Annotated in this window: 427 protein-coding genes, 4 tRNA genes and 14 pseudogenes (2 of these 445 running past the window's edge); 218 read left to right on the plus strand and 227 right to left on the minus strand. The window is 62.5% G+C overall.

Annotation, left to right across the window (positions count from 1 at the left end):
• Window positions 1-579, plus strand: the 3' portion of a protein-coding gene (locus X733_RS165135; RefSeq protein WP_023751370.1) for an ABC transporter permease. 390 nt of this gene lie to the left of the window's left edge; only the last 579 of its 969 coding nucleotides appear in the window; its start codon lies off the left edge, out of view; it ends in the stop codon at window positions 577-579.
• A gap of 74 nt (window positions 580-653) precedes the next feature.
• Here X733_RS165135 and gloA read toward each other — a convergent pair whose 3' ends face one another.
• Complete coding sequence (gene gloA, locus X733_RS165130) at window positions 654-1,064, minus strand: lactoylglutathione lyase (protein WP_023817210.1); 411 nt, start codon at window positions 1,062-1,064, stop codon at window positions 654-656.
• A gap of 157 nt (window positions 1,065-1,221) precedes the next feature.
• On the opposite strand from gloA, the gene X733_RS165125 reads away from it, so the two are divergent.
• Window positions 1,222-2,664, plus strand: coding sequence for an FAD-binding oxidoreductase (locus tag X733_RS165125; protein WP_023714084.1), 1,443 nt, complete (start codon window positions 1,222-1,224; stop codon window positions 2,662-2,664).
• A 3-nt stretch (window positions 2,665-2,667) separates the two neighbouring features.
• A complete protein-coding gene (locus X733_RS165120) occupies window positions 2,668-3,462 on the plus strand; it encodes a FadR/GntR family transcriptional regulator (protein ID WP_023714083.1) in 795 nt (264 codons plus the stop codon).
• A 322-nt stretch (window positions 3,463-3,784) separates the two neighbouring features.
• Here the strand turns inward: X733_RS165120 and X733_RS165115 are convergent, their stop codons facing one another.
• Window positions 3,785-4,672 (minus strand): AraC family transcriptional regulator, encoded by an 888-nt coding sequence (locus X733_RS165115; protein WP_155924120.1) that lies wholly within the window; start codon window positions 4,670-4,672, stop codon window positions 3,785-3,787.
• Window positions 4,673-5,536: 864 nt separating this feature from the next.
• Here X733_RS165115 and X733_RS165110 point away from each other — a divergent pair.
• Window positions 5,537-6,235, plus strand: a complete 699-nt coding sequence (locus tag X733_RS165110; RefSeq protein WP_348524579.1) for a HipA family kinase — start codon at window positions 5,537-5,539, stop codon at window positions 6,233-6,235.
• Complete coding sequence (locus tag X733_RS165105; protein ID WP_023735078.1) at window positions 6,232-7,026, plus strand: DUF3037 domain-containing protein; 795 nt, start codon at window positions 6,232-6,234, stop codon at window positions 7,024-7,026. Before X733_RS165110 ends, X733_RS165105 begins: the two co-directional genes overlap by 4 nt.
• Window positions 7,027-7,186: 160 nt before the next feature.
• Here X733_RS165105 and X733_RS165100 read toward each other — a convergent pair whose 3' ends face one another.
• Window positions 7,187-8,200 (minus strand): NAD(P)-dependent oxidoreductase, encoded by a 1,014-nt coding sequence (locus X733_RS165100; protein WP_280790512.1) that lies wholly within the window; start codon window positions 8,198-8,200, stop codon window positions 7,187-7,189.
• A gap of 2 nt (window positions 8,201-8,202) precedes the next feature.
• Here X733_RS165100 and X733_RS165095 point away from each other — a divergent pair, with 2 nt between their 5' ends.
• From X733_RS165095 to X733_RS165085, 3 genes are all read left to right on the plus strand, one after another.
• Complete coding sequence (locus X733_RS165095; protein WP_023710865.1) at window positions 8,203-8,943, plus strand: FadR/GntR family transcriptional regulator; 741 nt, start codon at window positions 8,203-8,205, stop codon at window positions 8,941-8,943.
• 237 nt (window positions 8,944-9,180) lie between these two features.
• The gene (locus tag X733_RS165090; protein ID WP_023817211.1) at window positions 9,181-10,167 is read left to right on the plus strand and encodes an aldo/keto reductase; all 987 of its coding nucleotides are present in this window, start codon (window positions 9,181-9,183) and stop codon (window positions 10,165-10,167) included.
• Window positions 10,168-10,375: 208 nt separating this feature from the next.
• Window positions 10,376-11,524, plus strand: a complete 1,149-nt coding sequence (locus tag X733_RS165085; RefSeq protein WP_023817212.1) for a PHB depolymerase family esterase — start codon at window positions 10,376-10,378, stop codon at window positions 11,522-11,524.
• 53 nt (window positions 11,525-11,577) lie between these two features.
• Here the strand turns inward: X733_RS165085 and X733_RS165080 are convergent, their stop codons facing one another.
• From X733_RS165080 to X733_RS1000000169285, 4 genes are all read right to left on the minus strand, one after another.
• Window positions 11,578-12,198, minus strand: coding sequence for a hypothetical protein (locus X733_RS165080; protein WP_031192923.1), 621 nt, complete (start codon window positions 12,196-12,198; stop codon window positions 11,578-11,580).
• Window positions 12,199-12,379: 181 nt separating this feature from the next.
• Complete coding sequence (locus X733_RS165075; RefSeq protein ID WP_023671087.1) at window positions 12,380-12,985, minus strand: hypothetical protein; 606 nt, start codon at window positions 12,983-12,985, stop codon at window positions 12,380-12,382.
• Between the two features lie 32 nt (window positions 12,986-13,017).
• Window positions 13,018-13,770, minus strand: a complete 753-nt coding sequence (locus X733_RS165070) for a DUF4142 domain-containing protein (protein WP_023683154.1) — start codon at window positions 13,768-13,770, stop codon at window positions 13,018-13,020.
• A gap of 260 nt (window positions 13,771-14,030) precedes the next feature.
• Window positions 14,031-14,351 carry a hypothetical protein gene (locus X733_RS1000000169285; protein ID WP_155924121.1) on the minus strand — a complete coding sequence of 107 codons (321 nt, stop codon included), beginning with the start codon at window positions 14,349-14,351 and terminating at the stop codon, window positions 14,031-14,033.
• Between X733_RS1000000169285 and X733_RS165060 the strand changes: the two genes are divergently transcribed.
• From X733_RS165060 to X733_RS165040, 5 genes are all read left to right on the plus strand, one after another.
• Window positions 14,350-14,712: a hypothetical protein gene (locus X733_RS165060; RefSeq protein ID WP_023683156.1), complete on the plus strand. Its 363-nt coding sequence runs from the start codon at window positions 14,350-14,352 to the stop codon at window positions 14,710-14,712. The two genes, X733_RS1000000169285 and X733_RS165060, sit on opposite strands and share 2 nt — an antisense overlap.
• A 201-nt stretch (window positions 14,713-14,913) precedes the next feature.
• Complete coding sequence (locus tag X733_RS165055; protein WP_023671091.1) at window positions 14,914-15,123, plus strand: hypothetical protein; 210 nt, start codon at window positions 14,914-14,916, stop codon at window positions 15,121-15,123.
• 59 nt (window positions 15,124-15,182) lie between these two features.
• Complete coding sequence (locus tag X733_RS1000000170550; protein WP_081740605.1) at window positions 15,183-15,452, plus strand: PilZ domain-containing protein; 270 nt, start codon at window positions 15,183-15,185, stop codon at window positions 15,450-15,452.
• Between the two features lie 170 nt (window positions 15,453-15,622).
• Window positions 15,623-16,171 (plus strand): dihydrofolate reductase family protein, encoded by a 549-nt coding sequence (locus X733_RS165045; protein ID WP_023817215.1) that lies wholly within the window; start codon window positions 15,623-15,625, stop codon window positions 16,169-16,171.
• A gap of 643 nt (window positions 16,172-16,814) precedes the next feature.
• The gene (locus X733_RS165040) at window positions 16,815-17,249 is read left to right on the plus strand and encodes a hypothetical protein (RefSeq protein WP_023671095.1); all 435 of its coding nucleotides are present in this window, start codon (window positions 16,815-16,817) and stop codon (window positions 17,247-17,249) included.
• Between the two features lie 408 nt (window positions 17,250-17,657).
• Here the strand turns inward: X733_RS165040 and X733_RS165035 are convergent, their stop codons facing one another.
• From X733_RS165035 to X733_RS165005, 7 genes are all read right to left on the minus strand, one after another.
• A complete protein-coding gene (locus X733_RS165035; protein WP_023817216.1) occupies window positions 17,658-18,470 on the minus strand; it encodes an SDR family oxidoreductase in 813 nt (270 codons plus the stop codon).
• Window positions 18,467-19,462, minus strand: coding sequence for a TIM barrel protein (locus X733_RS165030; RefSeq protein WP_023817217.1), 996 nt, complete (start codon window positions 19,460-19,462; stop codon window positions 18,467-18,469). Before X733_RS165030 ends, X733_RS165035 begins: the two co-directional genes overlap by 4 nt.
• Window positions 19,463-19,488: 26 nt before the next feature.
• Complete coding sequence (locus tag X733_RS165025) at window positions 19,489-20,331, minus strand: SDR family oxidoreductase (RefSeq protein WP_023817218.1); 843 nt, start codon at window positions 20,329-20,331, stop codon at window positions 19,489-19,491.
• A gap of 39 nt (window positions 20,332-20,370) precedes the next feature.
• Window positions 20,371-21,477: a sn-glycerol-3-phosphate ABC transporter ATP-binding protein UgpC gene (gene ugpC, locus X733_RS165020; RefSeq protein WP_023817219.1), complete on the minus strand. Its 1,107-nt coding sequence runs from the start codon at window positions 21,475-21,477 to the stop codon at window positions 20,371-20,373.
• Window positions 21,478-21,502: 25 nt separating this feature from the next.
• Window positions 21,503-22,408, minus strand: a complete 906-nt coding sequence (locus X733_RS165015) for a carbohydrate ABC transporter permease (RefSeq protein ID WP_023671100.1) — start codon at window positions 22,406-22,408, stop codon at window positions 21,503-21,505.
• Complete coding sequence (locus X733_RS165010; RefSeq protein WP_023817220.1) at window positions 22,401-23,336, minus strand: sugar ABC transporter permease; 936 nt, start codon at window positions 23,334-23,336, stop codon at window positions 22,401-22,403. The genes X733_RS165015 and X733_RS165010 overlap by 8 nt, the downstream gene beginning before the upstream one ends.
• 93 nt (window positions 23,337-23,429) lie before the next feature.
• Complete coding sequence (locus X733_RS165005) at window positions 23,430-24,695, minus strand: ABC transporter substrate-binding protein (protein ID WP_023817221.1); 1,266 nt, start codon at window positions 24,693-24,695, stop codon at window positions 23,430-23,432.
• Between the two features lie 145 nt (window positions 24,696-24,840).
• Here X733_RS165005 and X733_RS165000 point away from each other — a divergent pair, with 145 nt between their 5' ends.
• The gene (locus tag X733_RS165000) at window positions 24,841-26,046 is read left to right on the plus strand and encodes an ROK family transcriptional regulator (RefSeq protein WP_023817222.1); all 1,206 of its coding nucleotides are present in this window, start codon (window positions 24,841-24,843) and stop codon (window positions 26,044-26,046) included.
• Window positions 26,047-26,075: 29 nt separating this feature from the next.
• On the opposite strand, the gene X733_RS164995 is transcribed toward X733_RS165000, so the two are convergent.
• Together X733_RS164995 and X733_RS164990 are read right to left on the minus strand one after the other, a co-directional pair.
• Entirely contained in the window at window positions 26,076-27,155 is a 1,080-nt protein-coding gene (locus X733_RS164995; RefSeq protein WP_031192924.1) for an aminopeptidase, read from the minus strand.
• A 199-nt stretch (window positions 27,156-27,354) separates the two neighbouring features.
• Window positions 27,355-27,588: a hypothetical protein gene (locus X733_RS164990; RefSeq protein ID WP_023671105.1), complete on the minus strand. Its 234-nt coding sequence runs from the start codon at window positions 27,586-27,588 to the stop codon at window positions 27,355-27,357.
• A 185-nt stretch (window positions 27,589-27,773) separates the two neighbouring features.
• Here X733_RS164990 and X733_RS164985 point away from each other — a divergent pair, with 185 nt between their 5' ends.
• Window positions 27,774-29,774 carry an AI-2E family transporter gene (locus X733_RS164985; RefSeq protein ID WP_023817224.1) on the plus strand — a complete coding sequence of 667 codons (2,001 nt, stop codon included), beginning with the start codon at window positions 27,774-27,776 and terminating at the stop codon, window positions 29,772-29,774.
• A 718-nt stretch (window positions 29,775-30,492) separates the two neighbouring features.
• Here X733_RS164985 and X733_RS01000000165695 read toward each other — a convergent pair.
• Entirely contained in the window at window positions 30,493-30,861 is a 369-nt protein-coding gene (locus X733_RS01000000165695) for a response regulator (RefSeq protein WP_023817226.1), read from the minus strand.
• A gap of 155 nt (window positions 30,862-31,016) precedes the next feature.
• On the opposite strand from X733_RS01000000165695, the gene X733_RS164980 reads away from it, so the two are divergent.
• The 3 genes from X733_RS164980 (at window position 31,017) to X733_RS164975 (ending at window position 38,591) form a co-directional block, all read left to right on the plus strand.
• On the plus strand, window positions 31,017-32,810 hold the full coding sequence (locus X733_RS164980) for a PAS domain S-box protein (RefSeq protein WP_023817227.1): 1,794 nt from the start codon (window positions 31,017-31,019) through the stop codon (window positions 32,808-32,810).
• 192 nt (window positions 32,811-33,002) lie between these two features.
• Window positions 33,003-33,296 carry a hypothetical protein gene (locus X733_RS1000000167465; protein WP_081740564.1) on the plus strand — a complete coding sequence of 98 codons (294 nt, stop codon included), beginning with the start codon at window positions 33,003-33,005 and terminating at the stop codon, window positions 33,294-33,296.
• Between the two features lie 399 nt (window positions 33,297-33,695).
• A complete protein-coding gene (locus tag X733_RS164975) occupies window positions 33,696-38,591 on the plus strand; it encodes an autotransporter outer membrane beta-barrel domain-containing protein (RefSeq protein ID WP_155924122.1) in 4,896 nt (1,631 codons plus the stop codon).
• A 161-nt stretch (window positions 38,592-38,752) separates the two neighbouring features.
• Here the strand turns inward: X733_RS164975 and X733_RS164970 are convergent, their stop codons facing one another.
• From X733_RS164970 to X733_RS164945, 6 genes are all read right to left on the minus strand, one after another.
• Window positions 38,753-39,985, minus strand: a complete 1,233-nt coding sequence (locus X733_RS164970) for a MalY/PatB family protein (RefSeq protein WP_050588601.1) — start codon at window positions 39,983-39,985, stop codon at window positions 38,753-38,755.
• Window positions 39,986-40,034: 49 nt separating this feature from the next.
• Window positions 40,035-41,120, minus strand: coding sequence for an amino acid ABC transporter permease (locus tag X733_RS164965; RefSeq protein WP_245274394.1), 1,086 nt, complete (start codon window positions 41,118-41,120; stop codon window positions 40,035-40,037).
• 57 nt (window positions 41,121-41,177) lie between these two features.
• A complete protein-coding gene (locus tag X733_RS164960) occupies window positions 41,178-42,281 on the minus strand; it encodes an amino acid ABC transporter permease (RefSeq protein WP_348529088.1) in 1,104 nt (367 codons plus the stop codon).
• Between the two features lie 256 nt (window positions 42,282-42,537).
• Complete coding sequence (locus X733_RS164955) at window positions 42,538-43,551, minus strand: amino acid ABC transporter substrate-binding protein (protein ID WP_023817231.1); 1,014 nt, start codon at window positions 43,549-43,551, stop codon at window positions 42,538-42,540.
• A gap of 164 nt (window positions 43,552-43,715) precedes the next feature.
• Complete coding sequence (locus X733_RS164950) at window positions 43,716-44,675, minus strand: LysR family transcriptional regulator (RefSeq protein WP_023726526.1); 960 nt, start codon at window positions 44,673-44,675, stop codon at window positions 43,716-43,718.
• A gap of 284 nt (window positions 44,676-44,959) precedes the next feature.
• A tRNA-Ser gene (locus tag X733_RS164945) sits at window positions 44,960-45,049 on the minus strand.
• Between the two features lie 360 nt (window positions 45,050-45,409).
• Here X733_RS164945 and X733_RS0133720 point away from each other — a divergent pair.
• The 4 genes from X733_RS0133720 (at window position 45,410) to X733_RS164930 (ending at window position 48,367) form a co-directional block, all read left to right on the plus strand.
• Entirely contained in the window at window positions 45,410-46,141 is a 732-nt protein-coding gene (locus X733_RS0133720) for a DUF2569 domain-containing protein (RefSeq protein ID WP_245271389.1), read from the plus strand.
• 111 nt (window positions 46,142-46,252) lie between these two features.
• Complete coding sequence (locus X733_RS164940; protein ID WP_023691865.1) at window positions 46,253-46,576, plus strand: hypothetical protein; 324 nt, start codon at window positions 46,253-46,255, stop codon at window positions 46,574-46,576.
• 251 nt (window positions 46,577-46,827) lie between these two features.
• Entirely contained in the window at window positions 46,828-47,817 is a 990-nt protein-coding gene (locus X733_RS164935) for a BMP family ABC transporter substrate-binding protein (protein ID WP_023683177.1), read from the plus strand.
• Window positions 47,818-47,905: 88 nt separating this feature from the next.
• Complete coding sequence (locus X733_RS164930) at window positions 47,906-48,367, plus strand: GNAT family N-acetyltransferase (RefSeq protein ID WP_023691864.1); 462 nt, start codon at window positions 47,906-47,908, stop codon at window positions 48,365-48,367.
• Here the strand turns inward: X733_RS164930 and X733_RS164925 are convergent.
• Both X733_RS164925 and X733_RS164920 read right to left on the minus strand, forming a co-directional pair.
• Window positions 48,362-48,748: a hypothetical protein gene (locus tag X733_RS164925; protein ID WP_023691863.1), complete on the minus strand. Its 387-nt coding sequence runs from the start codon at window positions 48,746-48,748 to the stop codon at window positions 48,362-48,364. The genes X733_RS164930 and X733_RS164925 overlap by 6 nt on opposite strands.
• Before the next feature lie 13 nt (window positions 48,749-48,761).
• Complete coding sequence (locus X733_RS164920; RefSeq protein ID WP_196813704.1) at window positions 48,762-48,968, minus strand: SlyX family protein; 207 nt, start codon at window positions 48,966-48,968, stop codon at window positions 48,762-48,764.
• Between the two features lie 218 nt (window positions 48,969-49,186).
• Here X733_RS164920 and X733_RS164915 point away from each other — a divergent pair, with 218 nt between their 5' ends.
• From X733_RS164915 to deoA, 6 genes are all read left to right on the plus strand, one after another.
• On the plus strand, window positions 49,187-50,719 hold the full coding sequence (locus tag X733_RS164915; RefSeq protein ID WP_023817232.1) for an ABC transporter ATP-binding protein: 1,533 nt from the start codon (window positions 49,187-49,189) through the stop codon (window positions 50,717-50,719).
• Window positions 50,716-51,855: an ABC transporter permease gene (locus X733_RS164910; protein WP_023817233.1), complete on the plus strand. Its 1,140-nt coding sequence runs from the start codon at window positions 50,716-50,718 to the stop codon at window positions 51,853-51,855. Before X733_RS164915 ends, X733_RS164910 begins: the two co-directional genes overlap by 4 nt.
• A 1-nt stretch (window position 51,856) precedes the next feature.
• The gene (locus X733_RS164905) at window positions 51,857-52,828 is read left to right on the plus strand and encodes an ABC transporter permease (protein WP_023683182.1); all 972 of its coding nucleotides are present in this window, start codon (window positions 51,857-51,859) and stop codon (window positions 52,826-52,828) included.
• A gap of 107 nt (window positions 52,829-52,935) precedes the next feature.
• Window positions 52,936-53,328, plus strand: a complete 393-nt coding sequence (gene cdd, locus X733_RS164900) for a cytidine deaminase (protein ID WP_023683183.1) — start codon at window positions 52,936-52,938, stop codon at window positions 53,326-53,328.
• A gap of 12 nt (window positions 53,329-53,340) precedes the next feature.
• Window positions 53,341-54,159: a purine-nucleoside phosphorylase gene (locus tag X733_RS164895; RefSeq protein ID WP_023691860.1), complete on the plus strand. Its 819-nt coding sequence runs from the start codon at window positions 53,341-53,343 to the stop codon at window positions 54,157-54,159.
• On the plus strand, window positions 54,159-55,478 hold the full coding sequence (deoA, locus tag X733_RS164890) for a thymidine phosphorylase (protein ID WP_023733522.1): 1,320 nt from the start codon (window positions 54,159-54,161) through the stop codon (window positions 55,476-55,478). Before X733_RS164895 ends, deoA begins: the two co-directional genes overlap by 1 nt.
• Before the next feature lie 9 nt (window positions 55,479-55,487).
• Here the strand turns inward: deoA and X733_RS164885 are convergent, their stop codons facing one another.
• The 3 genes from X733_RS164885 to X733_RS164875 form a co-directional block, all read right to left on the minus strand.
• Window positions 55,488-56,051, minus strand: coding sequence for a TIGR02281 family clan AA aspartic protease (locus X733_RS164885; protein WP_023817234.1), 564 nt, complete (start codon window positions 56,049-56,051; stop codon window positions 55,488-55,490).
• Window positions 56,052-56,180: 129 nt separating this feature from the next.
• Window positions 56,181-56,810: a uracil phosphoribosyltransferase gene (upp, locus tag X733_RS164880; RefSeq protein WP_023671129.1), complete on the minus strand. Its 630-nt coding sequence runs from the start codon at window positions 56,808-56,810 to the stop codon at window positions 56,181-56,183.
• A gap of 128 nt (window positions 56,811-56,938) precedes the next feature.
• The gene (locus tag X733_RS164875; RefSeq protein WP_023683187.1) at window positions 56,939-57,910 is read right to left on the minus strand and encodes an adenosine deaminase; all 972 of its coding nucleotides are present in this window, start codon (window positions 57,908-57,910) and stop codon (window positions 56,939-56,941) included.
• 133 nt (window positions 57,911-58,043) lie between these two features.
• On the opposite strand from X733_RS164875, the gene ubiE reads away from it, so the two are divergent.
• The 3 genes from ubiE to coaBC all read left to right on the plus strand — a co-directional run bounded on the left by ubiE (window position 58,044) and on the right by coaBC (window position 61,960).
• Window positions 58,044-58,820 carry a bifunctional demethylmenaquinone methyltransferase/2-methoxy-6-polyprenyl-1,4-benzoquinol methylase UbiE gene (ubiE, locus tag X733_RS164870; protein WP_023691856.1) on the plus strand — a complete coding sequence of 259 codons (777 nt, stop codon included), beginning with the start codon at window positions 58,044-58,046 and terminating at the stop codon, window positions 58,818-58,820.
• Between the two features lie 31 nt (window positions 58,821-58,851).
• Window positions 58,852-60,426 (plus strand): 2-polyprenylphenol 6-hydroxylase, encoded by a 1,575-nt coding sequence (gene ubiB, locus X733_RS164865; RefSeq protein ID WP_023817235.1) that lies wholly within the window; start codon window positions 58,852-58,854, stop codon window positions 60,424-60,426.
• 67 nt (window positions 60,427-60,493) lie between these two features.
• Complete coding sequence (gene coaBC / locus X733_RS164860; protein WP_023817236.1) at window positions 60,494-61,960, plus strand: bifunctional phosphopantothenoylcysteine decarboxylase/phosphopantothenate--cysteine ligase CoaBC; 1,467 nt, start codon at window positions 60,494-60,496, stop codon at window positions 61,958-61,960.
• Between the two features lie 120 nt (window positions 61,961-62,080).
• On the opposite strand, the gene X733_RS164855 is transcribed toward coaBC, so the two are convergent.
• The 8 genes from X733_RS164855 to X733_RS164820 all read right to left on the minus strand — a co-directional run bounded on the left by X733_RS164855 (window position 62,081) and on the right by X733_RS164820 (window position 68,283).
• A complete protein-coding gene (locus X733_RS164855; protein ID WP_023740927.1) occupies window positions 62,081-63,517 on the minus strand; it encodes an MFS transporter in 1,437 nt (478 codons plus the stop codon).
• A gap of 193 nt (window positions 63,518-63,710) precedes the next feature.
• The gene (locus X733_RS164850; RefSeq protein ID WP_023671135.1) at window positions 63,711-64,190 is read right to left on the minus strand and encodes a DUF992 domain-containing protein; all 480 of its coding nucleotides are present in this window, start codon (window positions 64,188-64,190) and stop codon (window positions 63,711-63,713) included.
• Between the two features lie 89 nt (window positions 64,191-64,279).
• Window positions 64,280-64,753: a DUF992 domain-containing protein gene (locus X733_RS164845; RefSeq protein WP_023671136.1), complete on the minus strand. Its 474-nt coding sequence runs from the start codon at window positions 64,751-64,753 to the stop codon at window positions 64,280-64,282.
• 257 nt (window positions 64,754-65,010) lie between these two features.
• Window positions 65,011-65,865: a tetratricopeptide repeat protein gene (locus tag X733_RS164840; RefSeq protein WP_023714058.1), complete on the minus strand. Its 855-nt coding sequence runs from the start codon at window positions 65,863-65,865 to the stop codon at window positions 65,011-65,013.
• Between the two features lie 203 nt (window positions 65,866-66,068).
• A complete protein-coding gene (rpsU, locus tag X733_RS164835) occupies window positions 66,069-66,347 on the minus strand; it encodes a 30S ribosomal protein S21 (RefSeq protein WP_023671138.1) in 279 nt (92 codons plus the stop codon).
• A gap of 176 nt (window positions 66,348-66,523) precedes the next feature.
• Window positions 66,524-66,910, minus strand: a complete 387-nt coding sequence (locus tag X733_RS164830; protein WP_023817237.1) for an SET domain-containing protein-lysine N-methyltransferase — start codon at window positions 66,908-66,910, stop codon at window positions 66,524-66,526.
• Between the two features lie 106 nt (window positions 66,911-67,016).
• Window positions 67,017-67,781, minus strand: a complete 765-nt coding sequence (locus X733_RS164825; protein ID WP_023817238.1) for an SDR family oxidoreductase — start codon at window positions 67,779-67,781, stop codon at window positions 67,017-67,019.
• A gap of 133 nt (window positions 67,782-67,914) precedes the next feature.
• Entirely contained in the window at window positions 67,915-68,283 is a 369-nt protein-coding gene (locus X733_RS164820) for a YrdB family protein (protein WP_023683195.1), read from the minus strand.
• 202 nt (window positions 68,284-68,485) lie between these two features.
• On the opposite strand from X733_RS164820, the gene X733_RS164815 reads away from it, so the two are divergent.
• The 6 genes from X733_RS164815 to X733_RS164790 are packed head-to-tail and all read left to right on the plus strand — an operon-like array spanning window position 68,486 to window position 74,332.
• Window positions 68,486-69,739 (plus strand): sarcosine oxidase subunit beta, encoded by a 1,254-nt coding sequence (locus X733_RS164815; protein ID WP_023817239.1) that lies wholly within the window; start codon window positions 68,486-68,488, stop codon window positions 69,737-69,739.
• Window positions 69,739-70,161 carry a hypothetical protein gene (locus X733_RS164810; protein WP_023817240.1) on the plus strand — a complete coding sequence of 141 codons (423 nt, stop codon included), beginning with the start codon at window positions 69,739-69,741 and terminating at the stop codon, window positions 70,159-70,161. The genes X733_RS164815 and X733_RS164810 overlap by 1 nt, the downstream gene beginning before the upstream one ends.
• Before the next feature lie 12 nt (window positions 70,162-70,173).
• A complete protein-coding gene (locus X733_RS164805) occupies window positions 70,174-70,485 on the plus strand; it encodes a sarcosine oxidase subunit delta (RefSeq protein ID WP_023725215.1) in 312 nt (103 codons plus the stop codon).
• A complete protein-coding gene (locus tag X733_RS164800; protein ID WP_023817241.1) occupies window positions 70,482-73,475 on the plus strand; it encodes a sarcosine oxidase subunit alpha in 2,994 nt (997 codons plus the stop codon). The genes X733_RS164805 and X733_RS164800 overlap by 4 nt, the downstream gene beginning before the upstream one ends.
• Complete coding sequence (locus X733_RS164795) at window positions 73,468-74,052, plus strand: sarcosine oxidase subunit gamma (protein WP_023817242.1); 585 nt, start codon at window positions 73,468-73,470, stop codon at window positions 74,050-74,052. The genes X733_RS164800 and X733_RS164795 overlap by 8 nt, the downstream gene beginning before the upstream one ends.
• 52 nt (window positions 74,053-74,104) lie before the next feature.
• The gene (locus X733_RS164790; RefSeq protein ID WP_023817243.1) at window positions 74,105-74,332 is read left to right on the plus strand and encodes a hypothetical protein; all 228 of its coding nucleotides are present in this window, start codon (window positions 74,105-74,107) and stop codon (window positions 74,330-74,332) included.
• Window positions 74,333-74,471: 139 nt separating this feature from the next.
• Here the strand turns inward: X733_RS164790 and X733_RS164785 are convergent, their stop codons facing one another.
• Both X733_RS164785 and X733_RS164780 read right to left on the minus strand, forming a co-directional pair.
• Window positions 74,472-74,699, minus strand: coding sequence for a hypothetical protein (locus X733_RS164785; RefSeq protein WP_023686456.1), 228 nt, complete (start codon window positions 74,697-74,699; stop codon window positions 74,472-74,474).
• A gap of 186 nt (window positions 74,700-74,885) precedes the next feature.
• A complete protein-coding gene (locus tag X733_RS164780; protein ID WP_023671149.1) occupies window positions 74,886-75,530 on the minus strand; it encodes a TetR/AcrR family transcriptional regulator in 645 nt (214 codons plus the stop codon).
• Window positions 75,531-75,642: 112 nt separating this feature from the next.
• Between X733_RS164780 and X733_RS164775 the strand changes: the two genes are divergently transcribed.
• Window positions 75,643-76,479, plus strand: a complete 837-nt coding sequence (locus X733_RS164775; protein ID WP_155924123.1) for a hypothetical protein — start codon at window positions 75,643-75,645, stop codon at window positions 76,477-76,479.
• A 249-nt stretch (window positions 76,480-76,728) separates the two neighbouring features.
• On the opposite strand, the gene X733_RS164770 is transcribed toward X733_RS164775, so the two are convergent.
• The 3 genes from X733_RS164770 to X733_RS164760 are packed head-to-tail and all read right to left on the minus strand — an operon-like array spanning window position 76,729 to window position 79,087.
• Entirely contained in the window at window positions 76,729-77,763 is a 1,035-nt protein-coding gene (locus X733_RS164770; RefSeq protein ID WP_023817244.1) for a phosphotransferase, read from the minus strand.
• Window positions 77,760-78,275, minus strand: a complete 516-nt coding sequence (locus X733_RS164765) for a MaoC family dehydratase (RefSeq protein WP_280790513.1) — start codon at window positions 78,273-78,275, stop codon at window positions 77,760-77,762. Before X733_RS164765 ends, X733_RS164770 begins: the two co-directional genes overlap by 4 nt.
• Window positions 78,272-79,087, minus strand: coding sequence for an SDR family oxidoreductase (locus X733_RS164760; protein WP_023817245.1), 816 nt, complete (start codon window positions 79,085-79,087; stop codon window positions 78,272-78,274). The genes X733_RS164765 and X733_RS164760 overlap by 4 nt, the downstream gene beginning before the upstream one ends.
• A gap of 115 nt (window positions 79,088-79,202) precedes the next feature.
• On the opposite strand from X733_RS164760, the gene X733_RS164755 reads away from it, so the two are divergent.
• From X733_RS164755 to X733_RS164745, 3 genes are read left to right on the plus strand one after another with little or no spacing between them, the layout of a single operon-like run.
• A complete protein-coding gene (locus tag X733_RS164755; RefSeq protein WP_023817246.1) occupies window positions 79,203-80,441 on the plus strand; it encodes an acyl-CoA dehydrogenase family protein in 1,239 nt (412 codons plus the stop codon).
• Window positions 80,344-80,646 carry a zinc-binding dehydrogenase gene (locus tag X733_RS1000000170075; RefSeq protein ID WP_081730910.1) on the plus strand — a complete coding sequence of 101 codons (303 nt, stop codon included), beginning with the start codon at window positions 80,344-80,346 and terminating at the stop codon, window positions 80,644-80,646. Before X733_RS164755 ends, X733_RS1000000170075 begins: the two co-directional genes overlap by 98 nt.
• Window positions 80,647-80,657: 11 nt before the next feature.
• Entirely contained in the window at window positions 80,658-81,695 is a 1,038-nt protein-coding gene (locus X733_RS164745) for a zinc-binding dehydrogenase (protein WP_023817247.1), read from the plus strand.
• A gap of 180 nt (window positions 81,696-81,875) precedes the next feature.
• On the opposite strand, the gene X733_RS164740 is transcribed toward X733_RS164745, so the two are convergent.
• From X733_RS164740 to X733_RS164735, 3 genes and pseudogenes are all read right to left on the minus strand, one after another.
• Window positions 81,876-85,007, minus strand: a complete 3,132-nt coding sequence (locus tag X733_RS164740) for an efflux RND transporter permease subunit (protein WP_023817248.1) — start codon at window positions 85,005-85,007, stop codon at window positions 81,876-81,878.
• Window positions 85,004-86,177, minus strand: a pseudogene (locus tag X733_RS01000000165700) (efflux RND transporter periplasmic adaptor subunit). The gene X733_RS164740 and the pseudogene X733_RS01000000165700 overlap by 4 nt, the downstream one beginning before the upstream one ends.
• A gap of 171 nt (window positions 86,178-86,348) precedes the next feature.
• Window positions 86,349-87,173 (minus strand): MurR/RpiR family transcriptional regulator, encoded by an 825-nt coding sequence (locus X733_RS164735; protein ID WP_023817249.1) that lies wholly within the window; start codon window positions 87,171-87,173, stop codon window positions 86,349-86,351.
• A 147-nt stretch (window positions 87,174-87,320) separates the two neighbouring features.
• Between X733_RS164735 and X733_RS164730 the strand changes: the two genes are divergently transcribed.
• From X733_RS164730 to X733_RS164665, 15 genes are all read left to right on the plus strand, one after another.
• A complete protein-coding gene (locus X733_RS164730) occupies window positions 87,321-88,139 on the plus strand; it encodes an N-formylglutamate amidohydrolase (protein ID WP_023817250.1) in 819 nt (272 codons plus the stop codon).
• A 17-nt stretch (window positions 88,140-88,156) separates the two neighbouring features.
• Entirely contained in the window at window positions 88,157-89,701 is a 1,545-nt protein-coding gene (locus tag X733_RS164725) for an amino acid permease (RefSeq protein WP_023686444.1), read from the plus strand.
• Window positions 89,702-89,779: 78 nt separating this feature from the next.
• Complete coding sequence (locus X733_RS164720; RefSeq protein ID WP_023691841.1) at window positions 89,780-91,336, plus strand: amino acid permease; 1,557 nt, start codon at window positions 89,780-89,782, stop codon at window positions 91,334-91,336.
• Window positions 91,337-91,416: 80 nt separating this feature from the next.
• Window positions 91,417-92,787: a glutamine synthetase family protein gene (locus X733_RS164715; RefSeq protein ID WP_023701008.1), complete on the plus strand. Its 1,371-nt coding sequence runs from the start codon at window positions 91,417-91,419 to the stop codon at window positions 92,785-92,787.
• A gap of 90 nt (window positions 92,788-92,877) precedes the next feature.
• On the plus strand, window positions 92,878-93,333 hold the full coding sequence (locus X733_RS164710) for a hypothetical protein (RefSeq protein ID WP_023671165.1): 456 nt from the start codon (window positions 92,878-92,880) through the stop codon (window positions 93,331-93,333).
• Entirely contained in the window at window positions 93,330-93,749 is a 420-nt protein-coding gene (locus X733_RS164705) for a type II toxin-antitoxin system VapC family toxin (protein ID WP_027049802.1), read from the plus strand. Before X733_RS164710 ends, X733_RS164705 begins: the two co-directional genes overlap by 4 nt.
• A gap of 13 nt (window positions 93,750-93,762) precedes the next feature.
• Complete coding sequence (locus X733_RS164700) at window positions 93,763-95,148, plus strand: aldehyde dehydrogenase family protein (protein ID WP_023817251.1); 1,386 nt, start codon at window positions 93,763-93,765, stop codon at window positions 95,146-95,148.
• An 18-nt stretch (window positions 95,149-95,166) separates the two neighbouring features.
• Window positions 95,167-96,339, plus strand: a complete 1,173-nt coding sequence (locus X733_RS164695; protein ID WP_023683212.1) for an iron-containing alcohol dehydrogenase — start codon at window positions 95,167-95,169, stop codon at window positions 96,337-96,339.
• Between the two features lie 239 nt (window positions 96,340-96,578).
• Window positions 96,579-97,685, plus strand: a complete 1,107-nt coding sequence (locus tag X733_RS164690; protein ID WP_023671169.1) for an ABC transporter substrate-binding protein — start codon at window positions 96,579-96,581, stop codon at window positions 97,683-97,685.
• A gap of 63 nt (window positions 97,686-97,748) precedes the next feature.
• Window positions 97,749-98,663 carry an ABC transporter permease subunit gene (locus X733_RS164685; protein ID WP_023817252.1) on the plus strand — a complete coding sequence of 305 codons (915 nt, stop codon included), beginning with the start codon at window positions 97,749-97,751 and terminating at the stop codon, window positions 98,661-98,663.
• Window positions 98,660-99,451 carry an ABC transporter permease gene (locus tag X733_RS164680; protein ID WP_023671171.1) on the plus strand — a complete coding sequence of 264 codons (792 nt, stop codon included), beginning with the start codon at window positions 98,660-98,662 and terminating at the stop codon, window positions 99,449-99,451. Before X733_RS164685 ends, X733_RS164680 begins: the two co-directional genes overlap by 4 nt.
• A 30-nt stretch (window positions 99,452-99,481) precedes the next feature.
• Window positions 99,482-100,546 (plus strand): ABC transporter ATP-binding protein, encoded by a 1,065-nt coding sequence (locus X733_RS164675; protein ID WP_023817253.1) that lies wholly within the window; start codon window positions 99,482-99,484, stop codon window positions 100,544-100,546.
• A gap of 152 nt (window positions 100,547-100,698) precedes the next feature.
• A complete protein-coding gene (locus X733_RS28465) occupies window positions 100,699-102,366 on the plus strand; it encodes a sodium:proton antiporter (RefSeq protein ID WP_023817254.1) in 1,668 nt (555 codons plus the stop codon).
• 88 nt (window positions 102,367-102,454) lie between these two features.
• A complete protein-coding gene (locus X733_RS164670) occupies window positions 102,455-103,363 on the plus strand; it encodes an endonuclease/exonuclease/phosphatase family protein (protein ID WP_023733506.1) in 909 nt (302 codons plus the stop codon).
• A gap of 7 nt (window positions 103,364-103,370) precedes the next feature.
• Window positions 103,371-104,216, plus strand: a complete 846-nt coding sequence (locus tag X733_RS164665; protein WP_023733505.1) for an EamA family transporter — start codon at window positions 103,371-103,373, stop codon at window positions 104,214-104,216.
• A 12-nt stretch (window positions 104,217-104,228) separates the two neighbouring features.
• On the opposite strand, the pseudogene X733_RS01000000165705 reads toward X733_RS164665, so the two are convergent.
• From X733_RS01000000165705 to X733_RS164600, 14 genes and pseudogenes are all read right to left on the minus strand, one after another.
• A pseudogene (locus tag X733_RS01000000165705) lies at window positions 104,229-105,447 on the minus strand (MFS transporter).
• A gap of 88 nt (window positions 105,448-105,535) precedes the next feature.
• Complete coding sequence (locus X733_RS164660) at window positions 105,536-105,853, minus strand: Dabb family protein (protein ID WP_023710924.1); 318 nt, start codon at window positions 105,851-105,853, stop codon at window positions 105,536-105,538.
• A gap of 20 nt (window positions 105,854-105,873) precedes the next feature.
• Complete coding sequence (locus X733_RS164655; protein WP_023817255.1) at window positions 105,874-107,502, minus strand: choline dehydrogenase; 1,629 nt, start codon at window positions 107,500-107,502, stop codon at window positions 105,874-105,876.
• Window positions 107,503-107,514: 12 nt separating this feature from the next.
• A complete protein-coding gene (locus tag X733_RS164650; protein ID WP_023710926.1) occupies window positions 107,515-108,276 on the minus strand; it encodes a 3-ketoacyl-ACP reductase in 762 nt (253 codons plus the stop codon).
• Complete coding sequence (locus X733_RS164645) at window positions 108,273-109,775, minus strand: GMC family oxidoreductase (RefSeq protein WP_023817256.1); 1,503 nt, start codon at window positions 109,773-109,775, stop codon at window positions 108,273-108,275. The genes X733_RS164650 and X733_RS164645 overlap by 4 nt, the downstream gene beginning before the upstream one ends.
• A gap of 5 nt (window positions 109,776-109,780) precedes the next feature.
• Window positions 109,781-110,896 carry an ABC transporter ATP-binding protein gene (locus X733_RS164640; RefSeq protein WP_023671180.1) on the minus strand — a complete coding sequence of 372 codons (1,116 nt, stop codon included), beginning with the start codon at window positions 110,894-110,896 and terminating at the stop codon, window positions 109,781-109,783.
• A 20-nt stretch (window positions 110,897-110,916) separates the two neighbouring features.
• The gene (locus X733_RS164635; RefSeq protein ID WP_023671181.1) at window positions 110,917-111,876 is read right to left on the minus strand and encodes a carbohydrate ABC transporter permease; all 960 of its coding nucleotides are present in this window, start codon (window positions 111,874-111,876) and stop codon (window positions 110,917-110,919) included.
• Entirely contained in the window at window positions 111,873-112,823 is a 951-nt protein-coding gene (locus tag X733_RS164630; RefSeq protein ID WP_023671182.1) for a sugar ABC transporter permease, read from the minus strand. The genes X733_RS164635 and X733_RS164630 overlap by 4 nt, the downstream gene beginning before the upstream one ends.
• 254 nt (window positions 112,824-113,077) lie before the next feature.
• Window positions 113,078-114,331, minus strand: a complete 1,254-nt coding sequence (locus X733_RS164625) for an ABC transporter substrate-binding protein (protein WP_027049809.1) — start codon at window positions 114,329-114,331, stop codon at window positions 113,078-113,080.
• A 58-nt stretch (window positions 114,332-114,389) separates the two neighbouring features.
• Window positions 114,390-115,901 carry an aldehyde dehydrogenase family protein gene (locus X733_RS164620; protein WP_023710929.1) on the minus strand — a complete coding sequence of 504 codons (1,512 nt, stop codon included), beginning with the start codon at window positions 115,899-115,901 and terminating at the stop codon, window positions 114,390-114,392.
• 10 nt (window positions 115,902-115,911) lie between these two features.
• Window positions 115,912-116,688 carry an enoyl-CoA hydratase/isomerase family protein gene (locus X733_RS164615; RefSeq protein WP_023683222.1) on the minus strand — a complete coding sequence of 259 codons (777 nt, stop codon included), beginning with the start codon at window positions 116,686-116,688 and terminating at the stop codon, window positions 115,912-115,914.
• Window positions 116,681-118,282 (minus strand): acyl CoA:acetate/3-ketoacid CoA transferase, encoded by a 1,602-nt coding sequence (locus X733_RS164610; RefSeq protein ID WP_023817257.1) that lies wholly within the window; start codon window positions 118,280-118,282, stop codon window positions 116,681-116,683. The genes X733_RS164615 and X733_RS164610 overlap by 8 nt, the downstream gene beginning before the upstream one ends.
• Window positions 118,279-119,295 carry a Gfo/Idh/MocA family oxidoreductase gene (locus tag X733_RS164605; protein WP_023817258.1) on the minus strand — a complete coding sequence of 339 codons (1,017 nt, stop codon included), beginning with the start codon at window positions 119,293-119,295 and terminating at the stop codon, window positions 118,279-118,281. The genes X733_RS164610 and X733_RS164605 overlap by 4 nt, the downstream gene beginning before the upstream one ends.
• On the minus strand, window positions 119,292-120,350 hold the full coding sequence (locus tag X733_RS164600) for a LacI family DNA-binding transcriptional regulator (protein WP_023817259.1): 1,059 nt from the start codon (window positions 120,348-120,350) through the stop codon (window positions 119,292-119,294). Before X733_RS164600 ends, X733_RS164605 begins: the two co-directional genes overlap by 4 nt.
• A 229-nt stretch (window positions 120,351-120,579) precedes the next feature.
• Between X733_RS164600 and X733_RS164595 the strand changes: the two genes are divergently transcribed.
• The 7 genes and pseudogenes from X733_RS164595 to X733_RS164575 all read left to right on the plus strand — a co-directional run bounded on the left by X733_RS164595 (window position 120,580) and on the right by X733_RS164575 (window position 126,001).
• On the plus strand, window positions 120,580-121,734 hold the full coding sequence (locus tag X733_RS164595) for a dihydrodipicolinate synthase family protein (RefSeq protein WP_023817260.1): 1,155 nt from the start codon (window positions 120,580-120,582) through the stop codon (window positions 121,732-121,734).
• A 104-nt stretch (window positions 121,735-121,838) separates the two neighbouring features.
• Window positions 121,839-122,909 carry a GDP-mannose 4,6-dehydratase gene (gene gmd / locus X733_RS164590; protein ID WP_023704027.1) on the plus strand — a complete coding sequence of 357 codons (1,071 nt, stop codon included), beginning with the start codon at window positions 121,839-121,841 and terminating at the stop codon, window positions 122,907-122,909.
• Between the two features lie 9 nt (window positions 122,910-122,918).
• A complete protein-coding gene (locus X733_RS164585) occupies window positions 122,919-123,887 on the plus strand; it encodes a GDP-L-fucose synthase (protein ID WP_023817261.1) in 969 nt (322 codons plus the stop codon).
• Window positions 123,888-123,968: 81 nt separating this feature from the next.
• Window positions 123,969-124,175: a hypothetical protein gene (locus tag X733_RS1000000167475; RefSeq protein WP_081731494.1), complete on the plus strand. Its 207-nt coding sequence runs from the start codon at window positions 123,969-123,971 to the stop codon at window positions 124,173-124,175.
• Between the two features lie 406 nt (window positions 124,176-124,581).
• Window positions 124,582-125,114: pseudogene (locus X733_RS1000000170555) on the plus strand (Hsp20 family protein).
• Between the two features lie 181 nt (window positions 125,115-125,295).
• Window positions 125,296-125,601 (plus strand): DUF982 domain-containing protein, encoded by a 306-nt coding sequence (locus tag X733_RS164580; protein WP_023701027.1) that lies wholly within the window; start codon window positions 125,296-125,298, stop codon window positions 125,599-125,601.
• A 112-nt stretch (window positions 125,602-125,713) separates the two neighbouring features.
• Window positions 125,714-126,001, plus strand: coding sequence for a DUF982 domain-containing protein (locus X733_RS164575; protein ID WP_031197745.1), 288 nt, complete (start codon window positions 125,714-125,716; stop codon window positions 125,999-126,001).
• 107 nt (window positions 126,002-126,108) lie between these two features.
• Here X733_RS164575 and X733_RS164570 read toward each other — a convergent pair.
• Window positions 126,109-126,183 (minus strand) — tRNA-Val (locus X733_RS164570).
• Window positions 126,184-126,298: 115 nt separating this feature from the next.
• Entirely contained in the window at window positions 126,299-126,661 is a 363-nt protein-coding gene (locus tag X733_RS164565; RefSeq protein WP_023671195.1) for a response regulator, read from the minus strand.
• A gap of 164 nt (window positions 126,662-126,825) precedes the next feature.
• Here X733_RS164565 and X733_RS164560 point away from each other — a divergent pair, with 164 nt between their 5' ends.
• A complete protein-coding gene (locus X733_RS164560) occupies window positions 126,826-127,767 on the plus strand; it encodes an N-formylglutamate amidohydrolase (RefSeq protein WP_023704024.1) in 942 nt (313 codons plus the stop codon).
• 337 nt (window positions 127,768-128,104) lie between these two features.
• Window positions 128,105-128,878: a histidinol-phosphatase gene (hisN, locus tag X733_RS164555; RefSeq protein WP_023817263.1), complete on the plus strand. Its 774-nt coding sequence runs from the start codon at window positions 128,105-128,107 to the stop codon at window positions 128,876-128,878.
• A gap of 12 nt (window positions 128,879-128,890) precedes the next feature.
• Here the strand turns inward: hisN and X733_RS164550 are convergent, their stop codons facing one another.
• The 4 genes from X733_RS164550 to X733_RS164540 all read right to left on the minus strand — a co-directional run bounded on the left by X733_RS164550 (window position 128,891) and on the right by X733_RS164540 (window position 131,382).
• Entirely contained in the window at window positions 128,891-129,721 is an 831-nt protein-coding gene (locus tag X733_RS164550) for an AraC family transcriptional regulator (protein WP_023714041.1), read from the minus strand.
• 126 nt (window positions 129,722-129,847) lie between these two features.
• On the minus strand, window positions 129,848-130,087 hold the full coding sequence (locus X733_RS164545; protein ID WP_023686421.1) for a DUF1127 domain-containing protein: 240 nt from the start codon (window positions 130,085-130,087) through the stop codon (window positions 129,848-129,850).
• A gap of 3 nt (window positions 130,088-130,090) precedes the next feature.
• Window positions 130,091-130,261 (minus strand): hypothetical protein, encoded by a 171-nt coding sequence (locus tag X733_RS1000000170080; protein ID WP_023683236.1) that lies wholly within the window; start codon window positions 130,259-130,261, stop codon window positions 130,091-130,093.
• A gap of 161 nt (window positions 130,262-130,422) precedes the next feature.
• A complete protein-coding gene (locus X733_RS164540) occupies window positions 130,423-131,382 on the minus strand; it encodes an alpha/beta hydrolase (protein ID WP_023817264.1) in 960 nt (319 codons plus the stop codon).
• 459 nt (window positions 131,383-131,841) lie between these two features.
• On the opposite strand from X733_RS164540, the gene X733_RS164535 reads away from it, so the two are divergent.
• Together X733_RS164535 and X733_RS164530 are read left to right on the plus strand one after the other, a co-directional pair.
• Window positions 131,842-132,309 carry an Hsp20 family protein gene (locus X733_RS164535; RefSeq protein WP_023671202.1) on the plus strand — a complete coding sequence of 156 codons (468 nt, stop codon included), beginning with the start codon at window positions 131,842-131,844 and terminating at the stop codon, window positions 132,307-132,309.
• 157 nt (window positions 132,310-132,466) lie between these two features.
• Window positions 132,467-133,231 carry a sulfite exporter TauE/SafE family protein gene (locus X733_RS164530; RefSeq protein WP_023817265.1) on the plus strand — a complete coding sequence of 255 codons (765 nt, stop codon included), beginning with the start codon at window positions 132,467-132,469 and terminating at the stop codon, window positions 133,229-133,231.
• Here X733_RS164530 and X733_RS1000000171380 read toward each other — a convergent pair.
• From X733_RS1000000171380 to X733_RS164525, 3 genes are all read right to left on the minus strand, one after another.
• Window positions 133,228-133,605, minus strand: a complete 378-nt coding sequence (locus X733_RS1000000171380) for a hypothetical protein (protein WP_348625849.1) — start codon at window positions 133,603-133,605, stop codon at window positions 133,228-133,230. The two genes, X733_RS164530 and X733_RS1000000171380, sit on opposite strands and share 4 nt — an antisense overlap.
• Window positions 133,606-133,678: 73 nt before the next feature.
• The gene (locus tag X733_RS1000000171385) at window positions 133,679-134,116 is read right to left on the minus strand and encodes an MBL fold metallo-hydrolase (protein ID WP_348625850.1); all 438 of its coding nucleotides are present in this window, start codon (window positions 134,114-134,116) and stop codon (window positions 133,679-133,681) included.
• Between the two features lie 18 nt (window positions 134,117-134,134).
• Entirely contained in the window at window positions 134,135-135,184 is a 1,050-nt protein-coding gene (locus X733_RS164525) for a low specificity L-threonine aldolase (RefSeq protein ID WP_023701031.1), read from the minus strand.
• A gap of 509 nt (window positions 135,185-135,693) precedes the next feature.
• On the opposite strand from X733_RS164525, the gene gltB reads away from it, so the two are divergent.
• Together gltB and X733_RS164515 are read left to right on the plus strand one after the other, a co-directional pair.
• Entirely contained in the window at window positions 135,694-140,442 is a 4,749-nt protein-coding gene (gene gltB, locus X733_RS164520) for a glutamate synthase large subunit (RefSeq protein ID WP_023817266.1), read from the plus strand.
• Window positions 140,443-140,582: 140 nt separating this feature from the next.
• The gene (locus X733_RS164515) at window positions 140,583-142,037 is read left to right on the plus strand and encodes a glutamate synthase subunit beta (protein ID WP_023671207.1); all 1,455 of its coding nucleotides are present in this window, start codon (window positions 140,583-140,585) and stop codon (window positions 142,035-142,037) included.
• Here X733_RS164515 and X733_RS164510 read toward each other — a convergent pair.
• Both X733_RS164510 and X733_RS164505 read right to left on the minus strand, forming a co-directional pair.
• Window positions 142,034-143,239: a DUF459 domain-containing protein gene (locus tag X733_RS164510; RefSeq protein ID WP_023695706.1), complete on the minus strand. Its 1,206-nt coding sequence runs from the start codon at window positions 143,237-143,239 to the stop codon at window positions 142,034-142,036. The genes X733_RS164515 and X733_RS164510 overlap by 4 nt on opposite strands.
• Window positions 143,240-143,341: 102 nt before the next feature.
• Entirely contained in the window at window positions 143,342-144,565 is a 1,224-nt protein-coding gene (locus tag X733_RS164505) for a lytic murein transglycosylase (protein WP_023671957.1), read from the minus strand.
• Between the two features lie 207 nt (window positions 144,566-144,772).
• Between X733_RS164505 and galU the strand changes: the two genes are divergently transcribed.
• Entirely contained in the window at window positions 144,773-145,678 is a 906-nt protein-coding gene (galU, locus tag X733_RS164500) for a UTP--glucose-1-phosphate uridylyltransferase GalU (RefSeq protein WP_023817267.1), read from the plus strand.
• Here galU and X733_RS164495 read toward each other — a convergent pair whose 3' ends face one another.
• Window positions 145,679-147,463, minus strand: coding sequence for an outer membrane beta-barrel protein (locus X733_RS164495; RefSeq protein WP_031192934.1), 1,785 nt, complete (start codon window positions 147,461-147,463; stop codon window positions 145,679-145,681).
• A gap of 150 nt (window positions 147,464-147,613) precedes the next feature.
• On the opposite strand from X733_RS164495, the gene X733_RS164490 reads away from it, so the two are divergent.
• Window positions 147,614-148,609: a KpsF/GutQ family sugar-phosphate isomerase gene (locus tag X733_RS164490; protein WP_023686410.1), complete on the plus strand. Its 996-nt coding sequence runs from the start codon at window positions 147,614-147,616 to the stop codon at window positions 148,607-148,609.
• A gap of 88 nt (window positions 148,610-148,697) precedes the next feature.
• Here the strand turns inward: X733_RS164490 and X733_RS164485 are convergent, their stop codons facing one another.
• The 12 genes from X733_RS164485 to X733_RS164430 form a co-directional block, all read right to left on the minus strand.
• Window positions 148,698-149,162 (minus strand): NfeD family protein, encoded by a 465-nt coding sequence (locus X733_RS164485; protein ID WP_023671953.1) that lies wholly within the window; start codon window positions 149,160-149,162, stop codon window positions 148,698-148,700.
• 37 nt (window positions 149,163-149,199) lie between these two features.
• Window positions 149,200-150,150, minus strand: a complete 951-nt coding sequence (locus X733_RS164480) for an SPFH domain-containing protein (RefSeq protein ID WP_023695711.1) — start codon at window positions 150,148-150,150, stop codon at window positions 149,200-149,202.
• Between the two features lie 158 nt (window positions 150,151-150,308).
• Window positions 150,309-151,373: a ferrochelatase gene (hemH, locus tag X733_RS164475; protein ID WP_023817269.1), complete on the minus strand. Its 1,065-nt coding sequence runs from the start codon at window positions 151,371-151,373 to the stop codon at window positions 150,309-150,311.
• Window positions 151,374-151,528: 155 nt separating this feature from the next.
• A complete protein-coding gene (locus tag X733_RS164470; RefSeq protein WP_023817270.1) occupies window positions 151,529-153,553 on the minus strand; it encodes a bifunctional UDP-sugar hydrolase/5'-nucleotidase in 2,025 nt (674 codons plus the stop codon).
• A 197-nt stretch (window positions 153,554-153,750) separates the two neighbouring features.
• Window positions 153,751-154,128, minus strand: coding sequence for a hypothetical protein (locus X733_RS164465; protein ID WP_023671949.1), 378 nt, complete (start codon window positions 154,126-154,128; stop codon window positions 153,751-153,753).
• Window positions 154,129-154,316: 188 nt separating this feature from the next.
• A complete protein-coding gene (locus tag X733_RS164460; RefSeq protein ID WP_023817271.1) occupies window positions 154,317-155,762 on the minus strand; it encodes a homospermidine synthase in 1,446 nt (481 codons plus the stop codon).
• Window positions 155,763-155,889: 127 nt separating this feature from the next.
• Window positions 155,890-157,128 (minus strand): hypothetical protein, encoded by a 1,239-nt coding sequence (locus X733_RS164455; protein WP_023817272.1) that lies wholly within the window; start codon window positions 157,126-157,128, stop codon window positions 155,890-155,892.
• 2 nt (window positions 157,129-157,130) lie between these two features.
• Window positions 157,131-158,054, minus strand: coding sequence for a DUF3445 domain-containing protein (locus tag X733_RS164450; protein WP_023817273.1), 924 nt, complete (start codon window positions 158,052-158,054; stop codon window positions 157,131-157,133).
• A gap of 52 nt (window positions 158,055-158,106) precedes the next feature.
• Complete coding sequence (locus X733_RS164445) at window positions 158,107-158,769, minus strand: aminotransferase class IV family protein (protein ID WP_031192935.1); 663 nt, start codon at window positions 158,767-158,769, stop codon at window positions 158,107-158,109.
• Window positions 158,718-159,863: an aminodeoxychorismate synthase component I gene (locus X733_RS164440; RefSeq protein ID WP_023751324.1), complete on the minus strand. Its 1,146-nt coding sequence runs from the start codon at window positions 159,861-159,863 to the stop codon at window positions 158,718-158,720. Before X733_RS164440 ends, X733_RS164445 begins: the two co-directional genes overlap by 52 nt.
• A 163-nt stretch (window positions 159,864-160,026) precedes the next feature.
• Window positions 160,027-160,743 (minus strand): protein in NADH-ubiquinone oxidoreductase complex, encoded by a 717-nt coding sequence (locus X733_RS164435; protein ID WP_023751323.1) that lies wholly within the window; start codon window positions 160,741-160,743, stop codon window positions 160,027-160,029.
• A 412-nt stretch (window positions 160,744-161,155) separates the two neighbouring features.
• Window positions 161,156-162,994, minus strand: coding sequence for a M3 family oligoendopeptidase (locus X733_RS164430; protein ID WP_023740966.1), 1,839 nt, complete (start codon window positions 162,992-162,994; stop codon window positions 161,156-161,158).
• Between the two features lie 145 nt (window positions 162,995-163,139).
• Here X733_RS164430 and X733_RS164425 point away from each other — a divergent pair, with 145 nt between their 5' ends.
• The 3 genes from X733_RS164425 to X733_RS164415 all read left to right on the plus strand — a co-directional run bounded on the left by X733_RS164425 (window position 163,140) and on the right by X733_RS164415 (window position 167,088).
• Entirely contained in the window at window positions 163,140-164,678 is a 1,539-nt protein-coding gene (locus X733_RS164425; protein ID WP_023817274.1) for a sigma-54 dependent transcriptional regulator, read from the plus strand.
• A gap of 389 nt (window positions 164,679-165,067) precedes the next feature.
• Complete coding sequence (locus X733_RS164420) at window positions 165,068-166,894, plus strand: DUF882 domain-containing protein (RefSeq protein WP_023817275.1); 1,827 nt, start codon at window positions 165,068-165,070, stop codon at window positions 166,892-166,894.
• A gap of 120 nt (window positions 166,895-167,014) precedes the next feature.
• Window positions 167,015-167,088 (plus strand) — tRNA-Gln (locus X733_RS164415).
• Window positions 167,089-167,226: 138 nt separating this feature from the next.
• On the opposite strand, the gene X733_RS164410 is transcribed toward X733_RS164415, so the two are convergent.
• Entirely contained in the window at window positions 167,227-167,865 is a 639-nt protein-coding gene (locus tag X733_RS164410; protein WP_023817276.1) for a 2-dehydro-3-deoxy-phosphogluconate aldolase, read from the minus strand.
• 174 nt (window positions 167,866-168,039) lie between these two features.
• Here X733_RS164410 and X733_RS164405 point away from each other — a divergent pair, with 174 nt between their 5' ends.
• Window positions 168,040-168,966: a rhodanese-related sulfurtransferase gene (locus X733_RS164405; protein WP_023817277.1), complete on the plus strand. Its 927-nt coding sequence runs from the start codon at window positions 168,040-168,042 to the stop codon at window positions 168,964-168,966.
• Between the two features lie 23 nt (window positions 168,967-168,989).
• On the opposite strand, the gene X733_RS164400 is transcribed toward X733_RS164405, so the two are convergent.
• A complete protein-coding gene (locus X733_RS164400) occupies window positions 168,990-169,352 on the minus strand; it encodes a nuclear transport factor 2 family protein (RefSeq protein ID WP_023817278.1) in 363 nt (120 codons plus the stop codon).
• Between the two features lie 205 nt (window positions 169,353-169,557).
• On the opposite strand from X733_RS164400, the gene X733_RS164395 reads away from it, so the two are divergent.
• Together X733_RS164395 and X733_RS164390 are read left to right on the plus strand one after the other, a co-directional pair.
• On the plus strand, window positions 169,558-170,280 hold the full coding sequence (locus X733_RS164395; RefSeq protein ID WP_023817279.1) for a tellurite resistance TerB family protein: 723 nt from the start codon (window positions 169,558-169,560) through the stop codon (window positions 170,278-170,280).
• Window positions 170,281-170,637: 357 nt separating this feature from the next.
• Window positions 170,638-171,399 (plus strand): SDR family oxidoreductase, encoded by a 762-nt coding sequence (locus X733_RS164390; protein WP_023710952.1) that lies wholly within the window; start codon window positions 170,638-170,640, stop codon window positions 171,397-171,399.
• 12 nt (window positions 171,400-171,411) lie between these two features.
• On the opposite strand, the gene X733_RS164385 is transcribed toward X733_RS164390, so the two are convergent.
• Window positions 171,412-172,596 (minus strand): pyridoxal phosphate-dependent aminotransferase, encoded by a 1,185-nt coding sequence (locus tag X733_RS164385; RefSeq protein ID WP_023714028.1) that lies wholly within the window; start codon window positions 172,594-172,596, stop codon window positions 171,412-171,414.
• Between the two features lie 83 nt (window positions 172,597-172,679).
• On the opposite strand from X733_RS164385, the gene X733_RS164380 reads away from it, so the two are divergent.
• From X733_RS164380 to denD, 4 genes are read left to right on the plus strand one after another with little or no spacing between them, the layout of a single operon-like run.
• Window positions 172,680-173,366, plus strand: a complete 687-nt coding sequence (locus tag X733_RS164380) for a GNAT family protein (protein ID WP_023701049.1) — start codon at window positions 172,680-172,682, stop codon at window positions 173,364-173,366.
• Window positions 173,367-173,381: 15 nt separating this feature from the next.
• Entirely contained in the window at window positions 173,382-174,353 is a 972-nt protein-coding gene (locus X733_RS164375) for a cation diffusion facilitator family transporter (RefSeq protein ID WP_023714027.1), read from the plus strand.
• 58 nt (window positions 174,354-174,411) lie between these two features.
• Window positions 174,412-174,618 carry a hypothetical protein gene (locus X733_RS164370; protein WP_023701051.1) on the plus strand — a complete coding sequence of 69 codons (207 nt, stop codon included), beginning with the start codon at window positions 174,412-174,414 and terminating at the stop codon, window positions 174,616-174,618.
• Window positions 174,619-174,630: 12 nt separating this feature from the next.
• Complete coding sequence (denD, locus tag X733_RS164365) at window positions 174,631-175,614, plus strand: D-erythronate dehydrogenase (RefSeq protein ID WP_023714026.1); 984 nt, start codon at window positions 174,631-174,633, stop codon at window positions 175,612-175,614.
• A 10-nt stretch (window positions 175,615-175,624) separates the two neighbouring features.
• Here denD and X733_RS164360 read toward each other — a convergent pair whose 3' ends face one another.
• From X733_RS164360 to X733_RS164345, 4 genes are all read right to left on the minus strand, one after another.
• Entirely contained in the window at window positions 175,625-176,809 is a 1,185-nt protein-coding gene (locus tag X733_RS164360; protein ID WP_023701053.1) for a nickel/cobalt transporter, read from the minus strand.
• Window positions 176,806-177,474, minus strand: a complete 669-nt coding sequence (locus X733_RS164355) for a DUF1007 family protein (RefSeq protein ID WP_023701054.1) — start codon at window positions 177,472-177,474, stop codon at window positions 176,806-176,808. Before X733_RS164355 ends, X733_RS164360 begins: the two co-directional genes overlap by 4 nt.
• An 89-nt stretch (window positions 177,475-177,563) precedes the next feature.
• Window positions 177,564-178,463: a LysR family transcriptional regulator gene (locus tag X733_RS164350; protein ID WP_023701055.1), complete on the minus strand. Its 900-nt coding sequence runs from the start codon at window positions 178,461-178,463 to the stop codon at window positions 177,564-177,566.
• Between the two features lie 2 nt (window positions 178,464-178,465).
• Window positions 178,466-179,665: an amidase gene (locus X733_RS164345; protein WP_023817280.1), complete on the minus strand. Its 1,200-nt coding sequence runs from the start codon at window positions 179,663-179,665 to the stop codon at window positions 178,466-178,468.
• A gap of 541 nt (window positions 179,666-180,206) precedes the next feature.
• On the opposite strand from X733_RS164345, the gene odc2 reads away from it, so the two are divergent.
• Window positions 180,207-181,340: an ornithine/lysine decarboxylase gene (gene odc2 / locus X733_RS164340; protein ID WP_023671923.1), complete on the plus strand. Its 1,134-nt coding sequence runs from the start codon at window positions 180,207-180,209 to the stop codon at window positions 181,338-181,340.
• 147 nt (window positions 181,341-181,487) lie between these two features.
• Window positions 181,488-182,159, plus strand: a complete 672-nt coding sequence (locus X733_RS164335) for an N-acetyltransferase (RefSeq protein WP_023817281.1) — start codon at window positions 181,488-181,490, stop codon at window positions 182,157-182,159.
• A gap of 69 nt (window positions 182,160-182,228) precedes the next feature.
• Here the strand turns inward: X733_RS164335 and X733_RS164330 are convergent, their stop codons facing one another.
• From X733_RS164330 to flhA, 7 genes are all read right to left on the minus strand, one after another.
• Entirely contained in the window at window positions 182,229-182,513 is a 285-nt protein-coding gene (locus tag X733_RS164330) for an SCP2 sterol-binding domain-containing protein (protein ID WP_023671921.1), read from the minus strand.
• Between the two features lie 195 nt (window positions 182,514-182,708).
• On the minus strand, window positions 182,709-183,257 hold the full coding sequence (locus tag X733_RS164325) for a hypothetical protein (protein WP_023683275.1): 549 nt from the start codon (window positions 183,255-183,257) through the stop codon (window positions 182,709-182,711).
• 28 nt (window positions 183,258-183,285) lie between these two features.
• Window positions 183,286-183,702, minus strand: coding sequence for a hypothetical protein (locus tag X733_RS164320; protein WP_023671919.1), 417 nt, complete (start codon window positions 183,700-183,702; stop codon window positions 183,286-183,288).
• Between the two features lie 13 nt (window positions 183,703-183,715).
• Complete coding sequence (locus X733_RS164315; protein ID WP_023747159.1) at window positions 183,716-184,288, minus strand: rod-binding protein; 573 nt, start codon at window positions 184,286-184,288, stop codon at window positions 183,716-183,718.
• A 290-nt stretch (window positions 184,289-184,578) separates the two neighbouring features.
• Window positions 184,579-184,962, minus strand: a complete 384-nt coding sequence (locus X733_RS164310) for a hypothetical protein (RefSeq protein WP_023817282.1) — start codon at window positions 184,960-184,962, stop codon at window positions 184,579-184,581.
• A gap of 1 nt (window position 184,963) precedes the next feature.
• Window positions 184,964-185,716 (minus strand): flagellar biosynthetic protein FliR, encoded by a 753-nt coding sequence (gene fliR / locus X733_RS164305; RefSeq protein WP_023817283.1) that lies wholly within the window; start codon window positions 185,714-185,716, stop codon window positions 184,964-184,966.
• Complete coding sequence (gene flhA / locus X733_RS164300) at window positions 185,713-187,800, minus strand: flagellar biosynthesis protein FlhA (RefSeq protein ID WP_023671908.1); 2,088 nt, start codon at window positions 187,798-187,800, stop codon at window positions 185,713-185,715. The genes fliR and flhA overlap by 4 nt, the downstream gene beginning before the upstream one ends.
• A gap of 123 nt (window positions 187,801-187,923) precedes the next feature.
• Here flhA and X733_RS164295 point away from each other — a divergent pair, with 123 nt between their 5' ends.
• The 9 genes from X733_RS164295 to X733_RS164255 all read left to right on the plus strand — a co-directional run bounded on the left by X733_RS164295 (window position 187,924) and on the right by X733_RS164255 (window position 195,538).
• Window positions 187,924-188,223, plus strand: coding sequence for a putative quinol monooxygenase (locus X733_RS164295; RefSeq protein ID WP_023817284.1), 300 nt, complete (start codon window positions 187,924-187,926; stop codon window positions 188,221-188,223).
• A 520-nt stretch (window positions 188,224-188,743) separates the two neighbouring features.
• A complete protein-coding gene (locus X733_RS164290) occupies window positions 188,744-189,013 on the plus strand; it encodes a hypothetical protein (protein WP_023817285.1) in 270 nt (89 codons plus the stop codon).
• A 90-nt stretch (window positions 189,014-189,103) separates the two neighbouring features.
• Window positions 189,104-189,757 carry an XRE family transcriptional regulator gene (locus X733_RS164285; RefSeq protein WP_031192937.1) on the plus strand — a complete coding sequence of 218 codons (654 nt, stop codon included), beginning with the start codon at window positions 189,104-189,106 and terminating at the stop codon, window positions 189,755-189,757.
• Window positions 189,758-189,794: 37 nt separating this feature from the next.
• The gene (locus X733_RS164280; protein ID WP_023817287.1) at window positions 189,795-190,871 is read left to right on the plus strand and encodes an extracellular solute-binding protein; all 1,077 of its coding nucleotides are present in this window, start codon (window positions 189,795-189,797) and stop codon (window positions 190,869-190,871) included.
• A gap of 22 nt (window positions 190,872-190,893) precedes the next feature.
• Window positions 190,894-191,766: an ABC transporter permease gene (locus X733_RS164275; RefSeq protein ID WP_023710962.1), complete on the plus strand. Its 873-nt coding sequence runs from the start codon at window positions 190,894-190,896 to the stop codon at window positions 191,764-191,766.
• On the plus strand, window positions 191,766-192,563 hold the full coding sequence (locus X733_RS164270) for an ABC transporter permease (RefSeq protein ID WP_023695739.1): 798 nt from the start codon (window positions 191,766-191,768) through the stop codon (window positions 192,561-192,563). The genes X733_RS164275 and X733_RS164270 overlap by 1 nt, the downstream gene beginning before the upstream one ends.
• Window positions 192,560-193,675 carry an ABC transporter ATP-binding protein gene (locus X733_RS164265; protein ID WP_023817288.1) on the plus strand — a complete coding sequence of 372 codons (1,116 nt, stop codon included), beginning with the start codon at window positions 192,560-192,562 and terminating at the stop codon, window positions 193,673-193,675. Before X733_RS164270 ends, X733_RS164265 begins: the two co-directional genes overlap by 4 nt.
• Before the next feature lie 50 nt (window positions 193,676-193,725).
• A complete protein-coding gene (locus X733_RS164260) occupies window positions 193,726-195,111 on the plus strand; it encodes an FAD-binding oxidoreductase (RefSeq protein WP_023817289.1) in 1,386 nt (461 codons plus the stop codon).
• A 58-nt stretch (window positions 195,112-195,169) separates the two neighbouring features.
• Window positions 195,170-195,538 (plus strand): cupin domain-containing protein, encoded by a 369-nt coding sequence (locus X733_RS164255; RefSeq protein ID WP_081726812.1) that lies wholly within the window; start codon window positions 195,170-195,172, stop codon window positions 195,536-195,538.
• A gap of 23 nt (window positions 195,539-195,561) precedes the next feature.
• On the opposite strand, the gene X733_RS164250 is transcribed toward X733_RS164255, so the two are convergent.
• From X733_RS164250 to X733_RS164100, 32 genes and pseudogenes are all read right to left on the minus strand, one after another.
• A complete protein-coding gene (locus X733_RS164250) occupies window positions 195,562-197,205 on the minus strand; it encodes an MFS transporter (RefSeq protein WP_023817290.1) in 1,644 nt (547 codons plus the stop codon).
• Window positions 197,206-197,428: 223 nt separating this feature from the next.
• Entirely contained in the window at window positions 197,429-199,297 is a 1,869-nt protein-coding gene (gene asnB / locus X733_RS164245) for an asparagine synthase (glutamine-hydrolyzing) (RefSeq protein WP_023817291.1), read from the minus strand.
• A 71-nt stretch (window positions 199,298-199,368) separates the two neighbouring features.
• Window positions 199,369-199,635, minus strand: coding sequence for a flagellar biosynthesis protein FliQ (gene fliQ / locus X733_RS164240; RefSeq protein ID WP_023671896.1), 267 nt, complete (start codon window positions 199,633-199,635; stop codon window positions 199,369-199,371).
• 24 nt (window positions 199,636-199,659) lie between these two features.
• Entirely contained in the window at window positions 199,660-200,067 is a 408-nt protein-coding gene (gene flgD / locus X733_RS164235) for a flagellar hook assembly protein FlgD (RefSeq protein ID WP_023671895.1), read from the minus strand.
• On the minus strand, window positions 200,067-200,510 hold the full coding sequence (flbT, locus tag X733_RS164230) for a flagellar biosynthesis repressor FlbT (RefSeq protein WP_023695743.1): 444 nt from the start codon (window positions 200,508-200,510) through the stop codon (window positions 200,067-200,069). Before flbT ends, flgD begins: the two co-directional genes overlap by 1 nt.
• On the minus strand, window positions 200,507-200,854 hold the full coding sequence (gene flaF, locus X733_RS164225; RefSeq protein WP_023671893.1) for a flagellar biosynthesis regulator FlaF: 348 nt from the start codon (window positions 200,852-200,854) through the stop codon (window positions 200,507-200,509). Before flaF ends, flbT begins: the two co-directional genes overlap by 4 nt.
• 30 nt (window positions 200,855-200,884) lie before the next feature.
• Window positions 200,885-201,928, minus strand: a complete 1,044-nt coding sequence (locus X733_RS164220; RefSeq protein WP_023683291.1) for a flagellar hook-associated family protein — start codon at window positions 201,926-201,928, stop codon at window positions 200,885-200,887.
• Window positions 201,929-201,931: 3 nt separating this feature from the next.
• Window positions 201,932-203,386 carry a flagellar hook-associated protein FlgK gene (gene flgK / locus X733_RS164215; protein WP_023817292.1) on the minus strand — a complete coding sequence of 485 codons (1,455 nt, stop codon included), beginning with the start codon at window positions 203,384-203,386 and terminating at the stop codon, window positions 201,932-201,934.
• A 176-nt stretch (window positions 203,387-203,562) separates the two neighbouring features.
• Window positions 203,563-204,816: a flagellar hook protein FlgE gene (locus X733_RS164210; protein ID WP_023671890.1), complete on the minus strand. Its 1,254-nt coding sequence runs from the start codon at window positions 204,814-204,816 to the stop codon at window positions 203,563-203,565.
• A gap of 94 nt (window positions 204,817-204,910) precedes the next feature.
• On the minus strand, window positions 204,911-205,579 hold the full coding sequence (locus X733_RS164205; RefSeq protein ID WP_023740983.1) for a response regulator transcription factor: 669 nt from the start codon (window positions 205,577-205,579) through the stop codon (window positions 204,911-204,913).
• A gap of 220 nt (window positions 205,580-205,799) precedes the next feature.
• Window positions 205,800-206,393 (minus strand): transglycosylase SLT domain-containing protein, encoded by a 594-nt coding sequence (locus X733_RS164200; protein ID WP_245270165.1) that lies wholly within the window; start codon window positions 206,391-206,393, stop codon window positions 205,800-205,802.
• Window positions 206,320-207,705 carry a flagellar hook-length control protein FliK gene (locus tag X733_RS164195; RefSeq protein WP_023817294.1) on the minus strand — a complete coding sequence of 462 codons (1,386 nt, stop codon included), beginning with the start codon at window positions 207,703-207,705 and terminating at the stop codon, window positions 206,320-206,322. The genes X733_RS164200 and X733_RS164195 overlap by 74 nt, the downstream gene beginning before the upstream one ends.
• The gene (locus X733_RS164190; RefSeq protein WP_023725156.1) at window positions 207,702-209,132 is read right to left on the minus strand and encodes a chemotaxis protein; all 1,431 of its coding nucleotides are present in this window, start codon (window positions 209,130-209,132) and stop codon (window positions 207,702-207,704) included. Before X733_RS164190 ends, X733_RS164195 begins: the two co-directional genes overlap by 4 nt.
• Window positions 209,129-210,475, minus strand: coding sequence for a MotB family protein (locus X733_RS164185; protein ID WP_023686352.1), 1,347 nt, complete (start codon window positions 210,473-210,475; stop codon window positions 209,129-209,131). Before X733_RS164185 ends, X733_RS164190 begins: the two co-directional genes overlap by 4 nt.
• A 31-nt stretch (window positions 210,476-210,506) precedes the next feature.
• Window positions 210,507-211,133, minus strand: a complete 627-nt coding sequence (locus X733_RS164180; protein ID WP_023686351.1) for a hypothetical protein — start codon at window positions 211,131-211,133, stop codon at window positions 210,507-210,509.
• A gap of 3 nt (window positions 211,134-211,136) precedes the next feature.
• Window positions 211,137-212,777, minus strand: a complete 1,641-nt coding sequence (fliF, locus tag X733_RS164175) for a flagellar basal-body MS-ring/collar protein FliF (RefSeq protein WP_023686350.1) — start codon at window positions 212,775-212,777, stop codon at window positions 211,137-211,139.
• A 189-nt stretch (window positions 212,778-212,966) separates the two neighbouring features.
• Window positions 212,967-213,927, minus strand: a pseudogene (locus X733_RS01000000165725) (flagellin).
• 281 nt (window positions 213,928-214,208) lie between these two features.
• Window positions 214,209-215,093: a flagellin gene (locus tag X733_RS164170; protein WP_023683303.1), complete on the minus strand. Its 885-nt coding sequence runs from the start codon at window positions 215,091-215,093 to the stop codon at window positions 214,209-214,211.
• A gap of 210 nt (window positions 215,094-215,303) precedes the next feature.
• Window positions 215,304-216,035 carry a flagellar type III secretion system pore protein FliP gene (gene fliP / locus X733_RS164165; RefSeq protein WP_023817295.1) on the minus strand — a complete coding sequence of 244 codons (732 nt, stop codon included), beginning with the start codon at window positions 216,033-216,035 and terminating at the stop codon, window positions 215,304-215,306.
• Window positions 216,032-216,532: a flagellar basal body-associated FliL family protein gene (locus X733_RS164160; protein ID WP_023683304.1), complete on the minus strand. Its 501-nt coding sequence runs from the start codon at window positions 216,530-216,532 to the stop codon at window positions 216,032-216,034. Before X733_RS164160 ends, fliP begins: the two co-directional genes overlap by 4 nt.
• Before the next feature lie 17 nt (window positions 216,533-216,549).
• The gene (gene flgH / locus X733_RS164155) at window positions 216,550-217,254 is read right to left on the minus strand and encodes a flagellar basal body L-ring protein FlgH (RefSeq protein WP_023673654.1); all 705 of its coding nucleotides are present in this window, start codon (window positions 217,252-217,254) and stop codon (window positions 216,550-216,552) included.
• Window positions 217,251-217,832: a MotE family protein gene (locus X733_RS164150; RefSeq protein WP_031192939.1), complete on the minus strand. Its 582-nt coding sequence runs from the start codon at window positions 217,830-217,832 to the stop codon at window positions 217,251-217,253. Before X733_RS164150 ends, flgH begins: the two co-directional genes overlap by 4 nt.
• 3 nt (window positions 217,833-217,835) lie before the next feature.
• Window positions 217,836-219,077 carry a flagellar basal body P-ring protein FlgI gene (locus X733_RS164145; RefSeq protein WP_023673652.1) on the minus strand — a complete coding sequence of 414 codons (1,242 nt, stop codon included), beginning with the start codon at window positions 219,075-219,077 and terminating at the stop codon, window positions 217,836-217,838.
• Entirely contained in the window at window positions 219,074-219,601 is a 528-nt protein-coding gene (gene flgA / locus X733_RS164140; protein ID WP_023740991.1) for a flagellar basal body P-ring formation chaperone FlgA, read from the minus strand. The genes X733_RS164145 and flgA overlap by 4 nt, the downstream gene beginning before the upstream one ends.
• A 6-nt stretch (window positions 219,602-219,607) precedes the next feature.
• Window positions 219,608-220,396, minus strand: a complete 789-nt coding sequence (flgG, locus tag X733_RS164135; RefSeq protein ID WP_023673650.1) for a flagellar basal-body rod protein FlgG — start codon at window positions 220,394-220,396, stop codon at window positions 219,608-219,610.
• Window positions 220,397-220,407: 11 nt separating this feature from the next.
• The gene (locus X733_RS164130) at window positions 220,408-220,743 is read right to left on the minus strand and encodes a flagellar hook-basal body complex protein FliE (RefSeq protein ID WP_023701074.1); all 336 of its coding nucleotides are present in this window, start codon (window positions 220,741-220,743) and stop codon (window positions 220,408-220,410) included.
• Complete coding sequence (gene flgC, locus X733_RS164125; RefSeq protein ID WP_023686341.1) at window positions 220,743-221,159, minus strand: flagellar basal body rod protein FlgC; 417 nt, start codon at window positions 221,157-221,159, stop codon at window positions 220,743-220,745. The genes X733_RS164130 and flgC overlap by 1 nt, the downstream gene beginning before the upstream one ends.
• Window positions 221,160-221,161: 2 nt before the next feature.
• Window positions 221,162-221,542, minus strand: a complete 381-nt coding sequence (gene flgB, locus X733_RS164120) for a flagellar basal body rod protein FlgB (RefSeq protein ID WP_023691724.1) — start codon at window positions 221,540-221,542, stop codon at window positions 221,162-221,164.
• An 84-nt stretch (window positions 221,543-221,626) separates the two neighbouring features.
• A complete protein-coding gene (locus tag X733_RS164115; protein ID WP_031192940.1) occupies window positions 221,627-222,493 on the minus strand; it encodes a hypothetical protein in 867 nt (288 codons plus the stop codon).
• Window positions 222,480-223,901 carry a flagellar protein export ATPase FliI gene (gene fliI, locus X733_RS164110; RefSeq protein WP_023817296.1) on the minus strand — a complete coding sequence of 474 codons (1,422 nt, stop codon included), beginning with the start codon at window positions 223,899-223,901 and terminating at the stop codon, window positions 222,480-222,482. Before fliI ends, X733_RS164115 begins: the two co-directional genes overlap by 14 nt.
• Window positions 223,902-223,905: 4 nt before the next feature.
• On the minus strand, window positions 223,906-224,631 hold the full coding sequence (gene flgF / locus X733_RS164105; protein WP_023671749.1) for a flagellar basal-body rod protein FlgF: 726 nt from the start codon (window positions 224,629-224,631) through the stop codon (window positions 223,906-223,908).
• A gap of 7 nt (window positions 224,632-224,638) precedes the next feature.
• Complete coding sequence (locus X733_RS164100) at window positions 224,639-226,450, minus strand: DUF1217 domain-containing protein (RefSeq protein WP_023817297.1); 1,812 nt, start codon at window positions 226,448-226,450, stop codon at window positions 224,639-224,641.
• 144 nt (window positions 226,451-226,594) lie between these two features.
• Between X733_RS164100 and motA the strand changes: the two genes are divergently transcribed.
• From motA to X733_RS164070, 6 genes are read left to right on the plus strand one after another with little or no spacing between them, the layout of a single operon-like run.
• The gene (gene motA, locus X733_RS164095) at window positions 226,595-227,470 is read left to right on the plus strand and encodes a flagellar motor stator protein MotA (RefSeq protein ID WP_023671751.1); all 876 of its coding nucleotides are present in this window, start codon (window positions 226,595-226,597) and stop codon (window positions 227,468-227,470) included.
• Window positions 227,471-227,505: 35 nt separating this feature from the next.
• Window positions 227,506-228,438 (plus strand): FliM/FliN family flagellar motor switch protein, encoded by a 933-nt coding sequence (locus X733_RS164090; RefSeq protein ID WP_023817298.1) that lies wholly within the window; start codon window positions 227,506-227,508, stop codon window positions 228,436-228,438.
• Between the two features lie 33 nt (window positions 228,439-228,471).
• Window positions 228,472-228,861: a flagellar motor switch protein FliN gene (gene fliN, locus X733_RS164085; protein WP_023671753.1), complete on the plus strand. Its 390-nt coding sequence runs from the start codon at window positions 228,472-228,474 to the stop codon at window positions 228,859-228,861.
• A gap of 44 nt (window positions 228,862-228,905) precedes the next feature.
• Complete coding sequence (locus tag X733_RS164080) at window positions 228,906-229,922, plus strand: flagellar motor switch protein FliG (protein WP_023728370.1); 1,017 nt, start codon at window positions 228,906-228,908, stop codon at window positions 229,920-229,922.
• 13 nt (window positions 229,923-229,935) lie between these two features.
• Window positions 229,936-231,018 (plus strand): flagellar biosynthesis protein FlhB, encoded by a 1,083-nt coding sequence (gene flhB, locus X733_RS164075; protein ID WP_023683475.1) that lies wholly within the window; start codon window positions 229,936-229,938, stop codon window positions 231,016-231,018.
• Window positions 231,015-231,452 (plus strand): hypothetical protein, encoded by a 438-nt coding sequence (locus tag X733_RS164070; protein WP_023671756.1) that lies wholly within the window; start codon window positions 231,015-231,017, stop codon window positions 231,450-231,452. The genes flhB and X733_RS164070 overlap by 4 nt, the downstream gene beginning before the upstream one ends.
• Before the next feature lie 37 nt (window positions 231,453-231,489).
• On the opposite strand, the gene X733_RS164065 is transcribed toward X733_RS164070, so the two are convergent.
• A complete protein-coding gene (locus X733_RS164065) occupies window positions 231,490-232,260 on the minus strand; it encodes a helix-turn-helix transcriptional regulator (protein WP_023686334.1) in 771 nt (256 codons plus the stop codon).
• Window positions 232,257-232,975, minus strand: a pseudogene (locus tag X733_RS1000000171390) (LuxR C-terminal-related transcriptional regulator). The gene X733_RS164065 and the pseudogene X733_RS1000000171390 overlap by 4 nt, the downstream one beginning before the upstream one ends.
• A gap of 498 nt (window positions 232,976-233,473) precedes the next feature.
• Between X733_RS1000000171390 and X733_RS164060 the strand changes: the two are divergent.
• Both X733_RS164060 and X733_RS164055 read left to right on the plus strand, forming a co-directional pair.
• Window positions 233,474-236,455, plus strand: a complete 2,982-nt coding sequence (locus X733_RS164060; RefSeq protein WP_023817299.1) for a pitrilysin family protein — start codon at window positions 233,474-233,476, stop codon at window positions 236,453-236,455.
• A gap of 64 nt (window positions 236,456-236,519) precedes the next feature.
• The gene (locus X733_RS164055) at window positions 236,520-237,713 is read left to right on the plus strand and encodes a TMEM43 family protein (RefSeq protein WP_023817300.1); all 1,194 of its coding nucleotides are present in this window, start codon (window positions 236,520-236,522) and stop codon (window positions 237,711-237,713) included.
• Between the two features lie 86 nt (window positions 237,714-237,799).
• Here the strand turns inward: X733_RS164055 and X733_RS164050 are convergent, their stop codons facing one another.
• Entirely contained in the window at window positions 237,800-238,831 is a 1,032-nt protein-coding gene (locus tag X733_RS164050) for a histone deacetylase family protein (protein ID WP_023691716.1), read from the minus strand.
• 24 nt (window positions 238,832-238,855) lie between these two features.
• Window positions 238,856-239,509 (minus strand): TetR/AcrR family transcriptional regulator, encoded by a 654-nt coding sequence (locus tag X733_RS164045; RefSeq protein WP_023686329.1) that lies wholly within the window; start codon window positions 239,507-239,509, stop codon window positions 238,856-238,858.
• A 277-nt stretch (window positions 239,510-239,786) separates the two neighbouring features.
• Here X733_RS164045 and X733_RS164040 point away from each other — a divergent pair, with 277 nt between their 5' ends.
• The 9 genes from X733_RS164040 to X733_RS1000000169305 all read left to right on the plus strand — a co-directional run bounded on the left by X733_RS164040 (window position 239,787) and on the right by X733_RS1000000169305 (window position 250,655).
• On the plus strand, window positions 239,787-241,466 hold the full coding sequence (locus X733_RS164040; protein WP_023691714.1) for an amidohydrolase: 1,680 nt from the start codon (window positions 239,787-239,789) through the stop codon (window positions 241,464-241,466).
• A gap of 156 nt (window positions 241,467-241,622) precedes the next feature.
• Complete coding sequence (locus X733_RS164035) at window positions 241,623-242,723, plus strand: ABC transporter ATP-binding protein (RefSeq protein WP_023699750.1); 1,101 nt, start codon at window positions 241,623-241,625, stop codon at window positions 242,721-242,723.
• A gap of 2 nt (window positions 242,724-242,725) precedes the next feature.
• The gene (locus X733_RS164030; RefSeq protein WP_023817301.1) at window positions 242,726-243,646 is read left to right on the plus strand and encodes an ABC transporter permease; all 921 of its coding nucleotides are present in this window, start codon (window positions 242,726-242,728) and stop codon (window positions 243,644-243,646) included.
• Window positions 243,639-244,439 carry an ABC transporter permease gene (locus X733_RS164025; protein ID WP_023817302.1) on the plus strand — a complete coding sequence of 267 codons (801 nt, stop codon included), beginning with the start codon at window positions 243,639-243,641 and terminating at the stop codon, window positions 244,437-244,439. Before X733_RS164030 ends, X733_RS164025 begins: the two co-directional genes overlap by 8 nt.
• Window positions 244,440-244,462: 23 nt before the next feature.
• Window positions 244,463-245,497, plus strand: coding sequence for an extracellular solute-binding protein (locus X733_RS164020; RefSeq protein ID WP_023683465.1), 1,035 nt, complete (start codon window positions 244,463-244,465; stop codon window positions 245,495-245,497).
• Window positions 245,498-245,559: 62 nt separating this feature from the next.
• Entirely contained in the window at window positions 245,560-246,756 is a 1,197-nt protein-coding gene (locus X733_RS164015) for a serine hydrolase (RefSeq protein ID WP_023817303.1), read from the plus strand.
• A 33-nt stretch (window positions 246,757-246,789) separates the two neighbouring features.
• A complete protein-coding gene (locus tag X733_RS164010) occupies window positions 246,790-247,971 on the plus strand; it encodes a serine hydrolase (protein ID WP_023817304.1) in 1,182 nt (393 codons plus the stop codon).
• 114 nt (window positions 247,972-248,085) lie between these two features.
• A complete protein-coding gene (locus X733_RS164005) occupies window positions 248,086-250,407 on the plus strand; it encodes a Tex family protein (RefSeq protein ID WP_023817305.1) in 2,322 nt (773 codons plus the stop codon).
• 65 nt (window positions 250,408-250,472) lie between these two features.
• A complete protein-coding gene (locus X733_RS1000000169305; RefSeq protein ID WP_023671771.1) occupies window positions 250,473-250,655 on the plus strand; it encodes a hypothetical protein in 183 nt (60 codons plus the stop codon).
• Between the two features lie 11 nt (window positions 250,656-250,666).
• Here X733_RS1000000169305 and X733_RS164000 read toward each other — a convergent pair whose 3' ends face one another.
• The gene (locus X733_RS164000) at window positions 250,667-251,578 is read right to left on the minus strand and encodes a LysR family transcriptional regulator (protein ID WP_023817306.1); all 912 of its coding nucleotides are present in this window, start codon (window positions 251,576-251,578) and stop codon (window positions 250,667-250,669) included.
• A gap of 106 nt (window positions 251,579-251,684) precedes the next feature.
• Between X733_RS164000 and X733_RS163995 the strand changes: the two genes are divergently transcribed.
• The 11 genes from X733_RS163995 (at window position 251,685) to X733_RS163940 (ending at window position 267,155) form a co-directional block, all read left to right on the plus strand.
• Window positions 251,685-252,881, plus strand: coding sequence for an acyl-CoA dehydrogenase (locus X733_RS163995; RefSeq protein WP_023817307.1), 1,197 nt, complete (start codon window positions 251,685-251,687; stop codon window positions 252,879-252,881).
• Between the two features lie 250 nt (window positions 252,882-253,131).
• Entirely contained in the window at window positions 253,132-256,491 is a 3,360-nt protein-coding gene (locus X733_RS163990) for a transglutaminase family protein (RefSeq protein WP_023817308.1), read from the plus strand.
• Between the two features lie 6 nt (window positions 256,492-256,497).
• Window positions 256,498-258,909 (plus strand): circularly permuted type 2 ATP-grasp protein, encoded by a 2,412-nt coding sequence (locus X733_RS163985; protein ID WP_023817309.1) that lies wholly within the window; start codon window positions 256,498-256,500, stop codon window positions 258,907-258,909.
• A gap of 1 nt (window position 258,910) precedes the next feature.
• A complete protein-coding gene (locus tag X733_RS163980) occupies window positions 258,911-259,795 on the plus strand; it encodes a transglutaminase family protein (RefSeq protein WP_023725136.1) in 885 nt (294 codons plus the stop codon).
• A 101-nt stretch (window positions 259,796-259,896) separates the two neighbouring features.
• On the plus strand, window positions 259,897-260,832 hold the full coding sequence (locus X733_RS163975; protein WP_023725135.1) for a glycosyltransferase family 2 protein: 936 nt from the start codon (window positions 259,897-259,899) through the stop codon (window positions 260,830-260,832).
• A 180-nt stretch (window positions 260,833-261,012) separates the two neighbouring features.
• Window positions 261,013-261,816, plus strand: coding sequence for a glycosyltransferase family A protein (locus tag X733_RS163965; RefSeq protein WP_023713996.1), 804 nt, complete (start codon window positions 261,013-261,015; stop codon window positions 261,814-261,816).
• Window positions 261,813-262,574, plus strand: coding sequence for a hypothetical protein (locus tag X733_RS163960; RefSeq protein ID WP_023686315.1), 762 nt, complete (start codon window positions 261,813-261,815; stop codon window positions 262,572-262,574). The genes X733_RS163965 and X733_RS163960 overlap by 4 nt, the downstream gene beginning before the upstream one ends.
• A gap of 63 nt (window positions 262,575-262,637) precedes the next feature.
• Window positions 262,638-263,738 (plus strand): DNA topoisomerase IB, encoded by a 1,101-nt coding sequence (locus X733_RS163955; protein WP_023683452.1) that lies wholly within the window; start codon window positions 262,638-262,640, stop codon window positions 263,736-263,738.
• 81 nt (window positions 263,739-263,819) lie between these two features.
• Entirely contained in the window at window positions 263,820-264,194 is a 375-nt protein-coding gene (locus X733_RS163950; protein WP_023725131.1) for a YciI family protein, read from the plus strand.
• Entirely contained in the window at window positions 264,191-265,465 is a 1,275-nt protein-coding gene (locus tag X733_RS163945; protein ID WP_023817311.1) for an RNA polymerase sigma factor, read from the plus strand. The genes X733_RS163950 and X733_RS163945 overlap by 4 nt, the downstream gene beginning before the upstream one ends.
• Before the next feature lie 175 nt (window positions 265,466-265,640).
• A complete protein-coding gene (locus X733_RS163940; protein ID WP_023671784.1) occupies window positions 265,641-267,155 on the plus strand; it encodes an aldehyde dehydrogenase family protein in 1,515 nt (504 codons plus the stop codon).
• 207 nt (window positions 267,156-267,362) lie between these two features.
• Here X733_RS163940 and X733_RS163935 read toward each other — a convergent pair whose 3' ends face one another.
• On the minus strand, window positions 267,363-268,232 hold the full coding sequence (locus X733_RS163935) for a hypothetical protein (protein ID WP_023817312.1): 870 nt from the start codon (window positions 268,230-268,232) through the stop codon (window positions 267,363-267,365).
• 163 nt (window positions 268,233-268,395) lie between these two features.
• Here X733_RS163935 and X733_RS1000000169310 point away from each other — a divergent pair, with 163 nt between their 5' ends.
• The 5 genes from X733_RS1000000169310 to nadE all read left to right on the plus strand — a co-directional run bounded on the left by X733_RS1000000169310 (window position 268,396) and on the right by nadE (window position 273,613).
• A complete protein-coding gene (locus X733_RS1000000169310; RefSeq protein ID WP_155924125.1) occupies window positions 268,396-268,728 on the plus strand; it encodes a hypothetical protein in 333 nt (110 codons plus the stop codon).
• Between the two features lie 89 nt (window positions 268,729-268,817).
• Window positions 268,818-270,755, plus strand: a complete 1,938-nt coding sequence (gene asnB / locus X733_RS163925; protein ID WP_023817314.1) for an asparagine synthase (glutamine-hydrolyzing) — start codon at window positions 268,818-268,820, stop codon at window positions 270,753-270,755.
• A 22-nt stretch (window positions 270,756-270,777) separates the two neighbouring features.
• A complete protein-coding gene (locus X733_RS163920; RefSeq protein ID WP_023671787.1) occupies window positions 270,778-271,041 on the plus strand; it encodes an acyl carrier protein in 264 nt (87 codons plus the stop codon).
• A 23-nt stretch (window positions 271,042-271,064) separates the two neighbouring features.
• Entirely contained in the window at window positions 271,065-272,612 is a 1,548-nt protein-coding gene (locus X733_RS163915; protein ID WP_023817315.1) for an AMP-binding protein, read from the plus strand.
• Window positions 272,609-273,613, plus strand: coding sequence for an NAD(+) synthase (gene nadE, locus X733_RS163910; protein ID WP_023817316.1), 1,005 nt, complete (start codon window positions 272,609-272,611; stop codon window positions 273,611-273,613). The genes X733_RS163915 and nadE overlap by 4 nt, the downstream gene beginning before the upstream one ends.
• Window positions 273,614-273,788: 175 nt before the next feature.
• On the opposite strand, the gene X733_RS163905 is transcribed toward nadE, so the two are convergent.
• The 5 genes from X733_RS163905 to X733_RS163885 all read right to left on the minus strand — a co-directional run bounded on the left by X733_RS163905 (window position 273,789) and on the right by X733_RS163885 (window position 279,985).
• Window positions 273,789-274,904, minus strand: a complete 1,116-nt coding sequence (locus tag X733_RS163905; protein ID WP_023817317.1) for a hypothetical protein — start codon at window positions 274,902-274,904, stop codon at window positions 273,789-273,791.
• The gene (locus X733_RS163900) at window positions 274,901-275,560 is read right to left on the minus strand and encodes a HemK/PrmC family methyltransferase (RefSeq protein ID WP_081731214.1); all 660 of its coding nucleotides are present in this window, start codon (window positions 275,558-275,560) and stop codon (window positions 274,901-274,903) included. The genes X733_RS163905 and X733_RS163900 overlap by 4 nt, the downstream gene beginning before the upstream one ends.
• 240 nt (window positions 275,561-275,800) lie before the next feature.
• Window positions 275,801-276,904 carry a glycosyltransferase gene (locus X733_RS163895; RefSeq protein ID WP_023817319.1) on the minus strand — a complete coding sequence of 368 codons (1,104 nt, stop codon included), beginning with the start codon at window positions 276,902-276,904 and terminating at the stop codon, window positions 275,801-275,803.
• Window position 276,905: 1 nt separating this feature from the next.
• Window positions 276,906-278,504 carry a GumC family protein gene (locus X733_RS163890; RefSeq protein ID WP_031192943.1) on the minus strand — a complete coding sequence of 533 codons (1,599 nt, stop codon included), beginning with the start codon at window positions 278,502-278,504 and terminating at the stop codon, window positions 276,906-276,908.
• Window positions 278,505-278,722: 218 nt separating this feature from the next.
• Window positions 278,723-279,985 carry a VpsF family polysaccharide biosynthesis protein gene (locus X733_RS163885; RefSeq protein ID WP_023817321.1) on the minus strand — a complete coding sequence of 421 codons (1,263 nt, stop codon included), beginning with the start codon at window positions 279,983-279,985 and terminating at the stop codon, window positions 278,723-278,725.
• Window positions 279,986-280,364: 379 nt separating this feature from the next.
• Here X733_RS163885 and X733_RS27665 point away from each other — a divergent pair, with 379 nt between their 5' ends.
• Window positions 280,365-281,468: an acyltransferase gene (locus tag X733_RS27665; protein WP_196813675.1), complete on the plus strand. Its 1,104-nt coding sequence runs from the start codon at window positions 280,365-280,367 to the stop codon at window positions 281,466-281,468.
• A gap of 42 nt (window positions 281,469-281,510) precedes the next feature.
• On the opposite strand, the gene X733_RS0133775 is transcribed toward X733_RS27665, so the two are convergent.
• Window positions 281,511-282,494: a hypothetical protein gene (locus X733_RS0133775; protein WP_245260948.1), complete on the minus strand. Its 984-nt coding sequence runs from the start codon at window positions 282,492-282,494 to the stop codon at window positions 281,511-281,513.
• A 666-nt stretch (window positions 282,495-283,160) separates the two neighbouring features.
• On the opposite strand from X733_RS0133775, the gene wecB reads away from it, so the two are divergent.
• Genes wecB through X733_RS163865 form a run of 3 tightly spaced genes read left to right on the plus strand, consistent with a single transcriptional unit; the run spans window position 283,161 to window position 286,445 of the window.
• Window positions 283,161-284,315, plus strand: a complete 1,155-nt coding sequence (gene wecB / locus X733_RS163875; protein ID WP_023817323.1) for a UDP-N-acetylglucosamine 2-epimerase (non-hydrolyzing) — start codon at window positions 283,161-283,163, stop codon at window positions 284,313-284,315.
• Window positions 284,308-285,645 (plus strand): UDP-N-acetyl-D-mannosamine dehydrogenase, encoded by a 1,338-nt coding sequence (gene wecC / locus X733_RS163870; RefSeq protein ID WP_023686301.1) that lies wholly within the window; start codon window positions 284,308-284,310, stop codon window positions 285,643-285,645. Before wecB ends, wecC begins: the two co-directional genes overlap by 8 nt.
• A complete protein-coding gene (locus X733_RS163865; protein ID WP_023725122.1) occupies window positions 285,642-286,445 on the plus strand; it encodes a WecB/TagA/CpsF family glycosyltransferase in 804 nt (267 codons plus the stop codon). Before wecC ends, X733_RS163865 begins: the two co-directional genes overlap by 4 nt.
• Before the next feature lie 40 nt (window positions 286,446-286,485).
• Here the strand turns inward: X733_RS163865 and X733_RS163860 are convergent, their stop codons facing one another.
• Window positions 286,486-287,925, minus strand: coding sequence for a polysaccharide biosynthesis C-terminal domain-containing protein (locus X733_RS163860; RefSeq protein ID WP_023817324.1), 1,440 nt, complete (start codon window positions 287,923-287,925; stop codon window positions 286,486-286,488).
• A gap of 168 nt (window positions 287,926-288,093) precedes the next feature.
• Here X733_RS163860 and X733_RS163855 point away from each other — a divergent pair, with 168 nt between their 5' ends.
• On the plus strand, window positions 288,094-289,212 hold the full coding sequence (locus tag X733_RS163855; protein ID WP_023671802.1) for a glycosyltransferase family 4 protein: 1,119 nt from the start codon (window positions 288,094-288,096) through the stop codon (window positions 289,210-289,212).
• An 18-nt stretch (window positions 289,213-289,230) separates the two neighbouring features.
• Here X733_RS163855 and asnB (X733_RS163850) read toward each other — a convergent pair whose 3' ends face one another.
• Entirely contained in the window at window positions 289,231-291,120 is a 1,890-nt protein-coding gene (asnB, locus tag X733_RS163850) for an asparagine synthase (glutamine-hydrolyzing) (protein WP_023703936.1), read from the minus strand.
• A gap of 222 nt (window positions 291,121-291,342) precedes the next feature.
• Window positions 291,343-292,584, minus strand: coding sequence for a cellulase family glycosylhydrolase (locus tag X733_RS163845; RefSeq protein ID WP_031192949.1), 1,242 nt, complete (start codon window positions 292,582-292,584; stop codon window positions 291,343-291,345).
• Between the two features lie 16 nt (window positions 292,585-292,600).
• Between X733_RS163845 and X733_RS163840 the strand changes: the two genes are divergently transcribed.
• From X733_RS163840 to X733_RS163830, 3 genes are all read left to right on the plus strand, one after another.
• Entirely contained in the window at window positions 292,601-294,607 is a 2,007-nt protein-coding gene (locus X733_RS163840) for a heparinase II/III-family protein (protein ID WP_023671805.1), read from the plus strand.
• 203 nt (window positions 294,608-294,810) lie between these two features.
• Complete coding sequence (locus X733_RS163835; protein WP_023686296.1) at window positions 294,811-295,803, plus strand: sterol desaturase family protein; 993 nt, start codon at window positions 294,811-294,813, stop codon at window positions 295,801-295,803.
• Window positions 295,800-296,954: a GNAT family N-acetyltransferase gene (locus X733_RS163830; protein WP_023696861.1), complete on the plus strand. Its 1,155-nt coding sequence runs from the start codon at window positions 295,800-295,802 to the stop codon at window positions 296,952-296,954. The genes X733_RS163835 and X733_RS163830 overlap by 4 nt, the downstream gene beginning before the upstream one ends.
• Window positions 296,955-297,440: 486 nt before the next feature.
• On the opposite strand, the gene X733_RS163825 is transcribed toward X733_RS163830, so the two are convergent.
• The 6 genes from X733_RS163825 to X733_RS163800 are packed head-to-tail and all read right to left on the minus strand — an operon-like array spanning window position 297,441 to window position 303,507.
• Window positions 297,441-297,803 carry an AraC family ligand binding domain-containing protein gene (locus X733_RS163825; RefSeq protein WP_023711040.1) on the minus strand — a complete coding sequence of 121 codons (363 nt, stop codon included), beginning with the start codon at window positions 297,801-297,803 and terminating at the stop codon, window positions 297,441-297,443.
• Window positions 297,804-297,806: 3 nt separating this feature from the next.
• Complete coding sequence (locus tag X733_RS163820) at window positions 297,807-299,240, minus strand: FAD-binding oxidoreductase (RefSeq protein WP_023711041.1); 1,434 nt, start codon at window positions 299,238-299,240, stop codon at window positions 297,807-297,809.
• The gene (locus X733_RS163815; RefSeq protein WP_023817325.1) at window positions 299,240-300,418 is read right to left on the minus strand and encodes a M20 aminoacylase family protein; all 1,179 of its coding nucleotides are present in this window, start codon (window positions 300,416-300,418) and stop codon (window positions 299,240-299,242) included. Before X733_RS163815 ends, X733_RS163820 begins: the two co-directional genes overlap by 1 nt.
• The gene (locus X733_RS163810; protein WP_050588602.1) at window positions 300,415-301,224 is read right to left on the minus strand and encodes an ABC transporter permease; all 810 of its coding nucleotides are present in this window, start codon (window positions 301,222-301,224) and stop codon (window positions 300,415-300,417) included. Before X733_RS163810 ends, X733_RS163815 begins: the two co-directional genes overlap by 4 nt.
• Entirely contained in the window at window positions 301,221-302,420 is a 1,200-nt protein-coding gene (locus X733_RS163805; RefSeq protein WP_023817327.1) for an ABC transporter permease, read from the minus strand. Before X733_RS163805 ends, X733_RS163810 begins: the two co-directional genes overlap by 4 nt.
• A gap of 31 nt (window positions 302,421-302,451) precedes the next feature.
• The gene (locus X733_RS163800) at window positions 302,452-303,507 is read right to left on the minus strand and encodes an ABC transporter substrate-binding protein (protein WP_023696855.1); all 1,056 of its coding nucleotides are present in this window, start codon (window positions 303,505-303,507) and stop codon (window positions 302,452-302,454) included.
• 121 nt (window positions 303,508-303,628) lie between these two features.
• On the opposite strand from X733_RS163800, the gene X733_RS163795 reads away from it, so the two are divergent.
• The 5 genes from X733_RS163795 to X733_RS163780 are packed head-to-tail and all read left to right on the plus strand — an operon-like array spanning window position 303,629 to window position 308,197.
• Window positions 303,629-304,963: an aminotransferase class III-fold pyridoxal phosphate-dependent enzyme gene (locus X733_RS163795; protein WP_023711045.1), complete on the plus strand. Its 1,335-nt coding sequence runs from the start codon at window positions 303,629-303,631 to the stop codon at window positions 304,961-304,963.
• Window positions 304,963-305,700 (plus strand): GntR family transcriptional regulator, encoded by a 738-nt coding sequence (locus tag X733_RS0133780; RefSeq protein ID WP_023696853.1) that lies wholly within the window; start codon window positions 304,963-304,965, stop codon window positions 305,698-305,700. The genes X733_RS163795 and X733_RS0133780 overlap by 1 nt, the downstream gene beginning before the upstream one ends.
• Window positions 305,700-306,806, plus strand: coding sequence for an ABC transporter ATP-binding protein (locus X733_RS163790; protein ID WP_031192955.1), 1,107 nt, complete (start codon window positions 305,700-305,702; stop codon window positions 306,804-306,806). Before X733_RS0133780 ends, X733_RS163790 begins: the two co-directional genes overlap by 1 nt.
• A gap of 30 nt (window positions 306,807-306,836) precedes the next feature.
• Window positions 306,837-307,772, plus strand: coding sequence for a 3-keto-5-aminohexanoate cleavage protein (locus tag X733_RS163785; protein ID WP_023711047.1), 936 nt, complete (start codon window positions 306,837-306,839; stop codon window positions 307,770-307,772).
• Window positions 307,769-308,197: an acyl-CoA thioesterase gene (locus X733_RS163780; RefSeq protein WP_023711048.1), complete on the plus strand. Its 429-nt coding sequence runs from the start codon at window positions 307,769-307,771 to the stop codon at window positions 308,195-308,197. Before X733_RS163785 ends, X733_RS163780 begins: the two co-directional genes overlap by 4 nt.
• A gap of 200 nt (window positions 308,198-308,397) precedes the next feature.
• Here the strand turns inward: X733_RS163780 and X733_RS163775 are convergent, their stop codons facing one another.
• Together X733_RS163775 and X733_RS1000000170090 are read right to left on the minus strand one after the other, a co-directional pair.
• The gene (locus X733_RS163775; RefSeq protein WP_023817328.1) at window positions 308,398-308,634 is read right to left on the minus strand and encodes a hypothetical protein; all 237 of its coding nucleotides are present in this window, start codon (window positions 308,632-308,634) and stop codon (window positions 308,398-308,400) included.
• 659 nt (window positions 308,635-309,293) lie between these two features.
• Window positions 309,294-309,581: a hypothetical protein gene (locus X733_RS1000000170090; protein ID WP_023711051.1), complete on the minus strand. Its 288-nt coding sequence runs from the start codon at window positions 309,579-309,581 to the stop codon at window positions 309,294-309,296.
• A 597-nt stretch (window positions 309,582-310,178) separates the two neighbouring features.
• On the opposite strand from X733_RS1000000170090, the gene X733_RS163770 reads away from it, so the two are divergent.
• The 3 genes from X733_RS163770 (at window position 310,179) to X733_RS0133790 (ending at window position 311,036) form a co-directional block, all read left to right on the plus strand.
• Window positions 310,179-310,451 carry a 2Fe-2S iron-sulfur cluster-binding protein gene (locus X733_RS163770; RefSeq protein WP_031192957.1) on the plus strand — a complete coding sequence of 91 codons (273 nt, stop codon included), beginning with the start codon at window positions 310,179-310,181 and terminating at the stop codon, window positions 310,449-310,451.
• Between the two features lie 106 nt (window positions 310,452-310,557).
• A complete protein-coding gene (locus X733_RS163765; protein ID WP_023711053.1) occupies window positions 310,558-310,758 on the plus strand; it encodes a hypothetical protein in 201 nt (66 codons plus the stop codon).
• An 86-nt stretch (window positions 310,759-310,844) separates the two neighbouring features.
• Entirely contained in the window at window positions 310,845-311,036 is a 192-nt protein-coding gene (locus tag X733_RS0133790; RefSeq protein WP_031192958.1) for a hypothetical protein, read from the plus strand.
• Between the two features lie 89 nt (window positions 311,037-311,125).
• On the opposite strand, the gene X733_RS163760 is transcribed toward X733_RS0133790, so the two are convergent.
• The 5 genes from X733_RS163760 to X733_RS1000000171400 form a co-directional block, all read right to left on the minus strand.
• A complete protein-coding gene (locus tag X733_RS163760; RefSeq protein WP_023711055.1) occupies window positions 311,126-313,129 on the minus strand; it encodes an acyltransferase family protein in 2,004 nt (667 codons plus the stop codon).
• 180 nt (window positions 313,130-313,309) lie between these two features.
• Window positions 313,310-313,537 (minus strand): DUF1515 family protein, encoded by a 228-nt coding sequence (locus tag X733_RS1000000170565; RefSeq protein ID WP_245274366.1) that lies wholly within the window; start codon window positions 313,535-313,537, stop codon window positions 313,310-313,312.
• A gap of 435 nt (window positions 313,538-313,972) precedes the next feature.
• A complete protein-coding gene (locus X733_RS1000000169315; protein ID WP_023817331.1) occupies window positions 313,973-314,131 on the minus strand; it encodes a hypothetical protein in 159 nt (52 codons plus the stop codon).
• 116 nt (window positions 314,132-314,247) lie between these two features.
• Window positions 314,248-314,568 carry a hypothetical protein gene (locus tag X733_RS1000000171395; protein ID WP_050588604.1) on the minus strand — a complete coding sequence of 107 codons (321 nt, stop codon included), beginning with the start codon at window positions 314,566-314,568 and terminating at the stop codon, window positions 314,248-314,250.
• A gap of 26 nt (window positions 314,569-314,594) precedes the next feature.
• Complete coding sequence (locus X733_RS1000000171400) at window positions 314,595-315,059, minus strand: glycoside hydrolase family 108 protein (RefSeq protein WP_050588605.1); 465 nt, start codon at window positions 315,057-315,059, stop codon at window positions 314,595-314,597.
• A 332-nt stretch (window positions 315,060-315,391) separates the two neighbouring features.
• Here X733_RS1000000171400 and X733_RS1000000171405 point away from each other — a divergent pair.
• Window positions 315,392-315,634, plus strand: a pseudogene (locus X733_RS1000000171405) (CatB-related O-acetyltransferase); the annotation flags it as partial.
• 56 nt (window positions 315,635-315,690) lie between these two features.
• The gene (locus tag X733_RS163745; RefSeq protein WP_023711060.1) at window positions 315,691-316,476 is read left to right on the plus strand and encodes a hypothetical protein; all 786 of its coding nucleotides are present in this window, start codon (window positions 315,691-315,693) and stop codon (window positions 316,474-316,476) included.
• Here X733_RS163745 and X733_RS163740 read toward each other — a convergent pair.
• The gene (locus X733_RS163740; protein ID WP_023711061.1) at window positions 316,460-316,822 is read right to left on the minus strand and encodes a hypothetical protein; all 363 of its coding nucleotides are present in this window, start codon (window positions 316,820-316,822) and stop codon (window positions 316,460-316,462) included. The two genes, X733_RS163745 and X733_RS163740, sit on opposite strands and share 17 nt — an antisense overlap.
• Window positions 316,823-317,102: 280 nt before the next feature.
• On the opposite strand from X733_RS163740, the pseudogene X733_RS1000000167490 reads away from it, so the two are divergent.
• Together X733_RS1000000167490 and X733_RS1000000170575 are read left to right on the plus strand one after the other, a co-directional pair.
• A pseudogene (locus tag X733_RS1000000167490) lies at window positions 317,103-317,566 on the plus strand (iron-containing alcohol dehydrogenase); the annotation flags it as partial.
• Between the two features lie 57 nt (window positions 317,567-317,623).
• Window positions 317,624-318,007, plus strand: a complete 384-nt coding sequence (locus tag X733_RS1000000170575; protein ID WP_245263991.1) for a hypothetical protein — start codon at window positions 317,624-317,626, stop codon at window positions 318,005-318,007.
• Window positions 318,008-318,121: 114 nt separating this feature from the next.
• Here the strand turns inward: X733_RS1000000170575 and X733_RS1000000170095 are convergent, their stop codons facing one another.
• The 9 genes from X733_RS1000000170095 to X733_RS163700 form a co-directional block, all read right to left on the minus strand.
• Window positions 318,122-318,301, minus strand: coding sequence for a hypothetical protein (locus X733_RS1000000170095; RefSeq protein ID WP_196813709.1), 180 nt, complete (start codon window positions 318,299-318,301; stop codon window positions 318,122-318,124).
• Window positions 318,302-318,694: 393 nt separating this feature from the next.
• Window positions 318,695-319,387: an ABC transporter permease subunit gene (locus X733_RS163735; protein WP_023669865.1), complete on the minus strand. Its 693-nt coding sequence runs from the start codon at window positions 319,385-319,387 to the stop codon at window positions 318,695-318,697.
• A gap of 17 nt (window positions 319,388-319,404) precedes the next feature.
• Window positions 319,405-320,121: an amino acid ABC transporter permease gene (locus tag X733_RS163730; RefSeq protein WP_023703916.1), complete on the minus strand. Its 717-nt coding sequence runs from the start codon at window positions 320,119-320,121 to the stop codon at window positions 319,405-319,407.
• A gap of 67 nt (window positions 320,122-320,188) precedes the next feature.
• Window positions 320,189-321,016, minus strand: coding sequence for a transporter substrate-binding domain-containing protein (locus X733_RS163725; protein WP_023817332.1), 828 nt, complete (start codon window positions 321,014-321,016; stop codon window positions 320,189-320,191).
• 23 nt (window positions 321,017-321,039) lie between these two features.
• Window positions 321,040-321,780, minus strand: coding sequence for an amino acid ABC transporter ATP-binding protein (locus tag X733_RS163720; protein WP_023669868.1), 741 nt, complete (start codon window positions 321,778-321,780; stop codon window positions 321,040-321,042).
• A 57-nt stretch (window positions 321,781-321,837) separates the two neighbouring features.
• Window positions 321,838-322,401, minus strand: a complete 564-nt coding sequence (locus X733_RS163715; RefSeq protein ID WP_023711068.1) for a peroxidase-related enzyme — start codon at window positions 322,399-322,401, stop codon at window positions 321,838-321,840.
• The gene (locus X733_RS163710; protein ID WP_023711069.1) at window positions 322,398-322,880 is read right to left on the minus strand and encodes a hypothetical protein; all 483 of its coding nucleotides are present in this window, start codon (window positions 322,878-322,880) and stop codon (window positions 322,398-322,400) included. The genes X733_RS163715 and X733_RS163710 overlap by 4 nt, the downstream gene beginning before the upstream one ends.
• The gene (locus X733_RS163705; RefSeq protein WP_023711070.1) at window positions 322,877-324,346 is read right to left on the minus strand and encodes an NAD(P)/FAD-dependent oxidoreductase; all 1,470 of its coding nucleotides are present in this window, start codon (window positions 324,344-324,346) and stop codon (window positions 322,877-322,879) included. Before X733_RS163705 ends, X733_RS163710 begins: the two co-directional genes overlap by 4 nt.
• Window positions 324,343-325,314: a LysR family transcriptional regulator gene (locus tag X733_RS163700; protein ID WP_023817333.1), complete on the minus strand. Its 972-nt coding sequence runs from the start codon at window positions 325,312-325,314 to the stop codon at window positions 324,343-324,345. Before X733_RS163700 ends, X733_RS163705 begins: the two co-directional genes overlap by 4 nt.
• A 231-nt stretch (window positions 325,315-325,545) precedes the next feature.
• Between X733_RS163700 and X733_RS163695 the strand changes: the two genes are divergently transcribed.
• Complete coding sequence (locus X733_RS163695; protein ID WP_023711073.1) at window positions 325,546-326,616, plus strand: NAD/NADP octopine/nopaline dehydrogenase family protein; 1,071 nt, start codon at window positions 325,546-325,548, stop codon at window positions 326,614-326,616.
• A gap of 212 nt (window positions 326,617-326,828) precedes the next feature.
• On the opposite strand, the gene X733_RS163690 is transcribed toward X733_RS163695, so the two are convergent.
• The 3 genes from X733_RS163690 to X733_RS27465 form a co-directional block, all read right to left on the minus strand.
• Window positions 326,829-327,476 (minus strand): hypothetical protein, encoded by a 648-nt coding sequence (locus tag X733_RS163690; protein ID WP_023711074.1) that lies wholly within the window; start codon window positions 327,474-327,476, stop codon window positions 326,829-326,831.
• Between the two features lie 34 nt (window positions 327,477-327,510).
• Complete coding sequence (locus tag X733_RS163685) at window positions 327,511-328,179, minus strand: HupE/UreJ family protein (RefSeq protein WP_050588606.1); 669 nt, start codon at window positions 328,177-328,179, stop codon at window positions 327,511-327,513.
• A gap of 114 nt (window positions 328,180-328,293) precedes the next feature.
• The gene (locus X733_RS27465; protein WP_032910829.1) at window positions 328,294-328,683 is read right to left on the minus strand and encodes a hypothetical protein; all 390 of its coding nucleotides are present in this window, start codon (window positions 328,681-328,683) and stop codon (window positions 328,294-328,296) included.
• Between the two features lie 103 nt (window positions 328,684-328,786).
• Between X733_RS27465 and X733_RS163680 the strand changes: the two genes are divergently transcribed.
• The 4 genes from X733_RS163680 to X733_RS163665 are packed head-to-tail and all read left to right on the plus strand — an operon-like array spanning window position 328,787 to window position 332,234.
• The gene (locus tag X733_RS163680) at window positions 328,787-329,068 is read left to right on the plus strand and encodes a metal-sensing transcriptional repressor (protein WP_023669876.1); all 282 of its coding nucleotides are present in this window, start codon (window positions 328,787-328,789) and stop codon (window positions 329,066-329,068) included.
• A gap of 11 nt (window positions 329,069-329,079) precedes the next feature.
• On the plus strand, window positions 329,080-330,405 hold the full coding sequence (locus X733_RS163675) for a cation diffusion facilitator family transporter (protein WP_023711077.1): 1,326 nt from the start codon (window positions 329,080-329,082) through the stop codon (window positions 330,403-330,405).
• Window positions 330,406-330,461: 56 nt separating this feature from the next.
• The gene (locus X733_RS163670) at window positions 330,462-331,784 is read left to right on the plus strand and encodes an MFS transporter (RefSeq protein ID WP_023817334.1); all 1,323 of its coding nucleotides are present in this window, start codon (window positions 330,462-330,464) and stop codon (window positions 331,782-331,784) included.
• A 9-nt stretch (window positions 331,785-331,793) separates the two neighbouring features.
• Window positions 331,794-332,234 (plus strand): YqaA family protein, encoded by a 441-nt coding sequence (locus X733_RS163665; protein WP_031192962.1) that lies wholly within the window; start codon window positions 331,794-331,796, stop codon window positions 332,232-332,234.
• 79 nt (window positions 332,235-332,313) lie between these two features.
• On the opposite strand, the gene X733_RS1000000170100 is transcribed toward X733_RS163665, so the two are convergent.
• Window positions 332,314-332,511: a hypothetical protein gene (locus X733_RS1000000170100; protein ID WP_196813710.1), complete on the minus strand. Its 198-nt coding sequence runs from the start codon at window positions 332,509-332,511 to the stop codon at window positions 332,314-332,316.
• Window positions 332,512-332,827: 316 nt separating this feature from the next.
• Here X733_RS1000000170100 and X733_RS01000000165755 point away from each other — a divergent pair, with 316 nt between their 5' ends.
• The 5 genes from X733_RS01000000165755 to X733_RS163645 are packed head-to-tail and all read left to right on the plus strand — an operon-like array spanning window position 332,828 to window position 337,794.
• The gene (locus X733_RS01000000165755; RefSeq protein ID WP_245274367.1) at window positions 332,828-333,925 is read left to right on the plus strand and encodes an ABC transporter substrate-binding protein; all 1,098 of its coding nucleotides are present in this window, start codon (window positions 332,828-332,830) and stop codon (window positions 333,923-333,925) included.
• A gap of 28 nt (window positions 333,926-333,953) precedes the next feature.
• Window positions 333,954-334,895 (plus strand): ABC transporter permease, encoded by a 942-nt coding sequence (locus tag X733_RS163660; protein ID WP_023703912.1) that lies wholly within the window; start codon window positions 333,954-333,956, stop codon window positions 334,893-334,895.
• Between the two features lie 4 nt (window positions 334,896-334,899).
• Window positions 334,900-335,811 (plus strand): ABC transporter permease, encoded by a 912-nt coding sequence (locus tag X733_RS163655; protein WP_023711082.1) that lies wholly within the window; start codon window positions 334,900-334,902, stop codon window positions 335,809-335,811.
• On the plus strand, window positions 335,808-336,818 hold the full coding sequence (locus tag X733_RS163650; RefSeq protein WP_023711083.1) for an ABC transporter ATP-binding protein: 1,011 nt from the start codon (window positions 335,808-335,810) through the stop codon (window positions 336,816-336,818). Before X733_RS163655 ends, X733_RS163650 begins: the two co-directional genes overlap by 4 nt.
• A complete protein-coding gene (locus tag X733_RS163645) occupies window positions 336,811-337,794 on the plus strand; it encodes an ABC transporter ATP-binding protein (protein WP_023686257.1) in 984 nt (327 codons plus the stop codon). Before X733_RS163650 ends, X733_RS163645 begins: the two co-directional genes overlap by 8 nt.
• Before the next feature lie 34 nt (window positions 337,795-337,828).
• Here the strand turns inward: X733_RS163645 and X733_RS163640 are convergent, their stop codons facing one another.
• Both X733_RS163640 and X733_RS1000000171410 read right to left on the minus strand, forming a co-directional pair.
• Complete coding sequence (locus X733_RS163640) at window positions 337,829-338,299, minus strand: chromate resistance protein ChrB domain-containing protein (RefSeq protein ID WP_023669885.1); 471 nt, start codon at window positions 338,297-338,299, stop codon at window positions 337,829-337,831.
• Window positions 338,296-339,270 carry a Fe-Mn family superoxide dismutase gene (locus tag X733_RS1000000171410; RefSeq protein ID WP_023669886.1) on the minus strand — a complete coding sequence of 325 codons (975 nt, stop codon included), beginning with the start codon at window positions 339,268-339,270 and terminating at the stop codon, window positions 338,296-338,298. The genes X733_RS163640 and X733_RS1000000171410 overlap by 4 nt, the downstream gene beginning before the upstream one ends.
• Window positions 339,271-339,801: 531 nt before the next feature.
• Between X733_RS1000000171410 and X733_RS163630 the strand changes: the two genes are divergently transcribed.
• The 3 genes from X733_RS163630 to X733_RS163620 all read left to right on the plus strand — a co-directional run bounded on the left by X733_RS163630 (window position 339,802) and on the right by X733_RS163620 (window position 343,336).
• A complete protein-coding gene (locus X733_RS163630; protein ID WP_023669887.1) occupies window positions 339,802-340,779 on the plus strand; it encodes a chromate resistance protein ChrB domain-containing protein in 978 nt (325 codons plus the stop codon).
• Window positions 340,780-340,796: 17 nt separating this feature from the next.
• Window positions 340,797-342,212, plus strand: a complete 1,416-nt coding sequence (chrA, locus tag X733_RS163625; RefSeq protein WP_031192963.1) for a chromate efflux transporter — start codon at window positions 340,797-340,799, stop codon at window positions 342,210-342,212.
• An 86-nt stretch (window positions 342,213-342,298) separates the two neighbouring features.
• Window positions 342,299-343,336, plus strand: coding sequence for a Cj0069 family protein (locus tag X733_RS163620; RefSeq protein ID WP_031192964.1), 1,038 nt, complete (start codon window positions 342,299-342,301; stop codon window positions 343,334-343,336).
• A gap of 229 nt (window positions 343,337-343,565) precedes the next feature.
• Here the strand turns inward: X733_RS163620 and X733_RS1000000167015 are convergent, their stop codons facing one another.
• Window positions 343,566-344,210 carry a TetR/AcrR family transcriptional regulator gene (locus X733_RS1000000167015; RefSeq protein WP_023669890.1) on the minus strand — a complete coding sequence of 215 codons (645 nt, stop codon included), beginning with the start codon at window positions 344,208-344,210 and terminating at the stop codon, window positions 343,566-343,568.
• A gap of 153 nt (window positions 344,211-344,363) precedes the next feature.
• Here X733_RS1000000167015 and X733_RS1000000167020 point away from each other — a divergent pair, with 153 nt between their 5' ends.
• The 20 genes and pseudogenes from X733_RS1000000167020 (at window position 344,364) to X733_RS1000000167030 (ending at window position 363,929) form a co-directional block, all read left to right on the plus strand.
• The gene (locus X733_RS1000000167020) at window positions 344,364-345,176 is read left to right on the plus strand and encodes a methyltransferase domain-containing protein (RefSeq protein ID WP_050588607.1); all 813 of its coding nucleotides are present in this window, start codon (window positions 344,364-344,366) and stop codon (window positions 345,174-345,176) included.
• A 154-nt stretch (window positions 345,177-345,330) separates the two neighbouring features.
• Complete coding sequence (locus X733_RS163615) at window positions 345,331-345,858, plus strand: hypothetical protein (RefSeq protein ID WP_023669892.1); 528 nt, start codon at window positions 345,331-345,333, stop codon at window positions 345,856-345,858.
• A gap of 87 nt (window positions 345,859-345,945) precedes the next feature.
• Window positions 345,946-346,590 carry a DUF1007 family protein gene (locus X733_RS163610; protein WP_245274368.1) on the plus strand — a complete coding sequence of 215 codons (645 nt, stop codon included), beginning with the start codon at window positions 345,946-345,948 and terminating at the stop codon, window positions 346,588-346,590.
• A gap of 20 nt (window positions 346,591-346,610) precedes the next feature.
• Window positions 346,611-347,327: a sulfite exporter TauE/SafE family protein gene (locus X733_RS163605; RefSeq protein WP_023669894.1), complete on the plus strand. Its 717-nt coding sequence runs from the start codon at window positions 346,611-346,613 to the stop codon at window positions 347,325-347,327.
• 481 nt (window positions 347,328-347,808) lie between these two features.
• Window positions 347,809-349,152: a hemolysin family protein gene (locus X733_RS163600; RefSeq protein ID WP_023817338.1), complete on the plus strand. Its 1,344-nt coding sequence runs from the start codon at window positions 347,809-347,811 to the stop codon at window positions 349,150-349,152.
• Between the two features lie 250 nt (window positions 349,153-349,402).
• Window positions 349,403-349,714: pseudogene (locus X733_RS0133825) on the plus strand (DUF2285 domain-containing protein); the annotation flags it as partial.
• Window positions 349,715-349,854: 140 nt separating this feature from the next.
• Window positions 349,855-350,136 carry a helix-turn-helix domain-containing protein gene (locus tag X733_RS163595; RefSeq protein WP_023715499.1) on the plus strand — a complete coding sequence of 94 codons (282 nt, stop codon included), beginning with the start codon at window positions 349,855-349,857 and terminating at the stop codon, window positions 350,134-350,136.
• A 17-nt stretch (window positions 350,137-350,153) separates the two neighbouring features.
• Window positions 350,154-351,309, plus strand: a pseudogene (locus X733_RS01000000165760) (replication initiator protein A).
• Between the two features lie 235 nt (window positions 351,310-351,544).
• Complete coding sequence (locus X733_RS163590; protein WP_023817341.1) at window positions 351,545-352,066, plus strand: DUF2840 domain-containing protein; 522 nt, start codon at window positions 351,545-351,547, stop codon at window positions 352,064-352,066.
• The gene (locus X733_RS163585) at window positions 352,063-352,608 is read left to right on the plus strand and encodes a S26 family signal peptidase (RefSeq protein WP_023817342.1); all 546 of its coding nucleotides are present in this window, start codon (window positions 352,063-352,065) and stop codon (window positions 352,606-352,608) included. The genes X733_RS163590 and X733_RS163585 overlap by 4 nt, the downstream gene beginning before the upstream one ends.
• Before the next feature lie 69 nt (window positions 352,609-352,677).
• Window positions 352,678-353,013 carry a DUF736 domain-containing protein gene (locus tag X733_RS163580; protein WP_023715504.1) on the plus strand — a complete coding sequence of 112 codons (336 nt, stop codon included), beginning with the start codon at window positions 352,678-352,680 and terminating at the stop codon, window positions 353,011-353,013.
• A gap of 3 nt (window positions 353,014-353,016) precedes the next feature.
• Entirely contained in the window at window positions 353,017-353,790 is a 774-nt protein-coding gene (locus tag X733_RS163575; RefSeq protein ID WP_023817343.1) for a lytic transglycosylase domain-containing protein, read from the plus strand.
• A gap of 243 nt (window positions 353,791-354,033) precedes the next feature.
• A complete protein-coding gene (locus X733_RS163570) occupies window positions 354,034-354,309 on the plus strand; it encodes a hypothetical protein (RefSeq protein WP_245274369.1) in 276 nt (91 codons plus the stop codon).
• Between the two features lie 253 nt (window positions 354,310-354,562).
• Window positions 354,563-355,102: an AraC family transcriptional regulator gene (locus X733_RS163565; RefSeq protein WP_245274370.1), complete on the plus strand. Its 540-nt coding sequence runs from the start codon at window positions 354,563-354,565 to the stop codon at window positions 355,100-355,102.
• A 106-nt stretch (window positions 355,103-355,208) separates the two neighbouring features.
• Entirely contained in the window at window positions 355,209-355,787 is a 579-nt protein-coding gene (locus tag X733_RS01000000165765) for a hypothetical protein (RefSeq protein ID WP_155924128.1), read from the plus strand.
• A gap of 2 nt (window positions 355,788-355,789) precedes the next feature.
• A complete protein-coding gene (locus X733_RS163560; protein WP_031192969.1) occupies window positions 355,790-356,413 on the plus strand; it encodes a hypothetical protein in 624 nt (207 codons plus the stop codon).
• Window positions 356,403-357,815 carry a hypothetical protein gene (locus X733_RS163555; RefSeq protein ID WP_155924129.1) on the plus strand — a complete coding sequence of 471 codons (1,413 nt, stop codon included), beginning with the start codon at window positions 356,403-356,405 and terminating at the stop codon, window positions 357,813-357,815. Before X733_RS163560 ends, X733_RS163555 begins: the two co-directional genes overlap by 11 nt.
• A 273-nt stretch (window positions 357,816-358,088) precedes the next feature.
• Complete coding sequence (locus X733_RS1000000167025) at window positions 358,089-361,940, plus strand: GAF domain-containing protein (protein ID WP_196813679.1); 3,852 nt, start codon at window positions 358,089-358,091, stop codon at window positions 361,938-361,940.
• A 17-nt stretch (window positions 361,941-361,957) separates the two neighbouring features.
• A complete protein-coding gene (locus X733_RS27330) occupies window positions 361,958-362,353 on the plus strand; it encodes an Hpt domain-containing protein (RefSeq protein ID WP_023817350.1) in 396 nt (131 codons plus the stop codon).
• Window positions 362,322-363,929 carry a response regulator gene (locus tag X733_RS1000000167030; RefSeq protein ID WP_023817351.1) on the plus strand — a complete coding sequence of 536 codons (1,608 nt, stop codon included), beginning with the start codon at window positions 362,322-362,324 and terminating at the stop codon, window positions 363,927-363,929. Before X733_RS27330 ends, X733_RS1000000167030 begins: the two co-directional genes overlap by 32 nt.
• Before the next feature lie 792 nt (window positions 363,930-364,721).
• Here the strand turns inward: X733_RS1000000167030 and X733_RS163550 are convergent.
• Window positions 364,722-366,074 carry an OmpA family protein gene (locus tag X733_RS163550; RefSeq protein WP_348625851.1) on the minus strand — a complete coding sequence of 451 codons (1,353 nt, stop codon included), beginning with the start codon at window positions 366,072-366,074 and terminating at the stop codon, window positions 364,722-364,724.
• A gap of 1,573 nt (window positions 366,075-367,647) precedes the next feature.
• Window positions 367,648-368,319: a GntR family transcriptional regulator gene (locus tag X733_RS163545; protein ID WP_023817353.1), complete on the minus strand. Its 672-nt coding sequence runs from the start codon at window positions 368,317-368,319 to the stop codon at window positions 367,648-367,650.
• 138 nt (window positions 368,320-368,457) lie between these two features.
• Between X733_RS163545 and X733_RS163540 the strand changes: the two genes are divergently transcribed.
• From X733_RS163540 to X733_RS163500, 9 genes are all read left to right on the plus strand, one after another.
• Window positions 368,458-369,045 carry an amino acid synthesis family protein gene (locus X733_RS163540; RefSeq protein WP_023817354.1) on the plus strand — a complete coding sequence of 196 codons (588 nt, stop codon included), beginning with the start codon at window positions 368,458-368,460 and terminating at the stop codon, window positions 369,043-369,045.
• A complete protein-coding gene (locus X733_RS163535) occupies window positions 369,038-370,834 on the plus strand; it encodes an alpha/beta fold hydrolase (protein WP_023817355.1) in 1,797 nt (598 codons plus the stop codon). The genes X733_RS163540 and X733_RS163535 overlap by 8 nt, the downstream gene beginning before the upstream one ends.
• Window positions 370,835-370,839: 5 nt before the next feature.
• A complete protein-coding gene (locus tag X733_RS163530; protein ID WP_023817356.1) occupies window positions 370,840-371,889 on the plus strand; it encodes an LLM class flavin-dependent oxidoreductase in 1,050 nt (349 codons plus the stop codon).
• Complete coding sequence (locus tag X733_RS163525; protein ID WP_023817357.1) at window positions 371,889-373,364, plus strand: aldehyde dehydrogenase; 1,476 nt, start codon at window positions 371,889-371,891, stop codon at window positions 373,362-373,364. Before X733_RS163530 ends, X733_RS163525 begins: the two co-directional genes overlap by 1 nt.
• 83 nt (window positions 373,365-373,447) lie before the next feature.
• Window positions 373,448-374,452, plus strand: a complete 1,005-nt coding sequence (locus tag X733_RS163520; RefSeq protein ID WP_023817358.1) for an ABC transporter substrate-binding protein — start codon at window positions 373,448-373,450, stop codon at window positions 374,450-374,452.
• Window positions 374,453-374,519: 67 nt separating this feature from the next.
• Entirely contained in the window at window positions 374,520-375,380 is an 861-nt protein-coding gene (locus X733_RS163515; RefSeq protein ID WP_023817359.1) for an ABC transporter permease, read from the plus strand.
• Window position 375,381: 1 nt separating this feature from the next.
• The gene (locus tag X733_RS163510; protein ID WP_023817360.1) at window positions 375,382-376,182 is read left to right on the plus strand and encodes an ABC transporter permease; all 801 of its coding nucleotides are present in this window, start codon (window positions 375,382-375,384) and stop codon (window positions 376,180-376,182) included.
• Window positions 376,179-377,255 (plus strand): ABC transporter ATP-binding protein, encoded by a 1,077-nt coding sequence (locus tag X733_RS163505; RefSeq protein WP_023817361.1) that lies wholly within the window; start codon window positions 376,179-376,181, stop codon window positions 377,253-377,255. Before X733_RS163510 ends, X733_RS163505 begins: the two co-directional genes overlap by 4 nt.
• A 287-nt stretch (window positions 377,256-377,542) precedes the next feature.
• The gene (locus X733_RS163500; protein WP_348625852.1) at window positions 377,543-377,887 is read left to right on the plus strand and encodes a response regulator; all 345 of its coding nucleotides are present in this window, start codon (window positions 377,543-377,545) and stop codon (window positions 377,885-377,887) included.
• A gap of 63 nt (window positions 377,888-377,950) precedes the next feature.
• Here X733_RS163500 and X733_RS163495 read toward each other — a convergent pair whose 3' ends face one another.
• A complete protein-coding gene (locus tag X733_RS163495; protein ID WP_023817363.1) occupies window positions 377,951-378,961 on the minus strand; it encodes a sensor histidine kinase in 1,011 nt (336 codons plus the stop codon).
• Between the two features lie 61 nt (window positions 378,962-379,022).
• On the minus strand, window positions 379,023-379,325 hold the full coding sequence (locus tag X733_RS163490) for a hypothetical protein (RefSeq protein WP_023817364.1): 303 nt from the start codon (window positions 379,323-379,325) through the stop codon (window positions 379,023-379,025).
• A 680-nt stretch (window positions 379,326-380,005) separates the two neighbouring features.
• Between X733_RS163490 and X733_RS163485 the strand changes: the two genes are divergently transcribed.
• A complete protein-coding gene (locus X733_RS163485) occupies window positions 380,006-380,302 on the plus strand; it encodes a GlsB/YeaQ/YmgE family stress response membrane protein (protein ID WP_023817365.1) in 297 nt (98 codons plus the stop codon).
• A gap of 324 nt (window positions 380,303-380,626) precedes the next feature.
• Here the strand turns inward: X733_RS163485 and X733_RS1000000170585 are convergent.
• Window positions 380,627-381,010 (minus strand): annotated as a pseudogene (locus X733_RS1000000170585) (hypothetical protein); the annotation flags it as partial.
• Between the two features lie 56 nt (window positions 381,011-381,066).
• Here X733_RS1000000170585 and X733_RS1000000170105 point away from each other — a divergent pair.
• A complete protein-coding gene (locus X733_RS1000000170105) occupies window positions 381,067-381,396 on the plus strand; it encodes a hypothetical protein (RefSeq protein WP_196813680.1) in 330 nt (109 codons plus the stop codon).
• 240 nt (window positions 381,397-381,636) lie between these two features.
• Here the strand turns inward: X733_RS1000000170105 and X733_RS163475 are convergent, their stop codons facing one another.
• From X733_RS163475 to X733_RS163465, 3 genes are read right to left on the minus strand one after another with little or no spacing between them, the layout of a single operon-like run.
• Window positions 381,637-382,680 (minus strand): CBASS cGAMP-activated phospholipase, encoded by a 1,044-nt coding sequence (locus tag X733_RS163475; protein WP_023817368.1) that lies wholly within the window; start codon window positions 382,678-382,680, stop codon window positions 381,637-381,639.
• Entirely contained in the window at window positions 382,677-383,117 is a 441-nt protein-coding gene (locus X733_RS163470) for a hypothetical protein (RefSeq protein ID WP_023817369.1), read from the minus strand. The genes X733_RS163475 and X733_RS163470 overlap by 4 nt, the downstream gene beginning before the upstream one ends.
• Window positions 383,110-384,351: a cyclic GMP-AMP synthase DncV-like nucleotidyltransferase gene (locus X733_RS163465; protein WP_023817370.1), complete on the minus strand. Its 1,242-nt coding sequence runs from the start codon at window positions 384,349-384,351 to the stop codon at window positions 383,110-383,112. Before X733_RS163465 ends, X733_RS163470 begins: the two co-directional genes overlap by 8 nt.
• 164 nt (window positions 384,352-384,515) lie before the next feature.
• On the opposite strand from X733_RS163465, the gene X733_RS163460 reads away from it, so the two are divergent.
• The 3 genes from X733_RS163460 to X733_RS163450 are packed head-to-tail and all read left to right on the plus strand — an operon-like array spanning window position 384,516 to window position 386,320.
• Entirely contained in the window at window positions 384,516-385,133 is a 618-nt protein-coding gene (locus tag X733_RS163460; RefSeq protein WP_023817371.1) for a hypothetical protein, read from the plus strand.
• A 24-nt stretch (window positions 385,134-385,157) separates the two neighbouring features.
• Complete coding sequence (locus X733_RS163455; protein WP_023817372.1) at window positions 385,158-385,550, plus strand: hypothetical protein; 393 nt, start codon at window positions 385,158-385,160, stop codon at window positions 385,548-385,550.
• Entirely contained in the window at window positions 385,547-386,320 is a 774-nt protein-coding gene (locus tag X733_RS163450; RefSeq protein WP_023817373.1) for an ImmA/IrrE family metallo-endopeptidase, read from the plus strand. Before X733_RS163455 ends, X733_RS163450 begins: the two co-directional genes overlap by 4 nt.
• 540 nt (window positions 386,321-386,860) lie before the next feature.
• Here the strand turns inward: X733_RS163450 and X733_RS163445 are convergent.
• Entirely contained in the window at window positions 386,861-387,097 is a 237-nt protein-coding gene (locus X733_RS163445; RefSeq protein ID WP_023690246.1) for a helix-turn-helix domain-containing protein, read from the minus strand.
• A gap of 165 nt (window positions 387,098-387,262) precedes the next feature.
• On the opposite strand from X733_RS163445, the gene X733_RS01000000165775 reads away from it, so the two are divergent.
• Entirely contained in the window at window positions 387,263-387,775 is a 513-nt protein-coding gene (locus X733_RS01000000165775) for a helix-turn-helix transcriptional regulator (protein WP_081740608.1), read from the plus strand.
• Window positions 387,776-387,789: 14 nt separating this feature from the next.
• Here the strand turns inward: X733_RS01000000165775 and X733_RS163440 are convergent, their stop codons facing one another.
• The 4 genes from X733_RS163440 to X733_RS163425 all read right to left on the minus strand — a co-directional run bounded on the left by X733_RS163440 (window position 387,790) and on the right by X733_RS163425 (window position 391,440).
• A complete protein-coding gene (locus X733_RS163440; protein WP_023690244.1) occupies window positions 387,790-389,043 on the minus strand; it encodes a CapA family protein in 1,254 nt (417 codons plus the stop codon).
• A 73-nt stretch (window positions 389,044-389,116) separates the two neighbouring features.
• Window positions 389,117-389,965 (minus strand): transporter substrate-binding domain-containing protein, encoded by an 849-nt coding sequence (locus tag X733_RS163435; protein WP_023690243.1) that lies wholly within the window; start codon window positions 389,963-389,965, stop codon window positions 389,117-389,119.
• A 50-nt stretch (window positions 389,966-390,015) separates the two neighbouring features.
• On the minus strand, window positions 390,016-390,768 hold the full coding sequence (locus X733_RS163430) for an ABC transporter permease subunit (RefSeq protein WP_023690242.1): 753 nt from the start codon (window positions 390,766-390,768) through the stop codon (window positions 390,016-390,018).
• A gap of 12 nt (window positions 390,769-390,780) precedes the next feature.
• Entirely contained in the window at window positions 390,781-391,440 is a 660-nt protein-coding gene (locus X733_RS163425; protein ID WP_023683618.1) for an ABC transporter permease subunit, read from the minus strand.
• Window positions 391,441-391,709: 269 nt separating this feature from the next.
• Between X733_RS163425 and X733_RS163420 the strand changes: the two genes are divergently transcribed.
• Window positions 391,710-392,627 (plus strand): LysR family transcriptional regulator, encoded by a 918-nt coding sequence (locus tag X733_RS163420; RefSeq protein WP_023817376.1) that lies wholly within the window; start codon window positions 391,710-391,712, stop codon window positions 392,625-392,627.
• 132 nt (window positions 392,628-392,759) lie between these two features.
• On the opposite strand, the gene X733_RS163415 is transcribed toward X733_RS163420, so the two are convergent.
• Window positions 392,760-393,230, minus strand: coding sequence for a MucR family transcriptional regulator (locus X733_RS163415; RefSeq protein WP_023817377.1), 471 nt, complete (start codon window positions 393,228-393,230; stop codon window positions 392,760-392,762).
• A gap of 423 nt (window positions 393,231-393,653) precedes the next feature.
• Here X733_RS163415 and X733_RS1000000169345 point away from each other — a divergent pair, with 423 nt between their 5' ends.
• Together X733_RS1000000169345 and X733_RS1000000167500 are read left to right on the plus strand one after the other, a co-directional pair.
• On the plus strand, window positions 393,654-393,902 hold the full coding sequence (locus X733_RS1000000169345) for a hypothetical protein (protein WP_155924132.1): 249 nt from the start codon (window positions 393,654-393,656) through the stop codon (window positions 393,900-393,902).
• The gene (locus X733_RS1000000167500; protein ID WP_031193143.1) at window positions 393,853-395,481 is read left to right on the plus strand and encodes a recombinase family protein; all 1,629 of its coding nucleotides are present in this window, start codon (window positions 393,853-393,855) and stop codon (window positions 395,479-395,481) included. The genes X733_RS1000000169345 and X733_RS1000000167500 overlap by 50 nt, the downstream gene beginning before the upstream one ends.
• Here X733_RS1000000167500 and X733_RS163410 read toward each other — a convergent pair.
• A tRNA-Met gene (locus X733_RS163410) sits at window positions 395,438-395,514 on the minus strand. The two genes, X733_RS1000000167500 and X733_RS163410, sit on opposite strands and share 44 nt — an antisense overlap.
• 235 nt (window positions 395,515-395,749) lie before the next feature.
• Between X733_RS163410 and X733_RS163405 the strand changes: the two genes are divergently transcribed.
• Window positions 395,750-396,709, plus strand: a complete 960-nt coding sequence (locus X733_RS163405; RefSeq protein WP_023699712.1) for a Gfo/Idh/MocA family oxidoreductase — start codon at window positions 395,750-395,752, stop codon at window positions 396,707-396,709.
• A gap of 65 nt (window positions 396,710-396,774) precedes the next feature.
• Here X733_RS163405 and mnmA read toward each other — a convergent pair whose 3' ends face one another.
• A complete protein-coding gene (gene mnmA / locus X733_RS163400) occupies window positions 396,775-397,965 on the minus strand; it encodes a tRNA 2-thiouridine(34) synthase MnmA (RefSeq protein WP_023683624.1) in 1,191 nt (396 codons plus the stop codon).
• A 257-nt stretch (window positions 397,966-398,222) separates the two neighbouring features.
• Between mnmA and X733_RS163395 the strand changes: the two genes are divergently transcribed.
• Window positions 398,223-398,498, plus strand: coding sequence for a DUF1153 domain-containing protein (locus X733_RS163395; RefSeq protein WP_013529904.1), 276 nt, complete (start codon window positions 398,223-398,225; stop codon window positions 398,496-398,498).
• A 64-nt stretch (window positions 398,499-398,562) separates the two neighbouring features.
• On the opposite strand, the gene X733_RS163390 is transcribed toward X733_RS163395, so the two are convergent.
• A complete protein-coding gene (locus tag X733_RS163390) occupies window positions 398,563-399,492 on the minus strand; it encodes an NADP-dependent oxidoreductase (RefSeq protein ID WP_023699711.1) in 930 nt (309 codons plus the stop codon).
• 91 nt (window positions 399,493-399,583) lie between these two features.
• Here X733_RS163390 and X733_RS163385 point away from each other — a divergent pair, with 91 nt between their 5' ends.
• Window positions 399,584-399,985, plus strand: coding sequence for a helix-turn-helix domain-containing protein (locus X733_RS163385; RefSeq protein WP_023699710.1), 402 nt, complete (start codon window positions 399,584-399,586; stop codon window positions 399,983-399,985).
• Window positions 399,986-400,093: 108 nt separating this feature from the next.
• Here X733_RS163385 and X733_RS163380 read toward each other — a convergent pair whose 3' ends face one another.
• A complete protein-coding gene (locus X733_RS163380) occupies window positions 400,094-400,471 on the minus strand; it encodes a flagellar export protein FliJ (RefSeq protein WP_023669945.1) in 378 nt (125 codons plus the stop codon).
• A gap of 449 nt (window positions 400,472-400,920) precedes the next feature.
• Here X733_RS163380 and ctrA point away from each other — a divergent pair, with 449 nt between their 5' ends.
• Window positions 400,921-401,616 carry a cell cycle two-component system response regulator CtrA gene (gene ctrA / locus X733_RS163375; protein WP_006203583.1) on the plus strand — a complete coding sequence of 232 codons (696 nt, stop codon included), beginning with the start codon at window positions 400,921-400,923 and terminating at the stop codon, window positions 401,614-401,616.
• Window positions 401,617-401,701: 85 nt separating this feature from the next.
• On the opposite strand, the gene X733_RS163370 is transcribed toward ctrA, so the two are convergent.
• Window positions 401,702-402,070, minus strand: a complete 369-nt coding sequence (locus X733_RS163370) for a response regulator (RefSeq protein WP_023669946.1) — start codon at window positions 402,068-402,070, stop codon at window positions 401,702-401,704.
• Window positions 402,071-402,314: 244 nt separating this feature from the next.
• Window positions 402,315-402,944: a histidine phosphotransferase family protein gene (locus tag X733_RS163365; RefSeq protein WP_023669947.1), complete on the minus strand. Its 630-nt coding sequence runs from the start codon at window positions 402,942-402,944 to the stop codon at window positions 402,315-402,317.
• 390 nt (window positions 402,945-403,334) lie between these two features.
• On the opposite strand from X733_RS163365, the gene X733_RS163360 reads away from it, so the two are divergent.
• Both X733_RS163360 and X733_RS163355 read left to right on the plus strand, forming a co-directional pair.
• A complete protein-coding gene (locus X733_RS163360) occupies window positions 403,335-403,871 on the plus strand; it encodes an EipA family protein (RefSeq protein ID WP_245259859.1) in 537 nt (178 codons plus the stop codon).
• 154 nt (window positions 403,872-404,025) lie between these two features.
• Entirely contained in the window at window positions 404,026-405,186 is a 1,161-nt protein-coding gene (locus X733_RS163355) for a hypothetical protein (protein WP_023817382.1), read from the plus strand.
• Window positions 405,187-405,224: 38 nt separating this feature from the next.
• Here the strand turns inward: X733_RS163355 and X733_RS163350 are convergent, their stop codons facing one another.
• The 6 genes from X733_RS163350 to X733_RS163325 form a co-directional block, all read right to left on the minus strand.
• Window positions 405,225-406,019 carry an RNA methyltransferase gene (locus X733_RS163350; protein WP_023817383.1) on the minus strand — a complete coding sequence of 265 codons (795 nt, stop codon included), beginning with the start codon at window positions 406,017-406,019 and terminating at the stop codon, window positions 405,225-405,227.
• Between the two features lie 71 nt (window positions 406,020-406,090).
• Window positions 406,091-406,429 (minus strand): metalloregulator ArsR/SmtB family transcription factor, encoded by a 339-nt coding sequence (locus X733_RS163345; protein ID WP_023669951.1) that lies wholly within the window; start codon window positions 406,427-406,429, stop codon window positions 406,091-406,093.
• Window positions 406,430-406,582: 153 nt separating this feature from the next.
• Window positions 406,583-407,353 carry a HugZ family protein gene (locus X733_RS163340; RefSeq protein WP_023817384.1) on the minus strand — a complete coding sequence of 257 codons (771 nt, stop codon included), beginning with the start codon at window positions 407,351-407,353 and terminating at the stop codon, window positions 406,583-406,585.
• A 35-nt stretch (window positions 407,354-407,388) separates the two neighbouring features.
• Window positions 407,389-408,555, minus strand: coding sequence for a CaiB/BaiF CoA-transferase family protein (locus X733_RS163335; protein ID WP_023817385.1), 1,167 nt, complete (start codon window positions 408,553-408,555; stop codon window positions 407,389-407,391).
• 6 nt (window positions 408,556-408,561) lie between these two features.
• On the minus strand, window positions 408,562-409,323 hold the full coding sequence (locus X733_RS163330) for a 3-hydroxyacyl-CoA dehydrogenase (RefSeq protein ID WP_023683632.1): 762 nt from the start codon (window positions 409,321-409,323) through the stop codon (window positions 408,562-408,564).
• 106 nt (window positions 409,324-409,429) lie between these two features.
• On the minus strand, window positions 409,430-409,966 hold the full coding sequence (locus tag X733_RS163325) for an N-acetyltransferase (protein ID WP_023817386.1): 537 nt from the start codon (window positions 409,964-409,966) through the stop codon (window positions 409,430-409,432).
• Window positions 409,967-410,237: 271 nt separating this feature from the next.
• On the opposite strand from X733_RS163325, the gene X733_RS163320 reads away from it, so the two are divergent.
• A complete protein-coding gene (locus tag X733_RS163320; protein WP_023699707.1) occupies window positions 410,238-411,224 on the plus strand; it encodes a glutathione S-transferase family protein in 987 nt (328 codons plus the stop codon).
• A 16-nt stretch (window positions 411,225-411,240) separates the two neighbouring features.
• Here X733_RS163320 and X733_RS163315 read toward each other — a convergent pair whose 3' ends face one another.
• Window positions 411,241-411,741: an NUDIX domain-containing protein gene (locus X733_RS163315; RefSeq protein WP_031192976.1), complete on the minus strand. Its 501-nt coding sequence runs from the start codon at window positions 411,739-411,741 to the stop codon at window positions 411,241-411,243.
• Between the two features lie 71 nt (window positions 411,742-411,812).
• Here X733_RS163315 and X733_RS01000000165780 point away from each other — a divergent pair.
• Window positions 411,813-412,815, plus strand: a pseudogene (locus X733_RS01000000165780) (metallophosphoesterase).
• Here the strand turns inward: X733_RS01000000165780 and X733_RS163310 are convergent.
• The 4 genes from X733_RS163310 to leuA form a co-directional block, all read right to left on the minus strand.
• Complete coding sequence (locus X733_RS163310; RefSeq protein WP_023817388.1) at window positions 412,816-413,433, minus strand: hypothetical protein; 618 nt, start codon at window positions 413,431-413,433, stop codon at window positions 412,816-412,818.
• 84 nt (window positions 413,434-413,517) lie between these two features.
• A complete protein-coding gene (locus X733_RS163305; RefSeq protein WP_023817389.1) occupies window positions 413,518-414,321 on the minus strand; it encodes an alpha/beta fold hydrolase in 804 nt (267 codons plus the stop codon).
• Between the two features lie 103 nt (window positions 414,322-414,424).
• Window positions 414,425-416,194: a hypothetical protein gene (locus X733_RS163300; RefSeq protein WP_023817390.1), complete on the minus strand. Its 1,770-nt coding sequence runs from the start codon at window positions 416,192-416,194 to the stop codon at window positions 414,425-414,427.
• Window positions 416,195-416,386: 192 nt separating this feature from the next.
• On the minus strand, window positions 416,387-418,063 hold the full coding sequence (gene leuA / locus X733_RS163295) for a 2-isopropylmalate synthase (protein ID WP_023737773.1): 1,677 nt from the start codon (window positions 418,061-418,063) through the stop codon (window positions 416,387-416,389).
• Between the two features lie 482 nt (window positions 418,064-418,545).
• On the opposite strand from leuA, the gene X733_RS163290 reads away from it, so the two are divergent.
• The 3 genes from X733_RS163290 to X733_RS163280 are packed head-to-tail and all read left to right on the plus strand — an operon-like array spanning window position 418,546 to window position 420,808.
• Window positions 418,546-419,712, plus strand: a complete 1,167-nt coding sequence (locus X733_RS163290) for an ATP-grasp domain-containing protein (protein ID WP_023754961.1) — start codon at window positions 418,546-418,548, stop codon at window positions 419,710-419,712.
• Between the two features lie 5 nt (window positions 419,713-419,717).
• A complete protein-coding gene (locus X733_RS163285; RefSeq protein ID WP_023724999.1) occupies window positions 419,718-420,494 on the plus strand; it encodes an alpha/beta hydrolase-fold protein in 777 nt (258 codons plus the stop codon).
• The gene (locus X733_RS163280; protein ID WP_031192978.1) at window positions 420,494-420,808 is read left to right on the plus strand and encodes a nuclear transport factor 2 family protein; all 315 of its coding nucleotides are present in this window, start codon (window positions 420,494-420,496) and stop codon (window positions 420,806-420,808) included. Before X733_RS163285 ends, X733_RS163280 begins: the two co-directional genes overlap by 1 nt.
• Window positions 420,809-420,818: 10 nt before the next feature.
• On the opposite strand, the gene X733_RS163275 is transcribed toward X733_RS163280, so the two are convergent.
• Window positions 420,819-422,354, minus strand: a complete 1,536-nt coding sequence (locus X733_RS163275) for an MFS transporter (protein ID WP_023724998.1) — start codon at window positions 422,352-422,354, stop codon at window positions 420,819-420,821.
• A 146-nt stretch (window positions 422,355-422,500) separates the two neighbouring features.
• On the opposite strand from X733_RS163275, the gene X733_RS163270 reads away from it, so the two are divergent.
• Window positions 422,501-423,397, plus strand: coding sequence for a LysR family transcriptional regulator (locus tag X733_RS163270; RefSeq protein WP_023817391.1), 897 nt, complete (start codon window positions 422,501-422,503; stop codon window positions 423,395-423,397).
• 149 nt (window positions 423,398-423,546) lie between these two features.
• On the opposite strand, the gene X733_RS163265 is transcribed toward X733_RS163270, so the two are convergent.
• The 5 genes from X733_RS163265 to X733_RS163245 all read right to left on the minus strand — a co-directional run bounded on the left by X733_RS163265 (window position 423,547) and on the right by X733_RS163245 (window position 427,183).
• Entirely contained in the window at window positions 423,547-424,311 is a 765-nt protein-coding gene (locus tag X733_RS163265) for an SDR family NAD(P)-dependent oxidoreductase (protein ID WP_245260173.1), read from the minus strand.
• A gap of 33 nt (window positions 424,312-424,344) precedes the next feature.
• A complete protein-coding gene (locus X733_RS163260; protein WP_023817392.1) occupies window positions 424,345-425,433 on the minus strand; it encodes an AbrB family transcriptional regulator in 1,089 nt (362 codons plus the stop codon).
• 80 nt (window positions 425,434-425,513) lie between these two features.
• Entirely contained in the window at window positions 425,514-425,822 is a 309-nt protein-coding gene (locus X733_RS163255; protein ID WP_023691624.1) for a putative quinol monooxygenase, read from the minus strand.
• Between the two features lie 79 nt (window positions 425,823-425,901).
• Entirely contained in the window at window positions 425,902-426,681 is a 780-nt protein-coding gene (locus X733_RS163250) for an SDR family oxidoreductase (RefSeq protein WP_023817393.1), read from the minus strand.
• Window positions 426,682-426,754: 73 nt separating this feature from the next.
• Window positions 426,755-427,183, minus strand: a complete 429-nt coding sequence (locus tag X733_RS163245; RefSeq protein ID WP_023686179.1) for a DsrE family protein — start codon at window positions 427,181-427,183, stop codon at window positions 426,755-426,757.
• A gap of 100 nt (window positions 427,184-427,283) precedes the next feature.
• Between X733_RS163245 and X733_RS163240 the strand changes: the two genes are divergently transcribed.
• The 3 genes from X733_RS163240 (at window position 427,284) to X733_RS163230 (ending at window position 429,065) form a co-directional block, all read left to right on the plus strand.
• Window positions 427,284-428,372, plus strand: coding sequence for a hypothetical protein (locus X733_RS163240; RefSeq protein WP_023817394.1), 1,089 nt, complete (start codon window positions 427,284-427,286; stop codon window positions 428,370-428,372).
• Window positions 428,373-428,436: 64 nt separating this feature from the next.
• Complete coding sequence (gene vapB / locus X733_RS163235) at window positions 428,437-428,682, plus strand: type II toxin-antitoxin system VapB family antitoxin (RefSeq protein WP_023711113.1); 246 nt, start codon at window positions 428,437-428,439, stop codon at window positions 428,680-428,682.
• Window positions 428,679-429,065 carry a type II toxin-antitoxin system VapC family toxin gene (locus tag X733_RS163230; protein WP_023741041.1) on the plus strand — a complete coding sequence of 129 codons (387 nt, stop codon included), beginning with the start codon at window positions 428,679-428,681 and terminating at the stop codon, window positions 429,063-429,065. The genes vapB and X733_RS163230 overlap by 4 nt, the downstream gene beginning before the upstream one ends.
• A 6-nt stretch (window positions 429,066-429,071) precedes the next feature.
• Here the strand turns inward: X733_RS163230 and X733_RS163225 are convergent, their stop codons facing one another.
• Window positions 429,072-430,019, minus strand: coding sequence for a cation diffusion facilitator family transporter (locus tag X733_RS163225; RefSeq protein WP_023683651.1), 948 nt, complete (start codon window positions 430,017-430,019; stop codon window positions 429,072-429,074).
• A gap of 5 nt (window positions 430,020-430,024) precedes the next feature.
• On the minus strand, window positions 430,025-432,214 hold the full coding sequence (locus X733_RS163220; protein ID WP_023817395.1) for an anthranilate synthase: 2,190 nt from the start codon (window positions 432,212-432,214) through the stop codon (window positions 430,025-430,027).
• Between the two features lie 321 nt (window positions 432,215-432,535).
• Here X733_RS163220 and X733_RS01000000165785 point away from each other — a divergent pair.
• Window positions 432,536-433,305, plus strand: a pseudogene (locus X733_RS01000000165785) (isocitrate lyase/phosphoenolpyruvate mutase family protein).
• Between the two features lies 1 nt (window position 433,306).
• Here the strand turns inward: X733_RS01000000165785 and X733_RS163215 are convergent.
• The 4 genes and pseudogenes from X733_RS163215 to X733_RS163205 form a co-directional block, all read right to left on the minus strand.
• Window positions 433,307-434,362, minus strand: a complete 1,056-nt coding sequence (locus X733_RS163215; RefSeq protein ID WP_023817396.1) for a succinylglutamate desuccinylase/aspartoacylase family protein — start codon at window positions 434,360-434,362, stop codon at window positions 433,307-433,309.
• A 91-nt stretch (window positions 434,363-434,453) separates the two neighbouring features.
• Window positions 434,454-435,630: pseudogene (locus X733_RS01000000165790) on the minus strand (MFS transporter).
• Between the two features lie 115 nt (window positions 435,631-435,745).
• On the minus strand, window positions 435,746-437,137 hold the full coding sequence (locus X733_RS163210; protein ID WP_023817397.1) for an FAD-containing oxidoreductase: 1,392 nt from the start codon (window positions 437,135-437,137) through the stop codon (window positions 435,746-435,748).
• Window positions 437,134-437,595 carry a membrane protein gene (locus X733_RS163205; RefSeq protein WP_023695827.1) on the minus strand — a complete coding sequence of 154 codons (462 nt, stop codon included), beginning with the start codon at window positions 437,593-437,595 and terminating at the stop codon, window positions 437,134-437,136. Before X733_RS163205 ends, X733_RS163210 begins: the two co-directional genes overlap by 4 nt.
• 153 nt (window positions 437,596-437,748) lie before the next feature.
• Here X733_RS163205 and X733_RS163200 point away from each other — a divergent pair, with 153 nt between their 5' ends.
• The gene (locus tag X733_RS163200) at window positions 437,749-438,306 is read left to right on the plus strand and encodes a sugar O-acetyltransferase (protein ID WP_023695826.1); all 558 of its coding nucleotides are present in this window, start codon (window positions 437,749-437,751) and stop codon (window positions 438,304-438,306) included.
• Window positions 438,307-438,321: 15 nt separating this feature from the next.
• Here X733_RS163200 and X733_RS163195 read toward each other — a convergent pair whose 3' ends face one another.
• Complete coding sequence (locus tag X733_RS163195) at window positions 438,322-439,317, minus strand: helix-turn-helix domain-containing protein (protein WP_023699691.1); 996 nt, start codon at window positions 439,315-439,317, stop codon at window positions 438,322-438,324.
• A 124-nt stretch (window positions 439,318-439,441) separates the two neighbouring features.
• On the opposite strand from X733_RS163195, the gene X733_RS163190 reads away from it, so the two are divergent.
• Complete coding sequence (locus X733_RS163190; RefSeq protein ID WP_023686167.1) at window positions 439,442-440,080, plus strand: isochorismatase family protein; 639 nt, start codon at window positions 439,442-439,444, stop codon at window positions 440,078-440,080.
• A gap of 74 nt (window positions 440,081-440,154) precedes the next feature.
• Here X733_RS163190 and X733_RS163185 read toward each other — a convergent pair whose 3' ends face one another.
• The 3 genes from X733_RS163185 to X733_RS163175 form a co-directional block, all read right to left on the minus strand.
• Window positions 440,155-441,834, minus strand: a complete 1,680-nt coding sequence (locus X733_RS163185; RefSeq protein WP_023817398.1) for a formate--tetrahydrofolate ligase — start codon at window positions 441,832-441,834, stop codon at window positions 440,155-440,157.
• 312 nt (window positions 441,835-442,146) lie between these two features.
• Entirely contained in the window at window positions 442,147-443,271 is a 1,125-nt protein-coding gene (locus X733_RS163180; RefSeq protein ID WP_023686165.1) for a DUF2333 family protein, read from the minus strand.
• A 16-nt stretch (window positions 443,272-443,287) separates the two neighbouring features.
• On the minus strand, window positions 443,288-444,592 hold the full coding sequence (locus tag X733_RS163175; protein WP_023683664.1) for a DUF6638 family protein: 1,305 nt from the start codon (window positions 444,590-444,592) through the stop codon (window positions 443,288-443,290).
• A 261-nt stretch (window positions 444,593-444,853) separates the two neighbouring features.
• Between X733_RS163175 and X733_RS1000000169350 the strand changes: the two genes are divergently transcribed.
• Window positions 444,854-444,991 (plus strand): hypothetical protein, encoded by a 138-nt coding sequence (locus tag X733_RS1000000169350; RefSeq protein WP_023749803.1) that lies wholly within the window; start codon window positions 444,854-444,856, stop codon window positions 444,989-444,991.
• A gap of 68 nt (window positions 444,992-445,059) precedes the next feature.
• On the opposite strand, the gene X733_RS163170 is transcribed toward X733_RS1000000169350, so the two are convergent.
• The 6 genes from X733_RS163170 to X733_RS163145 all read right to left on the minus strand — a co-directional run bounded on the left by X733_RS163170 (window position 445,060) and on the right by X733_RS163145 (window position 451,850).
• Window positions 445,060-446,970: an ATP-binding protein gene (locus X733_RS163170; RefSeq protein ID WP_023817399.1), complete on the minus strand. Its 1,911-nt coding sequence runs from the start codon at window positions 446,968-446,970 to the stop codon at window positions 445,060-445,062.
• Window positions 446,971-446,994: 24 nt separating this feature from the next.
• Complete coding sequence (locus X733_RS163165) at window positions 446,995-448,140, minus strand: hypothetical protein (protein WP_023669989.1); 1,146 nt, start codon at window positions 448,138-448,140, stop codon at window positions 446,995-446,997.
• A gap of 27 nt (window positions 448,141-448,167) precedes the next feature.
• A complete protein-coding gene (locus X733_RS163160) occupies window positions 448,168-449,256 on the minus strand; it encodes a hypothetical protein (protein ID WP_023669990.1) in 1,089 nt (362 codons plus the stop codon).
• Between the two features lie 321 nt (window positions 449,257-449,577).
• Window positions 449,578-449,961, minus strand: a complete 384-nt coding sequence (locus tag X733_RS163155) for a cytochrome c family protein (RefSeq protein ID WP_023817400.1) — start codon at window positions 449,959-449,961, stop codon at window positions 449,578-449,580.
• A gap of 84 nt (window positions 449,962-450,045) precedes the next feature.
• Complete coding sequence (locus tag X733_RS163150; protein ID WP_023817401.1) at window positions 450,046-451,224, minus strand: glycosyltransferase; 1,179 nt, start codon at window positions 451,222-451,224, stop codon at window positions 450,046-450,048.
• Between the two features lie 14 nt (window positions 451,225-451,238).
• A complete protein-coding gene (locus tag X733_RS163145) occupies window positions 451,239-451,850 on the minus strand; it encodes a thymidine kinase (protein ID WP_023683669.1) in 612 nt (203 codons plus the stop codon).
• Window positions 451,851-452,087: 237 nt separating this feature from the next.
• On the opposite strand from X733_RS163145, the pseudogene X733_RS0133865 reads away from it, so the two are divergent.
• From X733_RS0133865 to choV, 3 genes and pseudogenes are all read left to right on the plus strand, one after another.
• Window positions 452,088-453,034: pseudogene (locus X733_RS0133865) on the plus strand (choline ABC transporter substrate-binding protein).
• Between the two features lie 137 nt (window positions 453,035-453,171).
• Window positions 453,172-454,026, plus strand: coding sequence for a choline ABC transporter permease subunit (choW, locus tag X733_RS163140; protein ID WP_023817402.1), 855 nt, complete (start codon window positions 453,172-453,174; stop codon window positions 454,024-454,026).
• Window positions 454,023-455,204 carry a choline ABC transporter ATP-binding protein gene (gene choV / locus X733_RS163135; RefSeq protein ID WP_023669996.1) on the plus strand — a complete coding sequence of 394 codons (1,182 nt, stop codon included), beginning with the start codon at window positions 454,023-454,025 and terminating at the stop codon, window positions 455,202-455,204. The genes choW and choV overlap by 4 nt, the downstream gene beginning before the upstream one ends.
• A gap of 97 nt (window positions 455,205-455,301) precedes the next feature.
• Here choV and X733_RS163130 read toward each other — a convergent pair whose 3' ends face one another.
• Window positions 455,302-455,560: the final stretch of a transcriptional regulator gene (locus X733_RS163130; protein ID WP_050588628.1), read on the minus strand. The gene runs 1,772 nt beyond the window's last position; the window shows 259 of its 2,031 coding nt (coding positions 1,773-2,031); the start codon falls outside the window, past its right edge — the gene reads right to left on this strand; it ends in the stop codon at window positions 455,302-455,304.

The raw sequence follows: 455,560 nt of genomic DNA on the forward strand, positions 1-455,560 counted from the left end.
GGCGGCGTCGTCACCGGCTTGGCGCTCTGGGTCTCCAATGGCCGCGCCATCACCATCGAGGAGGCTGGTCGCGAAAACACCGCCTGGATCAACGCCACTGTCGCTGGCATTCCCGTGGTGGTGCTGATTTCGGCGGTGATCGGCATCGCCGCCTTTCTGGCGCTGCGCTACACGCGCTTCGGCCGCCAGGCGATCGCGGTCGGCGCCGGCGAGCCGGCGGCGTGGGCCGCGGGCATCAATGTCGACCGCACCAAGATCATCGCCTTTGCCGCGTCGGGTATGCTCGCGGCCATCGCCGGCATCGTGCTGGCAGCCAGGCTGTCGAGCGGTTCGCCGGTGCTGGCCAACCAGCTGCTGCTGCCGGCCATCGCCGCCGTCATAGTCGGCGGCACGGCGATCACCGGCGGGCTCGGCGGCGTTGCCCGCACGGCGGTCGGCGCGCTGATCATCTCGATCGTGCGCATCGGCATGACCTTTGTCGGCGTCAACATTTTCCTGGAAAATATGGTGTTCGGCGCGGTGCTGATCGCTGCCGTCGCCATTACCATCGACCGCAGCAAGATCGCGGTCATCAAGTGATCCCGCCTCCCAGGCAAGCGCGGACAGGACGGGACCGCATCGGCGCGAGGCCGATGCGGTCCGGCCCGATCGGATCACATTGTGTCGAGGCCGATCAGCTCGATCTTGTAGCCGTCGGGGTCTTCGACGAAAGCGATGTGGGTGGTGCCGTGCTGCATCGGGCCGGGCTTGCGCGGGATCTTGGCGCCGCGCTTTTCCAGTTCGGCGCAGACGGCGTAGATGTCGTTGACGCCGAGCGCCAGATGGCCGAAGCCGGTGCCGATCTCGTAGGGCTCCTCGCGGCCCCAGTTCAGCGTCAGCTCGACGACGGCTTCCTTGTCCTCGGGGCCGTAGCCGACAAAGGCGTTGGTGAACTTGCCGCCGGGGTAGTCGTCGCGGCGCAGCATGGTCATGCCGAGCACCTCGGTGTAGAAGGCGATCGACTTGTCAAGGTCGAGCACCCTGATCATGGTGTGCATATAGCGAAAGCCCGGGGCGTCGCTCATTGGGGAAGTCCTCCGAATTCTGTGATTTGCGGGTCTGATCATCCACATCGCACGCTTGGCGGCAAGCCTCGCTTGATGTTCTCAATCAGGGTTGTATGATAACACGACAACGTCGGTATTTGTCCAGTCGTTTTGCCGAGGGGCCTAGAGCCAATCCATGAATGCCGTCCTGCCAACCTCCGCATCGCAGATCGCAGCCCTGGCCGGCCTGCTGCCGAATGGCGGGCTGCTGACCGAGGAAGTGGATCTGGCGCGCTACAGCCGCGATTGGTCGGGCGATCATTTCGGCCGGCCGCTGGCCGTGGCGCGGCCCTCTTCGGTGGAGGAGATGTCGGCGCTGATGCGGTTCTGCCATGCCGAGCGCATTCCGGTGGTGCCGCAAGGCGGCCTGACCGGGCTCGTGGGCGCCGCAGTGGCGGCGGATGGCGGCGAGATCGTCATCTCGCTGGAGCGCATGAACCGTATCCGTTCGATCAGCCCGATCGACTTTGCCATGGTGGTCGAGGCTGGCTGCATCCTCGAGGATGCCAAGCGCGAGGCTGAAGCGAGCGACTGCCTGCTGCCGATCACCTTCGGCGCGCAGGGCAGCTGCCGCATCGGCGGCAATGTCGCCACCAATGCCGGCGGCTTCAACGTCCTGCGCTACGGGATGACGCGGGATCTGGTGCTTGGCCTCGAAGTGGTGCTGGCCGACGGCCGCATCTGGAACGGGCTGAAAGTGCTGCGCAAGGACAATCGCGGCTATGATCTGAAGCAGATCTTCATCGGCTCGGAGGGCACGCTGGGCATCGTCACCGCGGCGGCGCTGAAACTATTCCCCAAGCCGACGCAGATCGAAACCGCGCTGCTTGGCCTGCGCTCCGTCGAGGACGCGATGGCACTCTATGCAAGGGCGCGGCGCGATTGCAGCGATTTGCTCACCGCCTTCGAACTGATCCTGCGCGGCGGCATCGAGATCACCATGCGCGAAGGCCAGGATTTTCCCGATCCGCTCAGCCAGCCCTATCCCGTCTATGTGCTGATCGAGGTGTCCTCCGGCGGGCTGATCGACCTCTCCAACATGCTGCTGGGGTTTCTCGGCAGCGTCGAGGACATCGTCGAGGACGGCGTCATCGCTTCGACGCGGGCGCAAGCCGAGCGGCTGTGGCTTTATCGCGAGATCATGGTCGAGCGGCAGGGCAGGGGAGGCCGCTACCTGCGCACCGATGTGTCGGTGCCGATCTCCAGGCTTGCCGATTTCGTCACCGATGCGCTGGCCGCCTTGGAGAAAGCCCGGCCCGACGCGCTGGCCGTCACCTACGGCCATGTCGGCGACGGCAACATCCACCTCAACGTCGTGCCGCCGGAAGGCATGGGCACCGAGGCGATGGAACATCTGTTCGAGCAGGCGGAAGCCGAGATCTTCACCGTCGTCGATCGCTATGGCGGCTCTATCAGCGCCGAGCACGGCATCGGCCGGGTCAAGCAGAAGGCGTTCCTCGAACGCATCGATCCGGTGACGCTCAACCTCGCCGCCGGCATCAAGGACGCATTCGACCCGCGCCACATTCTCAGCAACGGCCGCATTCTGGCGTCCGCACCCGCCGTCGACTATAGGTGAGCGATGACGCTGAAACTCGACAAGGTCAATCGCGGCCCACACCTCTCCACTCTGGTGGCCAGTTCCATCTCGCGCGAGATCGCGCAAGGCCGGCTGAAGCCGGGTGACCAGCTGCCGACCGAGGCGGCGCTGGCAACCACTTTCGGGGTCAGCCGCAACGTGGTGCGCGAGGCGATCGCGCGGCTGCGCTCGGAAGGCCGAATCTGGTCGCAGCAGGGGCGCGGCGCCTTCGTGGTCGAGAGCAACAACCCGACGGTGCTGACCATCGACCATGAGACGCTGCAGCGCGCCGACTCGTTTCGCAATCTGTTCGAACTGCGTGGCATCCTCGAAGTGCAGGCGGCGGCCCTTGCCGCAAAACGGCGCAGCGACGCCGATCTCAAAGCCATGGGCGATGCGCTGTCCGGCATGCGCGCCGCCCCCTATGGCAGCGTCGCCTGGCTGCGCAGCGACCTCGAATTCCACCGCACCGTCGCCGAGGCGACGCGGAATTCCTACATGGGCCAATTCCTGGTCTTCGTGTCCGAGCGGGTGCGCGAAAGCATTCTCGCCGCCGGCAACCAGCAAAAGTCGGACGACATGGCCCGCATCACGCTCGGCGAACATGAGCGCATCCTGAGAGCGATCCGTGCCGGCGACGCCGAAGGGGCGCAAGCCGCGATGCGCGACCATCTGGCGGGCGCGGCGCTGCGGGTGGGGTTGCATGAGGGGGAAGCTGCGGAGAAAGCGCCGGGGCCCGAGGCAGCGTCTCCGGTACGGCATTCGCGGTTGCGGAAGGCTGTGCGCGGGCAGGCTTAGGGATAGCCTCGCCTTGTCCGCGCGCTGGGCCAATCGCCTATGGCGGCGCTGACCCCCACTCCGTCTCGGCTTCGCCGAGCCACCTTGCCGGGGCGAGCCACGGGTCTCGCCCGTCCTTCGGACCCCCCATTTCATGGGGGATGAGGAAATGCCAATCTCCGAGATCGCAGCCCTTCAAAAGCTTGGGTTTCCTCTCCCCCACGAATGTGGGGGTAGAGGTGGCTCGGCGAAGCCGAGACGGAGTGGGGAGCGCCATATCAGATTTCACTCGGTCGTCGGCTCAACCAGCTCAGGGCCGGAGATAGGCCGCCACCCCACCGCGCTATTTCAGCGGCAGAAACAGCTCAAGCACCACCTCGCGCACCGGTCCATTCGACGAAAAGTGTCGCTGGCAATAGATCGGAAAGTCGCGCGCCTCCTCGCCGCTGGCCGGAAGCCATTCGCGGTAGAGGTAGAGCGCTGCCGGCTCGAGATTGTTGGTGTTGCCGGGGTAGCGCAGCACCGCGCAGCGTCCGCCGGGGATCACGCCGGCCTTCATCTGCGCGCCCTCGATCGGCCCATCCTCTACCGGCAGCTCGGTTCCGGCGCAGATGTCCATGCTGTAGTCGGCCGGGTTCGCCGGCTCCCTTTCGGAACGGAAGATGTTGAAGGTCGAGCTTGTCTCGGGCGAGAGGCCGGCCGCCTTTCGCCAGGCGATGAAGCGCTGGATGGTGTCAGGAAGCGTCGCCCGATCGCCGCGATGCTCCAGGATCGCCACCGGCGTGGGCGGCACATCCCGGATCATCACGTCGCCGGGTTCAAGAATTATCTGCATGAGCGTGGTCCTTGCTTTGTCGAGCGGCCCGAAGGCCATGAGCCACGCCCCCCAGTCGGGAGACTTCCGGAACGACGAAGGCGATTGTCCGAACCGCTGCCGAAAAGCGCGGGCGAAGGCATCCGGTGCGTCGTAGCCGGCATCCATCGCTATGTCGGTGACGCTGTGGGCGTCGCTCTCGGCCAACCGGTACGAAGCGCGTTTCAGGCGGGCGAGCTGGACATAGCGATGCACGGACACCCCGAAGGTGGACGTGAACTGCCGGTGAAAATGGAATTTCGAGAACGCCGCAACGCCGCTCAACGCTTCCAGGCCCAGATCGTCGTCGAGATGCTGGTCGATATGATCCAGCACCCGCCGCATCCGGGCATGGTAGTTTTCAAGTGGCGTCATCAAACGTCTCGTCCTGCGTGGCGACACCAGATAGGCGCGTCAGGGCATTTCGCGCTCGACCGATATTGCGGTTTGACACGGATGGATGGCTGTTCGCTAGGCGGGTGCTTGGAGGTGCGCCAGGTCTGCTCGAGAGCGATGCGGCTGCGGAGTCGGCATCACGGGCGCGAGGGGCAGCGTCTCCGCTGCGCATTCGAGATTGCGAAGGCTGTGCGCGGGCGGGCTGACGGTCGAATTTCCGCCTTTGAATGTCCGGCGTTGAATGCCATATTCGTCGGATGGAAATGGATGCCTGCGAAATGAAGGTAGTCGATGGTTGGTCGTACCTCACGATCGACCAAGCGCTTGGTCTAAATCCCAAAATTCCGAAGCGTTGCCCAGAGTGCCATGGCGCTGTCCGTGCACACCGCGAAAGCAACAATGGGATGCGCGCTCATTTCGAACACATCGACGGCCATGATGGATGCTCACTGAAACCGCGAACCTTCTCAGGCAAACGGTCCATGCATCCTCACGCATTATCATGACCGATAAGCACCCGCACTGGCGACAGGTGAGACTGAGGATAAGAAGCTACTCGCCATAAGCAACGCGCCGAAGCAGCTATCATAGACGCGACTGGCCAATGCCTGACCTATCAACAAACTAACCAAAACAAAGCAGTATGTTATACTTCGTGTACCCAAGACTCGATTCCGTTCGGGATGCGATGTATGCAATCCGAATTGGGATGGGTGGAGCATCATGGCTCTTGCATGTGGGGCGGTATGTCAGCCGGCGGAGGTGCGTCGGGAAATAGAGTCGTTTGGTTCAAGCACCAGCCCGATCCGGGTGGACACAGATTCAGGCGAGGGATTTCTCAAATCGATGGGAAATCCGATGGGTTCTGCGATACTTGTGTCGGAATTGGTGTCTGGAGAATTGGCTTCTTGGCTTGGCCTCAAGGTGCCGCCGTTTGCCATAGTCCACGACTGTCAAATAGACCTGACTATGGAAAGGAATGGGGCGCGCATGGTGCCGCCCATGTTCTTTTCACGCGCCGTTGATGGAACCCCACACGACGGAGGAGACACTTTTTTGTCTCGTCTCCGAGAGCCTGGTGACGTGGCGTTGCTGGTTGTTTTCGATACGTGGGTCCGCAATTGGGACCGGTTTTTTGATGGACAAGACAACGCCGACAACCTACTTTATGTGAAGGCTGAGGGGCGTCGTAAATACGATCTTGTGCCCATCGATCATTCAAGCTGTTTTATTGGGAATGACGTTGATTTTCCTATGGGGCCGGCCCCTGAGGCATGGGTCCTAGACCCAAATGTATATGGTAAGTTTCCGGCCTTCGATCCATATATCGACGCGAAGTCAGTCAAGCGCGCCGTCGAGAAGCTGTCTCAATTAAAGCGCGATTTCGTGGTTGAAGTCGTTAATTCTATTCCTGCACAATGGGGCTTTGGCCCCAACGCCGCGCTCTCGCTGGTCGATTTGATTTGTGAGCGCGGCCAATATGTGGTGAACACGATCTCAGGGCGATTGGTGGATGAACCGGAAATCCCGGGGTTGGTAAAATGATCCGAGAGTCACAAGGCTATTTTTCGCTCGTTCAATACTCAGAGTTCCCGGAGCGGGCTGAGTTTGTGAACATTGGCGTCATTGTGTTCGCTCATGCTTCGGTTTTTGTGAAGTTTAGCCATAGCCCGCGCCGCGCCGAGCAGGCGTTCAAAATCCATCTCGGTAACCATTTTCAGCACCTGAAAGAATCGATGGAAGGTCGATTGCGGTATGAATTTGGTAACGGCTGGGACAGGGAAAAGATCGAGAAATTTATAGGGCTCAGGTCTGGGAAGGTTCGCCTGTCCCCGGTTCGATCTGTGTTGGTTAAAGACCCCGAGAAGCTTGTCAGCGAACTGTTCGAAAAGCTGGTTGGTGAGGTACCCAGCTCGCCGCGCGGCCAAAGGCTGTCGACAAAACTGGCGCAAGCTTTTCGTTCTAATGGCGTCGAAGACTTCCTCGTGAAGCCTGACCCCGTCCATCTTTCCGGAGGCGTAAAGATCGAGGTTCCCTTTGCCTATCAGAATGGAGCCTTCAATCTGATTGACGCCGTGTCGCTTGCGGGTGACCCGGATAAGGCGCTCAACCGCGTCAGCCCGCATATGATAGAAGGCGAACTTCTTTACCAAGAAACCGCCCTTGATCGACCTGCTCGCTTAGTGGTGGTCGGGGACGATGCGCAGGCACAGGATGCGGAATTCGTAAACATGATTGCGGAGCAAATGGACCGCCACCATGTCCGATTCTATACCCTAAATGAGATCGAGCCGTTGGTTAGGGACATTCGCCAGAATTACGTCCTCCATCGCTAGTTCCGCGTTCGACGCCTTGCAATTTGTCAATCGCGGTTTCAAACCCCTTTCGCCTTCATATGCTTTAAGCTTCCGGGCGGCTCCGTTGAGCCGCTCGGATTTCACGCCAAGGGCTACAGGATGTAGGGACCGTTGGCTTGCGCCCGAATCCACCCGTTTTCTATTGGCCCGGTGATGTCGCCTCCACCAGCGACACCCCGTTCAACCCCGCAACAATATCCGACAGCGCCGGCACGAATTTCTCGCCGTGGCCGGTGGTGACCGCCGTGGCAAAGCCATTGCGCACCGCAGCGCCGATCGGGTTGGCCACGCCGGCTGATTGCGCGAAGGAGGCGAGGTAGGTCATGTCTTTCAGCGCGTTGACGATTGCGAAGCGTTGGGCGTTTTCGTTGCGGTTGAGGATGAAATCGAAGAAGGCCTGGTAGAAGCCGCAATCCATGCGGCTGCCGGAGATGACGCTGTTGAAGACCTGCGGCGTCAGGCCGGCTTTGGCGCCCAGCGTCAGCGCTTCGGAATAGATGGCGGAATAGCCCATCGAGACGAAATTGTTGAGCAGCTTCATGGTGTGGCCGCTGCCGGTCGGGCCGGTGGGAACGACGCGCGCGGCAAAGGCTTCGAGCACCGGGCGTGCGCGGGCGACCACTTCGGCCGCACCGCCGACCATGACGTCGAGTTTGCCTTCGGCGGCTTCCTTGGGCGTGCGCGCCAGCGGCGCGTCGATCAGCGTCATGCCCTGCTCCGCGAGGTCGGCGGCAAGCGCTGTCGTCGATGACGGGTTGGAGGTCGAGCAGTCGATGATCAGCAGCGGCGTCTTGGCCGAGGCCAGTCCGTCCGGGCCCTTGACCAGTGCCTCGACCTCGCGCGAGCCGGTGACGCACAGGATGACGATGTCGCAGGCAGCGGCGAGGTCGCGCGGGCTGGCCGCTTCAGTGGCACCGGCCGCAATCAGCCGGTCGGCTGCGGTGCGGCTGCGGTGGACATGCACCGTCAGCGGCCAGCCTTTGCGCAGCAGATTGTCGGCCATGCCGGCGCCCATGCTGCCCAGGCCGATGAAGCCGATGCGTTCTTTCATGCAATCCTCCCATGGCTCGTGCCAGCGGGCCGAACTTTCGTCACCTTGCGGCGGGCACCCGTCGATGCAATTCTTTGAACAAGAATCGAACCGGAGTGCCACCGATGGCGGAGCCCATGACTTTCGACGCCATACCGCAGGCGCCCAACCTGCGGACGGGTCTGGTCAACACGCTGATTGCGCAGATCGAATCCGGTGACCTTGCGCCGGGGCAGCGGCTGCCGACCGAGCAGGAGATTGTTGCTGCCACAGGCGTCAGCCGCACCGTGGTGCGCGAGGCGCTGGCGGCGCTGCGTGCGCGCGGGCTGATTACCACGCGCCAGGGGCTCGGCGCCTTCGTCGCCAAGGATCCGCCGCCGAAGACGTTTTCCGTGCTGCCCGACGATCTCGAATCGATCGACGAGGTGCTGCGCGTGCTCGAACTGCGCATGGGCATCGAGGTCGAAGCGACCGGCCTTGCCGCCGAGCGGCGCAGCGAGGCGGCGCTCCAGCAGATGAGCGCGCGGCTCGATGCGCTGGAAGCGGCGGTGCGTGCCGGCGGCTCCGGCTCGGAAGAGGATTTCGGCTTCCACCGCGCCATTCTCGCTGCGACGCAGAACCCGAATTTCACCCGGTTGTTCGACACGTTCGGCAGCGCCATGGTCCCGCGCCATTGGACGCGGCTCGACCGGATGACGGAGGCTGAGCGGGAAAAATATCTCGACCGCATGCAGCGCGAGCATCGCGCCATTCTCGGGGCAATCGAAGCCAGGGACGTCAATGCCGCGCGGCGCGCCATGCGCAGCCATCTGACCAAAAGCTATGCCCGCTTTGAGGATCTGCGCAACAAGGCTGTTCACGATTAGGGGGCCAACCACGGTTGACGGACTGCTCATCCGGCGACCCCGCCGAGATTGAGTTCGTGCATCAGCGAAATGTTCCTCCCACTGTTGCAGTCTTACCCCGTTGTCATACAACCCTGTAATCTGGTAAATCCAGGGAAGAGGGATGTCAATCGCGTTGCCATGCGGTATGAGGCTCCCGGAAAAATCGCAATCATGGAGCCGGCATTGCCGGCGAAGCCGCAAATCAGGAACAGCGAGATGCATTCACGGAAATTTGGCCGTACCGGCAGATCAGTCAGCGAGATCGGCTTCGGCGCGTGGGCGATCGGCGCCGCCTGGGGCGAGGTCAATGATGACGATGCGGTCGCAGCCCTGCATGCCGCGCTCGATGCCGGCGTCAGCTTCCTCGACACCGCCGACGTCTATGGCGACGGCCGTTCGGAAAAGCTGATCGCACGGGTGATTAAGGAACGCGGTGGCGCGCGCCCGTTCATCGCCACAAAGGCCGGACGGCGGCTGCCGAAGCAGACCGTCGAAGGCTACAGCGTCGAGAACCTCAACGGCTGGATCGACCGCAGCCTGAAATACCTCGAGACCGACACGCTCGACCTGGTGCAGCTGCATTGCCCGCCGACCGATCTTTACTACCACCCGGAGGTGTTCGAGCGTCTCGACCGTTTGGTGGAGCAGGGCAAGATCCGCAATTACGGCGTCAGCGTCGAGCGTGTCGAAGAGGCGCTGAAGGCGATGCAATATCCCGGCGTCGTCAGCGTGCAGATCATCTTCAACGCCTTCCGCCAGCGCCCGGCCGAGCTGTTCTTCGACCAGGCGAAAAAGAACGATGTCGCCGTCATCGCCCGCGTGCCGCTGGCCAGCGGCCTGTTGTCCGGCAAGTTCAGGGCGGACACCAAGTTCGAGACCACCGACCATCGCCTGTTCAACCGCAATGGCGAAGCCTTCGATGTCGGCGAGACGTTTTCGGGCGTGCCCTTTGACGTCGGGCTGGCGGCGGTCGAGAAGGTGCGGCCGCTGGTGTCAGGCGACACCACCATGGCGAAATTCGCGCTGCGCTGGATCCTGATGTTCGACGCGGTGACGGTTGTCATTCCCGGCGCCCGCAATCCGGCGCAGGCGGTTTCCAATGCGGAAGCGGCGGAGCTTGCGCCGTTGTCCTCCGAGTTGATGGCCAAGGTGAAGGCGGTCTATGACGAGAACATCAAGCCCTACGTGCATCAGCGCTGGTGAGCCAGCGCCTGCCGCCCTCGACCGGACGACTGACCAGAGGCCAGCAGGGCCAAATTGCGTTCGTCCGTCACAAGCCGTGCAGCGGATTCTATGATCCATCGGTCATTTACTCGGCCGCGCCGCTTGTTATTGTGCAGTGCAGCAACGATATTCCTGCGTGTGCGTTGTGTGCACGAGTCTGCCCATTCCGGCGCGCAAGGATACCGATTTGCGAGACATATCCGATACGATCGCCCGGCTGAGCGCGATGCGCGGCCGGCCAGCCGGTGCAGGGCTGAGCAAGGACGACCACCTGTCCGAGATGACAGGGTTCGGGTCCAATCCCGGCGCCTTGCGCGCGCGGTTTCACCTCCCTGAAAACCTGCCGAAGCAGGCGGCGCTGGTCGTGGTGCTGCATGGCTGTACGCAGAATGCAGCCGCGTACGATCATGGCTCCGGCTGGACCGAGCTCGCCGACGAGCAGGGTTTTGCCGTGCTTTTCCCCGAGCAGCAGCGCGCCAACAACGCCAATCTTTGCTTCAACTGGTTCGTGCCAGGCGATATAAGCCGCGACGGCGGCGAGGCGCTGTCCATCCGCCAGATGATCGAGGCGGCGGTGGTCACCCACGGTCTCGACCGCAAGCGGATCTTCGTCACCGGTCTTTCCGCCGGCGGCGCCATGGCGGCGGTGATGCTGGCGACCTACCCGGACGTGTTTGCCGGTGGCGCGATCATTGCCGGGCTTGCCTATGGCAGCGCCTCGACCATCCCCGAAGCCTTCGACCGCATGCGTGGCCATGGCGGCCCGTCCAGAACCGACCTGCAGCGTCTGTTGCGGGAGGCCTCGCCGCACAAGGGGCCGTGGCCGAGGATTTCGGTCTGGCAGGGCTCGGCCGATACTACCGTGGTGCCTTCCAATGCCGACGCGGTGCTGGCGCAATGGGAGGGCGTGCACGGCCTCGCTCAAGCGCCGACACGCACGGAAAAGGTCGACGGTCAGAGCCGAAAAGTCTGGTGCGATGGCAAAGGCCGCGACGTGGTCGAGGCATACAGCATTGCCGGCATGGGCCATGGCACGCCATTGCAGGCGAGCGGCGACAATGCTCTCGGCAAAGCAGGGCCGTTCATGCTGGATGTCGGGATTTCCTCGACGCGCCACATCGCCCGTTTCTGGGGGCTGACGAAGCCAGACGTACGACGCGCGGCGAAAGCCGAGGCCGCTTCAGGCACTGTATTGCAGCCTTTCTCGCCGAAGGAAAAACCGCGAGCCGTCCGTGTCGATCCGACCCCGGAGCCCGTCAATCCGCCAGGCGGTCCGGCGGCCGGGATCACCAAGGTCATCGAGGACGCGCTCAGGGCAGCGGGATTGATGCGCTGAGGCTGAGGCTGAGGCTCGCCCGGCCCAAAGGACAACGGCAAGCGCCAGCATCATTATCGCAGCAGGCCTTCGTCCTCGAACGCATCCCAGCCCTTCAATCCGGGCGGCGGGCCGTCCGTGTTCCGGGCCTTCCTCGCAGTGCGTGCCTGCCCGGTGCCTTTTCCCGCGCGCGTCAACGCGGCCTTGCCCGCGCCGCGCCGCCTGTTCTCGGCGACCGCCTGGACATCCTGCTCTCTCCAGACTGTTGCCAAATCGCGGTCCAGGACGTCCTCGATGTGGCGCGGGTCGAAAACGTGGAAGGTGACAGACTTTGATCGCCCACGCATCTTGACGGTGCGTGTGCCGGTGCTTTGCAGCCGACCGTCCTTGAGCCATTTGTGGCGCTCGCGCGAAGAGATCGTAAGGATATCCTCGACCTCGCGTGGAAGCACAGGCAGCGCTTCCACTCCCTCCAGTGTTTTGGAGATACTGGCAGAGGCGGCCTTGAACGCTTCCGCTTCGGATCTCGACATTCGCAATGCGATGCGGCCCGTCTCGGCCTTGACGTGCTTCCTGACTGCCCATGGCAGCCGGGCTCTGACTTCACGTTCGATCCCCTTGGAGCGCACGGCGGACCCGAGTGTCGCTGACGGCGACAGCGGCCATTCGGCAATCAGTTGCGGGGACGGGCTCATGCTTTCCTTGGGCTGGTTTCGTTGGCTCGATGCTAACACGGCAAGAGCCGGTCAAGCCAAGGCAACAGCGAAAAGGGGCAGGTCCGAAGAGAACCGCCCCTTATGGCCGAATTTGAACGCCGCTTGCTGTGCGCCGACAGCACCTTCGGCCCCGCCGCCGTGCGGCGACGGGGCTCGATGATCAGAGTGGGCTGGCGTTGCGCGTTTTGTCGCGCTCGGCCTCGATGTCGGTGTAGGGGTCGGCATTGGCATCGAAGCCGGTCCAGCCACCGGCTTCATAGGCGCGTCGGCGGTCTTGCAGATCGACCGAGTTGGATTCGCCAAGAATACGCTCGGCCTCGTCGGCGAGTTCGTCACTGACCCTGGCGGTCACCATCGTGCCACCGCGGCGAACGCCCTCCGCATAGACATGCGCATCCCTTTCGGGGACGCCTGACTCGGTCAGCGCCCCGACGATGCCGCCGGCAGCGCCACCGACGACCGCGCCGCCAACGGCGCCGACCGCGGTGGCGGCCAGCCATCCTGCGGCCACGACCGGACCGACGCCCGGAATGGCCATGATGCCGAGCCCTGTCAGAAGCCCGCCGGCGCCGCCAATGACGGCTCCGAGACCGGCGCCGCCGGCCGCATCCTCGGCGGCGTTGGAAGTGTCGCCGTCGTCGTACCAGTCATCCGAATTGTTGGCGACGATGCTGATGTCGGCCTGCGGCACGCCGATTGCCTCCAGTTCGCCGACGGCATCGGAGGCATCATCGTAGTTGTCGAAAAGTCCGGTTACGGTTTTCATGGTCTTGATCTCCTCGTTCTGGTTCAGAGGGTTCAGTTCGCGCCGGCAACGACGTTGCCCTGATAATCGAGCGCCACGGTCGTGGTCTTGCCATCCTTGGTGGCCTGACCGCGCCAGATGCCCTGGTCGTCTTTGGTCAGCTTGGACACGCCGGAGAAGCCGGCATCCTGAATGCGGCTCTTCGCCTGATCCTCGGTGAAGCTGTTGGCACCCGGGACCGGGGCGGCCGGATTGGTGGTTTCGGTCGTGCTCACGGCCGGGGTGGTGGAGCTGGTGGTCGACGATGCATTGTCGGTGGAAGCGATCTTCTCGACCATTTCCTGATGCATTTTGAGCGTCGGCAAGGTCTCGGAGGCGAAGGTCTTCAACTGCGCGTTGTCGCCGTCCTTGGCATAGCTCTCGAACAGCGTGACCGCCTCCGAATGCGCATCGCGCTGCATCTGGACATAGGGCTTGTCGACGGCATCGTTGGCATTCTGCAGAGCCTCCAGATCGGCCTTGTGCTTGGCGTCCAGCTCCGTCGGCACTTTCAGCTTCTGTTCGCCGGCGATGGTCGCAAGCTTGGCGTTGGCGGCGCCGTGATCGTCGATCATCTTCTTGGCGAAATCCTTGACGCCTTGATCCTGGGCCTTGCCTTCTGCGATCTTGCTGGAGTCCACTTCGAACAGGCCGCCGATGGCAGCCTTGTCGACAAAGTCCTGAGCACTGTCGGCGGCGAAGGCGGGCAGGGCGAAGACCATGGCTGTGGCGGTGGCCAGCGAAGCTAGAAGAACACGTGTTTTCATGGACAGAGATCCTCGTTGGGGCACACATCGTGCTGTGAGCCTAACCAGTGCGGCCAAGCTTTGTTCCGCCGCCCAAGCGTTATAACCGGGAGGGTCGATGCCGCGATGATGGCCCCTCATCCTCGGATTTTGCGCCTTTGCGATGTCGACGCGTGGCTCGGACGGCGACCCGCTCGATGGGCGCCTTGCAAGTCCATCGCAAAGGGAAACGAGGCCTTCGCCGCCCGCAATGAATAGCGCCCGCGGTGGCCTATCGAGGTTCAGCGATCGTTGCGTTCGAGGCGGCGCGCAACCTCTGTCTGGGCGACCTGCAGCAGCGTGTCTATTTCGAACATCGCCGCCGCATGGCCGCCGTCGCGAATGACACGGCGGGCGCGGTGTAGCAGATCGGAGACCGTCCGCAGCGTTTCAGCATGGCTCGATCGATTCGACAAATGCGTGCCCTCCATCAGCCACAACCGTTGGATCGGGAGAGTGTTCCCAAAGTTGGCGGCCGGCTGGGTGAATGACTGTGAGCGCAGGCAGCGGAACCATCCTTGTCCGTTGGCCGTTCCCCCTGCCTCAACGAAAGGAACAGCCATGGCCGAGAACGACACCCCGAAGGACACCCCGAAGGACACCCCGAAGATTTCCGCCCGAGATGCCCAGGAGGCCCTGGAGAAGCAGGTCGCATCGCTGAAGCGCGAGATCAGCAAGATCAACCGGACGCTTGCCGAGCGCGCAGAAGATGCCGTTGGCGAAGCCGGCGGCTGGTATGGCAGCGCGACCGAGCGCGCGGCACGGGCAACGCAGCAGCTGAGATCGCAGGCGCAGACGGTGTCCGAAGCCGTCCAGCAAAATCCCGGCACCATCAGCAGCGCTTTCGTGCTTGGCGGCATTGCCGGGTTGTTGATCGGCATGCTGCTCGGGCAAAGCCACGAACGCGACCGAAGCTGGTTCTAGCGGCGTATCTTATGACTATTGCGCCCGCCGGCTTTGCTAGCGGGCTTTGTATGGACGCCAGATCACTGTGGCTTTGAGTGAAAAACTCCCCGCTCGGGTAAACGGGATTTGTGGTCGGCGCCGCCCGCGCGGCGCCCTCGACAGGTGAGTTGAGTTTCCCTGCCGCGGTCGTATGTTGTTGACCGTAGTGGAGGATCACAAATGCCCATTCGACGCAAAGCCACCGAGGCCGGCGTTTTGCAGCCATCCGAACTCGAGCTGTTGGGCCGTGTATTCGAGCAGCTTAAGCGCGACGGTCAGTCGCCCGAAGCACGCGACGCCATCGCATCCCGGATTATCGCGAACTATATGGCCGGCGTGGTCGACGAAGCCGAGCTCGTCAGTCTTTCGAGGCAACCGCTGGGCCGGTAGTGCGCTTTCCATTGCGGGTTCAGAAGAGTTTCAGGTCGTCAAATCAGAGGGATAAGGCAATGCCGGCTGACCCACCGATAGAGCGACGGTCGTATATCCGTGATCTTGTTCTGAAGGAAGCGACAATCCGCGTTGGCGACGCCAGTATCAATTGTCTGGTTTGCAACCAGCACGCTCACGGTGCGGAGCTGCGGGTGAAGGCCGATATCGCAATCCCCGACCGTTTCGTCCTTCACGTGCCTGTCGATCATACCAGCTATCGCGCCGTGGTGCGGTGGAGACGGAACGAGCGACTTGGGGTGCAGCTTGATTCGGGAAGGCAGGCGTAGAGGGCGATAGCCGGGACGGATGCAGGGTTGATGGGACAAGGCAGGGCTCGTTTGCGGCACGAACGCTTCTTTCTATGCTACTTGCGATTTGCAATCAGTTGCTATAGCGTCTGACTGCTTGCAAATTACAAGCGGTTAATCCGTGAACCGACTATGTGAAGGCGCTGCTTATGGCCAAACTTATCTTGGGAATGAACGTTTCCATCGATGGCTATGTCGATGACCTTGCCGGAAATCTGGTCATGGGCGCACCAAGCCAGAAGCACTTCGAGTACTGGATCGAGACGATTCGCAACCATGCCGGCGCTGTGTATGGCCGCCGGATGTACGAGGTCATGCGCTATTGGGACGATGATCACGCGGAATGGGACGCTCCGCTTCGCCAGTTCGCGACACTCTGGCGCAAGCTGCCCAAATGGGTCGTTTCGCGCACACTTTCGCGGGTAGGCCCAAACGCCACCCTCATCTCCGGCGATATTGAAGATCAGATTCGCGAGATCGCGGCCCGCGCGGAGGGCACCCTGAGCGTTTCCGGTCCGGAACTGGCCGGTCTTATGACCGGGCTGGGCCTGATCGAGGAATATCACCTGCACGTGAGGCCATTCGTGCTCGGCAAGGGCAAGCCTTTCTTCCACGAGGCAAGGCCTGCGCTGCAACTGGTGTCGAGCACATTGATCGATGACGATACGGTTCATATGATCTATGTGCCGCGAGGCTGAACGATAAGGCGCTTCAGCGCCAACATGCGAACCTGGAGAGGGCCTGGTCCCGGCCTTCGCACCGAGGTCTCACATGTCAGCTTGCGTGCTGGGTACCCAAGCAGCAGAGGGTCTGCTGTCGGCCGAAAATCTGCCGGTCAGCAATGCGCCCCATTCCGGTCAAAGAGGCCTTGCCGCCGTTCCTCGCCCGAAGCGCCGCTTCGGTTGGTCCTTCAGTGACCTGGCGGCCCAAGGGCGTCGTCCTCCACCGCCCGACCTCGTCCGCAACTCATCGTTGCCGCCAGCGGCTCTGCTCCTGGCCTTCCCGCGATGACCGAGCGGGTAGTGAAACATCATGGTCAAGCCTGAAAAGCAAGGTACAACCTAGCCGCCTTTCCAGGCCTGCGTCATCATCGTCCAGCAGTTCAGGATCCTGCGTGCGCCAGCCGGGTCCGTCGGGTCGGCCGGCCGCACAGTTTTTTTCATCCCGCTGGAACATTGGCGAAGGAATGCAGTTGGGGTCGCTGCAGATGCCGCCGCGTGGTGCCTGTGGGCGATTGGTGGCAACACCTGATCGGCCGCCGCTCCTTTACGAGGCGGCTTAGCGTGTGAGCCAATCCTGCAGCAAAGGCCTTGGGATTGGAACGACCAACAGGAGGCAGTCATGAAGCACCAGACACTCGATCAACTCCAGTCAGTCGCGGACATCAGTCCACTATCGCCGGCTCTGCTGGCTACAAGGACGCAACGGATAGAGCGGTGGGCGGAACTGCTCTATCGAAATCCGACGCGCTCCCTTGTGGCTCTCACCGGGACTGAGCATCTGCATCCCTCTGTCCGCGGAGAAGCGCGCGCGGTCGGATCGGCGATCAGTGTCGCTTTTGACGATCCACTGCTGCGTGCATCGGGCATGCAATCGGATACCTACGGGGAAGCCAGACGCTTCTTCGAACTCTCCGATTGGCAGTTGCATGAGATCGTCTGCAGTTGCCACACCGGCGCCACCATGCAGGCTGGCTGGGCCGCCGGGCGTGTCCGCAGGGTTCTCAATGGGAGCAAGATATTGGCTTGGCTGAGAAAAGGATTCATGCCGCACTGAGACACAGCGCTTGCGCCTGAAGAAGCATGCAGGCTCCAGCAGAGATTGCATCGGCTCCGCGAAGGCATGGCTGATCTCAATGGAGTAGGGCGGCCGAGTTGCTTGCGACTTCAGAAATGACGTTCACCATTGCTTAGTGGACCTCGTCAGGGTGATCGGCAATTTCGTGAATAGCGAGTACCAGCGCCAGTTTCGACCAACCGGTCGGCAGCGCCCGCGTGACCAAGCGGGGTTACTTATCCTCGGTGCGTCACATGTGCGCTTCGTCAGCGGTATAGCCTGCCAATCCCTCCACAGCCGTTTTGACGCTGCGAAAAGCTCGAGGCGTGAGGGGGCAATTTGACCCAGGAATCCCGAAAACGGACCTTCCGCTTTCGGCCCCGAAATTGAAATTCGAGGCCCGCCCCATCACCCGGGAAAGATCGTAAACCCGCCATCGACGCGGAGCACCTGCCCATTGATAAATCGTGCGCGGGGGCCGGCTAGAAAGGCCACCGCCTCGGCGATCTCCTCCGGCTCGGCATAGCGGTTCAGCGACTTCTTGCTGGAATCCATGCGCTCCGGATCGACCACGCGGGTCGCCTGGAAGCGTGCCGTCTTCGTGGCGCCTGGGCTGACCGCGTTGATGCGCACGCCGTCGTCGATCAGTTCCTTGGCGAGACAGCGCGTGTAATGCACGACCGCGGCCTTCAAGGTGGAGTAGACGACCTCGGGCGAGCAGCCGAGATGTGCCGCCGCCGACGCGATGTTGATGACGGAGCCGCCGCCGCGCCGTTTCATCGGCGGCACGAAGGCCTGGCAGACCAGCATCGTGCCGATCAGATTGTTCTCGGTGAGCACGCGGATGTCGTCCAGTTCGATGTCGAGGGCGTTGTTGGGGTTCGGCTTGCCGCCCTTGGCGCCGATGTCGCCGCCGGCGCAATTGACCAGCACATGCACGTCGCCGAGATCGGCCTCGATCTTGCGCTTCATCTCGGCCACCGCCTTCTGGTCACCAATGTTGCCGGTCACCGACGTGACCTTCGTGCCGTGCCGCTTCAGGCGCTCGACCACTTCGCCGAGATTGGCGAACTCGCCATATTTGGCCGGCGCTTCCTCGTCCATGTCGTGGATTGCGACATTGGCGCCGAGTTCGGCCAGGCGCTCGGCCATCACGCGGCCGAGGCCGCGGCCGGAGCCGGTTACGAAGGCGGTCAGTCCATCGAGTTCACGTGCCGTCATCGGATCTTCTCCATCAAAACAAATTTGCGCATGTTGGCGGCGCTACGCCGGATCATGTCGAGCTCATAGGAAACCAGGGAAGCATCGGCTTCGCGCTCCCAGGGGGTGCTTGTGTCGGCATCGTCGGGCAGCCGGTTGCGCTGCGCGGCCGCCAGGCAGGCGGCAAATTCGCGTGCCGTCTTCTGCGGATAGCCGCGCCACCAGTCGTCGCTGAGATAGCGGACATGCCGGGCCTCCAAGGCGCCCGGTTCGAGAACGGCGGTCATGCGATCGTGGTGTTGGCCAAGAATGGCGAACAGCTCGGCAAACGGCACCGCACCGTCGCCGATGGCACAACGGATCAGCCGATAGCCTTCGGTCGTGAACTGCACGCGGTAATCCTTGAGGTGGACATGGCGGACACAGGGGGCGATCACCTTCGTAAAATCGAGCGGCGCTTCGCCGACCGGGAACGTGTTGCCGGTGTCGAAGGTGACGCCCACACTGTCACCACCGAGGGCGCAGAAATCGACGAGTTCCCGGCTGGTAAAGTCCTGGTGGTTTTCGATCGCAAGGACATACCCTTCGGCATTCGCGCGGGGACCCCATTCCACCAATCGCTCCCGAATGATGCCGACGTACTCGCTCCATTTTTCGCCGGCCGCGTTGCGGTCGCCGCAGAGAACCGGCGTCAGCGCCGTCCGGATGATTTTGGCGTTGAGCAGGCGCGCGGCCCGAAAGGCATCGTCGAGCGGTTCGCCCACCAGCAGGCCGCCGCTGACGACCGGCGTGATGCCAAGGCCGGCGAGCCGTTCGCGCAGCGCGATCACCGCGTCGTCGGAAAGCTCGCTCAGCCATGGCACCCAGATCTCCAGCACGCGCGCGCCGAGTTCGGTCGCCAGTGCGATGAAACCTTCGAGCCCCGCAGGCTGCGGATTGGCGCGTGGCGTGCCGCGGCCCTGGAGGCCGAGATGATAGGTCAGGCCGTAGGGGTTCAGGCCGACCTCGAGCATGAAGCGATCCTTTGAGTCAGGTGTGGTCATCGCAGGCCGGCATCCACGGTGATCGACTGCTTGGTGATCATGCGGCTGTCGTCGGCGGCGAGGAACAGCACCGTGCGCGCGATCTCCTCGCCGAGCAGAACCTTGCGGATCACCTGGCGCTGCACGACCTGGTCGACCGAACCTTGGGTCTTGTACCAAAGCTCCCGCTGCCGGTCGGTGATGACGGCGCCCGGCTCGATGGCGTTGACGCGGATGTTGTCGGGGCCAAACGCCCGCGCCAGCGCGAAGGTCAGCCCGACCACCGCAGCCTTGGCCGCCGCATAGGGGGCCATCNCGGGGCCAAACGCCCGCGCCAGCGCGAAGGTCAGCCCGACCACCGCAGCCTTGGCCGCCGCATAGGGGGCCATCTCTGATGCGCCGAAACGCCAGGCGATCGAGGAAAAATTGACGATCGAACCAAAGCCCAATTCCTGCATGTGCGGATGCACGGCCTGGGCGGCAAAGAAGTGGTGCCTGAGGTTCACATCCTGGGCGTGGTCCCAGTATTCCTGCGTCACGTCGGCGACCGAGAGGCGATTGTCGTCGGCAGCGTTGTTGACCAGCACCGCGACAGGCCCGACGCGGTCGCGCACCGTGCCGATCGCGGCTTGGAGGGCGGGGATATCGGTCACGTCGCAGCGCAGGAACAGGGGCGCGTGCGCTGCCGCGGCGGCGAGGTCGCGGGCAAGCTGCTCGCCGGCCTCCTGCTGCAGATCGAGAAACGCGACGCGCGCGCCATTGGCGGCGAAGGCGCGGACCGTGTCGGCGCCGATGCCCGACGCACCGCCGGTGATCAGCACGACACGCTCGGACAGGCTCGGATAGGTGGCGAAGGACAAGGCGGAACTCTTTTCAGATCAAGCTTCGGTCAGATCGGGTCAGATCAGGCGTTGGGTCGTCGGGTCGAACAGGCACGCCCGCGCCATGTCGATGCCGAGCGTCACCGTCTCGCCCATAAGCGGCGTGCCGTCGGGGTCGAAACGGCCGGTGATCTCCTTGCCGCCCAGGCGCAGGACGGCCATGGTCTCCGCGCCTGTCGGCTCGACCAGTTCGACCACTGCATCGATCTGCGCGATGCCCGGCTTGCGGCGCGCAAGATCCGGATCGAAGCGGTAGATGTGCTCCGGCCGGATGCCGAGAATGATTTGTCGCGGCGTATCGGATGGGAGCGCCTGGACGATCGGCAGGCTGGCCGTCTTGCCATCGGCGGCCTGCAACACAACAGTGGCGCGACCGCCTTCCTGGCTCAGTTCCGCGGCCAAAAAATTCATCGCCGGCGAGCCCATGAAGCCGGCGACGAACATGTTGGCCGGACGGTTGTAGATCGTGGCCGGATCGTCGAATTGCTGGACCTCGCCCTGATGCATCACGGCGATGCGCGACGCCAGCGTCATCGCCTCGACCTGGTCGTGGGTGACGTAAACCGTGGTCTTGCCGACGCGGTGATGCAGCTTCTTGATTTCGGTGCGCATGTCGACCCGCAGCTTGGCATCGAGATTGGAAAGCGGCTCGTCGAACAGGAACAGTTTGGGATCACGCACGAGCGCCCGGCCCATGGCGACGCGCTGGCGCTGGCCGCCCGAGAGCTGTCCGGGCTTGCGGCCAAGCAGCGGTTCGATCTGCAGGAAGGCAGCAACTCGACTGACGGCCTCGTCCTGCTGCGGCTTCGGGACGCGGCGGCTTTCCATGCCGAAGGTGATGTTCTCGCGCACCGTCATCGTCGGGTAGAGCGCGTAGGACTGGAACACCATGGCGATGTCGCGGTCCTTCGGCGGCACCGAATTGACCAGCCTTCCGTCGATGCGGATCTCGCCGGAGGTAACAGATTCGAGCCCGGCGATCATCGCCAGCAGAGTGGACTTGCCGCAGCCGGAGGGTCCGACCAGCGCGATGAACTCGCCGTCCTGCGCCTCGAGATCGACGCCCTTCAGCACCTCGACCGCACCGTAGTTCTTGCGCAGCGATCGGATGGTCAATGTCGACATGCGATGCCCTTCACTTGATCGCGCCTCATTTGATGGCACCTTGCGTCAGGCCGCGCACAAAATACTTGCCGCCGAAGAGATAGATCAGCAGCGGCGGCAGCGCGCCGATCAGCACGGCGGCGCTCATGACATCGTAGGCGCGCACATTGGTGCCGCTTGCCGTCAGCGCGACGAGCGCTGCCGTGATCGGCTGTTGCTGCCCGGAGGTGAAGACGACGCCGAACAGATATTCGTTCCAGATGCCGGTGAACTGCCAGATCACCGTGACGATCAGGATCGGTGAGGAGAGCGGCAGAATGATCTTGCGGAAGATGCGCCAGAAGCCGGCGCCGTCGATGCGCGCCGCCTTGATCAGGTCGTCGGGGATGCTGACGTAGTAGTTGCGGCAAAACAAAGTGGTGAACGAAATGCCCTGGATGACGTGGATGAGGACGAGCCCGTAGACCGAATTGCTGAGGCCGAGATTGCCGAGGATGAACGCCCACGGCATCAACGAAATCTGGCCCGGAATGAAGACGCCGAGCAGCATGCAGGTGAACAAAGCTTCCGAACCTCTGAAGCGCCATTTCGACAGGATGTAACCGTTCATCGCGCCGACCGCCGTCGAGATGATCGTGGCCGGGATCGTCATCTTCAGGGAGTTGTAGAAGTTGCGCTGCATGCCCTCGCAGGTGCCGCCGATGCAATAGGTGCTCCAGGCCTGGCCCCAGGCATCGAGGCGGAAGCTGCGCGGCAGCGAGATCAACCCGTTGCGCGCGATCTCCTGCTGGTCGCGGAATGAATTCAGCACCACCACCAGCAACGGGACCAGGTAGATCGCCGCGAAGACGACCAGCAGCCCATAGATGGCGAAGCGGGTGAGAAAATGCCGGCGCGACGCGACTGCGGCAGCGCGACGGTCGAGCGACTGGTCCAGGGAGACGTCAGCCATGGCCGGCTTCCTTGCGCCGGCGCCAGACCACCCAGAATGAATAGGGCACCAGCACCACGGCAACAGCGGCAAGCATCATGATGGCGGCGGCCGCACCTTCGCCGATCTGGCCGCGTTGGAACATCAGGTCATAGACGTAGATGGCGGGGAAGGTGGTCGAGATCCCCGGGCCGCCTTTGGTCAGGGCCGCCACGAGGTCGAAGGTCTTGATGGCGAACTGGATCTGGATGACGGCGACCGCCAGGAAGATCGGCGCAATGGTTGGCAGAAGCACCTTGCGATAGAGGCGGAACGTCGATGCGCCGTCGATCTGCGCGGCCTTGACGAGGTCCTGATCCACCGAGCGCAGGCCGGCCAGGAACAGCGCCATGGCAAAGCCCGAGGCCTGCCAGACACCGGTGATGATCACCGCGTAGATCGCATAGTGCCGGTCGCTGGCGAGTGCGAAACTGAAGCTCGCCCAGCCGAAACCGCGCACCATGGCCTGGATGCCGTCGGTCGGATTGTAGAGCCAGCTCCAGACCGTGCCGGTGACGATGAAGGAGACGGCCAGCGGATAGAGGAAGATCGTGCGCCAGGCCGCTTCGCCGCGCACGCGCTGGTCGATCAGGATCGCCAGCAGCAGTCCCACCGCCATCGAGCCGACGATGTAGAAAGCGCTGAAGAAAAACAGGTTGTTGTAGGCGATGTTCCAGCGCCGGTTCGCCCACAGCGACGCGTAGTTGTCCAGGCCGACGAAGCCGTAGGTCGGCAGCAGCGAGGAGTTGGACAGCGAGATATAGAGCGTCCAGCCGGTGAACACGAAGATGTAGACGAAGCTCGCCACGAGAGAGGGGCCGAGCACCAGCAAGGGCATCGCGGAGCCCAGCCGCTCGCGCCAGGGGCGGGCGGGCGCCGGTACCGACAGGATCAGGTCGTGATTTGACATTCAGAGCACGGAGATTGGCAGAGCACAGGACTGGCGGAGCGCGGGACCGGGATGGCGGATGCCCGGGTGCGGATGGCGCCCGGCCATTGCCATCTATTTCTGTGCTTCCGCCGCGTCGGCCATCGCGTTGGCGCCATCCTCCGGCGACATGTCCGGCGTCGCCACGAACTCGGTAATGGAGTCCATGATCGCGCCGCGCATCTTCTGCGGGATGGTCATGTTGTGGGCCATCGAGCGGACCAGTGTGCCGTCCTTGATCGAAGCCTGGAGATCCTTCTGCGAGAGCTGCTGGCACGGATTGAAGCCCTTCGACAGATCGATATCCAGGCGTGCGGGGATCGAGCCCTTGGCCTGGTTGAAGACCGTCTGGAAGTCGGGCGACAGGATCAGGCTGGCCAGCAGCTTCTGGCCGTCGATGTAATCCTGGTCCTTCTGCTTGAAGAACACGACCGAGTCCGAGTTGAGGATGAAGCCGGGTTTGCCCCAATCGGTCGGCGCCTGGGCGCAGACATAGTCGGTGCCTTCCTTGAAGCCGGCGGCGGTCAAAAGGCCGATCGTCCAGTCGCCCATGATGTGGAACGCCGCGTCGCCCTTGCCGACGAGCGCCGACATCGAATCCCAGTCGCGGCCGACCATGCCCGGATCCATGTACCTGCTCGTCATCAGGCGCATCTGCGTGAAGGCCTTGACCATCCCCGGGCTGCGCATGGACTCGACATCGCCTTCGACGAAGGCCTTGCGGTAGAGATCGATGTCCTGGCCGTAGAGCACGACCTCGAACACCGTCGAATCCGTCCAGTCGGCGGTCGAATGCGAGATGCAGATCTTGCCTGTGGCGACGATCTTGTCGCAGGCGGCATTGAACTCGGCCCAGGTCTTCGGCATTTCCGCCACGCCGGCCGCCTGCATGACCTTGGGCGAGGCCCAGAGCCAGTTGATGCGGTGGATGTTCATGGGCGCGGCGACCCATTTGCCGGTCGGCTTCATCACCGGAAGCAATTCCGGCGCCACCACTTTCTCCCACCCTTCCGAGGCCGCCAACTCGTCGAGATCGGCGGTCATGCCGGTCTCGTTCCATTCGGCGATCTCAGGGCCCTTGAGCTGCACGGCAGGCGGGGCATTGCCGGCGATCACGTCGGCGCGCAGCTTGGCCAGCGTATTGGCGGTGTGGCCGGCAATCGAGGTCTGTTCCCATTTGCCGCCCTTGGCCGTGAACATCTCGCCGAGCTTGGCGATCGCCTGGGCGTCCGATCCGGTCGCCCATTGGTGCAAAAGGTTGGTCTTGGGCTCGGCGAAGGCTGTTCCGGCGAAAAATGTGCACGCAGCAGCGGCCGCAAGCGCGGTCATGACGGACTTCATCGTTTCACTCCCATATCGTGTTGCACGGTTCGTCTCGACCGCTTATGGCCGCGGTTTGAAGCCGCCGCCGGCGAGATGCGTCAATCTCGAGTTCTTTCCAAGATGACATATTGGAGCTATCAGTCAACGATGTTTATGTTGAGCCATGACAAAACCTTCGCTTAGAACCTGGCTGATCGACAGACCCTCCGCGTCGCCGGAGAGCATGATCGTGCGCTGCCTGAGCGAGCGCGGCGCACTCTCCGCGTTGCAGATCGCACGCGCCACCGGTCTGGCGCGCTCGACGGTGTCAACCGCGCTTAACGGCTTGAAAAAGTCTGGAATGGTGATCGAAGCCCCGACCAGCCGCGACGGCATCAGAGGCATCGGCAGGCCAGCCGCGGCGGTGACGCTCAATCCGACAGCGGGCACCTGCGTCGGCATTCACCTGGCTCTTCAGCAGATACGGCTCATCGTCGCCGATGTCTCGCATTCCGTCATTGCCGAACAAAATATTCCAATGGCGCTGGACTACCAGCCGCAACAGGCGGCCCAGGCGGTCAAATCGGCGATTGCCCAATCCTACAGGGAAAACGGTCTGCCGGTAGCGGGGCTCCTGGGGGTTGGTGTCTCCGTCTCCGGCCCTGTCAGCCGCGATGGAGTGGTGCTGCGCGCCAGCATGGTTCCAACATGGGCCAGCGTCAACATACGAGATGTGTTCGGACCCGTCCTGGAACAGCCGATCTTCGCCGACAACGAGAGCAACTGCGCGGCCATTGCCGAGCTGATGTGGGGTGCGGCCGTCGGCCAGGACGATTTCGTGCTGTTCAAGATCGATCTGGGTGTCGGCGGCGCCATTGTCCAGCATGGCCGGCTGGTGACGGGCGTCGCAGGCGGCGCCGGCGAATTCGGGCACATCAGCATCGATCCCGGCGGCGACCTTTGCCGCTGCGGCAATCGCGGATGCCTGGAGCTCTACGCGAGTTTTACCCGGCCGCTGGAACAGATTTCGCGTGTCGTTGGGCGGCAAGTCACCATGGACGATGTCATCGCCATGGCCGAGCAGGGCGACGTCAGGGCGTTGCGGATGATCGAGGATACCGCCGAGATCGCCGGCCGGGGTCTCGGCCTGATCGGCTCGGTGCTCAATCCGCCGCTTATCATCATCGGCGGCCACATGGCTTTGGCAGGGGACATTCTGTTGACGCCGCTGATCGCGTCCTATGAACGCCACACGCTGATCAAGTCCCGGGATGTCGCTCCCGCGCTGCGCACGCGCATCATCGTTGGCAGGCACACCGAGAACGATGCCTTGCTGGGCGCGGTCGGCCTCGTTTTGAGACACCAGACGAAGGAACTGTCGCTGGGGTGATCATCAGGACCTGCCTGTGCTTGTTCAAGTCAATTGCACGTGTCGGCAGCCTTGAGCGCTTCGGCGCGGGACGATTTGGGCAAATCCGCGATCCGCCGGACAGAAGCGTAAAACCTTGGATAGTCGCCCGAACACAGGTCGAACAAGCGAAGAAAGGCCGGAACCTGTTCACCGTAGACAGAAGTTGCGGCGAGCTTGGCGTTGTTGATCGGGGCAGCGAACCAGGCGTCGTATCCCCGGTATCCCGCCCAGTGCCTGTCGTGCATCCGCCGATAGCGCATCCGCAACCGGTCGATGGTTGCTGCCTTGGCGGCCGCCATCTTTTCCGGGGTGCGGGGACTACCATAGACCTGCCTTAACTCGTCGCGCGTCTTCGCCACCAGTCCAAGAAAATCGGCGCTGCGCTTGCGATCGGCTTCGTAGCGGCGCAATCCGGCCCGGTCGCCGGCGGCGCGGAGCCATTTCCTGACGCCGCTGGTTTCGACGGCAACGGCGAACGCCTCGTTGAATGCGGAATCGCCATCCACATAGAGGCGCTGATGCGCCAGCTCATGAAAAACAAGGCTGGCGAGATAGGTGTCGTCCTGACGCAGCATGGTGCTCAGCAGCGGATCACTGGACCAGCCAAGCGTGGAATAGGCGGTGACGCCCGAGACATAGACGTCCAGCCCCTGTCTTTGAAGTTCGACAGCGTTCTCAGTGGCGGATTTCAGGGAGAAGTAACCCCGGTATGGAACGCAGCCGAAGACCGGAAAGCACCATGTTCGTGGCGCGAGCGAGAATTGCGGCGCGGCAAAAACGGCCCAGGTCACGGCGTCGCCATGGATGTCGACATAGCTGCGGTAGCTGTTGTTTTCGGGCAGTGCCAGCTCATCTGTCGCAAACCGTCTTATGGCGCTGGCCGACGTCAATTTGGCGCGCAATGCTTCAGGCGTCGAAGGATCACGGATGAGTTTTGCAATATTTTTGCGGGCGGCCATGATCTGCGCGTGACCCTGCAACGACTGCGCGTAGTAGGAAATGCTCGTGCAGCCGGTCGCCCCGGACGCCATGACGACCGCGGCAAGCATCCGAAGAACGCGCTTCACTGTTTGCCCACCCTTGCCCATCTCCCCATGCAGCAAACGTCCTGGTCACCCTCAAACAGGAGGCACCGGTTTCCGTCAAGAGCTGCTGGGGTAGGGGGCGACACCGACCTGGGCAGGGCGATGCGGCCATTCGCCTACGATTGACGAAAGTCCGCCGCAGGGCGGAGCGAGCGAGATACGGACCGTCCGTCGAGGCGCGGTTCCCCCAAGCTGCCGCGCGCTACTGGTCCGAAAATCTCACGCTCACGCCGCGCTGGCGAAAATAAGCCTGCATCAACTTACGGCCCGAGCGGTTGTTCTGCGCCAATTTTGCCGGATCGAACACCGCCTGTTTTGCGCCCTCTCGTGTCAGCGCTGCCTTGAGCGTCGCGATATGGGCGTCGATGTCGGCATTGTCCGCCCGCAGCGAGGCATAGATACTTTCGGTCGCTTCGGCCACAGTCGGTTCGCTCACAGATGTCGTCCTTTGGTTGGTTGGGCGGCGGCTTTACCACAGATTTGCGGCTCCGACGATATCGACTGAACCGTCGGAGCACAGCGCCCAGGGCGCAAAACCGCAAAACGTATGTATTCGGCCCTGCTAAACATTGCCCGGCAGGCGAATGGGTCTAACTATCGCTAGGAAACGGGGGGAATCACGTGGCTGCCAATCGTCGAAACGACATCTCATCGTCCGAGCGGGGGCTAGGACGGATTCTTGCGGCAGGCAATGCCCATCCGCGCACAGCTCTGCCTACCGTGGCAACCATCGTCACGACAGTAGCTGCGCTGTATTTCGGTCGTGAGGTGTTCCTTCCCATTGCCATCGCGCTGCTTTTGACCTTTGCGCTGGTGCCGATGGTCTCCGCACTGAAGCGTGTCGGCTTGCCTCGGCTGCCCGCAGTGCTTCTGAGCGTGATTGGCGCATTCGCGGCCCTGGGCCTGTTCAGCTTCATTGTTGCGACCCAGGTAAGCGAGCTTGCTCAGAACATTTCCGTCTACCAGACAAACATTCTGACCAAGGTACGTTCCCTCAAGGAGACGGGCGTTGGTGGCGGCATAATTGCCAGGCTGAGCGGGGTGATCGAGCGTGTCGGTCAGGAGATCGACAAGCAGGATGTGGCGCCGCCTGCGGCCGACAAGCCCCGGCGCGAGCCTGTTCCCGTCGAGATCGTCGCCCGCGAGAGACCTCTGGAGGTATTGCAGAACATCATCGGACCGTTGATCAGCCCGCTGGCATCAGCTGGCCTGATCATCATCGTCGTCATCTTCATGTTGCTTGAGCGCGAGGATCTGCGCGACCGGTTTATCCGCCTTGTCGGCTATGGCGACCTCCATCGCACAACGCAGGCATTGCAGGATGCCGGCAAACGGGTTGGCCGCTATCTGATCATGCAATTGGTGGTCAATATCGTCTACGCGATACCAATCGCAATTGGCCTTTGGGTGCTCGGCATTCCCAACGCGCTGCTGTGGGGGTTGCTGGCACTGGCGCTGCGCTTCGTTCCCTATATCGGCCCTGTTATCGGCATGCTGCTGCCCTTGTTTCTGGCCTTGGCGGTTGCGCCCGGCTGGTCGCTGGTGCTGTGGACCGCGGCACTGTTTGTCGTCATGGAATTGGTAACCGGCAACGTCATCGAACCGTGGCTCTATGGCTCGCGCACGGGACTTTCTCCTTTGGCAATCATCGTTGCGGCAATTTTCTGGACATGGTTGTGGGGGCCGCTCGGCCTGGTCCTTTCGACGCCGCTGACAGTTTGCCTCGTCGTCCTCGGGCGACATGTTCCGCAGTTCGAATTTCTCGACGTCCTGTTTGGCAACGAGCCCGTCCTTGAATCTCACGCCCGGCTCTATCAACGGCTCCTGGCCGGCGATCCCGACGAGGCCACTGACCATGCCGAGGAGATCCTCGAGGAGAAGTACCTGATCGATTTCTACGACACTGTCGCCATTCCTGCTCTACTGTTGGGCGAGCAGGACCGCATGCGTGGCGTGATGGGCGATCAACAGCGAAGGCAGGTGGCGGCGAGCGCCCAAATTCTTGTGGCAAATCTTGCCGACGATGCACAGGAAGAGGCAAGCGAGGAAGATGCGCCGGCAACCACCGCGGAAGGGAGCGCGAGCAGGGAAACAGATGGCGTCGAAGAGGAAGAGATCGAGTTGCCCGACGGCAAGGACATGTCGGTGCTTTGTGCCGGCGGTCGCGGCGAACTCGACGATGCCGCTGCCGCCATGCTCGCTCAGGTGCTGGAGGTGCAAGGTGCTACGGTGGCGAAGGCCAGTTTTGTCGATATGGAGCCGGCAGGTATTCGTCGTCTCGAACTAGAGGCGATCGACACCGTCGTGGTCGGTTTCCTGAACCGGGATTCGCTCAAGCATGCCCGCTTTCTGGTCCGCAGACTGAAGCGCGCCAAGGCAGGTTTGAGAATTGGGATTGTGTTCTGGTCAGACGCGGAGCAGGGCGATGTCGGGCAAGAAAGGCAAGCTTTGGCCGCCGACATCAGCGCCGATTTCGTAGCCCACGGCATGGTCAACACTGTGCTTGGCGCACTTTCTCCAGCGCCGGCCGTTCCCCTCAAAGTCGTTTCGAAACGCCGCGATCGACGGCGTCCGGCCCCTCGAAAACGGATCCCGGCCCAGGCAACGGCCGCAACAGCCTAGCCGCACCGCCATGTCTCAGATTGCCGCGCCGGCGCTGGAATGCCTGGTGAGACGGCAAGATCGTCCCCCACTCGCAAGCCATGGAACAATCTCGCGGCCTTGCGGTTCCTAACACCGAAGGAGAACCCCATGCTCAGATTCCTTATCCGCCTCGGCGCGATCTACGCGGCGTTCCAGATCGGCCGAGAGTTCGGCCGCAAGGAGACCGAAATCATGCTCCTGCCGCCGCCCGTTGACTAGGAGCGGCACCCGAAGTCGAGAAACGAAGCCGAGTTCGGAGAGGCATAGGACTGCTCAATCTGTCCGGTCGATCTGGCCCGTGCTGGCGCCGTCCCTGCGCGGGGCGCATTATCGTGCGAATGGACCGGCCACTTGGCTGTGCCAGGATCGATCCTGGCAACGCAATAATTGAGCCGCTATCTCTGTCGCTCAAACGCGGCACAACGAGGTTGACCGTGCGTCGAGGAATGAGTCTCTCTCAGATCTTGGCGGTGAGCCGATGGAGAAGGCATGATCAGCACGGGCAAGGCACGACCCTAAGAAAGTGGAAGGGAAGAAGCACTGGTGCTGTCAATTGCCAGGGAGACCGGCATCACCGAGGATCACGGCGCGACCTTGTTCGCCTGATCGGCACCGGCCGCAATTCGCTGCTCCGTGAGGCGCGGCAGCTGCTCCGGCAGCGCCTGGCTAGTTTAGACCGAAGGTGCTCAGAGCACGGCTATCCCGTCATCTTCTGCTGGCCGGCGGTCATGGCTATGAGAGCCCGGATCACCTCTGCAGGTCCGGCGGGTTTCATCACTCTTACGCCGGACGAGAACGCTTCGTGGGTTTCCTCGATCCCCAGGCCGGAATAGACGACGAAAGGAACAGCTCGCCCTGTCAAGATTTTTGCCGCGTCAACAGTCTCGCCGTCCGACAGCTTGACGTCCAGGATCGCTGCGGCGGGGGTATGGTTCGCAAGAAAACGTTTCGCCTGGGAACATGTCGCCGCCAATGCCACGGCAAAGCCCGCCTCCGAAAGAGCGGACTCCATATCAAGTGCTATCAAGGCTTCGTCGTCGACGACAAGGACCAAGGGTTTGCCCATGCGCGGATGATCGCACGTTTGTAGATGGAAGACGAGTCGAGGCTACGACCCTTTTAGGGTCCGGTTCCCGTACGCAGCGGGTCGAGATCGCGAGCAATGGGAACCAACTGATCCAAGCCGCATTATATTTGGTTGGACTGAAAAAGGTGTTTGGGATGCATGAAGCAACACAGGCGAATGTTGTCGCCTTCGAAAACCCGGGAGTGTCCAGCAATGACGGTCTGGATTTCGATTACAAGGATTTCTTCGAAAACGGCGCCGTTGCCCTGCATCTGGTGAACGCAGACGGCTTGATCGTGCATGCCAACCAGGCTGAGCTCGACCTTCTCGGCTATCCTGCGGAGGACTACCTCGGTTGCCACATCGCCGAGTTCTATCCCGACCGGGACGTCATAGAGGACATTTTGGTTCGCCTTGCCAATGGCGAGAAGATCGTAAGATATCCGGCGCGATTGAGGGCCAGCGATGGATCGATCAAGCACGTCGAAGTCACCTCAAGCGGACATTTCCGGGACGGCAAGCTGATCAACACCCGGTGCTTCACGGTCGATGTAACCGACTTGGTACACACCCGCTCGGAGCTCAGGCAGCATGACAGTACCTATCACCAGATACTCGACGGCCTACCCGTCGCCATCTACACGACCGATCAGGATGGGACGATCACCTACTACAACCGCGCCGCGGCCGATCTGGCAGGCAGGGAGCCTGAAATCGGCAAGGATAAATGGTGCGTGACGTTCAAGCTGTTCAGTGCCGACGGCAAGGAATTGCCGCACGATGAATGCCCGATGGCCATCGCGCTCAAGGAGAACAGGCCGGTCCGCAACCAGCAAGCTGTTGCGCAGCGTCCCGATGGATCGTTTTTTCCGTTCCTGCCCTACCCGACACCGCTGCGGGACGAGCACGGCGCTCTGATTGGCGCCGTCAACATGCTGCTGGACCTGACGGACCGCCAGCGTGCCGAAGAAACCAGGCAGCACCTGTCAGCGATCGTGGAATCCTCATTTGACGCTATCGTCAGCAAGGATCTCAACACCATCATAAAAAGCTGGAACCACGGCGCCGAACGGCTTTTCGGCTATACCGCCGACGAAGCGATTGGCCGGTCGGTGACCATGCTGATCCCCGAAGACCATCAGGACGAGGAACCCCGCATCCTCCAACGCATTCGCCGCGGCGAGCGCGTCGAACCATTCGAAACGACCCGCCTGCGCAAGGATGGCAGCCTGGTTCCGGTTTCGCTGACGATATCGCCCGTGCGTAACGCAACTGGGCAGATCACCGGCGCATCGAAGATAGCGCGAGACATCACGTCGGCGAAGGAGAATGAATACCGCATCCGCATGCTGATGCGCGAGGTCAACCACCGGGTGAAAAACCAGTATTCGGTCATCCTGTCGATGATCCGGGAGACCAACAAGCGATCGGAGACGCCAAAACACTTTGAAACCCAGGTGCGCGAGCGCATCATGGCGTTGTCGCGATCTCACGACCTGCTTGTTTCGGCGGATTGGAAGGGTGCCACGATCAGCGACCTTTTGGCGGCCCAGGTCGAGCCTTTCCCGCGGGGGGATGTGATCGAAATGTCGGGCCCATCATTGGTGCTCAGTCCCAACGCAGTTCAGTATCTCGGGATTGCCTTCCACGAATTGGCGACCAACTCGGCCAAATACGGGGTTCTCTCAGGGGACAAGGGCCGGATTTCGGTCACATGGGGCATCACCGGTTCCGGTGCTTCGAGGCTCTTTCACCTCACCTGGGTCGAAACCGATGGGCCGCAGGTTCAGACTGTCGGACAAGGTGGCTTTGGAACCGTGGTGCTGAAGCGAGTCGCGCCCGCAGCGGTTAGTGGGAAGGGAATTCTCGAACACGGTCCGCATGGAATAACATGGAGCTTGGAAGCGCCTTTGGCTTCCGTGGCAGCTTCTGTCGTCCAAGAAGCTTAGAAGCAGGAAGCAGCCCTGCAACGAGCATTCGTCAATTGGAAGCCCTTGATGCGGCCTTTGCCGAGCGAAAACCCCGTTTCCGCTAGAGATCGCCAGAGCCACTGCTAAAGTCGACAGAGCAAATCACCGGCAGAGGGCGCATTTCGTTCCACGGAACGGGACAGGACCGGCGTAGCCCGAGGCGAGGTAACTATGGACATCGACGAGTTCCGTGCGACCCTTCAGGATGTAGAGCCTCCGGCGAATCTTGGGATGGCGCTTCACGCTCTATGGTGGGATAGACAGGGCGATTGGGAGCGGGCGCATGAGTGTGCGCAGGCCAACGAATCTGATCCGACCTCTGCATGGGTTCATGCCTATCTGCACCGAAAAGAGGGCGACCTTTCTAATGCAGCCTACTGGTACCGCCGCGCCGGGCAGCCTGTGGAAACTGGCAAGCTCGACGCAGAGTGGGCATCGATTACAGGATCACTTCTACTGGGATAGTGGCGGCCGCCCCGGGAGGCAGCGTAGCGCTTATCTCCCCGTAGAGGCCGTCCTGGGATCGGCTGAAGCCCAGGAGCTCCAAACGTTTCCGCACAAATCCATTCAGCGAGATTATTCTCGCGTTTGCGTAACGTTCTTCTTAATAAGACAACTCTAATGTTGATGTATTTTCTGTCGCCTAAAAGCCGCAGACTTCATTTTACTGGCAACCGTTAGCTTCTTGGTAGCTCTCATGACTATAAACGTCTTGCGGGTGAATAGCTTTCATGCTGCGTTCGGCGCACTTCAGGAATCAGGAGCTTAGGCATGGCGGAGCGGATTTTGGCGCGCGATTGGTTTTGGGTTTTGGATCTCGCGCGCTTGCAGCAAGTCGTGTCGCTTCGCTCCAGCACTTCTGCCTTGACGATCCTAACTGTTGCCCTTGCAATGAGCGCCGCGCCGGCACGGGCCGATGGCGGCAATGGCAGCGGTGTGAATGCCGGACAAGGCGGCGTCGACGGCACGCCGGCAACGGCGCCGGGTCAGAATGTTCCCAATGGCGCGACCGCCGGTGGCGGTGGTGGTGGCGTTGACCTCACGACGGGCAATGGTGCGCCCGGAGGGTCGGGATCGGGAAGCACGACAGCCAACAACCCAAATGGCATTGCCGGTGCGACCGGTGCTACGGGTCTGGTCATCTCCACAGACGGGACCATTGCCACCAGCATCAGCGGCGGGGCCGGCGCTTTGGGCTCACCTGGCACGAACGGCGTCGTCAGGAGCGGCGGCGGTGGCGGTGGCGGTGTGGGCGTCAGTGCCACGGCCGACGTTACGGTTACTGGCACAGGATCGGTGGTTGGTGGCACTGGTGGCCGAGGTGGGAACACTGGCAACAGCGGCAGCGGTGGTGGCGGCGTCGGCATATTCTCGTCCGCAAATGTCGTTGTTGAGGCGGGCGGCAGCGTTACCGGCGGCACTAGTACGAACACAGCCGGGGCCCAAGCAGGCGGCGGCGGCGGCGCAGCTGCTATCGTCCTGATCGGCGGCGGGACAATCCAGAACAGCGGGAATTTGCTTGGGGGCGCCGGCGGAAGAGCCCTTCTCGGCGGCGGTGGGGACGGTGGCGCCGCTGTTCTGCTGCTTTCAGGTGGAACCGTCATCAACAATCAAGGTGCGACGATCATTGGCGGCATTGGCGGTCTGGCCGGCGCCACCGGAACGGCAGGCGATGGCGGCTCGGGGATCAAGGGCGCCAACATCGCCGTCATAAATGCGGGTACAATCACAGGTGGCGCCGTCGGCGCGGGTGGTGGAACGCCGGTACCCGGCAGAGCCATCCAGTTCACCGGTGGCGTCAATTCGCTGGAGATTCAGGCCGGCGCGAACATCACTGGCAATGTAGTTGCCTTCAGCAATGCCGATACTTTCAAGCTGGGCGGCGATACCAATGCAAGTTTCGATGTGTCCCAAATCGGCGCTGGCGCCAAATACGACGGCTTCGGGCTATATGAAAAGACAGGAAGCAGCACTTGGACACTGATGGGGACAACGAACGTCGTCACGCCATGGACTTTGAGCGGCGGGACCCTGCAAATTTCGAGTGACAACAATCTGGGCGCCGCCTCAGGCGGATTGACCTTCAGCGGCGGCACGCTGCAGACCACCGCCGACATCACCAGTGCCCGGACCATCGCGCTGACGGGGGGAGGAACATTCCTCACCGATCCCAGCACGGCCCTCACGCTCAGCAATGTCATCTCCGGCGCAGGCGCTCTCACGAAAGCCGGTGGCGGCACGATGGTTTTGTCGGGCGCCAACTCCTATACCGGCGGCACTGTCATCAGTAGCGGCACGCTCCAAGTCGGCGACGGCGGCACCTCCGGCAGCATTGTCGGCAATGTCCTCGACGACGGCACGCTGGCATTCAACCGCTCAGATGCATTGATCGTCGATGGCGCAATCTCAGGCAGCGGCGCGGTGGTTCAGCAGGGTTCGGGCAGCACGACACTGACCGGCCTGAACAGCTACAGCGGCGGCACGGTGATCTCCGGCGGCACGTTGACCGGTCAGGCCTCGAGCCTCGGCACCGGCGGAATCCTCAACGACGGAGCGCTCGTCTTCAACCAGCCGACCGACGCCACCTTTGCCGCCTTCATCGACGGCAGCGGCTCCCTCACCAAGCAGGGTCTTGGCAATCTGAGCCTCACCGGCACAAACACCTATAGCGGCGCCACCACTGTCAATGGCGGCAAGCTTGTCGTCGAAGGCTCGCTCGGCAACACCCAGACGACGGTCAACAGCGGCGGCACGCTGGGCGGCTCCGGCTCGATTGCCGGCGCGGTCATCATCGCCGATGGCGGCGTTCTGGCGCCTGGCTCCAGCCCCGGCACGCTCACGGTCGGAGCGCTCAGCCTGAGTTCGGGCTCGACCCTCGACTACGAGCTTGGCCAAGCCGGCGTCGTCGGCGGCGGCGTCAACGATCTCATCGTGGTGACCGGCAATCTGACGCTGGATGGCAGCCTTGACATCACCGACGTCGGCGGCTTTGGCCCGGGCATCTACCGGCTGATCAATTATGGCGGCGCCCTCACCGACAACGGTCTCGAGCTCGGCAATTTACCGGCGGGTGTCACAACCGCCGACCTGACGGTGCAGACTTCTGTCGCCAACCAGGTCAATCTCGTCAGCAGTGTCGGTAACGACCTGTTGTTCTGGGATGGTGACGCGGCCGGGAATGCCAACAACGATCTGGTCGATGGCGGCAACGGCACTTGGACTGCGGCAAGCCCGACGTGGACGACGAGCACCGGCCTGGTTACCGGCGCGATGAAGCCGCAACCCGGTTTCGCCATCTTCCAGACGCTTGGCGGCACCGTCACCACCGACGACAGCGCCGGCGCGCTGGAGGTTACCGGCATGCAGTTCGCTGCCGATGGCTACCGCATCGAGGGCGACTCCATCACGCTCGCCGGCGCCGGTGGCGAGAGCATCATCCGGGTCGGCGACGGCTCCCTGGCCGGAGCGGGCTATATAGCCACCATCGCCTCCGTGCTGACCGGGGCAAGCAGCCTTACCAAGACTGATGCAGGCACGCTGGTGCTCGAAGGCGCCAACACCTACACGGGCGGTACGACCGTCTCGGGCGGCGTGCTTTCGGTTTCGGCCGACAACAATCTCGGCGTTGCTGCCGGCGACCTGACGTTCTCCGGCGGTACGCTGCGCAACACCGCCGTCTTCTCCTCGGCGCGCGATGTCACACTTTTGGCGGCCGGCGGCACCTTCGACACGATGGCTGACCTCACTTTGTCCGGCGCGATCTCGGGGGCCGGCAGTCTTGTCAAGGCCGGCGCCGGCACGCTGACCCTCACCGGATCGAACAGCTACGGCGGCAACACGTTGGTGAGCGCTGGCACGCTGGTTGGCAATGCGGCTTCGATCCGTGGCGACATCGGCAATTCAGGCACTGTTGTGTTCGACCAGGCGGCGGAAGCCAGCTTTGCCGGGGATATCTCTGGCACCGGCGCGATGGTGAAGGACGGCGCCGGCTCACTGACAATATCGGGCACCTCTTTGCTCGACTGGACCGTCGACCAGGGCAGCCTCGTCTCGGCGGCCGAGCGCTTCGGCGGCGATGTCGCGATTGGCGCCGGCGCCTCCTTCACATTCGACCAAGTCGCCTCCGCCAGCTATGCCGGCGTGCTCTCGGGCGCCGGTACGTTCATCAAGGACGGCCAAGGCACGCTGCTGCTTGCGTTGGACAACTCAGGCTTTACCGGCGCCACTACGGTCAGCGGCGGCACGCTTGCCGCGGGCGCTGCGAACGCGTTCAGTTCCTCGTCGCAGTTCTCCGTCGCCTCGGGCGCCACGCTCGATCTTGCCGGCATGTCCCAGACGATTGCGGGGCTGAGCAACGCCGGAACGGTGCGCATCGCGGGTGGCGTCCCAGGCGACACACTTACCGTAAGCGGCGACTATGTCGGCAATAGCGGCGCCGTCGTTCTCAACGCTGCGCTCGGTGGTGACGGTTCGCCGACAGACATGCTGGTGATCGCCGGCAACACGTCAGGGACGGGTACCCTTCAGGTCGTCAATTTCGGCGGGTCGGGCGCCCAAACGGTCGGAGGCATCAAGATCGTCGACGTCGGCGGCGTCTCGAACGGCAGCTTCTCGCTCGACGGCAATTATACCTTCGAAGGCGATGCAGCGGTCGTCGCGGGCGCCTATGCCTACAGGCTTTACCAAGGCGGCGTCAGCACACCGGCCGATGGCGATTGGTATCTGCGCTCGGCCCTGGTCAACGGCGATCCCGATCCGCAGCCGCTCTATTCGCCCGGCGTGCCGCTGTACGAGGCCTATGAAGGGGTGCTGCAGGCCTTCAATGAACTGGGCACCATGCAGCAACGCATTGGCAATCGGTCGTGGGGCGAGGGTGCTACGCCGCAAGGTGCGGACCTGCCAGGCCAGGGCTCGGTCGACGGCAAGGCGATATGGGCGCGCATCGAAGCTGCCCATGCCGAGATCAAGCCGAAGACGTCGACCTCCGGCACGAACTATGACGTGACCACCTGGAAGCTGCAGGCCGGCGTCGATGGCCTGCTGCACGAAAGCGACGCCGGTACCCTGATCGGAGGGATTACGGCCCACTACGGAACCGCGTCGTCGGACGTCTCCTCGATCTTCGGGGCAGGGTCGATCGCTGCCACCGGCTACGGCGTCGGCAGCACGCTCACCTGGTTCGGCAGCGGTGGCTTCTACGTCGACGCGCAGGCCGAGGCGACATGGTATGACAGTGACATCCGGTCGGCCACGCTGGGCACCACGCTTGCGGACGGCAACAACGGTTTCGGCTACGGGCTGAGCGTGGAGACCGGACAGAAGATCGCCCTCAACGGCAACTGGTCGCTGACGCCGCAGGCCCAGCTTGCCTATTCCTCGGTCGACTTCGACGCGTTCACCGACCCGTTTGGCGCCGTCGTGTCGCCCGGCAGCAGCAACAGCCTCGTTGGCCGGCTCGGCCTCTCCGCGGACTATGAAGACCAGTGGGTGGACGATGCGGGGCAAGTAAGCCGTACGCACATCTACGGGCTCGGCAACCTTTACTACGACTTCCTCGACGGAAATGATGTCGATGTGTCCGGCACGAAGCTGGTCAGCGAAAATCAGGCGCTGTGGGGCGGTGTCGGCCTTGGTGGCTCGTTGAGCTGGGCGGACGGCCGCTACGCAGTCTTCGGGGAAGGCACCGTGCGGACAAGTCTCAAGGATTTTGGCGACAGCCATGCCCTGGGCGCCAAGCTCGGGTTCGCTGTGAAATGGTAGCGGCGATCAAGATGGACATGTCGACCTTGGCTTTAGCGTCGTGTCCGGCACGGCTATGGAATCCGGACTAGCGGGCCACCCGGCTCGTCGGCCTCGGACGTTTCCTTACCGGCTGCCGGCATCAAGTACCAGGCTCGCATCCGAAGCACCCTGGCGCTCGATCACAGGGATGCCAGCGCGCTGGACATGCGCTCCAGCCCTTGGCGCAACAGAGCACGCGGGCAGCCGACATTCAGGCGAATGAAGCCTTCGCCGCCAGGCCCATAGACGCGGCCGTCATAGAGATTAACCCCGGCCCGATCGACAAAGAACTTCTGAATTCCACCCACTCGGCCATCGAGCGCGCACGCGTCCAACCACACCAGAAACGATGCGTCGGGCTGCATGGGCGTGATGCCTGGAAGGTGTTCACCGGCGAACTCGCAAACCAGATCGATGTTGCCGGCGATGTAGCGCGTGAGTTGGTCGAGCCACGGCGCGCCGCTGCTGTAAGCAACCTCCAAAGCCAGGCGGCCGAAAAAGTTCGCATTCACCATGAATGACGCCTGCATTGCGGCAAGAAGCGCCTCGCGGCGCTTTTTGCTGGCTACCGAAATGGTTGCCGAAGGAACCCCGGCAAGATTGAAAGTCTTCGTTGGAGCGGTGCAGATGAACGATTTCTCCGCAGCATCTTCGGAGATGGAGGAGAAGACGATGTGGGGGCGATCCGACAACCTTATGTCGCAGTGAATGTCGTCGGATATGACCAGGATGCCATGACGCTCGCAGATGTCGTTGAGCGCCGCCAATTCTTCGCGTGTCCAGGCCATTCCGGCAGGGTTGTGAGGATTGCACAGCAGGAATGCCTTGGCACCGCCGGCCGCCAGTTTCTGGAAATCCTCGAGATCGAGTTCATATCTGTTGTTCTGCAGCCTCAGCCGGTTCGTAAGCAGAACTCGCCCGTTTCCCTGAACCACTTCGAAATAGGGCGAGTACACGGGCGACTGCACAATGACGCCGTCACCGGGCTTGGTAAAGGTTCGCAGTATCGCAGCCACCGACGGCATGATCGCCGGCGCGGGAAGCAAGGTCTCCAGTTTCGGCGACCAGTTGTGCCGGTGCGCGAACCACGATTGCACGATCTCATAGTGGCGCGGATCGCGGCGTGTGTAGCCGTAAATGCCATGCTCCGCGGCCTCGCGCAGTCGCGCAATGACGGTTTCCGGAGCGCGGAAGTCCATATCCGCCGTCCACAGCGACAGCAGGTCCTGGCCCTCGACCTGGGGAGAGAACTCGTCCCACTGGTTGGCCCATTTGACGGATCCGAACTGCTGACGGTCGTGGATCTGGTCGAAATCTATTCCCGCGATATGTCGTTGCCCAAGCGCCGATGCGGGCGTGTCTGCACAAGCCATTTGATAGTCACCTTGCCGCGGGCATTGCTTGTGGCATCATCATCGCCTCCTAGGATTTGTGGCCACGCGCCAATTGGCGCTCCACAGATTGCGAGTAACGCGACATGCCGAAGCAAAAGCTCCAGTAGACCAGTCCCGCAAAGAGGTAGCCGGTTGATGAGATCGTCGGGCCTGCCCAGTTCGGATCGACGCGCGCCGTTTCGACGGCCTTCAGGAAATCCGCGATGCCGACGATGGCGACCAGAGTCGTGTCTTTGAACAGACCGATGAAGGTCGAGACGATGCTCGGTATGACGATCGTCAACGCCTGAGGGAGGACGATCAGGCGCATCATGTCGAAGTAGCCGATCCCGAGCGCCTTGGCCGCTTCGTGTTGGCCCTTCGGGATCGCCTGAAGGCCGGCTCTCACGACCTCGGCCATATAGGCGGACGAGAACAACGCTATCGCGATGAGCGGGCGCAACAGACGATCAGGTGTCAGATAATCCGGGACGAAGAGCGGCATCATGAAGTTCGCCATGAACAACACTGTGATAAACGGCACGCCGCGGACGACTTCGATGAACGTGACGCAAACCGTCTTGACGAAAGGGAGTTCCGACCTGCGCCCAAGCGCCAGGATAACCCCGATCGGTAGCGAGAAGACGATACCCACGATCGACATCAGCAACGTGATCAAGAGACCGCCCCAGAGCGTCGTATCGATGACAGGCAAATGAAGCCAGGCAACGCCGCGCACGAGAATGAACGCGGCCACGGGGTAGACGAGGAAGAACAGCAACGCCGCCACTTTGCGCCGCGGAGCCTTCGTCCACAGGAGCCAAACGATGAGGATGGCGCCGATCGCCTGCGCAACGTCCACGCGCCACCGCTCGGAAACCGGATACGCGCCGTATCGCAGGTAGTCGAACTTCTCGGCGATGAAAGGCCAGCAAGCCCCCTGGCTGTTCGTACGGCAAGCTTCGTGGCCGCCGCTCCAGACCGCATTGAAGATCGCAAAGCTCAGGAAGTGATGCAGCAGCCACGCGGCGAGGAGGACAAAGCATACTGTCAGCGCGCCTGAAGACGGCGTCGAAAACAGGTTCTTTTTCATCCAGCTCACTGGACCCGGTCGAACGTCCGCGGGAGGCGCCATGGCTGGTATGAGCGCGCTGACGTCAACTGGCGAACGCATGGACTGATCGCTCATCCGTCACCTTTCAACGATTGCAAAATGTCGGTTACACGCGTTCATGGCCAATGACGTGGCAAGGGAGATGACGAGATAGACCGACAGGGTAATCGCCATGACCTGGACGGCGGCTCCGGTCTGGTTGAGCACCGTGCCGGCAAAGATCTGAACGAGGTCGGGATAGCCGATGAACACGGCAAGCGACGAGTTTTTGATGAGATTGAGATACTGGCTTGTCAAAGGGGGTATGATGATGCGCAGCGCCTGGGGAACGACGACCAGACGAAGCGTCTTGCCCGGCGCCAGCCCCAGCGCATGCGCAGCCTCGGTCTGGCCCTTTGGCACTGCCTGGATTCCACCTCGCACGATCTCGGCGATGTATGAACCGGTGTAGACCGACAGACCGATCAGGAGAGCGGCAAACTCCGGATAGAGCTGATGCCCGCCTTGAAAATTGAAACCCCGTAGCTGCGGGGCGACGAACGAGACCGGCTCGCCAGCCGCCAGGAACACGACCAGCGGAAATCCTATCAAGGTCGCCAGACTGACCAGAAGCACCGGCAGCTGCCTGCCCGTCCGTCTCTGGACGCTCCTGGCGCGAAACCAGAATGCAACGCAGCAGGAAATGGCCGCAACGAATGCCAGGCCCACCAGCCCCGCTCCCGGATGCAGATGAATCTCCGGAACGATGAGGCCGCGATTGTTGAGGTAGATGCCGCCGGGAATGGCGATGGACGCCTTCGGCGAGGGCAACGGCTTGAGGACGGCGTTGTACCAGAACAGCAGCTGCAGCAATAACGGAACATTGCGCACAAGCTCGACATAGGCGGTCGCCACCTTCGAAACGATCCAGTTCGGCGACAGGCGGGCAACGCCGATGACGAAGCCAAGCAAGGTCGCAAACAGGATTGCGAGGAGACTGACGTAGAGGGTGTTGGCCACTCCCACCCAGAACGCCTGACCGTAGCTGGACAATGCATCGTACGGTATCAGGGTTTGATTGATGTCGAAGCCGGCAGACTCATTCCAAAAGTCGAATGAGAGCGGAATCCCCCGGACCCGCATATTCGATGCAGTCTGCATGCCGATGCCCAGGGCCAAGGCCAGCAGGCAGCCGGCGAGCAAGAGCTGGTAGAAGATGCCCCGCACCTTCGTATCGTGCAGCGACAACCTCCTGCGCGACGGCGCGGGAAGCGACAAATGGGACATGGCCTGTTCCTATCCGGTCCGTGCAAGGCGCTGACGGTAACACGCCAGCGCCTTGCAACCATGCTTTGCTTAAAGCGCGTCGCGTTTGAACGGACTCAGGCGACGCGCTTTAGGGTCTTTGTTTTTATGCACGTCGTGTCTCAAAACCGGGGCCATTTTTGAGCGACATGCGTTAGCGGATCGGCGGAGCGTATTGAACGCCGCCTTGGTTCCAGAGCGCGTTCATGCCGCGCTCCATTTTCAGCGGCGAATCCTTGCCGACATTGCGATCAAACACTTCGCCGTAATTGCCGACCTGCTTGATCACCTCGACCGGCCAGCTATCGCCGAGCCCGATGTCCTTGCCTATGCTGCCGTCCACGCCAAGCAAGCGGCGGATGCTGGGGTTGTCCGACGATTTCATGGCATCGACGTTCTTGGAGGTGACCCCGTATTCCTCCGCGGCCACCATGACGTAGAGCGTCCACTTCGCCACATTGAGCCACTGGTCGTCACCCTGCCGCACGGCCGGGCCAAGCGGCTCCTTGGAGATCAGCTCGGGAAGAACAATGCTGTCGTCCGGCTTGGCCATGCGAAGCCGCGACGCGTTCAAGGTGGAGGTGTCTGCGGACAAGACGTCGCAACGTCCCTCCTCATAAGCCTTCACTACAGCTTCCTCGTCTGCGAAACCAACCGTCGTGTACTTGATCGACTGCGAGCGAAAATAGTCGGCAAGGTTCAACTCGGTCGTGGTGCCCTGGGTGACGCATATCGATGCGCCGTCAAGTCCCTTGGCTGACGTGATATTGTCCGCCTTGCGCACCATGAACCCCTGGCCGTCATAGAAATACGTGCCGGTAAACAGTATGCCTAGCGACGTATCGCGGGACGATGTCCAGGTTGCGTTGTGCGCGAGAATGTCGATCTCTCCCGACTGCAAGGCGGTGAAGCGATCCTTTGGCGTCAATGGGATGAACTTGACCTTTTGCGCATCCCCGAGCACGGCAGCGGCCACGGCGCGACAATAATCGACGACAAATCCGGTCCATTTGCCTTCATTGTCGGGGAGGCTGAAGCCAGCCGTGGCCGAATTTGTGCCACAGGTCAGCACGCCATTTTTCTTGACATTGTCGAGGGTTGCGGACCACGCCGAGGAGGCGGTGCACGCGATAGCGAGGGCAAGTAGGCCCTTGAACGTTGATCTCATTTCGGCATTCCCCTGTTATTGTTGAAGGGAATGTGCTCTCCAGGTGAACTATTCGTCAAATCGATTGTTCTCATGGTCAAAATGAGCGTCTTTCATAATTGCGCGGCACTCGCTCCCAGGTACAAAGGCGTTCGAGTGGTGAAACAGACGATAGCGCGCGCGATCTATTTTACGGCGGATCCCGGTGTTCCGACGGTGCCTTGGTGTCTCTTGGTCCGCGATTCGTTGTAGATTCCCACGATGATTTCCCGGAGCCACCTGGTTCCCGGGTCATTCGCCATCTGGCGGTGAACAATAAGCCAGGCATTCACATTCGCTATCGGAAGGGGTGGCGGGACCAACGTCACCTCACTCCTCTCATCCAGCATTTGCAGGATGGCATCACCGCAATGGGTAATCAGTTCAGTGCCGCGAAGCGCCCAGGGCAGCACCGGATAGTTCGAGATGGTCGCAACGACATTGCGGCGAAGACCCATCTGTTTGAGGGCGGCATCCGCGAGGCCTTCCGCCAGGCCATCTGCGGAAATCTGGAGGTGAGAACTGGCCAGATAGGTTTCCAGCGTCATTGCGCTTCTGGCGATCTTGCTTCCGCTCCACACCGCGCAAAACAATCGGTCCTGGCCAAGCTCCACCTTCAAGAGACCTGGGTCGTCGCGTATCGCTGCTCCCGTCAGCGCGCAGTCAACTTGTCTCAGATAGACCGATGACCCGATTTCGGGTCCGTTTGCGGGAATGACGTTCAGCGTCGCGCCAGGAGCTTGCCTGGAAAATTCTCGAATGAGGCCCGGGATGAAAACCATGGCATGATAATCTGTAAGTCCAACGCGAAAGTTGCGTCGCGTCGTTGCTGGATTGAAGATCTGATGCCGGTCGATCGATGCGCGGATCGTTGCGAGTGCGGCGGAAATATTCGACAGCAGCTCAACTGCCCGGGGAGTTGGCCGCATCTCGCCGCCATCTCTGGTGAACAGTTCATCCTGCAATAGATACCGAAGCTTCGACAGGGAGTGGCTTACAGCGGATTGTGTTCTGCCTAATTCGGTAGCCGCCCGCGTGACGCTCCTTTCCCGCATCATCACGTCAAAGACCCGCAATAGATTGAGGTCGATATCGTTATAATTCATGGAATTACCTCATCTGCGACCTGAGATCGCACCAAGGCGGCACTACCGCGTTGGTTGCGACGGTGACAGATGGGGCACGAAGAGTGAAGACAGAGGTCCGGCTACGCCTTTGAAACTCTGGCGGTTGAACAGGTGACGGCGACCGCCGGATCGCTCCGCGGCATTTCTGCGCCTGGCTTGGCGAGCAAGCCGGCAATCCGCCATGAACCCAGGGCGAGCATGTGAAGTAAAGTCAGCCGCACCCGCTGGGATGGGAAATCGCAGCGGTTTCAATGGCTTGATAGTGGCGGAGAGAGCGGGATTCGAACCCGCGTTACGGTCTCCCGTAAACACACTTTCCAGGCGTGCGCCTTCAACCACTCGGCCACCTCTCCGTCCTTGCATTCGCGCCGGCCGGTTTTGCCACGCGGGTTGGGGAGATGCATCCCTTTGGGATTTGCGGGAAGACCCGCTTGATGGACATCGCCAACCAGCGGATGCCCTTCCCGGCGCCCGTCATTCAAACAGGCGCGGGGCTCATCTAGTCGATCCGGCGCCGAATGCCAAGCCATAACGGCAGTCTATTCGCTTTGCCGGCCACGCATCGTTTCGTGGGGCCGCCAACGCCTCCGCTTCAAAGGTGCTTTCGGCTCTGAATGGTGTGCACGGGCGAGGCGGCAGAGCCGGGCGCGCTTGACTTCGGCCCGGGCCCCCTGTCGAGTGAGGCGGAGGCTTTGCGGGGGCAACGTCCAGACATGACATCGAGCAATGAACAGCCGGCCAGCGGAACGCCGGCCGCAGGCGTGCCAGGCAGCGGGCTGCCGCTGCCTGGGCGTTCGGACCTGTCCTTCATCCCGGTGGGCTGGCTTGTCGTCGTCATGGCATGGTCGGCCTACGGGCTGGTCTCGGCCCGGTGGCTGGTCGGCAGCTCCGGCCTGCCGGATACAGTCTTCTACCTGCTGCTGGGCGGGCTCGCCGCCAACATCATCACCATCCTGTGGGGGCTTTACCTGCTCGGCCTCGCCTTCGGCCGCTCGGAGCACTTTCCGCGCCAATTCATCATCTGGCAGATCGCCATCATCGTCTTTCTGTTGGCGCGGCAAGCCTATACCCTGGCCGTGCCCGATTTCGTCTTCTCCGCCAGGGGCCTGACCATCACCGGCGCCGAAATCGGTATCGGCCTGTTCTGCATTTACCTGCTGCGCCGCCATGCCGGACCCGCAGCCGTCTATACCGAGCGGCAAGCGCAAACACCGCAGGTCTTCGCCTCGGTTGTCGCCGCGCTGGTCGGCATCCTCCTCGGCGCCGTCGTCGGCGCCGTGGCCGGCTTCGCGCTCGGGGCAGGGATCGCCGAAGTCACCGACATCAGCTGTTTCGAAGGCGGCTGCGGTTATTTCGCGGTGTTCATCGGCCTTGTCGGGCTGGTGGTCGGCGCCATCGTCGGCGGTATCCTCGGCGTCTGGCTCGTTCATCGGCGCAAGCGATAGACTTCAAATTCGCGTAAGCCGATTGCGCGCCGGGCGTACGCATTCTATTCCTCGCCTGTGACCGGAAGGTCCTCGGGAGGAGCTTGAGGACCAGGCCGGGGGAAAGATCTGATGTTGCGTTTTTTGTTTCGCCTCGCGGCCATGGTCGCACTCTCGGTCGCCGTCATCATGGCGGTACTCGACGCGACGCGCTCGGTGGCGGCTTCCGCATTGGTCATGACGCCGCTGAATTCGAGCTGGCTGGCGGTTTCGCCCGACACCCGCGCGGCCTTCGAGACCTTCGTGCGCGCCAAGGTCAATCCGATGATATGGGATGGCGGCATCGCCTGGGTGCTTGCCCAGCCGGGGTTTGCCGTGTTCGCGGTGCTTGCCTTCATCCTCTATGCGATCGGCTACCGGCGCCGGCGGCGCGGCGGAGAATTCGCGCCGGGCTGATGGGTTGTCCCGGCGGACTTGCGACGACAATGCGGCAATCGTCCGCGGCAGTCATTGCCCAAGCCTGCTTTTCCAAGGGGAGGCATGCTTTTCCAAAAGGTCAAAATTCCGCGTGAATTTTGTTTCGGGCCGTGCCAGATTGCCCTGAGCGGGAGGGGAGTACACTCCTGGCTGATGCCGCATGTCTGCCGGAGAACCGGGCAGGCGGGCGGCGCGTAACGGAAAAAAATAACCGACAGGGTGTGGATCACATGAAACGTATCGTTCTCGGCCTCCTGGCCGCAACCGCAATGGTTCTTCCGGCTTTCGCCGCGGATGTCCAGCCGGCCATCCTCTACGATCTCGGCGGCAAGTTCGACAAATCCTTCAACGAGGCTGCCTATCACGGCGCCGAAAAGTTCAAGACCGAGACCGGCACCGCCTATGTCGAGTTCGAAGTGTCCAATGCCTCGCAGCGCGAGCAGGCGCTGCGCCGCTTCGCCGAAGACGGCCGCAACCCGATCGTCATGGCCGGCTTTGCCTGGGAGGATGCGCTGAAGGTGGTCGCGAAGGAATATCCCGATCTCAACTTCGCCATCATCGACGATGCCGTCGATATGCCCAATGTCCGCTCGCTTGTCTTCAAGGAAAACGAAGGCTCCTATCTCGTCGGCATCCTGGCGGCGATGGCCTCGAAGTCCAAGAAGGTGTCCTTCATCGGCGGCATGGACATTCCGCTGATCCGCAAGTTCGAATGCGGCTATGTCGGCGGCGCCAAGGCGGCCGGTGCGACCGATGTCATCCAGAACATGACCGGTGACACGCCCGCGGCGTGGAACGATCCGGCCAAGGGCGGCGAGATCGCCAAGACACAGATCGACCAGGGCTCCGACGTGGTCTATGCCGCGGCCGGCGGTACCGGCGTCGGCGTGCTGCAGGCGGCGGCGGATGCCGGCAAGCTCGGCATCGGCGTCGATTCCAACCAGAACGGCCTGCAGCCCGGCAAGGTGCTGACCTCAATGCTGAAGCGCGTCGACGTGGCCGTCTACACCGCCTTCATGGACGGCAAGAACGGCACCTTCAAAGGCGGCCTGCAAAATCTCGGCCTCAAGGAAGGCGGTGTCGACTACGCCATGGACGACAACAACAAGGCGCTGGTCACCGACGAGATGAAGGCTGCCGTCGAAAAGGCCAAGGCCGACATCATCGCCGGCACGATCCAGGTGCACGACTACACCGCCGACAACGCCTGCCCGTATTGATCTGTATCCATTAGAGTTGAAACCGCCGGGCGAGAGTCCGGCGGTTTTGTTTTTGGGTTTGACGGGGGCCGCAACTTGAGAGGCGAGAGTGAAGCCGACCATCGGACCGATGACCGAACGCGATGTTGATGCAGTGGCGCGACTGCGCATCGCCGCCTTTTTCGAGGGCAGCGCAAGAACGTTGAATGAGGACGTCGCCGGGCTTCGCGAGTTGCTCAATGGAGATGGCTTCGAGGCGGCGCTTGTGGCGCGGATAGGGGACGTCCCGGTCGGGACCTGCCTGCTGGTTCGCCACGAACTTGAACCCGCGCATGAGCTGACGCCTTGGCTGGCGGGATTGGTCGTCGATAGCGACCACCGCGGCAAAGGGATCGGCCGCGCGCTGGTTGCAGCCATCGAAGCGCATGCAACCGCGATCGGTGTGGAGAGGACCTACCTCTATACCTGGGTGGCGCGAGACTTCTATGCCGGGCTCGGTTGGGCAGTGGTCGAGTCGTTTGAGCAGGACGGCTACCCGATGCTGCTGATGTCGCGCGAACTCGGCCTATAGCTGTCCGACGAGATAACCCAGCGCAAACACCACCATCAGCGCAATGGCGATAGCGAAGCCGCGTCGGCCACCGAGCGAATGCACGCCGACGCCATAGGGCTTCCGCTCCAGCCTGCCGATCACCGGCTTCGCTTCGCCCTGGCCGACCACACGCATCTGCGGCAGTTCGGCGATGCGTTGCGAAATCAGCCGCCAGCGATCGCTGCCGCCCGATGGCGGACCACGGTCGAAGACATGCATGCGCTCGGCCAGCCGCATCACCGTGTCGCGGAAGGCGGGATCGATCTCCAGGTCGCGCTCGGCACGTTCGCGGTCGCGATCGTTCATCAGGCCAAGCACATAATCGCCCGCCCGCGCAACGCGATCGCTTTCACCGGCCATCGGCTTCTCCTTGCTACCAGTGCGGCGGTTTGGTTATCGGCACGTCGGGTGCCGATTGTTCCTCCAGCGCCATGAAGCGCCCGGTCAGCGCATCCAGCTTGCGCTGCATGCGCTCGATGACCGTCCACTGTTCGGCGATCTGGCCCGACAGTTCCTCGATCGTCTTTTCCTGCTCGGCGGCGCGGATTTCCAGCGTCGTCAGCCGGTCGACAGGCATGATCATTCGAAACTCCCCAGGTCCTGGTGCACGCAGTTGCAGCATGATGCGACTGTCGAGCCTTGCATATTAGTGAATGTGAAGGTCTGCGGCCACGTTCGAAATTGACAAGCGCACCGGGATTTGTCGAGAGTGGCCACTGCGCCGCCAATTGGCACGGGTGGGGCATCATGCTAGGCGTTTTGACCAAGCGATAAAAAAATAAGAGTGGGACAGGCTGCATGGCGCAAGCCGCAATCGAACTGATCGGCATCAACAAGAGTTTTGGCGCCGTTCGCGCCAATCGCGACATCAATCTGGATATCGCACGCGGCACCATCCACGGCATCGTCGGCGAGAACGGCGCCGGCAAGTCGACGCTGATGTCGATCCTCTACGGCTTCTACCAGGCCGACAGCGGCGAGATCCGCGTCGGCGGCAAGCCGGCGTCTATCAAGACTTCCAACGACGCCATCGCGCTCGGCATCGGCATGGTGCACCAGCACTTCATGCTGGTCGACAATTTCACCGTGCTGGAAAACATCATCCTCGGCGCCGAAAGCGATGCGCTGTTGAAAAAGAGCATCGCCAAGGCGCGCTCCGAACTGGAGCGGCTCGAGCGCGAATACGGGCTGGAAGTCGATCCCGACGCCATCATCGAGGAATTGCCGGTCGGCCTGCAGCAGCGTGTCGAAATCCTGAAGGCGCTTTATCGCGGCGCCGAAATCCTGATTCTCGACGAGCCGACGGGCGTGTTGACGCCGGCCGAGGCCGACCATCTGTTTCGCATCCTCAGGCAATTGAAGGACCAGGGGAAAACGGTGGTGCTGATCACCCACAAGCTGCGCGAGATCATGGCCATCACCGACAATGTCTCGGTCATGCGCCAGGGCACGATGGTGGCGACGCGCGAGACCAGCAAGACGACAGTCGGCGAACTGGCCGAACTGATGGTTGGGCGGCGCGTGCTGCTGCGGGTCGAAAAGGGCGAGACGGAGGCTGGCGCGGTCAAGCTCGCGGTCAAGAACCTGACGGTGAAAGACCAGCGCGGCGTCACCATGGTCGACGACATCTCCTTCGATATCCACGCCGGCGAGATCGTCGGCATTGCCGGTGTCGCCGGCAACGGCCAGTCCGAACTGCTCGAGGCGATTTCCGGCATCAGGCGCGCGGTTTCCGGCTCGGTGATGCTCGATGGCAAGCCGATCGACCTGACCGGGGCCGCCGATCCCGGCGAGTTGCGCGACCGTGGGCTCGCCCATGTGCCGGAGGACCGCCATCATGTCGGCCTGGTGCTGGCCTTCGAGGAGAACGAGAATTCGATCCTCGGCTACCATGACGACCCGCGCTACCTCAAAGGGCCGTTCCTCAACATCGACGCCATCATGACCGATGCCAAGGACAAGATAGAGAAGTACGACATCCGTCCCGGCAATCCGCGTCTGAAGACGGCGAATTTCTCCGGCGGCAACCAGCAGAAGATCGTGCTGGCGCGGGAAATGGAGCAGGACCCCGGTGTTCTGATCGTCGGCCAGCCGACGCGCGGCGTCGATGTCGGCGCCATAGAATTCATCCACAAGCGGCTGATTGCCATGCGCGACCAGGGCAAGGCGGTGCTGGTGGTGTCGGTCGAGCTCGACGAGATCCGTTCGCTGTCCGACCGCATCCTGGTGATGTTTGCCGGGCGCATCGTCGGCGAACGTGGCCCCGAGGCGACCGAGGGCGAGCTTGGCCTGCTGATGGCAGGCATCGATCGCCAGGAGGCGGCAGAGTGAGCACGCCTTACGCCAAACTGCCGGCCTGGGCCGATTATGGGCTGATCCCGCTGATCAATCTGTCCGTGGCCTTCATCGTTGCCGGTTTCGTCGTCATGCTGGTCGGCGAAAACCCGCTTCGTGCCGCCGTCATCCTGGTCGAGGGCGCTTTCGGCAAGGGAACCGGCATTGCCTTCACGCTGTTCTATGCCACCACCTTCATCTTCACCGGCCTGTCGGTGGCGGTGGCCGCGCATTGCGGCCTGTTCAACATCGGGACCGAGGGCCAGGCCTATATTGCCGGCCTTGGCGTGGGCGTGGTCTGCCTCGCCTTCGACACTGTGCTGCCGTGGTGGCTGACCTTTCCGCTGGCGATCGTCGCCGGAGCCGCCGTCGGTGCGCTGTGGGCGCTGATCCCGGCCTATCTGCAGGCCAAGCGCGGGTCGCACATCGTCATCACCACCATCATGTTCAACTTCATCGCAGCCTCGATCATGGTCTACCTCCTGGTCGGGCCGTTGAAGCCGGCGGCGTCGCAGGCGCCGCAGACGCGCAACTTCCTCGCCGGCGCCGAACTGCCCAAACTCAACTGGATCATCGAACTGTTCGGCGCCAAGATCCGCTCGGCGCCGTTCAACATCTGCTTCCTGCTGGCGCTGCTCATGGCATTCCTGGTCTGGCTGCTGATCTGGCGCACCAAGCTCGGCTACGAGATGCGCACCTATGGCCACAGCCCGAAAGCGGCGCGCTATGCCGGCATTTCGGAGACCCGCATCATCATCATCGCGATGATGATTTCGGGCGCGCTGGCCGGCATGATGACGCTGAACCCGGTGATGGGCGACCAGCACAATGTGGCGATCGATTTCGTCTCCGGCGCCGGCTTCGTCGGCATCGCCGTGGCGCTGATGGGCCGACTGCATCCGGTCGGCATCGTGCTGGCGGCGATCCTGTTCGGCATGCTCTACCAGGGCGGCGCCGAACTTGCCTTCGAAATGCCGGCGATTTCCCGCGACATGATCGTCATCATCCAAGGCCTGGTCATCCTGTTTGCCGGTGCGCTGGAGCACATGTTCCGGCCCTACGTCCAGGCGCTGTTCGCCTCGTTCAGTCCAAGGTCGGTCGGCATCGAAGCGGTCAAAGGGAAGGGCGCCTGAGATGGACGTCTTCATCGCCATCGTGCAGATCCTGGACTCGACCATACGCCTGTCGGTGCCGCTGCTACTCGCTTGCCTCGCCGGCCTCTATTCGGAACGCGCCGGCGTTTTCGACATCGGGCTGGAAGGCAAGATGCTGGTCGGCGCCTTTGCAGGTGCGGCCGCCGCTTCGGTCTTCCATTCGGCCTTCCTCGGTCTCGGCATGGCGATCGTGATGTCGGTCGCCTTTGCCCTGGTGCACGGCTTCGCCTCGATCACCCATCGCGGCAACCAGATCGTCTCCGGTGTGGCCATCAACTTCGTCGCCGCCGGCTCGACCATCATTCTGGGCCAAGCCTGGTTCCAGCAGGGCGGGCGAACGCCGGCGCTGCAGCCGGGCGAGCGTTTCGAGGCCATCACTCTGCCTGGTGCTGCCGCGATCCACGACGTGCCGATCATAGGGCCGATCTATTCCGAGCTGCTCTCTGGCCATTCGATCCTGGTCTATCTCGCTTTCGCCATGGTGCCGTTCACCTGGTGGGTGTTGTTTCGCACCCGCTTCGGCCTGCGCCTACGCGCCGTCGGCGAGAACCCGGCCGCCGTCGACACCGCCGGCATTTCGGTCGCTTGGCTGCGCTACCGGGCCCTGATCTGCACCGGTGTGCTGACCGGCATTGCCGGCGCCTACCTCTCGATGGTGCAGAATGGCGGCTTCGTGAAGGACATGACCGCGGGCAAGGGGTACATCGCACTGGCGGCGCTGATCTTTGCCAAATGGCGACCGGTGAACGCCATGTTCGCCTGTCTTCTGTTCGGCTTCCTCGACGCGGCGGCGATCCGCCTGCAGGGTTCGCCGCTGCCGTTGATCGGCAAGGTGCCGGTGCAGTTCATGCAGGCGCTGCCCTATGTGCTGACCGTGATCCTGCTTGCCGGCTTCATCGGCAAGGCGATCCCGCCGCGCGCCGGCGGCGTGCCTTATGTCAAGGAACGTTGATCCGGGCGCCCAGGAGCACTGTGTCGAACATGCGGCTGGTGCTCGAAAGGCGCCAGGAAAACGCAAATGGCCGGGTTTTGACCACGATCGTCGGAGAGAACGTCTAGATGTCGCATGATCTGTTCGAAGCCGCGCAGGAGGCCATGGCCAAGGCCTACGCGCCCTATTCGAAGTTTCCGGTGGGTGCGGCGTTGCGCACCGAAGACGGCCGTGTCTTCACCGGCGCCAACATCGAGGTCGCGTCCTATCCGGAAGGCTGGTGCGCCGAGACCACGGCGCTCGGCCATTACATCATGGGCGGCGGCGGCAAGATCGTCGAGATCGCCGTCATTGCCTCGCGCATGGCCAAATGCTCGCCCTGTGGCGGCTGCCGGCAAAGGCTGGCGGAGTTCTGCCGGCCGGACACGAAGCTCTATCTTTGCGACAACACCGGCGTGGTCGAGACCGTGACGATGGGCGACATGCTGCCCTACGGGTTTCGTGGCGACATTTTGAAGTGAGAGTTGGCTGATATGAAGGAAGCTCTGGACCACCTCGTTGAAAGGCTGGACGGGTTGGCGCCGACAACGGCGATGGTGCTGGGGTCGGGCCTTGGCGGGCTTGTCGACCAGGTCGAAAATGCCGTGCGCATCTCTTATGCCGACCTGCCGGGTTTCCCCCGCAGCGGGGTGACTGGCCATGCCGGCGAGGTGGTCGCGGGGCTTTTCGCCGGCACGCCGGTGCTGATGCTGTCCGGCCGCGCCCATTATTACGAGCACGGCGTTGCTGCGGCGATGCGGCCGGCGCTGGAGGTGCTTGCCGGCATCGGCATCACCAAGCTGATCCTTACCAATGCCGCCGGCTCGGTCGATCCCGACATGCTGCCTGGATCGGTGATGCTGATCACCGATCACATCAATTTCTCCGGCTCCAACCCGCTGATCGGCGAGCCTAGCGACCGCCGCTTCGTCGGCCTGACCGAAGCCTATGATGCCGGCCTGCGCGCGGCGATCGAACGGGCGGCGAAGGCGACAGGGACGGCGCTGCACAAGGGCGTCTATATGTGGTTTTCCGGTCCGTGCTTCGAAACCCCTGCTGAAATCCGCATGGCGCGCGTCATGGGCGCCAATGCGGTAGGGATGTCGACCGTGCCGGAGGTCATTCTCGCCCGCTTCCTTGGGCTTCGCGTAGCCGCCTGTTCGGTGATCACCAATCTCGCCGCCGGGATGACCGGGGCGGAACTGTCGCACCAGGAGACCAAGGACATGGCGCCGATCGGCGGCGCACGGTTGGCGACGATCCTTGCGCATGTGTTCCAGGATGGGTTGCCGGAGCTGAAGGGCGACGCCTGATGCTTCCCCAGGAAATCATCCGCCGCAAGCGCGATGGCCAGAAACTGTCGGCGCAGGAGATTTCGGCCTTTGTCGCCGGCGTGACTTCGGGCAGCGTCTCGGACGGTCAGGTCGGCGCCTTTGCCATGGCGGTGTTCTTCAACGGCATGAACCGCGACGAGGCGGTGGCGCTGACGCTCGCCATGCGCGATTCCGGCGATGTGCTCGACTGGTCGGACCTGCCGGGTCCGGTCACCGACAAACATTCGACCGGCGGCGTTGGCGACAATGTCTCGCTGATGCTGGCGCCGATCGTCGCCGCTTGCGGCGCCTATGTGCCGATGATATCCGGCAGGGGCCTTGGCCATACCGGCGGCACGCTGGACAAGATGGATGCCATCCCGGGCTATATCAGCCAGCCGGATATCGCGCGCTTCCGCAAGACGGTGCTCGAGACCGGCTGTGCCATCATCGGCCAGACCGCCGATCTCGCGCCCGCCGACCGTCGCCTCTATGCGATCCGCGATGTGACCGGAACGGTGGAATCGGTGCCGCTGATCACTGCCTCTATCCTGTCGAAGAAACTCGCGGCCGGCCTGCGGTCGCTGGTGCTCGACGTCAAGGTCGGCAATGGCGCCTTCATGGAGAAGTCGCGCGACGCGACAGCACTGGCCAACAGCCTGGTCGAGATCGCCAACGGCGCCGGCCTGAAGGCCTCGGCGCTGGTCACCGGTATGAACGAGCCGCTGGCGTCGGCGGCCGGCAACGCGGTCGAGGTGCGCAACGCCGTCGATTTCCTCACCGGAAGGTTCCGCGACAAGCGACTGGAGGATGTGACGCTGGCGCTGGCCGCCGAGATGCTGCAATCGGCAGGGCTGGCGTCGTCCAATCAGGACGGTCTCAGGCGCGCGGCCGAGACGCTGGCCGGCGGCCGCGCGGCAGCCGCCTTCGCGCGTATGGTCGCAGCCCTTGGCGGTCCCGCCGATTTCGTCGAGAAGCCGGAAAAATACCTGCCGAAAGCGGCGGTGGAGTTTGCGGTCAAGGCGACAGGCAACGGTTTTGCCACCGCTATTGCCACCCGCGATATCGGCCTTGCTGTGGTCGGGCTCGGTGGCGGGCGCACGCGGCCGGACGACAGGATCGACCATGCGGTCGGCATCACCAGGCTGCTGCCGCTCGGCGCCGAGGTGCGGGCCGGCGAGCCGCTGGCGCTGGTCCACGCCCGCACGCAAGTGGAGGCCGAAGCGGCCGCAGCCGCCGTGCTTTCGGCCTATACGATCGGGGCGTCGAAACCAGCCGCCGACAAGACAGTCATCCGGCGCGTGCTGCCGCGCGGGTAGCGGAACGCGCTACTGCACCAGTAACAGTGTGCCGTTTTCGACCTGGTATTTTGCCAGCCGCTGCAAAAAGCTCATGCCAATGAGGTTGGTGCGCAGAGCCTTGTCGTCGAGCACTACCGCCTGGACGTTGTCGACGCTGATCTTGCCGATCTGCAGGCGATCGATGTTGACCACGGCGGCCCTGATCGCGCCATTGGCGGTGTTGACCTGCTGGTTGAAGTCCGACGGGTTGAGCGAGATGCCGATGCGGCGCGCCGTCGAGGTGTTGATGGCGACCAAAGTGGCGCCGGTGTCGATCATGCCGTCGACCTGGCGGCCGTTGAGCTTGAAGGCGGAGGTGAAATGGCCGCGCTCGTCAGCCGCCACCAATACTTTGCGCCCAGTGGGCAGCGGTGCGGCCGGCTTGCCGGGAACCGAGGCCATGTTCAGTTCGGGCTGAGGCTGCGCGGACAGCTTGCCGGCGACGGTCGACTTCAACAGGTTGTCGAGAATCTGCGGATTCGACTGATAGACGATCGGGATCGATGCCGACGTTCCGGCGAACACGCCCAGAATGACAAGCTTGCGCAGCATGAATGGACCTTCGTGAAGGCCCATTCTCGTGCGCACATGGTGTTTGCCGCTTTAACGCCAACCCGAAACCGCGGCTTTGCGTAAACGGGCGGTAAACGACTGGATGTCAGCTGGCCTTGCCAGCCGCCGTCATTTGGTTCCGTACATGCGGTCGCCGGCATCGCCGAGGCCGGGCATGATGTAGCCCTTCTCGTTGAGCTGGCGGTCGATGGAAGCGGTAAAGACCGGGACATCCGGATGCGCCTTGGTGAAGCGCTCGATGCCTTCTGGCGCCGCCAGCAGGCAAAGGAAGCGGATGTTGGTGGCGCCGCGCTCCTTCAGCTTGTCGATGGCCGCGATGGCCGAGTTCGCGGTCGCCAGCATCGGATCGACGACGATCACTAGCCGGTCGGCGAGATCGCTCGGCGCCTTGAAGAAATATTCCACCGCCTCCAGCGTTTCGTGATCGCGGTAGAGGCCGACATGCGCGACGCGGGCCGCCGGGACCAGGTCGAGCAGGCCTTCGAGCAGGCCATTGCCGGCGCGCAGCACCGAGGCGAAGACCAGCTTCTTGCCCTCCAGCGTCGGCGCTTCCATGGTTTCCATCGGCGTTTCGATGGTCGTCGTCGTCAGTTCGAGGTTGCGGGTGACCTCGTAGCCGAGCAGCAGCGAGATCTCGCGCAGCAGCCGCCGGAAACCGGCGGTCGACGTCTCCTTCTTGCGCATGATGGTGAGCTTGTGCTGGACAAGCGGGTGGTCGACGACGGTGACGCCCTGCATGGGTTGCTCCAGTGAATGGTGAATAGTGAATAGTGAATAGTGAGCAGGTTTGCGAGTCCCGATGGATCGATCATTGCCGTTGACAGGCCGAACCGCCGGCAAACCAATCACCAATCACCAGTCACCAGTCACCTCTTCGCATCGAGCCGGGCAAGCAGCGCGCTTTTCGTCTTCCTGTCGACGAAAGCCGCTTCGATCGCCGTCCTGGTGACGGCGGTCAAAGCTTTTTCATTCATGGAGAAATGCTCGGCGGCGATGTCGTATTCGCGCTTCAGCGAGGTCCAGAAATAGGGTGGGTCGTCGGAGTTCAGCGTCACCTTGCAGCCGGCCGCCTGCAGGGCAGGCAAAGGGTGATCGGCGAAACTGTCGTAGACTTTGAGCGCGATGTTGGAGCCGGGGCAGCATTCGAGCACGATGCCCTCATCGGCGATGCGGCGCACCAGGTCGGGATTTTCGATGGCGCGCACGCCATGGCCGATGCGCGAGGGGCGGATGTGGTCGAGTGCGGCCTGCACCGTCTCCCATCCGGTCAGCTCGCCGGCATGGATGGTGATGCCGAGGCCGGCTTCACGGGCGATCTCGAAGGCCCTGACATAATCCTCCATCTCGCCCATGCGTTCATCGCCGGCGACGCCGAATCCGGTGACCAGCGGATTTCCGCAGCGCGCCGCAAAACGCGCCGCCTGCTCGATCGATTCGACGCCGACATGGCGTACGCCGGTGACGATCATGCGGCCCTCTATGCCGGTCTTGGCTTTGGCGCGCAGCATGCCTTCGCCGAGCGCATCGGTGTAGGCCTTGGGCGACAGGCCGGCCCTGACGGCATGGTCGGGCGAGGTGAAGACTTCGGAATAGATGGCGCCGTCGCGGGCAAGGCTGGTCAGATAATGGTCGGCGAGGCGGGCATAATCCTCCTCGGAGCGGAACAGGTCGGCGGAAAAGTCGTAAGCCGCGAGGAAAGAGGTGAAGTCGTGCCAGACGAACGAGCCGTTCTGGATATAAAGCGAGGTGTCCTTGCCGTATTTCTGCGCCTGGCGGACGACGAGTTCGGGCGCCGCTGCCCCCTCGATGTGGCAGTGCAGTTCCGCTTTCAAAGGCATGCAGTTATCCCGTCTCATCAGTCCAGGCCGTAAGCCCACCACCTGGAAGCGCGGCCGAACACCGCGCCTTAAACAATAGCGCCCGCACCATCGATCGGCTATGGTCCCGCCGGTTTTATGACGGATCAAAATAATGTCAGTTGAGAGAACCACGGCCGCGGGCGGCATGGAAACCTCCTATGGTTTCAAGAAGGTAGGGCCAGGCGACAAGCAGCCTCTGGTCAATGAGGTTTTCCACAAGGTGGCGAACCGCTACGACCTGATGAACGACCTGATGTCGGCCGGGCTGCACCGGCTGTGGAAGGATGCCATGGTGACATGGCTCAATCCGCCGAAACGTCCGGGCTGGAAAGTGCTTGACGTGGCGGGCGGCACCGGCGACATCGCCTTCCGCATTGTAGACGCCAGCCATGGCAACACGCATGCCACGGTGCTCGACATCAACGGCTCGATGCTTAGCGTCGGCCGTGACCGCGCGGAGAAAAAGGGCCTGTCCGGCAACACCGATTTCGTCGAGGCCAATGCCGAGGAACTGCCTTTCACCGATAGCACCTTTGACGCCTACACCATCGCATTCGGCATCCGCAACGTGCCGCGCATCGATGTCGCGCTGACGGAAGCCTTTCGCGTGCTGAAGCCCGGCGGACGGTTCCTGTGCCTGGAGTTTTCCGAGGTCGAGATGCCGCTGCTGGACAAGGTCTACGAAGCCTGGTCGTTCAACGCCATTCCGCAGATCGGCAAGATGGTGACGGGCGAGGGCGAACCCTATTCCTACCTGGTCGAATCGATCCGCAAATTTCCCAATCAGCAGAACTTTGCTGCCATGATCACCCGCGCGGGCTTCGAGCGCGTGTCGTTCCGCAACTATTCCGGCGGCATCGCAGCGCTTCATTCGGGCTGGAAGCTTTGAGGCCGGACAATTTGCAGCAGCAGGGTAGACGATGAGCAGCGTCGGCGCCGCCTTTCGGCTCGCACGGGCCGGCTGGGTGTTGGTCCGCGAGGGCGTGATCGCAGCACTGCCGGGCGACGAACTCGGCGGCCTGCCGAAATTCGGCTGGCGCATGGCGCGGCTGTTTACCCGCCGCCGCGCGCTCGCTTATGAGCGCAGCGACCGGCTGGCCAAGGCGGTGGTCCGGCTCGGACCCTCCTACGTCAAGCTCGGCCAGTTCCTGGCGACGCGGCCTGATGTCGTCGGCAACGACATGGCGCTCGACCTCGCCATGCTGCAGGACAAGATGCACACTTTTTCGCAGGCGGAAGCGGTGGCGGCGATCGAGGGCTCGCTCGGGCGCAAGATCGGCGAACTCTATACGCAGTTCGGCGGGCCGGTCGCGGCGGCCTCCATCGCCCAGGTTCATCCCGCGCAAGCAATGCATGACGGTGTCGATACCAAGGTGGCGGTGAAGGTGATCCGGCCTGGCGTGCGCCGCCGCTTCTTCCAGGATCTCGAAAGCTATTTCCTCGCCGCTCGGCTGCAGGAGAAATACATCCCGTCGTCGCGCCGGCTGCGGCCGGTCGAGGTGACCGAGACGCTGGCGCAGACCACCAAGATCGAGATGGATCTTCGCCTCGAGGCGGCCGCACTTTCGGAACTGGGCGAAAACACCAAGGACGATCCGGGCTTCCGCGTGCCGTCGGTCGACTGGGAGCGCACCGGGCGCGATGTGCTGACCATGGAATGGGTCGACGGCGTCAAGATGAACGACATCGCCGGCCTCGCGGCGGCGGGGCACGATCTGAAGGCGATCGCCACCAACCTGATCCAGTCGTTCCTGCGTCACACGCTGCGCGACGGCTTCTTCCATGCCGACATGCATCCAGGCAATCTGTTCGTCGAGGCCAATGGCAATATCGTCGCCGTCGATCTCGGCATTGCCGGACGGCTCGGCAAGAAGGAGCGCCGGTTCCTCGCCGAAATCCTCTACGGCTTCATCACGCGCGACTATCTGCGCGTCGCCGAGGTGCATTTCGAGGCCGGCTACGTGCCGCGTCGGCACAATGTCGCGGCTTTCGCGCAGGCGATCCGCGCCATCGGCGAGCCGATCCACGGCCAGCCGGCCGAGACCATTTCGATGGCCAAGCTTTTGACGCTGCTGTTCGAGGTCACCGAATTGTTCGATATGGCCACGCGGTCGGAACTGATCCTGTTGCAGAAGACCATGGTGGTGGTGGAGGGCGTCGCGCGTACGCTCGACCCGGCCTTCAACATGTGGAAGACGGCCGAGCCGGTGGTCGGCCAGTGGATCGCCGGCAATCTCGGGCCGAGCGGCCTGCTGATGGACGCGCGCGACGGCGCCAAGGCGCTGCTGGCGCTGGCCCGCCAGGCGCCCGATCTTGCCGCCCGCACCGAGCGGCTGTCGCGCGAGATCGATTTTATGGCGGAGCACGGCCTCCGCTTCGACGAGGCGACATCGCGCGCCATCGGCAAGGCCGAAGCCCGTTACACCCGCTCGGGCCGGCTGGCGCTGTGGGTGATCGCGCTGACGCTGGTTTACATCGCGTGGAAGCTGCTTTGATCGCTTGCAACGCTAGCAACGGTGGTGCTAGCGTTGCAGTCGCGCTATTGATGTCGCGGAGCAAGTCATGGGCACCATTACTGTCCGCAATCTAGCTGACGACGTGAAGCAGAAATTGCGTGAGCGCGCTGCGGCGCGCGGGGTGTCGATGGAGGAAGAGGCGCGTGATGCGCTTGCCAAAAGCGTGCTGTCGGCGGAAGCCGGCATGCCCGAGAGCGAAACCCTCTATGCAACAATCCGCCGCTTGGTTGAGCCTCATGGAGGTTTTGACATCGATCTGCCCGAGCGAGGTCAATCCACAAAAACGCACAAAACCCTCGACGGCAAGCGCATCCTGCTGATCATCGGCGGCGGCATCGCCGCCTACAAGGCGCTGGACCTGATCCGCCGGCTGCGCGAGCGCGGTGCGGCGGTGCGCGTCGTGATGACATCGGCGGCGCAGGAGTTCGTCACCACGCTTTCGGTCGGCGCGCTTTCGGCCGACCATGTCTTCAGCGAATTGTTCGACCGCAATGACGAGCACGATGTCGGCCATATCCGCCTGTCGCGCGAGGCCGACCTTCTGGTAGTGGCGCCGGCCACTGCCGATCTGATGGCCAAGCTCGCCAACGGCCATGCCAACGATCTGGCCTCCACGGTGCTGCTCGCCACCGACAAGAAGGTGCTGATGGCGCCGGCGATGAACCCGAAAATGTGGTCGCATGCCGCGACGAGCCGCAACCGGGCGACGCTCGCCAAGGATGGCATCGCCTTCGTCGGCCCGGCCAAGGGCGAGATGGCCGAGAGCAATGAGGTGGGCGAAGGCCGCATGGCCGAGCCGCTGGACATCGTGGCAGTGATCGAGGCACTGCTCGACAGCAGGCCGAAGCCGCTGGCCGGCCGCAGGATCATCGTCACCTCGGGGCCGACGCATGAGCCGATCGACCCGGTGCGCTACATCGCCAACCGCTCTTCGGGCAAGCAGGGTCATGCGATTGCGGCAGCGCTGGCAAGACTGGGCGCGGATGTACGCCTGGTCTCCGGTCCGGTCGGCATTGCCGATCCGGCCGGCGTTGTGACGACGCATGTCGAGACCGCGGCCGAGATGAAAGCGGCCGTCGAACAGTTGTTGCCGGCGGACGCCGCGGTCTTCGTAGCTGCCGTCGCCGACTGGCGCACCGCTGGCACGGCCGGCGAGAAGATCAAGAAGGTGGCGGGCCAGGGCCCACCGGCGCTGCAAATGGTCGAAAACCCCGACATTCTCGCCGGCGTCGGTCATCACGGGCAACGCCCGGGGCTGGTTGTCGGCTTCGCCGCCGAGACGCAGGACCTGATTGCCAATGCCGAGGCCAAGCTGAAGAAGAAGGGCGCCGATTTCATTGTCGCCAACGATGTCTCGCATGAAAGCGGCGTCGGCCCCACCGGCGTCATGGGCGGCGACCGCAACAAGGTGCGCATCGTCTCGAAGGACGGCGTCGAGGAATGGCCTGAGATGGGCAAGGACGAGGTGGCGGCGCGGGTCGCCGCGCTCATCGCCGAGCGTTTGCAAGCCTGAGCGGCCGCCGGTTCCGCAATCGGGCAGGCCATGGTCTTGCAGGCAGCCTTGTGGCCGAGGGCATTTGACGCCGACAGCGCCGGCGGAATGCTGTCGCCAAATTCTCGATCCGCCGTGCCCTCAGCCTGTCGCCAATTGCGGCCGGCGTGCCGCCAAAGCCATCTTCAACGCCGCCAGGCAACCGACAATGCCAAGTGGCACGAAGGCCAGGTACAGCCAGCCGGCGACGTGCGCTGCTGCCTCGCGGTTCAGCCCGTCCGAAAAGCCGCTGGCATTGGCGATGATTCCGGCCATGGCGGCGCCCACGGCGTAGCCGATGCGCTGCATGGTCGGCACGGCGGCCGAGGCGATCGTCTGCTCGCCGTCCCGGGCGGAGGCAACGATGATGCGGGTCAGGAAGGGCCATGACACGCCGAAGCCACCGCCTTGCAACAAAGCGCAGAGCAGGATCACCGGGATCGAGCCGGCGGGGATGGCATAGGCGAAACCGGCGAGGCCGGCTGCAATCATCAGCGCGCCGATGACGAGGATCTGCCGTTCGCGCTGCAGCGGCGCATTGGCGACGGCGATCGACAGGATTGACCAGGCGATCGATTCGGCGGCGATGATGTAGCCTGTGGTCAGGATCGGGATGCCGTGCAGCGTGGTAAGCAGAAGCGGCCCGTAGATGGAAAAAGAGACTGTCGCCACCGAGAAGGCGGCAACCATGCTCATGCCGCTGCCGACCGGCGAGCGCCATGAGAACAGGCCCGACGGGAACAGTCGCGATTGCGGCTTCATGGCGTCGACGAAAACGAACAGCGCCAGGCCGGCGAGGCCGAGGACCAGCAGCAGCGACGATCGAAGCAAGGCGACGTCGACGCCTGCGGTGGCGATCAGCACGACGGCGATGGCGAGGCAGCCAAGTGCTGCAAAGGGGAAGGGCGGCGAGGTGCCGGCGGCGGCTTGCGGCTTCGTCGCTTCCGGCGTGTTCAGGACGATGAAGCTTGCCGATGCCATGGCGATGCCACCCAGCACGAAGACGCCGAAGGCCCAGCGCCAGGACAGGAGTTCGACCATGATCGCGCCGAGCATCGGGCCGCTGAAGGCGGCGACGCCCCAGATCGCCGACATGATGCCGAACAGCTGTGGCCAGATGCTGCGGTTAAACAGCCGCTCGACCGAGACGAAGGCCAGCGACACCAGCGCACCGCCGCCGAGCCCCTCGACCAGACGGCCGCCAAGAAACACCGGCATGGACGGCGCGGTGGCGCAGATCAGTGCGCCCACGGCATAGAGCAGGGCGGCGACCGTGACGTTGGAGCGTAGAGCGACATAGCTGACCAGCCGCCCGGCCGCAGCGCCGGCGACAATGGCGCCGAGCTCGTAGACGGCCAGCGACCAGCCGACGAACTGCACACCGGCGAGGTCCCCGACCATGGCCGGCATGACCGTCGCCACCATCGTCTCGTTGGTGGCGTGCAGCAGGATGCCGAGGCTGATGAAGCAGAAGCGCGCGAGGTCGCCGCTTGCCCACAATGCCCGCCAGTCGACCTTGTTGCTGGTGATTTCAGTCATTCTTTTACCCTGCCTTTGCATATCTCGATGCCGGCGCAGGGCGCCAGAAGCCAGTCGGGCTTTCCGGCGGGGCCATGCGCGCTGTTTCAGTCAGGCGAGTTGTAAAACCTCAAGCGCAGTTGAGCTCAAGTGGCTTTTTATCGAAGTGCAAACGGTCGAGATTGGCCGGAAACCTCTCCGCTTGATGCGCCGGTCAGTTCTCAATGCTGCGCAGCTGAAACTGGCTGACGCCGATGGCAATGTTGATACCGGTCTGCGTCTGCAGGCTGAGCGGCTGCAGGGTGAAGGCCTGCGAGGAGCCGCCGACCAGGAGATTGGCGCCGGCGCCGACCGCCGCCGTCACTTCGGCGCTGGCCCCGATATAGTCGCCGGCCAACGCGCCGGGCGCATAGATGTTCCTCAGCGGCGTCAGCACCAGCCATTGCATGACGGTCTGCTTGGTGGTGCCGATGTCGAGCCCGTATTTGTTGACGGCGCCGAAATAGGCTTCCGGCGAAAAGCTCTTGTCGGCCGGCGTGAAGGTGCAGCTCAGATCCTTGCTGGAGCCGAAGATGAAGCCGGTGCCGCCGCCGATGGCGCAATCGAGCACACCGAGTTCGATACCCTGGCCTTGCGCTTGGGCCTGGGCGGTACAGATGATGGTGATAGCGGCGGCGATGGCTGGTTTCAGCACGGCGGATCCCCCAAAAAGCATACGGCGCGAAACAGTAACCTGTTCCGCGCCCCGCGTAGAGGGATCAGTCGATCCTTATTTGCCGATGCTTATTTGAACGAGTGGATCAGTTCCAGGGAGGTCACGGCGACCGCTACATTGACGCCGGTCTGCGCCTGGACGCTGAGCGGCTCCAGCACAAAGGCGCCGTCGAGCCCGCCGACCAGCAGATTGGCGCCGCCGCCGGTCACCACGCTCGCCTCGGCGTTGACGCCGTAATAATGGCCGGCAAGGTCGCCCTCGTCATGGCCGCGGGTGGCGGCCAGAACCGCCCACACCAGCTGGCCCTGATGCGTCTGGCCGAGATCGACGCCGAGCTTGGAGATCATCCCCGTGTATTTCTCGGACGGCCCATGGTGATAAGGGCGGAACGTGCAGTCGACGCCCTTGTTCGACGTGATGACGTAACCGACGCCGCCGTCGATGGTGCAATCGAGCGTGCCGAGCTGAAGCTTGCCGGCGCTGGCGGGAACGGCAAGCAGCGTCGTGGCAAGTGCCGCGGCACAGATGATTTTCTTGATCATGGGTCAGTCCTTTCGAAAATGACTTCAACAACGGTTGAATGGCCCGGAGCGTTCCGCTGAAAACTTGGCGCGATCAAGGCAAGGGTTAACGCTTTGCCCCCGGTGGTTAAGATTGGGTGATAGTGGGGTTTTCTGGATACGCAATCCCTAGGGGACGGGCTCTGCGCTTTCCCGGGGAGAAACCGCTCACGCGGCGCACTGCATCAGGAATGGAACGTTGTTATAAAAGGCCGCCGATGGCGGCGCGCGGCCGCATCTCAGCCGGCGGTGGCGCCCGATGTGCGCGACAGGCCGTCCTTGGCCGGCTGGTAGGTCGGGTCGAGATGGACGGCTTCGCGGTAGGCCTTCGAGGCCTTGACCTTGTCGCCGCGGCGCTCGTAGATCAGCGCCTGGTTGGACCAGGCTTCGGCGTTCTTGCCGTCGAGCTTGATGGCCATGTTGAAGTCGGAGAAGGCGTTGTCCTCGTCATTCATGGCGAGATAGGAGAGGCCGCGGCCGTTATAGGGTTCGGCGGCGTCCGGCGCCAGCGAGATGGCGGTCGAGAAATCCTCGATGGCAAACTTGTGCTGGCCCTGGCTCTGATAGATCAGGCCGCGATTGTGGTAGGCGCGGGCATCCGTGGTGTCGAGCTGGATCGCCTTCTGGAAATCGTTGAAGGCCTGCTGGGTCTGGCCGGCCTTGCGATAGAGGTTGCCGCGGCCGATATAGGCGGCGTCATAATTTGCATTGATCTGGATCGAGCGGTTGTAGTCGGCAAGGGCGGCCGCCTGGTTGCCGAGGAAGCGCTGGATCAGTGCCCGGTTCGAATAGGCCTGGTAGAAATTCGGGTTGAGCTGGATGGCGGTGTCGAAATCCTTCAGCGCCGCCTGGTACTGGCCGCCACGGCCATAGGCCGAGCCGCGCACATTGTAGCCTTCCGGATCCTGCGGATTGCGCTGGATCACCGCCGACAGCGAGGAGATGTTCTCGCTCGAGCCTTGCGCCTTGTCAATGTTGTTGAATTCGCCGGTCGGAACGCTCTGGCAACCGGCCAGCACTAGGCCGGACATCAGGGCTGCCGCCAGGGCCAAACCGCGCATTGTGGTTCTGCGCTCTACGCCGATTGCGTTCATGTCTGCCCTGTCCTCACTTCAGCCGCGCCGTCCAGGTCCCCCTCCGGGCCGGGTCACAGATTGTCGCAACGAAATCTAGAACGCCGTTTGCGCGTTCAAGGGAACGGCCTCCAACAGAATGGCGGCGCTCCAAACAAAAAGGTGGCGGCGATTCCGCATCGCGCCACCTCAGAGTATCCTTCGAAAAGGACGAAAAATTGGCGTCAGAACCGCGGCGGACGCGGAGCACCACCAGGACCACCGGCGGCGCCGGCAGCAACCGGGCGCGGCGTCATCGGCAGCAGGCCTTCGCGCTGGGCGCGCTTGCGGGCCAGCTTGCGGGCGCGGCGAACGGCTTCGGCCTTTTCACGGGCGCGCTTCTCGGAAGGCTTCTCGTAATGGCCGCGCATCTTCATTTCGCGGAAAATGCCTTCGCGCTGCATCTTCTTCTTGAGAGCGCGAAGCGCCTGATCAACGTTATTGTCGCGGACGAGTACCTGCACGGGCAATCCTGTCTTTCGGGTTTGATATCAACAGGCAAGTGACCATAGCCACATGCCTCCGCGGCGCTTTACACCACGAATTGTGGCGGCTGATAGCAGAATCAGGCCGCGCTGTCCACACTGGAAATGAAGGACAACCGCCAATTTGCCACGGCAGCCCCGAGATAGGGCGCCAACTAGGCGCTGGCCAGATGGAGCCGTGCGAAATCCTCGAAGAATTCGCCGTAATCGCAGGTAATTTCCTCGCCGGCTGATATATCTCGAGTGGCGGTGGCGCCGCCATATTGCGAAAAATCCGTGTTCGGCCGCTCGGCGTGGTTCATGAAGCGGCCATTATCGACTTCATAGACCATGAAGCCGGGACGGTCGGGGCTCGGATAGGCATAGCGGTCGAGCAATTCCTTGAGGTGCGGCGGCGCCGCCTCGTATTTGTCTATCGGGATCAGCCGGTCGAAATCCGGATCGAGCCGCCAGATCGAGGCGCCCTTCCTGATCGGCTCGGCGGCGAACACGCCGACGCCTTCGATTGCGCTCTGGGCGACATAGGTCCTGATCAGCAGCATGTCCGTCCTCCTCACCCGAAACCGAATCGCCAAATCGCGTGGAAAAAGCAAGTCCGGTTTCGGGTTCTATGGCTGGATCGGCGCGGGCGATGACCCGCGAAATGCTTCACGTCCGGGTGATCGAGACGCCGCCATCGGCAAACAGCGCCGATCCTGTGGTGAAGCTCGACGCATCCGATGCCAGGAAGAGCGCAGCGCGGGCGATCTCTTCAGGCACAGCGACACGTTTCAAGGCATGCAGGTTTTCCACGAAAGCGCGTGATTCCGGCGTCTTGAATGTTGCCGACGGCGTGTCGGTGCCACCCGGCATCAGCGCGTTGACCCGCACGCCCCTGGGGCCGTATTCGGCGGCCAGCACCTGCGTCAGGCCGATCAGTCCGGCCTTGCTCGCGGCATAGCTGGTCATGCCCGGCATGCCGACTGTGTGACCGACGAAGGTCGAGGTGAAGATCAGCGATCCGCCGCCGCGTTCGACCATCGCCGGCACCTGGTATTTCGCGCCGAGAAAGGCGCTGGTCAGATTGGCGTCGAGCGTCTCGCGCCATCCGTCCAGCGACAGTTCCGAAATCGGACCCATCGTTCCGACGGAGCCGACATTGTTGAAGGCGATATCGAGCCCGCCGAATTTTTCGACGGCGAGATCGACGAGGGCTTTTGCATAGGCTTCGTCGCGGACATCGCCGGCAAGCGCGACTGCCGTGCCGTCGGCGTCCTCGATTTCGACGACCAGCGCATCGAGTTCGGCCTGGCGGCGGGCGGCGATGACGACCCTGGCGCCTTCTTCGGCAAAGAGTTTTGCGGTGGCGCGGCCGATGCCGGAACTGGCGCCGGTGACGATCGCTATTTTATTTTTATTGGTGAGTGCGAACATTTTTTACATCCTTTCATCGCGCCGGCTGTGCCGGCAACCGGGATGTTGATCGCAGTTCGGGACGGTGCTAGCCACCCGATACGTGCTCGACTTGCTGAATGGCTTCGCAGCGGCACAAGCGCCGCGCGCCGGACTATTGCTTCAGCAGCCAGCCGAGGCGATCGAGCGAAAATGCGTAGCTGATGGCGATGAGCAGCGTGATGACAACGCCCGTGGTTGTGTGACCGGCGGCATAGAATCCGGCTGCACCGCCAAACAGGATGGCCAGTTCAAGCACCAGCCTGACTGCGCCTGGTACAGGAACCGGCGCGCGTCCGGACCGGCTCGGGTCGCCGCGCACCGCGAAGGTTCCCCACAGCGCAGCTGCAATGAACGGCAAGGCCAAGGCGAGGACCCAGCGCCACCATCCGCCGGAGAGGCTCCAGCCGGCAAAGCCGAGGCCAAGCAAGGCGGCAAGTTCCAGCAGGAAACGCAACGTCAGATTCCACCAGGCGTTGCCCATATCCGTCCTCCAGAGTCTCGCGATCGCCAGTGTGTCCGAACGCAGCCATGCCTGCCAGCGCGGGCAGGTCTTTTCCACCGCGGCGCAAAACGGCAAGCGCCGTCGCAAACAGCGCAAGGGTGGAAGCGCCGTTTCGCTAGTGATACACCTCGCGCGCCGGGGCTGCGTAAAATACCCCACCGCCATTTGCGAGGCTGGAACGTTGAAAAAATATTCGGTATTCGCCATCGCCCGCGAGGCCATGCGCGGCCACAAGGGCTGGGAGGAACAATGGTCCTCGCCGGAACCGAAGAAGGAATATGACGTCATCATCGTCGGCGCCGGCGGTCATGGCCTGGCCACCGCCTACTATCTCGCCACCGTTCACGGCATCACCAATGTCGCGGTGCTGGAAAAGGGCTGGCTAGGCGGCGGCAACACCGGGCGCAACACCACCATCATCCGCTCCAACTACCTTTACGACGAGAGCGCCGGCATTTACGACCATGCGCTGAAGCTGTGGGATGGGCTCTCCCAGGAACTCAACTACAACGTCATGTATTCGGCGCGCGGCGTCATGATGCTGGCGCACAATGTGCACGACATCCAGGTGCTGAAGCGCCATGTCCATGCCAACCGTCTCAACGGCATCGACAATGAATGGCTGACGCCCGAGCAGGCGAAGGAATTCTGCCCGCCGCTCAACATTTCCAGGCAGGCGCGCTATCCCGTCGTCGGCGCCGCCTTGCAGCGGCGAGGCGGCACGGCGCGTCACGATGCGGTGGCCTGGGGCTATGCGCGCGGCGCTTCGGCGCGCGGCGTGCACATCATCCAGAATTGCGAGGTCACCGGCGTCAAGCGGGCGGCCAATGGCGCGGTCATGGGTGTCGACACGACGCGCGGCTTCATCGGCGCCAAGAAGGTCGGCGTGGTGGCTGCAGGCCACTCCTCGGTGATCATGAACATGGCGGGCGTGCGCATGCCGCTGGAAAGCTATCCGCTGCAGGCGCTGGTGTCGGAGCCGGTCAAGCCGGTGGTGCCTTGCGTGGTGATGTCGAACACGGTGCACGCCTACATCTCGCAGTCCGACAAGGGCGAGCTGGTGATCGGCGCCGGCACCGACCAGTATGTCTCCTATTCGCAGACCGGCGGCCTGCACATTTTGCAGCATACGCTGGACGCCATCTGCGAGATGTTCCCGATCTTCACCCGCATGAAGATGCTGCGCTCGTGGGGCGGCATCGTCGACGTGACGCCCGACCGTTCGCCGATCCTGGCCAAGACGCCGGTGCCCGGCCTCTACGTCAATTGCGGCTGGGGCACGGGCGGCTTCAAGGCAACGCCCGGCTCAGGCCATGTCTTTGCCCACACGGTTGCCAAGGACGATCCGCATCCTATCAACGCGCCCTTCACCATCGAGCGCTTCCGTACCGGCCGCCTCATCGACGAGGCAGCGGCGGCGGCGGTGGCGCACTGATGATGGTGGAGTTGGCTGTAGCGGTGCCGCTGGTGCTGGCGGGGGAGCAGGACCTGTTCCACTTTCCGTCACCGGACGAAGTGCGCACGCAGCCGATCAGCCGCGCCGACAACGAAGCCAATTGGCCGTTTTCGATCGACGCCGGCATTTTGGCATGCGTGTGGAGTGGTGGCCAGAAGGTGGTCATCTTCATGGAGAACAGGCCCTCCGATCTCGTCGAGGACGACACATTCGAGCCGCGCAGCGTCATCGTGACGACCGATCCGTTTCAGCTCACGATCGGCAACATGGCGTATCGCGAGCTGTTTCGCCCCGCCGCAAGCGTGGAGGAGCGCATTCGGCTCGTCGCGCCTTTTGCGGCGATGGGCCAGAGGCTTTGCAACCAACCGGCCGGCGCGCATGTCGGCCACGGCGAATTGTAGGAACGAACGATAATGCTTCTCATCCGCTGCCCCTATTGCGAGGAAGAGCGCCCGGAGCTCGAGTTCCGTAACGCCGGCGAGGCGCATATTGCGCGCTCGGCCAACATGGCGGGCGAGAGCGACGACGATTTTGAAAAGTTCTTCTTCATCCGCTCGAACCCCAAGGGCATCATCTATGAGCGCTGGCGCCACATCCATGGCTGCGCACGCTTCTTCAATGCGGTGCGCGACACCGTCACCGACAAGTTCGTCATGACTTACAAAGCCGGCGAGCCGAAGCCGTCCAAGCTGCCCAAAAACTCCAACGAAGTGGCATCCAAATGAGCGGCGCGTTCCGCATTCAAAGCGCCGGCCGTCTCAGCCAGGCCAAGACCGCGCGGTTCTCTTTCGACGGCCAGTCTTACACCGGCATCGAAGGCGACACGCTGGCCTCGGCGCTGCTTGCCAATGGCGTGCATCTGGTGGGACGTTCGTTCAAGTATCACCGTCCGCGCGGCTTCCTGTCGGCCGGAGCGGAAGAGCCCAACGCGCTAGTCGAGGTCAAGCGCGACGCGGCACGCAAGGCGCCCAACATCCGCGCCACGGTGCAGGAGCTCTATGACGGGCTCGTCGCCAACTCGCAAAACCGCTGGCCGTCGCTCGCCTTTGACGTCGGCGCGGTCAACGACATTGCATCGCCGCTATTTTCGGCCGGCTTCTACTACAAGACCTTCATGTGGCCGAAGGCAGCCTGGAAGAGCCTCTACGAGCCGAAGATCCGCGCCGCGGCCGGCCTCGGCCTTTCGCCTGACAAGCCAGATCCCGACCATTATTCGTCGCGCTATGCGCATTGCGACGTACTGGTGCTGGGCGGCGGTGCGGCCGGCATTGCGGCAGCGCTCGCCGCTGCCGAAACCGGCGCGCGTGTCATCCTCGCCGATGAACAGGCCAGCTTCGGCGGCAGCCTGCGCTTCGAGAGCGGGGCGAAGATCGACGGCCAGGACGGTTATGCCTGGGCGCAAGGCGCGGTGGCCAAGCTCACCGCCATGGACAATGTCCGCGTTTTGTCGCGCACGACGGCGTTCGGCTACTACGCGCAGAATTTCGTCGGCCTGGTCGAGCGCGTCAGCGACCATCTGCAGAACCCCGGCCGCGATCTGCCGCGCGAAAGGCTGTGGCAGGTACGCGCCAAGCGCGTGGTGCTGGCGACCGGCGCCATCGAACGCCACATGGTGTTTGCCGACAATGACCGGCCCGGCATCATGCTGGCCTCGGCGGCGCGCATCTATCTCAACCAGTACGGTGTCGCGGTCGGCAAAAATGTCGGCCTCTACACCGCCAATGACTCGGCGTACTCCGCCGCGATCGACCTGAAGAAGGCCGGCGTCAACGTGGCGGCGATCATCGACCTGCGCGACCATCCGACCGGACCTGTGATCGACGAGGCGAGGGCGCTCGGGATCGAGGTCAATTTCGGCCGCGCGGTGATCCGCGCCGGCGGCGCGTTGCGCGTGACCTCGATGACGGTGCAGCCGAAAAATGGCGGCGGCGAGCGCACCATTCCGGTCGACGCCATCCTGATGTCGGCCGGCTGGACGCCGTCGGTGCATCTGTTCTCGCAGTCGCGCGGCAAGGTCGCCTTCAATGACGAGACCAAGCGCTTCGTGCCGGGCATCTATGCGCAGGACTGCGTTTCGGTCGGCGCCTGCAACGGCACGGATGGGCTCTCGGCGTCGATCGATGAGGCCTATGCGGCCGGCGCCAAGGCGGCGAAGGATGCGGGCGGCAAAGTGGCCAAGGGCGTTAAGCCGAAGGTCGACGCGTCGGAAAGCTGGTCGCGCGGCATGCTGGGCGCGGCGCCCGGCGCCGGGCCGGACAAGACGGTCAAGGCCTTCGTCGATTTCCAGAACGACGTCACCGCCAAGGACATCCGCCAGGCGGTGCATGAAGGCATGCGCTCGATCGAGCACGTCAAGCGCTTCACCACCAACGGCATGGCGACCGACCAGGGCAAGACGTCCAACATGCACGGCCTGGCGATTGCCGCCGAGACGCTTGGCAAGCCGATCCCCGAGGTCGGGCTGACCACGTTCCGCGCGCCCTATACGCCTGTCACTTTCGGCGCGATCGTCAGCCATTCGCGCGGTCCGCTGTTCGACCCGACACGGAAGACCGCGATGCATCCCTGGGCCGAAGCGCAAGGCGCCGTGTTCGAGGATGTCGGCCAGTGGAAGCGCGCCTGGTATTTCCCCAAACCCGGCGAGGACATGCACAAGGCGGTCGACCGCGAATGCGTCGCGGTGCGCAGCAATGCCGGTCTGTTCGACGCCTCGACGCTGGGCAAGATCGAAGTGGTAGGACCGGATGCGGCCAGGTTCATGGAACTGCTCTACACCAATCCGTGGGAGAAGCTGGAACCCGGCCGCTGCCGCTATGGCATCATGCTGCGCGAGGATGGTTTCATCTATGATGACGGCGTCGTCGGCAGGCTGGCGCCGGACCGTTTTCATGTGACGACGACGACGGGTGGCGCGCCGCGCGTCATGAACCATATGGAGGATTATCTCCAGACCGAGTTCCCGCATCTGAACGTCTGGCTGACCTCGATCACCGAACAGTGGGCGGTCATCGCCGTGCAAGGGCCGAAATCTCGCGATATCATCGCGCCTTTGGTCGAAGGCATCGACATGTCCGACGAGACGCTGCCGCATATGTCGGTGCGCGACGGCAAGATCTGCGGCGTGCCGACCAGGCTGTTTCGCATGTCGTTCACCGGCGAGCGCGGTTTTGAAGTCAACGTGCCGGCCGATCACGGCCAGGCCGTCTGGGAAGCGCTGTGGGCCGAAGGCCAAAAGCATGGCGCCGCCGCTTACGGCACCGAGGCGATGCACGTGCTGCGCGCCGAAAAGGGCTACATCATCGTCGGCCAGGACACGGACGGCACGGTGACGCCGAACGATGCCGGGCTCGACTGGGCGGTCGGCAAGAAGAAGACCGACTTCGTCGGCATCCGCGGCCTGACGCGGCCCGATCTGGTCGCCAAGGGCCGCAAGCAGCTGGTCGGCTTGAAGACCAAGGACCCGAAAGTGGTGCTTGAGGAAGGCGCGCAGATCGTCGCCGACCCGAAGCAGGCGATCCCGATGAAGATGATCGGTCACGTCACATCCAGCTACTGGTCGGAAAATTGCGGTCGCTCGATCGCGCTGGCGCTGGTTGCCGGCGGCCGCGACCGGATGGGCGACACGCTCTATGTGCCGATGCCGAACGGGGTGATCGAAGTGGAGGTTACCGGCATGGTGTTCTTCGACGAGACGGGAGGGCGCCTCAATGGCTAAGGCTGCTGCAAAGAAGACGGCCCCAGCTGCAGCGGCGTCGGTCGAGCGCCGCCCGGCCCTGGCTGGACGCGTCGTTTCCGCAACGGATGTCAAGGTCGAGGTGCTGCCGCCGGCGGAGCGCATGTCGCTGCGCGCGCCGGAGGCTTCCGTCGCGGCGCTGTCGAAGGCGCTCGGCCTGACCTTGCCGAAGCAGCCGAAAACTTCGGCGGCCAAGGCTGGCCGCACGGCGCTGTGGCTCGGCCCTGACGAGTGGCTGGTCATCGACGAGGCCGGCAAGGATCCGCTGGCCGATTGTGCTGGGGTTGCCGCATTGCATTCGGCGGTCGGCATCTCGCACCGCAACGTCGCCTTCGCCGTCACCGGCCCAGCGGCGGCTGCCGCGATCAATGCAGGCTGCCCGCAGGATTTGTCGCTCGAGGCTTTTCCGGTGCGCGCGGCGTCGCGCACCATACTCGGCAAGTGCGAAATCCTGCTGCTGCGCACGGCAGCCGACACTTTCCGGGTCGAGTGCTGGCGTTCCTTCTCGGACTATGTCTTTACTTTCCTGTCGGAAGCAGCCAGCGACGCGGCGGCGTAGGAACGTTTGACGGGTCAAGCCGTTCTGCTTCCCTCATCAGGGAGAACATACGATGCCGTCGAAAGCGCCGCCGAAGTCAGCTGGCAAGACGTCCGCCGTGCGCTCACTCGAACATGAGCAGCATCACGAGGTGACTGCCGAAGAGGAACTCGAGGAAGGCCTCGAGGACACGTTTCCGGCCAGCGATCCGGTGTCGATCACCTCGACCGCCATCCCAGGCGCGCCGGCAAGACCCGGCAGGGCCAAGACGGCGCCGGGTCGCAAACCGCGCAAGAAATAACCGTTCGGCTACGCCAGGTTTGAACTCGGAGAAGCCCAGCTTGCGCTGAGAAAATGGGGGCGCTGAGGAAAAAACGGGCGGCCGGGATTATCCTGCCGCCCTTAAATTAGTCGTTGTGCTGTGGTCGAGCCCGATCAACTTAGAACGTGCTCGGCACGATCCATGGGTTGATCTCGATGCCGAGACGCGGGCTCTTGGCCTTGACGTCGGACTTTTCGACCGAGCCGGTCACGGCGCAATCGAGCTTGGCATTGGTCGTGGTGTCGACGCAGGTGGCGGCCTGCTTGGTCGAGTGTGTGTTGTTGGCGGCGAAAGCCGAGCCGGAGAGAGCCAGCACGGTGGCGAGGGCGAGAAGGGTCTTGTTCATGTCAGTCTCCATCGGTTAAATTTTTTTCGTACATGTACGATACAGCGTACACATACGTCCACCGAGATGGGTTTTCAAGTCGGAAAACGTACGCGTACGACAAATTTTTTTGAATGCCGAAAATTGCGTCGCACTGACACAGCCGAAGCTGTCAGGCCGGACGTTGAATTGGAGGGGCCGGGATGCTCAGCAGTCGACCGGGGTCTCGGTCAGCGGCGGCACATTCTGGGTGCTGAGCGTGGCGAGTGTGAAATCGCACATCCGCGTCACGAAAGCCTGTGGATCGCCGAAGGGGTAGAACGGGAACGTGATCAAAAGCGAGATGGTGCCGTGGCCGACTGCCCAAAGCATGGTGGCGATGGCGCGCGGATCGCCCTGCAGCTTGCCTGCAGCAACGCAGGCCTCGACCCTGGATATCAGCGCTTTCATCGCCGGGTTGGCCTCTTCCATGTCCTCATAGCTTCTGCCTTCCGGCAGCTTGGTCTTTTCGGTCATGAACACGGTGCGGTATTCGTTGGGATTGCCGAGCCCGAAGGCGGCATATTCGGTCATCACCGCACGCAAGGCCTCGATCGGATCGTCGGAAGGATGCTCCTCGATGCGGCGGGCAAGTGTTTCGAAGGCATCCTCGGCCAGCGCAAACAGGATGTCCTGCTTGTCGGCGAAGTAGGAATAGACCGACATCGGAGCATAGCCGACCCGCTTGGCCAACTTTCGGATGGTCAGGCCTTCATAGCCCTCTTCCTTGACGAGCTTGTGGGCTGCGTCGAGCAGTTCGGAACGCAGTTCGGCCTTTTGTTTCTCGCGGCGTTTCTGGACGCTCAGTGGCAAGATCCGGTGCCTTGGTTGGTTGTGCATGACTAAATATATACGCTGTACGGAAACGGGCAAGGGCGCTGTCAGGGACATCAAAAAGCGACCTCAAGCTTTCTCTCGAATAGTCGTGCCCGTTCTGGTCAATTTCGCCAGCATCTATGTCACAGCATGTGTAACCTGGGCGCACGCAGGCAACATCGGACTGTTACAAACAAAGCCTATTTGGCGGCTCTGCAAGAAATTTCGGTTTTGGGGGGCCTCTATGGCTGCGATAGAGCTTTCGTCCGGGCTGCCGGGCGCACATCCACTTTCTCATGGCGCAAGGCTGGCGCTCAGGCGGGTCGTGATAGTCGCATGGCTGGCGATCGCAATCGGCTTCGCCATGGAAGCGCTTATCTTGACTGCCGGATTTGCGGCAGGTTCGCACCCGGCCCCGACCCAGGTTCTGATAGACTTGGCGCAAGGCGTGACCTGGTCATTCTTCGTCTGCGCCGGCGTCAGCCTCGGCACGGCGATCACCAAGGTGCGAGCCTCGCTTGGCGGCCTGATCGCCATGATCTCGGGGCCGCTGGCCATGGGCATCGCCAAAGGTACGCAAAAGGTGATGGTGAGCGCGCTTGATGTATCGGCAAAGCCCGTGATCCTGTCGCTCACTACGCTCGGTATGTTGCGGGCGATCGAGTATGGTTTGCTGGGTTGGATGCTGGCTTCGCTGGCATCCAAGGAAGAACCTCGCTCGCTGCATTTCATGCTGGCGGGTGCCTTGGCCGGCGCGGTGTTCGGCGGCGGGATCACGGCGCTGACGATCGAGACTGCCGCAGCCAAGGACATTGCGCTGGCATTGCCGCAGGCTGTCGCCACCGGCCTCATTGAGATCGTGTTTCCGATCGGATGCTCGCTGGTCGTCTACATCGCCCTGCAAGTCAGCCGGCACATGAAGTTCATTTCCAGCGATGCGCGCTAGAGCAGGATGATTTCAGGTCGAATTGACCTGAAATCTGAATCCGGGTCTAATCAAATTGATAGAGCATGATGTCGTCCGAAAACCGCTTCACACTTTCGGCATCATGCTCTTTCTACAGACGGTGATCGGTTTGCGTCCTGTTTCCAGGCCGGTTGCCACCACCTCCGTATGGGCTTGCTCCCCGGTCGGGGAACGGAACTGATCCGATCTGTCATCAAATCGCGCCGACCACAATATCTCATTGTCGAGTCAGGTTCGGTCGATCAGCTTGGCGGCAAGGTGCGACAGCAGCTTCACCGCTTCGCCATAGGTCCTGGCCTTTTCGGGATTGGAGGCGTTGCCGTCCAGCGCCCGCTTGTAGACGCCCTGACAGATGGCCGCCAAGCGGAAGAAGGAGAAGGCGAGGAAGAAGCTCCAATTGTCGATGCCGGCCAGCCCGCGCCGACGGCAATACGCCGCGACATAGGCTTCCTCCAAGGGCAGGCCGAGGGCGGCGCGGTCGACGCCGCCAAGACCGCGAAAGCCCGAGGCGTGCGGCAAGCGCCATTGCATGCACTGGTAGGCGATGTCGGCAAAGGGGTGGCCAAGCGTCGACAGTTCCCAGTCGAGCACGGCCAGCACTTTCGGCTCATTGTGCGCGAAGATCATGTTGTCCAGCCGGTAGTCGCCATGCACGAGAGATTTTCGGCCGTCATCGGCCGGCATATGCGTCTCCAGCCACGCGATCAGCAGGTCCATGTCGGCGACCGTGCCGGTCTCCGAGGCGCGGTACTGGCTGGTCCAGCGTGCCAGCTGGCGTTCGAAGTAATTGCCGGGTTTGCCGAAATCGCCGAGCCCGACCGCCTCGACATCGACATCGTGCAGGGCCGCCAGCGTGGCGTTCATAGCATCGTAGAGGGCGGCGCGCTCATCGTTGCCAGCGGCCTCCGGCACTGCCGGATCCCAGAAGATGCGGCCGTCGAGAAAATCCATGACGTAGAACATGCGGCCGATCGGCATCGCCTCCGCCGACAGATGCAGAATCGCCGGCACCGGCACGGCGGTGCCGGCCAGCGCCTTCATGACCGTGAATTCGCGGTCGACCTGATGCGCCGATTTCAGCAACTGGCCCGGCGGCTTGGCGCGCAGGACATAGCGGCCGCTGGCCGCGGTCAGCAGATAGGTCGGGTTCGACTGGCCGGATTTGAATTTTTCGATGGAATGAAGCCCGGCAAAACCCGGGATGTGCGCCTCGAGATAGGGCGCTAGTGCCGTCTGGTCCAGCGCGTTGGCGTCGCCGCTCATGCGGTCTCCGGCTCACGCTCGATCAGCGTCAGCGTCAGCCAGCGCGCCGTCAGCGCCGGCTTCTTCGAGCCTTCGATCTCGATGGTCACGTCATGCGCCGTCTGCACCCAGCCCGACGGCCTGACCTTGACGTCGGCCAGCACGAAGCGGGTGCGGATGCGCGCGCCGGTCTTCACCGGCGCCAGGAAGCGCAGCGAATCGAAACCGTGGTTGACGCCCATCTTGCCCTTTTCCAGCGGCGGCATGGTCTCGAAGGTCATCGCCGAGAGCAGCGACAACGACAGGAAGCCATGCGCGATGGTGCCGCCGAACGGCGTCTCGTTTTTGGCCCGCTCGGGGTCGCAATGGATGAACTGGTGGTCGTCGGTGGCGTCGGCGAACTGGTCGATCATGGTCTGTGTGACCTCGCGCCATGGCGAGACGCCGACTTCCTTGCCGACGCTGGCCAGAAGCACATCGAGACTGATCGGTTCCACTGCGGTGTCCTCCCCTTGCCGCCGACCGCGGCTCATTCCTTGAACAATGTCAGCCCATGCTGCACCGACTGCCCGCCGTCGATCGGCAGGATGGCGCCGGTGACATAGGAACCGGCACGGCTGCACAAATAGAGCGTTGCGCCGCCGATGTCATCCGCCACGCCGATACGGCCGATGGGGACATGGCTGCCGACATGTTTGGCCTTTTCTTCGGTGCCGGTGGCAAAGGCGGTCATCCGGCTCTGGAAGGGGCCGGGGGCGAAGGCGTTGACGGTGATGCGCCGCGCCGCGAGTTCGATCGCCAGCGTGCGCGTCAGGTGGTGAACGGCGCCCTTGGACGCGGTATAGGAATAGGCGTCGTCGGCCAGCGGCTGCGTGCCCATCACCGAGCCCAGATTGATGACGCGGGCCGGATCGGCATCGCTCGCGGCGGCTTCCAGCAGCGGCAGCAATTCGCGCGTCAGATGGAAGACGGCGGTGACGTTGACGGCGAACACCTTGGCCCAGCCGCTATAGGGAAAATCCTCCAGGGAGGCACCCCAGGATATGCCGGCATTGTTGACCAGAATGTGCAGCTTCTCGGTGCGCGCCTTGACCTCGCCGACCAGCGCGGCAATGCCTGCTTCGCTCGAGATGTCACCGGCAAAGCCTTCGGCACTGCCGGAGCCGCCGAGCCCGTTCAACTCAGCGGCGACCTTGATGCAATCCTCGCCCTTGCGCGAAGCGATCATCACGGTGGCGCCGGCTTGGACCAAAGCGGTCGCCACCATGCGGCCGATGCCGGTCGCGGCTCCCGTCACGAGCGCGGTCTTGCCGACCACTGAGAACAGCTCGTCGAGATAGCTCATCGATCCTCCGTCTCTTCCTTGCCGCCCGGCAACAGTTCGCGTTGACAAGGCTATCCGAAGTACGGTCATCCTTGCCACGGATAAATGTCCGGGCAGCGTGAAGGGTTAGCGAGCGATGAGCGACATGAATCTCGGCATGACCGAGCGGCTGAAGCCGATCCACGCCCGTGTCGCCGCCATGGTGTGCGACGAGATCATGCCGCTCGATCATGAGTTTTTGAGCGAGGTCGGCAAGGGCGGCGACCGCTGGGTCTACACCGCGCGGCAGACCGAGATCCTCGAAGGGTTGAAGAAAACGGCCAAGGATCGCGGCCTGTGGAATTTCTGGCTGACCGGCTCCGAGCGCGGCTATGGGCTGTCAACCGTCGAATATGCCTATCTGGCCGAGGAGATGGGCAAGGCGCATCTCGGCGCGGAGACCTTCAATTGCTCGGCGCCCGACACCGGCAATATGGAGGTGCTGGAGCGCTATGGCTCGGAGGACCACAAGCAGGCATGGCTGGCGCCGCTGCTCGAGGGGAAAATCCGCTCGGCCTATCTGATGACGGAGCCGGATGTCGCCTCCTCCGACGCCACCAACATCGCCATGCGCTGCGAAAAGCAAGGCGGCGACTATGTACTCAACGGCGAGAAATGGTGGGCGTCGGGGGCCGGGGACCCGCGCTGCGCCATCTATGTCGTCATGGTTCGCACCGGCGAAGCCGAGACGCAGCACCGCCGCCATTCGATGATCCTGGTGCCGTCCGGTACCAAGGGCGTGACCAAGCTGCGGCCGATGCAGGTCTATGGCGATGACGCCGCGCCGCATGGCCACATGCATCTTCGCTTCGACAATGTGCGGGTGCCGGCCGGAAACCTGATCCTCGGCGAGGGCAGGGGGTTCGAGATCGCCCAGGGGCGGCTTGGCCCCGGCCGCATCCACCATTGCATGCGCGCCATCGGCCAGGCCGAAATGGCGCTGGAGCTGCTGTGCCAGCGCTCGGTGCGCCGCGAGGCCTTCGGCCAGCCATTGGCCAAGCTCGGCGCCAATTTCGACATCATCGCCGAGTGCCGCATGGAGATCGAGATGGCGCGGCTGCTCTGCCTCAAGGCGGCGTGGATGATCGACCAGGGCGATGCGCGCGCAGCCGCGCCCTGGATCAGCCAGATTAAGGTCATCGCACCGCGCGTCGCGCTCAAGGTCACCGACGAGGCAGTGCAGATGTTCGGCGCGCAAGGCATCAGCCAGGACACGCCGCTGGCACGCTCATGGACGCATCTGCGAACCCTGCGCCTCGCCGACGGGCCGGACGCCGTGCACCGCCGGCAGGTGGCGCGCACGGAGCTCAGGAAATACACGCAGGAAAGGGTCTGAGTGGATGAAAACCCTCATCGCCCGCGATTTCGCGCCGCTCGACCAGCTCGTCCATGCCGACAATCTGAAGGAGCTGGTCGGCTGGCATCTCGCCGGCAAGGTTCGGCCGGCCATCGAAGGCACTTATCCGCTGGCCGATGCCGCCGCCGTGGTGACGCGCGTGCTTGGCCGTGGCGCATCCGGCAAGCTCATCCTCAAACTGTAAGGAGCCCCGCCATGGCGATCCCCTCAGACATGAAAGCACTGCTGCTGACCGGCGACGGCTACACCAGGACGCCCTCCGGCAGTGCGCTGGAGGCGATGGAGCCGTATCTCAAGCTTGGCAGCATCGGCGTGCCGACGCCCGGACCGAGCCAGGTTCTGATCAAGGTCAGCCTCGCCTCGATCAACCCGTCCGACGTCATGTTCATCAAGGGCCAGTACGGTCAGCCGCGCGCCAAGGGCCAGCCGGCCGGCTTCGAGGGTGTCGGCACGGTCGTTGCCAGCGGCGACGAGCCCTATGCGAAAAGCCTGATCGGCAAGCGCATCGCCTTCACCACCGGCGTCACCAATTGGGGCGCGTGGGCGGACTATGCAGTTGCCGAAGCTGCCGGCTGCATTCCGCTGCTCGACACGGTCCGCGACGAGGATGGCGCGGCGATGATCGTCAACCCGCTCACGGCGCTCGCCATGTTCGACATCGTCAAGGAGACGGGCGAAAAAGCCTTCATCATGACCGCCGGCGCCAGCCAGCTTTGCAAGCTGCTCGCGGGTCTCGCCAAGGAGGCTGGGTTCCGGCCGATCGTCACCGTGCGCCGCGACGAGCAGATTCCGCTGTTGAAGGAGATCGGGGCGGCCCATGTGCTCAACGAGAAGGCGCCGGATTTCAAGGCAGCACTACGCGATGTGGTCAAGGCCGAGCAGCCGCGCATCTTCCTCGATGCCGTGACCGGGCCGCTGGCCTCGGCGATCTTCGACGCCATGCCGAAGCGCTCGCGCTGGATCATCTATGGACGGCTCGATCCGGACACCACTGTCATCCGTGAGCCCGGCCAGATGATCTTCCAACACAAGCACATTGAAGGCTTCTGGCTGGTCGAATGGATGCGCCAGTTCCGCGACAAGCGCGGCCCGGCGATCATGGAAGCACAGAAGCGCTTTTCGGATGGGCGCTGGTCAACCGACGTGACGGCGGTGCTACCGCTGGATGAGGCGATGGCGAAGGCCCCGGCGGAGCTGGCCAAGCCGAACGGGAAGGTGTTTATTAGGCCGTGACTTTCTACCCTCCCCCTTGTGGGGAGGGTCGACGAAAGAGCAATTTTGCTCGTTCGTCGGGGTGGGGGTCTTGGCTCCACCTCTGTTATTCGCGGGAGCGCTGGACCGACGTTAGTTGGCGCTGCACCCCACCCCGGACCTGCGGTCCGACCCTCCCCACAAGGGGGAGGGTAAGCGGAGCTACTCCGCCGGCTCGACATTGGCGTACGCCGCTTCCTCAAGCTCCCGCTTCAGCCTCGCTTCCTCATCCGCCTTCGGCGTGACGAAGCGGCCGAGCAGGAGGTAGGCGACCGGGGTCAGGAACAGCGTCGAGACGGTGGCGAGACCCAGCCCGCCGACGATGACCCAGCCGAGCGCGATGCGCGCTTCGGCACCGGCGCCGGCGGCCAGCACCAGCGGGACCCCGCCGAGGATGGTGCAGATCATCGTCATCATCACCGGCCGCAGGCGGATGATCGAGGCCTGCTCGATCGCCTCGCGCACGCCGAGGCCGCGGTCGCGCAGCTGGTTGGCGAATTCGACGATGAGGATGCCGTTCTTGGCCATGACGCCGACCAGAAGCACGAGGCCAATCTGGCTGTAGGCATTGAGGCTGGTGCCTGACAAAAGCAGCGCAAAGATTGCGCAGGCAAGGCCGAGGGGGACCGTCGCCATGATGATGACGGCGCTGACGAAGCTTTCGAACTGGGCGGCGAGCACCAGGAGGATGATGACCAGCGCGAAGCCGAAAATGGTGATCATGGCGCTGTTGGTCTCGCCGAGCGTCGCGGCTTCGGCCAGCGGCAGGACGCGGCTGCTCGGCGGCAGCAGCGGGGCGGCGATCTGCTCGGCAACGCCGAGCGCGTCACCCAGTGCGAAATTGCCGTTCAGGTTCGAGGTGATCGCCACCGAAGGCTGCTGCTGTTCGCGGGTCAGCGACGGCGGCACGGCGCGCTCGGTCAGCGTGGCGATGGTCGACATTGGCACGAAGCGGCCGTCGGCGGTCTTCAGGAAGATGTTTTCCAGATCGGTCGGATCATTGATCGGGTTGGTGGTCGAGACCAGCTTCACGCCATAGCTGCGGTCGGCGATGTAGACATCGACGACATCGTTGCCGTCGAGCATCGCCTGCAAGGTGTTGGCGAGACCCGATATGTCGATGCCGAGATCGGAGGCGCGCTCGCGGTCGATCGCCACCGCCAGCTGCGGCTGCGTCGGGTCGATGGAAAGCCGCGGCGTCTGGAAGCGCGGATCGGCCTGCATCCGGGCGATGATCTTCACCGCCGCGTCGCCGAGCGCCTTGCGGTCGTTGCCGACCAGCGCGAATTGCAGGCCGTTGCCGGCGCCGCGAATGCCGAGGCTATTGGCCTGCACCGGGAAGATGCGCACGGATGGCACCTGCCGGGTCAGCTGGCTTATCTGCGCCATGATCTCCTGCTGGCTGCGCGTGCGCTCGTCCCACGGCGCCAGCGTCATCACCATGAAGCCGGAATTGTAGGCGCCGTTCTGGCCGGCGTTTTCGAAGGTCGAGACGATCTCGCCGGAATCGCGAAGCGGCTGGATCAGTCGCTCGATCTTCTGCATCTGCTGCGTGGTGTAATCGAGGCTGACGCCTTGCGGCGCGTTGATGCGCAACAGCACGACGGCGCGGTCCTCGCTCGGCGTCAGTTCCTGGCGGATGGTGCCGAACAGGCTGAAGGCGACGCCCGCAAACAGCACCGCAACCAGCAGCACGATCCACGGCGCGCGGAGGCAGGCATGCAGGGCGCGCTTGTAGGCCGCGTTCAGCGCGCCACCGACGCGCGCGCCAATGCCGTGACCGCCTTCATGGTGGAGCGATGCGCCGGTCAACATGCGCGAGGCCAGCATCGGGCACAGCGTCAGCGCCACCACGCAGGAGAGCAGCACCGACATGGCGAGGACGAAGCCGAATTCCCGAAACAGGCCGCCGGTCTGTCCCGGCAGGAAGGAGATTGGCACGAAAACGGCAACGAGCGTCAGCGTCGTGGCGATGACGGCGAAGAACACTTCGTGGGCGCCGAGCACGGCGGCGGCACGAGGCCCCATGCCTTCGTTGCGCCGTCGCACGATGTTTTCCAGAACGACGATGGCGTCGTCGACGACAAGGCCGGTCGCCAGCACCAGCGCCAGAAGCGTCAGGATGTTGATGGAGAAGCCGGCGAGATAGATGGCGGCGATGGTGCCAATCATGGCGACCGGCATTGACAGACCAGGGATCAGCGTCGCGCGCCAGTCGAGCAGGAAGATGTAGATGACGATCAGCACCATGGAGATCGACAGGCCGAGCGCGATCTCGACCTCGTGCACGGCGCCGTTGACGAAGACTGCGTCGTCGCTGGTGATCTTGATCGACATGCCCTTGGGCAGGTTTTCCTGCAGCTTGGCGACGGCTGCCTTCACTCCGGTGGAAATATCCAGCGTGTTCGATTCCGCCTGGCGGATGATGCCAAGGCCAATGCCGGTCTTGCCGTCGGAGCGCAACGAGGTCTGGCCGATGTCGGGACCGAGCGTGACGGTGGCGACGTCGCGGATGCGCGTCGTGCCGCCGATGATGATGTTTTCGAATTCTTCCGGCGTCGTCACATCGGCCGTGGTGCGGACGATGAGATCCTGGTTGGTGGTGGTGATCGAACCGGCTGGTGAATCGAAAGCGACCGAGGCAAGCGCTGCCCTCAGATCGGCGACAGTGAAGCCGAGGCTGGCGAGCTTGTTCTGGTCGACATCGATGCGGAAGATCTTGTCGCGGTCGCCATAGACCTGAACGTCGGCGACGCCGGGCACGGCAGCCAGTTCGTCCTCGATCTGGTCCTGGACAATCACCGTCATGTCCTGCACCGACATGGTGTCGGAGGTGACGGCCAGTCGCATCACGGCATCGGAATTGGCATCGGCCTTGACGATGCGCGGCGGATCGGCGGTGTCCGGTATCATGTTGGCGACACGGCCGACCGCGTCGCGCACGTCGGAAGCGGCGACGTTCAAATCGACGCCGTCGTTGAACTCGATGGTGACGCGGCTCTGGCCGAAGGACGAGGTCGACGAGATCGACTTGACGCCGGATACGCGCGCGACCGCACCCTCGATGGTGTCGGTCAGTTCACGGTCGACGGTTTCGGCGGCGGCACCCTCGAAAGCCGTCGACACGGTGACCACGGCGCGGTCGACATCGGGGAGTTCGCGGATTTCGACGCCGTAGAAAGCGGCAAGGCCGGCCACTGCGATCAGCGTGTTCAGCACGAAGGCCATGACCGGCCTGCGGATGAAGAGAGCGGTAAAGCCGGTTTCGTTGGCGGTGCTGACAGGCGCGGTCATGAGCCTTCGGCCGCGTCCGCGGCCCGCTGATCCTGGCCGGCGATGCGGACCGCGCCGCCTTCGCTGACGCTCTGGGTGCCCTCGGTCACAACCATGTCGCCATCCTCGATCTCGGCGTCGATCAGCACCGTCTCGGTGTTGCGCTGGATGATGCGCACGGGAACGCGCCTGGCCTTGCCGTCCTCGATCTGCCAGACATAGGCGCCGTCGGAACCCCACAGGATTGCCAGCGGGCTGACGGCCGGATAGGTGTCGCCGGGGAAGCGCATGGTGATGCCGAACGACATGCCGGCGCGCAGCGAATCCGCCGGATTGGCGATTGCAGCCTTGACCAGCAGGGTGCGGCTCTTTTCGTCGATGTGGTTGTCGATGGCCGACACAGTGCCGGTATAGGCCTTGCTCGGATTGGCGATCGGCGTCGCCGACAGTTGCGCGCCGACCTTGACGGCGGCGGCGAAGCGCTCGGGCACCAGGAAATCGACCAGGATGGAGGAGCGGTCGTCAAGCGTGGCGATCGCCGACTGGCTGGTGACGTAATTGCCGGCCGATATCGGCAGGATGCCGACCGTGCCGGCGATAGGGGCGACCATCGAACGACGCTGCAAGGCGNTGCAAGGCGAGTTCGGCATCCTGCAGCGCCAGTTTGGCGCCGGCCAGCACCACTTGGGCATCGGCGACGGCGACCGGGGTCGCGGCGTTGGAGGCCCTCAATGATTTCACCCGCTCGAGCTTGTCCTGGGCATCCTGCAAGGCAAGCTTGGCACGATCTTGCGAGATCACCTCGGTCTCGGAATCGAGAACAGCGATGATCTGCCCCTTGTCGACGCGGGTGCCGGATTGGACGAGAAATTCAACGAGGCGCCCAGAGCTGTATGGGTTGACCGTCACCGAGGCGTTGGCGCGGCCGGTGCCGATCGCCTGCAGGCGATCGTTGATGGTGGCGGTGGTCGCCGGCAAGGCGACGACATTTGCCGGGCGGCCGGCAGCGTTGCGGCCGCCTGCCTGTTTTGTCGTGTCGACCGCACCGGTTGTGGCGGGCGCCGAAGGATAGGTCCAGTCGATGCCCCAGCGTGCTAGAACCTCCGGCGCGCCCGGGAAGAATCGCGCCCAGGCGAGGACAGCCGCGACCAGGATCACAAGCGCAAAAACGATCTGTTTCCAGGCGACCATCGACACTCCGGTTGGCAAAACGTCTACCGGTTTCGCCAAGCAAAAAAACGCGCAGCGACGCACCCAGTATGTGCGAAGCCGCCACAATATCATGGCTTTATGGCAATTCTGCCGCTTCCATGCACATTAAATCTGCGTAATTTTGCGCACCTGCGGCGGGGATTGAGCGTGTCAGCGCAGGCTTTCGAGGTCGCGGATGCGCCTGGCGCTGTCGGCCTCGAGCTGCCTGGTGACGGCGCCGATCAGCGTCTCGGCGACAACGAACAGAGCGGCCGAAGAGTCCCACGCCGAAGGCACGGCGGTGCGTCCGGCAATGACATGGCGGGCGAAGCGGGCGATCGGCGATAGCCACTGGTCGGTGAACAGCACGATCTGAACGCCGCGCTGATGCGCGGTCTGGGCAAAGCGGACCAGACTGTCCTGATAGCGCCTGATGTCGAAGATCACCAGCACGTCGCGCTTGCCCATGTCGATCAGCCGGTCGCGCCAGATGCTCTCCTGGCCGGCAAGGTGATAGACATCGGGCTGGATGATGGCGAGATGGGCGGCCATGTAGCGTGCCAACGGATCGGTGAAGCGGCCGCCGATCAGGAATGTCTTGCCGCGCCGTTCGGCGAGCCTTTCGGCGATGTCGGCAAGCTGTCTGTCGGAGAGATGCCTGAAGGTCTCGCGCATATTGTCCAGCGTCGCCTCCAGCATTGGCGATACTGCACCGCTTGGGGAGGCCGGGTTGAGCGTGCGCGATGCCGGCGATTGCAATTGCGCCGCCAGTTCGTCCTGCAGCGCCGACTGGAATTCGGGATAGTTCTGGAACCCCAGCCTGGAGACAAAGCGCAGGATGGTCGGCGACGATACGCCGGCGGCGGTCGAGAACTCGGCGACCGTCTTCAGCCCGATCAGCGGATAGTTCGCAATCAGTGTCTGCGCGGCGCGGCGCTCGCCGGCCGGCATCGTGCCGATGCGGTCCGAAATCAGTTCGGCAATGCTGGAAATCATCGTTTTCCCCACCCCTGAGCCCGTCCAGACCGCTTCCCCGAAATCGCATTTGACAAAGCCGGACAAACTGTATGAAATCATCCACAGGGACGCAATGAGGCAAAATACGTAACATAAGATACAGCGCTCCCCAGGGGACGGCAGACTATGGAGAGAGCACGGCCCGCCAGCCTTGCATCGTCTGATACCGTAGGGGTGACGAACCCCGGCGGGTCCAGCCCTTTCGTGCTGACCTGCGACCACGCTTCCAACTTCCTGCCGTCCGAATTCGGCACGCTTGGCCTGCCGGCCGAGGACCTCTCCCGCCACATCGCCTGGGACCCCGGCGCGCTGCCGGTGGCGCGCCGCATCGCGACCGCCCTCGATGCGACGCTCATCGAAACCCGCATCTCGCGCCTGATAATCGACTGCAACCGTCCGCTCGACGCACCGGACCTGGTGCCGCCGGTCAGCGAGACGACGGCCATTCCGGGCAATGCCGGCCTGTCGGACAGTGAGCGCGCCGAGCGCATCGCTTTGTCGTGGCGGCCGTTCCACGACACGATCGCATCGATCATCGACGACCGGCAGGCGCGTGGGCAGGAGACCCGGCTGGTGTCGGTGCATTCCTTCACCCCGGTCTACAAGGGCAAGAACCGGCCCTGGCATATCGGCATCATCCACGATGACGACCGCCGGCTGGCGTCGCCGCTCATAGCGGCGCTGCAGCGGCTCTCCGGCGTCACTGTCGGCATCAACGAGCCCTATTCGCCGGCCGACCGCGTCTATTTCACTTTGGAGCGCCATGCACGCTCGCGCGGCCTTGCCTGCGCAATGATCGAAATCCGCAACGACGAGATCTCCGGCGAGACCGGGCAGCGGAAATGGGCGGATCTGCTCACAGGCATTTTTTCTGACCTGGAACCCGAGGAGGCCAAGGGTTCCCGGCGACACGCAGTGGGAAAGTCAGTTCAATCGGCCAGCTAGAAAAACAGGGGACGAAAATGGCAGGACCGGACAAATCAGACGCTGAAAGATCGGAGGATGTAAAAACCCTCCATAGCATGGGCTATGCCCAGGAGTTGGCTCGCCGCATGAGCGGCTTCTCGAACTTCGCTATTTCCTTTTCGATCATTTGCATTCTGGCGGGCGGCATCACGTCCTTCCCGCTGGCCATGGCGACCGGCAGCGGCTTCGAGGCGACTGTCGGCTGGGTCATCGGCGGCGTCTTTGCACTTGTCGTTGCCGCGTCCCTTGGCCAGATCGGCTCGGCCTACCCAACGGCCGGCGGTCTCTACCACTGGTCGTCAATTCTCGGCGGGCGCGGCTGGGGCTGGGCCACGGCCTGGATCAACCTGCTCGGCCTGGTCTTCGTCGTCGCCTCGGTCAATGTCGGCGTTTATGCGCTGTTCAAGGACCTTGTCTGGTCCGGCGTGTTCGGTCACGACGTATCCGCGTGGGGCTATCAGGAGCAGGTGATCGGCGTTGTGATCATCACGGTCGCGCAGGCGCTGATCAACCATTTCGGTATCAGGCTCACCACCATGCTGACGGATTTCTCGGGCTACCTCATTCTGGTCGTCGCCGTCGTGTTGACCGCGATGTTCCTGATCTGGGGCGCAAGCTGGGATTTCTCGCGGCTCACCACCTTCGTCAACAACACCGGTGATCCAGGCGCAGGCTACGTTCCGACCGCACGGACGGCACTCGTCGCCTTCCTGATCGGCCTGCTCTACCCACTCTACACCATCACTGGCTTCGACGCTTCGGCCCACACGTCCGAAGAGACCCACAATGCCCGCGTGGCGGTGCCGCGCGGCATGATCCATTCGGTCCTGTGGTCGCTGGTGTTCGGCTTCGTCATGGCCGTTTCGTTCGTACTGGCCAGCCCCGATCTGGCAGCGACGGCCAAGGATGGCGCCAATGCCTGGTTCAATCTCTTCAACAACCTGCCGGCACCATTCCTGCTGAAGAGCATCATTGCCATCGCGATCGTGCTGGCGAACTTCATCTGCGCTCTTGCCGGACTGACGTCGACCTCGCGCATGATCTTTGCCTTCGCGCGTGACGGCGGCCTGCCCGGTTCGTCGGTGTGGAAAACCGTCAGCCCGACATGGCGCACGCCGGTGGCGGCGATCTGGCTCGGAGCGGTGCTCGCGGTCGCAGCGACATTGTACTCGCCGGCTTTTGCCGCACTGGCGGCCGGCTGTGCATTGTTCCTCTACGTGTCCTACGCCATGCCCGTGGCCGCCGGCCTGCTTGCCGAGGGCAAGAGCTGGACCGAATTCGGCCCGTTCCGCCTCGGCATCTGGTCCAAGCCGTTCGCCGTCATCACGGTGCTTGGCGTTCTGGTGCTGATGTATGCCGGCATCCAGCCGCCCTTCGACATCCTGATCAACTATGCCATCGGCCTGATCGTTCTGCTCGTGGTGCTGTGGTTCGGCATCGAATCGCGCCGCTTCAAGGGCCCGCCGATCGGCGCCGACATTGCTCGCCGCGCTTCCGAGATCGCGGCCGCGGAAGCAGCCGTCGGCCAGACGGCAGGCTAACAGCAAAGACTAGATGCTCCGGCCGGTGCAAGCCGACCGGGGCAGGGCCGGCCAGCTAAGAACGCAAAGGGGACTACAATGGCAGCACCGGGTTATTCAGACACAGACAAGGCGGAAGACGTAAAGCACCTCCATTCCATGGGCTACGCCCAGGAACTTGAGCGGCGGCTAAGCCGCTTCTCCAACTTCGCCGTTTCCTTCTCCATCATCTGCATCCTGTCGGGCGGCATCAATTCGCTGGCGCAGGCAACGTCGGGCGCCGGTGGCATCGGCATCGGCATCGGCTGGCTGGTCGGCTGCTTCGTCTCGCTGACCTTCGCGGTCGCCATGTCGCAGATCAGCTCGGCCTATCCGACGGCCGGCGGCCTCTATCACTGGGGTTCGATCCTCGGCAATCGCGGCACTGGCTGGGTGACGGCCTGGCTCAACCTGCTCGGCCTGATCACCGTGCTCGGCGCCATCAATGTCGGCACCTGGACGTTCTTCATCGGCGCCTTCGGGCCGACGCTCGGCATCGAGGGTACGCTGACCAATCAGATGATCTTCCTGGTCATCATCACCGGCGCCCAAGCGCTGATCAACCATCTCGGCATCAAGCTGACTGCGAAGTTGACCGACTTTTCGGGTTACCTGATCTTCTTCGGCTCGATCCTGATTGCTGTCGTCTGCCTGTTCTCCGCCGAGACCTGGGATTTCAGCCGGCTCTTCACCTTCCACAACTACTCGGGTGAGGCCGGCGCCAGCGTCTGGCCGTCCGTCTCGAACGCCTGGGTGTTCGCTCTCGGCCTTCTGCTGCCGATCTACACCATCACCGGCTACGATGCTTCGGCACACACTTCCGAGGAAACCATCAAGGCGGCCTCATCGGTGCCGCGTGCGATGGTGATGTCGGTTATCTGGTCGGCGGTCTTCGGCTATTTGTTCCTGGCCGCCTTCGTACTGATGATCCCCAACATGGACGACGCCGCCAAGCAGGGTTGGAACGTGTTCTTCTGGGCCTTCGACCAGCGCGTCAGTCCCGGCCTCAAGGAGTTCGTCTACCTCGTCGTGTTCATCGCCCAGCTGTTGTGCGGCCTCGCAACCGTCACCTCGGCTTCGCGCATGATCTTTGCCTTCTCGCGTGACGGCGGCCTGCCGGGCTCGTCTGCACTGGCCAAGGTCAGCCCGACCTATCGCACGCCGGTGGCGGCGATCTGGACGGCGTCGGTCCTGTCGGTGCTGTTCGTCTGGGGTTCGACGCTGGTTTCGGTCGCCGGCACCTCGGCCTACACCATCGTCGTGTCCTGCACCGTCATCTTCCTGTTCCTGTCCTTCACCGTGCCGATCGTGCTCGGCATGGTGGCCTGGGGAACGCCGAAGTGGGACAAGATGGGACCGTGGAACCTGGGCCGTGGCATCTTCATGCTGTTCGGTGTTCTCTCGATCGTGTCGATGATCCTGATCTTCATCATCGGCATCCAGCCGCCGAACGACTGGGCGCTGTACATCACCGTCGGCTTCTTCATCCTGACGGCGATTGTCTGGTTCGCCTTCGAGCGCAATCGCTTCCAGGGCCCGCCGCTGGGGGACATCATCGCGGCACGTCAGGCAGCGATCAAGGCCGCCGAACAGGCGGTCGGCGAAACCGGCCACTGACGTCACCATCATGGCCATGGCCGGCGTGCAGCCGGCTATGGTTTCGTCCTCAACGACCAAGCACTGGAGTGCCAAAGGAAATGGCCGGAAATTTCTCGTTCGATCAGTTGAAGAAAGCGGTCTCCAGTGGCGAGATCGACACGGTGCTGGCCTGCATCGTCGACATGCAGGGGCGGCTCGCGGGAAAGCGTTTCCTGGCGCAGTACTTTGTGGATTCTGCTCATGACGAGACGCATGGCTGCAACTATCTGCTCGCCGCCGACATCGATATGGAGCCGGTGCCGGGCTACAAGGCGGCAAGCTGGTCGAAGGGCTATGGCGACTTCGTCATGAAGCCGGACCTTGCGACGCTGCGGCGGATTCCGTGGCTGGAAAAGACCGCGCTGGTGATCTGCGACGTGCTCGACCACCACACCCATGACGACCTTCCGCATTCGCCGCGCGCGATGCTGAAAAAGCAGGTCAAGCGGCTCACCGAACGCGGCTATATCGGCTACTTCGCCTCCGAGCTCGAATTCTACCTGTTCAACGAGACCTACGATTCCGCCCGCAAGAAGCACTGGCAGGGGCTCGACACCGCGTCGCCTTATATCGGCGACTACCAGATCGGCATCACCACCAAGGAAGAAGGCGTCATGCGCCGGCTTCGCAACGAGATGGAAGCGGCGGGCATCCCGATCGAAAACTCCAAGGGCGAATGGGGCCCGGGCCAGGAAGAGATCAATGTGCGCTATGCCGAGGCGCTCGACATGGCGGACCGCCACGTCATCCTGAAGAACGGCGCCAAGGAGATTGCCGAGTCCGAAGGCAAGTCGATTTCCTTCATGTCGAAATACAATTACGGGCTCGCGGGCAACTCCAGCCACATCCACAATTCGCTGTGGAGCGCCGATGGCAAGACGCCATTGTTCTTCGACAAGAAGGCGGACTGGACTTTGTCCACGCTTGGCCAGCAATGGGCGGCTGGGCAGCTCAAATACGCCAGGGAGTTTACCTGGTTCCTGGCGCCCTACATCAACTCCTACAAGCGCTTCCAGGCCGGCACCTTCGCACCGACCAAGATCATGTGGAGCGAGGACAACCGCACCGCCGGCTTCCGCCTGTGCGGTGAGGGCACCAAGGGCATCCGCATGGAATGCCGCATCGGCGGCGCCGACCTAAACCCCTATCTCGCTTTCGCGGCGCTGATCGCCGCCGGCCTTGCCGGCATCGACGAGAAGCTCGAACTGCAGAAGCCGTTCGTCGGCGATGCCTACCAGGCCTCGCGCCTGCCGGAGATCCCGAAAACGCTGCGTGACGCCACCGAGACGCTGGCCAAGTCGAAGATGCTGAAGCAGGCGCTCGGCGACGATGTGCTCGAACATTATGTCCACACCGCAAAGTGGGAGCAGTTCGAATACGACCGCCGCATTACGGATTGGGAACTGCACAGAGGGTTCGAGCGGTACTAAAACTTTATACAGCTTTAATGTTGACAATGTGGTGAAGTTAGTACCATATGGTACCTGTAAACTGCAGTGCGCTACATTGAGGAGTTTGCAATGTCCAAATATGCGCCGCTCAAGGACTTTCTCATTGCCCAGAATGTCGATCGCGTTCCGATGTCGTTCGCCGAAATCGAGAGAGTGCTCAATCTGCCGCTGCCCGCATCGAAGCAATACCCTGCATGGTGGAGCAACAATCCGAGCAACAATCCCATGACAAGGGAGTGGCTTGAGGCTGGGTTCGAGACCGAATCCGTCAATATAGGGAGTGGGAAACTGGTATTTCGCCGCGTTCGCAAAGAGCCCATTTCGGCGCCGCCCAGTGGTAGCGTGCCTGCCGCGCCAAAGGAGGCGCGCGCGGATCGCCACCCCGGTTTTGGTTTCATGAAGGGCCTAATAACGATCGAAGCCGGATTTGATATCACCAAACCTTTCGATGACGAGCCATGGGACCGGGGCTATCTGGGCGGTGAGGCTGACGCGCGTGACGGCAAACTTGCGGTGCGTAAATGAGCGAAGGGCCAAACCTGCTTCTGGATACATGTGCGGTGATCTTTGTCGCCAACGATAGTCTGATCGATCCGCACGCAAGCCGGGAGATTTCGGAAGCGGCCTATGACGGCCGTCTGTATCTTTCACCGATGTCGGCATGGGAGATCGGAATCGGCGTAGCCAAGGGTCGGCTCAATCTGCCATTGGCACCACTCGACTTCGTGGAGCGATTCATCGAGCGAATGTCGGCAAAGCTCAGCGCTATCTCACCAGCCATTCTGATTGCGTCATCCAACCTGCCCGGTCCGCCTCATGGTGATCCCATCGATCGGATACTGATGGCAAGTGCGAGAGCGTTGGACATGGTTCTGGTGACGCGTGACGAGCCCATCCTTCGCTATGGCCGCAATGGCCATCTGCGCACCCTAGCCTGCTAACTTGGAGTATCCTTTGGAAACCGTAAAACTCAAATCGCCCATCGATGGTTCGATTTACGCCGAGCGGCCGATCGCGACCGACCAGGCGATCAATGCCGCGGTCGAGCGCGCCAAGGCGGCGCAGGAGAAGTGGGCGCTGACACCGATCGTCGAGCGCGGCAAATTTATGCTGGCGATGCTCGAAGCGCTGGTCGCGATGACCGACGAGATCGTGCCGGAGATCGCCTGGCAAATGGGGCGACCGGTGCGCTATGGCGGCGAGTTCGGCGGCGTCAGGGAACGCACCAATTACATGGTCGAGATCGCTGAAGCCGCGCTGAAATCCGTGCCGGCATCCAACCCGAAGGACGGCTTCCGACGCTATGTGAAGAAGGATCCGCTCGGCGTCGTCATGGTGATCGCGCCGTGGAACTATCCCTATCTGACCGCCGTCAACACCATCGTGCCGGCACTGATGGCCGGCAATACCGTTATCCTCAAACATGCGGCGCAGACGCTGCTGGTCGGCGAACGGTTCCAGCAGGCGTTCGACAAAATTGGGCTGCCCAAGGGCGTGTTCCAGAATGTCGTGCTGAACCATTCCCAGACCGAAAAGCTGCTCGGCTCGGGCAAGATCGACCATGTCAATTTCACCGGTTCGGTCGGCGGCGGCCGCGCCATCGAGAAGGCGGCGGTCGGCACCTTCATGACGCTCGGGCTCGAACTCGGCGGCAAGGATCCGGCCTATGTGCTGCCCGACGCCAAGCTCGACCATGCGGTGGCCAATCTGGTCGACGGCGCCTTCTACAATTCCGGCCAGTGCTGCTGCGGCATCGAGCGCGTCTATGTGCATGAGAAGGTCTACGACCAGTTCGTCGAAGGTTTCATCGCCGAGACGAAGAATTATGTCGTCGGCAATCCGCTGGAACAGGCGACGACAATGGGGCCGATGGCGCAGGCGCGCTTTGCCGACCTGATCCGCGAGCAGAAGGCCGAGGCGCTGCGCAAGGGTGCAATCGCACACATCAGTATGAAGGTGGCTAACGACAAGGCCGGCTCGCCCTATCTGGCGCCGGAAGTGCTGACCGGCGTCGACCACCAGATGAGCGTCATGCGCGAGGAAAGTTTTGGCCCGATCGTCGGCATCATGAAGGTGCGTAACGACGAGGAGGCGATCGCGCTGATGAACGACAGCCCCTACGGGCTGACCGCTTCGATCTGGACCGGCGATATCGAGCATGCGGTGGCGATCGGCGACCGCGTCGAGACCGGCACCGTGTTCATGAACCGCTGCGACTACCTCGATCCGGCGCTGGTCTGGACCGGCGTCAAGGACACCGGCAAAGGCGTCGCCCTTTCGGCGCTCGGCTACGACAATCTGACCCGGCCGAAATCCTTCCATCTGCGCGAAGCCATCTGATTTTTTGAAAGACAAGACATGTCCAAGCTGATCTCCAAATGGAACTACCCGACCACCGTCCGCTTCGGTGCCGGGCGCATCAAGGAACTGCCTGAGGTGCTCGCGGCCACCGGCATTAAGCGGCCGCTTTTCGTCACCGATCCGGGGTTGGCGAAACTGCCGGTCGTCGCTTCGACGCTGAAAATCCTCGACGACGCCAAGGTATCCTATGGCGTGTTCTCCGAGGTGAAGCCGAACCCGGTCGATTCCAACCTCACCGCCGGGATCGCCGTGTTCAAGAAGGGCAAGCATGACGGCGTCATCGCCTTCGGCGGCGGTTCAGCGCTCGATCTCGGCAAGCTGATCGCGTTCCAGGCTGGCCAGACGCGGCCGATCTGGGACTTTGAGGATGTCGGCGACTGGTGGACGCGCGCCAATTCGGATGCCATCGCGCCGATCATAGCCGTGCCGACCACTGCCGGCACAGGCTCGGAAGTCGGGCGTGCCGGCGTCATCACCAATGAGGCGACGCACACTAAGAAGGTGATCTTCCATCCGAAGCTTTTGCCGGCAATCGTCATTGCCGATCCGGAACTGTCGGTCGGCATGCCCGGCTTCATCACCGCCGGCACCGGTATGGATGCGCTGGCGCACTGCCTCGAAGCCTATTGCGCGCCGGGCTATCACCCGATGGCCGACGGCATTGCGGTGGAAGGTGTGCGCCTGGTGTTCGAGAACCTGCCCAAGGCCTACGCCAACGGCAAGGACCTTGTCGCGCGCGCCCACATGATGAGTGCGGCCGCCATGGGTGCTGCCGCCTTCCAGAAGGGTCTTGGCGCCATCCACTCGCTGTCGCATCCGATCGGCGCGCTCTACGACACCCATCACGGCATGACGAATGCGGTGTTCATGCCCTATGTCTTGGCCTTCAATCGCGACTCCATCGAGGAGCGGATTGCCCGGCTCGCTGCCTATTGCGGCATCAAGGGTGGCTTCGACGGCTTTGCCAAAGCGATCATCAAGCTGCGCAAGGAATTGAAGGTGCCGCATGCGCTGCCCGATCTGATCAAGGGGCTCGACATGGACAAGAAGCGCAAAGGGCTGATCGCCGACATGGCGGTGGTCGATCCGACCGCCGGCGGCAACCCGGTCAGGCTGACCAAAAAGGCGGCGCTGACGCTGCTCGAGAACACTATCGCCGGCACTGTCTGAGGCGGTTTCTGCGCCGGGCGTGATCTAAAAACGAAGGGAAAGGAAGGGCAAGGGGGCAAAAAGCAAGGCAATAAACCATTAGCCGGGAAATTAAGTCGAGGCTAATTGCTACAGCCGGTTAAAAAGAGTTAACTTTTCGTACCGCCGGGGGCCAGTTTCAAAAAGCTTTCATCTGGCTGTCATATGAAACCGATACCGCATCGCAGGCGTCCAGGACGCCAGTTCAACGGAGAGAACACATGTTCAAGTTCACAGGGAAAGTGCTTTCCCTTTCGGCCGTCGCCCTCATGGCGACCTCTGCTATCTCGTCGGCCCAGTCCATGGATGAACTGGTTGCCGCTGCGAAGAAGGAAGGCCAGCTCACGACCATCGCGCTGCCGCATGACTGGTGCGGCTACGGCGCCGTCATCGACGGCTTCAAGGCAAAGTATCCTGAGATCACCATCAACGAACTCAACCCCGATGCCGGCTCCGGCGACGAGGTCGAGGCGATCAAGGCCAACAAGGACAACAAGGGCCCGCAGGCGCCCGACGTCATCGACGTTGGCCTGTCCTTCGGCCCGACCGCCAAGGCTGACGGCCTGATCCAGCCCTACAAAGTGTCGACCTGGGACTCGATCCCCGACAGCGCCAAGGATGCCGATGGTTACTGGACCGGCGACTACTATGGCGTGCTATCCTTCCTGGTGAACAAGGACCTCGTCAAGGAAGCGCCTGCTGACTGGGCTGACCTGCTGAAGCCGGAATTCGCCAACACCGTGGCGCTTGCCGGCGACCCGCGCGCCTCGAACCAGGCCATCCAGGCCGTCTACGCGGCCGGCATTTCCGGTGGTGCGGCTGCCGGCGAAGCTGCTGGCACTGCTGGTCTCGACTTCTTCAAGAAGCTTAACGCCGCCGGCAATTTCGTGCCGGTCATCGGCAAACCGGCGACCCTGGCACAAGGCCAGACGCCGATCCTGGTGACCTGGGATTACAATGCACTTGCCGGTCGCGACACGCTGAAGGGCAATCCGCCCGTCGACGTCGTCGTGCCCAAGACCGGTGTCGTTGCCGGCGTCTATGTGCAGGCGATCAGTGCTTTCGCACCGCATCCGAACGCTGCCAAGCTCTGGCTGGAGTATCTCTACTCCGACGAAGGCCAGATCGGCTGGCTGAAGGGCTATTGCCACCCGATCCGCTTCAACGATCTTGCCAAGAACGGCAAGCTCCCGGCGGACGTGATGGCCAAGCTGCCGCCGGCCGAGGCTTACGCTGCCGCAGTGTTCCCGACGCTGGACGAGCAGGGCAAGGCAAAGGAAGCCGTCACCAAGAACTGGGATGCCGTCGTCGGCGCCAACGTCAAGTAAGGCTTGAAACCAACCGGGCGGCCTCGCGGCCGCCCGGTGTTCCTCGGAGACGGTAGCCGGCGCATGACAGATATCTCGCTTTCCGATCACGCAGTTGCCGGGAAGACCGCGCCCCCCAGCGAGGCGCGTGCAATGCGACTGCCGACGCAATGGCTCGGCGTTGCGCCATTCTTCATCTTCGCCATCATGTTCCTGATCCTACCCACGCTCTATCTGATGCTGGGTGCATTCCAGAACGATGCCGGCGAATTCACGTTCGAAAACATAGCAGCACTGGCGCAGCCATCGATTGTCGCCGCCTACTGGATCTCGCTCAAGGTCAGCCTTTCCTCGTCGCTGATCGGCGCCTTCGCAGGTCTCGGCATCGCCATCGCCATCGTGCGCGGCGGCCTGCCGGAGTGGATACGTTCGGCGACGTTGACATTCTCCGGCGTGGCTTCCAATTTCGCCGGCGTACCGCTGGCCTTCGCCTTCATCGCCACGCTCGGCCGGCTGGGCCTTGCCACGGTGATGCTGAACACTTTTTTCGGTCTTAATATCTACGCGCACGGCTTCAACATCCTGTCGTTCTGGGGCCTGACGCTGACCTATGTCTATTTCCAGATTCCCCTAATGGTGGTCATCATCACGCCGGCGATCGACGGCTTGAAGAAGGAGTGGGGCGAGGCTGCGGCGACGCTTGGCGCCACCCAGACGCAATACTGGCGCATGGTGGTCATCCCGGTGATCTGGCCGAGTTTCCTCGGCACGGTCATCCTGCTCTTCGCCAATGCCTTCGGCGCCATCGCCACCGCCTATGCGCTGACCGGCTCTTCACTCAACATCGTGCCGATCCTGCTCTATGCGCAGATACGCGGTGACGTGCTGCACAATGCCCATCTCGGCTATGCGATCGCCTTCGGCATGATCGTCATCACCGGGCTGGCCAATGTCTTCTACATCTGGTTCCGGACGCGCTCGGAGAGGTGGCTGAAATGAAGTCCGGAAAATTCTGGGCCTGGGTCGTCTTCGGGCTGGGCGCGGCCTATTTCTTCATTCCGCTGATCGCGACGGTGGAATTTTCCTTGCGCATGCGGCGCGGCGCTTATTCCTTCGACGCCTATCAGATCGTGCTTGGCGACCCTCGTTTTCAGGCGACCTTTGGCTACTCAGTGCTTGCCGCCATCTTCACCATCATTCTGGGCGTGTTGATCGTGGTGCCCGCCGCCTACTGGATTCGACTGCGCCTGCCGCAACTGCGCCCGATCGTAGAGTTCATCACGCTGCTGCCGCTGGTCATTCCCGCCATCGTCATCGTCTTCGGCTATATCAGGATGTACGGTTCGAATTCGCCGCTGCCGTTCCTGGCGACCGACATGGGCACAAATGCCTTGCTGGTCATCGGCTATGCAATGCTGGCGCTGCCCTACATGTATCGCGCGGTCGATACCGGACTGCGCACCATCGACGTCAGGACGCTGACCGAAGCGGCGCAGATCCTTGGCGCCGGTTGGGGCACGATCATTGGTCGTGTGATCCTGCCCAATGTGCTGATCGCCGTGCTGTCGGGCGCCTTCCTTACCTTCGCCATCGTCATTGGCGAATTCACCATGGCCAGCTTGCTCAACCGGCCCGCCTTCGGCCCCTATCTGCAAAACGTTGGCGCCAACCGCGCCTATGAGCCGGCGGCGCTTGCCATCATCGCCTTCGCCATCACCTGGGGCTGTATGTCGCTGATCCAGATCCTGTCCCGTTTCGCGCCGAGATCGGCGAACCGCCCGAACTGATCGACAAAGTACTGATCGAAAGAAAAAGCCATGGCCGAACCATTCCTCTCCATCCAGCATGTGCGAAAATCCTTCGGCGCCACCACCGTGGTCGAAGATTTCAATCTTGATGTCGAGCCGGGCGAGTTCGTATCCTTCCTTGGGCCATCGGGTTGCGGCAAGACCACCGTGCTGCGCATGGTCGCCGGTTTCGAAGAGCCGTCGGCGGGCAAGATCGTCGTCGCAGGCAAGGACATCACGAGGCTAAAGCCCAACCAGCGCAATGTCGGCATGGTGTTCCAAGCCTATGCGCTGTTCCCCAACCTGACTGTGGCGCAAAACATCGGCTTTGGCCTGAAGGTCGCCGGCATGCCCAAGGCGGACATCGACAGACGCGTGGCCGAGATGCTCGACATCATCAAGCTGCCGCAGATGGCCGACCGCTATCCCTACCAGCTTTCCGGCGGCCAGCAGCAGCGCATCGCGCTGGCGCGTGCCATCGCGCCGAAGCCGAAGCTGCTTTTGCTCGACGAGCCGCTGTCGGCGCTCGACGCCAAGGTACGTGTGTCGTTGCGCGAGGAAATCCGCTCGATCCAGAAGAAGCTCGGCATCACCACCATCTTCGTCACCCATGACCAGGAAGAGGCGCTGTCGATCTCCGACCGCATCGCGGTGATGTATGGCGGCAAGGCCGAGCAGGTCGGCACGCCGTTCGAGATCTACAACCGGCCGGCGACCAAGTTCGTCGCCAACTTCGTCGGCACGCTGAACGTGCTCGAAGGCAAGGTCACTGACGCCGCGGCCGGCACGGTGCAAGTCAACACGCAGGAAGTCTCGCTCAAGGGCAAGCTCAACGGCTCGAAGTCGGGCGACACGCTGTCGCTGGCGCTGCGTCCCGAGGCGATCTCGCTCGGACGCCAGCCCGGTCGCGATTCAAACCTGTCGGGCGAAATCTCCGAAGTGCACTTCCTCGGCTCGGTCATTCGCGTTCGCGTCGGCATCGGCGGCAACACGGTGTCGCTCGACACCTTCAACAGCCCGGCCACACCACCGCCGGCTGTTGGCGAGAAGGCGGAGATATCGTTTTCATCGAGCGACATGCTGGTGCTGCACTAGTAAAAGCAGCATCCCAAGGGAACCGAGACGGTCGAATCAGGCCAGCGCGATGAACGGCCGTATCCTGCCAAGGTCGGGCGTTTGCTGGACAATCAACAGCATCTTGCCATCCAGCCACTGCCCATGATGCCGCTTCGCCGCTACGATGGGCCATGGCGCTATTCGAACTTACCCTCATCCTGCTTCTGGCTGCCGTCGCGCTGACGGCGCTGTCGCGGCGGCTGGAAATTCCCTATCCGTCCCTGCTGGCTCTGGCCGGGGTCGCGATCGCCTTCGTACCCGGTGCGCCGACAATCGAGATCGATCCGGAACTGGCGCTTGCCCTGTTCATCGCGCCAGTGCTTCTCGACGCCGCCTATGACACGTCGCTGCGCGACCTCAAGCGCTACCGGCTGTCGCTCGCGCTGCTGGCGCTAGGCGCCGTCGTCTTCACCACCGTGGTGGTTGCCTTCGTCGGCTGGAAGATGGCCGGCCTGCCGATCGCGGCGGCAATCGCGCTTGGCGCCATCGTCGCGCCGCCGGATGCGGTGGCCGCATCCGCCGTGCTCAGCCAGTTCAAGGTACCGCACCGCATCACCGCCATCCTGCAGGGCGAGAGCCTGCTCAACGATGCCACGGCGCTGCTGATCTACCGGCTGGCGGTTTCGGCGGCGCTTGGCACGATCATGCTCAGCAACGCCGTTCCGGTGATCCTGCTGGCAACGATCGGCAGTGTGATCGCGGGCTATCTGTTTGGCCGCGTCTCGCTGCTGGCGCTCGGCCGCATCGAGGATGCGGCGAGCAGCACGGTGGTGCAGTTTGCCGGAACCTTCGCCGTGTGGATCATCGCCGACAGGCTGGGCCTTTCCGCCATCATCACCATCGTCGTCTATGCCATGACCATTGCGCGCAGGGCGCCGCGCCAGTCGTCGGCGAGACGCCGCGTCAGCACCTATTCGGTCTGGGAGTCGGCCGTGTTCGTGCTCAACGTGCTGGCTTTCGTGCTGATGGGCCTGCAGGCACGCACGATCGTTGGCAGGCTGGCCGGCGACGGGCAAGGCGAAGCATTCCTTTTCGCCGCAACGGTGCTGGTCGTCGTTGTCGTCGCGCGCCTTGTCTGGGTGGCGAGTTACGTCGCGATCATCCGGTGGCTTGCCCGCTGCGGCAGCCAAGAGGCAAGGCGGGAATTGCCGACATTCGGCGGCGCCGTCATTGTCGGCTGGTGCGGCATGCGTGGGTTGGTGACGCTGGTGGTGGCCATTNGGCTTGCCCGCTGCGGCAGCCAAGAGGCAAGGCGGGAATTGCCGACATTCGGCGGCGCCGTCATTGTCGGCTGGTGCGGCATGCGTGGGTTGGTGACGCTGGTGGTGGCCATTGCGCTGCCGGCCGATTTTCCCGGCCGCGACCCGATCGTGCTTGCCGCCTTCGCGGTGGTGCTGGGCACGCTGGTGCTGCAAGGCATGACGCTGAAGCCGCTGCTGCGCTGGATCAACTTCGACCCCGATAGAACCGTCGACAATGAGGTGGCGCAGGCGCGCGTCGCCATCATGCAGGCAGCACTGGACGTGCTGAGCCGCAAGACATCTGCGGCGGCGGCTGTCGTGCGCGAGCAGTATGAGGCGCAGCGCCTGATTGCGGAAAACCCTGATGACGCTCAGGCCGCGACCGAATACGACCGGCTGCGCCTCTATGCCATCAACCGCCAGCGCGACACGCTCGAGGAGTTGCGCAGCAACGGCACGATCGGCGACGAAGCCTACCACCGGCTGGAGGAAGAGATCGACTGGGCCGAACTGGCGGCATCGCCGGCGGGTCGGTTCCAGCCGCTGACCACATCATAGACGCTGGCCCAGTTCCGCCGTCGTGCCGGTCCATTGCAACCAATCTGCCGAACCGCTACTGCCAAAGCGAAATTGAGCCGGATAAGCAATGAAGCTGGTCAGCTACAACATCCAGTACGGGTTCGGCGGCGATGGCCGTTACGATCTTTCGCGCTGCACCAAGCTGGTCGACGGCGCCGATATCATCGCGCTGCAGGAGGTCGAGCGGCATTGGCAGCGCACCAATGAGGACGACCAGCCGGAGGTCCTGTCCAAGCTGCTGCCTAGCTATTACTGGGTCTATGGCCCGGCCTTCGACATGGACGCCAGTGAGCAGCGCGACGGCCGGGTCGTCAACCGCCGCCGCCAGTTCGGCACCATGCTGCTGTCGAAGCTGCCGATCGCCTGGTCGCGGCTGCACGCGCTGCCCATGCGCCGCACGCTGCGGCCGCTCAACACGCGCAACGCCGCGCTCGAATGCATGATCCGCACACCCGCCGGACCGGTAAGGGTCCTGTCGCTGCACCTCGCCCATATCGCGGCGGAGGAGCGGCTGGAGCAGATCGACTATCTCTTGGCCGAGCATCGCCGCGCGCCGTTCGAGGGAGGCCCGTGGAGCGGCGCGGACGATGAGCCTTCGCGCAACTGGACCAGTGGCGAGGCCGAGCCGGAGAACCCGACGGCGGCGATCTGGATGGGCGATTTCAACATGGAGCCTGGCAGCGCCGAATACAGCCGCATCGTCGGCAGCACGCCCTATCATCGCGGGGCGGCCTATCTCGACGGCTTTGTTGATGCCGCTGCCGTCGCTAGCGAGCCGGCTGCCGATTACCACACCCATGTGAAAACGATCGACGGGAAAGTGGCAAAACGCCGGCTCGACCATTGCTTCGTCGGCGGTATGTTCGTGGACCGTGTGCGCTCGGTCAGTGCCGATATAGGCGAGATCGCTTCAGACCATTTTCCGGTCCGGATCGATATCGATCTCGAAACGCCTTTGAGCTCGGGAGATCGGTGAGCCCTCGATGACGCTTTTCGTCTTCTTCGCGGTGCTTGCCGCCGCCGCCATGCACGCGATCTGGAACGCGCTGGTCAAGGTCCATCTCGATCGCTTCCTGTCGATCACGCTGATGACACTGGGCATGGGGTTTGCCGCGCTTTTCGTGCTGCCCTTCGTCGAGTTTCCGAAGGCCGAAGTGTGGCCTCTCATCATCGCCTCGGTGCTCTTTCACATGGGCTACCGGACTTTCCTTATCGGCGCCTACAAGGCCGGCGATTTCGCCCAGACCTATCCGCTGGCGCGCGGCACGGCGCCGCTTTTGACCGCCCTCGGCGGCGTTATCGTGGTGCAGGAGATGCCGGCGCCTTTCGCCATCCTCGGCATCCTGCTGCTGTCGGCCGGCACGCTGGTGATGTCGTTTCGCGGCGGCGCGCATCTGGAGCGGATCAATGTGCGGGCGGTCGGCTTTGCGCTCGGCACTTCGATCTTCATATCCAGCTACACGCTCTCCGACGGCAGCGGCGCGCGGCTGGCCGCAACGGCAACGAGCTATGCCGCATGGCTGTTCATCTGCGATGCCACGTGGGCGCTGGTGCTGTGCCTCATCTTTCGCGGGCCCAAGGCGCTGCCCGTGCTGGCGCGTGACTGGAAGGCAGGCCTGTTCACCGGCGTGCTCAGCGGCGCGGCCTACTGGATCGTCATGTGGGCGATGACCAAGGCGCCGATCGCCTCGGTGGCGTCGTTGCGCGAGACGTCGATCCTGTTTGCCATGATGATCTCGGTTTTCGCGCTCGGCGAGAAGATGACAGGCTGGCGCGGCGCCGCCGCGCTCAGCATCGTCGCCGGTGTCGTGGCCCTCAGACTGGGCTGAGAGCCTGATACTTCAGCCGAGCACCGTCATCACCTGTCCGCGCCGTTCCGGACTGAAGCGGATGACGACGATGATGCAGACGGCGACCACGCCGGCAAACAGCGCCAGCGCGTAGCCATAGCTGCCTCCAGACGCCTCGGCGATGCCGGCCTGGTAGGGACCGCCATAGGACGCCGCGAGATTGCCGGCCTGGTAGATGAAGCCGGGCAAGGTTGCCCGCACGGCGCCGGGCGACAGCTCGTTAAGATGCACCGGGATGACGCCCCAGGCGCCCTGCACCGCGACCTGCATGACGAAGGCGCCGATGGCCAGCATGAACGGTGTCGAGCTGAAGGCCCAGAGCGGAATCGAGGGCAAGGCAATCAGGCAGGCGAGCGTTATCGCGTTGACGCGGCCGATCTTCTCCGACAGTGCGCCGAACGCCAACCCGCCGACGATGGCGCCGATATTGGCGACGATGGTGATCCAGCTCACCGTGTGCGGGTCGAAGCCATGCTGCTTCTTGAGGAAGGTCGGGTAGAGGTCCTGCGTGCCGTGGCTGAAGAAATTGAAGAACATCATCAGCACGACCGCATAGACGGCGACGCCCCAGTGCTTCCGCAGCGTTTCAAGAAGGCCAGGTCTGACGGATTTCTGCGCCTCGACGAAGGCCGGCGATTCCGGCACATGCGAGCGGATGAAGAGCACGATCAGTGCCGGCAGGAAGGAGAGCAGGAACATGGCGCGCCAGCCGATCGTGTAACCACCGATCGTCTGCTGGTAGAGCACGCCGTAAACCACGGCCGCCAGAAGGTAGCCGGTAGGATAGCCGCATTGCAGGATGCCCGAGACCATGCCGCGGGCACTGGACGGAATGGACTCCATGGCGAGCGAACTGCCCAGCCCCCATTCGCCGCCCATGGCGATGCCGAACAGAGCGCGCAGCGCGAGGAAAATGCCGAGATTGGGCGAGAAGGCAGCCAGCGCGCCGATCACCGAATAGCTGACGATGTTGAGCATCAGAATGGGCTTGCGCCCCATATTTGTCGGCCAGCCTGCCGAAGAAGAAGGCGCCGATGAAGCGTGTCGCCAGCGTCAGGAACAACGCTTTGGAGACTGCCGGAACGTCAGTGTTGAATCCGGTTGCGATATCGGTGAGCAGGAACGTCAGAAGGAAGAAATCAAAAGCGTCGAGCGTCCAGCCGAGGAAGGAGGCAAGGACGGTTTTCTTCTGTTGCGCGGTGAGAGCCACGACGTTCCTCCTAAGCGCCCCGGGGAACGATATGTTCCTTGGGGCGCAAAAGAGAACAGGCGTCAGCCGGCTTTCGAAAGAAGCGCGGTCACTTTTTCGTAATGTCGAGATCGAACACCATCAGCCCGTCGGTGCCGCCTTCGAGCGCTGCGACCATCCGGGCGCCGGCGCGCTGATGCGCTTCATGCACGAGATAGGCGTCGCGGGCGGCGGCATCGCGGAAGTCGATGGTGAAGGCATGGCTGAAGCCGCGCGCGAACGGCTCCGGGCTGACATTGGCGCTGAAGTGGACCGCGTCCATGCCGTCGACAACGGAGCGCAGTGCTTCGAGATCGGCGTGGATTGCCGTGCGCTCGGTGGCGGGCACATCGCTGCGGAAGCGTACGAAGACGCAGTGTCTGATCATTGGTTCGTTCTCCTAAGTGGCTATGCGGCCCGATTGCCGGAGAACACCGCCGGCGGAAGCGGCTCGCGGCCGAGGATGATGTCGGCGCCTTTTTCGCCGACCATGATGGTCGGCGCATTGGTGTTGGAGGAAGGCACGCGCGGCATCACCGAGGCATCGCAGACGCGCAGGCCCTCGATGCCGCGCAGGCGCAGGTCCGGTGTGACCACCGCCATATCGTCATGGCCCATGCGGCAGGTACCCACGGGGTGATGGTCGGTCTTGGCGGTGCGGCAGGCATAGTCGATCAGCTCGTCATCGCTGGCGAGCGATGGTCCGGGCAGCACCTCGCGCAACACGTAAGGTGCAAGCGCCTTCTGCCGCATGATCTCGCGCGCAAGCCTGAGGCCCTTGATCGACATGGCGCGATCATAAGGGTCCGACCAATAGTTGGGATCGATCAGCGGGTGGTCGGCCGGGTCGGCGCTGCTCAGCCGCACCGTGCCGCGCGAGCGCGGGCGCAGGAAGGCCGAGTTCAAGGTCACGCCGGGGTTCTTCAACCTCTCGACGCCGGCCTCGATGCCGGAGCCGAGTCCGAGGTGGAACTGGATGTCGGGCGAGGCGGCGGTCGGATCGGCGTACCAGAAGCCGCCGGTCTCGAACAGGCTGGAGGCGACCGGCCCTCTCTTCAGCAGCAGATACTGCAAGCCGGCCCACGCGGTGCGGTGCAGCTTGGCGTAGTTGTCATAGGTGTGGTCGCCGGTGCATTCGGCGATGACGAACGAATCGAGATGGTCCTGCATGTTGGAGCCGACACCGGGCAGATCATGCACCGGCGTCACGCCGACCGATTTCAGGTGATCAGCCGGGCCGATGCCCGACTGCATCAACAGCTTCGGCGAACCGATGGCGCCGGACGAGACGATCACTTCGCGCTCGGCGCGCATGATGGTCTTCTCGCCGCCGGGTTTGTCGGCGATCTCGACGCCGATGGCGCGGCCTTTCTCGACGACGATGCGGGTGACCAGCACATCGGTTCGGACCGTCAGGTTCTTGCGGGCGCGGATGGGCTTCAAATAGGCGACCGAAGCGGATGAGCGCCGGGCGTCCTTCTGGGTCAGCTGGTAGTAGCCGACGCCGTCCTGGCTAGCGCCGTTGAAATCCGGGTTGAAGGGGATGCCCATCTCTTGGCCGGCGCGGAAATAGGCCTCGCAAATCGGCAGCGGCGAAATCGGGTTCGACACGCCGAGCGGCCCCTGGTCGCCGTGAAAATCGTTGGCGAAGCGCTGGTTGTTCTCGGCGCGCTTGAAATAGGGCAGCACGTCGCGATAGCCCCAGCCCGCGAGGCCCTCTTCCTTCTCCCATGCGTCGTAGTCGCGAGCGTTGCCGCGCGTGTATATCTGGGCATTGATGGACGAGCCGCCGCCGACCACCTTCGCCTGCGTATACCAGAAGACGCGGTCCTGCATGTGCCTCTGCGGCACAGTCGACCAGCCCCAGGAAGCGATGCCCTTGGTCATCTTGGCAAAGCCCGCCGGCATGTGGATGTAGGGGTGCCAGTCCTTGCCGCCGGCCTCGAGCAGCAGCACGGAATTCGCTGGATCCTCGCTCAGCCGGTTGGCCAGAACGCAGCCGGCCGGGCCGGCACCTACGATGATGTAGTCGGTCATAACTCTATCCACCTACAGTCGAGGCACGGAGAGCGCGCCGTCGACATTGATAATCGAGCCTGTGGAAAAGCCGAGCTTGCCGACGGCAAGCGTCGCCACCACGGCGCCGATGTCCGATGCTTCGCCCCAGCGTTTTGCCGGCACCAGGCCGCTGTCGATAAGCGCGTCGTATTTGGCTGATACGCTCGCGGTCATGTCGGTGCGAATGATGCCGGGCCGCAGTTCGAACACGCCGATGTTTTCCGGCGCAAGCCGTAGCGCCAGGTTCTTCACCCACATCGAAAGGCCGGCTTTCGAGATGCAGTAGTCGGCGCGTTCCGGCGAGGCCATATCGGCGCTGACCGAGGTGATGGTGATGATCGAGCGCGGATGATTGCTGGGAGCCGCCAGCATCGCCTTGGCGACGGCCTGGCTAAGGAAGACTGTGCCGCGCAGATTGACGTCCAGCGCACGGTCGAAATTCTCGGGCTTCAGCTCCAGCAGATCGCCGCGCACCACGGCGCCGATGCCGGCATTGTTGACGAGGCAGTCGATGCGGCTGAAGGCACGTATGGCGGCGTCGACGAGGGCCGTGTGATCCTCGAGGTTGGCGATATCACAACGGACATAGGCGAACTCCGCACCCCGTGCGGTGATGTTGGCGGCCAGTTCGTCCGGCGCTTGTTCGGCAAGGTCGGCGATCAAAATGTCGAAGCCGTCCCCGGCCAGCGCCTCGGCGCAGGCGAGCCCAATGCCGCGCGCACCGCCGGTGACGATTGCTGCGGGGCGGGTCATGCCGCGAGGTCCGTTCGGCGAATATGCTCGGCCACGCGCAGCGCCTGGGCGGCGATCGACAGCGCCGGATTCACGGCTGCGGAGTTCGGCAGAAAACTGGCGTCGACGACGAACAGGTTCGGGTGGTCGAAGGCGCGGCAGAAGGGGTCGAGCGGCGACGTCGCCGGGTCATCGCCCATTTTCACCGTGCCGCACTGGTGCGAGGGCGTGCGCTTGTCGAAGGGACGCGACAGCACGATGGGATAACCGCAGGCGCGGAAGTTCTCACGCATCACCTTGGTCAGCCCGTCCAGCGACTGCATGTTGGAGCGCCGCCATTGCATGACGATGTCCTTGCCATCGACCATGATGCGGCTTTCCGGATCGGGCAGATCCTCGCACATCAGATACCAGTCGACGGCGCGACCGGCCATGTAATCGAGCGCGAATTTCGGCACGCGTTTGACGTTGGCCTTCAACATGTTGCCGTCGATCTTGCCGAGCAGTTGGACGTTGCCGAGCGGCTTGCCGCCTTTGCCGTCGGAGAGATAGTAGTCATTCAGCATAAGCGTCTTCTGGTAGACGCTGTCGTTCCTGCGGCGCGGATCGATCGCCAGCATGGCGCTCGAATTATGGTTCATGAAATTGCGGCCGACCTGGTCGGAGCTGTTGGCGAGGCCTTTACCGTCTGATGAAGGCGAGCGCAGCAGGATGACGGCGGAATTGACCGCGCCGGCCGACAGGATGACCAGCTTCGGCGCGACTTTCTTCAGCTCGCCATTCTGACGGTAGTGAACGGCAGCGATGCTTTTGCCGTCGGACGACGCTTCGAGATATTCGACATGGCAGCCGGTTTCGAGTCGGATATTGCTGTCCTTAAGTGCAGCCGTCAGCGGTCCGGTCTGCGCATCAACCTTGCCCTGGGCGGTGTTGGGGAATGCGTCCCAGCCGGTCTTGCCCTCTTTCAGCCAGGTGTCGATGTCGACGCCGAGCGGCAGCGAGGCGGGGTGCAGGCCCAGTCCCTTCAGCTCGGCGCGGGCGCGCGCAATCGGCGCTTCGTCGGGCACCGGCTTGAAAGCATAGGGGATCGAGTGGAACGGTTCGGTCGGGTCCTCGCCGAGTGAGCCGCGGACGCGAAACAGCTGCTCGGCTTTCGAATACCAGGGCTCGAATTCATCGTAGGAAAACGGCCATGCCGGCGAGACGCCACCGAAGTGCTCCATGGCGGCGAAATCCTCTTTGCGGTAGCGGATCAGCACCGCGCCGTAGAATTTCGAATTGCCGCCGACATAGTAGTAATTGCCGGGGTTGAAGGCGCCGCCGCCGGGCTCCCGCCACATCTCCTTCGGACGGTAGTGGCCATCGACGAAGATCGAGCGCGTGTCGCGGGCATGCGGCGTTGCCGGCAAGGGCTCGCCGCGCTCCAGCATCAGGACCGAGGCGCCGCTGCCGGCCAGGCCGGAAGCGATCGTAGCGCCGCCGATGCCGGAGCCGATGATGACGATATCGGGGCTGACCATCTCGATCAGCGGATGCGGTGTTCGGTCGCCGGATCGAAGAACACGGCCTTGGTCAGGTTGAAGGCGAGCGGCGTGCTGGTGCCCGGCTGGATGTTGGCGTCGGCCCGCAACCGCGCCACCACGCCCTTGCCGCCGAGGTTGGTCACCGCGAACGTGTCGGACCCTGCCGGCTCGACCACTTCGATGTGCAGGTCGGCAGTGGCAATGTTGGAGGCGTTGCGTTCCGCACCTTCCGGATCGGTCAGCGCTTCCGGGCGCACGCCGAAGATGATCGGCTTGCCCTGGAATGCCGAAAGACCCGCCGGCGCGTTGGCCATCGGCAGCGTGATCGGCTCGCGCGCCTCGCGCTCCAACACGACGGACAGCGCATTGCCCGACGTGGCAATGGTCGCCGGGATCAGGTTCATCGCCGGCGAACCCATGAAGTCGGCGACGAACAAATTGGTCGGGTTGTTGTAGATCTCGGCCGGGGTGCCGAACTGCTGCACCTCGCCGTCGCGCATGACGGCGATCTTGGTAGCCAGCGTCATCGCCTCGATCTGGTCGTGGGTGACGTAGACGATGGTTGTGCCGGTGGTGGCATGCAGGCGCTTGATCTCGATGCGCATGTCAACGCGCAATTTGGCGTCGAGGTTGGACAAAGGCTCGTCGAACAGGAACAGCTTGGGGTCGCGCACCAGCGCCCGGCCCATGGCGACGCGCTGGCGCTGGCCGCCGGAAAGCTGGCTCGGCTTGCGCTGCAGGAGGTGGCCGATCTGCAGGACCTTGGCCACCTTGTCGATCGCCTTTTGGCGTTCGTCGGCCGGCACGCCGCGCATCTCCATGCCGAAGGAGATGTTTCCGGCCACCGTCATGTTCGGATAGAGCGCATAGCTCTGGAACACCATGGCGATGTCGCGCTTGGATGGGTGCAGATCGTTGATGGCGCGGCCGTCGACGCGGATTTCGCCCTCGGTGATCTGCTCCAGGCCGGCAATCGTGTTGAGCAAGGTGGACTTGCCGCAGCCGGACGGGCCGACCAGCACCAGGAAGCCGCCCTTTTCGAGCTCGACATCGATGCCCTTCAGGATCTCGACATTCCCGAAGCGCTTCTTCAGCCCATCAATTTCCAGAAAAGCCATGGTCGTTCCTTCCGAATTGATCAGCCCTTGACCGCGCCAGCCATCAGCCCGCGCACGAAATAGCGGCCGGCGACGACATAGACGATCAGGGTGGGCAGAGCCGCGATCATCGCGGCCGCCATGTTGACGTTGTATTCGACGACGCCGGTCGAGGTGTTGACGACGTTGTTGAGCGCCACCGTCATCGGCATGGAGTCGCCTGTGCCGGCGTAAGCCGAAGCGAACAGGAAGTCGTTCCAGATGTTGGTGAACTGGTAGATGACGGTGACGACGAAGATCGGCATCGAGTTCGGCAGCATGATGCGGCGGAAGATCTGGAAGAAGGAGGCGCCGTCGACCTGTGCGGCCTTGATCAGCTCGTTCGGGAATGCCTCGTAATAGTTGCGGAAAAACAGTGTGGTGAAGCCGATGCCGTAGACGACATGGACGAAGACCAGGTTGACCGTCGGATTGCCGAGACCGAAACTCGTACCCGTCGCATTCTGCAGCTTCACGCCGAAACGTCCCAGGCTGCCGAGGATGGTCGCCATCGGCAGCAGCACCGACTGGAACGGAATGAAGCAGGCAAACAGCATCAGCCCGAACACCAGCGTGGCGCCGCGAAAACGCCATTTGGTCAAGACGTAGCCGTTGAGCGCGCCGAGCATGGTCGAGATCAGTACGGCTGGAACCACCATCTTGATCGAGTTCCAGAAATAGCCCTTGATGCCGGCGCAGGTGAGGCCGACGCAGGTCTCGCCCCAGGCCTTCAGCCACGGGTCGAAGGTCGGCGCCGTGGGCAACGCCAGCATGTTGCCGTTCTGGATCTCGTCCATGGTCTTGAACGAGGTCACCAGCATGACGAACAGCGGCATCAGATAAAACAGCGCAAACAGCGCCAGAAGCCCGTAGATGACGATGCGGTTGAGGGTCTTGGTGCTCATGCCGCCGGAGGCCTTTTGGGAAGCAGCGGGGCGGGCAGGGGTGGCGACAGCGCTCATCGCGGCTTCTCCCTGAGTTCCGAATAGAGATAAGGCACGATGATGGCAACGATGGTCATCAGCATGATCACGGCACTGGCCGAGCCGACAGCCATTTCGTTGCGCTTGAACGTGTACTCATACATGAAGTTGGACGGCAGCCAGGCCGAGCCACCGGGGCCGCCGCTGGTCAGCGCCACCACCAGATCGTACGACTTGATGGCGAGGTGGGCGAGCACGATGAAGGCCGACAGGAAGATTGGCCGCAGCAGCGGAATGACGATGCGGCGATAGAGCTGGAAGGTGGTGGCACCGTCGATCTGCGCCGCCTTCATGATCTCGCCGTCGATGCCGCGCAGGCCGGCCAGGAACATCGCCATGATGAAGCCGGAGGCCTGCCAGACGCCGGCAATGACCACCGTGTAGATGACGAAATCCTTGTTCTTGATCCAGTCGAAATGGAAGCTCGTCCAGCCCCACTGATGCAGGGTCTGCTCAAGACCGAGGCCGGGGTCGAGGAACCATTTCCAGGCGACGCCGGTGACGATGAAGGACAGCGCCATCGGGTAGAGATAGATCGGCCGCAACACGCCTTCGCCGCGAATCTTCTGGTCGAGCAGGATGGCCAGGAACAGGCCGAGCGCCAGGCAGATGGCGATGTAGAGAAAGCCAAAAATGCCCATATTGACGATCGACGTGTACCAGCTCGATGGCGGGTCGGAGTCGAACGTCCAGCCCCACAGCCGTAGATACGCGCGTGGTCCGGTAATGACATAGGACGGGAAGGTCTTGGAATTGGTGAAGGACAGATAGACTGTCCACAGGATGAAGCCATAGACGAAGACGATGGTGATGGCGAAGCTCGGCGCCAGCACGATCTTCGGCAGCGCGTCCTGCAGTCGCGCGCGCACGGAGGGGCGAGACCGCTCGGGTGTCAGCTTGATCTGGGTCGTCGCTACACTGCTCATGAGGCTCCTCCCGTTCGGGTCGTCCGTGCTCTGCCGTCAGGAGGCAAGGCGGCCCCGTGCATACGGGTCTCTGGTCGGCATGGTGTTCAAGAGCGTTTTCACCGTTTCACGGAAACGGCGAACCTCTCTAACTCTTTCTTTTACGCAATTCCGGCCGGAAAACCGCTCACACTTTCCTGGAATTGCGCCAGCTGGCCAATCCTTAGGTGACACCTTCCCCGCCGAAGCGGGGAAGGTGTGTTTCTGGCCAGCGCTTACTTGGCGTCGTCGATTGCCTTGACCAGTTCGGTCACGGCTTCGTCCGAGGTCTTGATCTGACCGTGAACGAACTTCGAAACGACGTCCTTGTAGGCATTGGCGACCGCCGGAGGCGCGCCATAGCCCTGGGCAAGCGAGCCGAACAGTGTGCCGCCTTCGTTGGCAGCCTTCAGGTCGGCGATGCCCTTCTTGCCGCACGCGTCGAAGTCGGTGTCGGGAACGTCGGTACGGGCGGGAACCGAACCCTTGACGACGTTGAAGGCCGACTGGAAGCTCTTCGACAGGGTGGCGGTGGCCAACGCGACCTGGGCGGCCTTGCGGTCGTCCGGAACGTTGAACATGCCGAACATGTCGGAGTTGTAGACCACCGAGCCTTCCGTGCCCGGGAAGCGATAGCACAGGAAGTCGGTGCCCGGCGTTTTCTTGGCGGCGTTGAACTCGCCCTTGGCCCAGTCACCCATCACCTGCACCAGGGCATCGCCCTTGATGACCATGGCGGTGGCAAGGTTCCAGTCGCGGCCCGAGAAGTTCGGGTCGACATAGGTGACGAGCTTGGCGAGGTTGTCGAACGACTTCTTCATCGTGTCCGACTTGAGGGACTCGTCGTCGAGGTCGTTGAAGGCCTTCTTGTAGAACTCAGGTCCGCCGGTCGACAGCACAACCGAGTCGAACATGGTGGCTTCCTGCCAGTTCTGGCCGCCAAGGGCGAGCGGAATGACGCCAGCCGCCTTGGCTTTGTCGAGCAGGGCGACGAAGTCGTCGAAGGTCTTTGGCTCGGTGCCGCCGATCTTGTCCATCACCGCCTTGTTGATCCACAGCCAGTTGACGGAGTGGACGTTGACTGGAGCAGCGACCCACTTGCCGTCGTAGACGGAGAACTTCTGCAGGGCTGCCGGAACCGACTTGTCCCAGCCTTCCTTCTTCGCCGTCTCGGTCAGGTCGCCCATGACGCCGGCCGCCGCATAATCGAGCACGGTGTAGCCGAGCATCTGCGACGCGGTCGGGTAATTTCCGGCCGCGACCATCGCCTTCAGCGCAGTCATGGCGGCGTCGCCGCCACCACCGGCCACCGGCACGTCCTTCCAGGCATAGCCTTCCTTGGCAAGGTCGCCCTTGAGGACGTTGAGAGCAGCCGCTTCGCCGCCCGACGTCCACCAATGCAGCATCTGCACTTCCTTGACGTCCTCGGCATGGGCCGAGAAAGCAAAGGCCGTCGCAAGAGCCGTTCCGATAAGCAGTTTGCGCAACATGTACTACCTCCCTTGTTGCATTACACGACCGGTGGAAGCCCACCGGGTTCTTCCAAACTCAGCCGACCCACCAACCGGTGCGCTGGCCGCGATGAAACTGGATTGTCTTTTCCTCGGTATAATCCTCGACAGCGCGTTTGCCGAGTTCGCGTCCGATGCCGGACTGCTTGTAGCCCCCGAATGGCAACTCGGGAAAGCCTTCCATGAATGTGTTCACCCAAACGGTCCCCGAACGCACACCACGCGCCACCGACATACAAGTGTCGATGCTGGCGCTCCACACCCCTGCAGACAGACCATAGGGCGTGTTGTTGGCGATGTGCAACGCCTTTTCAATCGATCCAAAAGTCAGCACGGAGAGCACCGGGCCGAACACTTCCTCGCGCGCAATAGCCATGTCTTCGGTAACGCCGCGGATGATGGTCGGATCGAGATACTGGCCGGCATTGGACGCCAGCTGGCCGCCACCGCAATAGACATTGCTGCCGTCTTTTGCTGCCACCGCGACGTAACCCGCGACCTTGGTCAGATGGTCGGCTGATATCATCGCGCCAACCTTGGTTCGGTCGTCGAGTGGGTCGCCGACCGTTACCATGGCGGTGAGCGCCTTGACGGTGGCGAGGAAATCGTCGGCGATGGCTTCATGCACGATCAGCCGGCTGCCGGCATTGCAGCATTCGCCGGCGTTGAAGAAGCCGCCGAACACTGCTGCGTCAGCGGCCGCCTCGAGATCGGCATCGGGGAAGACGATCTGGCCGTTCTTGCCGCCGAGCTCCATCGAGACTTTCTTCAGCGACTGCGCGGCGGAAGCCATGGTCATCTTGCCGACGCGGGTAGAGCCGGTGAACGACACCATCTCGACCAGCGGATGGCTGACCATCGGCCCCCCGACATCGGCGCCGAGGCCGGCCAGGATGTTGACGACGCCCGCGGGCAGGCCGGCCTGCATCAGGATGTCGCCGAGCACGAAGGTCGAGGCCGAGGTCATTTCGCTCGGCTTAACCACCGCGGTGCAGCCGGCGGCGAGCGCGAAGGGCAATTTCTGGCTGACGATCAGGAACGGGAAATTCCACGGGGTGATGATCGAGACGACGCCGATCGGCTCGCGCAGGACGACGCCCAGCATGGCGTCGCCGAGATTGGCGTAGCTTTCGCCGTGCAGCGTGCGGGCGAGCGAGGCGGCATAGCGCCAGATGTCGATGGCGCCGCCGATCTCGCCGCGCGCCTGGGCGATCGGCTTGCCGGATTCCAGCGCATCGAGTCGGGCGATGTCTTCGAGCTGGGCCTCGATCAGGTCGGCCGTCTTGAGCAGGATGGCTGCGCGCTCGGCCGCCTTCGTGCGCGGCCACGGGCCGGTCTCGAATGCCTTGTGCGCGGCCTGCATGGCCGCCTCCACCTCGGCCTCGCCGGCCTGCGCATAGCGCGAAACGGTGAAGCCATGGCCGGGGCTGTTGCGCGCAATCGTGCGGCCGTCACGGGCATCGACATGCTTGCCGTCGATCAGGAGCTTGTAAGCCTTCGGCGCCTTGGACGCCTCGGCCGGTATGGAAATGTTGAGCGGTGCGTTCATCATGCTTTCTCTAAGATCTGGAAAAGGCCGGCCTCTGCTTGGCCTTGAAGGCGCTCACGCCGGCTTTGAGGTCGCCGGTCAGCGCAACGAAGCCGCTGGCGAGCGCCTCGGTGGCGGCCGCACTTTCCTCGCCTTCGGCGACTGCGATCATCAGCTTGGCGGCTTCGGTTGCGAGCGGCCCGCGCCCGGCGATTTTTTCGGCCCAAGTCCTGGCCTCTGCCAGCGCCTGGCCGGTCTCGACCACGCGGTCAACGACGCCGAGGGCAAGCGCGTCGGAGGCGGCAAAGAGCTCGCCGCCGAGTGCCATGCGGCGCACGATCTGGGCCCCAAAGCGGCGCACGGCGCGCTGCGTGCCGGACCAACCGGGGACGACGCCGATCGATGTCTCGGGGAAGCCGAGCTTCACCTGCGTTTCGGCGACACGGAAGTCGCAGGCGACCGCCAGCTCCAGCCCGCCACCCAGCGCATGGCCGGAAAGCACCGCGATGGTCGGCTGCCGCAGCCGCGCCAGTCGGTCGAAGACACGGTGGCCGTAGCGCACCCATTGCACCTGAAAGTCGGCAGCGCTCATTTGTGCCCAGGCCTCGACGTCGCCGCCGGCGCAAAAGCCTTTGCCTTCGCCGCGGATCAGCACGACGCGCACGCCTTCAGCCATTTCGGCTTCGTCGAGCGCTGTCTCGAGCGCGCGCAGCATCGGAATGTCCAGCGCGTTGAACTTCTCCGGCCGGCGCAGCGTGACGATGCCGATGGCGCCGTCCTGCTCGAAGGTGACGAGGCGCTCAGCCATGCGCGCCTCCGAGCGAAGCGCCACCATTCAGCGACAGGCCGATCGGCCGATCCTGGTACAGCGCCGCCGGTGTCACCTTGAGGTCGTTGGCGACGCCGAGCGGTGTTTCGGACTGAGCCAACACATCGCGCTCGAGGTCGATGCCGGGCGCCAGTTCCGTCACCATCAGACCGTCCGGCGTCAGCTTCATCACGCAGCGCTCGGTGACGTAGGTGATGTCCTGCCCTTGCGCGACGGCGCGCTTGCCGGAGAAGGAGATGTGTTCGACCTCGTTGACCACCTTCTTGACCTTGCCTTCTGCATCGATGCGGATGCCGCCATCGGCGAGCGACAGTTTTGCGCCGGCATTGAAGAAGCCGGAGAAGACGATCTTTTTCGCCCGTGCCGTGATGTCGACAAAGCCGCCGGCCCCGGCGGTGACATGTGGCCGGGCCGAGAGTTTCGACACGTTGACGGAGCCATGGCGGTCGATCTGCAAGAAGGAGAGCAGCGAGGCATCGAAGCCGCCGGCCTGGAAATAGATGAACTGGTGCGGCGAGGGCATGATCGCCTCGGCGTTGGAAGCGCAGCCGAACTTGAAGTCGAGCAGCGGCACGCCGCCGACCGCGCCCTGCTCGATCACCCAGGTGACCTTGCCGTGCTGGCCTTCCTCGAGAAGGATACGCGGCACATTGGCCGAGATGCCGAAGCCGATATTGACGGCCATGCCATCGCGCAACTCCATGGCGACGCGGCGCGCGATTACTTTCTGGATGTTCATTTCGGCGTTGCGAAAGCTTGACAGCGGGCGGAAGATCTCGCCCGAAATCGCCGGGTCGTAAGGCGTCAGCGTCGTCTGCAACTGGTCCGGCGCCACCACGATGTGGTCTACCAGCACGCCGGGCACGCGCACGTCATGCGGCTTCAGCGTGCCGTTCTCGACGACGCGCTTGACCTGCGCAATGACGATGCCGCCATTGTTGCGCGCGGCAAGCGCCTGTTCGAGGCCGCCGAGATAGGCGCCCTCATGTTCATAGGTCAGGTTGCCGCGCTCGTCGGCGGTGGTAGCGCGGATGATCGAAATGTTGGGCACGATCGAGCGGAAATAGAGCCATTCCTCGCCGTCGAACTGCTGCACCGAGACGATCGGCTCGCTTGCAGCCGCGTTCATGGCGCAGCCCTGGTGGCGCGGGTCGGCAAAAGTGTCAAGGCCGACCTTGGTCAGCACGCCCGGCCGCTTGGCGGCGGCCTCGCGGTGCATGTCGAACAGGATGCCCGACGGCACATTGTAGGCGGCGACCGAATTGTCGCCGATCATCTTCCAGATCTGCGGCGGCTCGGACGAGGAGGGGCCCGAGGGATAGGAGCCGCAGAGCGTGCGCTTCAACAAACCGGGCTTGGCCAGATGGTCGATGCCCTTGATGCCATACATGTCGCCGGCGGCGATAGGGTGCAGCGTGGTGATATTTTTCGGATGGCCTTCCGCGTCGAAGCGCCCGCCGATGGCGGCGAGCACGGCGTCCGGGCAGCCGAGCCCGCTCGACGACGAGACCGACACGGTCATGCCGTCCTTGATGAGGTTGGCGGCCTGCTGAGCGGAGACGAGCTTGCTCACTTGGCGCTCCCGAGTTTCGGCTCGATGGCAACCGCCTTGCCGGATTTCCCGGACAGCAACGCTGCTTCGGCCGACGCCAGGGACCAGACGCCGTCCTCGCCGGTGGCGGAGGGCTGGCCTTCTCCACGCATGGCGGCATGGAACTGGCGCAGCGACCTGGCGTAGAGGTCTTCTCGGTCGAAGCTCAGTTCTTCCTCGCCTTTGGCGGTGCGTAGCAGCACCGAGCCGACTGGCTTCTGCGTTATCACATTTTTTGCGATCAGCGAACCTTCGGAACCATGCACCTCAAAGCCGGTATCGGCGAACTTGGTTGTGAAGCCTTCATGCGACTGGGCGATGATGCCCGACCCGAAGCGCCAGATGCACATGGCGCCGTCTTCCAGCCCGCTGCCGGCCATGCCGGCCGACTGGGTGAAGGCCGAAATCTCGATCGGGTCGTCGCCGAGCACGAAGCGCAGCGTGTCGGCATCGTGCACGGTGATGTCGAGCACCACGCCGCCGCCGGCTTCCGGTTTGGTGATGCGCCAGCCCTGCAGGTTCTCCGGCAGATAGACGGCATGGAACACACGCGCGGCAATCGGCTTGCCGATGCGGCCGGCTGATATGGCGTCGCGCATGGCGCGGTGGGCGCCGGCATTGCGCAGATGATGGTTGGTGCCAAGCACCACGCCGGCTGCCTTGGCGGCGGCGACCATGGTGCGCGCGTCGGCGCTGTTCAGCGCCAGCGGCTTTTCGCACAGAACATGCTTTCCCGCCTTGATCGCGGCCAGCGCCTGTTCGAGATGCAGTTCATTGGTGGTCGAGATGTAGACGGCGTCGATTTCGGCGCCGAGCAGGTCGTCCAGCGTCGAGACGGCAAGCGGAATATTCTGTTCCGCGGCATAAGTCTTGGCGCGCTGCGGACTGGAGCTCATCACCGCCGCGATCTCGCCACCCTCTTGCGCGCGGATGGCGTTGATCATGAACTGTTTGGCGATCGTGCTGGCGCCGATCAGTCCCCATTTGACGCTCATGCCGCGTCTCCCATTCCTGCTGATGTGTCCTGGGCGCCGCGATCGGGACCGCAGCTGTCCCTGACGACCAGATTGACGGCGCCGATATGGTCCTCGGCATGCGTGATGCGCGACTGGATCATCTTCAGCATGACGTGAGCGGCGCGTTCACCGAGGCCGGGTGTGTCGACCGAGACGCTGGTCAGCGCCGGCATATAATGCTCGGCTTCGACCACGTCGTCGAAGCCGACGACGGCAAAGTCCGCGCCGGGCTCCAGCCCGCGCTTGCGCAGCGCCAGCATGACGCCGAAGGCGACGGCGTCGTTGAAGCACAGTGCCGCCGTCGGCGGCTCGGCCATGGCAAGGGCGGTTTCCAGGCACGCGATGCCGCTCCTGCGGCTGGTCTCGCCTTCGACGACAAGCACGTCGCGCCTGGGGATGCCCAATGTTTCGCAAGCTTCACGAAAACCGCCCAGGCGCTCCTGATAGACGACCAGGTCGGAGGTGCCGCCGAAGAAGGCCAGCCGGCGATGGCCCTTGCCGATCAGATGGGCGGCGGCGAGATACGCGCCGCGATGGTTGTCAGGAGCGATCACCGGGATGCGGCTGTCCGGCAGGCGGCGCATGGCGAAGACGACCGGCACGCCCGCCATCTCGAGGCGACGGAAGGCGCCCGGCGTGGTGCCGCGTGCCGGTGACACGATCAGGCCTGCGACGCCCTGTTCCATCAGCGACTTCAGCACTTCTTCCTGGCGCACCGGGTTCTCCGCCGTGTTGGCGATGAAGGGCACTATGCCGGCCGACTGGAAGACGCGCTCCATGCCGACCGCCAGCTCGGCGAAAAAGGGGTTGGTGAGATCGTTGATGACCATGCCGATGACGTTGGAATGGGCTTTGCGCAGATTGGCGGCGCCGCGGTTGTAGACATAGCCGACATCCTCGATCGCCTTGCGAACCTTGACCGCGGTTTCAGGCCGGATCAGCCCTGAGCCTTGCAGCACAAGCGACACCGTCGATTTGGACACACCAGCCTCGCGGGCGATGTCCAGGATCGTTGCCTTGGCCCGGCTGGCCATGTCGGTGGTTTCCTCCGCCTAAATGGGCAAATCTATTGGAACGTTCTAACCACTCTGCCAAACGAGAGTCAATCAGGATTCTTGCGGAGATCGAAAAGGTGATGAATGCGGTTCCCAGCAAGGACTCTTAGCCTTCTTCGGCAGTTGGACCGGTTCAATCGCCGGAATCATAAAGGTGCTTGATTTATTGGAACGTTCCATTTACAGGATGCCGAAAACGGAGGTTGCCATGGATATCACCCTGCCTACGCAGAATGGCGGCCGCGTCAGCTACAAGCTCGCGGGCAGTCCGGTCGAGCCCGTAATCGGTGCGGTTTTCCCGCGCATCGCCTATGCCGCGGCCCATGTCGTCGCCGACCCTTTCGCGATGACCGACCCCTGGTCGAAGCCTGCGGTCGACTGGGACAAGACGATGGCGTTTCGGCATCATTTGTGGCGGCTTGGCTTCCGCATCGCCGAGGCGATGGACACCTCCCAGCGCGGCATGGGTTTCGACTGGGCGAATGCGCAGGAATTGATCCGCCGCTCGATCGCCGAGGCGCGCAGCGTCGAAGGCGCAGACCTCGCCTCGGGCGCCGGCACCGATCATCTGGCGCCGGCCAATTCGAGATCACTCGAAGATGTGATCGCCGCCTATGAGCAGCAGTTCGCTTTCATTGAAGGCGAGGGCGGCAAGGCGATCATGATGGCCAGCCGGGCGCTGGCAGCGGTCGCAAAGGGTCCGGACGACTATATCAGGGTCTACGATCGCATCCTCAGCCAGGCATCCGGCAAGGTCATCCTGCACTGGCTGGGCGGCATGTTCGATCCGGCACTGAAAGGTTATTGGGGCAGCGGCAATTTCGCGGCCGCGCTCGACACCGTCGTCGCCATCATCGAGCGCCATGCCGGCAAGGTCGAGGGGATAAAGATTTCCCTGCTCGATGCCGGCAAGGAAATTGCCTTGCGCAACCGGTTGCCGGAAGGCGTCGTCATGTTCACCGGCGACGATTTCAACTATCCCGAACTGATTGCCGGCGACGGGAAGCGGCACTCGCACGCCTTGCTCGGCATATTCGACGCCATCGCGCCGGTCGCCAGTGCGGCGCTCGCGAAACTGGCTGACGGCGACCGCGCCGGCTTTGACGCGCTGATGGCGCCGACAGTGCCGTTGTCGCGCAAGATCTTCGAGGCGCCGACGGAGTATTACAAGGCCGGCATCGTCTTCATGGCCTGGCTCAACGGCCATCAGGACCATTTCGCCATGGTCGGCGGCATGCAGTCGGCGCGCGGCATCCTGCACTATGCCGACATCTTCCGCCTTGCCGACCAGGCAGGGTTGCTCGCCGATCCCGAGCTTGCGCTGGCCAGGATGAAGCATTTCTGCGCGGTTGCAGGTGCCTGAGAACGACACAATCGCTGGCTGAAACCTGTCCCCCGTATGGGGGATTTGCGTTCTCGCGCCAAATCTGTATTCGGTTGCCGGGATTGGATGCGGACGGAGCGGCAATGACGGAAAAAGTGGCGCTCATCACCGGTGTAACCGGGCAGGACGGGGCCTATCTCGCAGAATTGCTTCTGCAGAAGGGCTATATTGTCCATGGCGTCAAACGCCGCTCGTCCTCGTTCAACACCGAGCGCGTTGACGACATCTATGTCGATCCGCACGAGCGCGGTGCGCGTTTCTTCCTGCATTATGGTGACCTGACCGACGCCACCAACCTTATTCGCCTGGTGCAGGAGACACAGCCCGGCGAGATCTACAATCTCGGCGCCCAGAGTCATGTCCAGGTGAGTTTCGAGACGCCGGAATACACCGGCAATGCCGATGCGCTGGGAGCACTCAGGCTGCTCGAGGCGATCCGCATCCTGCGCCTGGAGAAGTCGGTGCGCTTCTATCAGGCCTCGACGTCGGAGCTTTATGGCAAGGCGCGCGAGGTCCCGCAAAGCGAGACCACGCCCTTTCATCCGCGCTCGCCCTATGCCGCGGCCAAGCTTTACGCCTACTGGATCACGGTCAATTACCGCGAGGCTTACGGCGTGTTCGCCGCCAACGGCATCCTGTTCAATCACGAAAGCCCGACACGCGGCGAGACCTTCGTCACTCGCAAGATCACACGGGCCGTCGCCTCGATTCATCATGGCCTGCAGGACACGCTCTATCTCGGCAACATCGATGCCAAGCGTGACTGGGGCCATGCGCGCGACTATGTAGAGGGCATGTGGCGCATTCTGCAGCACAGCGAAGCCGATGACTTCGTGCTGGCGACCGGCGAGGCGCATTCCGTGCGCGAATTCGTCGAACTGGCTTTTGCCGAGACCGGACGCAGCATCCGCTGGCAAGGCGAGGGTGTCGATGAAGTCGGTGTCGATGCCGGTTCGGGCACTGTCCTGGTCCGTATCGATCCGCGCTATTTCCGGCCGACCGAGGTCGATCTGCTGCTCGGTGACCCCGCCAAGGCCAAGGCAAGACTCGGCTGGTCGCACACGACCGGCTTCAGGGATCTGGTGACGGAAATGGTGCAGGCCGATCTGGCACGCGCGGCCGGCGGCACGCGGCAGAACAGCCGTTCTGCGTGAGGCAGGCCGATGGACGCGACATTTGAACTGAAGGGCAAGCGTGTCTTCGTCGCCGGGCATCGTGGCATGGTCGGTTCGGCCGTCGTGCGCCGGCTGGCGAGCGAGGACTGCGAGATACTCACCATATCGCGCGACAAGCTCGACCTGCTCGACCAGGCGGGGGTGCGGCGCTGGATGGCCGACCACAGGCCGGATGCGGTGGTGATGGCGGCCGCCAAAGTCGGCGGTATCCTGGCCAATGACCGGTTCCCTGTCGATTTCCTGCAGCAAAACCTGGTTATGCAGGGCAATGTCATTGACGGCGCCTTTCGCAGCGAGGTCGGCAAGCTTTTGTTTCTCGGCTCGTCCTGCATCTATCCAAAGCTCGCGCCGCAGCCGATCAGGGAAGACGCGCTGCTGACCGGTCCGCTCGAACCCACCAATGAATGGTATGCGATCGCCAAGATCGCCGGGCTCAAACTGTGCCAGGCCTATCGGCGCCAGCATGGCGTCGACTACATCTCGGCGATGCCGGCCAACCTTTACGGTCCTGGCGACAATTTCGACCTGCAGAGCAGCCATGTCGTACCGGCGCTGATGCGCAAGGCGCATGCGCTGGCACTGAGCGGTGGCAGCAGCCTGGAGGTCTGGGGCTCGGGCACGCCGCGGCGTGAATTCCTGCATGTCGACGACGCCGCCGATGCCTTGGTCTGGCTGTTGAAGAATTATGCCGGCGACGGCCACGTCAATGTCGGCTCGGGAGAGGATGTCACCATTGCCGAGCTTGCCCAGACCGTCGCATCGGTCGTCGGCGTCGAGGCTAATATCGCCTTCGATACGACCAAGCCAGACGGCACGCCGCGCAAGTTGATGGATGTTTCGCGGCTGTTTGCAACGGGATGGCGCCCCCGCTACGCGCTTCGCGGTGGATTGGAACAGACATATGCGTGGTTTCTCAACCATGTTGAGAAGGGTGATGTCCGCCTCGGCGCGGCCTGATTCCAATTTTCCTTGAACCATTTCGCTGCCGCCCGCGACCAAGCGGTGTGTAGCAAACACGGTCCATCAAGGAGAACGTCAATGTTTATCACTTCAAGAAACGTCTTTCTCGCCGCCATCGCGGTTTCGGTGCTGGCAGGGTGTCAGACGGCACCGCCGAGGGAATGCGAGAAGACCAAGCCCGGTGTCACTTACAACGGCAAATGCTGCGGCATCGGCACACAGTGCCGTGAAGGCAACAACACCCCTCATGACAAGCCCGACAGGCCCGATCCGCGGCCACAGTGATCCGCGAGCCAGAAACGTCCCGGCACGTGCCGGGACGTTTCGTCCCCCGACAGGGTGGATTTACGGATCGGAAGGCCGCTACCCGGTTCCTTGCTGGCCGGCATTTGAATACGAAACGGGACGGCGGGGCAGTAGACGATGCGGTCGCGCAGATCGCGCGAAAACTTCCCGCCGGATCTGTACTTCAAGGGGCTGTTCGACTGTTCGAAGGGAAGTCCCGGAGAAACTCAGATTTCGCTTTCCGTCGATGCGAAGGATGCTACTAAAAAAAATTCGAGATGCTCTTGAACTCATTTGGGGCGCCTCCTAATTCGATTCCCGCCAAGGCCATAAGGCTCGGCAAAAAATGGCGGCGCCGCACGGGGCGGCGTCCTTGTACCCATGTTGCTTCAAGGAGGATGTGGCTATGAGAACCTTTGATACCCTCTATCGGACCACCGTCGGTTTCGACCGGCTTTTTGACATGCTCGACAGCGGCACGCGTCCAGACTGGCCGCCCTATAACATCGAGAAGGTCGACGAGAACGATTACCGTATCTCGATGGCCATCGCGGGCTTCAGCCAGGATGAGGTTGAGCTGACCCAGCATGGACCCGAACTGGTCGTGGCANGGCCATCGCGGGCTTCAGCCAGGATGAGGTTGAGCTGACCCAGCATGGACCCGAACTGGTCGTGGTAGGCCAGAAAGCTGATGATCAGAGCGGACGCCAGCTGCTGCACCAGGGCATCGCCTATCGCAGTTTCAGGCAGACGTTCAAGCTTGCCGACCACATGAAGATCAAGGCAGCCAAACTGGAGAATGGCCTCCTCTCGATCGACATCGTCCGTGAGATTCCCGAAGAGCTGAAGCCGCGCCGCATTAGCATCGGCGTGGGCGACACGCCGACGGCCGCCACTCAGATCACGCAAGATACGGACCGCGCGCGTAAAGCCGCGTAATCCTGTCGATCTGTCACTTTGAACTGCGGGTCCGCCTCCCGGTTTCGGCCGGGAGGCTGTGATTGCGGAGAAACGAAGATGATCACTGCAGGACGTACTGGCGCGCATCTGTCGCGCGCCCGCAGTTGGCCTGGACCGCGCAAACCATGAACTCAATGGTTCGTTCGATTTGGAGGATCATATGAACGATCGGATGTTTGACAGCGCCGTTTTCGTGAAAAGCGGCGACAACCTTGTTCAGGAAATCACGTGTCTCGAGGACGCTCTGGAGTTCCTCTATGAATGGCCGAAGGACAGGCGCGGCCCCATTCACCAAACCGCATTGCGGGCCTGCCAGCGAGCTTTCGATAGCGATTATCCGCTTTCCGCAGCCAGAGACGCGTTCAGCGGTTTTGCGAAAGCAGCCAGAATCCTTGAGGAAGAAGTATCCACGACAATGCCGTGGATGATGGGCAGAGGTGGCGAAGGCGGAGGAGTGACTGCCTAAAGCGCGTCGCGCTGAAACCGATTCATGCGACACGCTTTAAGTCTTTGCTTTGATGCATGTCGTTGTCCCAGACCCGCGGCACACTGCGTGACATGCATTAGGAAAGGAGGTCATGATGCTATCGAAACCTTTTGAAAAGCCAGTCCGGGTGTGGGTGGGCTTGGGCTTTCCCCGCCAACTCAACACGGTCGCAGATGCCTATCAATTCGCATCCGAATGGTGTGGCAACAGCCCGGAGCAGAGAGCTGCTATTCGCGCTTGCAAAGCCGCTCTGATTGGTGATGTGGAACCCGAGACAGCACGAGGCGTCTTCGTCGCGTTCGCTCGCAAGAAGGATATTCTTATGGAGGACGGCATCGAGCCTGCGCCTTCAAGGACGCTAAGCCCGCACCACGTCTAAAGCGCGTCGCGTTTGAACGAGGCGGCTGCCACAAGCGGTGGCCGCCTTACCGGCTAAGTTGTCGAAGGGGTGCGCCAAAAACGGGCTTGGCCAAGTGATCGAAAGGATGGTGGGCGTGACAGGGATTGAACCTGTGACCCCTGCAATGTCAATGCAGTGCTCTCCCGCTGAGCTACACGCCCATCCGAAGCCGCGCATACACCATTTTTGGTCCAGCGCGTCAATAGCCGGAAAAGGGAAAGAAAGGCTCGTTTTGTCGCGCCGCCGACGAAGCGGCGAGATCACACTGTGCGCGCTTCAGGCGGCCTGCAGCATTTTTTCGACCTCGTTGACGAGATCGCGCAGGTGGAAGGGCTTGGACAGCACCTTGGCGTCTTTCGGCGCCTTGGAATCGGGGTTGAGCGCGACGGCCGCGAAACCGGTGATGAACATCACCTTGAGGTCGGGATCGATCTCGGTGGCGCGGCGGGCGAGTTCGATGCCGTCCATCTCCGGCATGACGATATCGGTCAGCAGCAGGGAGAAAGGTTCTTCGCGCAGCCGCTCGTAGGCGCTGGCGCCATTGTCGAAATCGCTGACGTGGTAGCCGGCCCGCTCCAGTGCCTTGACCAGGAACCGGCGCATGTCGTCGTCGTCTTCCGCCAGCAGAATGCGTGCCATCTTGTCCCGTCCGAATCACCCCAGCCAAGCCTGCCGTCCGGCAAGCCCGTTAACCATCCTGTATATGAGGAGCTGACGGTAAACATCAAGTGAACGTTGGCGGCATTAATCCTGATTTGACGCGGTTCCTGACATGCCGAAATGCTGGACATGCGGCCGATGAGGTGGCAGTTTCCCATCATGATGCATTGCTGTTTCCGGGTTCGTTCAAATTGACGACGGCAGCCGAAGATTTTTCGGTCGTTCCACCCTTCGAAATCCGATCGGGCGCCGAGCAGCGCGTTCCCTTCGTCTTCAACTCACCGCATAGCGGCCGCTATTATCCAGACCGCTTCCTGGCCATGGCGCGGCTCGACCGGAACGCCATCCGCCGCTCCGAGGATTGCTATGTCGACGAGCTGTTCGGCAGCGCGGTGGTGCTGGGCGCGCCGATGCTGGCGGCGAATTTTCCGCGCGCTTACCTCGACGTCAACCGCGAACCCTGGGAACTCGACCCGCGCATGTTCGCCGAGCCGGTGCCGTCCTTCTGCAACATCCGCTCGGCGCGTGTCGCCGGCGGGCTCGGCACCGTGCCCAAGCTGGTGGGCGAGGGGCTCGACATCTATTCCGGCCGTCTGCCGCTGGCGGAGGCCGTCCAGCGCATAGAGGCGGTCTACAAACCCTATCACGAGACGCTGAAGCGGCTATTGACCAGAACCCATGCCAGGTTCGGCTATGCCGTGCTGATCGACTGCCATTCGATGCCGGCGAGCATCAGGGTGGGCGACAGCGGCCTGCGGCCGGATTTCATCGTCGGCGACCGTTTCGGCATCTCGGCCACGGCGGCCCTGACCGAGACGGCGATCGGCCTGCTCATCGGCATGGGCTACACCGTCGCCCACAACAAACCCTATGCAGGCGGTTTCATCACCGAGCATTACGGCCGGCCGGCGCGCCATCTGCATGCGCTGCAGATCGAGGTCAATCGCGGCCTCTACATGAATGAGCGGACGTTCCAGAAATCGGCCGGCTTCGATGCGCTGGCCGACGATATGGCGCGCTTTTCGGCCGACCTGATGGCGATGCCCGACCACCACTTCATCGACCTGCCGCTGGCCGCCGAATGACGCCGGAGCGGCGGCTGTTCATGCAATCCCGCGCTGGCCATCCCGCAGCGTAAAAAAAGACCGCATCGTTTGCACGACACGGTCGAAGTCTAGGGAGGAAACGCCCAAGGAGGGCATGGACAGGAAAACCTGTCCGAGAACAAATTTATTGTGCGATGCACAAATGTCAATCGATCCCACGCTTTTTTAATTCACTCTGATGTGGAAATGCGTTTCGATGGTCCCGATGTGTGACATTTCGGCAACGCTGATGTCTCTGATAAATCGATAAACCGGCTTGTTTTGGCGGGAAAGTGCCGGCAGACCGGGTTGGCACTCTGTAATGCGGGAGAATCACGTGGACATCAGCATCGATTTCATGCGCCGGATCGCGCAAGCGGCGGCGGCTGAAACCTTGCCGCGTTTCCGCGCACAGGGCGCGGTGGCCAACAAGGAAAAAGGCAGTTTCGACCCGGTCACCGAGGCCGACCGCGAGGCCGAGCGCGCCATTCGGGCGCTGATCTCGGCTGAGTATCCCGATCACGGTATCCTTGGCGAAGAACATGGCAGCGAAAACATCTCCTCAAGGCATGTCTGGGTGATCGATCCGATCGATGGTACCCGCGCCTTCATCTCAGGCTTGCCGGTGTGGGGAACGCTGGTCGGATTGACGGTCGACGGTGACGCCGTCGCCGGCATGATGGCGCAGCCGTTCACCGGCGAGCTGTTCTACGCCAACGCTTCCGGCTCCCACTACGAAGGCCCCGATGGGCCGCGGAAGCTGTCGACCCGCAAGAGGACGAAGCTTGACGAGGCGACCTTGTTCACCACCACGCCGGCGCTTTTCAAGGGCGAGGCGCGCACCCGCTACGACGCGTTCGAGAAACAGATCCAGCTCGCCCGCTACGGAGCCGATTGCTACGCCTTTGCCATGATCGCGTCCGGCAGCGTCGACATCGTCGCCGATCCCGGATTGAAACCCTACGACATCGTGGCGCTGATCCCGATCATCGAAAAGGCCGGCGGCGTCGTCACCACATTCGAGGGCGGTCCGGCGGAAAAGGGCGGCGACATCCTGGCCGCCGCAACGCCGGAGCTTCATGCGGCTGCAATGGCAGCCCTGCGGGGCTGATAGTCGACCCGATCAGCGCGGCTTGATCGAGCGCTGGAATTCCGCCGGCGTTCGCCCGTAGACCTGCCTGAACGCTGAGCTGAAATGGCTGTGGCTGGAGAAGCCGAGGTCCAGGCCGAGCGTGGTCAGATTGTCGTAGCGGCCAAGCAGGTCGAGCGCGCGCGCCAGCCGCAGGCGCAGATGGTAGCGATAGAGCGGCATCGCCTCGACCTGCTGGAAAACCTGCGTGAGATAAACCGGTGATACCCCGACTTCAGCGGCGATCTCGGCCAGCGTCCAGCGCCGCGAAAGATCCGAGGACAGGACGAGCTTGGCGCGATCGACCAGCTTCTGCCGGCCAGCGCTGGCGCCGGCGGCATGCGAGGTGCGCTCGCCGAGGGAGCGCCGCACCAGCGTCAGCGCCAGGGTTTCGGCCTCCAGCGTTTCGGCAATGTTGCGGCTCAGGCTGTGGCGCAGCACCGCCACCAGCGCCTGAGCCCGCGGGTCGATGCGGCGGCGCTGACGACGAAACGCCACGGCGCTGCCCGAGCGCAACTGCTCCTTCGGCGTCAACTCCTGCAGTTGCGCCTCCTCGATAACGAGATCGAGGCAGGAATCGCCACCCTCGACGGGATGGCTGATCCGGTAGCCTTCGGCGTTGTTGAAGAACAACAACTGGTTGGCTTCGGCGACCGCATCGTTGCGGCCGACATGGCGCACGAAGACGCCGCGATAGGGAAACACAAGATGCGTGGCAGCGGTGCACTCTTCTTCGCTCTTGTGCCGGCATTCGCCGCTGCAGAGGACATCCCTCACCCTGACGGTGCCGGTGTCCAGAAGCGTCTGTACCGTGAACTGCGACATGGTGAGCTGAGACATGGCCGTTGCATTCTACCCTTGCGCCGAAAGCTGCTCCGGCACATTAGGCGATTGGCTTGTCCAAACCTGTCAGGAGACTTCACCTGTCGGGCCCTTCGTAACGGCCATGGCTCAGTCCCACAAACGGCGCATGTATTCGCAGTGAGCGTCGCTGCGCGACAGGCCGATGTCCTTGAGCTGTTCGTCGGTCATTTCGAGCAAGGCAAGGCGGCTTCGGCGCCTTTCCAGTTGACGGCCGATCCAGTTGGCCGCCGCGATGCCTTGTGTCCGCAAGGACCGCCGGAACGTCGCGGTTTGAGTTGTCGGCTGATGTGCGAGGCATTGCGCCGCCGCTGCATGATCGGGGCGCATCGCTCAGGCTTCCCCGTTGCCGGCCACTGATGCGCCGGCCACTGAGGCGCCGGCTTCGTTCAGCGCAATCGCGCATTCCTCGCAGCAGACCTCGACGGTCTTGCCGCCGACCTTGACGCGGATCGGGTTGGCGTCCAGCTGGCAATCGCAGGCAGCGCAGGTTTTCTCGGTCATGACGTCATCCCCTTGGCGTTCAGTATGCGGAGAGATGAGCATTCCGGGGCGGCACCGGCTGTCAGAATCTTTAGCTCTTTGGGTGCTGCCGGCGCTGCTCCTGACAGAAGGCTGTCAGCAGGCGCAAGCTCAAGGCGCCGCAACATGCAGCGCCGGCGGCATCAGGCTGTTGGGTCGTCGTTGCCGGGTATGAAGGCGTCGAAGGCGGCGAGCAACTGCTCGCGATAGACATCGGCCTCCTGCAGGATCTCGTGTTTCGAGCCATCGATCATCAGCAGCGAGCCGAGGCGCAGACGCCTGGCATAGGCTTCCACGGCCTTGGTCGAGACGACCTGATCGGCGCCGGCGGCGATCATCAGCAGCGGCACCTGGATCCTGGCCATGAAGTCGGGCTCACTGATGGCTTCGCCTGCCTTGATTGCCGCCTGCAGCCAGCGGATCGTCGGCCCGCCGAGCGCCAGTTGCGGATAGTGCTCGTAGATTTTCGTGTTGCGCTGATAGCGCCCGGGGTCCGATGTCACCTTGTTGAGGGCGAAGGGCAGGGTTTCCCTGGGACGCGGACCCCAGGCGGCGTAGAGCCGGCCGAGGCCGAGAAAGCACAATATCGAGCAGACGCGGCGCGCGGTTTTTGCCGACACGGGCGAGTCGGGCACCGTCAGGAAAGGCGCAATCAGCACCATGCGACGCACCCGGTTGACCATCGACGGCGCCGCGAGCAGCGCGATCACGGCGCCCATCGAATGGGCGAGGATGTAATACGGGCCGCGGCAGTCGGGCAGCACGATATCCTCGAAGAACTGTTCGAGGTCGCCGGTGTAATCGTAGAAAGAGCGGACATAGCCGCGTTGCGGATCGGCGATCAGCCGGTCGGAATCGCCCTGGCCGCGCCAGTCGAGCGTGGCGACGCCGAGGCCGCGGTCGATCAGGTTGCGGATGGTTTCGAAATACTTCTCGATGCACTCGTTGCGGCCGGGCAGCAGCACGACGGTGCCTTTCAGCGGCCGGGTGATCGCGGCAAACAGGCCGTAGCGGATCTTCTTGCCGTCGCGCGTGGTGAAAAAGCCGCCGGCGACATTTTGCGGCGGCGGATTGCCTGGCGTGGGATGGAAGAGATCCGTCATTAGGCGCTTGCGTCTTCGTGGTGTCTCACCCGGCAGGGCGTCGGCATGGTGATAGACGCCAATGGATGAAAAGCAAAGGGAGGACGCCAAGGGGGGCGGACGAACGACAAGCAAGGCCGGAAGCAGCCTGCGGCGGCGTGCTTCCGGCCTCTGTCGATCCGGGAGGAAGGGACGTTACACCCGGTCGGCCTCGTCGCGGCGCTTTCATCCGGCGCCGCCTGGTTCTTTATCCTGGGGGCACTCTAGCGCCGGCCGGCTGAACGGGCGCCGAAGCAGCGGTTCATCTGCCGTTCATCGACGCCTCGATTGGCGCTCTTCAAAAATCCTTGAAATGCGCTTTTGCGCTCCCCAAATGTCGGATGCAGCCGCCGATGTCGGGGCTGCTGGTCCACCCGAAACGCCTTTCCAGGGTTTCGCACCGGCCACACGCAAACATGTTGCTCAACAGGAGAACACCTCATGCGTCACGTTGATTTTTCCCCGCTCTATCGCTCGACCGTCGGCTTCGACCGCCTGTTCACCATGCTCGACTCGCTGGCCCAGCCCGATGGCGCGCAGACCTATCCGCCCTACAACATCGAGCGCACCGGCGAGGACGCCTATCGCATCTCGATGGCGGTTGCCGGCTTCTCGGACGAAGAGATTTCGATCGAAGCCCACCGCAACGTGCTGACCGTCAAGGGTGAGCGCAAGGAAGAGGGCAATGGCGAAGGCTCCGAGCTGCTCTACCGCGGCATTGCCTCGCGTTCGTTCGAGCGCCGCTTCCAGCTTGCCGACCATGTCGAGGTCGTCGGCGCCACCCTGAAGAACGGCCTGCTTTTCGTCGACCTTAAGCGCAACATCCCCGAGGAGCTGAAGCCGCGCAAGATCGCGATTACCGCCTCTTCGGCCAACGCCAAGCAGATCGAGGCCAAGAACGCCGCGTGATCAAGACGGCGGCGTCACAACGCCCAAGGTTGAAAGCGTCTCCTCCCGAGACGAAAGCGGCGCCGCGAGGCGCCGCTTTTTTTCGCCGCAGCCTCTGTCACCCCAACCGAAGAGTTCTGGCTCTTTTGCGGCGGGCGCCGTCTTCCCATGAAGGGCGATGTCTGATCTCTCGGCTGATTTTTCCCTGGCCCTAACGGCAACCATTGCGGTGACCTTCCTGCTGGCCGGCATCGTCAAGGGCGTTACCGGTATGGGACTGCCGACGTTGGCGATGGGGCTGCTGGGCACAATCATGCCGCCGGTCGCCGCGGCTTCGCTGCTGATCGTGCCGTCCTTCGTCACCAATATCTGGCAGCTGTTTGCCGGCCCGAGCTTCGGCTGGATCCTCAGGCGGCTGTGGCTGATGATGGTCGGCATCGTCGCCGGCACGCTGGCCGGCTCATGGCTGCTGGCCAGCGACAATGTCAGATGGACGACGGCCGGCCTCGGGGCGGCGCTGATCGTCTATGCCGTCTATACGCTGCTGGCGCGGCAGTTGACGGTTCCCGCGTCAGCCGAGCGATGGTCGTCGCCCATCGTCGGTTTCCTTACCGGCCTCGTCACCGGCGGCACCGGCGTGTTCGTCGTCCCCGCTGTACCTTACATTCAGGCGCTGGGCTTGAGCCGTGACGATCTGATCCAGGCGCTCGGCCTGTCCTTCACCGTGTCGACGATCGCGCTCGCTGCCGGCCTTGCCTCGCACGGCGCGTTCCAGGTCGGGCATGTCGCCATGTCGTCGCTGGCGGTTGCGCCGGCCTTGCTCGGCATGTGGCTCGGACAGTTGCTCCGGCAGCGGATCAGCCCGGCGACCTTCCGGCGCTGGTTTCTTATTTTCCTGATCTTGCTTGGCCTCGAGCTTTTGGCGCGGCCTTTCCTTGCTTAGCGACCGGTGCCGGTTGCGAGAACGGCCTCGACGTTTTGCCGGTGGACGGGCTCGTACAGCGCGAAGTACTCGACCGCGCCCGTGGCGAACATGTCGGCGCCGAAGGTTTTCAGATCCTGCTTCGCAAGATCAGGCTCATTCCGGCAGCGAAGCAGTTTTTGAACGTAGGCTTGCGTGGCGGCGATGAGGCCTTTGTCGTAGCCGCCTCGCTCAATCGCTTCGAGCGAGCCGTGATTGGGCAAGATGCGGTCTATCGGCCACCCGCTCATGCGTTCGAGATCGACCAGATGTTGCGCCAGCCGATCCGCCTCGCTGACAAAGGTGATCGGATCCTCCAGCGTGTCGCCTGCCAGCAGCAGGCCGATCCCAGCCATGAACAGCACCGTGCCGTCATGGCTGTGGATTTCGACCTGACGCAGTTCGACGGCGATCGATCCAACGGCGAGGTCAAGACTGCCTTCGAAGGTCCTGTTCGGCAGCACGAGAGGATTGATCGGTGGAACACCGCTTTCGATCTCGGCCCGGTTGTTCGCGAGCGGTGAGCGTGTTGGCGATAATCTCGCAATCCTGAAACACCTCATTGCCGGCAAGATGATCGTCATGCCAGTGGCTGAGCACGACTCGGATCGATGTTGCGCCCATGTCTTCGAGCGTCTGCCTGATGAAGCGCGCGTGAGGCAGCGAAATATGCGTGTCGTAGACAAGCGCCTGCGAACCATCGACGATCGCATAGGTGCAGATGCCGAGGGCATAGGCGCCGTCGTCCAGCCAGTTCGGCTCGTCCGACCAGGCGCGAACGCCGTCAACGCGGCCATCGTAGAAGCCGAGCACGTTTGGCGCCGGGCGAACCAGCCGCATGGTTGAGCCGAGAGGTGGCTTTGTCATTGGCGCGGTCTCGCGAGTTCAGGCGATCATCTGGCCGAAGCGATCGACCTCATCTGAAGTCGTGGCAAAGCTGGTGACGAAGCGATAGAGCAACTCGTCCTCGCCGACATGGCCGTCGAAGCCGTGCGGCCTGTGCCAGTCGTAAAAGGCGGCGCCGGCGGATTGCAGCCTTTCGGCTTCCGCCTTTTTCATCACCGCGAACACCTCGTTGGCCTGCGGCAACCAGGCGAGCTTCGCCGCTGCCGAATCCTCGATCGCAGCCGCCAGGCGCGCAGCCATGGCGTTGGCATGACGGGCCGTGTCCAGCCACAGGCCGTCCTTGAAGTAGGCGTCGAACTGCGCTGCGATGAAACGCGACTTGGAGAACAGCTGTGCGGCGCGCTTGCGCAGGAAGGACAGCTCCTTGGCGCGGTCGAGGTCGAACAGCACAATGGCTTCGGCGCACCAGCAGCCGTTCTTGGTGCCGCCGAACGAGACGATGTCGACGCCGCGCTTCCAGGTCATTTCGGCCGGCGTCGTCTCAAGCGCGACCAATGAGTTGGCAAAACGGGCGCCGTCCATATGCAGCGGCAGGGAGAAGCGTTTAGCGATCTCCGAAATGATGGAAATGTCGTCGAGCCCGTACACTGTGCCGACTTCGGTCGATTGGGTGATCGAGACGGCCGTCGGGCGTCCCCAATGGACGATCTCGGGTGCGAAACGGGCGACGGCGCGTTCAAGATTGTGCGGGTCGATCTTGCCTAGGGCGCCGTCGACAGCATGGAGACGCGAGCCGCCGCTGAAATATTCCGGCGCGCCGCATTCGTCCTCGATGATATGCGATTCCCGGTGCGCAAAGGAAATGCCGCCGGGCTTGTTGTAAGCGGCCAGCGACAGCGAGTTGGCCGCCGTGCCGGTAGCGACGAAGAACACCGCGACCTCGCGTTCGAAGATCTCGCTGAAACGCTGGTAGACGGCGCGGTCGAGATCGCCATCGCCATAAGCGGTCGAAAAGCCGCCGGCATTGGCTGACAGCCCGGCGGCAATGTTGGAATGGACGCCCGCCCAGTTGTCGGATGCAAAGAACATCAGGAAAGTCCCTGTCTAGTTGAGAAAGTCTGGTTGCGACAAGAGCGCGACCATGGCCGTTTCGGGGTTTGACGCGCAAGGGCCAAGGGCTGAAAAAGCGGTAAAGCCAAAGGCGATCACGAAGGAGTGCCGGGACCGAAATTTCGTTTCAACAGCGCCTGACGTAATTTTCTGTCGCCAAACGTCCAAGAATTTGGTGAATCGGTCTTGTGTACGCCCAGGATTTCTGACATAAAAATTTAGGACAGTAGTGCTGTCTTATTTTGTCGCACAAGTCAGGCTGGATTGGCGTATCATTTAGGCCACTCCGGCCGTTGCCGCGAGCGACGGGTAGACGGCTCGGCTGTGGCCTGTACGATACCGGATACGAACCGGCGGTGCACCGCACGGTCCGCCAAGGATTTCGAAAAGACGTGCCGCAAGAATGAGAGCGGAAGCCAGTCGCTTCCCAAGGTAGACCAGCGCCCCAAATGCTAGACGTGCAAGGGGCCGGAACGGAGGACAGGACGATGACGGAACTGACGCCATCTGCGATTATCGGCCAGGCCGAGCAGACGAAAGCGGCAGCCGTTAAAAATACCGTTCTGACCAAAGAAGGCCAGACCAACGGCCTGACCACCAATGGCATGGCCGCGCAGGGTCTCTATGATCCGCGCAACGAGCATGACGCGTGCGGCGTCGGCTTCATCGTCAACATGAAGAACGTGAAGTCGCACCAGATCGTCAAGGACGGGCTCTTCGTGCTCGAAAACCTGACGCATCGCGGCGCTGTCGGCGCCGATCCGCTGATGGGCGACGGCGCCGGCGTGCTGGTGCAGGTTCCCGATCATTTCTTCCGCGAAGAGATGGCGGCCCAGGGCGTCGAACTGCCGGCGGCAGGCCAATACGGCGTCGGCCACTGGTTCATGCCGCAGGATGCGGCACTGCGCGCCCATATCGAAGAGATCATCGCCGAATCGGCGCAGTCAGAAGGGCTGCCGCTGCTCGGCTTTCGCGACGTGCCGGTCGACAATTCATCGCTGTCGAAGGCGCCCGATATTGCGGCCTCCGAACCGTTCCATCGCCAGGTCTTCATCGGCCGCACATCGGACATTCCAGATGACGAGGAATACGAGGCCAGGCTGTACCTGCTGCGCAAGGTGATTTCCGGCCGTATCTACGCCGAGAACAACAACAAGGATATCGGCGCCTACTGTGTGTCGCTATCGGCGCGTACCATTGTCTACAAGGGCATGTTCCTGGCCTACCAGGTCGGCGCCTATTACAAGGATTTGTCGGATCCGCGTTTCGAGACCGCGCTGATCCTTGTCCACCAGCGCTTCTCGACCAACACCTTCCCGTCCTGGAAGCTGGCGCACCCCTACCGCATGGTCGCGCATAATGGCGAGATCAACACGGTGCGCGGCAACAACAACTGGATGGCGGCGCGCCAGGCCTCGGTCGATTCCGAACTGTTCGGCAACAACATCTCCAAGCTGTGGCCGATCTCCTATGACGGCCAGTCCGACACGGCGTGCTTCGACAATGCGCTCGAATTCCTGTTCCAGGGCGGCTACAGCCTCAGCCACGCCATGATGATGCTGATCCCGGAAGCCTGGGCCGGCAACAAGCTGATGGATGCCGATCGCAGGGCTTTCTACGAATACCATGCAGCGCTTATGGAGCCGTGGGACGGGCCGGCCGCGGTCGCCTTCACCGACGGCCGCCAGATCGGCGCCACGCTCGACCGCAACGGGCTGCGCCCGGCGCGCTACATCGTCACCGACGACGACCGCGTCATCATGGCGTCCGAAGCCGGCGTGCTGCCGGTGCCGGAGGAGAGGATCGTCAAGAAGTGGCGGCTGCAGCCTGGCCGCATGCTTCTGATCGACCTTGCCAAGGGCCGCATCATTTCCGACGAGGAGATCAAGTCGGAGATCGCCACCAGGCATCCCTACAAGACCTGGCTCAACAACACGCAGCTGATCCTGGAGGATCTGAAGCCGGTCGAGCCGCGCGCGCTGCGCAAGGATGTCAGCCTGCTCGATCGCCAGCAGGCTTTCGGCTACAGCCAGGAAGACACCAAGCTGTTGATGTCGCCGATGGCGACCACCGGCCAGGAAGCGGTGGGTTCGATGGGCACGGACACGCCGATCTCGGCGATGTCGGACAAGTCGAAGCTGCTCTACACCTACTTCAAGCAGAATTTTGCCCAGGTCACCAACCCGCCGATCGACCCGATCCGCGAGGAACTGGTGATGAGCCTTGTCTCGTTCATCGGGCCGCGGCCGAACATCTTCGACCTGGTCGGCAATTCGCGCCGCAAGCGGCTCGAAGTGCGCCAGCCGATCCTGACCAATGGCGATCTGGAAAAGATCCGCTCGATCGGCCACACCGAGGACCGTTTCGACACCAAGACCATCGACATCACCTACGGGTCGAGCGAGGGCGCGGCCGGCATGCAGGGCGCCGTCGAGCGTCTGTGCGAGCGCGCCGAGGCGGCCGTTGCCGGCGGCTACAACATCATCATCCTGTCCGACCGCCAGGTGGGTCCCGACCGTATCGCCATTCCGGCACTGCTGGCGACGGCTGCCGTGCACCACCATCTGATCCGCAAGGGTCTGCGCACCGCGGTCGGCCTGGTTGTCGAATCCGGCGAGCCCCGCGAAGTGCATCATTTCTGCTGTCTCGCCGGCTACGGCGCCGAGGCGATCAACCCCTACCTTGCTTTCGACACGCTGCTCGACATGCACAAGCGTGGCGAACTGCCGGCGGAGGTCGACGCCTACGAGGTGGTCTCGCGCTATATCAAGTCGATCGGCAAGGGCATCCTCAAGGTGATGTCGAAGATGGGCATCTCCACCTACCAGTCCTATTGCGGCGCGCAGATATTCGACGCCATCGGGCTGAAGTCGGATTTCGTCGAGAAGTACTTCACCGGCACAGCGACGCTGATCGAAGGTGTCGGCCTGGACGAGGTCGCGGCTGAGACGCTCAGCCGCCACACCGACGGTTTCGGCAACGATCCGGTGCTGCGCAACAGCCTCGAGGTCGGCGGCGAGTACATGTACCGCATGCGCGGCGAAGCCCATATGTGGTCGCCCGACGCCGTCGCCACCTTGCAGCACGCCGTGCGTCAGGGCTCGTGGGAGACGTTCAAGGAGTATTCCGCGCAGATCGACAGCGAGACGGCCCGTGCCCAGACCATACGCGGCCTGTTCAGGATCAAGCTTGCGGAAGAGACCGGCCGCAAGAAGGTGGCGATAGAGGACGTGATGTCGGCGGCCGATATCGTCAAGCGCTTCTCGACCGGGGCGATGTCGTTCGGCTCGATCTCGCGCGAGGCACACACGACGCTGGCGCGCGCCATGAACCAGATCGGCGGCAAGTCGAACACCGGCGAGGGCGGCGAAGAGGCCGACCGCTATCTGCCGCTGCCCGGCGGCAGCAAGAACCCCGAACGTTCGGCGATCAAGCAGGTCGCCTCGGGGCGGTTTGGCGTCACCGCCGAGTATCTCGTCAATTCCGATGTCATGCAGATCAAGGTCGCGCAGGGCGCCAAGCCCGGTGAGGGCGGCCAGCTGCCCGGCCACAAGGTCGACGCCACCATCGCCAAGGTCCGGCACTCGACGCCTGGCGTCGGCCTGATCTCGCCGCCGCCGCATCACGACATCTATTCGATCGAGGATCTGGCGCAGCTGATCTACGATCTGAAGAACGTCAACCCGGCGGCCGATGTCTCGGTAAAGCTGGTGTCGGAAGTCGGTGTCGGTACGGTTGCGGCCGGCGTCGCCAAGGCACGCGCCGACCACATCACCATATCGGGCTATGATGGCGGCACCGGCGCGTCGCCGCTGACCTCGCTCAAGCATGCCGGCAGCCCGTGGGAAATGGGCCTAGCCGAGACGCACCAGACGCTGGTGCTGAACGGGCTGCGCTCGCGCGTTGCGCTGCAGGTCGATGGCGGCTTGCGCACGGGGCGCGACGTCATCATCGGTGCGCTGCTCGGTGCCGACGAGTTCGGCTTCTCGACCGCGCCGCTGATCGCGGCCGGCTGCATCATGATGCGCAAGTGCCACTTGAACACCTGCCCGGTCGGCGTCGCGACGCAGGATCCGGTTCTGCGCAAGCGTTTCAAGGGCACGCCCGAGCATGTCATCAACTTCTTCTTCTATGTTGCGGAAGAGGTGAGGGGGCTGCTGGCCGAGATGGGCTACACCCATATCGACCAGATCATCGGCGACAGCGACCTGCTGGAGAAGCGCGAGATGATCCAGCATTGGAAGGCGCGTGGGCTCGATTTCGGCAAGATGTTCTTCAAGCCGGACGCGCCGCATGAGGCGGTGCACTGGACCGAACGGCAGAAACACCCGATCGACGATGTACTCGATCGCAAGCTGATCGAACTGGCGAAGCCCGCGCTCGAAAGCAAGCAGCCGGTCAAGATCGAGGTCGACATCCGCAATGTCGATCGCTCCACGGGCGCCATGCTGTCGGGCGAAGTCGCCAAGCGCTTCAGGCACAAGGGCCTGCGCGAGGACACGATCCAGGTGAAGCTGACCGGCACCGCCGGCCAGTCGTTCGGCGCCTTCCTGGCGCGCGGCATCTCGTTCGATCTCGTCGGTGCGGCCAACGACTATGTCGGCAAGGGCCTGTCGGGCGGACGCATCGTCATCCGGCCGCCGGAGGAGTCCAGGATCGTCGCGGCGGAATCGATCATCGTCGGCAACACCGTCCTCTATGGCGCGACCGAGGGCGAGGCCTATTTCGCAGGTGTCGCCGGCGAGCGCTTCGCGGTGCGCAATTCGGGCGTCGCCGCCGTCGTTGAAGGCGTCGGCGATCATGGCTGCGAATACATGACCGGCGGCATCGTCGTCGTCATCGGCCAGACCGGTCGCAACTTCGCTGCCGGCATGTCGGGCGGCGTGGCCTATGTTCTGGATGAGGCCGGCGATTTCGCCGCGCGCTGCAACATGGCGATGGTCGAGCTGGAGCCGGTTCCGGAAGAAGACGATCTGATGGAAAGGCTGCTGCATCATGGCGGTGACCTCGACCACAAGGGTCGCGTCGACGTCTCGGGCGACATGACCACCCATGACGAGGAACGGCTTTACCAGCTTATCTCGAACCACGTCCATTTCACCGGTTCGGTACGCGGCCGCGAGATACTCGACGACTGGACGACCTTCCGGCCGAAATTCCGCAAGATCATGCCGGTCGAATACCGCCGCGCGCTGATCGAGATGGAACGCATGCGCATGGGCGTGGCGGCGGAATAGGTTTTTCGACTTGCCGGGAGGCGCAGGCTTCCCGGCGGAACTTTCAGCGACAGTTTGACCTCGGATGCAAGGTTGCCACGGCTGCCTCAAGGGGTTAACGGGTGCGAAAACCGCACCATCTGGACAGCAGGAACTGGACTATGGGCAAGGTAACAGGCTTTCTCGAAATCGACCGGCAGGTGCACAAGTACCAGCCGGCCTCCGACCGCATCCGGCATTTTCGTGAATTCACGCTGCCGATGTCGGACAAGGAGGTCGAGAAACAGGCGGCGCGCTGTATGGATTGCGGCATCCCGTTCTGCCACGGGCCGACCGGTTGCCCGATCCACAACCAGATCCCGGACTGGAACGACCTCGTCTACAATGGCGACTGGGACAATGCGATCCGCAACCTGCATTCGACCAACAATTTCCCCGAGTTCACCGGCCGCATCTGCCCCGCGCCCTGCGAGGAAGCCTGCACGCTGAACCTCGAGGACATTCCGGTTGCCATCAAGACTGTCGAACAGGCAATCGCCGACAAGGCTTATGAAACCGGCCATATCCGGCCTTATCCGCCAGAGAAGAAGACGGGCAAGCGGGTCGCTGTCATCGGCTCCGGTCCGGCAGGGATGGCGGCGGCGCAGCAGCTTGGCCGCGCCGGCCACGAGGTCAGCGTTTATGAGCGTGAGAGCCGTCCCGGCGGGCTGATGCGCTACGGCATTCCCGACTTCAAGATCGAGAAGCACTATATCGACCGCCGCATCGAGCAGATGCAGGGCGAGGGCGTGACCTTCCATTGCGGCGTCAATGTCGGCGTCGATAAGCCGGTGGCAGAGTTGCTCGCCGGATACGATGCGGTGCTCTATTGCGGCGGTTCGGAATCGCCGCGTCCGGCCAACATTCCGGGCGACGATCTCGGCGGCGTCTATGACGCCATGCCCTATCTGGTGCAGCAGAACCGTCGCGTCGGCGGCGAGCCGATCCAGTCGGTGGCCTGGCCGTCGCATCCGATCATCGCCGGCGGCCAGCATGTCGTCGTCGTCGGCGGCGGCGATACCGCGTCCGACTGCGTCGGCACCGCCTTCCGCCAGGGCGCGGTGCGCGTCACCCAGCTCGACATCCGCCCGCAGCCGCCGGAGAAGGAAGACAAGCTTTCGGTCTGGCCTTACTGGGCGACCAAGATGCGCACCTCGTCCTCACAGGCCGAAGGTGCGGAGCGCGAATTCCAGGTGGCGACGCTCGAATTCATCGGCGAGGACGGCCAACTGACCGGCGTCAAATGCTGCGAAGTCGACGAGAAGCGCAAGCCGATCGCCGGCACCGAATTCGTCATCCGTGCAGACCTCGCCTTCATCGCCATCGGCTTTGCGGGACCGGCTGCCGCCGGCGTCGCGAAAGAGCTGGACGGTGAGATGAAAATCACTACCGACAGCCGCCGTTCCCGCAATGTCGAAGCCAACGATCGCGACTACAAGACCAGCGTCGACAAGCTCTACGCCGCAGGTGATGTGCGCCGCGGCCAGTCGCTGGTTGTGTGGGCGATCCGCGAAGGCCGCCAGGCCGCGCGCTCGATCGATGAAGCGCTGATGGGGTCGACGGTACTCCCCCGTTAACGATTGATCGCCGTCGTCGTATCCGTCGCGGCAGCGGCCTTGGGCGGCCACGAGAAGTCGTCGGCGCGGCCGGGCGAGGCCTCGGGCGCCTTGCCTTCGAGGATTAGTTTTTCGCCGGGCAGATCCGGATTGGCTTTCGGCGCCGCCGCCGCACCGAGAAGTTCGGTACCGCCGTCGAGCGCCGGATCGTTGAGCAGCATTGGAACGGTGCGGTCGACCACGATCGGGGCGGCGGGCAGCGACGGCGCCTCGACCGGGGCGCCGGCCGGTGCGGCAGCCGTCACCACGCTTCCCGGCGCTGCCAGGCCGAGGATCTTGGCCAGCGGCTTTTCGGTGTAGAAGGCGAGCTTTCGCTTGCCGGCTTTCGAGACGTTGATGCCGTCGTCGGAGCGCAGCCGCACGGCCTGGCCGTTAATGTCGGGGCCGGTCGAGACAAAGGCGCCGTTCTCGTCGACGAACCCATCCCAGACATCGACGAATTCGCCGCCGTTCTTCTCGGCAGCCGAGTGGTAGATGTCGTTGAATGCGAGCATGTCGGAGGTCATCTTCGGCGTCTTGAAGGCTGGCATGCCGACCCACAGATAAGGCACCTTGGTCGCCGCCAGTGCCTTTCCCAAGGCTTCGGTCCGGCGTTCGTATTCCTTGGTCCAGTTCTCGGAGCGCGGCTGCTCGCGCACATCGTTGACGCGCATCTGCTGGCGGTCGTTGGAGCCGAGCATGACGACGACCACGGAGGGTTTTTCGGTCTCGACCAGCGATTTGACCTGTTCGGGCCAATTGTAGACATCATCGCGCACGAAACCCGAAGAACCGTTGGCGCGCTCGACGATCCTGACGTTGGCATTGTCGGCAAAGGCTGTTTCGAGGCCTTCGGCCAGGCCGTTGGCCATGAAATCGCCGATCACCAGAACGACGCGGGCATCCGGTGTCTTCTCGACAATCGGAGCGGAAGGTTCAACGGGTGCACGGGGCTTCTTCTTGACCTTCGGCTTTGCCTTGCGGACGTCGAGCGGCGGCTCGATGCGTTCGCTGCGGCGCGGGAACAGAAGGTCGCGCAGCGACCAGCCGCGGTTCTGCGGTTGCTCCTGCGCCAAAGCCGGTGTGTGGAAACTGCCGGCGACCCCCGTCGCCAGGACGACGATGGCCAGAATGAGGATCGGCAAGCGGAAAACGATCACACGGATACGCGCTGCCGAAACCAAGCACCCTCTCCATCCCTTGGTGCATGGCCCTTGCAGGGGATCATGCACAGACCGATGCTACGGCATCCCTTGCGTCGCAAATGCAAGCTGCCGTCGCCGGCTCTATTTCTTTCTGAGCCATTTGAGCACTTCCATGCTCGGATACCCGTCCTGGGTCAAGCCGACCGTTGCCTGATAGGTCATGATGGCGGTTTTCGTGCCGTCACCGATCTTGCCGTCGAACTTGCCGTCGTAAAGTCCGTGCTGCGAAAGCCGCTTCTGCAACTCCTGCCTTTCCTCGAAGGACAGTTTGGTGAAGGGCCGCTTCCAGTCCTGCACCAGACCATTAGAGCCGGCGATTTCGTCGGCAAGAAGGCCGACGGCCAGGGCATATTTGTCGGCGTTGTTGTAGGCCTTGATGACGGAGAAGTTCTTGATCATCAGGAATGCCGGTCCGCCGCGGCCGTCCGGCACTTTCAGCGTCGCCTTGTCGGTTGCGTTCTTGAACGGCTTGCCATTGGCCCTGGCGACGCCGAGCGCCTGCCACTGCGCCAATGTCTTCGAGCCGGCCGGCAGTTTGCCCGCCGGAATGGTGACCTCGTAGCCCCAGGTCTTGCCGCCCTGCCAGCCATTCTTCTTCAGCAGATTGGCTGATGTCGCCAACGCATCGGGGATCGAATTCCAGATGTCGCGCTTGCCGTTGCCGTCCATGTCGACGGCATAATGCTGGTAGCTGGTCGGGATGAACTGGGTCTGGCCCATGGCGCCGGCCCAGGAGCCCATCAGGTGGCTTTCGTCGATGTCGCCGGTCTGCAGGATTTTCAGCGCGGCGACCAATTGGGTGCGGGCGAATTTCGAACGCTTCGGGTCGCCATAGGCGAGGGTTGCCAGCGAGCGGATGACATTGCGCATGATGTCGTCGCGCTTGAGGATCTCGCCGTAATTCGATTCCATCGACCAGATGGCGAGCAGGATGTAGCGGTCGACGCCGAACCTCGCCTCGATCCGTTCCAGCCACGCCTTCCATTTTTTGGCCATCTGCTGGCCGACGGCAACGGACTGGTCGTGGACGCGGTTGTCGAAATAGTCCCAGGCAGGTGCGGTGAATTCGGGCTGGGTGCGTGCCTTTTCCAGCACCACCGGGTCGGGTTCATTGATGCCCCGGAACGCCCGGTCGTAGACCGCGCCGGAAACGCCGCCCGCCACGGCCGTGGCGCGGAAGCCGGCGACCCATTGCCGAAACCCGGCATCGGCGAAGGCCGGTCCGGCCGGCATCAGCAAGGTGAGCGAGAGGCTGGCCGCCGTCAGCACGCTGGTAAAGAGTTTTGCGGCACTGCGAACGGACATATTTTCCCCTTTCTCTATCTCAGGAAAGACCATTCATCGCCGAACCGGGTTAGCAATTGGTTTACCATAGGCGGCGCCTGGAACGAAAAGACACCTGGATGCTTTACCGGTTGATGTTTCCCTCAATGGCCCGATAATCCACAATTCCGGCGCGAAAATGTCGCGAGGCGGGATTGCCGGGCACGCCCTCAAACGGATAATTGACGCATGAAGCGAGTTCGCAAGGCAGTTTTCCCGGTCGCCGGTCTCGGCACACGGTTTCTCCCGGCCACCAAGGCCATTCCCAAGGAGATGCTGACCGTCGTCGACCGGCCGGTCATCCAGTATGTCGTCGATGAGGCGCGCGAGGCCGGCATCGAACATTTCATCTTCGTCACCGGCCGCAACAAGGCGGTCATAGAAGACCATTTCGATATCCAGTTCGAGCTCTATGATACGCTGGCACAGCGCGGCAAGGACGATCAGCTGGCCCGCTTGCAGCGGCTGCAGCCGGCGCCGGGGCAGACCTCGTTCACCCGCCAGCAGGTGCCGATGGGGCTCGGCCACGCCGTCTGGTGCGCCCGCGAACTGGTCGGCGATGAACCCTTCGCGCTGTTGCTGCCCGACATGATCATGCAGTCGGAGAAGAGCTGCACGAAGGCCATGGTCGAGCTCTACGAGGAGACGGGCAACAACATCATCGCCGTACAGGAATGCGATCCGGCCGAGACCCACAAATATGGCATTGTCGGCCGCGGCGAGGACACGCATCACGGCTTCCGCATCACCGAGATGGTCGAAAAGCCGAAGACCGGCACCGCGCCGTCCAATCTCTACATCAACGGCCGCTACATCCTGCAGCCCGAGATTTTCAAGATCCTCGAAAGCCAGGAAAAGGGCGCCGGCAACGAGATCCAGCTCACCGACGCGATGCTGAAGCTGGAAAAGCAGCAGCCCTTCTTTGGCTACCACTTTCAGGGCCGCACCTTCGATTGCGGCTCGCCGGAAGGCTTCGTCGAGGCCAATGTCGCCTTCGCGCTGTGGCGCAGCGACATTAACGAGAACATGGCCGGCGTCATCCGCACGCTGCTCGATGAGATGAAGCCGTCCGAGCGTCGCGGCGCTGCTTTTTAGCTACCGCTGCAGCTTCAGCCCCAAATAGATGCTGTTGGCGGTGTAGTTGCGCCCGGGCAGATTGCTGGTCAGCTTTTCGGTGCGGGCGCGGCTGGTGAGGCCGACATAGCGGTTCAGCCACCAGGTCAGCCCGGCCTCTGCACTCAGCGTCATGTCATGGCCGTCGGAGCCGGTGTAATTGCGCCAGTCGAGCCCAAGGGCTGCGTTGCCGGTCAGGTCGGCGCGGATCTGCCGCTCGCCGGTGAGGCGGCCGGAATAGAGGATGTCGCCGCTCTCACCGGCATTCGTTGTGCCTTCGACCGTGGTTCGCCCGGTGAGGCCGATGATGGTACCGCGCTCGGGCGACCATTTGAGGTCGGCATTGATGGTGGCTCCCGAAATCGCCTCCAGGTTCTTGTCATCGATCGCCTCCCTCAGCCAGCCGGCCGAGAACTCACCCTTGAGCTTCTCGCCCATGTCGACTTCGATACCGGCGCGTGCGCCAAGCCGGGTCGAAGAGCGCTCGAAGCCCTTGTTGTCGATCCGTTGGTCATATACCCGGCGGCCGAGCTCAATCTCGGCAAAGGGCGTCAGAGCCGGGGAAATTTCATAGCCAGTCCGCAACGTTGCGGTGTAGAGCGTGTTGTCCTGGTCCTTCTGCGACAGCGAGGTGCCATCGGTAAGTTCGGCATCGCCATAGATGTCGTGGGAGACGGCGCCGGTCAGCGCAAAGCGCATCTTGCCGACGTCCTTCTCGACGCCGAGGCTGCCGTCGACCGTCTGGCGGATCGGCTGCGATTTGACGCCGGCAATGGCGTCGGGCGCGGAGGCCGATTCCGGCGCAATCTCGTAGCCGAGCTTGGCGATGGCACGCAGTTCATTATCGAGGTCGACATTGTACGTGCCTTGGATACGGCCGCGTGCCTCATTGATCTTCTGGCCCGAAATGGTGTTGCGGAAATTGCCGTAGCCGTCGATGACCGCCGAATTCTCGCGCCAATCGGAGGCGGCGGAAAAACGCAGCGCCGTTTCGGACAGCACCGCCGACTTGCCGCCAGCGCTGGAATCGGCGTTCGACGTGACGGCAACGCCCTGCTCGAGCGTCGGCCGCAGCAGGAACGAGCCGACCTTGATGCCGGTTGCCGCGTACGGGTCGTCCTCGAGCTTCTTCTTCTGGCCCTCGATGGCGTCGGTGCGCTCGGCGCCAGGGTCGAGCTTCTGCCGGTCGACGCTGTCGACGGTGAGGACACGGCGGTTGGCTGTGTCCTGATCGGCGTCGTCTGCCGCAGTGCCGTCCGGAGTCGTTCCGGTGGTGGTCTGGTCCGTGGCTTTGCCAGGCTTCTTCTTGTCGGCAGCCTTGGTTTTGTCCTTGGCCTTGTCTGCATCCGCGGAGGCGCCTTGTTTTGCCGTCGATGGCCGGCGTGGCTGGACGGTTGGCGGCTTGTCGGCGCCCGAATCGTCGATGGTCGCCGGCGGGTCGAAAATGCTGTTTGCGCCGGCCTGGGACGGGTCGGTGTCGTCAGGCAAGGCGCCATCGCTGGCCGGCACATAAGCGGTTGGCGTGTTTCCCGTGGGGGCGGTGTCGGCAGGGGCGGGCTTGACCTGCGTGTTGGCCTTGGTCAATTGCCTGGCCCGGCGCTGCTGGTCGGACAGGATCGCCGATTCCGAAACCTCGCCGCGCAGCTCGGTCTCCTGGGCATGAAGCGCAGTTGGCCGCAGCAAAGCGAGCACGCTCGTCGCCAGAAGCAGAGCGCAAAAGGCTCTGCCCGTTCGACCTTTTTTCTCTTGAGGCTGGGCCCGCGACATCGTCACCACTGCTTGCGCGGCGCAAGCGCGCCATACTTACCGAACCGTAAACGGGGATGGTTAACGGAGGGTTGAAGGTGTGCCTGTACGACATGGCTGGACGGCAATTCTGTTGGACAGGCGAACGGCAAAGCGCTAATCGCATCAGCCATGCATGCGGGATCCCCAGAAAAGAAGCCTTTGGAGGCTTCGGTCGCCTCGGCGCTGAGAACGGTAGCCACGGAACAGGCCGGCGTGGCGGCATTGGCCGCCGCGCTGGAGAACGAACTGGCCGAACCTTTCGCCCGCGCCGTCGACATGGTGTCGCGCATCAATGGCCGCGTCATAGTCACCGGCGTCGGCAAAAGCGGCCATATCGGCACTAAGATCGCGGCTAGTCTGGCTTCGACCGGCACGCCTGCCTTCTTCGTCCATCCGGCGGAGGCCAATCATGGCGACCTTGGCATGATCGCCAGAGACGATGCCATCATTGCCATGTCATGGTCCGGCGAGAGCAAAGAGTTGATGGGCATCGTCGCCTATTCCAGGCGCTTCTCGATCCCGCTGATTGCGATTACCGCGGGCGCGGCCTCGGCGCTGGCGCGCGCGGCCGACGTGGTGGTGCTCCTGCCGTCCGCGCCGGAAGCCTGCCCGCACGGTCTGGCGCCGACGACATCGACCCTGCTGCAACTGGTGGTCGGCGATGCGCTGGCCATAGCGCTGCTCGAAGCGCGCGGCTTCACGCCCGACCATTTCCGCACGTTCCACCCCGGCGGCCAGCTCGGCGCCAACCTCACGCAGATCCACGAGATCATGCATGTCGGCGACAGGCTGCCGCTGGTGTCTTCCGGCACGGGCATGCGCGAGGCGATCCTCGAATTGTCGAACAAGGGCTTCGGCTGCGTGGCGATCGCGACGGCGGATGGCGCGTTGGTGGGCATCATCACCGATGGCGACATCAGGCGTCACATCGGCAGCAATCTCATGGAAATGAGCGTCGATCAGGTGATGACGAAAAAGCCGAAGACGGCCACACCGGACACGCTGGTGGCGACGGCGCTGCAGATTATCAACAATTCGGCCATTACGAGCCTGATGGTGGTCGAAGGCAGGCGGCTCGTGGGACTGGTTCATCTGCACGACCTGCTGCGCATCGGCGCCGCCTGAAAAAATCAAAGGACGCGTCGCGTTCGGGAAGCCCTAGGCGACGCGGCCTGATTTTTCCGGATCGAAAGCGCCATGCGCTTTCGAAATGTCAAACTGCCTCGACGGTCAGTTCCAGATCGGTGTCGGCCGAACTGACGACGCGCACCTGCGTGCCGGCCGGCAGGTCGGGACCGGAGACGCGCCACAGTGTATCGCCGAGTTTGATGCGGCCGCGACCGTCCTTGATCGGCTCGGCCAGCGTTGCCATCCTGCCGACCAACTGCGCGCCGCGCCGGTTGAGCAGCGGCTGGTCGCTAGGGGTATTACGCCCACCAACCAGCTTCTTTCCGGCAAAGGCCGAGACCAGCGACAGGGCCAGGAAGGCGAGGACCTGGACTTCCCAGGCCCAGAAGCTTGCGTCCCAGACGAGCAGGGAAATCACACCGATCACCAATGCGGCGATGCCGATCCACAGCATGAATATTCCTGGCGCGATGACCTCCATCACCAGGAGGACGAAGCCCAGAACCATCCAGTTCCACGGACCAAGTTCGGAAATGATGCGGTCGAACATGGGAGTGCGCTCCTATGATCTCAGTTCTCAGCTAGCCTCAATTCTCGCCTGGGCGAACCACCGGAGGGCGGGCGGCCTGCCTGGCGGCGCCGGCGGTGCCTTCGCTGCGGAACACCTCCCTGGCGATCTCGCTTATGCCGCCGAGCGTGCCGATCAGCGCCGAGGCTTCCATCGGCATCAGCACGACCTTGCTGTTGTTGGCGGTACCGATCTTGCCCATCGCTTCGGTGTATTTGAGCGCCACGAAGTAGTTGAGTGCCTGCACGTCGCCCTTGGAGATGGCTTCCGATACAACCTGGGTGGCTCGCGCTTCGGCCTCGGCCGAGCGTTCGCGTGCCTCGGCGTCGCGGAAGGCGGCTTCCTTGCGGCCTTCGGCCTCAAGGATCTGCGACTGCTTGAGGCCTTCGGCGGCGAGGATCTGCGCACGCTTGTTACGTTCAGCCGTCATCTGACGACCCATCGATTCGATGAGGTTGGCCGGCGGATTGATGTCCTTGATCTCGACGCGGGTGATCTTGATGCCCCACGGATGCGCCGCTTCGTCGACGACGCGCAGCAGGCGCTCGTTGATGGCGTCGCGGTTCGACAGCAATTCGTCGAGGTCCATCGAGCCCATGACGGTACGGATGTTGGTCATCGTCAAATTGAGAATGGCGTTCTCCAGGCCGGCGACCTGGTAGGCGGCCTGCGCCGCATTGAGGATCTGGTAGAAGGCGATGCCGTCGACGCCGACAATGGCGTTGTCGCGCGTGATGATTTCCTGGCTCGGAACGTCGAGCACCTGCTCCATCATGTTCATCTTGGCGCCGATTCGGTCGACGAACGGCACGATGAGGTTGAGGCCGGGGCTTAGTGTTTTGGTGTAACGACCAAAGCGCTCCACCGTATAATTATAGCCTTGCGGGATTGTCCGGATGCCTTTGATAAGAAGCACCAATACCAGAAAGGCAAGCGCACCAATCGCAATACCGAAACCACTGAAGTCCATTTGAATCTCCCTCAGATGCCGGCCATGGCGTTGATTCCATGCAACCGACTTCACCAAACACTTAGGTGTGTTTCAATAATGTTACAATCAGGTGATCGTTGATTATTAGTGCATGGAATAGCGCAACTGCGGCGATCGATCGCCGCAACGTGGCGGCCTCAGACCCAGCCCGACAGCTCGCGCCGCACCATCGCCTCGATCACCGCCATGCCTTCTGCACTGTCGTTGAGGCACGGGATGTGGGCGAATTTCTCGCCGCCGGCGTGATGGAAGGTCTCGGCCGCCTCGCGGCCGATTTCGTCCAGCGTCTCGATGCAGTCGACGGAAAAGCCTGGGTTGACGATGGCGATCGATTTCACGCCGTCCTTCGCCAGTTTCTCGACCGTCTTGTCGGTGTAGGGCTGCAGCCATTCCTGGGCGCCGAAGCGCGACTGGAAGGTGATGATCAGCTTCTTTTCATCCCACCCCAGTCGTTCACGCAACAGCCGTGTCGTCTTCTGGCAGTGGCAGTGATAGGGATCGCCCTTCTCGAAATAGGGCTTCGGGATGCCGTGATAGGAGGTGATGACCACCTCGGGCTCGAAGTCTAGCGTTGCCAGATGCCGTTCGATCGAATGGGCGAGCGCCTCGATGTAGACCGGCTCGTCATAGTAGGGCGGAACACTGCGCACGGCAGGCGCGCGGCGCATCTTCATCAAGGCGCGAAACAGCTGGTCGTTGGCGGTCGCGGTGGTGGTCGCGGAGTATTGCGGGTAGAGTGGGAACGACAGGATGCGGTCGCAGCCTTGTTCGACCAGCCTTTGAGCGACGCTCGCGGTCGAGGGGTTGCCGTAGCGCATCGCCCAGTCGACCACGACATCGGGTAGGTCGATGAGCGCTGCGGCCAGCTTTTCGCCCTGCGCGCGGGTGTAGGTGCGCAGCGGCGACTCGTTCCTCTCGCGGTTCCATATCCTGGCGTAATTGGCGCCGGACTTCTTCGGTCTGGTGGTCAGCACCAAGCCGTAGAGGATCGGATACCAGATCGCCTTGTTGAGTTCGATGACGCGCGGATCGGACAGGAATTCGCGGAGATAGCGCCACATCGGCTTGAAATCGGTACCGTCGGGCGTGCCGAGATTGACCAGCATGACGCCGATCTTGCCTGCCTTTACCGGCGGATGTCCGGCCGGTAGCGGGTAGAGCGCTTTCGCAGCTTTGGGGTCGACAGGCGTGGAAAGCGTCATGAAGGTCTCCCGACACCGCGAAACCGACGATGTCGGGCGAACCTAGCGATGTGGCGCGAGTTTTCAATGCTGCGTCTGGCCGCACCTTACCTTGAAAGCCAAAAACCCGTCCGGTTACCCGGACGGGTTTTGCTGGTCGTGAGTGCGAAGCGAGGTTACTTCGCCGGAATGGTCAAGGTCGCGCCGACCGGAAGCCGGCGTGGCTCGTAGCCTTTGTTGGCCTCGGAGATCACCTTCCACTTGGCGCCGTCGCCATAGGCCTTCTTGGCGAGATCCCAATAGGTATCGCCGGCGACGATGACATGGCTGGCTTCGGCCGGGGCGGCGTCAGCCGGCTTTGCCGGAGCAGGTGCGGCTTCGGCCGGTTTTGCCGGTTCGGCCGGAGCCGGCGTTGCCGGGGCGGTTTCCGCCGGGACAGTCGGCGGCGTGGTGGTGATGTCGCCGGAGCCTGCCGGCAATGCGGGCATCGCCGGCTCCGCCGGTGCAGCCTCGGCCGGTTTTGCCGGTTCCGCTGGAGCAGGTGCCGGTTCGGCTGGTTTTGCCGGCTCGGCGGCCGGGGCAGCCGCTACGGTTGCGGCAACCTCGGTGATGCGGCCGTCGAGCTTGGGCGTATAGGGCCGGTGCGCGGCGAGATAGTCGGCGACCACCTGTTCGAGGCCCGGGCCGTAATCATAGGCGTTCTTGGCCTTCTCGGCGAAGACCTTGTAGCCGTCGCCGCCCTGGCGGACGTAATTGTTGGTGGCGACCAGATAGTCCTTGTCCGGATTGATCGGCGCCCAGGCACCGTTCTGCATCACCTCGACCGACTTGACTCGGCCGGCATTGGGCGCGACCGACTTGTCGAAGGAGTATTTGAGACCTGCCACCTGCGGGAAGCGGCCGCCGCCGTCCTCGACCTGGCTGACGCCGTTTTCCAGCCCGGCAACCAGATCCTTGCCGGAAATCTGGAAGGTCGCCAGCGTGTTCTGGAACGGCAGCACGGTTAGCACCTCGCCCATGGTGACGGTGCCCTTGTCGATCGAAGCACGCAGGCCGCCGCCATTCGAGACGACGATCTCGACGCCCTGTCCCTTGACGCGGTCGAGGATGGCGTCGGAGACGAGGTTGCCCATCGCGCATTCCTTGGTGCGGCAGCTTTCGCGGCTGCCGTCGATGGCCTCGGTGGTCTCGGCCACTTCCTTGTTCTTCAGCGCCTCGATCGGCGCGCCAAGCTCCTTGATGCGGGCAAGAACGGCCGGATCGGGAGTGATCGACTTGTCGAGGAAGATCGGGTCGCCGCTGGCTTCCTTGACGTTGCCATTGTCGTCGAACACGACCTTGAATTCGCCGAGATATTTCGAATAGGACGCGGCCTGCACGACAGGCACCTTGGAGCCGTCGGGGTTGTCGACCATCGTCGGGTAGGGGCCTTCAGCCTTCGGGTCGGTGTTGGACAGAAGCGAATGGCTGTGGCCGCCGACCACCACATCGATGCCCGGGATCTTGGCGATGATATCGCGCTCGCGCCTGTAGCCGATATGGGTGACGGCAATGATCTTGTTGACGCCTTGCGCCTTCAGCTTCTCGACCTCGGCGGTGATCGACTTGACGTCATCAGCGATGGTGATGTTGGGGCCGGGAGAGGCGAGTTCCGGCGTGTCGTTGGTCACGGCGCCGACAATGCCGATCTTCTGGCCGCCGACCTCAAGCACAATCGACGGCTTGATCTTGCCTGCGGCGCCGGACTTGTCGTTGGGCACGACATTGGCGCTGACGATCGGGAACTTCGCCTTGTCGAGATAAGGCACCAGCGCGCTCTCGCCATCGTCGAATTCGTGGTTGCCGAGCGTCACCGCGTCGGGCTTGATCTGATTGAGGAATTCCTCCTCCGCCGTGCCCTTGTAGGTGATGTAGAACAGCGATCCCTGAAAGCTGTCGCCGGCATTGAGCAGCAGCACGTTCTGGCCTTCGAGCTTCTTGCGCTCCTGTGCGATCGCGGTGACCAGCCGGCCGGCGCCGCCGATGCACTCACCCTTGGTCTCTTCCTCGGCCGAGCAGGTTGACTCGTATTTGTTGTTGCCTTCGATGCGGCTGTGCCAATCGTTGAAATGCAGGATGTTCAACGTGTAGTCGGCAAAGGATGGTGCGGCCGACAGGCCGAGTGTCGAGGCAGAGAGGGCGGCAATGGCGAGCTTCTTCATCTTCGTCTCCCGGATATGATCAAAGGCGTTTAACGCTCTTGCCCGACTGCAGGATAACAGCCAGCATTTCGGGTATGTTCACATCGCGGTTGTGGCGATGCAAGAAGAATCAGGGCGGATAACCGGCATCGGTTTGCCGGCATAAAAAAGGCGGCGGCATCGCGCCGCCGCCATCCGCAAAGCCGCATGGGAAAGGTTCAGCCGCGCCTGGTCAGCACGAAGTTCTGCCCGGCGGAGCTGGTGCAATTCAGCTGGTTTATGGACACCAGCAGGCAGTTGAAAGCGATTGGCTGCTGCCGGATCAGCGAGGTTCCGTTGATCTCGACCGAGGTGGCGCCGGTCTTGGTGTAGCTGCCGTCAGCGAATTTCTCACCGGTCTCCGCCGAAACGGTGGTGAAGACGCCGCCGTTCAATGTCGAGACCGCCTTGCCTTCGGCGTTCAGCCATGAGCCTTCGACGCCTCGCGCCTGCGATGAGATCGGTGGCCCGTCGGAGCCGCCGGTGGTGCAGGCGGCAAGCATCGTCGCAAGAACGCCCGCCGCGCCCGCAGAAAGAATTTTGCGCGCAATCGTCATATCAAATCCTCTCCTGACGCATCGGCCCAATCGTCAAACGACGTTTTGGGGAACACGATGTGCGTGGCCTCAAGTTTCCAGAGCCGTCCCTCGTGCGTCCAAATGGATGCACACTGCTCTCGTCCGCATCCCTTCAATCGCCCGATTTCCGGGCGATTGCAAGGCAGTGAGGCAGGGGTATGGAACCGCTATCGAACGAGGATGTTGCGGAATTGCCACGGGTCGCTTTTGTCGAGGTCTTCGGGAAACAGGCCCGGACGGTTATCGAGCGGCGTCCAGTCGGTGTAGTAGCCCTTGACCGGTCCGAGATACTGGGACTGCACTTCCAGGCAGCGCTTGTAGTCCATCTCGTCGGCCTCGACGATGCCGGCTTCCGGGCTTTCCAGCGCCCAGACCATGCCGGCGAGCACGGCCGAGGTGACCTGCATGCCGGTAGCGTTCTGGTAGGGCGCCAGCTTGCGGGCTTCGGCCAGCGACAGCTGCGAACCGTACCAGTAGGCGTTCTTGGCATGGCCGTAGAGCAGCACGCCAAGCTCGTCGACGCCGTCGACCAGTTCGTTTTCGTCAAGCACATGGTGGACCGGCTGCGGCTTGCCGGCAGCGCCGAACATTTCGTGCAGCGACAGCACGGCGTCGTTGCAGGGGTGATAGGCATAGTGGCAGGTCGGGCGGTATTGCACCTTGCCCTTCTTACCGCGCACGGTGAAGAAGTCGGCGATCGAGATCGCCTCATTGTGCGTCACCAGGAAACCGTATTGCGCGCCCGGCGTCGGGCACCAGGAGCGCACGCGGGTGTTGGCGCCGGGCTGTTCGAGATAAATCGCAGCCTTGGAGCCATGCTTGTGCTCCTTGCCGTTCTTCGGCATCCATTTCTCATGCGTGCCCCAGCCGAGCTCGGCCGGCTGCAGCCCTTCCGAGATGAAACCCTCGACCGACCAGGTGTTCCAAAACACGTTCATCGGCTTCGGCTTCTTGGTGCGCTGGGTGTCGCGCTCGGCGATGTGGATGCCCTTGACGCCGGCCTTCTTCATCAGCTTCGCCCAGCCGTCACGGTCGTCCTGCGCGGGTTCGGAAAACTCGAGGCCGAGGTCGCCGGCAAGGTTCAGCAGCGCCTGCTTGACGAACCACGAGACCATGCCCGGATTGGCGCCACAGGTCGAAACCGCGGTAGCGCCGCCGGGCTTGTCGTGCTTCTCCTTGATCAAGGCTTCGCGCAGCGCGTAGTTGGTGCGGCTGGCATTGTCGGCCTTGGCGTCGAAATAGAAGCCGAGCCACGGCTCGACGACGGTGTCGATGTAGAGCACGCCGAGCTTGCGGCAGAGCCGCATCAGGTCGACCGAGCCGGTATCGACCGACAGATTGATGCAAAAGCCCTGGCCGCCGCCATTGGTCAAAAGCGGCGTCAGCAGTTTCTTGTAGTTTTTCTCGGTCACGTGCTCCTGGACGAAGGCGATGCCGCGCTCGTCGAGCAGCTTGCGGTCGGTGTCGAGCGGGTCGATGACCGTCATGCGCGACTTGTCGAATTTGAAATGGCGCTCGATCAGAGGCAGCGTTCCCCGTCCGATCGAACCAAAGCCGATCATCACGACAGGGCCGGTGATTTCACCGTAAACGGGCCAGTTTTCATTCGCCATTTTATCGAGCACTCCTTCAAGCAACGCGCCAAAACGGCCGTTCGACCGCCGCGCGACAAACCATAGATCATTGTCACAATAAAGCGAAAAGCAGGGATAAGGTTAGTTCCCGACGGCGCAGATGCGCCTACGGTTCGAGCAGTTTCGCGAATTCCGGTGTGAACAGCGCTTGTGCTTCGGAGACCGGCATTTCAACGAGATCGTCGCCGCAAGCCTGGATGACGTTGGGCAAACCTTGCAGCCCGAAGACCAGAACCTGCCTGTCGCCATCGCGTTTCAGGCTGGCGCCGAGATAGTCGCTGATCAAATCGTCGATGCCGCATTCGGCCTCGTAATCCACCTCGGTCTGGTCGCTTGGCTTCTTGCGCTTCTCCTTGACGAAGGTGGCCAGCGAGGGGCCTGGCTTGCCGTCGACCGTATCGGAAAACATGTCGTGAAGGGTAAGCAAGGCGCCACGGCGCACGTCCATGACATAGGCGTCGGAATAGTTGTTCGGATGCGCACCGCCGCAATAGAGGCTGCCGGATTCCGACCAGCTCATCAGCTTCGGCGTCAATGACGTCACTTTGGACGTCGTGTCTTCGTAGCCGCCAAGCGAATCGTCATCCATGCCCTCCATCGGTGGTCCATCGTGGAAGCCGGCGTATTGCAGCGCCGCGCAGGTCAAGGCGCTGAGGCTGTCATGCCAATGGCGGTTCTGCAGCAAGGCATTGGCGGCTTCGATCGGCGCACTGCCGGCGAGATCGACGATGCGCGGCCTGCCGAATTTGGTGCGCGGATCGGTGACATAGTTGTAGGCTGCATCCGGCCAACCTTCCTTGGCGTCTGCCTTGGGCGCGAAATCCAGCTTGAGATAGTCGTAGGGCGATGCCGCCATGGTGATCGGCGCATCGTCGCCCGAGAATGTCATGTCGGTGAAATCATAGAGATCGCGTGGCGTCGTCGCCGGCGTCTCCGTCTGGGCACGGCTGGCGATCCTTGTCAGCTTCAGCGGCAGGGTCTTTTTGGCCGTCCAGGTGCCTTCCAGCGTCTTGCCCTTGTCGGCGGAACTCAACCGCCAGACGGCGCCGATGGGTGGAGCCTGGCCGTCGCCGCACTTCTTGGCATCGCAGGCTTCTTCCTCGGCCAATTGAAAGGTGGCGCCCTTGCTCGACTTCGCCTGCAGAGGAATATCGACGCCCTTGGAGCGGTAGAAATAGCGGCCCGCCAGTGCCTCTCCAGCCGTCGCCGGATCACCGGTAAACTCGACGACGATGTCGATGTTGCCGAGCTTCCCCGCATAGGTCACCGGTTCCGCATGCGCTGTTGCCGGCAACGCCAGCAATGCACCGAGCAGGACGGCTAGCTTCAGAACATGTCGGATCATCGTCACTCCTGAGCCATGGTTTGCAGGCGTTGCATCAGCCGGTCACGGTCTGATGTCATCCCCTTATAGTCGAGTTGAGCCTCATCCAGCGCCTGCAATTGCGCCGCGAAAGAGGCGGCAAGCGTTGCCCGGTCGGGATGCCGCGCCAGCACTTTCAGCGGGTCGAGATGGATGCGGATGGTGAACAGGATGTCGCGCGACAGAGGCAGTTTGCGCAGCGTCTGGCGCTCGACGCGGATGAAGGCGTGGGCGTTGACGTCGCCGTCGGGAAATCGCGAGGGGCGGTTGGTGGCACGGTCGATGCGCTCGACATTGGAGAGCGGATGATAGAGCGCGTCGCCGGCCTGGATCGACCAGTTGAAGCGTTCGACGGCCTGGCCCTGCAGGCCGTCGAACATGCGGTTGATGAGCTCCGCCGGCCTGGTGCCCGGACCGAAGCCCGGCACCGGTGCGTGGATCTGCTGCAGCGGCCGGCCGAACTTCTCGACCAGCGACCAGGATGACGGGAAACACAGCGAGCCGGCGGCGAGCCGCCAGCCGGTGTCGTCACGGCGCATCAGGATCAGGTCTTCCTGGACGAGCAGCGACGCTGCGACCAGCGGGGCATCGGGGAAGGTGGCGTCAGAGTCGGCTTTGGCGCCAATGACCTCAACCCCGGCATTGGTGCGCCGGTACATCCCGGGAAATGTCGACAGCAGATGTGCTTCGATGAGGCCGCGCACTTCGCGCTGGGTGTCGCGCGTGCCGTCTTCCTCGACAAACACCTTGTCGGGAATTTCGGCATAGAGCCGGCGCTTTTCGGCGAGATGGTCGAAGAGATACCGGTCGACCTCGATCCACTTGTCGAGCTCGAGCGGCTTCAGCCCGATGGTGAAGAGCTTTGAGGAGCCATCATAGGGCGTGTGCGTGGGCTGACGAGAATTCATGCTTCGCTAGAAAGTGTCCAATGCCGGCGGTTATTCTCGCAGCCGCTTCGTATCAGGCCAATGTTGCCGGGATCAAGCCGCGCAGAGAATTGCCGACGAACAGTGTTTTGGCGGATTTCAACTCGTCATAGCTGTGGATCGCCTCCTGGGCGCGCCCTTCGTCCAGCAGCTCGGCGCGCAATACGCCAGGCAGCAGGCCGCAGTCGAGCCTGGGTGTCATCAGCATGCCATCACCGAAATCGGCGAAGACGTTGGTGATGGTGCCTTCGCAGATTTCACTGCGCTCATTTGCGAGCAACACTTCGTCGGCCTGGGTGATCAGATATTCGGAGCGGGCGTGAGTGTAGACTTGCCGCCGGCCGGTCTTGTGGCGCAGCAGCGTGTCGGTGGAGGAGAGCCGGACCCGCGCCAGTCGCAGCCGCCAGACCTTGTCGGCGGCGAGTGGCTCGTAAGGCTGAACAGAAACCGTCACCTCGCCATTGCGCTGCAGGACGAGCCGGGTGCGCAGCGCCGTCTGCTGCGCCCCGATAGTATTCGCCAGCACCTCGCCGATCCGCTGCGGATCGCAGGCAAAGCCGAGTTCTTCCGCCGAGCCGTAAAGGCGTGCGAGATGGCGTTCGAAGCGCAGAAAGCCCTGGCCGGGCTCCCAGCGCATCGTCTCGATCAGCTCGAAATCGGCGGTGTCCCCGTCGCGAAGCGCGCCTTCAGCAGACACTCCTGATACTCCTCTTGCGCGGTCGAATCGAAGACGACGCCGCCGCCGACATTGTAAACTGCCTCGCCACTGGAAAAGAGCGATATAGTGCGGATCGCCACCGAAAAGCGCATCATGCCGCCAGGCGCGATCCAGCCGATGGCGCCGCAATAGACGTCGCGCGGTGTGTCTTCCAGCTCGTGCAGGATTTCCATCGCGCGGATTTTCGGCGCGCCGGTGATCGAGCCGCAGGGAAACAGCGCGCCAAAGATTTGGCGGATGCCGAGATCAGGCAGAAGCTTCGCCCGCACACGGCTCACCATCTGATGGACGGTCGGGTAGCTCTCGATGCGGAACAGTTCCGGGACTTCCAGCGTGCCGACCTCGCTGATCAGCGAGATGTCATTGCGCAGGAGATCGACGATCATCCGGTTCTCGGCCTGGTTCTTTTCGTCGCTGCGCAAGAAGGACTTCAACCGCGCGTCCTCGGCCTTGGTCGCGCCGCGCGGTGCGGTGCCCTTCATCGGATGGGTTTCGATCATGCCTAAGGCATTGATCTCGAAGAACAGCTCGGGCGAACGCGATAAGACGATGGGATCGCCGAGCGAAATCAGTGCGCCATACTTGACCGGCTGGCGTCCTGTCAGTGCGTCGAAGGCAGCAACCGGATCGCCCGACCATTGGGCACGGACCGGAAAGGTCAGGTTGCCTTGGTAGCAGTCGCCCTTGCGGATGTGGTCGTGAAGGCGCGCGAAGCGTTTGGCGTAGTCCTGAGCGGACCAACTGGCCCTGGCGTCGAAGATGGGGCCATTGGTGGCCGGCGCATCGTTGCGCGGCACGGCCTCTTCGGCCGGAGCATCGAAGACACCCAGACAAACCAATGGCGCGCGCCGGCCTTCAGGCAGCAGCGGCACGAGTTTCGGTTCGAGCAGATAGCCCGCTTCGTAGGAGAAATAGCCGGCCAGCCATTTGCCGGCATCGCTCGCCGCCTGCGCAGCCGCCAGCGCCGGCAGAAAATCCTTGGCATCATAGGCAATGATGATGTCGGCCGGGTGGTCGAAGACCAACTGACGGCCGCTTTCATCGTTGCGGAAAATGGCAGAGGGCAGGGGCATGGGGCTCGGGTACTGCGGTCGATGACGCCAGAACCGCTCTATATGGGGGCCGGGCGGCGTGCAATCGAGGGAGCGGCGTCGCAGGGCGCAAAGACAGTGGCGAATGCAAAAACAAAGACGGCGCCCGAGAGCGCCGCCTTCTGGTTATGTTGCCGATGACGGATCAGCTGTTGTTGGCGGTCCCGGCGCTCGGGAATTGGCGTGCGAACTCCTTTTCGTCGCCGGCGGCAAGCAGCTTGGCCTGCTCGACCCACTTTTCGCGAGCGATGCGGCCGTCGAAATTCAGCGTGTCCTCGATGCGCTTGACGTCGGCCGCGGTCCAGCCGGCGATCTGCGCGTAGGTCGTGACGCCAAGGCCCTTGAGCAGTTTGTCGTTGACCGGGCCGATACCGATCAGGCGGCGCAGATTATCGGCCTTCCCAGCTGCCGGGGCGGCCTTCTTCGGGACGGCGGCGGGCTTTGAAGCAGCGGCTTTGGGCGCGGCCTTGGCGGCGGCAGGTTTGCTGGCCGCTGGTTTTGCGGCCGCGGATTTGGCCGCAGCTGGTTTGGCCGCGGCGGGTTTGGCGGGGGCCGGTTTCGCGGCCGGGGCGGACTTGGCCTTTGCCGCTGTCGATACCAGCGCGGCCGGCGCCGAACTTGAAGGCTTGGCGGATGGAGCTGATGTTTCACGCAGCCGGCGTTCGAGATCGGCGCGGGTCTTGCCGCAGGCGTCGAGTTCGCCAGTCAGGCGATCGGCGTCGGCGCGCAGTCTGTCACGCTCGCTGCGGGTGCGGTCGAGATCGCCGCGCAGGCTGTCGAGTTCGCCGCGCAGCCGGCCCCAGATAAACCAGCCAACCAACACACCTACAAGGAACGCCAGGACAATGTAAAAGAAGGTCATCGTCTCTCTCCAGTCGGATCCGTCCGCCGCCGTCCCAAGTCATGACCTTGGCAGATCGGATCATCCAATGTGGTTCGGCGGCTCAGGGAACAGCCGGTCTGTCGTCGAGTGTCGGCGTTCGGCTTTCCGCCCATTGCCAACCGTCGCTGTCGCATTCGTCAGACCGCTGCCATGGGCCGGGATACTGTCTGGCCTTAAGCCGCGCGCCCGGCTGAGCTTCAGTCGGAAAGCTATCATACGGCTTCGGGAAAGCTAACGGAATTTTCGCCGGAGAGTTATTCAAGAACAGATATTTAGAACAAGAACAGAGCTGCCGTCACATGCATTCCGGCTAAACTGTTCTGCGATTCTGCAAAGTCGAGGCCGCTGCTGAACCTGCCACTCTGCGCCATCGGTCCAATGGGTGCGCGCATTAACTGTCGAGCGCTTCCAACTCGTCGATCAGGCCGCCGATCACGCCAAGCCCGATCTGCCAGAAGGCGGGGTCGGTGGCGTCGAGGCCGAAGGGCGCGAGAAGCTCCGAGTGATGCTTGGTGCCGCCGGCGCGCAACATCTCGAAATACTTATCCTGGAAGCCATGCTCAGCGTTCTGGTAGACCGCGTAGAGCGAGTTCACCAGGCAGTCGCCAAAGGCATAGGCGTAGACGTAGAAGGGGGAGTGGACGAAGTGCGGGATGTAGGTCCAGAAGACCTCATAGCCCTCGCGCAGCTTGATCGCCGGCCCCAGGCTTTCTGCCTGCACCTCGAGCCAGAACTGGCCGAGCTTGTCGGAGGTCAGTTCGCCGTTCTTACGCTCTGCATGCACTTTGCGCTCGAACTCGTAGAAGGCGATCTGGCGCACGACCGTGTTGATCATGTCCTCGACCTTCTGGGCGAGCATCGCCTTGCGCTCGCGCTTGTCGGTGGTCTGGTCGAGCAGCGAACGGAAGGTCAGCATCTCGCCGAATACTGAGGCCGTCTCGGCCAAAGTCAGCGGCGTCGAAGCCATCAGGGCGCCCTGGCCGCCGGCCAGCACCTGATGCACGCCGTGGCCGAGTTCATGCGCCAGCGTCATCACATCGCGCGGCTTGCCCATGTAGTTGAGCAGCACGTAAGGGTGCGCCGAAGGCACGGTCGGATGGGCGAAGGCGCCGGGCGACTTGCCGGGCCTGACCGGCGCGTCGATCCAGTTGCGGTCGAAGAAGACGCGGGCGATCTCCGCCATATCGGGGGAAAAGCGCTGATAGGCCGACAGCACGGTGTTCCTGGCGTCGTCCCAAGGGATCACGGCCTGCGGCGTTTCGGGCAAGGGGGCGTTGCGGTCCCAGTGGTTCATCACCTCCATGCCGAGCCAGCGCGCCTTCAGCGCGTAGTAGCGATGAGACAGGCGCGGATAGGCCTCGCGCACGGCCGACGCCAGCGCATCGACCACGCTGCGCTCGACGCGGTTGGCGAGATGGCGTGAATCGGCGATGTCCTCGAAGCCGCGCCAGCGGTCGGAAATCTCCTTGTCCTTGGCCAGCGTGTTGGTGATCAGCGTGAAGGTGCGCAGGCTCTTGCGGAAGGTTGCGGCCAGCGCTTCGGAGGCGCGGCGGCGGACCTCCCCATCGGCGTCCTGGAGGCGGTTCAGCGCCGGCTCCAGCGTCAGTTCCTCGCCGTCTATGTCGAAGCGCAGATCGGTCATCGTCTCGTCGAACAGCCGGTTCCAGGCACCGCGTCCGGTGATCGATTTCTCATGGAACAGCTGCTCGACCCGGTCCTCGAGCTGGTAGGGCTTGTCCATTCTGAGGTCGAGCACCCAGGGGCGGTAATGGGCAAGGCCGGCGTCGGCGGCGAGGGCGGATTCGAGCGCCTTGTCATCGATCAGGTTCAGCTCCAGCGCGAAGAACAGAAGATGCGCGCTGGCGTCGGTCATCTTTTCCTGGATGTCGCCATAGAGCTTTGCGCGCTGCGGATCGGCGGTGTTGCCGGCATAGATCAGGCCGGCATAGGAGACGATGCGGCCGATCAGTTCCTCCAGCGCCTCATAGGCTGTCAGCGCCTCGCCAAGCCTGCCGGCGCTGCCGCGCCCGGCCTCCGCAGCCAGTGTGCCCTTCCAGCGGTTCTCGAAGGCGACGGCATCGGCCGCCGCCTTGGCAAGGTCACGCTTCAGTTCGGGCGCCTCCATGCCGGAATAAAGATCGGCGAGATTCCATTCCGGCAGGTCGCCGAGTTCTGCCGCGCCCTGACCGGACGCTACCGCCGCAAGCTGCCGACCGAGAATCCTGCTCATCAACAATTACCTTCTGGAATCAAGGGGAAAGGACAAGCCGGTCAAATCCTAAGGAATTCGTTCACCGGGTTTTTTGAAACCTTGTTTAGAACCCTGTGCCAAGATGATCCATGGGAATTTCCCAGGCGGGCAACTCAAATCAGTCATGACAGGTTCCATTCTTATAGTCGATGACGATCCCGTGCAGCGCCGGCTGCTCGAAGCGGCGGTGACGAAATTCGGCCACAGCGCCATCGTTGCCGATGGCGGCGAGGCCGGTCTGAGCGCGCTTGACGAACCCAATGCGAGGGATATTTCGGCAGTCATCCTCGACCTTGTCATGCCGGGCCTCGACGGCATCGGCGTGCTGAAGGCGATGCGCGAGCGCGGCATCACTGTTCCCGTCATCGTGCAGACTGCGCAGGGCGGCATCGAAACGGTGGTTTCGGCGATGCGCCACGGAGCTTTCGATTTTGTCGTTAAGCCGGCGTCTCCCGACCGGCTGCAGACCGCGATCGGCAACGCGCTCAAGGTCGAGGCCGTCGAGGACGAGGTCAAGCGCACGTCGCGGCGTCGCGGCGGCCACCTGACATTCAAGGACATGATTACGCACAGCCCGGCGATGGACCGGGTGATCCGCCTCGGCCAGAAGGCTGCGGCCTCCAACATCCCGATCCTGATCGAGGGCGAATCGGGCGTCGGCAAGGAACTGGTGGCGCGCGCCATCCAGGGCAGCGGCGAACGCCGCACAAAGCCGTTCGTCACCGTCAATTGCGGCGCCATCCCCGACAATCTGGTCGAATCGATCCTGTTCGGTCACGAAAAAGGTTCGTTCACCGGCGCCACCGAAAAGCACACCGGCAAGTTCGTCGAGGCGCATTCGGGCACCCTGTTCCTGGATGAGATCGGCGACCTGCCGCTCGACGTGCAGGTCAAGCTGTTGCGCGCCGTGCAGGATGGCGAGGTCGATCCGGTCGGCGGCCGTTCCACCGTCAGGGTCGACATCAGGCTGATCTCGGCCACGCACCGCAACCTTCTGCAGCAGGTCAAGGACGGCAAGTTTCGCGAGGACCTGTTCTACCGGCTCAACGTTTACCCGATCGTCGTGCCGCCGCTGCGCGACCGCCGCGACGACATCCCCTATCTGGTCAAGCATTTCATGGACAAGGTGGCGCCGGCGGGCAATCGCCTGCACGGCATCTCGGATGCCGCACTGGCCATGCTGCAGGCCTATGATTGGCCGGGAAACATCAGGCAGCTGGAAAACGCCGTGTTCAGGGCCTCGGTGCTTGCCGAAGGCGATGTGCTCACGACTGACGAATTTCCGCAGATCCGGGCGCAGGTCGACGGCACCGTCAATCTCGACGCCGATGCGTCCTTGTCGGACCCCGGCATGGCCTTGAGCACCGGATCGCAAGGCGATGGCGCGCAGACTGACGACGCCGGTACTGCAGCTGCCGAGCCCGCCCCTCCGGCGAGGCTGCTTCAGCGTTTCGGCACGCTGCGGGCGCTGGACGAGCGTGGCAATGTGCGTGCGCTGGCCGATGTCGAACTCGAAATGATCAAGCTCGCCATCGACCATTATAACGGCCAGATGAGCGAGGTCGCGCGGCGTCTCGGCATCGGCCGCTCGACGCTCTACCGCAAGCTCAAGGAATACGGCATCGACCCGGAAACCGGCCGCCTCGACCGCCTTGCCTCCTGAACGCCGAATTCCACAGCTTGCCAACGCAAGGCCGGGACCAGCTTGCCATGCCACATCCGGCGCTGCATAAGGGTTGGGGCGGGAATATGACTGATGCGGACAGCGTTGTTCACGCATTAAGGCCAGCGGTAACAGATCGTGTAGCGGGAAAAGGCTGAATCTTGATCTAAACCAGCAGTTTACCAAGAAATCCTGTGTATTATTTTTGACGGGATATCGCCACGGTGTTACCGCATTTCGGCTTCAATAAGCGATGATTAACCATTAGGATCGATATTCGGATGTAAGAACCACGCATCCGTTTGGACAAATCCGGGGACAAACGGCAGCCTGCAAGGCCTTTTGATTTGAACAAAGTCGAACGACACAGAAACGGGCGGCGCGATCACATGGGCGTCTGGCCGAGATGGCTGGCAGCGGTGATCGTTGCGTTCGCTTTCCTTGCCGCTACTGCTGCCGGCGCCAGCGCTGAAACGCGCTCGCTCAAGCTCTATCACCTCCACACGCACGAAAAGGCCGAGATCGTCTACAAGCGCAATGGCCGCTACGATCCGGCAGGCCTCAGGAAGATCAACATCATCCTGCGCGACTGGCGTCGCAACGAACCGACCAAGATGGATCCGCGCCTGCTCGATCTGGTGTGGGAAGCTTATCGGCAGGCCGGCGCCACCGACTATATCCAGGTCGTTTGCGGCTATCGCTCGCCGTCGACCAATTCGATGCTGCGCAGCCGCAGCCGCGGTGTCGCCAAGGAAAGCCAGCATATGCTGGGCAAGGCGATGGACTTCTACATTCCGGGTGTGCCGCTGAAGAAGCTGCGCAACATCGGCCTGAAGATGCAGGGCGGCGGCGTCGGCTACTATCCGTCGTCGGGTTCGCCCTTCGTCCACATGGACGTCGGCAATGTGCGGCACTGGCCAGGCATCAGCCGCCAGGAACTGGTCAGCCTGTTTCCCAATGGCAAGACGCTGCATGTGCCGAGCGACGGCAGGCCGTTGCCGGGTTATGACCAGGCGCTCGCCTCCTACAAGGCGCGCAAGGGCGCCGGTTCTCCTGCCATCATGATGGCCAGCGCAGGCGGCAGCACCAAGAAATCCGGTGGCTTCCTGTCCGCTTTCTTTGGCGGTGGCGGTGAAGACGAAGCCGACGACAGCGCCGATGTCGCTACCGCCGCGCCGCCGCCGAGAAGCGTGAAGCCGGTGCTGGCTGCCACGAGCAACAACAACAGCAATCTGCCTGGCATCGCGATCGTGTCGCCGCAGAACGCCAAGCGCGCCAACATTCCGCAGCTTGCCGACGACAGCGCTGACGATGCGGAGCCGCAGGACACGCCGGAGACGATCATCGCCGCGCTGCCCGCCAAGGAAGTGCCGCTGCCCGCTTTCGCACCGCGGCCGAAGGCCGATGTCGGCGCGCAACAACCTGAGACCGTGCCGTTCGGCGTGGCCGATGCCACCACCGAACAGACGGTGGCGACGGCGCAGGCGCCGGCCAATGTGCCGTTCGGCACGGCCGATGCGAGCAATGCCGACCAGGGGGCCGATCAAGCTGCCGCTCCGGCGCAGGTCGCGGTCAACGTCCCGTTGCCGACCTGGCGTCCCGACCGCTCTTCGCCGCCGGCTGAGCTTGCGCCGCAGGACAAGGGCGTTCTGCTGGCGCTGGCCGATACGGCTGCCCACAAGCAGACCGCAACCGACGCGTTCTCGGTGCTGCCGTCGCAGCGTCCGGACGAGGTCAAGGCGGTTCTCGAACAGGCCAGCGCCGCCGATACAGCCGGTGCTACCGACGACTATCAGGTTGCGTCGCTTGAGCCGCGCTCGGCGTTCAACGATCCGTCAGGTGTCGATGCCGCATCGCCGCGCGGCGCTATTGCTGCCCGTCCCGCCGGTACCGATCCAGCCTCGGTGATCGGCGCCGGCGTCAAGACGACACGCAAGGAAGCCAGGGCTTCGGCCCGCGACCTGAAGCCAGGACCGAAGGCAGTGGTGATGGCGGCCGAACCGCAGGCGGCCCGCTGGGCGCTGAGCAGCGGCGACAACATCGCCACCGTTTCCAGCCCGACGACAGCGCCGCGCTATGCCTACAACATCGTGCATACGCCGCCGAGCGAGGTCTACACCGCAGGCTTTCAGGCGGACAACCAGATGGCCGATGCCAACCGCTTCACCGGCAATGCCGTAAAATTCCTTTCGGTCGCCCGCTTCCAGACGAAGTAAGGGCGTGACCGGGGCGTTATCGACTCGAAGCCGCGCTGGGCAACCTGTGCGGCTTTTGTTTTTAGCGAGATCTCGAGCACTGGCTTCCATCGCCACAGAATGCTAACCACCAAGCTGCATTCCCGCTTCGTCTAATGGTAGGACAGCGCCCTTTGAAGGCGTGAATCGTGGTTCGAGCCCATGAGCGGGAACCAAAATCTCAACGCGTAGCAAACCCGGTCGGCGCAGCTGGCGGGTTTTTGTGCCGAGTGCAATTCCGGGAACACTGTGATTTTCCCGGAAAAGCGCGGAGCGCTTCCCTTGGGAATTGCGCAAAGACAAAGTAGCGGAGGTTATTTTCCGAGCTTGCTCGCGGTCTGTGCGAGCGCCTCGATCTCATCCCACTTGCCGGCCTTGACCAACTCGTCCGGCGCCACCCACGAGCCGCCGACGCAGATAACGTTGGACAGGCTGAGATAGTCGGCGGCGTTCTTGGCCGAGATGCCGCCGGTCGGGCAGAATTTCACGTCGGCCAGCGGCGAGGCAAAGGCCTTCAGCGAGGCGATGCCGCCGGATTGTTCGGCCGGGAAGAATTTCAGGAACCGCAGGCCGGCCTCGCGGGCAGCCATGATCTCGCCGGGCGTGATGGCGCCGGGCAGCAAGGGAACGTCGCTGTCCTTGGTCGCCGCCAGCAACTCTCGCGTGATGCCGGGGCTGACGATGAATTTCGATCCGGCGGCCGCTGCCTCGTCGAACTGCTTGGCATCGAGAATTGTGCCGGCGCCGACAATGGCGCCCTCGACCTCACCGGCGACGCGGCGGATCGCTTCCAGCGCATCGGCGGTTCTCAGCGTGATCTCGATCGCCGGCAGGCCGCCGGCGGCGAGCGCCCGGGCGAGCGGGACGGCGTCCGCGACATTGGCGATCTTCAGCACCGGAATGACCGGCTGGCCATTGAGCAGCGACAGGAGCTTTTCGGTCTTGCTGGGCATTGGCTTGTCTCTCCCTAGGTGATTTCAACCGATTAGCAGAAGGCCGATTCCGAGTCCACGAAACCCGGCCTGCCGCGATGTCACATGTCGGCCAACGAGCCTGCTGGCGAATACCGACAAGGTGTCTTTAGCTCTGCCTTGAATCCGCTTTGACCACGGTTTAGTGGCTTGGCGATGACCAACCGTGAACCCGTGCGCGTCGCTGCGCTCTACAAATTTGCGAGGCTGGGCGACTTCGACGCGCTGCGAGAATTGCGCACGCCGCTTGCCGCCTTCTGCTGCGGGCGCGGCATCAAGGGCACATTGCTTCTGGCGCAGGAAGGTATCAACGGCACGGTCGCCGGCAGCGAAACCGACATAGCCGACCTGATCGCTTATCTCGAGGCCATCGAGGGTCTTGCCGATCTCGAGGTCAAATACAGCACTGCCGCCGAAATGCCGTTCCATCGCATGAAGGTGCGGCTGAAGCGCGAGATCGTCACCATGGGCGTCGAAGACCTCGACCCGGCGACGGGTGCGGGGACCTATGTCGCGCCGGCCGACTGGAACGCGCTGATCTCGGACCCCGGCACCATCGTCATCGACACACGCAACGCGTACGAAGTGTCGATAGGCACGTTCGAGGGTGCGGTGGATCCACGCACGTCGAGCTTTCGCGAATTCCCGGCCTGGGTGGAAAAACACCGCGACCAACTCGACGGCCGCAAGGTCGCGATGTTCTGCACCGGCGGCATCCGCTGCGAAAAGGCGACGGCCTATGTGAAGTCGCTCGGCTTCGAGGATGTGTTCCATCTCAAGGGCGGCATCCTCAGATATCTTGAAGAGGTCCCGGCCGAAGACAGCCTGTGGCAGGGCGAGTGTTTCGTCTTCGACGAGCGGGTCTCGGTGTCGCATGGGTTGACCGAAGGCGAGGCCGAACTCTGCCGCGCCTGCCGGCATCCGCTGACGCCGGAGGACCGGCTGTCGCCGCATTTTTCCACCGGCGTATCATGCCCGCATTGTTACGAGGCACGCTCGGATGAGGATCGCACCCGCTATGCCGAGCGCCAGCGCCAGGTCGAACTTGCGCAGGCGCGGGGCAGGGGACATATCGGCAGTTAAGTGCCGCCGACGCCCTGACTGGATCACCACACGACAGAATAGCGGTCGATCACCCACAGCCATGTGCCGTCGGCCTGCCGGCGCGCGACCTCTGAGGTTATCGAGCCGTCGGCAAGCCTGGTCGACGTCAACGCGAGGTCGCCGTTAATGGCCGCCGGGCGCTGCTCGCCGCGCTGGAACTTTCGTCCGCTCGCGGCAAAGGCTTCGAGCAAAGCGCGGATCGCCTCGTGGCCACGCGTCAATTCGGCTGCTCCGGTGTCGATGGCGGCATCGGGTTGGAACAGCGCCACCATGCCGTCAATGTCTCCGGCCCACTGCCGGTCGATCAACAAACGTTCCAGATCCTGCGGATCGCGCGCCGGTTCCCGGCCAGGTTGATCGGTCACGGCAAGGTTCCTCCCTCGGCAATGCGGCGGCGACATTAGCGCAAGCCGAGGCCGGTATCGACACACCGATCACCGATTTGGGGCATTGCCGGCGCCGATAGCAAAGCGCGTCTCCGTCATTGTAATGTCAGTGTGCGGGACCTACCTCTGCAACGTCCAAAACCTGCCCGTTCACGTTTGGCGCGGGCCCTTTTCTGGAGGCACCATGTTCGACCCCAAGAAGCTTCTCGAAAATCTGCTCGGCTCGCAAGTTCCCGGCACAACCGGCACCGTTCGCGACAAGGCCGGGCAGGCTGTGCAGATGGCCAAGGACAATCCGCTGGCCGCCGGTGCGCTGGCTGCGGTGCTGCTTGGAACCGGCACGGGACGGCAGTTCACCGGCACGGCCGTGAAGCTCGGCGGACTGGCTGCGATCGGCGGTCTCGCCTACAAGGCCTACCAGAATTACAAGGCCGGCAATGCACCCGAGCAGGCGCCGGCGGCCGGCCAGCCGGAATTGCTGCCGCCGCCCGCCGACACCGGCTTTCATCCTTCACAGGCGCCACAGGGGGAGGACGAGTTCACGCTGACCCTGGTGCGGGCGATGATCTCGGCGGCCAAGGCCGATGGCCATGTCGATGACGCGGAGCGCCAAAAGATCGCCGGCAAGCTCAGTCTGGCCGGCATCGGCACGGAAGCGGAAAAGTTTCTGATGGCGGAGCTGGACAGCCCGCNGGTCGCCGGCGCCAAGACCGATGAGCAGAGGCTCGAGCTCTACACGGCGTCGCGACTGACGATTGACCCCGATACGCGCGCCGAACGCGGCTATCTCGACCTGCTCGCCGGCCGGCTCGGCCTGCCGGATGCGCTCGTCGATCATGTCGAGGCGACGGTGTCGGCGGCCAAGGTGCCGGTTCCGTCAGGCACGGCGCCGAACCCGCGCTGGTAGACAACGCAGCCGCGCGCCTGGGGCAGGGGGGCCGAGGCCGGAAAAATGCGTTAACGTCTCGTTTACCGAGGAAGCGCATGATTTTAGTCAGTCGGATCGGCTTTTCCTCCTCCCAAGCCCGGTTCAGATCAGGGGGCGGTCGCCAATGACCGCCCTTTTGGTTGGACCGATCACATAAAGCGCGTGGCGCTTCATGTTTTTGTCCTGATGCATGTCGTTCTCTTAGAACCGGGGCCACTTTTGAGCGACATGCATTAGTGTCCGGCTTGCCATGATCGCCCTCATTTGCGATGGGTCGGTGCATTCGGATGCACCCCGATCTGTGCCGGGGATGCGCGGCGCGCAGGAGCAAAATCCATGACAGCCCTCACAGAGAAAACCGCCATCGTCACCGGCGCCGGCACCGGCATCGGCAAGAGCGTCGCCACGGCGCTGCTCAAGGCGGGCTGGAACACGGTGTTTTGCGGCCGCCGCAAAGCGGTGCTCGACGCCGCCATTACCGAAGCCGGGAAAGCGGACGCCAAGGCGCTGGCAGTTGCCTGCGACATCAGCAAGGCCGGCGAAGTCGATGATCTGTTCGAGACGGTGGCCGCAGCCTTCGGCCGCGTCGACCTGCTCTTCAACAATGCCGGCATGAGCTACAAGTCGACGCCGATCGACGAGATACCGGTCGAGGTTTGGAACGATATTGTCGGCGTCAATCTCACCGGATCCTTCCTGTGCGCCCGCGCCGCCTTCGGCGCCATGCGCAAGCAAAAGCCGATGGGCGGCCGCATCATCAACAATGGCTCTGTGTCGGCCTATGCGCCACGGCCGGGCTCGGTGCCCTACACCGCGACCAAGCACGCCATATCGGGGCTGACCAAGACGCTGGCGCTCGACGGCCGGCCCTATGATATCGCCTGCGGCCAGATCGACATAGGCAACGCGCTGACCGATATGGCGCATGCCATGACGGTCGGCGTGCCGCAAGCCAATGGCACCATCGCCGCCGAAGCGGTGATGGACGTCCAGCGCGTCGCCGACGCCGTCGTCCACATGGCCAGCCTGCCGCTCGACGCCAACGTGCTGTTCATGACGGTGATGGCGACCAAGATGCCGTTCGTGGGGCGTGGGTGAACAGCCGAAGGCCTACTTCTTCAAAAACGCCTCGATCCGCTCCAGCGCGTGCAAGATGTTCTCTTCGGAATTGGCGTAGGAAAGCCTGATGTAGCCTTCGCCGAGAATGCCGAAATCGGGGCCGCCGATCAGCGCCACGCCGGCCTCCTCGAGCAGTGCCGAGGCGAGCTTCTTGGCCTTCCAGCCGGTCTTCGAAACATTCGGGAAGGCATAGAATGCGCCTTTCGGCGTAATGCAGGAGACGCCGGGCAGCGCGTTCAGCCCCTCGACCACGATCTTCCTGCGGTTGTCGAAGGCGCGCATCATCTTGTCGACATCGTCCTGCGGGCCGTCGATGGCGGCGATGCCGGCGAACTGGCTCGGCGCGTTGACGCAGGACCAGCAATTGACCGCCAGCTTGCGGACCTTGTCGTAGAGATGCCCGCCCTTGTCGCCATTCGGCCAGATCGACCAGCCCATGCGCCAGCCGGTCATCGCCCATGTCTTCGACCAGCCGTTGAGCACGATCAGCCGGTCGCGAATTTCCGGAAAATTGAGCAGCGAAAAATGCGTCTCGCCGTCATAGGTCATGACGTCGTAGATTTCGTCGGAGAGGATAGCGACCTGCGGATGCGCTTGCAGCCCATCCACCAACTTCTCGATCTCGGCGCGCGGCGTGACGCCGCCGGTCGGGTTGGCCGGTGAGTTGAGGATTAGCAGTCTGGTCTTCGACGTGATCAGCGCCAGCGTCTCTTCTGCCGAGAAGGCAAAGCCGTTCTCCTCGCGGATCGGCACCGGAATGGGCGCGGCGCCGGTGAACTCGATCATCGAGCGGTAGATCGGAAAGCCTGGGTCTGGATAGAGGATCTCGGCGCCGGGTTCGCCGAACATCAAGATGGCCGCGAACATGGTCGGCTTGCCGCCGGGCAGGATCATTACATTCTCGGGCGAGACTTCGACGCCGGTAGTGGTCAGCGTGCGCCGCACCACCGCTTCGCGCGTCGCCAGCAGGCCATTGGCCGGGGTGTAGCCATGGTGGCCGTCGCGCAGCGCCTTGATCGCGGCCTCGACAATGTGCTGCGGCGTTTTGAAGTCGGGCTGGCCGATGCCGAGATTGACGATGTCGCGGCCCTGTTGAGCCAGTGCAGTGGCGCGCGCCAGCACGGCAAAGGCGTTTTCCTCGCCGAGGCGGTCGAAGGCCGAAATCGTGTGGAGCATTTTTCCCGTCCGTGTGGTTCTTGCTGTTAGGTCGCGTTTTTGTGAGCGTCTGCTCACAAAAGTCAAACGGATTGGAGTTTTGCGTGTCGGAAAATCTCAAAGATTGGCAAGCGCGTCCGCGGCCCGAGCGCAAGCCCATTGACGGCCGCTATGTCCGGCTCGAACCGCTGAGCGCCGAAAAGCACGGCGATGGGTTGTACGAGGCGTCGTCCGTGCCCGACATCGATGGACGCTTTGCCTGGCTGCCCGACTACCCGCCGCAAACCCGCGCCGATTTCCAGCCATGGCTGGACAAGGTCGAGGCGAGCGAGGATCCGCTGTTCTTCACCGTCATCGACAAGGCCAGCGGCAAGGTCGCCGGGCGACAGACGCTGATGCGCATCGATCCCACCTATGGCGTCATCGAGATCGGCAACATCTATTGGGGGCCGCTGATCTCGCGCAAGCCGGCAGCGACCGAGGCGCAGTTCCTGTTCATGAAGTATATTTTCGACGGGCTCGGCTATCGCCGCTACGAGTGGAAATGCAACAACCGCAACGAGCCGTCAAAGCGCGCGGCGGAACGGTTCGGCTTCAAGTTCGAGGGCATTTTCCGCCAGCATCTTGTGGTCAAGGGTGAAAACCGCGATACCGCATGGTACTCGATCATCGACAAGGAATGGCCGGCGCTGCGCAAAGCCTATGAGGCATGGCTCGATCCCGCCAATTTCGATGGCGAAGGCCGGCAGAAGCGGCGGCTCGAGGATTTCCGCGCCGAGTTCGGCGCGTAACAGGAGTTTTTTCCGATGGCGCACAGCCATGATCATGGTTCGCATGCTGGGCATGGCGCCGGCCACGTGCATGGCTCGACCGACAAGAAGCGTGTGCTGATCGCAGCCTGCCTGACCGCCGGCTTCATGGTGGCCGAAGTGCTTGGCGGCCTTTTGACGGGATCACTGGCGCTGCTGGCCGACGCCGGCCACATGCTCGCCGACTCGATCGCGCTTGGCCTTGCCTGGTACGCCTTCCATCTTGGCGGACGGCCGGCGACAGTGCGCCTGACCTATGGTTTCGGCCGGGTCAAGACGCTGGTCGCCTACACCAACGGCATCGCCATCTTCGCCATTGCTTTGTGGATCGTCTACGAAGCCTGGGGCCGGCTGATGACGCCGGCGCCGGTGCTGGGCGGGCCGATGCTGGTGGTGGCGATCGCCGGCCTTCTGGTAAACTTCGCCTCGTTCTTCGTGCTGCATGGCGGCGACCACGACAGCCTCAACATGCGCGGCGCCATCCTGCATGTGCTGGGCGACCTGCTCGGTTCGGCGGCGGCGATCGTGGCGGCGCTGGTCATCCTGGCCACCGGCTGGACGCCGATCGACCCGATTCTGTCGGTGCTGGTCTCGGTGCTGATCCTGTCCACCGCATGGTCGTTGATGCGCGAAGCCGCCCACGTCCTTCTCGAAGGCGTACCGGCAAGCCTCGACCGCGACCTCATCGCCAAGGACATTGCCGGCACCGTCAACGGCGTGCGCGAAGTGCATCACATGCATGTCTGGTCGCTCGACGGGTCCAGCAACATGGCGACGCTGCATGCCTGCCTCAACGATGGCGTCGATCCGCACCAGGCGGTCAGCGCCATCAAGAAGCGGCTCGCCGCCGAACACGGCATCAGCCACGCCACGGTTGAACCGGAATTCGGCCAGTGCGCCGACAGCCGTGACGAGCACGATCATGACCACGACCATGGTGCGCCACCGCATCACGGCCATTATCACTGACAGGGAATTTCATGGCATTGGCATCCGAGTTGACGAGTTCCCGCTGTGGTGGGACCGCATGATGGACCGCGACACGCGAAACGCGCTGATTGCCGCAGCCTGGATCATGCTGCTGTTCGGCATCGCGGCGTTCTATTTGCCGACCGTGATGCTGGCCGTCGGCAATGTCTCGACCGTACTTGCCGGCATCGTCGGCATCGCCTTCGTGCTGGCATTTTTTCTGGTGTTCTGGTTGCGGGGCCGCAACCAGAACAAGGGCAAATAAGAGGCTTTCGAAATGCGCATCCTGATTACTGGCGCCGCCGGCATGGTCGGCCGCAAACTTGTCGACCGGCTGGCCAAGGACGGCACGCTCAACGGCCGCAAGATCACCGGGCTCGACCTGCACGACATCGTGCCGCCGCAAGCGCCGGCGATGGATGGCGTCAGCATCGCCACGCATACGGGCGACCTTGCCGACGCCGGTGCTGCCGAGAGCCTGGTCGCCTCACGCCCCGACGTCATGTTCCATCTCGCCGGCATCGTGTCGGGCGAGGCGGAGGCGAATTTCGATCTCGGCTACCGCGTCAACCTCGACGGCACACGGGCGCTGTTCGACGCCGTGCGGCTGGCAGACTTTGCGCCGCGCCTCGTCTTCACCTCGTCGATCGCGGTGTTCGGCGCGCCGTTCCCCGATGTCATCCCGGACGACTTTCATCCGACGCCGCTGACCTCCTACGGCACGCAGAAGCAGATGAGCGAAGCGCTGCTGGCCGACTATTCCAGGCGCGGCTTCTTCGACGGCATCGGCATAAGGCTGCCGACCATCTGCGTGCGGCCCGGCAAGCCGAACAAGGCGGCGTCAGGTTTCTTCTCCGGCATCATCCGCGAGCCGCTGAGCGGCCACGAGGCGATCCTGCCGGTGCCGCGCTCGGTGCTGCACACCCATGCCAGCCCGCGCTCTGCGGTCGGTTTCCTGATCCATGCCGCCGGGCTCGACGGTGCCGCTGTCGGGCCGCGCCGCAACCTCACCATGCCCGGCGTTGCCGTCACCGTCGGCGAGCAGATCGAGGCGCTGGAGCGCACTGCAGGCGCCGAGGTGGCGAGCCTGATCCGTGAGGAGCCCGACGAGACGATCTGGGCGATCGTCAAGGGTTGGCCGACGCGCTTCGAGGCGCGCCGTGCAAGGGACCTCGGCTTCAGCGCCGAAAACAGTTTCGATGAAATCATCCGCGCTCATATCGAGGATGAGCTGGGCGGAATGATCGCGGGTCAGGCCTGACCCGCCGAGGTCACACAGCTCCGGACAGGCTCGCCGACAACAGCAACAGCCCGAACAGGAAGACGAAGGCGGCGCCGCCGATTTCGACGACTGTGTGGATGCGGTTGCCCATGCGGCCGTCGCCGGCGAAATAGACCGCCCAGTTCTTGGCGGTGACTGCGATCGTTGCCAGCGCCGAGACTGTGATGGCGGTTCCAATCGACATCGCCAGCACCGACAGCAGGCCGCCGAGCCACAGGCCGTTGAGCAAAGCGAAGCTCAGCACAATCAGCGCGCCGGAGCAGGGGCGGATGCCGACGGCGGCTACAGCCGACCAGGCCGTGCGCCAGTCGAAGCGGTCGCCCGACAGCAGCGCCGGATCGGGCGCATGTGAGTGGCCGCACGTATCACAGACCTCGCCGGCTGGGTGATCGTGAGCGGCGTGATCGTGATGAGCGTGGTCGTGATGGGAACGATCGTGTGTGTCGTGGTCGTGCGCAGCGTGATCGTGATGATCATGCGAATGGTCGTGATGCACATGCAAGGCATGCGAATGCGCATGCGCCGCGTGGCTGTGAGCGGCATGCGAATGGCCGCCATGGGAATGACCGGCGTGGGCTGCCGACAGGCTGTAGGCGGGCGCCTTGCCGAACCAGCGCAGGACCGTAGGCCCGAGCTTGCGCCACAGCAGCCAGGCGCCGAACAAAGTGACGAAGACATAGCTCATGATCTCCATGAACCAGGCTGCGTCGGTCATCGAGATGGCGGTGCCGCGCAGGACGAAATAGGCAAGCAGCATCACCAGGATCGCGGTCAGGCCCTGCAGCAGCGCCGAGACGAAGGACAGCAGGATACCGCGCCTGAGCGCCACTTCATTGGCCACCATGTAGGACGAGATCACCGCCTTGCCGTGGCCGGGGCCGGCGGCGTGGAAAATGCCGTAGGCGAAGGACAGGCCGATCAGCAGCCACATCTTGCTGCCGTCCTCGCGCATTGCTTTCATCGCCGTAGCCAATGCGCGGTAGAATTCCTGCTGGCGCAGATTGATCCACATCAGGATGTGGGCGAACGGGCCGGTGGTGGGCGCCATGCCGTCATTGACACCGATGCCGAGTGAGCTCTGGGCATGGGCCTGCCCGAGAAAGTGCGTCATCAGCAGGGCAGCGACCACGAGGCCGAATGCCAAACGCAGGGACGGTTTCATCACCGGATCTATCCTTCTGGCGGGCAATTCAGTTCGAGCTTGGTGGCGAAGATCTTGCTCATGTCGGTGCCTGTCGGGTCGTTGAAGAACGCGTCCGTCAGGGTCTTCTGGTTTTCCTTGATCGCCTCGTCTGGATCAGGCCGGATGACGCTCTTGGTGCAGTTCGAGGGCAGGCCTTCCACCGTGATGTTGCTATCCTCGGTGAAGTCGATCGCTGTGTAGAAGGTTGGATCGTAGACGCCGAAATCGATCCTGCCGGCGAGCTTGATCGGCACCTTGGGTTCGGATTCGAACAGGATGATCAACTGGTCGTTGTCGAAATTGGCCATCAGATGCGGTGGCGGCGTCATAGGCACGTCCTTGCCGTCGACGGTGACGAGCTGGAAATAGTTGAATTCGGCCAGCGAGGCATGAACTGTGTCGGCGACATCCTTCAGCTCCTTGTCGTCAAGCTTCAGGTCGGAGTTCTTGTCGAACTCCATCATCACCGTACTCGAAAACAGATCATCGAAACGCCAGAGGTGACGCAGCGCTTTCACACTTTGGTGATCCGGCGAGAGGATCACGTCGAGGCGGGCCTCGGCGAATACATGAGGATGCGCGCCAGCCGCTCCGACGGAGGCAAAAGTCGTCGCCAGGGCCGAAGCCAGCATGATTGCGTGCCGTTTCAGATGCATTCTCGGTCGCTGTTCCATCGGCCTCGGAGAGATTTCGAGAGGTTACCAGAAACGGGGCGAAATTGGGACCGCGGCACGGCAGGACCGGCTCAAGCGCTCTCGCGGTTCTTGAACCATTGCACCAGGAAATCGACGAAGACACGGACCTTGGCCGGAAGATAGCGACGGTGCGGGTAGACGGCGAAAATGCCGCTGCCCGACTGGATGCGGTCGTCGAGCAAGGACACCAGCAGCCCGGATGCGAGGTCGGGTGCGGCGATGAAATCCGGCAGGATGGTGAAGCCCAGACCCGACACGGCGGCGGCTCGCGCGGCCATCGGGCTGTTGACCTCGATCGGACCCGATACGTTGACACTGACTGGCTCCTCGCCATCGCCCCTGAAGCGCCAGTTGGCGAGCGAGCGGCCATTGGTGTCGACGATGCAGGGCAAGTTGGCGAGATCCTGCGGGCGCGTCGGCTTGCCGTGCTTGGCGATCAGCTCCGGCGAGGCGCAAAGCTTGATCGAAAACGGCCCCAGGCGGCGGGCGATCAGCGATGAGTTCTCCAGGCGCGAGATGCGCACGGCAAGATCGAAACCTTCCTCGACCAGATCGACAAAACGGTCGTCGAGATGGATGTCGAGCACGATGTCGGGATGCTGCTTGGCGAAGTCGATCAGCGACTGGCCGATCGGTGCATCGGCAAAGGTGCGCGCCGCCGACAGCTTGATCCTGCCGCGCACGTCACCGGAGGATTCGCGCACGGCGTCGGCCAGGCTGTCGACCTCGCGCACGATTTCCGAAGCGCGGCTGTAATAGGTATGGCCGGCCTCGGTCAACGAGAACTGCCGCGTGGTGCGGTTGAGCAGCAGCGCGCCGAGTTCGTCCTCGAGTTCGCGCACATATTTCGACAGCAGCGCCTTGGAGCGACCGATCTTGCGCGCGGCCGCCGAAAAGCCTTCGGCCTCGACGACGTCGATGAAGGCGCGCATGCGGGTCAGTGTATCCATCATCAAGCCTTTCGTGCCGCATCGAGAATTCGCCGGCCGAGCCGTATCAGGGCAATGTCGCTGCCGGGAGGACCGAGCAGCGAGAGGGCGAAAGGGGCGCCGTCAACCGAGCCCAGCGGCAGGGTGATTTGCGGAAAGCCTGAAAGACCCGAAAGGCACAAAAGATGCAAGGCCCTTTCGCGGTAGGCCTGGAGCTGCTGCGGCTCGCTTTTGACCAGAGGTGCGGGGCCTGGAACGGTAGGCAGGACAAGAAACCCGTCCTGGCCGAGCAGCGCGGCTAGCTCGGAGCGGAACGTCAAGCGGCGCACCGCCTCGGCCCGCGCGGTCTTTTCGTCGATTGTCCGGCCGAAACCAAAGCGCTCCTCGACGCCCGGCCCGAGATCGCGCTCGCCCGAAATGATCCAGGCGCCATGCTGCTGCCAGGCCTCGGCGGCCTGGAGGCGGCGAAAGCACCAGTAGAGCTCGTCGGGGAAGGAGGCGAAGCTGTACTCTACCGGCGCCGGCTCACCGACAAGACTGGCGGCCAGCGCTCTCATCCTGGCATATTCGGCTGCCTCGGCGGGGCCGGCCACGAAAGCGTCCAGCCAGCGGATCGAAAGCGGCCGGTTGAGCGGATGCTGATGCGGGTCGCGGCCAAGCAACAGCTTGCCGATCGTCTCATAGGTCTCGATGTCGTCGGCGAACCAGCCGAATGTGTCGAAGCTCGGCGCCAGCTTCATCGTGCCTTCGAGCGAAATGCGGCCATGCGTGGTGCGCAGCCCGATCAACCCGCAAAAGCTCGCCGGGGCGCGGATCGAGCCGCCGGTGTCGGAGCCGGTGGCGATATCGGCAAGCTTGCCGGCCACCGCCGCCGCCGATCCGGAGGACGAGCCGCCGGTGACGCGATCGGGAGCGGCCGGGTTCACCGGAAACGGAAAATGCGCGTTCTGGCCCATCAGCGAGAAAGCGAACTCGTCGGTCTGCGTCTTGCCGATGAAGCGCGCGCCGGCGTCGAGAATCATCTGCACGGCCGGTGCCGTGCTGGACGCGGCATGCGCCTCGTCGAACTTCACCGGATTGCCGCAACCGGTGCGGTAGCCGGCGACGTCGCAAATGTCCTTTACCGCCAGCCTGAGCCCGGCCAGCGGCCCCAGTTCCGCATTGGCGACCGGCATGCGGCGCAGGTCAAGAAAGGCGTTGAGCGGGCCGTGCGTGCCTGGCATCGTTCGATATCCGTATACAGTAGGCCCAGCATTGTTCGATGCCGGAAATTTTACAACCTGGGATACGATTTTTATTGATTGTGAAATCTTTCGATCTTATATCGCGCTTGCCCAAAGTCGCACGTGCCTGTGGGTGTCCGCCGATCCTCGAATGGTGAGGGAAATCGGTAAGGTAACTGGAGCTAACCCCTCCAGTCGGTCTAGCGGCCAACCGCCAGCCCGAGGACACCTTGAAGCAACGACGGTGCGGGCCTTTCTGGTGTTCTGCCGGTCGTCCAAAGACCGGGGTTACTGAAGAGGCACACCTTCATTGCCGGCAGTGCGGACGGGTCTCCCATCCAAGCCAAGGCAGACAAAGCGAACCGAGGCCGGGCAAGGCCAAGGTTCACCGCCGCGAGATGGCGTTTCATGGTTCCGGGGTCTCCACCGGCTGGTTCCATGGATTTCCGTCCCGCCTTTGTTTGACCGCGTGTTCGCGAGGCCGAAAGCCCGCGTCCCGCAGCCTTATTGCGCGCCGCAAGGCGTTAATGGAGAGACCCCGATGGCCACCCAGCGCATCCTCGACTTCCTCGCCACCCGACGTCCGTCCGGCCCCTGCCTCGTCGTTGACCTCGATGTCGTGCGCGACAATTTCCGCGCCTTCGAAAAGGCGCTGCCCGATTCCCGGATCTACTATGCGGTGAAAGCAAACCCGGCGCCGGAAATCCTGCGCCTGCTTGCTGCGATGGGCTCGTCCTTCGACACCGCTTCCGTTGCCGAGGTCGAGATGGCGATGGACGCCGGTGCGCCGGCGGACCGCATCTCCTTCGGCAACACCATCAAGAAGGAGCGTGATATAGCACGCGCCTACCAGCTGGGCATCCGGCTGTTTGCGGTGGACTGCGTCGAGGAGGTCGACAAGATCGCCCGCGTCGCTCCCGGCGCGCGTGTGTTCTGCCGCGTTTTGACCGATGGCGAAGGCGCCGAGTGGCCGCTGTCGCGCAAGTTCGGCTGCGTGCCGGCGATGGCCGTCGACGTGCTGCGCCACGCCAGGACGCTCGGCCTCGACGCCTATGGCGTGTCGTTCCATGTCGGCTCGCAGCAGACCGACCTGACGGCGTGGGACCGTGCGCTGGCCGACGCCAAGAAGGTGTTCGCCACGCTCGCCGACGAAGGCATCGTCCTGAAGATGGTCAATATGGGCGGCGGTTTCCCGACGCGCTATCTGCGTGACGTGCCGGCGGCCCAGGCCTATGGCCAGGCCATCTTCTCGGCGCTGCGCAAGCATTTCGGCAATGCGATCCCTGAGACCATCATCGAGCCGGGTCGCGGCATGGTCGGCAATGCCGGCGTCATCAAGTCGGAAGTCGTGCTGATCTCGAAGAAGGCCGAAAACGACAATGTGCGCTGGGTGTTCCTCGACATCGGCAAGTTCGGCGGTCTGGCCGAGACGATGGACGAGGCGATCCGCTATCCGATCGTCACCCGCCATGACGGTTCGGAGACCGCACCTTGCGTGCTCGCCGGCCCGACCTGCGATTCGGCCGACGTGATGTACGAGAAGACGCCGTATCCGCTGCCTCTGTCGCTGACCATCGGCGACGATGTGCTGATCGAAGGCACCGGCGCCTACACGACCACCTACTCGGCGGTCGCCTTCAACGGCTTCGAGCCTCTCCGATCCTACGTGATCTGACGGCTTCGGCCTTCAGATCACCCCAGGCGGACGTTTGCGTCCGCACGGGTTCGCCTGTGGAACAAGCTCCGCTCGTGAAGGATCGCGGAAATGGACATTGTAAATTACATTGATGGTGCCGTGGGAATCTCCCCCCTTGAGGGGGAGATGGCAGGCAGGCCAGAGGGGGTCGTCTCGCGTGAAGCGCCGGCATCCCTCGTCCACGACGCGGTGTCGCGTCAGGTCGTGCCGACCCCCTCTGTCGCCTTCGGCGACATCTCCCCCTCGAGGGGGGAGATTGCCCGCGCCATTGTTGTCGTCGCCGAAACTGCGGCAGACATTGCATCGCGTGAAGCGTTGCTCGATCGCGCCATGGGGCCGATGCGGCGCAAGAAATCGTCGGAGAAGCTGCGGCGTGGCCGCCGGCCTTCCGAAGGCCTCGCCTTCGTGGCGCGTGATGCGGCGGGCGCGGTGATCGGCACTGTGCGGCTGTGGGATGTAAGGCTGGGCGAGGGCGGCCCGGCGGCGCTCCTGCTCGGGCCGCTCGCCGTCGATCCGGCGCTGAAGAACGCCGGCATCGGCTCGGCGCTGATGCGCCATGCTTTGGCCGAGGCCGCGCGTCTCGGCCATGCCGCGGTGCTGCTAGTCGGCGATGCGCCTTACTATGGCCGCTTCGGCTTTTCGGCGGAGAAGACAGGCGCGCTCGCCATGCCTGGACCTTACGAGCGGCGCCGCTTGCTGGCGTTGGAGCTGATCGAGGGTGCGCTCGACGGCGCGCGTGGCACGCTGAGGGCTGCAGGTCGCAAGCTCACGGCACAGAGGCTGTCGCTGGCCGCCTGATTGTCCAAAAACAAACGCCGCCGGTCCTTTGCATTTCAGCGAGGGCGGCGTTTTGTTTTTGCGAAGGGCTCAGCCGATCAGTTGGCTGAGCGCCATGGCGACCGACATATCGCCTTCGACCTTTATCTTGCCGGACATGAACGCCATGGTCGGGTTGAGGTCGCCGGCGATCAGCGAATCCAGATCGTCGAGCGACAGCTTTATGGTGCAGTCGGTCGGCGCGTCGGTGGTCGAGACGGTTGCACCGTCGATGACGATGACGCCGTCACTGCCGGTATCGAACTTCACGGAATGTTCGAACCCGGCGCTCGCCACGCGCGACCTCATCTTCTCGGCAATGTCCTGAACGCTCATGACTGTTCTCCTGGTCTCGTTGCGTTTTGCCGCGCTTCAGTGACCGGCCTCCGCCGAAGTCGCTGTCTCGCGCGTGCCGCGATCCTGGTCGCTTGGCGCATATAGCTTCGAGTTGACGTAAACGTCAACGCGCGATGCGTCATCTCGTTTCAGTCGGAAGGAATGCGGCAGAGAACATTCACCCTGCGACGAAGGTTAGTGTTCAGCAGCGGGCTTCGCCGCCTCGGCCTGGGCCGATTCCGCCGGGGCCGGTTCGGTCGGCGTGGCCGGATCCTTGCGGCGGCGCATGGCGTTGTCGCGGATTTCATCCTTGGTCAGGAAGTTGACTTGGTCGATCAGCACTTCATGCACTAGGTCGGCGCCGACGCGGGCGTTGACGGTGTCGCGTATGGCCTTGCGGAAGGCATCGAGATCGATGGTTTCCTTCTTGGTGAAGTCGATCTGAGGATTGGAGTAGAGATAGGAATAGACCTGATCGGTCATCAGCGCTTCGGCCGGGATCGACATCTTCTTTATCTCGGCCGGCTCGACCGTGTAGACGAGCTTGGTGAGGAAATAGCCGTCGATCTTGGAATCGCGGATCAGCGGCACCGAGATGATGTCGGTCTTGACGTAGTCGAGGCCACCCAGCATCGGTTTCGGCGTCTCGCCGACGCCGCGCTCACCGGCCGCCTGGAACGAATAGAACACCGCGCCAAGCGTGGCGGCGCAGATCCAGATCGCGGCGGCGATGAATTTGATCACCGGTTGTTCCCGCCTGTTGCCGAGATCATCAGCTCGCCCAACCGAATTCGCCGGCCGAGTATGTGCCGTCGGCTTCGGCGCGCTGAATGGCGTTCTTCAACAGCGTGGCGACTTCGTTGACCGCGTTGAGGTGGGCGAGGATTGCAGCCTCGTTTTTCGCGAGCTTCTGGCGCAGCCGCGCCAGACTGTCGCGATGCTGTTCCAGGAATTCGATCTCGTTGGCGCCCTTCATGGCGCGGGTCAGCTCATAGAGGTAGCGGCTCTTGCGGGCGTTGGAGGCCTTGAGGTCATAGCTGGTGTCGTTCTTCAAACCGGCCGTCTCTTCCTCGACCGCTTCCTCGATGCGGCCGATGATGGCGGCAAGGTTGCCCGGCCGTGCAAACGGGATCGGCGCTTCGGACGTACGCGCCGGCAGGTTGGAAGAGTATTTTGAAAAATCGGCCATTGAAAATCCTGGTCTAGATCTTGATTTCGGTTTTGATGGTCGTCTCGTCGCCGGTCATCGACCGTGCGGCCTTGCGCTGCAATTCCTCGACCAGCGAGGTGGACAGCCGGGTCTGCTGGTCGATCTCGGTCTTGTGCGGCCCGGTTGACACCGGGCCGATCGGCACGGTGCGCTTGCCGTCCTTGTAGTGGTCGGCGAGCAGCGATTTGGCGATGCCGATCCCTCCGCGCTCGGCCATGACGTCGGCGACACGCTCGGCAAGCTGCGATTTCCACATGTCGCCGGCCAGCCCCTTGCCGTAGACGCCCTCTGTGTCCTTGGGCAGCATGTTCTGGATGAAGGTCTGCAAGACCATGGCCTCGAACTTCTTGAATTTTCCCGCGGGATCGGCGCCTGCCGCGGCCTTGTCGGCCGTGGCACGCGACAAGATCGAGCCGGTATCCACCGAAGCCGCCATGTCGACCAAAAAGGCGCCGCCAACGCCGTTGGCCCGCTTGGCCAGCGCGGCACGGGCAGCCTCGATATCCGTCGGGTCGACGGCTCGGGCAACATCGAGAACGATGTCGCTGGGTGGAGAAATCGCCAAGAAAGTCCGCCTCTTTGCCGGGTTTCCTGAGCGACCATGCCGCAGCAAGCTTGTGGCAGGCTTGCCGGCTCGAAATCCTTCGCCGGATGCTAGGCATTGCTATCAGCAGCGGCAACTCCGGCTGGGTCGATGCGATCTGGTCGTTTGCGGTGGGCGCTGCCGGCGTCGCCATGGTCAGATCGTAGGTGGCGTAGGCGCAGAGGCCGAACACGGCGCCGTACACCCAACACAGCCCGCCGCACGGAACGAAACCGAACGCCGTCCGCAGGTGACCCGGCTCTAACTTCCGATTATTCCTGCCCTCGCCTCTGCGCGACCAGATCGAGCCGGTCGCGGTCGGAGCGTTCGCGTTCGTCCTGTCGGCGCACGTCCTTGTAGGCGCGCTCGACCATGTTGGTGCGCGCCGTCGCAGTGGCGATGAGCGTGACCTCCTGCCTGGCGCTTTCCAAGCTCGCTTCCTGCCGGACCAGCGCATTGGCGATGCGGCGATGGTAGAGATCAGGGAACAGCACCGCCATCGACTGGTCGGCGTCGAAATGCTGGACAAGTTCCCTGGCCTCGGTTTCGGCGGTTGCCGCTGCCGCCAGGAAGGCCGCATGGCGCGTCTCGTGCAGGGCCTTCAACTGCTCCTGCACCTTGACCAGTTTCTTCAGCCGTTCCTTGCGCGTGCTCATCTCACCTCGCCAGCGTCAGGTCGACAAAGCCGTCGACGAACAGCGACAGCATGGTGCCGATGGCGAAGTAGAAGATGATCATGCCGCCGGCGATGACGAAAGGCAGCGAGATAAAATAGACCGGGATCTGCGGCGTCAGCTTGTTGACGAAGCCGATCGTCAAATTAACGAGAATGGCATAGGCGATGAACGGGCTGCCGAGCCGGATGACCAGGAAGAAGGCGTCCGACACCGTGTCGGTGAGATCGACCAAGGCGGCCTGGGGATTGAAGAAGACGTTGACCGGCGCCACCGTGTAGGAGGCGACCAGAGCGCGGATGATCTCGTGGTCGAAATCGAAGACGAAGAGCAGCAGCAACGCTGAAAACGAGATGATGGCGGCCAGAGCCGCCTGCGGCTCTGGCTCCTCGATGGCGGGGCCGCCGGTGCCGCCATAGCCGATCAGCATGGCGATGGCCGAACCCATGAAGCGCAGCGCCTCCATGTAGAGCCTCGTCATCGCGCCGATCAGCCCGCCGACCAGCAGTTCCGAAATGATCATCGGCGCCAGTACCTGCGGACGCGCATCGACGAAGGGAAAGATCTTGTCCCACAGGAAGGCGAGCAGGCCACCGGTGGCGGCGATCGACACGAACAGCCGGACCTGGACCGGCACGCGGGCGCTGGACAGGCCCGGCATCAGCATGAAGCAGGCGCCGATGCGACAGAAGGCGAGGAAGGCGGCGATGGCGACGCCTTGCGACAGTATGTTCACGAGATCGTCCCGAGCACCTTGATCTCGACGCCCTTGGCGATTTCGACATGGGAGAGAACGGGAAGCGTCGTGAACAGGCGCTCGATGATCATGCGCACATAGGGGCGAGCATCGGGCGCGGTGACGAGGACAAAACGCTCGCCGGCCTCGAGATGCTTGCGGATCGCCTTGGTCGCGTCCTGGCCGAATTCCTCCAGCTGGCGCGGGTCGATGTCGAATTCGCGCACCTCGCCCTTGGCGTCGCGCTTGAGGCTCTGGTGGAAGGCGAGGTCCCAGCGGTTGCCGAGGCGCAGCACCTTGAGCATGCCGCCCTCGGAGAGATCGCCGCAGATCTGCTGGGCCATGCGGATGCGGACATGCTCGACGATCTGCTCGGTGCGGCGCACATGCGGCGCGATCTCGGCGATAGCCTCGATGATCAAATGCAGGTTGCGGATCGATACGCGTTCGGCCAGCAGCAATTTCAGCACCGCCTGCAGGCCGGGATAGGAGATGTGCGAGGTGCAGATCTCGTCGGCGAGCTTGCGGTATTCCGGATCCTGGCGCTCGAGCAGCGCCTTCATGTCCTTGTAGGACAGAAGCTGCGGCAGGTTGTTGCGGATCACCTCGGACAAATGGGTGAGCAGCACCGACATGTTGTCGGCAAAGGTATAGTTCTCGCGCTTCAGATCCTCGGCGAAGGTTTCAAGCACCGAGAAGGCGCGCATGCCGAAGGCCGGCTCGCGGATTTCCTCGCCGGGAACGTCGGGCAAATCCCGGTTGCCGAGCAGCACCATGATCTCGCCGACGCGCATCTGGTATTCGGCGACGACGGTGCCGTGGACCTTGATCTGATAGCTTTTCGGCGGGATGCCGAAATCATCGGCGACGCGCACTTCCGGCACGACGAAGCCATATTGCGTGGCAAATTTCTTGCGCATCTTGGCCATGCGGAACACCAGTTCCTGATGCGACACCAGCAGCCGCGTCGACAGCTGTTTGCCGATCAGAAGCTCGATCTCGGCGGTGGTCAGCGAAGCCTTGACCGAGTTCTTCTCTTCCTCGACCTTGTTCGCCTTCTCCAGATCCTTGATCGCTTCGGCGGCGGCAGCCTCGCGGTTGGCGCGCATCGGGATGACGTAGCCAAGACCAGCCATGCCTGCAGCCAGCGTAAAGAACGGGAAGAACGGCAGGCCGGGCATCAGCCCGAGCAGGACGAGCAGCGAGGCCGCGACATAGAGCGCGCGCGGATGCGCGCCGAGCTGGCCGAACACCGCCTGGTTGGTCGAGCCGCGCGTGCCGCCCTTGGACACAAGCAGGCCGGCGGCGAGCGAAACGATAAGCGCCGGGATCTGGGTGACAAGGCCGTCGCCGACCGACAGTTTGATGAAGACATCGGCGGCTTCGCCCATGCCCATGCCGTGCCTGATGTAGCCGATGGCGATGCCGCCGACGATGTTGATGGCGGTGATGATGAGGCCGGCAATGGCGTCGCCGCGGACGAATTTCGAGGCGCCGTCCATCGAGCCGAAGAAGGAGGATTCCTCTTCCAGCTCGCGGCGGCGCAGTTGCGCTGTCTTGTCGTCGATCATGCCGGCGGACAGGTCGGCGTCGATCGACATCTGCTTGCCGGGGATGGCGTCGAGGGTGAAGCGGGCGCCGACTTCGGCAATACGGGTGGCGCCCTTGGTGATGACGATGAAGTTGACCACAATCAGGATCATGAAGACGATCAGGCCGATGACGAAATCGCTGGCCATCACAAGTTTGGAGAAGCCGGCGATGACATAGCCGGCGGCGTGCGTGCCCTCATTGCCGTGCGACAGGATCATGCGCGTGGTGGCGATGTTGAGCGATAGCCGTAGCATGGTGGCGATCAGCAGCACGGTCGGGAAGGACGAGAAATCGAGCGGCCGCTGGATCCACAGCGCCACCATCAGGATCAGCACCGACAGTGCGATCGAGAAGGCGAGGCCGATGTCGATGAGGAAGGCCGGGATCGGCAGGAATAGCACGGCCAGGATGATGACGATGCCGATGGCGAAGAAGACATCGCGGCCGTTCTTGGCCACTGTTCCTGTCGCTAAGCTTTCGCTAACCGCCATGTCGTCCCCAATCACAAGCCTGCCGAGCACGCGACAGCCCTTCGAGCCTAACCGGTCAAGCTTGCGCGAGGGTGGGAGGACTGGCTACCTGCCAGGACGACAGAGGCCTTGAGGAGAGAGATCATGCTGGTGATCATCGGCACCATTCGCCTGCCGGCGGAACGGCTCGACGAGGCAAGGCCGGCCATGCGGCGCATGATACTGGGCAGCCGGGCGGAGCCCGGCTGCATCGAATACTCCTACGCACAGGACGTGCTCGACGTCGGGCTCATCCATGTAACCGAGGTGTGGAGCGACAGGGCCGCGCTCGACGCGCATTTCCGCTCGCCTCACATCGCCGATTGGCGGGCGAGCTGGGCATCGCTCGGCATAGGCGAGCGCAACCTCATGCTCTATGAGGCCGGCGAGCCGAAGCCGATCTGAGGACCGGGCACAGTCAAGAAGGCGTGGGCCCAAGAAAGTCTAGCAGGCGTTGACCTGTCTGCAGGACCATCCGCCGCCATCGGTATCGTGGCAGTCTTCATAGCTGCCGCAGCAGGTGTTCGTCGAATTGCGATACCAAGGGTAGCCGCCAGGACAGCAAACATCTTGTTGTGCAGTCTGGATAAATTCCTTTGCCGGCCGGCTTTGGTTTTCCGGATTGCCTCCCGCCAAAAGAGACATCGGGTGCGACACAACAGACCTAGACGGCATATCCATGCTTGAATTGCTCACCGCAGACGAGCTCAAAAAATCATGCCAACAGCTAATGAAAAAAGTCCCCGCGCACTCATCTTCTCCTCCTCGAGGGAAATAGAGAGGGGCATAAATAACACAGCTGCGTCCATTGCGTAAGCGATCGCTCATATACCTCGACACGCTCGCGGGGAATTGAAGCGGGGCGGCAAGCCTGACTGCGCCTCAGCGCCAGAATGGCGCCGCAAGCAGCCGGCATTATGTCGGCGTGCTGATCGTCGCCGAACTGCACAGCGATCAGTTCGGTGGTGAGACGCCGGTGCTGGCGCCGGCCAAATTCCGGCGTGCGGTGCTGGTGCCGACCATGAACCTCCGGTCCACCGCCGAAACCATCCAGCGCGCCGTCGCCGAGGAACTGGCGGTGGTCGAGAAGTTCGACAACCGGGCCGTTGTCGGGCTTTTTACCGAGGGCCATCTGATGCGGCGCTACGCCGAGGAACTCGACAAGGCGCGGCGCGACCTGTCGGGCGAAGACTAGGCCTCGGCCGGCATCTTAAATGTCCCTACTCGGCGCTTGCCACGTGTACAGTGTCACTGTACAAATTGTTCAGTGGGAGAAAAAGACTGGATGAGCACCGACCAGGCTCCGGTCAAGAATGGCGTCGCCTCGACGGCGACGCATGCCCATCAGATGTTGGGCCAGCGGCTGAAGAGCCTGCGTCTCCGCCGGCGGCTTTCGCTGCGCGAACTCGCCGAACTGACCGGGACCAGCGCCAGCTTCATCAGCCAGCTCGAGCGCGGCCTGACCGGCGCCAGCACCGCCTCGCTCAACCAGATGGCCTCGGCGCTTGGGGTGAGCGTGGCGATGCTGTTCGAGGATAGTGCCGCCGGGCAGCGCGGGGCCTTGCTGCGCAGCGAGCGGCCGAGCCTGCCGCCCAGCGACGGCTGCCGCAAGATGCTGCTCTCGCGTCCCCCTTTAAGCGACATGGAAGTCTATGTCGGCGAGTTCGAAATCGGCGGCTCGACCGGCCCAGCGCTCTACACCCATGGCGACGCGCACGAGATGCTCGTCGTGCTGCGCGGCATCGTCGAGGTTTCGCTCGGCGATGTCAGGCATGTGCTGGAAGAGGGCGACAGCATCGAATACGCCACATCGACAGCACATCGCTCAGAGAACATCGGCAGTGGCCGAGCCGAGGTGATGTGGATCATTGCGCCACCGACTTCGATGCGCGCCGAACTCGATCAATATAGGGCCTGGAAACCGCTCGCAGCCAGGTAGGTTCAATCCATGCGGGTCAAATGGGAGAACAATAATCATGCTGAAAACAAGACATCTTGGCCTTGGCGCCGTGCTGGCGCTCGGCGTTCTGGCAACCGCAGCGTTCGCGCAGGAAAAGCCTGTCGCGGGTGAGGTCAAGGAAGGCTCGCTCAAGGGCAAGACGCTGACGCTCGTCTCCTATGGCGGCATCTACCAGGACGGCCAGGCCGCCGCGCTCAAGGAGTTCGTCGAAAAGTCCGGCGCCACGCTGCTCAATGACGGGCCGACAGAGATCGCCAAGCTGCAGGCGCAGGTCGAATCCGGCAACGTCACCTGGGACGTCGTCGACACCGCCGACCTGCCGCCTTACGTCTATTGCGGCAAGCTGTTCCAGAAGCTTGATTTCAGCAAGCTCGACGTCTCAAAGGTTCCGGAGGGCCAGGTCGGCGAATGCTCGGTGCCGGCCATGAACTACGGCGTCGTACTGATGTACAACAAGGAGAAGTATGGGGATAACCCGCCCAAGAGCTGGGCCGATTTCTTCGACACGACAAAATTCCCGGGCGTGCGCGCGCTGGATGGTTCGGGCGATCCGACCGGTGGCCTGCTGGAGCAGGCGCTGAAGGCGTCGGGCGGCGATCCGAAGGCGATGACGGTGGCCGACATCGACAAGGCCATCGATGTCATCCGCAAGCTCGGTCCCGACACGATCTACTGGAAGACCGGCGCTGAATCGCAGCAGCTCGCCGAGTCCGGCGAGGCCGACATGCTGATGATGTGGACGGGCCGTGCCATGACGGCGGTGAAGAACGGCGCCAAATATGCGCCGGCCTGGCAGGACTGGCTGGTGGTGATGGACCAGATGACCATTCCGGTCGGGGTCAAGGATACGGATGCGGCTTATGCGCTGCTCAATGCCTATCTCGGCAAGGGGGCGCAGGAGATCCTGGCGCAGCAGACCTCCTATACGCCGATCAACAATGACGCGCAGCCCAAGGTCGATGCGTCGGTCGCCGCCTTCCTGACCAACACGCCCGAGCGCCAGAAGCAGGGTTACAAGCAGAACATCAAGTTCTGGGTCGAGAACTTCCCGGTGGCGCAGGAGAAGTGGTCGGCGCTGATGGCCGGCAACTGAACAGCCGAGCGAGAGCCAGGCCGTGAGCGCGTCCGAACCCATCGCCCAACCCGCCGCCCATGCGCGGTCGGGTCGGGCATGGCGGCCGTTCGCGCTCACGGCGCCGGCGCTCATCCTGCTCGTCGCGGTGATCGGGTATCCGCTGCTCACCATTGTGCTGCGCAGCCTGTCGGAACCTGAGTGGGGGCTGCAGAACTATGCCTGGTTCTTCGGCGCGCCGGTCAACCTGACAGTGCTGCAGCGGACTTTCGTCATTTCGGCCTGGGTGACGCTGGTCTGCGTCATCGCGGCCTATCCCTATGCCTATCTGATGACCGCGGTCGGGCCGCGCGTCCGGCTGGTGCTTGTGCTTTGCGTGCTGATCCCGTTCTGGGTGAGTGGTGTGGTGCGAACGCTGTCATGGGTGATCCTGCTGCAGGATTCGGGCGTCATCAATTCGTTGCTGCGCTCGGTCGGGTTCGGCGGCGTCAAGCTGATCCGCACCCAGACCGGCGTGGTCATCGGCATGGCGCAGGTGCTGTTGCCGTTCATGATCCTGCCGCTCTATTCCGTGATGCAAGGCATCGACCTCAGGCTGATGCGTGCGGCGCAAAGCCTCGGTGCGCGGCCGTCGCGCGCGTTCTTCACCGTCTATCTGCCGCTGTCGCTGCCCGGCGTCTATGCCGGCGCGATCATCGTCTTCATCCTGTCGCTCGGCTTCTACATCACGCCTGCTTTGCTCGGCGGCCCGCGCTCGACCATGCTGTCGACGCTGGTGCAGACGCAGGTGCTCAGCCTGCTTCAATGGGGCAGGGGCGGCGCCATGGGCGTCGTTCTGCTGGTCACCACCTTCGTGCTGCTGGCGCTGGCAGCACCTGTGATGCGGTCCAGTCATCGGGAAGCGGGGCGGCGCTGATGGAGATGAAGCCGCTCACCCGCGTTCTTCTCGGGCTCGTCTGCCTGCTGGTGGCGATATGGCTGGTGGCGCCGACGCTGGTCGTGGTGCCGATGTCATTCAACGAAAACAAATCGCTGGCGTTTCCGCCGCAAGGCTTTTCCTGGCAGTGGTACCAGAATTTCGCCACCAATCCGGACTGGTCGAACAGCTTCCTGAACTCGCTGAAAGTCGCCTCCATCGTTGCCGTCCTGGCAACGGTGCTCGGCACGCTTGCCGCCTTCGGCCTCGACCGCATGAAGGCGCGGCCGGCGAACCTTTTGCGTATGCTGATGCTGACGCCGATGGTGGTGCCGGGCGTGGTGCTGGCGATCGGCATCTATGCCGTCTATCTCGACACGCAGCTCGTCGGGACGCTGCTCGGCTTCGTGCTGGCCCACACCATCCTTGCGCTGCCCTTCGTGCTGATCGCGGTCTCGGCCAGTCTCGAAGTGTTCGACCGCCGGCTGGAGACAGCCGCAGCCAGCCTGGGCGCCGGCGCACTGACCACGTTTCGCACGGTGACGCTGCCGCTGATCGCGCCGGGCGTGCTCTCAGGCCTGCTGTTCGCTTTCGCCACCTCGTTCGACGAGATTGTCGTGTCGCTGTTCATCACGAACCCCTATCTCAAGACATTGCCGGTGCAGATTTTTGCCTCGATCACGCGCGACGCCGATCCGACGGTGGCGGCTGTCGGCACGATCCTGCTTTTCGCGACCACGATCCTGATCGGCGGCGGCATGCTCCTTCTTGGCCGCGAGCGGAAAGGACGCCAATGAATCCGAAGCCGACAAGCAAGGGCGCGGCGATCGATCTCGAAGCGATCAGCAAGGCCTATGGCGGCTTCAAGGCGCTGGACGGCGTGTCGCTGCGCATCGAGCCCGGCGAGTTCATGACGCTGCTCGGCCCCAGCGGCTCGGGCAAGACGACGACGCTCAACGTGGTTGCCGGTTTCACCGATGTCACCAGCGGTAAGCTTCTGGTCGGGGAAAAAAGCGTCGTCGGCGTGCCGGCGCACAAGCGCAACATCGGCGTCGTCTTCCAGCATTACGCGCTGTTCCCGCATATGAGCGTCGGCCGCAACGTCGCCTATCCGCTGACGCTGCGCGGCGTCGACCAGGTGACGCGGCAGACACGCGTGGCAAGGGCGCTCGACATGGTCAAGATGGGCGATTTCGCGCATCGCTATCCCAGCGAATTGTCGGGCGGCCAGCAGCAGCGCGTGGCGTTGGCACGCGCCATCGTCTTCGACCCGCCGCTGCTCCTGATGGACGAGCCGCTCGGCGCGCTCGACAAGAAGCTGCGCGAATGGCTGCAGCTCGAGATCAAGCGCATCCATCGCGAGCTCGGCACCACCTTCGTCTATGTCACGCATGACCAGGAAGAGGCGCTGGTGCTGTCGGACCGCATTGCTGTGTTCAACCGCGGGCGCATCGAACAGGTCGGCACAGGCCGCCAGCTCTATGACGAACCGGCAACGCTGTTCGTCGGCCGCTTCATCGGCGATTCCACCGTGCTGCGCGGCAAGGCGCGCAGCGATGGCAACAGCACCGCGCTGAGCATCGCCGGCGAGACGGTGACGGTACCGCGTAAGCTGTCGGGGGAAGCCAGTCCGGTGATGCTGCTGCGTCCCGAAAAGCTCGCGATCCGAAGAGCCGGCCAAAGTGCTGCCAATGGCGCCAACCGCCTGTCGGGGACGATCGCGGAAGCCATCTATCTCGGCTCGGAATCGAAATACGACGTTAAGCTCGCCGACGGCTCGGCCGCGATCGTGCGCTCACCGCTGACCGGCGAGAGTTTTGGCCTCGGCGACAAGGTCGAGCTCTGCTTCGACGGCAGCGACGCCAAGCTGCTGGCGGACGACGCAAGCGCCGACACCACACTCACCTGATTCCATCTGGCCTGATCCCATCTGGCCTGATCTCATCTGAAAGTCATTCCATGCAAGCCAAGCGCAACGGCGACATATCGTTCTGGTATGCGGATCTGGGGGCGGTTCCCGTTCCGCGCCCGCCCTTGCCTGGAAACATCGAGGCCGATGTCGCCATTGTCGGCGCCGGCTATACCGGCCTGTGGACCGCCTACTATCTGAAAAAGGCGAAGCCATCGCTGCGCGTCGTGATCGTCGAGCGCGAATTTGCCGGCTTCGGCGCTTCGGGGCGCAATGGCGGCTGGCTGTCGGGCGGCTTCAGCTGGTCGCGCGAAAAATATCTCAAGACATCGAGCCGGCAAGGCGTGATGGCGATGCAGGCGGCGATGGCAGGCTGCGTTGACGAAGTGATCCGGGTCGCGACCGAGGAAGGCATCGACGCCGACATTCGCCGCGTCGACAATCTGACGGTGGCCACCAACGCAGCGCAGTTGGAGCGCGTGCGCGAAGAATGTGAGACGATCCGTTCCTGGGATGTCGACCCGAACCGCGTCGAGATGCTGGACGCCGCCTCAACGCGCACGCGCATCAACATCCGTAACGTCATGGGCGGCTTCGTCGTGCATGGCCAGGCGCGGGTGCAGCCGGCCAAGCTGGTGCGTGGGCTTGCCGATGCCGTCGAGCGGCTGGGCGTGCCGATCTATGAGAAGACGACGGTGACAAGCATCGCCAAGGGCAGCGTGACGACAGACCGCGGTACGGTGCAGGCGGAGACGATCATCCGCGCGACCGAGGGTTTTACATCAGGCATCCCCGGCGAGGAGCGGACCTGGCTGGCGCTCAACAGCGCGCAGATCGTGACTGAGCCGCTGCCGCCCGACCTGTGGCGCGACATCGGTTGGGAAGGGCACGAACTGCTCGGCAATGCGGCGCATGCCTATTGCTATGCCCAGCGCACGCGTGAGGGACGCATCACGATGGGCGGACGCGGCGTGCCTTATCGCTACGGCTCGCGCACCGACGTCAACGGCCAGACGCAGCAGGCCACGATCGACCAGCTGCACACGATCCTGACGACGCTCTTGCCGCAGACCAAGGGATGCCGCATCGATCACGCCTGGTGCGGCGTGCTCGGCGTGCCGCGCGACTGGTGCACCACGGTCGGCCTCGATCCCGCGACCCGCATCGGCTGGGCCGGCGGCTATGTCGGCCTCGGCGTGTCCAGCTCCAACCTTTCGGGGCGCACGCTGGCTGACCTTGTTCTCGGGGCAAACACCGAGCTGACGAAGCTGCCCTGGGTCAACCGCAAGGTCAGGCCATGGGAACCGGAGCCCTTCCGCTGGCTGGGCGTGCATTCGATGTACCAGCTTTATCGCATTGCCGATGGCCGCGAGGCGGCAGGGCTTGCGCGCACCTCGAAGCTGGCCGCGTTGGCCGACAGCATCACCGGCCACTAAAGCCATTTGTTCTCACGCAATTCCGGGGCAGACCCCTTTCCTGGAATTGCTCTTATCCATGGAGCTAGACTTGATCGATCTTTCGACCTTCCACGATCTCGCCAAGGCCGAGATCGGCGCGTTCTCTCCTAAGCCAACCTCGATTGAAGGGGATCAGGTCGAGGCCGTGCGCTCGTTCTTTCAATCGCCGGACGGGACTGTCGATGTCGGCATCTGGGAATGCACGCCCGGCCGCTTCACCGCCGATCGTTCGGACTCGTCGGAGATCTGCCACATCATTTCGGGGCGCGTGGAACTGAGCCGCATCGATGGCGAGGTGCGGGAACTCGGTCCGGGCGATCTCCTCGTCCTGCCGCAGGGCTGGAAGGGCGAGTGGCTGATACGCGAGACCACGCGCAAGCTCTACATGATCCAGAGCGCCGGCTGACCGGCGCTACGGCTATGGCGAGCTCAGTGATCGATCGGCCCCTTCGGCGAGACCAGCGCGGTGCCGGCGGTCGTCGGGCGCTCGATCAGGCGGCGCACGCGCGGCGGTTCGTCGCCGCTGTGCAGCGCCCGCACCCGCTCGCCGACGAAGGCGTCGGCATGGGTGGCGCGCCGGTTGTGGCGGATGTATTCCAGCCAGGTCGGCGTGTGGTAGTGTTCGATCCAGACTGCGGGATTTTCTAGGTCCCGAGCCAGCGTCCAGTTGCGGGCGCCGTCGCGGCGGCGGATGCGCCCGCGCTCGGCCATGGTGGCGAGGAATTCGGGCACATCTTCGTCGCGGATAATGTACTCTATCATGATGGCGATGGGGCCGCTGCGCGGCTTCAGGTCGAGGCCGAGATGCGGCTCCTTGAAGCGGTTGAGCGGGTCGAGGTTGAGAGTCGTCTGCTGCGGCAGCGGCAGGAACAGGCCGATGGCGCCGCCAACAAGCATCGCGATGGCCGCCGCAATCAGCGCGGTTTCGGCGCCATGCGCATCGGCAACGACGCCCCAGATCCAGCTGCCCAGCGCAATGCCGCCGAAGGTCGCCGTCTGGTAGACCGACAGCACCCGGCCGACGACCCAGCGCGGCGTCGACATCTGCACCGTGACGTTGAAATGCGACAGCGCGATCACCCAGCAGGCGCCGCCGATGAGCAAACCCGCCGCAGTCTGCCAGGCATTGAGGCTGATGGCGGCATTGAAGGCGCAGACGGCAAAGCCGGCGAAGGCCATCCGCACCATCGTTTCGCTGGATAGCAATTGTCTGAGACGCACGCTTATCAGCGCGCCGCAGACGGCGCCGATGCCGAAGGCGCCGAGCATGATGCCGTAGGTCAAGGCATCGCCCTTGACGACGTCGCGCGCCACCAGCGGCAGCAGCGCCAAAACCGCGCCGGCGCTGAAGCCGAAGGCGGAGCCCCTGACCAGCACCTTGCCGATGTTGGGCGACATGGCGACATAGCGCAGGCCGGCGCCCATGGCGGCGCCCAGCGTCTCGCGCGGTAGCGTCGAGACCGGCAGCTCCGGCTTCCAGCGGAATAGCACGATGATGAGACCTATATAGCTCAGCGCATTCGCGGCGAACGCAGCAGCCGCACCAGCGGCGGCAACGATGATGCCGCCGATCGCCGGGCCGACGCTGCGTGTCAGGTTGAAGCCCAGTGAATTGAGTGCAACCGCGGCCGGCAGCTTGTTGCGCGGCACCATGTCGCCGACCGATGCCTGCCAGGACGGGTTGTTGAGCGCCGTGCCGCTGTCGATCAGGAAGGTGAAGGCAAGCAGCGTCCACGGCGTCATCCAGCCGTTCCAGGTGAACAGCGTTAGAAGTGCAGAGACGACCAGCATGAAGATTTGGGCGATCAGCATCACCTTGCGCCGGTTGAAGCTGTCGGCGATGGCGCCGGCGACGAGTGCAAACAGCATGATCGGCAGAGTGGCCGAGGCCTGGACCAGCGCCACCTGATAGGGCGACGTGGCGATGGTGGTCATCATCCAGGCGGCGCCGACGCCCTGGATCAGGCCACCGAAATTCGACACCAGGCTGGCCGACCAGACGGCGCGGAAGATGCCGTGCCGGAACGGCGCCAGCGCCGAGACGCGTTCGCTGTCCGGCTCGTCATCGATCATTAGACCTGTCCCACCTTCACGTGCTGGTTTCGTCCGCCGGGACGACAATCATGGCATCCGTTTGAAATAGAGCACGACATCCAAAAGGGCGAACGCGTCTTCGAAAAAGATCGTGGTCCAACAACAGGATAGCAAGGCGAAAATACGTCAGCCGGGAAGGGTCCGCTACCCACAGCGATGTTCTCATTGGTCCACTGCGCGGGGCTGTCGGCCGCGCGCGAAGTCAGCTTCTGTCCCGGGCAGCGGCATGCAAGGCTTCGGTCAGCGTGCTTGGCGTCTCGCCGCCGGCGTGAAGGCGCAGGAAAAGCTCCATGCCGACAAGCCGCAGCCTGGATGGTTGCTCGCGCCGCGCGAGCTGGACCATGTCCTCCAAATTCGCGGCGGGCCATTTCAAGGCATCGCGCAGGAAACCGCCGCGCAGCAAAGTCTCCGTGCCGGCCGAAAATTGCGACGACATCTCGAAGCCGATCTTGCGCGCATGGACGTTCTGGCGCGGAATATGCTTTTCAGCGACCTTTCGCAAAAGCCATTTTCCTGTTTTGCCGCGGTATTTCTGCCGCCTCGGCAAATGGATGGCGAAGTCGATCAGGCGGTTTTCCAGGAACGGGACCCGCAGTTCCACGGACGCTGCCATGCTCAGCCGGTCGTGCCGGTGCAGTATGTCCTGCAGATGCGAATAGAGGTCGTAGAGGCAACTACCGAGAAAGGCGCGATCCGCGGGCGGCGTCACCGGCTCCAGCCGGTCGAAGATCTCGGTTTGCAGGAAATTCAGCTCCGGCGACAAAGCACGCAGGACCATGCTGCGATCCATTTGTGAGTGGCTTCCAGCCGAGACCTTGTAGGGGGCATGACGCTGTTGCTCGAATCTCCGGTCGAGCGAGCGCTTCGAATGGACCAGGCGCCGGGGCCACGACCAGGAACGCCACTTCTTCATGCTCAAGGCCTGCAATGGGTAGCCGCCAAACAATTCGTCTGCGCCTTCGCCGGTGAGCAGCACCTTGACGCCATCGGCCCGGCATTGTTCGGCAAGCGCCAGCAGCGCGACATGGCTGGCGTGCCAGCCATCGCTTTCAAGATGCCAGATTACCCTTGGCCAAAGTTCGAAAAACCGGTTCCTGTCGACCTGCACCCGGCGCAAGGGCACGCCCACATGGCGGCCGGTGCGTTCGGCGTCTTCGGCCTCGCTGTGACCGAGCTGCGGGTCGACGACATAACCATGGACTTGCGGCCTGAACCGCTTTGCCAGCGCCGTTATCAGGCCGGAGTCGACACCGCTGCTGCAGGCGGTGGCAACGCTGGTATCGGCGATGCAGTGAAGCCCGACGCTGTCCTTGAGCAACGCCTCGAGCGTCGCCATGTGTTCAGCATCAGCGGATGCATCGCCGGTAATGCGCGCGGTCTCCAGCACGTCCAGCACATGCCAGAAGCGGCGCTTCTCGATAACGCCATCGGTGATCTTCCACAGGCCGGCGGGCGGCAGGCGCTCGATGCGGTCGAACAGGCTGTAGCTGGAATCGCGGTTCTGCCAGGCAAGCCGCAAGGTGATCTCGCGGCTGTCGATGTCGCGCGGAAAACCGTCGCAGGCGAGGATCGCCTTGTCCTCCGAGGCGAACAGGATTCGCTCCGGCGTGTCGGCCACCGACATCGGCTTGATTCCAAGACGGTCACGCGCAAGCCACAGCGCACTGCTGCGAGCGTCGAAATAGGCGAAGGAAAACATCCCGTCGAACAGCGGCACGGCTTTTTCGGGACCCCAGTGATGCAAGGCTTCGAGAACCACTTCGGCATCGCAGATGGTTCGAAAGACGACGCCTTGCGCCTGCAGCGTTTCGCGCAACGAGCGGTAATTGTAGACCTCGCCATTGTAGACGAGAACGCCATTGCCGGAAGAAGTCAGCATCGGCTCACGGGCGGCGGGCGAGGGATCGATGATGGTCAGTCGGCGGTGACCGAGGGCCAGCCGATTGTTGTGCCAGCTGTCATGATCGTCGGGGCCGCGATGTACCAGCGCCTGCATCATGCTGGCGACATCCGACAGGTCGTTGGCGTCGATCGGGTTTCGTTTGCGCCAGACGCCGGCTATTCCGCACATGGCCTGCCGGTGAGTTCTGCCTGAGTCATGGCCTGCAATCTAGCCGGAACACAGCCGCCTGCAAGCGCTGCCTAGAACCCGTTTTCAATGCGCTCGAAGATGACGTTGGTGAAGGCCGAGATCTGGCTGCCGATGAACGGACCGGTCAGCGCCACGACCAGCATGATGGCGACGATCTTGGGCACGAAGGTCAGGGTGATTTCCTGGATTTGGGTCAGGGCCTGGATCAGGGCAATGCCGATGCCGACCACCATGGCGACCAGCACCACCGGCGCGGAAGCAACAAGCACCGTCCATACCGCGTACTGGACGATGTCGAGTGCGTCGGCCTCGTTCATGTGAGCGCGCCTCTATGGAACTGTCTAGCTGGCCGGCTTTATCGAAACGCCCGCGCCGACCGGCACTTCGGTGCCGTTCTGCAGCACGGCGATCACGCCGTTGCTTGCAAGCTTGACCGAGGCCACGACGCCGGTCGTCTTGCCGTCGGCCGAGGTGATCGAGCGGCCGATCAAGGCATCGGCCTGCGACAGCGCCGAGGACTGCATGATCTGGTCGAGCTTGGTGTTGGTCTGCACCGATTGCTCTACCTGCGAGAAGGTGGCGAGCTGGGCGACATACTGTGTCGAATCCATCGGTTTCGTCGGATCCTGGTTCTTCATCTCGGCGATCAACAGCTTCAGGAACGACTGGTAGTCGACCGCTGTCTTCGACGTCTGCTGGGTGCCCTGGTTGGCGCCCGTGGGGATCGTCGTCGTCATGTCCACATTCATCAGTATTGTGCCCCCACGGCCAGCGGGCGCTTCGCACCCAGAACATCGTCATTGCCGCCAAGTGCGCGGCGTTCGAGCGGATAAAGCGCGCGGATAGCCTTCAGCGCTTCATAGATATGGTCTTCGCCGACCATGCGGTCGATCTGCTTCAGCGCGCCACTGATCTGCTCATCCTCGAAGCTTGCCAAAAGCAAGGGCAGCGAGCGGCGGAACATGGCGCGCGCCTCGATGGCGCCGGCCGGGTTCATCAGCATCACCTGCAGGATGAAATAGAGCTGCTTGAGCGGCGTCGAGGCATCGTCGGCCTGGATGACATGGTTCTCGAGCAGGAACTGTACGTCGTTCATCAGCTCGACGGTGACCTTGCGGTCGACGCGGATGACGGCGCCGTTGATGTAGATCTTCTCGTTCGGCTTCAGCGATATCTTCAGCGTGTTGGTCATTGAATGCCGTCCCGGATGATCTGGGACACTTCGATCAGCCCTTCGAAATTGTCGGTGCGGCCCTGGCGGATGTCCTCGGCCTCGCGCAGCAGCCACAGGCCGATGGAGATGAGGTTGGCGCGCAGTTCCTTGGGCAGGACATTGTCGCTGGAACCGAGATCCTCGACGAAGGTGGTCCAGACCCGGTTGGTGAAGTGCAGCGCCTCGACCGCTTCCATCGAGGTGTGGCCGACCGCCGCCGCCGCCGCCAGCATTTCGATCGAGCGGGTCAAAAGCTGCCGCTCGCGATCTTTCGCATCGGCAACGGAGTCGGTCTGGATGTCGGCGTAGGAGAATTGGTACATCGTTTGGCTCTACCGTTGCGGTTGAGATTGTCAGGTCAGGTAGTTCAGCAGGCTCATCTGCTGCAGGCGCGCGGTCAGCGCAAAGGACGTCTCGATATGCTGCGTCAGATCCGCGACGCGGGTGGCTGCCTCGGCGGGGTCGACGCCTTCCAGATCGAGGATATGGCGCTCGAACAGGTCGACCTGCGTCTTCATGCGGTCGCTGGCGTCGGAAACACGCTTCTCGGCAAGGCCGGTCTCGGCCTGCAACTGGCCGAGTCCGCCCAGCGCCTCGCCGACCATCGCCTGGGCGCGACCGACGACGGTGGTCTTCGCCGCCTGGCTGATGTTGCCGGAGAGCAGGCCGGTGACCAGGGCGGAAGCCATGGCGAGCTTGCGGATGCTGTCTTCATTGGCGCTGGCCGAGGTCTGGGTGGTTTCGCCCAGCGAAATGCGGCTGACGATCTGCTGGTCGGTGGCGTTCGACCAGTTGGCCTGCCAGCCGGCGCCCATGAACTGCGGCACGACATTGCTGGTGATGAAGCCGTCCATCTGGGCGGCGGTGATGTTGGCGGCGAGCGGATCGGTCTGCGTGAAGCCGAAATACGACGAGAAGGAAGCGTCGAACGCCGCCTTGGCCGGCGAGCCGGCGGCGGTGAAATCGTCGATCGGCTTGACGTCGGTGTTGGTGCCGGCAAACAGATATTCGCCGTTGACGCTGGCATTGAGGATAGAGGTCATCTGCTGCACGGCGGCCTTGCCGGCTTGCTGCGTGATGGTGCTCGAGGAATTGCCGGCGGCGGTCAGTGCGGTCAGCAAATTCTGCGCAGTGTCGGAAAGCTGGCCAAGCGCAGCCTGCGTCGAGGACAGCCGCGCGGTGACCAGCGAATTGGAATCGATGATGACGTTCAACCGGTCGAGGTCGCGCGAGAAGGTGACCGCCTGCGAGGTGCGCGCGCCGAGCGCCAGACCGACATCGGCGACGGTGCCGGTCGTCGATTCCTTGGTGGCTTTGACCAGTTCGCCCTGCATGCGCATCTGCTGATAGCGCGCGGCGTTGGAGAGGGCGGCTGAGGAGACGGATGTGGCTTTCATGGCTTATCCCACGGCATCGAGCAGGGCCGACAGCATGTCGTCGACGGTTTTCATCATGCGCGCCGAGGCCTGATAGGTGTGTTCGAGGTCGAGCAGCAGCGACATCTCCTGGTCGACATTGACGCCGGTGTCGTTGGACAGCGCCTCGGCGGTGCGCGATGCCAGCGCTTCCTTGGCGTCGGCGTTGCTCGAGGCCTGCTGGCGCTGGCCTTCGAACCAGCCAATGGCATTGGCGGCGTAGTCGGACACGCTGGACGTGACGGTGATGCCGGCCGCAGCGTCGAAAGGCATCGGCTTGTCGAGCTTGTCGCCATAGCCGATCAAGAGCTGCGAATAGGAGGCGTTGCCGGCAGTGTTGGCGATATAGGCCGCACCATTGGCGCCGCCGTCGCGCAGCAGCACCGGATTGCCGCCGACGCTCGAGTCCATTGCGGCGTTGACCTTGATCGAGCCGGCAAGCCCGTCGATCAGCGTGCCGGCGGCCGGAATGGCGGGCGCACCCGACCAGGTGAACAGGCCGGTTCGGTCGGGCTGCGAAGGTGCTGTTTCGGCAAAGGCGGTGATGAGGCCGCGCGCCACTTCGTCGAGCTGGCTCTGCATCGTCGCCGCGACGCCGTCGCGCAAGGTGATGAGCCCGGCGAGCTTGCCGTCGGCGCTGGTGTTGCCGCCAGCCCCGGCGCTGACCGGCACATTGTCGATGTAGATGGTGTTGCCTGGTGTGCCGGCCGTGTAGCCCGCCGACGGGGTGAAACTTACCGAGCGCGGAATGGTCTCGAACAGTGTCGTGCCATCCTTGGTGGTGATGACCATGTCGTTGTCGCCACGCGTGAAGGTCGACACCGGCACATAGTCCGCGATCTTCTTCAGCAAAGCGTCGCGCTGGTCGAGCGCGTCGGATGCGTCGGTATCCGAACGGGTTGCGGAGATGACCGCCTTGTTGGCGTCCTGGAACTGACTAAGCAGCGAGTTGAGATCGTTAACCGCCGTTGATATCTCGCCATCGGCCTGGGTGCGGAAATCCTGGATCGCGTTGGTGCCGTCGTTCAGAGCGCGCACCACCTGCTGGGCCGCGTCGATGACGCTGGAGCCGAGGTTCTGGTTCGATGGCGTAGCGGCGTAAAGCTGCAGCGCGTTCTGCAGCTTGCCGATCGCGGTCGAGGCAGAGGAGGCGTTGTCGACGCCGTTGACTGCAACGGCGAGGCGGTCAATTCCGCTGTAAAGCGTGCTCTGGCCGCTCCATGCCGATTGCGCGCTAAGGTTCTGGCGAAACAGCAGGGCGTTGGTGGCGCGCTGGATCTCGACCGAGCGGGCGCCGGGCGCGCTGCTGACGACGACCGCCGTGCGGCGGGCATAGTCGGGGTTGCTGGCGTCGGCAATATTGCGGGAAAGGACGCTGGTCTGCTTCGATGTGGTCTGAAGCGACTGTTGGGCTATGGTCAATGCGGAAGTCAGCGACATGCGGGTCTTTCACGAGGCCAGTGGGGAGGGGATGACGTCTCTGCCCTGTCGGCGGCGTCGGCGTTCGGAAACCTGCAATTCCAGACCACCCCGGCCGGTTTGCCGGTGTGGCCTTGAATTCGAAATCCGCGCACCGCGCTGCTCTGGTTTGGGTTCATTCCCCTGGCGCCCGTCGTTTATCTCTTCAGGTTGACAAGGACATCCATGAGGTCGGAACCGGTCTGGAACACTTTCGAGTTAGCGGTGTAGCTGCGCTGCGCCGCGATCATGTTGGTCAATTCCTCGGCGATATCGACGTTGGAATTTTCCAACGCGCCGGAGATGATGCTGCCGAGCTTGCCTTCATTGGCGAAGCCGATGCGCACGGTGCCGGAGTCGGTGGACTGCGCATAGACATTGCCAGGCAGTGCGGTGAGGTTGTCGGCGCTCTGGACGTCGGCCAGTGGGATCTTGAACAGCGGCTTGGTCGAGCCGTCCTGATACTGGGCGTAAATGACTCCGTCCTCGCCGATCTGGATCTTTTCGATCGTGCTGGGCGCGTTGCCGTTGACCTTGGCTTCGGAGACCGTGAAGCCGGTGCCGAGCTGAGTCAGCTTGGACAAATCGAGGTCGAGCGACGCACCGCCCGGTACGGGGATCGTTATGCTGTCGACCGCGCCGGTTAGCTTGCCGGTGGTGGTGTCGAAGGTCAGGTTGGCCGTGGCCAGCGCGCCGCCCGTATAGGGGAAGGATGTGCCCGGCGTCGCCTGGGACTGGTCGAACACAGAGACCGACCAGGCGCCGGTGCCGGTGTTGGTGAAATAGACGTCGAGCAGCTTCTTGTTGCCGAGATTGTCGTAGGTGACCATCGAGGATTTCGACGTGTATTCGGCGGTCGGGCTGTTGGTGGACGGCAGCGGACCGGCGGGCGGCGTGGCGCCAGCCGGCAGATTGGCGTTGAAATTGCCTGTGGTGCTGGGCGTCGCCGTCATTTCCTGGTCGGAGATCTGGACCGGCACCAGTCCTTCGAAACCGTTGGCGGTGGCAGCCGGCGTGCCGTTGGCGTAGCTGTAGGCCATCAGCTGGTAGCCGGCGGCGTTGACCAGTCTGCCCTGAGCGTCGGGAACGAATGCGCCGGCGCGGGTGAGGAAGGGCGTCCCGCTGGGGTCCTGGACGACGAAGAAACCGTTGCCGTTGACCGCAAGGTCGGAAACCGAAGTCGTGTACTGCAGCACGCCCTGGGCGCTGATGGCCGAGCGGATGGTGGTGTTGACTCCGCCGGAATTATAGGCGCCGCCGACCTGCGGCATGATCAGCGTCGAAAACTCGGCCGAGGATCGCTTGTAGCCGGTGGTGTCGGAATTGGCGATGTTGTCGGCTGTCGCCGAAAGGCGGTTGGCCTGCGCGTTCATGCCGGAAACGCCGGTCCGCATCATTCCGTAAAGGCTCATCGAAACGTCTCCTCAATGCCCAACATCGTTGGGCCCATGTCTGTGGTCGCGAGGATATAATTTTTGTCTTGCGCGAGGCTGGCGCAGACCGGCATCAGAACACCAGCCGGTAGCCGAGGAAGCGCTTGGAATCTATCGGGTCCTGACCAAGCTTTTCGCGCAGTTTCTTGCGCAATTTGGAGATGTGGCTCTCGACCACGTTCTCCTCGACCTCTTCGTCGAAGATGCCGTAGATGGCGTTGAAGACCTGGGTCTTGGTGACGCGGCGTCCGCGGTTGCTCGCCAGATATTCGAGGATGCGGCGTTCGCGGCGCGGCAGAGGCAGCGGCTGGCCATCGATCTCGGGATCGCGGCCATCCATGAAGATGCGCATGGCGCCGATCTCGGTGTAGCTGACGTCCTCATGGGCGCGGCGGCGGATGGCGGTGATGCGGGCCAGGATCTCCCGGATATGGACCGGCTTGCGTATGACGTCGTCGACCCCGCTCTCGAACAGCCGCAGCGTATTCTCGAGCGAGTGCTGTTCGCTCAGCGCAATGACCGGAGCGCCGGTGCGGTCGCGGATCTGGCGTGGCGAGATGGTGCCTTCGCGGCAGTCGCCGATGAGGAAGGCTCGGACCGATCGCAAATCCGTGTCGGCGGCCGATGTCACCCACTCGCCGAATTCACCGGACGCGAAGCCTGCACAGGCGACGCCCTCACGATCGAAAAGTGAATTATAGCCTTCAGTTACGAGCTCACGCTCGTCAACGATTACAATCATCGGCCCCGCCTCCGAATCAGATCATCTGCCCCGTGGGAAGAGCCGTAACCGGTGCCGGGAATCCTGAACAACCATCATTTCTTGTAGCTATTTTCTTGGGAGTTATTTCGAGTTTCGAAATAACCGCAATCAGGAGGTTGTATGGTTGGTTGCCGAACGGGTGACGTGGCACGTCACCCGCCGGGCGTGGATTTGCAGCCGTTCGCAAGAGATGATTCACCTAAGGGTTGCAAAAGTTGCGGGCGTTCGGGGTCCATTTGCCGAAGCCGGTGGCGACCATATTGGCGATGACGCGGCAGACATAGAATTTCTGCGCGGGGTCATTGTCGGGGCCGGCGTGGTAGCGGGCGACGGCCATCGACCAGCTGACATGACGCGCATGCAGGCTGGCCAGGAAGCGCGCGGCATAGTCGACATTCTGGCGCGGGTCGAGCATGTCGTCGACGCTGCGGAAATGCGCGGCGTGATAGTGATGGTTGATCTGCATGCAGCCGAGGTCGATCAGCGTCTTGCCCTCACGTCGGGCTGCTTCGAAGGCGGCCAGGGCCTCAGTGCGGCTCCTTGGAAATACCGCTTTTCCCTCTATATTCAACGCGTTAGGTTGCAAGCTACCCTTCTTGCCAGTCTCGGTCAGCCCGACCGCATAGAGGATGCCGGCGGGCACGCCATAGCGGTCGGCGGCACGCAAGATCTCGGGCTCGCAAGGGTTGGTGGCGGCGGTGGCCGGCTTGGTGGCGAGGCTAGATAAACATATCGTCGCCAGCGCGCTCGCGAGCAGGCGCGCCAGCGCGGCCGAATTCCTGGGCATCGTCATTGCGGTTTCTTCCCGACTGCTGGCCGCCCGAACCCGTATTGTTGCCGCTCGAGTTTCCGGGCTGAAAAGCGGACTGGTCGCGGCCTTGCGGCATTGGATGCGAGTTCGCTGCATCGCTGCGGGCCGCTGCGTGGATCGCTATCGAGGGTTGCAGGATGGTGACCTTGTCGACATCGAAGCCGAGCCCGCGCAACGACTTCACGATGGCGTCGCTGTCGGTGGCGAGACGGCGGTAAGCCTCATGGGTTTCGGGCTTCAATTCTATCGAAAGTTGTTCTCCGGAAAGCCTGAGACTGGCGGTGACCATGCCGAGCTCTGCCGGGTGAAGCTCGATCTTCAATATATGTGTCGGAACGGCAACAGAACCGGCCGTCTGGGCGGTCGTCGACGGCGTCGAAACCGCTTGCCGCAGGCCGTTATCCGAAGCCAGCGCGTCGATAAGCGCCGAAGTCGTTTGGTTTATCGGACTATGCGCGGGCGCGGGGAAGCTCTGTTCGGCGACAATGTCGACGCGCGCAGCGAATGGCGGCTGTTTTCCCTGTGTGGACGATGCCGCGGAATGGGCTCCATCGACGGACTTCGCCGACGGCGCGGACCGTTTTGCCGCGGGTGCCGAAACGTCGCTTGCCGTCTGGTCCGCCGGTAGAGGAGGCGTCGGACCATCCTGGTGCGGCAGTTTGCCGGACTGGAGCCCGATCGCGGGCAGCTTTTGCCCCTGATCCTGTGCGGAAACGCTGGTACCGGGCTTGGCCCGTTCCGATCGCGTCGTCGTGTCGAGTCTGTTGTCAATGCCGGACGCTGCGCGGTGTCTCTTCAGAGGCGACGTCTGTGCAGAAATGGCCTCGCCAGCGGGCGCCGGTTGCCCAGTCTGTCCATTCGTCGCGATGCCGTTCCCGCTTGTCCGGACCATTGAGAAATGCCTGATATCGTGCAACGCCAGCACCAGTGGCAAATGATCCTGCAGCGATCCTGCATCCGCGTCTCGTCCGGCCACCTCAGCGTCCTTGGATGGTTTGTCCGGGCCACTATCGGCATGTTCTTTTGCGGCCTTGCCGGCAGCGGATTTCGTCCCCGTTTTGCCAGACTGGGTGTGTGGGATTTCGCTTTTGCCGGGACCGGCAGGGCTGCGTTTGGCCCAATGCGGCTCGTGCGATGCGGCCTCAATTGCTCCCTGGCCTATCGGTGTCGGCGCATCGTCGTCGCCGCGCACCATGTCGCCGAAGCTTTTGTCGCCGCCCTTGGCGTTTGAGGCCGACTGCTTCGATCCGGCGTGCGCGGGAGCCGGCAGGGCCTGGCCAACATTGGTGGTCATTTCGGGGCTGCTCCAAGCATCTGGTCGATCAAATCGAGCTGGCGACGCGTCCTCGCCATGGCGGCGTCGGTGGGATCGGTAGGCTCTACTGCGGCGGGGGCCGGCACCGATGCCGGCACGACCGGAGCCGCATCGCTGGCCGAGGCGACTGCAGGCGTTTCCGCCGCCTTTGCCTCTGGCGTGCTTGGTGCCTGCGCGGCCGGTTCACTTGCCGCCTTCGGTCGGTCGGTTGCTGCCGGTTCACTCGATGTTGTGACGGCTGGCTGTTCCGGCATCGCGCCTTCGACCGGCGGCAGCTCTGGCTCGTCGGGTCTTTCCACGGCCGCGGTCTTGACCGGCTCCTGCCTGGCCGCGGCAGGTGCGGGCTTTTCGGCAGGCAGCGGCGCCGGCGGGGCGATGACTTCACCCGCCACGGCCTGCGCGGCATCGAGCAGGTCGCGGTCGCTTTGCGAAAGCTGGTTGCGATCGATCTTGTCCAGCTTGGCGCGGACCTCGCCGATGGTGCCGGACGTTACCGTGGACAGGCTGGAATAGAGCTGGGCGCGCGGATCGTCCTGATTGTGGATGCCGTCGCGGCCCCGTTCAGCCCTGGCCGAGGCAAAGGCGGAGAGATCGGCAAAGCCGTCGATCGCGGCGCGGCGGGCGATGCGCAGATAGATCACCTTCTCGCGTTCTGGATCCATCATTGCGGTGATGTCGGCGAGCTTGTCCTGGCTGATCGCCATGTGCAGCGTGATGACGCCGGAGACGAAGGCGTCGGCGAACTGGCTGGCATAGGGCGAATAGAGGTAGTCTTCGACGTATTGGGTTGAGGCAAGCGCGAAACGCGCACCGTCGCCTTGCGCGGCGGCGATGCCGACCGAGCGGCGCAGTGCTGCTTCCTCGACCAGCGTGCCGGGGCTGAGCAGGCGAGCATCGTCGAGCAGCGCAAGCGCGCTGACCGGTTGCTCGGTGGCGAGAAGCGAGCCCTTGACCAGCGCCAGAAAGGCACCGAGATCGGGGGGCAGGGTCATCGGATCGATCGGCTTCAGCGCCTCGATCGCAGCCGCCTGCCGGCCGTTCAGATAATCGACAATGCCCTTGGCGATGGTCAGGCTTTGCGGGTCGGTCTTGGCGCGCGACACCGCCGCCTCGACGGTGACGGGGTTGCCGCCACTCATGCCATAGACCAGCAAGGCGCGAAAATTCTTCGGGTCGCTGAAATCATCTGCGTCCGCCGCGCGCAGCCTTGTGTCGGCCATTTCGAGCAGCTTGGCCTGCATCGGCAGCGCGGCGTGATCGCCGGCGGCGATGCGGTCCTGCACAAGCTGCAGCGAGCGCACCAGCTGATAGGGCTGCAAGCCGTCCTCGGCGAAGGCCGATGGCGGATGGACAGCGCTCAGCAGCAGCAGCCCGACGGCGCGGCCGATGATGGCGGCGCGCCTCATCCGTCGGTCGCCATCAGGATTTCGATGCGGCGGTTCGCGGCCGCCATCGGGTCGGCTGCAATTTTCGGCTCGCGATCGGCGAAGCCGGCGACCTCGGTGATGCGGCGCTCGTCGACGCCGCCGCGCACCAGCATGTAATAGGCGGAATGGGCGCGCGCCGTGGACAGCCGCCAATTGTCGTAAGTGTCGCTGCGGAACGGCCGCGCGTCGGTGTGGCCGTTGATGCTGATCGTGCCTTTCTGCTCGTTGACGATGCGGCCGATCTTTTCCATCGCCAGCACCAGTTCACGCCTAGGCACCGCCGATCCGATCTCGAACATGCCGAAATCGAACTGGTCCGTGATCGAAATGACGACACCCTTGTCGGTGGCTTCGACGGAGACGCCATTATGCAATTTGTCGCCTGGCTTGAAGGCCTCGGCCAGTTCCTGCTTGACCTGCGCCGCGGCTCTAACAGTGGCGGCCGTCGGCGCTTTTTCCGCGGCTTCGGGTTTGGGTGCGGGTTGTGCTTCGGCGGCTTCGGCCTTTGCAATTTCGGCCTTCGCTGCTTCAGCCTTGGCCTCTGCTTTGGCTTCAGCCTTGGTCAGCGGCTTATCGGAAACGGATTTCGCCAGCGGCTCGAGCGGCGCCGCGGCCACTGGCGGCGCGGCCGGCACGGCCTTCACCTCCGCCACTTGCGTCTGTGCCGCCTTGTCACCCGGCTTCAGGGGATCGCCTTCGATCTTGGTGCGTTCGGCGGTGGCTTCGGCGCCTGGTGCAGCCACCTGCTGCGACCAGAAATCCGGCGCGAACGGGTCGCGGTAGGATTGGCCGCCGGATGCGCCGGTAGCCGGGCCGGACGCCTGCGCGCCGCCATCGCCCTTCTCGCTGACATTTTGCATGACGCCGGTGTCGGTGGCGATTTCCGACAGCACCGCATAGGGATCGGCAAACAGATGCTCGTCGGAAAGATCCGTCTTTGGCGCCGATTCCTTCGATTGCTTCTTGTCGGAAGTACCGGCGCCGCCGACGCCGTCCTGTCCGGCCTTGCTGGTCTTGTCCCGCGGGTCGTCCGCCGTCAGCCCGACCTTGCTCGGGCCATCGCCGAGGTCTTCGAGGCCCTTGCGGCTGGCGTTGCGATCGACCAGCTTGACCGGATTGAAGTAGCTGGCGACGGCTGCCTTGGTCTGCTCGTTGGCGGCGTTGATCAGCCACATGACGAGGAAGAAGCACATCATGGCAGTCATGAAATCGGCAAAGGCGATCTTCCAGACGCCGCCATGGTGGGCGTCGTCGTGGTCGTCGTGGTTGCGCCGCACGATGATGATCTCATGCCTGGCGTCTGCGGCCTCGACAACGCTCATGACGTCCACTCGTTCGTAAGAGGGCCCTCGCTCATGACAGGGCCTCCGACAAGGCGGCCGACCATTCGGCAATGCGGGTTTCGAACACCGCCTCGTCAATGGCGACGGTAAGGTCGAAGCCGGGCGCCTCGACGAAATCGAGATTGGCCGCGCGTGGGCCGAGCGAAGCCTTCAGCGTCTCGAACAATGACAGCGGTCCGCGCACGGCGATGCGCACCGCCTCGCTGTCGCCGACGGCTTCGCGGATCGTGCCGGCAAGGGTTTCCAGCGAACGCTTCTGCAGATCGTCGCTGACAAGGCCGCCAATGATGCGCGCAATGGTGGCGCCGACGAGGTCGCTGACCTTGGCCTCCATGATCTCGATGCGGGCAGTGACGACCGCGCCGAGATCGCCGCCGAAACTTTCTAGAAAGGCCTTTGCTTCATCGGCGTTGGCCTGTCTCTGCGCCTCGAGCGCTGCCTGGTGGGCGATGGCAAGGCGGGCTTCAAGGGCGGCTTCGGCATCGATGACCGCTTCGGCGATCAGCGCGCCGATGTCGGCCTGCGGCGCCGACGTCTCCGGCCTTGGCTCGGCCATGGCGGCGAGCGAGGGCTGGCCGGCACGCTGGCTGCGTGCGCCGAAATCCGGCAAAAGGTCGAAAAGCGCTGCCGAGGCCATGGTCTATACCGCTGCTTCCTGGGCCGCCCATTTGCGCAGGATCTGCGCGGTGCGCTCCTCATTGATGTCGACCATGCGGGCAAGCCGCTCCTGCGGCGCCGGCCTGATCTTCTGACGAAGATCGTCGAGTGGAGTCGGGCCTGGGCGGCTGCCGGGCAAGGCAGCCGGCGCCTGTTCGGCGCTGGCGGCTTCGGGTGTCGGCAGTGAACGCTGGACGTCGTCGAAGCTCGGACCGGCAAGTGCCGGCGTCGGCCGCGCGCTCAGCGCGGTGGCCATCGGCCTCAGGCCGAAGAAGGCGACCAGGAACACCACGACGATGAAAGCGCCGGCGTTGATCATCGTACCGGCATGGGTTCCGATCGACGCCATTATGCCCGGCTGTTCGACCGCCTCGCCGTCGAGCCCGTCGATGAACTCGACGGCCGAGACATCGATGATGTCGCCGCGCTTGTCGTCGAAGCCAGTGGCCGAAGCCACCATCTTCTGGATGTCGGCAACGCGCTTGGCGATCTGCTCGGGCGTTGCGTCCTTGCCGAGGATGGTCATCAGCCGCTGCTGATTGACGACGACGGCGATCGACATCTTGGTGACGGAATAGCCGTTCGAGACTGTGGCGATCTTCTTGGAGTTGATCTCGTAATTGGTGATCTCCTCCTTGCGATCATTCTCCGATGACGTCTGCGGACCATCGGTGCTGGTCGCCTGGGTCTCGGGCAGGTTCTGCTCGACGGTGGCCGGGGTCGAGGCCTGCCTCTGATTGCTGTTTTCGTTGGCGCGCACCGACTGCACGGAACGCTCCACGCGTGACTCCGGATCGAAGATCGTCTCTTCGGTCTGGCGGGTGTCGGTGTTGACATCGGCCTTGACGCTGGCGCGGAAATTGTCGGGGCCGAGATAAGGCGTCAGCGCGCGGCGGATGTTGTCGCCGATCTGCGCCTCGACGGTCTGCTCGACGCCGAGCGTGCGGGCAGCACTTGTGTTGGAGGGATCGTCGCCGGCGGCGAGAAGGTTGCCGTTGGAATCGAGCACGGTAACCTTGTCGGCCGACAGGCCCGGCACGGCGGCGGCGACGAGATGGCGGATCGACATGGCGCTCTTTTCGGCGTCGATGCCGGAATAGCGGATGACCACCGAGGCGGAGGGTTGCTGTTCGTCGCGGCGGAAATTGGCGCGCTCGGACATGACGATGTGAACGCGGGCGGCCTTGATGCCGGATATCGACTGGATGGTGCGGGCGATCTCGCCTTCCAGCGCGCGCACGCGGGTGATCTGCTGCATGAAGGAGGTCAGGCCAAGAGAACCGACATTGTCGAACAGTTCGTAGCCGGCATTGGCGCTGGTCGGCAGGCCCTTTTCGGCGAGCAGCATGCGCGCCTGCGCGGTGGTGCCGGCCGGCACCAGCACGGAGGTGCCGTCGGAGCCGACGTCGAAGCCGATGCCGGCTTCGCCGAGCACCAGGCCGATCTGGTTCACGTCGGAGCGATCGAGCCCGACATAGAGAGTCTCATAGGCCGGGCGGTTGAGATAGACCGAGCCGATGCCGATGACGGCCATCACCAATGCGGCAATGCCGGCCAGCATGGCAAGGCGCCTGACGCCAAATGCCCTGAGATTCGAGATGATGCTCTGGATCTGTTGCGGCACGATTCAAGCGCTCCCAGCATGATATTCCGTGGGAACACTAGACCGCGAAGCTTGTGCGAAGATGATAGAGCATGTCGCCCGGAAGTGTGCAGCGGTTCCGGGTCAACGACATGCGTCAAAACACACCCATACAGGAAAGGGCCGCGCTGTTGGCGCGGCCTATTCAAGGAAGAGAAAGCCGGGTCAGGCTTACTGCTTGAACAGCGCCAGGATCGACTGCGAGTTGCCGTTGGCGATCGACAGCGACTGGATGCCGAGCTGCTGCTGGACCTGGAGGGCCTGCAGCCGCGTGGATTCCTTGTTCATGTCGGCGTCGACCAGCGCGCCGACGCCCTTGTCGATGGAGTNGGAGGGCCTGCAGCCGCGTGGATTCCTTGTTCATGTCGGCGTCGACCAGCGCGCCGACGCCCTTGTCGATGGAGTCCGAGAGGTTCGACAGGAAGCTCTTCTGGGTGTCGATGCGCGACTTGGCGGCGCCGAGATAGGCGGCACCCGTGGACAGCTTGGCAAGCGCCGTTTCAACGGCGCCGAGTGCGGTGTCGATGGCCGCCGGGAGGACCTGGGTGGTGCTGGGATCGAAGAAGGTCGTCGCCAGCAGAGCGCCGACGATGCCGCCAGTGCCAGGAAGATCGAGAACCTGCGTGTCGGCCGCCTTGACGTCGATGGTGTCGATGGCGACGGTCGTGCCGGTGCGGTTATAGGACGCGACGATCTTCAGGTCGGAGGTCGCAGCAGCGTCGTTCTGCAGCAGGTTCGAGCCGGCATAGGAGGCGTTGGTGACCGACGACTTGATCTGGTCCTGGATGGCCTTGATTTCGGTCGCGATCTTCTGCTGGTCGTCCTTGCTGGCGCTGCGTGCAGTGACCAGCTTGGCCTTGATCAGGTCGACCTGGTCCTTGATGTCGGTGATGGCGGTGTAGGCGGTATCGACCTTGCCGGCGCCGAGGCCAAGCGCGTCCTGAACGGCCGAAAGCGCCTTGTTGTCGGACTTCATCGTGGTGGCGATCGACCAGTAGGCGGCGTTGTCGCTGGCGGTGGCGACGCGGTAGCCGGTCGAAATGCGTGACTGGGTGGTTTCAAGCTGCTTGTTGGTGTTGTTCAGGCTCTGCAGCGCGGTCAGAGCCGAAGCGTTCGTCATGATGCTAGCCAAGATATTTACCCCTTTTCAAACACTGGCGTGTCCCGAACACGCCGGATCAACTTCATCAAGGGGGTAGGCATAAGCCCATCGACCGTATGGTCTGCCCGCCATGGAATGGTTAACCATGACTACCGGGATATGGTTAACGGCCTGTTAAACCAAGCCATTCAGGGCGCTGGCCAAGAGCAAAAATCGGCAGCCATTCAGCAAGACAATCAACAGCCGCAAAAGAAATCGGGCCGCGCTGTTGGCGCGGCCCGACGGATGGTGTCAGTCGTAATGTCGAGAGATCAGCCGCGGAAGAGCGACAGGATCGACTGCGAGTTGCCGTTGGCGATCGACAGCGCCTGGATGCCGAGCTGCTGCTGGACCTGCAGGGCCTGCAGCCGCGTGGATTCCTTGTTCATGTCGGCGTCGACCAGCGCGCCGACGCCCTTGTCGATGGAGTCCGAGAGGTTCGACAGGAAGCTCTTCTGGGTGTCAATGCGCGACTTGGCGGCGCCGAGCGAGGCAGCGCCGGTGGACAGCTTGGCAAGCGCGGTTTCAACAGTGCCGAGCGCGGTGTCGATGGCGGCGGGGGTAACCGCCGTGGTGCTCGGGTCGAAGAAGGCAGCGGCGAGCAGGCCGCCGACGATGCCGCCCGTGCCGGCGACATCGAGAACCTGCGTATCGGCTGCCTTGACGTCGATGGTGTCGATGGTGACGGTCGCGCCGGTACGGTTGTAAGCCGCAACGATCTTCAGGTCGGACGCAGCGGCAGCGTCGTTCTGCAGCAGGTTCGAGCCGGCGAAGTTGGCGTTGGCGACCGAGGACTTGATCTGCGCCTGGATGGCGTTGATTTCGGTCGCGATCTTCTGCTGGTCTTCCTTCGAGGCGCTACGGGCAGTGACCAGCTTGGTCTTGATCAGGTCGACCTGGTCCTTGACGTCGTTGATGGCGGTGTAGGCGGTGTCAACCTTGCCGGCGCCGAGGCCGAGGGCGTCCTGCACGGCCGAGTTGGCCTTGTTGTCGGACTTCATCGAGGTCGCGATCGACCAGTAAGCGGCGTTGTCGGAAGCGGTGGCAACGCGGTAGCCGGTCGAGATGCGGGCCTGCGTCTGCTCGAGGGATTTGTTGGTGTTGTTCAGGCTCTGCAGCGCGGTCAGCGCCGAGGCGTTCGTCATGATACTGGACATGGCTACTCGTACCTTGATTTTTACAGGGTGTTTTTGACATACCGGCTTTTCCGGTATGACGGAGCGGCATCATGCCAATGATCGTGAGACCCGATCACCCGCCATCTGCGAGCAATATGCGGGCAAGTCCCTACCAAAGGGCTAAACGGGACGGTTAACCGGAAATATATTGCATAAAACTTTAGCAAGGCGCCAACGGCGCGCGGACGGTCAGGTGAAGGAGCGCACCAGGCTGCCGACAAGCAGGTTCCAGCCGTCGATGAGGACGAAGAACAGGATCTTGAAGGGCAGCGAAACGACGGTCGGCGGCAGCATCATCATGCCCATGGCCATGGTGATGGTGGCGACGATCAGGTCGATGACGAGGAACGGCAGCACGATCAGGAAGCCGATCTCGAAGCCGCGGCGGATTTCGGAGATCATGAAGGCCGGCACCAGGATGCGCAGGTCGACGGTGTCCCTGGCAACGACCTGGCCGCGTTCGCGGGCGAGATCGGCGAACAGGTCGAAGTCCTTGTCGCGGACATTGTGCAGCATGAAGGTGCGGAACGGGTCCGAAATCTTTTCGAACGCCTCGGTCTGGCTGATCTGGTTGTCCATCAGCGGCTTGACGCCGGTGTTCCAGGCCTGGTCGAAGGTCGGCGCCATGACGTAGAAGGTCATGAACAGCGACAGCGAGATCAGGATCAGATTGGCCGGCGTCGACTGCAGGCCGATGCCGGCGCGCAGGATCGAGAAGGCGATGACGAAGCGGGTGAAGCTCGTCACCATGATCAACAGGCCCGGCGCCACCGACAGCACGGTGAGCAGACCGAACATCTGGATGATATAGCCGACGGTGGCGCCGTCGGCCTTGCCGATGCCGCCGAGATCGAGCTGCTGGGCGGCGGCGACAGAGGTGGTGGCGACGACGATCGCGGCGGCGAGGACGAGTTTTCTCATTCGAGCAGCAATGTCCTGATCAGAACCTGTTTGGCATGGCCACCGCTGCGGATTGCGGCGCGCTCCTCGATGTCGGCTTTCAAATGCTGGTAGCCGCTGGCACCTTCGATCTGATGCATCTTCAGGGTGCGGACCATGGCCAGCAGGTCCTGGTGAATGCTTTCGGTGAGTTCGGGCGGCTGCGGCGCATCGTAGATCACTGACGCTTCCAGCCTTATCCAGGTGTCGGCAGGCGAAGCCAGATTGGTGGTGATCGGCGCCAGCTGGACAAGCGTCGGCCCGGTGCCGGGAGCATGTTCGGCCGCCTTGCTCGGTTGCTCGGCATTGGACTGGTTCTCCGGTGCGGCGGGCACAGGCACCGGTCCCCCGACGCCCTTCAGATAGCCGCCGGACATCCAGCCCATGCCGATCGCGGCGCCCGTCACCGCCAGCAGCATCGCAAGCTGGATGACAAGCGACGGGCCCTTTTTTTGCTGAACCTGTTCGACATTTGCCACGGCGCCGTTCTCCAGTCCTAAAAGGGGAGGACTTGGTCGAGGATCTGCTGACCGTAAGCGGGCTGCTGGATTTCGCTGACGCGGCCGCGGCCGCCATAGGAGATGCGCGCCTCGGCGATGCGTTCATAAGAGATGGTGTTTTCAGCGCCGATATCGGATGGACGCACCATGCCGGCGATGGTCAGCACCCTGAGCTCGTAATTGACGCGCACCTCCTGTGAGCCGCGGATCATCAGATTGCCGTTGGGCAGGACTTCGGTGACGACGGCGGCGACGTTGAGCTCGAGGTTCTCCGAGCGCTTGATTTCGCCGTCCGCATTGGTTTCGGTGGTGGAGCTCAGCCCCGCGTCGCCCTTGCCGCTGGTGGTGGCACCTTCCCATCCGAGGTTGACGTCATAGCCGAGCTTGCGCCCGGCGGTGCGGCTGCGGTCGTTCTGGTTCTTGAAGTTGGCCTTGTCGTTGAGCTTGATCCTGACGGTGAGGATGTCGCCGTCGCGCAGCGCGCGTGGGTCGGTGAACAACCGGCTCTGGCGATCATCCCACAGCGAGAATTTCTTCACTGGCGCGGGTGGCGTTTCGGGATAGGAGTAGGGCGCATTGACGCTGCCGGTAATGCCGGTGCCAACCGGCGACAGCGCCGGCTCCCTGCCGATCTCCCTGGGGTCGGAGGCGCAGCCGGCAAGTGAAGCGGTGGCGACCAGGGCGAGTATATGCGACTTCATGACGGGTCTATCCTTCGCGCCGCGCTGGCCATAATGCCGGTGAGCGTGGCTGCCGCCTTCTGGTCCATTTCGTTGAGAATGACGCCGGCCTTGCGCGAATCGAGTTTCATCAGGATGGCGGCGGCGAGATCGGTGTTGACCATGGCCAGGCGCTCGGCCGCGGCATCCGGTTTCATGCCGGCATAGATCTTGACGACGCCATCCTCGGCGCGGGCCAGGAAAACTTCACGCCGCTTCAGCCATTGCTCGTATTCGGCGCGCTTGTCGTCCAGCGCCTTCATGCGCTGGTCGATGCCAGCCTGCAACTGCTTCAACTCTTCGGCCTGCAGCGCGTAACGGCGGTCGCGGGCGGCGTCGGCGATGTTGGAGCAGAAGCGCTGGATCTCGCTTTCATCGGGCACCTTCTCGCGGACCAGCTGCTGCACTGCCGCCGGCTGTTGCCCGCCAGGAAGAACCTGCCGCACCGCTTCTTCCGCGCGAACAGTGCCGCCGGCAAGGACGGTGGCGGCGATGACGCAAGCTGCCAAGGCTGCGCTTCGGCGGTGCTGCTTTTGGGAAAAGAAATCGATCATCGGCATGGCCTATTGGAGAACCAGATCGGCCTGCAAAGCGCCGGCCGACTTGATGCCTTGCAAAATGGCAATGATGCCGTCCGGCTTGACGCCGAGACGGTTGAGGCCCGACACCAGCGTTTCGAGGTTCGGTCCGTCGAGCACATTGACGCGGGCGTCAGGCCGCGTGGCATCGATGGTGGTGAAGGGTTCCTCCGCTGTCACGCCCTTGGAGAACGGTTCCGGCTGGACGATCTTCGGCTGTTCGGTGATGCGCACGGTGAGCGTGCCGTGGCTGATCGCCACCCGCGAGATCTTGACCTCGTTGCCGATGACGATGGTGCCGGTGCGTTCGTCGATGACGACGCGTGCCGGCGTGTCGGTCTCGACCACCAAATTCTCGATCTCGGCGTAGAAGCGCGCCGCCGAAACATTCTTCGGCCGCCTGATCTGCACGGTACGTGCATCGCGCTCCGCCGCCACGCGCATGCCGAAGCGTTGCGAGGTGTAGCCGTTGATGGCGTCGGCGATGCGGACGGCAGTGGAGAAATCGGGGTTGCGCAATTGCAAGGTGAGCAGCGCCTGGTCCTCGAATTCGGCGCGCACAGTGCGCTCGACGATGGCGCCGTTGGGCACGCGGCCGGCCGTCGGCACGCCCTGCGTCAGCTTTTCGGCATCGCCTTGGGCAGTGAAGCCGGAAACGATGACCGAGCCTTGCCCGACAGCATAGATCTCGCCATCGGCCGCCTTCAGTGGCGTCATTATCAGCGTGCCGCCGGCAAGCGATGTGGCGTCGCCCATGGAGGAGACGTCGATGTCGATGCGGGCCCCAGACTGCACGTAAGGCGGCATGTTGGCGGTGACGATGACGGCGGCGACGTTCTTGGCCCGCGCGCTGCCACCTTCGGTGGCAATGCCGAGATTTTCGAGCATGGCGCGGATCGACTGTTCGGTGAAGGGCGAATTGCGCAGGCTGTCGCCCGATCCGGCGAGGCCGATGACGAGGCCGTAGCCGACGAGCTGGTTGTCGCGCGAAGCCTGCAGCTGCGCAATGTCCTTGATGCGCGATGCGACCTGGCCGGGTGGCAGAGAGCTTGGGCCGTTGGAGACCCTGAACATGCGGTTGGTGGTGGCCGGATCGTATTCGGGATCGACAAAGGCGCCGCCATTCTGGCCGGCAAGATCGCGCTTTTGCTTCGGCGTAAGACCGTCGGCCAGCGCCGGCTGCAGGCCGACAACGGCCGCGAGCAGAAGGGCAGCTCCGCGTCTCATGACGCGCTGACCCGGATGGTGCCGTCAGCCATCACCGTGCCGGAAAAGATCTTGCCGCTGTCTGTGTTGCGGACCTTTATCAAATCGCCGGCGGCACCCGGCTGCAGCGACACCGCCGTGGCCGAAATGGTGAGGTCGCCCGCGATGAAATAGACCTGCACGGCGGCACCCTGTTCGACCAGCCAGGCGTCGCGGATGGCGGCGACCGGGATATAGCGGCCGGGCAGCAGCGTGCGCTTGGCGACCTTGCCCTGGAGTTCCATGGCCCGCGTGGCGACCGCATCTGGCCTGTGCTTGCCGGGGAGCAGCGTCACCGGTTTCAGCACGCCGGTGTCGATCATCTCGCCGGGATAAATGACCCGGTTGGGGATCAGAACGATCTCGCCGGTTGCCTGACTGCTCGCGACCTGAGTGGTGGTCTGCTGGTCTGCGCTCTCCTGGGCAAACGCCGGCACACTGCCGGCCACCAGCGCCAGGATCAGCGCGGTGCGGCAAAGCGCGGAGCGGAAGGCCGGAGAGACCATCAAATCTTACCTGATGTTCTTGGACACGACGGAGGCCATGTCGTCGGCGGCCTGGATGACCTTGGAGTTCATCTCATAGGCGCGCTGCGCCGAGATCAGCTCGGTGATTTCCTTGACCGGATCGACGTTGGAGGCCTCGAGATAACCCTGCTCGACCGAGGCGAAGCCGGGATCGCCGGGCACGCCGACATTGGCCGGGCCGGAGGCCGGCGTCTCCTGGAACAGATTGTCGCCGAGCGGCGCGAGGCCTGCTTCATTGGCGAAGTTGGCGAGCTGCAGTTGGCCCAGCAGCTGGAGGTCGGTCTGGCCGTCGATGCGGGCAAAGACCTGGCCGGTCTTGTTGACGACAACTTCGATGGCATCGGTCGGCACGGTGATGGCCGGGATGACATTGGCGCCGTCGACGGTCACCAGCTGGCCGGTGGCGTTGGTGTTGAAGGCGCCGGCGCGGCTGTAGAGCGTGCCGCCGTCGCCGCCCTCGATCTGGAACCAGCCGCGGCCCGTCAGCGCCATGTCGAAACTGTTGCCGGTCGAGGTCAGTTCGCCCTGCGTATGGACGTTGCGCACCGCCGTCGTCTTGACGCCGAGGCCGATCGACACGCCTTCCGGCACAAGCGATGAATTGGAGCGGTTGGGCACGCCCTGCGTGCGGTCGACCTGGTAGAGCAGGTCGGAGAATTCGGCGCGCGCGCGCTTGTAGCCGGTGGTGTTGATGTTGGCGATGTTGTTGGCGATCACTTCCAGATTGGTCTGCTGGGCATTCATGCCGGTCGCTGCGATGGCGAGTGCTTTCACGGCAAGTCTCCTCAGATGCCCATACGGCTGATTTCGAGATAGGCGGAGACGACCTTGTCGCGGATGGCGATCGTGGTCTGCAGGGCCTGCTGGGCGCTCATGACGGCGTCGACGACCTGACGGGTATCGGCGTCGCCCTTGAGCGCCTGGATCGAGACCTGCTCGGCGTTCTGCAAGGTGTTGACGGTCTTTGAAGCAGCCTGGCTCAGCGCTTCGGCGAAGGTGGCGCCGATTTCGCTGCCGGCCATCGGCGCCCTGGTGCCCTGGAACAGGTCGGTCGTGGTATCGGCGCCACCGATCTCCGGCTTGAGGGGAAGCGATCCGATACCGCCAATGCCGCTGATCATTACTGGTTCCTCATCAGGTCGATGGTCATGGAGATCAGATCACGCGCCTGCTTGATGACCTGAAGGTTGGCTTCGTAGGAGCGGTTGGCCTCGCTCATGTCGGCCATCTCGACCAGCACGTTTACATTGGGCATCTTGACGTAGCCCTTGTCGTCGGCGGCCTCGTTGCCGGGCTGGAATTCGACGGGAAAGTCGCTGGGGTCGCGGTCGATGGAGTTGACCTCAACTGTCGTGCCACCCGAGGCACGGTCGAGTTCCGAGACGAAACTGATGGTCTTGCGGCGATAGGGGTCAGCGCCCGGGGTGTTGCCGGTCGACTGCGCGTTGGCGAGATTTTCCGAAACGACGCGCAAACGGTCAGACTGGGCGCTGAGGCCGGACGCGGCGATCTTGAGGGCTGAGGTCAAGGCGTCCATTGTCAGCTCTTCACCGCCATCATCATCATCGAATGGAAGGCCTTGACGATCGCGGTGTTGAGCTCGAAGGAGCGGCGGACCTCGCCGGCCTTCATCAGTTCGTTCTCGACCACCACCGTGTTCTTCGAGGGCATGATGGCGCCGGTCGTCTCTTCTGGCTTGACCGTGAAGCCGGCATTAGTGGCGGCAGTGCCGAGGTGGCCTGCCTGGGTGGCGGTCAGCGACACTGCCGTGCGGTCGAGCACCTTCTCGAACGGCTCGACATCGCCGGCGGTGTAGCCGGGCGTGTTGACGTTGGCGATGTTGCCGGCAATTGCGGACTGGCGCACCGACAGCCATTGCGACTGCTTGGCGGCGAGATCGAAAAGGTTGATGGGCTCCATGGGGATCTCCAGGCTGGTACGTACAAGACTAGGCTGCCAGTCTTGCGCGGACCTTGCGCGGGCCAGGCGTAAGCCGGTGTGCCGCTATTTGGAGAGTTCGATCACCTGGTCGGTGCTGGTGACCATGACCCACTTGCCGCCGCGTTGCTCGATCGACGAGACGACGCTGGAGTCGGGCAGCTTCGAGCCGCGCTGGACAATCCACAGGCCGGCATCGTCCTCGATCATGGCGCGGCCATTGGCGACATGAACCATGCGAAATTTGGGATCCGCCGGGAAGGGCTGCTCGTCGACGCCGGGAGGCCGGGTCTTGTCCTCGGGGTCCTGCAGCGTGCCGGTGGCGAACAGGTCGACATCGGGAACATCGTTTGCCGTCAGCGGCTGACCGCTGTTCTCCATCTGCGAGCCGCCGCTGACCCGCCCTGCATTGGTGCCGCTGCCGCCGAACTTGATCGCCTGCACGCCGAACTGGTCCTGATTGAAGAAGATATACCAGGGAAACAGCGCGCAGATCAGGCCAAGCGTGATGCCGAGCGCGGCAAAGACGATATCGCTGCGGCGGTCGGATTTCTTGTCGAGCCTGGGATATTGCGGCCTTGGCGGCTGCGGCCATTCGGTGACCGGGAACAGCCCGTCGAGAAGCGAGTCACGACTGGTCTCGATCGCTTCTTTGGGGCCGGCGCGAGGGGTCCTTGGCAATTCAGGCTTGACGACGCTGGGCAAGGCAGGCTCGGCCAAGCGAGGCACAGTGGACTCGACTACGCTGGCTACCCTGGGCAAGAATGGCCTGGCGGCCCTGGCCAGAATGGCCTCAGCCTTGGCGGCCTTGTCGAGATCGGCCTTTGCCCTGACAGCTCTCGCTTCGTTGGCCCGGGCTTCCTCGGCGGCACTGGCCTCTGCGATCATCTCGCGCAAAAGCCGCTCGGTGTACTGAAGCTCAGTCTCCTGCATCGACACTTTGCTTGCCTTTCAGATGACGGGCGAGGTCGGAGAATGCGTCGCTCGAGGCGCGATCCCTGGGCGACTGCGTCAGCGCCTCGTAGATCAGCGGCACCTGGCGCACGGCAATATCGAGCTCGGCATCGGCGCCGCCCTGATAGGCACCGAGCAGGCGGATGTCGCGGGTGTCCTCGAAGCGCGAGATCATCGATTTCAGCCTGGTCACCAGCATGCGTTGCTCGGGGCTCCATGCCTTGTCGGCGAGGCGCGAGATCGACGACACCGGATTGACCGGGGGGTAGCGGCCCTGTTCGGCAATGGCGCGGTCGAGCACGACATGGCCGTCGAGGATGCCGCGTACCGAATCGGCGACCGGGTCGTTGTGGTCGTCGCCGTCGACCAGCACCGAGATGATGGCAGTGATTGATCCCTGTCCTTTGATACCGGGGCCTTCAGCGCCCGGGCCAGCGCGTTCGAGCAGCTTGGGCAGATCGGTGAAAACCGAAGCGGGATAGCCGCGGGCGACCGGCGGCTCGCCGGTGCCGGTCGCTACCTCGCGCAGCGCATGGGCAAAGCGGGTAATCGAATCCAGCACCAGCAGCACGCGATGGCCCTGGTCGCGAAAATGTTCGGCAACGCGCATGGCGGTATCCGGCGCGCGCCGGCGCATCATGGCGCTCTCGTCGCTGGTAGCGACGACGGCGACCGTCTTGGCCATGCTCTCTGCGCCGATCGTGTCTTCGAGGAATTCGCGTACCTCGCGGCCGCGCTCGCCGATCAGCGCCACGACCACGGTGTCGAAGGCGTCGGCGCCGGCCAGCATAGCGAGCAGCGTCGACTTGCCGACGCCGGAACCGGCAAAGACGCCGAGGCGCTGGCCGAGGCAGAGCGGCGTGAAGATGTCGATGACCTTGACCCCGGTCGTGAAGGCGGTGCCGACGCGCTGCCGCGCCATCGCGCCGGGCGTTGTGCCGTCGCCGCTCGCAGCCTCGCCGATCCTGATCAGCGGCGGGCCGCCGTCGATGACGCGGGTCAGCGCGTCGATGGCGCGCCCGCGCCACGAGGCATGCGGCGTTACCGTCAGCGGGCCGCGGCGAAACACGGCGTCGCCGATGCCGGCGTCGGCGCTGCGTTCGAAAGGGGCGATGACGACTTCGTCGCGGCCGATCCTGACGATCTCGCCGCGGCGCGTGCCGGCATTGCCGCGCTGTTCGACGAGGTCGCCAAGCCTGGCGACTTCAGACAGGCCGCGCACCTTGTAATGCGTTGGCGAAACCTCCGAAACACGGCCGCCGCGCCGCAGCAACGTCTCGGTGTCATCGAAGCGGCGCCAGATCCGCTCCAGCGCAGCCAGCCGGTTTTCCGGTGCTGTCTCCGGTTGCCGTTCAAGCGCGCGTATCGATGATTTGCTGCTCGACATGCTGCTACGACTTGGAGCCGAGCGTCTTGATGGCGTCGTCGGTCGAGGCATCGGTCTGGCGCATCAGCGCCGCCGTGTTCTCGAAGGCGCGCTGGACCATGATCAGGCGCGTCATCTCCAGCACCGGATTGACGTTGGATTCCTCGACATAGCCCTGCGCGACGCCGAGATCGGAACGGTCGGTGACCGGCTCCGGCGCACGCGCGGGCACGATGCCAGAATTGCCGTAGCGGACGAAATTCGGGCCGGGATCGAAATTGAACAGGCCGATGGCGCCGACGAGCTTGTCGCCCTGGCGCAGCGAGCCGTCGGCGCCCGCCTTGGGTGGGCCGTCGCGCGGGTCGAGCTGGATCGGCGCACCGCCGGCGTCGAGCACCGGATGGCCTTCGAGCGACATCAACTCGCCGTTCTCGTTCATCGAAAAGCGTCCGTCGCGGGTCATCACGGTGCCGGCCGGGGTGTCGATGCCGAACCAGGCATCGCCCTGGACGGCGAAGTCGAACGGGTTGCCGGTCTGCGTCATCGCGCCATGCGCGCCGGACAAATAGGTCTTGCCGGAGGAGGCGAAGGACACCGATTTGGGGCCGCTGCCGGAGACGACATCCTCGAACTTCACGCCGGTGGCGCGAAAGCCGATGGTCGAGGCGTTGGCGACATTATCGGCGATGGTGTCGAGACGGCGCTCAAGCGCGATCTGCGAGGAAAGGGCGACGTAAAGGCTGTCCTGCATGGTGTTCTCAGAATCTCAGTTTCTGCATGGCCATCATCAGATCGGTCGAGATGCCGACGGTGGTCGGCTGCGCAAACAGCACACCGATCGATGTCTGGGCGGTCGAGGTCGGATGATTGATTTCCCAAAGGCTGGTGAAGCGGGTGAGGAATTTCTCGAGCTTGGCCGGGTCGGTGAAATCGGTGAGGTCGAGCTTTGCCTCGAAGGCCTGCGCCTGCTTGTCGATATCTGCGGCAGCGAAGGAATCGGGCAGGCCGATGGCGGTGCGTACCACGCTGGCCAGGGCCGTGTCGGCCAGCACGTCATACCAGTTGGTGATGGTCGAGGCCTTGCGCTCGAAATAGAGCGCCAACCGCACGCCCTCATTGGTCTTGCCGGCGTCTTCTTCCAGGGTCTGGCGCATGTATTTGTCGACCACCGGCTGCTGCGACGGGCTGCGGGTCGTTGCCGCTTCGCCGTAGGCCTCGAAATTCAACGAGGTGGCGAGCCTGGCATAGGCCTTGTTGGAGAGCTTGTTGGCGACACTGGCGGGATCGCGGACACCGCCCTCAAGGACATCACGGACGAGATCCTTGTTGGTGGTCGCCGGATCGAGCCCGCTTGCGGACAGAGCATAGTTATAAAGGCGGCTGTCGGCCATCAGGTCGTCGACCGATTTCACCTTGGTGATGTTGGCGAGGTAGTAGCTGGTCTCGGCCTGGACGGCGTCCGCATTCGGCTTGATGAGGCCAAGACTGGACTCGGTCGTGTAGAGCTTCGGCGTGGTCTTCAGCACCGCGTCGCGCGTGGTCGTCTGATCGCCATACTGGGCAAAATCAAAGGCGCTGACGAAGTTGGCGTAGCTCTTGTCGGTCAACAGGTTGGCGGGACTCAACGGATCGGTGACGCCGCCATTGACCATGGTGCGGATCTGCTTCGTCGTCTGGGTCGATGCATCAAGCCCATAGGCAGCCATGGCGAAGGTCAGCAGGCGCTTGTCCTTCAGCAGGTCTTCGATGGACTTCACCTTGGAGATGTTGGCTGCGTAGTAGTCGGCCTCGCCCTTGATGTATTGCGCGGTCGGCTTGACGAGCAACAGTCCGGTTCCGCCGATCACAGCCTTCGGCACCGCCTGCTGGACGGCGTCGCGCGCCGTAGCCTGGTCGCCATATTGGGCAAAGTCGAAAGCCGCGACGAAAGCCGCATAGCCCTTGTTTGTCGACGTGTTTGCGGGGCTGTTCGGGTCGGTGACGCCGCCTTCCAGCATGGCCCGCACGGTCGCAGCCGGCTCGGCGTCGGCGTCCAGGCCGAACGCGGCCATCGCATAGGTGAGCAGGCGATCGTTGCCCATCAGGTCGTCGATCGATTTTACGTTGGAAATGTTGCTCAGGTAGTACGAGGTTTCGCCCTTGTAGTAGGTGAAGCCGTTCTGCGAAGGGCCGACCGAGACCTGGAGACCATAATTGTTGGTCACGCCCTGCTGTGCCGAATTGTAGCTCGTGGCATTAGCGCCAAGTGCGGCGAAATTGAAGGCCGACACGAACTCGGCATAACGCTTGTCGCTCAGTTTGTTGGCGAAGCTGTCGGAATCCGACACCCCTTCCTTCAGGGCTTTGACCATGAAGGCCTTGGCGTAAGCCATGTCGCCGAGACCGAAGGCTTTCATGGCATATTTGAACAGCCGGTCCTTCTTGACGAAATCGTCGATCGATTTCACGCTGCCGATGTTCGCGAGATAGTAGTCGGTGTCGCGCTTGGTGATCGGCTCCGCCTCGATGCGGTCGATCGCCTTGGGGATGTCCCTGGCTATGAGCTGGTAGCTGGTAAAAGTGCTCAACACGACATGCCTCCGGTCGCAGCTTCAAAAGCAAGACTATGCGGACTTGCTTGCGCGAGGCTGAATCGCCTCACCTTGCATGATTCAAGCCTCACACAAGGCACGGGGGCTATCGGTTAGGCCTGACGTGATGCGGAAGGATCTGGCGTGGGCATTCTGATCGGACTTGTGGTGACGCTCGGCTGTGTTCTCGGCGGCTTCATGGCGATGGGCGGCCATCTGCATGTGCTGATGCAGCCTTGGGAAGCGGTGGTCATCTGTGGCGCCGCACTTGGAACCTTTCTCGTCGCCAACCCGATGAAGACGGTCAAGGACACCGGCAGGGGTATCCTCGAAGCGTTCAAGCAGGCGGTGCCGAAAGAGCGCGACTATCTGGAGACGCTGGGCGTGCTGCACAGCCTGATGCGCGAACTGCGCTCGAAGTCGCGCAGCGAGGTCGAGGCGCACATCGACAATCCGGAGGAGTCGGCGATCTTCCAGGCGTTCCCGACCGTGCTCAAGAACCACGACCTGACGAATTTCATCTGCGACTACTGCCGCATCATCATCATCGGCAATGCCCGCTCGCATGAGATCGAGGCGCTGATGGACGAGGAAATCCAGACCATCAAGTCCGACAAGATGAAGGCCTACCACGCGCTGGTGGCGGTGGGTGACGGTCTGCCGGCGCTCGGCATCGTCGCCGCCGTGCTCGGCGTGGTCAAGGCGATGGGCGCGCTCGACCAGTCGCCCGAAATCCTCGGCGGCCTGATCGGCGCCGCCCTTGTCGGAACCTTCCTCGGCATCTTCCTGTCTTATGCGGTGGTCGGACCGGTTGCCACCAAGATCAAGACGGTGCGCGAGAAGAAGAATCGCCTCTATATCATCGTCAAGCAGACGCTGCTTGCCTATATGAACGGCGCTCTGCCGCAGGTGGCGATCGAGTTCGGCCGCAAGACCATCTCGTCCTATGAGCGGCCGACGATCGACGCCGTCGAGCAAAGCACGATGAACACAGCTTCCGCCGAGAAGAAAGCGGCTTGAGCCATGCATGACGACAGACAGGACCGCACGCCGTCATGACAAGTCCTGGCAGCCCCTCGCAAGCCCGCTCGCTGATCATTGAGCGTCTGGTCGGTGACAGCGGTGAGGCCGCTCATGTCATCGGCACCGGGCGCTCGATGGGCGAGCGCGCGCTGCCGCTGCTGCAGAAGAGCCTGGCCGGCGAACTCGGCGCACCGGTCACCGTCGACCTGCGCGCGGTCGAGATCAGCCGTGTTCCCGATGCCCGCACGAATGCCGGCGATGCCTTTGCCATGGCCATCATAGCATCGCCGACGTCTTCGGATGCGATGACGCTGGTGGCAGATGCGCCGGCCATCGCCGTGATGGTGTGCGCGCTGTTCGGCGGCGATCCGGATCAGCCGGTTTCGCCGATCGAGCGCGCTCTGTCGCAGATCGAGACCGATGTTGCGACCACGGTCTTCCAGGAAGTTGCGCAGGCGTTGAACGGATCGGGCCGGCGCTCGCTCGAGCTGCGGCTGCCGGTGCCGCGGGCGCTTTCGGGCAGCGAAGCCAAGCGCCGCGTGCTGCGCGATGGCGCGGCGGTGCGCATCGTCTTCGGCATCTCGACGCCGACCGACAGCGGAACGGTCACGGTGATGATCCCGCAGCGCATCCTGCTGGCCACACGCGGTATCGCCGATGTCCACGACAGCGAAGGCACGACCTCCGACTGGCGGGCACGTTTTTCCGAAGAGGTCATGCGCTCGACGGTGACGCTCGAAGCGACCATGCCGCTGGCCCGCCTGACGCTCGGCGATCTCGCCGGTTTCGAGCCGGGCCAGATCATCGAGTTCGAGGAAACCGCGCAGTCGCACGCCAAGCTGAGCGCGCGCGACAAGACGCTGTTTGTCTGCGAGTTCGGCAAACTCGGGCAGAACTACACCGTCCGGATTAGGCATCCTTACGATGCCGGTCAGGATTTTATCGATGGGCTCATGCCGGGCTGACGCCGGGCAAGCTCAAGCATTTGGAGACGACTTATGGCCAAGACCAAGGTGGAAGCCAACATCGACCAGCCGGACGAGCAGCTCGACCGCGCCATCGAGGAATTGCGCGGCGTCCTCCAGGAGGAGGAAAAGCGCCCCGACGCCGCCTTGCGGGCTGCCACGTCCGGCGCCAATTCGAACATCATCATGAGCATCCCGGTCGATGTGCAGATCATCCTCGGCAGTACGGAAATGCCGGTGTCGGACCTGATGGCGCTGCAGAAGGGCTCGACGGTGGCGCTCAACCGGCGCATCGGCGAACCGGTCGATGTCGTGGTCAACGGCCGCAAGATCGCGCGCGGCGAAATCACCGTGCTGGAAAGCGATCCGTCGCGCTTTGGCATCAGGTTGACCGAAATCATCGCTGCCGCCAAGAGCGCCTGAGGATTAGACGACATGCGGTCTCAGCAGCGATCGGAGCTTATGCCATGACGACGCCGGTGACGCTCACGCGCCCGCAAAAGGCCGCCGCCATCCTGGTGGCGATGGGCAAGCCTTCGGCCAGCCGGCTGCTGAAATTCTTCAAGCAAGAAGAACTGAAGGCACTGATCGAAGGGGCGCGGCTGCTGCGCACCATTCCGCAAAGCGACCTCGAACGCATCGTTGCCGAATTCGAGGCCGAGTTCACCGAAGGTGCGGGCCTGCTCGATTCCGCCGACCGGATGGACACGATTCTCAATGAATCGCTGTCGCCCGAAGAGATGAGCGCCATCATGGGCGACAAGCGCTTCGAGGTTGCGCCGGAAGGACCACCGCCGATCTGGCCGGAGCTGGAAAAGCTCGAGCCGACGCGTCTGGGCACGTTCCTTGCCGCCGAGCATCCCCAGACCGCGGCCATGGTGCTGTCGAAGCTTGCACCGCAGGCCGCCGCCAACATTCTGCTGACGATGGAAAAGCCGATGCGCAGCCAGATCATCAAGCGCATGGTGACGATGGCGACCATTCCGGACGCGGCGACCAGGATCATCGAGAACCAGCTGCGCGCCAGCGTGCTGGCGCAGACAGCGACCAAGGACATCTCGGCGGGACAGGCGCGCGTCGCCAGTATGCTCAACGAGATGGACAAGCCTCAGTTGGAAGAGGTCATGCAGGATCTGGAAGAGGCCGGCACGCCGGACCTCGGCGGTGTCCGCTCCAGGTTGTTTGCCTTCGACGATCTGCCGCTTTTGACGCAGAAGGCGCGGGTGCTTCTGTTCGACGGGCTGTCGACCGAACTGATTACGCTGGCGCTGCGCGGTGCACCACCCGCATTGACGGAATCGGCGCTCTCGGCGATCGGCGCACGGTCGCGGCGCATGATCGAGTCCGAGCTCGGACAGGGCTCGGAAGGCATTCAGCTTGCCGACATCATGACGGCGCGCAAGAACATCGCGGTGGCGACAATCCGGCTTTCGCGCGAGGGGGCTTTCGAACTGCCCTCATCGCAGCAGAGCGAAGCGGCTTAACGCCGAGCGCTGAATGGCTGAAGCGGCGGACAAAGACTCCAAAACCGAAGACGCGACCGAAAAGAAGATCCGCGACACCGTCGAACAGGGCAAGCTGCCCCATTCGCGAGAGGCCGCACTTCTGGCGTCCTTCATCGCCATACTGGTGTTCACCGTCTTCTACGCCAAGGACGCGGTCGTTGATCTCGGCATGTTCCTGTCGATGTTCCTGGAAAAGCCCGAGGCGTGGCCGATGGACACCGAGACCGACGTCATCGCGCTCTACAAGACCGTGATGATGGAAATAGGCAACGCCGTCGTCAGCCTGCTGGTGCTGCTGGTGGTGGCCGGCATCGGCGCCTCGGTGCTGCAGAACATGCCGCAAGTCGTCGGCGAGCGGATCCGGCCGCAACTGTCGCGCATCTCGATAGCTAAGGGCTGGACCAGGATGTTCGGTATTCAGGGCTGGGTAGAATTCCTGAAATCGCTGGGCAAGCTCGGCTTCGCCAGTATCGTGCTCTACTTCACGCTGTCGCAGGACTACCGCCAGCTCCTGGCCGGCATGATCACCAACCCCGTCGCTTTCGGCCTCGTCATCAAAAGCATCACCGTCGACATATTGGTGGCGATCGTCTTCGTCATGGGGCTGATCGCGGCGGTCGACGTCGTCTGGTCGCGCTTCCATTGGAAGCAGGATCTGCGGATGACCAAGCAGGAGGTCAAGGACGAGTTCAAACAGTCCGAGGGCGACCCGATCATCAAGTCGCGGCTGCGCTCGCTGGCGCGTGACCGGGCGCGCAAGCGGATGATGACGGCGGTGCCGCGCGCGACGCTGATCATCGCCAATCCGACGCACTTTTCCATCGCGCTCAGATATGTCCGCGACGAGGATTCAGCACCCATGGTGCTGGCCAAGGGCCAGGACCTTGTGGCGCTCAAGATTCGCGAGATTGCCAAGGAGCACAACATCCCGATCTTCGAGGACGTGGCGCTCGCCCGCTCCATGTACAAGCAAGTTTCGGTTGATAGCGTGATCCCGTCGCAATTCTACCAGGCCGTCGCCGAACTGGTGCGGATCGTCTACTCCAAAAAGGCTGAGCGGAGACAAATTTCATGAACCGCCAACCGCACGCAAAATCCCGCGAACTCATCGTCGCCAAGGCCATCGAGCAGGTGGTCGACGAGTTGCGGCTGATCGATGTCGCCGACTACATCGCTTTCATCCGGCTCGAGCATTTCGCTTGCCTGTCGGATCTGGTGGATTCGGCGGTGGAGCTGTTCTTCCTGCCGGGCACGCTCAGGCTCGGCCATGGCGGAGAGGCACATGTCGACTGGAGCGGCAGCCCGCGCATCGTGCTTGATCTCGAGCTTCGGCCGCCGGGCGTCACCGTCTATTTCCAGCTGACGCTGAGCGAGGAGAGGTCTTCGGTCGCGGTCAACTATGTGTCGTTCGAGAAGCCCGGCGAAGACCCCGAGCACAACACCGCCTTGCTGGAGACGGTCATCGAAGAGGCGCGCATTCGCCGGACCGAGCCGCTCGCCTATCGCTGATCTTTTGTCTTATCCCAATGGCCGGACGCGGCTTTGATCACTCGATCAGACCCAGGCGCAGCGCCTTGGCCACCGCCTGGTTGCGGTTGACCGCGTTGAGCTTCTGCGTCGACTGGGTGAGATACTGGTTGGCGGTGTGGACCGACAGCTTCAGCAGCCTGGCGATCTCTTCGCTGGTGTTGCCGTTGGCGGTCAGCTTCAGGCACTCCAGTTCACGCTTGGAGATCGACCGCATCCGGCCGGCATCGTTCGGACGAATGCGGGCGACGGCGGCGAACAGCGAAAAACAGCGGGCGTGGATTTCGTAGAGCGTGTCCTCCGGCAGAGCGATCGTCGAGCCGAGGAACACCACCAGCCCGCAATGGCCGCGATCGGCATGGACGGGAAAGGCAATGCCGTTGGTGCCCGGCGCCAGCGGCGCCGTCCGCTCCGCCCAGGCGAGGTTCTGGAAGACGGCGTCCGAGCCGGCGATGCCGTCATCGGCCCACCAGCGCGGCGCTGTCGAGGCGCCGCTGTGGCGCACCATCTCCTCGCCATTGGCGCCGGCGATGAACTTGGTTGTCACCGCAGTGGCTGGATAGTCGGAATCGAAGCTCGGCACCAGGCGCGCCCGTTCCGGCGAGGGGCTGACGAAATAGAGGCCAAACGCCGACGCGTTGATGTCGACGGCGATCCAGCGGCAGCGGCGCACCGCGTCCGGGATGGTAACGGCATGGTGCGTCTCGGAACCGATGGAGAAGGCGCCGAACGGATTGCGCTGCTCGTTGAAAAGGGCTTCGGCCGCCGCCTTGATGTCAGCGTGTTTCAAATGATGCCGCTCCTGATCGCCGTGGCGATGGCCATCGCGCGGTTCGAGGCCGCGAATTTCTGGATGGCGTGGGTGATGTAGCTGTTGACGGTGTTGGACGAGACCCCGAGGATCACCGCGACCTCATCGGTGGTCTTGCCTNCTTGCCTTCAGACACCCAGAACAGGCATTCGCGCTCACGGTCGGACAGCGGGTCCTGCATGGCGGCGGCGGCGATCAATTGCGGGATAGCGGACAGCGCGTAGCAGCACTTCAACTGAGCCTTCATCAGCGCCGGCTGGTCGATACTGCCGGCCTCGGCCGCCGAGAAAAGCGCAAACAGCCGCTGGCGACCGACATTGAGCCGCAGTGAATAGACTTCGGCATGGCCAAGCACGTCGAGCAGGCGCGCCTCTTCGCCGGTGAGCAGTCCGCCGGCGTCGGGCGCCGCGGCGGCGACCAGTGGCCTCGGGCGGATGCCAGGTGCAACGGTCAGCGGTCCCTGGGCAAGGCCGGCGATCAGCCGCTTGCCGATCAGTTCAATGGCGTCGAAGATCCAGTTGGATGAGACGATGCGGGCGTCGTTGCGATCCTGGTCGTGGACGATGGCGACGAGCATGTAGCTGTCGGCGCCGATCTCGGCGGCAAGCTGCATGAAAAAGGAGGTGAGATCGCCGCGCGATTCGAGGCGCGAGCCTAACGTATCGGATTGGAGAAGCGCGGCGGAACTGCTCATTGGATGCTTTGGTTGTATGTCATGGCCGGAGTCTTTTCTTGAGCCCGGACGCTGGGGTTAGCAGCGGCCGAACTTGAAGACGCATCACGTTTACGAAGCACTCACACGGCGCGGCGGTCGCGCTGATCGCCGAATCCATTCAGGGAACGCGAAGCCGTCCGCGTCTGGTGCCGGTCATTGGCCGGAACTTGAGACTTTGGGTGGTCGCCGCGCCCCCCAAGGACCGGCTGATTCGGGTCTAATCTACCCGCAGATGAATCCGACATCAAACGCGATTTGACAAAATCAATATTATTGGACTCAAGCGACTCAGGGGCGGCTTTCGCGGCCTTTTCCGCCGCAAAAGGCCTGAAACGCCGACACGAAAAAGCCAGAGGGTGTTGCGATACTGCCGTATCAAGGGCCGATCGATTCCGATAGGGTCTCGGCAGCCGGCAGGGGTGGGCATCCCTTCGGTCATACGGCGGCGCTTGCTCGCGGCCATCAGCATCGGGGGTCATGATGAAGCAGGTTTTCCTGGCGTTCACGGTGGTGCTTGCGGTTCTTGCCGGCATGGCAGCGCCCGCCAAGGCTGAGCCGACCGTTACCTATGCGCTCGACAACGGGCTGCAGGTGGTGCTGGTGCCCGACCATCGCGTGCCGAAGGTGGTGATGAACCTGCGCTACCGCGTCGGGTCGATGAATGAACCCGCGGGACGCTCGGGCTTTGCGCATCTGTTCGAACATCTGATGTTTTCCGGCACGCCGGCCTGGCCGAACGTGTTCGGCGCGCACGCCGCGCTCGGCAACGAGATCAATGCCTGGACCACCNCCGGCACGCCGGCCTGGCCGAACGTGTTCGGCGCGCACGCCGCGCTCGGCAACGAGATCAATGCCTGGACCACCGAGGACGGCACGGTTTATTATGTCGACGGGCTGTCGTCGTCACTGCCGATGATCTTGTCGCTTGAGGCAGACCGCATGGCCAATCTCGGCCGCTCGGTGACTCAGGCCAAGCTCGATCTGCAGCGCTCGGTGGTCAAGAACGAGATGCGCCAGAACGTGCTCGACAAGGCCGGCGCATCCGGCTGGGAAGCTTTCTGGTCCGGGCTGTTCCCGAAGCCGCATCCCTATAGCCGCATGGTTATCGGCTCGGTCGCCGATCTCGATGCGGCGACGCTCGACGATGTCAGGGGTTTCTTCAACAGCTACTATCTGCCCAACAATGCGGTGCTGGTGCTGGTCGGCGACTTGGAGATCGACGACACCAAGGCGCTGATTGCCGACACGTTCGGCCGCGTGGCGCGCGGCGCCGATGTGGCGCGGCCCGCCGTGCCGGCACCGACGCAGGCCCGGCTCAAGCTGGTGCTCGAGGATCGTGTGCCAAGCCCCATCGTCGTGGTCGGCTTCAGTGGCCCGGTGGCGCAGTCGCCCGACAATGGTGCGCTCAGCATTGCCGCCGAACTGCTCGGCAACGGCGAATATGGTTTTTTGCGCAACCGGCTGGTTTCGCAGTTGGGCATTGCCACCTATGCCAGCGCGAGCTGGACCGGCGGTCTGCTCGGTGGCCGCTTTACCTTCGAGGCGGGTGCCGCCGAAGGTGTGGCGCCGGAAGCGCTGGAAAGCGCGATGAAAACGGCGTTGGCGGATTTCCTGAAGACCCCGCTCGATCCGGTCGATGTCGAGCGTGCGCGCACCGGCATCTTGCAGGCAGCGCGGCTCGGCAGCGAAGCACTGAAGGATCGCGCCGGCGTCGTCTCCTACAATGCCGACGTGCTCGGCGATGCGCAGAGCGCGCTGGTCGACGACCCGCGGGTGAAGAACGCCAGCGTGGCGGATGTCGAGGCAACGATGAAGCGGCTGTTGAAACCGGAAGATGCCAGCGTGCTGATGCTGAAGCCCGGCCCGCGCGGCGGCTATCCCGATGCACTGATCGGCTCGTCCGGCACACCGCAGCCGTTCACCGCGCCGGAGCGACCGGCGATCGACATTCCGAAGCATGCGGCCGGGCAAGCGCCTTCGGCAACACTGCCCGCCATGGAAACGGCGACGCTCTCGAATGGCATCAAACTCGTCCACTACACAATGCCGGAAGCGCCGATGGTGTATGTCGCGGCCAGTGCCGCCGGCGGCTGGAACAGCGTGCCGGAAGGCAAGGAGGGATTGCTGGAGCTTGCAGCAAGCATGGCGACACGCGGGGCCGCCGATCGCGGCTCGGCTGATTTCGCCAAGGTGGCCAGCGACATCGGCGCCGGCGTCGGCCACCAGGCCGGAACGCTGACCACGATGATGACGCTTGGCGTGCCGCCGGAAAAGCTCGACCAGGGTATTGGCCTGCTCGCCGACGCGGTGCTGAAGCCTCGTTTCGACAAGACCGAATGGACGGTGCTGATGGCGCAGACAGTCGACTGGCTAAACGGCCGCGAGGCGGATCTGCCCGGCGTTGCCGGCCGCATGGCAAAGGCGACGCTGATCCCGCAGGTGCCGGGCAAGGCAGCGGTGGACTGGTCGGCAAAGGCGCTGGCCTCGATCTCGCTCGACGAGGCGAGGGACGCATTCAAGGCGGAGTTCACGCCGAAGGCGGTGACCTTCTACAGCGTCGGCCCGATGCCGGTCGCGACCGTCGCCGCCAGCCTTGAAAAAGCATTCGGCGCGTGGACAAGCGGCACCGCCGGCTATGCCGTCGAGCCGTCGCCGGCGGCGCATTTCAACGGGGGACAGAAAGTGCTGCTGGTGCCCGAACCCGGCGCCAGCCAGTCGGCGCTGTTCGTGGCGCGGCCGGCGCCCGGCACCGACGAGAGCGAGCGCGCCGAATCGACCGCGGTCTCCAACCTGCTTGGCGCCGATTTCTCCAGCCGGCTGAATTCGGTGATCCGCGAGGAGAAGGGCTACTCCTATGGCGTGTCGAGCTATCTGATGAGCCCGATGAAGGCCGGCTCGGGATTGGTCGTGGCAACCACCGTCGAGCGCGCCAACACCGGGCCGGCGATTACCGAAATCCTGAAAGGATTTGCCGGCCTGACCACCTTGCCGGTGGCGCAGGACGAGGTCGACCGCACAGTGACTGTCTATCGCCGGGCGCTGGCTGGATCGACCGAGACGTCGGCTGGTCTGTTCTCCTCGCTGATTGGCGCGGTCGGCAGCGGATCGACGCTGGAGGACCAGCAAACCCGCATGGCGGCGCGCACAAAGCTGACGCTCGATGCGGTTCAGAAACAGGCGCTGGCCCTGGCGTCGCTCGATCCGTCGCTGATCGTGGTGGCGGGCGACCCCGATCTGGTGATGCCGCAGCTTGCCGCTCTCGGTTTCAAGGACGTCGAGATCGTCAAGCGTGACGAGGCTGGTGAAGAGACGGCGATGCGGGCGCTCGATCTTCTCGGGGGCAATCGCCAGGCGCCGCTCTCCGCATCGCCATGGCGGGTCGGCGATGGCGGCACGACACGGGCGGTGCATTCCTGTACAGGCGATAGGGACTGCGGCGCGCAGATCCACGCCGATTGACGGGCTAAACGCGCAGCCGCCGGCCGCGTTGTAATTTTGGGATAACTTTGTTTCGGGGGAAACGATGAGCGATTCATTTCGGGAAGTCACATCCGTCTCGTGGTTCGGGCGGATCAAGCGCGCGGTCGGCGGGGTCATCTTCGGCCTTATCCTGATCGTGCTGATGGTGATCGGGCTGTTCTGGAACGAAGGCCGCGCCGTGCAGACGGCGCGCTCGCTGGCCGAAGGTTCTGGAGCGGTGGTTTCGGTCGGCGGCGACAGCGTCGATACCGCCAATGACGGCAAGCTGGTTCATGTCAGCGGACTGGTGACGGCGGACAGCGGCCTGGCGGATCCGGATTTCGGCATCGCCACGCAAGGGCTGCGGCTGTCGCGCAGTGTCGAGATGTATCAGTGGAAGGAAGAGTCCAAGTCGGAGACGACCAAGAAGCTCGGCGGTGGCGAAGAGACGGTGACCACCTACAGCTATTCCAAGGTGTGGGACGACAGCCAGATCGACTCGTCGGACTTCAAGAAGCCGGACGGCCACCAGAATCCGCCGATGGAAATCCACGGCCGGACCTTCCAGATTCCTGAGGGCAAGCTTGTCGCCTTCGATCTCGATACGCCGGTGCTGAACCGCATCGAGGGTGACAAGGACTATTCGCTGTCAGCCGACCAGTCGGCGGCGATAAAAGCTGCCTATACCGGAACGAAACCGCTCAGCATCGTCGATGGCAAGATTTTTCTCGGCAATGACAATACGACGCCCGCTCTGGGGGACTATCGCATCGGCTACGAACTGGCGCCGCTTGGCGTGGTCAGCATCGTCGCGCGCCAGGCCGGCAGCCGCTTCGAGCCTTATCAGACGCAAGCCGGCGATGCGCTGCTGATGGTGGATACCGGCAACGTCCCGGCCGAAAAGATGTTCGCCGAAGCCGTCAGCGCCAACACGCTGATCACCTGGCTGCTGCGCGGCGCCGGCTTGCTGTTGCTGACCATAGGCTTTGCGCTGTTCCTCAGCCCGATCGGGGTGATCCTCGACGTCATACCCTTCCTCGGCAGCATGGCGCGGATGGGTACCGGCATTATCGCCTTCGTCCTGGCGATCCTGGTCGGCACGGTGACGATTGCGATTGCCTGGTTCTGGTACCGGCCGTTGCTGGCGGTGGCCATCCTGGCGACAGGCGTGATTGCGGCGGTGATTGTCTACCGCATCGGCCGGTTGCGAAGGCCAGCCGTTCCCGTGGTTGCACCCAACCCGGCTGCGGGCGCCTAGATGGTCGGGGCGGTCGGAGCCGCCCCATATCTCCTTGGCGCAATTCCGGCCGGAAAACCGCCTCACACTTATCCTGGAATTGCTTCCTATTTGTCCTCGAAGCCGGTGAGCACGCCGACGGCGTTGATGCCGATCTCCTCGACGGCGTAGCCGCCTTCCATCACGAACAGCGTCGGCAGGCCGAGCTTGGCGATGCGATGGCCGATCTTCGGATAGTCCGGGCTTTTCAGCTTGAACTGGCTGATCGGGTCCTTCTCGAAGGTGTCGACGCCGAGCGACACGATGACGATATCGGGGGCGTAGGCGGCGAGCTTGGCGCAAGCGTCCTCCAGCGAGGCGTTCCAGGCGTCCCAATTGGTGCCGAAGGGCATGGGATAATTGACGTTGAAACCTTCGCCGGCGCCGGCGCCGCGTTCGTCGGCATGGCCGAGGAAGAACGGATACTCGACCATGGGATCGCCATGCAGGTTGAGAACCTGCACGTCGGCGCGTTCATAGAATACTTCCTGCGTGCCATTGCCGTGGTGGTAGTCGACGTCGAGGATCGAGACGCGTTCGGCGCCCTGGTCGAGGAACCACTGCGCGGCGACCGCGGCATTGTTGATGTAGCAGTAGCCGCCCATGAACCCGGCACCGGCGTGATGGCCGGGCGGGCGGCAAAGCGCGAAGGCCGACCGCTCGCCACCCTTGACCAAGGCCGCCGCCGTCAGCGCCACGTCATAGGACGATTTGATCGCGGTCCATGTGCCTTCGACGAAGGTGGCGCCGGCGTCGAAGGAGTAATAGCCGAGCAAGGCGTCGACGCGCTTGGGTGGCACGTCGCCGCGCAGGCCCCGCGTCGGCCAGGTGAAGGGCATCGCCGTGCCCTCGAAGCCGGCGGCCTTCCACGCCGGCCAGACGGTCGGCAGGAAGTCGATATAGTCGGCCTTGTGGATGCGCTTGGCGGCTGTGAGATCGTGCTCGACCGGTCCGATGATCGGCCCCAGTTTCTCGCTCTCGACCCGCGCCTTGATGAACTCGGCCCGCGATGGCTTTTCGAAACCCGGCACGATGGCTGATGTCACCAGTTCCATCTGGCCGGCATGGCCGGCATGAAGCGGCGAATAGACAGTCTTCATGAATTTCCTCTCGAAATAGCGAAATCAGTCAAGGTTGAGATAGGGGGTGACCAGAGCGAGCCACATTCTTTCCACATCGTCCTCGATGAGGTCGTATGTCTTGCGATCCCGCTTCAGCCCCACAAGCCGGCAGGCGTGCCCGACATCCATCATCAGCACGCCGAGCCGGCTGGCGATCTTGTCTTCAAGGGCCGGGTTCACATGCTGCAGCCACGCGGCGTAAAGCGCGATGATCTGCTCGTCATATTCGTCCTGGATCGGCCTGAGGTCGGCATTGCCGGATATCGCCTCGATCACCGGCATCAGGGTGGCGTTTTCGAGATATATTCTGGAGGTATCGATGAAGAGCTTGCGCACCTCCTGCCGAAACTCGTCGCGGTTGGTGGGTGGGGTGACCTCGATGCGCCTGGCGATCACCTCGGGAAACGACGACAGCCAGCGCCGGGCGAGGTCGAGGAGAATGGCTTCCTTGTTGGGAAAGTACTGGTAGACCGAACCGACCGACAGGCCCGCGCGCCGGGCAATGGCGAGCGTCGTCGGCGTCTTGGTTCCCTGCTCCCGCGTCAGGATCAGCGCAGCGTCGAGTATCCTGTCGACCACCTTGCTCGACCGTTCCTGCCGCGGCTGCTTGCGCGGTTCGAGCGCCATCCTGGTTTCGCGGCTGAGACTGCGCTTCACGGATTGATGCCTTCGTTCCCCGCCGGTTTCAACACAGGTCCCGGTCTCAACATTGGCGTGGTGTGTTGTCCACAATACATTCGAAATTCGGCACGTTGACAAACGCGAATAATTAGTCGCATTCTTTTATCCACGCTGTTTTGAGAGATCACAAGGGGAATTTCGAAACAGCGCACTGGCATCAGTTTTCGTCCGATAACGCCGCTCCAGCGGAGTGGCAGCTTGTCGGACAAGAGGGTTGTCGGTCTCAGCCAGTCGTCAAAAGCGCGGAGTCGCGATGTCTGTCACGGGTGCGGGTCAAAATGCTGATCTGATCGTCATCAATGGTCGCGTGCGGACCATGGACGATGACAATCCCGCCGCCGAGGCGATTGCCGTCAAGGACGGCGCCATCATCGCCATAGGCAACCACGCCGCCATCGAAAAACTCAAGGGAACGACCACAGAGGTGATCGACGCCAAGGGCGGTTCGGTCCTGCCCGGTTTCATCGAAGCCCACATGCATCTGTTCTCGGGAGGGGCCGAGCTCGCGCATCTTCAACTCGGCGGTATCCATGGCTTCGAGGCGCTTCAAAGCGCCATCCGCGACTACGCAACGACGCGGCCCGAGGCGAAAATGCTTGTGGGCCAGGGCGTCGACTACACCGTGCTCGGCGGCGAGCGGGTGACACGCCATCATCTCGACGCCATCCTGCCCGACCGCCCCTTCTGCATGGCGGCGCCCGACCACCATACGATGTGGGCCAACACCAAGGCGTTGGAGATGGCCGGCATCCTGAAGGGACGCACGCTCGGTCCGGGCAACGAGATCGTGATGGGTGACGACGGCCTGGCCGCGGGCGAATTGCGCGAGGGCGAGGCCTTCGGTCCGGTGCTCGACCTTGCCGGCGAAAGCCGGGTGCGGTTGGGGCTGTCGACCGGCGGCGAGCCGGACCCAATGCCGTCGGCCGCCGAGCGGGCCGCTGACCGTGACATCATGCGGCGCGGACTTGCCTGGTGCGCGCGCCACGGCATCACCTCGATCCAGAACATGGACGGCAATCTCTACCAACTCGAATTGCTTTCCGAGATCGAGGCCGAGGAAGGCCTGCCCTGCCGCGTCAAGATCCCGTTCCACTACAAGAATTTCATGACGCTCGACATGCTCGAGAAGGCGTCCGTCATGGCCGAGCGCTACGACAGCGAGTGGCTGTCATCGGGCATGGTCAAGGTGTTCTATGACGGCGTGCTCGATTCCTGGACCGCGGTTATGGTCGAACCCTATGCGGATCGTCCCGACTGGGTCGGCGAGCCGCTGTTCACGCCGCAGCAATTTATCGATCTCGCCGTGGCTATCGACAAACGCGGGCTGCAGATCGCCGTGCACTCGATCGGTGACGGCGCCGTGCGCGCAGTGCTCGACGGTTACGAGGCGGCGCAGAAGGTCAATGGCAAGCGCGACAGCCGGCACAGGGTTGAGCACATCGAGGTCACCACAGCAGCCGACGTGCCGCGTTTTGCCGAACTCGGCGTCATCGCCTCGATGCAGCCGTCGCATCCGCCCGGCGCCATGGATTTTCCGCTGGAGCCGACGGTGTCACGCATCGGGCCGGCCCGCTGGCCGCTGAGCTATGCCTGGCGCACCCTGAAAAGCGCCGGCGCCCATGTCGTGTTCGCCTCGGACTGGCCGGTGGCAGCGATCGACCCGATCCTGAGCATTCAGGCGGCAGTGCAGCGCAAACCATGGGCAGAAGGCGATCCTGACCAGAGTTTCTCGCTGCAGGAAGCGATTGCCGCCTACACGGTCGAGGGCGCCTATGCCGAATTCGCCGAGCATCGCAAAGGCGTTCTGAAACCCGGCTACATGGCGGATCTGGTGGTTTTGTCGGCCGATATCGAGAAGACGGCGCCGGCCGATCTGCACAAGCTGCGACCGGTGACGACGGTCTGCGGTGGCAAGGTAACCTACCAGGCCTGACAATGGCATGCGGCTTGCACAGCTTGCCGCTTGCAAGACGAAATGACCGACTGAACTGTGGTTCAATGCCGGACTTGCCAACCAACCGGCCGTGTGGTCACATCGAACAGGGGAAAAACTCCGCCAGCAAGAGCGGGGTCAACAGTGAGGCGTATCGTGCCGGAAAAACCGGATCGGAATGCAATTGAAGTCGTAAACGTCAGTAAAATTTTCGGATCGGGTGAGGGGCAGGTTGCTGCCCTCGATACGGTCTCGGTATCCATCCGCGAGAATGAGTTCTTCACCCTGCTGGGACCATCCGGCTGCGGCAAGACCACGTTGCTGCGGCTGATTGCCGGCTTCGACTTTCCAACCGCCGGCGAAATCCTTCTCTACGGTCAGGACATCGCGCCGTTGCCGCCCTTCAAGCGGCCGGTCAACACCGTCTTCCAATCCTACGCGCTGTTCCCGCATATGACGGTCGCCGACAATATCGGCTTTGGCCTGGAAATGCTGGGCAAGCCGAAGGCCGAGATCAAGGCGCGCGTCGCCGAGATGCTGAAACTGGTGAAGATGGAGGCGCTGGCGGGTCGCCGAACCAGCCAGATCTCCGGCGGCCAGCAGCAGCGCGTGGCGCTCGCCCGGGCGCTGGCGCCGCAGCCCAAGGTGCTCCTGCTCGACGAACCGCTCTCGGCGCTCGACTACAAGCTGCGCAAGGAAATGCAGATCGAATTGAAGCGGCTGCAGCACGAGACCGGAATTACCTTCATCTTCGTCACCCACGACCAGGAGGAAGCGCTGACCATGTCGGACCGCATCGCGGTGATGTCGTCGGGCAAAATCCTGCAGGTCGGCTCGCCGCGCGACATCTACGACCGGCCGGCCGAGCGTTTCGTCGCCGACTTCATCGGCGAGTCGAACTTCCTCAAGGCGGATGTGGTTAGCGCGACTGGTGGCCGGGCGACGGTGAAGCTGCCGTCTGGTGTGGAAATCCCAGCCTCGCTGCCGGAAGGCTTCAGCCCCAGCGGCAAGGTCACCATCGTCGTGCGTCCAGAGCATGCGCAGTTGGGCACGGCCAGCCCGAGCGCTTCGCTGTCCGGCACCGTCGAAAACATCGTCTATCTCGGCACCGACACGCACTTTCATCTGCGCCTTGCCGGTGGCGAGCCGTTCATCGTGCGGCGTCAGAACAGCCGCGGCGCCGGTGACGGCTTCGTGCAGGGCGGCCAGATCGGCATCACGATCGGCAACGACGCCGCGCAAGTGCTGAAGGACTGATCATGGCGACCGCGGAACAAGTCGCCAAGGCAGCGGAGCGGCGTGATGTGCGCGACCGGTGGCTGCTGTCAGCGCCAGCCTTGCTGGTGATCTTCCTCGCCGCGACCGGCCCCTTGCTGATCGTGCTGATCTACTCGTTCCTGACGCCTGGCCCCTATGGCGATGTGAAGTGGCAGTTTTCGCCCGATGCCTGGCTGTCGGTGTTCATGGAACGCGACATTTTCGACGATACGCTTTCGCTTGCGGCAGCGCATGTCACCATATTCTGGCGCTCGATCAAGTTGGCGGTGATAACGACGATCGCAACTTTGGCATTGGGGTTTCCAACCGCCTATTTCATGGCGACGCGCAGCGAGAAGACCAGGGATCTCTGGCTGTTCCTGATCACCATTCCGTTCTGGACCAACCTGCTGATCCGCACCTTCGCCGTGCTGCAGATCATCCGCAACGAAGGCATCATCAACACCATCCTGCTCAAGCTTGGTATCGTCTCAGCGCCGGTGCAGATCCTCTTCACCGACACGGCGATTCTGATCGGCATGGCATATGTCTATCTGCCGCTGATGGTGCTGCCGATCTATGCCAGCATGGAGAAGCTTGATTTTCGCCTCGTCGAGGCGGGCTACGACCTCTACGCGACCCGTTTCAAGGTATTGCGGAAGATCATTTTCCCGCTGGTCAAACCCGGCGTCATTGCCGGCTCCATCCTGGTCTTCATTCCAGCCCTTGGCGCCTATGTGACGCCGAGCGTGCTTGGCGGCGGCAAGAACATGATGCTGTCCAACCTGATCGAATTGCAGTTCGGCCAAGGCCGCAACTGGCCGCTCGGCTCGGCGCTGTCGATCACGGTGATGATCATCGTCATGGTGGCGCTGCTTGCCTATGTGCGCAATGCCGGCAAGTCGGGGGTGCGGCATGGCTAAGAACTTTTCCATCAAGCACCAGACCGGCTTCACGGTGATCGCTGCGACCTGTTTTATCGTGCTCTATCTGCCGATCATCGTGCTGGTCGCCTATGCCTTCAACGCGGCGAACTCGACGTCCGAATGGGGCGGCTTTTCGATGCGCTGGTTCCAGTCGGCTTGGCAGAACGTGCAAGTTATCGACGCGACGCTACGCTCGTTCCAGATCGGCGCCGTCGCTGCGGTGCTGTCGACAATCTTTGCCACCATGGCCGCGCTCGCCACCACGCGCACCGCGTCCTATCCGGGCCTCACCTTCAAATATGCGGCGATCAACCAGCCGCTGATGGTGCCCGAGATCGTCACCGGCGTGGCGCTGCTGATCTTCTTCTCGCGCATCAAGATCTTCACCGGCTATTCCGGCATTGGCTATCTGATCGCCGCGCACACGGCGTTCTGCATCCCGTTCGCCTATCTGCCGATCCGGGCGCGGCTGGAAAACATGGACCTGACGCTGGAGCGCGCGGCCGCCGATCTGTACGCGACGCCTTGGAAGACCTTCCGCCGCATCACGCTGCCGCTTTTGTGGCCCGGCATACTGGCCGGACTGATGCTGGCCTTCGTCATCTCGCTCGATGACGTCGTCATGACCGAGTTTGTCAAATCGGGCGGCCAGGATACGCTGCCCACCTACATGCTCGGCCAGATCCGCCGCGGCATCACGCCTGAGATCAACGCGATATCGACCGCCTTCCTGCTGCTTTCGGTCGCGATCGTCACGTTGTTTTTCTTCGTCAGCAGGAAAAGAGACTGAACCGACAAATGGGAGCTAAAACCATGAACTGGAAAACAACGACAGCCGCCATGGGGTTGGCGCTGCTCGCAACGACGAGCCTGGCCAGCGCCGATGGCGAGCTGAACATCTACAATTGGGGCAACTATACCAGCCCCGACGTGATCAAAAAGTTCGAAGCCAAATACAACGTCAAGGTGACCATCACCGATTACGATTCCAACGATACGGCGCTCGCCAAGGTACGCCAGGGCGGCACCGGCTTCGACATCGCCGTTCCGTCGCAAACCTACGTGCCGATCTGGATCAAGGAGGGCCTCGTGCAGGAGACCGATCCGGGCAAGATGGAGAACTTCAAGAACGTGGCGCCGGAATGGGCCAATCCAGACTTCGACCCCGGCCGCAAATATTCCGTGCCGTGGGCGCTGGGCACCGTCGGCGTCGTCGTCAACACCGATGCCTACAAGGGACCAGCCGACAGCTGGGGCATCATCTTCAACACGCCGGACGAGCTGAAGGGCAAGACCAATGTCGTTCCCGAGATGAATGACGTTATCTTCGCGGCGATCAAATATGTCGGCGGCCAGCAGTGCACCGACGACAAGACGGTGCTGAAGAAGGTGCGCGACACGCTTGTCGCGGCCAAGCCGAACTGGATCGCCATGGAATACAACACCATCGAAAAGATGGGCGCCGGCGACTTCAAGGCGACCAGCGACTGGAACGGTTCGGCGCTGCGTCAGCGGCTGGCCAATCCGGCCATCCATTACAATTATCCGAAGGAAGGCTACGGCCTGTGGAGCGATAACGTCGTCGTTCTCAAGGAAGCCAAAAATGTCGAGAACGCCAAGCTGTTCCAGAACTTCATCATGGATCCGGAAAACGCGGCCGGCCTCTCGGCCTTCCATCGCTACGCAAACGCCATTACCGGCTCGGACAAGTACATGCCGGCCGATATGAAGGATGCCCCGGAAGTCGTCATTCCGGAGGCTGCGAAGGCACAAGGCGAATTCCAGAAGATGTGCGCGCCTGAGATCCAGGACATCTACACCAAGATCTGGACCGAACTGCAGAAATAACCGCAGTCTGACAGACCCGGCGGCATCCGCCGCCGGGCCTTTTCTTTTCCGGAATGGCTTTCATGGACTCCTATCGCAACAGCGATCCGCGGCCACCGATCATGCAGGGCTCGCCGCCGCAAATGGTGCCGCCGAAGCTCGATTGGGACCGGCCGCCATGGAATCGCTGGGCCTTCCAACACATCCGCGAATTCCTGCCGACCATCGAGGTCTGGCGCGGTAACGGCCATCGCCATCGTCTTGAGCGCGCAGAGACCGATCTCGACGTGCTGCCGGTGGAAGACAGCAAGGGCCGTCCGACGACGCTCGTTGGCCTGCTCGACGAGACCTACACGGACGGCTTCCTGGTGCTCAAAGACGGCAAGGTCGCCTATGAGCGCTATTTCAACGGCATGGCCGAGCGCACGCTGCATCTGTCGCAGTCGATGGCGAAGTCGGTAACAGGCACCGTGTTCGGTATTCTGGTTGGGCGCGGCTTGATCGACCCGGCCAAACCGGTGACCGCCTATCTGCAGGAGCTCGGCGCGACCGGCTGGGACGGCGCCAGCGTGCAGCATGTGCTTGACATGACGACGGGTGTTCGCTTTTCCGAGGAATACACCGATCGCTATTCCGATATCGGCCAGGTCGATGTCGCCACCGGCTGGAAGCCGGTGCCGCCGGACAGCGATCCGGATTTCCAATGGCCGCCGCATCTGTTCGAGTTGATCCTGCAGCTGAAGGACAAGGTGCGGCCGCATGGCGCCGCGTTCGAGTACCGCTCGATCGAGACCGACGTGCTTGCCTTCATCATGGAGCGGGTCACCGGTAAACGGCTGGCGCAGCTGGTGTCCGAGGAGCTGTGGCAAAAGCTCGGCGCCGACGAAAGCGCTTGCTTCACGGTCGACAGCGCCGGCTATGCGCTGGCCGATGGCGGCTTCAACGCGACGCTGGGCGATTACGCCCGCTTCGGCCAGCTGATCCTCGACAAGGGCCGCGGCATCGTGCCGGCCGACTGGATCGAGGCGACGCGCAACGGCAGGCATGCGCCGGATTTCAATCCGAGCCTGCCGGAGGGCAGCTACCGCAACCAGTTCTGGATCGAAAACCCGCGCTCACGCGCACTGATGTGCCGGGGCGTGTTCGGGCAGATGATCCATATCGACTGGGACACCGGCATGGTCGTGGTCAAGCTTTCAAGCTATCCGGATTTCAGCAATGTCGCCTATTCGGTGGCAACGCTGAAGGCGGTGCACGCCATCGCCAAGGCGCTTGGTTGACCCACAACAAATCATCCCTCCGAGGAAACGTTCATGACTGGCAAGACTGCGTTCGAGATCCGCTACGGCTTTGCCCGCAATGAGGTGCTGCTCTCCAACTGGCGCGAAAACCCCTTCAACCGCTGGTCATTCCAGAACCTTGGCGAACTGGTGCCGACCGCTCCCGTGGCGGCGACGCCGGGAAGCGTCGAAGCGCCGGTGCGGGACCTGAGCGGCCTGCTCGGCGAAAAGGTTTCGATCGCCAGCGCCCCAGAAACGGTGGCCGAATTCCTCACACGTTCGAGCAGCGACGCGCTGACGGTGATGAAGGCTGGCCAGTTCATCGGCGACTGGTTCGCGCCCAATATGGATTTCGGCGCCCGTCACATCATCTTCTCGATCAGCAAATCGGTCACGGCCATCATCGCCGGAATACTGGAAGGCGAGGGCGTGTTCGACCCGGAAGCGCCGGTGACCCAGTACATTCCGGAAGCCGCCGGTTCGGCCTATGCCGATGCAAGTTGCCGGCATGTGCTCGACATGAGCGTCAGCCTCGACTTCGAGGAGGCCTATCTCGATCCCGAAAGCGCCTTTGCCCGGTACCGTCGTGCTACGCTGTGGAATCCGGGCGGCGGCACTGAAAGCTTGCGCGAATTCATTCTGACCTTGCAGCGGCTCGAAGAACCGCACGGCAAAACCTTCCGCTACCGTTCGCCCAATTCCGATCTGCTCGGCCTGCTGCTCGAACGAGCTTCCGGCCAGCGCTTCCCGGACCTGATGCGCGAGAAACTGTGGCTACCGCTGGGTGCTGTCAGCGAGGCTTCGATCGGCGTCGACATGGAAGGTACGGCGCGCACCGCCGGCGGCATTTCGGTGACGCCGCGCGACCTGGCGCGTATCGGCGAGATGATGCGGCAGGGCGGCACGGCCAATGGCCGGCGCATCGTGCCAGAAGGCTGGGTGCGCGATACGACCGTTGCCGGCGGCAGCGCGGAGGCCTGGCAGCGCGGCACAATGGTGCATCTGTTCCCAAAGGGCCGTTACCGTAACAAATGGTACCAGACGGGGGCGGCAAACGGCGCCTTCTGCGGCATCGGCATCCACGGCCAATGGCTCTACGTCAACCCGAAGACGGAAGTGGTGATTGCAAAAATGGGGTCGCAGCCGGTGCCTGAAGATTATCCGCTCGAACGCGAGATCGTTGCCTTTTTCGAGGCGCTGAGCGGGATGGTCTGAGGACGAGCCAAAGCAAGGCGCTTTCCTGTGGACCTCTTTGACGCTTGAGAACACTGCGGTTGGCGTGACGGACATCAGCGCCTATGGTCGCCGCTCTTTGCGACAGGGACCAGCATGGCAGCAGACAGCAAACGCATCGCATCCATCATCGCGGCAGAGATCGGGGCGCGGCCGGAGCAGGCATCAGCAGCTATAGGGCTGCTCGATGAGGGCGCGACGGTGCCGTTTGTGGCGCGCTACCGCAAGGAGGTCACCGGCGGGCTAGACGACACCCAATTGCGCGACCTTGCCGAGCGATTGGCCTATCTGCGCGAACTCGATGCGCGCCGCGATATCATTCTCGGTTCGATCCGCGAGCAGGGCAAGCTGACCGAGGAACTTGAGGCCAAAATTGTGGCTGCCGCCACCAAGGCTGAACTGGAAGACATCTACCTGCCCTACAAGCCCAAGCGCCGCACCAAGGCCGAGATCGCCCGGGAGCGCGGGCTGGGGCCATTGGCGGAGGCTATTTTGGCCAACCGGTCGTTGGTGCCCGCCGAGGCGGCGCTGGCTTATGTGACCGAGGATGTGACCGACGCCAAGGCCGCACTGGAAGGCGCACGCGACATCCTGTCGGAACAGTTCGCGGAAAATGCCGATCTGGTCGGCAAGCTTCGCACCTACATGAAGGAGCGCGCTTTCATGCGTGCCCGTGTCGTCGACGGCAAGCAGGAGGCCGGGGCGAAATTCTCCGACTATTTCGAGCATGTCGAGCGTTGGGCAAATGTTCCGAGCCACCGCGCGCTGGCCATGCTGCGCGGCCGCAACGAAGAGGTGTTGTCGCTCGACATCGAGGTCGATGCCGACGATGCCTCGCCGGTGAAGCCGGTCGAGCGGATGATCGCCAATGCCTACGCCATCGGCGGCAGCCTGCCGGGCGACCGCTGGCTGATGGAAGTCGCCGGCTGGACCTGGCGGATCAAGCTTTCGCTGCACCTGACGCTCGATTTGATGCGCGACCTGCGCGAGCGGGCGGAGGAAGAGGCGATCCATGTCTTTGCACGCAACCTCAAGGATTTGCTTCTGGCGGCACCCGCCGGCTCGCGGCCGACCATGGGGCTCGATCCCGGCATCCGCACCGGCGTCAAGGTCGCGGTGGTAGATGGCACCGGCAAGGTGCTGGCGACGACGACCGTCTATCCATTTCCGCCGCGGAACGATGTGCGCGGCACACAGGCCCAGCTCGCAGCACTCATCCGCCAGCATAAGGTCGAGCTGATCTCGATCGGCAACGGCACCGGCAGCCGCGAGACTGAAAAGCTGGTCGCCGACATGCTGTCCGACATGCCTTCGGATGGTGGGCCAAAGCCGCTCAAGGTGATCGTCAGCGAGGCCGGCGCCTCGGTCTATTCGGCCTCGGCGACAGCGGCGGCTGAGTTTCCCGGGCTCGACGTGTCGCTGCGCGGTGCGGTGTCGATCGCCAGGCGCCTGCAGGACCCGCTCGCCGAACTGGTCAAGATCGAGCCGAAATCCATAGGCGTCGGCCAGTACCAGCATGACGTCGACCAGTACCGGCTTGGCCGCTCGCTGGAAGCGGTGGTGGAGGACGCGGTGAATGCTGTCGGCGTCGATCTCAACACCGCCTCGGCGCCGCTTTTGGCCCGCGTGTCAGGCCTAGGCGCGTCGCTTGCCGATGCCATTGTCGCGCATCGCGATGCGACCGGGCCGTTCGCCAGCCGCAAGGAACTGCTCAAGGTGGCGCGGCTTGGACCGCGCGCGTTCGAACAATCCGCAGGCTTCCTGCGCATTGCCAATGGCAGCGAGCCGCTCGACGCCTCGTCGGTCCATCCGGAAGCCTATGGCGTGGCCAAGAAGATCGTCGCTGCCTGCGGCCGCGATGTGCGCTCGCTGATGGGCGACAGCGCAGCGCTCAAGGCGCTCGATCCGCGCGTCTTCGTTGACGAACGGTTCGGCCTGCCGACGGTGCGCGACATCATTGCCGAGCTGGAAAAGCCCGGCCGCGACCCGCGCCCCGGCTTCAAGACCGCAACCTTTGCCGATGGCATCGACGACATCAAGGATCTGAAGCCCGGCATGCTTCTGGAAGGCACCGTCACCAATGTCGCTGCCTTCGGCGCCTTCGTCGATATCGGCGTGCACCAGGACGGGCTGGTGCATGTCTCGCAACTGGCCGATCGTTTCATCAAGGACGCGCATGAGGTGGTGAAGGCCGGCGACGTGGTGAAGGTGCGGGTCGTCGATGTCGACATCAAGCGCAAGCGCATCGCGCTGTCCATGCGCAAGGACGGCGGCGAGGGCGGGACGCCGAAGGGGCCGCGCGACAATGGCGGCGGAAAGCCGGCGCAACCTTCGCCGATGCCGCAGCGTCAGCCGGGACGACCGGCACAGCAAGGCGCGTTTGGCGCAGCACTGGCCGATGCCTTGAAGCGGAAGTAGCCTCGAATGGTTCCTTGCAATCGCTAGAGCGTTATCTACCATCCTTGTGTGGAGATACGCGCGATATGGCAAGTTTCGAGAAAGTGAGTGTCCAAGAGTTGGGGCGTCTTTGGGACGAGGGCATGGCGAGTGGCAGTTCGGTCGATGGAGACCAGGCTTTCGCCCGGATCAAAAGCAAGCTCGATGCGAAAGTTGCCGAACGCAAGTCGCAAAAACGCTGCGCTTCCAGCCGGAAACCGAGCCGATGAAGCGGAAGTAGCTACCAGGCCAGAACGGCCGGTTCCTTCTCAACCTGGCCCAGCAGCCAGTCGCGAAAGCTGGCGACCGGCGGGTGGCCGCGCTTGTCGTTCGGGACGACGAGATAGTAGGCGCTGCGGCTTTGCATCGGCTGTCCCGGCGCCGGCACGAGCTGACCGCGCTGCAACTCGCCCGCAATTAGGATCTGCGGGAGGAGCGCGACCCCAAGTCCGGCCATGCAGGCTTGGGCGACGGTGCCGAATTCCTCGAACTGCATGCCGGGTCCGATCGGTGTGCCCAAGCCCTGCTCCTCGAACCATTCGCTCCAGGCGCCAGGGCGCGTCGTCATGTGCAGCAGCGGCAGGCGGCTGATGTCGGCCGCCGTGGTGATGTCGCGGCTGGCAAGGAAGTCTGGCGAGACCACCGGCATCACGGTTTCGCGCATCAACAATGTGGAATCTGCGTCCGGCCAGTCCGGCTGGCCATGATGGATGGCGGCGTCGAGCCGCTCGCGGGCGAAGTCGAAGCGGCCTATGCGGGTGACAAAGTTGATGGTGATGTCAGGGTTTTCTGCGACGAAATCCGGGATCAGCGGCATCAGCCAGCGCGTGCCGAAGGTCGGCAGTATGGCGAGGTTCAGCATGCCGCTATGCCGATTGCTCATCAATCCGAGCGCGGCGTCGCGCAATTGCCCGAGTGCCGCCCGCACGGCTTCGGCATAGATTTCGCCCGCCGTGGACAGCCGAACATTGCGGCTGTCGCGCTCGAACAGCCGGCGGCCGAACTGTTCCTCCAGAAGGGCTATCTGGCGGCTGACGGCCCCTTGGGTCAAATCGAGTTCCTGGGCGGCAACGGTGAAGGAGCCAAGGCGGGCCACGGCCTCGAAGGCGGCAAGGGCGCTGGTGCTGGGCAAAAGCCGGCGTTGGACGTTCATGATCCATTACTAAACCTCATTGATCGGTGATGCAATTTTGTTTGATTTTTCCGAAGCGAAGGCGGATAAGCCCGAGCACTTCAAGATTTTGGGAGAGAGCGAAGCCATGGCCGCCGACAAGAACGCGTTCGTTTGGGAAGACCCCTTCCTGATCGAGAACCAGCTTTCCGAGGATGAGCGCATGGTGCGCGATGGCGCGGCCGCCTTTGCCGCCGACAAGCTCGCGCCGCGCATCGAGGAGGCCTATCTCGAGGAAAAGACCGATGCCGGCATCTTTCGCGAGATGGGCGAGGCCGGCCTGCTCGGCATCACCATCCCTGAGGAATATGGCGGGCTCGGCGCCAATTACGTCACCTACGGGTTGGTGGCGCGCGAGGTCGAGCGGGTCGATTCCGGCTACCGGTCGATGATGTCGGTGCAATCGTCGCTGGTAATGTACCCCATCCATGCCTATGGCTCGGAAGAACAGCGCAGGAAATATCTGCCGAAGCTGGCCTCGGGCGAATGGATCGGCTGCTTCGGCCTGACCGAGCCGGATGCGGGTTCCGATCCCGGCGGCATGAAGACGCGGGCCGAGAAGACCGCGAACGGCTACAGGATTTCCGGCTCGAAAATGTGGATCTCCAACGCGCCGATCGCCGACGTGTTCGTCATCTGGGCGAAGCTCAAGGGCGACAGCGGCAAGGACGAAATCCGCGGTTTCGTGCTGGAGAAGGGCATGAAGGGGCTGTCGGCGCCGAAGATCGGCGGCAAGCTCAGCCTTAGGGCCTCGATCACCGGCGAGGTGGTGATGGAAGGCGTCGAGGTTGGCGAAGACGCGCTGCTGCCCAACGCCAGGGGCCTCGGCGGCCCATTCGGTTGCCTCAACCGGGCCCGCTACGGCATTTCCTGGGGCGCGATGGGCGCCGCCGAGGATTGCTGGCACCGGGCCCGGCAGTATGGACTCGACCGCAAGCAGTTCGGCAAGCCGCTCGCCGGCACGCAGCTGTTCCAGAAAAAGCTCGCCGACATGCAGACCGAGATTGCGCTCGGCTTGCAGGGCTCGCTGCGCGTCGGGCGGCTGATGGATAAAGGCAAGATGGCCCCGGAAATGATCTCGATCGTCAAGCGCAACAATTGCGGCAAGGCGCTCGACATCGCCCGCCAGGCCCGCGACATGCATGGCGGCAACGGCATCCAGATCGGCTACCACGTCATGCGCCACGCGCAGAATTTGGAGACGGTCAACACCTATGAAGGCACGCATGACGTGCATGCGCTGATCCTTGGCAGGGCTCAGACGGGGATACAGGCGTTTTTCTAAAGCTGTGCCGATGTTCAGGTGAGGCCGGCCTGCAAATGGCCGATGCCTGCGCTTCCGGTGCTCGCGTACGAAAAGTACGCTCTGCGCCGGTTCTCGGTATCAGCCATTTTCGACTCGGCCTGACCTGAATCTCGACACAGCGTAGCCGGCTTCGGCTGCTTAATTTAGGTGCAGCGCAACATCTCTGCTTGGAGAATGGCCAATAGATGTGTCAGGGTTCGGCTGAAGAAACGCCGATCTCCGGGGCCCCATGGCAATACTGGCAGCCGTCTACCACCTGACCCATTACAAATATGACCGGCCGGTGGTTCTCAGGCCCCAGGTCATCAGGCTGCAGCCGGCACCGCATTCCCGCACCAAGGTGCTCAGCCATTCGCTGAAGGTCGGGCCGGCGAACCACTTCGTCAATCTGCAGCAGGACCCCTACGGCAATTTCCTGGCCCGCTTCGTCTTCCCGGAACCGGTGACGGAATTGAAGATCGAGGTCGACCTCGTCGCCGACATGACGGTCTACAATCCGTTCGATTTCTTCGTCGAGCCATCGGCCGAGACCTTCCCGTTCGAGTACCCCGAAGACATCAGGGACGATCTCGCCATCTACCGCACGCCGGAGCCGGCGGGGCCGCTGCTGTCTGCTTTCCTCGCAACCATCGACCGTAGCGCCACCAACACCGTCAATTTCGTCGTCGACCTCAATGCGCGGCTGCAGCGCGAAATCGCCTATATCGTGCGGATGGAAACCGGCGTGTTCTCGCCGGAGGAAACGCTGGCCGCGAAAAAGGGATCGTGCCGGGATTCGAGCTGGCTGCTGGTGCAAATCCTCAGGAATCTCGGCATCGCCGCTCGTTTCGTCTCCGGCTATCTGATCCAGCTGAAGCCCGATCTGGTCGCGCTCGATGGCCCAGCCGGAACCGCCGTCGACTTCACCGACCTGCACGCCTGGTGCGAGGTCTATCTGCCGGGCGCCGGCTGGATCGGCTTCGACCCGACGTCAGGCCTGCTTACCGGCGAAAGCCATGTGCCGCTGGCGGCCACGCCGCATTTCCGCAACGCCGCACCCATTTCCGGCATGGCGAGCTTCGCCAATGTCGAATTCGGCTTCGACATGCGTGTCGACCGCATCGCCGAACATCCGCGCATCACCAAGCCGTTTTCGGATGAGAGTTGGCAGGCGCTGGATGCGCTCGGCAACAAGGTCGACGCCGCACTTGAAGCGGGTGATGTCAGGCTGACCATGGGCGGCGAGCCGACCTTTGTGTCCATCGACGATTTCGAGTCGGCGGAATGGAACACCGCCGCCGTCGGCCCGACCAAGCGCGAAAAGGCCGATGCGCTGATCCGTAAATTGCGCGAACGCTTCGCGCCGGGCGGCTTCCTCCATTACGGCCAAGGCAAATGGTATCCGGGCGAAAGCCTGCCGCGTTGGACCTTTTCGCTCTATTGGCGCACCGATGGCCAGCCGGTATGGAGCGATCCGTCGCTGATCGCGCGCGAAAAGAGCGATGCGAAGGTCGGGCCGCAGCAGGCGGAAAACCTGCTGACGGCAATCGCCGGCGAACTCGGCATCGACAAGGCGATGGTCAGCGAGGCCTATGAGGACCCGGCCGAATGGCTGCTCAAGGAAGGCAAGCTGCCCGACAATGTCGATCCGTCCAACTCCAAGCTGGAAGACCCGGAAGAGCGCAGCCGCATGGCGAAAGTGTTCGAGCGCGGGCTGACCAAGCCGTCCGGCTACGTGCTGCCGGTGCAGCGCTGGAACAGCCAGGCTTCGGACCCGCGCTGGCGCTCGGAGAAATGGAAGACCCGGCGCGGGCGGCTGTTCCTGGTGCCGGGCGATTCCCCGGTCGGCTACCGCCTGCCGCTGGGCACGCTGCCCTATGTGCCGCCGGCACAGTTCCCCTATGTCGTGCCGGTCGATCCGTCGCTGCCGCGTGAACCGCTGCCGGCGCGGGAAGCCATACTGCCAGAACCGGCTCCGGCCGAACTGGAAGGCGCCGACGAGATGGCGCGGCGCCAGCAGGCGGTATCGTTCACTGCGACGACCGGCCAGCAAGACCGGGTGGAGCAGGAGATCACCGAGATCGGCGGCGCGGTGCGTACAGCACTTTCGGTCGAGCCGCGCGACGGGCGGCTTTGCGTGTTCATGCCGCCGGTCGAGGCGCTGGAAGATTATCTCGAACTGGTCGCAGCCGCAGAAAACGCGGCCAAGGCGATCCGCCTTCCCGTGCATATCGAAGGCTATGGACCGCCGCACGATCCGCGCCTCAACGTCATCAGGGTGGCACCCGATCCCGGCGTCATCGAGGTCAACATCCATCCGGCTGCCAACTGGCAGGACTGCGTGGCGACGACGACGGCGATTTACGAGGAAGCACGGCAGACACGGCTTGGCGCCGACAAGTTCATGATCGATGGCCGCCACACCGGTACCGGCGGCGGCAACCATGTCGTCGTCGGCGGCGCAACGCCCAATGACAGCCCGTTCCTGCGCCGGCCCGATCTGTTGAAGAGCCTGGTGCTACAATGGCAGCGGCGCCCGTCGCTGTCCTATCTATTCTCCGGCCTGTTCATCGGCCCGACCAGCCAGGCGCCGCGCTTCGACGAGGCGCGGCATGACTCGCTTTACGAACTCGAGATCGCGATGGCGCAGGTGCCGCATCCCGACCAGGGCAACGCACCGCTGCCTTGGCTGGTCGACCGACTGTTCCGAAATCTGTTGACCGATGTCACCGGCAACACGCACCGCTCGGAAATCTGCATCGACAAGCTGTTTTCGCCCGATGGCCCGACCGGCCGGCTTGGGCTTGTCGAGTTCCGCGGTTTCGAGATGCCGCCCAATGCGCGCATGTCGCTGGCGCAGCAATTGCTGGTACGCGCCATCATCGCCCGTGCGTGGAACAACCCGCTTGATGGCCGCTTCGTGCGCTGGGGCACCTCGCTCCATGACCGTTTCATGCTGCCCCACTATGTCTGGGCGGATTTCCTCGACGTGCTCGACGACCTCAAGCTCAACGGGTTCGAATTCCGGCCGGAATGGTTCGATGCCCAGCTGGAGTTCCGCTTTCCGTTCTGCGGCGAAGTCCAGCATGCCGGCATCAAGCTGGAACTGCGGCAGGCGCTGGAGCCGTGGCATGTGATGGGTGAGCAAGGCGCCATCGGCGGCACCGTGCGCTTCGTCGATTCCTCGGTCGAACGGCTGCAGGTCAGGACCGAAGGCCTCAACCCGGAACGTCATGCCATTGTCTGCAATGGCCGAATCGTGCCGATGAAGGTCACCGACAATCGCGAGGTCGCGGTGGCCGGTGTGCGCTTCAAGGCCTGGCAGCCTTCGTCGGGCCTGCATCCGGCGCTGCCGGTCAACACGCCTTTGGTCTTCGACATTTACGACCGTTGGTCGGGGCGGGCGGTGGGCGGCTGCGTCTACCATGTCGCGCATCCAGGTGGGCGCAGCTACGACACGTTCCCGGTCAACGGCAATGAGGCCGAGGCGAGGCGTCTCGCCCGCTTCGAGCCGCGCGGCCATACGCCGTCGGCCTATGTGCTGCGCAATGAAGAAGCCTCTGAAGACTTCCCAATGACCCTTGACCTCAGGCGGCCAGCAAGACTCTGATCAGCAATGGCAAAGGGGAATCAGAAAAAGGTCCGCGGCAAGCCGCTGAGGCACAGTCTGCTGGAGCACTACCAGCCGATTGACGGCGTCGTCGACGAGATGGTCGATGCTTCGGGCCATCCGCGTCCGGCCTGGGCGCCCTTCATCGAGGCGCTGGAGGAGCTGGGTCCCGAAAAGCTGGGCCAGCGCTTTGCCCGCGCCGACCAGTATCTGCGCGACGCCGGCGTTTATTATCGCGTCTACGACAAGGCCGGCGCCAACGAGCGCGAATGGCCACTGGCGCATATCCCGCTGCTGATCGAAGACAAGGAATGGGCCGGGATCAGCGCCGGTCTCGTGCAGCGCGCCGACCTTTTCGAGGAGATAGTCGCTGATATTTACGGGCCGAACCGGCTGATCGAGAAGGGAATCCTGCCGGCAGGCCTGATTGCGGCGAGCCCCGAATATTTGCGCCCCGTCGTCGGCACCATGCCGGCCAGCGGTCATTTCCTGCATTTTTGCGCCTTCGAGCTCGGCCGTGGACCGGATGGAAGCTGGTGGGTGCTGGGCGACCGCACGCAGGCGCCGTCGGGCGCCGGCTTTGCGCTGGAAAACCGCGTCGCCACGACGCGGGCTTTGTCCGACATCTATGGCGAGATGCATGTGCACCGTCTCGCCGGTTTCTTCCGTCGCTTTCGCGATGCTCTGATCGGCATGGCGAAGGAGAATGACGGCCGCGTCGCCATTCTGACGCCGGGGCCGCTCAACGAGACGTATTATGAGCACGCCTATATCGCCCGCTATCTCGGCATCATGCTGCTCGAGGGCGAGGATCTGACCGTCTCCGGCGGCAAGCTGATGGTGCGCACGGTTTCGGGGCTGATGCCGATCAGCGTGCTGTGGCGGCGGCTCGATGCCGCCTTCGCCGATCCGCTGGAACTGCGGCCAGACTCGCATATCGGCACCCCGGGGCTGGTCGAGGCGATCCGCCGCGGCACGGTTTCGACGGTCAATGCGCTGGGTTCGGGCTTGATGGAAACCCGGGCGCTGCTCGCTTTCCTGCCGAAGATTTCGCGCGCATTGCGCGGCGAAGAACTTCTGTTGCCAAGCGTCGCCACCTGGTGGTGCGGGCAAGCAACCGAACGGGCCCATGTGCTTGCCAATATCGATCGCATGGTGATCGGTCCGGCGCTGTCGACGCGGCTGGCCTTCGAGGATGACGGCCAGACCAGGCTCGGTTCGGCACTGACGCCGGAGGAACGCATCGCGCTGATCGCGCGCATCGAGAGCGATGGCAGCGGTTTCGTCGGCCAGGAAGCGGTGACGCTGTCGACGACGCCGGTCTATGTCGGCGGCTGGCTGGAACCGCGACCGGCAAGCCTGCGCGTCTATCTGGCGCGCACGCCCGATGGCTGGACGGTAATGCCGGGCGGTTTCGCCCGTGTCGGCCTTTCGCTCGACCCGACGGCTATCGCCATGCAGCGCGGCGGCCAGGCGGCCGACGTCTGGGTGGTCAGCGACCGGTCGGTCGAGCGCGAGACGCTTCTGCCGCAGGAGCATGACAGCTTTGTCCGCACCATGCCGGGCAGCCTGCCCAGCCGCGCGGCGGAAAACCTAACCTGGCTCGGCCGCTATATCGAGCGCTCGGAGGATACGGTTCGCATCCTGCGCGCCTATCATGTGCGGCTGGCCGAGACGTCCGATCCTGACATGCTGCTGCTCGCCGATATCAGGGACTATCTCGAACCGTTCGGCGTCGATCTCGAAGCGGCCATTCCGCCCGGATTGATCGGCACGCTGGACAGCGCCGTCTACAGCGCCGGACAGATCCGCGACCGCTTTTCGCCCGATGGCTGGCTGGCGCTGAAGGACCTGTCGAAGACCATTCATCAGTTCGCCACCACGGTGGCGCCGGGTGACGACGCGACACGGGCCATGACGGTCATGCTGCGCAAGCTCGCCGGTTTCTCCGGCCTGTTGCACGAGAATATGTACCGTTTCACCGGCTGGCGTTTCCTCGAGATCGGCCGGCGGATCGAGCGCGGCATCCAGATCGCCCGTACGCTAGCCCGACTGACAAGGTCCGGTGCGTCGGACGGCTCGCTCGACATGATGCTGGAGATCGGCGACAGCGTCATGACCCACCGCCGGCAATATCCGGTGCGGGCCGGACGGCGCACGGTGATCGACCTCTTGGCGCTCGACCCACTCAACCCGCGCTCGATCCTGTTCCAGCTCGAACGGCTGAAGGCGGAGATCGGCCTGTTGCCATCGGTTGGGCCGGAGGGGCATATGTCGGTCGCGGCCAAGGAAATCCTGCAGCTCAACACGGCAATTGCCGTCATGGAGCCATCGGAGATGTCGGCGGAGGTGCTGGACGATCTCGCAACTGAGATCGGCAACCTCTATAGCAGCCTGGCTAAAGCGTATTTTGGTTAACATGCTGTACGATATCAGGCTTCATCTCAGCTACGATTATGACGCCGCGGCCGGCGGCAGCCGGCATCAGGTGCGTGTATTGCCGCCGACCATTGCCGGCGTGCAGCGCGTGATCGCGGCCTCGCTTTCGTTTGTGCCGACCCCATCGGAGCGCACGGATTTTGCCGATTTCTTCGGCAACAATGTCACCGCGATCGCCTTTCGCGACGTCCATGACGGGCTCGACATCAGAATGAGCGCGCGCGTGTCGGTGTCACGGCCGGAGCCTGGGCTCGACGTGTCGCCCGATCTGCAGCGCCTGCAGGAAGAACTCGGCGCCGTACGGTCACTGGCGCCGGATGCACCGCATCACTTTCTCGCCGCCAGCGATCATGCCGGCATCGATGCGGCGATCACCGCCTATGCCCGCGACAGCGCCGGCGGCTCGACGGTCGGCATGGCCATCGATCTGTGCAACCGCATCCACCGCGATTTCACCTATGACGGGGAAGCGACCACGGTGCGTACCGGGGCCAGCGATGCCTTCGGTTTGAAGCGGGGCGTGTGCCAGGACTTCTCCCACATCATGATCGCCGGCCTGCGCGGGCTAGGTATTCCTGCGGGTTATGTCAGCGGCTTCCTGCGCACCATTCCCCCGAAAGGGAAGCCGCGGCTCGAAGGCGCCGATGCCATGCATGCCTGGGTCAAGGTGTGGTGTGGGCGCGATGCCGGCTGGCAGGAATTCGACCCGACCAATGGCATGCGGGCCAGCAACGACCACATCACCGTTGGCTATGGCCGCGACTATTCCGACGTGGCTCCGATCGTCGGCGTGCTGAAAACCACCGGCGGCCAGGTCGGCGACCAGGCCGTCGACGTCATCCCGGTCGCGCTCGAGAAGGCCTGACAGCCTCGAAGCACAGCTTCTCAACAACGGCGATGCCCGTTATGCTCGGTTGAAACTTCGGGGAGGATCGGTCGGCAGGCATGCTGATGCGGAGTTCGGTATTGACGGCAATCAGTGTCATCATCCCGGCGCACAATGCGGCGGCAACCATAGCGGCCACGCTGGCCTCGCTTCGTTCCGAAGCCGAGGTTATCGGCGAGGTGCTGCTGGTCGACGATTCCTCCTCGGACGGGACGGCAGAAGCCGCGCTGAATGCCGCCACGCAATTCTCGTTGCCGTTGCGCGTGCTCATGAGCAACTGCCGGGACGCGGGCGGCTCCCGCAATGTGGCGCTGGCGCAGGCGCAATGCTCCTGGATCTACCTGATCGACGCCGACGACTTGCATCTGGAGGGCGGGCTGCGGTCGATGCTGGTCCGGGCGGGGGCGCAGCCGGCCGCCGACATGGTGATCGGCGCCTACCGTCGGCGCACCGATGGCGAGAACCGGAACCTCAAGCTTCCAGCCGGCTACATAGAAGATGGTATAGCCAATGCCTCGGCCTATCTGGAAGGTCACATTCGCTCGATCGCCGTGGGCAGTGCGCTGGTTTCCCGGCGCGTCGTCGGCGACACGCGCTTCCCGACCGGGCTTGCCTATGACGAGGACACGCTGTTCTGGTCCAGGCTGATGGGCAGGGCGTCGCTTGCCCTGATCGTGCATCCCGTCATGATCTACCACGTTTCGGCAGTGCGTTCCGATGATCGCTTCATCACCAGGCCGGTGCGCCGCTTTCTCGACTGGCGGCTGGCGCTGCGCGAGCTGACTGACTGTGGCATCCCACTGTCGTCGCTAAAAACCAGGGAGGGGCTGGTCGCCCTCAAGATCGCCAGGGTTCACTATGCGCGCGGCGATCTGGAGACGGCGGCGCGGTTCCTGAGGATCGCGGCGGCGGCGCCGAAGGTGCGGTCGAACACCTGGCGTTGCAGGCGCTACCAGCTGAAGCTGGCGCTGCGGCGCTGGTTTTCCTCTCCGCGCGTCCAGTTGCAACGTGCCTGAATCAGCCCCGCCGCAGCTTGCCGTCATTGTCATCGGCTATCGCGCGCCGGCTCAAATCGTCGAGGCGGTGACATCCCTGCTGGATCAGGATGAGCCGCTCGAGATCATGGTGGTCAACTNCCGCCGCAGCTTGCCGTCATTGTCATCGGCTATCGCGCGCCGGCTCAAATCGTCGAGGCGGTGACATCCCTGCTTGATCAGAATGCGCCGCTCGAGATCATGGTGGTCAACTCGGGCGGAGGCGAGGTCCTGGCGCTGCTGACCGGCGCCGGGGTCAAGGTGCCAGTGATCGAGGTCGGTCGAAGGCTGTTTGTCGGCGCAGCCCGCAATCTCGGCATTGCGGCCACCAAAGCGCCTTTCGTTGCCTTTCTTGCCGATGATTGCCTCGCCTGTTCGGGCTGGGCCGAGGCACGGATGCAGCGGCATCTGGCTGGCGACCGCGCCGTGGCGAGCGCGATGGTGAATAGCCATCCGCGCAATCTGATCGCCTGTGCGGCTCATCTGATCATGTTCATGCGACGGCTTCCCGGTCTGCCGTCGGATCGTGCGCTGCGTTACGGCGTGTCGTTCGATCGGCGGCTGTTCGATGAATATGGCTTGTTCGATGAAACCATGCCTGCTGCCGAAGACACCGAATTCCTGGGGCGGCTGCCGCAGGAACTGCAGCCGGTCTGGGAGCCTAAGGTGCAAACCGTTCATCGCAACGAAACCCGGCTGTCCAGATTGCTTGCCGATCAGTACAGGCGCGGCTGTCGCCGCGGCGATTACCTCGCAGCGTCCGCCCTGAACACTCCGTTTCGGTGTTTTCGCGACACGTTTCGCGATCGGCGGAATGCCCGCAAGCTGGCGAAGATCGGGCTTTCCGATCGGGATCGAACTTTCGCGATGATGTCGATGCCAATTGTCTGGCTTGCCCTGCTGGTCAAATCCGTGGGTGTCTATATTGGCGTGCGAAATCGCGTGAAAGCGGCAACAAGAAAATGATAACGAGCCAAATCAAGCCTCGACGCTGGCGACGGAGCCGACTGTTCTGGACGCGCCAGAGAACGGTCGCAGTTTTCAGCTATCGTTATGACGCGCATCTGGTTGCCGATCTGATCACCAATATCGATCCGGTCGTTGACGGCTGGATTGCCTATGACGATCGCGGGGCGACCGGCGTGTTCAGCAGCGAGCCGCAGCGGCGGCGGATCTTGCTCGACGCAGCGCATGAAGCTGCCGCCGACTGGATCCTGGCTATTGATCCCGATGAGCGGCTGGAACGCGGTACCGCGGAGCGGATCGGACAGCTGACGGGGGATTACAGGCGCATGGCCTGGGGGTTCCGGCTCCGCGAATTGTATTCGCCGACCGAGTACCGGGTCGACGGGCTGTGGGCCGAAAAGTTCCAGTATCGTCTGTTCAGAGCCTACGATCCGGCGAAGTACCGACCAGAGGACCTGCACGGGCTCTGGTATCCTCCCGATCTTGGTTTCAAGGCCCGCAACAGCGGGCTCAACCTCTATCATTTAAAGATGATGGAGCCGAAGCGGCGGATCGCCCGCCGCAATCTCTACCACCACCTTGATCCAAAGGGGCTCCTGCAGGATGTGGGCTATGACTACCTTGCCGATGAGGCAGGGGCCGTGTTCGAACAGATTCCGCCCGGGCGCGACTACCATCCGCCTCACGTCGACGATGGCGGCCTCTGGATGGCCGTGCCGGCTGGTGCCACCATTGGTGGACCCGACCACATTCCATAGCAACGGGGTGGAACCAGCAGTCGGCTTAGCGCTTATCTACGAGAAAAATTTCGTGGAGCGGGCATGCTTGACAAATCTGGGACGCCATCCGGCCGGTCGGCTGCCGGACGGGGGGACGATGGAGCGCCGAAGAACGGCGCGCAGACCGCTGCCGAACAGGCCTCGCTCACCTATATCAGCGACAGCGAGCCGGGGATCCGGCGCCTGAAGGCGGGCGAAGGCTTTTCCTACAAGGGCGCGAAAGGACAGGCCGTCGGCGCGGCAGCCATTGCCCGCATCAAGGCGCTGGCCATTCCGCCGGCATGGACGGATGTGTGGATCTCGCCCGATCCCGCCGGCCACATCCAGGCGACCGGCCGCGACCAGCGCGGGCGCAAACAGTACCGCTACCATCCGCTGTGGGCCGCCGAGCGCGACGGCGCCAAATACTCCAGCCTTGTCGCCTTTGCCGAAAGCCTGCCGGAGCTGCGCCGCCGGATCGATGCCGATCTGCGCCGCCGTGGCCTGCCGGCCGAGCGCGTCGTGGCGGCAATTGTCTGGCTGCTCGACAACACGATGATCCGGGTCGGCAATGCCGCCTATGCCCGCGACAACAAGAGCTTTGGGCTGACGACGCTACGCGACCGCCACGTCGACATCAAGGGATCGAGCCTGCGCTTTGCCTTCAAGGGCAAGTCCGGCAAGGAATGGAAATTGAAGCTGGTCGACCGCCGCATCGCCCGGGTCGTGCGCGGCGCGCAGGATATTCCGGGGCAGCAACTGTTCCAATATCTCGACGAGGATGGCGAGAGGCATGGAGTGCGCTCCGACGATGTCAACCGCTATATCCGCGACGCGATCGGCGCCAATTTCAGCTCCAAGCATTTCCGCACCTGGGGCGGCACCATCCATGCCGCGTCGCTGTTTGCGCGGACGGAGCTTCCCGAAAGCCAGGCGCAGACCAAGCGTGTGATGAACGCGGTCATCGACAAGGTGGCCGAGCGGCTCGGCAACACACGCGCCGTCTGCCGCAAATGCTACATCCATCCACAGGTTTTCGAAGCCTGGGTGGAAGGGCGGCTGCTTAGCGAAATGACCGAGGCCAACAAGCGCAAGCGATCGATAGACGGTCTCGATGATGAAGAGGCTCTTGTGCTGAGATGGTTGAAGGCAAGCGAAGGCTGACAAAATGGCGTAACTTTTTTGTCGACGCCATGTCGGCATAGGCCCTACTGTTTCGTCCTTTGAGACAGAAAAGGACCTCCCATGCTCTACGCTATCCTCTGCTATGCCTCCGAAGATGTCGTCTCCTCCTGGAGCAAGGCACAGGATGACGAGGTCATGGCAAAGCTCATGCATGTGCAGGAAAAATACGCTCAAGCCGGCCGGCTTGGGCCGGTGGCGCGGCTTTTGCCCACCACCGCCGCGACGACGCTGCGCAAGGTCAAGGGCGAATCGGTCGTCATCGACGGCCCGTTTGCCGAGACCAAGGAACAGTTCCTCGGCTTCTACACGCTGGAATGCGCCGATCTCGACGAGGCCGTCGAGTTCGCGCGCGAGCTTTCCGAGGTTAATCCCAGCGGCGGATCCTATGAGATCCGACCGGTTTCCGTCTTCAACCCAACCAGAGTAGCCACATGACAGACCTCGCCTGGATAAGCTCGGCGATCAGCGCTGCCCGCCCGCAGGCTATGGGTGCGCTGCTGCGGTATTTCCGCAATCTCGATGCGGCGGAGGAAGCTTTCCAGGACGCGTGCCTGAGGGCACTCAAGAACTGGCCGCAGAACGGGCCGCCGCGCGATCCTGCGGCCTGGCTGATCTTTGTCGGCCGCAATACCGGCATCGACGCGGTGCGCAAGCGCGCCAAGCAGGCGCCGATGCCGGAAGAGGACCAGATCTCGGACCTCGAAGATGCCGAGAGCGATATCGCCGAACGGCTGGACGGCGCACACTACCGCGACGACATATTGCGGCTCTTGTTCATCTGCTGCCATCCGGATCTGCCGCCTACGCAGCAGATCGCGGTGGCGTTGCGCATCGTCTCCGGTCTCACCGTCAAACAGATCGCGCGTGCGTTCCTGGTCGGCGAAAGCGCCATGGAACAGCGCATCACGCGCGCCAAGGCGCGCATTGCCGATGCCGGCGTGCCGTTCGAGACGCCCGGAGCGGTCGAGCGCTCGGAGCGGCTCGCCGCCGTTGCCGCCATGGTCTATCTGATCTTCAACGAAGGTTATTCCACCAACAGCGGCGAGGCGCCGGCGCGTGCGCCGCTTTGCGAGGAAGCGATCCGGCTGGCGCGCCTGTTGCTGCGGCTGTTCCAGACCGAGCCGGAGATCATGGGTCTGACGGCATTGCTTTTGCTGCAGCATGCGCGCGCGCCGGCCCGCTTCGACGAGAATGGCGAGATCGTGCTGCTCGACGACCAGGACCGCTCGCTGTGGAGCCGCAAGATGATCGACGAAGGCCTGGCGCTGGTCGACAAGGCCCTGCGCCACCAGAAGCCCGGACCCTACCAGGTGCAGGCGGCGATCGCCGCCCTTCATGCGCGGGCGGCAACCCCCGAGGAGACCGACTGGACAGAGATCGAGCTGCTCTACAGCCTGCTGGAGGCGATGCAACCTTCGCCGGTGGTGACGCTGAACCGTGCCGTTGCGGTCGCCAAGGTGCGCGGGCCGGAAGCTGCCCTTGCCATGATCGAGCCGCTTGGCGAGAGGCTGTCAGGCTATTTCCACTTCTTCGGACTCAAGGGCGGTCTGTTGATGCAACTCGGCCGTGGCGAAGAGGCGCGTGTCGCCTTCGATCGCGCCATTGCGTTGGCCAACACGGCAGCGGAAGCCGCCCATATCCGCATGCATATCGACCGGCTGATGCGGGACGGAGCCGTGAAGGCGCCGGCGAAGACAGCGCACTAAGCCTGTTCCTCCTCTGGCTCAATCGTGCAATCCCGGCTTGGACCATGCCGGGGTGGCGATTTTCCCCTGAAACGAGTAATGGCACGCCATGACAGCGCCTGCGGCATGCGGGCGATAATGGCGCCAAGGCTCGACCGCCGCCCTATGATGGCGAGCGGATCTGAAAGGGATAAAAATGACGATAGCGAAGGAAACGGCCGAACTTCTGGCGAAACTGGGTGTGGCCAAGGACGCGCTGACCGGCGGCGACCTCGTCGTGCGCAGCCCGGTGACGGGTGAACAGATCGCGGCGCTGAAGACGATTTCGCCGGCCGATGCGGCCAAGACCATCGATGCCGCGCACACGGCGTTCCAGGCCTGGCGGATGGTGCCGGGTCCCCGGCGCGGCGAACTGGTGCGGCTGCTCGGCGAGGAGTTGCGCGCGCACAAAACCGAGCTTGGCCGGCTGGTGTCGATCGAGGTCGGCAAGATCCCGTCGGAAGGCCTCGGCGAAGTCCAGGAAATGATAGACATCTGCGATTTCGCCGTCGGCCTTTCCCGCCAGCTCTACGGTCTAACCATCGCCACCGAGCGTCCGGGACATCGCATGATGGAGACCTGGCATCCGCTCGGCGTCGTCGGCGTCATTTCGGCCTTCAACTTCCCGGTCGCGGTGTGGTCGTGGAACGCGGCGCTCGCGCTGGTCTGCGGCGACGCCGTGGTGTGGAAGCCCTCGGAAAAGACGCCGCTGACGGCGCTCGCCTGCGAGGCGATTTTTGCCGGCGCGGTCAAGCGCTTCGGCGCAGATGCGCCGCAGGGCCTGGCACCGGTGCTGATTGGCGACCGCTCCGTCGGCGAGATCCTGGTCGACCACCCGAAGGTGGCGCTGGTTTCGGCCACCGGCTCGACCCGCATGGGCCGGGATGTCGGCCCGCGTCTGGCCAAGCGCTTTGCCCGCGCCGTGCTCGAACTCGGCGGCAACAATGCCGGCATCGTCTGCCCGACCGCCGATCTCGACATGGCGCTGCGCGCCATCGCCTTTGGCGCCATGGGCACCGCCGGCCAGCGCTGCACGACGCTGCGGCGCCTGTTCGTGCATGACAGCGTCTATGACGCGCTGCTGCCGCGGCTGAAGAAGGCCTATGAGAGCGTCTCGGTCGGCAATCCGCTGGAGACGTCTTCGCTCGTCGGGCCGCTGATCGACAAGGCGGCCTTCGACGCCATGCAGAAGGCGCTCAAGGAAGCCACCGCTCACGGCGGCAAGCTGACCGGCGGTTCGCGGGTCGAGAATGGCCATCCCGATGCCTATTACGTGCATCCGGCGCTGGTCGAAATGCCGAAGCAGGTGGCTCCTGTCACCGAAGAAACCTTCGCGCCGATCCTCTACGTGATGAAATATTCCGATTTCGATGCCGTGCTCGACGAGCACAATGCGGTCGGCGCCGGACTGTCGTCGTCGATCTTCACCCGCGACCTGCAGGAATCCGAGCGCTTCCTCGGCGTCGATGGTTCGGATTGCGGCATCGCCAACGTCAACATCGGCACGTCGGGCGCCGAGATCGGCGGCGCCTTCGGCGGCGAGAAGGAAACCGGCGGCGGGCGCGAGAGCGGCTCCGATGCCTGGAAGGCCTATATGCGCCGCGCCACCAACACGGTGAACTATTCCAAGGCGCTGCCGCTGGCGCAGGGCGTGTCATTCGACATCGATTGAGATGCTGCGCCCGGCTTTTGACCAGTTGATCCACCCGAACCCGTCGGGCGGATCGCTGCCGCTCGCGCGGATCGTTCCGCTTTCAGGCTTCGCCCCCGCTGTCCAGATGTCCGTATCCCGACGGCGGAAAGGCCACCTCGGCCATGCGCCCGGACGGGTCCTCGCGGTCGGCACGATCGGCTGCGCAACAGCGTCTGCGCCGAACGTTCAGCCAGCGTGCGGCGACGCCGGTCGGCAGGCTTCGAACGCGGCATCGATGACGGCAAGTTTGGCGGCCTGCACGGTCATGTATTCCTGGTAGAAGCTGTTCGAGACCCACATTACGGAATGCCCGCGCCGGCCCAGCCAGCCGACGCTGCCGAGCTTTTCGGCGTCGCGCAATTTGCGCGCAAGATGGGTGCGCGAGAGTTTTAGCCAACTGGCGAATTCGCCGATCGAAACCACGCTGGTCGGGATCCGGTCGAGGGCGGCATTGTCGGGATCGATGCCGGACATCAGCCAATCCATGACGATGCCGCCATTGTTGAGCCAGATGAACAGCGAAAACGTCTGCTTGGGCTCACGCACAGGGTTGGAGGAGAGCAGGCCTTCCGCCACCAGCGGCTGCAGCCTGGCAATCATGCCGTTCTGCTCGAGAAACGCGGCGAGGCGGTTGCCGCTGTCGAGACCGTCGAGCGTGCGCAGATGCGCAACCACCCAGCCGTCGAATTCCTTCAGCGTCGCTGCCGTCACCTGAAAGGGATGGGCTCGTCCATCACCGGTGTGCGGCAGGTATTCGATGATGTGATAGTGCAGCATCTCCTTGATGAAGGCTTCAGCCGTGTTGCGGCTGGCAACGGAATAGTGAAGCACTGCATCGATGAAGCGGGCCAGTGTCAGTTCCGTGCGGGGATCGCGCGGGTCGCGGGCGAAATGCAGAGCTAGGCCGGTGTGAGCCAGCAGCCAGCGCTGTTGCGTGGCGAATACGGCGGCCAGGCGTGGGCTCGTTTCATAGATATGCAGCAGCGCCTTCGACTGCGCCTCGACATGACGGTGCAGCGCCGGATGGCCGGCAATATATTCGAAATTCAGCGCCATCCTCCTCGTCCTCCGGCCAGCCCCCCGGCAGCGAAGACGTGCAATCACATTTCCAGCCTTAGCCGCCCGTGTCCAGCCATGCCAACCCGGAAAAAAGGCCTAGAGCGATCAACCGTTCCTCAGACACGTTGAAACCCCCGTCATCTCTTGATTTCGAGGCAAATTGCTGCAGAAGCGCCGCGCGCTTCTGCAGAGAAAACCGTGTCACACTTTTTTGGAAATGCTCTGGTCCGTTCGCGCCCGGCGCGTGTCGGAAAACAGTAAGCCGTTGCAAGCGTTGAAAAAAACCTACCCCGATAATAGTCAGCCCAGGAGCCTGCGGTTGAATTTGCCTCAAGGTCGCCAGCACGTTGCGCGCGGCCCGTTTGTATCCAGGCGGTTCGCCACGTCGGAGCGCCTGGGCTATCGTTCCGGCTATTACGACCGCAACCGCGAGGTGATGGAGAGCCATCGCGTCCTAGCCACGAAGACCACATCGTGGCAAACTTCTTGTTAACCACATGCTCGGTGAAATTATCGGATTAACCCCAGATGCCACTATCGAGGTTATGTTCCGTACCTTAGCGTTCAATATGAGTTCAAGGGATGTGTGGATTCGGGGGTTATTTCGGGTCAATCCGGGATGCGGAAGCTTTGCTCACGCACATGGTAGCCGCAATTGCCCATCGTGGGCCGGATGAGCAAGGGAAATTCGTAGCACCCGATGCCGGGCTCGGGCATGCGCGGCTGTCAGTGATCGGCATCGGAGACGGCCAACAACCGATGTCCGACGAGGCCGGCAATTTGACGATTGCGTTCAACGGCGAGATTTTCAACTACATAGAACTGCGCGAAGGGCTGATCGCCAAGGGCCGACACTTTCGGACGTCGAGCGACACAGAGGTCATCCTTCAGCTCTATGAGGAGATGGGCGAAGACTGCTTGTCTCTCCTGAACGGTGATTTCGCCTTGGCGATATGGGACAATCGGCAGCGACGAATGGTGCTCGCACGAGACCGGATGGGTGTCCGGCCGCTCTTCTACACAAGTAATGACGGGGTGCTTTACTTTGCCTCGGAGATCAAAGCCCTGTTGAAGGTCCCGGGCGTCTCCGCTGAAATTGATCCGATTGCGCTGGATCAGATCTTTACGCTGTGGGCGCCGATCGCTCCGCGCACGGCGTTCCGCAATATCCACGAGTTGGAACCGGCAAGTGTGATGATCGCGACGCAGGGGCAGGTCACGGTCAGACGATACTGGCACCTGGACTATCCGCATCGTGATGAGCCGTCGAAGATCACGAACGAGGACCACGCGGCAGAGGAGTTGCAAGCCCTTCTGACCGATGCGGTGAGGCTTCGCATGCGGGCCGACGTGCCGGTCGGTTCCTATCTTTCCGGAGGGCTCGATTCGTCGCTTGTTTCTGCGCTTGCCGCCGGCATGACTCCTCGGAGACTGGAGACATTTTCCGTAACCTTCGACAGCGCCGAGCATGACGAAAGCGCCTTTCAGACCGAAATGGCCTCGGCGCTCGGCACGCGCCACCACGCCATAGAATGCGGCGCCCGCGATATCGCCAGCGTCTTTCCTGAGGTCATCCGCTTTGCCGAGCGGCCGATCATCCGCACGGCTCCTGCGCCACTCTACAAATTGTCCGCCCTGGTTCGCCAGGCCGGCCTGAAGGTGGTGCTGACGGGTGAAGGCGCCGACGAGGTCTTCGCCGGTTACGACGTCTTCAAGGAGGCGCGTGTCCGCCGGTTCTGCGGGCGGCAGCCCACATCGCGCATAAGGCCGCAGCTGTTCCGCCGGCTTTACCCGTATCTGCCGGGCCTGCAACAGCAATCGGTGGAGTATCTGGCTGCCTTCTTCGGCACCAGCAACGCTGCCCTCGACGATCCGCTGTTCTCGCATCGGCCACGCTTCAAGACCACGGCGGCGGCGAAAATCTTCTTTTCCGGCGACCTGCGCGCGACGTTGAAGGGTTATGACGCGGCTGCAGAGCTGACCAGCCGCCTGCCCGAGGCGTTTTCCCTATGGCATCCGCTGCATCAGGCGCAATATCTCGAAACCCGCTTCCTCCTGCCCGGCTACATCCTCTCCAGCCAAGGCGATCGGATGGCCATGGCGCACGGCATCGAAGGGCGGTTTCCTTTCCTGGATCATCGCGTGGTAGAGTTCGCGGCAAGACTTCCGCCGGAGATGAAACTGAAAGGCTTGATGGAGAAGCACATTTTGCGCAAGGTGGCCAGGCACCACCTTCCGGCGGCGATCGGGAAACGCACCAAGCAACCTTACCGCGCCCCGGAGGCCCGCTCCTTCGTCGGGGCGGAGGAACTAGACTATGTTCGTGACTGCCTGGGCGAGGCGAGCATTACCGCCGGCGGCCTGTTCAACGCCAAGGCGGTGGCCAAGCTCCACGAGAAATGCCGCATGGAGACCGCGACCGGATTTCGCGACAACGCCGCCTTCGTCGGCATTCTGTCGACGCAGCTGTGGCAGAAGAATTTCGCCGGCCAAGCGGTCGGCGCGGCAAGAGCGGCCTGAGACGGCGAGGAAAAGGAAAGACATCATGACGGCAATCAAGGACAGGGTCAGAAGCTTTATCGTCGACAACTTCCTGTTCGGCGACACCTCCTACAAACTGTCGGATTCAGCCTCGCTGATCGAGAACGACATCATCGACTCGACTGCGGTGCTTGAGCTGGTGGCCTTCATCGAGGACAATTTCGGCATCGCGATGGTGGATGCCGACATCGTTCCGGCCAACCTGGACTCGCTTGACCGCATCTCGTCCTTCATCGAGGCGAGAGCACAAACGCTGGCAGCGTAAGCGCCAACGGCGAGGAACGTCCAGTGCGGATCGAGCATTTTCTGATGGCGAAGGCTGCTGCCCACCCGGCCAAGACGGCATTGGTCACTAGGGGCAAAAAGCTGAGCTACGAAGAACTCGACGACCTTTCGAGCCGGCTGGCCACCGCTCTCTTCATGAATGGGATCAGGCGCGACGACCGCGTCCTGATCTTCATGGACAATTGCTGGGAGGCCGCCGTATCGATCTTTGCCGCACTCAAGGCAGGTGCGACCTTCAGTCCGATCAACCCCTCCACAAAGGCCGACAAGCTCGGTTACATCATCGCCGATTGCGACGCCAGGGCAGTCCTGACGCAGGCGAAGCTGATGCCCGTGGTCACCGAAGCCTGCGCATCGCAAGGCAAGACCGGCATCTTCGTGGCTTCCACCCCTGGGGCCGATGGGCAATGCCCGGCAGGGGCCGCGTCCCTGACTGACTGCCTGACGTTCGATGGCGCGGAGGTAGACCATCGCGGCATCGACGTCGACCTTGCGATGCTGATCTACACGTCAGGTTCGACCGGCCGGCCCAAGGGTGTGATGATGACGCATCGCAATTGCGACGCTGCCGCGGGGTCGATCGCCACCTATCTGCGCAATGCGCCGGACGACATCATCCTGAACGTCCTCCCGCTTGCCTTCGACTATGGCCTCTACCAGTTGCTGATGGCAGTCAGGCTCGGGGCCACGCTGGTGCTCGAGAAGTCCTTCGCCTTCCCGCACGAGATCTTCGAACGCATCCGCAAAGAGGGCGTCACCGGCCTTCCGCTGGTGCCTACCATGGCGGCGATGATCCTGCAGATGCGTGATCTGGCGCCGGGTTTCCTGCCCAGCCTCCGCTATATTTCCAACACCGCGGCCGCCTTGCCGCCAGCCCACATAGAACGCCTGCGCTCGCTGCTGCCCGGCGTCCGGATCTATTCGATGTATGGGCTGACCGAATGCAAGCGCTGCACCTATTTGCCACCCGAGGAACTTGACCGCCGGCCAGGGTCGGTCGGCATAGCGATCCCCAACACGGAAGCCTTTGTCGTCGACGACCTTGGACAACGCGTGCCGGCGGGCGTGGCAGGTGAGCTAGTCATCCGCGGTCCGCACGTGATGCAGGGCTATTGGCGCAACAAGGCCGAGACGGAACGAGCGCTCCGGCCGGGGCCTAACCCTTGGGAAAAGGTGCTCTATACGGGCGACCTGTTCCAGACCGACGAGGACGGCTTTCTCTATTTTGTCGGGCGTAAGGACGACATCATCAAGACGCGTGGCGAGAAGGTCGCTCCCAAGGAAGTGGAGGCCGTGCTCCACGCCCATCCAGGTATCGCGGAAGCGGTGGTCGTCGGCGTGCCGGATCCGGTGCTGGGGCATGCGATCGGCGCGCTCGTCGTGCGGTCCGATCCGGCGCTTGGCGGAAAGGACATCATTCGTCACTGCGCGCGCCACCTGGAGGATTTCATGGTCCCCAAAATCATAGAGTTCCGCAGCGAATTACCGAAGACGGAGTCGGGCAAGGTCAGCCGCCGGCTCGCGGCTGAGATGATGGAGGCCGAGCAATGAACATCGGCTCAACCCAGGATGCGCCGGCCTTCACGCAAGCCCTGGTCATCGATCCCGCCGCCGAAACGGACAGGATCGTGGCGGCCCTGCGCGAGCAGTTGCGCGGCATTCGCAAGCGCGGCCTCGTGCTCGGTCTTTCGGGCGGTATAGATTCCAGCGTTTCGGCTGCATTGGCCGCGCGTGCCGTCGGCCACCAGAATGTGCTGTGCGTCCTCATGCCGGAAAGCGATTCCGACCCCGAAAGCCTGCGACTCGGCCATCTGGTCGCCGACACTTTCGGCGTCGAGGCCGTTGTGGAGGATATCGGGCCGACCCTGCGGGCAATGGGCTGCTATGAACGCCGCGACGCCTTCATCCGCGAAATGGTCCCGGACTATGGCAAGGGCTGGGCCTCAAAGATCGTGATCGCGAACGTGCTCGAAGGCGAGGGCTACAACATCTCCTCGCTGGTGGTGCAGGACCCGCAAGGCAAGCAGACGAAACTGCGGATGCCGGTGGCGGTCTATCTCGGCATCGTTGCCGCCACCAACATGAAGCAGCGCACCCGCAAGCAGATCGAATATTATCATGCCGACCGGCTGAACTTCGCCGTGCTCGGCACACCGAACCGGCTGGAATACGATCAGGGGTTCTTCGTCAAGAACGGCGACGGCGCCGCCGACGTCAAGCCGATCGCGCATCTCTACAAGACGCAGGTCTATGCGCTAGCCGCCTATCTCGGCATTCCGGAAGAGGTCCGCAACCGGCCGCCGACCACCGACACCTACTCGCTGGCGCAGACGCAGGAAGAATTCTACTTCTCCCTGCCTTACGATCGGATGGATCTGTGTCTCTACGGCCTCAACAACGGCGTGTCCGCCGAGGTGGTAGGGCAAGCGACGGGATTGACCGCCTCACAGATCGAACGCGTCTGGGCCGACATCGCCGCCAAGCGAAAGGCAACGCGCTATCTGCACCTGCGCCCGCAGCTCGTTGACGGCGTGGACGAAGTCGGCTCCTGACCTGATGCATATCGAGCAAAAGTGATCCGGTTTGCGATACGACATGCATCAAAGAAAAACTTAGAGCGCATCGCATGAACCCGATTTCATGCGAGGCGCTCTAAGCTCTTGTTTTACGCGATTCCGGATGGAAAACCGCGCACCTTTTTCCTGGAATTGCTCTAGGCGGAACGCTTCAGGTGAAGCGGCCGCCGATCAACTGGCTCCACTGCTCGCCCGCAAGCCCGTTCAGAAAGACCTGCGCGTTCTTCATGGCATCCAGAAGCTCGGGATCGCGTGAATGCACGACGGTCGAGGCGACCGGTATGAAGGCTATGCGTCTTACAAGCATGGCCTCCAGAAGCGCGGGCTGGACGCGGCCGCGCAAGCCGGAGACACCGCGCCGGGCGGCATGCTCGACCAGGCAATCGATCACCGGCCCGGCCTGGCCGGGAAGAGCGAGGACCTGCAGCACGCGGCCGATCCCGTCCGGTCGAGCGTAATAGGCGAAAGCGCCGACATTGGCGCCGTTCGGCGATGCCACCGACACGTAGACAAGCTCTCCGAAATCCGGCTTTTGCGCCGCATCGCCCAGAATATGGTCGAGCTGACCTTCCGCCCACTGCGGACGTAGCGGAAATTGGGCGCAAAGCGGCTCCAGCAGCTCCGCAAAGCTGCCGCTGTCGATCTCGGAGGTCCGAAATGCCCCCCGGCTCGATGCGTTGGCGACGACGCCGGTCCAGCGTCGTTGACTGCCCTTCATTTTGCGAAGGTAGAGCCGGTCGACGATCCGGGCGAGCGGGTTGAACATCCAGGCAAGCTTCATGTGATTGGCAAAAAGGCTGAGCACGAAGGTCGCCGGCCGCATCACGCGAACCCAGTCAAGGCTGTATTGCGGCAGCACCACGCCGCGAAGCCGCGTCCACAGTTTCACGGACGTATCATTGGCGGTTTCGCTGAAGGAGATGTCCTGCGGACCATCGAGGAAGGCCTTCAACAGGCGGGCACCGGCCATCGGATCGGTCTCGTGATCCTCGACCATCAGCGAGCTGCAGATGGCAGCGTAGAGCTGCCGGCCGTTGAATTTCATCGGCAGCGCATGAACGCCGACGAACCCGGAAACCTGGCCGGCGTCATTGACATGGACAAGCGAACGGAGCCCGCTGCCCCAGTCGGGTGCGTCCAGATAAAACCGCCTCATGTAATCGACGAGGGAGGCCGGCGCTGGCCCCCGCTTCTTGCGCAGCATGCGTTGAAACATGCCCGCGACGGCCGCAAGGTCGGCCTGATCGAGGGCGCGGACGACGCTCACGCCGGGCTCCCGGTTCCGGGAACCCGGCCACCATGTTTGCGCGCCATGGCGACACGGGGCTGGCCGTCGGCCGTCACGGCAAAGGTTGGGGTTTCGTAGGATTTCGTTCTCGATAAAAGGGTTGCTATCTGCCGATCTTGACCTTCGCCGAACTCAAATAGCAGCCATCCGCCTGGCTTGAGGAAAGCTGCGGCATCCCGGACCAGCCTTTGGAGGATCGAAATACCGTAAGGGCCGCCGTCGAAAGCTTCCCGAGGTTCGTTCTCCAACAGATGCGCGCTTTCGCTATCGAGACGGGATGAGGAAATATAGGGCGGGTTGCACACGACCATGTCGGCAGCGCCGTGGAGGCCGTCACCCTCGATCGCGGCAAATAGGTCGCCTTGCCGGACCTTGATCCTGTCCTGCAGGGCGAGGCGCACAACATTGCGGCGGGCAAGCGAAACCGTGCTGTCGGTCAGGTCCGCCGCCCATGCCCGAGCCCGAGGACATTCGCTGACGATGCCCACGGCAAGATTGCCGCTGCCGCAGCACATGTCGATCAGGATCGTTTCGTGCGCCTGTTCGCCAAGAATGGCCGCGGCCGTCCGGCCAAGCAGTTCCGTTTCGGCTCGCGGCACCAGAACGTCAGGCGCGAGTTCCAGCTCAACCCGCATGAAGCAGTGCAATCGCGGCCTATTACGATCGTTTGCACGGCCGGCAGGAGGGCTGTGATGCTGCGGCAAGGAAATTCCCTATGCTGAGGGGATGAAACGCGGGTTCCCTGTTGTTACCAACTCTGGGTAAACTGATATTAAAGATCATGATTGGATTGGGAGTAACCGGCCTATGTTGGCGGCGTCCTGTCCCATCAATGGCGAATTCCTGTGCCGCCGCAAGCCGATCCATGCGCTAATTCAGAGCAACGCCTCGTACCGGTCTCCGATCTTTTCAATTTCGAAATCCGCCGCCCTGCTTTTCAGGATCGCGGCGGTTGTCGGCTGGTCGAGCATTCCGGCCATCGCCACTGCCAGGGCCGCGGCATCGCCGACCGGCACCAGGGCGCCGAAGCGGCCGTCATCAAGTATTTCGCGCGGGCCGTGCGGCGCGTCCGTGGAGACCACCGGAATCCCCGCTGCCATGGCCTCGACCAGAACATTGCCGAAGCCCTCGCTGGTCGATGATAGGACGAACAAGTCAGCTACTGCGTAGCAGGCCGCCGGATCATTGACATAGCCCGCAAACAGAACGTCTGCGCCGATACCGGATTCTTCGGCATAGGCGCGCAGCTCGTCGGCCAGCGGACCCTCGCCGAAGATGACAAGCCGGGCCCGGCGGCCGGCGCGCAGCACAGCGAAGGCCCGCAGCAACGTCCAATGATCCTTAACCGGCACCAGGCGTCCGGCGGTGATGATGACGGGGCCGTCGCCCATCGCCGCGAGCTCTGCCTGCCAGGCGTAGGAGCGTTGCTGGGATGCAGCCGGCGGCAGCGGGTTGTTGATGACCACGACCTTGGATTTCGGGAAGCCTCGGGCCACAAGATCGCCGCAGACACCCTCAGAAACCGCGATGGCCCTGGTGGCGCGGGCCGCAACCAGGGCCGAAAGCCAGACCGCCATTTTCGCGCCAAGGCTGCCGGAAGGCAGTGAGGCGGCGGCGTGGAAACTCGGGAAGAACCGCGCCCTGCTTCGCGCGAGGGAAAGCGCCAGCGCCACGACCAGATTGGCGAATTCCGGGGCGCTGTAGATCGCGTCGGGAGAAAGGCGGCCAAGCAGGCCCGCGCTTCGCACGATGCCTTTCAATGTCGCCCACTTGCCATAACCCTCGCCGCGAATGGGGAGGCCGAAATCGACCAGATGCACGGCAGGCGAAAGCAGGGCGGCATTGGGCCCCTGCGCGTTCCAGGTAAAAAGCGTGACGTTGTGGCCACGCGATGCCAGTTCGTTCGCCATCAGGACGAACACGCGCTCGGCGCCGCCGCCCCTGAGGCTGGCAATGTGAAAGACAATCCGCTTCGCCATTTCAGGCGCGGCTGGCAATGACGTCCGGGCGGTTCGGCGGAAGACGCATGTCGCGCACAATACCCAGGGTAATAGCGAGCAACATGCCAAGGATCATGCCGCCAATGGCCCCCAGGCCGATCATCACGACGGTGCGGGGGGGCCATGAACGGCCCTTTGGCGGCACTGCGGTGGAAATCACCTGCACATTGGTGCTGTCGATCTGTTCGCGCTCGGTTATCTGGCGTGCCCGCGACAGGAAGCTCTCATAGATAGCCGTCTTCGACGCGGCGTCACGTTCAAGCTCACGCAAGGCGACCTCGGAATCGCTATCCGAGAACACGTTGCCCTTCAAGTCATTCATCTTGGCATTGAGGGAGGCCGACGAGGTTTTGGCGGCATCGAGGTTGACTTTCGCCAGGCGCAGGGTGCGCGCGTATTCGGCGCTGAGTTGCGCGCTGACCGTGTTGTACTCCGTCTTCAGCCTGACGATCGACGGATGACGGGGGCCAAAGGTCATCGACTGCGAATCGATCTGCTGGCGCAGGCCGTTGGCCGTTGCGCGCAGCGCCACAAGCGCCTCCGACGTGGCGGGACCGGAATTGGTGCCGTTTGCGCCGGCGGCAAGCAGGGCGTCGTAACTTGCCTGGGCGGCGATGACGCGCGATTGCGTCTCCACGATCTGGCCGTTGAGCTGGGTCATGGTTTGCGAGGAAACAAGCTGCCCATTGCTGGTGGCCAGATTGTGGCTGCGCCTATAGGCCTCGACCTTCTCTTCGGCGGCCTGCACATCGCTCTTGAGCTGGCCCAGCCGCCCGTCCAGCGCGGCCGCGGCACGGCTGGCGCCGGAAGCCTCGGCGCTGGCCAGCTCTTCCTGGAAAGTCTTGACGATATCCTGCGAAATCAGGATCGCCTTAGCGGGGGTTTCCGCCGATACCATCAAGGTCGTGACAAACGACTTTTCATCCGCGATGCTGCTAACCCGTTCCGCCAGGTTCTTCAGGGCGGTAAGCTTTGGATCGGGTTTGGCGCCGTCCGTCCCTGTGCGGCTACGGTCCGCGTCGAAGAACTCCGGGTCACTGGCCAGGTCAAGATCGTCTACAACACGTGAAAGCACGCTGCCCGAGGTCAAGATGCGCTCTTTGCTGCGCGCGCTGAGCAGCTGTCCATCGACCTGGGCCGATTGCGGGTAAAGATCATTCGGAACAACCTGAAGATTGGCGGGATTGATGAGGATGTCCGTGGTCACGGTATAGCGCTGCTTGCTCAGCAGAGCGTAGGCACCGCCGATGATCCCGCCGACGATTGCCAGCAGGCATACCAGAGCGAGGCCGGCGCGCAGCCAGACAAACAGACGCCCGAAATCGAGTTCGAGAAAGGTTCCGATCTTGTTGAGCGTCACCGTCGTGACGGGCTCGGCTACAGGCGGCGCCACGGGTGCAGGCGACACAGGGGCCGACGTTACAGGGGCCGACGTTACAGCGGGTGCCGCCGCATGTGCCATGATCGGCGCGGTTTGTTGCGGCTTTGGCCTGCTGGCGCGCCGCGCATTTTCGATCCGTTCATAGGGGCTAATGCCGGCGGCGGCCGCGGCTGGAGGAGGACCGGAAGCGGCGGACATCATGCTAACCCTTTAAAATTCAATACGCACAGCCTGCTTTACGGAAACATCGTTAACATTTCATTTTCCAGGCGTGTCAGGCGCGTTCCGGAACAGCGATCTATCCACCCTTGGTCGGTATTCTGCCACGCCCGTCGTAGCCTGGCAAAGCGTGCAGGCGTTTCAAATGGAAATGCAAGAGGTCGTCGCGAGGGCACCCGCAAGGACGGGCTTTGGCGTCATGTCGCTGTTGATGCTGGTTGGCCTTGAAGGGGCGTGCCGGTTTGGCGCCCATCCGGCTTTCGATAAGCGAGCAACAAGATGACGAGCAGCATGATATCCGGCGCCTTCGAAGAAAGGGCATTGTTTGACAATGCCGCGAGGATGGACGCGGCCGCTGCGATATGGGCGGCCCGAGGCGTATTGCGCAGGAGCTTGAAAAGGAACCGGAAGAAAGCAAACGCGAAGAGCAGGGCGATCGGCAGGCCAAACAAAAGCGTAAGAACGACCGGCGTGCTTTCGATGAAGGGGAGGTTGAGCTTTTCGTTGACGATCTTCAACAACTCGTTGGGATTCATGCCAAGCAGGATGTCCCTCCATTCAACGAACTTGAATACATCGTAGATCTTGACGCGCGCGTCGTAATTTTGATCAAAGAGCGTATTGCTGAAGCGGTTCAGCAGCCCCGCCGAAAAGAGTATCGCAATCAGTATGGCGCCACCGGCCAGCGTCAGCATCAGCACCAGGAGTTTGGCCTGGCGTTGATGTCTGGGTGACAAGTCCGGCCAAGGCAGGAACACGAGCAGGAACAGGATCTCGCCGCAAGCGAGCAGCAGGGCGGTGCGCGCGCCCGAAGCGGCCGTGCCGATGAAGAGAATGAAGATGCAAAGCGCACACACCCAGATACGCCACCGCGTCAATGCAACGAAACCTATGGCGGTGGTGCAAAGCGCGCCCAGCGCCAGCGGATGGGCCGACAGTCCGATCGGCCGAAAGTCCAGCTCAACGAGGGGATAGGGCAGGAATCGGTGCTGGGTGACGGCCTCGATCGTTCCGATGATGGCGCTGAGGACAATCATGCCGACGATGACATTGCCAAGCGCCCTGCGCACATGGTCACCCAGGGCAAGCATGATCATCGCCGCGGCACAAGAGACCAGATAGGAATCGATTATGAAGCCGGCCGAGCCGGCACGGCCTATCACGAAGAGATAAGGCACCAGCCACAACAGCAGCAGCGAATATAACAATGTCGCCTTGAACAGCCTGACTTCATCGCCTTCGAGCCGAATTGGCCGGGTCGTGGCGATGACGACAAGCAGCAGAAAGATCGCATAGGTCCCGATATGCAGCTTTTCGGGAAACGACCCCCCCTCCGTCGAATAGGACATCACCATATTCATCAACTGCGGCGAGATGGTCGAGCGGAGCAGGAAAGCGAAGGCCACGAGGAGAAAGAACAGGAGCGTGAGGGCGTCTTGGCGGCTGGCCTGCGCGGTCACGAACTGTTGCTCTGTGGGGGTGACACTCACGATTATCCGACCAGCGTTGCGGCTTGCGATTGAGATGGCAGGGGACGAACGCGCCCCCGGGTACATTTTCCTGCACGAACGTAAAGGAATATGGATAACCCGATCTTAACAGCGGCGATGCCCGGCATGGGCCGCCACATGTCAGCTTTGCCGAAAAGCCGGACACCGCTCATTGAGATCTCACCAAAGTGCGCCGCGTGGGAACGAATGCAGGCAATGCACTTGCGCGACATGCATCGGCAGCCGGATTTACGCTATTTCATGAACTCGGTAACCCACACTTAATTGGCCGGTCGTATTGATGGCGATGCTTTGCACGGCGCCGGACGCGCTGCCTGTGGACGGCACAATGGCATCAGGCGCCGGCAAAGCGCAGGAGATCAAGGTGAAGAAATTCTATTCGATTCAGTATCTTCGCGCCTGCGCCGCCTTGCTGGTTCTGTTCGCACACGCCTTTTCCTATCAGATTGGCGTGGACAATCTGATTATCGTGACGGCGGGCCGCCTGGGCGTCGTTCTGTTCTTTGTCATCAGCGGTTTCATAATGGTCCATATTACGGGAGATGGTCCGTTTTCCGCTGCCACCTTCCTGAAACGCCGAGCAATCCGGATCATCCCCCTTTACTGGCTTTTCACCAGCCTCGCCGCCGTTCTGGCGGCGCTCGCGCCAAGTCTCTTCCAGAAGACCGTCTTTACATGGCCCCACTATCTTCAGTCGCTCCTCTTCATTGTTCACGAAGCGCCTGGACGGGATAGCGCCAGTCCAATCCTCTCACTCGGCTGGACGCTCAATTACGAGGTATTTTTCTATATCGCTTTTGCGGTGTTCGCATTCCTGTCCGTGACCTCGCGCGTATTTGTGCTGACGGTCTTTTTCATTGCGATGTGGATAGCCGGGCTGTGGCTGGCTCCCACCAACCCTGTTATCCAGTTCTATCTCAACCCTTCTCCGGTGGCATTCGTAATCGGCATGTGGATAGGGCGGCGCTATTTGGACGGTGATTTCACTTCCGACATACGCCATGCCTGGATATTCGGCGTAATGACCGCTGCAGGCGTGGTGCTTTCATTCGTCGATGACGGTACGCCGCTATTGGGTCAGATCAGCTTCGCGGGACAAGCAATGTGGGCGGCGGGCCTGCTTCATCTCAGCCTCATTCTGGAGCCGAAACTCAAGCACTGGAGCCTTCTCGAGCAGTTGGGCGACGCTTCCTACGCGCTTTATCTGTCGCATATCTTCGTGATCGGCGCTGTGGCGTACCTGGCCAGACGCACCGTCGGATACGAGCATCCGACAACGGTATTGTTGGTGTCGGTGGTCAGCATCGTGGCAGCCTGCCTCGTCAGTCTGGTGATTTACGAGATGATCGAGAAGCCGATTCTTCAGACCCTGAACGGCAGAAGGAAGACGAGAAACACACCGCTTCCTCATATTGCCACGGAGAACAAATAAGCAGGCCACGCAACGGGACGCTCACGGCTTTCAGCGCTTCAGTCAGCCCGCGCTGTCCACGACCTCGACATTGCCGGCGCGGTTAAGCGTATGAATGCCCGTGCGTGCCCATGCCGGACCCGCGCCGATCGGCCGGGGCGAGGCAAAACGGACATCGGACGCGTCGAGTCGCTCAAGCCGCATCAGCCCCAGACCACCGCCATAGGCCCTCGATCCGTTCTGCACCGGCAGCACCAGGGCATCGTCGTGGTGGATAAAGGCGCCGCCCGGCCGGGTGGCCGAATGATCGACGGCAATGGGATTGAGCGGATGGGCGACCCATGGCCCGCGCAGCGAGGGTGCGCAATAGACCGCCATCGTGTCCGACGCGCTGCCGTAGCCGAACCGCTCCGTTCCAACCAGCCAGAAGCGACCGTCGGATTCGAGCAGCGTCGCGTCGTTGAAATCCCTGTCCGCCATCAGCACCGTGTCGCGGACCCAGCGGTCGGGAAACTGCGCGGCGCGATAGAGCACAAGTTCGCGAGCCGAACCACTTTCGGGGATCATGAAAATCTCGCCATCGTGTGCGAACACCTGCGGATACGACAGGTGGTGCGCTTCCTCCAATACAACCCTTGGAACACCGAAAGTGCCATCGTCACCGAGCTCGGCGACGGAAATCACGCCGCGACTCGTCGCGTAGGGGAATTCCTCGACAAACAGATGATGGCGGCGGTCGGCCTCGAAGACGAACGGGTCGGCATAGAAGCGTTGGCCATCGTCCGGCAGGACTGTGAACGGTTTGCCGTCGAGTTGCCCGGTTTCGGCGATGCCTGGTCCGTCGATCACCCGATAGGCAACCTGCCAATAAAAGGGGCGTCGTCCCCGCCTGATTTTTTGCACGGCGCGATCGATCAAAGCCCTGCCAAAAAAGGGCACATAGTGTCGAACAAAACTGTCGTTCTTCAGGATCGGCACCGGGTTGTCGCTTACCGGCACAAGCTTGCCCGCAAAGAAGCGGGCGACGGTTTGCATGATCAGCGACATGGCACCGGCGAGCAGGTCGTTGCAGCTTCGAGATAGCCAGAGCCTGTCTGCCAGCATCGGTCTAGCCTGGGCCACGACAACGCCATCGAGGCGAGCGCCAAGTTCAGGCAATTGTCCGCTCGCCAACATTGCGGCAACGCCGGCTGGAAAGCTGTTGCGACCGCAAAATTCGAGCCTCAGGACTGGCGCGTCTTGCCCCGTTGCGCTGGCAGTGAGATCTATGACGAGGTCCGGAGGGCCGCGATCGATGGGCGGCAACGGCTCGGACCGGCCCGCCAGCGAGGGACCGAAACGCCGGCTCTCGATCGCCAAGACAGTGTCCAGCCCCCGAGCGGTTGGCGCCGGCGCCGGCGCGTGGCAACTCGAGACCACATAACCTGCCGCACCCAACCGCATGAAAAGCTCATTTTCCCAGCGTCGGGATGCGACGGCGTGGCCGATGATTAAAATATTAGTCAACCCAAGTTATTCTCGTTAAAGCAAAAAATGGCTTTGCTCTGGTATCTTTCCCCACAGTTCCTGGCAAGGGTTGCCCAAGGGGGGCTGCGGACTCTAGCGTTAATCATACGTTAATTTTTTTGAATACGAAGGCGGTTCAGGGCGCTATTGTTAGGCTGAAAGCACATGTCAGCCGGGCGCCCACGCTTTCGGTGACCAGGGTCAACCATGAACGCCGTTTCACATCCGAGATTGCCCTCAAGGCGAAAACTGCTGATCGTGTTCGGCACGAGGCCGGAGGCGCTCAAATGTTTTCCGGTGGCGCGCGCCGCGCTCGCCCATCCAGGCTTTACCACGGAAATATGTGTGACGGGCCAGCATCGCGAGATGGTCGATCAGGTCATTGAATTGACGGGCCTGCCGGTGCACTACGATCTCAACATCATGCAGCCAGGTCAGACGTTGTTCGACGTGACCTCGCGCGTGCTCCTCGGAATGGCGGGGGTGCTGGAGAAGGCGAAGCCGGACATCGTCATCGTCCAGGGTGACACAACCACCGCGATGACCGCGGCTCTAGCTGCCTTCTACAAGCGCATTCCGGTTGCCCATATCGAGGCGGGATTGCGCAGCCACAACATCAACTCTCCCTTTCCGGAGGAACTGAACCGCAAGATTGCCGGCAACATCGCCACCTGGCATTTTGCGCCGACCACCGAGGCGCGCGACAATCTCATCGCCGAAGGAAAGGCTGCGAACACCATCTTCGTAACCGGCAATACCGTGATCGACACGCTGCTGCATTTCTCCATCGAGATCGATGCCGACAAGTTGATGAACGCCAAGCTCGCCGCTCGTTTCCCCTTCATCGATCCGACCAAGAAAATGATACTCGTCACCGGTCATCGCCGTGAGAATTTCGATGGCGGCATCCAGAGAATCTGCACCGCGCTGAAGGCATTGTCGGCGCGCAGGGATGTGCAGGTCATCTACCCGGTCCATCCCAACCCGAATGTGCGCTCCGTGGTCGAGGCCGAAATCGGGACGGTGCCGAACATCCACCTGATCGACCCGCAGGACTATTTGCCGTTCCTGTACCTGCAGAAACAGAGCTACCTGGTGTTGACCGACAGCGGCGGCGTGCAGGAAGAGGCGCCTTCACTCGGCAAGCCGGTGCTGGTGATGCGGGAAAACACGGAGCGACCCGAAGGGATCGCCGCTGGTACTGCCCGGCTGGTCGGTACCGATATCGAAAAAATTCTGGCCAATGCCAATAGCCTGCTCGATGATGAGAGCGTCTATCGCGGCATGGCGGAGAGGCACAACCCATACGGCGATGGCCAAGCTGCGACCCGGATCGTTGAGGAATTGCTGAATCATGGCTGAAATCAAAACCGTTTCCGTTATCGGCATGGGCTATATCGGCCTGCCGACCTGCGCCATTTTTGCCAGCCGCGGACTCGATGTCATCGGTGTCGATATCAACGAGGCGGTGGTCGCGAAGGTCAACCGCGGCGAAATCCACATCATCGAACCGGACCTGGATGGTTTGATCCAGAAAGTTGTCGCCAATGGCAAGCTCAAGGCATTCAGCACGCCTCAGCCGGCCGATGCCTATATTATCGCCGTTCCAACTCCGATCACCCCGGACCGCAAGCCGGATGTCAGCTACGTGCTTGCGGCAGCGCGAAGCATCGCTCCGGTGCTAAAACGGGACGACCTGGTGGTGCTGGAATCAACATCGCCGGTCGGTACGACGCGTGTCATGACAGCGCTGCTCGCGGAACTGCGACCCGATCTCAAATTTCCCGTTGCGCATGGCGAGGAAGCTGACGTCCTGGTCGCCTACTCTCCCGAGCGCGTGCTGCCGGGAAAGGTGCTGACCGAGCTGATCAACAACGATCGCTCGATCGGCGGACTGTCCCGAAAGTCTTCGGAGCGGACAGCGGCACTCTATTCAAGCTTCGTCGCCGGCGACCTGTTCATAACCCAGGCCGAAAGCGCGGAACTGGTTAAGCTGACTGAAAATGCGTTCCGCGATGTCAATATCGCCTTCGCCAATGAGCTTGCGGCGGTGTGCCAGGATCTGTCGCTCAACGTCTGGGAGGTAATCGATCTCGCCAACCGGCATCCTCGCGTGAACATCCTGCAGCCGAGCCCGGGCGTGGGCGGCCACTGCATTGCGATCGATCCGTATTTTATCATCGACGCCGCACCGAACAATACGCGGCTGATCAGTTCGGCACGGCGCATCAATTCCGAGCGACCCTTGTCGGTGGTCAGGGACATCGAGGCATTGCTCGACCCGACCCGCAAGCAGACGATCGCCTGCCTTGGCCTCAGCTTCAAACCCAATATCGACGATATGCGCGAGAGCCCGGCTGTCGAGGTTGTTAAGCTTCTGTCCAAGATTCCCAATATCAAGATCGTCGCTGCCGAGCCCAATGCGCGTCAGTTGCCACACGAGCTCGAGGGCAGCGGCGTCATGTTCACCGATGCACTTTCCGCTATTGACCAATCCGATATCGTCGTCCTGCTGGTCGACCATAGACAATTCAATCTGATCGATCCCGAAGCGCTCAAGGACAAGAAGCTCGTCGACACACGGGGCCTGTGGACCTGGCGCAAGGCGCGCAAGCCCGACGCCCGCATCGAAGGCAAGAAATCCGAAATGGAACGCTCGCAGTCTCTCGCTCGCACCGGAGAAGCGGCATGAACTCGCATGACCCGGCATGGGCGCAACACTCTCTATTGGCATCACGCCGCCGCGAGTTTCTCGGTGCGACCATCCATGCGCTGACCATGGCCGAGACGCTGGCCATCGCAGACGAGGCGATGGCGACGCGGCGACCGCTTCATCATGTTGTCGTGAACGTCGCCAAGCTTGTGAACATGCGCAAGAATGCCGAACTGCGCGAGGATGTCGTCGGGGCGGATATGGTCAATGTCGACGGCAAAGGCGTGCTTTGGGGCGCGCGGCTCTGCGGCGTCGAGTTGCCGGAGCGTGTGACCGGCGTCGACGTCATGATCAACCTGCTTGCGCTGTGCGCCAAGCGTGGCTATCGCCCCTACCTTTTGGGCGCTGAACAGCACATTCTCGACGCAGTTGAAAGCCGACTTGCCAGAGATCATCCGAGCCTGGCCATTGCCGGCCGGCGCAATGGGTATTTCAAGGCGGAGGAAGAGGCCGCGATCGTCGAGGCCATCAACGCTTCAGGTGCCGACTGCCTGTTTGTGGCGATGCCGACGCCGAGCAAGGAGCGCTTTCTCAAGCGCTATCGCGACGTACTCGCTCCGAGTTTCGTCATGGGCGTGGGCGGCAGCTTCGACGTCTATGGTGGAAAGGTCGCCCGGGCACCGAAACTGGTTCAGGCGGCCGGCCTGGAGTGGCTGTTCCGCGTGGCGCAGGAGCCGCGACGCTTGTGGCGCCGCTACTACGATACCAACACCGCCTATGCACTGCTGCTGTGGCGTGAGTTCTGGTCTCGCCGGGGACGCCGAAACGTCAATCCGTAAGCTCGCGACTTTCAGACAAGCATGCCTCATAGCGCGGGATTTATGCGATCCGGAGCCGTGCCCTTAGCTTGCCGATGAAATGCGTCACGGCCGCGGGGTGAAACAACCAGGTCAGTCCCAGGAAAGCCGCAGCGCCGGCGACGCCGCCCGCCGCGAGCGGAAAGATCGCCGGCATATAGCCCAGCGCAGTGCTGGCGAGGCTGGCGGCCAATCCGGTGCAGATAGAAATTATGATTGAGACAGCGATGTCGCGCCAGGGCACCGGCACCGGCGTGAGCCTCTCGGCGATGACGATGCAGGCTGCAAGACCTGCCAGCGATCCGCCCGCCAACGCCAACGCCGCGCCAACCTCCGCCATGGTGGGAATCAACAGAAAAGACAGTGAAATCGTTGCCACCGAGCCGAAGGAATTGGCGATGATCAGCAACCACGGCCGCTTATGTGCGTGCACCACGACGCCATAAACGAAGCTTGTGAGATTGGCACAAAGAACGCTGAAGGCGATGATCGGGAACAGCAGGCCGAAGCGACCATGATATTCCGCGGGCAGCAGGAGTCGCGTGATGTCGCCGCTGAGCGCGATAAGCATTGCTGCGACCGGCAGGCAAAGGCGTATCATCAAGGCCATGAGTTGCGACAACAACCGCCCGGACGCCTCGGATCCCTCTTCGTCGAAGCGGCTGACCACTTCTGGAAATGCGCCCATGTTGATTGCGTTGGCGACCATATCGATCGGCTGCCGAGCCAATGCGTAGGCGGCTGCGAAGACGGCCACCGCGCCGGCATCGTAGTAGAGCTTGAGGAAGACGCGTTCAGCGCTGTTGAGACCGAAACCGACCAGCGCCATGATGACCAGGGGCACGCCGAGGGCAAAAAACTCCTGGTGGGTGAAGCGCGGCGGGCCGCCAATAACGCGCCCGGATGCCACCACGCACGCCACGATGCCGGCAATCAGCACGGCGAGGCTCGAGCCGAGCGATACCGTCAGAAACGAGCGTTGGAAGATAAGGATGGCGGCGATCGGCAAGGCGAGTTGCAGCAGGCCGCGCAGATATTCAAGCATCGAATAGAGGGAATGACGCTGCTGCATTTGCAGCACCGTCAACGCGAACCGGCTGATGGAGCCGGCAATCAGATAGCTGCAGACGGCGATTGCAAATTCGATCCAGCGCTCCGGCACGATCACCGCCGAGGCGATCACGGATATGATCAGGGCCAGCACCGTGGTGACAAGCAATACCTGTCCGGCAAGCATCAGGCTGCCACGGCTGACGTCGCCTTTTCCGCCAAGCCGCAACAAGGCAATGCGCAGCCAGTTGGTAACGGCAACATCCGTCATTTCGCCCACGGTGACCACCAGGGTCAGCAGGCCATACTCCGTCTGGTCGATCAGCCGCGTCATGACGACCAGCAGGAGCAGAGCGGAAACCCGCGTCAGCAGAATAGCTGGGCCATAGATGAGTGTGGAACGGAGCAGCAAAGGGTTGTTCCCGGAAAATTTGCCGTCGATTAATCGTTGACCGACGGGAATTCCAGCACGATGACGGCAAAGGGTGAACGGATACAGTTTGAACCAAAAGATTTGTCGTAAATCTTTTTTGGAACCTTTGCTTTACGGTCACCCGGCATCCGCAATCCAAATGGTGTCATGTTGCAGCGTCTCGCCCACAATAGAAAAATACATGTCTTGGTCGCAACGCCCTCGGGCGTTTCGGGACAAGGCGGCATCGACCGGATCATGGGGGCGCTGAAGCAGGAGTTCGAACGGCAAGAGATCGCCGACATCGATCTGCGCTTTCTTTCCAGCCGTGGCCCGGGACATGTCGGGCTTTCGATCTTCTACATGCTTGGTTTTTGCGCGCGGATGCTTGCGGCCCGCCTCGACAGACGCGCCGACGTCATTCACATCAATATATCGGTCTCCGGCAGCACCTATCGCAAGATGATGATCGCCGCCTGCGCCAGGCTGTTGTCGATACCATATGTCCTTCATCTGCATGGGGCGCAGTATCAGACATTCTGGAAAGATGATCATAGTTTCATGAGCCGCCGTATCAGGGCTCTGTTCGAGCATGCCGGCCGGGTGATTGTCCTGGGGGGGCTTTGGCGCGATTTCGTCGCCAGCCGGGCACCGGCGAACGGCGGCAATATTGTCATCGTTCCCAACGCCACGGCAGTTCCTTCCCTGGCGCATGTCGGCGGAGGCGATCACGTGCACATCCTGTTCCTCGGCCGCATCGGCGAGCGAAAGGGCGTGCCGCAGTTGGGCGAGGCGCTGGAGCGGATGAAACATCTCAGGGGTTGGCGTGCCACGATCGCCGGCGATGGTGAGGTCGAGCCGGCACGAGCGAGGTCGGTCGCTCTAGGGATTGCCGACCGTATTGCTTTTCCGGGCTGGGTGGGACCTGACGAGGTCGCATCACTGATCGCTTCGGCCGATATTCTGGTGCTCCCCTCGTTCGCCGAAAATCTGCCAATGTCGGTGATCGAAGGCATGGCGGCCGGCCTGGCTGTCGTGGCCACCCCGGTTGGCGCGGTCGAGGACATCATCACCCACGAACAATCCGGTCTGTTGGTGCCGCCCGGCGATGTGGCGGCGTTGACCGAGGCGTTAACTCGGCTGGTCGAGGATACGGCGCTGCGCGCGCGGCTTGGCGCCGCCGCCATGGCGGTGCACCGGGAAAGGCTTGAGCTTGCACCGTTTGTCGACGCGATCTGCGATGTCTGGAGATCGGTCGCGTCCGAGGCGCGATCGGTCAAGCGCTGACGCTGTCCTTCATTGTCGTCACTGCGGCGGGCCAAGCGCGAATTCGCGGTGGAATATCTCCAGGTTCAAAAGCGCCCATATCAGTTTTTCGTGGTCCGCGGCGCGCTCGGCGTGCTCCCTGACAATCTGGTCCAGCTTCTTGGCGCTCAAATAGCTACGGATGACCGAATGGGACGAACACAGATGGTCCCGTACATAATCGCTCATCGGCCCGCGGAACCATTCGGCGACGGGCACCTTGAAGCCGATCTTTGGGCGGTTGAGGACCTCGTCGGGAACCATGCCGGCCATGCAGTCGCGCAGGATCTGTTTGCTGTGCAGGAAGCCCAGCCTGTAACGATCGGGCAGTTGGCTGACGAAGGAAACCAGATCGCGATCAAGGAATGGCATTCGCCCCTCGATTGAACCGGCCATCATCACTCGGTCGCCCCGTTCCAAGAGGTTGTCGGGCAACCACGATGTCTGATCAAAAAACAACACACGGCGCAGATGAGATTCCGTCACACTCGAAGAGAACGGGAAATCGTTGCAGTCATGGCCGCAAGTGGCCAACCCACCGAGGAGCGAATCGCGTTCCCGCGCCGTCATGGCTCCAAACCAGGAGATCATCCGGGTGGCAAAGTCCCGTTCACCCGCGCTTCGGGCAAATGTATCGAACTTGGCCGATGCGCCGGGCAATGCGCGCATCAAAGGGGCGAGGAGATTGTTGTGAAGCGACGCTGGAACAAGTGACCGGTAGACACCCGCCAGAGACTCTGCGCGATGTTTGGGGTAGCCGCCGAGTATCTCGTCCGCACCTTCGCCCGTAAGCACCATCTTGACGTCCTGCGAGGCTCGAACCGACATCAGGTAAATTGGAATGTCCGTACTTTGTGAAACAGGTGCCCCCCGATGGCGGACCATCTTGGGCAGATGATTCATCAGGTCATCCGCCTGGATGACGATTTCGCAATGATCGGTCTTGAAATGATCGGCGACGCGCCGGGCGAATGGAAGCTCGCTGTAAGCCTGTTCGCTGAAACCGACCGAAAACGTACGAATGGGGTTGTCGCTGTGCCTGGTCATCAGGGCAACGATTGCCGACGAGTCGAGGCCCCCGGACAGAAAGGCGCCAAACGGCGCATCACTGCGCATCCTGATCTCGACAGAACGGTCGAGCAATTCCAGAAATCGCCGCTTGGCGGTTCCTGGATCGATATCCGCTGTCAGATCGGTCTGATCCGGGGGCGCATAGTAGCGCGTTTCCGTTACTTCCCCTTGCGACCACACAGCGTAGCTTCCCGGGTTGAGCTTGCGGATCTGTTTGAAAAGCGTCCGCGGTCCAGGCACGTAACGCCAGGTCAGATACTCGCGCACTCCATCCAGATCGAGCTGCTGGCCATCTGGCTGCGCAGACAACAACGCGCTGATCTCCGAGGCAAACGACAGCAAATTTCTGCCTTGCATGAGGTAAAGGGGTTTTTTTCCAAAGGGGTCGCGAGCGAGGATCAATTCGCGCCGTTGAGCGTCCCACAGCGCAAAAGCGAACATCCCGCTCAATCGGTCGAACATGGCCAGGCGCCACTGGTCATAAGCCCTGAGCAGCACTTCCGTGTCGGAGCGTGTGCGAAAACGGTGGCCGAGACCGATCAACTCCTCACGCAACTCGATGTAGTTGTATATTTCGCCGTTGAAAATAATCCGGAGCCGTCCGTCCTCGGTCTGCATCGGCTGATTTGAATCGGCGTTTAAGTCAATAATCGCCAGGCGGCGATGCACCAATGCCAACTGGTCCTCGCCTGTGTTCAGGTCCAGGAGTTCGATGCCTTCGGCATCGGGACCACGATGCTGCAAGGCATTCGACATCCCGGCGGCCCGATCTTGTGGCTTCTCGACCCTGCGCCCAATCCAGCCGGCAATTCCGCACATTCTTTCCCTTGGCCCTCTTTCCCTTGTTTGCGTATGATCGAGGACACCAATCTACAGCGAATATATTAAATAGCTGCTCGGTGGAGTGATTTTAAAACTGAGCCTGATTTGGTTCGATCAGGCCCTCTCGGCTGCAACTGGAGACGACAGTCCTTGGGTTTCACGCGATTGATCGCCAGCAACCAGGCAGACCGCTCGAACCGATCCTGACCCGATGACGAGTTATGGCAGGCCCAGTGCCCGCAACATCTCCCGGTCCGGGATCGCAGGCCCCTTGGGTTGGATAACACTCATTCCGTAAGGATTGGAGAATTCCCAGGCCGACCACGGCATCGCGAAGCGTTCCGCCTCTCTGCGCACTGCCATGAGATAGCGCAGGCGATCAGCATCGAAAGCTCCCATGCGGCCATCCGCAGACATCAGGATAACGCCGAATTCGCCCACGAACAGGCGTCTGCTCGCTATGCCATGGGCTTCAGCCCAGTCGACCGCCTGACGGAAACCCGCTTCGAGCTGGCTCTGCCCCCAATTCTGCTCAAAGTATCGGGCGATCGTTTCACGCGCCGAGGCCATGTTCATCACCTCTTCGATCTGGCTCAAGCCGGCGGCGTCCATCTGCGCCTTGAGGGTTTCGGCGACCACTTCGGGCGTGCTGGCGTCGGCAGGCCAGGGAAGGCCGGAGGAGAAAGCGTTCTTGTCATCGGCCCGCTGGTGCGTGAAGCTGTGCGGATCATACATGTGGAAGCTGTAATAGACGTTGGGGTCGTCGAAGTTGGGGTCCAGGTTGACCAGTCCCGCGATGCTCCCGCCGCAGGCGCCGGTCGCGACGATGGTGAGTTCGCTGCTGACGGCGCGAATATCGCGAACCGTGCCTGCCATGATCCGCTGCCAGTCATCGCTGCCGCTTGAATCGCAAGGGTAGTAGGCGGGCTCGTTATAGGGCTCGAGGGCGACCTTGTCGGCGCCAATTTTGATCAGCATGGCAGCCACCGCCACTACCATTTTGCGATAGCGGGCAACACCCTCGCTGTCGGCCCCGCCATGGATCATTTCCATGCTGTAGGCCGGAACCTGGCTGACGCCATGCAGATCGAAAACCACCTTGAGCCCGCTTGAAACCACCCGCTGCACCGCAGCGGCAAGCATGTCCAGCGCCTGTTGTCGTTTGGCGCCCTCGCTGGCAAGCAGAGGGCCAGGGTCGACACTCAGCCGGACAAAGTCGAAGCCCATGGATCGAATGCGACCAAACTGGTCGCCGTCCGGCCAATCGGTGAGCGGCCTGCCGCCCGCAAGCCATTCCTTCTCGCTGCGATAGGGCGGCCATTTGTAGGAACCATCTTTCTCCACCGGCGACCAGTTGAGCCATTCATGGACGCCAACGCCGCGCTCAAGCGGGATCGGCGCCGCCTCGGCTGACAAAGCCATGCCAAGCGCGCACGCTATGACGTAGACAACTTTTCTCATCGCAAAACTCCGCGTCATGGCCGAAGATATTAACCGCGGGAACGGAAAAGAGGATGCCGCCACACGCTTTTTCGACGGGATGGTGTATGAGGATCAAAATCTTGGCGGAGCGCGGATGAGGGTCGGGTGGTATTTCAACCGATTGCGCAGCATGGAGTTGGCCGAGATATTGCATCGGTTGGACGAGCAGCGCCGGAGGACCGTTTCGCGCCGCCGCGACAACGGCTGGCAGCGCTATGCGTCGCCGCAGTTGCACCCGGTGCTGCACGGATTGCGGAATGCTGTGCCGGCCGCTGCGACACCAGCCCAGCGGCAAGCTATCGAGGCGGCTGCGCAAAACACTCTTCGGGGCCAGTTTTCAGCACTTGGGCAGACCTGGCCACAGCGAGACCCCTATACTCTCTTTCCACCCGAGCTCTGGCGCCTTGATCCGGTGACCGGCCGGCTTTGGCCAGGCCCCAAGACCCATACTTTCGATATCGATTTTCGCCATGCCACCGGCCGTGGCGATGTAAAATATGTCTGGGAAATCAACCGGCTGCAGCAACTGCCGCCACTGGCTGCCCATCTGCTTCTCACCGGCGATGATCAATCCCGTGCGGCCATCGAGGCGGCGATCGAGAGCTGGCATTTCGCCAACCCACCATTTCGGGGCGTTGGCTGGGCCTCGGGCATCGAGGTCGCGCTACGAGCCATCAGCCTGATTGTCACGCTCGACCTCGTCGGCGACCGGCTTGGCGCGGCGACGCGAGAAAAAGTCGGTGAAATACTGGCGGCAAGCGCCTATTGGCTGCCGCGGTTTCCCTCCCGTTTTTCGTCCGCCAACAACCATCTCGTCGCGGAATTGGCTGGCGAATATTTGATCGGTCTGGCTTTCGGGGCCGAGGTGGCTCGCGAGTCGCTCCTGGCTGAGGTGCTCAAACAGATCCTGGCCGATGGCGCCGGGGCCGAGCAGACCCCGACCTACGCCGCCTTCAGTGCCGAACTTTTCCTGCTGTGCGCTGCGGCGGCGCGCCAGGCCGGACTGCCTTTTCCCCAGCCCGTCGAAGCGCGTTTGGCCGCTTTCGCCAATTTCGCAGGCTGGCTCCCGCCGAAAACCAGCGGCTTCGGCGACAATGATGAAGGCCGCGTGATCACGCTGGGGGGCGAAACCGATTATGTCGGATCGGTCGCGGCCGCCATCCGTGGTTTTCTACGGATGCCGGGCAGCGCACCGGAGCCTGGCGATTTTCGTGCGCTTTTCTTCGGCGCGCCACCGCGGCCGGCGCCGGTGCCGAATGGATTGCATACATTCACGCAAGGCGGGCTCTCCGTCTGGCGCGGCGAGATGAATGGTCGCAACGTCCATCTGACATACGACCACGGCCCGCTGGGCTACCTTTCGATAGCGGCGCACGGTCATGCCGACGCGCTGTCGCTCACCCTGTGCATTGACGGCGATCCGGTGCTGGTCGACCCCGGCACATGGCTCTATGGTTCGGGGGGAGGCTGGCGCGACTGGTTCCGCTCGACGCCGGCGCACAACACGCTGAACCTAGAGGGTAAAAGCCAAAGCATCATCTCCGGGGCGTTCAACTGGTCGCACAAGGCGGTTGCGACATTGGTGGAGAGCGAGCCGGGGCCGCACTGGAGGCTGTGTGCCCGACATGACGGGTACAAAGGCCGCTTCGGCGTTGTGCATCAACGCGCCGTGACACGCGATGGCGACGGCATCCTCGTGACCGACCAACTGCTCGGCGGCAGCCGCGTCGCTGAGATCGTCTTCCAACTCGCCGCCGACCTCCACGCCAACAGGGATGGAAACATTGTCACGATATTGCGCGGCGCTGAACCTTTGATGACTATCCACTTTCCAGACGCAGCGATCCACATCCGTTCCGGCGGCGACACACCGGGCCAGGGCGGCTGGGTTTCGCCGCGTTTTGGTGCAAGGCAGCCAGCCGAACGCCTCGCATGGCGTGGCCAAGTAGGCGAAAAGGGAGTAGTCATCCGGCTCGCGCCAAGTCCGCCGCAGACCCGATAACGGGCAGGTTGCAGGCGCAGCGTTCGACATTAATTACGTTCAGATATTTAGCGGTTTTGACACCGTTGATCTGCTAATTTGGCCATGATTGTTCTGCCAGTCGCATCCCGATACACAGTTGCGGGCAGCATATGATAGGCCTGGCAATATGTGCTTCGCGACGAGCCGGATCACCATTTCACCACCTAGGAGCCACTGCATCGATGTTTTCGGAATTCGCCAGAGTGATCGTGGAAAAACTCTCACACATCGATCTGCTGACACTCGGTCTCCTGTTGCTCACGGCGCTGGGGAGCGCGGTGGTCGCCTACTGGCGAACGGTCGAACAGAAATCCTTCCGGGACTTTTTCGACTTCGCCTTTCCCGCGGAAGTCATCATGCACCCATCGGCGCGAGCGGACGCATTGTTCTGGATCACGAAAAGGCTGGTGATGCCCTTCCTGCTCATTCCCGCCGGTGTCACCTTCGTTGCCGCCACGGGATATGCAACAAACCAGGCAGTCGGCTGGCTCTTCAGCATCTCGCAACCGCTGATACCCGGCCCCGCCGGCCCAGTGACGATCATCCTCTTCACCGCAACCATGCTCGTTGCTTACGATATCTCCTACTACCTATATCACGTTGCCCAGCACCGTTTCCCGTTCCTGTGGGAATTGCACAAGGTGCATCATTCGGCCGAAGTGATGGTTGGGATCACCAAGGACCGGGTTCACCCCCTGGACGATCTGATGAACCGGATCTGGGACGGCGTCATACCGGGGATCAGTTTCGGCTTGTGGAGCCTGATTGCGCTTGATCCGGTCGAGATCGCCATATTTGGCATCAACGTCTATGTCATTCGCAACATTCTCATGATGGACTTTGTTCGCCACACGCATCTGAAGATTTCCTTCGGCCGGTTGAACGGCGTCATCTTGTGTCCGCACTGGCACCAGGTGCATCACAGTGTCGACCCTCGCCACTACGACAAGAATTTCGGGCTGCTTTTTTCATTCTGGGATCGCATATTCGGAACGCAGTTCATCCCGGATCCGGACGAAGACCTCAAGTTTGGACTGATAGATCGCGACGTACGCGACTATCAGTCGCTTTTCGGACTTTACGTGCTGCCGCTCAAGAAAATGGCAAACCATATCATGCGACTTTTTCAAAAGCGCATCGATGTCGCGCAGCCGCAGGACCGTCTCCAACCATGAACAAAATGGCTTCGATTGACGCTGTTGGTGCGGAGCGACTGGAAATCGTCAGTTCGACGGATCGCCTGGCCGCCATCGAAGCCGAATGGGTAGACCTATGGCATCGTACCCATGCACTGATCTTTCAGAGCCATGCCTGGGTTTCGGCATGGTGGAGCACCGTGCGCGACCGCGACCGGCGCTCGCTGCGGATCGGCCTGGTATGGAGCGATGACAGGCTGGTCGCTGTCATTCCCCTGGCGATCGGCAGACGAAAAGGACTTCGGCTCCTCGAATGGGCCGCCAATAGCTATACGGACTATGGTGATATTCTTGTCGCGCCGGAATGCTCCCTATCGGCCCTCCAGAACCTCTGGAACCGGATCTGTTCGGCGGGTGGCTTCGATCTTGCTTTTATCAATCGTCTGTCGCCGGATGCGGCAGCCCGCAGGATTTTTACACCGGGCTCTTCCAGCGGCGTCAAGCTTCGCGCCAATCACCGGGAGGAAGTCAGTTATCGCGTCGCTGGACAGTGGGCCAGCGGAGCAGCATGGCTGGCGGACCAGCCGAAAAAGATGCGCCAGAACTATCGGCGCGGCATCAAGATACTGGAAGAAACAGGCGAAGTGAAATTCCGCCTCCTGTCGGCTGACGAGCCGCTGCAGCCATTGCTGGAGCGACTGTCGGCGCTGAAGCGCAGATGGCTGGAAAAGCACACGCGTGAATCCGACCTTTTCGAAGAGGGCGAGCCGGTTCTTGCCGCCCTGGTGGACGCGCTGTCACGCGCCGGTGTGCTGCGCATTTTCGTACTTGAATGCAATGGTGCGATGGTCGCGGTTTCCATCAACATCGTCCAGCACAACGTCATGATGGCATTCGTTACCACCTACGACCCTGACTTTAGCCGAGCGTCGCCGGGTGCGGTCCTGATTACGGAGTATATACAGTGGTCGTTTGATCACGGCTTGGGATTGGTCGATTTCCTCTGTGGCGGAGAGGCCTTCAAACATAGGTTTGCAACACAGGCCGTTACCCTCCAATCCGTTCTTGGGGCACGCACTGTGCAGGGCGCGCTCGCTTCTCTCGCTGATCGTATCTGTCAGACGATCCGCGTACGCTCACGCGGATTGGCGTCGGCGAATCCAGAGCGCCCGCCCGATGAGACTGCTTAATTTAGCTGGATAACTTGGGCATAAGCCGCCGAGCGTTGAGGGCTGGCGTGCGACATGGGCGCGCCATTCGAAAATCCGCGTCGATTACGCCTCGGAATCGGGACCGAATGGGTCCGCAGGTGGAGACTTCAGCCAATTCCCGCAAATCACGTCTCTCGAGGCACAGTTTGTTGTCTGCGAAGCGTCGCAACACGTTCGTTGGCGTCACAACGGTAGCAGGCTAGGTCCTGAAAATCATTGAAGATTTTTTCGGACAGGGCGCCTACCATAGGTCGGCGTTTTTTCTATAATTTCAGTAGCTTAAGGTAGGCTGGTAGCGGGAGAGCGCTACCGCCTTTCCCCCCACTCGTCGAACTACCGGTTCCTGCTTAGGTGCTGCGGCTGAGCTGTGTCGCTGCAATCTGCCGCCAGACATGCGCGGTGGACGCCCCGGGTTCGGAACTGCGCTGCGGATGGCCAACGCATGGAAAAGGAGTGCCGGTCAGTTCAGGGTTCTGCCGTTCCCTGCCGCGCTGCCCAGTCGAACGGGTAAAGGCAATAGAAATAGCCGGTACGCTCGGTGGCGATGTATTTCAGGTGGGTGCCGTTTGGCAGCCAGACGATATCGCCGGGATTGCACTCATGGCGACCGTCGTCGAGTTCGATCGTCAGGGTGCCCTCGTGGATGAACAGCACCTCGTCGTAGGTCACGGTCCAGTCGATCGAGGCGTTCTCGAGATACTCGATGCCGCCGCCCATGGTCCGACTGATATCGGCATTGATGACGCGGGCAATCGAGGATGTGCCGGTCGGTGTGATGGACGGCTTCAGGGTCAATTCGCTGCGCTTGAAGATCTTGGCCTTGGACACCGTTTATCCTTTCCTTGCGCGGAGGTTGGCTTTCGAAGGGGTGACGCCGGACGGGGCCAGTCCCGCGAGCCATCTGGTCAAGAGGTCGGGTTTTCGGCCGGCATGTTCGAGATCGTCGCGCCGCCGCACCGCGCCGCGAACGAAATGCGCGCCGACGAACCGGAATGGTTCGGATGGGAAGCCTCGCGTCACTGGGCGCACGAGCGCCGAATGGGTGAGCTCGGATTCGCCGCCGGTCAACAGGCCGGCCAGGATCTTGCCGCCGAGATAGGCCATCGTCGTGCCGTTGCCGGAGAAGCCGTAGCCGTAGACGATGTCGCGGTTGGCGGGCAGGGCGCCGAACAGTGGCACGCCGCTGACGGTCCGATCGATCGGGCCGTTCCATGATGTATCGAGCGGAAAGTCGGCGAGCGCCGGGTGACCGTCCCGCAACGCGCGGCGCATGTCGGCGACCCGTGGCGATAGACCATGAAACCGCCTGTCGACGATGCCGCCGAGGCCGATGACGCCCCCACTGACGCCGACAGACAGCCGACCATCGCGCGTCGGTGACCAACCGCCGACGAAAACGCGGGAATCGATCATCAGCGGCGCGCGGCGGTAGCCAATCTTGTCGAGAAGGTCTGGAATGGGTTTTGACATGGCGTCGTCGCTGGAGATGTTGAAGATTGCCGGCGCCAGTTCTCGAATGGCGCCGGACCATGCATTCATGGCAAGCACGATCTTGCCGCAAGACACAGTGCCTCTCCCCGTCTCCACCTTGAGCGTGCCGTCGCGCGAAAACCGCGTCATCGGCGACTTTTCATAGATGCGCACGCCGCGTGTTAGTGCTGCCCGGCGCAGGCCGCGCACGAGGAAACCGGGATGCACGGTTGCCGACGACGCATCGAACGCGCCGCCGAGGTGGCTCGTCGTGCCGGCCATCGCTGCGATCTCGTCGCGCGAAACTCGTCGCGCCGGCACGTAGCCATGCGCCGCCAGCTTGTTCAACGCGTCGTCCCAGGCGCCAAGCTGGGCTTCGCACGTCGCACCCCAGATCCAGCCGATCCGATCAAACCAGCTGTCTATTCCCTCGGCCTTGCAGAAAGCCTCGATGCCGCCGATTGCGGCTTCGGATGCCTTGATGATCGAAAGTGCATCGTTTCCGTCGCGCAGCGCGGCGAGCGCGCTGTATTTCGTCCATGCCGAGAGCACCATGCCGGAGTTGCGGCCGCTCGGGCCACCGCCGCAAATGTCACGCTCGACGATGACAACATCGAAGGCGGGATTGTGCTCCTTGAGGCGTATAGCGGTCCACAAGCCCAGATAGCCGCCGCCGACGATGCAGATGTCAGCCTGGGTCGCCTCTTCGAGCGGAGGCGCAAGGTCTGGGTCCTCGGGCAGGGCCTGCCGCAGCCAATGGCTTCGCCAGACGATGTCCTTTTCCGTCAGTTGCATCACGATGCGCCTCTGGCTGATAGGCGGCGCTCCACGAGCCTGACCCAAAGGCTCGCGCCAATCGGCAGGATTGCGTCGTTGAAATCGTAGTTGGTGTCGTGAGCCGCGGCCTGGTGCGCATCGTCGGCCTGGCCGAGCAGGAAATAGCAGCCGGGCCGCTGTTCCAGCATGTAGCAGAAATCTTCAGAACCCATCTCGGGAGGCGGATCGATGACGAGACTTGCCGGTCCCATCACTTCGTTCACAATCGCGATCATCGCGTCGGCTTGCGCCGCAGTGTTTATCGTCGGTGCGAAGGGCGTTTCGTAGCGGATGTCGACGCCGGCGCCAAAAGCTTCAGCTTCGTTTTTCGCGATGCGGCGGATTGCCGTCTCCAGCGTCTTTTGAATCTGGTGGTCGAAGGTGCGCACGGTGCCGGTCAGAAACGCCGTATCGGGGATGGTGTTGAAGGCTTCGCCTGCGCGCAGGCTGCCAACGGTGACGATTGCGGGAGAATGCACATCGGTGACGCGGCCGGGCAGGGCTTCGATTGCCAGCAGGATGCGCGCGGCGATGGGGAGTGGATTGATCGCCAGATGCGGCATCGCCGCATGGCCGCCCCTTCCGTAGACGACGATCTCGAAGCGATCGGCCGCCGCGGCCACCGTTCCGCGGTGGACGGCGATCTCGCCGAGCGGCCGTTCGCAATTGTGCAGCGCGTAGACTTCATCGCAGGGGAAACGCTCGAAAAGGCCCTCGTTCAGCATGGCAAGCGCCCCACCTCGACCCTCCTCGGCCGGCTGGAAGATGAAATGCACCGTGCCGGCGAAGTCGGGCGAGCGAACAAGCGCCGAGGCTGCGCCGAGCAGCATAGTGGTATGGCCGTCATGGCCGCAGCCATGCATCCGCCCGGGGGTGCGGGACGCATGCGCCAGCGGCCGTGCCTCAGTCATCGGCAGGGCATCCATGTCGGCGCGGATGCCAAGGCTGCGACCAGCGCCGAGCCTGCCCCTGAGCGTGCCGACGACACCTGTGCGTCCGACGCCTTCGGTCGTCTCGATGCCCCACGCGCGCAGTTTGTCCGCCACGAAACGCGCCGTCTCGAACTCTTCGAAACCGAGCTCGGGATTGGCATGGAGATGCCGCCGCCACGCCGTCATCTCGGTCTCGAGTTGCTGCACCGACGGAACCAGTTTCATGCCGATGCCTCTGCGCGGAGAGTTTGCGAACGGCTCTGCAGGATGGCGATGACCCCAAGCAGGATCGCCGAGAAAGCGATCAGCAGCACGGCGACGGCCGCGATGGCAGGGCTGATGGACTCGCGAACCCCGGAGAATATCATGCGGGGCAAGGTTCGCTCCGCGCCCGTCGAGAGGAAGCTTGCGACGACGACTTCGTCGAAAGAAATGATGAAGGCGATGATGGCCCCTGTAACGACGCCCGGCGCTATCAGCGGCAGCACCACCTTGAAGAAGGTGCGCATGGTGCCGGCGCCGAGCGATGCCGCCGCACGAACCAGCGTCCGGTCGAAGGTCGAAAGGCTGGCGACGACGGTCGTCAGCATCACAGGAACGGCCATCGCCGTATGCACCAGAATGATCGATAGCTTGTTGCCAACGAGTCCCAGCGTGGCGAAGAATGAAAAGGCCGCGACGCCGACGATGACGACCGGCGTCACCAAAGGCGCGGCGATTATTGCGTAGAGGATTCGCTTGCCGGCAAAATCGCCCCAGGCGAGCCCGATCGCCGCCGGTATGCCGAGCAGCAAAGCCAGAACCGTGGTGGATAGCCCGATGACGACCGAGTTCCACAGCGCGTTCGGCCAGCGCTGGTCGACCCACAGTTCGGCATACCAGCGCAGCGACCAGCCCGGCGTTGGAAATGCCAGCGAATTGCTCGAGGTCAGCGACATGGGGACCACGATCAGCAGGGGCAGGATGATGAAAGCCAGCAACGTCGCCGCATAGGCATACATCAGCCATTTCCGGAAGCGGTCGGCGCTCATGCGACATGCGCCTTGCTGCGGAAGAGGACGGATGCCGTCCAGAACAGGAACGCAAACAATACGAGGATCATCAGCAGTTGCAGGGAAAGCGCTGCGCCCATGCCCCAGTTCAGCGTGCTGTTGGTGTAGAAGGCTATGTAGCTGGAGATCATCTGGTCTGTCGGCCCGCCGACAAGCGTCGGGGTGATGTAATAGCCGAGCGCGAAGACAAAAACGATCGCCCCGCCGGACAGGATCCCGGGCAGGATCAACGGCAACTGCACGCGGCGCCACGCCGTGAGCCACGGCGCACCCAACGACAGCGCCGCGCGCATGTAGGTGGTCGGAACCCGCCGCATGACGGCGACGACGGAGAGGACCATCATGGGCAGCAGAACCTGAACCATCGCCAGGTACAGCGAAAAGCGGGTGTAGATGAGGTCGAGGGGTTCGCTGACGATACCCAATCCGAGCAGTGTGGAATTCACGGGACCGTTCTTCTGCAGCACGATGATCCAGATGACGGTGCGCACCAGCAGCGATGTCCAGAGCGGAAACAGGATCAGCGCGAACATCAGCTTCGACCAGGCAGGCGGCGCGCTGACGATCGCCTGCGCCAGCGGCACGGCGAGCACCGCGCAGATGACCGTCACCACCATGCTGATCCAGATCGTACGCAGCAGCGCGTCGACGAAGATGGCGCGGTCGGCCGAAACGGCTTCGATCGAATTGTCCGCGCCGCGCTTCAGGTCGAGGCTCGCAAGCAGATAATAGTCCGTTCGCGCGCTTTGCTGACGCGCTATGACCTGCCAGAGATCGATGTTTTTCCAGCCGGCCTGTTTGGCGAGCACCTCGTCGCGCACGGGGCGCATGCCGAGCTTGCCGTCGGCCGCATCCTTTGCCGTCTTGATGACGAGGAAACGGCTACCGACAACGCGCTGGTTCACGAGTTGCGCCAGGACGCCTTCCTTCCCGGCGCGCCGCGCGTCGGCCAGGTCCTCGACGAGTGCTGCAAAGACGGGTTCGCCAGGCAGGCCGCTCTCTGCTTTCCAGCCGGCCAGAGCGGCAATGGTGCGCGGCAGGTTGTTCGAGAAATCCGAGTTGTCGACGGCCAGAGCCAGGAAGCGCGCCAGCGGCCACAGAAACAGAATGACGACGAATAATATAAGCGGAGCCGCCAACAGGGCGAGCATGCCGCCCCGTTGGCGTCGCTTCATAGCCGGTTTTGTCCCGACCAGCATGCCCAAGTTACTTCGCGAGCCAGGCCTTGAAGCGTTCTTCCAGCGCTTCCTTGTGCTCGGTCCAGAAGTCGTTGTCATAGGCGGCGCCGTACTGGAGGTGCTCCGGCGACGTCGGCAGGTTGGCCTTCCAGTCCGCGGGAATGAGGTCGGCGGCTTCCTTGCGACCGGTGCCATAGGCATAGAGCTTGGAGAAGCCGGCCTGATTTTCAGGGATGGAGAACCACTTGAGGAGATCCAGCCCGCCTTGCTGGTGCGGTGCGCCCTTCACCACGGCCCAGTAGTCGGTGCCGTAGAAGAAGCCGGCGTCCCATGCGATGGCGTAAGGCTTCTTCTCGTTGATGGCTTCGTTGGTGATGCGTGCATTGAACGCGTCGCTGAGCGTCACTTCGCCGCTGTCCAGGTTCTGGATGCCCTGCGTCGTGGTGGACCACCAGACGACGTTCGGCTTGATCTTGTCGAGCATGGCGAAAGCCCGGTCGACGCCTTCCGGCGTGGCCAGCACCTTGTACATGTCCTCGCGTTTCACGCCGTCGGCCATCAGCGCATTTTCCAGTGTGAACTGCGCTTGCTGGTAGAGGCCGCGCTTTCCTGGAAATTTCTCGACGTTCCAGAAGTCCGCCCAACTCTTTGGCGCGGCGTCGCCCTTATAGACATCCGTGTTGTAGGCAAGAACCGTTGCCCATGTGTCGGACGCGACACCGCATTCATGCAGGGTGCCTGGGAGATAATTCGCCGCGTCGCCGGTGATCTCGGGCGTCAGCGGGACGAACAGGCCTTCGGCGCAGCCGACTTCCATGGCGGGCGCTTCCACCGAGACGACGTCGTAGGTAATGTTGCCCGCCTGCACCTGGGCACGCACCTTGGCGACCTCGCCGCCCCACTCTTCCATGATGATCGGGACGCCCGTCTTTTCGGTATACTTGTCCCAGACTCCATCCTTGTAGGCCTTGTCCCATGTACCACCCCAGCCGACCACCGTGACGGGATCGGCCGCGGACGCGGCAAAAGTGGAGGTCGCGAGGCAGATCGCGGCGGCAGATACGGCTTGCAGATAAGTCCTCATCGCAGTTCCCCTTTCTTACCATTGTAGATTTGATCAAATTTCAAACGCAAAATGGATTGATTTGCAACAGGAATTTGCGATAGGGTGCAAGAAAGTTAAAAAGACAAGGGAATTTGATCGAATGCTGCAAGGCACTAGAGACGTGCGCGCCAATGTCAGTCTCGCTGCTGTTCTGGACGAGGCGCGACAGTGTTTCGCTGACGCCAACCCGAACAGCCTGGCGCGCCAGAACGAGGCCGCGGCATCGTTGCCGGGCGGCAATACGAGGGCTGTACTTTGGTACCCGCCATTCCCTGTTTCGTTCGTCTCCGGCGAGGGCTGCAGGGTCACCGATCTCGACGGCCATACCTATGTCGATCTGGTCTCGGAATACAGCGCCGGCTTCTACGGCCACTCCGACAAGGCGATTTCGGCGGCCCTTGTGGACGTCATACAGGGCGGCATCATGCTGGGTGCACCCAACCGCTACGAGGCGCGCCTGGCAGCGGCGGTGGTCGAGCGTTTTCCAGCCATCGAGCGCGTGCGCTTCTGCAACTCGGGCACCGAGGCGAACATCATGGCGATTTCCGCCGCTCGCGCCATCACGAAGCGTTCGAAGATACTCGCCTTCCGGGAAGGCTATCACGGCGGCGTACTGACTTTTGCGCATGGCGGCTCACCGCTCAATTTGCCTTTCCCCTTTGTCTTCGCCGACTACAACGATAGTGCAGACGCCGTGGCGCTCATCAAGGAACAGGGCGACGAGCTTGCCGCCGTCATCGTCGAACCGATGATGGGCGGCGGCGGCTGCATCCCGGCGACCCGCGAGTTCCTGCAGGCGCTGCGCACAGCGACGAAGGAGACCGGCGCGCTGCTGATCTTCGACGAGGTCATGACCTCGCGCCTCGACTATCGAGCGCTCCATGGCGCGCACGGAATTTTTCCCGATTTCGTGACGCTCGGAAAGTACATCGGCGGCGGTGCGAGTTTTGGCGCATTCGGTGGACGCGCCGACCTCGTCGACCGCTTCGATCCGGCTTTGCCTGGTGCGTTCTCGCATGGCGGGACGTTCAACAACAATATTCTCAGCATGGCTGCTGGTTTCACCGGTCTGACGCAGGTGCTGACGCAAGAGGCGAGCCGCGCCATCAATGCGCGCGGCGATCGCTTGCGTGAAGCGATGAACGTCTCACTTGAACGACATGGCGTCGAGGGCATCGTCATAGGGCGCGGGTCGTTGATGAACCTGCATTTCGTCAGGGGGCCGGTGGACACGCCGGCGCGGCTCGACGATGCCGATCCATCGGTGATTGCGCTGTGGCATATCGAGATGCTGTTGCGAGGGTATTACGTGACGCCGCGCGGCATGCTGGCGTTGTCACTGCCATTTGGCGACGCCGAACTCGACGGCTTCGCCGCCGCATTCGACGATTTCCTGTCGAGCAACCTCAAAATACTGCCCCGCCGGACAAACTGATGCTCGATCGCAAGGATGCCACCGCCGGCTCGGCCGCGCAAAAGACAGCTCATGTTCGTGTCCATACGGGCTTGAAGGAAGCACTGATGAACGGTGACTTCCTGCCCGGCCAAAGACTGGTCGTGCGACAGCTTGCCGAACAGTACCGGACCAGCGCCATGCCGGTGCGCGAGGCCTTGCGGCAACTCGTCAGCGACGAGGCGATGTTCGACCACCCAAACCGGGGCGTCATCGTCCCCGAGGCCACGGTGGCGCGTATTTCGGATCTCGTGCGTGTGCGCTGCAGCGTCGAAGGGACGGCGGCCGAATGGGCTGCGACGACCATCACGCCCGAAGAACTCGATGAATTGGCGAAGCTGAACAGCCTGATGCGCGAGTGCGTCGAGAGCAACGTCATGGCTAACTATCTCGGCCTGAACAGGCGCTTCCATTTCACGATGTACCATGCCGCGCGGTCACCTCTCATCCAGCAGATCATCGAGAAATTGTGGCTGCAGGCAGGACCGTTCTTGAACATCGTCCGCTCGGACGTGACCTACGGCCTGGGCCTGGACCATCACGACGAAATGCTCGCGGCGCTGCGTCGCGCCGATGGCGCGGCTGCGCGCAAGGCCCTGGTGGCCGATCTGCGCGAGGCCGCCGACATCATTCTTCGCGCCGCGGCGGCGGCTGAGGCGCAGCCTGCTCGAAAGCGCCCGACTTCGGTGCGCCGTGATCCGAAGGCGCAGGCGCGGTGATGGGCGGATCTCCGCGTGGGCCGGTTCACGTCGAGTTTCGCGGCGTCAGCAAGCGCTACGGGCATGCGGTCCAGGCGGTGCGCCAGCTCGACCTGGAAATCGTGCGCGGCGAATTCCTGACGCTGCTAGGCCCTTCCGGGTCCGGCAAGACGACGGCGTTGATGATGCTGGCAGGATTCGAAGATACGACCGAGGGCGAAATTCTCATTGACGGTCAGCGCATCGACAACGTTCCCGCCAATCGTCGCGGCATCGGCATGGTGTTCCAGAACTACGCGCTTTTCCCGCACATGACGGTCGCCGAAAATCTGGCTTTCCCGCTCGAGGTCCGCAAACTTGGCCGCGAGGAGGTCAGGCGACGTGTCGGGAACGTTCTCGACATGGTCCAGTTGCCCGAATTCGGCAATCGGCGGCCAGCGCAGCTTTCGGGCGGGCAGCAACAACGTGTGGCGGTTGCCCGCGCCCTGATTTTCGAACCGCATCTTGTCTTGATGGACGAACCGCTTGGCGCCCTCGACAAGCAGCTGCGTGAGCAGATGCAGTTCGAGATCAAGGATATTCACGCCCGGCTGGGCGTGACCTTCGTCTACGTCACGCACGACCAGACTGAAGCGCTAACCATGTCGGACCGCATCGCGGTGTTCAGCGCCGGCCGCATCGAGCAACTGTCGACGCCGCGCGAACTGTACGAGCGTCCCGCGGCGAGCTTTGTCGCAAGCTTCATCGGTGAGAACAACCGCATGTTCGGCGCCGTGCTGGCCGGAAGCGAGGATGGCGGCGTATACGTCCGTCTCGACGACGGCGACGTTGTGTTGAACGCCATGTCCTGCGGTGCTGCGCTTTCTGCGGGTGTCAGGGTGACGCTGTCGATAAGGCCCGAGCGCCTGTCCGTTCTGCAGGACGGCGTCACGGCGCTCAACGAGATTCCGGCGACGGTCGTTCAATCAATCTACGTCGGCGATCATGTCCGGCTCGTCGCCGCGACCGCGAGCGGCCAGAAATTCATCGTCAAGCTTGCTACTTCGTCGTCTCAGCCGAAGCTCGATCCGGGTACGGCGATCCGGCTGGGCTGTGGCCGCGAGGATTGCCTCGCGCTCGATCGATAACACCAAAAGGCAGACAAGGGAGACCCGATCATGAAGAAATCGCCGAAAGTCGTCATCACCTGTGCGGTCACCGGATCGATTCACACGCCGACCATGAGCCCCTATCTGCCGATAACGCCTACCGAGATCGTCGACGCGGCTGTCGGCGCAGCCGAAGCTGGCGCCTCGGTGATCCATCTGCATGCCCGCGACCCCGAGACGGGCAAGCCGACCCCCGATCCTAAGCTCTTCATGGACTTCCTGCCGCGCATCAAACAGCAGACCAACGCCGTGATGAACATCTCTACCGGCGGCGGCCTCAAGATGACGCTCGACGAGCGTCTCGAAGCCGCCCATGCCGCCAAGCCCGAACTCTGCTCGCTCAACATGGGGTCGATGAATTTCGCCTTGCATCACATCGCGCCGAAATACACCGACTGGAAGCACGACTGGGAGAAGGGCTACCTGGAAGATACCAAGAAGGGCATCGTCTCCAACACGTTCGAGCAGATCGAGCGCATCATTGTCGAGGTCGGCCAGGCCTATGGCACCAAGTTCGAGTTCGAGTGCTATGATGTCAGTCACCTCTACACGCTGGCGCACTTTCTCGACCGCAAGCTGCTGAAGCCGCCGCTTTTCGTCCAGACGATCTTCGGACTTCTGGGCGGAATCGGCGCCGACGCCGAAGACATGATGCACATGCGCAGGACGGCGGACAGGCTGTTCGGAGACGACTATCTCTGGTCGATCCTTGCCGCCGGCAAGCACCAGATGAACCTCTGCACGATGGGTGCGATCATGGGTGGCAATGTGCGTGTCGGGCTGGAAGACAGTCTCTATATCGGCAAGGGCGCGCTTGCCAAGAGCAATGCCGAGCAGGTCGCCAAGATCAAGCGCATCCTTGGCGAACTGTCGCTTGAAATCGCAACCCCCGACGAAGCCCGCCAGTTGCTGGATCTCAAGGGCGGAAACGAGGTCGGGTTTTGACGCCCCCGATTGAAACCTATGTCGGCGTCGTCCATCCTTGGATGTGTGACGCGATGGGCCATCTCAACGTCCGTCACTACGTCGCTATGTTCGACGACGCCAGTTTCCAGCTGCTTGGCAGGATCGCCGATCCCCGTTTGACGCCGACGCTCGGCTGGGCGGATGTGAGGATGGAGATCGACTACGTGCACGAAACCGAGGTGGGAACTCTGATCACCGTTCGCACCGTTATAGAAAAGCTTGGGAAGTCGTCGCTGACCTATCTGCATGAAATGCGCGGCACGCTGGACGATGTGCTGCATGCACGCATGCGCACCGTAACGGTGCGCTTCGATCTTCAAGCGCGGAGCAAGATCGAGATCGAAGGCGAAGCCCGACAGGCGTGCGCGAAACTCCCGAGGGGTGAAGTCGATACGCGTGGGTGACGGCGAGAATGTCTGAGGGCATCGTTAGCGGCATTGGCGTGACTTGAGCGAGATGCTCTAGGTCGCGGAAGGCTTCTACTCGCCATAGGAAGGGCAAAATATAGCCGCTATTGCACAGACACCGCATTGGGCGGCCGCCACAATCGGGCCATTGCGTACGATAGCGGGGTTGAAGTGGTAGCGGGACATCGCAAGACCTACTACTGAGGGGGGCGCTCTTTGCTATCGTCAGCCAGGGTGACGGCAAGTCGTTCGAGCGTCACGACGTTGAAAACCACGACTTGTCTCAATGATGGACCGGACGGACAGTTGAGCAAAATCAAATAATTACGGGAGATCGTGTGCAAAACTGCACACGCCTCGACCAGCCACAGCACAGCGGTTTTGAGCGAGCGCTCGACCGCGTCGCCGAGCTCATCGTGGCGCGAGGCGACCATGGCGAGGCATGTGCTCCCGCCATACGACCATTTGGAGCCCGCCCTGGAGGATCATCGAGCAAAGGAACAACGCCTCGCCGCAGTGCGCCAGCGTGTCATACAATCCCAGGATCGAACGGCAACACGATCTTCCAGGCCGATGTCAGCGACCGTCCGTGATGCATACTTAGGGGATTTGGGGAATAATCACAGCAGGACCGGATAGCTCGCGCGCTTCGAGGGCCCGATGCAGGTCTTGAACCTGGGTCCACTCGAACCGGGAGTAGGAATTGGTATCGGACATTCCGTCCGACATGGCCTTAAACAGGTTGGCGGCGTTCTCCCGAAATTGCGCCGCTGCCGCGTTGTGCGGAAAAATGGAAGGCCTCGTCAGGAAGAGACGGCCTCTGCGGTTCAAGAGTTCCGGATCGATCGCCGGAGCCGGTCCGGATGCCATGCCAAGACAATGACAGTTCCGAAAGGGGTGGCCAGATCCAGCGAAGACAGGAATGTGTCTTTGCCTATTGAATCCAAAACTGCGTCGACCTTGGTACCTCCGGTCCATTCGACAATTTCGTCCTCCCAGCCTTTTCTGGAATAGTTGACAGCGAACGCACATCCGTTGGCTTTCGCCAACGAACATTTCTCGTCCGATCCGACCGCCCCAATGACGGTTGCCGCTAGCTTACTGGCCCAACTCGCCAGGATGGAGCCGACACCGCCGGGAGGGGCGCAGGAGCACCAGATGCCCATTCCACGGGGAACGTCTTTTGTATCAGATACTGCGCCGTCAGACCTTTGAAGAAGTGGGCGGCGATCACTTCGTCCGAAAGACCATCGGGAACGGCAACCAGCTTCTCGGCGTTGACGGTCCTGAATGTCGCGTAGGCTCCTGTGCCCGCGCTCATATATGCGACCCGATCGCCGATCTTGAACTCCTCTACTGAGGAATCCAGATCCTCAACCACTCCCACTGCCTCATGTCCCAGGCCAGTATTCAAGAGAAGCGCGCTATGCCCTTGCGTTGCGATATATCGATAAAATTGAAGCCTATGGCAATCTGCCGAATGGTCACTTCTCCACGGCCGGGTGGCCCCAACTCCAAGTCAGCAAAGTGCATGACCTCCGGGGGCCATGGTGTCTATCCGAACAACTTGAGCGTTGGGCATTGGAAATTTCTCCTGTCGTCATCGACCGAGATGGGCATCCGGCCTTTTGCCGGGTCATCGCGGACGTATACGAATGTCGCGACCTCTTGCCGGCAGGCCATCATGATTGTGCGAACCAATATTTGGTTTCGGCACTGAAGGGCTGGGCCACGTCGCTCCTTGAAAGACCCGAGTACCGGCAGGCCGACAGCTTGATCAAGTTCGGGCAAAAAGTCCTGTCACGTGTTGCGACCGCTCAGTCATCTGCGCCGGCGCAAGCCTGCATCGGTTAAAGCGAAACCTTGCTTCGCCTTCAAATTGCGTTCAGTCGCGACGTCGGCTCTTGCTCAGCAGGGGCGCAGAGTTTGTTGCGCGTCCCTACGAATTGAATCTGCCTGCCAATACTGGATCGTGGAGATGTCCTACAAACTGATCGTGCAGCAATTTGCGGACGAGATCGTCGTACTAGACGGCGAAACAATTCTCGAAGCGGCGATGCGCACCGGGCACTACTGTCCTTCGGACTGCAGAAACGGAGTTTGCGGCGAGTGCAAATGCGCTCTCATCTCCGGTTCCGTGGACATGAAGCAGTACCTGGATGTCGCTCTGAACGAGGATGAGAAGCAACAGGGTTATATTCTCGGCTGCCGCTCGATGCTGCGAAAGCGATTGCGAAATTGCCCTGCTTGAGCGGGAAGAACGCGTGCGCTGGCGACAAGCGTCGCCCGATGGGCACGAGCCGCTAACAAAAAAGCGCCCCATGAGACCAAACGGCCTCTCCATCGCAGGTACGAAAATGGAAAAGAAGCAGAACTTTCACAGCTTTGTGTTGATACCGATGCTCGGCAGCGTCGGCGGTGAAGGCTCCGTTCTAGCCGCTTACCCGGATATGACGGCGATGCAGCAGATCGGTCATCTCCTGTTCGAGCACATCCATCCGCCATCACGTCGCGGCACTGAGTTACCCAGCCGCGATCCGCTGACCCCAACGGTATGAACCCGGACCATCTTTGTTATTGAAAACCCGCTTTCGGCGGGCGTATAAAACTCGACGTTACCATTGCTTTTTGTAGGGAGGCTGTGATGGATAACGTGATACCAATCCGCAAAGTATTGCCTTGCGTGGAAGTCGTCGAAGCCTGCGGCGAATGGTCCGTTCGTGTGGCCGAGGAAGACCAGGAAATTACCCGATCATTCGTGATTGAATCATTCGCGCTGTCCTTCGCAGAAGGCCAACGGATACGCCTGCATCTCGACAAGTTCGTTCGCCTGTAAGAACGATCTCATTCCCGGCAGGTGATGTGGCACGAGAAACCGGATCACCTGCCGCTAGAATTCGACCAATGAGCGCCGGCCGCCCTCAGCTAATTGATTGCCGCGTCGATGCGTTTGCCGAAAATGTCGGCCATTGAGCGGGAATACGTGGCGGTCAGGTGATCGGTGTCGCGCCAGACAAAAACATTGCCGATGACCGCAGGGCAAATGTTGCCCGGGCATACAATGTCGCTGAAGTCGACGAGCGGCACATGCGGGTAGAGGCGCTGGGCAACTACCACGGGATCCCGATCACGTGCCGATTTATATGGAACAGAGCAGTGGCCGTCCCGAGCCATGCACCGCTCCGGGTTCGTTCCCCAAGCTGGTGTGTCGGCTATTACCACCACCTTAATGCCCAATGCCTCAATGCTGCGCCATAGCTGCACCAACGTATCGCTCACGGGCACTTGGCTTCCGTCGTCGGGATAAGCACGTAAAACGTCTCTCTGCCCGAAAATGATGATGTCTGGCCTTTGTTGTCGAATAATTCGCAGCATATGCTGACCCCAGGTCAGGCAATCTGGAAACGGACGGTCGCTGTCAGACATCATGATCATGGTAGGAAATAGCGGGCATCCGGGCTTGGTAAAACTCTCCGCATTCCAACCTCGATCCGACGCCGCCACCTGAAACGCCGGAAGCCAGTGCTCTGCGTGCGAATCGCCAACCAGGAACACCTTGAGCCGCCCATTTGGATCGCCAACCTGGCAACCGACAGGTTCGCCGTTTTCGCGAGGCGGGCGGCAGCTGTCCGTTTGTGGCTTATCCTGCTTTATTGTCGGCAGCGAAGGAGCATAGGCCGCTACGGTCGGCACCGGCCTGTTGGTGAACAAGGACCTAGCCCCTGGATAGTCATTCGGGTTGTCCGAGATCAATGCTTGTTGCCGGGCGATTTCTATCGAGACAGCGCAAAATGCGATTAGAGGCACCAAAGGAACCGGGGCAAAAACGGCCAGCCACTCGACCAGTCGGGGGCGTGATCGCAACGATGCGCGGTGGCGGAAACGGTCCTCGACATGAACCTTGGTGATGGCGGCTAGACCGACGCTTGCTGCAAGGATGGCCAGGCCGCCCCAAAGGCCGATCGCTTCGCCACTTTGCTGGGTGAAAAAAACGATGATTGGCCAATGCCAAAGATAGAGCGAGTAAGAGATGTCGCCGAGGAATTGGAACGGTCGTGACTTGAGCAAAGCAAAGGCGCTGAACGACGACTGGCTTTGACCAGAGACGATCACCAACGCGGTCCCAACGGTCGGCAACAGCGCCGCATAGCCGGGGAAGGGTGTCTTGGTCGAGAACAGAAAGGCGGCTGCGAGAATCGAGCCGACGCCGGCAAACCCAAGCAATCGCCGCGCTCGTACCCCGATCCGTGTGTCGGCTGACTCCGGCACCATGGCACACAGCAGAGCGCCGAGCGCCAGCTCCCACATGCGGGTGTGAGTGACGAAATACGCCCGCGCCGGGTCAACAAGCGTGAGCCATACGGAGGTGGCAAGCGAGGCGATGAAGATTGCGCCTAGCACGGCGGCCAGCAAGGGTCGCCAAGGCCTGTGGACTTTTCGTGAAAGCCACAGGAGGCCGATGATCAGCCCCGGCCAGACAACGTAGAATTGTTCTTCGATCGACAGCGACCAGTAATGTTGGACCGGGCTCGGCGCGCTCGTCATCGCCAGGTAATCAATCGCCTTCGCTGCGAGCCGCCAGTTCTCCAATTGAAAGGCGCTGTGCACCAGTTCATTCGTGCCGTCCCTCCATAGCGCGGAGGGTAGATAGAGCGGGGTCGCCAAGCCCACCAGCAGAAGGACAAGCATCGCGGCAGGCAAGAGGCGCCGCGCCCGGCGAACATAGAAACCAAGTAGGTCCATTCTTCCGGTGTCCTCCACCTCCCGCAGCAGGACGCCGGTGATCAAGAAACCAGAAATGACAAAAAACACGTCAACGCCGACATAGCCGCCGGGGGCCAGCCACGGCCAGACATGGAACAAAGCGACTGAGCAGACAGCGATAGCACGCAGCCCCTGGATCTCAGGCCGGAAATTCGACTTGCTCAAATACTTGCTTCCGGTTGCTGCTAGGCTCGCGCTTATACAGAATGAACGAATGGAACAAGTAGCCCCCAATAACAACCTCAGCACTCAATTTGGCATCGGTTGGGACCAGAAAAGCGAAAAGCCCCGGACACCGTGAGGCGCCGGGGCGAAGTCGGATAGTTGGTTTCATGTCGTCGCCAATCAGCCGCCGCGCAGCGCCCACCAGATATCAGACCAGTACGCGGTGACAAGGGAGGCTAGCGCCGCCGCAGCCATGCCTGTTACGCCGAGAGCACCGAGCCCCATCAGTTTCCACCGGGTGACCTCCGCTGTCACGGCCTTCACCTCAGTCATGTCTTCACTGAGGGATTTCACTGCGCCTTCGGTCTGGGAAAGACGCTCCACCAACTCGTCGGTCTTGGCGTACATCTTCGATCGGCTGGCGGCGGCGCGCTGTTCGGATTGCTCGTAGCTCAGCGCGGCCCGGGGCGTCGCTATCTTTGATATCGCGCCGGATTTCGGTGACGTCCCGCTGGACACCCTCCAAAGCGGCGACGAGGCCGCCTACCATCATCTCCAGGCTCTTCGTCGCCGATGTTGGCATGTCAGGCTTTCCATGCGCACAGCTTGGCGCCCTTTTCGTTTGGGCCAAGACCTGGCTCACCTCGCCGTCTGAAAGCGCCGCGATTGCTTCGGCGGACAGGCGGATCGGGTGCTCGACCGCGCAAAACGAGCCGCCTATCGTCGTGCAGCCGGCAATCGCGACGAGCACCGCAAGGGCTATTGCTTTGGTGACCATTTGCCCAGCCTCCCCCGGTTGTCGTCCGGCGCGCGACCGGCGACGGCATCATCGATCTCGTCGGCTTAGGTTGCGGCGATCACGTTGGCCGCCGCCTGCTTGTTGCGTTCGGCCTTGGCGCCGGCAAGCCGCTGTTGAAAGCCGAAGCCAAGCGCGCCGATGATGGTCGCGCCAAAGGCAAGCACGGTCGGGTTGTTCAGGAGCCATGCGATGACCGCGCTCATAGCGGCCACCAGAACCGGACGGCAAACCCGGCGCTGAGGACCAGGCTGATAGCGCCGACGGTGCGCAGCAGGCGATCGAACGCCGGGATGAGCAGTTCGCGAAAGCCTTCCATCACTCAGCAACCTCCGCCTTGATCTGGCGCACCGCCGCGACGATCTGGGAGCGCAGCAAGAGCAAGATCAGGATGAAGACGATGAGGACGCCGCCGCCCGCAGAACGGCCTTCCAGTCATGCCGGCAAGCCAGCCAAGCCCAAGCGCGCCGGAACCGAAGAGGCCGGTCAACCAGGACAGGAAGCCGGATTTCTCCTTGACCTTCTGCGCCACCCTATCGGGAACAACAGGCTTCGGCACCTCCACCGGCACCTCAACCCTGATCTGCGGCGGCGATGCAGGCAGTGCGGAGATCAGCATGGCATCGCGACGCACGGCTGCCATGCGGGCCGTCCAGCCCTTGCCAAAGGTCAGCCAAAGGAGCTTGCCGGTCTCTTGTTCTTGGCCCGCCTCATGAAGCCGAGACGCGCATCACAATAGGCGTCGATGATGACGCCGGCAGGCTTGGCGCCGATCGCCTTGAGGCTGTCCGGTCCTAGTCGGCCGTCGACCCTCGCGCCGGCCACGCGCTGGAGGTATTCTGCGGCTCGCTTTGGACCCGAATTGAGCGCGAAATCGAAGGCGGGATAGTCGACGCCGGCCGGAAGCTCCGAGCCGTGCACCGCATCCCAAAACTGGCGGCGATAGACCGTTGCAAGCTGGGTATCGGTGATAGCCTTCAGGTCGGCCTTGGTGCCGCTGGGCTTGATATAGGCGCGGAAGGTCTCCAGCGCCACACCTTTCGTGGTGGCGCCGCCAGGATCGGCCGGATTGTCCGACCAGAGCCCTTCCGATTTGAGAACGAGCGCGAGCGCCCGCACGAAATTGCGGTCCATGTGTAAGCCTCTTGAGGTTGCATTTGAAAGAAGGTAACCGCTATTTTGCGGCCAGGGCGGGATGTCTAATGTCTGTATTCTCTAAATGGTTCAAAGACGCGCGCGCGAAACTGCCCGATAATGTGTCGGTTGGCCGCCACACTTATGGCGTCACTTGGCGGAAGGTGCTTTTTCCGACTAATGAAGCCCCTCTAAATGTGGGTAGCTTCTGCTCTGTTGCTGGCCAAGTGCTGTTCATGTGCACCGGCCAACACCAGACGAAGAGTGCCACTTCATTCCCGATCTATAGCCGCGTCCTGAAGCAGCCTGAGCCTTTACCCAATGCTGGCAAGCCTGGGGGCATCACGATCGGCAACGATGTTTGGATTGGCCACGGTGCCATTATATTGCCAGGCGTGACAGTCGGCGACGGCGCTGTTGTGGGTGCCGGCTCCGTCGTCACCAAGTCTGTCGAGCCCTATGCGATAGTGGCCGGCAATCGCGCGCAAGTTATCCGCAGCCGGTTCCCTGCTGATACCGTTGCGCAATTGCTGGAAATACAGTGGTGGTTGTGGGACGACGATAAGATCAAGAGCGAGGCAGCTACTCTCAGCGGTCCGATCGAGACTTTCATCGCAAAGCACGCCACTCGATGAGGGACATCTTCGGTTACATCGCGTATGGCGAAAACGAATTGTACCATCGCGGCGCGTTGCTGAGCGCACTCAAGCTTTTGTATCATTGTCCAGAAGCAAAGATCATTGTTGCGACGGACAGGCCCGAATTGTTTGTCGACTATCCCATGGAGACGTTGCTTCTGACTGACATGCAGAAAGAGGCTTGGTCCTTCAGCGGTCAATATCATTTTGGCATCAAGGCCCGGGCGTTGATCAAACTCCTGAGGATGACCGACCGCCTCATTTTTATGGACTCAGACCACTACCCAGCAGGATTTCTATCTCATGCCTCCGAAGGCATTTCGCCTAAGCATTCAGTGATGCGACGCCTAGAGAAACCCCACAAATGGACGCCTGTGCTGGAAGGGGAAGGCCTTAGGATCGGCGAACATGTTATCACGGGCCGCGAACCTATGTGGCAAAGCGGCATTCTCGGATTGCATCGAGACAATCTTCCCGCTCTGATGGACGCGTATCCACCGATGCTTGCTGTCCATCAGATATCGAAAATTGACGCTGCGGAGCAGTTCTGCATCGGCATAGCCTTGTCCTTGGGGGGGCGGACGATCAGCCCGCATAAGCTCAAGATCAGGGACTATAATACACGAGGGAAGAAGGCGTTCGCAGAATCTCGTGTACATCGATTCTTCTATGCATACGCTGCTGAGCCCGTTGCACGGCAAATCGTCGAGGCTGGCCGATATCGAATGTGGCGGACGCCGGTGGACATCATTCGTCAAAAACTCAAGGCGCGAGGATGACCGCAGGATCGAGCCCAAGAGCATGGACTAGTCCGACAGCGTCAGGATCGTCACTATAGACTTCTGGCCGATCCGGCGCGGACCAGCGGGCAAAATAGATTGGATTGCCCGTCAGCGCGGCATAGGCCTGCGCCATCTTGCCCGCGTCGATGATGCGAGCCTGTACAACCGATTCCAGGACCATGCGACGCACGGAAGGAACGGCACTCCACGCCTTGCCGCCCCAGACCTGGCGCGCATCTTCCGGTGCTTCTGGCATCTCGGTGCCATTTTCAGGCAACTTGACGTCTGCACCGTCAAAGCCGCCGAGATAGACGCCATCCGCGTCGACGAAGAATTTGGTCATATTTGCTGATCCCTTTACTCAGAATTTGTAATTGGTGTATGCCTTCGCCAAGCATGGTTATCGCCGTGAGGCAGAGATGTTTTATTTGGGGTTGGCGATCGGCTTTGCGTTGGGCATCGTAGCAATGTCAGCTGCCGTTTATTATTGGACGCACCACGATGATCTTGCGATCAGGCGGGGGGAAGAGCATTAGCCGCATAGGCCTTCCGCCGGCCAATGGCGGGCCCGCTACGATGGACGGAAGACGCATGCTCGGCGCAAGCCGAGGCCCCGCAATACGCCGTTCGTCACCGTCCCGACCACGGCCGGAACGGGCTTCGATGTGGGACGCGGTGCGATAATCACCGACGAGGCCACGCACACCAAGAACGTGGTGTTCCATCACCTGATGAGGCCAAGGTTGTCGTCGGGGACCCCGAACTGATCGTAGGCATGCCTCCGCTCATCACTGTCGGAACTGGGATGGACGCGCTCGCGCACTGCATCGAGGCGTTGTCGAGCGCCTACTATCATCCGATGTGCGACGCGATCGCCATCGAAGGTGTGCGCTTGATCTTCGAAAACCTTCCGAAGGCGTATTCGAATCCGAATGACGTCGAGGCCCATGGTGACCTGATCAGCGCTGCTGCGATGGGTGCTGTCGCCTTTCCGAAAGGGATGGGCGCCGTCCACGCACTCTCGCATCCGGTCGGCGCGCTCTACGACACACATCACGGTATGACCAATGGCGTTTTCCTGCCCTATGAGAAGACGCATGCAGGGACGACCCCCCGGGACAAGCACGTGGAGGACGGTGTGCGCATGTTTCGAGGTGGGAAGCATGACGGTGTAGTCGCGTTCGGCGGCGGGTCGGCGCTGGACACCGGCAAGACGATCGGCTTCATGGCGCGCATCAGAAGGGCATATTGTGGGATTACGACTTCCTCAACGGATATCGGGATCGCGCCGATCCATCCGCGATGGCGCCTCTCAGGACCGGATTGGCTCGTACGTCGGGAAACACCGCCGCCTCCATCGCGCGGTGCATCCAGATTTGCGTGGGTGTATTCGACGGCGCCCGGATACGGCGTAGCGCATGGGATTCCGAGAACAACAATCGGCATCAAGGTCCTCGAGATTGTTACACGCCGCGACGAAGTTCGGCCGGACCCCAGGAAATCGCCGATGCAAAAGCTTGGGGCGTAAGGTTCTTTTCGGCGCAGACCGTCCGTCAAAAAGGCATTCAGCCGATCCTGGATGCCATTCCTTCGGAGTCTAATGTCCACATAAACCTCGACTTCGACGGGCTCGACCCATCAATCATGCCTGCTGAATTTTGTTCCCGCTGGGCGGGGTGTTGTACTGGGAGGTCGTGGATCTGATGAAAGGTGTTGCGGCGAAAGCAACGATATGCAGCATCGCGGCCGTGGAATTTGTTCCGTCGAAAGATCCGGACGGCAATTCCGCATTGACCGCGGGGCGGATCATATCATTGGCCATCGGCTCCATCCTGAAGAAAACATCGGTTTAGACGTCGGGCGGAACCACCGCGTCTGGTCGCAACAAAAAGCCGAGGTAAACATCCCACCCCGCAAGGTAGAGGGCTGTCCGGTCGCGGGCTTCATTGGCGCACAAGGATCGCAGGCTTTTTGCTAGACATGTTCCGACGCGGCCCAGCCAGGATTGAGGTTTGGCGCGTCCGGCGCGATCGGTGCTTCAGTCGGCATGAAGCCAGTCAGCAGCGACAAACGATGCTTATCAACCAAACGCATGAAACTCAACGGTATAGACATCGGCTACTTGGGTTTCTCCTTAAGCTTTTCATCCCCGAAAGAATTGCCTCCCAGGTGCGGCTCGATATCCGAAGCTTGACGATTCTATCCCACATCCGCCTTACGTCCGCACCCTCAGCGCCTGCTCCAGCCTGTCGGCAATCTGTGTGACGATATAGGCAATCACCATGTAGATCACGACGGCAATCACGAAGGCTTCGAGGTAGTAGTAGTTCAGGGCGGCGGTCAGCTGGGACTGGGCGAAGATATCGACGACCTCGATGGCGAATCCGAGAGAAAGCGCCTTCATGATGACCATCATCGAAGTCGTCAGGTCGGGAATTGCGGTGAGGGCCACCTGGGGAAACAGGATACGTCGAAACAATTGGCCGCCCGTATAGCCGAGCGAATGGGCCGCGTCCGACTGACCGGTGTCGAATGCATTCAGGGCTCCCTTGATAATCTCTGATTGGAACGCGGCGACACAGCCGGTAATCGCAACGACAAGAATGACCCAATTGGGGGTTTCGTGAGCGTTGAAGTTGATCCCGAGCAACGAGAACAGGAACTGGAATGCGGGCGGCAGACCGAAATAGGCGAGGAAAATCACGATGACCATTGGAACGCCCTTGAAGACGATCTTGTAAGTCATGATGAGCTCTCGCAGAACCGGCACCCGTCTGTATTCGATCAGCGCGAATATGCTGCCGACTATCGTCGACAGGACGAAAATCAAGAGTGCCATTCCAACGGTCACGGGTACGGCACTCAGAATTTCCTGCGTGTCCTGGAGCAAAATATCGGTATCAAACATGGTTGAATACCCTTACGTCAGACGCTCGCGAGGAGCTCGTTCTTGATCGGAGTTGTTGTCGTTGCCTCTGGCGCTTGCATCGGTGATCGAAGCTCGAAGAAGCGCACGATGAGCCATGCGACCAGGCACATCAGCGAATAGATGACCGCCAGAACGAGGTAGGTTTCGAACTGGAACTGGTTGTAGTCGCGCTCCATGATCAAATGCGCAGTCGCCATGACGTCGGCGGCGCCGATGTACATGACCAGCGCAACGTTATGGATCAGATAGATGACGGAGTTCCCGTAGCCCGGTAGTGCGAAGTGCACCGCTTGCGGGCCGACGACGCGAGTAATTTTCTGCCGGAACGTATATCCAAGGCTATCGGCCGCATCGTGCTGGCCGCGATCGACGGCAAGATATGCAGGCCGCATGACTTCCGACAGATATCCTCCATGGTAGAGGCTCAACCCCACCATGGCAGCCATCGTCGGCGAAATAAAATCTTTGGCGCCGAACAGGATCACCAACAGCGGAAGCCCATAAAACGCGACGAACAGCTGCAGGACGACAGGAACACTCCGGGCATAGGACACGTAGAGGTCCACCAGGTGACTGATCAGTGGCACCCTGCGAACCCGGAGTGTTGTCGCGATGAGAGCCAGACAGAACCCGGAAATGAGGGCCGTAAACGTGATGGCGAGCGTCAGCGGCAGTGCCGAGAGCAACTCGGGAATCATAGCAGATACATCCACTTTGAAACGCTCCTTCTTGCAATTCAACCTTGCCGCTGACTAGCGAATATGGCCCTCGACGGCCGTGCTATTTCATGTACTGGACGATGCCCTCGCCAAACCACTTCTGCGAGAGCTTCTCGATCGTGCCGTCGTCTTTCAATTCCTTGAGAACCTTGTTCACATCGTCAGCCAGAACCTTGTTCTCGTCTGATTTGTGGATCAGCATGTAGGTGTTGTTGCTGAACACTGGTTCGGACGCTACGATATCGAGTTTCTTTTGCTCGATGACGGTCTGCTCACCGAGATTGGACGGCAAGACGAGAGCGTCGAACTTGCCGTTCTGAACTTCGTCCAGCCGGTTCGGGTAGGGAATGCCTGCACTCGATGCCGTGACATCGAGCTTGTATTGCGGGTTTTCTTTCTGCCAGTTCATGATGAACTTGTAGGTTCCACCGCCGGCCGTTGTCGGAACGATCCTCTTGCCGACCAGGTCTTTCATTTCCTTGATGCCGCTGTCTTTCTTGCTGTAGATCTTCATCAGGCTGGCGCCCATAGGATTTTCCGGAATGAAGAACTGCTTGGAGCGCTCGGGCGACTTGTAGTAGCCACCCACCGCAATGTCGTACTTGCCCGTAGCGAGACCGGTTTCCTGGGCAATGTCGGAGACGCCTTCCATTTCGAACTTGTATTGGGGCAGCTTTGCGTTGATCGCCTTCAGAAGGTCGGGCTCATAGCCTTGCGGCTCGACGCCGATCGCGCCCCATGCCAGCGGCTTGGATTCGGCAGACGTAGCGATCTTGATCGTGCGAACGGTCTGGCCATAGCTGACCCCCGCCGTTGCAAGGGCAATCGCGATGCCGCCGGCGATGGCCAGGGCATAGCGGCGAGAGAAATTGGATGTGATTGCAGACATGTCTTGGTTCCCTTGTTGTTGGATTATTGAAAAGCGAGTTCTGACTGCAGGAATTGAGCAAGTCGTGGGCTGGAAGGCGCGTCGAAGATATCAGCCGGGCTGCCATCGGCGGCGACCACGCCACGGTCCATGAAGACGATCCGGTTGGAGATGTTCCTTGCAAATTGCATCTCGTGGGTCACAAGCAGCGAAGTGATCCCTGACGAGGTGACGTCCTTGATCACCTTCAGGACTTCACCGACGAGTTCTGGATCCAGCGATGACGTAGGCTCATCGAAGAGTATCACGTCGGGACGAACCGCCAGGGCGCGCGCAATGCCGGTGCGCTGGAGCTGGCCGCCCGACAGTTGGGAGGGATAGCTGTCTCGCTTCGGGGTGAGGCCGACCCGCTCGAGCTCCCGCAAGGCGATCTCCCGCGCCTCGTCCGCGGACTTGCGCTGCACGACGACCAGTGGATCCATCACGTTCTGCAGGACCGTCATGTTCTTGAAGACGTTGAATTGTTGAAAGACCATCGCCGTTCGCAACCGGATCGCCTGGACAGCGACCTTGTCGGCACGCTGGTAATCCATCCGGATCTGATCGAACGCGATGGTTCCTGACGACGGCTTGGCCAGGTAGTTGATGCATTTCAGCAACGTGGTCTTGCCGGTGCCGCTGGGGCCGATGATCGAAACCACGTCACCCCGCTTTACCGAGAGATTGACGCCGTTCAGAACCTGCGTGCTTCCGTAAGACAGCTTTACATCTTTGAGTTCAAGCATTTCTGGTTGGCCCTTCGGAAAGTGTGAGACGGACTGCTTCGACCGCATGCGACATCATCACCCGCTCTCTGCATGGCCGAGAACGTGCATCAGCCGGTTTGCCCAGCCGAAGATCGATATGGAGTGGATCAGGTCGATAATCTCGCGGTCGTCCATGCCGACTGATCGAAGCGCGGCGATATCGTCTGCCGTCGCTTCCGACGGGGCCGCCGACAGGCGGCGGGCAAAACTGTAGATTGCCGCATCGCGTGGGCCGAGCGCTTCAGGTTTATCGAGATAGAGCGCGGTGACCACTTCGTCGTTCTTGGTCAGCTCTGCATGCCTGCGGGCGTGAACAACGGCGCAGAATTTGCAGCCATTGACGATGGACGCACCTAATGCACCCAGCTCGCGGTCAGGGCGGGCAAGCCCGCCTTCGACATACATGATTGCGTTGAACAAGACGGTGCGAGCAAGGTAGCTCTCAGGGTCATGCGCAAGGGTGCGCACATATTCCGAAACTTTCTTGGCTGATGGCGTGACCTTCATCGCTTCAAGCTGTTCCGGCGTGGCCTCGGATAGCTCGACCGGCGCTATGTACGGATGCCAATTCAATGGCTTCAGGCGCACCGCGGAAATCATACCGTCCTCAACAATCGCAGGCCGGTTGCCACCCGCGTCTGGAAATTGACGAAGGCGATGAGCTCGGAAAGGGCGACGATCTGAGGATTGTTCAATCCAGCTTGGGCGAGCAGGGCGATGTAGCCCGCTTCCGCCTTTTTCGGTGTCAGCGTAATCAGGTCCACATGGCGTGCGATGGTCGCCAATGGCTCTTCCAAATCCGTTTCCCCCTGGGCTAAGGCCAAAAGCTGCTCAGTCGGATCGAGCTGAGCCAGCTGCTCATCATATTCGGCCATCAGGACCGGATCGGCATTCAGAGCGGCCATGCGACGGGCCAGAGCAACCCGCAAATTAGGCGCAAGCCCTTGGTCGTTTGCTGGCTGCAGGACGGAGAGGCGACATTCCTCGGCCCCCAGCACGAATTCAGGCCGAAACCGACGCGCGCTGAAAAGCGCATCGTCCGGTGATAGACCGGCGGCCTTGTCCATTGCGTCGATCACAGCGCGGCCTCCTTCTCCAACAAGGGTGTTGAATCGACCCATTCGTCGCCCAGAAGTTCGGGCGTGTCGTAAGCGATCAGGTTGGCGAAGTGGGTTTCGACATCTTCGGCAAACAGCGATGCGGCAATGCCGCGGACCAAACGGTCGGCACCCGCGCTGACGGCTGGGATATCACCGGAGACCTTGCCGTGCGTCAGCATGGCGGCGTCGTTGAAGCAGTGGATATGCGACAGCATCGGGCAGGAGCCGGGGACGCGCTCACGAAACTCGAAGGCGGGACCTAGGTCCGGTGCGTCGGACATGCCTGCACGAGCCGGGCCCATATCCGGCCTATATCGGCCATCCGACCAGGTACGGATATGTGGGGCGATCGCCGCAAATTCCGGGCGGCCGCTGAAATCATTTGAAAAGCCGGTTGCCGCGATCAGGAAATCGTAGCGCATCGGCCCCTGCGTGGTTTCCACCAGCAAGGTCCCTGCTTCCTGCTTCACCGCAACTATGCCGCAGTCGAGAAAGAACCGAGCATTGGGGTGCCGAGACACGCGAAGTGTCGATGAACGCGGCGGCGGCGTCTGGGTCGAGGCGGTATAATCGAAGAATTTCCACTTCCAGGCATCGGGCAAGTGATGCATTCCGAGTACAACACCCGGGCTGCCAATGCCGGTCAGCTTGTTGATGCGCGGCATTTCCTTGCGCCTGATCAACATGTCAACAGAGCCGGCTCCCGCCTCGAGCGCCGTTGCGGCATTGTCCATGGACGAGGCACCAGCGCCGATGACAGCGACACGCTTGCCTTTCAGTGTATCGAAGTGGATGTCGTCGGCGGAATGGGCCCAATAGGCGCGATCGACGCCGCTGAGGAAATCGGGCACGGCAAAACCGCCCAAACCGGACCGACCGGTGGCCAGAACGAGACGACGGGTGAGAACCCGGCCGGTTTCCGCGCCTTCGATATCGATCGCAATCAGATCTCCAACAGGTGCCAGTCCGGTCATCCGCACGCTGTTGCGGACCGGCAGGCCGAGAACCTTGCGGTACCAGACCAGGTAGTCCATCCATTGGCCCTTCGGGATTTTGTCCAGCGACCGCCATGCCTCAACGCCCCATTGCGCAGTGAACCAGGCGCGGAACGTCAATTGCGGCAGGCCGAGCGACGGACCGTGCAGGGTCTTCGGCGACCGAAGCGTCTGCATGCGGGCAAAGGTCACCCAAGGTCCTTCGAACCCGGCCGAAGCCGCATCATAGGCCACGACATTGGTTATCCCGTTCAGCACCAGCTTTGCCGCGGCGGCAAGTCCGCACATGCCGGCGCCGATGACAACGACATCACGGACCGGCACGCCGTCGTGCGAACGCGCGGGAACCCATGGCTTGGCGGGCAGTTCGAGAAACTCAAGATCCTGTGCGAGCTGTGCTTCGAGCGCGGCAAGACCTGTCGACGTTGGCGCGGTGGGAGTATGCTTCATATTCCCGTTCCGTGATTTGTGCCGGATGCAGGATCGCTCACCAATTGGCCGGCCAGGGCCGGATCGAGTTTCTTGAAGCCGACGATCGACCGTTCAGCCACCGCCTCGACCGCATCCATCAACGCCTGCGCGACTGGACGAAGGGGGCGTTTTTCGGCAGCAACAACGCCCCAATAAAAAAGGACGGTCGCGTCAATCGGGCGGATGGCGACCCCAGGCAAGGCCACGCCATAAGCGGTGAGGGGATCGATGACAGCGGCTACGCCGGTCCGGCGCACAAGCTGCAACGCGCCATAGGCAGTATTCGTCCGGATCACTGGCCCGGTGTCGATACCCCTGGCGGCCAATGCCTTGGAGACATGCAGTTGGAAACGCAGCGGGTTGAGCAAGGTAGCGACGCGACGGCCGGCAAAGGCCGAAAGCGGTATGACGTCGAGTTCTGCCAGCGGATCGTCCTCCCGCACAGCAGCAACATCGGGCGCCGAATAGAGCCGCAGGACATCCAGGCCGGGCGTATCGAGCGGCAGGCTTGAAAAGCCGATCTCGGCACGACCGCTGCGCACTTCCTGGGCGACGATGGAGGGAAGAAACTGTCCGAGATGTGTCTCGTGCGGAAGCTCGATACCCTTGAGCTCGGCCATGGCCGTCGGGATCAGGCCAGTGCCGATCGCGGAGGTTGTAACAATCTGCAGGATCCGACCCCGGCCGGCGGCGATCATCTTGGCCCGCGCCGCGAGTTCGGTGAAGGACATCAGCAGTCGCCGCGCTTCTTCTTCAAATGCGACACCCTCTTCAGATAGCTGCACCCGTCGGCCGAATCGGTGCAGCAATTCGAAGCCAAGTTCGCCCTCAAGATCCTGAATGGTGCGTGTCACCGCAGGTTGGGAACGCCCGAGCATGTCAGCCGCCTTGGTAATGCTGCCGCTGGCAGCAACCGCAAGGAAGGTCTGAAGGTCCCGAGTTTCCATATTCTCCCTACATGTGAAATCCGTATGATTGACATCGTCTCATTCATTTTTGATATATGTCAAGCGGAAACTAATGTTCGCAGCGGCGCTTGCCGGCTCAGAGCCGGAGCCCTTGATCGAAACGCTGGGGGGCACCCGACGTGCATGCAATTCGAAACCTCGTGATGAAAAACTTGTAGGCCGGGACTGCAAGGATTCTCGAACCATAAAGCCTGCAACAGGAGGAATGTTATGCGCGTGAGTATTCTGGGCGCCGGAGCAATTGCCTATGGCCTTGCGGCCTATTTGGCACAATCGGGACACTCGCCAACGCTTTGGTCACCGTCGGGACGCCGCACCAGAACGTTGGCTACTGGCGAATTGTTGAAGGCGACGGGGGATATCGAGGCGACGGTGCCGGTGCGCATTGCCAAGGATTGTAGAGATGCTATCGACCACGCGGACGTGGTGGTGATCGCGCTTCCGGCTTACGGCCACAAGATGGTGATGGACGCCGCCGTCCCTCATCTGGCAGATGGAATTCCGGTCATCATCAGTTCGCATAGTTCGTTCGGGGCTCTGTATCTCTGGAAGCGGTTGGCCGAGCGCAAGATCAGGTTGCCGATCGTCGTTTGGGGCACAACGCTACTGACTGGCCGCCAGCTCGGATCAAGCGAAGTCAATGTCACTTCCATTCGCCGGAAGCTTGATGTTGCGACGCTGCCTTTCGATGCGCTCGACCAAGGGTACGAGCTTTGCACGGCCTTGTTCGGCGATCGTTTCGTCAAGCGGGATGGTCTGCTGGCGATTGCGCTCAGCAACCTCAATCCGCAGAACCATCTGGGAATTGCCCTTCTCAATCTCACACGCATGGAAAAGGCCGAGCAGTGGAGCCAAGGGGGAAATGTCACACCTGCCGTTGGTCGCTTGATCGAGGCTCTGGATGCCGAACGGTTGGCCATCGCTGCCCATTTCGGCATCGCGGTTCGTACGGTCCAGGAACATTTTTCATTATCGTTCCACGTACCCATGAGCACTGTTTCGGAAATGAACCAGGAGATGGATCGTCAAGGTCGCGGCGGGTTTGGCCCGACAACCATCGAGAGCCGCTATATTCTCGAGGATGTTCCGTTCGGCCTGCTACCGACCGCCGTTCTGGGGAAGATCAGCGGAAATCCGGCGACACTCCATGAATCCGGAATTTCCATCTTGTCGGCGGCTTATGGCCGCGACCTCAAGGGAGATAATGACATTCTTCCTGCGCTCGGCATCGAGAAAATGACAAAGACGGATCTTGAAGCCCTTTGCCGCAAGGGGTTTTGATCGCGCTCGCTGCCAATGCGGCGTGATTACGCTTTGGGGAAGCTAGCGCGACTCTCCTGTTACATCATTGCGAGCTGATTCTAACGCCAACGACGTCCGAAGGGGACCAACACAGGTTGGATATTATCAAACTGTGTTGGTCCGAATTGGCTATTTCACCTGCTTGATCTCCCCCGGCGCCAAACGGCGCCGGATAAGACGTGCCGTATCGATCACATCAAGCGTTTGATGTCGGTGTACGCGCCATTCGTCTTCAGCGTCACGGTGACGTCGGCACCGGTGCGGTTGCGCCAGAACCAACCGTGATTGCCGTCAAAGGCTGCCTCAAGTACGCCCTCGTCCTCTGCAGCCCCGCGTCCCTTCTCGTATGAGATGTTTTCGCCGCCGCCGTCACCATGCGTGTCGAAGTTCACCGCCGCGCCATTGGCTGTCCAAGAGTAGTTTGCCTTTGCGCCCTTGGCCATGACGAGCTTGATCTCAGCTCCTTCGCCGGGCTTGAGGGTGACCGACATTTCGTCCGTCCGCAGTTCCTGGGCAGAGGCGGAACCAATCACCAGTTCAGCGAAGACGCGCTCCAGAAGACTCGACTGCTGATCTTGGCCTGGCACTGCGGTCGGCGTGCCGTTTTGCAATTCGCGACGGCGGTCTTGCTCGGCCTCTTCGGCGAGTTGTGTCTTGATCTCGCCCATCTCGGTGAGCTCGAGCGCTCGCCCAATGCCGGTGGGATCGATGGCGTATTCGGCCGGCAGTACGATGGTCACCAGGATGGCCGCTGCCGCGACAATGGCGATGAGGGTAGATCGGAGGAGCTGCATGGATGTCGGCAGTTCAGCGCGGGTCGGGATGTCTGTGTTGTACATGGGAGAATTCCTTTTTTGATCTTTACTTGGAGGTTCAGGAGACGACCCAGCCGGTGAGCTGATAGCCGATCAGGACAAACCCGGCGGTCATCATGATGGTGTTGGCGGTGTATGCGTGGCGCCAGAAACTGTCGGTCCGGCGCCAGTAGCCCATGACGATAAGGATAGCAGCGAGCGCCAGAAGCTGACCGACCTCAACGCCGACGTTGAAGGCAAGTAGGTTGGGCACGAGCCCGTCGGGCGAGATGTTGTATTCGATGATCTTCGTCGACAGGCCGAAGCCGTGGAAAAAGCCGAAGATCAGCGTCGCGATTTTGGTGTTCGGCTGGAAGCCGAGCCACCTCTGAAAGGCACCCATATTGTCGAGCGCCTTGTAGACGACCGACAGGCCGATGATCGCGTCGATGATGTAGCTGTTGATGCCAACGTTGAAATAGACGCCGAGCAGCATCGTCGTGGAATGGCCGAGCGCGAAAAGGCTCACATAGATGCCGATGTGCTTCATCCGGTAAAGGAAGAAGATCACGCCGAACAGGAACAGGATGTGGTCGTATCCCGTCACCATGTGCTTGGCGCCGAGATAGATGAAGGGCAGCAGATTGATGCCCGTGATTTCCTGGATATAGCCCTTGTCGCCTTCTGCCACGGCATGGGCGAAAGCAGCCCCGGCAAGAAGTGGGAGGGTCAGGAGAGCAATAAGCATAGGAAGGGCCAACCGCCAGCGCGCGCAAGGCGTGCGTGGCGGACCCTCGTAGAAGGATCCTTGCATGAGAATTCCAATCGTCGTCGTTGAGGATGGCCGCGCTTGCGGCCGCGATCATACGATGACGATCTGCCTGGGAGGGCGCTCAAGCCGGAAACGGATTTCGAGATCGGCAAACGAAGGCGGGTAAACCAGCCAGCTCCGGCCTATAGGCGGTGATGGCTGCGCGAAGCCCGGAAGCGTGCTCGCCGTCTCATGGGTGTGGTCGGCCGGATTGTGGCCGTGGGTATGACCAAAGCTCTGCTCATCGGCTTCGCCATCGTCATGGCTGTGGCCGTGCTTTTCGATCTGTGCTGCCAGCTCTGCGTGACGCGCTGCCTCGGCGGCAGCGAGCGCAGTCGGATTATGCGAGGCCGAACTACCCATTGGGGACAGCAGCACGCCGAGCGTCATCGCGAAAGCGATGACGAGGCGAAAGGCTGCGCTATGGATCCAATTCGGCATGCTTAACGATTATTCTCTAAAATCCTAACGAATGGTTGCGTGCACCAGAATCGAGGCCACTTTGAGGCTTGGAATATCCTCTCTGGGGGGATAGCATCAAGGCATGAATGAGCGTCCCCACGTCCACGAAACCCATCCTGCCATCATCAAGCGGCTGAAGCGCGCCGACGGCCATCTGCGCGGGATCGTGGAGATGATCGAGGCCGGCCGACCGTGCCTCGACATCGCCCAGCAACTTCATGCCGTGGAGAAGGCCATCGCCCAGGCGAAGAAGACGCTGATCCAAGACCACCTCAACCACTGCCTTGAGGACGTCGTCGGACCGCTGGCGCTCGAGCAGCGCCGCTCGATCGACGAGTTCAAAGATATCACCAAGTACCTGTGAGAGACGTCGTCATGGACAAGATACGCGATTGGTTCGGCTTCGGCCCGATGTCACAGGGTTTGGGCGGGCACGGCCATGACCATGGCGAGGGTGGCCATGGCCACACGCACGGCGTCATCGATCCGACGATCGCGACTACGACACGTGGCATCTGGGCAATCAAATGGTCGTTCGTCTTGTTGGCCATCACTGCGGTGCTTCAGCTGGTGGTCGTGTTCCTCTCAGGCAGTGTGGCGCTGCTGGCCGATACAATCCACAATGTCGGCGACGCGGTCACAGCTATTCCGTTGTGGGTCGCATTCGTGCTGGCCCGCCGCAAGCCGAGCAAGACGTTCACCTACGGCTTGGGCCGGGTTGAAGACCTGGCCGGGATCATAATCGTTCTCATCATTCTTTTCAGCGCCATTGTCGCCGGCTACGAAGCGATCGACAGGCTGATCCATCCGAAACCCATCGCGTTTCTCGGCTGGGTCGCGATCGCCGGCCTGATCGGCTTCCTTGGCAACGAGGCGGTCGCCGTGTTCCGCATCCGCGTGGGCCGCGAGATCAACAGCGCCGCATTGATCGCTGACGGCTACCATGCCCGTACCGACGGCTTCACCAGTCTCGCGGTGGTGCTTGGGGCAATCGGCGTTTGGCTCGGCTTTCCGCTCGCCGACCCGATCATCGGCCTTCTGATCACGATCGCGATCTTCGCCATCGTCTGGCAGTCATCGAAGGCGGTTCTGACGCGCATGCTGGACGGCGTAGAGCCCGGCATTGTCGAGGAAATCCATCATGCGGCCGAGCATGTGCGGGGCATCGAGCAGGTCGCCCAGGCCCAGGCGCGCTGGATCGGCCATCGCCTGCATGCCGATGTCGCCATCAAGGTGGCCGACAGCGCGACGGCGAAGGACGTGCTCGGCATAACCGAAGCGCTGAGAGGGGAACTGTTCGATCACCTGCCGGCGCTTTCGGAGGCAAATATCCGCCTGGAGGGCGAAGGCGGACCCGTGGTGGCAGGTTCCGGACACGCTCACCACGCGCCCGATCCGTTCAAGGTCGCTTGCGATCTGGCGTCGGGGACGCTGGAAATCGTCGACACGCCCGCCGGCGAGCGCATGCGCCTCACCATCGACAGCCACGCCGACGATCTCGAGGCGACAGTGATCATCGAACGGCACGAGGGACCCGAGACACTGCCTCTGGGACCTGTCGCGGGCGATCACCACCGCCTCGAAAGCAGTGTTGCCCCGGCCGAGCCGCACGAGTTCGAGGCAAAGCTGATCCTGACCGTGAAGGACAGGGAACAGATCCTGCCATTCAAGATGGTCGAGCCGGAAGGCCACCATCACTGATCTCACGACTGGCGCGGCACCTTACGCCGCCCACGCATTCCGAGAAGACAGACATCATGCTGGAAGTCCTTGCCGACCGCACCTATCGGCACCTGTTCCTGGCGCAGGTCATCGCGCTCATCGGCACCGGCCTTGCCACAGTGGCGCTGGGGCTGCTGGCTTACGATCTTGCCGGCGCCAATGCGGGCGCCGTGCTCGGCACCGCGCTCGCCATCAAGATGATCGCCTATGTCGGCGTGGCGCCCGTGGCGGCGGCCTTCGCCGAGCGCCTGCCGCGCCGCACCATGCTTGTTTCGCTCGACCTCGTGCGGGCAGCGGTCGCCGTCTTCCTGCCCTTCGTCACCGAGGTCTGGCAGGTCTATGTCCTGATTTTCATCCTGCAGGCGGCCTCGGCCGGCTTCACCCCAACCTTCCAGGCATCGATCCCTGACGTGCTGCCCAAGGAAAAGGACTACACGCGGGCGCTGTCGCTGTCGCGGCTTGCCTACGATCTGGAGAGCGTGGTCAGTCCGATACTGGCGGCGGCACTGCTTTCCGTCATCAGCTTCCATAGCCTGTTCGCAGGCACGGTCATCGGCTTCCTGGCGTCGGCCGCGCTGGTGGTGTCGGTGGTTCTGCCGAGCCCGAAACCCTCTGAGCCGCGCGGCGTTTACGAGCGCACCACACGCGGCATCCGTATCTATCTGGCGACGCCGAGATTGCGCGGCCTGCTGGCGCTCAACCTCGCTGTCGCCGCCGCCAGTGCCATGGTGATCGTCAACACGGTCGTGCTGGTTCAGGCAAAATTCGGCCTTTCCCAGAGCGACACGGCACTTGCCCTTGCCACCTTCGGTGGCGGCTCGATGATCGCGGCGCTGGTCCTGCCGCGGCTGCTGGACAGCATCCCGGATCTGGTTGCGATGTTGTCAGGCGCCGGCCTGCTGGTTGCCGGCGTGTTCGCAGGGCCGTTCGCCATCAGCTATCAGCTGCTCTTGCCGCTCTGGTTCGTGCTCGGGCTGGGCTATTCGCTGGCGCAGACCCCGTCTGGGCGGCTGATCAAGCGCTCGGCCGATCCCGTCGACCGGCCGGCATTGTTTGCCGCGCAATTCGCGCTTTCGCACGCCTGCTGGCTCATCACCTATCCGATCGCCGGACTCGTCGGCGCGGCGATGGGCCTGCCCTTCACCTTTATCCTGCTTGGCGTCATTGGCGCCGCGGCACTCTTTGCCGCGATGTGGTTGTGGCCGCGTCACGATCCCGACGTTCTCAGCCACGCCCATGACGATCTGTCTGACGGGCATTCGCACCTCGAGGACGCCGTCTCGACCGAAGCAGGCTTCGAGCATGCGCATGGTTATGTCGTTAACGATAGGCACCCAAAATGGCCGAAAGCGAGCTGAGCGGCCCCAATGCTGGGAGATGTTGGTGCCTTCGGCGCGCTGTTCCTCACCGCGTTCGCCGCAGCGACAATTCTGCCGCTGCAGTCAGAGGCGGTGCTGGCCGGCCTGCTGCTGGCCGGAAGCCAGTCACCGGCGGCGCTGATCCTGGTCGCGACGATCGGCAACGTGCTTGGTTCGGTTGTCAACTGGCTGCTCGGCCGCTGCATCGACCGCTTTCGCGACCGCAGATGGTTTCCGGTCAAGCCCACTGCGCTCGATCGCGCCGCGGGGCGCTACCGCCGTTACGGACGATGGAGCCTGTTGCTGAGCTGGGTTCCCGTCATCGGCGATCCGCTGACGATGATGGCCGGTGTTCTGCGCGAGCCGCTCTGGAGCTTCGTTGCGATCGTCACGATGGCGAAAGCCGGCCGCTATCTCGCGCTCTCGGCGGCGGTGCTGAACTGGCTGTAGGCCGCAACCGCGACCAAGTGGGTCGCTGGGGTAAAACTCTCAAACGGTTTTCCGACTTTATGTCTTATGTCTATACAAATTAGCAAGCGTGCACATGATCGTTGCCAATCAAACAAAAAGGGGAACTAACATGATGACTCTCGACCGCCGCAATTTCCTGGCCTCCACAGCCGGCCTGGCCTTCATTGCCGCGTTTCCGCGCGCCGCGTACTCGGAGGGGCATGAAACGTTGAAGGTCGCCATTGCCGCCGAAACCGGCGATCTCGACCTGCTGCAAAACGTCTCCACCCTGAGTTCCTACACGGTCGTGTTCGACGCCCTCATACACTATGGCCAGGACGGCGCGCTCGAGCCCGGGCTCGCCACCAAGTGGGCTGTCGCCGACGACCAGCTTTCGATCGCCTTCGACCTGCGCGAAGGTGTTGCCTTCAGTGACGGCACGCCCTTCGATTCGACCGCCGCCGAATGGAATCTCAAACGCTGGCTGGGCGTCGCGGATTTCTCATGGATCGGTGTGTCCGACGCATTCGACAGCATCGTCACCGATGGACCCAGCAAGTTGACGATCAAGCTAAAGCGTCCGGTGCCCCGCCTTGCTGGAGCTCACCATAGTGCGTCCGGTGCGCTTCCTGTCGCCGAAGGCGGTCGACGCCGGCGGCAAGCAGACCGCTCCGGTCGGCACCGGACCGTGGATCGTCGAAAGCTACGATTCCTCCGGCACCGTGCTGGTGCGCAACGACAAATACTGGGGCGAGAAGCCACTGTTTGCTCGCATGGAACTGAAGGTGGTTCCCGACGAACTCGCCCGCGCCAACGCGCTGCGTTCCGGCGACCTCGACGTGATCGGCGGCGACTGGGTGGCGACGCTGTCGCCGCGCCGCGCCCGCGCGCTTGAAAAGGACGGCATGAAAGTGGTGGCCGAGGCCGGCACCGCAACCATGCTGCTCGGTTATTCGCCGAAGGCCAAGATGATGGCCGACAAGGCCGTGCGCGAGGCCATCTATGTCTCGGTCGACCGCGCCGCGATCGCCAAGGTGTTGTTCGAAGGCTACGCAGATCCGGCGGCGGATCTCTTTCCGGCCAACGTGCCTTCCTCGGGCAAGCGGCATAACGTGCCGGTACGCGACGTCGCCGCGGCCAGGAAAATCCTTGCCGATGGCGGTTGGAGCGAAAGCGGAGGCGCCTGGAGCAAGGAAGGCGCGCCGCTGGCGATCGATTTCCTCGTATCGGAGGAATCGCTGCCGGGTTCGCGCCGCATCGCCGAGATGATCCAGGGTCAGCTGTCCGAGGTCGGCTTCCAGGTTCAGGTCTCGTCAGTCGACAACGCCACCATGCACGACCGTCGCCCGGCGTTCGAATATGATCTTGCCTTCTTCACCACCTATGGCGCGCCCTATGATCCGCACGGCACGCTCGGCAACGCGTTCGTATCCACCGCCGACAGCGGGCCGGACGGCAAGATCTATGTTTCCCCGGAGCTTGATGGCGTGGTCAAGGCCGCGCTCGAAGCGAGCGGCGACGAACGCGAAGCCAAGATGCAGGCGCTCTACGACTGGCTGCACGACAACCGGGCGATCTGCCCGCTCGTTGTCAGCCAGCGGCTGTGGGCGCACAATCCTCGCGTCGAGAACTTCGCGCTTCCCGCGACGGACTACGACCTGCCGTTCAAGGCGATCACGCTGAAGGCCTGAACGCCTCGAACCTCCTGGGGGAGTTCCGATGAGACGCACGATTCTGCGAAGGATGTTGCTTGCCTGTCTGCTTGTCGTGGCGGCATCGGCATTGACCTTTACCCTGGTTGCCGCGGCGCCGGGCAACGTCGCCGCGCTCATGGCCGAGCGTGCGGCAGGCCCGGGCGCGGATGCCGAAATGATCAAGAAGATCGGCGAGGACCTCGGGCTCTATGATCCGCTGCCGGTCCGCTACGGCCGATGGCTTTTCAGCGCCATCACCGGCGATCTCGGCGTCTCGCTGCGCACCGGCAAACCGATCGCGCAGGAATTCGCCGCCAGAATCCCGATGACAGCGGCGCTGCTTGCGGGCGGCGGCATTCTCGCCTTTTTCCTGTCGCTGGCGCTCGGCGTTGCCGGTGCGGTCAGCAATGGTGGCGCGTTGGACCGGTTCCTCCACGCCTTCTCGCTGGTCGGCGCCTCGACGCCGAACTTCTTCGTGGCGGCGCTGCTGGTCATCGTCTTTTCGGTGATGCTGGGCTGGCTGCCCACCTTCGGCGTCAGCGGCTTCACCTCGTGGCTCTTGCCGTGGGTGACAATCGCCCTGTTTCCGGCATCGGTGCTGAGCCGCGTCGTCCGCGTCAACCTCCAGGAGGCCATGTCGCGACCCTTCGCCACGACGGGCTTCGCGAAGGGCTACACGAGGACACAGGTGCTGATGCGCGAGGCTCTGCCCAACATCGCCATCCCGTTCCTGACCACCTTCGGCGCCCAGTTCACGCTGATGATCATCGGTTCGATCGTGGTTGAAACGGTGTTTGCGCTGCGCGGCGTCGGCGCCTTCTTTATCGATGCAATCCGCTTCCGCGACTTCGTCGGCATGCAGTCGGTTCTGTTGCTGTTCGTGGTGTTCTTCGTTGTCGTCAACCTGATGGTTGACGTGATCTGCATGTTTGTCGACCCGCGCATGCGTAGGGCGAGAGGAGCTTGATCCGATGAACATGTCCTTGTTCAGGAGCATGAAGGACTGGCCCTGGCTGGTGCTGCTGCCAGTCGTCTTCTTTGTCGCGGTCGGTGTGCTCGGTCCCTCGATCATGCCTTACGATCCCGGCGCGCAAGACTACGACCTCACGCTTGCGGGACCGAGCTGGGCTCACTGGCTGGGCACCGACTATCTCGGCCGCGATATTCTGAGCCGCATCATCGGCGGCGCCCGCATATCGCTGGTGGCGATGGTGATCGTGCTGGTGGCTGCACTTGCCATCGGCGTCAGCATCGGTTCGTTTGCCGGTTATGTCGGCGGGCGCGTCGAGCTTGTGTTGATCAGCCTCATCGACATCGCGCTGGCGCTGCCAAGCCTGGTGATCGCGCTGGCGCTGATCGGCATTCTCGGCACCGGCTACTGGTCGATGATCACGGCGCTGACGCTGGCGTGGTGGGCGAACTATGCCCGCATGAGCCGCGCCGTGGTCACCGCCGAATTGCAACAGCCCTATATCGAAGCGGCAAGGGTGATGGGCGCCAGCCATCTGTGGATCTTTGTGCGCCATATCCTGCCGCATGTCCTGGCCCTCGTCGTGGTCTATGCCAGCGCCGATGCCGGCGCCCTTGTCCTGGCCATCGCGACGCTGAGCTTCCTCGGCCTGGGCGTCGCGCCGCCGGCGCCGGAATGGGGCCAGATGCTGGTCGACGGCATGAGCTACATCGAGGAATACCCAAGGCTGGTCGTCCTTCCGGGCCTTGCGCTCACTTTGGTGGTGGTCAGCTTCAATCTGCTGGGCGAGACCTTCGCGTTGCAAAAGGTGCCGAGGCCGGTGCGCGGCGGTTTGCTGCGCAAGCGTCGCAAGGCGCGCGCCCTTGAGGAAGCGGAGCGGAACGCCGTCGAAACGGGAACAGCCGCGCCATGAGCGACGAGCCGATCTACTCCATAGAAAACATGGTCATTGATCTCTACGCCACGACCGTTTCCGTGCGCGCGGTCGATGGGGTGTCGTTCAACGTCCGTCCCGGCGAGACAGTCGCCGTCGTCGGCGAGAGCGGTTCGGGCAAGACCGTCATGACGCTTGGGCCGCTCGGGCTGCTGCCCGAGGGCGTCACCGTCGATATCAAGGGATCGGCGCGAGCCGAAGCGAGCGAACTGGTCGGAATGGAGTCCAGGCGCTTGTCTGACCTTCGCGGCCGCTATTTCGGCGTCATTTTCCAGGACCCGATGAGCGCGCTGAACCCGATGCTGAAGATCGGACCGCAACTGGCGCGCCAGGCGCGCCGCTTTGCCAATCTCTCGCATGCGGATGCCCGCAAGGAAGCGGTCTCGCTGCTCGCCCGCACCGGCATCCCTGACCCGGAAGACCGCTACGATCGCTATCCGCATGAAATGTCTGGCGGCATGCTGCAGCGCGCCATGATCGCACTGGCCCTGGCAAGCCGGCCGCGCGTGCTGATCGCCGACGAGCCGACCACTGCGCTCGACGCCACGGTGCAGGCGCAGATCCTGGAGCTCATCCGCCAGATCCAGCGCGAGGAAGGCATCGCGGTCGTGCTGATCACGCATGACATCGGCGTCGTCGCCTCGGTCGCGGACCGGGTCATGGTGCTCTATGCCGGGCAGGTGGCGGAGGAGGGGATCGCGATGGATGTGCTGACGCGGCCGACGCATCCCTATACACGCGGGCTGCTTGCCTCTGTACCGGATTTCCGCGCCGACGAACGCGCCGCGACCAAGGAAATACCAGGTTTGCCGCCGAACCAGATCAGGCTGGAGCCGGGCTGCCGTTTCGCTGCCCGCTGCGAACTGGTTGAGCCCGAATGCCGCGTGCATCGGCCGCCGCTCCAGACGATCTCGACGGGCGGGACGCCGCACAAGGTGGGATGCCCGGTGGTGCTGAGGCGGGAAGGGATAGCAATCCATGGCTGACATTGCGGCGATTGAGGTCAAGGGCCTGAAGGTCCATTTCGCCAACCGCTCCGGCACAGGCGCCGTGCGGGCGGTCGACGGCATCGACCTGACCATTCCGCGTGGTGCCTTCCATGGCATCGTTGGCGAATCCGGTTGTGGCAAGACCACGCTGGCTCGCAGCGTCGTCGGCCTGCAGAAGGAGACTGAGGGTACGGTGCTGATCTCGGGGCGGGATCGCGCCCAGTGGCTGAAGTCGGACCGCAAATCGTTCAGCCGCGAGGTCCAGTTCGTCTTCCAGGATCCGCTGGGCTCGATGAGCCGTCGCCAGACCGTCTACCAGACGCTGGAAGAGCCGCTGCAGATCCATCGCCTCGGATCTCCGGCCGAGCGCCGGCGCCGTATCGGCGAGCTGCTGGATCTGGTGGCGCTGCCAGCGACCGTGCTCGACCGCCTGCCGCGTTCGCTTTCCGGCGGCCAGCGCCAGCGCGTTTCGATCGCTCGCGCGCTTGCGCTGAAGCCATCGATCCTGGTTTGCGACGAACCGCTCAGCGCGCTTGACGTTTCAATCCGGGCGCAGATCGTCAACCTGTTCACATCATTGCAGAAACAGCTTGGCCTTACCATCGTCATCGTTGCGCATGACCTGGCGATCGTGCGCGAGGTCTGCTCAAACGTGACGGTGATGTATCTTGGCCGCATCGCGGAAGCCGGCGTGACGCGGCCGCTGTTTCGCGAGCCGGCCCATCCCTACAGCCAGGCACTGCTTTCGGCGGTTCCTTCGCCGGATCCTCGTATCGAGGCCGGCCGTCGCCGAATCATCCTCGCGGGCGACCCTCCAAGCCCCAGCGCGCCGCCACCGGGATGCCGCTTCAACACCCGCTGTCCTGTGGCGATCGATGTCTGCCGGACCGAGGAGCCGATGTTGCGCTCGGTGCCGCATGGCGGGGTCGCGGCCTGCCACCTTGCCGACGGCGAGCGGCGGCCGGTGATTTGAGTGCCGACTTGATCTGCCCTCGTTGCCCGCTACTTCAGGCCGCCGCCGGCTTCGTGACGGGTGGCCAGCTATGGGTCTCCGCCTTGCGTCGTGAGGCCCAGGCATAAAGCGCATCGTAAATGACGAAGCCGTGCTTCAGGATCTCGTGGTCGTCGGGCGTCACGTCCCGCAGCCCCATGGAGATCGCGAGCAGTCCTGCAGACTGTGGCGTGAGATCGTGCCGATCCGTGTCGGCGCCGCGCACGATCGCGGCAATGGTCACGATCGCCGGGTCGCGATCGAGGCCGAATTTCGAGACGAAGGTGTCGAAGCTGCAACCGTCGCCGACATGGGTGAATTCGACGCCGGGCACGTCGTAGGGTGTCGCGCCCGCTTCCTGGGCAACACGGATCACCTGATCAGGTGCCGCGAACAGGAAATCAGGTTCCTTGTCGATGAAGCGTGCAATCAGCCAGGGGCAGGCGATGCGGTCGATGACCGGGCGTTCACGGGTAACCCATTTCATGACGCAATCCTTTCTTCGCTCATCACCAGAGGGACGGTTGGCGCGCCGATGGCGTGCCAGGCGGCGATGCCGCCTGAGAGCGCCGTTGCATCGACGCCGCGGCGACGCAGTTCGGCGACTGCGTCGCCGCTGACCTGGAAGCCGTACACGCAATAGACGATGACAGGCCTGTCCCTCGGCAGTTCATCGGCCCAATCGGCAATGGTCTCGGGAGCGCGGAGCTTGGCGCCCGGCAGCATATCGCTGCGTTTTGCCAGATCGTCGGCCAGGCAGACGTCGAGCACGACCAGATCTTCGCCCTGGTCGAGTCGGGCCCGCAGTTCCTCTGGCGCAACAGTTGGAACCTTATTGTCCGATGCAGGTCCTGTTGAAGGATCGCGCTGCGCGACAGCCCGCCGGTGGCGGGCGGCAACCCGCTCCCAATGGATGTTCTTCATGAACGCGTCGACATAGGCGCCAGCCTTGGCGCCAAAATCGAGGTGGTAGGCATGTTCGTACATGTCGAGCGCGAGGATCGGCATGCCGCCGGCGAGACAATTGGTGTGATCCGCCGCCCATTGAATCGTCAGCCGATCGCGGCGCTCCGACCAGGTCAGCAGCGTCCATCCCGAGCCTCCGGCCTGCGCCTTAGCACAAGCCATGAACTTGGCGCGCCATGCCGCCACGCTGCCGAAGTCGCGCTCCAGTGCTGCGGCAAGATCGCCTCCGGCATCGCCGGAACCACCGAGCCCATCGAAATAGATCTCGTGCAGGATCGCCGAATTTGCCGCGACCAGCTCTTCGCGCTTCAACCCGTTGATGTCGAAGACGGGTGCTGCGCCCCAGTCGAGTTCATCGAGCCGCTGTTCGATAGCGTTGAGGCGGCGAACCGCACCGCCGTAATTGTTTTCATAATGGCTGGCCAGCAGGCGTTCGGACAGTCCGACGAGCCTGGGCGGCTTGAACGGCAGCGGCATGATCTGGTGCGGCATTGGATTTCCTCGCTCGGCGGCACGGCCCATCCGTGAGCAGGCGCACGTTATGCCCAAACGAGAAATGATACAAGTGTTGCATCTTGCTCAGGCGTTTGATACGGGTCACTTATGAGCGAGAGGGAATCGATCCCAGCTGCGCCGGGTATTCCACCAAGGACGAGGAGCGAACCATCTGCGGCTGAACCGCAGTCCTCAGGGGCGGCACGCCTTGGGTGGTTGCCACCACCGATGTCGCTTCCGAAAGGCCCGCGGTCACCTCGACGCGACCGTTGTCGGTGACACCAGCCTTGATGGCGAGGCGTGTGATGCGATTGTCCGTGACTGTGTACACGAAGGTGCCGTCGCCATTACTTCCGGGGCCTCCATTCCTGCCGGACGACGTTCGAGGGGCGCCACATGAGCTTTCTTTCTTCGCCCGGAAGTGCGCTGGGGCGCTTCGACAACCGACGATGAGCTTCGCCCGCATATGGTTTGCGCATGAGCTGATACAAGTGTTGCATCTAATTCAGTCCATGATACGGTTCACTTATGAGTGAGGGGCAATCGCAGGAGCAGCGCTGGCTGCTCCTGATTTATCAGCTGCCAAGCAAGCCCGCCTATTTCCGGGTGAAGATCTGGCGACGGTTGCAAGGCATCGGCGCGGTCGCAGTCAAAAGCACCGTTTACGCCCTGCCGGCCAATGCCGAGATGCAGGAGGATTTCGAATGGCTTCTGAAGGAGATCGTCGCCGGCGGCGGCGAGGCCATGATTTGCGAGGCGCGCCTTGTCGACGGTCTGTCGGACGCGCAGGTGCGGGCGATGTTCGACGCGGCCCGTGATGCCGACTATGCGGAGATCGCTGGGGAAGCGCGCGAGCTGGCTGCAGCGATTGGGGCCGACGCGACATCGGAAAAACACGCAGAAGCGCGTCCGCAACTTGGTCGCTTGCGCAAGCGGCTCACTGAAGTGGTGATGATCGACTTTTTTGGTGCCAGCGGTCGCCTCACGATCGAGGGACTGATCGCCGAACTTGAAACACAGCTTACAGAGGACAAGGCCATGACCAAGGAACCGAAGAAGGCCGCCGAGCCGAGCGAGCTCAAGGGCCGAATCTGGGTCACGCGCCGGGACGTGCATGTCGACCGCATCGCCTGCAGTTGGCTGATCCGCCGGTTCATCGATGCTGACGCGATCATCCGCTTCGTAGCGGGCAAGGGATACGTGCCAAAGGAGGGGGAATTGCGCTTCGACATGTTCGAAGGCGAAATCACCCATGAGGGCGATCGCTGCAGCTTCGAAGTTCTGCTTACCCGCGCCGGCATCAATGATCCGGCACTCCAGGCCATCGCCGAGATCGTCCATGACATCGACCTCAAGGACAACAAGTTCGGTCGCGAGGAGGCGACTGGGATTGCCAGTCTGATTGCAGGCATCGCCATGGCGAACGAGAGCGACGAACAGCGGATCGCGCAGGGCGCTCCTGTCTTCGACAACCTCTATCAGTATTTCCGCAAGAAACGCGGATGACCGCAGGGACTCAAACTATGGCCAATCTGGAGCAGTCCGTCACGACGCCGCCATCTCTGGCCGAAACCCACGACCATGACATTTCGTTTGCGGACGCCATGCGAGTATGGGCTCGCGTTGCAATGCTCAGCTTCGGCGGCCCGGCCGGCCAGATCGCCATGATGCATCGGATCGTCGTTGAGGAAAAGCGCTGGATCGGCGAGACGAGATTCCTGCATGCGCTCAACTACTGCACGCTGCTGCCAGGTCCGGAGGCGCAGCAATTGGCCATCTATATTGGCTGGCTCATGCACAAGACCAAAGGCGGCCTCGTCGCGGGAATCCTGTTCGTGCTGCCAGGCGCGGTCGCCATCATGGTCCTGAGCTGGATCTACGCCATCTTCGGCAACGTTGGCGCTATCCAGGCGCTCTTCTTCGGCCTGAAGGCGGCGGTTCTGGCCATCGTGCTCGAAGCGGTCCTGCGGATCGGCAGGAGGGCGCTCAGGAACAATGTGATGGTCGGCCTCGCTGCGGCAGCCTTCATCGCCCTGTTCTTCTTCCATGCACCGTTCCCGCTGGTCATCCTGGTTGCGGCCGTGATCGGCTACGTCGGGGGCAAGATGGGTTGGGCCGCATTCCAGCCAGGCAATGGACATGGCAAGCTTGGTGGCAAGCAGGTCGATGATGTCGACTCGGCGCTTGGCGAAGGGATGCCGGCGCATGCCCGGCCATCCATCGAATGGTCGCTGAAGATTGCGGCGGTGTTTCTGCTGCTATGGTTCGTTCCGGTCCTTTTCTTGTTGCTGTTTCTTGGGCAAGGCAATGTCTTCACCGACATCGCCATCTTCTTTTCCAAGATGGCGGTGGTGACGTTCGGCGGGGCCTATGCGGTGCTTGCCTATGTCGCCCAGCAAGGAGTCGAGCACTATGGCTGGCTGAAGCCTGGAGAAATGCTGGATGGCCTCGGCATGGCCGAAACGACGCCGGGTCCGCTGATCATGGTCACTCAATTCGTTGGTTTCATGGGAGCATTCCGGGAGCCGGGGGTTCTTAACGCGTTGGTCGCTGGAACGCTCGGCGGCCTTCTGACGACGTGGGTGACCTTCGTCCCGTGCTTCCTGTGGATATTTCTCGGCGCGCCGTACATAGAGACGATGCGCAGCAACAAGGCCCTGTCAGCCGCACTGTCGACCATCACGGCAGCGGTGGTTGGAGTGATCCTGAACCTCGCGGTGTGGTTCGCGCTTCATGTCCTGTTTCGCGATTTGCATGAGATCGGCTTGCTGGGCATGAGGCTCGACGTGCCAGTCCTCGGTTCCCTCAACATTCCGTCTCTCGTACTGACCCTCGGTGCGATGCTGGCGGTATTCCGCTTCAAGGTCGGCGTGATCCCGGTGCTAGCGGCATGTTCGATCCTGGGCGTGCTTTTCGGCGTCGCGGCGGGCTCGGTCTAGGGCGATCTTTCTGCTCGGATGCGAGCATCGCAGTCTATTTCGTATCGGGGCTGCCTGATGGGCGAGCAAGTAGGAGGCGAGGTATAATGGGCACGAGGCGAGTGGCTGTGGTCTGGCGCGGTGACCGGGAGGCGCGTCGCACGGCGACACCGCAGAACAACCGGTTTCATCGCGTGTTCGAGGAACTCGCTGCGATCGGTGTTCACGCCGAACCGGCCGTTTATGACGAAGAGTTTGCCGAGGAGGTTCGGACCCAGCTCCTGGCGACGGACGGCGTGCTGGTCTGGGTCGATCCCTTGCACGAGGGAAAAACCCGTGCGGTGCTCGACCCGCTGCTGCGCGACGTGGCGGCACGCGGCCCCTGGGTGAGTGCACATCCAGACGTGATCCTGAAAATGGGCGTGAAGGAAGTTCTGCACCGTACGAAGCATCTCGGATGGGGAACCGATACTTACCTCTACGGCTCCGCCGAGGCTTTTCGCGAGGCGTTTCCGGAGCGGCTTCGGACGGCCGGTCCACGGGTGCTGAAGCAGAACCGCGGCAATGGCGGCCAGGGAGTATGGAAGGTCGAGCTGATCGGTTCGCTTCCTGGCGGAGAGCCGGCGGTTCGGGTGCTGCACGCGCGACGCGGCAGTATGCCGGAAGAACTCGCACTGCCGGATTTCATGGCGCGCTGCGAGGTGTATTTGACACCCGATGGCTGCATCGTGGATCAGCCATTCCAACCGCGTTTACCCGACGGGATGATCCGCTGTTACATGGGCGCCGACAAGGTGGTCGGCTTTGGCCACCAGTTCATCAAGGCCCTAATCCCACCACCTCCTGAAGGGCCAGATTCCGAGGCTGCGCAACCAGGGCCGCGGATAATGCATCCCGCCACGGCCGAACCGTTTCAGTCGCTGCGGACCAATATGGAAACCGGGTGGACGCCGCAAATGATGGCTGTGCTAGGCGTCGATGCCAGGTCGCTGCCGATCATTTGGGATGCCGATTTTCTCTACGGACCACGGACTGTGTCAGGTGAAGACACGTATGCGCTTTGTGAGATCAACGTCAGCTCGGTCTTTGCCATCCCCGATCAAGCGCCGGCCGAAATAGCTCGACTCGTTGCCATGCGATTTTGAATCGACGAAGATTGGCGGTCCGAGTGGGGCTCTGGCCGAACGCGGTTCGGCGGTCAGTCCGACGGTCGCCGGACCCCTGCTTGCCGTTTCCGGTTTCGGCTGACCAATTCTCGTCGCCGGTGGCTTGAACACCATCTACGAAATCCTTTGCTCATGACGTTTCGCAAGATTCGGCCGCCCGAGGAACGTTAGCCTCAACCGGCGCGAGATCTGGATTTGGAAGGTCTTGCTAGGGTGACCGCCCCGGAAGAGCTGAACCCGCCATCCGCTGGAACAGGTCGTCGACCTGGGCCGGCGATAGGCTGGAGTCCTCGGCGATCCACCAGGCAAGCACCGAGAGAAAGGCTCCCGATATGAACTGGACGACGAATTCCAGCGGCACGCCCGCGTCGCCGATCCGCTTGCCAGACAGTTCGGTTCGCACTGCGCGCCGTATGCGTTCACGCAATTGATCGTGGATCGTGTCGCCGCTGCTCGCAAGTAGCGCTTTGTGAAGCGACCGGAACGCCCGCGCGTGCTCGAACATCGGCAGGCTGAATTCGAACAGGCGATTGCCTGTCTTTTCGTCTGCCGACACGCGCCTGCTCAGCGACAGCAGATGCGCCTCAAGGGCCGCGCTGCGCAATTCGTCCTTGCCGGCATAGTGCGTATAGAAGGTCGACCTGCCGACATCAGCTTTCTGGCAGATGTCTTCCACGGTGAGAGCCGCATAGCCGCACTCTGGGATCAGAGCAATCAGCGCGTCCTGCAGCATGGCGCGCGTGCGCGCGACACGACGGTCGATCGTACCCCTGTCGTCGGGCCGCTCGATTTTAATGGTCATTGCTCTTTCCACCGTGCGGTTTGGGACGTTCAGCGGTCCGTTGTCCAGCAACAGCGCTAATGGACAATCTGTCCAGTATGATACGCCGAGTCCAGAAGCTCAAGAATGCCTTGAGCACTCCGGAAACGGACGAGGAGGCAAAAGGAAATGCACCAATTTGGTCATCGGGCTGGAAACGGACAGCATTCGCGAAAGGGTGTTATTATGCTTGCTGTGCTCGTCAAACTGTCGCTGGTCGCCGGTTTTCTGCTAATGCTTCATTTCGGGGACGGCTATCTCAATGCCGGTGCTTGGACGGCTGCAGTCCACGGCCTCATCCTCGCTGCGGTCGCGGCATTCGCACTCTGGGGCGGCTTCCATCACATGCGGACTGCCGGCGCGCATGGCGCCGGCGAAAGGGGCATCGGCATCGTCCTGCATAGGGCGGTCGGCTATGACCTGCTTGCGCGCGTCCTGACTTGGGGCCGCGAGGACCGGTTCCGTGAATTCATGCTGCGTCTGGCAAGGCTCCAGCCCGGCGAGGCGATGCTCGATGTCGCCTGCGGTACGGGCACGCTTGCCATAGCCGCGAGACGGTTGGTCGGAGCGGTCGGACGCGTCACGGGCGTCGACGCATCGGTCGAAATGGTCGAGAGGGCGCGCGTCAAGGCTACGCGAGCCGGCGTTGATCTTACCTTCGTCCAGGCGACGGCCCAGGAACTTCCCTTCGAGGATGGCCAATTCGACATCGTGATCGGTACGCTCATGCTGCATCACCTGCCGAAACCCGACCGATCAACCTTCTTCCGTGAAGCGGAGCGGGTTCTGAAGCCGGGAGGCCGACTGCTGCTGATCGACTTCGGAAGGCGGCTGCACGAATCCAGATTGCCGAGGCTCCATCGGCACGGGCATATCGACATGAATGCGGTCGGAACTCTACTGGTCGAGACAGGCTTCAGGGTCGACGATACCGGCGCCGTCGGGACCATGAACCTCGATTATGTGCGCGCGACCACGGACAAGATCCTGCCTGCCTGAGCGCGGCATGCCGCGGCGACCGGACCGGGCGCGCCGCCGCCAGGAAGACGCGCGGGCCGGTAGTCGCGGGCCGCGCTGCATTGCGTGCGTAGCCGCCGCGGCGCTATCTTGCCGATTGGCTATCCCGGCCTGCTTCGATACGCGAGTCTACCGAATGCCCAAGACCTACTTGTCTTTGACGCTTGCGGCCGCATGGTTGGCATCACCGCTTGCGCATGCCGATGGCGTCGACCGGGCGCTGGATGCCTTCCACGCGACATGCCTGGCGCACGGCCCCGACTTCGAGCGAACCGCGACATTGGCAAAGACGCGCGGATGGACGCCGCTCGTCGACGGCGCGGCACTTGCTCCTGTGGATGCCATGAAGGCGTTCCGCGGATGGCAGGTCACCGGCGACGACCTTCCGGCCGGAACGATGGTCGCGGTGACCAGGGCTACCATGGACGGCAGGTCCGTCCAGACCTGCTCGCTCAAGCTTTTCGATGTCGACCGCGCCGAGTTTGAAAAACGGTTCTTCCACCGCACCGACGCCGAAAAAATCGGCGAGGAGAGGAAGGGCAGGCAGGTTTCCCGGCTGTTCATACTGATCGCGGGCAATCGCAAGCAGCTCGTGCATTTGACGTCGCCAGCCGTTCGGAGCACAGCGAACGCCATCATAGCAAGTTCGATCGTCGATGATTGAAAAGGCTTCGCGGGCCGCGTCCCAATTTAGCCTGCTTGCGCTGCCAGATCACTCGGTTGGCGCGCAATGACGAGAAAGCGAGCGCAAATGCGACTGACCAGCACGATTTTTGGCGTGGCGCTCCTGCTCGCCTCCACCGTCGCGGCCGGCGCTCATCCTCATGTCTTCGCGGAAGCCCGTTTGGACCTAACGGTTGGCGCTGACAAGTCGGTCAAGTCGCTCAAGCATCTCTGGCGGTTCGACGAGCTCTTCTCCTCGACGGTGCTGATGGAGTTCGACAAGAATTCCGACCTTTCTCTCGACGCCGAAGAACTCGACGCCGCCGCCCTCACCATCCATGCCTCACTGGAAGAATATAATTATTTCCAAATGGTCACTGTGGAAGGCAAGGACGTGGCGATGACGCCGCCGGCGAGGCTGGTCACTAGCTACGAGAACAATCAACTCGTCATCCAATTCGAGACGCAGCCGAAAGATACGTTGGCGCTCGCCGGCAAGGTGAGCATCGGCGTCTACGATCCGACCTTCTACACCGCGATCGATTTCACCGATGACGATAAGATCGCCGTGGCTGGCCTACCGAAAGATTGCACGAGGGCCGTCGTCCGCCCCGATCCGAATACCGCAATCGCACAGAATCAGACGAAATTGACGGATGCCTTCTTCAGCGATCCGACCGGAACCGATCTCGGCAAGATATTCGCGACACGCCTTGAATTGACGTGCGGTTGAAGCGGCGGAACGGATAGAACGTGTTTTTCCAAACCCTGGTCGAGTTTCAACGCACGATATACTTGGCGCTCGCCGAACAGATCAAATTGCTGTCAGCCGGGGGCGACTGGCTGGCGTTCACTGCCTTCCTGCCGATGGGTGTCCTGTTCGGAGCTGCGCATGCTTTGACACCCGGACACAGCAAAGCCGTGCTGGCTACCTATTTGGCCGGATCGGATGCCAGCATCCGTCGCGGCCTACTGGTGTCGCTGACACTCTCCTTCACCCATGTCACGATCGCCGTTGTGATTGCAGCCCTCTCGTTGCCATTGGTCTCGATTGCGCTGGGCAGCGTCGGCCGGGCGCCGCTTTTGGAGGATGTCAGTCGTGGCCTGCTCGGGTTAATTGGTCTGTGGATGCTTTGGCGGGCGCTCAGCCACGGTCATCACCATCAGCATGAAGGCGAGGTTGTGGGCGTCATGGCCGGCCTGATCCCATGTCCATTGACGCTCTTCGCGATGACCTTCGCGATCTCAAGAGGTGTTCCGGTCGCGGGCATACTCTTTGCAATCACCATGATGGCCGGCGTGGCACTGACGTTGTCTTGCGTGGCAGTTCTGTCGATCCTGTTTCGGGAACGGCTGGTGCATTTCTTCGACCGTCGGCCGCGCCTGTTCGATGTGATATCGCGAACTATCGAAGGTACCGCCGGCCTTATTCTTACTGGCGTGGCTGTCTGGCAAATCTCGTCGAAATGAGAAAGTTTGACCGACCGCCAAGGCCACAGCGATTCTCATAGGGATCACATTGCAATTAACGACGTCGTGCCATTAAGTGCCGGCACGCGTGGTTCGGGTTTGGGTTTAGAACATTGAGCGACCGTCAGAAGATCATTTGGATGATAGCGCTGGCGATCCTCGCCGGCATCGCGGTGATATTGCTAAATCACTGGATCAAAGGCGATCTCTACGCGGCGGGTCCATTGACTTCGACTACCCAGACGCCACATTTAGTTCGGCCGGCATGACCGGTTCTTTTTCTATCCGATTTCTGGCCCGCCGGTTCGCGCCGGCGGATTTTTGGCGGGGGTAGGATACTCAGCGCGGATTTGGCTATCTTGCCCCTGATTGTCAGAGGCGGAGCTGCGGTGATCGCTCCGCAATGATGGCCAACGGCGGTTTCACGACGGCGGCATACGCGCTTGAGAGATGAGAATGGCTGTTTCATAAAGAGGATATCATGCCTGCGGACGATGGTAGTCTACGCGACATTCTTGGAATTCTGTTGGTTCTCCTACTCGTAGGCGCCAACGGTTTCTTTGTCGCCGCCGAATTTGCGCTGGTCGCGGTTAGACGAAGCCGCGTCGACGAATTGGCTACAGCTGGACGCTCGAACGCCAGCCTCCTTCAACGGGCTTTGGTGAATCTCGATGCGAACCTTGCAGCAACTCAGCTCGGCATCACCATCTCATCGCTGGCGCTCGGTTGGGTCGGCGAGCCTGCACTCGCTCACCTGATCGAGCCACTCCTCTTGGGAGTGATGGGGTCGCTGGCCACGGCAGCTTCGCACACCATTGCCGTCGCAATCGCCTTCATCATCATAACCGCGCTACACATTGTCCTGGGTGAACTAGCGCCGAAAAGTCTGGCGCTCCAGCGAAGCGAGAGCACGGCACTTCGGGTCGTCCGCCCTCTCGGTCTGTTCCTGTTCCTGCTCAGGCCGGCGATCCTTGTTCTCAACGGTCTCGGCAATCTGGTGCTGCGTCTGTGCGGTCTGCGTCCGGGCACAGGCGAGGAGTCCTTGCATTCGCCCGAAGAGCTGAAGCTGCTCGTGGCGGCAAGCCAGGAGGCAGGGCTCCTTCATCAGACGCAACAGGAACTGGTCGAGCGTGTCTTCAACATCGGCGATCGGCGCATTGCCGACATCATGACACCGCGACGCGATATCGACTGGATCGATACCGACGACATCCCTGACGAGATTCTGCGCACCATCCGGCAATGTCGCCATGAGCAGCTTCTGGTCGGCCGTGGGGGGATAGACGAACCGCTTGGCATAATTCTGAAGAAGGACCTTCTCGACCAGGTGCTCGACGGCAAAACGCTTGACCCGATGGCGGTCATCCGAGAACCTTTGATCGTTCACGAGGCAACGCCGATTTTCCGTGTACTCGATCAGTTCAAGCGGACGCCGGTGCGCCTGGCGATCGTCATCGACGAATATGGCGCTCTGGAGGGGATCGTCACCCAGACCGATCTGCTCGAAGCCATCGCAGGCGACCTTCCTGACCTGGACAATGAGGACCCTGATGTCATCGAGCGCGATGACGGGTCCTTGCTCATCGACGGAATGATGCTGGCGCACGATGCGTTCGCTCGGCTAGGATTTCGATCGGGGTCTGCCGAAGGGGATTTTCACACGATCGCTGGGTTCGCCTTGTCCCGCCTTGGGCACTTGCCGGAAGCCGGTGAGCACTTTGACTACGAGGGCTGGCGCTTCGAGATCCTCGATATGGATGGAAGGCGGATCGACAAGCTGCTCGCTCGCCGTGAGCCGCCTACATCCAAGCCGGCAACCAGTTGAGACTGACCGCGCGACAGGCCGGTAAGCCGGCCGGCCTTTTGCGCGCGAATATTTCCACTTTTCGAACCCACGCTCCCACAGTAGTCCCTATCCACAAACGCCCGTCAGTTCGCCCAGGACGCGTCTCCGCTGGAGTCACAGTGGCTGGTGAGCGTCTTCGCGTCGCGCTATGTGATCAATGGAACCGACAGTTGAGGGTCTAAATGGACGCCAAGAGCGCCGTCTGGCTGATTATTGGGGTCCTGGTGGTGAAACCTTGGGACGGATCGAAGCACTTACCCGTTTCTGGCGTTCCTTGCAGGGGCGCCCCACACCTTCGGACACGCGGATGACCCCACAGCAGCGCCGCCGGTTTCGTCTGATGATGCAGGCCGCTGACGGCCGTGCGAACGGCGCGAGCTACCGCGACATTGCGGTTGCGTTCTATGGACAAAAGCGCATCGCCGCCGATCCTTGGAAGACCTCGGCGTTGCGCGACGCGGTGATCGGCCTGGTCGAAGGCGCGACCGCCATGATCGGCGGCGGCTATTTGCAGATCCTGCGTCATCGCCGTCGACCGTAGCGGTTCTCGCCCCGAACGAGGGGGTGGGATTTTAGCCTCCCTCAACTTCCCCTCCCTTGCGAAGCCCATTCTCCGCAACCGTGGTCGCCGTCCACCGCTGAACGCCAGCGGCTGCCCAAAACCCCACGGAGGTCCGACCCATGCGACCCGATATCGCCGTTTTGCCGCCGCGCTTCCTGCGCACCAAGGAAGCCGCGGATTTCCTCAGCCTGTCCGCCCGCACGCTCGAAAAGCACCGTACCTATGGCACTGGTCCTTCCTACCGCAAGCTCGGCGGCCGTGTCGTCTATGCCGTCGACGATCTTCAGGCTTGGGCCGAACGCGGCGCTGTTACCTCTACATCCGACCCGCGTGGATCGGTCATGCCGGCCAAGCGTCACACACCGACGCCGCCGGCGCATGGCGGACGATACGCACGCTGACCGCGCGCGGATTTCAAATGGTTTCGCGAAACCAATCCCTTTCGGAGCGCGGGCAACTCGACCTGTTCCGGGCGCTGCCTGGCGACTTCGCCCCACGAGACGCGCAGGATCTCATGGCCTACCCGTTCTTCTCCCTTTCCAAGACCCATCGCGTCACCCCGATCGATTTTGCCGCGGGCAACGTCACGATCCGGGTCGAAGCCGTACCCGATCATGGGATGGCGACCATCTGGGACGCCGACATCCTGATCTGGGCCGCGAGCCAGATCGTCGAGGCGCGCGACGCCGGCCTTCGCACCTCGCGGTTGATGGCCGCCACGCCCTATGAGATCCTCATGTTCGTGGGCCGGGGCAAGAGCCTGCGCGACTATCAGCGCTTGAAGGCGGGGCTTGACCGGCTGCAGTCGACCACCGTCTCGACGACGATTCGTCAGCCCGCCGAAGGCCGGCGTCACCGCTTCTCATGGATAAATGAGTGGCAGGAGCGCATCGACCGCCATGGCAAACCCGCGGGGATCGAACTGATCGTCCCCGACTGGTTCTACCAGGCAGTCCTCGATGACGCGCTCGTGCTGACGATTGATCGCGCCTATTTCGACCTCACTGGCGGGCTGGATCGCTGGCTCTATCGGCTGGTGCGCAAGCATGGCGGACGCCAGCGCGATGGCTGGCGCTTCGACTTCCGCCACCTTCACCAAAAATCCGGCAGCCTGTCGCCCTACAAGCGCTTTGCCTTCGAGTTGCGCGACATCATCCGCCGCCAGCCGCTGCCCGGCTACACGCTCTTCCTCGAAGTGGAGATGGGCGGCCGGGTTCTGCTCGCTTTCGCGGATCGGCTCCTGTGGAAAGCCTGTGGGCGGCATCGTGCTATCGGGAACCGGACCTATCGTGCCATCGGGAACCGCAGGCTCGTGCTATCAGGAACCGAAACGGGGCCTAACCCTTGGAAAGCAAAGCCGAAATCGCGCCCTTAACTTAGACTCTAACCCAGAATCTAACCTTGAAGTGCGTGCGCGCGATGTGCAGAGGCTCGTCCGGCGAGCCAGCGCACTCAGCATAGACACCGACAAGACCTCGAATGCGCCATCGGTTTCTGACGGCAGCAGCACGGCAACCAGCGTCTCCGAAGCCCCGAATCCGCCTCTTGATCCGCGCTCGGGAGCCACCCGATGATCGCCGCACTCCTTAATCGAAAGAGCCGTGTCGGCAAGGCAACTTTGACGCTGCTTCTCGCCGGTGAATTGACCTGAAAGGGAAATCAGTTCGCGACCTTCGTCGTGCGCCCGACCACCGACATGACGACTCAGGAGCGCGCACGCATCGCCGCTTTCGAGCACGACGTCCTCGTCGCCAACACGCTGCCCGCGAGGCTCGCGCGCGCATTTCCCACCGCATCAGGAGAACCGAAATGACTGGCACCGCGGCTCCCCGCATGCGCGACGCGTTCCCGGCCATGCACCACGCTCGCGACGAACTCGTTCATGTCGAACTGACCTGGGTCGAGAAGAGGATCGAGAACTGGATACGGTTCGGCACGCACGCCCACGAACAGATTGTCGATCGTCGCCGGCGCATCCTGTCCTATCGTCCCGGCGCGGTCTTCGCCTTCGTGCGGTGGGCCGCGAACGACTTCGGAACGATCATCTCACGCATCGACATCGTGCGTGCGGTCGCGTCTGGCGAAGCCTATCAGACGCTGCCCTTCGTGCGACCCGGCGGCGACATCCTGCTGAAGGTCGAGAGCTGGCCCAAGGTCGAACGCGTGCTGCAGGCGATCGACGCCATCCAGCGCCTCGGCATCGAGCCTGAGTCGGTGTCGCCTGATCATTGGCGGCACATCCACAACCGGATAACCGCCGGCCATGCGCCGCGCAGCTACACACTCGACCAACATCGTGCCTTCCTGCTGCGCAAGAGGACCGAGCCGTGACGCGCGCCGGGATCATCTTAGCCAGCGTTATCGCAGCCATGGGCGTCGGTTATCCCGGCCTCACTTCGATGCCCGCGAAGCTCATCTGGAATGCGTCAGCCAGCGCACCGATCGGCTTCTACACGATCGACTTCGACGGACCCTTCGAGGTCACCGATCTTGTGGCCGTCGACGCGCCCGAGCCGCTCGCGGCGTTCCTCGCCGATCGCGGCTATCTGCCGAGGGGCGTGCCACTCCTGAAGCGCATCCTTGGCGTATCGGGGCAACGGGTCTGTCGCTCGAACCTCACCATCACGGTCGATGGAAACGAGGCGGGGATGGCGTTGACGCGTGACCGGGCCGGTCGTGACCTGCCGGTCTGGCAGGGTTGCCGCCGCATCGCGAGCGGCGAAGTCTTCCTGATGAACCGGCATGTCCGCGACAGCTTCGACGGCCGCTACTTCGGCCTCCTCTCCACCAGACGGATCATCGGCCGCGCCGTTCCGCTGTGGACAGACGAGGACGGCAACGGCCGCTTCGAATGGCGCGCGCCAACGCGGTGAGCGCGCGACCAGCGGCGCGCGTCGTGGCGCCAGTCTTCATCACCGCACAACTGAAAACAGGAGCCAGACATGCAACAGATCGGGGAATTCACGCGCCAGAAGACTGGCTATCGCGGGCGCATCCACACGCTCAGTCTCAACCTGGATATCGCCATTGTGGCGGCAGAGGCGAGCGAAACGGAGAATGCGCCTGACTACCGCGTTCACGCCGCAAGCGAGGACGGCCCCGAGATCGGCGCCGGCTGGAAACGCTCCAGCGAAAAGGCCGGAGACTATGTCTCGATCCAGCTCGACGACCCGACCTTCGCGCAGCCGATACGCGCCAACCTCTTTCGCAATGGCGACGACAAGACGTCCTGGTCGCTGCACTGGGCGCGCCCGCGCGACCGTAGCGAGAAGGATTGACCGATGCGCGCTCGCCGTCCGTCGACGAGCCATCGCGGCGCGCCCGGGCCGCTTCGCGCTGCCCGGCGCATGGCTTTGCTCCTCCTTTGCGGCCTGTCCGTTGCGACCGTCATGCCGGCGGCGACCTTGGCGCAGGAAACACCTCTCACACGATCGTCGCAACGCGATCCGTTCGGCGCGCATATCGCAGAAGCCTCGCGCCGCTTCGGCGTTCCGACCGCGTTGATACGCGCCATCATGCGCAAGGAAAGTGCGGGGGCTGTGCGCGCCGTGTCCAGCGCAGGCGCCCGCGGCTTGATGCAGATCATGCCCCGTACATGGGACTATCTGCGCGCCCGCTGGTCGCTTGGCCGCGATCCATTCGATCCCCGGGACAACATCCTGGCTGGAACGGCGTATCTTCGCGAACTGCACGATCGCTTCGGCTCGCCCGGGTTCCTGGCCGCCTACAATGCGGGACCTGCACGCTACCAGGCCTACCTCACTGGGCGTCCGTTACCGGCCGAGACCCGCGCCTATGTCGCAGCACTTGCTCGGCTTGTCGGAGGTCGCGCAACCATCCGCCCTTTCGCCGTTACGTCTGTCGAGGCCATTCCCTGGAAGCACGGCTCGCTCTTCGTCGGTCAGCCGGATCGCAAACAAGCTGTCGCTCGGGTGCCAACCGAGCGACCACCAAATGACGCGAGTTCCGCACCCACGGTGCGCGATGTCTCCGCCATCGTGCCGCTGTCCGAAGGCCTCTTCGTGGCGCGAGCCGGCGAAGGGATCCAGCCATGAGCGTGTATGGGCCTCTTCGCGCAACCGCGAGCCCCAGCGCACCGTGGCGTGGATGGAGGCGGAAGATGTGCAGAACAACCGGAAGATGGCGAGATAAAAGGCCGCGAGGTGCGGCGTCGACCGGTTGTGTTGTTTCAAGAGGTTATGTGGCATTTCCGCGAGGTGCGAACAAGTGGCGCACCTCGCCGGAACACCGTTTCACCTGTGATTTCGGTGCCTTGAGACGATGTGCGGATCTTCACGATGACTGACGAGGATGGTTTCCGCATCCGGCCCGGCCGCATCCGCTCGCCCAGTGCCCAGCGCGCCAGGCCCTTCATCGCGCAGGCGCTTGCCGCCGCCCAGAAGGCCGGCGCCTGCATCTCTCGCACCGGCCGGATCAGTTCGGGCAATCGCTCGACCTTCGGGCGTGGCCGCTCGGCGAGTGTGCGTGCCAATCGTCTCCTCACCAGCCGCTCGCGAGCTGTGATCATCAAGACACGGCTAGTTGTGGAGCCTCGACAGGTTGTCCTCGGTTAGGCCGAGGCGGCTGATTGGTGTTTTGGACTTTAGGCTGCCGTGCGGTCGCGCGCGCAGCGCCGCTTGCCGCCCATCTCACCTATCTGGGCCGAGAGGGCGTCACCCGGGACGGGGAGAAGGCAAGGCTGTTCGGGCCGGGGGCCGGGGAGGTGGATGGCGGTGCTTTCGCCGCGCGGTGTGGCATGGGTGGGACGAGGGGGACGCGACCGCTTCCTACCTCCTGGTCTCGATTGCAAAAGAGTTCGCCGACGATGTGTTTGCGGGAACGGCTCGCCATCGCCCGGCAGTGCTGCCGCCGTCGATCGGGTTTCGGGACGGCACTGCAGAGTTGGCGTTGCAGAGGATTGCTTTGGAGCTCAAGCAGCCTGACCCCATCAGCGCAACCATGGTGGAGTGCCAGGCCACGCAATTGCTCGGCCAAATGTTAAGGTTGAACGGCGTCCATCAGGAGCCGGCAAAAGGCGGTTTGTCATCGTTCGATCTCAAGCGGGCAGTGGACATGATCGAGACGTTGTCGGACGGCAGACCTACGCTGGCCGATCTGGCAAAAGAAATTGGGGTTAGCCGGTTCCATTTCTGGAGGGCCTTCAAGCAGTCGACAGGCATGACGCCGCACGCATTCATTGCGCAGCGACGGTTGGAGCAGTCCGCGGACATGCTGCGATCGACCAATCTGTCGGCGACGGAAATCGCGATGGAATGTGGTTTCGGCAGCTCCAGCCATTTCGCGACCGCCTTTAAGCGGGCTTTCGGTGCGGGCCCGACGGAATTTCGTCGTAAGTGGCGAATCTAGGTCGCCGCTTGTCGTTCTTAGCAAGTATCGGAAAACCCCAACATCACAGTAAAGCAGGCTTGGCGGAAGAAGGTATCCATCGGCGGTCAGCTCGGATACGCCGCTCATGTCAAACCTGGTTCGAGTTCATCATGGCAAAGGACGGGCCGGCCGGTCCAGTCCCTGCCTCGGATTCCTGGCCAGCACGCTATCGGCGGCCGTTGCCCGAAACGGCTACTACATCGCATCCGCCTGGATTCTCGTCGAGCGAGGACACGGAACTGCCGGCGTGGCGACGTTCCTTGCGATCGTCAGCGTTGTCGAATTCATCGCGAGCCCTTTGGCCGGCGTAGCGGCGGATCGATTTGACAGGCGGTGCTTGAACGTTGCGGCAGACCTCAGCCGCTTTCTCGTTATGCTGGCTACCGCTTGCGCGCTCCTCTACATGGACGTGTTTGTGATTATCTGTCTGTCAGCGGCCCTCTTTTCGTTTTGCGACCGTGTCGCGCTTACAAGCTCTCAATCAATGATCCCCGTGATAGCTGACGGCCGCGATCTTGTAGCCTCGAATTCCGCCGTCTTCTTCGTCATGCAGGTCGGCAATCTCGGCGCAGCTTTGCTTGCAGGGCCTTTGCTGCATGATCGCTCCCCAGTCCTGCCATTCACCGTTATTGCTGCCTTTTTTTGTTTTCATCGGGCTGCCTAGCCTTGATGCGGCTGCAACCGGTTTCGCGTGATGTCCGCTTCGCCAAAATCTCGGCAGCACAATTAGATCCAAGCCTGCGTCGTCTCATCGGCGTCTACGCGCTTCTCTACACAAGCGCGGTGCTTGTCAGCGTCATGGGATCTAGCTTCGTCTTCCAGGAGCAGAAGGGTACTGCCGCGGATTTCGGCTACCTTGAGGCTGCATGGTCGGCGGGCTCACTGATCGGTGCGGTCTCTCTATTCCGGATTGAAAGAGCGATGAGTACCCACGTGCGGCATCTCATGCTTTTGGGCTTAACGGCGCTGGTACTCATGGCGCTGGCATCTCTGCCCACGCCCTGGACAGTGATCCTTTTTGTCGCGCTCGGATTTCTATACAATCTTGGACGCGTCAGCGTTGAAGTCACATTGCAGTCGCATGTATCCATTTATCTTTTGGGCCGGGCCAAAGGCATTATGCATAGTGTGGCCGTGGTGCTCGGGTTACTCATCTTCGGCATCGCCGCCGCTGTCGGAGATCGAGCATTTCCTTCGACGATTTTCTTGAGCTTTGGCGTGGCGCTCCTCGTCAGTATTTTGTGTTTGAGCGTGGGTGTAATTCAGACACGAGAAAAAGGTGAAACGTGAGGTGGAAGAGCTAACAGCAGGCGTAGATGCGAAACAGGCAGTCCTGGGGTCGCTGACGGCACTCTACCCCTGGATGAGCCCATACCATTCCCGGCCGATCCGCGATTATGCGTTTCGCCTGTTTACGGCGCCGGCTTCGGTTCCCATGCCAGAAATCCGGCTCCGAGCCTTCACCAAACTACTCGACATCATCAGGAAGGCAGCGACACGAAACGGGTTGTCTGCCGATACCGCCTCAGAAATCTGCAGGGATTTCGAAAGGCGCCGCGTGTTGCAGACAGGCCCTCATTTGTTTCTCCTCATGGAGCCAGAAGCCTATTACACGCATATCTTCAGCCTCCTTGGTCTCTCGGCGCACGGGTGTTCGACCTACGTTTCCTACGCCGTTTCGACGGTGAATCTCGTCGAAAAGCCACGCAAGGGGCCAGGCTGGCTCACCGTTGACGGGAAGCCGGTCAACGTCTTTGGCCTGAGCCGAAGCCGGATGATCGGGTACAGCCTGCTAGCCGGGCGGGGACCCTATAAGTTCGAGTTGTTACCGACGGAACCAAACACTGGGGGCGACGCGCTCACGCTGCTTCGTGCCCTTCTGCCGAAGACGCAATTCGAGCGGCCCGCGCATGCCATCAAGGCAGCCAATCTTACGCTTTGGCCAAAAATGTTCGGAGGCCACTTTTCCTTCCTGCAGATCGACGACGAGGACATCGCCGACCTGGTGGCCGACCATCTGTCGGACGAAAATTCCTGGCTACACATGAGACTGCTGGAAGACCCGAAGTTCGCCTCCAATATCCTTGCCGGCCTCGACGCGATCGCGTCCGGCCCCTGGAGTGGCTGGCTCGCGCGCGGTACCGATTTCTTCTGGTTCTATGAAAATGGCAAACGCCTTCCGCTGCGTCTGGTCGCCGGAGAACTCATCGATCCCGCGACCGGTATGAAGGTGGCGTGCTTCACAGCCCCCGATATCCTTGAGCGGCTGGCAAATCGCAGCCTTGTCCCGAATCTCCTGCTGATGTTTCTGGTTTTGTCGATCCTGCCCGGCGTGCGCGCGCTTGGAGGCAGCTATCAGCCGATCTATTACCCCCTGATGCGCTATGTCGTCTCCCGGGCGCTCGAGGCCACAGGCGTGGATGAAGATCTTCAGCAGGCTCTCGCAAGCGACGACGTACCGGGTGCTTGGGGACATCGGGTAATTGAGTGTGATGATGATCCGCTCGAGGTATTCCTGAAGGGCAGGAACGGCGCGATGAGTGATCTCATCGGCCGTTTGGGCGACATTTCCTTCGCCGAGGCTTGTGGAAGCATGAAAGGCTTCGTGACAGACCCGTCGTGGAATGAACTTCACAGCCGACTGCGGAACGGGCTGATTGCGCCGGCCGATGAGGAATGGGCCTTTTCCTGAAATGTGTTATGCGCTTCCAGCAACTGGCTGTGTGCGCCGGTTGCGAATGGCTGCTTCGCGCCCATTTTCGGTCACTCGTGGCAGCTTGACCGCTACAAGAGCGGACATTTCTCGCGACGACTTGGAGGGTCGTCACTGCTGCATAGAAGACGCGGGCAAGGTACTGTCAATCACGCACTTGGCATGTAACATTGTCTGCTAATAAGCGAGGGGCAGTTCGGCAAGGGTGCCGCTCAAACTCTGAGCGGAATGTCGTTGGGGGAGAACGCCGACATGCAGTGTTCAGTCGAAACCGACCTCGCTGGTCGGCTCGAATCTGCGAACCGGTACATTGCCGAGTTGGAAATCGCCAAAGCATCTGCGGCAACCGAACTCAGCCGACTTTCCGTCGACAACAAGCGTCTGCTCGACCTCACCGAGGACCGGGCAAAAGAACTCGCGATCCTCAACAGCGTCGGCGAAGCAATGGCGAAGACGTTGAATGTCAAGACAGTGACCCGTATCGTCGGCGATAAGGTGCGCGAAATATTCGGTGCAGATGTTACGGAAATACTGTTGCGCGACGAGTCGTCTAATCTGATCACAGTACCGTACGCCTTTTCCAAGGACCATCAAGAGCCTGCACCATTTGCCATGGGCGAAGGGTTGACCTCCAGAGTCATATTGTCTGGCAAACCGCTCCTTATCGGCTCAGGCGATCGGGCGGATGAGTTGGGCGCTCTTACCCCTACAGAGGAGGACGAGACCGAGTCCTACCTAGGTGTGCCGATCATCGCCGGAGACAGAATTCTGGGCGTTGTCAGCGTGCAGAGCTATCAGCAGAACGCATTTAATGAAGATCATGTGCGTCTGTTGCAGGGGCTGTCATCCGGCATGGGCGTTGCCATCGCTAACGCACACCTGTTTGACGAGACCCAGCGCCTGCTGAAAATGATGGAGGCCCGCAACGCTGAACTGGCCTTCGTGAATGGCGTTCAGGAAGTGCTCGTCTCCGATGTGCAAATGCAGGCAATATATGACCAGATTGGCGACAAGATCCATGAGATTTTCGATGCCCAGGTAGTGGATATCGGACTTTTCAACCCGGACGACAACCTTCTGCATTTCCCGTATGCGATCGAGCGAAGCGTTCGCTTCCCCGATGAACCGATCCCGCTCGTTGGTTTTCGGAAGCATGTCATGGAGACGGGGCAACCATTGCTGATCAATGAGGGTCTCGTCACCGCGACCGAGAAATACGGCAACCCGCACGTGCTGCAGGGTGAGGCGGCGAAGTCGATCCTGTTCGTACCGATGATCATCGAAGGACGGGCGAAGGGCGTCATCTCGCTGCAAAACCTTGATCGCGAGCACGCCTTCAATGAATCCGACGTGAACCTGCTCACCACGATCGGCAATGCGACGTCAATTGCAGTTGAAAAGGCGAGGCTCTTCACCGAGACGCGGCGCCTGCTGCAAGTAACAGAGGACCGCGCAGCAGAATTGGCCATTCTCAATAACGTCGGCGAGGCCATGACGCAGTCACTGGATCTGGACACGGTTATTCGCCTCGTCGGCGACAAGGTGCGGGAGGCCTTCGGGACCGAGGTTAGTGAAATTTTGCTGCATGACAGCCAGTCCGGCCTAATCCATGTGCCTTATGCATACTTCAGGCAATATAGAGTTATTGACCCATTCCCGTTCGGCGTGGGCGTAGCGTCCAAAATCATAGATACAGGGCAACCGTTAATCTTCACGACTCTCGAGAGAGGAAAAGAACTTGGCGCGTTCTTTCCAGACGAAAAGGACAGGACCGCATCTTACATTGGTGTGCCCATCAAGTCTGGTGAAAGAACGCTGGGGGTTATCAGTGTACAAAGCTACCAGGAGAATGCCTTTGATGAAAATGACGTACGCCTTCTGCAGACGGTCGCCTCCAACATGGGGGTCGCCATCGCTAACGCCCGCCTATTTAACGAAACACAGCGTCTGCTAAGAGTGACCGAGGCCCGGGCTGCTGAACTTGCCGCCATTGGAACGGTCAGTCAGGCGCTCATAGCGGAATCGGAACTTGACAGCACGATCCAGTTGATCGGCAACCAGATGCAAGAAATCTTTGATGCCGATATCGTCTACGTCGCTCTGCTCGACCCGGAAACCAAGCTAATCCATTTCCCTTATCAGTTTGGCGAAACCTCCACCACGATCACACTCGGTGAAGGTCTGACAAGCAAGATCATTGAGACTGGCGAGCCGCTGCTCATCAACCAGGATGTGAACGAGCGCAGCGCCCAGATCGGGGCTACCCCCGTCGGCAAGGATGCGCTGTCCTATCTCGGCGTTCCGATCAAGACAGCCAAAGGGACTGTGGGGGTGATTAGTGTGCAGAGCACTACGCAGGAGGGCATATTCACTGATGAGTCGCTGCGCTTGCTGTCTACCATCGCCGCCAACGCCGGTGCCGCCCTGCACAACGCGCAGCTCTTCACTGAGCTCAAACAGCTGTCCCTGGCGCTGCAGCAGGCAAAGGAGGCGGCCGAAGCTGCAAATGAGGCGAAGAGTTCTTTTCTGGCGACGATGAGCCACGAAATTCGCACGCCAATGAATGGCGTGATCGGAATGAGCAACTTGTTGCTTGGTACAAACCTGGATGCCGAACAACGCGAGATTAGCGAGACGATCTGCAATAGCGGCGAAGCACTGCTAACGATTATCAACGACATACTCGATTTCTCCAAGGTTGAGGCCGGCAAGCTAGAGCTCGATCCAAGTCCCTTCGAACTCCGGGAATGCCTTGAGAGCGCAATTGACCTGATAGCCTCCAAGGCCGCAGAGAAGGGGCTCGACCTGGCTTACGTGGTGGAGCCCGGTACTCCCGACGGAATTGTCGCAGACAGCACCAGACTGCGGCAGATTTTGCTCAATTTCCTCAACAACGCAGTGAAATTCACCGAACGAGGTGAAATTGTACTATCGGTCACGAAAGTTCCGCCTGCAGCTGAGGGCGCGCGGACAGCCCACCGCGGAAGCGAAGAGGGCTTGTCCACCCTGAAGTTTGCAGTACGCGATACCGGCATCGGTGTTCCAGAGGACCGATTGGATCGATTGTTCAAATCTTTCAGCCAGGTCGATGCCTCGACGACGCGGCGCTACGGCGGAACTGGACTAGGGTTGGCGATCAGCAAACGCCTGGCAGAACTGATGGGCGGGGAGGTATGGGTGGAAAGTGTAGAAGGGTCGGGCACGACATTCTTCTTTACCATCCGCACTTCCGCCGCGCCTGCTCCCAGGCAGGCGCAAATGTCTGTGGCCAAAGTTGAACTCGCAGGCAAGCGGTTGCTGATCGTTGACGACAACGCAACCAACCGGCGCATCCTGTCTCTGCAAGCCCAATCCTGGGCCATGGTTCCACACACAACCGAATCGCCCCTTGACGCATTGCGCAGGATTTCCAGTGGCGAAAATTATGACGCCGTCGTGCTCGACATGAACATGCCAGAGATGGACGGCATAGAACTGGCCAAACGATTGCGTCGGCTTGGTCAAAGGGGTGACCTTCCACTGATATTGCTGAGTTCCCTTGTCCCTCTTGATGAGAAAAACAAGGCGGCTATCGAGAGCATCAAATTTGCGGCGATGCTTCCTAAGCCGATCAAGCCCTCGCCGCTCCTCAATGCTTTCATGTCGGTCTTTGCCGAGGCTCCATCGCGTTCGGCCAAGCGTGACCAGCCCAAGGGGCCGTCCCTAGATACTGAGATGGCCGCGAAATTGCCGTTACGGATCCTGCTGGTTGATGACAACATCACCAATCGGAAGATTGGCTCCAAGGTGCTCGAACGGCTTGGCTACAAGGCAGACTTGGCGGTCGATGGAGAGACGGCGATTTCGTCATTCGCCGAGGGACAACACGATGTCATCCTGATGGACATTGAGATGCCGGACATGGACGGGCTTGAAGCCACAAGGTTGATCCGCGCATCAGGCTCGGGGGATTCGCTGCAGCCCTTCATCGTGGCACTTACCGCCAATGCGATGGCCGGAGACCGAGAGCGGTACCTGGAAGCCGGGATGGATGACTATCTGAGCAAGCCGCTGCGCGTGGAGGAGTTGGTCGCCTCTCTGAAACGCGCTCCCAAGCACAACTGACGACAAAAGGTCTGGTCATGGCTGTGGCACAGGAAGCTCTCGACAAGCTCCTTGATCTCATAGGTGGGGATCAAGAATCTCTGGCGGAGCTCATTGAGAGTTTTCTGGATGAATCCCCGTTGCTCGTCGAGCAGATGCGCCAGGCTGCGGAGTCCGGCGACCGTTCAGGCCTTGGCCGCGCAGCACATACGCTGAAATCGAGCGCGCGGGACTTCGGCGCCAACCAACTTTCCGCGCTTTGCGAGGCGATGGAAAAATCCTGCCGCGACGGTCTGCCCAGCGAGGCCGCGACGGAGGTGAAACTCATTGCGGGGGAGTGTGATACGGCGAAGCAAGATCTCAGCTTGCGCCTTGCCGATCTGAAACGAGGGGGACAATTGAATGAGCGTAGTATCGGAGACTCAACCACCTGAGGCTCGCGCAGCTGAGGCTCGCCCACCAGAGGGTGCGCGCGTCCTGATAGTCGATGATTCAGGCACAGTGCGCCTGAAACTCAGCAAAGCGATCCAAACTCTGGGCCATGAAACAACAGCTGTCGCAAGCGGCAAACTGGCGCTCGAACAGGTTGCCCAGAATTCCTTTGACCTCGTACTCCTTGATATAGTCATGCCGGAAATGGATGGTTTCGAGGTGCTCAAGGCGCTCAAGTCTTCGCGAGCCACTCGCGATCTGCCAGTGATCGTCATTTCGGCGCTCGATGAAGAAATGAGCAGCGTGATAAGCGCCATTGAGCTTGGCGCGGAAGACTTTCTGCCAAAGGACTTTGAACTCGCTCTACTCAAGGCACGTGTTGCAACCTGCATCGAGAAAAAAAGGCTCCGCGACGTTGAGACGGAATACCTGCGGCAGGTGGCCAAGCTGACCAGGGCGGCCGCCAGCTTGGAGACCGGACGATTCAATCCTTCAAAGCTTGGCATCCGCGATGTGGCAAGCCGCAGGGATGGTCTCGGCAAGCTTGCCACCGTGTTCGCGACAATGGCCCAGAAGGTCTATGAGCGAGAGCGAAAGATGCGACAGAATATTCGCACGTTTCGTGGCGCTCTGCTGCTGCTGGCATGTGGTGGGTTGTGGGGCATTGTCGTGCCACTTTCAAAGATGGCTTCGCTCGTTGAGGCCCATCCGGTCGGATTGGCAATCCTAATTGACACTATCGGAGCTGTCGTCTGCATCGGGATTTGTCTGAAGCGACGGACAATGCCGAGCCTCAAGGATCTCACGTGGGCGGATTACAAGTTCATCCTTGGTTTTGCATTCATTAGTTCGGTGATCAACCAGGTCCTCGTCTATTGGGTGGCAAGCAAGCTCCCAGCTTCTATCGTCTCCATTGTCATCGTGCTCGAGGGATTTGCTGTCTTCTTATTCGCCGCTCTGATGCGGACCGAAGCCCCAAATGTGAAGCGCTTTTTAGGACTTGGATTGGGTCTCGCCGGCATCTTCATCATCCTCCTCTACGGAGAGCCCGGACAAATGGCCACCGGGTGGGTGTGGCTTGTCATTGCTCTTGTGATTCCCGTCACTTACGCGGTCGAGGATATCTATCTATCAGAGTCTAAGCCTGCCAACATCAATAACGTTGCCCTGTTCGGCATCACGCTCGTTGTCTCGGTTTTTATGCTGATCCCACTTGCCGCTTTTTATCAGGACTTCATGCCATTTGATCTAGTGGCCGGTCGGCTTGGCGTCATCGTCTTGCTGATGGCTGCCGCTGGCAATTTGGCGATGCTGCTTTTCATTCAGTTGATCTCCAGCACCGGTGCTGTTTTCGCAAGCCAGAACGCCTATGCTGGAACAGCAGCCGGCATAGGCTGGAGTATGCTGTTACTTGGAGAGGCAATACCAGTTGTCACATGGGCCTCGCTGGCACTGGTCATCATCGGTCTTCTGATGGTCGAGCCCAAGCAGGAGGCTGAGGAAGAACCCCCGTTGCTTGATGACTCACTGGAGGAATTTGTGCCGCGGCTTGATCTGCTGCCTTTACCTTCGAAATGAAGGATCGGAGCCGCAACGGTATTAGCTCGATCACCGCACATCGTCCGCTTGACACTCCAAATAGTCGTTCTGGGCAAGATTACTTGACCGGCTCCAGGAATGTGCCTGAGTGCCTCGAGTGGCAAAGAGGGGTCGGAAATTCACACGGTTGGCTTTGCGATCGAACGTCGGCTAACCTTGAGGGATGCCCGAAACCCGCCATTCCGCTCCCGGCCCCAATTGAGCCGTCGGCACGCCCGCAACCCGATGTCCAGTTTTTATGCCTCTCCACCAGAAGCTTGGACTGCTATCGTGAAGAGTTTCGGGCGCTAGCAGGCGTACGAAAGTCCCCGGCAAGGAACCTCGGGTCACGGGTGCTAGCTATTAAACCAGGATTTCGGATTTGGCAGAAGTCGGCGATGGCGTGACCGCCGGTCGGGAGGCTCTTGGGGTGAAAACGGACAGACGGCTTCGTCGCGCCGCGCGCAAGCATAGCCGCGAAAATTCATGGGCCAGGCAGATTTCCTTGGCTGGTCTTGGACCATCAGCAGAAGGCGCGATCTGCCCCGCATCATCGAGCGCAACCGGAGTGGCCTCGATGACAAACGATGGTGCTTTCCCCAGCCTTGCCTGAACATGCGGGAATGTAGCTTAGCCGCAAGTGGAATGGTAACACCGCACGGAAGGCCGACAGGCCGCGTCGGAGTTGAAAGACAAGCATCTTCGGCCAACAGAGGAGGCCGGAGCATTGATCAGCTTGGCTGGCAAGGGTCTCGCCACTCGGCACTCTTTTCCGCGTCGCGAGACCCGTTGTCAGTTGGCGCTGGCGACCGGCGCCACCAGCGGTGTGATGCGGCGAATTGCGACGCGGCGGTTCTGCCGTTCGGACCCTGTCGTGTTTACCTTAAGATAGCGCTCGCCATAGCCTTGGGTCGTCAGGTTCTCTGGCGCGATGCCGAAGGAGGTGGTGAGGGCCTCGGCAACGGCCTCTGCTCGCTGGTCGGACAAGGCCAGGTTTGCATTGTCGCTACCGACGGCGTCGGTATGGCCTTCGATCAAGAATGTTTCGGCCGGGTTCTTCTTCAGCAGCCGCTCCATTGCGTCCGCAACGCCTTGCAGCTTTTGGACTTCGCTGTCCGAGATCGCCGCCGAACCGGACTCGAAATTCAACGTGTCGAGATCAACCCGCCGGGCGATATCGCGCACACGCGCCGAGCGCTTGACCTCGTCGACCGAGTAGAGCCGCTGGACCTTTTCCACCGGCGGTTGCTCCAGGAAGGTATAGTAGTCGTCGGCATTCTCGACCAAATCGGACTCCAGGATATATTGTTTGCGCGGGATGTTCAGCCGCATCGGTGGCAAGTCATCACCAGGATCGCGCCAATCCTGTACGTCCTGGTAATACCTCTCGTCGACATAGCTCAGCACATACTCGCGGCCGTCGGGCGTGATGCGCGATCGCTGGATGACATCGCCATAGCGGTTGCGGATGGTGACGATTTGGATGCCATTGTCCCGAACGATTGTCTCGCGGGTGCGGTCGCCCGGCAGATCCTCGTAGTATACATCCTTGGCACCACGGTTCATTCGCGGAGCTTCGTTGCTCTGGACGATCGTCTGGTTGTTGAACTGGATGATGATCCGGCCGCCAATTTCGGTGAGAACATCGGCGCCCTTTGGACGCTCCGGCGCCTGGCTATCCGGGGCCTTCTCGCGGCGGGTACCCTTTTCATCCGTCACCGGAACAATCTTCTCAGGCTTGATTTCCTGCTGCGCTGCCTTGTCGTCCGCAGGAGGCGGCCCGGAGTCTACGGGGGCAGTTGCAGACGCGGGGGCCTGACCGCCATCGCTCTGCTGAGCGGGCGGTTTGCCGTCCTTGCCAGGACGTTTGGCATCCTTTTCGCTGTCGAGGACTGGTGCCGCGTTCGGATCTGCTGACGCCTCGCCCTGTACTGGCTTCTCGCTTTGGGCGGGCTGCGCCGGCTCGCCATTGGCGGGCTTTTCGGAAGGTGCAGGCTGCTGATCGGTCGAAGGTTGTTCTCCAGTCACGGGCTGCGTTGGTGCAGGCGCCTCGGCGGCAGGCTGCTCGGCGGCAGGTTTCTTTTCTGGCTTGCTCGTAGGTTCCGCCGGCTGTTCGCCCTGGGCAGGCGCAGGCTGATCGGTCATAGCAGGCGCCTGGGGAGCCGGGGTGGGTATAGGTGCCTCATCTGCAGGTGGCTGGACTTGCTTAACTGGAGCCGATTTGTCTGGGGCCGGCTGCGCTGGCGCAGCCTCGGACGCCGGCGCCGGCGCGGCTGGTTGAGCAGGCTGTTCCTTCGCGGATGGTTCAGCCGGTGGGGTGGATTCTTGAACGGGAGCTGCCTCGGACGCAGGTGCTGCCTCTTTTGGCTGCTCCTGCGGTTTCTGGGCAGGCTGTGGTTCGGTCGCTGGAAGTGGAGCAGCGTTTTCGGTCGGAGCCTGCTGCCTCAGCGCGCAGGCTTCGGCGGACTCGCCCTCCTTGCATTTTAACTTGATAAAGATCGGCGGTGGGGATGCGACGAATCGTGCGGGACCGGAGGCGGCGCTGCTGAGGGGCGCGAAGGGCCCGAACGGCGCGGACGCGATCAGCAAACCGAGTGCAGTGCTGGCCAAAATTTTTGGTCGGCGTGTCATTTGAATTCTCCTTGACGTGTCCCGTCGTTACTGAACTGGGCAACTGCTACATTCGTTCCGGTTCGATCTGGAATGCCGTGCTTGCTAACAGCCGACGGGCAGATTGCTTTGGAGGCGACGCCGCGAGCCGAGCCGCAGATACAGTCCGCCGGAGGACGCCGCGGCCTGTTCCGGGGTAATCTGCGGTATGAGAACGCCCGCTGGCCGGGAGCTAGCGGATGGGCCTTCTGGACCCTTCTGACCATCTGGACTGACCCAGCGGGCAAATGGCTTCAGTGCCGCGAACTGACGCTGCAGGCGCACGACTTCAATCAGTGTCAAAATATCCGGCCCGGCCCAGCGATCTGGGTTGGATTGCTAACCGTAACCTGTTGGTTGTGCCGTTCATCGCCCTGGGTGGAAGGCGCAGGCGCCTCGGAGAGGCTGCCATGGTTCAGATGCGTGCAGTGCTCATAATCATGGCCGCGCGCACCGCATCGAGAACAGCACATGGGGAGTTGGTATAACAGCATCTACTACAATGCAGGACTCGGCTTTTGGTTGCCACGGCCGACCACGGTTGTTGGATTTCCGCAAGGGGCCACCTCAAGCCGCCCCTAGCGAGGATGCCGAGATTGTGAGCTTCAATGTCTACAGCGAACAAGAATGGCCGTTTGCGCTGCTCGGAGGCATTTGATTTGCAAGCGGCTCTGCTTGCCGACAGGCGCCCAGCCACCGCGGGGGCGCTGCCCCGCAGCCGCACAGTTTGGGCTAATCGGACGCATATGCGGTCTGCCTCAGCTGTTGCGGGATTTTTGCTTTTAAAGACGCGGAATCCGGCTCAGAACCATGCTGCTCCGGCCGTTCACGATATCTCGATAAGGGATAAGGGTCTGCAGCGCTTGTAGGTAGCGTTGCGACTGGATTTTGAGTCCGTCGGGATGTGCGGAACGTGTCCGAGGTCGCTTGGGCGGACGCTTCCCCAATGCGGGTTAAGCAGCTAGACGATAACCTTTAGATCCGGCGAACTGTTTTCTCGTCGAAGTAGGCTGCGCGCCTGTCAACCAGTTTCAGTCGCTCGCCGGGACAGACGGCGTGATGGGATCTGTCACCGCGAGCGCAACAACTGTTGCGCGATAGACCAGGCTTGTTCGACATGATGTCGGGCGGCCGCCTCAGCTTTGTCAGGGGCGCGCGACTTGATCGCATTCATGATCGCGGTCATTTCGCCTATCGCCGGTTCCCGGCGATTGGTTGAAGTTATAGTCATCGACCGCAGCTGGTTGATGCGGACGTTCAGCCCTGAGACGATTTCCCAGGCGATGCGCTTATCGGCCGCTTCGAACAGCGCCTCGTAGAATTTGGTGGTCGCCCGCATCACCGCGACCGGCACCCCTGACGCCCAAGCGTCGAAAAGGTTGGTCAAGGCACCGTCGAGCACGGCAATCTGCTCATCTGTTGCCGACATGGCGCAAGCCCGCGCCGCGATGCCCTCCAGCAGCGCCCTTAATTCGTAGATCTCGTCGGTGCGGCCGAGATCCGGCTTCGCCACGGCCGGCCCATGGCCAGGTATCATCTGCACCAACCCCTCCGCCTCCAATTGCCGCAAAACCTCGCGCACCACCGAGCGGCTGACGCCGAGCTGATCGCAAAGCGGCCGTTCGACCAGCCTTTCGCCGGGCTGGAAATGAAAATCCATGATCGCCTCGCGCATGCGCTCGAGCGCCAGCGTTCGCAATGTCTTGGCAGAGCGGTCGATCCGCAGCGTATCGTCTGACATTTCCTCTCCGCTTCCTCGTGCTGCCACAAAACAGATTCGTTGACCGGTTGACAAGGTTTCTGGCGCTCCATAGCATGGTATACCATAATACGTAACAGAGAAGACAGCGCGAAAACGCGCCCTGCGACCGAGGATTTGATGAAACCAGCCATTCGGAAGATCGTCACCTACAGTGAGAACACGCTCATTGAAGGCGGCAAGGCAGCACCGCAGCCGCTGCGCCTGATCGGCGTCGCCGCGGTGCTGACCAACCCTTGGGCCGCCCGCGGTTTCACCGAGGATCTGTCGCCGGAGATCCGCGCCATCGCTCCCGTCCTCGGTGAATTGCTGACGCACGAGATCATCGCCGTCGCAGGTTCGGGCGAAGCGATCGAAGGCTACGGCAAGGCCGCCATCTGCGGCACGGCGGGCGAGATCGAGCATGCATCGGCGCTGATCCATACGCTGCATTTCGGCAATCATTACCGTCGCGCGGTTGGCGCCAAGACCTATCTCGCCTTCACCAATCTGCGCGGCGGACCAAACACGCCTATCATGATCCCGCTGATGGACAAGAATGACGAGGGCCGCCGCTCCCATTATCTGACCGTGCATTTCCAGATTGGCGATGCGCCTGCGCCGGACGAACTGGTGGTGGCGCTCGGCGCCTCGATTGGCGGGCGCCCACACCACCGCATCGGCGACCGCTATCAGGACATCAAGGAGGTGGGAGACCTGCATGGCTGATGCCGCCGCCCCCGCACGGATCCGGGACACGGCTCCAGATGGCACCGGCTTCATCCGAGCCGGCTCCGGCACACCTGTACTGCTCATCCACGGCGTCGGCATGAACGCGGCGATCTGGCGCGATCAGATCGCATTGATGCAAGACCGCTACGACCTGATCGCCATCGACATGCTCGGCCACGGCAACTCGCCGCTGCCGCCGGAAAATGCCGAGCTCTCCGACTTCGCCGATCAGGCGCTTCGCCTGCTCGATCATCTCGGCCTCGCCGCCGTATCGATCGTCGGCCATTCGATGGGTGCGCTGGTCGCCTTGGAAATCGCACTTCGTGCACCGTCGCGCGTTCGCTCCATCGTCTGCCTCAACGCGGTCTTCCGCCGCCCCGAGGCCCTGGCGCGGGCCGTGCGCGATCGAGCGGCGGCACTCGGCACGCATGGCGATGCTTCGGCCGTCGCGGCAACGCTTGCCCGCTGGTTCGGCGACCCGTTGCCGGAGAACTTGGCCACCGCCGCCGCAACCGGACGCGCGGCTCTTGAAGGCGTCGACCCGGAAGGCTACGCGCGCACCTATCGCCTTTTTGCCCGCGCCGATGCCGAGCATGCCGATGCCCTGGCCGGGCTCACCGCACCGGCCCTGTTCATGACAGGGTCGCAGGACAGCAATTCGACCCCGGCCATGTCTGCGGCGATGGCGAGGCTCGCGCCCCGCGGTCAATGCCTCGTGCTCAGCGGAGAAAGGCACATGATGGCAATAGCCTCTCCCGAAAAAGTGACTCAACACATCATCGCCTTCCTGGACACGACGGCGGGCTCCGGCACGAAGGCGCAAACCGATGCCGCGTTCGACAACGGCGAATTCAGGCGGGCACTCGGCTCGTTCCTGACTGGCGTCACCATCGTCACCACGGTTAGTGCGGAAGGCGAGCCGCGCGGCTTTACGGCAAACTCCTTCACCTCGGTCTCGCTCGATCCGCCGCTCGTCCTTGTCTGCATCGCCAAAAAGGCGCTGGGGCACAGCGCCTTTTCGACTTCCAGAGGTTTCGCGATCAACATTCTCTCGGAGAGCCAGAAGACCGAATCCGGCATTTTCGCCTCCAAGGCCGCGGATAAGTTCGCTTCCGTTGCCTGGCAGTCCGGGCTAAACGGCAATCCCCTGATCGACGGATCCGTGGCGGTGTTCGATTGCGGCATGGAGCAACTGGTCGATGCCGGCGACCACTCGATCCTGATCGGTCGCGTCCGAGATTTCACCCACAATGGAGCGCAGCCGCTCGGCTATTTCCGTGGCACCTACGTCACGCCCGGCCTCAGCCAGGAAGCCCTTGCGGCTGCACCTCACGGCACCGAAGTCGGCGCCATTCTCGAAAATGAAGGCCGCGTGCTGTTCTTCGAAACGGCGAACGGCTTCCACGAATTGCCGGCGGGTCGAGGGCTGGGCTCGCCCAAGGATGCCCGCAGCCTCAAGGGATGCCTTGCCGCCAAGGGCGTCGACGCTCAACTCGGCTTCCTGTTTGCGGTATGGGACGACGCGGCCGATCCGTCGCGCTCCCACGTCTACTACCGGGGGACGGTCACCGCCCCCGCCCCCGGCGACAGCCAGGTCAGGCTTGTCGACATAGACCATGTCGCCGATCTGAAGATCGCCGATCCGGCGGTTCGCTCCATGCTGACCCGCTATGTCCGTGAACGCACGGAAGATGCATTCGGCGTCTATGTCGGCAACGAGGTCGAAGGCGAGGTCCGGCCGCTCGCCAGGGCTGCGTCTTCCCAAGCTCTTACTGGTCGCAGGTGACGCCGATGAAATTCTCGCTCTTCGTCCATATGGAGCGCTCGGATCTGGCAAAGCCGCATTCCGAGCTTGTTGCCGAACTGGAGGATCTGGTCGTGCTGGCGGAACAGGCCGGCTTCGAGACCGCCTGGATCGGCGAGCATCACGGGATGGAATTCACCATCTCGCCCAACCCGTTCATCAACATCGCCTATCTTGGCGCCAAGACCAGCACGATCCGGCTCGGCACCGGTACGATCGTCGCGCCGTTCTGGCACCCGATCAAGCTTGCCGGCGAAGCGGCGATGGCCGACGTCATCACCGGCGGCCGGCTCGACATCGGCATTGCGCGCGGCGCCTATGCTTACGAGTACCAGCGGCTTTTCCCCGGGCTCGAAGCGTGGGGCGCGGGCCAGCGCATGCGCGAGATGGTGCCGGCGATCCGTGGCCTGTGGGACGGAGATTTCGAGCTCTCTGGCGAGTTCTGGTCGTTTCCCTCGACCACCTCGTCGCCCAAGCCGCTGCAAAAACCTTATCCGCCGATCTGGGTGGCGGCGCGCGATCCCAACTCGCACGATTTCGCGGTGGCCAACAAATGCAACGTGCAGGTGACGCCGCTCGCCTCCGGCGATGGCGAAGTGACCAGCCTAATGGAGCGCTTCAACACCGCCTGTGCTTCCCACCCGGAGATATCGCGGCCGGAAATCATGCTCTTGATGCACACATTCGTGGCCGAGGACGCAGCCGACGCCGATCGGCTGACACGGGACCTGTCGCAATTCTACTGCCAGTTCGGCGCCTGGTTCCAGAACGAGAAGCCAGTGCGCCAGGGCGTGCTGGAGGCGCTGACGGAGGCCGAGATCGCGGCCATGCCGCAATATGCGCCGGACAAGATCCGGCAAAATCTGGTGATCGGCGAAGCCGACGAGGTGATCGCCAGGCTCAAGGCCTATGAGGCGCTCGGCTACGACCAGTATTCTATCTGGATCGACAGCGGCCTTTCGCACGAGCGCAAGAAGAAATCGCTGCAGCTGTTCATCGACAAAGTGATGCCGGCCTTCCGGGGACCGCGAACGTGATGAGCACCGGCGAATTCAGGAACTACATAGACGGCAACTTCGTCGAAGGGGCAGCGACCTTCGACAGCATCGACCCGTCGACCGGCGCAACATGGGCAAAAATGCCAGCTGCATCAGCCGCCGACGTCGACCGCGCTGTCGAAGCCGCCCACCGGGCACTGCGATCCGGTCCGTGGGCAGCGATGACGGCGAGCGCCCGTGGCAAGCTTTTGGTGCGGCTCGGCGATCTCGTCGTCGCCAATGCCGATCGGCTGGCGCAATTGGAGACGCGCGATACCGGCAAGATCATCCGCGAGACCCGCGCCCAGATCGCCTATGTCGGTGACTACTACCGCTACTATGGCGGTCTCGCCGACAAGCACGAAGGCTCGTTTGTTCCCGTCGACAAGGCGGATATGGAGGTGACGATCCGGCCCGAACCGATCGGCGTCGTTGCCGCTGTCGTGCCGTGGAATTCGCAGCTCTTTCTGTCCGCCGTCAAGCTCGGGCCGGCGCTCGCCGCAGGCTGCACCGTCGTCCTCAAGGCGTCCGAGGATGGCCCTGCTCCGCTGCTGGCCTTCGCCGAACTCGTCCACGAAGCCGGATTTCCCGCAGGCAGCGTCAGCATCCTGACCGGCTTCGGCCATGATTGCGGACACCGCCTGACCAGCCATCCGCTGGTCGCGCGCGTCGCCTTCACCGGCGGCCCGGCGACGGCCCGCCAGATCGTCAGGAACACGGCTGAAAACCTTGCTTACACGACACTCGAGCTCGGCGGTAAAAGCCCGGTCGTGGTGTTTGCCGATGCCGATCTCGACAGTGCCGCCAACGCCGTCGTGGCCGGCATTTTTGCCGCCACCGGCCAGAGCTGCGTCGCCGGCTCGCGGCTCTTGGTCGAGCGCTCGGTGAAGGACGAGTTTCTCGTCCGGCTCAAGCGCAAGGCCGAGGCGATCCGGATCGGCGACCCTCAAGATACCGAAACCGAAATGGGACCGCTCGCCACCGCGCGCCAGCGCGACTGGATCGAGAAGATCATCACCGAAAGCCTGGCCACGGGCGGCCGGCTGGTCACCGGCGGCAATCGCCCTGAAGGCAAGGCGGACGGCTTCTACTATGCGCCGACGATCATCGAAGCGCTCGATCAGAGCCTCGCCTGCGTGCGCGAAGAACTTTTCGGTCCGGTGCTCAGCGTGATCGCCTTCGACACGGAAGCCGAAGCGCTGGCGCTTGCCAACGACACCAAGTTCGGCCTGGCGTCCGGCGTCTTCACCACCAATCTCGCTAAAGCCCACCGCATGGCGCGCGGCATCCGTGCCGGCGTGGTCTGGATCAACACCTACCGGGCCGTCTCGCCGCTGGTTCCGTTCGGCGGCTACGGGCAGTCCGGCCTCGGCCGCGAAGGCGGCATGGACGCTATCCGCGATTACACGCGCTCGAAATCGGTCTGGATACGCACCTCGGACGACCCGATTCCCGATCCTTTTGTCATGCGGTAGCCGCCGCTAGCCAGGGAACCGCGATCAAGGCGAAAACACCGGTCGCAAACAGCCAACAACGAAAACAAACAGAGGAGAACGACATGAAACTGATCATCACTGGCATCCTTGCCGCACTTCTGGCAACGACCACCGCCAAGGCCGACGAAATGGTATTCACCAGTTGGGGCGGGACGACCCAGGAAGCGCAGACCAAATCATGGGCCGACCCCTTCACGGCCGCATCCGGCATAAAAGTCCTGCAGGACGGTCCAACCGACTACGGCAAGCTGAAGGCCATGGTCGACGCCGGTAGCGTCAACTGGGATGTCGTCGACGTCGAGATGGATTTCGCCATCAAGGCGGCCAAGGACGGCCTGCTGGAACCGATCGACTTCAAGGCGGTGCCGAAGGCCGATCTCGATCCGCGCTTCACCACTGACCACGCCGTCGGCAGCTTTTACTATTCCTTCGTGCTGGCTTGGAACAAGGGCGCCGTCTCTGGCGAGCCGGCCGGCTGGGCCGACATGTTCGACACCAAGAAATTCCCGGGCAAACGCACCTTCTACAAATGGTCGGCGCCCGGCGTCATCGAGATCGCCTTGCTCGCCGACGGCGTTCCCGCCGACAAGCTATATCCGCTCGATCTCGACCGCGCCTTCAGGAAGCTCGACACCATCAAGTCCGACATCGTCTGGTGGAGCGGCGGCGCGGAATCGCAGCAATTGATCGCTTCGGGTGAAGCGGCGTTCGGCCAGCTCTGGAACGGCCGCGTCTTCGCACTTCAGCATGACGAAGCCGATGTCGGCGTCTCCTGGGCCCAGAACCTGACGGCGGCCGACGTCCTGGTGGTGCCGAAGGGCGCCAGGAACAAGGACGCGGCGATGAAGTTCCTCGCGGCGGCAAGCAGCCCCGGCGGCCAGGCGAAGTTTGCCGAAGCCAGCGGTTATGCGCCCATCAACACCAAGGCCAAGGCCGAGATGGCGGCCGACGTCGTGAAGTCGCTGCCGGACGCCCATGTCGACGGCCAGATCAATCTCGACATGAACTATTGGGCCGAGCACCGCGACGAGATCGCCACGCGTTGGTACGCCTGGCAGGCGAAATAAGCCTGTCCCTTGAACTGCCAGGGGCGGGACGGTCAGCACCGTCTCGTCCCACAGCTGGATCGCTGCCATGTCGGTCGAAACACGCCAGAGCCCATCAACATTTCGCATGCCGGCAGGCTTCAACGGCCTGCTGCCGTCGCTGGTCCTGATCGTTCTGTTCTTCGTCGTCCCCGTCGTGGCCCTGCTCTTGCGCAGCGTCACCGAGCCGGCGCCCGGCCTGCAGAACTACGCGACCCTGCTGGGCGACGGCACCTATGCCAGAGTGTTCTTCAACACCTTCCTGGTCGCGGCGGTAGTGACCGTCGTCACGGTGCTGGTCGCCTTTCCGGTCGCCTGGATGCTGGCGATCATGCCCTCCGCGCTGGCCTCGATCGTCTTCGGCGTCATCATTCTGTCGATGTGGACCAATCTCTTGACCCGCACCTATGCCTGGATGGTGCTGCTCCAGCGCACCGGCGTCATCAACCGGACGCTGATGGCAGCTGGCGTCATCGACCAGCCGCTGCCGCTCATCAACAACCTGACCGGCGTTACCATCGGCATGGTCTACATCATGCTGCCTTTCATGATCCTGCCGCTGGTCGGCACCCTGCGCGCGATCGATCCGATGACGCTGCGTGCCGCAGCCCTATGTGGCGCCAGCCCTTTCCAAGCTTTCCGCCGTATCCTTTTGCCGCTGTCCCTGCCCGGCATCGCGGCCGGCGCCCTGATGGTGTTCGTCATGTCGCTTGGGTATTTCGTCACGCCGGCGCTGCTCGGCGGTACGTCCAACATGATGCTGGCCGAAATGATTGCGCAGATGATCCAGTCGCTGCTCAACTGGGGGCTGGGCAGTGCGGCCGCCTTCATCCTGCTTGTCGTCACCATGGCGCTCTACGCGCTGCAGCTGCGCCTTGTCGGCGCCAGGCGCATGAGCGGAGGCATCTGAGATGCTGCTCGACTATGACCGGATGGGATGGCTGAAAATTGCCCTGCTCGGCTTCACCGCGCTGGTCGCTGCCTTCCTGCTCTTGCCGGTGGTTTTCATCGTCCTGCTCTCCTTCGGCTCGTCGCGCTGGTTGGCTTTTCCGCCACCCGGCTGGACACTCAAATGGTACCAGGAGCTGTTTGCCGACCCAGCCTGGCTGGAGGCGGCACTGACCAGCGCCAAGATAGCCGCCATGACCGCGATCTTCGCAGTGTTAATCGGCCTGCTTGCCTCCTTTGCGCTGGTTCGCGGACAGTTCCGCGGCCGCGAGATCCTGCGCGGTCTGCTGCTGACGCCTATGGTTCTGCCGGTGGTGGTCTTCGCCATCGCCATCTACGCCTTCTTCCTGCGCCTCGGTCTCGGCGGCACCACCATCGGCTTCGTCATCGCCCACACTATTCTGGCGCTGCCCTTCGCCATCATCCCGATTGCCACGGCGCTCGAAGGCTTCGACAAGTCGATCGAGGACGCGGCGATCGTCTGCGGCGCCAGCCCGCTCGAGGCCAAGCTCCGGATCACCTTGCCGTCGATCCGGATCGGCATCTTTTCCGCCGCCATCTTTGCCTTCCTCGCCTCGTGGGATGAGGTCGTGGTGGCGATCTTCATGGCCAGCCCCACCTTGCAGACCTTGCCCGTCAAGATCTGGGGCAGTCTGCGGTCGGATTTGAGCCCGGTCATCGCCGCCGCCTCCAGCCTGCTTGTCGGCCTCACCCTTGCCCTGATGGCGGTGACGGCACTGCTGCGCCGAAAGTTCCAGACATGACCCAGCCCTTCCTTTCCATCCGCAAGCTGCGCAAGGCGTTCGGCGCATTCACTGCGGTGCATGACGTCACCCTTGAGATCCCCAAGGGGGAATTTCTGACGTTTCTCGGGCCATCGGGCTCGGGAAAGTCGACGACCCTCTATGCCATTGCCGGTTTCCAGGACCCGAGCTCCGGCGACGTGCAGCTGGCTGGCAAGTCGCTGCTCGCCGTGCCGTCGCACAAGCGCAACATCGGCATGGTCTTCCAGCGCTACACGCTGTTTCCGCATTTGACGGTGGCCGAGAACGTCGCCTTTCCGCTTCGGGTTCGCCGCCGGTCCGAAGCCGAGGTGAAGAAGAAGGTCGCCGACATGCTGGCGCTGGTGCGGCTGGAAAGCTTCGCAGCGCGCTTGCCCAGCGCACTGTCGGGCGGCCAGCAGCAGCGTGTCGCGCTGGCCCGGGCGCTGGCCTACGACCCGCCGATCCTGCTGATGGACGAACCATTGTCGGCGCTCGACAAGAAGCTGCGCGAGGAAATCCAGGCCGAGATCCGCCGCATCCATCGCGAGACCGGCGTCACCATCCTTTACGTCACCCACGACCAGGAAGAAGCACTGCATCTCTCCGACCGCATCGCCCTGTTCCGGGACGGCCGCATCGAGCAGACCGGCAGCGGCGAAGATCTTTATCTGCGGCCGGCGACCGACTTCGTCGCCGGCTTCATCGGCAATTCAAATTTCCTCGCCGCCGAACATCTCGAAACCGCCAATGGAGCGGCAACGATCCGGCTGGCGGACGGTTCGGTCGTATCCGGCGTGAGCGTCAACGGCGCTTTCGACAAGGGTCAAAAAACCAGGCTGATGATCCGCCCGGAAGCGTTTGGCATGGAGCGAAAGCCGACGAGCGCGGAGCTCGCTGTCGAGATCGTCGATGTCGCATTCTATGGCGAACGCCGGCGCATCGTCGCGCGCACCGCCAACGGACAGGAAATCGACATCAGGCCGACCTCTGCCGCCATGCAGTCGCATGAACCGGCGCAGGCTCGCCGGCAGGTGTTTTTCGATCCGTCGGCGGCGTTCCTGTTTCCAGCCTGAGCTTTCGAAAAACTGACCTTAGGAAACATCCTGTCCAGGTTCGCAGATTGCCGGAACTGCGGTCGAGTGGGCAAAGCCGCCGAGCAGCGCCTGGCGCAGCTCGTTCCGCAAGCAGCGGCGCCTTGGCGCAAATCTTGCCGACAACCATCATGGACGCGGCGGTTGGCTGCCAGTCTGCGCCAAATCGGCTTTGTTAAGTATTTCAATGGAGCGATGTCGGCGCACAGGAGTTGAGGACCGTGATTATCAATTGTAGGTAGAAACCGATGTCGCTACCTAGGGGTGTTTTGGTTGTCGAAGACGAACCTCTAATCCGCATTGACATCGCGGACTTTCTTCGGAGCGAAGGATTTCTGGTTTTCGAGGCTTCCAATGCCGACGAAGCCATCGCCATACTCGAAACAGGTGTAATGATCGAAGCGATGTTCACCGACATCGACATGCCGGGCAGTATGGATGGCCTGAAACTTTCGGCCGCTGTTCGCGATAGATGGCCGCCCATCAAGATCGTAGCGACATCAGGCCATCGCATCGTGGCGGCAGCGGATCTCCCGGAAGGGAGCGCGTTCTTCGGCAAGCCATATGACCACGCGGCCGTAGCAGCCTGCCTGCGAGGTGTCCTGTCGCTCTGATCGCAATGACGGAGGCTGGCCAACCCTTAGTGAACGGTTAGGCCACCGAGGACACTGAAGGATCTATTGCGCAAGGCGATCAGGCTGGACTTTCAGTGTGACAACAAGACCATCCTTTGCCCAGTCGTAGACAATCGTGCCGCGCAGATGACCAGTTACGCTGCGTTCGACCAATTTGCTTCCATATCCTGGAGCAGCGGTCGGCGCCTTGACTGGAGGCCCGCCACTTTCCGTCCAGACGATCGAGACGGCCTCACTTTGCGCCGAGCAAGAAACATCCAGCGTCCCAGTCTCGGTCGACAGAGCGCCGTATTTGAGGGAATTGGTTGCAAGTTCATGGATGATAAGCGCGAGAATCGTTGTTGAAGACTCGCCAACGCTCATCCTGGGCACCGCAACCCGAATTCGACCGCTGAAAGCGCCCAGATCATCATAAGGCGCCAGAAGTACTGTCAAAAGATCGCCTAGCAGCGCCGAAGCGGCCTCGGTTTGACCCGGCACGGGCCTGACGAGATCGTGGGCGCGGCCCAAGGCAGTCAGCCTTTGTGTCAACTCGCGCGCCATGTCGTTGGTCGTGGTCGTCGAACGGGAAGTTATAGCGGTAAGGCCGGAGGCGATGGTCAGCAGGTTCTTGACGCGGTGGCTCATTTCGCCAGCCAGAAGCTCCCGACCTTCCTCCGCCTGTTTTCTCCCCGTGACGTCAATGAAAATGCCGAACATCAGCCGCTGGACCATCCCTTCATCGTCGCCTTGCCCTCGGGCGGAGATCCATTTGAGCTCGTCGCCGATCATGATCCGGAAATCGATCTCGTAGGGGCCTACAATTGCCCGCGTCGCGTTGAACGCGGCTCGCACACGGTCGCGGTCGGCAGGATGGATGTGCGCGGATAGATCTTCAAATTTGACGTCCGTAGCACGCGATATGCCCCACAGGTCATAGGCCCGATCATCCATGGCCAACGCATCGCTGTCCACGTTCCACGACCATAGGGTGACGCCTGCGGCTTCGATGGCGCGGATCAGGTTCCTGGGCTCCCATAGGAGTGGTTTCAGATGTTCTGCTGTGGTTTTCATGGATGCTCGCAAGATCGCAAGGGTGGTTTTGACGAATGGCCAAAAGGGATCTCAGATCCAGTTATTCCAGGTCTGAGAAAAAGTCGCAGATCAGATCGGCAAGTTTGGTTGCCTCAAAATCCGTCATGCGGGCGGCTGTTTCCACGGCAGCCGTTGCGAGATCGTCCTGATCGACCGCCAAAAGATCAAGAATTCGGGCAAATCTGATTTTGAGTTCATGCGCGCCTTCGAATTCGTCGATCGTGACCTGAAGAATCCTTGGTGTAGCATCGATCAAACGGGTTTGGATGCTGTCAGGCGACGATGCAAGGATACGTATAGCCGCGAAAAACTGTTCGCGCGCATTGGTGTATATTTCGTCCATGGGGTACCTTCTTCGCTGCCGGCACGCCCTGGACGCGGGGCATGAAGCGCGACGTTCAAGAGCTGAGAGATAGGGCGTGCTGTTTTCGGCACCGCTACGGTCGCTGAGGCTGGATCGCTGGGATGGTTTCGGACCCTCCACGTTAGGAGGGCAACCTTAGGTACCATAGATCTCCACCATTACCCAGCCCTCTGGGACAGCGCGTTTTCCCGACGCACGTGCTGGGACGGCGATCAGGGGTATGGCGAGATGCACATGGCGACGCATCGCGTTAGCAATTCCATGCACGACCAAGCAGGGTGTCAGCCGCTTTAGCGTTACCGGCCGCCGCCTGCTTTGACGTGTTACGTCGTCAATAGCCCTTTGGGCGGCCCTCAACGTCTGCATCAGTTCGCATCTCGGCGTCATCTATTCCCAACGCTCCGTGCATAGGGACGACAACGGAATACTCGTTGACGATCTCGCCTGCACTGATGACAGGTTCATCAGCAATTTTCCGGTCAGCATCCGTCGCAAGCTGGAACCAAACTCCGTATGGAGTGTTGAGGTGGGCTCGTTCCGCGGGGTGGGACGGATAGCACCTCTAACGCGCTTTGGCTTTTGGATAGCGGATCGGCTATGGACTAGTCGCCGGTTGCGGGCACGAATTGCGCTGCGGAAAACGAAGCCTGGAGGATCACATGCATCTGTCGAACGAGAGCATAATAGTTATATTGGTAGTGGGACTTATTGCCGGATGGTTGGCCGGAAAAATTGTGCGGGGCGCCGGTTTTGGTGTGATCGGAGACATCGCAATCGGGATCATCGGCGCCTTCATAGGGGATTGGCTGCTGCCCCGCGCAGGCGTCCATCTGGGAACCGGAACGATCAGCCTGATCATCAATGCAACCGTCGGCGCCATTGTACTTCTCCTTATCATCCGCTTGGTTGCTGGTGGAGGGCGTTTCGGAGGCGGATGGAGGGGTCGGTGGCGGTAGCCATCTCCCGTCGGCAGGGTGATCCGCCCTTGATCCATGAGCCGCACTCAGGCGAAGAGAGTGGCTGCTACAGCCTCTGTATCATAGGTTCGCGACCTGATTCTTCATCTGCGCCGGTTAACCGGTTGTAGCCGGCCACATCGGAGACCAGGATGGCTGCTATTTGCGGATCTCTCTCATCTCACCTTCAATCTGAGTTGGCGATCCAACACAGCTTCCCCGTCGCAACAAGGCGACGACCGAACGATGGGGTCGGATATCAACGGCCGATATCAGGCGCAAAGCTGTCGTTTCGTCGTGGCAGAAACGAGCCGGCTTCGATTCTCATCCGAGCTCATGGATCGTTACGCCCGGCACAACGGCCCTGGCTATCTCGCAAAGGTGCTGGTGACGGGTGAGGTAGATTACCTGGCCCGCACTTGCCATTTCAACGAACAGCCTGAAAACCTCTTCGGACCGGACATGGTAGAAGGGTACGGAGGGTCGGAACTGGGCGAACTCATACTATCCTGCAAGCCTGAGCGCCAGATAATGCTGGAAACGCGCTCCCTTTGACAGTGCATCGGCGACCTTGGACTGCCCATCGCGCTGCATTGCGATGAGCAATTCACCAGCCTTCACCGGTTGAGTTGTCAGGCCCGAATACTGGCCGCGCGTAATGAGCGCGAAGGCGTCCGAGGCAGGCCCCATCATCCCGGAGCGGTGACGCCCCGCGGTAGGCACGAAGCGCGTTTCCGGCCGACATGACACCCGTGGGAGGAGCCATGTTTCAAGGCCATGTCGGCTGCATCGATCGCTTGGTCCAAGTTGTCGGTAGCTCAAAAGTTCGTCGATGGCGCTGCGCGGCCCGCCGGATGCCGACGACCAGCCCGCCGGCCACGCTAAGCACAAGCGGTATCGTTCCGCTGCGCATGCCGACGCCGCCGTGGTGCGAGCAAGCACCGCGCCTGCCGATTGAGCTGGAATGCGTGCCGTCGCTGCATGTTGTCTCCCCACGAAATGGGAGCAAGCAGATCATCAGCACGATGAATTTTGCAGAGCCAGCAGCCCAGGGGCTATTGCTGAAGCGGCGGCAAATTCTTCTGAGATGGTGAAGCATGCGGGCAGTGCATAATTGTTCGAACCCCGATGGCCAAGCCAAAAACCGCTGCCCCCCGCGGCCAAGATGGCGCAGCAGCCCTCAACACGCTCGCCGGCAATGGGTCGCCTTTTGACGCGGATCCATTCAGTTTCGCGCGCGGAAGAACGGCAGCTTTGCGCCCAATACCAGACGTTCGAGTGAACATCTGGTGATCCCAAAAGCGGTCGTCCATAAGCAATGGCCAGTTTGGCAGCTACGACAGCGCGCACTTTATGAACCGGTCCGCGATGTCTCCCAGGAACATCTGATTCACATAGTGCCCGGTCGCTTCAGCGTGCGAGCGGGCCAAACGCGGCAGCTCCGTTACGGCGCGCTCGACATCATCGAGACTGATCGGTTTTTCCGATTCCGGAGGATCGATGCGGACGACGTTTTGCTTTCCGACGAGAAGGTAGGCTTGGCCAAGGGCATTGTGAGACTGGGCCTTCGCCGCCGCGCGAAAGATCATCGGCGCCTTTCCCAGGCCGGGAAAGATCCAGCGCCAGAGCCCACCGTTCCGGACGCCTTCGTCCAGCCCAAGGACCTCGTCACCGGTGCCGATGGACAGAATGCGAATCTTTTCTCTCCGGAGATCGTAGCAGGCAAGCGCATCGACCACGGCGTTCATGACAGGATTGTTCGCCCAGATGCCCCCGTCGATCATGATGTGGCCGTCGTTCTCGACTCCGGGGTAGTATCCCGGAGCCGCCGAAGTGTGGAGTGCCACGTGCGCTGCCTTCGCGTGCCGATCCCTCTTGTAATCGGGGTGGTGCGGGGTTTTGTAGATGTAGGGCTCGCCGTAACGGCCCTCGAAGCTCGGAATCACGAGACGCGTCGTCGCATCGTCCAGAAGACGCTCGCCGAACACCTTCAGCAGTTCGTCCTTCAGGACGCTCTGGTCGTTCTTCGGACGCTGCAACCACCGTGGGAGATCGAAGATCCCTTTGCCCCTCGGAAAGATCACAGATCCGCGCTCGGTGTAGATCGCGGCACCCTGCCGGGCCGTCATGCCTGCGGCGAGTGCCAGCGCGATGATGCCGCCGGTCGAGGTGCCGGTGATCATGTCGAAATGATTGGCAATCGACTGCCCGTCCAGGAAACGCCTTTCAATCTCGGCGAGATAGGATGCGCCGAAGACGCCCTTGATGCCGCCGCCGTCGATTGACAGGATGCGAAAGATCCGGCCTTCCGGCCACGGCTCCTTCTTCCGCGTTTGCTGAAGAGTGCCGTCCGATCGGCGAGGCGGATGATAGGTCATGATGCAACTCCTGCTGCACGAGGGGTCGGGTGACGCCCGCCACCGGTCCAGCGCCCGGTCATGAGCCACAACTCGTAGCAGGCGAGCCAATCGGCGCTCCAGGGGACGATCGTCCGGGCCAGGTGCATGGTTGCATCCCATTCACCCGCCGACGGGTCGTAGAGACAGAGTCTCGGGTCGTCCTCACGATCATAGACATGGGGAAGCGAGCCCTCCGGATTTTCCGGCAGCCTAATCAGAGCCGGAGACAGAACCCGCACCTCGGGCGCATAGTCCACCCGGTAACGGATCTCGATCCGATGGACCTGGAATTGCTTCAGGTCACCGGTCCAGCGAGCCGCCCCGTCTCGGCGGGAAAGGTGACCGACCCGAAAGCCGGGCCAGTCACGCTTCATTGAAGCGATCTGCTCCTTGATCGAGATTGGTCGACTATTCATCAACCGGATCTCCGAAGAAGGTGTGCGGCTTGGCGGCGACCGGAGCCACCGACGTGACAATCGTGGCCGCAGCAGGCAGGAGAATGCTGCCCTTCTTGCTGTAGACCTGAGACCCTGCGACGATCGCAGCGCCGGTGGCGTCCGCCGTTCTGTCGGCCGCGCGCGTCACCACGCGGTCGCCAAACATCTCGCGCAGCCAGTTGCGAAGGCTGACGGGGTCCAACTCGCCGCGTTTGGCGCGCTCGATGCCGGCCACGAGATCGTGGAGATAGCGGGCGAACTGGTTCTGCTGATCCAGGTTCTCCGGCCAGCGGTCTGTGAAGACGTCGGCGCTGTAGGTCGGATTGACGACTTGAAGCTTCTGACGGTTGATCGTCGCCCGCTCGATCTCGCCGATGATCCACCGGCAGATGCGGATCAACATGTCCGAGAGCTTCATGTCGGGAAGCGCAGCCGCGCCGGCAAAGTATGACAGCATGACCGACGGTGGGATGCGGCCACTGTAGTTTGCATAGCGAACGTTACGATAGCGCTTCAGCAGTTGCAGTGCGACGGTTGCCATGTTCTTCACTACGAACTGCGTCTGATCGGGAACTTCGTCGACATCGGCGTCCGCGCGGATGTTCAAACGATGGTCGCCGAACCAGCGGTCCCTGAAGGCTTCAATCACGCGTTCCTCGTTCGGTGTGCGCGCCTTGTACCATCCGGCATGGCCGTAGGCGTTCATCGGAACCATGCAGTCGTCGTTCGACGGGAGCGGCCCCTTCGCATGGGTGATCTCCGACTGGCGATCGGTGGTGCCGTAGTCGCGAAGCGCGGGCGTCACGTCGAGATGCATGTTGTCTGCATAGAACAGCGTGACGCAGCGGGTCTGCTGAACGATCTTCTGAACGGGATAGTCCTTAAGGGCCGCGGCGAGCGCCTTGAGGATCGCGAGCGGTGTCATGTGGCGAAAGCGACCGCCGAGCTGGGCGACAATGTCGATATCATATTCATCGTCGGTGCCGCGCGTGGAGATGGTGGCGTCGATCGCCATCGATCCCTGTGCATAGAAGTGCTCGATCTGATCATGGAACGGCGTCGTGCCTTCCAAGTACTCGCGCACAGCCTTGTAGCGTTGGCAGGCCTTGCCATGGAGGGACGGCGGCAACTGAACGCTGAAGGCGATTTCCGCCAAGATGCGATCAAGCGGATCTTCAAAGGGGTTCTTCCCCTGGTATGCGAATGTAGTCATAGTTATGTTCCTGAATTAGAAGGTTTCTGAGCTGCTTGGGAGGCGCTCTAAAAGGAAAGCGCGGGGCATCGGAATTCAGACAATTTTATTTTTTGTCCGAATCCGTTTCGATGAGCGCATAACATTCATGAGGAGAGTCGACGGGATGTTGTGGGAGACGTCGAATGGATGCCGAAATCGGCATTAAGCGCATACCTTGCTCGGAAGAGGGGGTAAGCGAATTCTTTGATCGGATGACGTCTGTGCAAAAGCGGGACGCTTATCAGTTTGCGGTCAAATGTTCGGCGGCGTGCCTTGCCGACGCTCACGAACTGATCAACGAAGCCTTCGTGAGGATGTGCGACGGGCGCCGTACGCGCCTAAGCGACAATAACGACCTGTTCCCGGTTCTGATGGGCACGATCAAGAGCCTGGCTTCCGACCGTCACTTCGTCACGGAACGCGCACGGATCCGGCGCATGGGCTCCGGGAAGGAAAAGGGCAAGTATGGCGTCGTTGAACGAGACGCCGATCACGGGAGCATTAAGATCGCCTCGGCCATCGCCGATACCGACGAAGTCACCGATCGAATGGATCCAGACGAATATCGGAAGGCTCTGCTTGCCGATATCGCCGGCGATACCGAGTTCGAGTTGCTTTTTGAGGGCATGTCCGTCCCGTTCATCGGAAAGGACTTGGCCGAATGGATGGGAATGGACACAGTTGCGCTGGCGACGGTTCGGAGGCGCTTCAAGAGGCAGATGCTACAGCTCGGTAAGAGGCTGTCGGGGGTAGCGCGCTAGCGCTAAGCAGATTGGAAGGTCCGCATGTCAGGGAAAGATAGAGAGTGGCTCGGTCACCTGCACGAGTTCCTAATCGACGAGATCGTGCATGGCAAGGATGACGAGCCGATAGATGAAGCCGACGTCAGAGCCTTCGACGCTGCGGTTGCAGTAGGACGCTCGCGCCTGGCCAAACTTAAGCTCGAAGCAGCACGACAGGCAGTTCGTTCGGACGTGTTCGCGTCCGCCCCGATTTCCGATTTGGAAATGGAACACGCAAAGCGGCGGCTCACCTCGCTGAGGACCGGAGCCAATGATGACGACGCTAATCTGACACTTGCCGCCCGCTTTGGTCAGGGCGGCAATGAGGACGATGACGGTATGCTCGAAGACATTGCCGAGCTTGAGCGCGATCGCGACGACAATAGTGGCAAATGATGAAACGGCCAACAAGAGCCGAAGGTCTGCTTCAGTCTTTGGGCATCGACGAGCCCAAAGATATTGATCTCGAAGCGATCGCGTGGCACGTCGGCGCCAAGATTAAGGTTCGTCCCTTGGTCAATTGCGAGGCCCGCATCATCGGGCTTGACGACAAGGCGATCATCTCGGTGAACGCCGCCTCGCCTCCAGAGCGGCGGCGGTTCTCGATCGGACACGAACTGGGGCATTGGGCGCATCATCGCGGACAGTGTGCCGTGTGTCGCGCGGCTGATATCGGGAACTACAGGAACGAGCAAGCGACAAAGGAGAGGGCCGCCGACGCATACGCCGCCGATCTTCTCATGCCGTGGTACCTCTTCAAACCTGCGGTGCGCCTTCAAAAACGCTTGGACATCAATGCGCTGCGGGCCGTAGCCGTGCTCTTCTCAGCGAGCCTGACCGCAACACTAATCCGGATGATCGATAGCGATCAGTTCCCTTGCAGCATGGTCGTCACTCACCGCACATCCGGCAAGCCTTGGGTCACGCGGGCTCCCTCGATGCAGCGTCGCTGGTTTGCTCGCGAGGACCTCGATTCGGGCTCGTTCGCGTTCACAATGATGTACGGCAATGATGCTCGAACAGAAGGTTTCCCTCGGAAGATCGGCGCGGACGCATGGTTCGATCATCACTCGGCAGCTGAGTTCGAGATCACCGAGCAATCATTCAAGCTACCAACTGGTGACGTGGTTACGATCCTCAATCTGCCTGAAAGGATGGCTGGCTGACCGGAGTGCCAATTGTTCATTTCCAGGGATGATGACCAGTTATTTTCTAAGCCACGTTACCAAAAGCTGACTTTCCGCTGCCGGCCCCATTTCGGCCTTTCAATGACGTGCTTCACCACGCAGCTATCCGCCGTTTTTGACGTCTCGCGCCTTTACACCGCGACGTTCTGCATACTCGATCAACGCGAGCTCAATGACAGCGGTTACCGAACGACGTTCCGACTCTGCGAGTTGTTCAGCCAGAGCTAGCACAGATGGGTCCAAACGAGTTGTGAATGGCTTTTTTATCATTGTCGCTTTTCAGCTTGAACTTTGGGCAGAAAAAATGCATAACAAAGCACGTGCGGTGCACATGCATCGCACGGGCGACGATCGATCAAGGTCCAAGAGACTTTGATCGGCCTGACCACAACCGCGCTGGCAAGGGATCGGATCATGGCTGATTCCGACGATACCACGACTTTGCCTCTCGTCATCCGCAGGAGGGTGCTTGGGCAATTGCAATTGCGAGCGGAATCCCTCTTCCCCGCTAACTGACGTTCAAACCTGAGGATCTAAGAGCCGTACGCCTTCGCCCTTTTGACCAGCGGACAAGAATTCGACACCTGCTTTTATCAGAGCCGCCTCAATGGCCTGCAAAGTGCTGATCCGGGAATCTACCGTGCCGTTTTCCAACCGGACCAACGCATTCAAAGACACAATTGACTTGTCGGCAAGCTCCTGCTGCGACCAACCAAGCAAAGCCCGTGCGGCTCGAATCTGTCGTGGACTGACCATAAGTCCACAATCGGCAGGCAGATTTTCTTTGCCACCAATAGGGTAATTTTGAACCCTATAAGGTATTTTTAGTGGCGATTCGACCTGCAGATCACATCGGTGCGAAGAGCCCGGCGCGTAGCGACAGACTCTCTGTTCGGCTGACTAGTGGAGGATCGAAAGGCCTTGTTGAAACAGCAACGCTCCGTCCTCCTTCGGACGGGGCCGAAGCCAAATATCGACAGAGACCCTCATCTCGCCGATCAGCATGTCGGCAGGCAGATTGCGACCGTTCGCGTCCAGTCTGACGTATCGCAAGCCCAGCTTGCCCGATCGATAGGCATCAGCTTCCAGCAGCTCCAGAAATATGAGAACGCGCGGAATCGCGTGAGCGCTTCGATGCTCTACGAGATCGCCAGCTCGCTCGGCGTTCCTGTCAGCCGCTTCTTCGAAGGCCTGCCGGGAAACGATGAGACCCGCGTCGAGGCGCGGCCCCTCCCGGTCGATGAGCGCCTGGATTTCATTGCCAGCGCGGAGGGCCGGCGCCTGATCGAGGGGCTTGTCAAACTTCCGCCGCGTGTGCGCGGTCGCGTCTCGTCCCTAATCACAGCGTTAGGAGAAGAACTGGCCGTGATGGACACAAAGGCGGATAGCGAGACAGCCGGCGAATCCGCGCCGGCTGAATTAAAGACGCCCTGAGGGCAGGCGGCTTGTCAGCCGAATTTTCGTGCAGCGGGCACGGCGATGCGGCCGCAAGCCGAGGACACTTCGATTTCGACCCCGAACGCCCGCGAGCGGGTCGCGAATCCCTCGAGGACCTCTCTCGCCGCGCTTCCCGTCACGGCGACGGGCACCAGTCTGCCTGTTGCCGATCCGAGAGACTGAGGGTCCGAACCGATCGCGACGGGCAAGAGATCTATGCCTGCGAGGTTTCCACCCGCATCATAGCGGCACGCGGCGACGATGCTTTGCCAGACTTCCGGTGGGTTCCATTCGGTTTCGTCGGGGTGGACGTGGAATAGGAAGTTTCCGAGGCCGTAAAAGATCGGGGAGCCATTGTAGATTTCCACGGCCTGCAGCACCGGAGCGCCGTGGCTGACGAGCAGGTTCGCGCCGGCGTCGATGCACATCCGCGCAAAGGTCTGCACCCAGCGGGGCACGTCCTGCCAACCTGGTTCCCAATGATGGTGGTGCAGATAGGCAATGACGAAATAGCCTTGTGCCGCCGCGTGCCGGATGGCGGACAAATGGACACTCGCGCTCCACTGATCGACTTCGATCAGCCGGCCGAAATCGGCGGCTTGCGTGAACACGGTGCCGTAGAAATTGATCTCCTTGCCGGCCGCCACCTCCATCGGGTCCTCCGGTTGCGCATAGTTGGCCAATTCAAACGGGGAGCTTTGCAAATGAGCGCCCAGCCTTGCCAGTCGCCGGAAATGTCCGTCAGGCACCCCTATCTTGCGAACGGTGTTCAGGCGATTGACGCCGGGCCGAGCCGGCCGGAAGGCCGTTCGGTCTTCGGCATACATGTTGGTCGGGCCGGGGCCTGCATCCATCGCAAGAAGCGCGACCTCGCGCGCGCCCAGCCGGCGGCGACCCGGTTTCCTGGCGTCAGTCTCGTCGGCTCCGATGCCGGCATGCAGGAAACCGCGTGCTTCCACTTCCTCCAGGGTCGAGAGGATACCGCCGGCGCCGAGATCGAAGGCGTGGTTGTTTGCCAGAGCAAGCGCGTTGAAACCGATGGCCTGCAATGCGTCGAGCACTTCAGCCCTGGAATATCCGAAGTATTTGCCCTTGGTCGGCCACCCGCCGTGCTTGCCCAGGATCGTCGACTCGAAGTTGGTAAAGACGACGTCGCCTTGGCGCAGGAAATCCGTAACCGCGATGAAGCGTTCGTCTTTGAGGTCACGGATGTCGTGCTTGATCAGGGATTGGCCGGTAACGACCGCGCAGAACTGGTCTTTCATGGAGCTCGCCTTGAAGGAGGGGAGGGCGCTGGCGTTCCGGCCGGCACCTCGTCAATGTCGAAGTCGGTTGCCTCTATTGCGAGATGGCTGGCGAGATATCGCTTTTGAACCATTTCAGGCTCAGCGCCTTGATCGTTCCATCCTTCGTGGCCGCGTCGATGGCGGCGTTGAACTTGGCGAGCAACTCCGTATCGTCCTTGCGCAAGCCGGCGCCGACGCCCGGCCCCCAGAGCCCGCCATTAAGTTCAGGGCCGAAAAACACCACATCCGAACCGGAAGGCGTCTCCAGAAAATCGCGCCAGGTGAAATAGTCGGCGAGGCCGCCGTCGATGCGACCCGCGGCAAGATCGAGCTTCATGTTGTCCTGGCTGTCATAACTTCGAATGGTCACGACATCGCCCAGCATTTCCTTCACGACTGCTTCCGAATTCGACGAGCGCAGGGCCCCGATCGCCCTGCCGGCGAGTGTCGATCTGAGGCGTTCGATGGTCGCCTTTTCCTTGTCGCCGATGGTCGAAAGGTTGACCTTTTCCTTGGTGTCGCCGGCGACGAGACCCAGGTCCTTGCGCACCACGAACTGGTTGAAGCCGGTGGCGTAGGGGATCGAGAACGCGATCGACTGCTTGCGTTTTTCCGTGATCGCCATGCCAGACATGATCACGTCGAACTTGCCGACAAGCAGTGCCGGGATGATCCCGTCCCAATCCTGCGGGACAAAGGTACATTTGATCTCGATGCGACGACACAGCTCCTGTCCAACATCGATATCGTAACCGTAAAGTTGACCGTTCGCGTCGGTGCCGTCCCAGGGCGGCGAGGCGCCTTCAGCGGCAATCGATATGACGCGCTCGCTTTGCGCGCTCGCCGGGACTGCCGACATCAGGGATACGATAGAAACAGCAATAGCCAGGGGTATGCGCATGATGCACCTCTTCGTTGGTTGGATGGAAAGGGGAGCCCAGAACCTGGGCGTCAGGGCAGGGGGGGCGTCGTGATCTCTGGGTCAGGTAGGGCGGGGCGCAATCGCGCCTTTCGTCGGCGAACCGGATGGCCGTCGGTCGACAGCCATCGCTCCAGCAACTGGATCGCTTTCACCGCGATCGAGGTGAGCGATAGGTAGATCGCTCCGGCGACGATGAAGATTTCGTACGGCGCGAACGTGGTCGACACCATCTGTCTCGCCATGCCGGTGATCTCAAGCAGCGTCACGGTGCTCGCGAGCGACGAGCCCTTGATCATCCCGACGATCTCGTTGCCGTAGGCCGGGAGCGATATCCTGAAAGCGATCGGGAAGGTGACCAGGCGAGCGATCTGGAAGCGTTTCAAGCCGAGAGAAGTGGCCGCCTCGGTGACACCCTTAGGCACGGACTGGAGACCACGGCACAGGATCTCGGTGGTGTGTGCCGCGCTGTTCAGCGAAAATGTCAGAAGGGCACACCAGAAGGGGTCGCGCAGGATCACCCAGAAGATGCTTGTTCGCACCGCCTCGATCTGAGCGAGGCCGTAGTAGAGCAGAAAGAGCTGAACCAGCATCGGCGTTCCGCGGATCACATAGGTGTATGCGAGCACCGCGAGCGAGAAGCCGGGACGTCCGAACGCGCGGATGAAGGCCAGCGGCACGGAAAGAAGAAATCCGGCCGTCAGCGACAAGACCGTCAGGGTCAAAGTGAGACCAACGCCCGAAGGCAAGACAACCACTGCGTCAAATATCAAGCCGAGGTTCATGGGCCTTCCCTCCTACCGGCCGAGAGCCGGATAGCGCCGCTCAGTCAGCCGGATCGACAGCAACGTGACGGTGGTCAGCGAGAGATAGAGAGCGGAGGCCGCAAGGTAGAAAGTCAATGGTGCGCGCAAGGATCCGGCCCCCACATACGCAACGCGCATGATGTCGGTCAGGCCGACGATCGAGACCAGTGCGGTATCCTTGAAGAGCGAAATCCAGAGATTGCCATAGGCAGGCAGCGCCAGCCGCAGCATCTGCGGACCGATGACGAACATCCAGCGCTGCCAGGCGTTCAGCCCAAGCGACTTTGCCGCTTCGGTTTGGCCCGCTGGCACTGCCGCAATCGCGCCGCGAAACACTTCGGTCGCATAACCGCTGAAAATGACCGAGAGCGCGATAACCCCTGCGGTGAATGCGTTCACCTCGACATACCGGCCGGCGATCTTGCTGGCGAGCGTGGTTCCGCCGAAGTAGATGAGCAGGATAACGAGAAGTTCTGGTACACCACGGACGACTGTGGTGTAGGCGGCCACGACCGCGTTGAGGCGCGGCTTTGCCGTGCCCTTCGAAATCGCCAAAAACAGCCCGAATGCCGTACCCAGGCAGCCGCTGACAAGAGCCAGGCTTATGGTCACGGTAAGTGCGACAACAAACTGAGTAGTAAAACCACCCATGGGGCGCTTTCCTCGGCTCGCAATTGCCGCAGGATACGCCGGTCTTTATTGCCGAGACCAAGCCATATAACCCAAGGTTGCGAGTTGTTATATTTCTAATGTGCAGTTAATTTGAGATACTGGCCAATTCTAACGCTTGAAATTACACACTCAATCTATAACTTTTATTATTTTATCTATAACGCGTCGTTATATACTGAGGCAGTTCGTTGCTCCCCAGGTTGGCGTTGTCTGCCGCCGGGTGGTTATCAGGGAAAGGCGCGCAGGGAATGGAGTTGTTGCAGAGCGACCTCAAGCTCCGTCAGCTGAAGGTCTTCCGGGAAGTGTTGCGGGCCGGTTCGACTAGGCGGGCGGCGGTTGCGCTCGGGATAAGCCAGCCGGCCGTCAGTCAACATGTGAAGCAGCTTGAGACCACGCTCGGCATCACACTCTTCAAGAGATCAGCCAACCGCATCGTCCCCTTGCAGGAAGCCTGGGAACTCCTGCGAAACGTAGAACTGGCCCTGACGTCGCTGGATCGCCTGGACGCGTCGATCTTCGCTATGAAGAACGAGGAAAAGCAGCGGATTGCGATTGCCGCGCCCTCTGTTTTCGGTTTCGTGACCTTGCCCAAGGTCGTGGCGATTATCCGCTCACAGACCGCTTCGAATGTCCGGTCGATTTCTGGAAGCTACGAGCAGATCGGCGAACACATCCTGGCCGGCCGCGCCGATCTTGGAATTTCGAGACTGCCTCTGGATCCAGGCTTGTTTGAATGGGCGCCGCTTGGGTCGGCACGAAACGTATGCATTTTTCATCCCGACCACCGCTTTTCAAAACAGACCTGCATCGAGGCGCAAGACCTGGCAGGCGAAACGATCGTCGATATCGATCCCCAGTTTGCCGCCCACCAGATGAACTTCAATGCCTTGCGCTTCGCCGGCGTTGAGCCGGACATACTGGTGGAATTCGATTACAACGGTCACGAAGCCGGATACGTCTCAGCTGGCCTGGGCATTTCGATAACCAATGAGATCATTGCGCGTGAATACGCGGCGTTTCACCTGGGAATAAAGCCAGTGGAACCGTCCGCGCTCTATCACTACGTCGCGATTTGGCAGAAGGGCAGGACCTTTTCGAATGCACTGAACGTGTCACTCGAGGCGATCATCGCTGCGTTTTCCCAGATGCCGTCTGCGAGAGGGTGATCATCCCTTGAGGGATGGGTGTCCTCGGCAGCCGCTGCCCTTGAACAAGGGGCAGGGGTTCTTTCTGACGGAAAGCAATCGCCCCGCGCCCATTCAACAGAATGCGGGCTTTTGCGCAAAATAGCCCCGCTGTCAGGTTGTCTTGATGCCGATCTTGCGGCGCTTCGTTGGCGCCGCTTCAGGCTCAGGCGCTACGGCCTTCCGTCCCAGGCCGATCGCCTTCGCCATCGCCGATCGCACCGCGGCATAATTCGGCGCAACCATCGGATAGTCGGAGGGCAGGCTCCATTTCGCACGGTAGGCATCCGGTGACAGATCGTAGTGAGTGCCTAAGTGCCGTTTGAGCGATTTGAACTTCCTGCCGTCTTCCAGGCAGATGATGAAATCGGGCGTCACCGATTTCTTGATCGGGACAGCGGGTGTAGGCTTCTCTTCCGCTTTGGGTGCGGGTGCTCCCTGCAGCTTGCTGATCGCTCCATAGGTACCGGAAATTACGCGAGCGAGTTCCGTAACTGGAACCGGGTTATTGCTGACATAAGCGGAAACGATGTCGGCGGTCATCTCGAGTAATTCCGCGTCGGACTTGATAAGATCGTCAGGCATTTGGCCAACCCTTCATTTGCTCTTCAATTGCGTAGCCCCGATCTACGTCAGCAGCTTCGCTACAGCAAAGCCCACACGGTGCACAAGACAAGAAGTTACAAAGAGCAACGCGGCGGGGCATGGGTCATGAAACTCTGCATGAACCAGTTCGAGCGCGGCACCGCCCAGCGATGAAGGTGCGAGCGCAATTGGGCAGGAGGGCGGATGCTGGCGGCCCGGCCGTGCATGATTGGACGCTCTTTTCTCTTTTCTGATGTTCAACGAAAGCAACAGGTCAGACGGGCAGGTTTCCGAATAGCACGCCACGCTGTCCGTTTCTGCGACGGACCGCTTTAAGTGCTTCCGTCATCTCGCGACTGGATACATCTTGCTAGGTATGGAGAAAGATCGCGATCTCGGTTGGCTCAAAGGAGTCCACGCATCTTGCGGAAAGCTGTCCGCGTATTTTTCAAGTCCATCGTCATTCTCGACCCGTACCGGGCACTACCCGCAATGGTGGTGAAAATCCACAATCAGGCCTTGCATCGGCCGCCTGATAGGGCGATTCTTCGTCTTGCAAGCGCTCTCGCGCGGCAAGCCGCCCGCGAGGATCACGAGCGTCAACAGGCCGAGAAAACACATCATGAATCGAGCCGCGATCTACGCACGTTTCTCAACCGACCTTCAGAATGAGCGATCGATAGACGACCAACTCGCACTATGCCGGACGTACGCAGAGCGTGAGGGTTTGAACGTTGTCGCAACGTTTGACGATCGAGCCCGCTCCGGCGGTTCGGTCTTGGGGCGTGATGGTCTGCTGCAGCTCATGGACAAGGCTCGTGAGCACGAATTTGATGTTCTCGTCGTGGAGGCGCTTGATCGGCTCTCTCGCGACATGGAAGACCTTGCAGGCATTCACAAGCGCCTTTCATTTCTTGGCATCGAAATCCGTGCGGTTCACGAGGGTGTGGTCAATACGGTTTTGGTCGGGCTTCGTGGCCTTGTCGGCCAACTATACCGCGAGGACGTTGCTCACAAAGTCCGCCGAGGCCAAGCAGGGCGCATCAAAAATGGCCTTCACGCCGGCGGATTGACCTATGGTTACGCTTACGTGTTGGGCGATCCTGGGAAGCGCTTGATCGTAGAAGAGGAAGCGCGGATCGTGCGTCGCATCTTTGGCGAATATGTCGAGGGTCAGACGCCACGCGATATCGCCCACAAACTCAACAAAGATGGCGTGCCGCCGCCTCGCGGCCGAACCTGGAACGCCTCAACCATCAACGGCAATGTGCAAAGAGGTACGGGGCTGCTTCAAAATGAACTGTATGCCGGTCGCTTGATCTGGAACAGGGTCCGAATGGTCAAAGATCCTGATACTGGCAAGCGTGTCTCGCGTCCAAATTCCAGGGGCGAGTGGCAAACAGTCGAAGTTCCCGATCTTGCCATTGTTTCGGCTGCGTTGTTCGATGCGGCACAAGCAAGGAAGAAGGCGCGGGCAATCACTCATCCAAGCCATCAGCGCCGACCGCAGCACTTGCTAACGGGACTCCTTAAGTGCGGTGCTTGTGGTGCGGGTATGTCATCAAAGGGTATCGACAAGACCAAGCGTGTTCGCATCCGCTGTTCCGCCGCCACGGAAAGCGGGATTTGCTCTGATCCCAAGACGTTCTATCTGGATACCGTCGAAACTGCGGTCCTGACCGGCCTCGCCGCCGAGTTGCGCCATCCTGACGTAATTGCCCATTACGTCCAGACCTATCAAGAGGAACGAAGGCGCCTTGCAGCCGATACCGATGCACGGCGTGCTCGCCTGGAGCGACGGCTCGGAGAACTGTCGCGCGAGATCGACCGCCTGGTCACCGCCATCGCCAAGGGCCATGGCGATCCAGCAGTCTTGGGACCGCAATCAACAACGCTGAATGAAGAGCGGAAAGCGATTGTGACGGAACTGGATCAGGTGCCCGCGGCGGCCACCGTGATCGCACTGCATCCTGCAGTGTTGGCACGCTACGGACAACAATTGAATCAACTGCAGGCCGGACTTGCAAAAGGCCTTATGGCCGGCGATTCCGAATCCGCAGAGGCGATGCGGGACTTGATCGAAACCGTGACCGTGTTTCGCGATCCATCAAGGCTCGGCGGAGTCGAAGTGGAAATCGCCGGACGTCTAATGGCACTCCTGGGGGAGAAAGCCTTCCCCAACGGCGTCAGAGCGTCGGGGGGTATGGTGGTAGCGGGAGAGGGACTTGAACCCCCGACCCCAGGATTATGATTCCCGTGCTCTAACCAACTGAGCTACCCCGCCAGGGCGGCGAAAGGCCCGAAATCCGCCTTAAATCGAAAGGCATTTCGAGGCGTTCGCCAAGGTCGCGCGGATATAAGGTTGGGAGGGCGAGCCTGTCAAGCATCGATGCGCGAGGGCGCCGGCATATTGTCGCCGGTAAAAGCTTTGCCGGGCTGGCATCTCCGGTAAGCCACCGGGGTTGAGTTCGACGGGGCACGCCGCTATGTCTCGGCCAAGAAATTAGAGTTTGAAGCTGATGAAGCCGCGCATTGCAGTCCTCGGTTGCGGATACTGGGGCAGCAACCACATCCGCACCCTCAAGGCGCTCGGCGCGCTACATGCGGTTTCCGATGCCAATCGGGCGCGGGCCGAAGGCTTTGCCAGCGAGCAGGACTGCCTGGCGATCGAGCCCGACCAGCTGTTCGTGCGTGATGATATCGACGCCATCGTCATGGCGCTGCCGCCGCAATTCCATGCCGATCTTGCCGTGCGCGCCGCTGAGGCCGGCAAGGACGTGCTGGTGGAAAAGCCGATTGCGTTGACCGTGCCCGACGCCGAGCGCGCCGTGCAGGCGGCCAGGGACAACGGCCGCGTGTTCATGGTCGGCCATGTCTTGCGATTCCATCCCGCCTTCGAGACGCTGAAGGCGCTGATCGACAATGGCGAGCTCGGCGAGGTTCGCTACATCCACTCGCACCGGCTCGGCCTCGGCAAATTCCACACCGAGAACGACGCACTGTGGGATCTGGCGCCGCACGATCTGTCGATGATCCTGGCCATCACCGGCACCGAGCCGATCGACGTCAGGGGCGAGGGGGCCGCACTCCTCGACAATCTCAGCGATTTCGCGCATCTGCACATGCGTTTTCCCAATGGCTTGCGCAGCCATCTCTTCACCTCGCGGCTCAATCCCTATCGCGAGCGGCGGCTGACCGTGGTCGGCACCAAGGCAATGGCGGTGTTCGACGATGTCGAGCCATGGGAGCGCAAGCTGGCCGTCTACCGCCACGCGGTGTGGCAGGACAGCGGCCAGTGGGCCTTCACCACCAACGAGCCGTCCTATGTCGCGGTCGGCCAGGGCATGCCGCTGACGCGCGAGCTCGAGCACTTCATCCAGTGTATCGAGACGCGGGCCGAGCCGCGCACCAGCGGCGAGGAAGCCATCAGGGTGCTCCGCATCCTGACGGCGGGTACAGTCACGCACACAAAGTCCTGAGACCGTTTCGAAACTCTGCCCTTAAGGCAGATCGAAACTAAAACTGTCTCCGAGAGGGGTAGTGTTTACTCTGCGGGAATCTGCGCCGGCCTGGCTGCGAGCCGGCTGAGCATGGCTTCGGCCTCGGCGCCGCGCTCGGAGCGCTCGATGAAGCCGCCGCCGAAGACGCGGGCTTCGTTGCCGTCGTCGGAATAGAGCACGCAGGCCTGTCCGGGCGCGATGCCGGACTCGCCGTCGACCAGTTCGACAAAGGTGCTGCCGGCGCGGTGATGCAGCACGGCCGGGCGCGGCGGCCGCGTCGAGCGGACCTTGGCGAACAGCTCCATGCCGGCGGCCGGAATGTCGGACAGCGCGCGATCGCCCAGCCAGTTCATGTTGCGCAGATAGATCTTGTGGGTCTCCAGCGCCTCGCGCGGGCCGACGATGACACGGGCCCGGTCGGCGTCGAGATGGACGACGTAAAGCGGCTCGCCCGAGGCGATGCCGATGCCGCGGCGCTGGCCGATCGTATAGCGCAGGATGCCGTCATGGCGACCGAGCACGCGGCCGTCGATATGGACGATGTCGCCTGGGTTGGCGGCAGCTGGCTTCAGCTTGGCGATGATGTCGGAATATTTGCCCTGCGGCACGAAGCAGATGTCCTGACTGTCCTGCTTGGCGGCAACGGTCAGCCCCATTTCTTCGGCGATGGCCCGCACCGCAGGCTTGGACAGCCCACCCAGCGGAAAGCGCAGATAGTCGATCTGCGCCTGCGTGGTGGCAAACAGGAAATAGCTCTGGTCGCGGTCGGCATCGACGGGCCGGAACAGCGCGCGGTGGGCGCCATTGGCCCCGGAGCGGATATAGTGGCCGGTGGCGAGCGCATCGGCGCCAAGGTCCTTGGCGGTGGCCAAAAGGTCGGCGAACTTCACCGTCTGATTGCAAGAGACGCACGGAATGGGCGTTTCGCCGGCGACGTAGCTTTCGGCAAACGGGTCGATGACCGCCTTACGGAAGCGCTCCTCATAGTCGAGCACGTAATGCGGAATGCCCAGTGTCTCGGAAACGCGGCGGGCATCGTCAATGTCCTGGCCGGCGCAGCACGACCCGGCCCGGTGCGTTGCGGCGCCATGGTCGTAGAGCTGCAGCGTGACGCCGACGACATCATAGCCTTCGCGCTTCAAAAGGCCGGCAACGACAGACGAATCCACACCGCCCGACATGGCGACGACGATGCGGGTGTTTTGCGGGCTGGCGGGAAGGTCGAGGCTGTTCATGGTTCTTTCGTTCTGCGCGGCGCTTCAATGGCAGTGGCGCGAATATAGGTCAACCACACCAGCGGCGCCAGCTTTGCGGCGGTGCCGATTTTGCGGGAAAATTGCGCGCCTGCCCGCCGTTGCCTCAAATGCCGACGAAAAGACTAACGCGGCGTTCATGATCCTTACCTACTCATTAGGGTTCGCTTAGGCAATTTTTAAAGCTGTGGCGGTAATGTGGTGGGGATTGGGTCTTTGAGTTTTTAGTAGAGAGTACGATGACCGATCTTGTTAGACCGCGAGTCAAATATGTTATTGGGCCTGACGGCAGCCCTCTTACGATTGCCGATCTTCCGCCGACGAATACACGTCGCTGGGTTATCCGGCGCAAGGCGGAAGTGGTTGCTGCGGTGCGCGGCGGGCTTTTGAGCCTCGACGAGGCATGCCAGCGCTACAAGCTGACCACCGAGGAATTCCTGTCCTGGCAAGCGTCGATCGACGAATACGGCCTTGCCGGGCTGCGCACGACGCGCATCCAGCAATACCGGCACTAGAGCCAGGACCACAACAGAAAAGGGCGCGGTAACCGCGCCCTTTTGCCTGTCGGTAATGCCTGCTTCAGACCGTCAGCACCACCTTGCCGATCGGCCTAGTGGCGAGAAAAGCGTGCGCGGCGCCCGCCTGTTCGAGCGGAAACGCCTTTGCCACATGGACCGCAAGCTTTCCCGCATCGACCAGTTTGCCAAGTTCGACGAGGCCTTCACGGTCGGGCACGACGGACATGCGCTCGACGCGGATCCCACGCGCAGCAGCCTTGGCTCGGGTGGTGTCGTGGATATTGAGCAGCGACACCAGGGCGCCACCGTCCTTCAGGACTGTCAGCGATTGGTCGGCATGGTCGCCGCCCATCGGCTCCAGCACCAAGTCGACGTCGCTGACCTCGGCGGTGAAATCTCGCTTGGTGTAGTCGACCACTTCATCGGCGCCGAGCGAGCGGACGAAATCGAGTTTCTTCGGGCTGGCGGTGGCGATGACATAAGCGCCGTGCGCCTTGGCGATCTGCACCGCCAGATGCCCGACGCCGCCGGCCGCAGCATGGATCAACACGCGCTGGCCGCGCTTCAGGCCGCCATGGCGGACAAGGCCTTGCCAGGCGGTCAGACCGGCCAGCGGCAGCGCGCCGGCATGATTGTGGTCAATGCCTTGCGGCTTCGGTGCGATTTCATCGGCCGGGGCCACAGCGAGCTCCGCATAGGCCGCGGCCTGCTTGGGAAAACGCGGCATGCCGAACACGGCGTCACCGACCCTGAGGCCGCCATCGACGCCTGGGCCTACCGCCTCGACCGTACCTGAAATATCCCAGCCCAAAGTGAAGGGCGGTTCGCCCAGCAATGGATAGTAGCCGGCGCGCACCGAGCCATCGACCGGATTGATGCCGGCAGCATGCACGCGCACGAGCACTTCGCCGGACTTGGGCGAGGGCGCGGGGCGATCGGCGATGACGAGGACGTCGGGTCCGCCGACTGAATTCTGGACAACGGCACGCATGGGAGGCTCCTGCTGGGGTTTCTGTGCCACTATCATTTGGATAGTAATATTCCCTTGTCCAGTATGTACCTTTTCCATATATAGGCATCTCATGGATAGTGATAATGATTGCGGCTCCGGCTATGACGCCTTCCAGCGGACGTGTCCTTCGCACGCCGTGCTCGAGATGCTGGCCAGCAAATGGGTCTATCTGACGGTTTGTGCGCTGCGCCGTGGCCAGATGCGCAACGGCGAACTGGCGCGTAAGCTCGAAGGCATCACGCCTAAAATGCTGACGCAGACGCTGCGCGTCCTCGAGCGCGACGGGCTTGTGCGGCGCGAAATCTTTCCGGTGATCCCGCCGCGGGTCGAATATGAATTGACCGAACTTGGCCAGAACCTGGCGGGGCTGCTCACCCAGATACGCTCCTGGTCGGAAGAGCATGTGCCTGACATCAAGCAAGCGCGGGCGAGGGCGGCGGCGAACCTGGAAAGGGATTTGGCACGGGCCTGAAGCTGCGGCCGCCTTACGGGCCGGATCAGCGCGCCGGAGCCTTTTGGCGCGCTACACGCAAAGCAAAGCGCGGCGTCAGGCGGCGCCGGTCGGGTTAAAACCCTGCCGTCAGCCGATCATGGCGCTGCGACCGCCGAGTTCCGCGTCGCGGATCTTGGTGTCGCGCGATTCCAGCATCTCGGCCTTGGAAAGCTCCGCTTCAGCTTCGCCGAGTAATGATTCGGCAGCACTTCGCTGCTGGGCGAGGTCGCTTTGAGAGTTTCTGAGGTTATCACGGCGCAGACGCGCCGCCTTGGCGAAGGTCGGATAGGCAAAATGATTGATGTCGGTGATGCCGGCCTTCTTCTCCTCGGCGGTGATCTGAAGCTCCAGTTCAACGGCCATGCGCTCGAACTCGGCGATCATCATGTCGAGCTGCAGCAGCTGCCGCCGCTTCTCATTCACCTGAAATTGCTTCAGCCGAACGAGGTTTTCACGTGACTTCATGATTCGGTACTCCCGGAAACGCACACCTGCACATATCGTCCAATCCGCCCGCCAGGGCCTGGCGTCGCCCGTATCCACCGGCATTCCCCGAACTATGGGAAACAAATCCCTAAAGTTTTTTGCCGGCGGTAACCATTCGTTTACGCGCATTGTTAATCATAAGGGCGAGGACTTAAGGCCGGGTAAAAATTCCGGCTCCCGATACGGAAGCCGGCCAGCGAGTCCCTTGAGTCACTTAGTCCGACTTATTAATGTGTTGCATTAGCGATTTGGTTCTGTGATTCATCATTAGATTCAAGAGGGTGTAGAAAGGGGTTAAAAAATCTGGTACCGTCCTTGGTGCGGAATTAGGTTTTGTTAACCATTCGATGGCAGCCTCTGTTCAGGCAATCACTGCTCCGGTCCCGGATGGGTCGTGACATGGTCCGGCGGCAGAAAAGGGGAATGAAATGCGCGTTCTGCTGATAGAAGACGACAGTGCAACCGCTCAGAGCATCGAGCTGATGCTCAAATCTGAAAGTTTTAATGTTTACACGACCGACCTCGGCGAAGAAGGTGTCGATCTCGGTAAACTTTATGATTACGATATCATTCTTCTCGACCTCAACCTTCCCGATATGTCCGGCTACGAAGTCTTGCGGACACTTCGCCTGTCCAAGGTGAAGACGCCGATCCTGATCCTGTCCGGCATGGCCGGTATAGAGGACAAGGTGCGCGGCCTGGGCTTCGGCGCCGACGACTATATGACCAAGCCGTTCCACAAGGACGAACTGGTCGCCCGCATTCATGCCATCGTGCGCCGTTCCAAGGGCCATGCCCAGTCGGTCATCACCACCGGCGACCTGGTGGTCAATCTCGACGCCAAGACCGTCGAAGTCGGCGGCCAGCGCGTGCATCTGACCGGCAAGGAATACCAGATGCTGGAGTTGCTCTCGCTGCGCAAGGGCACCACGCTGACCAAGGAAATGTTCCTCAACCACCTTTATGGCGGCATGGACGAACCGGAACTGAAGATCATCGACGTCTTCATTTGCAAGCTGCGCAAGAAGCTCGACGCAGCATCCGGTGGGCAGAACTACATCGAGACGGTCTGGGGTCGCGGCTATGTGCTGCGCGAGCCGGAAGACATCCGCGTCAGCGCCTGAGCGAACACCATCCGATTGAATTTAATGAGAAAACCCGGCTCAGGCCGGGTTTTTTGCTGTCCTTCTTGGCCGAGGACGTGCCGAGTCAGGCGGCAACCTTCAAGGTACGAAAACGTTCGAGCAGTTGCGGCCGGTTGAACGGCTTCAACAGATAACCCTGGGCGCCGGCGCGCTTTGCCTTCATGATCGAGGCAACATCGACCTCGACCAGTGAGATCAGAATCTGCGGTTTGATCGTGCTCTCCATGGCGCGAACCTGGCGAATGACGTCGACCGCTTGCATGTCCGGCAGGGCGCCGTCGACGACAATCACATCAGGCATCTCGGCAGCGCACATCTCGACAGCATCAAGTCCAGTTGCCGCTTCGATCACCACCATGTCGGAGCCGCCAAGAATCCGTTTTGCAACCTTTCTGATGACGCTCGAATCGTCGACAAACATGCAGCGCTTCATTTCCGGGTCCTCTTTGCCATGGTGCGAACCGGCGGCATCCGGGTATCGGGATGCACACTAGGCCAATCTGGTAAAGAAGCAGAAAAGCCGTTAGGTAAAGTTTTTACAAACATGTCGTTTGCAGCCCCATTCGGCAGGGGCGTTGCCGGCAATGAAACTTGCTTGTTCTGAATTGCCGCAAATATCAGCGGGAAAAGATACTTGATTGTTCTTGATGCTCGGACGTCCTGCCGAGCGGCTTCGCTCAGGCCGCGGACAGCACGATCTCTTCGGCGGTCGCGTGAATCGAGATCGTCATGTTGGCCTCACGCGCCAGCAGCAGCGTGTAGTAGGGCTGGACGGTATGGGCGTCGATAGGCTCCTCGGGCTTGTTGCCGGAATGGAGCTCGAGGAATTTCGGCGGCACGCGCAGCATCGGGCCGCTTGCGGCAAGCGCAAAGCGCGGCTCGGTGTCGAGGTTTTCCAGCGTGACCACCAATCTGCCACCGCGCGGGATGGCAGCATTGGCGACGAGCAGCAAATTGAGCAGCAGCTTGACCTTGTTCTTGGGCAGCAGGGCGCGAACCCCGTTCCAGATCAATTCCGGCTTCTCGTTCTTCAGGAAGGCGATGGCGACGGACTCGGCATCGCCGGTGTCGATCATCATGCCCGCCGAACCGGCGGCGCCGAAGGCGATGCGGGCGAATTGCAGGCGGGCCGAAGCGTTTCTGGCGCTCTGCCGGATCAGTTTCATGGCGTCTTCGTCGGCGCCGCCCTCGTCCAGGAGTTCAAGGCCGTTGTTGATGGCGCCGACCGGCGAAATGATGTCGTGGCAGACTCGGCTGCACAACAAGGCTGCGAGATCGGGTGCGGAGAGAGAGAAAAGCTCAGCCATCGGCGAAAAATCCCTGCTAAAATTCACATCCTGGTGGCCGCGCGGCCGACAGCCACGCTCACCACCCGAATCACGCTCTCTCCCCCAGGCATTCTGAATACACAGCGCCCGAGCGTGCAGCAACAATCCACAATTCTTGTGAGAAAAACGGCATCTTTGCACAGGATGGGAGTCCGTGCAGACAGTCAGAAACAGCCTTCGAACCGCCATGTTCATGTGGGAGGTTAATGGTTGAAAAAGGATTACGGCATAGTTTGCCCGTAACAGTCATCCTTAACGGTCGCCTAAAGAGCCGGACGGGGTGCGAGGCGTCGGCGAAAGTGCTCCCTGACGGAGATTGGAAGCATGGTTTCCCGATTCTACGACCGGACGTTTGTCCGCGTCTTCTTCATGGCGATTGCCCTGATGGGCGCTCTCGCATTCTCAACCTCTGCGTCGCGGGCACAGGAATACACCGCTCAGGAGATCGTCGATTCCGGTCACAAGTTCTTCGGCGCGACGTCGGGCGGTCTCGCAACCGTCGTCGAGAAGATTTTTGCCTCCTACGGCCTGCCCAATGGCTATCTGCTCGGCGAAGAGGGATCCGGCGCGCTGATCGGGGGCCTGACCTATGGCGAAGGTACGCTCTACACCAAGAATGCCGGCGACCATAAGGTGTTCTGGCAAGGGCCTTCGCTCGGTTGGGATTTCGGCGGCGAGGGATCGCGGGTGATGATGCTCGTCTATAACCTCGACGACGTCAGCAATCTCTACAATCGGTTCGGCGGCGTTGCCGGTTCGGCCTATGTCGTGGCCGGCGTCGGCTTCAACGTGCTGCAGAACAACAGGGTGCTGCTGGTGCCGATCCGCACCGGCGTCGGCGCGCGGCTTGGCGTCAATCTCGGCTATCTGAAGCTGACGCAGAGGCCGACCTGGAATCCCTTCTGAGCGATTCCGACCACACTTCGACCCGATCAACAGATTCTGCCCGCTGCAGCTGCGGCAAACCCTTGCCGCAGCGCTGGATTTGCGTCATGCGAACATGGCAAAGTCCAGACTTGGCGGTTGCCGGATAGCGGCCCGCCCGTAACGGGTAGTCACCTTGGTTCAGTCGATCCTGTTCTTCGCCCTCGGCTTCCTGTGCGCAGGCTTTCTGGCGCTGCTGGTCGCGCCGGCCATCTGGCGGCGGGCGGTTGTGCTGACACGCAAGCGTGTCGAGGCGTCGGTGCCGCGAACGCTGGCCGAGATCCAGGCCGACAAGGACAGCTTGCGGGCCGAGTTCGCCATGACGACGCGCCGGCTCGAAATCAGCATCAAGACGCTGCGTGAGCAGGCGAATGAGCAACTCGTCGAAATCAATCGCGGCCGCGAGGCGCTGAAGGGCCTGGCGGTCGAGCGCAAGGACAAGAAGCAGGCGCTTTCGGAGCTCGGGGAAAAAAACGAATTGCTGCTGCATCGCGAGCAGCAGATACAACAGCTGTCGGACAGGCTTGCACAAACAGAGCGCATGATGGAAAAGCGCGCGCTCGAGCTGGAAAAGCTCGAGCATATGTACGACGACGCGTCCTTCTCCTCCAGCAATCGTCAGATCGAACTGGTGGCTCGCGAATCCGAGCTGGAAAAACTTGCCAACGACATTTCAGTGTTGCGCGGCCAGCGCAAGGAGGCCGACAGGCGCCATCAGGAAGTCGTCGCCGAGGCCAAGGCCACGCGCGATGCCTTGAAGGCCGAAAAGAAAAGAACCGCCGACCTCGACAGAAAGCTCGAGCGTCTGCTCGCCACGCTTGCCGATCGCGAGGACAAGCTCGATCGCCGCGAAAAGGAACTGGCCCGGCTTCGCGAACGGGTGAAGGGCGAGGCTGCGGGAGGCGCCGCGGCTGCTGGCCTAGTTGGTGCGCAAGACAGTGCCCGCGCCAGGAACGAGGACATCGACAAGACGCTCGCCAAGCTCGAAGGCGACCGAGAGCGGCTCGAAGCCAGGCTGACGACGCTGGCCCGCGAAAACAAGCGGATGAAGGCGGAGCTTGGCGGTTCTGGATCCGCGAAGCCCGGGAATGGCCCCGGCAATGGCAATGATACCGGTTCTGCCTTGCGCGAACAGATGAACAATCTGGCGGCTGAGGTCGTCCATTTGACGGCCAAGCTCGAAGGACCTGATTCACCGATCGCCAAGGCGCTGGCGGCGCCGCAGGAAACGCGGTCGGGAACCACCAGCCTCGCCGATCGCGTGCGGGCGTTGCAGAAGGCAGATTTGCCGAGCTGAGTTTCAAGCCCCGGCTTGGAATTGCCTGACTACGCCTATCAGAGCGAAAAATGGTGCAGCGCAATGGCTGACGCGGCAGCAACATTCAGGCTGTCGAACCCTTCCGACATCGCGATCCGCACCGTCCACAGGCGGGCAAGCAGGCTCTCCGGGAGGCCCTCGCCTTCGGTGCCGAGATAGAGCGCCAGTCGTTTCGGTCGCGCGGCATCACGAATGTCAGCCTCACCACGCGGCGACAAAGCGACCTGGCCGAAGCCCAACTCGCCGAGCTTCGCGATGAAAGCTTCAGTGTTGCCGAAGGACGCAAAGGGCACCTTCAACGCGGCGCCGACGGAGACGCGGATCGCCTTGCGATACAGTGGGTCGCAACAGGTGGCGTCGACGAAGACGGCATCGGCGCCGAAGGCGGCGGCATTGCGGAAGATCGATCCGATATTGTCATGGTTGGCGATGCCGATGAGAACGACGATCAACGCTTCGGCAGGCAAGGTGTCGAGCAAGGCCTCGGCGGGCTGTGGCGTGCCCTTGCTGCCGATCGCCAATATACCGCGATGCATGTGGAAGCCGGCGATCCTGTCCATGACGGCGCTTGCCGCAACGTAGACCGGCAGGTCGGCAGGGGCCTTGCGCAGGATGTCGTCGAGCCCGGCCAGCCGGTTTTCGAGGACCAGGACCGACTCCGCAGCAAAGCGTCCGGCTGACAGCAGGACGTCCAGCACCACCTTGCCTTCGGCAACGAACCGGCCATGACGGCCGGTGAGATCGCGCTCGCGGATGTCGAGATAGGCGGAGACCCGCGGATCGCGCGCGTCGTCGATCTGGATCGGATCCATCAATACCTCGGCCGGCGAAAAATCGTCAGCGAGGTAAGGAGCGATCGGAGCCGCCAGTCAAGCCCTGCAGGTCAAGTCCCGGCGCGGCGCAGACGCGTTGCCATCTGGGACAAGTCGCCTATCCCGAAAATGCCGTCCAGCATGCGCAACAGTTCGCGCACGGCTTCGGACTTGCAGGAATAGTAGATCATCTGCCGGTCGCGGCGGGTCTCGACAAGATCGAGCGCCCTGAGCTTGGCCAGATGTTGCGACAAAGCGGACTGGCTGAGCATCACCTTTTCGGCGATGGCGCCGACCGACATTTCACCGTCGGCCAGATAGCTCATGATCAAGAGCCGCTTTTCGTTGCCCATAAGGGTCAGAAATGTCGCCGCCGATTCGGCATTGGCGATTAGTTTGGTCGAGACCATCGATGCCCCATGTTTTCCTGCTCATCCAAACGCTATGGGGGCAAATAGCGTTGGCTGCTATAATTCAGCTATGGATCACGCTGCTGATTCAGCGTCGTCTGAATCGTAGATCATTTCGCCCAAATCTCAAGACGTGCTTTTGATTCATGACGATTATCCTTGCGTAGCTGGCGCACGACCGGCTTTGGCCATGTCGACCAGAACCGGCCGCAGGTCGCGCGCGGTCTTCAACGGCTGCGGAAAATAGACCCTGCAAACGGTGTCGCCCGATGCCAGGTCCATGCCATCGGCATCGAAGCCGGTCATGGTCCAAGCATCACCTTCAACCCTGGCGAAATGATGGGCATAGACGGCGATGGCGTCGAGATGGTCGGCATTCATGTGGTCGAGAGCGGACTGTTCGCTGGCGGCCAGCTCGTCGACGATCGGCCCCTCGGTGATGAGATCGGCACGGTCGAGCAGGTAGGCCTTGCCGAAGCCGCCATTCAGGCTGGCGCGCTCCGGCTCGAGGCGAAAGATCGAGAAATCGCCGAGCTCGGCATAGAGCTTTGCCTTGGGATTGCGGTTGAGATAGCGCCGCTCGGCCCGGGCATGCGCGCTCGACCCGCGTTCCAGCGGCTGCGCCCGGCAGACCAGCGTTATCCTGGGATGCGCCAGCGGATCGCCCTTGCCGGGTTCGCCGACAAGCAGCGAGCAGCGCGGCTCGGCAAGCATGGCGCCGGTATGGGCTGACAGCGCCGAGACAAGGATCAGCGGCGTGCCATCGATGTCGGTGGCGACTCCGACCCTGGAGGCCAGCGGTGCGCCGGCCGACGGCTCGATCACCGCGAGGGCGCCGAAACGGGCGCTGCGGATCAGCGTTGCGGCCAGCCTGATCGCCTCGGCGTCCGTCGCGCGAATGACGTCCTTCTTCGGCTGGTCCAAAATGCTCACCAGGTAAGTTGATTTTCTAAATCCAGTTATTGGCCAATCATGCCGGCTTTGACAAGCGTTTTGATCTCGGCTGTCGAAAAGCCGAAGCGCGCCAGCACAGTCTGGGGCAGCTGATCGTCATCTTCAGACATGCCGGCAAGCGCCGGCTGCGAGGCCGAGAAGCGTGGCGCGGGCGCGGGGCGCTCGAGCGCACCGGCCTTCACAAATGCGTGACGCGCCCGGTTGTGCGGATGATCCCTGGCTTCGGCCAGCGACAGAACCGGCGCCACGCAGGCATCGCTTGCGGCAAACAGCGCGTCCCAGTCGTCGCGTGTCTTCTGCCGGAACCGGTCGGCAATGGCCGCGCGCATGTCCGGCCACAACGCCTTGTCGTATTGGCCGCGGACAAAATCCTCGCCGAGCGGCAGCAGCCTTGCGAATGCGGCGAAGAAGCGCGGCTCAAGGCAGCCGACCGCAACGTGGCGTGCGTCCGCCGTCTCATAGGTGTCGTAGAAGGGCGCACCGGAATCGAGCAGGTTGGCGCCGCGCCGGTCGCTCCACAGACCTGCCGACATGAAGGCGTGTATGGGGGCCACCAGCATCGAAGCGCCCTCGACCATCGCCGCGTCGATCACCTGGCCTTTGCCGGAGCGCGAGCGCTCGAACAGCGCTGCAAGCACCCCGGCGATCAGCATCATGGCGCCGCCGCCATTGTCGGCGATCAGATTCAGCGGCGGCACCGGCCGACCTTCCTCCCGGCCGATGGCATGCAACACACCCGAATAGGCGAGGTAGGTGATGTCGTGGCCGGCACGACCTGCGAGCGGCCCGTCCTGGCCGAAGCCGGTCATGCGGCCGTAAATCAGCGCCGGATTGCGCGCCAATGCAGCATCCGGGCCGAGACCAAGCCGCTCCATCACACCGGGGCGAAAGCCTTCGACAAACAGATCGGCCTTTTCGGCAAGGCGCAGCAGCAGTTCCGTTCCTTTGGCCTGCTTGAGGTCGACGCGCAGGATGGAGCGGCCGTGACGGTCGAGATTGTACGCATCGGAGAGGGGCAGCAGGGGTTGGTCCGAACCGGTGCGCTCGATGCGCAGCACCTCGGCGCCCATCTCCGACAGCATCAGCCCGGCCAGAGGCACCGGGCCGAGCCCAGCCATCTCGATGACTTTCAGGCCGGCCAGCGGACCGGTCTTCACTGCGCCGGCCGCCATGGCCGTCTATTTCGGCGCCATGCGGATTGCCCCATCGAGGCGGATGGTTTCGCCGTTCAGCATCTGGTTTTCGACGATATGCAGGGCGAGCGCGGCATATTCGGACGGCTCGCCGAGGCGGGACGGGAAGGGCACGGCCGCGCCGAGCGAATCCTGCACCTCCTGCGGCATGCCGGCCATCATTGGCGTCTTGAAGATGCCGGGCGCGATGGTGCAGACGCGAATGCCGGAGCGCGCCAGGTCGCGGGCAACCGGCAGCGTCATGCCGACGACGCCGCCCTTGGATGCGGCATAGGCGGCCTGGCCGATCTGGCCATCATAAGCGGCCACCGACGCGGTGTTGACGATGACGCCGCGCTCGCCGCCCTGCAGCGGTTCGAGTTTGGCGGCACGGTCGGCGACGAGGCGGATCATGTTGAAGGTGCCGATCAAATTGATCTCGATCACCTTGCGGTACTGGTCGAGCGGATGTGGACCATCCTTGCCGATCGTCTTCACGCCGATGGCAATGCCCGCGCAATTGACCAGGATGCGCGCTGGCCCAAGTCTCTTTTCCACCTCGGCGACCGCGGCCGCACCGCTGTCGGCGCTGCTCACATCGCACTGGATAGCGGCGCCGCCAATGTCGCCCGCCACCTTCGATGCCCGGTCGATGCCGATATCGAAAATGGCGACGCGCGCGCCCTTGTCGGCCAGCGCGCGGGCGGTTGCCTCGCCGAGGCCGGAGCCGCCGCCGGTTACGATCGCAATCTGGCCGTTCGGGTTCATGCTGCATGCTCCGTGCTGTTCCGGGTCATGCTACGGAGGTCGCCGCCATGGTGCAACCTGACCAATGGGGATCCATCGCGACCGGTGCCGCGACCGATCCTGGAGCTCAGGCCATCACTGGTGCCTGCTCCGCGATCCTGGCAAGGCTGGCATGGCCGACCTCGCCGGAGAGCCGCGCCACGGCACCGGGCACGATCTCGTGCGACAGCAGCCGGTCGAGGTCGACCGGGCGCGGCATGGAGATCTGGCCGCGGGGGATCTTTCTGAAGCCGAGCGGGCCGTAATAAGGCTCGTCGCCGACAAGGATCACCGCCGGCGCGCCGGCCTTGGCGGCCGCCTCCAGCGCGATCGCCACGAGCCGGCGGCCGATACCGAGATTCTTGAAGGCGGGCCGCACGGCGAGCGGCCCGAGCATCAGCGCGCGTCCGGCGCCGGCGGCGATGCGGGTCATGCGCACCGAAGCAACGACGATGTCGCCATTCATGGCGACAAAGGATAGCGAGCGCTCGTGGCCGCCGGTCTCGCGAATCTTGTAGGCGGCCAGCACGAAACGGCCGGGGCCAAAGGCTTCGTCGTTGATGGCTTGGATTTCGGGATCATGCGCCGGAGTTTCCGGCAGGTATTTCACGTCGGCAAGGCTCATGGTCTTCGCGGTCCGATACAGAGGAAAGGTTGCTGCAAGCGGCAGCGTTCGCCAGTCAGCGCTTTCTAAGCGCGGGCGCCCTTTCGTCGTCGGTCAAACCGGATCAAGCCAAGATCGAACATGCGGAGTGTCCGCTAGCATCAATTTCCGGCGGCTGCAATCGGCTGTTTTCATCCGGCGTTTCATACGAGTGACGCTCTGTTCAGCAGATGACGGCTTCGGCATTGCCGCCTTGCGACTACATTGGCCAAGGCACGCAAGGAGTTTTCGTATGGGATTGCTGGTCGAAGGCAAATGGCAGGACCGTCCGGCCAATGTCGATAGCAGCGGCAGGTTCATCCGCGCCGAGACGCAGTGGCGTGACTGGATCACGCGCGACGGCGCGCCGGCGCAAGGTCGTACGCGCGGCTTCAAGGCCGAGCCCGGACGCTACCATCTTTATGTCTCGCTCGCCTGTCCGTGGGCGCACCGCACGCTGATCTTTCGCGCGCTGAAGAAGCTAGAAGACATCATCCCGGTTTCAGTCGTGCATCATTTCCTCGGTGCTGAGGGCTGGACGTTTTTGGCCGAGGATGGCGCCACCGGCGACACGCTCTACGGCCTCGACTTCCTGCACCAAATCTACACCAAGGCCGATCCAGCCTATTCGGGCCGGGTTTCGGTGCCGGTGCTGTGGGACAAGAAGGAAGAGACCATCGTCTCCAACGAATCCGCCGAAATCATCCGCATGCTCAATTCGGCCTTCGACGAGTGGGGCGATGCCGCTCTCGATTCCTATCCGCCAGGCCTGCGCGGCGAGATCGACAAGGTCAATGCGCTGGTCTTTCCCGCCGTCAACAACGGCGTCTACCGCGCCGGCTTTGCCACCACGCAAGCGGCCTATGAAGAGGCGTTCGGCGAGCTGTTCGCGGCGCTCGACACGCTGGAGGGCCGACTGTCAAAACAGCGCTATCTCACTGGCGAGCGTGTCACCGAGGCCGATTGGCGGCTGTTCACCACGCTGGTGCGTTTCGACCCGGTCTATGTCGGCCATTTCAAATGCAATCTGCGCCGCATCGCCGACTATCCGAACCTTTCGAACTATCTGCGCGACCTCTACCAGGTGCCCGGTATCGCCGGCACGGTGAACCTGCACCACATCAAAATGCACTATTACGGCAGCCACGAGAGCATCAACCCGACGCGCATCGTGCCGGTCGGGCCTGGGCTCGACTATGGCGCGCCGCACGACCGGGCGCGGTTCAGGCAGGCGGCGTGAGCATCGGATTGACAGCCTACCAGTACGGCGATACCGGCTCGCCTTCAAAAACCTCGGCAAGCCGCCGCAGCGTCGCCGGCGTCGTGCCATGCGGCAAGCGGTCGAGCGGAAAGAAGCCTGCTTCGGCGATCTCGTGGTCCGGCAGTTTCGGCGCGATCTGGTTGAAGGTTTCGATGAGATAGAGGCCGACATGGTCGCGGCGGCTGGAGCGGCGGTTGAAATGCATCGATTTCAGCACCGGCTGGGCTGTCAGCGCGATGTTGCCTTCCTCGGCCAGTTCGCGCACCAGCGCCTCACCGAGCGTCTCGCCGACTTCGACGCCCCCGCCCGGCAATTGCCAGCCGGGAACGTAGGTGTGGCGGATGAGGAAGACAGTGTTCGAGGCGCGATCGTGGATCAGGCCGCGCACGCCCAGCGTCATCGGCCGCCGCAGCAGGAAATAGAGATGGAACAGCCTTGCCCTGAGGCCTGCCCAGCCGGTCTGGCGAAACGCCTGCTCCGGGTCCGATATAGCCATGACTAGCGAAACCGTGGATGGGCAGGAAACAGTGAGTGGAAAGCGGGGAGCGCGTCGCCTATGAAGGAAGGATGTTCAGGCTCGCGCATATTTCCGATGTCCATCTGGGGCCGCTTCCCGGTGTAACCTATCGCGAACTCGCGTCCAAGCGCGTCGTCGGCTACGTCAACTGGCAGCGCAACCGCCGCCGCCATATGCACGATGCCGTCATCGACACCATCGTCGCCGACATGAAGGCGAGCACACCCGACCACCTCACCGTTACCGGCGATCTGGTCAATCTGGCGCTCGACGGCGAGATCGAGATGGCCAAGCACTGGCTTGAGACGCTGGGTTCGCCGGAGGATGTCTCGGTGGTGCCGGGCAACCACGACNATCGAGATGGCCAAGCACTGGCTTGAGACGCTGGGTTCGCCGGAGGATGTCTCGGTGGTGCCGGGCAACCACGACGCCTATGTGCCGGGCGCCTTCGACAAGGTCTGCCGCTCCTGGGCGGCGTGGATGAGCGGCGACGGCGTGACTGCGCCGATCGACCGCAACGCTTTTCCCTATCTGCGCGTACGCGGCAATGTCGCGCTGATCGGCGTTTCGACGGCGCGCGCCACGGCGCCGTTCATGGCCAACGGCTTCTTCCTCGAAGGTCAGGCGCAAAGGCTGGCGACAGTGCTCGACGCAACGAACAAACGCGGCCTGTTGCGGGTGATCATGATCCATCATCCGCCGGTGCGCGGCGCCGTCGCCCAGCAAAAGCGCCTGTTCGGCATCTCCCGCTTCCACAAGACCGTTCATAGGCATGGCGCCGAACTCGTGCTGCACGGCCATTCGCATCTGCCGTCGCTGTTCTTCATCGGCGGGCGCGGCGCCAGGATTCCGGTCGTCGGCGTCGCCGCCGCCGGGCAGTCGCCAGGCAGCAAGAACCCGGCGGCACAGTACAATCTGCTCGATATTGACGGGGAGAAGGGCAATTGGCTGATTCGCCTGACGCGGCGCGGCCTGACCGGGCCGGCCTTGCCGCCATCGGACCTGCAGGTCATTGAACTCGGCGCGCAGACACCGAGGCCTCCAGATCGTTGATCAGAAGCTGATCTTCATCGCCATCAGGCGATCCCAAAACAGCGCGGCCGCCACCGCCAGGCCAACAAGCGCGCCGGCGGCGACCAAGCCGAGACCGGAAAGGAACGTCGACCAGCCCCTGCGGGGCACGGCTGCTTGCAAGGGCGGCTCAGCTTCCGGCACGGCGGCGCGTTTCAGGTCGGCGACGGCCGGCTCGACACCGCCCTCCATCATGCGCTGGCGCTCGACGATACGCTCCGCCACATAGCGCGTGACCTGATCGGCGACCGGTTTCATATCGGTCGATTCGGCGAGCACGACGCGGCCGATGCGGGTATCCCTGAGAAAGCGGTAGGTGCGGCGGTCGCGCCCCATGGCGACATGGCTGACGGCGTCGATCCACAGGCGGGGCTGCAGGCCGGAGGAGATGACGAAGTCGAAATTGTCCATGTCGGCGGGCACGTCGGCAAAGACCGGGGCGAGCTCAGCGGCGAGCAGATCAAGCCGCATCCGGTGCGCCTCGCGCATGTCGACCACGACATCGTCGCGATCGGCGAAGGCATTTTTCACATCGCGAACGGCGTCGGACAGTTTGCGGGAGGTGTCGATGGGGGTGATGTTTTCGCCAGTGTCCTTCATCGGCGTCGCCTCGCTGATATGGTTAATTGCGAGTTAACACAGGCGGCGGCAAAATGCACTGGCGAGATGCGGGCGTCAGTAAGGTTAGCTCGCCGCGGCCTCGAATGTCGGACGCAGGCGCCTGCCGCGGCGTGCCATGTTTCGGCGCACGGCCTGGGCGACCACATCAGGCACTTCCTCGACCAGCATATGGCCGGCATCGAGCACGTGATGAATATGAAAATGCGCCGGCAGACAATCAGCCTGGGTAAAGGGCAGCACCGGATCGTCCGTTCCCCAAACCACCATCACCGGCATGTCGAGGGTGTCCAGCTGTTCGCGGGGTATGACCCCCTGCCGCTCGTTCCTGGTCATGACGGCCGATATCTCAATCAGCTTGCGCAACTGGCCGGGGCGACGGCGTAGGTCCGCCAGGACGCCAACGATGCGTTCGGGCGGCGGGCTTCGCGGTCCCGACATGGCGGCAAGGCAGGCGCGGATTTCCCGTCTGTCGGCGGCCGCGGCGTAGCGGCGCAACAGCGGTCCGTTGATCTCGGGGCCAACACCGCCCGGCGCCAGAAGCGTCAGCGAGCCTATCCTTTCAGGCTCGGCAAGCGCCATCAGGGAGGCGACCGCGCCGCCCATCGAATGACCGGCGACATGCACCCTTGCTATCCCGCGTGCGGCGATATCGGCGAGAACCGCTCGCGCCGCTGTTTTGGCCGGGCCGCTGCCAGGAAATTCGAGAGACAGTCCGTGTCCCGGAAGATCGTAGGCCAAGGTCCTGACATCGGGCCCTAGCGACGCGGTCACCTCGCGCCAGATATCATGGCAACGACCGAAGCCATGCAGCAGGACGACCGTCTTCGGCCCGGCGCCCCGCTCGGCAACATAGAGGGATGAGACCATGAAAATGTGCGATTATTGCAAGACTGGAGAGGAAATTCGAATCGAGGCTGGATTGCTCCCAGTCCAGACCGATGGCCAGTAAAGTTTTCGCGATCCGGAAAGACTAGCTGGCGTTGTCGAGGCCCGCGGCGCGCAGCGCCTCAACCAGCCGGTCGGTCAGATCGGCGGGATATTTGCGCTCGGCGAAGGCCGCGCGCGGATCGGCGGCGAATTTCGGGAATTTGGTGGTCAGCTCATCCAGAAGCTTGGCTGCCAGCTGTTCGCGGCCGGCAGCCTTGGCGCCGATCAGCCGCGCCGCCAGATAGTGCGATTTCATCGCCGTCGTGCGCAGCGACTCGCTGGCTATCGCGGCCTTGTTCATGTCGCCCAGCATGAATTGCCCGGCGAAAAGCCCAAAATCCCACCATGTCGGATGGCCGCTGAACGTCTCAACGGCATGGGTCAGGATGGGTGTTCCCTCGGCATATTTGCCGGCAAAGATCAGGCCATAGCCGTAAGCGGCAGCCATGCCGAGGTCGTAGGGGTTGAGCTCATAGGCCTTGCGCATCCAGCGGATCGATTCCTCGGTGTTGCCGAGGCGCGAGTTGAGGTAGCCGTAGGCGCGGTGCGCATAAGGGCTGGTCGGTCCCATCTGGATGGCGCGATGGGCGAAAGACATTGCCTGTTCGACCGTCGCGCCAGGTGGATAGGCGTAATGATCGGTGGCGGCCTCAAGGGTCAGGGAGGCCAGTTCCGAATAGACCAAGGACGATTTCGCACCCTGGCCGGCGAGCTTGTCCAGGCAGCGATAGGCAGCCTCGTGCGTCCTGGTGCTCTGGTCGAGATAGTATCTGTCGTTGAGGATCAGGCAGCTCGTCAGCCCGGTCTGAATGCCGTTCTGTTCGATGTAGCTGTAGAGCGGGCCGGAGGCGGGAATGGTCGAGCTGAGGATGGCGGCGATACGATCCTCGACGGTGCCAGGTGCGCTGTCGGCGGCCGTCAGACTGCGGGACAAAAGCACGCGGCCGGTCGCCACGCTCTGCAGTTCGAGCGTCACGTCACCTGCCATTGGTCCCGGCAGGACATCGAAAACGAAGCTGGTCGGGTCGGTGCTTGGGTCGCGCTTGCTGTCGGCGTCGCGGCCGATGAAGTCGATGGTGTCGAAACCGGCAAGGCCGGCGCGCAGCGAAGCGGCGACGCGGCCGGCCTCGGGGCCGGTGGCCTTCACGGCGATGTAGACGAGGGGCAGGGCCTCCATCGACGGCGATGCGATGCTGCTCGTTACGCCAGCAGTCTCGACCACCGAGGTCGGATCACTGCTGGCAAGCAATGCGCCGCTGCCCTGGCGCAGGATGAGCACGCCCAGCATGAGGATGACCAGCGTCATGGCGACCCAGAAGAACTGGAGATGGCGCGCCAGCGAAGGCCCAGGTTCTGTAACCCCCGCGGCCGTCGCGCCAGCGGGAACGGCGTCAAGAGCCGTCTGGTCGGGCGATCCGGGCAAGGCGGCTACCGCCGCCGCAAGCGGCTCCTGCCCAACCGGCAGGCGTATGGCGTTGAGCTCATAGGACGGCACGTAGCCGCCGCGCGGAATGGCAATGCGAACCGGTTCGGCTATGCCTTCATTGGCGAAATAATGCTGGAGAAGTTCGCGCAGCCGGCCTGCCTGCACCCGGACAACGGCGTCGGTCGACGAATCGAAATCGCCGTCCTTGCCGAAGACGTCCATGGCGATGGAGAAACCCTTGAGCCTGTCGGCTTCGCCGGCCTGCTCGCGCTCAACAAGATAGCGCAGCAACTTGCGCGCGCGCTCGGAACGTCCGAACGTTTCGCTGGCGAGCAGTCGCTCCAGTGTCTCGCGCACTGCGGGGGCGGCAGGCGTGGCATGCTGCAAGTGTCGATCCTCTCGAAGTCGGCACAGGTTGAGGCGCAATCATATAGAGCCTGCACTTCCATACAAGCATGCTTATGTTATGCGATCGCGTAACACACCGGATAGTTGCCGGTGGTTGACACAAAAAACCGGAATTTCCCTCGGCAAATAGGGGATTTCCGGGCGCCGCGGACATTCGGCGCCCGGGAAATATCAGCCGGCCTTGCGGCCGATTATCCGGTTGGCGGCCGAAACAACGGCTTCCAGCGAGGCGGCGACGATGTTGGTGTTGATGCCGGCGCCGAACAGCTTGCTGCCGGGATATTCCATCTCGACATAGGAAATCGCCGAGGCGTTCGAGCCGCGCTGGAGCGAATGTTCGGAATAATCAAGCACCGACATGTCGACGCCAACATGACGCGACAGCGCATCGACGAAGCCGTCGATCGGGCCGGTGCCGGAGCCGGCGATTGTCGTCTCCTTGCCGTTGTCGAGGATCACCGCCTCGACCACGCGCCGGCCCTTTTTCTCGGTATCGGGATAGGTGTGATGGTCGAGGAACTTCAGCCGTGCGCCGGGCTGGTCGACATAGGTTTCAATAAAGCGGTCATGGATGCGTTTTGCCGGCACTTCCTTGCCTTCGGCGTCGGTGATCGCCTGGATCTCCTGGCTGAACTCGATCTGCAGGTTGCGCGGCAGATTGAGGCCGTAATCGGCCTGCAGTACATAGGCGATGCCGCCTTTGCCCGACTGCGAGTTGATGCGGATGATCGCCTCGTAGCTGCGTCCGACATCGGCCGGATCGATCGGCAGATAGGGCACTTCCCAGACCGGCGTGTTGGCCTTCTTCAAGGCCTTCATGCCCTTGTTGATGGCGTCCTGGTGCGAGCCGGAAAAGGCGGTGTAGACGAGTTCGCCGACATAGGGATGGCGCTCGGAGATCTTCAGCTGGTTGGAATATTCGTAGACGTCCTTCATCCGGTTGATGTCGGAGCAATCCAGATGGGGATCGACGCCTTGCGTGTACATGTTGAGCGCCAGCGTCACGATGTCGACATTTCCGGTGCGCTCGCCATTGCCGAACAGCGTGCCTTCGACGCGGTCCGCACCCGCCATCAGGCCGAGCTCGGTGGTGGCGATGCCGGTGCCGCGATCGTTGTGGGGGTGCAGCGAGATCAGCAGGTTCTCGCGGTCGTCCAGGTTGCGGCACATCCATTCGATCCGGTCGGCATAGATGTTGGGCGTCGACATCTCGACCGTCGACGGCAGGTTGATGATCAGCTTGTTGTCGGCTGTCGGCTTCACGATCTCGGTGACGGCGTTGCATATCTCCAGCGCGACTTCGAGCTCGGTGCCGGTAAAGCTTTCGGGCGAATATTCGAAGCGATAACCGCCGCCGGCCTTGGCCGCCATGTCGGTGATCATCTTGGCCGCGTCGGTGGCGATGCGCTTGATACCGCCGACATCCTTCTCGAAGACGACGCGACGCTGCAACTCGCTGGTCGAATTGTAGAAATGCACGATCGGGTTGGTGGCGCCCTTCAGAGATTCGAAGGTGCGGGTGATGAGTTCGGGACGGCACTGCACCAGCACCTGTAGCGAAACATCAGCCGGCACATTGCCTTCCTCGATGCACCAGCGGGCGAAATCGAAATCGGTCTGCGAGGCCGAGGGGAAACCTATCTCGATCTCCTTGAAACCCATGTCGAGCAGCAGGGCGAACATGCGCGCCTTGCGCTCATGACCCATCGGATCGATCAGCGCCTGGTTGCCGTCGCGCAAATCGACCGAGCACCAGACCGGTGCCTTGTCGATGACCTTGTTGGGCCAGGTGCGGTCGGTGAGACCGACCGTCGGGTAGGGCTGGTATTTTCGGGCCGCGCCCGGCATGTGGCCGGCCGCGCGTTTTACGCTTTCGGCTTCGCCGGCGCGGATGTCTTCTCGTGCGTTCATCGTCTTGTTCTCCCGGCGGCTCGCGGATCGGTCTTCGGACGGATTCCAGGGCGAGCAGCGCCTTATCAGATTTTCGTTCGCTTGATGTGAATTGCCAATTTCTGAACTGGCCAAGGAGCGTGCGCGTAAGCGGCGGTTCGACCGCCGGGCGCTCCTTCAGCGAACCCGGCGATCGCCGATAAGGCCGAGAAGAAGCAGGGTCGATGCCAGCGCGCGCACGGTCTCGCCGGCAAAGCCGGTCGGACGGGAAGCGACGGAGGAGACGCGCGTGTTCATGGCGGGGTTCATACAGGAGCCGCCATGGACAGGCAAGTGGGCTGCCATTCCACCACTCGCGAGCACTCTTCCCCATGCGCGGCAAATGCGCCAGACTTGCGTGTAGCCGGGGCCGCAATGCTTCGCCGTCGGAGGGGTCATCCGTGAATTTTGTTTTCTTCTCGCCGCATTTTCCCGCCAACGGCGCCGATTTCTGCGACCGGCTGAAAAAGGCCGGCGCTACGGTGCTGGGCATTGGCGATGCGCCTTATGAGGCGCTGGACGGCAAGCTGAAGGCGGCCCTGTCGGAATATTACCGCATCGCCGACATGGAGGACTACGATCCGGTGTTCCGGGCGATGGGTCATTTCATCCACAAATGGGGCCGGATCGAGCGCTTCGAGTCCCTCAACGAGCATTGGCTGGAGCTGGAGGCCAATATCCGCACCGACTTCAACATCTACGGCACCAAGCTCGATTTCGTGAAGAATTTGAAGCGCAAGAGCCGCATGCGTGCATTCTTCCGCAAGAGCGGCGTCGACACCATCGCCCAGCGCAAATGCTCCGACCGGGCCGGCGCCATGACCTTCATCCGCCGCGTCGGCTATCCCGTGGTGGTGAAGCCCGATTCCGGGTCCGGCGCCTCGAACACCTTCAAGATTTCCAACGCCAGGGAGCTTGACCAGTTTTTCAGAGACAAGCCCGAGGACGTGACCTTCGTCATGGAGCAGTTCATCGAGGGGCTGGTGGTGACCTTCGATGGGCTGGTCAACCGTGACGGCGAGGTGGTGCTGGCGGCCAGCCACCGCTACGACCAGAGCATCATGGAAGTGGTCAACAAGGATCGCCACATGAGCTACACCTGCTTTCCCAAGGTCCGACGGGCGATCGAAGAGGCCGGCCGCAAAATCCTCAAGGCGTTCGACGTGCGCGAGCGCTTCTTCCACATCGAGCTGTTCGAAACCAAGGACGACCGCGTCATCGCGCTTGAGGTCAACATGCGGCCGCCCGGCGCCTGGATGACCGATGCGATCAACTACACGTTCGACATCGACGTCTACGCGGCCTGGGCGGACATGGTGGTGAAGGATGCCACCGGTGGTCCTTATGAGGGCAAGTATTTCACCGCTTATGCCAGCCGCAAGCAGCACCTCCACTATTTGCACAGCCATGAGGACGTGCTAGCCGCGCATCGCGACAAGATCGTCCATCATCAGCCAATTGAAGAGGTTTTCAGCCGCGCCATGGGAAATTACGCCTACCAGATGCGCTCGAAAGACGAAGCAGCACTGCGCGCGGCCGTCGCCTACATCCACGCGGAAAAGGCTTGAACGCGATGGACATCTCCTATCACAAGCATTTCTCCGGCAATCTCGGCCGCGACATGGAATACAAGCGCTACGGCCATGCCGGCCGGCCGGTGGTGGTGTTCCCGACGTCGCAGGGGCGGTTCTACCAGTTCGAGGATTCCGGCGGGGTAGGAGCGCTGGCCGAATTCATCGACACCGGCCGCATCCAGCTGTTCGCGGTCGACGGCGTCGATTCGGAATCGTTCTTCAACAAGCATGCCGGCGCCGCCCACCGCATCGGTCGCCACGAGGCTTATTTCCGATATGTGCGCGAGGAGGCGCTGCCGGAGTTTCTGGCGACCGCTGAGCAAGCCAATGGCGGGCGCAAATTAAAGCCGCTGTTCACCGGCTGTTCGATGGGCGGTTATCATTCCACGAACTTCGTCTTTCGCTTTCCCGAACTCGCCAGCGGCGTCATCGCGCTGTCGGGCGTCTATTCGGCGGGCGACTTCTTCGGCAAGGCGCTGGAAGGTGATATCTTCTACAATTCACCGCTCGACTATCTGCCCGGCACCGTAGACCCAAAGCTGCTTGCCCGGCTGAAGTCGCTGAGGATGATCTTCTGCTGCGGGCAGGGCGCCTGGGAAGAGCGGATGCTGGTCGAGACCCGCAGGCTGGAACAGATCCTGCGCGACAAATCCATTCCCGCCTGGGTCGACTATTGGGGCGGCGATGTCAGTCATGACTGGCCATGGTGGCACAAGCAGCTGGTCTATTTCTTCGGCCGCTGGCTGGATGATGATCTGATGCACCGGCTCGATTGATGACCACACCCGAACCTATCCGCCGCTTTATCGAGGCCACCAATGCGGGTGATAGCGAAGCCGTTCTCCACACGTTCACAGCCGACGCGTCCCTGACCGACTGGGGGCGGTCCTTCCAAGGCCGCCAGCAGATCGCGCGCTGGAACCAGTCGGACAATATCGGCGTGAAGTCCAATCTTCGCATTGTCCGCATCGCCGAGGTCGAGGGCAGCTACCGCGTCCGCATTGCCGTGAAAGGCAATGGCTTCAACGGCGAGGGTGACATGACCTTCGTGCTGGACGGCCACCGCATAGCGAGCCTCGTCATCTCCTGACGCGGCTCAGCTACCCTTCCTGGCAAACCGGCAGAGCAATGGTCTCGTGTTCCACCGCCGATCCACGGCGCAAGCCGAGAAAGACGACAAGGGCGGTGACGATGGTGATTGCCGCCAGCACGATCAGCAGCCTGTCGAACGCGATCTCATAGGCCTGGACCAGGACCGTGGCTCCGGCACCCGGCAAGCGGGCTGCCGCTTCGCCGATGTTGCCGGTCACCAGCAGCTGCGCGGCGGCGGTTGCATCCAGGGAAGACGCCGTTCCCTGAGCCGCCAGTTGGGCTGCCGTGAAACCCGACAGGACTGCCATGACGATCGCCAGCGCCACGCCTTCGCAAGCGACGCGGGTGGTGTTGAAGATGCCGACCGCCATGCCGGCACGCTCTTTCGGCACGACGCCGACGGCAAGTCCGTCCATCAGCCCCCAGGGCAAGGCGATGCCGACGCCTATGAGGATCAGCGGCGCCACCAGCGCTGCGACGACAGGCGGTGTCAGGCTCAGCCAGACAAGGCCGCCGGCGGCCACAAGCAGGCCGACACCGCAGATCGTTGCCGGAGCGATCCAGCGCGCTACCTGGCCGGCGAGCAGTGGCAGGATCAACAGCGGTCCCGACAGGCAGATCATCAACTGCCCCCCCTTGATCTCGCTCATCCTCTCGATGCCGATGAAGCGGATCGGCAACAGCACCAGCAGGACGACGAAGCCATAGGCGGGAGCGGCCGCCAGGAACTGGGCGCCGACGAAGCGGGGAAAGCGGAACAGCGAGAGATCAAGCATCGGCCGGCGCACGCGCCGCTCGACGACGACGAAAGCGGCAAAGCAAAGGGCGGCCGCCACGAGAAGCGCGATCACCAGGGGATCGGTCCAGCCGCTCTGCGGCGCTTGCAGCACGCCGTAGGTCAGCGATGCCAGCGCGATCGTAAAGGTGCCGGCTCCCGCCCAGTCGAGGCCGGTCGCATCCGGATCGCGCGATTCCCTGATGGTGCGCAGGCCGAGCAAAGCGGCTGCAATCGCGAGCACGGCCACCAAGACGAAGATCGATCGCCAGCCGAAAGCATCTATGAGCAGGCCCGACGCGATCGGCCCAAAAGCGAGGCCGATGCCGAAACTGGTGCCGAGGAAGGAGAAGGCGCGCAGCCGCAATGGCCCATCGAATTCCTGGGCAAGAGCGGAGGCGCCGCCGGCAAAGGCGGCGGCACTGCCGAGCCCTTGCGCAGCCCTGAGCACATCGAACCAGACGATATCAGGGGCAAACATCGATCCCAGCGATGCCAGCACATAGGTGGCGAGGCCAACAAGGAAGAGCCGCTTGCGGCCATGATTGTCGGCCAGCGCGCCTGATGCCATCAAGGTGGCGGCGAAGGTCAGCATGAAGGCGTTGGTCACCCAGTTGAGCGCGATCGGGCTGCCGCCGAGGTCGGCCGCAATGCGGGAAAGCGCGACGGCCGGGCCGGTGAAGGTCAAGGGCATTGTCATGGCGGCAAGGCATACCGACAACAGGACAAGCCATGGCGCGACCGCGCCGTTTGTGGTCTTCGAGGTCATGGATTTCCTATCTGAACCAGGATCCGCCGGCCTGCCGCAAGCTTGCTGCGCCGGTCGTAACGGGAAGATAGGCTCGCGACACTTCGAGAAAAATAGTGTTAGATCTCCAGATATACCGGACTGAAACGCTCGAATGGAGAGATGCGATGGAACGCCTCAATGGGCTCCTGGCCTTTGCCCGCACGGCTGAGTTCGGCAGCTTCATCGCTGCGGGCCGCACGCTCGGCATCTCGGCATCGGCCGTCGGCAAGAGCATCGCCAGGCTCGAGCAGGATCTCGGCGTAAGGTTGCTTCAGCGCAGCACGCGCCGCATCGGCCTGACCGAAGAGGGCAAGCTGTTCAACGAGCGGGTGCGGCGCATCCTCGACGACATCGACGATGCCGAGGCGATGCTGTCGCGGAGCCGCGAAACACCGCATGGGCGGCTGCGCGTTTCGACGCCGATCGTGACCTATCATTTGCTGTTCCCGGTGCTGTCGGAGTTCATGGCGCGCTATCCCGAAATCGAACTCGACATCGACTTCAACGACCGCATCGTCGACCTCATCGACGAAGGCGTCGACATCGCGATCCGCAGCGGCGACCTGCCGGATTCGCGCCTGGTGGCGCGGCCGCTTGCACCCTTCCGGCTGCTGTTGTGTGCGGCACCCTCCTATATCGAGCAGCACGGCAACCCGAGCGGTCCGGACGATCTCGTGAACCATTACGGCATCCGCTTCCGCTTTCCCAACAGCGGCAAGCTGCAAGGCTGGCCGTTCATCGGCGGCAGCGCCGAGCCGCAGGTCCGCTCGATGCTGACCTGCAACAACACGGAGGCGCTGAAGGGCGCCACGATGGCCGGGCTCGGCATCAGCTCGATGCCCGATTTCCTGGTCCGCGAGGCGCTGCGTGACGGCCTGCTGCGCACGGTGCTGGACGACCATGTCGACGGCCGCGGCCAGTTCCGGTTGCTGTGGCCGTCCAATCGTCATTTGTCGCCGAAGGTTCGCGCCTTCGTCGATTTCCTTCCCGACCGGCTTGCCGCGACGCTGGGCGGCTCTTAGAGCATGATCCCAAAAAGTGGGTACCGGTTTTTAGAAAAGATCATGCTCCAACAAAGGGTTAGATCATGATGAAATTTCAACGAAATCTCATCATGATCTAGTCCTTCGCGGCCGACAGCGACGGCGACAGCGAGGAACAGCGGCGCTTCTCAGTAGGTGGCGCGGCCGCCGGAGAGATCGAACGTTGCGCCGGTGGTGAAGGAATTTTCGTCCGATAGCATGAAGGCGATCATCGCAGCCGCCTCTTCGACTTCGACGAACCGGCCTCGCGGCACCTTGCCCAGCATGTAGGCGACCTGGGCCTCAGTGAGCTGTTCGAGGATGCGGGTGCGGGCGGGCGATGGGGTCAGCGCATTGACGGCGATGTCGTGGCCGGCCAGTTCCTTACCGAGCGATTTTGTCAGCGCGAGCACGCCGGCTTTGGCGGCGGAATAGGCGGCGGCATTCGGATTGCCTTCCTTGCCTGCGACCGAGGCGATGTTGACGATGCGGCCGTAGCTGCGCGCGATCATGCCGGGCACCAGGCGCTTGCAGCAGTAGAAGACGCCGTTGAGGTCGATGTCGATTATCTGGCGCCAGGCGGCAGGATCATAATCCGCCACCGCCGCTGCCGGTCCGGCGATGCCGGCATTGTTTACCAGCAGATCGACCGGACCAAGCGAGCGCTCGGTTTCGGTCGCGGCGCTGTCGACGGCCTCCATCAGCGATTGATCGCACAGCAAACCCTCGACCCGGCCGAGCGGGGCGAGTTCGGAAACGGCCTTCGCCATGGCGGTCTCGTCCACATCCCAGATGGCGACGCTGGCACCCGATGACAGCAGTCGCCGGGCGACGGCAAGGCCGATGCCTTGCGCGCCGCCGGTCACCACGGCGACCCGGCCTGAGAGATCGACGGCATTCACACGACGTTTCATGGGCACTTTTCCTCTTCCCTGGATATTTGAATCTCAGTCCCTGACGGCTCTCGCCACCAGCCGCGCTATGCTCGGCCCGGCGATGAGCACGACCAGGAAGCGGGTCGACTGCAAGGCCATGACGAAGGATATGTCGACGTTCTGCGCGGCGGCGGCAATGATGGCGACGCTGTCCATGCCGCCGGGGCTGGTCGCGAGATAGGCGGTCAGCGGATCGATACCAAGGACGTGGCTGATCAGCCAGGCTAGCCCGCCGCAAAAGGCGATCAGCACGACGATAGAGCCGACGATCTGCGGCAGCGCCCGTGTCGCATGACGCAGGATCGCCCGGGTAAAATTCAGCCCTATCGACCAGCCGACCATCGCATAGGAGAGCGCCAGCAGCCATGGCGGCAATTGCATCGCCACGCCGAAGCCGAGATGGACTATGGTGCCAAAGATGAAAGTGCCGAGGAAGAAGGGTGACGGCAGCCGGCACAACCGGCCAAGCAGGCCGCCGACCAGCGCCACGCCGAGCGTGGCGGCAAAGGCTGCCGGTTCGATCAGCGGGAACCAGACGATGGCTGGTACCTCGATGCCCGAAGTGTCGACCCACATCTTGGCGACGAGCGCCGCCGTCATCGAGACGAAGATGACGCGCAGATACTGCATGAAGGCGACGAGGCGCTGATCGGCGCCGAAGGCACCGGCCATCAGCACCATGGCAGTGGCAGCACCCGGCGACGAGCCCCAGACCGCGGTGGTGCCGGGCAGGATGCGCCAGCGGCTGATCAACCAGCCAAGCAGGCTGGACGCCGCAAGGGTCGCCAGCACCACGACAAGGACCAGCGGCCATTCCTTGTAGAACACCGAAAAAATGTCGGTGGAGATCGACGCCGCGACCAGACAGCCGACCAAGGCCTGGGCGGCGGCGAACAGCGGCCGCGGCACGCGCACCGTGGCGCCATTGGTGCCGGCAAGGATCGCCGCCAGCATCGGGCCGATCAGCAGCGCCGCCGGCAGTGCGGCGTATTCCAGCGCGCCGGCGAACAGCAGCGAGACGATCAGCAGCACCAGCCACTGTCGGACTGGAAGCATGCGCGCCATGCGTTCGACGGCCGGTTGGTCTGGCGAAGAGTCCATGTTTGGGTCTTAGACCTGGAAGAGAAAAATGCGAACGCTGTCTCGGACGAAATTCACGACCCCGACCCCGCGTTGGGATGTCACTCGTTCTTGATGGCGGGCAGGCCGAAACCGCCGGCCGGATGGGTCTCGACCTGGAATTCGAAGCCGGCGATGATCGGCCGGGCCTTGGCGATCGCTGCCTGGACCTCCGGCAGTTGCAGCGAAGCCTTGTGGCTTGCGGCGTCGGTCCACACTTCGGTCACCCAGATCGCGTCGGCATCGGCCGGGTCGCGGGCGATGACATAACTCAGGCAACCCGGCATGGCGCCGGTCGAGGCGAGCAGGACATCCATGATCGCGTCGCGCTGGCCGCGCGCCGCCCGCATCTTTCCGATCAATCCGTACATTGCCTCTCCCCTTTCTTCCAACCTCAGCAAACGTGCGCACGACATGCATGGTTTCGAGACGCAGTATGCAATTGCCGGCTCACGGCATCAACTGGCCACCGTTCACCTCGATGACCTGACCGGTGATGTAGCCGCTCAAAAGATCGGAGGACAGAAACAGATAAGCGCCGACGCAGTCTTCGGCCGTGCCGGCACGCCCTTGAGGAATGGTGGCGACCATGCCCTTCATCTGCTCGTCGGTGGAATAGCGCTCATGGAAGGGTGTCGCGATGGTGCCCGGCGCCACCGCGTTGACGCGGATGCCGAAGCCGATCAGTTCCTTGGCCATGCCGCGCGTCACATTGGAGACAAAGGCCTTGGCTGAACCGTACAGCCCGGCGCCGCCGCCAGCGCCATTGCGCGCCGCGATCGACGAGGTGTTGACGATGAAGCCGCCCTGCTTCTTCAGCCATGGCATCGCCTTGCGCGAGGCCGTCAGCACCGAGCGGGCGTTGAGGTCCATCACCGCGTCGTAGTGCGCCTCGGTCTGCTCCGCATAGGGCACGCGGCCGAGCATGCCGCCGGCATTGTTGACCAGCCCGTCGAGCCGGCCGAATTTTTCGGCGCTCTCCTCGACTACCCGCTCGACATCGGCTGCCTGTGAGAAGTCGCCCTGTTTCAGGAACACCTCACCGCCGCTGTCGCGGATGGTTTTGGCCAGCGTTTCGGCCGCTTCGCGGCTCGAATTGTAGTGCAGGGCGACCCGGCATTTCTGGGCGGCGTAGGCCAGTGCAAGGGCGGCACCGATGCCGGTCGAAGCGCCGGTGACCAGCACCGCCTTGCCGGCAAGATCGGGGATGACGAGGGTGGTCGCGGTCATGAGCACTTTCCTTCGGGCTGTTTGGCCACCCTTCGTAGGCTCTCATGGCCTTCACGTTCAAGCCCGTGGCGGCTCAGGGCCGGAGATAGGCGTAGCCTTGGCGCTGCAGTTCGGCGAGCTTGACGACGCCGCCCTTGTCGGCGGCGTGGAAGCCCTCGAGCAGGTCGGCAAGCGTGATCTCCATGCCTTGCATGGTGTTGCCGCAGGCATGCGGCTCAAGGCCCTGTTGGACAAGGCCGGCAAAGCGTCCCGAGATCGCCGCCGATATGCCTTTCGACTTGAAGCCGGCGAGGGCCGGACCATGCACGACCAACACGATGTCGACATTGCCGCCGGTGCCTTCATAGTGGTTCTTGATGTTGCCGAGCACGAAGTTGACCTTATCGAGGTCGCTGAGGTGATAGGCGACCTTCGGTCTGTCTTCAGCGGCGGCGGCCCGGCTCAGCCCGAACAGGCCGGCGGCACCGGCAAGGCTGGCCCGGAACATGTCGCGTCGACGCATGGCATCCTCTCGGCTTGGCGCTCCCCGCAAATTGCGTGGCTGCGGCCATGATACTAGCATAAATTCACGTTACGTCCTGTCGATGCGAGGAGGGGGTCACATGGCGTTCAGGAAGTGGAAGGTTGTTGCCAGCGCTGGATTTGGCGCCGTGCTGCTCGGCGCGCTTGCAAGTTCGGCCCTTGCCGGCGATGCGCTTAAATTACCCGAACTCAGCCCGAATGGCGCCGATGCGTGTTTCGGCCGCGTCTATGATGCGGCGCACCTCAAGGCGCATCCAAAGCAGAAGGTGGCGCGGATCTTCTTCCTCTATGGCCATGATCCGGTGAGCCATCCGAACGAAGAGCCGATGGCAAACGCCGACACCTCCTACAACGGTTTTCTCACCACCACGGTGCGCGGCGCCAAGGCGCCGCAATGGGCCGGCGGCTGGTGCAATCACGAGTCCGAGGACGGCAAGTCAGGTCCGATCCGCTGCGGCATGGACTGCGACCGCACCATGGCGTCGCTGAAGCTCGATGACAAAGGCCGCCTGATCCTCACCGACGTCTCGTCCGATCTCTATCTCGACGCCGGATCGGAAGACGAACTGGGCGAAGCCGAATATGACCGGCAGGCTCTGGGCTCGGAGGACAATAATTTCCGCCTCGACCCGATGCCGGCCGCAACCTGCCAGGCTGAATTCGCCAAGATCGACCCGATCGATCCGGCGCTTGGGGCTCCCTTGCGCGAGCGACTGAAGCCGGACCAGCCTTTCTGTTTCGGGCGAGACTACGATGCCGCGCATCTCTCCTCGCATCCCGACCAGGTGACGCAGTCGATCCGGGTCTTCCGCGGGCCGGTCGAACTCGCCTCCTTTGCCTCAGGCGATGTCGCCAACTGGCCCGACGGCTCCGATGTCGCCGTTTCGGTGACCACCAGGAAGAACGGGACGAAGGTCACGCAGACCTATTCCTGCCAGGGTGAAGCGGATCAATGGCGCTGCGCGGCCAGTTCGAAGATGAGCAACTTTTCCTGCGATATCGCGCAAAAGGAAATCTTCCTCAAGCGCGGCGCCAACGGCACCCTCATGCTGGCCAACCCCAATAGCAGCCTGGCGATTGTCGATCTGTGCTCGGCGGATGGCAAGACCAAGTCCGATGACAAGGTCTACCGGTTGGAGGCTATGCCGCAGTCGGCCTGCACTCGTTGAGTTCGATCTTGTCTATGACGCTACCATGGTATATATCTTTGCTATATCTCATTTGAGGATGCACATGGACAAGGCAAAGGTGTTCTGGTCAGGCCGGTCACAAGCTGTGCGCTTGCCTAAGGAGTTTCGGTTCGAGGCAGACGAGGTTTCGATCCGTCGTCATGGGCAAACTGTCATCTTGGAGCCGCTTGCGCAGGATTGGGCATGGCTCGACCAGGTCATCGGACCGGTTGACGACGATTTCGCCCAGGGAGCGCTGGAGCGTCAGGATGGTCAGGATCGACCTGCTTTGGATGACCTCTTTAAGTGACCTACCTGCTCGACACCAATGCCGTCATAGCGATCATCTCGGGCGACGAGGGTCTGCTGGCTTTGCTCAAACGGCATGCACCACAAGACTTTGCTCTCTCGGCGGTCGTTTTGCATGAGCTGTACTACGGCGCTGAAAAGAGCCAGCGAAAGGTCCAAAATCTGGCGCGCATCGAAGCTTTGCAGTTCCCGGTACTTGAATTCGACCGAGACGACGCGAGACATGCCGGTGAGATTCGTGCTGGGCTTGCGGCACTGGGAACCCCGATTGGTCCCTACGATGCGCTGATTGGCGGGCAGGCACGTGCTCGGGACCTCACGCTGATAACCCGCAATATCCGGGAATTCGAGCGGATCAAAGATCTCACTATCGAAACGTGGTAACTCGTCTCACGCGAACGGCACCGCCGTCGTGCCTTTCGGCAGCTTCGCCTCGTCGTCCGGTTCGACATGGATGGTGACGCGCACCGAGGGGATTTCGGCCTTCAGCGCGTCCTCGATGCGGTCGCAAATGACGTGGCTGGCGCCGACCGTCATGTCGGCGTCGACGACCAGGTGGAACTCGATGAAGGTGGCGCGGCCGGCGATGCGGGTCTTGAGGTCATGAACCTCCAGCGCGCCCTTGCAATTGGCCGAGATGATGTCGCGAATGTGCATGTGTTCGGTCGTGTCCACTGCGCGGTCCATCAGCCCGTTCATCGACGAGCCGATGACGTGCCAGCCCTGCCACAGGATGTTGAGCGCGACGATGACGGCAAGCGCCGGATCAAGGATCTGCCAACCGGTCAGGATAGCGCCGACGAGGCCGCCGAAGACGCCGACCGAGGTCACGACGTCGGTCATGATGTGCCGGCCGTCGGCGACCAGCGCCGGTGATTTTGCGCTGCGCCCGGCGCGGATCAGCGTCCAGGCCCAGAAGGCGTTGATGACGGTGGCGACGCCGTTGATCGCCAGGCCCTCCCAGGGTTGTTCGAGCGGGGTCGGCGTCTGCCAGGAGCGCCAGACCTCGTTGAGGATCAAAAGCGCGGCGAGCACGATCAGCACGCCTTCCAGCACCGCCGAAAAATACTCGGCCTTGTGGTGGCCGAACGGATGGTCCTGGTCGGCCGGCTTGTAGCTGACCAGGACCGCCCAATAGGCGGCGGCCGAGGCTATGACGTTGACGATCGACTCCAGCGCATCCGAATAGAGCGCAACGGAGCCGGTGACGTACCATGCGGCAAGCTTGAGCGCGAGCACCACGCAGGCGATGACAATCGACCAGAAGGCAAGGCTGGCGATCCTTTGCCTGGCCGCTGCCTTCGCTGCGATCGCCGCCATGTTGTCCGTCGCCGCCATCGTTTCTAAGCGGCCTTTTCCTTGGCCTTGCGCGGCAGATGCGCAACGATGTTTTCGATGATGCGCATGCCGGCATTGTGGCCGAGCGTCATGATCGATTCCGGATGGAACTGGACGGCGGCGATCGGCTCCTTGCGGTGTTCGAAGGCCATGATGATGCCATCCTCGGTCTCGGCGGTGACGATGAAATCGTCGGGCAGCCGCACCGGATCGGCGAAGATCGAGTGGTAGCGGCCGACGGTCACTTCCTTGGGCAGGCCGGAGAAGATGATTCCAGGCTTGGAGACGCGGATGCGCGACGGCTTGCCGTGCATCGGCACGTGCAACTGCCTGAGTTCGCCGCCATAGGCCTCCGCCAGCGCCTGCAGGCCAAGGCAGACACCGAAGATCGGCAGGTCGCGGGCGCGGGCGTTCTTGATGGTCGCGGCGCAGTCGAAATCCTTCGGCGTGCCCGGTCCGGGCGACAGCACGACGAGATCGGGCTTCAGCCGTTCGAAGACTTCTTCCGGCACCGGCGAACGCACGGTCGAGACATTGGCACCGGTCTGGCGGAAATAGTTGGCCAGTGTGTGGACAAAGGAGTCCTCGTGGTCGACGAGCAGGATGTTGACGCCGTCGCCGACGCGCGCGGTGGTGCGTTCGGCGCCTGCGGCATTGCCCAATTTGGCGTCGCGAATGGCGGAGAGCATGGCGGATGCCTTCAGTTCGGTTTCGGCTTCTTCTTCCTCGGGGATGCTGTCGAAGAGCAACGTGGCGCCTGCTCGCACCTCGGCAATGCCGTCCTTGATGCGGATGGTGCGGAGCGTCAGGCCGGTGTTCATGTCGCCGTTGAAATTGACCATGCCGATGGCGCCGCCATACCAGGCTCGCGGGCTCTTTTCGTTCTGCTCGATGAAGCGCATGGCCCACAGTTTCGGCGCGCCGGTGACGGTGACCGCCCAGGCATGCGACAGGAAGGCGTCGAAGGCATCCATGCCTTCGCGCAGGCGCCCTTCGATGTGATCGACGGTGTGGATCAGGCGTGAATACATCTCGATCTGGCGGCGGCCGATGACGCGCACCGAGCCCGGATCGCAGACCCTTGACTTGTCGTTGCGGTCGACGTCCGAGCACATGGTCAGCTCGGATTCATCCTTCTTGGAATTGAGCAGCTTCAGGATCTGCTCGCTGTCGGAAATGGCGTCGTCGCCGCGCTTGATGGTGCCGGAGATCGGGCAGGTCTCTACGCGGCGGCCGTTGACGCGCACGAACATTTCGGGCGAGGCGCCGATCAGATACTCGTTTTCGCCGAGATTGATGAAGAAGGAATAGGGCGACGGGTTGATCGACTTCAGCTTGCGCGAGATTTCGGAAGGCTGCGTCTCGCAGCGTTCGTAGAACATCTGCCCGGGCACGACCTCGAACAGGTCGCCGCGCTTGAAACTATCCATCGCCTTGCGCACCAGATTGGCGTATTCGCCAGGCTCATGGTCGCCGCGCGGCGGGATGCGGTCGGCGGTCTTGAACGGTTCGGCGATTTCGTCGCGCGGCAGCCCCTCGGTTGAAAAACCGTCGCCGGAATAGTCGTAGCGGTCGGTCCAGGCCTTGGTCGAATAATGGTCGACGACCAGGATCTCGTCAGGCAGGAACAGCACGAGATCGCGCTGGCTCTGTTTGCGCTCGAGCTTGTAGTCGACTGGATCGAACTGGAAGGCGAGGTCGTAACCGAAGGCGCCGTAAAGGCCGAGATTGGCGTCTTCATCGGTCTTGAACAAAGCGGTGATGGCGCGCAGCACAGTAAACACAGAGGGGACGCGGCTGCGCTCTTCCTCGGTGAAGACGCGGCCGGGCTTGGCGACATCGAGGCGGATCAGCTTTTTCGAGGTTTCAGCAATCGTCACCTCGGTAATGCCGGCCAGCGTCTTGCCGATCACCGGCAGCAGCACTTCGCCACGGCCGTTCAGCGCCTCGATGCGCATGGCGCGGCCACGCGCGGAAATCACCAGCGGCGGATCGATGATGGCCGTATCCCAGCGTGTGTAGCGGCCCGGATATTCGTAATTCGAGGAAAACACCGCACCACGGCGCGAGTTCAAGCCATCGACATAGGCGTCGATCGCACCGGCGTAAGGCTTGTCGTGGCGTTCGCGGGTGATGGTGACACCACCTGCGGTCACGAAGCTTTCCGCGCCGTTTTCCAGAGCCTTGATCGTCATTGCCGTCTCCATATGGCTTGTTGGGGCAACGGACCCGGGACTGGCTTTGAAAAAACAAATGGCCGCCCGGACATTCCGTTGCGGCCACCCTCTATTTTCACGCGCACGCGTTCGAACAGGCCGCTGTCAGCGGGCCCACCACCAAATGGTCTTGATCGAGCGCATGTTCATGGGCGAAATCCATAGCGGCGAAAAGCCGGATGCGCAACAGGTTTGAAAGGCCTGTTTGTGGCCGCCGCTTCTGCAGCCCATGGCACATCGCCAAGGCTTGGGGTCCTGCCTAGACTGTTCGTCCAACATCGGAAAGACGGGAAGACAGCAATGACCGAGCAGATCGAGCGCGCACGCAGGTTCCATGCGCTCCACGTCAGGGGCAACCCGATCGTTCTCTACAATGCCTGGGATCCGGGCTCGGCCAAGATCGTCGAGAAGGCGGGCGCCAAGGCGATCGCCACCGGAAGCTGGCCGGTCGCGGCTGCTTTTGGTTATGCCGATGGCGAGAAAATTCCGCTGGAGCTGGCGCTGGACAACATCAAGCGCATCGTGGCGGCAGTCGACCTGCCGGTGACCATGGACCTCGAAGGCGGCTACGGCGTCGAGCCGGTGACTGTCGCCCAGACGGTGACACGTGCCCTGCAGGCCGGCGCCATCGGTTTCAATTTCGAGGACCAGATCGTCGGCGGCGCTGGTCTGCACGACATCGCCATACAGGTGAAGCGCATCGAGGCGGCAGCGGCGGCGGTGAAGGCTTCCGGCATTCCCGCCTTTATCAACGCCCGTACCGACATTTTCCTCAAGGCCAAGCCGGATGTGCATGACAGCGTGCTGCTCGACCAGGCCATCGAGCGGGCGCACGCTTATGAAAAGGCAGGAGCGAGCGGCTTCTTTGCGCCGGGGCTCGGCGACGAGGGTTAATCGAGGCGCTGTGCAAGGCGACGGCATTGCCGGTCAACATCATCGCGCTGGCGCATGTGCCGCCGCGCCAGCGCCTGGCCGAGCTTGGTGTCGCCCGTGTCAGCCACGGCCCGGTGCCGTACCGGCAGATGGCCGAATGGCTGGAGGCCAAGGCGCGGCTGGCGATTTCGGGTTAGCTCAGTCCTCCAGCGTGCCTGACCTCGCGTCGGCGCTCTTCTTGTCGCCGACCAGCTTCAAGAGATCCTCGCCGGCGCGGATGATGCGGCGCGAGCGGCGGGTCAGGATGACGCCGTCCTGCGGCGCCAGCACTTCGGTGCGGCCGCCGGCCTCGCCCGGTGTGTGGACGATGGTGGCGAGGCGCGCGCCATTGGCGACGCGGTCGCCGGGCTTGACGTCGTAGAGGATGGCGCCGGCCCGGGGCGCCGGCATCATGTCGATGTTCTCCAGCGGCGCGACGAGGCCCTTGAACGCGCCGGGTGCGGGAAGGGCGGTATCGGCGATGACGCCGCGCGCCGCCAGCAGCCGGTAAAGGCCTTCGGCATCGGAACTTGCCAGCGCGCCGTCGACATCCAGCATGCCACGGTATTCTACCGTGGTGGCAACGCGGCGGTCGAGCTTCGCCACGTTGGCGGGGACGTTCTGGTAGGGCATGATCGTGGCGCCCTCGAAGGTGCCGTCGGTGTCCTCGCTCCACAACACCACGGCGTCGACACCCATGGCGGCGGCGCAATCGGCCATCGCCGGCCACAGGCTGGCGTGGACGTAGAGATAGGCAAGGCCCTCGTCGTCGCAATGCAGGTCGAGCACGATGTCGTGGCCGAGCGACAGCTGCACCAGACGGGTCTTCAATCGCTGGTCGGGGGTGCCAAGCGTGGTGTCGGGCAAAAGCTTGGCGTCCGGTGCTGCGAGCAACGGAAAGCCGCGGTTGAAATTGTTGCGGGTGCCGAGATGGAAGCGGCCCTGGTGCTCGCCGAAATGATATTGCGCGCGGCCGATCGGATTGGCCCAGGGCACGACCGTGATGCTGCCCTTGATGCGGCCTTCGGCTTCGGCCTTGTTCAGCGCCGGCATCAGCGCGTCGATGGCGACGACACCAGGCAATTCACCGGCGTGGAGTGCTGCCTGCAGATAGGCCGAAGGTGCTGCCTTGTCGGCGCCGGCGAAGCGGAACAGCGGGAATTCGTAGGAAACGCCTTCGGTATCGCCGGCGATGCGTTCGATCGATTTCTGCATGGGATGCCTCCAGGATAAGAGGCAGAACACATGCACTTTTGCCAAGGGGCTGTCGATTGGTCCAGTTCGCGCCGCCATGGGCGCAATGGAATTATTCGGCGGCGGCCGGAACCGTCGTTATCGGCGCCGATCCTTCGAGCGCCTGCGAGACAACGGCTACGCTGACCGCCAGCAGGGCCAGCACCGCGCCGACCAGCGGCAAATGAGCATAGGAAACGCCGGCCGACAGAGCCACGCCGCCGATCCAGGCGCCGCTGGCATTGCCGATATTGAATGCGCCCTGGTTGAGCGTGGCGGCGAGGTTCGGCCCTTCCGAAGCCGCTTCGACGACGCGGATCTGCAGCGGCGGCACGACGACGAAGATCAGCAGTCCCCACAAGAAGACGACGCCGATGGCGACGCTGGCGATAGCGCCGAACTGCATGAAGCCGACAAACAGAACTGCCATCAAAAGCAGCGTGCCGATGACCGTCGGCATCAATTTCCAGTCGGCCAGCCGGCCGCCGATGATGTTGCCTATGGTCATGCCGGCGCCGAACAGCAGCAGGACCCAGGTGACCGCGGAGGTCGACAGGCCGGAGACATCGGTAAGGTAGGGCTTGATGTAGGTGAAGACGGCAAACAGGCTGGCCGAGGCCAGCGAGGCGATCAGCATGGCGAGCCAGACCTGCAGCTTGCCCAGCACGCGCAGTTCGCTGCGCAGGCCGCCGCCGCTCGGTTCGACGACATTGGATGGCACCAGCCAGGCGATGGCGGCAACAGAGATCAGGCCGATGCCGACGACGGCAAAGAAGGTGGAGCGCCAGCCGAAGGCTTCGCCAAGCGCGGTGCCGGCAGGAACGCCGAGAATGTTGGAGAGCGTCAATCCCGCGAACATCATCGCCATGGCGCTGGCGCGCTTGTTGCGCGGCACCAGGCTGGCGGCAACGACGGAACCAATGCCGAAAAAGGCGCCATGACCGAACGCGGTGAAGACGCGCGGCCATCAGAAGCCAGTAATTGGGCGCAATGGCGCAGAGCAGATTGCCGACGACGAACATCGCCGTCAGCGCGACCAGCACCGGCTTGCGCGGCAGATGCGCGGTGGCCATGGCGACGATGGGCGCGCCGAAGACGACGCCCAGCGCATAGCCGGTGACCAGCAGGCCGGCCGAGGGGATCGACACTCCGAGATCGGCCGCAACCTCCGGCAACAGGCCCATGATGACGAATTCGGTGGTGCCGATGCAAAAGGACGCAATGGCAAGCGCAAGGATCGGCAAAGGCATGGAAAATCCAGACTGAATCGGTTCAATTCAGACTGAACGAGAAGCCTTGCCGCGCGCAATGCACATTGCTGCAACGCACCAATGCAGAAAGCGCTGAGCTTGACGCGGAGTCATGTCAGGCGAGCGGCTTCAGCTCCTGGGCGATGGTTGGCAACAGCTCCGAGACGTTGGGGTGGATATGCACGGCGCGCGCCAGCGTATCGACCGGCGCCTTGGCGTACATCAGGTCGAGCACGCAGTGCACCGCCTCGTCGCCGCCGGGGCCGAGCACGGAGCAGCCGAGGATTTGCCTGGTGTCGGCATCGACCAGGATCTTCATGAAACCTTGCGTCTCGCCCTTTTCGATGGCGCGGCCGACGCGGGTCATTGGTCGCTGGCCGACCAGCGCCTTGCGCCCGGATTTCTTCACCGCCGCCTCGGTCATGCCGCAGCGGCCGAGCGGCGGATCGATGTAGAGCGCATAGGCCTCGATGCGGTCGCTGACCTTGCGCGGATCGTCGTCGAGCAGATTGGCGGCGACGATCTCATAGTCGTTGTAGGAGGTGTGGGTGAAGGCGCCCTTGCCGTTGCAGTCGCCCATCGCCCAGATGCCGGGCACGCTGGTGCGCAACTGGTCGTCGACGGTGACGAAGCCGCGCAGATCGACCGCGACGCCGGCCTTGTCGAGGCCAAGATCGTCGGTGTTGGGGGTGCGGCCGAGTGCCAGAAGCACATGCGAGCCGACCGCCGGCGGCTTGCCGGATGAGAAGGTCACGGCGATGTCCTTGCCCTGTTGGGCAAAGCCGATGTTGTCGGCGCCGACATGGACCGCTACGCCTTCATTCTCGAGGATCGATAGGATGGCCGCCGACACGTCCTCGTCCTCGCGGCCGGTCAGGCGCGAACTCTTCTCGATGACGGTGACTTCAGAGCCGAAGCGGCGAAACATCTGCGCGAATTCAAGAGAGATGTAGCTGCCGCCGACGACGATGAGATGGCGCGGCAAAACATCGAGATCCATCATCGAGGAGTTGGTGAGGTAGTCGACGTCGTTGACGCCCGGCAGGTCGGGCACCGAGGCGCGGCCGCCGGTGTTGAGGAAGATCTTTTCGGCGGTCAGAAGGTCGTCGCCGACACGCACGGTGTTGGCGGATTCGAAGCGGGCATGGCCGCGATAAAGCGTGCAGCCCTTCATGCCGGCGATCCACGTCTCCAGATTGCTGCGGGAGTCGTTGGTGACCTTGTCCTTGCGCGCCTTGATCCTCTTGTAGTCCACGCCGACAGGGCCTGAGAACGTCACGCCGTAGTCCGCGGCACGCCGCGCCAGATGCGCGGCATAGGCGCTGGCGACCATGGTCTTGGTCGGCATGCAGCCGGTGTTGACGCAGGTGCCGCCGACCAGCTTGCGCTCGATCAGCGCCACGCTCATGCCGGCTGACGTCAGCCGGCCGGCGAGAGGAGGGCCGGCCTGTCCGGCGCCGATGATGATGGCGTCGTATGTCTTGGCGTCTGAGGCTTGGGCAGTCATACCACCGCCGCCACGATCAGCAGGCCGCCGATGATCGCCACCGCGTCCTCGATGAGGGCGGCAGGCAAATCCTTGCCGAAGGCGGCGGCCAACCGGCCGCGCGCTTCGGCGCCGCCATAGGTGCCGATGACGGCACCGATGGCGCCGGCAATCAGGCCGCCAATGGTGGAACCGGCAGTGGCGCCGATCACCGCGCCGCTGAAGGCGCCAAGCAGGATGCGGGCGCCGAATTGCTGCGGCACCTTGCGGCTCGGCGTCGAGGGCAGCTGGTCGGTGACCAGTTCGACGATGGCGAGGATGGTGAAGATACCGACGGCGGCCCAATGGCCCATGAAACTTGCCCAGGTGCCGGCCACCGGCAGCCAGCCGAGATACGCGCCCCAGGCGATCGCGGCCGGCGCGGTCATGGCGCGAAGACCGGCAATGACGCCGATCAGAAGTGCAAGCAAATAGAGCATGTCGATCCCCTCGAAGCAGGCCCGGGACTGGCCCACGAGGGCAAGCTAGCATAGGTCCTGCGTTTGACGAGAGTAGGCACTGGTGCTTCTTCCATCAGTGAGCATTGTACTTTGGTAAACAGTCGAACACGACGAAGGGACGGAGTCGCTGTGATGGCCGATAGCGAACGCACAAGGATGATTGCAGGCGAATGGTACACCTGCATCGACGACGAACTAGAGGCGCTGCGGGTGATCGCGCGCGATGCGGTGTTCGAGCATAATACGCTACCGCCCCAGCAACGCGGCAATATCGGTCCGGCGCTGTCGGTGCTGCTCGGCAGCACGGGCGAGGGCGGCCGCATTGAGGCGCCGTTCCACTGCGCCTACGGTTTCAACATCCATCTCGGCGACGGCGCCTTCCTCAATGCCGGCTGCACCATCCTCGACACCGCGCCGGTGCGTATCGGCAGGCGGACGCTTCTCGGCCCCAATGTGCAGATCTACTGCGCCGAGCACCACAAGGAGGCCGCGGGCCGTCAGGCGGGACTGGAGATTGCCCGGCCGGTCACCATTGGCAATGACGCCTGGATCGGCGGCAGCGCCATCATCCTCGGCGGCATCAGCATCGGCGATGGCGCCATAGTCGGCGCCGGCGCGGTGGTGACGCGCGACGTGCCTGACAACACCACAGTGGTCGGCAATCCGGCGCGGGCGGTCAAGCGGGGCTGAACTCGTCGTGGGCGGTCAGTATGAAGCCGTACGTGCCATGCGCTCGTCCGGACCGGCTCGCCGCGAGAATTCACGCCGGTATTGGGCCGGTGACGTCTTGAGCCGTGCGGCGAAATGCTGGCGCAGCGAGGTGGCGCTGCCGAAGCCGGCTTCGAAGGCCACCATGTCCATCGATTTTTCCGTCGCCTCCAGCAGCCGTTGCGCCAGTTCGGTGCGTTGGCCGGCCAACCATTCGCCAAAGCTGGTGCCGATCGATTTCTGGAAACGGCGGGTGAAAGTGCGCCGAGTCAGGCCCGCGGCCTCCGCGACGCGGTCGAGGTTGTGCGTTTGTCCGAGCGTTGCCCGCACCGTGTCCAGCGCCAGGGTGAAGCGGTCGGTGGCCGGGGTTTTCGCCAGCGGGCGCTCGATGAACTGCGCCTGCCCACCCTGCCGGTGCGGCGACAGTACAATGTGCCTTGCCAGCCGCAGCGCTACCTCTGCGCCATAGCGCGCGCGCACAATGTGCAGGCAGCAGTCGAGCCCGGCGGCGACGCCGGCCGAGGTGACGATGTCGCCGTCGTCGACATAGAGCACGTCGGCGTCGACTTCGATGTCCGGGTACAATGCCTGCAACCGGTCGGTGGAGGCCCAATGTGTCGTCGCACGCCGGCCCGCAAGCAGCCCGGCGGCGGCAATGGCGAAGGTGCCGAGACAGAGGCCGACGATCAGCGCACCGCGCCGGTGCGCGTGGGTGAGCGCTGCCAGGAGCGGCGGCGGAAGTGGGGCCTCGAGATCCTTCCAGCTCGGAACGATGACGATGTCGGCATCGTCGAATGCGGAAAGGCCATACGGCACCGCGATGGTCAGCCCGGCATCGGTGTGGATCGCTCCATCGTCGAGCGCGCAGACGCGAAAGTCGAAACGCGGCAGGCCAAGCATGGTGCGGTCGGTGCCGAACACCACGCACGGCACGGAGAGGTGGAACGGGCTGATGCCGTCAAAGGCGAGAACGGCAATGATCGGGTCGGCCATGCGTGTTTCCAGCAAGCGAAAAAGCGGATTGTCCCAATTCTTTCGACTGATGTCAATCGGGCCACTTTTGGCAGTCGGGCGATTCGCCTATTTCCTGTCCCATTCGAGCTCGAAGGAGAACACCATGTCCGCCAATATCACGCCGCGCCGCGCACTCATCGTTATCGATGTCCAGAATGATTATGATGGCGGCAACCTCGCCATCCAGTGTCCGCCGTTCCGCGACAGCGTCGTCAATGTCGCGCGCGCTATGGATGCCGCCGCTGCGGCCGGCGTGAAGGTGGTGGTCGTCAAGCAGATGGCGCCCGAGACCTCGCCAGTCTTCGCCAAGGGCAGCCATGGCGGCGAACTGCATCCCGAGATCGCCCGGCGAAGCCGCGACCACTATGTCGAGAAGTCACTGCCTAGCGCCTTTGCCGGCACCGACCTCGAGGCGTGGCTGCGCGCCAATACCATCGATACGATAACGGTGATCGGCTACATGACGCATAATTGCGACCTGTCGAGCATCATCCACGCCGCGCATGTCGGCTTTGCGGTCGAGTTCCTGTCCGACGCCACCGGTTCGCTGCCTTACGCCAACAGCGCCGGCTACGCCTCGGCCGAGGAGATCCACCGCGTGGTGTCCATCATCCTGCAGTCGCGCTTTGCGGCCGTGCTCAAGACCGCCGAATGGATCGATTGCCTGAAGACCGGTGCTTTGCCCGAACGCGACACGCCCTATGCGTCCAACCAGCGCGCGCTGGCGCGCAACGCTGCATAGGCAAATCTGTCCCCGAAAAGCAAAAGGGCGGCCAGTGGCCGCCCTTCTTGGATCTCGCAACGATCTCGAAATTTTCAAAACAGGCCTTCGATCTGGCCGATCTCGTTGAGGAAGATTTTTTCCGAGGACGGCGCCTTGGGCAGGCCGGGCATGGTCATGACCTCACCGCAGATGACGACGACGAAGCCGGCGCCCGCCGAAAGCCTGACCTCGCGTACCGGCACGGTGTGCCCGGTCGGCGCGCCACGCAGGTTCGGGTCGGTCGAGAAGGAATATTGGGTCTTGGCCATGCAGACCGGCAGGTGCCCGTAGCCGGCCTGCTCCCAGGCATGCAGCTGGTCGCGCACCGACTTGTCGGCGATCGCCTCGTCGCCGCGATAGATGCGCTGGACGATGGTGTTGATCTTCTCGAACAGCGGCATTGCGTCGGGATAGAGCGGCGCGAACTGCGAGGCGCCGGATTCGGCGATCTCGACGACCTTGCGCGCCAACTCCTCAATGCCGGCAGAGCCATTGGCCCAATGCTTGCACAGGATCGCCTCGGCGCCGAGCGAGGCGACGAAATCCTTCATCGCCTGGATTTCCACCTCGGTATCGGTGGTGAAATGATTGATCGCCACGATCGCAGGCACGCCGAACTGTTTCACATTCTCGATGTGGCGGCCCAGATTGAGGCAGCCCTTCTTGACTGCCTCGATGTTTTCCTTGCCGAGGTCTTCCTTCTTGACGCCGCCATTCATCTTCATGGCGCGCACGGTGGCGACGATGACGGCAGCCGCCGGCTTCAAACCCGCCTTGCGGCACTTGATGTCGAAGAATTTTTCGGCTCCGAGGTCGGCGCCGAAGCCGGCTTCGGTGACGACGTAGTCGGCGAGCTTCAGCGCCGTGGTGGTGGCGACCACCGAGTTGCAGCCATGCGCGATGTTGGCGAACGGGCCGCCATGCACGAAGGCAGGGTTGTTCTCCAGCGTCTGCACCAGGTTTGGCTGCATGGCGTCCTTCAGCAGCACCGCCATGGCGCCGTCGGCCTTCAAGTCGCGGGCATAGACCGGGCTCTTGTCGCGGCGGTAGGCGACGATGATGTCGCCGAGGCGCTTTTCCAGATCCTTGAGGTCGGTGGAAAGGCACAAGATCGCCATCACTTCAGAGGCGACGGTGATGTCGAAGCCTGCCTCGCGCGGATAACCGTTGGCGACGCCGCCGAGCGAGCAGATGATTTCGCGCAGCGCCCGGTCGTTCATGTCCATGACGCGGCGCCAGGCGACGCGGCGGGTGTCGATGCCGAGCTCATTGCCCCAGTAGATGTGGTTGTCGATCAGCGCCGACAAAAGATTGTGCGCCGTGGTGATGGCGTGGAAGTCGCCGGTGAAGTGGAGGTTCATGTCCTCCATCGGCACGACCTGCGCGTAGCCGCCGCCGGCGGCACCGCCCTTGACGCCGAAATTCGGGCCGAGCGAAGCCTCGCGGATGCAGACGATCGCCTTCTTGCCGATGCGGTTCAGACCGTCACCAAGGCCGACGGTGGTGGTCGTCTTGCCTTCGCCGGCCGGCGTCGGGTTGATGGCGGTGACGAGGATCAGCTTGCCGTCCTTGTTGCCCTTCACCGATTTGATGAATTCGGCCGAAATCTTCGCCTTGTCGTGGCCGTAGGGCAAAAGGTGCTCGGTCGGGATGCCGATCTTCTGGCCGATCTCCTGGATCTGCTTTTTCTTGGCGCCGCGCGCGATCTCGATGTCGGACTTCACTTCGGCCATGACGGCTTTCCTTCGGATTGGACGGTGGAGGGGACGGGTTTGATCTCACTCGCAGGCATGTTGAACCCGGGCGCGGGCATGTTCTAACCCTGTCGCTCCCGCGGCGTCAACTTGCATGCAACTATGTTTCCTATGAAGAAAGTGTCTCCGCGGCCGGCCGACCTGTCGCCGGTTCTTCCTGGCTCCGTTGCCGCGCCGTATAGAAGCCAGAGGACGCGACGTTCCGCCGTCTCAAAACAGCCGCCCAATGCACGGAATGCGACAGAGGCGACGGCGCAAATTCGCCATCGCTCGCCGGGAAAGCTGTGAACGCTACTGAGTCAGGACGTTGCTGATCTCGACCATGTTGGAGCGCACGCGAAGCACGTAGAAACCCATCGTCGTCAGGTGCGTCGGCATGATCCAGCCATCCTCGCGGCCATTGGCGATGATGAAGGGCTGGATGCGCAGCGCCGAGACGAATTGCGCATCCATCGTGTCCCACAGATTGCCGAGATGCTTTTCCTTGATGACGTCCTCGAAGTCGGCCTGGGCGCCTTTCATCAGGCCGTAATAGGCATAGAGCTGGCCATAGGCGAACCAGAAGCGGTCATCGGCGCGGAAGTCGAACCAGCCATTGTTATGGTTTTCGGCGCGCTCCTTGAGGATCGCCGAGGTCGAACCGATGTCGGAGGAGATGCGGTCGATATACTGCTTCAGATTGTCGGCGCGGGCATCGAACGTCGCCTGGCAGCTGCCGAGGCGGGCGTTGAAGGAGCGCAGCTTGGTGACGGCATCGCGATAATAGCTCGGCGTCGGCGTCTTGGGGCCGAACGGGTTGAGGCCGAAATACCAGGTCTCCTCGTCGAACTGCAGATTGCCGCGCGCATCCTGCAGGTCGCCGTCGATCTGCGATGTGGTGCGGACACGGCCGAGATTGTCGGCAAGCTCGGTGGCGGTGCGCCGCACCGCCTGGTTGATGCCGCGCTGGAACGAGGCCTTGTTGTCCATGAACGGCGTGTTGTCCCAGTCGATGCCGAACAGGCCGAGTTTGTAGAGGATCATCGACGAGATCCAGGCATTCTGGTTGACGTTGAAGTCCGTCAGGTCGGCCGCCACCTGGGCGATGCCCGAATTGCCGCAGGTCTTGGCGGTGTCGGTGCCGGCGCCGGCCGCGACCTGTTCGCCGGCGGAAATGTTGCGGTTCTCGAAGGTGTATTTGTCGACGTAGTTGGGATCGAACTTGTTCCACCACTGGGTGGCGTAGAAGAAATTGGCGTAGAGGCCGATCAACACCAGAAGCGCGAGGCCGACCACAGCCTTCAGGATCCAGCCGCGCTGCGTATACCAGCGCCCAGCCCAGAGGAACGGCCACAGGATCGCGCCGATGACGAGGCCGATGCCACGGCCTATCCATTGGAAGATGCGGGTGAAGAAATTCACGATCGGATCAAGCATGGCTCTCGTTCACCCCTCAGTCAGTCAGGCCGTAAAGGCGCGTGCGAAACGCCACTTTGTCTTTCAAATATGTGGTTTTCAGAACGTCCACAACATGCGACCGCCAGGCGTCGCTGTAGCCGTCATAGTCCTTGTAGAAGCCCGGCTTGTTGAAGACGTAACGCGAGACAAAGTCCTGCGGCACGAAATCCGAGATCAGCTGGTTGGTCAGCCAGGCGTCGGGATGGTCGGGCTTGCCACGCACGACCAGGAAGCGCTGTTGCGGAAACACATCCTCGATCTTGAGATGGCCGAGCTGGGCGATCTCACGCTTGGCGGCGTTGAGAAAGGGGAAATTGCCGTCCTTGGTGATCAGATCGGCATGGCCATGGATCCAGGTCTGCAGCCAGACCTTGTCGACCTCGGTCAAATTGCGGTTCGGCTCTGTGTCGCGGATGAGAGAGCGCACCACCATCTCGGCGCGATGCTCGAGATAGCCCGAGCTTTCGACCCATGACGCGCGCGGCAATTCGATGCGGCCGGTGCTGGCCAGGAACTTGAACACCTTGTCGGCATCGTTGATCGAGAGATAGCTGACCTGCCAAGGCCGCGAACGGCGAAAGCCGGGGGCGGCCGGGTCGCCGATGACGGTAGTCATATCAGGATCGACGAAGACGTAGACGCCGCCGAAATGGCTGGTCCAGTAGGCGTTGTGGCGGAAGATCACCTGGTCGGGCACCAGCGCATTCTCACGGATATCGCCGCAGACCTTCGCCAGCTCCACCATACGGCTCAGCATGGTGTTGTCGCGCCAGGCATCGGGCTCCTGCTTCAGCCGGTCGACCAGCTTGCCGAGTTCGGCGGCCTTGCCCAGCACGTCCTCGGCCGAAAGCACCCTGAACTCGACCTGGCTGATCGACAGCAGATCCTCGATGTCGTTGACCAGGGGAACGGAATCCTCGATCTCGCCGTAGATGACATCCTTGATGGTCAGCGCATCGATGGCGCGCTGGTTCTTGGACATGAACTCGAACATCAGCTGCGAGGTGTTGGAAAAGGCGGTGTGCACCACCGGCAGATCGATCTGCGACGGCGTCAGGATGATGAAGCGGCGGTTGACCTCATTGGGGTCGAGATAATCGTAATCGCCGCATTCCTCGGCCACTTCGGGCGAGAAGCCGGTGCGGTCGATCTGGAAGCTCTTCAGCTTGGTGGGCTTGAGGCCGAAGGCAACAAGCGCCTTGTTGTAGCGCTGGATGAGGTGCGACTCGTCGACGGTGAGCAAGCGACCGTAGATCAGCTCATTGTCGCGGAGAAGGTCGGGCTTTTTGGCGTGGCTCATGCAGAACGTTCCGAGTGGCGTTGCCTGTTGTGGCGAAGCGCCAACGCTGACGCCTCCCTCTCCCCGTTCTTCACGGGGAGAGGGGGGCGTCAGCGTTAGCGCCAAGCCTTTCAGCACCCGCGGGCAGCGAAGGAAGCTCACGCATNGAGTGGCGTTGCCTGTTGTGGCGAAGCGCCAACGCTGACGCCTCCCTCTCCCCGTTCTTCACGGGGAGAGGGTAAGGGTGAGGGGCAGCGCTAGCATTCAAGGACATGTCTCCCCATGGCCTTTGGCGTCAATAAATCGAAGATCATTGGTCCGGATGTGCCGATCGAGGCGCTGTTCGATAGCTGCCAGTATGGTCGTAGCGATCTCTGGTCCACGCATGCGCCGCCCCTCACCCTTACCCTCTCCCCGTGAAGGACGGGGAGAGGGGGGCGTCAGCGTTAGCGCCAAGCCTTTCAGCACCCGCGGGCAGCGAAGGAAGCTCACGCATTCCAGAGCCCCTTCTTCTTCATCTCCTCCATCTCGCGTCCCGCCCGTTCGCGCAGGCGTGCGTCGCGCAGCAGCTTCTCCACCGCGGCGTCGTCGGATTTGTCGGAATAGCGGAACTCCGAGTCGGCGTAGCGGTTGATCTCCTGCATGACCATGTCCATCGAGAACGGCCCACGCAGTTCCTCGATCATGGCTTTCTTTTCGTTGTAACCCTTGTGCATGAAGGCTTCCGGCTTCTCGAACCAGTCGTCGGGCAGCTCGATGTCCATGGCGCGCATCTTGATGGCGTCGGTGACGTTCTTGATGGCTCGGCCGGTGAAGCGCGGCTCGGCATCCTTGATCAGGTGCAGATAAGTGCCGATGTCGGCCATCGATTTCGGCGCGCCATTCTCCTTCATGTAGCGCTCATAGACCTTCATCAGCCCGTCTTCCTGAGGCTTCTCGTGCTCCTCATAGGCTTCGGTCACCGCGCGCTGGATCTCCTGCGCGGCGTAGAGCTTGTGGTCGCCGAGTGGGATCTTGTGGTTCTTGCCGGCAAGCAGGACGAAGATGTCGATATAGTCGTCGCGGCTCTGTGGGCCGTCGACCAGCCAGCGGGCGCCGGCGCGCTGGCGCAGCGCATCGTCGACATTTTCGGGATAGTTGGAAAACATGCCGAACGAGCAATTGCCGCGCACCACCGTGCCGGCGCCGGCAAAGGCGTCCATCAAGACGCCGGTGATTTCCTGTTGGCCGGCCGAGGCGCGGTCGTCGGAGCGGCGGGCCGCCACCTGGTCGATGTCGTCGACGGTGCCGAAGCCGATGACGCGTGGGTTCAAGACATTGTTGATGAACTGGCGGCAGTTCTGGCCGGATTTGCCCTGGTAGGACGAGATCTGGTCGACGCCGAAATTCTCATAGGCGAAGGGATAGCCGGCAACTTGGCAATAATTGTTGACGAGGCCGGCGATCATCTGGATCAGCGTCGTCTTGCCGGTGCCCGGCGCGCCATCGCCGATGAAGGTGAAGAGGAAGCCGCCGAGCTCGACGAACGGGTTCAGCTCGCGCTCGAAATCATAGGCCATCAGCATCTTGGCGAGCTTGACCGACTGGTATTTGGCGATGTGGTTGCCGACGACCTCTTCGGGCTTCTTGAAGGTCATCACCAGCGGTTTCGAACGCTTGCCGGGCGCGACGTCGAAGCCGTCTAGGGTGAAATCGTCGGCGTCGATGCGGATATGGGCGTTCTCGAACGGACCGATGCCGTCGAAGCGGCCTTTGCGGGCCAGCAGCCCATCAATGGCGACCCGTGCAAAAGCTCGCGCGCGCGTCGTCAGGTCGCCATCGTCCTTGGAGCCTGCAATGGCCTTGTCCAACCCGGCGACGATCGACTTCACCGCGTCCTGCGGCGTGTCGAACAGGAAGTCCGGTTCGGGGATATCGTTGGGCGCCTCGCCGTCGCTGTCGATCAGCTGGAACAGGTAAGAGGCGAGGCTGAAGGCTGAAACGTAAGCCGAGGCTGACAGAAGCTTCTTGAAGGTCGCCGCCTCATCGCCCTCAAGAGGCGCGCGGGTGTTCTTGGCCTGGAGGCTTTCGAGGTCGGAGCCCTCGGCGAAGACGTCGGAGATGGCGAGCGCAATCGCCAGGCCGCGGCGGGCGCGGAACAACATCGTGTGCTGGGGGATGCTCATCAGCTGGTCGTCGGGATGGACGGCTGCCACGGTCTTGACCAGCTCGACCTCGCGTGTGCGCCGCACCGAGCCGACCGAGACGGTGGAGACGAAGCGGCGGTTGGTGCCGGCCAGCGCTGTGCCGGATTCGCGCGAGGGGTCTTCCAATACGACGACGCGGGTGATGAAGCTTTGCGCGGTTGCGCGGTGCTTTTCGATAGCCGCTTCCGGGATGGTGGTCAGGCCGGTGTCCATGAAGGATGCTCCGCGATGTGACGGTCAGACATCTGAAATCACCTGCCCATTTGACAGGATGTGAACCTTGTAGCCGGAGAAGATTTTTTGAGCTTCGCCGGCGGCGTAGAGTGCTTGATAGGCTTCGTGCGGGATCAGGGCGTGGTTCTCGTAGCTCGACACACCCTGGCGCGCGGCTTCGAGATCGTCGGTGTTGATAAAGAATTCCTGCGTCGTCTTCTCGCTCGAAAACAGCCCCTTGCGGCCGGGTTTCTCGCCCTTGGAGTAGACCTCCTGGATGGTCCAGGTGAGCAGCCAGGCATTTTCCGGTTTGCGCACCTTGGCCAGCACCTCGGTCACGGTCGAATTGTTGTCCGTAATGCCTGCGGAATAAAAGGGGCCGAGCACGACGCGGCGCAGCTGCTTAGGGTGCAGCGGCTCGAAATCCTTGTCGAGATTGACCGCAATCGTTGCGGGCGAAAGCGTGTAGGCGGAATTCTTCTCGGTGAAATCGTCGAAGCGATGGGCGAGTTCGGGGTTGAGCAGGCCGTCCACCGGCAGCGGGATGTCGACCCGTTCATTGAGCTTGCCGCTGCTGTCAACGAGCTGCCGGATCATGCTTTCGGAGGAATCCTCCACCGTCACCATGTAGACCAGCGGCAGGTTGGCGCTGCCGTCGAAGCTCGCCCAGTGCACGAGGTAATAGGGACGCCCGGTCTTTGGATTGACCGAGACCTTGGCCGTCTGCGCCAGCGAGAACGGGCCAAAAGTCTGTTCGCTCTTGACGTCCTCGAGATAGAGCCGCTCGGCCATCGACTTCTGCAGCGCTTCGGGGAATTCCTTGTGGCGCAGGATGAAGTCGGCCATTTCCTCGCGCAATTCGCCGGCCAGCGGAATGTTGGCCAGCCGCGCCTCGGCCTGGCGGCGGTCGTTTTCCAGTTCGAGCAGGTTCTGGAAGACGGGATAGCCGCTGTCGGCGCGCGAAATGCGGAACGTGTCCATGAAGCCGAGCCGGTTGCGCCAGCAGGAAAACGATTTGTCCAGCCGGGCAATGTATTCGGCGACAATCTTGGCGACGATGCCGTGCCGGTAAAGCGGCGAGCGGTCGTCGCGCATGAACACTTCGAGGCCGCTGAGTGCCGCCGTGATGGCGGAAAAATAGCGCGCCGCCGCTTCGTTTTCGGGAGTCATGCCGGTGTGCCCGCGTGCAGCCGCTCCTTACGACTGCACGTAGTTGGCCGAATTGTGCTTCTTCATCACGTCGTCGAAACGGCGGGCGAAGGCGTCGTCGGCGAGCTTCTTGCGGCGCTGGATGTCGGAGCTGGCGACCATGTTCTTCTCGTGCATTTCGAGAAGATCGCCGATGTGCTTTTGCGAGGCGGCGCCAATGCCGGCCATGGTCTCTTCGGCGGTGTTGTCAACCTGGCTGCCCAGCGTGTTGATCTTGTGGGCGACATCCTGCTGGGCGGCGGTCTTCAAGGAATCTTCCAGTGCCTTGTAGAGCACGATGCGCTGCTCCGTATCGATGGTCAGCTTGTTGATAAGCGTCGACTGGGCTGCGATCTGATTGTTGAGCGAATCGACGAAGGTCTGGAACATCGAGGTGTAGCGTTCCAGCGTCTGGCTCTCGGCCAGAAGCTCCTGCTCCTTGGCTTGCTTTTCATTGTATTCGGTCGCCAGTTTCGAGCGCTCGCCCTCAAGCTGCGTGCGCTCCTTCTGACTGGTAGAAGCGGCGATCTTGTTTTCGATGTCGAGCAGCAGCGGATTGACCTCCTCGATGCGCTTCTGCACCGCCTCGAGGTTGGTCATGGTGACCTTGCGGCGCTCGATCACCTGCGACAGGCTGTTTTCCGAGGTCTTGTAGCGCTGGTCAAGGACCTCTTTCTGCGCTTTCAGGATGCCGACGATGGTGTCGGACTTGACCAGAAGCTCCTGCAGATTGCCGGCCAGCGACATGTTGCGGACGCGGTCGGTGCGCATGCGCTGCTTGCGTTGCGCCGAGAAGACACCGACGAAGCTTTCCCAGCCGGTGTAGTTCTTCATGCTCTCGAATTCAGTGCCGAAGACGTTGGTGGCGTCTTCCAGCCCGATGATCAGGTCGGCGATGTTGCCTTCCATCACCTTCTGCTGCTTCAGCACGTCCTCGATGCGGGCATTCTCGATGTCGAAATTGGCGTCTCCGATCTTCTTGTCGGCGGTGGCCAGCGTGTCAAGCACCGTGCCGGACTGCTCGATCTTGGAGCGCATGTCCTGCACGACCTGCCTGGTCTTGGCAATTTCGGCATCGAAATTCTGCAATGTCGCCATAGGGGCCTCCCGCTTCGGCTTCCGGTCGCTGGCTGCGAACAGCGGCGAATATATGTGGGGTATCAGGGGATTGAAAGACGCAAGACAAGACCCGCCCCGAAAACAAAAACATACGCGGTCGTCTTGAAAGGCAATGAAGGCGGGGTCATGGCGTGATTAACCAGCCGGCCAAGTATTGTTCAACCGTCATTGAACTTTGGCGTCTGCGAAGCAGTCGATCTCGGACAGTGTAGGTGTGCTGAATTCGACAGAGGGCTCAATGAGTTGCAAGCGCGAGACAGCTGGCGGAAGCCGTCGCCATCACGCTACGCATCGCGCCGTTCAAGGCTTCGGATCGGCCTTCAGATAGGCGATGACGTTGGCGATGTCCTCGTCGCTGCTCAGGCCGGAGAAGCCCATCCTGTTGCCGGGTACTTTCAGCTTGGGAGCGCCAAGATAGGCTTTGAGGTTGGCTTCGTCCCAGACCAGGCCGGCCGCGCCGGCGTCCTTCATGGCCTGCGAATAGTTGAAATTCTGGGCGGTGCCGGCGGTGCGGCCGACGATACCGAGGAGATGCGGGCCGACCTTGTCGCGGTCGCTTGCCGCCTCGTGACAGGCCATGCAGCGGTAGAATACTTTCTTGCCAAGTGCTGCATCGCCGTCGGCCTGCGCGGCGAGGATACCGGCCAAGTAAATGACAAGGCCTGATGAAATGGCTCGAAGCATGGCGGTTCCCGGCTGGCTCTGGCTGAGGGCAAAATAGGCTGCAGGCCTTAACAAACGCCGTATGCCGGTGGATAGCAGCCGGGCTCAATCCGTGCGCGGGATCGCCGCGACCGCCTGCTTGACCTGCTTTTCAATCGCCGCCGACGAATGATTGTCGCGCACGAAAGCGCGGCCGATCTCCGCCATCTCGGCGGCCGCTTGCGGGCGTGTCGCGAGATCGATGATTTTCGATGCCAACTTGCCGGCATCGTCGCTGGACAGGAAATGCCTGCCCGCCTGCAGCCCAAGCCCTTCGACGGCCTTTTCGGTGGCGGCGACGACCAAGCCCGCCGCCATCGCCTCCAGCACCTTGATGCGGGTTCCGCCGCCGAAGTGCAGCGGGATCGGCGCATAGCCGGCGCGGCCAAGCAATTCCGGCAGATGCGGCGGGTTCTCTATCAACCGCAGACCATGCCTGGTGCATAGACCGCGCACGACATCGCGCGGGTTTCTGCCGGCGACGGTGATCGACCAGGGCCGGCCGGAAGCGGCGAGGCGCGGCGCCATCGCGCGGCCGATCTGCTTGACGGCGTCGATGTTGGGGAAATAGCCGAGATGCCCGATGAAGCACAGGCTGAGCTCACTGAAGCGCTCGGCAGCAATTGGCAGGGAAAGCACGCTCTCGTCTGGAATGGGGTTGGCGACGAACCTGACGTCGTTGACGGGGCCGAGAGCGGACAGAAGCGCTTCGTCGGCCCGCGAACAAACCCAGATCTGGTCGGCCAGGGCAGCCGCACACCTGTCGGCTTCGCGCGCCTCTGCCTTCCTTCGCCTGTTTTGGCGCCAGTCTCGTATTTGCTGCCACAGCGTCAGGCCGGCGATCCGGTCGGACACCGTCCGGGAATCGATGTTGTGCTGGTCAAGGACGGTGCGCGCGCGATGCTTCGGCGCCAGCGTCAGCAGCTGCGAAAGCACGATCTCCTCGATCACCACGAGATCGGGCGCGAATTCCCTCCAGATGGCGTCGGCTTCGGCCAGCTCGTCGTCCGGCATCATATGCACGGTCGGGTGCGGGCTGCGCCTGCCCCAAGGCGCCCTGCCGCGCGCTGACTCGATGATCCGGTGACGGATGTTCGGCGGTGTGGAGGGTGCCGGGGCGCCAGTCAGGCTTACCGTCAGGACCTCGCCCATCGATGCCAAAGCGCGTGCATTGGCGGCGTTCCGGATCTCTCCGCCGGAGACCGGCGGAAACGGGCAATCGACTGTGAACTGCAGAATTTTCATGTTGTCCCGGCCGTTCAGCCTCTGGTGAAGCCAATGAAATCGTCGGGCGCGGCGCGGCCCATTTCCTCTTCCCAGTGGCGGCGGCAGAGCGAGATATAGACGTCCTTGCCGATCGCCACCTGTTCGCCTTGTCTGGCCACCTTGCCGTCAGCGCCGAGACGCACGACCATCGTCGCCTTGCGGCCGCAGCGGCAGATGGTGCGCACTTCGCGCAGATCGTCTGCGATGGCCAGAAGCGCTCGCGAACCGGAAAACAGATTGCCCTGGAAATCGGTGCGCAGGCCGTAGCACATCACCGGGATGTTCAGCCGGTCGGCGATACGGGCGAGCTGCCAGACCTGCTCTTCCTCGAGAAATTGCGCCTCGTCGACAAAGATGCAATGCACCGTCGTATGTTCGTGATGCTCGGCGACGCGAGCGTAGAGATCGTCGCCGTCGCGGAACATCTCGGCCTCCGTCTCCAGGCCGATGCGCGACGAGATCAGCCCGGTGTCGCCCTTTCTGTAGTGGCCGGCGACGAACAGCATCGTCGTCATACCGCGTTCGCGATAATTGTAGGACGCCTGCAGCAGCATTGTCGTTTTGCCGGCATTCATCGTCGCATAGTGGAAGTAGAGCTTGGCCATGCCGTCCTTTTAAGCCGAGTTGGCGCGGCGCGGGGAGAGGGCACCGCTGCATTTCATGGGAAAAGCCGTCTGCCATCGAAAAAGCGGCAGGCGTGTCGCTGTTTGGCCAGTCCGCGCCGTTGATCGTGATTGTCTTAGCGCTTGAAACCACACCAGAATGGTGTTTGGCTGATGAAACAAGGCGGGCAGAGAAACCGTAACTACGCTTCGCCAAAGAATCACAATGGGAGACTGCCAATGTCGCGTATGAACACCTTCGTCGCCGGTCTCGGCCTGGCGACTTTTCTGTCCACGAGCGCTGCACTTGCCGGCGATCCGGAGAGNATCCGGAGAGCTGCAAGGCGGTGCGCCTTTCCGATGTCGGCTGGACCGACATCCAGGCAACCACCGGCGTCGCTTCGGTGCTGCTCACCGCGCTCGGCTACGAGCCGCAGACGATCCAGCTGTCGGTGCCGGTGACCATGGCGTCGCTGAAAAACAAGGATCTCGACGTCTTCCTCGGCAACTGGATGCCGTCGATGACCAACGACATCAAGGACTACACCGCCGATGGTTCGGTCGAGACGATCGGCACCAACCTGACCGGCGCCGGCTACGGCATCGTCGTACCGACCTATGTCGCGGAGGCCGGCGTCAAGTCGCTGACCGACATCGGCAAGTTCAAGGACAAGTTCAACGGCAAGATTTACGGCATCGAGGCGGGCAATGACGGCAACCGCATCATCCTCGACATGATCAAGAACCCGAAGGACAATCTCGAAGGCTTCGAGCTGGTCGAGTCCTCGGAAGCCGGCATGCTGACGCAGGCCGAGCAGTCGATCAAGAACAATGAGTGGATCGCGTTCCTCGGCTGGACGCCGCATCCGGTGATGGGCGCCATGAAGCTCACCTATCTCGACGGCATGGGCGACAGCGGCTTCGGCGCCGCCACCGTCTACACCAATGTGCGCAAGGGCTACACCACCGAATGCCCGAATGCCGGCAAGTTCATCGCCAACCTGAAGTTCAACCTGGACATGGAAGGCGAGATGATGGACGCGATCCTGAAGGGCGGCGACGCCAACACGGTGGCAGCCGACTGGCTGAAGAAGCACCCTGACGCGGTTGCGCCGTGGATTGCCGGCGTCACCACCTTCGATGGCGGTGATGCGGCAGCGGCGGTCAAGACCGCGCTCGGAAGCTGAGCCGACTGAATTCGGCAAAGCCGAACCAGGAAGGGCAGCCAATCTAGAAAAGGCTGCCCTTTTTCATATCCTGTGAGAAGATGACCTAACGACAGCGGAGGCCGGAAGCAGGCGGTCTCTCGCATGAGAGGGGCGATATGGATCCGATTTCGAAATTCATGGTCGATCACAAGATACCGATCGGCGCCTGGGGAAAGGCGTTCTTCGGTTTCCTCACCGACAATTTCGACACCGTGTTCAGGGCCTTCTCGAATGGCCTCAATTTCTTGCTCGACGGGCTGGTTAGCATCCTTTTGATGGTGCCGCCGGTGCTGCTGGCGCTGATCATCGCCATCATCGCCTGGCTGCTGCAGCGCTCGCGCCCGCTGGCCATAGGCGTCTTTCTCGGCCTGATCTTCATCATCAACCAGAACCTCTGGAAGCAGACGGTGCAGACGCTGGTGCTGGTCGTGGCCGCCGCCGCCATGGCGATGGCCATCGGCGTGCCGCTCGGCATCTGGGCCGCGCACAAGCCGAAGGTCTACCGCATCATGCTGCCGGTGCTCGACCTGATGCAGACGCTGCCGACCTTCGTCTACCTGATCCCGGTCCTGACCCTGTTCGGTCTCGGCAACGCGCCCGGCCTCATCGTCACCATCATCTTCGTCATCCCGACCGCGGTCCGGCTCACCCATCTCGGCGTCGTCTCGGTGCCGAAGTCGATCATCGAGGCCGGCGAGGCGTTTGGCGCCACCAAGCAGCAGCTGCTGTGGAAGGTCGAATTGCCCTCGGCGCTGCCGACCATCATGGCCGGGCTGACGCAGTCGATCATGCTGTCGCTGTCGATGGTGGTGTTTGCAGCACTCATCGGCGCCGGCGGCCTCGGCACTGAAATCAACCGTGCGCTCGGCTCGCGCCGCATCGATCTCGGGCTCGAGGCGGGTCTGGCGATTGTCGTACTCGCCATCGTGCTCGACCGGATGACGCGTATCGGCGTTGGAGGGAAGAAATGACCGTCGCCGTCGATTTCAAAAATGTCGATATCGTCTTCGGCTCCGACCAGGCGGGTTCGCTGGCTCTGATCGACGGCGGCGCCACGCGCGCCGAAATCCTTGAAAAGACCGGCAATGTGCTGGGTTGCGCCGGCGCCAGCCTGACCGTCCATGAGGGCGAAATCTCGGTGCTGATGGGCCTGTCCGGCTCGGGCAAGTCGACGCTGTTGCGGGCAGTCAACCGGCTCAACGTGGTGTCGCGCGGCCAGGTGCTGGTCAAGGACGGCGACAATATCGTCGATGTCGTGACCTGCGATCAGGCGACGCTGCGGCGGCTGCGGCAGAAGCAGGTGGCGATGGTGTTCCAGCAGTTCGGCCTGCTGCCTTGGCGTACGGTGGAGGAGAATGTCGGCCTCGGCCTCGAACTCGCCGGCGTGCCGGAGCAAGAGCGCAAGGAGCGCGTGCAACGCCAGCTGAAACTGGTCAATCTCGACCAGTGGTCGAAGAAATACGCGCATGAGCTGTCCGGCGGCATGCAGCAGCGCGTCGGCCTGGCCCGTGCCTTCGCCACCGAGGCGCCGATCCTGCTGATGGACGAGCCGTTCTCGGCGCTCGATCCGCTGATCCGCACCAAGCTGCAGGACGAATTGCTGCAGCTGCAGGCGGAGCTGAAGAAGACCATCATCTTCGTCAGCCATGATCTGGAAGAGGCGCTGAAGATCGGCACCCACATCACCATCATGGAGGGCGGTCGCATCGTGCAGACCGGGGCGCCGGAAGACATCGTGCTCAAGCCCGCCAATGACTATGTCCGTGACTTCATCGCCAATGTGAATCCGTTGTCGGTGCTGACCGCCTGGAACGTCATGCGCGACAGCCGCGACCTCGAGCACGGCGATAATGGCTGGGTGTGGCTCGACCGGCGCAAGACGACGCGCTTCAAGATCGACGAGCACGGGCTGGTGGCGGCGGCGGAACGCGACGGCAAACCGGCGGTATGGGTTTCATGCGCCGATGTCGAGGCGCAGCCGGAGGAGACGGCGCAAGTGTTCTGGGCCAACCCCGGGACCTCGCTGAAGACGGTGATGCTGGCCATGCACCGCTCGCAGACGGCACCCGTGGCGCTGTTCGACGACCAGTCGCGCTTTGTCGGCGCGATCGGGATACGCGATGTGCTGAGCGCGGTGTTGCGGCGCTAGATCATGATGAGATTTGGTTGAAATCTCATCATGATCTAACCCTTTGTTGGAGCATGATCTTTTCCAAAAACCGGTACCCACTTTTTGGGATCATGCTCTAAGCCAGACCGATGCGCGTGGCGCCGAGCTTGAACAGGGCTGTGGCATCCCGGTCGAAGCGGAAGGTGTGGATGAAGTCGTCCGCACGGTAGTCCGGAAGCGTCTTGCGGATGGCGGCGGCGAAAGTTTTCGCCTCGTCCAGTCGCCCCGCCAGCGCCAGGCAGTGAGCGGCGATCGACAGGATGATGACATGGGCGTTGGGGCGGGCAGCCGCTTTCAGCGCCCATTCGGCTGCCTCGTCGAACTGGCCGAGGCGG

Origin of the sequence: Mesorhizobium sp. L2C066B000 (assembly GCF_000502335.1) — a bacterium.
Classification (GTDB): Bacteria; Pseudomonadota; Alphaproteobacteria; order Rhizobiales; family Rhizobiaceae; genus Mesorhizobium.

Excerpts from the sequence above, each read along its gene's own strand:
- gloA (WP_023817210.1), bottom strand. The coding sequence starts at position 1,064 with ATGAGCGACGCCCCGGGCTTTCGCTATATGCACACCATGATCAGGGTG.
- X733_RS165125 (WP_023714084.1), top strand. The coding sequence starts at position 1,222 with ATGAATGCCGTCCTGCCAACCTCCGCATCGCAGATCGCAGCCCTGGCC.
- X733_RS165120 (WP_023714083.1), top strand. The coding sequence starts at position 2,668 with ATGACGCTGAAACTCGACAAGGTCAATCGCGGCCCACACCTCTCCACT.
- X733_RS165110 (WP_348524579.1), top strand. The coding sequence starts at position 5,537 with ATGGGAAATCCGATGGGTTCTGCGATACTTGTGTCGGAATTGGTGTCT.
- X733_RS165105 (WP_023735078.1), top strand. The coding sequence starts at position 6,232 with ATGATCCGAGAGTCACAAGGCTATTTTTCGCTCGTTCAATACTCAGAG.
- X733_RS165095 (WP_023710865.1), top strand. The coding sequence starts at position 8,203 with ATGGCGGAGCCCATGACTTTCGACGCCATACCGCAGGCGCCCAACCTG.
- X733_RS165090 (WP_023817211.1), top strand. The coding sequence starts at position 9,181 with ATGCATTCACGGAAATTTGGCCGTACCGGCAGATCAGTCAGCGAGATC.
- X733_RS165080 (WP_031192923.1), bottom strand. The coding sequence starts at position 12,198 with ATGAGCCCGTCCCCGCAACTGATTGCCGAATGGCCGCTGTCGCCGTCA.
- X733_RS165075 (WP_023671087.1), bottom strand. The coding sequence starts at position 12,985 with ATGAAAACCGTAACCGGACTTTTCGACAACTACGATGATGCCTCCGAT.
- X733_RS165070 (WP_023683154.1), bottom strand. The coding sequence starts at position 13,770 with ATGAAAACACGTGTTCTTCTAGCTTCGCTGGCCACCGCCACAGCCATG.
- X733_RS165060 (WP_023683156.1), top strand. The coding sequence starts at position 14,350 with ATGGCCGAGAACGACACCCCGAAGGACACCCCGAAGGACACCCCGAAG.
- X733_RS1000000169285 (WP_155924121.1), bottom strand. The coding sequence starts at position 14,351 with ATGGCTGTTCCTTTCGTTGAGGCAGGGGGAACGGCCAACGGACAAGGA.
- X733_RS165055 (WP_023671091.1), top strand. The coding sequence starts at position 14,914 with ATGCCCATTCGACGCAAAGCCACCGAGGCCGGCGTTTTGCAGCCATCC.
- X733_RS1000000170550 (WP_081740605.1), top strand. The coding sequence starts at position 15,183 with ATGCCGGCTGACCCACCGATAGAGCGACGGTCGTATATCCGTGATCTT.
- X733_RS165045 (WP_023817215.1), top strand. The coding sequence starts at position 15,623 with ATGGCCAAACTTATCTTGGGAATGAACGTTTCCATCGATGGCTATGTC.
- X733_RS165040 (WP_023671095.1), top strand. The coding sequence starts at position 16,815 with ATGAAGCACCAGACACTCGATCAACTCCAGTCAGTCGCGGACATCAGT.
- X733_RS165035 (WP_023817216.1), bottom strand. The coding sequence starts at position 18,470 with ATGACGGCACGTGAACTCGATGGACTGACCGCCTTCGTAACCGGCTCC.
- X733_RS165030 (WP_023817217.1), bottom strand. The coding sequence starts at position 19,462 with ATGCTCGAGGTCGGCCTGAACCCCTACGGCCTGACCTATCATCTCGGC.
- ugpC (WP_023817219.1), bottom strand. The coding sequence starts at position 21,477 with ATGTCGACATTGACCATCCGATCGCTGCGCAAGAACTACGGTGCGGTC.
- X733_RS165015 (WP_023671100.1), bottom strand. The coding sequence starts at position 22,408 with ATGGCTGACGTCTCCCTGGACCAGTCGCTCGACCGTCGCGCTGCCGCA.
- X733_RS165010 (WP_023817220.1), bottom strand. The coding sequence starts at position 23,336 with ATGTCAAATCACGACCTGATCCTGTCGGTACCGGCGCCCGCCCGCCCC.
- X733_RS165005 (WP_023817221.1), bottom strand. The coding sequence starts at position 24,695 with ATGAAGTCCGTCATGACCGCGCTTGCGGCCGCTGCTGCGTGCACATTT.
- X733_RS165000 (WP_023817222.1), top strand. The coding sequence starts at position 24,841 with ATGACAAAACCTTCGCTTAGAACCTGGCTGATCGACAGACCCTCCGCG.
- X733_RS164995 (WP_031192924.1), bottom strand. The coding sequence starts at position 27,155 with ATGGGCAAGGGTGGGCAAACAGTGAAGCGCGTTCTTCGGATGCTTGCC.
- X733_RS01000000165695 (WP_023817226.1), bottom strand. The coding sequence starts at position 30,861 with ATGGGCAAACCCTTGGTCCTTGTCGTCGACGACGAAGCCTTGATAGCA.
- X733_RS164980 (WP_023817227.1), top strand. The coding sequence starts at position 31,017 with ATGCATGAAGCAACACAGGCGAATGTTGTCGCCTTCGAAAACCCGGGA.
- X733_RS1000000167465 (WP_081740564.1), top strand. The coding sequence starts at position 33,003 with ATGGACATCGACGAGTTCCGTGCGACCCTTCAGGATGTAGAGCCTCCG.
- X733_RS164970 (WP_050588601.1), bottom strand. The coding sequence starts at position 39,985 with ATGGCTTGTGCAGACACGCCCGCATCGGCGCTTGGGCAACGACATATC.
- X733_RS164965 (WP_245274394.1), bottom strand. The coding sequence starts at position 41,120 with ATGGCGCCTCCCGCGGACGTTCGACCGGGTCCAGTGAGCTGGATGAAA.
- X733_RS164955 (WP_023817231.1), bottom strand. The coding sequence starts at position 43,551 with ATGAGATCAACGTTCAAGGGCCTACTTGCCCTCGCTATCGCGTGCACC.
- X733_RS164950 (WP_023726526.1), bottom strand. The coding sequence starts at position 44,675 with ATGAATTATAACGATATCGACCTCAATCTATTGCGGGTCTTTGACGTG.
- X733_RS0133720 (WP_245271389.1), top strand. The coding sequence starts at position 45,410 with ATGACATCGAGCAATGAACAGCCGGCCAGCGGAACGCCGGCCGCAGGC.
- X733_RS164940 (WP_023691865.1), top strand. The coding sequence starts at position 46,253 with ATGTTGCGTTTTTTGTTTCGCCTCGCGGCCATGGTCGCACTCTCGGTC.
- X733_RS164935 (WP_023683177.1), top strand. The coding sequence starts at position 46,828 with ATGAAACGTATCGTTCTCGGCCTCCTGGCCGCAACCGCAATGGTTCTT.
- X733_RS164925 (WP_023691863.1), bottom strand. The coding sequence starts at position 48,748 with ATGGCCGGTGAAAGCGATCGCGTTGCGCGGGCGGGCGATTATGTGCTT.
- X733_RS164915 (WP_023817232.1), top strand. The coding sequence starts at position 49,187 with ATGGCGCAAGCCGCAATCGAACTGATCGGCATCAACAAGAGTTTTGGC.
- X733_RS164905 (WP_023683182.1), top strand. The coding sequence starts at position 51,857 with ATGGACGTCTTCATCGCCATCGTGCAGATCCTGGACTCGACCATACGC.
- cdd (WP_023683183.1), top strand. The coding sequence starts at position 52,936 with ATGTCGCATGATCTGTTCGAAGCCGCGCAGGAGGCCATGGCCAAGGCC.
- X733_RS164895 (WP_023691860.1), top strand. The coding sequence starts at position 53,341 with ATGAAGGAAGCTCTGGACCACCTCGTTGAAAGGCTGGACGGGTTGGCG.
- deoA (WP_023733522.1), top strand. The coding sequence starts at position 54,159 with ATGCTTCCCCAGGAAATCATCCGCCGCAAGCGCGATGGCCAGAAACTG.
- X733_RS164885 (WP_023817234.1), bottom strand. The coding sequence starts at position 56,051 with ATGCTGCGCAAGCTTGTCATTCTGGGCGTGTTCGCCGGAACGTCGGCA.
- upp (WP_023671129.1), bottom strand. The coding sequence starts at position 56,810 with ATGCAGGGCGTCACCGTCGTCGACCACCCGCTTGTCCAGCACAAGCTC.
- X733_RS164875 (WP_023683187.1), bottom strand. The coding sequence starts at position 57,910 with ATGCCTTTGAAAGCGGAACTGCACTGCCACATCGAGGGGGCAGCGGCG.
- ubiE (WP_023691856.1), top strand. The coding sequence starts at position 58,044 with ATGTCAGTTGAGAGAACCACGGCCGCGGGCGGCATGGAAACCTCCTAT.
- ubiB (WP_023817235.1), top strand. The coding sequence starts at position 58,852 with ATGAGCAGCGTCGGCGCCGCCTTTCGGCTCGCACGGGCCGGCTGGGTG.
- coaBC (WP_023817236.1), top strand. The coding sequence starts at position 60,494 with ATGGGCACCATTACTGTCCGCAATCTAGCTGACGACGTGAAGCAGAAA.
- X733_RS164855 (WP_023740927.1), bottom strand. The coding sequence starts at position 63,517 with ATGACTGAAATCACCAGCAACAAGGTCGACTGGCGGGCATTGTGGGCA.
- X733_RS164845 (WP_023671136.1), bottom strand. The coding sequence starts at position 64,753 with ATGATCAAGAAAATCATCTGTGCCGCGGCACTTGCCACGACGCTGCTT.
- X733_RS164840 (WP_023714058.1), bottom strand. The coding sequence starts at position 65,865 with ATGAACGCAATCGGCGTAGAGCGCAGAACCACAATGCGCGGTTTGGCC.
- X733_RS164830 (WP_023817237.1), bottom strand. The coding sequence starts at position 66,910 with ATGCTGCTGATCAGGACCTATGTCGCCCAGAGCGCAATCGAAGGCGTC.
- X733_RS164825 (WP_023817238.1), bottom strand. The coding sequence starts at position 67,781 with ATGTTCGCACTCACCAATAAAAATAAAATAGCGATCGTCACCGGCGCC.
- X733_RS164820 (WP_023683195.1), bottom strand. The coding sequence starts at position 68,283 with ATGGGCAACGCCTGGTGGAATCTGACGTTGCGTTTCCTGCTGGAACTT.
- X733_RS164810 (WP_023817240.1), top strand. The coding sequence starts at position 69,739 with ATGATGGTGGAGTTGGCTGTAGCGGTGCCGCTGGTGCTGGCGGGGGAG.
- X733_RS164805 (WP_023725215.1), top strand. The coding sequence starts at position 70,174 with ATGCTTCTCATCCGCTGCCCCTATTGCGAGGAAGAGCGCCCGGAGCTC.
- X733_RS164800 (WP_023817241.1), top strand. The coding sequence starts at position 70,482 with ATGAGCGGCGCGTTCCGCATTCAAAGCGCCGGCCGTCTCAGCCAGGCC.
- X733_RS164795 (WP_023817242.1), top strand. The coding sequence starts at position 73,468 with ATGGCTAAGGCTGCTGCAAAGAAGACGGCCCCAGCTGCAGCGGCGTCG.
- X733_RS164790 (WP_023817243.1), top strand. The coding sequence starts at position 74,105 with ATGCCGTCGAAAGCGCCGCCGAAGTCAGCTGGCAAGACGTCCGCCGTG.
- X733_RS164785 (WP_023686456.1), bottom strand. The coding sequence starts at position 74,699 with ATGAACAAGACCCTTCTCGCCCTCGCCACCGTGCTGGCTCTCTCCGGC.
- X733_RS164770 (WP_023817244.1), bottom strand. The coding sequence starts at position 77,763 with ATGAGCGGCGACGCCAACGCGCTGGACCAGACGGCACTAGCGCCCTAT.
- X733_RS164765 (WP_280790513.1), bottom strand. The coding sequence starts at position 78,275 with ATGAGCCGCGGTCGGCGGCAAGGGGAGGACACCGCAGTGGAACCGATC.
- X733_RS164760 (WP_023817245.1), bottom strand. The coding sequence starts at position 79,087 with ATGAGCTATCTCGACGAGCTGTTCTCAGTGGTCGGCAAGACCGCGCTC.
- X733_RS164755 (WP_023817246.1), top strand. The coding sequence starts at position 79,203 with ATGAGCGACATGAATCTCGGCATGACCGAGCGGCTGAAGCCGATCCAC.
- X733_RS164745 (WP_023817247.1), top strand. The coding sequence starts at position 80,658 with ATGGCGATCCCCTCAGACATGAAAGCACTGCTGCTGACCGGCGACGGC.
- X733_RS164740 (WP_023817248.1), bottom strand. The coding sequence starts at position 85,007 with ATGACCGCGCCTGTCAGCACCGCCAACGAAACCGGCTTTACCGCTCTC.
- X733_RS164735 (WP_023817249.1), bottom strand. The coding sequence starts at position 87,173 with ATGATTTCCAGCATTGCCGAACTGATTTCGGACCGCATCGGCACGATG.
- X733_RS164730 (WP_023817250.1), top strand. The coding sequence starts at position 87,321 with ATGGAGAGAGCACGGCCCGCCAGCCTTGCATCGTCTGATACCGTAGGG.
- X733_RS164725 (WP_023686444.1), top strand. The coding sequence starts at position 88,157 with ATGGCAGGACCGGACAAATCAGACGCTGAAAGATCGGAGGATGTAAAA.
- X733_RS164720 (WP_023691841.1), top strand. The coding sequence starts at position 89,780 with ATGGCAGCACCGGGTTATTCAGACACAGACAAGGCGGAAGACGTAAAG.
- X733_RS164715 (WP_023701008.1), top strand. The coding sequence starts at position 91,417 with ATGGCCGGAAATTTCTCGTTCGATCAGTTGAAGAAAGCGGTCTCCAGT.
- X733_RS164710 (WP_023671165.1), top strand. The coding sequence starts at position 92,878 with ATGTCCAAATATGCGCCGCTCAAGGACTTTCTCATTGCCCAGAATGTC.
- X733_RS164705 (WP_027049802.1), top strand. The coding sequence starts at position 93,330 with ATGAGCGAAGGGCCAAACCTGCTTCTGGATACATGTGCGGTGATCTTT.
- X733_RS164695 (WP_023683212.1), top strand. The coding sequence starts at position 95,167 with ATGTCCAAGCTGATCTCCAAATGGAACTACCCGACCACCGTCCGCTTC.
- X733_RS164690 (WP_023671169.1), top strand. The coding sequence starts at position 96,579 with ATGTTCAAGTTCACAGGGAAAGTGCTTTCCCTTTCGGCCGTCGCCCTC.
- X733_RS164685 (WP_023817252.1), top strand. The coding sequence starts at position 97,749 with ATGACAGATATCTCGCTTTCCGATCACGCAGTTGCCGGGAAGACCGCG.
- X733_RS164680 (WP_023671171.1), top strand. The coding sequence starts at position 98,660 with ATGAAGTCCGGAAAATTCTGGGCCTGGGTCGTCTTCGGGCTGGGCGCG.
- X733_RS164675 (WP_023817253.1), top strand. The coding sequence starts at position 99,482 with ATGGCCGAACCATTCCTCTCCATCCAGCATGTGCGAAAATCCTTCGGC.
- X733_RS164670 (WP_023733506.1), top strand. The coding sequence starts at position 102,455 with ATGAAGCTGGTCAGCTACAACATCCAGTACGGGTTCGGCGGCGATGGC.
- X733_RS164665 (WP_023733505.1), top strand. The coding sequence starts at position 103,371 with ATGACGCTTTTCGTCTTCTTCGCGGTGCTTGCCGCCGCCGCCATGCAC.
- X733_RS164660 (WP_023710924.1), bottom strand. The coding sequence starts at position 105,853 with ATGATCAGACACTGCGTCTTCGTACGCTTCCGCAGCGATGTGCCCGCC.
- X733_RS164655 (WP_023817255.1), bottom strand. The coding sequence starts at position 107,502 with ATGACCGACTACATCATCGTAGGTGCCGGCCCGGCCGGCTGCGTTCTG.
- X733_RS164650 (WP_023710926.1), bottom strand. The coding sequence starts at position 108,276 with ATGACCCGCCCCGCAGCAATCGTCACCGGCGGTGCGCGCGGCATTGGG.
- X733_RS164645 (WP_023817256.1), bottom strand. The coding sequence starts at position 109,775 with ATGGTCAGCCCCGATATCGTCATCATCGGCTCCGGCATCGGCGGCGCT.
- X733_RS164640 (WP_023671180.1), bottom strand. The coding sequence starts at position 110,896 with ATGGCTTTTCTGGAAATTGATGGGCTGAAGAAGCGCTTCGGGAATGTC.
- X733_RS164635 (WP_023671181.1), bottom strand. The coding sequence starts at position 111,876 with ATGAGCGCTGTCGCCACCCCTGCCCGCCCCGCTGCTTCCCAAAAGGCC.
- X733_RS164630 (WP_023671182.1), bottom strand. The coding sequence starts at position 112,823 with ATGAGCAGTGTAGCGACGACCCAGATCAAGCTGACACCCGAGCGGTCT.
- X733_RS164625 (WP_027049809.1), bottom strand. The coding sequence starts at position 114,331 with ATGTTGCGCAAACTGCTTATCGGAACGGCTCTTGCGACGGCCTTTGCT.
- X733_RS164620 (WP_023710929.1), bottom strand. The coding sequence starts at position 115,901 with ATGAACGCACCGCTCAACATTTCCATACCGGCCGAGGCGTCCAAGGCG.
- X733_RS164615 (WP_023683222.1), bottom strand. The coding sequence starts at position 116,688 with ATGGCTGAGCGCCTCGTCACCTTCGAGCAGGACGGCGCCATCGGCATC.
- X733_RS164605 (WP_023817258.1), bottom strand. The coding sequence starts at position 119,295 with ATGAGCGTCAAATGGGGACTGATCGGCGCCAGCACGATCGCCAAACAG.
- X733_RS164600 (WP_023817259.1), bottom strand. The coding sequence starts at position 120,350 with ATGGCCAGCCGGGCCAAGGCAACGATCCTGGACATCGCCCGCGAGGCT.
- X733_RS164595 (WP_023817260.1), top strand. The coding sequence starts at position 120,580 with ATGGATATCACCCTGCCTACGCAGAATGGCGGCCGCGTCAGCTACAAG.
- gmd (WP_023704027.1), top strand. The coding sequence starts at position 121,839 with ATGACGGAAAAAGTGGCGCTCATCACCGGTGTAACCGGGCAGGACGGG.
- X733_RS164585 (WP_023817261.1), top strand. The coding sequence starts at position 122,919 with ATGGACGCGACATTTGAACTGAAGGGCAAGCGTGTCTTCGTCGCCGGG.
- X733_RS1000000167475 (WP_081731494.1), top strand. The coding sequence starts at position 123,969 with ATGTTTATCACTTCAAGAAACGTCTTTCTCGCCGCCATCGCGGTTTCG.
- X733_RS164580 (WP_023701027.1), top strand. The coding sequence starts at position 125,296 with ATGAACGATCGGATGTTTGACAGCGCCGTTTTCGTGAAAAGCGGCGAC.
- X733_RS164575 (WP_031197745.1), top strand. The coding sequence starts at position 125,714 with ATGATGCTATCGAAACCTTTTGAAAAGCCAGTCCGGGTGTGGGTGGGC.
- X733_RS164565 (WP_023671195.1), bottom strand. The coding sequence starts at position 126,661 with ATGGCACGCATTCTGCTGGCGGAAGACGACGACGACATGCGCCGGTTC.
- X733_RS164550 (WP_023714041.1), bottom strand. The coding sequence starts at position 129,721 with ATGTCGCAGTTCACGGTACAGACGCTTCTGGACACCGGCACCGTCAGG.
- X733_RS164545 (WP_023686421.1), bottom strand. The coding sequence starts at position 130,087 with ATGCGCCCCGATCATGCAGCGGCGGCGCAATGCCTCGCACATCAGCCG.
- X733_RS1000000170080 (WP_023683236.1), bottom strand. The coding sequence starts at position 130,261 with ATGACCGAGAAAACCTGCGCTGCCTGCGATTGCCAGCTGGACGCCAAC.
- X733_RS164540 (WP_023817264.1), bottom strand. The coding sequence starts at position 131,382 with ATGACGGATCTCTTCCATCCCACGCCAGGCAATCCGCCGCCGCAAAAT.
- X733_RS164535 (WP_023671202.1), top strand. The coding sequence starts at position 131,842 with ATGCGTCACGTTGATTTTTCCCCGCTCTATCGCTCGACCGTCGGCTTC.
- X733_RS164530 (WP_023817265.1), top strand. The coding sequence starts at position 132,467 with ATGTCTGATCTCTCGGCTGATTTTTCCCTGGCCCTAACGGCAACCATT.
- X733_RS1000000171380 (WP_348625849.1), bottom strand. The coding sequence starts at position 133,605 with ATGGCTGGGATCGGCCTGCTGCTGGCAGGCGACACGCTGGAGGATCCG.
- X733_RS1000000171385 (WP_348625850.1), bottom strand. The coding sequence starts at position 134,116 with ATGACAAAGCCACCTCTCGGCTCAACCATGCGGCTGGTTCGCCCGGCG.
- X733_RS164525 (WP_023701031.1), bottom strand. The coding sequence starts at position 135,184 with ATGTTCTTTGCATCCGACAACTGGGCGGGCGTCCATTCCAACATTGCC.
- gltB (WP_023817266.1), top strand. The coding sequence starts at position 135,694 with ATGACGGAACTGACGCCATCTGCGATTATCGGCCAGGCCGAGCAGACG.
- X733_RS164515 (WP_023671207.1), top strand. The coding sequence starts at position 140,583 with ATGGGCAAGGTAACAGGCTTTCTCGAAATCGACCGGCAGGTGCACAAG.
- X733_RS164505 (WP_023671957.1), bottom strand. The coding sequence starts at position 144,565 with ATGTCCGTTCGCAGTGCCGCAAAACTCTTTACCAGCGTGCTGACGGCG.
- galU (WP_023817267.1), top strand. The coding sequence starts at position 144,773 with ATGAAGCGAGTTCGCAAGGCAGTTTTCCCGGTCGCCGGTCTCGGCACA.
- X733_RS164495 (WP_031192934.1), bottom strand. The coding sequence starts at position 147,463 with ATGTCGCGGGCCCAGCCTCAAGAGAAAAAAGGTCGAACGGGCAGAGCC.
- X733_RS164490 (WP_023686410.1), top strand. The coding sequence starts at position 147,614 with ATGCATGCGGGATCCCCAGAAAAGAAGCCTTTGGAGGCTTCGGTCGCC.
- X733_RS164485 (WP_023671953.1), bottom strand. The coding sequence starts at position 149,162 with ATGTTCGACCGCATCATTTCCGAACTTGGTCCGTGGAACTGGATGGTT.
- X733_RS164480 (WP_023695711.1), bottom strand. The coding sequence starts at position 150,150 with ATGGACTTCAGTGGTTTCGGTATTGCGATTGGTGCGCTTGCCTTTCTG.
- hemH (WP_023817269.1), bottom strand. The coding sequence starts at position 151,373 with ATGACGCTTTCCACGCCTGTCGACCCCAAAGCTGCGAAAGCGCTCTAC.
- X733_RS164470 (WP_023817270.1), bottom strand. The coding sequence starts at position 153,553 with ATGAAGAAGCTCGCCATTGCCGCCCTCTCTGCCTCGACACTCGGCCTG.
- X733_RS164465 (WP_023671949.1), bottom strand. The coding sequence starts at position 154,128 with ATGACGATTGCGCGCAAAATTCTTTCTGCGGGCGCGGCGGGCGTTCTT.
- X733_RS164460 (WP_023817271.1), bottom strand. The coding sequence starts at position 155,762 with ATGGCGAATGAAAACTGGCCCGTTTACGGTGAAATCACCGGCCCTGTC.
- X733_RS164455 (WP_023817272.1), bottom strand. The coding sequence starts at position 157,128 with ATGATCCGACATGTTCTGAAGCTAGCCGTCCTGCTCGGTGCATTGCTG.
- X733_RS164450 (WP_023817273.1), bottom strand. The coding sequence starts at position 158,054 with ATGAATTCTCGTCAGCCCACGCACACGCCCTATGATGGCTCCTCAAAG.
- X733_RS164440 (WP_023751324.1), bottom strand. The coding sequence starts at position 159,863 with ATGCCCCTGCCCTCTGCCATTTTCCGCAACGATGAAAGCGGCCGTCAG.
- X733_RS164435 (WP_023751323.1), bottom strand. The coding sequence starts at position 160,743 with ATGACCTTCTTTTACATTGTCCTGGCGTTCCTTGTAGGTGTGTTGGTT.
- X733_RS164430 (WP_023740966.1), bottom strand. The coding sequence starts at position 162,994 with ATGAGCAGGATTCTCGGTCGGCAGCTTGCGGCGGTAGCGTCCGGTCAG.
- X733_RS164425 (WP_023817274.1), top strand. The coding sequence starts at position 163,140 with ATGACAGGTTCCATTCTTATAGTCGATGACGATCCCGTGCAGCGCCGG.
- X733_RS164420 (WP_023817275.1), top strand. The coding sequence starts at position 165,068 with ATGGGCGTCTGGCCGAGATGGCTGGCAGCGGTGATCGTTGCGTTCGCT.
- X733_RS164410 (WP_023817276.1), bottom strand. The coding sequence starts at position 167,865 with ATGCCCAGCAAGACCGAAAAGCTCCTGTCGCTGCTCAATGGCCAGCCG.
- X733_RS164405 (WP_023817277.1), top strand. The coding sequence starts at position 168,040 with ATGACCAACCGTGAACCCGTGCGCGTCGCTGCGCTCTACAAATTTGCG.
- X733_RS164390 (WP_023710952.1), top strand. The coding sequence starts at position 170,638 with ATGACAGCCCTCACAGAGAAAACCGCCATCGTCACCGGCGCCGGCACC.
- X733_RS164385 (WP_023714028.1), bottom strand. The coding sequence starts at position 172,596 with ATGCTCCACACGATTTCGGCCTTCGACCGCCTCGGCGAGGAAAACGCC.
- X733_RS164375 (WP_023714027.1), top strand. The coding sequence starts at position 173,382 with ATGGCGCACAGCCATGATCATGGTTCGCATGCTGGGCATGGCGCCGGC.
- X733_RS164370 (WP_023701051.1), top strand. The coding sequence starts at position 174,412 with ATGATGGACCGCGACACGCGAAACGCGCTGATTGCCGCAGCCTGGATC.
- denD (WP_023714026.1), top strand. The coding sequence starts at position 174,631 with ATGCGCATCCTGATTACTGGCGCCGCCGGCATGGTCGGCCGCAAACTT.
- X733_RS164355 (WP_023701054.1), bottom strand. The coding sequence starts at position 177,474 with ATGCATCTGAAACGGCACGCAATCATGCTGGCTTCGGCCCTGGCGACG.
- X733_RS164350 (WP_023701055.1), bottom strand. The coding sequence starts at position 178,463 with ATGGATACACTGACCCGCATGCGCGCCTTCATCGACGTCGTCGAGGCC.
- X733_RS164345 (WP_023817280.1), bottom strand. The coding sequence starts at position 179,665 with ATGCCAGGCACGCACGGCCCGCTCAACGCCTTTCTTGACCTGCGCCGC.
- odc2 (WP_023671923.1), top strand. The coding sequence starts at position 180,207 with ATGGCCACCCAGCGCATCCTCGACTTCCTCGCCACCCGACGTCCGTCC.
- X733_RS164335 (WP_023817281.1), top strand. The coding sequence starts at position 181,488 with ATGGCAGGCAGGCCAGAGGGGGTCGTCTCGCGTGAAGCGCCGGCATCC.
- X733_RS164330 (WP_023671921.1), bottom strand. The coding sequence starts at position 182,513 with ATGAGCGTTCAGGACATTGCCGAGAAGATGAGGTCGCGCGTGGCGAGC.
- X733_RS164320 (WP_023671919.1), bottom strand. The coding sequence starts at position 183,702 with ATGGCCGATTTTTCAAAATACTCTTCCAACCTGCCGGCGCGTACGTCC.
- X733_RS164310 (WP_023817282.1), bottom strand. The coding sequence starts at position 184,962 with ATGAGCACGCGCAAGGAACGGCTGAAGAAACTGGTCAAGGTGCAGGAG.
- flhA (WP_023671908.1), bottom strand. The coding sequence starts at position 187,800 with ATGGCGGTTAGCGAAAGCTTAGCGACAGGAACAGTGGCCAAGAACGGC.
- X733_RS164295 (WP_023817284.1), top strand. The coding sequence starts at position 187,924 with ATGCTGGTGATCATCGGCACCATTCGCCTGCCGGCGGAACGGCTCGAC.
- X733_RS164285 (WP_031192937.1), top strand. The coding sequence starts at position 189,104 with ATGAGCACCGACCAGGCTCCGGTCAAGAATGGCGTCGCCTCGACGGCG.
- X733_RS164280 (WP_023817287.1), top strand. The coding sequence starts at position 189,795 with ATGCTGAAAACAAGACATCTTGGCCTTGGCGCCGTGCTGGCGCTCGGC.
- X733_RS164270 (WP_023695739.1), top strand. The coding sequence starts at position 191,766 with ATGGAGATGAAGCCGCTCACCCGCGTTCTTCTCGGGCTCGTCTGCCTG.
- X733_RS164265 (WP_023817288.1), top strand. The coding sequence starts at position 192,560 with ATGAATCCGAAGCCGACAAGCAAGGGCGCGGCGATCGATCTCGAAGCG.
- X733_RS164260 (WP_023817289.1), top strand. The coding sequence starts at position 193,726 with ATGCAAGCCAAGCGCAACGGCGACATATCGTTCTGGTATGCGGATCTG.
- X733_RS164255 (WP_081726812.1), top strand. The coding sequence starts at position 195,170 with ATGGAGCTAGACTTGATCGATCTTTCGACCTTCCACGATCTCGCCAAG.
- X733_RS164250 (WP_023817290.1), bottom strand. The coding sequence starts at position 197,205 with ATGATCGATGACGAGCCGGACAGCGAACGCGTCTCGGCGCTGGCGCCG.
- asnB (WP_023817291.1), bottom strand. The coding sequence starts at position 199,297 with ATGTGCGGAATAGCCGGCGTCTGGCGCAAACGAAACCCGATCGACGCC.
- fliQ (WP_023671896.1), bottom strand. The coding sequence starts at position 199,635 with ATGAACGAGGCCGACGCACTCGACATCGTCCAGTACGCGGTATGGACG.
- flgD (WP_023671895.1), bottom strand. The coding sequence starts at position 200,067 with ATGAATGTGGACATGACGACGACGATCCCCACGGGCGCCAACCAGGGC.
- flbT (WP_023695743.1), bottom strand. The coding sequence starts at position 200,510 with ATGACCAACACGCTGAAGATATCGCTGAAGCCGAACGAGAAGATCTAC.
- flaF (WP_023671893.1), bottom strand. The coding sequence starts at position 200,854 with ATGTACCAATTCTCCTACGCCGACATCCAGACCGACTCCGTTGCCGAT.
- X733_RS164220 (WP_023683291.1), bottom strand. The coding sequence starts at position 201,928 with ATGAAAGCCACATCCGTCTCCTCAGCCGCCCTCTCCAACGCCGCGCGC.
- flgK (WP_023817292.1), bottom strand. The coding sequence starts at position 203,386 with ATGTCGCTGACTTCCGCATTGACCATAGCCCAACAGTCGCTTCAGACC.
- X733_RS164210 (WP_023671890.1), bottom strand. The coding sequence starts at position 204,816 with ATGAGCCTTTACGGAATGATGCGGACCGGCGTTTCCGGCATGAACGCG.
- X733_RS164205 (WP_023740983.1), bottom strand. The coding sequence starts at position 205,579 with ATGATTGTAATCGTTGACGAGCGTGAGCTCGTAACTGAAGGCTATAAT.
- X733_RS164200 (WP_245270165.1), bottom strand. The coding sequence starts at position 206,393 with ATGACGATGCCCAGGAATTCGGCCGCGCTGGCGCGCCTGCTCGCGAGC.
- X733_RS164195 (WP_023817294.1), bottom strand. The coding sequence starts at position 207,705 with ATGACCACCAATGTTGGCCAGGCCCTGCCGGCTCCCGCGCACGCCGGA.
- X733_RS164190 (WP_023725156.1), bottom strand. The coding sequence starts at position 209,132 with ATGAGGCGCGCCGCCATCATCGGCCGCGCCGTCGGGCTGCTGCTGCTG.
- X733_RS164185 (WP_023686352.1), bottom strand. The coding sequence starts at position 210,475 with ATGAGCGTTGTCGAGGCCGCAGACGCCAGGCATGAGATCATCATCGTG.
- X733_RS164180 (WP_023686351.1), bottom strand. The coding sequence starts at position 211,133 with ATGGCCTCGGCAGCGCTTTTCGACCTTTTGCCGGATTTCGGCGCACGC.
- X733_RS164170 (WP_023683303.1), bottom strand. The coding sequence starts at position 215,093 with ATGTCCAGTATCATGACGAACGCCTCGGCGCTGACCGCGCTGCAGAGC.
- fliP (WP_023817295.1), bottom strand. The coding sequence starts at position 216,035 with ATGAGAAAACTCGTCCTCGCCGCCGCGATCGTCGTCGCCACCACCTCT.
- flgH (WP_023673654.1), bottom strand. The coding sequence starts at position 217,254 with ATGAAGTCGCATATACTCGCCCTGGTCGCCACCGCTTCACTTGCCGGC.
- X733_RS164150 (WP_031192939.1), bottom strand. The coding sequence starts at position 217,832 with ATGCCGATGATCGATTTCTTTTCCCAAAAGCAGCACCGCCGAAGCGCA.
- X733_RS164145 (WP_023673652.1), bottom strand. The coding sequence starts at position 219,077 with ATGAGACGCGGAGCTGCCCTTCTGCTCGCGGCCGTTGTCGGCCTGCAG.
- flgA (WP_023740991.1), bottom strand. The coding sequence starts at position 219,601 with ATGGTCTCTCCGGCCTTCCGCTCCGCGCTTTGCCGCACCGCGCTGATC.
- X733_RS164130 (WP_023701074.1), bottom strand. The coding sequence starts at position 220,743 with ATGATCAGCGGCATTGGCGGTATCGGATCGCTTCCCCTCAAGCCGGAG.
- flgC (WP_023686341.1), bottom strand. The coding sequence starts at position 221,159 with ATGGACGCCTTGACCTCAGCCCTCAAGATCGCCGCGTCCGGCCTCAGC.
- flgB (WP_023691724.1), bottom strand. The coding sequence starts at position 221,542 with ATGGAGCCCATCAACCTTTTCGATCTCGCCGCCAAGCAGTCGCAATGG.
- X733_RS164115 (WP_031192940.1), bottom strand. The coding sequence starts at position 222,493 with ATGCAGGAGACTGAGCTTCAGTACACCGAGCGGCTTTTGCGCGAGATG.
- fliI (WP_023817296.1), bottom strand. The coding sequence starts at position 223,901 with ATGTCGAGCAGCAAATCATCGATACGCGCGCTTGAACGGCAACCGGAG.
- flgF (WP_023671749.1), bottom strand. The coding sequence starts at position 224,631 with ATGCAGGACAGCCTTTACGTCGCCCTTTCCTCGCAGATCGCGCTTGAG.
- X733_RS164090 (WP_023817298.1), top strand. The coding sequence starts at position 227,506 with ATGACAAGTCCTGGCAGCCCCTCGCAAGCCCGCTCGCTGATCATTGAG.
- fliN (WP_023671753.1), top strand. The coding sequence starts at position 228,472 with ATGGCCAAGACCAAGGTGGAAGCCAACATCGACCAGCCGGACGAGCAG.
- X733_RS164080 (WP_023728370.1), top strand. The coding sequence starts at position 228,906 with ATGACGACGCCGGTGACGCTCACGCGCCCGCAAAAGGCCGCCGCCATC.
- flhB (WP_023683475.1), top strand. The coding sequence starts at position 229,936 with ATGGCTGAAGCGGCGGACAAAGACTCCAAAACCGAAGACGCGACCGAA.
- X733_RS164070 (WP_023671756.1), top strand. The coding sequence starts at position 231,015 with ATGAACCGCCAACCGCACGCAAAATCCCGCGAACTCATCGTCGCCAAG.
- X733_RS164055 (WP_023817300.1), top strand. The coding sequence starts at position 236,520 with ATGAGCGATTCATTTCGGGAAGTCACATCCGTCTCGTGGTTCGGGCGG.
- X733_RS164050 (WP_023691716.1), bottom strand. The coding sequence starts at position 238,831 with ATGAAGACTGTCTATTCGCCGCTTCATGCCGGCCATGCCGGCCAGATG.
- X733_RS164040 (WP_023691714.1), top strand. The coding sequence starts at position 239,787 with ATGTCTGTCACGGGTGCGGGTCAAAATGCTGATCTGATCGTCATCAAT.
- X733_RS164030 (WP_023817301.1), top strand. The coding sequence starts at position 242,726 with ATGGCGACCGCGGAACAAGTCGCCAAGGCAGCGGAGCGGCGTGATGTG.
- X733_RS164025 (WP_023817302.1), top strand. The coding sequence starts at position 243,639 with ATGGCTAAGAACTTTTCCATCAAGCACCAGACCGGCTTCACGGTGATC.
- X733_RS164020 (WP_023683465.1), top strand. The coding sequence starts at position 244,463 with ATGAACTGGAAAACAACGACAGCCGCCATGGGGTTGGCGCTGCTCGCA.
- X733_RS164015 (WP_023817303.1), top strand. The coding sequence starts at position 245,560 with ATGGACTCCTATCGCAACAGCGATCCGCGGCCACCGATCATGCAGGGC.
- X733_RS164010 (WP_023817304.1), top strand. The coding sequence starts at position 246,790 with ATGACTGGCAAGACTGCGTTCGAGATCCGCTACGGCTTTGCCCGCAAT.
- X733_RS164005 (WP_023817305.1), top strand. The coding sequence starts at position 248,086 with ATGGCAGCAGACAGCAAACGCATCGCATCCATCATCGCGGCAGAGATC.
- X733_RS1000000169305 (WP_023671771.1), top strand. The coding sequence starts at position 250,473 with ATGGCAAGTTTCGAGAAAGTGAGTGTCCAAGAGTTGGGGCGTCTTTGG.
- X733_RS164000 (WP_023817306.1), bottom strand. The coding sequence starts at position 251,578 with ATGAACGTCCAACGCCGGCTTTTGCCCAGCACCAGCGCCCTTGCCGCC.
- X733_RS163995 (WP_023817307.1), top strand. The coding sequence starts at position 251,685 with ATGGCCGCCGACAAGAACGCGTTCGTTTGGGAAGACCCCTTCCTGATC.
- X733_RS163990 (WP_023817308.1), top strand. The coding sequence starts at position 253,132 with ATGGCAATACTGGCAGCCGTCTACCACCTGACCCATTACAAATATGAC.
- X733_RS163985 (WP_023817309.1), top strand. The coding sequence starts at position 256,498 with ATGGCAAAGGGGAATCAGAAAAAGGTCCGCGGCAAGCCGCTGAGGCAC.
- X733_RS163980 (WP_023725136.1), top strand. The coding sequence starts at position 258,911 with ATGCTGTACGATATCAGGCTTCATCTCAGCTACGATTATGACGCCGCG.
- X733_RS163960 (WP_023686315.1), top strand. The coding sequence starts at position 261,813 with ATGATAACGAGCCAAATCAAGCCTCGACGCTGGCGACGGAGCCGACTG.
- X733_RS163955 (WP_023683452.1), top strand. The coding sequence starts at position 262,638 with ATGCTTGACAAATCTGGGACGCCATCCGGCCGGTCGGCTGCCGGACGG.
- X733_RS163950 (WP_023725131.1), top strand. The coding sequence starts at position 263,820 with ATGCTCTACGCTATCCTCTGCTATGCCTCCGAAGATGTCGTCTCCTCC.
- X733_RS163945 (WP_023817311.1), top strand. The coding sequence starts at position 264,191 with ATGACAGACCTCGCCTGGATAAGCTCGGCGATCAGCGCTGCCCGCCCG.
- X733_RS163940 (WP_023671784.1), top strand. The coding sequence starts at position 265,641 with ATGACGATAGCGAAGGAAACGGCCGAACTTCTGGCGAAACTGGGTGTG.
- X733_RS163935 (WP_023817312.1), bottom strand. The coding sequence starts at position 268,232 with ATGGCGCTGAATTTCGAATATATTGCCGGCCATCCGGCGCTGCACCGT.
- asnB (WP_023817314.1), top strand. The coding sequence starts at position 268,818 with ATGTGTGGATTCGGGGGTTATTTCGGGTCAATCCGGGATGCGGAAGCT.
- nadE (WP_023817316.1), top strand. The coding sequence starts at position 272,609 with ATGAACATCGGCTCAACCCAGGATGCGCCGGCCTTCACGCAAGCCCTG.
- X733_RS163900 (WP_081731214.1), bottom strand. The coding sequence starts at position 275,560 with ATGCGGGTTGAGCTGGAACTCGCGCCTGACGTTCTGGTGCCGCGAGCC.
- X733_RS163895 (WP_023817319.1), bottom strand. The coding sequence starts at position 276,904 with ATGGCGAAGCGGATTGTCTTTCACATTGCCAGCCTCAGGGGCGGCGGC.
- X733_RS163890 (WP_031192943.1), bottom strand. The coding sequence starts at position 278,504 with ATGTCCGCCGCTTCCGGTCCTCCTCCAGCCGCGGCCGCCGCCGGCATT.
- X733_RS27665 (WP_196813675.1), top strand. The coding sequence starts at position 280,365 with ATGGCATCAGGCGCCGGCAAAGCGCAGGAGATCAAGGTGAAGAAATTC.
- X733_RS0133775 (WP_245260948.1), bottom strand. The coding sequence starts at position 282,494 with ATGTCGCTGATCATGCAAACCGTCGCCCGCTTCTTTGCGGGCAAGCTT.
- wecB (WP_023817323.1), top strand. The coding sequence starts at position 283,161 with ATGAACGCCGTTTCACATCCGAGATTGCCCTCAAGGCGAAAACTGCTG.
- wecC (WP_023686301.1), top strand. The coding sequence starts at position 284,308 with ATGGCTGAAATCAAAACCGTTTCCGTTATCGGCATGGGCTATATCGGC.
- X733_RS163865 (WP_023725122.1), top strand. The coding sequence starts at position 285,642 with ATGAACTCGCATGACCCGGCATGGGCGCAACACTCTCTATTGGCATCA.
- X733_RS163855 (WP_023671802.1), top strand. The coding sequence starts at position 288,094 with ATGTTGCAGCGTCTCGCCCACAATAGAAAAATACATGTCTTGGTCGCA.
- asnB (WP_023703936.1), bottom strand. The coding sequence starts at position 291,120 with ATGTGCGGAATTGCCGGCTGGATTGGGCGCAGGGTCGAGAAGCCACAA.
- X733_RS163845 (WP_031192949.1), bottom strand. The coding sequence starts at position 292,584 with ATGAGAAAAGTTGTCTACGTCATAGCGTGCGCGCTTGGCATGGCTTTG.
- X733_RS163840 (WP_023671805.1), top strand. The coding sequence starts at position 292,601 with ATGGCCGAAGATATTAACCGCGGGAACGGAAAAGAGGATGCCGCCACA.
- X733_RS163835 (WP_023686296.1), top strand. The coding sequence starts at position 294,811 with ATGTTTTCGGAATTCGCCAGAGTGATCGTGGAAAAACTCTCACACATC.
- X733_RS163830 (WP_023696861.1), top strand. The coding sequence starts at position 295,800 with ATGAACAAAATGGCTTCGATTGACGCTGTTGGTGCGGAGCGACTGGAA.
- X733_RS163820 (WP_023711041.1), bottom strand. The coding sequence starts at position 299,240 with ATGCAACTGACGGAAAAGGACATCGTCTGGCGAAGCCATTGGCTGCGG.
- X733_RS163815 (WP_023817325.1), bottom strand. The coding sequence starts at position 300,418 with ATGAAACTGGTTCCGTCGGTGCAGCAACTCGAGACCGAGATGACGGCG.
- X733_RS163810 (WP_050588602.1), bottom strand. The coding sequence starts at position 301,224 with ATGAGCGCCGACCGCTTCCGGAAATGGCTGATGTATGCCTATGCGGCG.
- X733_RS163805 (WP_023817327.1), bottom strand. The coding sequence starts at position 302,420 with ATGAAGCGACGCCAACGGGGCGGCATGCTCGCCCTGTTGGCGGCTCCG.
- X733_RS163800 (WP_023696855.1), bottom strand. The coding sequence starts at position 303,507 with ATGAGGACTTATCTGCAAGCCGTATCTGCCGCCGCGATCTGCCTCGCG.
- X733_RS163795 (WP_023711045.1), top strand. The coding sequence starts at position 303,629 with ATGCTGCAAGGCACTAGAGACGTGCGCGCCAATGTCAGTCTCGCTGCT.
- X733_RS0133780 (WP_023696853.1), top strand. The coding sequence starts at position 304,963 with ATGCTCGATCGCAAGGATGCCACCGCCGGCTCGGCCGCGCAAAAGACA.
- X733_RS163790 (WP_031192955.1), top strand. The coding sequence starts at position 305,700 with ATGGGCGGATCTCCGCGTGGGCCGGTTCACGTCGAGTTTCGCGGCGTC.
- X733_RS163785 (WP_023711047.1), top strand. The coding sequence starts at position 306,837 with ATGAAGAAATCGCCGAAAGTCGTCATCACCTGTGCGGTCACCGGATCG.
- X733_RS163775 (WP_023817328.1), bottom strand. The coding sequence starts at position 308,634 with ATGGTCGCCTCGCGCCACGATGAGCTCGGCGACGCGGTCGAGCGCTCG.
- X733_RS163770 (WP_031192957.1), top strand. The coding sequence starts at position 310,179 with ATGTCCTACAAACTGATCGTGCAGCAATTTGCGGACGAGATCGTCGTA.
- X733_RS163765 (WP_023711053.1), top strand. The coding sequence starts at position 310,558 with ATGGAAAAGAAGCAGAACTTTCACAGCTTTGTGTTGATACCGATGCTC.
- X733_RS0133790 (WP_031192958.1), top strand. The coding sequence starts at position 310,845 with ATGGATAACGTGATACCAATCCGCAAAGTATTGCCTTGCGTGGAAGTC.
- X733_RS1000000170565 (WP_245274366.1), bottom strand. The coding sequence starts at position 313,537 with ATGTACGCCAAGACCGACGAGTTGGTGGAGCGTCTTTCCCAGACCGAA.
- X733_RS1000000169315 (WP_023817331.1), bottom strand. The coding sequence starts at position 314,131 with ATGAGCGCGGTCATCGCATGGCTCCTGAACAACCCGACCGTGCTTGCC.
- X733_RS1000000171395 (WP_050588604.1), bottom strand. The coding sequence starts at position 314,568 with ATGGCAGCCGTGCGTCGCGATGCCATGCTGATCTCCGCACTGCCTGCA.
- X733_RS1000000171400 (WP_050588605.1), bottom strand. The coding sequence starts at position 315,059 with ATGGACCGCAATTTCGTGCGGGCGCTCGCGCTCGTTCTCAAATCGGAA.
- X733_RS163745 (WP_023711060.1), top strand. The coding sequence starts at position 315,691 with ATGAGGGACATCTTCGGTTACATCGCGTATGGCGAAAACGAATTGTAC.
- X733_RS163740 (WP_023711061.1), bottom strand. The coding sequence starts at position 316,822 with ATGACCAAATTCTTCGTCGACGCGGATGGCGTCTATCTCGGCGGCTTT.
- X733_RS1000000170575 (WP_245263991.1), top strand. The coding sequence starts at position 317,624 with ATGTTTCGAGGTGGGAAGCATGACGGTGTAGTCGCGTTCGGCGGCGGG.
- X733_RS1000000170095 (WP_196813709.1), bottom strand. The coding sequence starts at position 318,301 with ATGGCCAATGATATGATCCGCCCCGCGGTCAATGCGGAATTGCCGTCC.
- X733_RS163735 (WP_023669865.1), bottom strand. The coding sequence starts at position 319,387 with ATGTTTGATACCGATATTTTGCTCCAGGACACGCAGGAAATTCTGAGT.
- X733_RS163725 (WP_023817332.1), bottom strand. The coding sequence starts at position 321,016 with ATGTCTGCAATCACATCCAATTTCTCTCGCCGCTATGCCCTGGCCATC.
- X733_RS163720 (WP_023669868.1), bottom strand. The coding sequence starts at position 321,780 with ATGCTTGAACTCAAAGATGTAAAGCTGTCTTACGGAAGCACGCAGGTT.
- X733_RS163715 (WP_023711068.1), bottom strand. The coding sequence starts at position 322,401 with ATGATTTCCGCGGTGCGCCTGAAGCCATTGAATTGGCATCCGTACATA.
- X733_RS163705 (WP_023711070.1), bottom strand. The coding sequence starts at position 324,346 with ATGAAGCATACTCCCACCGCGCCAACGTCGACAGGTCTTGCCGCGCTC.
- X733_RS163700 (WP_023817333.1), bottom strand. The coding sequence starts at position 325,314 with ATGGAAACTCGGGACCTTCAGACCTTCCTTGCGGTTGCTGCCAGCGGC.
- X733_RS163695 (WP_023711073.1), top strand. The coding sequence starts at position 325,546 with ATGCGCGTGAGTATTCTGGGCGCCGGAGCAATTGCCTATGGCCTTGCG.
- X733_RS163690 (WP_023711074.1), bottom strand. The coding sequence starts at position 327,476 with ATGTACAACACAGACATCCCGACCCGCGCTGAACTGCCGACATCCATG.
- X733_RS163685 (WP_050588606.1), bottom strand. The coding sequence starts at position 328,179 with ATGCTTATTGCTCTCCTGACCCTCCCACTTCTTGCCGGGGCTGCTTTC.
- X733_RS27465 (WP_032910829.1), bottom strand. The coding sequence starts at position 328,683 with ATGCCGAATTGGATCCATAGCGCAGCCTTTCGCCTCGTCATCGCTTTC.
- X733_RS163680 (WP_023669876.1), top strand. The coding sequence starts at position 328,787 with ATGAATGAGCGTCCCCACGTCCACGAAACCCATCCTGCCATCATCAAG.
- X733_RS163675 (WP_023711077.1), top strand. The coding sequence starts at position 329,080 with ATGGACAAGATACGCGATTGGTTCGGCTTCGGCCCGATGTCACAGGGT.
- X733_RS163670 (WP_023817334.1), top strand. The coding sequence starts at position 330,462 with ATGCTGGAAGTCCTTGCCGACCGCACCTATCGGCACCTGTTCCTGGCG.
- X733_RS163665 (WP_031192962.1), top strand. The coding sequence starts at position 331,794 with ATGCTGGGAGATGTTGGTGCCTTCGGCGCGCTGTTCCTCACCGCGTTC.
- X733_RS163660 (WP_023703912.1), top strand. The coding sequence starts at position 333,954 with ATGAGACGCACGATTCTGCGAAGGATGTTGCTTGCCTGTCTGCTTGTC.
- X733_RS163655 (WP_023711082.1), top strand. The coding sequence starts at position 334,900 with ATGAACATGTCCTTGTTCAGGAGCATGAAGGACTGGCCCTGGCTGGTG.
- X733_RS163650 (WP_023711083.1), top strand. The coding sequence starts at position 335,808 with ATGAGCGACGAGCCGATCTACTCCATAGAAAACATGGTCATTGATCTC.
- X733_RS163645 (WP_023686257.1), top strand. The coding sequence starts at position 336,811 with ATGGCTGACATTGCGGCGATTGAGGTCAAGGGCCTGAAGGTCCATTTC.
- X733_RS163640 (WP_023669885.1), bottom strand. The coding sequence starts at position 338,299 with ATGAAATGGGTTACCCGTGAACGCCCGGTCATCGACCGCATCGCCTGC.
- X733_RS1000000171410 (WP_023669886.1), bottom strand. The coding sequence starts at position 339,270 with ATGCCGCACCAGATCATGCCGCTGCCGTTCAAGCCGCCCAGGCTCGTC.
- X733_RS163630 (WP_023669887.1), top strand. The coding sequence starts at position 339,802 with ATGAGTGAGGGGCAATCGCAGGAGCAGCGCTGGCTGCTCCTGATTTAT.
- chrA (WP_031192963.1), top strand. The coding sequence starts at position 340,797 with ATGGCCAATCTGGAGCAGTCCGTCACGACGCCGCCATCTCTGGCCGAA.
- X733_RS163620 (WP_031192964.1), top strand. The coding sequence starts at position 342,299 with ATGGGCACGAGGCGAGTGGCTGTGGTCTGGCGCGGTGACCGGGAGGCG.
- X733_RS1000000167020 (WP_050588607.1), top strand. The coding sequence starts at position 344,364 with ATGCTTGCTGTGCTCGTCAAACTGTCGCTGGTCGCCGGTTTTCTGCTA.
- X733_RS163615 (WP_023669892.1), top strand. The coding sequence starts at position 345,331 with ATGCCCAAGACCTACTTGTCTTTGACGCTTGCGGCCGCATGGTTGGCA.
- X733_RS163610 (WP_245274368.1), top strand. The coding sequence starts at position 345,946 with ATGCGACTGACCAGCACGATTTTTGGCGTGGCGCTCCTGCTCGCCTCC.
- X733_RS163600 (WP_023817338.1), top strand. The coding sequence starts at position 347,809 with ATGCCTGCGGACGATGGTAGTCTACGCGACATTCTTGGAATTCTGTTG.
- X733_RS163595 (WP_023715499.1), top strand. The coding sequence starts at position 349,855 with ATGCGACCCGATATCGCCGTTTTGCCGCCGCGCTTCCTGCGCACCAAG.
- X733_RS163590 (WP_023817341.1), top strand. The coding sequence starts at position 351,545 with ATGACTGGCACCGCGGCTCCCCGCATGCGCGACGCGTTCCCGGCCATG.
- X733_RS163580 (WP_023715504.1), top strand. The coding sequence starts at position 352,678 with ATGCAACAGATCGGGGAATTCACGCGCCAGAAGACTGGCTATCGCGGG.
- X733_RS163575 (WP_023817343.1), top strand. The coding sequence starts at position 353,017 with ATGCGCGCTCGCCGTCCGTCGACGAGCCATCGCGGCGCGCCCGGGCCG.
- X733_RS163570 (WP_245274369.1), top strand. The coding sequence starts at position 354,034 with ATGACTGACGAGGATGGTTTCCGCATCCGGCCCGGCCGCATCCGCTCG.
- X733_RS01000000165765 (WP_155924128.1), top strand. The coding sequence starts at position 355,209 with ATGTCAAACCTGGTTCGAGTTCATCATGGCAAAGGACGGGCCGGCCGG.
- X733_RS1000000167025 (WP_196813679.1), top strand. The coding sequence starts at position 358,089 with ATGCAGTGTTCAGTCGAAACCGACCTCGCTGGTCGGCTCGAATCTGCG.
- X733_RS27330 (WP_023817350.1), top strand. The coding sequence starts at position 361,958 with ATGGCTGTGGCACAGGAAGCTCTCGACAAGCTCCTTGATCTCATAGGT.
- X733_RS1000000167030 (WP_023817351.1), top strand. The coding sequence starts at position 362,322 with ATGAGCGTAGTATCGGAGACTCAACCACCTGAGGCTCGCGCAGCTGAG.
- X733_RS163550 (WP_348625851.1), bottom strand. The coding sequence starts at position 366,074 with ATGACCGATCAGCCTGCGCCTGCCCAGGGCGAACAGCCGGCGGAACCT.
- X733_RS163545 (WP_023817353.1), bottom strand. The coding sequence starts at position 368,319 with ATGTCAGACGATACGCTGCGGATCGACCGCTCTGCCAAGACATTGCGA.
- X733_RS163540 (WP_023817354.1), top strand. The coding sequence starts at position 368,458 with ATGAAACCAGCCATTCGGAAGATCGTCACCTACAGTGAGAACACGCTC.
- X733_RS163535 (WP_023817355.1), top strand. The coding sequence starts at position 369,038 with ATGGCTGATGCCGCCGCCCCCGCACGGATCCGGGACACGGCTCCAGAT.
- X733_RS163530 (WP_023817356.1), top strand. The coding sequence starts at position 370,840 with ATGAAATTCTCGCTCTTCGTCCATATGGAGCGCTCGGATCTGGCAAAG.
- X733_RS163525 (WP_023817357.1), top strand. The coding sequence starts at position 371,889 with ATGAGCACCGGCGAATTCAGGAACTACATAGACGGCAACTTCGTCGAA.
- X733_RS163520 (WP_023817358.1), top strand. The coding sequence starts at position 373,448 with ATGAAACTGATCATCACTGGCATCCTTGCCGCACTTCTGGCAACGACC.
- X733_RS163515 (WP_023817359.1), top strand. The coding sequence starts at position 374,520 with ATGTCGGTCGAAACACGCCAGAGCCCATCAACATTTCGCATGCCGGCA.
- X733_RS163510 (WP_023817360.1), top strand. The coding sequence starts at position 375,382 with ATGCTGCTCGACTATGACCGGATGGGATGGCTGAAAATTGCCCTGCTC.
- X733_RS163505 (WP_023817361.1), top strand. The coding sequence starts at position 376,179 with ATGACCCAGCCCTTCCTTTCCATCCGCAAGCTGCGCAAGGCGTTCGGC.
- X733_RS163495 (WP_023817363.1), bottom strand. The coding sequence starts at position 378,961 with ATGAAAACCACAGCAGAACATCTGAAACCACTCCTATGGGAGCCCAGG.
- X733_RS163490 (WP_023817364.1), bottom strand. The coding sequence starts at position 379,325 with ATGGACGAAATATACACCAATGCGCGCGAACAGTTTTTCGCGGCTATA.
- X733_RS163485 (WP_023817365.1), top strand. The coding sequence starts at position 380,006 with ATGCATCTGTCGAACGAGAGCATAATAGTTATATTGGTAGTGGGACTT.
- X733_RS1000000170105 (WP_196813680.1), top strand. The coding sequence starts at position 381,067 with ATGTTTCAAGGCCATGTCGGCTGCATCGATCGCTTGGTCCAAGTTGTC.
- X733_RS163475 (WP_023817368.1), bottom strand. The coding sequence starts at position 382,680 with ATGACCTATCATCCGCCTCGCCGATCGGACGGCACTCTTCAGCAAACG.
- X733_RS163470 (WP_023817369.1), bottom strand. The coding sequence starts at position 383,117 with ATGAATAGTCGACCAATCTCGATCAAGGAGCAGATCGCTTCAATGAAG.
- X733_RS163465 (WP_023817370.1), bottom strand. The coding sequence starts at position 384,351 with ATGACTACATTCGCATACCAGGGGAAGAACCCCTTTGAAGATCCGCTT.
- X733_RS163460 (WP_023817371.1), top strand. The coding sequence starts at position 384,516 with ATGGATGCCGAAATCGGCATTAAGCGCATACCTTGCTCGGAAGAGGGG.
- X733_RS163455 (WP_023817372.1), top strand. The coding sequence starts at position 385,158 with ATGTCAGGGAAAGATAGAGAGTGGCTCGGTCACCTGCACGAGTTCCTA.
- X733_RS163450 (WP_023817373.1), top strand. The coding sequence starts at position 385,547 with ATGATGAAACGGCCAACAAGAGCCGAAGGTCTGCTTCAGTCTTTGGGC.
- X733_RS163445 (WP_023690246.1), bottom strand. The coding sequence starts at position 387,097 with ATGGTCAGTCCACGACAGATTCGAGCCGCACGGGCTTTGCTTGGTTGG.
- X733_RS163440 (WP_023690244.1), bottom strand. The coding sequence starts at position 389,043 with ATGAAAGACCAGTTCTGCGCGGTCGTTACCGGCCAATCCCTGATCAAG.
- X733_RS163435 (WP_023690243.1), bottom strand. The coding sequence starts at position 389,965 with ATGCGCATACCCCTGGCTATTGCTGTTTCTATCGTATCCCTGATGTCG.
- X733_RS163430 (WP_023690242.1), bottom strand. The coding sequence starts at position 390,768 with ATGAACCTCGGCTTGATATTTGACGCAGTGGTTGTCTTGCCTTCGGGC.
- X733_RS163425 (WP_023683618.1), bottom strand. The coding sequence starts at position 391,440 with ATGGGTGGTTTTACTACTCAGTTTGTTGTCGCACTTACCGTGACCATA.
- X733_RS163420 (WP_023817376.1), top strand. The coding sequence starts at position 391,710 with ATGGAGTTGTTGCAGAGCGACCTCAAGCTCCGTCAGCTGAAGGTCTTC.
- X733_RS163415 (WP_023817377.1), bottom strand. The coding sequence starts at position 393,230 with ATGCCTGACGATCTTATCAAGTCCGACGCGGAATTACTCGAGATGACC.
- X733_RS1000000167500 (WP_031193143.1), top strand. The coding sequence starts at position 393,853 with ATGAATCGAGCCGCGATCTACGCACGTTTCTCAACCGACCTTCAGAAT.
- X733_RS163405 (WP_023699712.1), top strand. The coding sequence starts at position 395,750 with ATGAAGCCGCGCATTGCAGTCCTCGGTTGCGGATACTGGGGCAGCAAC.
- mnmA (WP_023683624.1), bottom strand. The coding sequence starts at position 397,965 with ATGAACAGCCTCGACCTTCCCGCCAGCCCGCAAAACACCCGCATCGTC.
- X733_RS163395 (WP_013529904.1), top strand. The coding sequence starts at position 398,223 with ATGACCGATCTTGTTAGACCGCGAGTCAAATATGTTATTGGGCCTGAC.
- X733_RS163390 (WP_023699711.1), bottom strand. The coding sequence starts at position 399,492 with ATGCGTGCCGTTGTCCAGAATTCAGTCGGCGGACCCGACGTCCTCGTC.
- X733_RS163385 (WP_023699710.1), top strand. The coding sequence starts at position 399,584 with ATGGATAGTGATAATGATTGCGGCTCCGGCTATGACGCCTTCCAGCGG.
- X733_RS163380 (WP_023669945.1), bottom strand. The coding sequence starts at position 400,471 with ATGAAGTCACGTGAAAACCTCGTTCGGCTGAAGCAATTTCAGGTGAAT.
- ctrA (WP_006203583.1), top strand. The coding sequence starts at position 400,921 with ATGCGCGTTCTGCTGATAGAAGACGACAGTGCAACCGCTCAGAGCATC.
- X733_RS163370 (WP_023669946.1), bottom strand. The coding sequence starts at position 402,070 with ATGAAGCGCTGCATGTTTGTCGACGATTCGAGCGTCATCAGAAAGGTT.
- X733_RS163365 (WP_023669947.1), bottom strand. The coding sequence starts at position 402,944 with ATGGCTGAGCTTTTCTCTCTCTCCGCACCCGATCTCGCAGCCTTGTTG.
- X733_RS163360 (WP_245259859.1), top strand. The coding sequence starts at position 403,335 with ATGGCGATTGCCCTGATGGGCGCTCTCGCATTCTCAACCTCTGCGTCG.
- X733_RS163350 (WP_023817383.1), bottom strand. The coding sequence starts at position 406,019 with ATGGATCCGATCCAGATCGACGACGCGCGCGATCCGCGGGTCTCCGCC.
- X733_RS163345 (WP_023669951.1), bottom strand. The coding sequence starts at position 406,429 with ATGGTCTCGACCAAACTAATCGCCAATGCCGAATCGGCGGCGACATTT.
- X733_RS163335 (WP_023817385.1), bottom strand. The coding sequence starts at position 408,555 with ATGGCGGCCGGCGCAGTGAAGACCGGTCCGCTGGCCGGCCTGAAAGTC.
- X733_RS163330 (WP_023683632.1), bottom strand. The coding sequence starts at position 409,323 with ATGAACCCGAACGGCCAGATTGCGATCGTAACCGGCGGCGGCTCCGGC.
- X733_RS163325 (WP_023817386.1), bottom strand. The coding sequence starts at position 409,966 with ATGAGCCTTGCCGACGTGAAATACCTGCCGGAAACTCCGGCGCATGAT.
- X733_RS163320 (WP_023699707.1), top strand. The coding sequence starts at position 410,238 with ATGGGATTGCTGGTCGAAGGCAAATGGCAGGACCGTCCGGCCAATGTC.
- X733_RS163315 (WP_031192976.1), bottom strand. The coding sequence starts at position 411,741 with ATGGCTATATCGGACCCGGAGCAGGCGTTTCGCCAGACCGGCTGGGCA.
- X733_RS163310 (WP_023817388.1), bottom strand. The coding sequence starts at position 413,433 with ATGAAGGACACTGGCGAAAACATCACCCCCATCGACACCTCCCGCAAA.
- X733_RS163305 (WP_023817389.1), bottom strand. The coding sequence starts at position 414,321 with ATGGTCTCATCCCTCTATGTTGCCGAGCGGGGCGCCGGGCCGAAGACG.
- leuA (WP_023737773.1), bottom strand. The coding sequence starts at position 418,063 with ATGCCGGGCGCGGCCCGAAAATACCAGCCCTACCCGACGGTCGGTCTC.
- X733_RS163285 (WP_023724999.1), top strand. The coding sequence starts at position 419,718 with ATGGACATCTCCTATCACAAGCATTTCTCCGGCAATCTCGGCCGCGAC.
- X733_RS163280 (WP_031192978.1), top strand. The coding sequence starts at position 420,494 with ATGACCACACCCGAACCTATCCGCCGCTTTATCGAGGCCACCAATGCG.
- X733_RS163275 (WP_023724998.1), bottom strand. The coding sequence starts at position 422,354 with ATGACCTCGAAGACCACAAACGGCGCGGTCGCGCCATGGCTTGTCCTG.
- X733_RS163270 (WP_023817391.1), top strand. The coding sequence starts at position 422,501 with ATGGAACGCCTCAATGGGCTCCTGGCCTTTGCCCGCACGGCTGAGTTC.
- X733_RS163265 (WP_245260173.1), bottom strand. The coding sequence starts at position 424,311 with ATGAAACGTCGTGTGAATGCCGTCGATCTCTCAGGCCGGGTCGCCGTG.
- X733_RS163260 (WP_023817392.1), bottom strand. The coding sequence starts at position 425,433 with ATGGACTCTTCGCCAGACCAACCGGCCGTCGAACGCATGGCGCGCATG.
- X733_RS163255 (WP_023691624.1), bottom strand. The coding sequence starts at position 425,822 with ATGTACGGATTGATCGGAAAGATGCGGGCGGCGCGCGGCCAGCGCGAC.
- X733_RS163250 (WP_023817393.1), bottom strand. The coding sequence starts at position 426,681 with ATGACCGCGACCACCCTCGTCATCCCCGATCTTGCCGGCAAGGCGGTG.
- X733_RS163245 (WP_023686179.1), bottom strand. The coding sequence starts at position 427,183 with ATGCGTCGACGCGACATGTTCCGGGCCAGCCTTGCCGGTGCCGCCGGC.
- X733_RS163240 (WP_023817394.1), top strand. The coding sequence starts at position 427,284 with ATGGCGTTCAGGAAGTGGAAGGTTGTTGCCAGCGCTGGATTTGGCGCC.
- vapB (WP_023711113.1), top strand. The coding sequence starts at position 428,437 with ATGGACAAGGCAAAGGTGTTCTGGTCAGGCCGGTCACAAGCTGTGCGC.
- X733_RS163225 (WP_023683651.1), bottom strand. The coding sequence starts at position 430,019 with ATGGCGGCGACGGACAACATGGCGGCGATCGCAGCGAAGGCAGCGGCC.
- X733_RS163220 (WP_023817395.1), bottom strand. The coding sequence starts at position 432,214 with ATGACGATCAAGGCTCTGGAAAACGGCGCGGAAAGCTTCGTGACCGCA.
- X733_RS163215 (WP_023817396.1), bottom strand. The coding sequence starts at position 434,362 with ATGCAGAAATCGATCGAACGCATCGCCGGCGATACCGAAGGCGTTTCC.
- X733_RS163210 (WP_023817397.1), bottom strand. The coding sequence starts at position 437,137 with ATGACTGCCCAAGCCTCAGACGCCAAGACATACGACGCCATCATCATC.
- X733_RS163205 (WP_023695827.1), bottom strand. The coding sequence starts at position 437,595 with ATGCTCTATTTGCTTGCACTTCTGATCGGCGTCATTGCCGGTCTTCGC.
- X733_RS163200 (WP_023695826.1), top strand. The coding sequence starts at position 437,749 with ATGGCCGATAGCGAACGCACAAGGATGATTGCAGGCGAATGGTACACC.
- X733_RS163195 (WP_023699691.1), bottom strand. The coding sequence starts at position 439,317 with ATGGCCGACCCGATCATTGCCGTTCTCGCCTTTGACGGCATCAGCCCG.
- X733_RS163190 (WP_023686167.1), top strand. The coding sequence starts at position 439,442 with ATGTCCGCCAATATCACGCCGCGCCGCGCACTCATCGTTATCGATGTC.
- X733_RS163185 (WP_023817398.1), bottom strand. The coding sequence starts at position 441,834 with ATGGCCGAAGTGAAGTCCGACATCGAGATCGCGCGCGGCGCCAAGAAA.
- X733_RS163180 (WP_023686165.1), bottom strand. The coding sequence starts at position 443,271 with ATGCTTGATCCGATCGTGAATTTCTTCACCCGCATCTTCCAATGGATA.
- X733_RS163175 (WP_023683664.1), bottom strand. The coding sequence starts at position 444,592 with ATGAGCCACGCCAAAAAGCCCGACCTTCTCCGCGACAATGAGCTGATC.
- X733_RS1000000169350 (WP_023749803.1), top strand. The coding sequence starts at position 444,854 with ATGGCCTTTGGCGTCAATAAATCGAAGATCATTGGTCCGGATGTGCCG.
- X733_RS163170 (WP_023817399.1), bottom strand. The coding sequence starts at position 446,970 with ATGGACACCGGCCTGACCACCATCCCGGAAGCGGCTATCGAAAAGCAC.
- X733_RS163165 (WP_023669989.1), bottom strand. The coding sequence starts at position 448,140 with ATGACTCCCGAAAACGAAGCGGCGGCGCGCTATTTTTCCGCCATCACG.
- X733_RS163160 (WP_023669990.1), bottom strand. The coding sequence starts at position 449,256 with ATGGCGACATTGCAGAATTTCGATGCCGAAATTGCCAAGACCAGGCAG.
- X733_RS163155 (WP_023817400.1), bottom strand. The coding sequence starts at position 449,961 with ATGCTTCGAGCCATTTCATCAGGCCTTGTCATTTACTTGGCCGGTATC.
- X733_RS163150 (WP_023817401.1), bottom strand. The coding sequence starts at position 451,224 with ATGAAAATTCTGCAGTTCACAGTCGATTGCCCGTTTCCGCCGGTCTCC.
- X733_RS163145 (WP_023683669.1), bottom strand. The coding sequence starts at position 451,850 with ATGGCCAAGCTCTACTTCCACTATGCGACGATGAATGCCGGCAAAACG.
- choW (WP_023817402.1), top strand. The coding sequence starts at position 453,172 with ATGGATCCGATTTCGAAATTCATGGTCGATCACAAGATACCGATCGGC.
- choV (WP_023669996.1), top strand. The coding sequence starts at position 454,023 with ATGACCGTCGCCGTCGATTTCAAAAATGTCGATATCGTCTTCGGCTCC.